341 protein-coding genes, 7 tRNA genes, 3 pseudogenes, 2 CRISPR repeat arrays and 1 riboswitch (1 of these 354 cut by a window edge) are annotated in these 383,941 nt (G+C 72.9%); of the genes and pseudogenes, 156 read left to right on the top strand and 195 right to left on the bottom strand.

Annotated elements, in window-relative coordinates; all coding sequences use genetic code 11:
- Positions 1-114 precede the first annotated feature (114 nt).
- Complete coding sequence (locus AC3ERT_RS03760; RefSeq protein WP_335972088.1) at positions 115-1,383, top strand: polysaccharide deacetylase family protein; 1,269 nt, start codon at positions 115-117, stop codon at positions 1,381-1,383.
- Here AC3ERT_RS03760 and AC3ERT_RS03755 read toward each other — a convergent pair.
- The 3 genes from AC3ERT_RS03755 to AC3ERT_RS03745 all read right to left on the bottom strand — a co-directional run bounded on the left by AC3ERT_RS03755 (position 1,373) and on the right by AC3ERT_RS03745 (position 6,074).
- Positions 1,373-3,382: a transglycosylase domain-containing protein gene (locus tag AC3ERT_RS03755; protein WP_435172611.1), complete on the bottom strand. Its 2,010-nt coding sequence runs from the start codon at positions 3,380-3,382 to the stop codon at positions 1,373-1,375. The genes AC3ERT_RS03760 and AC3ERT_RS03755 overlap by 11 nt on opposite strands.
- Positions 3,383-3,649: 267 nt before the next feature.
- A complete protein-coding gene (locus tag AC3ERT_RS03750) occupies positions 3,650-3,958 on the bottom strand; it encodes a zinc-ribbon domain-containing protein (RefSeq protein WP_335972085.1) in 309 nt (102 codons plus the stop codon).
- 133 nt (positions 3,959-4,091) lie between these two features.
- Entirely contained in the window at positions 4,092-6,074 is a 1,983-nt protein-coding gene (locus AC3ERT_RS03745) for a helix-turn-helix domain-containing protein (protein WP_435172609.1), read from the bottom strand.
- Positions 6,075-6,716: 642 nt separating this feature from the next.
- Between AC3ERT_RS03745 and AC3ERT_RS03740 the strand changes: the two genes are divergently transcribed.
- The 4 genes from AC3ERT_RS03740 to glpK all read left to right on the top strand — a co-directional run bounded on the left by AC3ERT_RS03740 (position 6,717) and on the right by glpK (position 11,231).
- Complete coding sequence (locus tag AC3ERT_RS03740) at positions 6,717-7,973, top strand: SLC13 family permease (protein WP_435172607.1); 1,257 nt, start codon at positions 6,717-6,719, stop codon at positions 7,971-7,973.
- Positions 7,974-7,978: 5 nt separating this feature from the next.
- The gene (locus tag AC3ERT_RS03735; RefSeq protein WP_435133576.1) at positions 7,979-8,611 is read left to right on the top strand and encodes a universal stress protein; all 633 of its coding nucleotides are present in this window, start codon (positions 7,979-7,981) and stop codon (positions 8,609-8,611) included.
- 163 nt (positions 8,612-8,774) lie between these two features.
- On the top strand, positions 8,775-9,620 hold the full coding sequence (locus AC3ERT_RS03730) for an MIP/aquaporin family protein (RefSeq protein ID WP_335972079.1): 846 nt from the start codon (positions 8,775-8,777) through the stop codon (positions 9,618-9,620).
- Between the two features lie 93 nt (positions 9,621-9,713).
- Positions 9,714-11,231, top strand: coding sequence for a glycerol kinase GlpK (gene glpK, locus AC3ERT_RS03725; protein ID WP_435133579.1), 1,518 nt, complete (start codon positions 9,714-9,716; stop codon positions 11,229-11,231).
- Between the two features lie 79 nt (positions 11,232-11,310).
- Here glpK and AC3ERT_RS03720 read toward each other — a convergent pair whose 3' ends face one another.
- Positions 11,311-11,949 (bottom strand): DUF4232 domain-containing protein, encoded by a 639-nt coding sequence (locus AC3ERT_RS03720; RefSeq protein WP_435172605.1) that lies wholly within the window; start codon positions 11,947-11,949, stop codon positions 11,311-11,313.
- Positions 11,950-12,054: 105 nt separating this feature from the next.
- Between AC3ERT_RS03720 and AC3ERT_RS03715 the strand changes: the two genes are divergently transcribed.
- Both AC3ERT_RS03715 and AC3ERT_RS03710 read left to right on the top strand, forming a co-directional pair.
- Positions 12,055-13,524: a VWA domain-containing protein gene (locus AC3ERT_RS03715; RefSeq protein ID WP_435172603.1), complete on the top strand. Its 1,470-nt coding sequence runs from the start codon at positions 12,055-12,057 to the stop codon at positions 13,522-13,524.
- Between the two features lie 45 nt (positions 13,525-13,569).
- The gene (locus AC3ERT_RS03710) at positions 13,570-14,019 is read left to right on the top strand and encodes a type II toxin-antitoxin system PemK/MazF family toxin (RefSeq protein ID WP_335972070.1); all 450 of its coding nucleotides are present in this window, start codon (positions 13,570-13,572) and stop codon (positions 14,017-14,019) included.
- 43 nt (positions 14,020-14,062) lie between these two features.
- Here the strand turns inward: AC3ERT_RS03710 and AC3ERT_RS03705 are convergent, their stop codons facing one another.
- From AC3ERT_RS03705 to AC3ERT_RS03695, 3 genes are all read right to left on the bottom strand, one after another.
- Positions 14,063-14,887 (bottom strand): hypothetical protein, encoded by an 825-nt coding sequence (locus AC3ERT_RS03705; protein ID WP_435172601.1) that lies wholly within the window; start codon positions 14,885-14,887, stop codon positions 14,063-14,065.
- Between the two features lie 135 nt (positions 14,888-15,022).
- Complete coding sequence (locus tag AC3ERT_RS03700) at positions 15,023-16,006, bottom strand: aldo/keto reductase (RefSeq protein ID WP_435172600.1); 984 nt, start codon at positions 16,004-16,006, stop codon at positions 15,023-15,025.
- Positions 16,007-16,015: 9 nt separating this feature from the next.
- Positions 16,016-16,978 (bottom strand): sigma-70 family RNA polymerase sigma factor, encoded by a 963-nt coding sequence (locus AC3ERT_RS03695; protein WP_435172634.1) that lies wholly within the window; start codon positions 16,976-16,978, stop codon positions 16,016-16,018.
- A gap of 110 nt (positions 16,979-17,088) precedes the next feature.
- Here AC3ERT_RS03695 and AC3ERT_RS03690 point away from each other — a divergent pair, with 110 nt between their 5' ends.
- Positions 17,089-17,805, top strand: coding sequence for an FMN-dependent NADH-azoreductase (locus tag AC3ERT_RS03690; protein WP_435172598.1), 717 nt, complete (start codon positions 17,089-17,091; stop codon positions 17,803-17,805).
- On the opposite strand, the gene AC3ERT_RS03685 is transcribed toward AC3ERT_RS03690, so the two are convergent.
- Entirely contained in the window at positions 17,802-18,110 is a 309-nt protein-coding gene (locus AC3ERT_RS03685; RefSeq protein ID WP_335972060.1) for a hypothetical protein, read from the bottom strand. The genes AC3ERT_RS03690 and AC3ERT_RS03685 overlap by 4 nt on opposite strands.
- Before the next feature lie 143 nt (positions 18,111-18,253).
- On the opposite strand from AC3ERT_RS03685, the gene AC3ERT_RS03680 reads away from it, so the two are divergent.
- From AC3ERT_RS03680 to AC3ERT_RS03660, 5 genes are all read left to right on the top strand, one after another.
- Positions 18,254-18,655 (top strand): phage holin family protein, encoded by a 402-nt coding sequence (locus tag AC3ERT_RS03680; RefSeq protein ID WP_435172596.1) that lies wholly within the window; start codon positions 18,254-18,256, stop codon positions 18,653-18,655.
- Positions 18,652-18,960, top strand: a complete 309-nt coding sequence (locus AC3ERT_RS03675) for a DUF3618 domain-containing protein (protein WP_435133597.1) — start codon at positions 18,652-18,654, stop codon at positions 18,958-18,960. Before AC3ERT_RS03680 ends, AC3ERT_RS03675 begins: the two co-directional genes overlap by 4 nt.
- Before the next feature lie 63 nt (positions 18,961-19,023).
- Positions 19,024-20,031, top strand: coding sequence for an aldo/keto reductase (locus AC3ERT_RS03670; RefSeq protein WP_435172594.1), 1,008 nt, complete (start codon positions 19,024-19,026; stop codon positions 20,029-20,031).
- A 113-nt stretch (positions 20,032-20,144) separates the two neighbouring features.
- Positions 20,145-20,468 (top strand): hypothetical protein, encoded by a 324-nt coding sequence (locus AC3ERT_RS03665; protein ID WP_335972052.1) that lies wholly within the window; start codon positions 20,145-20,147, stop codon positions 20,466-20,468.
- Positions 20,469-20,653: 185 nt separating this feature from the next.
- Entirely contained in the window at positions 20,654-22,633 is a 1,980-nt protein-coding gene (locus AC3ERT_RS03660) for a hypothetical protein (protein WP_435172593.1), read from the top strand.
- A gap of 44 nt (positions 22,634-22,677) precedes the next feature.
- On the opposite strand, the gene AC3ERT_RS03655 is transcribed toward AC3ERT_RS03660, so the two are convergent.
- Together AC3ERT_RS03655 and AC3ERT_RS03650 are read right to left on the bottom strand one after the other, a co-directional pair.
- Positions 22,678-23,217, bottom strand: a complete 540-nt coding sequence (locus AC3ERT_RS03655; protein ID WP_435172591.1) for a hypothetical protein — start codon at positions 23,215-23,217, stop codon at positions 22,678-22,680.
- 87 nt (positions 23,218-23,304) lie between these two features.
- Complete coding sequence (locus AC3ERT_RS03650; RefSeq protein ID WP_335972047.1) at positions 23,305-23,964, bottom strand: hypothetical protein; 660 nt, start codon at positions 23,962-23,964, stop codon at positions 23,305-23,307.
- Between the two features lie 358 nt (positions 23,965-24,322).
- Between AC3ERT_RS03650 and AC3ERT_RS03645 the strand changes: the two genes are divergently transcribed.
- The 7 genes from AC3ERT_RS03645 (at position 24,323) to AC3ERT_RS03615 (ending at position 32,939) form a co-directional block, all read left to right on the top strand.
- The gene (locus tag AC3ERT_RS03645) at positions 24,323-25,702 is read left to right on the top strand and encodes an efflux RND transporter periplasmic adaptor subunit (RefSeq protein WP_435172590.1); all 1,380 of its coding nucleotides are present in this window, start codon (positions 24,323-24,325) and stop codon (positions 25,700-25,702) included.
- The gene (locus AC3ERT_RS03640) at positions 25,699-26,640 is read left to right on the top strand and encodes an ABC transporter ATP-binding protein (protein ID WP_435172589.1); all 942 of its coding nucleotides are present in this window, start codon (positions 25,699-25,701) and stop codon (positions 26,638-26,640) included. Before AC3ERT_RS03645 ends, AC3ERT_RS03640 begins: the two co-directional genes overlap by 4 nt.
- A complete protein-coding gene (locus AC3ERT_RS03635; RefSeq protein WP_335972044.1) occupies positions 26,637-27,851 on the top strand; it encodes an ABC transporter permease in 1,215 nt (404 codons plus the stop codon). The genes AC3ERT_RS03640 and AC3ERT_RS03635 overlap by 4 nt, the downstream gene beginning before the upstream one ends.
- Positions 27,852-27,901: 50 nt before the next feature.
- The gene (locus AC3ERT_RS03630) at positions 27,902-28,693 is read left to right on the top strand and encodes a hypothetical protein (protein WP_435172587.1); all 792 of its coding nucleotides are present in this window, start codon (positions 27,902-27,904) and stop codon (positions 28,691-28,693) included.
- Between the two features lie 94 nt (positions 28,694-28,787).
- A complete protein-coding gene (locus tag AC3ERT_RS03625) occupies positions 28,788-29,525 on the top strand; it encodes a response regulator transcription factor (protein ID WP_335972041.1) in 738 nt (245 codons plus the stop codon).
- A 14-nt stretch (positions 29,526-29,539) separates the two neighbouring features.
- Positions 29,540-31,195, top strand: a complete 1,656-nt coding sequence (locus AC3ERT_RS03620) for a sensor histidine kinase (protein WP_435172585.1) — start codon at positions 29,540-29,542, stop codon at positions 31,193-31,195.
- Between the two features lie 196 nt (positions 31,196-31,391).
- Positions 31,392-32,939, top strand: a complete 1,548-nt coding sequence (locus tag AC3ERT_RS03615; protein ID WP_435172584.1) for a hypothetical protein — start codon at positions 31,392-31,394, stop codon at positions 32,937-32,939.
- 22 nt (positions 32,940-32,961) lie between these two features.
- Here AC3ERT_RS03615 and AC3ERT_RS03610 read toward each other — a convergent pair whose 3' ends face one another.
- The gene (locus AC3ERT_RS03610) at positions 32,962-33,381 is read right to left on the bottom strand and encodes an RbsD/FucU domain-containing protein (RefSeq protein WP_335972036.1); all 420 of its coding nucleotides are present in this window, start codon (positions 33,379-33,381) and stop codon (positions 32,962-32,964) included.
- Positions 33,382-33,526: 145 nt separating this feature from the next.
- Between AC3ERT_RS03610 and AC3ERT_RS03605 the strand changes: the two genes are divergently transcribed.
- Entirely contained in the window at positions 33,527-33,760 is a 234-nt protein-coding gene (locus AC3ERT_RS03605) for a DUF2277 domain-containing protein (RefSeq protein WP_435133615.1), read from the top strand.
- 36 nt (positions 33,761-33,796) lie between these two features.
- Positions 33,797-34,237, top strand: a complete 441-nt coding sequence (locus tag AC3ERT_RS03600; protein ID WP_435133618.1) for a PPOX class F420-dependent oxidoreductase — start codon at positions 33,797-33,799, stop codon at positions 34,235-34,237.
- 56 nt (positions 34,238-34,293) lie between these two features.
- Here the strand turns inward: AC3ERT_RS03600 and AC3ERT_RS03595 are convergent, their stop codons facing one another.
- Both AC3ERT_RS03595 and AC3ERT_RS03590 read right to left on the bottom strand, forming a co-directional pair.
- Positions 34,294-35,709: an LCP family protein gene (locus tag AC3ERT_RS03595; RefSeq protein ID WP_335972030.1), complete on the bottom strand. Its 1,416-nt coding sequence runs from the start codon at positions 35,707-35,709 to the stop codon at positions 34,294-34,296.
- A 227-nt stretch (positions 35,710-35,936) separates the two neighbouring features.
- Positions 35,937-36,803, bottom strand: a complete 867-nt coding sequence (locus tag AC3ERT_RS03590; protein ID WP_335972028.1) for a helix-turn-helix domain-containing protein — start codon at positions 36,801-36,803, stop codon at positions 35,937-35,939.
- A 202-nt stretch (positions 36,804-37,005) separates the two neighbouring features.
- On the opposite strand from AC3ERT_RS03590, the gene AC3ERT_RS03585 reads away from it, so the two are divergent.
- Positions 37,006-37,464: an ATP-binding protein gene (locus AC3ERT_RS03585; RefSeq protein ID WP_435172581.1), complete on the top strand. Its 459-nt coding sequence runs from the start codon at positions 37,006-37,008 to the stop codon at positions 37,462-37,464.
- Positions 37,465-37,551: 87 nt separating this feature from the next.
- Here AC3ERT_RS03585 and AC3ERT_RS03580 read toward each other — a convergent pair whose 3' ends face one another.
- Positions 37,552-37,788 carry a DUF397 domain-containing protein gene (locus tag AC3ERT_RS03580; RefSeq protein WP_202234921.1) on the bottom strand — a complete coding sequence of 79 codons (237 nt, stop codon included), beginning with the start codon at positions 37,786-37,788 and terminating at the stop codon, positions 37,552-37,554.
- Positions 37,789-38,024: 236 nt separating this feature from the next.
- Between AC3ERT_RS03580 and metG the strand changes: the two genes are divergently transcribed.
- Entirely contained in the window at positions 38,025-39,764 is a 1,740-nt protein-coding gene (gene metG, locus AC3ERT_RS03575; protein ID WP_435172580.1) for a methionine--tRNA ligase, read from the top strand.
- Positions 39,765-39,844: 80 nt separating this feature from the next.
- Here the strand turns inward: metG and AC3ERT_RS03570 are convergent, their stop codons facing one another.
- The 4 genes from AC3ERT_RS03570 to aspS form a co-directional block, all read right to left on the bottom strand.
- The gene (locus tag AC3ERT_RS03570) at positions 39,845-40,711 is read right to left on the bottom strand and encodes a L,D-transpeptidase family protein (protein WP_435172578.1); all 867 of its coding nucleotides are present in this window, start codon (positions 40,709-40,711) and stop codon (positions 39,845-39,847) included.
- A 32-nt stretch (positions 40,712-40,743) separates the two neighbouring features.
- Entirely contained in the window at positions 40,744-41,517 is a 774-nt protein-coding gene (locus tag AC3ERT_RS03565; RefSeq protein WP_435172576.1) for a hypothetical protein, read from the bottom strand.
- Entirely contained in the window at positions 41,507-42,058 is a 552-nt protein-coding gene (locus tag AC3ERT_RS03560; protein WP_435133633.1) for a SigE family RNA polymerase sigma factor, read from the bottom strand. Before AC3ERT_RS03560 ends, AC3ERT_RS03565 begins: the two co-directional genes overlap by 11 nt.
- 96 nt (positions 42,059-42,154) lie before the next feature.
- Complete coding sequence (gene aspS, locus AC3ERT_RS03555) at positions 42,155-43,924, bottom strand: aspartate--tRNA ligase (protein ID WP_335972016.1); 1,770 nt, start codon at positions 43,922-43,924, stop codon at positions 42,155-42,157.
- Positions 43,925-44,058: 134 nt separating this feature from the next.
- Here aspS and AC3ERT_RS03550 point away from each other — a divergent pair, with 134 nt between their 5' ends.
- The 5 genes from AC3ERT_RS03550 to AC3ERT_RS03530 all read left to right on the top strand — a co-directional run bounded on the left by AC3ERT_RS03550 (position 44,059) and on the right by AC3ERT_RS03530 (position 49,334).
- The gene (locus AC3ERT_RS03550; RefSeq protein WP_435172574.1) at positions 44,059-46,188 is read left to right on the top strand and encodes an ATP-binding SpoIIE family protein phosphatase; all 2,130 of its coding nucleotides are present in this window, start codon (positions 44,059-44,061) and stop codon (positions 46,186-46,188) included.
- Between the two features lie 104 nt (positions 46,189-46,292).
- The gene (locus tag AC3ERT_RS03545) at positions 46,293-46,604 is read left to right on the top strand and encodes a hypothetical protein (protein WP_435172573.1); all 312 of its coding nucleotides are present in this window, start codon (positions 46,293-46,295) and stop codon (positions 46,602-46,604) included.
- A 35-nt stretch (positions 46,605-46,639) separates the two neighbouring features.
- The gene (locus AC3ERT_RS03540) at positions 46,640-48,244 is read left to right on the top strand and encodes an alpha/beta hydrolase (protein ID WP_435172571.1); all 1,605 of its coding nucleotides are present in this window, start codon (positions 46,640-46,642) and stop codon (positions 48,242-48,244) included.
- Positions 48,245-48,265: 21 nt separating this feature from the next.
- Entirely contained in the window at positions 48,266-48,757 is a 492-nt protein-coding gene (locus AC3ERT_RS03535; RefSeq protein WP_435172569.1) for a hypothetical protein, read from the top strand.
- Between the two features lie 109 nt (positions 48,758-48,866).
- On the top strand, positions 48,867-49,334 hold the full coding sequence (locus AC3ERT_RS03530) for a hypothetical protein (RefSeq protein WP_435172568.1): 468 nt from the start codon (positions 48,867-48,869) through the stop codon (positions 49,332-49,334).
- Positions 49,335-49,438: 104 nt separating this feature from the next.
- Here AC3ERT_RS03530 and AC3ERT_RS03525 read toward each other — a convergent pair whose 3' ends face one another.
- Positions 49,439-50,056 carry an LAETG motif-containing sortase-dependent surface protein gene (locus tag AC3ERT_RS03525; RefSeq protein WP_335972009.1) on the bottom strand — a complete coding sequence of 206 codons (618 nt, stop codon included), beginning with the start codon at positions 50,054-50,056 and terminating at the stop codon, positions 49,439-49,441.
- Between the two features lie 10 nt (positions 50,057-50,066).
- On the opposite strand from AC3ERT_RS03525, the gene AC3ERT_RS03520 reads away from it, so the two are divergent.
- Both AC3ERT_RS03520 and AC3ERT_RS03515 read left to right on the top strand, forming a co-directional pair.
- Positions 50,067-50,396, top strand: a complete 330-nt coding sequence (locus AC3ERT_RS03520; RefSeq protein ID WP_435172566.1) for a hypothetical protein — start codon at positions 50,067-50,069, stop codon at positions 50,394-50,396.
- Between the two features lie 119 nt (positions 50,397-50,515).
- Positions 50,516-51,088, top strand: a complete 573-nt coding sequence (locus AC3ERT_RS03515; RefSeq protein ID WP_435133652.1) for a TetR/AcrR family transcriptional regulator — start codon at positions 50,516-50,518, stop codon at positions 51,086-51,088.
- Between the two features lie 32 nt (positions 51,089-51,120).
- On the opposite strand, the gene AC3ERT_RS03510 is transcribed toward AC3ERT_RS03515, so the two are convergent.
- The gene (locus AC3ERT_RS03510; RefSeq protein ID WP_435172564.1) at positions 51,121-52,407 is read right to left on the bottom strand and encodes an MFS transporter; all 1,287 of its coding nucleotides are present in this window, start codon (positions 52,405-52,407) and stop codon (positions 51,121-51,123) included.
- Positions 52,408-52,484: 77 nt separating this feature from the next.
- On the opposite strand from AC3ERT_RS03510, the gene AC3ERT_RS03505 reads away from it, so the two are divergent.
- Positions 52,485-52,862 (top strand): MerR family transcriptional regulator, encoded by a 378-nt coding sequence (locus AC3ERT_RS03505; protein ID WP_435172563.1) that lies wholly within the window; start codon positions 52,485-52,487, stop codon positions 52,860-52,862.
- On the opposite strand, the gene AC3ERT_RS03500 is transcribed toward AC3ERT_RS03505, so the two are convergent.
- Complete coding sequence (locus AC3ERT_RS03500) at positions 52,859-53,665, bottom strand: DUF6585 family protein (RefSeq protein ID WP_435172561.1); 807 nt, start codon at positions 53,663-53,665, stop codon at positions 52,859-52,861. The genes AC3ERT_RS03505 and AC3ERT_RS03500 overlap by 4 nt on opposite strands.
- Complete coding sequence (locus tag AC3ERT_RS03495; protein ID WP_435172560.1) at positions 53,665-54,909, bottom strand: hypothetical protein; 1,245 nt, start codon at positions 54,907-54,909, stop codon at positions 53,665-53,667. The genes AC3ERT_RS03500 and AC3ERT_RS03495 overlap by 1 nt, the downstream gene beginning before the upstream one ends.
- A gap of 133 nt (positions 54,910-55,042) precedes the next feature.
- Between AC3ERT_RS03495 and AC3ERT_RS03490 the strand changes: the two genes are divergently transcribed.
- Positions 55,043-55,720 (top strand): 2-phosphosulfolactate phosphatase, encoded by a 678-nt coding sequence (locus AC3ERT_RS03490; RefSeq protein WP_435172559.1) that lies wholly within the window; start codon positions 55,043-55,045, stop codon positions 55,718-55,720.
- A 99-nt stretch (positions 55,721-55,819) separates the two neighbouring features.
- A complete protein-coding gene (locus tag AC3ERT_RS03485; protein ID WP_435172558.1) occupies positions 55,820-56,320 on the top strand; it encodes an SMI1/KNR4 family protein in 501 nt (166 codons plus the stop codon).
- Positions 56,321-56,340: 20 nt separating this feature from the next.
- Here AC3ERT_RS03485 and AC3ERT_RS03480 read toward each other — a convergent pair.
- From AC3ERT_RS03480 to AC3ERT_RS03460, 5 genes and pseudogenes are all read right to left on the bottom strand, one after another.
- A pseudogene (locus tag AC3ERT_RS03480) lies at positions 56,341-56,511 on the bottom strand (ATP-grasp ribosomal peptide maturase); the annotation flags it as partial.
- Positions 56,512-56,526: 15 nt separating this feature from the next.
- Positions 56,527-57,060 carry a DUF6879 family protein gene (locus AC3ERT_RS03475; RefSeq protein WP_435172557.1) on the bottom strand — a complete coding sequence of 178 codons (534 nt, stop codon included), beginning with the start codon at positions 57,058-57,060 and terminating at the stop codon, positions 56,527-56,529.
- A 110-nt stretch (positions 57,061-57,170) separates the two neighbouring features.
- Entirely contained in the window at positions 57,171-58,028 is an 858-nt protein-coding gene (locus AC3ERT_RS03470) for a helix-turn-helix domain-containing protein (protein WP_435172556.1), read from the bottom strand.
- A 23-nt stretch (positions 58,029-58,051) separates the two neighbouring features.
- A complete protein-coding gene (locus AC3ERT_RS03465; RefSeq protein WP_435172554.1) occupies positions 58,052-58,576 on the bottom strand; it encodes a DUF6879 family protein in 525 nt (174 codons plus the stop codon).
- The gene (locus tag AC3ERT_RS03460; RefSeq protein ID WP_435172553.1) at positions 58,548-58,808 is read right to left on the bottom strand and encodes a hypothetical protein; all 261 of its coding nucleotides are present in this window, start codon (positions 58,806-58,808) and stop codon (positions 58,548-58,550) included. Before AC3ERT_RS03460 ends, AC3ERT_RS03465 begins: the two co-directional genes overlap by 29 nt.
- A 282-nt stretch (positions 58,809-59,090) precedes the next feature.
- Between AC3ERT_RS03460 and AC3ERT_RS03455 the strand changes: the two genes are divergently transcribed.
- On the top strand, positions 59,091-59,390 hold the full coding sequence (locus AC3ERT_RS03455; protein ID WP_435172552.1) for a hypothetical protein: 300 nt from the start codon (positions 59,091-59,093) through the stop codon (positions 59,388-59,390).
- Between the two features lie 262 nt (positions 59,391-59,652).
- Here the strand turns inward: AC3ERT_RS03455 and AC3ERT_RS03450 are convergent, their stop codons facing one another.
- The 4 genes from AC3ERT_RS03450 to AC3ERT_RS03435 form a co-directional block, all read right to left on the bottom strand.
- Positions 59,653-60,132, bottom strand: a complete 480-nt coding sequence (locus AC3ERT_RS03450; protein WP_435172551.1) for a DUF6907 domain-containing protein — start codon at positions 60,130-60,132, stop codon at positions 59,653-59,655.
- 110 nt (positions 60,133-60,242) lie between these two features.
- Entirely contained in the window at positions 60,243-60,647 is a 405-nt protein-coding gene (locus AC3ERT_RS03445) for a hypothetical protein (protein ID WP_335971990.1), read from the bottom strand.
- A 231-nt stretch (positions 60,648-60,878) separates the two neighbouring features.
- Positions 60,879-61,004, bottom strand: coding sequence for a hypothetical protein (locus AC3ERT_RS03440; RefSeq protein ID WP_335971988.1), 126 nt, complete (start codon positions 61,002-61,004; stop codon positions 60,879-60,881).
- Positions 61,001-61,210 carry a hypothetical protein gene (locus AC3ERT_RS03435; RefSeq protein ID WP_335971987.1) on the bottom strand — a complete coding sequence of 70 codons (210 nt, stop codon included), beginning with the start codon at positions 61,208-61,210 and terminating at the stop codon, positions 61,001-61,003. Before AC3ERT_RS03435 ends, AC3ERT_RS03440 begins: the two co-directional genes overlap by 4 nt.
- Before the next feature lie 220 nt (positions 61,211-61,430).
- On the opposite strand from AC3ERT_RS03435, the gene AC3ERT_RS03430 reads away from it, so the two are divergent.
- The 5 genes from AC3ERT_RS03430 (at position 61,431) to AC3ERT_RS03410 (ending at position 64,278) form a co-directional block, all read left to right on the top strand.
- Positions 61,431-62,267 carry a helix-turn-helix domain-containing protein gene (locus AC3ERT_RS03430; protein ID WP_335971985.1) on the top strand — a complete coding sequence of 279 codons (837 nt, stop codon included), beginning with the start codon at positions 61,431-61,433 and terminating at the stop codon, positions 62,265-62,267.
- A complete protein-coding gene (locus AC3ERT_RS03425) occupies positions 62,243-62,464 on the top strand; it encodes a DUF397 domain-containing protein (RefSeq protein WP_435172549.1) in 222 nt (73 codons plus the stop codon). Before AC3ERT_RS03430 ends, AC3ERT_RS03425 begins: the two co-directional genes overlap by 25 nt.
- Before the next feature lie 117 nt (positions 62,465-62,581).
- A complete protein-coding gene (locus AC3ERT_RS03420) occupies positions 62,582-62,782 on the top strand; it encodes a DUF397 domain-containing protein (protein ID WP_435172548.1) in 201 nt (66 codons plus the stop codon).
- A gap of 74 nt (positions 62,783-62,856) precedes the next feature.
- On the top strand, positions 62,857-63,291 hold the full coding sequence (locus AC3ERT_RS03415; RefSeq protein ID WP_435172546.1) for a MarR family winged helix-turn-helix transcriptional regulator: 435 nt from the start codon (positions 62,857-62,859) through the stop codon (positions 63,289-63,291).
- 96 nt (positions 63,292-63,387) lie between these two features.
- Entirely contained in the window at positions 63,388-64,278 is an 891-nt protein-coding gene (locus AC3ERT_RS03410) for an NmrA family NAD(P)-binding protein (RefSeq protein ID WP_435172544.1), read from the top strand.
- Positions 64,279-64,415: 137 nt separating this feature from the next.
- Here the strand turns inward: AC3ERT_RS03410 and AC3ERT_RS03405 are convergent, their stop codons facing one another.
- Together AC3ERT_RS03405 and AC3ERT_RS03400 are read right to left on the bottom strand one after the other, a co-directional pair.
- Complete coding sequence (locus AC3ERT_RS03405) at positions 64,416-65,207, bottom strand: class I SAM-dependent methyltransferase (protein ID WP_435172542.1); 792 nt, start codon at positions 65,205-65,207, stop codon at positions 64,416-64,418.
- A gap of 80 nt (positions 65,208-65,287) precedes the next feature.
- Positions 65,288-66,019, bottom strand: a complete 732-nt coding sequence (locus tag AC3ERT_RS03400) for an SDR family oxidoreductase (protein WP_335971975.1) — start codon at positions 66,017-66,019, stop codon at positions 65,288-65,290.
- A gap of 132 nt (positions 66,020-66,151) precedes the next feature.
- On the opposite strand from AC3ERT_RS03400, the gene AC3ERT_RS03395 reads away from it, so the two are divergent.
- Positions 66,152-67,006, top strand: a complete 855-nt coding sequence (locus AC3ERT_RS03395) for a LysR family transcriptional regulator (RefSeq protein ID WP_435172540.1) — start codon at positions 66,152-66,154, stop codon at positions 67,004-67,006.
- A gap of 22 nt (positions 67,007-67,028) precedes the next feature.
- Here the strand turns inward: AC3ERT_RS03395 and AC3ERT_RS03390 are convergent, their stop codons facing one another.
- On the bottom strand, positions 67,029-67,640 hold the full coding sequence (locus tag AC3ERT_RS03390) for a DUF6879 family protein (RefSeq protein ID WP_435133693.1): 612 nt from the start codon (positions 67,638-67,640) through the stop codon (positions 67,029-67,031).
- Positions 67,633-67,902, bottom strand: a complete 270-nt coding sequence (locus AC3ERT_RS03385) for a hypothetical protein (protein ID WP_435133696.1) — start codon at positions 67,900-67,902, stop codon at positions 67,633-67,635. Before AC3ERT_RS03385 ends, AC3ERT_RS03390 begins: the two co-directional genes overlap by 8 nt.
- Before the next feature lie 239 nt (positions 67,903-68,141).
- Between AC3ERT_RS03385 and AC3ERT_RS03380 the strand changes: the two genes are divergently transcribed.
- Together AC3ERT_RS03380 and AC3ERT_RS03375 are read left to right on the top strand one after the other, a co-directional pair.
- Complete coding sequence (locus tag AC3ERT_RS03380) at positions 68,142-68,564, top strand: hypothetical protein (RefSeq protein ID WP_435172539.1); 423 nt, start codon at positions 68,142-68,144, stop codon at positions 68,562-68,564.
- Between the two features lie 7 nt (positions 68,565-68,571).
- Positions 68,572-70,737 (top strand): tetratricopeptide repeat protein, encoded by a 2,166-nt coding sequence (locus AC3ERT_RS03375; protein WP_435172537.1) that lies wholly within the window; start codon positions 68,572-68,574, stop codon positions 70,735-70,737.
- Between the two features lie 76 nt (positions 70,738-70,813).
- Here AC3ERT_RS03375 and AC3ERT_RS03370 read toward each other — a convergent pair whose 3' ends face one another.
- A complete protein-coding gene (locus AC3ERT_RS03370) occupies positions 70,814-71,776 on the bottom strand; it encodes a pirin family protein (protein ID WP_435172535.1) in 963 nt (320 codons plus the stop codon).
- 170 nt (positions 71,777-71,946) lie between these two features.
- The gene (locus AC3ERT_RS03365) at positions 71,947-72,468 is read right to left on the bottom strand and encodes an SseB family protein (protein ID WP_435133702.1); all 522 of its coding nucleotides are present in this window, start codon (positions 72,466-72,468) and stop codon (positions 71,947-71,949) included.
- Between the two features lie 139 nt (positions 72,469-72,607).
- Here AC3ERT_RS03365 and AC3ERT_RS03360 point away from each other — a divergent pair, with 139 nt between their 5' ends.
- Complete coding sequence (locus AC3ERT_RS03360; protein WP_435133705.1) at positions 72,608-74,434, top strand: acyl-CoA dehydrogenase; 1,827 nt, start codon at positions 72,608-72,610, stop codon at positions 74,432-74,434.
- A 148-nt stretch (positions 74,435-74,582) separates the two neighbouring features.
- Positions 74,583-75,887 carry a M18 family aminopeptidase gene (locus tag AC3ERT_RS03355; protein ID WP_435172534.1) on the top strand — a complete coding sequence of 435 codons (1,305 nt, stop codon included), beginning with the start codon at positions 74,583-74,585 and terminating at the stop codon, positions 75,885-75,887.
- A gap of 38 nt (positions 75,888-75,925) precedes the next feature.
- Here AC3ERT_RS03355 and AC3ERT_RS03350 read toward each other — a convergent pair whose 3' ends face one another.
- Positions 75,926-76,963 (bottom strand): medium chain dehydrogenase/reductase family protein, encoded by a 1,038-nt coding sequence (locus AC3ERT_RS03350; RefSeq protein ID WP_435172532.1) that lies wholly within the window; start codon positions 76,961-76,963, stop codon positions 75,926-75,928.
- Between the two features lie 110 nt (positions 76,964-77,073).
- Here AC3ERT_RS03350 and AC3ERT_RS03345 point away from each other — a divergent pair, with 110 nt between their 5' ends.
- On the top strand, positions 77,074-77,730 hold the full coding sequence (locus tag AC3ERT_RS03345) for a TetR/AcrR family transcriptional regulator (protein ID WP_435133710.1): 657 nt from the start codon (positions 77,074-77,076) through the stop codon (positions 77,728-77,730).
- A gap of 37 nt (positions 77,731-77,767) precedes the next feature.
- On the opposite strand, the gene AC3ERT_RS03340 is transcribed toward AC3ERT_RS03345, so the two are convergent.
- Both AC3ERT_RS03340 and AC3ERT_RS03335 read right to left on the bottom strand, forming a co-directional pair.
- On the bottom strand, positions 77,768-78,130 hold the full coding sequence (locus AC3ERT_RS03340) for a beta/gamma crystallin domain-containing protein (protein ID WP_335971961.1): 363 nt from the start codon (positions 78,128-78,130) through the stop codon (positions 77,768-77,770).
- Between the two features lie 188 nt (positions 78,131-78,318).
- The gene (locus AC3ERT_RS03335) at positions 78,319-79,359 is read right to left on the bottom strand and encodes a S66 family peptidase (RefSeq protein ID WP_435172531.1); all 1,041 of its coding nucleotides are present in this window, start codon (positions 79,357-79,359) and stop codon (positions 78,319-78,321) included.
- 113 nt (positions 79,360-79,472) lie between these two features.
- On the opposite strand from AC3ERT_RS03335, the gene AC3ERT_RS03330 reads away from it, so the two are divergent.
- Positions 79,473-79,712 carry a hypothetical protein gene (locus tag AC3ERT_RS03330; protein ID WP_335971956.1) on the top strand — a complete coding sequence of 80 codons (240 nt, stop codon included), beginning with the start codon at positions 79,473-79,475 and terminating at the stop codon, positions 79,710-79,712.
- Here AC3ERT_RS03330 and AC3ERT_RS03325 read toward each other — a convergent pair.
- Positions 79,706-81,568, bottom strand: a complete 1,863-nt coding sequence (locus AC3ERT_RS03325) for an NHL domain-containing thioredoxin family protein (protein ID WP_335971954.1) — start codon at positions 81,566-81,568, stop codon at positions 79,706-79,708. The two genes, AC3ERT_RS03330 and AC3ERT_RS03325, sit on opposite strands and share 7 nt — an antisense overlap.
- 64 nt (positions 81,569-81,632) lie before the next feature.
- Here AC3ERT_RS03325 and AC3ERT_RS03320 point away from each other — a divergent pair, with 64 nt between their 5' ends.
- Entirely contained in the window at positions 81,633-82,151 is a 519-nt protein-coding gene (locus AC3ERT_RS03320) for an LURP-one-related/scramblase family protein (protein ID WP_435172530.1), read from the top strand.
- Between the two features lie 24 nt (positions 82,152-82,175).
- Here AC3ERT_RS03320 and AC3ERT_RS03315 read toward each other — a convergent pair whose 3' ends face one another.
- On the bottom strand, positions 82,176-82,952 hold the full coding sequence (locus AC3ERT_RS03315) for a carbon-nitrogen family hydrolase (RefSeq protein WP_335971950.1): 777 nt from the start codon (positions 82,950-82,952) through the stop codon (positions 82,176-82,178).
- Positions 82,953-83,087: 135 nt separating this feature from the next.
- Here AC3ERT_RS03315 and AC3ERT_RS03310 point away from each other — a divergent pair, with 135 nt between their 5' ends.
- The 5 genes from AC3ERT_RS03310 to AC3ERT_RS03290 all read left to right on the top strand — a co-directional run bounded on the left by AC3ERT_RS03310 (position 83,088) and on the right by AC3ERT_RS03290 (position 88,349).
- Positions 83,088-83,915: a maleylpyruvate isomerase family mycothiol-dependent enzyme gene (locus AC3ERT_RS03310; protein ID WP_335971948.1), complete on the top strand. Its 828-nt coding sequence runs from the start codon at positions 83,088-83,090 to the stop codon at positions 83,913-83,915.
- A 329-nt stretch (positions 83,916-84,244) separates the two neighbouring features.
- Entirely contained in the window at positions 84,245-85,963 is a 1,719-nt protein-coding gene (locus AC3ERT_RS03305; protein ID WP_335971946.1) for a sensor histidine kinase, read from the top strand.
- Positions 85,960-86,394 carry a roadblock/LC7 domain-containing protein gene (locus AC3ERT_RS03300; RefSeq protein ID WP_335971944.1) on the top strand — a complete coding sequence of 145 codons (435 nt, stop codon included), beginning with the start codon at positions 85,960-85,962 and terminating at the stop codon, positions 86,392-86,394. Before AC3ERT_RS03305 ends, AC3ERT_RS03300 begins: the two co-directional genes overlap by 4 nt.
- Positions 86,391-86,756 (top strand): DUF742 domain-containing protein, encoded by a 366-nt coding sequence (locus AC3ERT_RS03295; RefSeq protein ID WP_335971942.1) that lies wholly within the window; start codon positions 86,391-86,393, stop codon positions 86,754-86,756. The genes AC3ERT_RS03300 and AC3ERT_RS03295 overlap by 4 nt, the downstream gene beginning before the upstream one ends.
- Positions 86,757-86,777: 21 nt before the next feature.
- A complete protein-coding gene (locus AC3ERT_RS03290) occupies positions 86,778-88,349 on the top strand; it encodes a cytochrome P450 family protein (RefSeq protein WP_435172528.1) in 1,572 nt (523 codons plus the stop codon).
- A gap of 99 nt (positions 88,350-88,448) precedes the next feature.
- On the opposite strand, the gene AC3ERT_RS03285 is transcribed toward AC3ERT_RS03290, so the two are convergent.
- The 10 genes from AC3ERT_RS03285 to pdhA (AC3ERT_RS03240) form a co-directional block, all read right to left on the bottom strand.
- Positions 88,449-89,783 carry an MFS transporter gene (locus AC3ERT_RS03285; RefSeq protein ID WP_335971939.1) on the bottom strand — a complete coding sequence of 445 codons (1,335 nt, stop codon included), beginning with the start codon at positions 89,781-89,783 and terminating at the stop codon, positions 88,449-88,451.
- Positions 89,780-90,424: a GntR family transcriptional regulator gene (locus AC3ERT_RS03280; protein WP_335971937.1), complete on the bottom strand. Its 645-nt coding sequence runs from the start codon at positions 90,422-90,424 to the stop codon at positions 89,780-89,782. Before AC3ERT_RS03280 ends, AC3ERT_RS03285 begins: the two co-directional genes overlap by 4 nt.
- 111 nt (positions 90,425-90,535) lie before the next feature.
- On the bottom strand, positions 90,536-91,558 hold the full coding sequence (locus tag AC3ERT_RS03275) for a hypothetical protein (RefSeq protein WP_435133728.1): 1,023 nt from the start codon (positions 91,556-91,558) through the stop codon (positions 90,536-90,538).
- The gene (locus AC3ERT_RS03270) at positions 91,543-92,205 is read right to left on the bottom strand and encodes a hypothetical protein (protein ID WP_435133731.1); all 663 of its coding nucleotides are present in this window, start codon (positions 92,203-92,205) and stop codon (positions 91,543-91,545) included. The genes AC3ERT_RS03275 and AC3ERT_RS03270 overlap by 16 nt, the downstream gene beginning before the upstream one ends.
- Before the next feature lie 200 nt (positions 92,206-92,405).
- Positions 92,406-93,065, bottom strand: coding sequence for a hypothetical protein (locus AC3ERT_RS03265; protein ID WP_435172526.1), 660 nt, complete (start codon positions 93,063-93,065; stop codon positions 92,406-92,408).
- 47 nt (positions 93,066-93,112) lie between these two features.
- On the bottom strand, positions 93,113-93,850 hold the full coding sequence (locus AC3ERT_RS03260) for an MHYT domain-containing protein (RefSeq protein WP_335971928.1): 738 nt from the start codon (positions 93,848-93,850) through the stop codon (positions 93,113-93,115).
- A gap of 248 nt (positions 93,851-94,098) precedes the next feature.
- Positions 94,099-94,293: a hypothetical protein gene (locus AC3ERT_RS03255; protein WP_335971925.1), complete on the bottom strand. Its 195-nt coding sequence runs from the start codon at positions 94,291-94,293 to the stop codon at positions 94,099-94,101.
- Positions 94,294-94,422: 129 nt separating this feature from the next.
- The gene (locus AC3ERT_RS03250; protein WP_335972230.1) at positions 94,423-95,892 is read right to left on the bottom strand and encodes a dihydrolipoamide acetyltransferase family protein; all 1,470 of its coding nucleotides are present in this window, start codon (positions 95,890-95,892) and stop codon (positions 94,423-94,425) included.
- Positions 95,893-95,911: 19 nt separating this feature from the next.
- Positions 95,912-96,886 carry an alpha-ketoacid dehydrogenase subunit beta gene (locus tag AC3ERT_RS03245; RefSeq protein ID WP_335971923.1) on the bottom strand — a complete coding sequence of 325 codons (975 nt, stop codon included), beginning with the start codon at positions 96,884-96,886 and terminating at the stop codon, positions 95,912-95,914.
- A 1-nt stretch (position 96,887) separates the two neighbouring features.
- A complete protein-coding gene (gene pdhA, locus AC3ERT_RS03240; protein WP_435172524.1) occupies positions 96,888-98,054 on the bottom strand; it encodes a pyruvate dehydrogenase (acetyl-transferring) E1 component subunit alpha in 1,167 nt (388 codons plus the stop codon).
- A 417-nt stretch (positions 98,055-98,471) separates the two neighbouring features.
- On the opposite strand from pdhA (AC3ERT_RS03240), the gene AC3ERT_RS03235 reads away from it, so the two are divergent.
- Complete coding sequence (locus AC3ERT_RS03235; RefSeq protein ID WP_335972228.1) at positions 98,472-99,488, top strand: phosphotransferase; 1,017 nt, start codon at positions 98,472-98,474, stop codon at positions 99,486-99,488.
- A 16-nt stretch (positions 99,489-99,504) separates the two neighbouring features.
- Here the strand turns inward: AC3ERT_RS03235 and AC3ERT_RS03230 are convergent, their stop codons facing one another.
- Complete coding sequence (locus AC3ERT_RS03230; protein WP_435172522.1) at positions 99,505-101,145, bottom strand: protein kinase domain-containing protein; 1,641 nt, start codon at positions 101,143-101,145, stop codon at positions 99,505-99,507.
- A gap of 260 nt (positions 101,146-101,405) precedes the next feature.
- On the opposite strand from AC3ERT_RS03230, the gene AC3ERT_RS03225 reads away from it, so the two are divergent.
- Entirely contained in the window at positions 101,406-103,109 is a 1,704-nt protein-coding gene (locus tag AC3ERT_RS03225; RefSeq protein ID WP_435172521.1) for a Stk1 family PASTA domain-containing Ser/Thr kinase, read from the top strand.
- A 115-nt stretch (positions 103,110-103,224) separates the two neighbouring features.
- On the opposite strand, the gene AC3ERT_RS03220 is transcribed toward AC3ERT_RS03225, so the two are convergent.
- From AC3ERT_RS03220 to AC3ERT_RS03205, 4 genes are all read right to left on the bottom strand, one after another.
- Positions 103,225-103,782, bottom strand: a complete 558-nt coding sequence (locus tag AC3ERT_RS03220) for a bacterial proteasome activator family protein (protein WP_335971917.1) — start codon at positions 103,780-103,782, stop codon at positions 103,225-103,227.
- A 101-nt stretch (positions 103,783-103,883) separates the two neighbouring features.
- Entirely contained in the window at positions 103,884-104,747 is an 864-nt protein-coding gene (locus tag AC3ERT_RS03215; RefSeq protein ID WP_435172519.1) for a hypothetical protein, read from the bottom strand.
- A 148-nt stretch (positions 104,748-104,895) separates the two neighbouring features.
- Entirely contained in the window at positions 104,896-105,861 is a 966-nt protein-coding gene (locus AC3ERT_RS03210; protein WP_335971912.1) for an NAD(P)H-quinone oxidoreductase, read from the bottom strand.
- Positions 105,862-105,872: 11 nt separating this feature from the next.
- Positions 105,873-106,817, bottom strand: a complete 945-nt coding sequence (locus AC3ERT_RS03205) for a LysR family transcriptional regulator (RefSeq protein ID WP_435172517.1) — start codon at positions 106,815-106,817, stop codon at positions 105,873-105,875.
- Positions 106,818-106,912: 95 nt separating this feature from the next.
- Between AC3ERT_RS03205 and AC3ERT_RS03200 the strand changes: the two genes are divergently transcribed.
- Entirely contained in the window at positions 106,913-108,397 is a 1,485-nt protein-coding gene (locus AC3ERT_RS03200) for an MFS transporter (RefSeq protein ID WP_435172516.1), read from the top strand.
- Between the two features lie 40 nt (positions 108,398-108,437).
- Here the strand turns inward: AC3ERT_RS03200 and AC3ERT_RS03195 are convergent, their stop codons facing one another.
- The 6 genes and pseudogenes from AC3ERT_RS03195 to pdhA (AC3ERT_RS03170) all read right to left on the bottom strand — a co-directional run bounded on the left by AC3ERT_RS03195 (position 108,438) and on the right by pdhA (AC3ERT_RS03170) (position 115,694).
- Positions 108,438-109,424, bottom strand: coding sequence for a potassium channel family protein (locus AC3ERT_RS03195; protein WP_335972226.1), 987 nt, complete (start codon positions 109,422-109,424; stop codon positions 108,438-108,440).
- Between the two features lie 125 nt (positions 109,425-109,549).
- Positions 109,550-111,133, bottom strand: a complete 1,584-nt coding sequence (locus AC3ERT_RS03190) for a molybdopterin molybdotransferase MoeA (protein ID WP_435172514.1) — start codon at positions 111,131-111,133, stop codon at positions 109,550-109,552.
- A pseudogene (locus AC3ERT_RS03185) lies at positions 111,130-112,112 on the bottom strand (NTP transferase domain-containing protein). The gene AC3ERT_RS03190 and the pseudogene AC3ERT_RS03185 overlap by 4 nt, the downstream one beginning before the upstream one ends.
- Positions 112,113-112,129: 17 nt before the next feature.
- On the bottom strand, positions 112,130-113,539 hold the full coding sequence (locus tag AC3ERT_RS03180) for a dihydrolipoamide acetyltransferase family protein (RefSeq protein ID WP_435172512.1): 1,410 nt from the start codon (positions 113,537-113,539) through the stop codon (positions 112,130-112,132).
- Positions 113,539-114,510 (bottom strand): alpha-ketoacid dehydrogenase subunit beta, encoded by a 972-nt coding sequence (locus AC3ERT_RS03175; protein ID WP_335972225.1) that lies wholly within the window; start codon positions 114,508-114,510, stop codon positions 113,539-113,541. Before AC3ERT_RS03175 ends, AC3ERT_RS03180 begins: the two co-directional genes overlap by 1 nt.
- Before the next feature lie 83 nt (positions 114,511-114,593).
- Positions 114,594-115,694 carry a pyruvate dehydrogenase (acetyl-transferring) E1 component subunit alpha gene (pdhA, locus tag AC3ERT_RS03170; protein ID WP_435172510.1) on the bottom strand — a complete coding sequence of 367 codons (1,101 nt, stop codon included), beginning with the start codon at positions 115,692-115,694 and terminating at the stop codon, positions 114,594-114,596.
- Between the two features lie 182 nt (positions 115,695-115,876).
- Between pdhA (AC3ERT_RS03170) and AC3ERT_RS03165 the strand changes: the two genes are divergently transcribed.
- Entirely contained in the window at positions 115,877-116,401 is a 525-nt protein-coding gene (locus tag AC3ERT_RS03165; RefSeq protein WP_335971899.1) for an Lrp/AsnC family transcriptional regulator, read from the top strand.
- On the opposite strand, the gene AC3ERT_RS03160 is transcribed toward AC3ERT_RS03165, so the two are convergent.
- Positions 116,386-117,000, bottom strand: coding sequence for a TetR/AcrR family transcriptional regulator (locus tag AC3ERT_RS03160; RefSeq protein ID WP_435133766.1), 615 nt, complete (start codon positions 116,998-117,000; stop codon positions 116,386-116,388). The two genes, AC3ERT_RS03165 and AC3ERT_RS03160, sit on opposite strands and share 16 nt — an antisense overlap.
- Complete coding sequence (locus AC3ERT_RS03155; protein ID WP_435172508.1) at positions 116,997-118,526, bottom strand: 3-hydroxyacyl-CoA dehydrogenase; 1,530 nt, start codon at positions 118,524-118,526, stop codon at positions 116,997-116,999. Before AC3ERT_RS03155 ends, AC3ERT_RS03160 begins: the two co-directional genes overlap by 4 nt.
- Positions 118,527-118,692: 166 nt before the next feature.
- On the opposite strand from AC3ERT_RS03155, the gene paaN reads away from it, so the two are divergent.
- Entirely contained in the window at positions 118,693-120,369 is a 1,677-nt protein-coding gene (gene paaN / locus AC3ERT_RS03150) for a phenylacetic acid degradation protein PaaN (protein ID WP_435172506.1), read from the top strand.
- Between the two features lie 54 nt (positions 120,370-120,423).
- Here paaN and AC3ERT_RS03145 read toward each other — a convergent pair whose 3' ends face one another.
- From AC3ERT_RS03145 to AC3ERT_RS03125, 5 genes are all read right to left on the bottom strand, one after another.
- Positions 120,424-121,221 (bottom strand): TrmH family RNA methyltransferase, encoded by a 798-nt coding sequence (locus AC3ERT_RS03145; protein ID WP_435172504.1) that lies wholly within the window; start codon positions 121,219-121,221, stop codon positions 120,424-120,426.
- Between the two features lie 43 nt (positions 121,222-121,264).
- Positions 121,265-122,662 (bottom strand): HTTM domain-containing protein, encoded by a 1,398-nt coding sequence (locus AC3ERT_RS03140; protein WP_435172632.1) that lies wholly within the window; start codon positions 122,660-122,662, stop codon positions 121,265-121,267.
- Positions 122,659-123,399 carry a DUF5819 family protein gene (locus tag AC3ERT_RS03135; protein ID WP_435172502.1) on the bottom strand — a complete coding sequence of 247 codons (741 nt, stop codon included), beginning with the start codon at positions 123,397-123,399 and terminating at the stop codon, positions 122,659-122,661. The genes AC3ERT_RS03140 and AC3ERT_RS03135 overlap by 4 nt, the downstream gene beginning before the upstream one ends.
- 137 nt (positions 123,400-123,536) lie before the next feature.
- Complete coding sequence (locus AC3ERT_RS03130) at positions 123,537-123,869, bottom strand: rhodanese-like domain-containing protein (protein WP_335971885.1); 333 nt, start codon at positions 123,867-123,869, stop codon at positions 123,537-123,539.
- A 94-nt stretch (positions 123,870-123,963) separates the two neighbouring features.
- A complete protein-coding gene (locus AC3ERT_RS03125; RefSeq protein ID WP_435172500.1) occupies positions 123,964-124,863 on the bottom strand; it encodes a J domain-containing protein in 900 nt (299 codons plus the stop codon).
- Positions 124,864-125,176: 313 nt separating this feature from the next.
- Between AC3ERT_RS03125 and AC3ERT_RS03120 the strand changes: the two genes are divergently transcribed.
- Together AC3ERT_RS03120 and AC3ERT_RS03115 are read left to right on the top strand one after the other, a co-directional pair.
- Positions 125,177-128,065, top strand: coding sequence for an ATP-binding SpoIIE family protein phosphatase (locus AC3ERT_RS03120; RefSeq protein WP_435172499.1), 2,889 nt, complete (start codon positions 125,177-125,179; stop codon positions 128,063-128,065).
- A 144-nt stretch (positions 128,066-128,209) separates the two neighbouring features.
- Positions 128,210-128,671, top strand: a complete 462-nt coding sequence (locus tag AC3ERT_RS03115) for a MarR family winged helix-turn-helix transcriptional regulator (RefSeq protein WP_335971881.1) — start codon at positions 128,210-128,212, stop codon at positions 128,669-128,671.
- Positions 128,672-128,689: 18 nt separating this feature from the next.
- Here the strand turns inward: AC3ERT_RS03115 and AC3ERT_RS03110 are convergent, their stop codons facing one another.
- The gene (locus tag AC3ERT_RS03110) at positions 128,690-129,103 is read right to left on the bottom strand and encodes a winged helix-turn-helix transcriptional regulator (protein ID WP_435133786.1); all 414 of its coding nucleotides are present in this window, start codon (positions 129,101-129,103) and stop codon (positions 128,690-128,692) included.
- A 168-nt stretch (positions 129,104-129,271) separates the two neighbouring features.
- On the opposite strand from AC3ERT_RS03110, the gene AC3ERT_RS03105 reads away from it, so the two are divergent.
- Complete coding sequence (locus tag AC3ERT_RS03105) at positions 129,272-129,919, top strand: FMN-dependent NADH-azoreductase (RefSeq protein ID WP_435133788.1); 648 nt, start codon at positions 129,272-129,274, stop codon at positions 129,917-129,919.
- 162 nt (positions 129,920-130,081) lie between these two features.
- Here AC3ERT_RS03105 and AC3ERT_RS03100 read toward each other — a convergent pair whose 3' ends face one another.
- Both AC3ERT_RS03100 and AC3ERT_RS03095 read right to left on the bottom strand, forming a co-directional pair.
- Positions 130,082-130,657: a TerD family protein gene (locus AC3ERT_RS03100; protein ID WP_335971872.1), complete on the bottom strand. Its 576-nt coding sequence runs from the start codon at positions 130,655-130,657 to the stop codon at positions 130,082-130,084.
- 190 nt (positions 130,658-130,847) lie between these two features.
- Positions 130,848-130,934 (bottom strand) — tRNA-Leu (locus AC3ERT_RS03095).
- Positions 130,935-131,329: 395 nt separating this feature from the next.
- On the opposite strand from AC3ERT_RS03095, the gene AC3ERT_RS03090 reads away from it, so the two are divergent.
- The 6 genes from AC3ERT_RS03090 (at position 131,330) to pknB (ending at position 139,417) form a co-directional block, all read left to right on the top strand.
- Positions 131,330-132,262 (top strand): FHA domain-containing protein, encoded by a 933-nt coding sequence (locus AC3ERT_RS03090; protein ID WP_435137192.1) that lies wholly within the window; start codon positions 131,330-131,332, stop codon positions 132,260-132,262.
- A gap of 10 nt (positions 132,263-132,272) precedes the next feature.
- Positions 132,273-132,788: an FHA domain-containing protein FhaB/FipA gene (locus tag AC3ERT_RS03085; protein ID WP_335971866.1), complete on the top strand. Its 516-nt coding sequence runs from the start codon at positions 132,273-132,275 to the stop codon at positions 132,786-132,788.
- Between the two features lie 57 nt (positions 132,789-132,845).
- Positions 132,846-134,378: a Stp1/IreP family PP2C-type Ser/Thr phosphatase gene (locus tag AC3ERT_RS03080; RefSeq protein ID WP_335972223.1), complete on the top strand. Its 1,533-nt coding sequence runs from the start codon at positions 132,846-132,848 to the stop codon at positions 134,376-134,378.
- 37 nt (positions 134,379-134,415) lie between these two features.
- On the top strand, positions 134,416-135,813 hold the full coding sequence (locus tag AC3ERT_RS03075) for an FtsW/RodA/SpoVE family cell cycle protein (RefSeq protein ID WP_335971863.1): 1,398 nt from the start codon (positions 134,416-134,418) through the stop codon (positions 135,811-135,813).
- Positions 135,810-137,267, top strand: coding sequence for a peptidoglycan D,D-transpeptidase FtsI family protein (locus AC3ERT_RS03070; RefSeq protein ID WP_435172497.1), 1,458 nt, complete (start codon positions 135,810-135,812; stop codon positions 137,265-137,267). The genes AC3ERT_RS03075 and AC3ERT_RS03070 overlap by 4 nt, the downstream gene beginning before the upstream one ends.
- Positions 137,268-137,434: 167 nt before the next feature.
- On the top strand, positions 137,435-139,417 hold the full coding sequence (gene pknB, locus AC3ERT_RS03065) for a Stk1 family PASTA domain-containing Ser/Thr kinase (RefSeq protein ID WP_435172495.1): 1,983 nt from the start codon (positions 137,435-137,437) through the stop codon (positions 139,415-139,417).
- Between the two features lie 52 nt (positions 139,418-139,469).
- Here pknB and AC3ERT_RS03060 read toward each other — a convergent pair whose 3' ends face one another.
- From AC3ERT_RS03060 to AC3ERT_RS03040, 5 genes are all read right to left on the bottom strand, one after another.
- A complete protein-coding gene (locus tag AC3ERT_RS03060; RefSeq protein WP_335971857.1) occupies positions 139,470-140,219 on the bottom strand; it encodes a class E sortase in 750 nt (249 codons plus the stop codon).
- A complete protein-coding gene (locus tag AC3ERT_RS03055; RefSeq protein ID WP_435172494.1) occupies positions 140,212-141,630 on the bottom strand; it encodes a class E sortase in 1,419 nt (472 codons plus the stop codon). The genes AC3ERT_RS03060 and AC3ERT_RS03055 overlap by 8 nt, the downstream gene beginning before the upstream one ends.
- Before the next feature lie 35 nt (positions 141,631-141,665).
- Complete coding sequence (locus tag AC3ERT_RS03050; protein ID WP_335971852.1) at positions 141,666-142,322, bottom strand: aminodeoxychorismate/anthranilate synthase component II; 657 nt, start codon at positions 142,320-142,322, stop codon at positions 141,666-141,668.
- A complete protein-coding gene (locus AC3ERT_RS03045; protein WP_335971850.1) occupies positions 142,319-142,516 on the bottom strand; it encodes a hypothetical protein in 198 nt (65 codons plus the stop codon). The genes AC3ERT_RS03050 and AC3ERT_RS03045 overlap by 4 nt, the downstream gene beginning before the upstream one ends.
- A gap of 131 nt (positions 142,517-142,647) precedes the next feature.
- Positions 142,648-143,442, bottom strand: coding sequence for a DUF881 domain-containing protein (locus AC3ERT_RS03040; RefSeq protein WP_435137179.1), 795 nt, complete (start codon positions 143,440-143,442; stop codon positions 142,648-142,650).
- Positions 143,443-143,584: 142 nt separating this feature from the next.
- Between AC3ERT_RS03040 and crgA the strand changes: the two genes are divergently transcribed.
- Positions 143,585-143,839, top strand: a complete 255-nt coding sequence (gene crgA, locus AC3ERT_RS03035) for a cell division protein CrgA (protein WP_335971847.1) — start codon at positions 143,585-143,587, stop codon at positions 143,837-143,839.
- 303 nt (positions 143,840-144,142) lie between these two features.
- Here crgA and AC3ERT_RS03030 read toward each other — a convergent pair whose 3' ends face one another.
- The gene (locus AC3ERT_RS03030; protein ID WP_335971845.1) at positions 144,143-145,033 is read right to left on the bottom strand and encodes a rhomboid family intramembrane serine protease; all 891 of its coding nucleotides are present in this window, start codon (positions 145,031-145,033) and stop codon (positions 144,143-144,145) included.
- A 154-nt stretch (positions 145,034-145,187) separates the two neighbouring features.
- Positions 145,188-145,721 carry a peptidylprolyl isomerase gene (locus AC3ERT_RS03025; RefSeq protein ID WP_335971843.1) on the bottom strand — a complete coding sequence of 178 codons (534 nt, stop codon included), beginning with the start codon at positions 145,719-145,721 and terminating at the stop codon, positions 145,188-145,190.
- A gap of 236 nt (positions 145,722-145,957) precedes the next feature.
- Between AC3ERT_RS03025 and AC3ERT_RS03020 the strand changes: the two genes are divergently transcribed.
- Positions 145,958-146,767: a DUF5324 family protein gene (locus AC3ERT_RS03020; protein WP_335971840.1), complete on the top strand. Its 810-nt coding sequence runs from the start codon at positions 145,958-145,960 to the stop codon at positions 146,765-146,767.
- Positions 146,768-146,846: 79 nt separating this feature from the next.
- Here the strand turns inward: AC3ERT_RS03020 and AC3ERT_RS03015 are convergent, their stop codons facing one another.
- From AC3ERT_RS03015 to AC3ERT_RS03005, 3 genes are all read right to left on the bottom strand, one after another.
- Entirely contained in the window at positions 146,847-148,445 is a 1,599-nt protein-coding gene (locus AC3ERT_RS03015) for an MFS transporter (protein WP_335971838.1), read from the bottom strand.
- A 135-nt stretch (positions 148,446-148,580) separates the two neighbouring features.
- On the bottom strand, positions 148,581-152,048 hold the full coding sequence (locus AC3ERT_RS03010) for an AfsR/SARP family transcriptional regulator (RefSeq protein ID WP_435172630.1): 3,468 nt from the start codon (positions 152,046-152,048) through the stop codon (positions 148,581-148,583).
- Positions 152,049-152,189: 141 nt separating this feature from the next.
- Positions 152,190-152,262: transfer RNA gene (locus AC3ERT_RS03005), tRNA-Ala, on the bottom strand.
- A 149-nt stretch (positions 152,263-152,411) separates the two neighbouring features.
- Here AC3ERT_RS03005 and AC3ERT_RS03000 point away from each other — a divergent pair.
- A complete protein-coding gene (locus AC3ERT_RS03000) occupies positions 152,412-153,953 on the top strand; it encodes a serine/threonine-protein kinase (protein ID WP_435172628.1) in 1,542 nt (513 codons plus the stop codon).
- A 3-nt stretch (positions 153,954-153,956) separates the two neighbouring features.
- Here the strand turns inward: AC3ERT_RS03000 and AC3ERT_RS02995 are convergent, their stop codons facing one another.
- The 11 genes from AC3ERT_RS02995 to dnaA form a co-directional block, all read right to left on the bottom strand.
- Entirely contained in the window at positions 153,957-155,333 is a 1,377-nt protein-coding gene (locus AC3ERT_RS02995; RefSeq protein ID WP_435172492.1) for a hypothetical protein, read from the bottom strand.
- A gap of 191 nt (positions 155,334-155,524) precedes the next feature.
- Positions 155,525-155,665, bottom strand: coding sequence for a DLW-39 family protein (locus AC3ERT_RS02990; protein WP_335971832.1), 141 nt, complete (start codon positions 155,663-155,665; stop codon positions 155,525-155,527).
- Between the two features lie 194 nt (positions 155,666-155,859).
- Positions 155,860-155,933, bottom strand: a tRNA-Ile gene (locus tag AC3ERT_RS02985).
- Positions 155,934-155,981: 48 nt separating this feature from the next.
- Entirely contained in the window at positions 155,982-156,635 is a 654-nt protein-coding gene (locus tag AC3ERT_RS02980; RefSeq protein WP_435137195.1) for a DUF3566 domain-containing protein, read from the bottom strand.
- 15 nt (positions 156,636-156,650) lie between these two features.
- Positions 156,651-159,359, bottom strand: a complete 2,709-nt coding sequence (gene gyrA / locus AC3ERT_RS02975; RefSeq protein WP_435172490.1) for a DNA gyrase subunit A — start codon at positions 159,357-159,359, stop codon at positions 156,651-156,653.
- Between the two features lie 44 nt (positions 159,360-159,403).
- Entirely contained in the window at positions 159,404-161,404 is a 2,001-nt protein-coding gene (gyrB, locus tag AC3ERT_RS02970) for a DNA topoisomerase (ATP-hydrolyzing) subunit B (RefSeq protein ID WP_335971827.1), read from the bottom strand.
- A gap of 302 nt (positions 161,405-161,706) precedes the next feature.
- Positions 161,707-162,309: a DciA family protein gene (locus AC3ERT_RS02965; protein WP_435172488.1), complete on the bottom strand. Its 603-nt coding sequence runs from the start codon at positions 162,307-162,309 to the stop codon at positions 161,707-161,709.
- A complete protein-coding gene (gene recF / locus AC3ERT_RS02960; protein ID WP_435172486.1) occupies positions 162,306-163,469 on the bottom strand; it encodes a DNA replication/repair protein RecF in 1,164 nt (387 codons plus the stop codon). The genes AC3ERT_RS02965 and recF overlap by 4 nt, the downstream gene beginning before the upstream one ends.
- A 68-nt stretch (positions 163,470-163,537) precedes the next feature.
- Positions 163,538-164,455 carry a phosphogluconate dehydrogenase (NAD(+)-dependent, decarboxylating) gene (gene gnd / locus AC3ERT_RS02955; RefSeq protein WP_335971820.1) on the bottom strand — a complete coding sequence of 306 codons (918 nt, stop codon included), beginning with the start codon at positions 164,453-164,455 and terminating at the stop codon, positions 163,538-163,540.
- Between the two features lie 83 nt (positions 164,456-164,538).
- Positions 164,539-165,669, bottom strand: a complete 1,131-nt coding sequence (gene dnaN, locus AC3ERT_RS02950; protein WP_335971817.1) for a DNA polymerase III subunit beta — start codon at positions 165,667-165,669, stop codon at positions 164,539-164,541.
- Positions 165,670-166,515: 846 nt separating this feature from the next.
- Entirely contained in the window at positions 166,516-168,351 is a 1,836-nt protein-coding gene (gene dnaA / locus AC3ERT_RS02945) for a chromosomal replication initiator protein DnaA (RefSeq protein WP_335971815.1), read from the bottom strand.
- 410 nt (positions 168,352-168,761) lie between these two features.
- On the opposite strand from dnaA, the gene rpmH reads away from it, so the two are divergent.
- From rpmH to AC3ERT_RS02900, 9 genes are all read left to right on the top strand, one after another.
- Positions 168,762-168,899, top strand: a complete 138-nt coding sequence (rpmH, locus tag AC3ERT_RS02940; RefSeq protein ID WP_123606641.1) for a 50S ribosomal protein L34 — start codon at positions 168,762-168,764, stop codon at positions 168,897-168,899.
- Positions 168,900-168,918: 19 nt separating this feature from the next.
- Positions 168,919-169,317 carry a ribonuclease P protein component gene (gene rnpA / locus AC3ERT_RS02935; RefSeq protein ID WP_335971809.1) on the top strand — a complete coding sequence of 133 codons (399 nt, stop codon included), beginning with the start codon at positions 168,919-168,921 and terminating at the stop codon, positions 169,315-169,317.
- Positions 169,314-169,631, top strand: coding sequence for a membrane protein insertion efficiency factor YidD (yidD, locus tag AC3ERT_RS02930; RefSeq protein WP_335971807.1), 318 nt, complete (start codon positions 169,314-169,316; stop codon positions 169,629-169,631). The genes rnpA and yidD overlap by 4 nt, the downstream gene beginning before the upstream one ends.
- A 2-nt stretch (positions 169,632-169,633) precedes the next feature.
- Positions 169,634-170,842, top strand: coding sequence for a membrane protein insertase YidC (gene yidC, locus AC3ERT_RS02925; protein ID WP_435172484.1), 1,209 nt, complete (start codon positions 169,634-169,636; stop codon positions 170,840-170,842).
- 15 nt (positions 170,843-170,857) lie between these two features.
- Positions 170,858-171,373, top strand: a complete 516-nt coding sequence (locus AC3ERT_RS02920) for a Jag family protein (RefSeq protein ID WP_335971802.1) — start codon at positions 170,858-170,860, stop codon at positions 171,371-171,373.
- Between the two features lie 154 nt (positions 171,374-171,527).
- Positions 171,528-172,268 carry a 16S rRNA (guanine(527)-N(7))-methyltransferase RsmG gene (gene rsmG / locus AC3ERT_RS02915; RefSeq protein ID WP_335971801.1) on the top strand — a complete coding sequence of 247 codons (741 nt, stop codon included), beginning with the start codon at positions 171,528-171,530 and terminating at the stop codon, positions 172,266-172,268.
- A gap of 260 nt (positions 172,269-172,528) precedes the next feature.
- Positions 172,529-173,641 (top strand): ParA family protein, encoded by a 1,113-nt coding sequence (locus tag AC3ERT_RS02910; RefSeq protein ID WP_335971799.1) that lies wholly within the window; start codon positions 172,529-172,531, stop codon positions 173,639-173,641.
- Complete coding sequence (locus AC3ERT_RS02905) at positions 173,638-174,750, top strand: ParB/RepB/Spo0J family partition protein (RefSeq protein ID WP_435172482.1); 1,113 nt, start codon at positions 173,638-173,640, stop codon at positions 174,748-174,750. The genes AC3ERT_RS02910 and AC3ERT_RS02905 overlap by 4 nt, the downstream gene beginning before the upstream one ends.
- Positions 174,751-174,825: 75 nt before the next feature.
- Positions 174,826-175,443 (top strand): GNAT family N-acetyltransferase, encoded by a 618-nt coding sequence (locus tag AC3ERT_RS02900; protein ID WP_335971796.1) that lies wholly within the window; start codon positions 174,826-174,828, stop codon positions 175,441-175,443.
- Positions 175,444-175,535: 92 nt separating this feature from the next.
- Here AC3ERT_RS02900 and trxA read toward each other — a convergent pair whose 3' ends face one another.
- The 7 genes from trxA to AC3ERT_RS02865 form a co-directional block, all read right to left on the bottom strand.
- A complete protein-coding gene (gene trxA, locus AC3ERT_RS02895) occupies positions 175,536-175,883 on the bottom strand; it encodes a thioredoxin (RefSeq protein WP_335971794.1) in 348 nt (115 codons plus the stop codon).
- A 56-nt stretch (positions 175,884-175,939) separates the two neighbouring features.
- Positions 175,940-176,890 carry a thioredoxin-disulfide reductase gene (gene trxB, locus AC3ERT_RS02890; protein ID WP_335971792.1) on the bottom strand — a complete coding sequence of 317 codons (951 nt, stop codon included), beginning with the start codon at positions 176,888-176,890 and terminating at the stop codon, positions 175,940-175,942.
- Positions 176,891-177,026: 136 nt separating this feature from the next.
- Positions 177,027-177,974 carry an anti-sigma factor family protein gene (locus AC3ERT_RS02885; protein ID WP_335971790.1) on the bottom strand — a complete coding sequence of 316 codons (948 nt, stop codon included), beginning with the start codon at positions 177,972-177,974 and terminating at the stop codon, positions 177,027-177,029.
- On the bottom strand, positions 177,971-178,744 hold the full coding sequence (sigM, locus tag AC3ERT_RS02880) for an RNA polymerase sigma factor SigM (RefSeq protein WP_435172479.1): 774 nt from the start codon (positions 178,742-178,744) through the stop codon (positions 177,971-177,973). Before sigM ends, AC3ERT_RS02885 begins: the two co-directional genes overlap by 4 nt.
- An 18-nt stretch (positions 178,745-178,762) precedes the next feature.
- Positions 178,763-180,649 carry a protein kinase family protein gene (locus tag AC3ERT_RS02875; protein ID WP_435172478.1) on the bottom strand — a complete coding sequence of 629 codons (1,887 nt, stop codon included), beginning with the start codon at positions 180,647-180,649 and terminating at the stop codon, positions 178,763-178,765.
- Between the two features lie 138 nt (positions 180,650-180,787).
- Positions 180,788-183,316, bottom strand: a complete 2,529-nt coding sequence (gene murJ / locus AC3ERT_RS02870) for a murein biosynthesis integral membrane protein MurJ (RefSeq protein WP_435127405.1) — start codon at positions 183,314-183,316, stop codon at positions 180,788-180,790.
- 26 nt (positions 183,317-183,342) lie between these two features.
- The gene (locus AC3ERT_RS02865) at positions 183,343-185,700 is read right to left on the bottom strand and encodes a DUF6049 family protein (RefSeq protein ID WP_435172477.1); all 2,358 of its coding nucleotides are present in this window, start codon (positions 185,698-185,700) and stop codon (positions 183,343-183,345) included.
- A gap of 203 nt (positions 185,701-185,903) precedes the next feature.
- Between AC3ERT_RS02865 and AC3ERT_RS02860 the strand changes: the two genes are divergently transcribed.
- Complete coding sequence (locus AC3ERT_RS02860; protein WP_435127409.1) at positions 185,904-187,349, top strand: CCA tRNA nucleotidyltransferase; 1,446 nt, start codon at positions 185,904-185,906, stop codon at positions 187,347-187,349.
- Between the two features lie 168 nt (positions 187,350-187,517).
- Here AC3ERT_RS02860 and AC3ERT_RS02855 read toward each other — a convergent pair whose 3' ends face one another.
- From AC3ERT_RS02855 to AC3ERT_RS02845, 3 genes are all read right to left on the bottom strand, one after another.
- Positions 187,518-188,840: an MFS transporter gene (locus AC3ERT_RS02855; RefSeq protein ID WP_335971776.1), complete on the bottom strand. Its 1,323-nt coding sequence runs from the start codon at positions 188,838-188,840 to the stop codon at positions 187,518-187,520.
- A 162-nt stretch (positions 188,841-189,002) separates the two neighbouring features.
- Positions 189,003-190,085, bottom strand: a complete 1,083-nt coding sequence (locus tag AC3ERT_RS02850; protein WP_335971774.1) for an inositol-3-phosphate synthase — start codon at positions 190,083-190,085, stop codon at positions 189,003-189,005.
- A gap of 72 nt (positions 190,086-190,157) precedes the next feature.
- Positions 190,158-190,748, bottom strand: coding sequence for a PadR family transcriptional regulator (locus AC3ERT_RS02845; RefSeq protein WP_335971772.1), 591 nt, complete (start codon positions 190,746-190,748; stop codon positions 190,158-190,160).
- Positions 190,749-191,107: 359 nt separating this feature from the next.
- Between AC3ERT_RS02845 and AC3ERT_RS02840 the strand changes: the two genes are divergently transcribed.
- Complete coding sequence (locus AC3ERT_RS02840) at positions 191,108-193,876, top strand: transglycosylase domain-containing protein (protein WP_435172475.1); 2,769 nt, start codon at positions 191,108-191,110, stop codon at positions 193,874-193,876.
- Between the two features lie 152 nt (positions 193,877-194,028).
- Positions 194,029-195,543 (top strand): glycosyltransferase family 87 protein, encoded by a 1,515-nt coding sequence (locus tag AC3ERT_RS02835; protein WP_435172474.1) that lies wholly within the window; start codon positions 194,029-194,031, stop codon positions 195,541-195,543.
- A 101-nt stretch (positions 195,544-195,644) separates the two neighbouring features.
- On the opposite strand, the gene AC3ERT_RS02830 is transcribed toward AC3ERT_RS02835, so the two are convergent.
- From AC3ERT_RS02830 to AC3ERT_RS02820, 3 genes are all read right to left on the bottom strand, one after another.
- Positions 195,645-196,685: an alanine racemase gene (locus AC3ERT_RS02830; protein ID WP_335971767.1), complete on the bottom strand. Its 1,041-nt coding sequence runs from the start codon at positions 196,683-196,685 to the stop codon at positions 195,645-195,647.
- A 63-nt stretch (positions 196,686-196,748) separates the two neighbouring features.
- Positions 196,749-197,870, bottom strand: coding sequence for a lipid II:glycine glycyltransferase FemX (locus AC3ERT_RS02825; RefSeq protein ID WP_435172472.1), 1,122 nt, complete (start codon positions 197,868-197,870; stop codon positions 196,749-196,751).
- An 81-nt stretch (positions 197,871-197,951) separates the two neighbouring features.
- A complete protein-coding gene (locus AC3ERT_RS02820; RefSeq protein WP_335971762.1) occupies positions 197,952-198,269 on the bottom strand; it encodes a hypothetical protein in 318 nt (105 codons plus the stop codon).
- Positions 198,270-198,525: 256 nt separating this feature from the next.
- Between AC3ERT_RS02820 and rpsF the strand changes: the two genes are divergently transcribed.
- From rpsF to rplI, 4 genes are all read left to right on the top strand, one after another.
- Entirely contained in the window at positions 198,526-198,816 is a 291-nt protein-coding gene (gene rpsF / locus AC3ERT_RS02815; RefSeq protein ID WP_202234799.1) for a 30S ribosomal protein S6, read from the top strand.
- Between the two features lie 104 nt (positions 198,817-198,920).
- Positions 198,921-199,511, top strand: coding sequence for a single-stranded DNA-binding protein (locus AC3ERT_RS02810; protein WP_435172470.1), 591 nt, complete (start codon positions 198,921-198,923; stop codon positions 199,509-199,511).
- Positions 199,512-199,555: 44 nt separating this feature from the next.
- The gene (gene rpsR, locus AC3ERT_RS02805; RefSeq protein ID WP_031512678.1) at positions 199,556-199,792 is read left to right on the top strand and encodes a 30S ribosomal protein S18; all 237 of its coding nucleotides are present in this window, start codon (positions 199,556-199,558) and stop codon (positions 199,790-199,792) included.
- A 16-nt stretch (positions 199,793-199,808) separates the two neighbouring features.
- A complete protein-coding gene (gene rplI / locus AC3ERT_RS02800; RefSeq protein ID WP_335971751.1) occupies positions 199,809-200,258 on the top strand; it encodes a 50S ribosomal protein L9 in 450 nt (149 codons plus the stop codon).
- A gap of 127 nt (positions 200,259-200,385) precedes the next feature.
- On the opposite strand, the gene AC3ERT_RS02795 is transcribed toward rplI, so the two are convergent.
- A complete protein-coding gene (locus AC3ERT_RS02795) occupies positions 200,386-201,714 on the bottom strand; it encodes an MATE family efflux transporter (protein WP_435172626.1) in 1,329 nt (442 codons plus the stop codon).
- Between the two features lie 515 nt (positions 201,715-202,229).
- Here AC3ERT_RS02795 and dnaB point away from each other — a divergent pair.
- Positions 202,230-204,599, top strand: coding sequence for a replicative DNA helicase (gene dnaB / locus AC3ERT_RS02790; protein WP_435172469.1), 2,370 nt, complete (start codon positions 202,230-202,232; stop codon positions 204,597-204,599).
- 40 nt (positions 204,600-204,639) lie between these two features.
- Here the strand turns inward: dnaB and AC3ERT_RS02785 are convergent, their stop codons facing one another.
- Together AC3ERT_RS02785 and AC3ERT_RS02780 are read right to left on the bottom strand one after the other, a co-directional pair.
- Positions 204,640-205,203: a dihydrofolate reductase family protein gene (locus tag AC3ERT_RS02785; RefSeq protein WP_435172468.1), complete on the bottom strand. Its 564-nt coding sequence runs from the start codon at positions 205,201-205,203 to the stop codon at positions 204,640-204,642.
- A gap of 102 nt (positions 205,204-205,305) precedes the next feature.
- The gene (locus AC3ERT_RS02780) at positions 205,306-206,022 is read right to left on the bottom strand and encodes an SDR family NAD(P)-dependent oxidoreductase (protein ID WP_435172466.1); all 717 of its coding nucleotides are present in this window, start codon (positions 206,020-206,022) and stop codon (positions 205,306-205,308) included.
- Between the two features lie 96 nt (positions 206,023-206,118).
- On the opposite strand from AC3ERT_RS02780, the gene AC3ERT_RS02775 reads away from it, so the two are divergent.
- From AC3ERT_RS02775 to AC3ERT_RS02765, 3 genes are all read left to right on the top strand, one after another.
- Positions 206,119-206,709, top strand: a complete 591-nt coding sequence (locus tag AC3ERT_RS02775) for a MarR family winged helix-turn-helix transcriptional regulator (protein ID WP_435172464.1) — start codon at positions 206,119-206,121, stop codon at positions 206,707-206,709.
- Between the two features lie 64 nt (positions 206,710-206,773).
- The gene (locus AC3ERT_RS02770; RefSeq protein ID WP_435172462.1) at positions 206,774-207,544 is read left to right on the top strand and encodes a GntR family transcriptional regulator; all 771 of its coding nucleotides are present in this window, start codon (positions 206,774-206,776) and stop codon (positions 207,542-207,544) included.
- 210 nt (positions 207,545-207,754) lie between these two features.
- The gene (locus AC3ERT_RS02765; protein ID WP_435172460.1) at positions 207,755-209,020 is read left to right on the top strand and encodes a tyrosine-protein phosphatase; all 1,266 of its coding nucleotides are present in this window, start codon (positions 207,755-207,757) and stop codon (positions 209,018-209,020) included.
- 88 nt (positions 209,021-209,108) lie between these two features.
- On the opposite strand, the gene AC3ERT_RS02760 is transcribed toward AC3ERT_RS02765, so the two are convergent.
- A complete protein-coding gene (locus AC3ERT_RS02760) occupies positions 209,109-212,369 on the bottom strand; it encodes a discoidin domain-containing protein (protein WP_435172458.1) in 3,261 nt (1,086 codons plus the stop codon).
- Positions 212,370-212,727: 358 nt separating this feature from the next.
- On the opposite strand from AC3ERT_RS02760, the gene AC3ERT_RS02755 reads away from it, so the two are divergent.
- Together AC3ERT_RS02755 and AC3ERT_RS02750 are read left to right on the top strand one after the other, a co-directional pair.
- Positions 212,728-214,044, top strand: a complete 1,317-nt coding sequence (locus tag AC3ERT_RS02755; RefSeq protein ID WP_435172624.1) for a serine hydrolase domain-containing protein — start codon at positions 212,728-212,730, stop codon at positions 214,042-214,044.
- Positions 214,045-214,155: 111 nt separating this feature from the next.
- Positions 214,156-214,791, top strand: a complete 636-nt coding sequence (locus AC3ERT_RS02750; RefSeq protein WP_435172456.1) for an HAD family hydrolase — start codon at positions 214,156-214,158, stop codon at positions 214,789-214,791.
- A gap of 79 nt (positions 214,792-214,870) precedes the next feature.
- On the opposite strand, the gene AC3ERT_RS02745 is transcribed toward AC3ERT_RS02750, so the two are convergent.
- The 3 genes from AC3ERT_RS02745 to AC3ERT_RS02735 form a co-directional block, all read right to left on the bottom strand.
- A complete protein-coding gene (locus AC3ERT_RS02745) occupies positions 214,871-215,377 on the bottom strand; it encodes an NUDIX domain-containing protein (protein ID WP_335971728.1) in 507 nt (168 codons plus the stop codon).
- An 81-nt stretch (positions 215,378-215,458) separates the two neighbouring features.
- On the bottom strand, positions 215,459-216,622 hold the full coding sequence (locus tag AC3ERT_RS02740; protein ID WP_435127458.1) for a cystathionine gamma-lyase: 1,164 nt from the start codon (positions 216,620-216,622) through the stop codon (positions 215,459-215,461).
- Positions 216,623-216,692: 70 nt separating this feature from the next.
- Complete coding sequence (locus AC3ERT_RS02735; RefSeq protein WP_335971722.1) at positions 216,693-217,073, bottom strand: phage holin family protein; 381 nt, start codon at positions 217,071-217,073, stop codon at positions 216,693-216,695.
- Between the two features lie 79 nt (positions 217,074-217,152).
- Here AC3ERT_RS02735 and AC3ERT_RS02730 point away from each other — a divergent pair, with 79 nt between their 5' ends.
- Together AC3ERT_RS02730 and AC3ERT_RS02725 are read left to right on the top strand one after the other, a co-directional pair.
- Complete coding sequence (locus AC3ERT_RS02730; protein WP_335971719.1) at positions 217,153-217,470, top strand: cupin domain-containing protein; 318 nt, start codon at positions 217,153-217,155, stop codon at positions 217,468-217,470.
- Positions 217,471-217,620: 150 nt separating this feature from the next.
- Positions 217,621-217,836 (top strand): DUF5326 family protein, encoded by a 216-nt coding sequence (locus tag AC3ERT_RS02725; RefSeq protein WP_335971717.1) that lies wholly within the window; start codon positions 217,621-217,623, stop codon positions 217,834-217,836.
- 79 nt (positions 217,837-217,915) lie between these two features.
- On the opposite strand, the gene AC3ERT_RS02720 is transcribed toward AC3ERT_RS02725, so the two are convergent.
- Positions 217,916-219,337, bottom strand: a complete 1,422-nt coding sequence (locus AC3ERT_RS02720) for a YibE/F family protein (protein ID WP_435172454.1) — start codon at positions 219,335-219,337, stop codon at positions 217,916-217,918.
- Positions 219,338-219,520: 183 nt separating this feature from the next.
- On the opposite strand from AC3ERT_RS02720, the gene thiC reads away from it, so the two are divergent.
- Positions 219,521-221,335, top strand: coding sequence for a phosphomethylpyrimidine synthase ThiC (gene thiC, locus AC3ERT_RS02715; RefSeq protein WP_435172452.1), 1,815 nt, complete (start codon positions 219,521-219,523; stop codon positions 221,333-221,335).
- On the opposite strand, the gene AC3ERT_RS02710 is transcribed toward thiC, so the two are convergent.
- The 4 genes from AC3ERT_RS02710 to AC3ERT_RS02695 all read right to left on the bottom strand — a co-directional run bounded on the left by AC3ERT_RS02710 (position 221,328) and on the right by AC3ERT_RS02695 (position 225,125).
- Positions 221,328-221,714, bottom strand: coding sequence for a hypothetical protein (locus AC3ERT_RS02710; protein ID WP_435127465.1), 387 nt, complete (start codon positions 221,712-221,714; stop codon positions 221,328-221,330). The genes thiC and AC3ERT_RS02710 overlap by 8 nt on opposite strands.
- A gap of 93 nt (positions 221,715-221,807) precedes the next feature.
- Positions 221,808-222,602 (bottom strand): hypothetical protein, encoded by a 795-nt coding sequence (locus tag AC3ERT_RS02705; protein ID WP_435172450.1) that lies wholly within the window; start codon positions 222,600-222,602, stop codon positions 221,808-221,810.
- Between the two features lie 158 nt (positions 222,603-222,760).
- Positions 222,761-223,876, bottom strand: coding sequence for a metallophosphoesterase (locus AC3ERT_RS02700; RefSeq protein ID WP_335971706.1), 1,116 nt, complete (start codon positions 223,874-223,876; stop codon positions 222,761-222,763).
- A 142-nt stretch (positions 223,877-224,018) separates the two neighbouring features.
- On the bottom strand, positions 224,019-225,125 hold the full coding sequence (locus AC3ERT_RS02695; RefSeq protein ID WP_335971704.1) for a LacI family DNA-binding transcriptional regulator: 1,107 nt from the start codon (positions 225,123-225,125) through the stop codon (positions 224,019-224,021).
- A gap of 293 nt (positions 225,126-225,418) precedes the next feature.
- Between AC3ERT_RS02695 and hisC the strand changes: the two genes are divergently transcribed.
- The 4 genes from hisC to cydD all read left to right on the top strand — a co-directional run bounded on the left by hisC (position 225,419) and on the right by cydD (position 232,877).
- Positions 225,419-226,504 carry a histidinol-phosphate transaminase gene (gene hisC, locus AC3ERT_RS02690; RefSeq protein ID WP_435172448.1) on the top strand — a complete coding sequence of 362 codons (1,086 nt, stop codon included), beginning with the start codon at positions 225,419-225,421 and terminating at the stop codon, positions 226,502-226,504.
- A 196-nt stretch (positions 226,505-226,700) separates the two neighbouring features.
- A complete protein-coding gene (locus AC3ERT_RS02685) occupies positions 226,701-228,230 on the top strand; it encodes a cytochrome ubiquinol oxidase subunit I (RefSeq protein ID WP_335971700.1) in 1,530 nt (509 codons plus the stop codon).
- Positions 228,231-228,268: 38 nt separating this feature from the next.
- Positions 228,269-229,273, top strand: coding sequence for a cytochrome d ubiquinol oxidase subunit II (gene cydB, locus AC3ERT_RS02680; RefSeq protein ID WP_435172446.1), 1,005 nt, complete (start codon positions 228,269-228,271; stop codon positions 229,271-229,273).
- A 58-nt stretch (positions 229,274-229,331) separates the two neighbouring features.
- Positions 229,332-232,877 (top strand): thiol reductant ABC exporter subunit CydD, encoded by a 3,546-nt coding sequence (gene cydD / locus AC3ERT_RS02675; protein ID WP_435172445.1) that lies wholly within the window; start codon positions 229,332-229,334, stop codon positions 232,875-232,877.
- 24 nt (positions 232,878-232,901) lie between these two features.
- Here cydD and AC3ERT_RS02670 read toward each other — a convergent pair whose 3' ends face one another.
- The 3 genes from AC3ERT_RS02670 to AC3ERT_RS02660 all read right to left on the bottom strand — a co-directional run bounded on the left by AC3ERT_RS02670 (position 232,902) and on the right by AC3ERT_RS02660 (position 235,974).
- Positions 232,902-233,804 carry an HAD family hydrolase gene (locus AC3ERT_RS02670; RefSeq protein ID WP_435172622.1) on the bottom strand — a complete coding sequence of 301 codons (903 nt, stop codon included), beginning with the start codon at positions 233,802-233,804 and terminating at the stop codon, positions 232,902-232,904.
- Positions 233,805-234,177: 373 nt separating this feature from the next.
- Positions 234,178-234,768 carry a DUF6344 domain-containing protein gene (locus AC3ERT_RS02665; protein WP_435172442.1) on the bottom strand — a complete coding sequence of 197 codons (591 nt, stop codon included), beginning with the start codon at positions 234,766-234,768 and terminating at the stop codon, positions 234,178-234,180.
- Between the two features lie 222 nt (positions 234,769-234,990).
- A complete protein-coding gene (locus tag AC3ERT_RS02660) occupies positions 234,991-235,974 on the bottom strand; it encodes a tellurite resistance/C4-dicarboxylate transporter family protein (RefSeq protein ID WP_435172440.1) in 984 nt (327 codons plus the stop codon).
- Positions 235,975-236,150: 176 nt separating this feature from the next.
- On the opposite strand from AC3ERT_RS02660, the gene AC3ERT_RS02655 reads away from it, so the two are divergent.
- Genes AC3ERT_RS02655 through narI form a run of 4 tightly spaced genes read left to right on the top strand, consistent with a single transcriptional unit; the run spans position 236,151 to position 243,230 of the window.
- The gene (locus AC3ERT_RS02655) at positions 236,151-240,032 is read left to right on the top strand and encodes a nitrate reductase subunit alpha (RefSeq protein WP_435127481.1); all 3,882 of its coding nucleotides are present in this window, start codon (positions 236,151-236,153) and stop codon (positions 240,030-240,032) included.
- Positions 240,032-241,735 carry a nitrate reductase subunit beta gene (locus tag AC3ERT_RS02650; protein ID WP_435127483.1) on the top strand — a complete coding sequence of 568 codons (1,704 nt, stop codon included), beginning with the start codon at positions 240,032-240,034 and terminating at the stop codon, positions 241,733-241,735. The genes AC3ERT_RS02655 and AC3ERT_RS02650 overlap by 1 nt, the downstream gene beginning before the upstream one ends.
- Entirely contained in the window at positions 241,732-242,511 is a 780-nt protein-coding gene (gene narJ, locus AC3ERT_RS02645; protein WP_435127485.1) for a nitrate reductase molybdenum cofactor assembly chaperone, read from the top strand. Before AC3ERT_RS02650 ends, narJ begins: the two co-directional genes overlap by 4 nt.
- The gene (gene narI, locus AC3ERT_RS02640) at positions 242,511-243,230 is read left to right on the top strand and encodes a respiratory nitrate reductase subunit gamma (RefSeq protein WP_335971684.1); all 720 of its coding nucleotides are present in this window, start codon (positions 242,511-242,513) and stop codon (positions 243,228-243,230) included. Before narJ ends, narI begins: the two co-directional genes overlap by 1 nt.
- Here narI and AC3ERT_RS02635 read toward each other — a convergent pair.
- Positions 243,155-243,574: a hypothetical protein gene (locus AC3ERT_RS02635; protein ID WP_435127488.1), complete on the bottom strand. Its 420-nt coding sequence runs from the start codon at positions 243,572-243,574 to the stop codon at positions 243,155-243,157. The two genes, narI and AC3ERT_RS02635, sit on opposite strands and share 76 nt — an antisense overlap.
- A gap of 66 nt (positions 243,575-243,640) precedes the next feature.
- Positions 243,641-243,862, bottom strand: a complete 222-nt coding sequence (locus tag AC3ERT_RS02630; RefSeq protein WP_335971679.1) for a hypothetical protein — start codon at positions 243,860-243,862, stop codon at positions 243,641-243,643.
- A gap of 113 nt (positions 243,863-243,975) precedes the next feature.
- Between AC3ERT_RS02630 and AC3ERT_RS02625 the strand changes: the two genes are divergently transcribed.
- Positions 243,976-244,878, top strand: a complete 903-nt coding sequence (locus AC3ERT_RS02625) for an LLM class flavin-dependent oxidoreductase (RefSeq protein ID WP_435127490.1) — start codon at positions 243,976-243,978, stop codon at positions 244,876-244,878.
- A 39-nt stretch (positions 244,879-244,917) separates the two neighbouring features.
- On the opposite strand, the gene AC3ERT_RS02620 is transcribed toward AC3ERT_RS02625, so the two are convergent.
- From AC3ERT_RS02620 to AC3ERT_RS02610, 3 genes are all read right to left on the bottom strand, one after another.
- A complete protein-coding gene (locus AC3ERT_RS02620) occupies positions 244,918-245,934 on the bottom strand; it encodes a MerR family transcriptional regulator (RefSeq protein ID WP_435127492.1) in 1,017 nt (338 codons plus the stop codon).
- A 34-nt stretch (positions 245,935-245,968) separates the two neighbouring features.
- Positions 245,969-246,880 (bottom strand): metal-dependent hydrolase, encoded by a 912-nt coding sequence (locus tag AC3ERT_RS02615; RefSeq protein WP_435127494.1) that lies wholly within the window; start codon positions 246,878-246,880, stop codon positions 245,969-245,971.
- Positions 246,881-247,026: 146 nt separating this feature from the next.
- Positions 247,027-248,943 (bottom strand): SDR family oxidoreductase, encoded by a 1,917-nt coding sequence (locus tag AC3ERT_RS02610; RefSeq protein WP_435172438.1) that lies wholly within the window; start codon positions 248,941-248,943, stop codon positions 247,027-247,029.
- A 211-nt stretch (positions 248,944-249,154) separates the two neighbouring features.
- Between AC3ERT_RS02610 and AC3ERT_RS02605 the strand changes: the two genes are divergently transcribed.
- The 5 genes from AC3ERT_RS02605 (at position 249,155) to AC3ERT_RS02585 (ending at position 253,625) form a co-directional block, all read left to right on the top strand.
- The gene (locus tag AC3ERT_RS02605; RefSeq protein ID WP_335972216.1) at positions 249,155-250,132 is read left to right on the top strand and encodes an ABC transporter ATP-binding protein; all 978 of its coding nucleotides are present in this window, start codon (positions 249,155-249,157) and stop codon (positions 250,130-250,132) included.
- A complete protein-coding gene (locus AC3ERT_RS02600; protein WP_335971669.1) occupies positions 250,129-251,028 on the top strand; it encodes an ABC transporter permease in 900 nt (299 codons plus the stop codon). Before AC3ERT_RS02605 ends, AC3ERT_RS02600 begins: the two co-directional genes overlap by 4 nt.
- Positions 251,025-251,942 carry an ABC transporter ATP-binding protein gene (locus tag AC3ERT_RS02595; protein ID WP_335971667.1) on the top strand — a complete coding sequence of 306 codons (918 nt, stop codon included), beginning with the start codon at positions 251,025-251,027 and terminating at the stop codon, positions 251,940-251,942. The genes AC3ERT_RS02600 and AC3ERT_RS02595 overlap by 4 nt, the downstream gene beginning before the upstream one ends.
- Before the next feature lie 12 nt (positions 251,943-251,954).
- A complete protein-coding gene (locus tag AC3ERT_RS02590; RefSeq protein ID WP_435127499.1) occupies positions 251,955-252,746 on the top strand; it encodes an ABC transporter permease subunit in 792 nt (263 codons plus the stop codon).
- 114 nt (positions 252,747-252,860) lie between these two features.
- Positions 252,861-253,625 carry a rhomboid-like protein gene (locus AC3ERT_RS02585; RefSeq protein ID WP_435127501.1) on the top strand — a complete coding sequence of 255 codons (765 nt, stop codon included), beginning with the start codon at positions 252,861-252,863 and terminating at the stop codon, positions 253,623-253,625.
- Here AC3ERT_RS02585 and AC3ERT_RS02580 read toward each other — a convergent pair.
- The 9 genes from AC3ERT_RS02580 to AC3ERT_RS02540 all read right to left on the bottom strand — a co-directional run bounded on the left by AC3ERT_RS02580 (position 253,603) and on the right by AC3ERT_RS02540 (position 264,113).
- The gene (locus tag AC3ERT_RS02580; RefSeq protein ID WP_435127503.1) at positions 253,603-254,454 is read right to left on the bottom strand and encodes an HAD family hydrolase; all 852 of its coding nucleotides are present in this window, start codon (positions 254,452-254,454) and stop codon (positions 253,603-253,605) included. The genes AC3ERT_RS02585 and AC3ERT_RS02580 overlap by 23 nt on opposite strands.
- Complete coding sequence (gene serS / locus AC3ERT_RS02575; protein WP_335971659.1) at positions 254,451-255,749, bottom strand: serine--tRNA ligase; 1,299 nt, start codon at positions 255,747-255,749, stop codon at positions 254,451-254,453. Before serS ends, AC3ERT_RS02580 begins: the two co-directional genes overlap by 4 nt.
- A 668-nt stretch (positions 255,750-256,417) precedes the next feature.
- Positions 256,418-257,347, bottom strand: a complete 930-nt coding sequence (gene pheA / locus AC3ERT_RS02570) for a prephenate dehydratase (RefSeq protein ID WP_435127505.1) — start codon at positions 257,345-257,347, stop codon at positions 256,418-256,420.
- Positions 257,348-257,488: 141 nt separating this feature from the next.
- A complete protein-coding gene (gene efeB / locus AC3ERT_RS02565) occupies positions 257,489-258,823 on the bottom strand; it encodes an iron uptake transporter deferrochelatase/peroxidase subunit (protein ID WP_435172437.1) in 1,335 nt (444 codons plus the stop codon).
- Positions 258,820-260,856: a copper resistance protein CopC gene (locus tag AC3ERT_RS02560; RefSeq protein ID WP_435172435.1), complete on the bottom strand. Its 2,037-nt coding sequence runs from the start codon at positions 260,854-260,856 to the stop codon at positions 258,820-258,822. The genes efeB and AC3ERT_RS02560 overlap by 4 nt, the downstream gene beginning before the upstream one ends.
- A gap of 7 nt (positions 260,857-260,863) precedes the next feature.
- Positions 260,864-261,430 carry a copper chaperone PCu(A)C gene (locus tag AC3ERT_RS02555; RefSeq protein ID WP_435172433.1) on the bottom strand — a complete coding sequence of 189 codons (567 nt, stop codon included), beginning with the start codon at positions 261,428-261,430 and terminating at the stop codon, positions 260,864-260,866.
- Entirely contained in the window at positions 261,427-262,086 is a 660-nt protein-coding gene (locus AC3ERT_RS02550; RefSeq protein WP_435172431.1) for an SCO family protein, read from the bottom strand. Before AC3ERT_RS02550 ends, AC3ERT_RS02555 begins: the two co-directional genes overlap by 4 nt.
- A gap of 92 nt (positions 262,087-262,178) precedes the next feature.
- On the bottom strand, positions 262,179-263,000 hold the full coding sequence (locus tag AC3ERT_RS02545; protein ID WP_435172429.1) for a YcnI family copper-binding membrane protein: 822 nt from the start codon (positions 262,998-263,000) through the stop codon (positions 262,179-262,181).
- A gap of 234 nt (positions 263,001-263,234) precedes the next feature.
- Positions 263,235-264,113, bottom strand: coding sequence for a hypothetical protein (locus AC3ERT_RS02540; RefSeq protein WP_435172427.1), 879 nt, complete (start codon positions 264,111-264,113; stop codon positions 263,235-263,237).
- Positions 264,114-264,314: 201 nt separating this feature from the next.
- On the opposite strand from AC3ERT_RS02540, the gene AC3ERT_RS02535 reads away from it, so the two are divergent.
- A complete protein-coding gene (locus AC3ERT_RS02535; protein ID WP_335971649.1) occupies positions 264,315-264,758 on the top strand; it encodes an ATP-binding protein in 444 nt (147 codons plus the stop codon).
- An 81-nt stretch (positions 264,759-264,839) separates the two neighbouring features.
- On the opposite strand, the gene AC3ERT_RS02530 is transcribed toward AC3ERT_RS02535, so the two are convergent.
- Together AC3ERT_RS02530 and AC3ERT_RS02525 are read right to left on the bottom strand one after the other, a co-directional pair.
- Positions 264,840-266,252: an aminopeptidase P family protein gene (locus AC3ERT_RS02530; RefSeq protein WP_335972214.1), complete on the bottom strand. Its 1,413-nt coding sequence runs from the start codon at positions 266,250-266,252 to the stop codon at positions 264,840-264,842.
- Positions 266,253-266,646: 394 nt separating this feature from the next.
- Entirely contained in the window at positions 266,647-268,359 is a 1,713-nt protein-coding gene (locus AC3ERT_RS02525; RefSeq protein ID WP_435172425.1) for a PP2C family protein-serine/threonine phosphatase, read from the bottom strand.
- Positions 268,360-268,944: 585 nt separating this feature from the next.
- Here AC3ERT_RS02525 and AC3ERT_RS02520 point away from each other — a divergent pair.
- Together AC3ERT_RS02520 and AC3ERT_RS02515 are read left to right on the top strand one after the other, a co-directional pair.
- Positions 268,945-269,679 carry a bifunctional DNA primase/polymerase gene (locus tag AC3ERT_RS02520; RefSeq protein ID WP_435127520.1) on the top strand — a complete coding sequence of 245 codons (735 nt, stop codon included), beginning with the start codon at positions 268,945-268,947 and terminating at the stop codon, positions 269,677-269,679.
- 259 nt (positions 269,680-269,938) lie between these two features.
- Positions 269,939-270,193: a hypothetical protein gene (locus AC3ERT_RS02515; protein WP_335971644.1), complete on the top strand. Its 255-nt coding sequence runs from the start codon at positions 269,939-269,941 to the stop codon at positions 270,191-270,193.
- Positions 270,194-270,459: 266 nt separating this feature from the next.
- Here AC3ERT_RS02515 and AC3ERT_RS02510 read toward each other — a convergent pair whose 3' ends face one another.
- The 3 genes from AC3ERT_RS02510 to AC3ERT_RS02500 all read right to left on the bottom strand — a co-directional run bounded on the left by AC3ERT_RS02510 (position 270,460) and on the right by AC3ERT_RS02500 (position 273,585).
- Entirely contained in the window at positions 270,460-271,431 is a 972-nt protein-coding gene (locus AC3ERT_RS02510) for a DUF5926 family protein (protein WP_335971643.1), read from the bottom strand.
- Positions 271,432-271,670: 239 nt separating this feature from the next.
- Positions 271,671-272,237 (bottom strand): ATP-binding protein, encoded by a 567-nt coding sequence (locus AC3ERT_RS02505; RefSeq protein WP_435127525.1) that lies wholly within the window; start codon positions 272,235-272,237, stop codon positions 271,671-271,673.
- A 445-nt stretch (positions 272,238-272,682) separates the two neighbouring features.
- Positions 272,683-273,585: a glycerophosphodiester phosphodiesterase gene (locus AC3ERT_RS02500; protein ID WP_435127527.1), complete on the bottom strand. Its 903-nt coding sequence runs from the start codon at positions 273,583-273,585 to the stop codon at positions 272,683-272,685.
- Between the two features lie 235 nt (positions 273,586-273,820).
- On the opposite strand from AC3ERT_RS02500, the gene AC3ERT_RS02495 reads away from it, so the two are divergent.
- The 4 genes from AC3ERT_RS02495 to AC3ERT_RS02480 all read left to right on the top strand — a co-directional run bounded on the left by AC3ERT_RS02495 (position 273,821) and on the right by AC3ERT_RS02480 (position 277,619).
- On the top strand, positions 273,821-275,671 hold the full coding sequence (locus AC3ERT_RS02495; RefSeq protein WP_435127529.1) for a S1C family serine protease: 1,851 nt from the start codon (positions 273,821-273,823) through the stop codon (positions 275,669-275,671).
- 83 nt (positions 275,672-275,754) lie between these two features.
- Positions 275,755-275,841, top strand: a tRNA-Ser gene (locus tag AC3ERT_RS02490).
- A gap of 222 nt (positions 275,842-276,063) precedes the next feature.
- Positions 276,064-276,852 (top strand): GntR family transcriptional regulator, encoded by a 789-nt coding sequence (locus AC3ERT_RS02485; protein WP_435172618.1) that lies wholly within the window; start codon positions 276,064-276,066, stop codon positions 276,850-276,852.
- Positions 276,849-277,619 (top strand): glycosyltransferase family 2 protein, encoded by a 771-nt coding sequence (locus AC3ERT_RS02480; protein ID WP_435172423.1) that lies wholly within the window; start codon positions 276,849-276,851, stop codon positions 277,617-277,619. The genes AC3ERT_RS02485 and AC3ERT_RS02480 overlap by 4 nt, the downstream gene beginning before the upstream one ends.
- Before the next feature lie 126 nt (positions 277,620-277,745).
- A CRISPR array of direct repeats spans positions 277,746-278,324; the repeat unit is 29 nt; unit sequence GGGAACAGCCCCGCACGCGCGGGGAGCAC.
- Between the two features lie 137 nt (positions 278,325-278,461).
- On the opposite strand, the gene AC3ERT_RS02475 is transcribed toward AC3ERT_RS02480, so the two are convergent.
- Positions 278,462-278,779 carry a hypothetical protein gene (locus AC3ERT_RS02475; RefSeq protein WP_435172421.1) on the bottom strand — a complete coding sequence of 106 codons (318 nt, stop codon included), beginning with the start codon at positions 278,777-278,779 and terminating at the stop codon, positions 278,462-278,464.
- 390 nt (positions 278,780-279,169) lie between these two features.
- On the opposite strand from AC3ERT_RS02475, the gene AC3ERT_RS02470 reads away from it, so the two are divergent.
- Positions 279,170-279,520 carry a hypothetical protein gene (locus AC3ERT_RS02470; protein WP_488180718.1) on the top strand — a complete coding sequence of 117 codons (351 nt, stop codon included), beginning with the start codon at positions 279,170-279,172 and terminating at the stop codon, positions 279,518-279,520.
- 156 nt (positions 279,521-279,676) lie between these two features.
- Here the strand turns inward: AC3ERT_RS02470 and AC3ERT_RS02465 are convergent, their stop codons facing one another.
- A complete protein-coding gene (locus AC3ERT_RS02465; RefSeq protein ID WP_435172418.1) occupies positions 279,677-280,600 on the bottom strand; it encodes an FkbM family methyltransferase in 924 nt (307 codons plus the stop codon).
- 157 nt (positions 280,601-280,757) lie between these two features.
- Here AC3ERT_RS02465 and AC3ERT_RS02460 point away from each other — a divergent pair, with 157 nt between their 5' ends.
- Positions 280,758-281,324, top strand: coding sequence for a hypothetical protein (locus tag AC3ERT_RS02460; RefSeq protein WP_435172416.1), 567 nt, complete (start codon positions 280,758-280,760; stop codon positions 281,322-281,324).
- A gap of 665 nt (positions 281,325-281,989) precedes the next feature.
- Here the strand turns inward: AC3ERT_RS02460 and cas2e are convergent.
- The 8 genes from cas2e to AC3ERT_RS02420 all read right to left on the bottom strand — a co-directional run bounded on the left by cas2e (position 281,990) and on the right by AC3ERT_RS02420 (position 293,066).
- Positions 281,990-282,346, bottom strand: coding sequence for a type I-E CRISPR-associated endoribonuclease Cas2e (cas2e, locus tag AC3ERT_RS02455; RefSeq protein WP_435172414.1), 357 nt, complete (start codon positions 282,344-282,346; stop codon positions 281,990-281,992).
- A gap of 13 nt (positions 282,347-282,359) precedes the next feature.
- Positions 282,360-283,316: a type I-E CRISPR-associated endonuclease Cas1e gene (cas1e, locus tag AC3ERT_RS02450; RefSeq protein ID WP_435172412.1), complete on the bottom strand. Its 957-nt coding sequence runs from the start codon at positions 283,314-283,316 to the stop codon at positions 282,360-282,362.
- Between the two features lie 7 nt (positions 283,317-283,323).
- A complete protein-coding gene (gene cas6e, locus AC3ERT_RS02445) occupies positions 283,324-284,025 on the bottom strand; it encodes a type I-E CRISPR-associated protein Cas6/Cse3/CasE (RefSeq protein WP_435172410.1) in 702 nt (233 codons plus the stop codon).
- The gene (gene cas5e, locus AC3ERT_RS02440; protein ID WP_435172408.1) at positions 284,025-284,729 is read right to left on the bottom strand and encodes a type I-E CRISPR-associated protein Cas5/CasD; all 705 of its coding nucleotides are present in this window, start codon (positions 284,727-284,729) and stop codon (positions 284,025-284,027) included. Before cas5e ends, cas6e begins: the two co-directional genes overlap by 1 nt.
- Positions 284,726-285,955: a type I-E CRISPR-associated protein Cas7/Cse4/CasC gene (gene cas7e, locus AC3ERT_RS02435; RefSeq protein WP_435172406.1), complete on the bottom strand. Its 1,230-nt coding sequence runs from the start codon at positions 285,953-285,955 to the stop codon at positions 284,726-284,728. The genes cas5e and cas7e overlap by 4 nt, the downstream gene beginning before the upstream one ends.
- Before the next feature lie 61 nt (positions 285,956-286,016).
- A complete protein-coding gene (casB, locus tag AC3ERT_RS02430) occupies positions 286,017-286,739 on the bottom strand; it encodes a type I-E CRISPR-associated protein Cse2/CasB (protein WP_435172405.1) in 723 nt (240 codons plus the stop codon).
- Between the two features lie 5 nt (positions 286,740-286,744).
- The gene (gene casA / locus AC3ERT_RS02425) at positions 286,745-291,370 is read right to left on the bottom strand and encodes a type I-E CRISPR-associated protein Cse1/CasA (RefSeq protein ID WP_435172404.1); all 4,626 of its coding nucleotides are present in this window, start codon (positions 291,368-291,370) and stop codon (positions 286,745-286,747) included.
- 173 nt (positions 291,371-291,543) lie between these two features.
- A CRISPR array of direct repeats spans positions 291,544-292,182; the repeat unit is 29 nt; unit sequence GGGAACAGCCCCGCGTGCGCGGGGAGCAC.
- A gap of 458 nt (positions 292,183-292,640) precedes the next feature.
- Positions 292,641-293,066, bottom strand: a complete 426-nt coding sequence (locus tag AC3ERT_RS02420) for an EthD domain-containing protein (RefSeq protein ID WP_435172403.1) — start codon at positions 293,064-293,066, stop codon at positions 292,641-292,643.
- 71 nt (positions 293,067-293,137) lie between these two features.
- On the opposite strand from AC3ERT_RS02420, the gene AC3ERT_RS02415 reads away from it, so the two are divergent.
- The 6 genes from AC3ERT_RS02415 to AC3ERT_RS02390 all read left to right on the top strand — a co-directional run bounded on the left by AC3ERT_RS02415 (position 293,138) and on the right by AC3ERT_RS02390 (position 299,312).
- Entirely contained in the window at positions 293,138-293,536 is a 399-nt protein-coding gene (locus AC3ERT_RS02415; RefSeq protein WP_435172402.1) for a MerR family transcriptional regulator, read from the top strand.
- A 591-nt stretch (positions 293,537-294,127) separates the two neighbouring features.
- Positions 294,128-296,191: a phosphocholine-specific phospholipase C gene (locus AC3ERT_RS02410; RefSeq protein WP_435127535.1), complete on the top strand. Its 2,064-nt coding sequence runs from the start codon at positions 294,128-294,130 to the stop codon at positions 296,189-296,191.
- A 218-nt stretch (positions 296,192-296,409) separates the two neighbouring features.
- Positions 296,410-296,703 carry an SCO0607 family lipoprotein gene (locus AC3ERT_RS02405; protein WP_335971575.1) on the top strand — a complete coding sequence of 98 codons (294 nt, stop codon included), beginning with the start codon at positions 296,410-296,412 and terminating at the stop codon, positions 296,701-296,703.
- Positions 296,704-296,751: 48 nt separating this feature from the next.
- Positions 296,752-297,366, top strand: coding sequence for an SMI1/KNR4 family protein (locus AC3ERT_RS02400; protein ID WP_435172401.1), 615 nt, complete (start codon positions 296,752-296,754; stop codon positions 297,364-297,366).
- Positions 297,367-297,687: 321 nt separating this feature from the next.
- On the top strand, positions 297,688-297,990 hold the full coding sequence (locus AC3ERT_RS02395) for a hypothetical protein (RefSeq protein ID WP_335971571.1): 303 nt from the start codon (positions 297,688-297,690) through the stop codon (positions 297,988-297,990).
- A 479-nt stretch (positions 297,991-298,469) separates the two neighbouring features.
- A complete protein-coding gene (locus AC3ERT_RS02390) occupies positions 298,470-299,312 on the top strand; it encodes a glycoside hydrolase domain-containing protein (RefSeq protein ID WP_335971570.1) in 843 nt (280 codons plus the stop codon).
- 100 nt (positions 299,313-299,412) lie between these two features.
- Here the strand turns inward: AC3ERT_RS02390 and AC3ERT_RS02385 are convergent, their stop codons facing one another.
- The gene (locus AC3ERT_RS02385; RefSeq protein ID WP_335971568.1) at positions 299,413-299,994 is read right to left on the bottom strand and encodes a SigE family RNA polymerase sigma factor; all 582 of its coding nucleotides are present in this window, start codon (positions 299,992-299,994) and stop codon (positions 299,413-299,415) included.
- A gap of 242 nt (positions 299,995-300,236) precedes the next feature.
- On the opposite strand from AC3ERT_RS02385, the gene AC3ERT_RS02380 reads away from it, so the two are divergent.
- Positions 300,237-301,883, top strand: coding sequence for a long-chain fatty acid--CoA ligase (locus AC3ERT_RS02380; RefSeq protein ID WP_435172400.1), 1,647 nt, complete (start codon positions 300,237-300,239; stop codon positions 301,881-301,883).
- Positions 301,884-301,971: 88 nt separating this feature from the next.
- Here the strand turns inward: AC3ERT_RS02380 and AC3ERT_RS02375 are convergent, their stop codons facing one another.
- Positions 301,972-305,955: a hybrid sensor histidine kinase/response regulator gene (locus AC3ERT_RS02375; protein ID WP_435172399.1), complete on the bottom strand. Its 3,984-nt coding sequence runs from the start codon at positions 305,953-305,955 to the stop codon at positions 301,972-301,974.
- Positions 305,956-306,281: 326 nt separating this feature from the next.
- Entirely contained in the window at positions 306,282-306,941 is a 660-nt protein-coding gene (locus AC3ERT_RS02370; protein ID WP_435127547.1) for an SSI family serine proteinase inhibitor, read from the bottom strand.
- Positions 306,942-307,135: 194 nt separating this feature from the next.
- Here AC3ERT_RS02370 and AC3ERT_RS02365 point away from each other — a divergent pair.
- Both AC3ERT_RS02365 and AC3ERT_RS02360 read left to right on the top strand, forming a co-directional pair.
- A tRNA-Ser gene (locus AC3ERT_RS02365) sits at positions 307,136-307,229 on the top strand.
- Positions 307,230-307,418: 189 nt separating this feature from the next.
- Positions 307,419-307,491: transfer RNA gene (locus AC3ERT_RS02360), tRNA-Arg, on the top strand.
- 158 nt (positions 307,492-307,649) lie between these two features.
- On the opposite strand, the gene AC3ERT_RS02355 is transcribed toward AC3ERT_RS02360, so the two are convergent.
- Entirely contained in the window at positions 307,650-309,950 is a 2,301-nt protein-coding gene (locus AC3ERT_RS02355; protein WP_435127549.1) for an eCIS core domain-containing protein, read from the bottom strand.
- A 270-nt stretch (positions 309,951-310,220) separates the two neighbouring features.
- On the opposite strand from AC3ERT_RS02355, the gene AC3ERT_RS02350 reads away from it, so the two are divergent.
- Positions 310,221-311,141, top strand: coding sequence for an NADP-dependent oxidoreductase (locus tag AC3ERT_RS02350; protein WP_435127551.1), 921 nt, complete (start codon positions 310,221-310,223; stop codon positions 311,139-311,141).
- A 73-nt stretch (positions 311,142-311,214) separates the two neighbouring features.
- Here AC3ERT_RS02350 and AC3ERT_RS02345 read toward each other — a convergent pair whose 3' ends face one another.
- The 6 genes from AC3ERT_RS02345 to AC3ERT_RS02320 form a co-directional block, all read right to left on the bottom strand.
- Positions 311,215-312,441 (bottom strand): alpha-L-fucosidase, encoded by a 1,227-nt coding sequence (locus tag AC3ERT_RS02345; protein ID WP_435127553.1) that lies wholly within the window; start codon positions 312,439-312,441, stop codon positions 311,215-311,217.
- A 126-nt stretch (positions 312,442-312,567) separates the two neighbouring features.
- The gene (locus AC3ERT_RS02340; RefSeq protein ID WP_435127555.1) at positions 312,568-313,614 is read right to left on the bottom strand and encodes a hydroxyacid dehydrogenase; all 1,047 of its coding nucleotides are present in this window, start codon (positions 313,612-313,614) and stop codon (positions 312,568-312,570) included.
- 116 nt (positions 313,615-313,730) lie between these two features.
- Positions 313,731-314,642: a carbohydrate ABC transporter permease gene (locus AC3ERT_RS02335; protein ID WP_435127557.1), complete on the bottom strand. Its 912-nt coding sequence runs from the start codon at positions 314,640-314,642 to the stop codon at positions 313,731-313,733.
- Positions 314,639-315,580, bottom strand: coding sequence for a carbohydrate ABC transporter permease (locus AC3ERT_RS02330; RefSeq protein ID WP_435127559.1), 942 nt, complete (start codon positions 315,578-315,580; stop codon positions 314,639-314,641). Before AC3ERT_RS02330 ends, AC3ERT_RS02335 begins: the two co-directional genes overlap by 4 nt.
- A 12-nt stretch (positions 315,581-315,592) precedes the next feature.
- Positions 315,593-316,912, bottom strand: coding sequence for an ABC transporter substrate-binding protein (locus AC3ERT_RS02325; RefSeq protein WP_435127561.1), 1,320 nt, complete (start codon positions 316,910-316,912; stop codon positions 315,593-315,595).
- Between the two features lie 104 nt (positions 316,913-317,016).
- Entirely contained in the window at positions 317,017-318,093 is a 1,077-nt protein-coding gene (locus AC3ERT_RS02320; RefSeq protein WP_435127563.1) for a LacI family DNA-binding transcriptional regulator, read from the bottom strand.
- 180 nt (positions 318,094-318,273) lie between these two features.
- On the opposite strand from AC3ERT_RS02320, the gene AC3ERT_RS02315 reads away from it, so the two are divergent.
- A complete protein-coding gene (locus AC3ERT_RS02315; protein ID WP_435172398.1) occupies positions 318,274-320,679 on the top strand; it encodes a polysaccharide lyase 8 family protein in 2,406 nt (801 codons plus the stop codon).
- Positions 320,680-320,787: 108 nt separating this feature from the next.
- Positions 320,788-321,945 carry a COG1470 family protein gene (locus AC3ERT_RS02310; RefSeq protein ID WP_435172397.1) on the top strand — a complete coding sequence of 386 codons (1,158 nt, stop codon included), beginning with the start codon at positions 320,788-320,790 and terminating at the stop codon, positions 321,943-321,945.
- Between the two features lie 27 nt (positions 321,946-321,972).
- Here the strand turns inward: AC3ERT_RS02310 and hemC are convergent, their stop codons facing one another.
- From hemC to AC3ERT_RS02295, 3 genes are read right to left on the bottom strand one after another with little or no spacing between them, the layout of a single operon-like run.
- Positions 321,973-322,935: a hydroxymethylbilane synthase gene (hemC, locus tag AC3ERT_RS02305; protein ID WP_335971511.1), complete on the bottom strand. Its 963-nt coding sequence runs from the start codon at positions 322,933-322,935 to the stop codon at positions 321,973-321,975.
- Between the two features lie 58 nt (positions 322,936-322,993).
- Positions 322,994-324,457, bottom strand: a complete 1,464-nt coding sequence (locus AC3ERT_RS02300) for a hypothetical protein (RefSeq protein WP_435172396.1) — start codon at positions 324,455-324,457, stop codon at positions 322,994-322,996.
- Positions 324,454-325,323: a class I SAM-dependent methyltransferase gene (locus tag AC3ERT_RS02295; protein WP_335971507.1), complete on the bottom strand. Its 870-nt coding sequence runs from the start codon at positions 325,321-325,323 to the stop codon at positions 324,454-324,456. The genes AC3ERT_RS02300 and AC3ERT_RS02295 overlap by 4 nt, the downstream gene beginning before the upstream one ends.
- A 265-nt stretch (positions 325,324-325,588) precedes the next feature.
- Here AC3ERT_RS02295 and AC3ERT_RS02290 point away from each other — a divergent pair, with 265 nt between their 5' ends.
- From AC3ERT_RS02290 to AC3ERT_RS02275, 4 genes are all read left to right on the top strand, one after another.
- On the top strand, positions 325,589-326,398 hold the full coding sequence (locus tag AC3ERT_RS02290) for a response regulator transcription factor (RefSeq protein WP_335971506.1): 810 nt from the start codon (positions 325,589-325,591) through the stop codon (positions 326,396-326,398).
- Between the two features lie 206 nt (positions 326,399-326,604).
- Positions 326,605-328,170 (top strand): sensor histidine kinase, encoded by a 1,566-nt coding sequence (locus tag AC3ERT_RS02285; protein ID WP_435172616.1) that lies wholly within the window; start codon positions 326,605-326,607, stop codon positions 328,168-328,170.
- Positions 328,171-328,225: 55 nt separating this feature from the next.
- The gene (locus tag AC3ERT_RS02280; protein ID WP_435127576.1) at positions 328,226-329,713 is read left to right on the top strand and encodes a bifunctional glycosyltransferase family 2/GtrA family protein; all 1,488 of its coding nucleotides are present in this window, start codon (positions 328,226-328,228) and stop codon (positions 329,711-329,713) included.
- The gene (locus tag AC3ERT_RS02275; protein ID WP_435172395.1) at positions 329,710-332,103 is read left to right on the top strand and encodes an ArnT family glycosyltransferase; all 2,394 of its coding nucleotides are present in this window, start codon (positions 329,710-329,712) and stop codon (positions 332,101-332,103) included. The genes AC3ERT_RS02280 and AC3ERT_RS02275 overlap by 4 nt, the downstream gene beginning before the upstream one ends.
- 99 nt (positions 332,104-332,202) lie before the next feature.
- On the opposite strand, the gene AC3ERT_RS02270 is transcribed toward AC3ERT_RS02275, so the two are convergent.
- A complete protein-coding gene (locus tag AC3ERT_RS02270) occupies positions 332,203-332,664 on the bottom strand; it encodes a PPOX class F420-dependent oxidoreductase (RefSeq protein WP_335971501.1) in 462 nt (153 codons plus the stop codon).
- A gap of 303 nt (positions 332,665-332,967) precedes the next feature.
- Complete coding sequence (locus AC3ERT_RS02265) at positions 332,968-333,903, bottom strand: aldo/keto reductase (RefSeq protein WP_435172394.1); 936 nt, start codon at positions 333,901-333,903, stop codon at positions 332,968-332,970.
- 58 nt (positions 333,904-333,961) lie between these two features.
- Here AC3ERT_RS02265 and AC3ERT_RS02260 point away from each other — a divergent pair, with 58 nt between their 5' ends.
- Positions 333,962-334,159: a hypothetical protein gene (locus tag AC3ERT_RS02260; protein ID WP_335971497.1), complete on the top strand. Its 198-nt coding sequence runs from the start codon at positions 333,962-333,964 to the stop codon at positions 334,157-334,159.
- Positions 334,160-334,196: 37 nt separating this feature from the next.
- Here the strand turns inward: AC3ERT_RS02260 and AC3ERT_RS02255 are convergent, their stop codons facing one another.
- From AC3ERT_RS02255 to AC3ERT_RS02225, 7 genes are all read right to left on the bottom strand, one after another.
- The gene (locus AC3ERT_RS02255) at positions 334,197-335,045 is read right to left on the bottom strand and encodes an RNA polymerase sigma factor SigF (protein ID WP_335971495.1); all 849 of its coding nucleotides are present in this window, start codon (positions 335,043-335,045) and stop codon (positions 334,197-334,199) included.
- A 167-nt stretch (positions 335,046-335,212) separates the two neighbouring features.
- The gene (locus AC3ERT_RS02250; protein WP_435127840.1) at positions 335,213-336,043 is read right to left on the bottom strand and encodes an RNA polymerase sigma factor SigF; all 831 of its coding nucleotides are present in this window, start codon (positions 336,041-336,043) and stop codon (positions 335,213-335,215) included.
- Positions 336,044-336,300: 257 nt separating this feature from the next.
- The gene (locus AC3ERT_RS02245; protein WP_435127584.1) at positions 336,301-336,594 is read right to left on the bottom strand and encodes a Dabb family protein; all 294 of its coding nucleotides are present in this window, start codon (positions 336,592-336,594) and stop codon (positions 336,301-336,303) included.
- A gap of 27 nt (positions 336,595-336,621) precedes the next feature.
- Entirely contained in the window at positions 336,622-336,786 is a 165-nt protein-coding gene (locus tag AC3ERT_RS02240; RefSeq protein WP_435127586.1) for a hypothetical protein, read from the bottom strand.
- A gap of 202 nt (positions 336,787-336,988) precedes the next feature.
- Positions 336,989-337,078, bottom strand: a tRNA-Ser gene (locus tag AC3ERT_RS02235).
- A gap of 31 nt (positions 337,079-337,109) precedes the next feature.
- A complete protein-coding gene (locus AC3ERT_RS02230) occupies positions 337,110-337,544 on the bottom strand; it encodes a nucleoside deaminase (RefSeq protein ID WP_335971487.1) in 435 nt (144 codons plus the stop codon).
- A 71-nt stretch (positions 337,545-337,615) separates the two neighbouring features.
- Entirely contained in the window at positions 337,616-338,167 is a 552-nt protein-coding gene (locus tag AC3ERT_RS02225; protein ID WP_335971486.1) for a tRNA adenosine deaminase-associated protein, read from the bottom strand.
- 289 nt (positions 338,168-338,456) lie between these two features.
- On the opposite strand from AC3ERT_RS02225, the gene upp reads away from it, so the two are divergent.
- Positions 338,457-339,092, top strand: coding sequence for a uracil phosphoribosyltransferase (gene upp / locus AC3ERT_RS02220; RefSeq protein WP_335971484.1), 636 nt, complete (start codon positions 338,457-338,459; stop codon positions 339,090-339,092).
- Positions 339,093-339,143: 51 nt separating this feature from the next.
- Here upp and AC3ERT_RS02215 read toward each other — a convergent pair whose 3' ends face one another.
- Positions 339,144-339,788, bottom strand: a complete 645-nt coding sequence (locus tag AC3ERT_RS02215) for a LytR C-terminal domain-containing protein (RefSeq protein ID WP_435127589.1) — start codon at positions 339,786-339,788, stop codon at positions 339,144-339,146.
- A gap of 21 nt (positions 339,789-339,809) precedes the next feature.
- Positions 339,810-340,106 (bottom strand): type II toxin-antitoxin system VapB family antitoxin, encoded by a 297-nt coding sequence (locus AC3ERT_RS02210; protein ID WP_222961733.1) that lies wholly within the window; start codon positions 340,104-340,106, stop codon positions 339,810-339,812.
- A gap of 111 nt (positions 340,107-340,217) precedes the next feature.
- Here AC3ERT_RS02210 and AC3ERT_RS02205 point away from each other — a divergent pair, with 111 nt between their 5' ends.
- The 5 genes from AC3ERT_RS02205 (at position 340,218) to AC3ERT_RS02185 (ending at position 345,621) form a co-directional block, all read left to right on the top strand.
- Complete coding sequence (locus tag AC3ERT_RS02205) at positions 340,218-341,900, top strand: FUSC family protein (protein ID WP_435172393.1); 1,683 nt, start codon at positions 340,218-340,220, stop codon at positions 341,898-341,900.
- Positions 341,897-342,427, top strand: coding sequence for a MarR family winged helix-turn-helix transcriptional regulator (locus AC3ERT_RS02200; RefSeq protein WP_335971476.1), 531 nt, complete (start codon positions 341,897-341,899; stop codon positions 342,425-342,427). Before AC3ERT_RS02205 ends, AC3ERT_RS02200 begins: the two co-directional genes overlap by 4 nt.
- Positions 342,428-342,533: 106 nt before the next feature.
- Positions 342,534-344,255 carry a SpoIIE family protein phosphatase gene (locus AC3ERT_RS02195; protein ID WP_435127595.1) on the top strand — a complete coding sequence of 574 codons (1,722 nt, stop codon included), beginning with the start codon at positions 342,534-342,536 and terminating at the stop codon, positions 344,253-344,255.
- Between the two features lie 197 nt (positions 344,256-344,452).
- Positions 344,453-344,947: a DnaJ family domain-containing protein gene (locus AC3ERT_RS02190; protein WP_435172392.1), complete on the top strand. Its 495-nt coding sequence runs from the start codon at positions 344,453-344,455 to the stop codon at positions 344,945-344,947.
- Between the two features lie 92 nt (positions 344,948-345,039).
- A complete protein-coding gene (locus AC3ERT_RS02185) occupies positions 345,040-345,621 on the top strand; it encodes a hypothetical protein (protein ID WP_435172391.1) in 582 nt (193 codons plus the stop codon).
- A 13-nt stretch (positions 345,622-345,634) separates the two neighbouring features.
- On the opposite strand, the gene AC3ERT_RS02180 is transcribed toward AC3ERT_RS02185, so the two are convergent.
- On the bottom strand, positions 345,635-346,657 hold the full coding sequence (locus tag AC3ERT_RS02180; protein WP_435172390.1) for a hypothetical protein: 1,023 nt from the start codon (positions 346,655-346,657) through the stop codon (positions 345,635-345,637).
- Between the two features lie 263 nt (positions 346,658-346,920).
- On the opposite strand from AC3ERT_RS02180, the gene AC3ERT_RS02175 reads away from it, so the two are divergent.
- Positions 346,921-347,184, top strand: a complete 264-nt coding sequence (locus AC3ERT_RS02175; RefSeq protein WP_335971466.1) for a hypothetical protein — start codon at positions 346,921-346,923, stop codon at positions 347,182-347,184.
- Between the two features lie 83 nt (positions 347,185-347,267).
- Here AC3ERT_RS02175 and AC3ERT_RS02170 read toward each other — a convergent pair whose 3' ends face one another.
- A complete protein-coding gene (locus AC3ERT_RS02170) occupies positions 347,268-347,768 on the bottom strand; it encodes a DUF5949 family protein (RefSeq protein WP_335971464.1) in 501 nt (166 codons plus the stop codon).
- 268 nt (positions 347,769-348,036) lie between these two features.
- On the opposite strand from AC3ERT_RS02170, the gene AC3ERT_RS02165 reads away from it, so the two are divergent.
- The gene (locus AC3ERT_RS02165; RefSeq protein ID WP_335971462.1) at positions 348,037-348,321 is read left to right on the top strand and encodes a chaplin; all 285 of its coding nucleotides are present in this window, start codon (positions 348,037-348,039) and stop codon (positions 348,319-348,321) included.
- A 219-nt stretch (positions 348,322-348,540) separates the two neighbouring features.
- On the opposite strand, the gene AC3ERT_RS02160 is transcribed toward AC3ERT_RS02165, so the two are convergent.
- Together AC3ERT_RS02160 and AC3ERT_RS02155 are read right to left on the bottom strand one after the other, a co-directional pair.
- Entirely contained in the window at positions 348,541-349,410 is an 870-nt protein-coding gene (locus tag AC3ERT_RS02160) for a tyrosinase family protein (protein ID WP_435127604.1), read from the bottom strand.
- Positions 349,411-349,437: 27 nt separating this feature from the next.
- Entirely contained in the window at positions 349,438-349,869 is a 432-nt protein-coding gene (locus AC3ERT_RS02155) for a tyrosinase family oxidase copper chaperone (protein WP_335971458.1), read from the bottom strand.
- Between the two features lie 331 nt (positions 349,870-350,200).
- On the opposite strand from AC3ERT_RS02155, the gene AC3ERT_RS02150 reads away from it, so the two are divergent.
- Entirely contained in the window at positions 350,201-351,529 is a 1,329-nt protein-coding gene (locus AC3ERT_RS02150; RefSeq protein ID WP_435172389.1) for a glycoside hydrolase family 26 protein, read from the top strand.
- Positions 351,530-351,551: 22 nt separating this feature from the next.
- Here the strand turns inward: AC3ERT_RS02150 and AC3ERT_RS02145 are convergent, their stop codons facing one another.
- The 8 genes and pseudogenes from AC3ERT_RS02145 to AC3ERT_RS02110 all read right to left on the bottom strand — a co-directional run bounded on the left by AC3ERT_RS02145 (position 351,552) and on the right by AC3ERT_RS02110 (position 362,095).
- A complete protein-coding gene (locus AC3ERT_RS02145) occupies positions 351,552-352,715 on the bottom strand; it encodes a GNAT family N-acetyltransferase (RefSeq protein ID WP_435172614.1) in 1,164 nt (387 codons plus the stop codon).
- Positions 352,716-352,807: 92 nt separating this feature from the next.
- Positions 352,808-353,488 (bottom strand): YveK family protein, encoded by a 681-nt coding sequence (locus AC3ERT_RS02140; RefSeq protein ID WP_435172388.1) that lies wholly within the window; start codon positions 353,486-353,488, stop codon positions 352,808-352,810.
- Positions 353,489-353,724: 236 nt separating this feature from the next.
- Positions 353,725-354,822 (bottom strand): annotated as a pseudogene (locus AC3ERT_RS02135) (glycosyltransferase); the annotation flags it as partial.
- Positions 354,819-355,625, bottom strand: a complete 807-nt coding sequence (locus AC3ERT_RS02130) for a polysaccharide deacetylase family protein (RefSeq protein WP_435127612.1) — start codon at positions 355,623-355,625, stop codon at positions 354,819-354,821. The pseudogene AC3ERT_RS02135 and the gene AC3ERT_RS02130, both read right to left, overlap by 4 nt.
- Positions 355,622-357,415, bottom strand: coding sequence for a murein biosynthesis integral membrane protein MurJ (gene murJ / locus AC3ERT_RS02125; RefSeq protein ID WP_435172387.1), 1,794 nt, complete (start codon positions 357,413-357,415; stop codon positions 355,622-355,624). Before murJ (AC3ERT_RS02125) ends, AC3ERT_RS02130 begins: the two co-directional genes overlap by 4 nt.
- Positions 357,412-358,839 carry an O-antigen ligase family protein gene (locus AC3ERT_RS02120; RefSeq protein WP_435172386.1) on the bottom strand — a complete coding sequence of 476 codons (1,428 nt, stop codon included), beginning with the start codon at positions 358,837-358,839 and terminating at the stop codon, positions 357,412-357,414. Before AC3ERT_RS02120 ends, murJ (AC3ERT_RS02125) begins: the two co-directional genes overlap by 4 nt.
- Positions 358,839-360,779 (bottom strand): sugar transferase, encoded by a 1,941-nt coding sequence (locus AC3ERT_RS02115; RefSeq protein WP_435172385.1) that lies wholly within the window; start codon positions 360,777-360,779, stop codon positions 358,839-358,841. The genes AC3ERT_RS02120 and AC3ERT_RS02115 overlap by 1 nt, the downstream gene beginning before the upstream one ends.
- Positions 360,776-362,095, bottom strand: coding sequence for a glycosyltransferase (locus tag AC3ERT_RS02110; RefSeq protein WP_435172384.1), 1,320 nt, complete (start codon positions 362,093-362,095; stop codon positions 360,776-360,778). The genes AC3ERT_RS02115 and AC3ERT_RS02110 overlap by 4 nt, the downstream gene beginning before the upstream one ends.
- 485 nt (positions 362,096-362,580) lie before the next feature.
- On the opposite strand from AC3ERT_RS02110, the gene AC3ERT_RS02105 reads away from it, so the two are divergent.
- The 9 genes from AC3ERT_RS02105 to AC3ERT_RS02065 all read left to right on the top strand — a co-directional run bounded on the left by AC3ERT_RS02105 (position 362,581) and on the right by AC3ERT_RS02065 (position 369,288).
- Complete coding sequence (locus tag AC3ERT_RS02105; protein ID WP_335971443.1) at positions 362,581-362,991, top strand: rodlin; 411 nt, start codon at positions 362,581-362,583, stop codon at positions 362,989-362,991.
- 370 nt (positions 362,992-363,361) lie between these two features.
- Positions 363,362-363,601, top strand: a complete 240-nt coding sequence (locus tag AC3ERT_RS02100) for a chaplin (RefSeq protein ID WP_335971441.1) — start codon at positions 363,362-363,364, stop codon at positions 363,599-363,601.
- Positions 363,602-363,743: 142 nt separating this feature from the next.
- Complete coding sequence (locus tag AC3ERT_RS02095) at positions 363,744-364,232, top strand: chaplin (RefSeq protein ID WP_335971439.1); 489 nt, start codon at positions 363,744-363,746, stop codon at positions 364,230-364,232.
- Between the two features lie 310 nt (positions 364,233-364,542).
- The gene (locus tag AC3ERT_RS02090; RefSeq protein ID WP_335971436.1) at positions 364,543-364,893 is read left to right on the top strand and encodes a hypothetical protein; all 351 of its coding nucleotides are present in this window, start codon (positions 364,543-364,545) and stop codon (positions 364,891-364,893) included.
- Positions 364,894-365,047: 154 nt separating this feature from the next.
- The gene (locus AC3ERT_RS02085) at positions 365,048-365,458 is read left to right on the top strand and encodes a rodlin (RefSeq protein ID WP_335971434.1); all 411 of its coding nucleotides are present in this window, start codon (positions 365,048-365,050) and stop codon (positions 365,456-365,458) included.
- 155 nt (positions 365,459-365,613) lie between these two features.
- Positions 365,614-366,177 (top strand): dihydrofolate reductase family protein, encoded by a 564-nt coding sequence (locus tag AC3ERT_RS02080; RefSeq protein WP_435172383.1) that lies wholly within the window; start codon positions 365,614-365,616, stop codon positions 366,175-366,177.
- Positions 366,178-366,265: 88 nt separating this feature from the next.
- Positions 366,266-367,525 carry a precorrin-6y C5,15-methyltransferase (decarboxylating) subunit CbiE gene (gene cbiE, locus AC3ERT_RS02075; RefSeq protein WP_435172382.1) on the top strand — a complete coding sequence of 420 codons (1,260 nt, stop codon included), beginning with the start codon at positions 366,266-366,268 and terminating at the stop codon, positions 367,523-367,525.
- Complete coding sequence (cobM, locus tag AC3ERT_RS02070; protein ID WP_435172381.1) at positions 367,522-368,265, top strand: precorrin-4 C(11)-methyltransferase; 744 nt, start codon at positions 367,522-367,524, stop codon at positions 368,263-368,265. Before cbiE ends, cobM begins: the two co-directional genes overlap by 4 nt.
- A gap of 285 nt (positions 368,266-368,550) precedes the next feature.
- A complete protein-coding gene (locus AC3ERT_RS02065) occupies positions 368,551-369,288 on the top strand; it encodes a cobalt-precorrin-6A reductase (RefSeq protein ID WP_435127630.1) in 738 nt (245 codons plus the stop codon).
- 68 nt (positions 369,289-369,356) lie between these two features.
- On the opposite strand, the gene AC3ERT_RS02060 is transcribed toward AC3ERT_RS02065, so the two are convergent.
- Genes AC3ERT_RS02060 through AC3ERT_RS02050 form a run of 3 tightly spaced genes read right to left on the bottom strand, consistent with a single transcriptional unit; the run spans position 369,357 to position 373,164 of the window.
- Positions 369,357-370,931 carry a precorrin-2 C(20)-methyltransferase gene (locus AC3ERT_RS02060; protein ID WP_435127632.1) on the bottom strand — a complete coding sequence of 525 codons (1,575 nt, stop codon included), beginning with the start codon at positions 370,929-370,931 and terminating at the stop codon, positions 369,357-369,359.
- Positions 370,928-371,584, bottom strand: a complete 657-nt coding sequence (locus AC3ERT_RS02055) for a precorrin-8X methylmutase (RefSeq protein ID WP_435172380.1) — start codon at positions 371,582-371,584, stop codon at positions 370,928-370,930. Before AC3ERT_RS02055 ends, AC3ERT_RS02060 begins: the two co-directional genes overlap by 4 nt.
- A 20-nt stretch (positions 371,585-371,604) precedes the next feature.
- A complete protein-coding gene (locus AC3ERT_RS02050; protein WP_435172379.1) occupies positions 371,605-373,164 on the bottom strand; it encodes a hypothetical protein in 1,560 nt (519 codons plus the stop codon).
- An 84-nt stretch (positions 373,165-373,248) separates the two neighbouring features.
- A riboswitch (cobalamin riboswitch) is annotated at positions 373,249-373,371 on the top strand.
- Between the two features lie 184 nt (positions 373,372-373,555).
- On the opposite strand from AC3ERT_RS02050, the gene cobN reads away from it, so the two are divergent.
- Together cobN and AC3ERT_RS02040 are read left to right on the top strand one after the other, a co-directional pair.
- Positions 373,556-377,224: a cobaltochelatase subunit CobN gene (cobN, locus tag AC3ERT_RS02045; RefSeq protein ID WP_335972206.1), complete on the top strand. Its 3,669-nt coding sequence runs from the start codon at positions 373,556-373,558 to the stop codon at positions 377,222-377,224.
- A 121-nt stretch (positions 377,225-377,345) separates the two neighbouring features.
- Positions 377,346-378,290, top strand: a complete 945-nt coding sequence (locus AC3ERT_RS02040; protein WP_335971415.1) for a D-2-hydroxyacid dehydrogenase family protein — start codon at positions 377,346-377,348, stop codon at positions 378,288-378,290.
- 24 nt (positions 378,291-378,314) lie between these two features.
- On the opposite strand, the gene AC3ERT_RS02035 is transcribed toward AC3ERT_RS02040, so the two are convergent.
- The gene (locus tag AC3ERT_RS02035) at positions 378,315-378,896 is read right to left on the bottom strand and encodes a hypothetical protein (RefSeq protein ID WP_435172378.1); all 582 of its coding nucleotides are present in this window, start codon (positions 378,894-378,896) and stop codon (positions 378,315-378,317) included.
- 198 nt (positions 378,897-379,094) lie between these two features.
- On the opposite strand from AC3ERT_RS02035, the gene AC3ERT_RS02030 reads away from it, so the two are divergent.
- Complete coding sequence (locus AC3ERT_RS02030) at positions 379,095-380,240, top strand: glutathione-independent formaldehyde dehydrogenase (RefSeq protein ID WP_435127641.1); 1,146 nt, start codon at positions 379,095-379,097, stop codon at positions 380,238-380,240.
- Between the two features lie 63 nt (positions 380,241-380,303).
- On the opposite strand, the gene AC3ERT_RS02025 is transcribed toward AC3ERT_RS02030, so the two are convergent.
- The 4 genes from AC3ERT_RS02025 to AC3ERT_RS02010 all read right to left on the bottom strand — a co-directional run.
- The gene (locus tag AC3ERT_RS02025; RefSeq protein WP_335971408.1) at positions 380,304-381,389 is read right to left on the bottom strand and encodes an S-(hydroxymethyl)mycothiol dehydrogenase; all 1,086 of its coding nucleotides are present in this window, start codon (positions 381,387-381,389) and stop codon (positions 380,304-380,306) included.
- A 150-nt stretch (positions 381,390-381,539) separates the two neighbouring features.
- Positions 381,540-383,195: a DEAD/DEAH box helicase gene (locus AC3ERT_RS02020; RefSeq protein ID WP_435172377.1), complete on the bottom strand. Its 1,656-nt coding sequence runs from the start codon at positions 383,193-383,195 to the stop codon at positions 381,540-381,542.
- A 273-nt stretch (positions 383,196-383,468) separates the two neighbouring features.
- Positions 383,469-383,672, bottom strand: a complete 204-nt coding sequence (locus AC3ERT_RS02015; RefSeq protein ID WP_103500173.1) for a cold-shock protein — start codon at positions 383,670-383,672, stop codon at positions 383,469-383,471.
- 174 nt (positions 383,673-383,846) lie between these two features.
- On the bottom strand, positions 383,847-383,941 hold the 3' portion of the coding sequence (locus AC3ERT_RS02010; protein ID WP_335971401.1) for an ArsB/NhaD family transporter. 1,237 nt of this gene lie beyond the right edge of the window; 95 of the gene's 1,332 nt are visible here — the last part of the coding sequence; its start codon lies beyond the right edge, outside the window; its stop codon occupies positions 383,847-383,849.

Raw genomic sequence — 383,941 nt, 5'->3', positions numbered from 1 at the left:
GCCCGGGGGGGGATTCTTCCCCTCTGTTCCCCGCCCCCTTTTCCGGTCCGATCAACTGAATAATGGGGGCCGTGTGCCCGTTCGAGGCGCACCATGTGGGGGGTACGCGTACCGATGGTGAAGATCAGGCGGGGAGCGGCGGCCGGGCTGGCCACCGCGGGGGTCGCGGCGGCGCTGGCCGCGACGCTGGTGGCGGTCGGCACCGGGGGCGGCGGGTCGGCACACGCCAAGAACGCCGCGAGCTCCCCGGCGCAGACGCCGGTGCGGCACGCGCCGACCGCCACCACGACCCCGACGTGGGACGGCAAGACGAAGGTGATCGGCGACGGCTCCACGTCGTACACCGGGCCGCAGCCCAACCAGCCGACGTTCCACAAGCTCAAGCCGGGCGAGAAGCCGCCGCAGTTCGTGGTCTTCTCCTGGGACGGCGCCCTGGAGGGCGACGACCACGACTTCTCCCGCTTCCGCACGCTGGCGGAGAAGTACCACGCGAACATGACGTTCTTCCTCAGCGGCATCTACCTGCTGCCGAAGGACAAGAGCACCCTCTACCACCCGCCGCAGCACTCGCCGGGCGCCTCCGCGATCGACTACCCCACCGACCAGCACATCCGGTGGACGCTCGAGCAGCTGCGGCTGGCCTGGGAGGACGGCGACGAGATCGGCACCCACTTCAACGGGCACTTCTGCGAGCCCGACAAGGGCGCGGGCGCGGACTGGAGCACCAAGGAGTGGCTGAGCGAGACCGAGCAGGCGTACTCCTTCGTGCAGAACTGGAAGACGAACACCGGCTTCACCGACATCGCGCCGCTGCCGTTCGACTACGCCCAGGAGCTGGTCGGCGGGCGCGCGCCGTGCCTGGAGGGCCAGAAGAACCTGCTGCCGGCCGAGAAGCAGCTCGGCTGGCGGTACGACGCCAGCTCGCCCGGCGACTTCCAGCTCTGGCCGAAGAAGGAGGACGGCATCTGGAACTTCCCGCTGGAGCTGGTGCCCTATCCGGGCAAGAGCTTCCAGGGCCTGACGATGGACTTCAACTTCCTCTACAACCAGTCCGGCGGCGACGTCACCGAGGGCGACCCGGCGAAGTACCCGGAGTGGGAGAAGCAGGCCCGGGACGGCTACCTGGAGGGCTTCCAGCGCGTCTACAACGGCAGCCGGGCACCGCTGTTCATCGGCAACCACTTCGAGGACTGGAACGGCGGCATCTACATGCAGGCCGTCTCCGACGTGGTGAAGGACGTCTGCCCGCGCAAGGGCGTGGAGTGCGTGTCCTTCAAGCAGCTGTGCGACTGGCTGGACATGCAGGACCCGGCGGTGCTGGCGAAGCTGCGCAACCTGGACCCGGGCGAGGCGCCGGACTGGTCGACGTTCATCACGAAGTAGACCCGGCCGGCGGGCGGACCGCCTCGGTGTAGCGGGTCCACATCTTCACCGGGTAGTCGCTGCCGGGCTTCTTCGCGGACCGCCCGCCGAGCCCGGTCAGCGGCTCCAGCTGCTGCGTCTTCGGGTCGATCCGGAAGAGGGTCACCGCGGTGGCCATGTCCGCGTCGTAGCCGACGAACGACGCCGAGGTGTTGTCCGGCGCGGTGCCCGGCAGCCCGGCCAGCCCCGGACCGGCCTGCGCCGCCGCGTGCCCGGCGCCGGTGGCGACCGCCTCGCGCAGCGCGTCGTCCACCTCCCCGGCCACCTTCGCGGTGAACGGGTGGGTGACAACGGGCTTCGGCAGCGGCACCGCGGCGCCGTCGTGGGTGATGCGCAGCACCGAGTACGGGTCGGTGCGGGTGCCGCCGGCCGCGAACGTGGTGTACCCGGCGGCCATCCGGATCGGGCTGGGCGTGGAGGTGCCCAGCGAGAAGCTCGGCACCTGCTCGGCGAACCCGCTGTCCGGCAGCAGCCCGGCGTCGATCGACGCCTGCCGGACCCGGTTGAGCCCGACGTCCACGCCCAGTTGCTCCACCGGCCCGTTCACGCCCTCCGCGACGGCCTTGCCCAGCGCGATCGGGCCGTACGAACGGCCGCCCGCGTTGGCGGTCTTGACGACCTTTCCGTCCCGGCTCCAGTACGGGCCCTCGGGCGTCTGGATCGGCGCGCCGTCGTCGCCGTCGTACTGGCTGTCCGGGCCGACCCGGGCCCGGGGGACGTCGCGTTGGCGCACCACGCCGTCGCGCAGGGCGGCGGCGTACACGAAGGGCGCGTAGGCGGTGCCGGCCGGGACGATCGAGATGTCCGCGTCGTCGAAGCCCTGCTTGACGTAGTCCGGGCCGCCGTAGAGCGCGAGGATGCGGCCGTCGGTGGCGACCGAGGCGGCGCCGACCCGCACGTTCCGGTCGGCGGCGCGGGTGGCCGGGTGCAGCTTGGCGGTCTGCTCCTTGACCGCGGCGGCCAGCGCGTCCACCTTCGGCTTCTCGAAGGTGGTGTAGATCTGGTAGCCGCCGCGGTCGAAGAGCCGGTCGGAGATGCCGCTGTGCGCGGAGACGTAGGCGCGCGCGGTGTCCACGAGGTAGCCGGTCTGCCCGCCGAGCCCGGCCGGTTTCGGCGGCGCGATCGGCTCGGGGAAGGTGGTGTAGGTGGCGCGGCGGGCGGCGGACAGCTTGCCGGTCTTCACCATCCGGTCCAGCACCCAGTTCCAGCGCGCCACCGCGCGGCTGTGGTTGGCGGGGCTCACCGACGGGTCGAACTGGCCGGCGCCCTTGAGCAGCCCGGCGAGGAACGCGGCCTGGCTGGTGTTGAGTTGGGACACGTCCTCGCCGTAGTACGCCTTCGCGGCCCGCTGCACCCCGTAGGCGCCGCGGCCGAACCAGCTGGTGTTGAGGTAGCCGTCGAGGATCTGGTCCTTGCTCGTGCTGCGGTCCAGCTTGACCGCGATGAGGATCTCGGAGACCTTGCGGGAGATCGTCTGGTCCTGGTCGAGGTAGACGTTCTTGACGTACTGCTGGGTGATGGTCGAGCCGCCCTGCCGGTCGCCGCCGGTCGCCATGTTCACCACCGCGCGGGCGATGCCCTTCGGGGAGACGCCGGGGTCGGAGTAGAAGGACGCGTTCTCGGCGGCGACCACCGCGGACTGCATGGCGACCGGTATCCGGTCCAGTGGTATCGCCTGCCGGTCGACCGGGCCGACCCGGGCCATCTCGCTGCCGTCGGCCCAGTAGTAGACGTTGTCCTGCTGCGTCGCGTAGGCGTTCAGGTCGGCCGGTATCGAGGTGGTCGCGTACGCCCACCAGACCAGCCCGACCAGCAGGAGCAGGGACCACGCGCACAGCAGCAGGCTCTGGCGCAGCGACGGGAGCCAGCGCCGCCAGCCGGTGCGGCCCGGCCGCGGGTAGCACGGGCGCAGCCGGGTGCGCGCCACGCGCCACGCCCCGCGCACCGACTCACGTGACATCCACTGCCGTCGACCGTCGTTCCGCCACGCGAACATGGCCCCCCCGCCTGCGTCCCGGAGGGGCGTCCCCACGCCCCGCACCGGCTACGAGCGTAGGGCGGTCATAGGGCGGAATCGCGACACGATCTGCACAGATCTGTAACAGAACCCACACGGGGAGGACATAATCGTGACGGGCCGGACACACCGCCTCCCTTCAGGCGCGCCCCCGGACACACCGGCGCCCCGGGCACCGGTGGAGACGGCGGCCGGGGCGGGCGGGCCGGATCAGTTCTGGCCGAAGGGGTTGGCACCCTGCTGCGGGGCCGGGTAACCGGCCGGCGGTGCCGGCTGCGGGGCCGCGGCGGCCTGCGCCTGGAGCTGCTCGGCCTGCTCCTTGGGCACCGAGGTCTGCGCACCGCAGAAGGTGCACTGCGTGGAGTACTTGGAGCTGATCGGGAACAGCGGGATGAAGAAGAGGGTGAACTTCATGACCCGCCGCCGCAGCGCGTGGGCGGACGGGTTGCCGCACCGCCCGCACAGCAGTGTGATCATCGCCAGCTGGTATATGTAGCTTCTGGTGCCCCAAATGATCATGGTGACTGCCTTCCCCCTGGAGTACCCGTCCCTGCGACGGCCTCTGTCAAGGAGCACAGTGTGCCGCACCGAGCTGTCGCCGCGGCACCCGGGCGGGTGAACGAACTGCCGAAGCCGCTCCGGGCGCCGCGGATCAGGCCCGGCCGCCGGGCAGCGGCGGGCGGGCGGCACCGGGCTCGGTGGTGGCGTAGAGCGCCACGGCGAGCGGCCGGACGCTGGCCAGCCGGTGCTCGCTCTCCCCGGGCACCCGCGGCAACTCGTCGATCAGGTCCTGCTCCAGCAGCGGTTCGGCCGCGCGGATGCGTGAGCGCACCGTCTTGGCGGCCACCCCGAGCGACGCGGCGGCCGGCTCGTAGCGGCAGCCGTGCCGCACCCACTCCCGTACGGTGCGCAGCAGGTCGCGGCGGTCGTCGGCGAGCGGCCGCAGCACCTTCTCCGCCCAGGCCCGCAAGGCGGGTTCGCCGAGCAGCGTGTGCAGGTCGGGGACGTCGGCGGTGTCGCGCCCGCCCATGGCCGCGGTGCCGTGGCGCGCCACGATCTGCGCGGCCAGCGAGAGCACCACCCGGTCCAGGATGGCGTCCTGGTCCAGGCCGACCGCGTCGAAGACCTGCCGGACCCGGCGGGTGACGGTGTTGCGGTGCACCCCCATCACCCGCGCGGTCGCCGACATCTCGAACTCGACGGCCATCGCGGTCGTCTCCAGGATCTGGGCGCCGCCGCGCGGCATCGTGAGCACCGGCCGCAGCAGGTGGGTGGCCCAGGCGAGCGCGGCGGCCGGGTCGAGGACGTCGACGACACCGGTGGTGCGGGTGGCCATCGCGACCCGGTCGGGGCTGCGGCCGGCCCGGGTCAGGCAGTCCAGCGCCTCCCCGTACGCGTCGGGCACCGCGTCCAGCGGGTGGGCGAGGCTGCCGCCGAGCAGCGCCCGGGCGTCGGCGAAGGTGTCCACCAGCCGGTGCAGGCCCTCCTCGGCGCGGGCCCCGGTGTGGTCCGGCGCGAGGAAGATCAGGTGCCGCCGGTAGGCGGGGCAGCGGACGGCCAGCACCTGTGCGGCGAGCACGCGTTCGGCCTCGGCGAGCACCGTGTCGCGCGCCGCCCGGCCGCAGTCGAGGATGAACACCTGCGCGGTGTCGCTGTCCATCAGCGCGCCGTCGATGCCCGCCACGACGCGCTGCGCGGCCACCGCGTGCCCGGTCATGAAGAGCTGGAACGCCGACAGCCGCACCCCACGCAGCGCGTCGCCGACCGCGCCGCTCGTCCGCCGCTCGCGCAGCCCGGCCACCATCAGCCGCAGCGCCTTGGCGGTGTATCCGACCAGCACCGGGTCCGGCTCGGGCACGGCGGTGCCGACCACGAGCGTCGCGTCGCCGGCCGGGGCGAGCAGGACGCTCTGCGCGAACCCGCCGCCCGCCAGCGGCTGCCGGGGGCCGGGCGGTGTGCCGAGCAGCGGGGTGAGCGCGGCCTCGGCCGCCGGGGGCGCCGCGGCCAGCACCTCCCCGTCGGCGTGCACCAGCACCTGGGCGTCGAGGGCGTCGGCGAGGTAGCCGGCGAGTCCGCGGACGGTGGCCCGCTCGTCGGCGCCGGGCACCGGCAGCCGGTCCAGCAGCCCGGCCAGCCGGGCCTGGCCGCGCCGGGCCGCGTCGGCGGTCAGCGCCGAGATGCGCGGGGCCAGTTCACGCCAGGCGGTCAGCGGGTGGGCGCCGGTCAGCAGCGGCACACCGGCCGCGGCGGCGGCCGCCGCGAGCTGACGCACCGCCGGGTCCGCGGCAGCGGTCACCGGTTCAGCCCCGGCTCCGGCCCCGGCCCCGACTTCAGCTCCGACTCCGGCCCGGGCTCCGGTTCCGGCGCCGGTTCCGACTCCAACTCCGGCTCCGGCTCCGGCTCCGGCGAGGACCAGCCCGGCCGCGCCGCCCGCCGCGAGGGCCCGCACCAGCCGCTCCGGCCGCCCGATCCGCCCCGGCTCGGCGACCACCAGCGCCCGCGCGGCGACCACCCCGCTCCACTCCGCGTCCGGGTCGACCGGCACCAGCACCTGGGCGACCTCGGCGTCCCCCGCACCGGAGACGAGGGTCAGGGCGAAGTCGGGGACGGCGACGAGGTCGTGGAGAGTGAGCACGCGGGTTCCCGGGGTCGGCGGTGGGGGCACCGCACCGGGCCACCGTCGGGCGCGCCGGACACCGGCCCCCGTGGCAACCGTCCCGGCCCGCCGACGACTACGGCCCCGCGCGGCGGGTCGTCGACCTCCACCCTAAGCGCCACGCACCGCGTCCAAAAAGCCCGCGGGCAGCACACGCACCGCCCCGGGCCCGTGGCCCAGAAGGCGGTGCGACTGCCGGCGGCCCCTCCCCCGTGTCCCCCGTCGAGGCCGCGCAACCGGCCGGCGATCCCCTCCCCCGTGCGTCCCCCCCGTCCGCGGATCGCCGACCGATACGACCGTACGGCGCCGCGCGCCTGCCGCACCACGGCACCGGTGCACCATTTCCGCCCGGCGCACGGCACCCGTGCACCACGCCCGCCACGCCGCCGCACCTGCGGCGGACGCCTTGCCGGTGGCGTACCCGGCCACCGCGCCCGGCAGCCCGCACACTGGCAGTCGGACCGCCGGGCCCCCGCCCGCGCGCCCCCGGCCGCCCCGTACGATCCGCTCGGCTCGTACGACCGCGCGCCGCACCACCCGTACCCGTACGACGAACCGCCGGGCCCCGGCGCCAGAAAGGCCGCGACGCACCCATGAACGCCTCCGTATGAGCACCGCCCGATGAGCGGCCCCGCCGCAGAAGCGCTCAGCGCCGTCCTGCTCGTCCTCGTGCTGGGCTGCGCGGTGGTCCGCCCGTGGGGGCTGCCGGAGGCGGCCGTCGCGGTGCCGGCCGCCGCCGTGCTGATCGCCACCGGGGCGATCTCCCTGGACCACGCGCGGGAGGAGGCGCAGCAGCTCGGCCCGGTGATCGGCTTCCTCGCCGCCGTCCTGGTGCTGGCCCAGCTGTGCGACGAGGAGGGGCTGTTCGCCGCGTGCGGCGGCTGGATGGCGAGCGCCGCCGGCGGCAGCCCGTACCGCCTGCTCGGGCAGGTCTTCGTGCTCGCCTCGGTGATCACCGCGGTGCTCAGCCTGGACGCGACCATCGTGCTGCTCACCCCGGTGGTCTTCGCGACCGCCGCACGGCTGGGCGCCCGCCCCAAGCCGCACGTCTACGCCTGCACTCACCTGTCCAACACCGCGTCGCTGCTGCTGCCGGTCTCCAACCTCACCAACCTGCTCGCGCTGGCCGCCAGCGGGCTGAGCTTCACCCGGTTCGCCGCGCTGATGGCGCTGCCGTGGCTGGCCGCGATCGGCGTGGAGTACCTGGTGCTGCGGCGGTTCTTCGCCACCGACCTGGCCGCGGGCGCGGGCGACCGCGCCACCGCCGAGCGGCCGCCGCTGCCGCGGTTCGCGCTGGTCACGGTGGGCTGCACGCTCGTGGGCTTCGTGGCCGCCTCACTGCTCGGCGTCAACGCGGCGTGGGCGGCCTTCGCGGGCGCGGCGGTGCTCGCGGTGCGGGCCCTGCTGCGGCGTGAGACCACCCCGCGCGCGCTGGTGCGGTCGGCCGCCGTCCCCTTCCTCGCGTTCGTGCTCGCGCTCGGCGTGGTGGTGCGGGCGCTGGTCGACCACGGGCTCGGCTCGGCGCTCGGCCACGCGGTGCCCGGCGGCACCGGCCTGCCCGCGCTGCTGGGACTGGCCGCGCTGGCCGCGGTGCTGGCGAACCTGATCAACAACCTGCCCGCGGTGCTGGTGCTGCTGCCGCTGACCGCGCCGCACGGCCCGGGCGCGGTGCTCGCCGTCCTCCTCGGCGTCAACATCGGCCCCAACCTCACCTACGCGGGGTCTCTCGCCACCCTGCTGTGGCGGCGTATCGTGCGGGCCCACGAAGCAGAGGTGGACCTCGGCGAGTTCACCCGCCTCGGCGCGATCGCCGTGCCTGCGTCGCTCGCGGTCGCCGTGGTGGCACTGTGGCTCTCGCTGACCGTGATCGGAGGCTGACCCCCATGCCCACGCCCCCGCCGCACGAGCCGCCCGGACGGCACGGGCCGCCGGCACCGTACGAGCCGCCCGAGCCGGGCCTGGCGCACCGCGCCGGCGGCGGCGCCACCGTCGTGGCCTGGGTCGTGGAGGGCACCTGGCCGGCCTGCGTGGACGCCGTCCGCGCCCACGCGCCCGACGGCGCCGACGTCGTCCTGGTGCACGTGGCGGAGCCGGAGGTGGCCGGCGCCGCGCACGGCGCGTTCGCCGGGCTGCTCGGCCGTGGCCGCACCGACCGCGACCCGGGCCTGGCCCTGTCAGAACAGGCCACCGCTGCCGGGGAGTCGCTGCTCGCGGAGGCCGCCGCCCGACTGGACCGCCCCTGCACCACCCTCCAGCGCACCGGCCGGGTGGAGCGCGAGGTCGTCGCCGAAGCGGAGGACGCCGCCCTGCTGGTGCTGGCCCGCGACGGCGACCGCACCCGCCTCGGGCCGCACAGCCTGGGTCCGCACAGCCGCTTCATCGTGGACCACGCCCCCTGCCCGGTGCTGCTGGTCTGGCCCGAACCGCCGCCCGGCCCGTCGACGCTCCCCCCGCCCCCGCCGCATCCGCCCGGCGGACCCCACCCGCCGCATCCCCACCACCCGCCGCACCCATAGCAGCGGCGGGCGCCCCGCACCGGCACCGCGCGGAACTCCCCCTCGAACGGCCCAGTCACACGCGCCCCTCCCGTACCACCGTGCTTCCTTGAGTTAGGAAGAAGCACGAGTGGGACCACGAGCGAGTGCCGGTCGCCGCACGACCGGCGGGAAGCAGGCTGACATGGCGCCACGTTCACGCGGCTCCGGGCTGCTCGGTGAGCTCTCCGCGGAGTTCGCCGGCACCCTGATCCTCATCCTCTTCGGCGTCGGGGTGGTCGCCCAGGTCGTCGCCGGCGGGGCCCTGACCAGCCCCACGGGCGGCCTGGGCAACCACGACAGCATCTCCTGGGCCTGGGGTCTGGGTGTGACGCTCGGCGTCTACCTGGCGGCCCGGCTCAGCGGCGCCCACCTCAACCCGGCGGTCACCCTGACCCTCGCGGCCTTCAAGAACTTCTCCTGGGCCAGGGTCGTGCCCTACATCCTGGCGCAGACGCTCGGCGCGTTCTGCGCCGCGCTGCTGGTGCGCTGGAACTACACCGAGGTCCTGGCCAAGGCCGACCCCGGCCACACCATCAAGACCCAGTTCGTCTTCTCCACGCTGCCCGGCAACGGCAACCCGGTCGCCGGCGTGCACGAGTGGGGCGCGTTCCGCGACCAGGTGATCGGCACCGCGATCCTGCTGATCCTGATCCTCGCCCTCACCGACCTGCTCAACAACCCGCCGCAGGCCAACATGGGCCCGTTCATCATCGGCCTGGTGGTCGTGGCGATCGGCATGGCGTTCGGTACGGACGCCGGCTACGCCATCAACCCGGCCCGTGACTTCGGCCCCCGGCTGGCCAGCTACATCACCGGATACGACACGGCGTGGCGGGACCAATGGGGCAACCTCTACTTCTGGGTGCCGATCGTCGGGCCGCTGGTCGGCGGCCTCGTCGGCGGCGTCTTCTACAAGCTCTTCGTCGGCCGCTTCCTGCCGCGTGCGGAACCGGAGCCCGAGGGCCGCGCCCCGATCCCGCAGGACTGAGCCCGCACCGCGCGCGGGCGGCCGGGGCGACCCGGCTGCCCCGCGCGGTCGTCGACAACCCGAGCCCGGAAGATCCAGGAGAGGCAGCAAGCCATGGCGGACTTCGTCGGCGCGGTGGACCAGGGGACCACCAGCACCCGTTTCATGATCTTCGACCACGACGGCAACGAGGTGGCCCGGCACCAGCTGGAGCACACCCAGTACCTGCCGCGCCCCGGCTGGGTCGAGCACGACCCGACCGAGATCTGGGAACGCACCAACGTGGTCATCCAGACCGCGGTGCGCAACGCCGGCATCACCGCGGCCGACCTGGCCGCCATCGGCATCACCAACCAGCGCGAGACCACCGTGGTGTGGGACCCGCGCACCGGCCGCCCGTACGGCAACGCGATCGTCTGGCAGGACACCCGCACCGACTCGATCGCCAAGGCGCTGGAGCGCGACGGCCACGGCGACCTGATCCGGCAGCGGGCCGGACTGCCGCCCGCGACGTACTTCTCCGGCGGCAAGATCAAGTGGATGCTGGAGAACACCGACGGGCTGCGCGAGGCCGCCGAGCAGGGCAACGCGGTCTTCGGCACCACCGACTCCTGGGTGCTGTGGAACCTCACCGGCGGCCCCAAGGGCGGCATCCACGCCACCGACGTCACCAACGCCAGCCGCACCATGCTGATGGACCTGGAGACGCTGGACTGGGACGACGAGCTGCTGGGCGTCTTCGGCATCCCGCGCGCGATGCTGCCGAAGATCAACCCGTCCTCGCACCCCGAGGCGTACGGCCGCACCCGCACCTCCCGGCCGACCTCGACCGAGGTGCCGATCTGCGGGGTGCTCGGCGACCAGCAGGCCGCCACCGTCGGCCAGGTCTGCTTCTCCCCCGGCGAGGCGAAGAACACCTACGGCACCGGCAACTTCCTGCTGCTCAACACCGGTACGGAGGCGGTGCGCAGCGAGCACGGGCTGATCACCACGGTCGCCTACAAGTTCGGCGACGCCCCCGCGGTCTACGCGCTGGAGGGCTCGATCGCGGTGACCGGCTCGGCCGTGCAGTGGCTGCGCGACCAGCTGCACATCATCAAGGGCGCGCCGGAGAGCGAGCGGCTGGCCCGGACCGTGGACAGCAGCGACGGCATCTACTTCGTGCCGGCGTTCTCCGGGCTGTTCGCGCCGTACTGGCGCTCCGACGCCCGCGGCGCGATCGTCGGCCTGGCCCGCTTCCACACCGACGGCCACCTGGCCCGGGCCACGCTGGAGTCGATGTGCTACCAGAGCCGCGACGTGGTCGAGGCGATGGAGCAGGACTCCGGGGTGCACCTGGACGTGCTCAAGGTCGACGGCGGTGTGACCGCCAACGACCTGTGCATGCAGACCCAGGCGGACATCCTCGGGGTGCCGGTCAGCCGCCCGGTGGTCGCCGAGACCACCGCGCTCGGCGCCGCGTACGCCGCGGGCCTGGCGGTCGGCTTCTGGCGCGACACCGACGAACTGCGCGCGCACTGGCACGAGTCGAAGCGCTGGCAGCCGGAGTGGTCCGAGGAGCAGCGCGCGGCGGGCTACAAGGGCTGGAAGAAGGCGGTCGACCGCACCCTGGACTGGGTGGACGTCGAGTAGCCCGGCCCGGCCGGCGGTGATGTGCGGCGGCTCCGACCTCGGGTCGGGGCCGCCGTCGCGTGCGGCCGTGCGCTTGGGTTCACTTGGCGGTGTACCAGGCGGTGACGTCGATCTTCCCGGTGTTGCCGAGGTCGACGGTGAGCGGGATGGGCTGCTCGACGCCGGCGACGGTGACCCGCACGGTGGCGGCGAGCGCGGGCGGTTCGTCCGAGACGGTGTAGGTGTTGCGCCAGGCCAGTACGGCGACGACCTCGCCGCCGGGGTGCAGCGTGGTGGTGGCCGGTCCGGGGTCGGTGACGCTGTCCACGATGTCGTCGCCGTGGTGCACCGCGACCGGCACCGTACGGCCGTGGTCGTCGAGCAGCCGCAGTTCCGGATAGCCGCTGACCGGGCGGGACTTCGGGCCGCAGTCGGTCAGGGTGAGCTGGACCTGGCGCAGGCCCATGGCGCCGTCGGTCGGGCCGGCGCCGACGAGCAGGCCGGAGGCGGGGCAGGCGGCGGCCGCGGTCGGGGCGCTGGTGGCGGGGGCGGCCGACGGCGCGGTGGTCTTCGGGATCGCGGCCGTCGGGATCTTCGCCGCGGGTGCGGTCACGTCGGCGGCGGTGGTCCGCGCGCAGCCGGCCGCCGTCAGGGCCGCCACCGCGGCCGTGGCCGCCGCGACTGCCGCCCGCGCGCGGCGGTGCCCGCGCGATGCCACCGCCGTCTTCGTCGTCCGCATCGCGCGATCATCACATAGTCGGAGCCGCAGCGGTCCGTCCGGCGTCTCATACGGCGAGAATGAGACCGTTGGTCCAGTGGTCCACGAAGTACGGGGAGGCAGGCCATGGCGGGCGCCATTTCACTCACACCGGGCGGCAACACGTCCCTGGACGGCGACGCGGCTCGCGCGGAGGTGACCGCGACCGGCACCCCCGTCGACGTGTCGGCGGTGCTGCTCACCGAGCAGCGCAAGGTGCGCGCCGACAGCGACCTGGTCTTCTACAACCACCCGGTGCAGGACGGGGTGAGCGTGCAGGGCCGGGCCGTCACCGTCGAACTCGCCCGCGTGCCGGCCGCCGTGCAGACGGTCGCCGTTGTGGTGAGCGTGGACGCCGACGCGCCCGGCACCGTCTTCGGCAGCGCCAGCGGGCTGGGGCTGGCCGTCACCTCGGGGGCGCGGGTCGTCGCGTTCGAGCCGCCGCCGTGCCGGCTCGGCGAGACCGTCGTGGTGCTGGCCGAGTTCTACCGCCGGGCCGGGGCGTGGAAGGTGCGGGCGGTCGGGCAGGGCTACGCCGACGGACTCGCCGGGCTGGCCCGGGACTTCGGGGTGTCGGTGGACGACGAGCCCGCGGCTGCGGCGCCGCCCGCGCCGCCGACGGTGCCCGACGCCGTCCTCGCACCGCCCACCCTCCAGATGCCGTCCCCCGCGCAGGGGTTCGGGCCGCCGCCGAGCATGCCGCCCGCGCCGCAGGCACCGCAGGCACCCCCGGCACCGCCGACCGGTCACGGGTCCGTGCCGCCGCCGCCCGCGTGGGCCCCGCCCGTACCGCCGGCGCCACCGGCCGCCCACCCGGCCGCGCCCGCCCAGCCCGTACCGCCCGCCGGTGCCCCGGCGCCCGCGATCAGCCTGGAGAAGGTCCAGCAGGCCGCACCCGCGCTGGTCAACCTCTACAAGCAGGCCGGGATCTCCCTTCAGAAGAAGGGCATCACCGGGCAGCGGGCCGCGGTCTACCTCGTGCTCGACCACTCCGCGAGCATGAAGTCGTACTACCGCAGCGGGACCATGCAGCACCTCGCCGAGCAGGTCCTCGGGCTGTCGGCGAACCTCGACGACGACGGCGTGGTGCCGGTGGTCGTCTTCGGCAGCCAGGTGAACCTCGTCTCCGAGATCTCGCTCGACAACCACAGCGGGCGGATCGACCAGCTCCAGAAGAAGCTGCCGTGGGGCGGCACCTGCTACTCACCCGCGATGCGGGCGGTGATCGACCACTACCAGCAGTGCGGCGCCACCGACCCGGCGTTCGTCGTCTTCCAGACCGACGGGGAGCCCTTCGACCGCGGCGAGACCAAGCGGCTGCTCCAGCAGAGCTGCACCCTGCCGATCTTCTGGCAGTTCGTCGGCTTCGGCAGTCCGCGCGGGCTGAAGTTCCTCCAGGGGCTCGACACCCTCAAGGGCCGCACCATCGACAACGCGGGGTTCTTCGCGGCCGGACGCGAGCCCCGCAACCGCGACGACGCTGAGCTGTACGACCTGCTGATGGCGGAGTTCCCGAAGTGGCTGAGCGCCGCCCGGGCCGCGCGGATCATCCGCTGAGCACACTGCCCGGCCGCCCGGCGCGGGTGGGATACGGTCGGGCGGGTGACGACGTTCAGTGAGAGCCAGGCGGAGTTCCCGGGGGCCAGTGGGCCGTACGCGACGACGGAGGCCGATCCGCGGGAAGTGGGCCGGGTGCGTACCGAGTACGCGCCGGAGCATGACGGGGACCCCGACCCCGGGGAGATCGTGTGGACCTGGGTCCCCTACGAGGAACGGGACGGGCGCGGCAAGGACCGGCCGGTGCTGGTGGTCGCGCGCGAGGCGGGCGGCACCCTGCTGGCCGTGCAGCTGACGAGCAAGCGGCACGACGGCGGGGACTGGCTCGCCATAGGGGCCGGACCGTGGGACCGGGAGGGGCGCGACTCGTGGGTCGTGCTCGACCGGGTGCTGCGGGTGCACGACCAGGGGATGCGGCGGGAGGCGTGCGCGCTGGACCGGGGGCGGTTCAACCTGGTGGTGAACCGGCTCCGCGAGCTGTACGGCTGGGCCTGAGCCGAAGCGGTCCCGGTGCCGTGGGCACCGGGACCTCCGGGTGTCAGGACTTCTCGGCGGGCTCTGCTTCTTCCGCGTCGGCCTTGTCCTCGGCCTTGACCTCGGCCTTGACCTCGGCCTTGTCCTCAGCGTCGGTGTCCGCCGTGGCCTCGGCCTTGTCGTCCGCCTTCTTCGCGCCCTCGGGCTCCTCCGAGGCGGTCTCCTCGGCGGCGGTCTCCTCGGCCTCTTCCGGCGCCGCGGCCTCGTCAGCCTCCTCGGGCTCCTCCGGCTCGGGCTCGTCGGCCTCGAAGTAGGCGTCCAGGACCTCGTCGAGTTTGGCGGCCCACTCCTTGAGCCGGGCCCGGGACGTCGCCTCGACCTGCGCCTCGTACCAGCGCCGCTCCGGCGTGTACACGGTCACCGTGAAACGCTTGCCGAACCGCGGGGTGTCCATCTCGACCGCGGCGATCTCGTCCCAGGTGAACTCCGCTTCCTCCTCGTCGAGGCGGAAACGCACGCCGAGCCGGTTCGCGACGACCCCGCCGCGGCGGTCCGTCGCCTCCAACTCGGGCCCGGACACGGCGTCGGCGTCCTCGGCGTCCTCGGTGTCCGCGGCCTCGGTGTCCTCGGCGTCCGCTTCGGCGTCCGCCGCGGCCGTCTCCGTCTCCGGAGCCTCCGCCGGGTCCGTCTCCGCAGCAGCCTCTTCCGGCGCCGCCGCTTCCTCGGCCTCGGGCGCGGACTCCGCCTCGGGTGCCGCCTGCGGCTCCTGCGACGCCTCGGCCGGCCCGTCCGCGTCGGAGCGCGGCGGGGTCAGCCCGGGGACGAACGCCGGGTCAAGCCCGGCTGCGGGCACGGACGGGGTGATCGAACCTATGCGCTGCTGCTCCACGGCAAGCAGTATGGCCGATGAAGCTGTGTCGGCAATCGCCGAACCACATAACAACATGGCAGCCCTCGCCGCTATGCCCCGGCGCCGGGCCCGAATCACCCCACCCGCCCCTGCATGTCCCCTCCCCCGGCAGGTTCACCACTTCGGATGGACCTGGTCGCGCAGCCTCCTTCCGTACAGGTCGGCCACGCGGTCCAGTACGTCCTGCGGCAGGGCCGGCAGCTCGGCGGCGGCCGCGTTCGCCCGGGCCTGCTCGACGGTCCGGGCCCCCGGGATGACCGAGGTGACCCCGGGCTGCTGGATGACCCAGCGCAGAGCGGTCTGCGCGGGGGTCGTCCCGGCGGGCGCCAGCTCCGCGAACTCCGCCGCCGCGGCGAGCCCGGTCTCGTAGTCCACCCCGGAGAAGGTCTCGCCCTGGTCGAAGGCCTCCCCGTGCCGGTTGTACGTGCGGTGGTCGTTCGCGGCGAACACCGTCTCGCGGGTGTACCGGCCGCTGAGCAGGCCCGAGGCCAGCGGCACCCGGGCGACGATCCCGACCCCGGCCTCGGCGGCGGCCGGCAGCACCTCCTCCAGCGGCTTGAGCCGGAACGCGTTGAGGACGATCTGCACGCTCGCCACGCCCGGCCGGGCGATCGCCGCCAGCGCCTCGGCACACGTCTCGACGCTGACCGCGTAGTGCGCGACGCGCTTCTCGGCCACGAGGGTGTCGAGTGCGTCGAAGACGGCGTCGGTGGCGTAGACGGAGCCGGGCGGGCAGTGCAACTGCACCAGGTCGAGCGTGTCGACCTGGAGGTTCGCGCGCGAACGGTCGTTCCACGCACGGAAGTTCGCGAGGTTGTAGTTCTCCGGGAGCTGGTCGGCGCGGCGCCCCATCTTCGTGGCGACGAACACGTCCAGCTCCGGGTGCGCGGCCAGGTAGCGGCCGATGAGCTGCTCGCTGCGCCCGTCGCCGTAGACGTCCGCGGTGTCGAAGAAGGTCACCCCGGAGGCCACCGCCGCGTCCAGCACGGCGATCGCGTCCTCCTCCCGCACCTCCCCCCAGTCGGCGCCCAGCTGCCACGTCCCCAGCCCCACGACGGACACTTCACGGCCGGTCCGGCCCAGTACGCGCTGTTCCATACCCCGAGCCTACGAGCCCGCCGCCGCGCCGCCGTACGGCAGTACCGGGTCCAGCACGGCGAGCCGCAGGCGGCGCAGCCGGGCCGGGTCGGCGATCACGTCGTACCCGCTGATCAGGCCGTTCGCGGCGAACGACACCGTCAGCACCAGCGCGAGCCGGCCGTACGGCGCCACCACGATCCCCACCCGCCCGTCGACCAGGGCGGGGGCCGCGTACCGCGCGCGGCGGGCGAGGAGGGCGGTGCCCTCGGCGACGCGGCGGGCTCCGCGCACCTCGGCGGCCATCCCGGGCGCCAGGGCCGCCGGGTCGGCGCGGCGCACCACGTCGGGGGCGAGCACCGCGAGGATCGCGTCGAGGTCGCCGGCCCGCATCGCCGCCAGGAACGCGGTGACCGCCCGGTGCCGGCGGGCGAGTTCACCGGCGGGTACGTCCGCGGTGCCCCGCACCTTGCGGCGGGCGCGGCTGGCCAGTTTCTTGGTGGTGGCCGGGGTGCGGCTCACCAGGGGCGCGATCTGGTCGAAGGGCACCGCGAACAGGTCGTGCAGCACGAAGGTGACCCGCTCGTCGGGGTCCAGGGCGGCGAGCACCACTAGGAGTGCGCGGCCGACGGAGTCCGCGAGCAGCGCCTCCTCCTCCGGGCGCCCGCCGCTGCCCGGCCCGGTGCCCGTCACCTCGTCGAAGGCGCCCTGGTCGGTGAGGTCCTCCCGGCGCGCGGCGCGGGCGCGCAGCATGTCGAGGCAGATCCTGGAGACCACCGTGCGCAGCCAGCCGGTCAGGTTCGCCACGCCGGCGATGTCGGTGCGGGCCAGCCGGAGCCATGCCTCCTGTACGGCATCCTCGGCCTCGACCGCGGAGCCGAGCATCCGGAAGGCCACCGCGTACAGCAGGGGGCGGTCGGCCTCGAAGCGTTCGGCCGGCGCCGGGTCCGCCACCGGGTCCGCTTTCCGCCCCGCCTTCGGCCCCGCGGTCATCGCGTGTTCGGCTCGTACGCCGTCGTGCCCGGTCACCGGTCCCCTTTCCGCGCCGCGATCCGTCACCACCCCTGACGAGCGTGACACGGCGGAAGTGACCGGGAGATGCGATGGCGTCCTTGCTCCACCTCGACTCGAGTGCCGATTCCGGGACTGATTCCGGGGTCGACGGTTCCAGTGGTGCGGTCAGCAGGGGGCTGACCGCGCTGTTCGCACGGACCTGGCAGGCCCGGCAGCGGGAGGCCGGACGGCGGTACGCGTACCGGTACCGCGACCTCGCGGCCGACCCGGTGCCGCCGCTGGACGGCGCCTACTGCGCGCTGGGGCGCCGGGTCGAGCGGCAGGGTTTCCCGCCGCCGGACAGGGTGCCCGCGCTGGTCGAGGGGGCGGCCGAGCAGCGCGCCTGGGCGCTGACCCGGCCGCTGGTCGACGAGTTGCTGGCGGCCGACACCGTGCTGGTCGGTGCGCCGATGTACAACTACGCGGTGTCCGCACTGCTCAAGGCGTGGATCGACCGGGTGAGCTTCCCCGGGGCGTTCGGCCGCGCGGGCACCGCCGGGTGCCGACTGGGCGGGACCCGGGTGGTGGTGGTCGCGACGCGGGGCGGCGGCTACCGTCCCGGCACTCCGGGGGCGGCGCAGGACTTCCAGACGCCTTACCTGCGGGCGTACTTCGCGCGGCAGGGGGTGGCGCCGGAGAACGTCCACGTGGTCACCGCGGAGTGGACCCTCGCCGGGGTGCTGCCGCACCTGGCCGGGCAGCAGGACGCCGCCGACGCGTCGCTGGCCGCGGCCCGCGCGCGGCTCGTCGCGTACGCGCAGAGTTAGAGGATCGGCGGGTGGAGGTGGGAGAAGCGGTCCACGAGGGAGACCAGGGCGACGCGCTGGCCGGGGGTGAGGTCGCCGGCCAGGTCGCTCTCGCTGATGTGCGCCCGGCGCAGGAACTGGTGGGTGTCGAGCGCGGTGAGCGGCCGGACCGAGCGGACGAGCGCGGAGACGGTGATCATGGCCGCGTCCTCGTCGCCGGCCGTGGCCCGGCGCAGGACGCGGGAGAGCCCGGTCGCGCCCTCGGCGGCCACCTCACTCAGCACCAGAGCCCTGCGGTGTGCCGTTTCTGAGTCGTACAGCGCCATGTGCCCACCTCGATCGGCCCTCGGATCGTACCGATTCATCTCCTTATATGAGCCTACGCCCGATGCCGGACCGAAGGAGGTTTCCGGTCCCGGATACGGGCAACCCGAGCAGGGCAACCCCAGGAGCCAAGGAGGTGAGGGCCGTGGCGCACGTGAACGGGTCCGCCCGGTCGGTGGGCACGCTGGTCAAGGAGGGCACCGAGCAGCTCTCCGACCTGGTCAGGCAGGAGCTGAAGCTGGCGCAGGCCGAGCTGACCCGCAAGGGCAAGCAGGCCGGGGTCGGCGGCGGGCTCTTCGGCGCTGCCGGGCTGCTGGCGTTCTTCGCGATCGCCGCGATGATCACGGCCGCGATCGCCGCGGTGGCGATGCCGCTGCCGCTGTGGGCCGCCGCGCTGATCGTGGCCGGCGGGCTGCTGCTGATCGCGGGGATCGCGGCGCTGATCGGCCGCAGCCAGGTGAAACGGGCGGTGCCGCCGGTGCCGGACGAGACCGTGGACAGCGTTCACCAGGACCTGGTGATCCTCAAGGAGAGGGCCAAGCGATGACACCGCGAACCGATCCGCAGCTCGCCGAGCTCGAACAGCAGATCGCCGAGACGCGCGAGGCGCTGGGCCAGACCGTGGAGGAGCTGGCCGCCAAGGTGGACGTGCCCGCGCGGGCGCGGGCGAAGGCGCAGGGCACGATGGGGCGGCTCGAGGAGGCGCGGGACCGGGCCCGGGCGCGGGCCCGTACGGCGGCGGGCAGCGGCTCGGCCGCCGTACGGTCGCGGTCCGCCGCGATCGCCGCCGCGGCCGTCTCCGCGGCGGCGGCCGGCGCGCTGGTGTGGGCGCACCGCGGCGACCGCGGGTGAGGCGCCGGGGGTACGGCCCGCCGGGCTTGCCCTCGAGCGCGCTCCAAGGTGTTCCCTGGCGCCATGGAATACGTGCAGCTCGGTCGGACCGGGCTCAGGGTGAGCCGGGTCGTACTCGGAACGATGAACTTCGGTGCGGAGGTGACGGAACAGGGCAGCCATGAACTGATGGACGCGGCGCTGGACGCGGGGGTCAACTTCTTCGACACCGCGAACGTCTACGGCGTCGACGACCGCAAGGGCTACACCGAGGAGATCGTCGGCAGCTGGCTGGCCCGGGGCGGGGGCCGCCGCGACAAGGTGGTGCTGGCCACCAAGTGCTACCTGAACGCCGCGAACGACGGTTCCTCGATCTTCGACCGGGCCTGGCCGAACCACGACCGGCTGTCCGCGCTGGGCATCCGCCGCGCCGTCGAGGCCAGCCTCGAGCGGCTGGGCACCGATCACATCGACATCTACCAGTTCCACCACGTCGACCGGGCGACGCCGTGGGAGGAGATCTGGCAGGCGATCGACGTCCTCGTCCAGCAGGGCAAGATCCTCTACGCCGCCTCCAGCAACTTCGCCGGCTGGCACATCGCCCAGGCCAACGAGGCCGCCGCCAGGCGCGGTTCGCTCGGCCTGGTCAGCGAGCAGTGCCTCTACAACCTCTTCGAGCGCAGCGCCGAGACCGATGTGATCCCGGCCGCGCAGGCGTACGGCCTCGGGGTCATCCCGTGGTCACCGCTGCACCAGGGGCTCCTGGGCGGCGCACTGCGCAAGGAGCGCGAGGGCGGCGGCTCGCGCACCGGCACCGGCCGCTCCGCCCGCCTGACCGACCCCGCGGTGCGCGCGCAGGTCCAGGCGTACGAGGAGCTGTGCGCCGAGCACGCCCTCGACCCGGGCGAGGTCGCCCTCGCCTGGCTGCTCACCCGCCCGGGCGTCACCGGCCCGATCGTCGGCCCGCGCACCCCCGACCACCTCGCCTCGGCCCTGCGCGCCGCCGACCTGACCCTCCCCCCGTCCCTCCTCACCGCCCTCGACACCCTCTTCCCAGGCCCCGGCCCCGCCCCGGAGTCCTTCGCCTGGTGACTGCCACGGCCTCCTCATCGCCCCCACGCCACCCCGCCGCCCCGCCCGTCACGGTGCTGCGGGGCGGCGGCGCGCTCGCTACGGTGTAGGAGCCAATCAAGTAGGGGGAGAACATGGGTGATTCGAGCCAGTCGAAAGTGGCCAACCCGGCCCTCGTCGCGCTCAAGAGCCTACGTAACGATCTCGCACGTGACGTCGAGACCTACCGCGACGCACTGAGCACCACGGCCGGAGACATGGGCGGCAAGAAGGTGTGGACCGGCAAAGCCGCGAGAGCCTGGGAACAGCATGTGGCACACCAGCGGAGCCAGGTGAAGACCATGGTCGACAAGCTCCTGCCGATCGTCGACGCGGAGATCGCCAGGACTCCGGCCGAGGTCACCCAGAGCGAGGCACGGCAGTGGCACCTGAACCAGAGCCAGCGCGTCTACGTCTGAGCCGCACCGGGACCGGCGCAGGCTTCGCACCGTTCGCAGCGGATCTCGGCACGTGTGCCTCTCAGCGGTCGCTTCGGACAGGTTCGTAGCGTGCAAGTGCACGCGGACCGACGGCCCGAGCCGCCTTTTCCACTCCACGCGCAGCACACACCCGGTGCCCGCAAGGAACCCCAGGGGGGGAAGACATGACGGACTTCTCAGGGATCGATCCCCAAGCTCTCAAGGGGATGATCGCGTCGTTCAGCACCGACAAGGAGAACCTGCACAGCGCGTACAGCTCGTACTTCTACCGGTTCGGCGAGCACGGCCTCGACACCGGGCCGCTCAACAGCATCAACAACATCGCGCTGTGGATGGACGACCAGGTGCCCGGACTCAAGCGGCGCTACAGCCTGGCCCTCGGGATGGAACACGGCGGCGACATGACGCACGTCGTGCAGGTGCCCGAACCGGTGATCAGCAGCGCGGAGGCCCGCAAAGAGGCGCAGGACCTCGCCAAGCAGCTCACCGCGATCAAGGAACTGGACGGCGAGGGCGGGAAGCAGTACCACTCCATCGCCGAGCAGCTCAAAGCCCACGAAGACGACCCGGATTACTGCTCCGCCTTCTACGCCGCCCTCAAGCCGCCGAACCTCGCGGAAAGCCTGCCCAGCATGCTGACTGCCACCGGCAGTGGCACCGCGCCCAAGGACCTCGAGATCTACAGCAAGGCACTGGGCGCGGCCAGCCGGGCGCCTTACCCGGCGCCTGGTTTCGACCAAGTGGAAAAGCTGTACACCACCAAGGTCCCCCAAGGTGACTACGGGGTCGGCTGGGACCGGATGGCGATGATGCAGTACGGGGACTTCGACTCGAAATTCCTGGCCAGTGCGACCCGCGCCGCCGTCCTGGACGAGGTGGCCAAGGACCCGGACCAGGATTTCCGCGGCTCCATGACCAATGCCAAGCAACTCGGGCTTCCGCAGGACACCGTGGCCATGGCGCTGGGCGCCCTCGGACGCAACGGCAGCGCCTCGTACACCGCCATCGCGCAGATGGGCGACCCGAAGAACCCCGACCTCGAGGGCAACCTCGACAAGCTGTTCAAGTACGGCCAGTGGGACTCCGACGTCCAGACCAACCTGGGCAGGGCCATCGACGCCGGCGCGGGCGTCACCGGACACACCGACTCCAAAGGCTGGCACGTTGATCCCGAGAAGCACGACGACTACCAGAGCACCTTCGCGTACTGCGCGATGCTCGCGGCCGGCAACAACGCCGACGAGATCGACAAGTACTTCAACGGCTTGTCCAAGCAGGACCTGGGCCGTCTGGCCGCGTCGTACCCGCAGGAACTGATCTCCAGCGGCAACGCCATGAGCCACGACGTCCCGGACTCGATGCTGGGCATCCCAGCCGGCTACCAACCTGTGGTGGGAACAAATCCGTCATTCCTGCTCAACGGTCAGGACACCTACAAGTTCCTCAAGACGTTCGCTGGGGATGACTCCTACTCCGAGCCGTACGACGAGGTGATGGGGAAGCTCCAGCACGACATCCTGGTCAAGGCCGCGCACACGGACGCGACCGCCGTCAACAGCGGTAAGCAGGACCCGAATACGTACAACCTCGCAGCCCAAGCGTTCGGCAACATCGGACGGGAGCAGTACAACGCCGAAAGGAAGGTTCGAGGTGACATGGACGCCTCCGACGAGGCGAACCGTGAGGCGCTGAAGCGCTCCCTCATCTTCGGCTCCGAGATCGCCGGCGAGCCGGAACTCAGCTACGGACCGGCCCTTGCCTGGCGGGTCGGCATGTTCAGCCTCAAGGAATTCGGCGGCGCGGCCTACGTCGACCAGGGCGAACCGCGCACCGAAGATCTCAAGGACAAGAACTACGAGCGGATCATGCAGACCCACTACACCATGACGTCCACTTTGCTGGCGGGCGGCTGGAAAACCACCACGCCTCTGCCCGCTGACCTGAAGGGATCCGACGGCCAACTCAAGTCTTTCGAAGATCTGTCCAAGAACAACCAACTCGGCGAGTTCAACGACTGGGTCAACGAGCAGCAAGGGGACGCCGAGCACCCGGACTCACTGGAGCAGAAGCAGTCCCTCGCCAGCAGCACGATAACCAGCGCTGAGACCGACCAGTACGCTCACGAGGTGGACGGCAGCGAGTAGGAGCCGCGCGACGCCGCGGGGGGCTGGCACCCTCGCGGCCCGGCTCAACCAGTCCGCAGGCAATCCGTGTTCGCGGTGATGGTCCACAGCTCGGTGGTGGCCTTCTCGCTGGACGCGGTCGCGCGTACGGTCAAGTGGATGCGGGCCTTCTTGTTCACCAGGTTCTGGGAATTTCGCGTATCGAACTCGTAGGTCGTCTTCTTGTCGAAATCGATTGAGTATCCTCGGTCCTTGAGCCACGAGTCGACCACCGTGGTGAGGTCCAAATAGGTGGACACGGGACCGATACGGAACGTCTGGTGCCCGGCGAAGGAGTAGCGGGCCTTGTTGTGCCCGCACGACCCCGCCGCAGTAGCGTCGCGCGTCACCGTGAACGGCGTCGTGGCCTTGTAGTACGTACGGAACTTCGCCGCCAGCCACCGCGCGTCCGTCGACATCTTCGCTGCCGAGTCCTTCGCCTTCGGGCCGGACGGCGAGCTCCCGCACGCCGTCAGTGTCGCCATGAGCGCCGCGACGCCGCCCGCACAGATCGGCAGCCACAGGCGGCGGCGCGGCGTTCGGCGTGGTCGCGCGATCCCGGACATGTACCCCCCTGACGGCTCTACGTCCGGAAACTATCGCACCACGGGCCGCCGGGGGAGGGCGCCCCGGAGGGGTGGGGCGCCCTTGGGTCAGGTGGTGGAGGGGGATGCGGTGGAGGTGGGGCGCTGGGGGAGGAGGGGCTTGCAGGTGGTGTAGGCCTTCGCGGTCTTGGGGTCGGCGGTGTCGAGGTTGCGGAGGGCGCCGAAGCCGCCGCCGCCCGTGCCGGCGGAGGCCGTGGGGAGGGTGACGCCGTGGTCCTTGAGGCAGCTGGTGAACGCCTGGATCGCGCTGGCGTCGGCGCTGTTGGTGCCGTTCGGGCCGCCGCGGCCGGAGGGTGCCTTGGAGGCGCACGCCTTGAGCGCCTTCTGGGTGGCCGCGTCGGGCGAGGCACCGCCGATCCCGCCGCCGAAGCCCCCGAAGCCGCCGCCGTACCCGCCGCTCGGGCGGGCCGATCCGGAGGGCCGGCCGGCGCCGGAGGGGCGGCCGCTGGGGCGGGCGCCGCCGGAAGGGCGGTTGAAGGTGGGCAGGTTGACGCCGTGCTGCGCCAGGCACTGCCGGTAGGCGTTCATGTCCTGCCCGCCGGCGCCGCCGGACGCGGACGCACTGGCCGCGTTCGTGGCGGCCGAGGACGAGGAGCCGCCGGAGGAGCACGCGGTGAGCGCCAGGGCGCCCGAGGCGAGTACGGCGACGAATGCCCCGGCCCGCACCGCGATGCGCGCCTGGGGCGACCGGATGGTGGTCCCGTTCATGTCCGCAGCTCTCCTCGGGGAAGGCCGCGACCCGGCCGGCACCGGACCGGGGTCCGGCGGCCGGGTGTCGCGGCACGTTGCCGTCCGGCGCCAACTGTCCGGCCGGCGTACGCACTCGGCTCCCGCGCGCGCACGAGGGAACCGAACCGCATACAGGTGGGGACTGTCGGGGATCGGGCTGTGAGTTCCCGGTGAGCGGCAGGACGCGGCAAGCGGCGGGCGGCCGCGTTTTCGTACCTTAGGTGGCCGTACATCCGTTTTACCGCCGCCCCGGGGGCGGGCGCAGGCGCCCGGCTTCCCAGCGAACTCTCAGGAATCTCCCAGGAGTTCAATGGCGTCCGCGTCCAAGATGCGCGCCATGAAGGTGCTCCCACGGCGGCGCAGGGCCGTCCTGATCAACTCGGTGCTCGGCGTGGTGGTCCTCGCGGGCGCCGGTGGCGCCTACGCGGCGGTGCACGACGACGGCAGCGGCAACTCCTCCGGGTCGTCCGGCGCGCGGACCGCGACCGTGACCACGGCCACGGTGTCGGCCACCGTGTCCGGCTCCGGCACGCTCTCCTCCCCCAGCGACGCGGGGCTGGACTTCACCACCGGCGGCACCCTCACCGAGGTCGACGTCAAGCCGGGCGACAAGGTGAAGAAGGGCCAGGTGCTGGCGAAGGTCGACCCGACCTCGGCGAAGGAGACCCTCCAGCAGGACGAGGCGTCGCTGACCGCCGCCCAGGCGAACCTGACGAAGGTCGAGGCCGGCGAGAGCACCACGGACACCTCGAACTCCGGTACGGGCTCGTCCGGTTCGGGCAGCAGCCGCGGCACCACGGTGACCCCGACCGCCACCCCGACCGTCGACGCCGCCCAACTCGCCTCCGCCCAGGCGCAGGTGACCGAGGCGCAGAACGCCGTGGACGCCGCCCAGCGCGCGGTGGACGGCTGCGTGCTGAAGGCCAGCGTCAGCGGCACCGTCGCCTCGGTGGACGGTGCGAAGGGCGACACCGTCAGCGGCAGTTCCGGCAGCGGTACGGGCTCCGGCTCGTCGGGCTCGGGCTCCTCCGGGTCCAGCTCGTCCGGCTCGACGTCCAGTTCCTCGGGCTCCACGCCGACCGGCTTCGTGGTCCTCACCAACCCCTCGGGCATGCAGGTGAAGGCGGACTTCTCCGAGGCCGACTCCCTGAAGATCAAGGCCGGCCAGGCCGCGACGGTGACGCTCAACGCCGAGTCCGGCACCGTGCTCGACGCCAAGGTGCTGTCGATCAGTTCGCTGCCGGTCAGCAGCGGCTCCAGCTCCGGCGGCTCCGGTTCCAGCGGCAGCGCGGTGCAGTACGCGGCGACGCTCACCATCACCAGCGACACCTCCGACCTGCGCACCGGCCTGAGCGCCAGCATCCAGGTGACCACCGGCCAGGCGACGAACGCGCTGAGCGTGCCGACCGCGGCGGTCTCCGGCACCGGCGCCAACCGCACGGTCCTGGTGGTCAACTCCGACGGCTCCACCACCCGCACCCAGGTGACGGTGGGTGTCGAGGGCGACTCCACCGACCAGATCACCAGCGGCCTGAAGGAAGGCCAGCAGGTGCAGATCCCGCAGGTCGCCTCCTCGGGCAACGGCGGCTTCCCCAGCGGCGCGTTCCCCGGCGGAACCGGCGCCGGCGGCGGCGCCAACCGGTTCGGTGCCGCCGGCGGCGGTACCGGCGGCGGCTTCCGCACCGGCAGCTTCAGCGGCGGAGGTGGCCGCGGATGAGCCCGGCCCTGGGCAGGCGGCTCGGCTCCCTGGCCCGAGCGGTGTCCGGGCCGCGCCGCGCGGAGGCCGGCCCCGGCCCCGACAGCGACCACCCGGGCAGCGACCACCCGGACGGTGACGGCCCCTGGGGCCCGGCCCCGGTCATCGACGTCCGCGCGCTGCTGAAGACGTACGGCCACGGCGACGCCGCCGTCCGCGCGCTCGGCGGCCCCGCCGACCCGGACACCGGCCACTCCCCCGGCGTGGACCTGCTCGTCGAACAGGGCGACATGGTCGCGGTGATGGGCAGCTCCGGCTCCGGCAAGTCCACCCTGATGAACATCCTCGGCTGCCTCGACGTGCCGACCTCCGGCCGCTACCTGCTGGACGGCATCGACGTCGGCGGCCTGGACGAGCACCAGCTCTCGCTGGTCCGCAACCGCAAGATCGGCTTCGTCTTCCAGTCGTTCAACCTGGTGCCGCGCACCCCCGCGCTCGCGCAGGTCGAACTCCCGCTGGCCTACGCCGGGGTGAAGGCCGCCGAGCGGCGCCGCCGAGCGCTGGCCGCGCTGTCCCTGGTGGGCCTCGCCGACCGGGTCGACCACCGCCCCAACGAACTGTCCGGCGGCCAGCAGCAGCGCGTGGCCGTGGCCCGCGCCCTGGTCACGGCGCCGGCGATGCTGCTCGCCGACGAGCCGACCGGCAACCTGGACAGCCACAGCACCGAGGATGTGCTCGCCATCATCGACCGGCTCAACGCCTCCGGCCGCACCGTCGTGCTGATCACCCACGAGGACGAGGTGGCCCGGCACGCGAAGCGGGTGATCCGGCTGGTGGACGGCCAGATCGTGGACGACGTACGGCAGGCGGCGGTGGACGGTCCGCCGCCCGCGCTGAGCGATCCGGCGCGGTTCGCCGCCCTGGCCCCGCACGCGCTGAGCGGGGGTGCGGCCCGGTGAACCCGTTCGAGATCCTGCGGTTCGCCGTCGGCGGGCTCGCCGCGAACAAGGTGCGCTCCGCGCTGACGATGCTCGGCGTGCTGATCGGTGTGGCCGCCGTCATCATCCTGCTCGCGGTCGGCAACGGCTCCTCGCAGTCGGTCAAGGACTCCATCGAGAAGCTCGGCACCAACGCGCTGACCGTCAGCTCCGGCGGCGGCTTCAGCTCCTCGGGCTCCGGCGCGACCAGCACCAAGCCGCTGAGCGTGGACGACGCGCGGGCGCTGGCGAACACCGCCGACGCCCCCGACATCGAGTCCGTGGCCCCGGAGGTCACCACCTCGCAGTCCGCGGTCTACGACGGCACCTCGCACACCGTCGGCCAGGTCGTGGGCACCTACCCGGCCTACTTCGAGGCGTCCAACAGCAAGGTCGACAAGGGCGACTACTTCAGCGCCGACGATGTGCTCAACTCCCGCAAGGTGGCCGTGATCGGCTCCACCACCGCCACGGACCTGTTCGGCACCGCCTCCCCGATCGGCAAGAAGCTGGTCATCGGCGGCACCCCGTTCACGGTGGTCGGCGAGCTGGCCACCAAGGGCGGCACCGGCTTCCAGGACCCGGACGACACGGTGATCGCGCCGCTGCCGACCGTGCAGAACGCCTTCACCGGCTTCGGGGCGATCAGCCAGATCCTGGTCGAGGCGAAGTCCGCCGACGCGACCACGCCCGCGCAGAACGAGATCACCACCATCCTGATGGGCACGCACGGCATCACCGACGCCAACGCGCTCGACTTCCGGGTCAGCACCCAGGCGTCGCTGCTGAGCACCCAGTCCGACACCAACAAGACGTTCACGGTGCTGCTCGGCGCGGTCGCGGCGATCTCGCTGCTGGTCGGCGGGATCGGCATCACCAACATCATGCTGGTCACCGTCACCGAGCGGACCCGGGAGATCGGTATCCGCAAGGCGATCGGGGCGCCCAAGGGCGTCATCCTCGGGCAGTTCCTCGCCGAGTCCACGCTGCTGTCGCTGATCGGCGGCGGGCTCGGGGTGCTCGGCGGGCTGATCGGCTCGCGGTTCACCATCGTGGGCATCAAACCCGTGGTCATCCCCGAGTCGGTGTGGGGCGCCTTCGCGATCGCGGTGGCCATCGGGCTGTTCTTCGGCAGCTACCCGGCCAACCGGGCGGCGGGCCTGCGGCCCATCGAGGCCCTGCGGCACGAGTGATGTCCACCAGGAAAGACGACCGGAACACCGGATCAGGAAGAGGGGCCGAGATGGCGCGACGCCGCACCGGGCTGGTCAAGGCGAACGCCGAGGCCACCGGGGGGATCGAGATCATGGAGAGCCCGTACCCGGCGGGCGACCCGGCCGGCGCGGACCCGGCAGCGGGGACGGGGGCCGCGACCGCTGCCGGGCCGGACGCCGGCGGCACCGGCGAGAGCCCGGAGGAGATCCTCGCCTCGCCGCCGGACGCCCGCGACGTCTCCGCCGAGCTGGCCGCCCCGCCGCGCCGCAAACTGCCGTGGCTGACCCTCACGCTGTCCGCGTGCATCGTGGCCGCGGCCGCGTTCTCCGTCGGCGCCGTCGTGGAGAAGCACCATCTCAACGGCGGTACCGGGGCCGGGCGTTCCGGCTTCACGGCAGCGGGCGGCGGCACCGCCGCGAGCGGCCGCACCGGGGCCGCCGGCGGCACCGGCAACCGCTTCGGCGGCACCGCGGGCACCGGCACGACCGCGGGCGGCGGCACCGGCGCGGGCACGAACGTGACGGTCGGCACGGTCAAGCTCGTGGACGGCAAGACCCTCTACGTCACCGACGCCCAGGGCAACGTCGTGAAGGTCACCACCGGCGACTCCACCAAGGTCAGCGAGACCAAGGACGGGAAGGTCTCCGACCTCAAGGCGGGGCAGAGCGTGACCGTCCTCGGCACCACCGGCAGCAACGGCGACGTGACCGCGACCACCGTCACCGAGGGCGGCAGCACCAGCGGCTTCGGCGGGTTCGGCGGCTTCGGGGGATTCGGCGGCGGCAACGCCGGCGGCACCGGCACCGGAAGCGGCAACTAGACACGGCAGCGCCCGCACCGACACCGCCCGCACGGCTCACAGCATCGGCCCGTACCGTGCTGCGTCGTATCCCCACCGGGCCGGGAGGATTCCCATGGAGGCACCCGAGGCCAGCCTGCTGGTCGTGGACGACGAACCGAACATCAGGGAACTGCTCTCCGCGTCCCTGCGGTTCGTCGGCTTCAAGGTGGCCTCCGCGGCGACCGGCGCCGACGCGCTCGCCGCCGTCACGCGCGAACGGCCCGACCTGGTGGTCCTCGACGTGATGCTGCCGGACATGGACGGCTTCACCGTGGTCCGGCGGCTGCGCGAGGAGAGCGGGCCGCTCCCGCGGGCCGGCGGCCCCGACCGGCTGCCGGTGCTCTTCCTCACCGCGAAGGACGGCGTCGACGACAAGATCAGCGGGTTGACCGCGGGCGGCGACGACTACGTCACCAAGCCGTTCAGCCTGGAGGAGCTGATCGCCCGGATCAGGGCGATACTGCGCCGCACCGGCGGCCCCACCGACGACGGGCGGCTGGTCGCGGGCGACCTCGAACTCGACCCGGTCGGCCACCAGGTGCTGCGCGGCGGCCGCCCGATCTCGCTGTCCCCCACCGAGTTCAAGCTGCTCGCCTACCTGATGGCCAACGCCGACCGGGTGGTGTCCAAGCCACAGATCCTCGACCACGTGTGGGCGTACGACTTCGGCGGCGACCTGAGCATCGTGGAGTCGTACATCTCCTACGTGCGGCGCAAGGTGGACGCGGCGGCGGGCGGCGGGCCGAAGCTGATCCACACGGTGCGGGGCGTCGGCTACGTGCTGCGCCGCCCCGCGCCGGCCAAGGGCTGAACGGCCGCCCGGGCATGGGATCGCCGGGGACGGGATGGGCCCGCCGGGCGGCGGGACTGCGCTGGGCGGCGGTGCCGCTGCGCTCCCGGCTGGTGCTGCTCGCGCTGGTGCTGGTGCTGCTGGGCCTGACGGTCAGCGACACGGTCGTGCTCGGTTCGGTGCGCGGGCAGTTGCTGCAACGGGTGGACCAGCAACTCGAGCGCTACGGCCGGCCCCTCGCGCGGCGCCTCGGCTCGGAGGGGGTGCCGCCGCAGCGCTACCCGGCCCCGGGCACCGACGGCCGCGGCGCCCCCGGCTACGGCAGCACGGAGTCGAGCACGGGCGCGGGCACGGGTACCGGCACGGGTACAGGCACCGGCACCGGGTCGGCCGCCGCCGACAGCAGCACCGACAGCAGCACCGGCACCACCGACGGCACCGGCGCCAACCGCCCCTGGCTGCCCAGCCAGTTCGTCGTCGCCTTCGCCACCGCCGACGGCCGCGTGGTCCAGCAGATCCGGCAACCGGTCGCCGCAGGCGACCCCCAGCCGCTGTGGCCCACGATGAACGCCGCCCGGCTCAGCGCCCGCTACGACCACCCCTTCGACGTCCGCAGCGACCACGGCGGCGGCAGCTGGCGGGTGCTGATCGTGCCGGTCGCCGCCGCAGGCGGCAGCGACACGCCCGCCGGGGTCGTGGTGGCCTCCTCCCTCGACGACGTCGCCTCCACCACCAGCCGGCTCAGCACCGCCTTCCTGCTCATCGGCGGGGTCGTGGTGGCGCTGCTCGGCATCGCGGGCTGGTTCGCGGTGCGGGCCGGGCTGCGGCCCCTGAAGCGGATCGAGGCGACCGCGGCCGAGATCGCCGCGGGCCGCCCGCTGTCGCACCGGATGCCGGTCGCGTCGCCGGGCACCGAGGTCGGGCGGCTGTCGTCCGCGCTCAACGGCATGCTCGCGCAGATCGAGTCCGCGTTCGCCGCCCGCGCCGCGTCCGAGCAGCAGATGCGCCGCTTCGTCGCCGACGCCAGCCACGAACTGCGCACCCCGCTGGCCGGCATCCGCGGCTTCGCCGAGCTGTACCGGATGGGCGCGCTCGCCGACGACGCCGACGTGAAGCGGACCATGGCCCGGATCGAGAGCGAGGCCGTACGCCTCGGCGGGCTGGTGGAGGACCTGCTCACGCTGGTGCGGATGGACGAGCAGCGGCCGCTCCAGCTCGCGCCGATGGACCTGCGCACCCTCGCGGTGGACGCGCTGCACGACACCACCGCGCTCGACCCGACCCGGCAGGTCGCCCTCACCGGCCCCGGCGGCTCGGACACCGCGCCCGGCCCGGCGCCGGTGCTCGGCGACGAGGCGCGGCTGCGACAGGTCGTGGCGAACCTCGTCGGCAACGCCGTCGCCCACACCCCGCCGGGCACCCCGGTCCGCATCGGCGTCGGCGCCGCGGACGGCCACGGCGTCCTGGAGGTCGCCGACGCCGGTCCTGGGCTGACCCGTGAGCAGGCCGCCCGCGTCTTCGAGCGCTTCTACCGGGTGGACGCCTCCCGCTCCCGCGCCACCGGCGGCGGCGCCGGGCTCGGCCTCGCCATCGCCGCCGCGCTGGTCGCCGCCCACCGCGGCACCGTCGAACTCGACACCGCGCCCGGCAAGGGCGCCACCTTCCGCATCCGGCTGCCCTCGGCCCGCTGACCTGCGCGCCCGCCCGCCGGGCCGGAACTCCGCCGCGGGCGGCGCGGGTCACGGATGGATATCGGCACGCAACCTTCCGTCCAGGTGGCGGCTCTTTCTGTGCACACGCGCGTTCAACTGCGGTTTCGGCGTTCTGCACACTTACGCTCGCAAATCCGGGGGTTCCGCGCCACGCCCGCCGCTGGAAAGGTCGCCGATGCCCGAACCGCTCCGCGCCGCACGCCGGGAACCGCCGCAGGCGCCGGACACGGCACGCCCGCCGGGCACCGCGCCCCGCTCGCCGGCGCCGCGCCCGAGAGCCGGGTGGAGCCGGTGGATCGCGGCGGTCTGCGCGGTGTACGTCGCCGCGCAACTGCTCCTGGTGCTGCCGGGCTCCGGGCTCGGCTGGGACGAGACGGTCTATACCAGCCAGGTCAGCGGCCGGATTCCGGCGGCCACCTTCAGCGCCCCGCGGGCCCGCGGCATCTCCTTCCTGGCCGCGCCCGTCGCCCACTTCACCGACTCCCCTCTCGCGCTGCGGCTGTGGATGGCGGCGCTGTCCGGCATCGGACTGTACGTCGCGCTGCACCTGTGGCGGCGGGTGCTGCCCGAGCGGGTGCTCGCCCTGGCCGGGGCGCTGTTCGCCGGGCTGTGGATCACCCTGTTCTACGGGCCGCAGGTGATGCCGAACCTGTGGAGCGCGTTCGGCGCGCTCGCCGCGGTGGGCTGCTTCGTGCGGGCCGTGCGCGACCCCCGCGACCGGGCCGCGCTGGTCGGGCTGGCCGCGGGCGTGACCGTGGTCGGGCTGATGCGCCCGCCGGACGCGGGCTGGCTGGCACTGCCGCTGGCCGCGGTGGCGCTGGCGGTGCCGCGCTGGCGGCGGCCGGCGGTGCTGGCGGTGCTCGTCGCGGGGGTGGTGCTGGGCTGCGCGGAGTGGGTGGTCGAGGCGTACGTCCGCTACGGCGGTCTGTCCGAGCGGCTGCACAGCTCCAGCGCGGTCGAGGGCGGGATGGGGCTGCACTTCGCGGTGGACGACCAGGTCAGGTCGCTGAGCGGCCGGGCGCTGTGCCGCCCCTGCACGGTGCGGTGGCGGCACAAGGACACGTCGCTGTGGTGGTTCGCGCTGCCGTTCCTGGCGGTGGGCGGCGCGGCGGTGGTGCCCCGGCTGCGGCGCTCGGCGGTGTGGCTCGCCGGGCTGACCGCGGTGTCGATGGCGCTGCCGTACCTGTTCACGATCTCGTACGCGGCGCCGCGGTTCCTGCTGCCGACGTACGCGCTGCTGGCGCTGCCGGTGGCGGAGTTCCTGTGGTGGGCGGCCACCCGGGCCGAACTCGCCGCGGAAGGAAGCCGGTTGAGGCTGCGGCCGGTGGCGGTCGCGGTGGTCGCCGTCGGGCTGTGCGGCCATCTCGCCATCCAGGGCGGTGTGCTGCACACCGCGACCCGCAACAACCACCGCACCACGCAGGAGTACCGCGCCGTCGCGGACGGGCTGCACGCGCACGGCGTCACCGCGCCCTGCACGCTCAGCGGCGTCTCCGCGGTGCCGATCTCCTTCTACACCGGCTGCACCTCACGCCAGTTGGACGGGCCGGACCGCAGTATCGACACGGCCGGGCTGCTGGCCCGCACCCGGCAGCAGCCGGTCGCCTACCTGGTCACCGGTGGCGGGCGTCCGCCGGCCTTCGCCCGCGCCTGGCGGTCGGTGCCGCTGCCGACCCCGCGCGGCGCCCGCACCTTCCGCGCCTACCTGCCCCCGGCGCGGTAGCCGGGCGGGCCCGGGCGGCAGATCAGTCTCCGCGGACGCCGATCGTCAGGAGCAGGTTGGCGTAGGTGCGGCGGTCGCCGGTGGCGATCACCAAGGCGGTGTCGGGGCCGCGGGCGGCGTCGTAGAAGGCGTGCCGGTCGAGGCCGTCGAGCGGCACACCGGGCAGGGCGGCGCGGAACTCGGCGAAGACCTCCGGTTCGGGCTGCCCGGGCGGCGGGGTCATCACGGTGGCGGCCTCGAACGGCGCCGCGTCCGCGAGCGCGGCGAGCACCTCGGTGACGAGCATCCGGTCCGGCGCGAGGTTGAGGTAGACGCGCGCGGCGGCCGGGTGGGCGCCGGTGGTGTGCGGGTAGTGGCCGTCGCTGACGAGCACCCGCGAGCCGTGCCCGGCCGAGGCCAGCGCCGCAAGAATCGTCGGGTGGGTGAGCTGGTATCGCAGCATGTACGGCTCCTCGAACGCGCGTCGCGGGCGTAGAGATCGGATCTCTACGCCCGCGAGCGTACCGGCCCGGCCCGGCGTGCGGCAGACCGGCCGCGGCGGCCGGCACCACCGCCCCGGTGTCGTACCCGCGCGGCACACTGGAGGCATGTGCAGAAGCATCAAGACCCTGCGTCCGCCGATGGCCCCCGAGGTGCACGACGAGGACATCCGCGCCGCCGCCCTTCAGTACGTACGGAAGGTCTCCGGGTTCCGCGCCCCCGCGGCGCACAACCAGGAGGTCTTCGACACCGCGGTCGCCGCGATCACCGCCGCCACCGCCGACCTGCTGGCCGGCCTCGAGGTCCGCGGCAGCGGCTCCGCCGCGACGACGGCGAGCTGACCGGCCCGGGCGGCCCCGCGGCGTTACCCTGCCGCCATGGCGCACATGACCGAGGCGGAGTGGCGCGAGTTCGCCACGACCGGCACTCGCACCGGAAAACTGGCCGTCCAGCGCAGGAACGGGCGGCCGCACGTCACCCCCGTGTGGTTCGTGCTCGACGACACCGACCCGGCCGACATCCGCGTGGTCTTCATGACCGGGCGCGACTCGCTCAAGGGCCGCGCCCTGCGGCGCGACCCGCACTTCGCGCTCTGCGTCGACGACCAGGAACCGCCCTACTCCTTCGCCCTCTTCGAGTGCACCGCCGAACTCTCGGAGGACCTGATGGCCCTCCAGAACTGGGGCACCCGCATCGGCGGGCGCTACATGGGCCCCGACCGCGCCGCCGAGTTCGGCGCCCGCAACGCGGTCCCCGGCGAGCTGCTCGTCAGCGGCCGCATCGACCGCCTCACCGCCGAGGCCCGCATCGCCGACTGACCGAGCACCCCCGGCACCTGCCGACGGCGGGCGCCAGGGATCAGCCGGGCGGGGGTTCAGCCGTAGGAGAGGTGGGCGCAGGGGTCGGTGGCGGCGGTGCGGTTGGGGGCGGTCGGGGGCGCGGCCGGTGCCGCCGGTGCCGGGGTCGCGGTCGCCGTCGCGGTCCTGGCGAAGTCGGCGCCGACGACGAGGTTGATCCCGCTGATGCCGAGCGGCTCCAACCGGGCTCCGGGGAAGAGCCGGCTGAGGGATTGCGCCTGGACGGTGTGGGCGGCGCCGTACTGGATGAGGGTGGTGGCGTGGTCCTGGGCACGGGCGGTGGCCGTACCGGTCACGGTGAAGTGGGACTTCGCCAGTTCGGCCGACGCGCTGGCGGCCAGTCCGTTCGTGGTGGTGCCGTTGTAGACCGCGACCGCGATGCCGGAGCCGTCGACCGCGGGGGCCGGCGCCGGGGCCGTCGTCGGGGCGGTCTGCCCGGAGGTGTGCGTGCCGTCGAGCGTACGGTTCGCCCGCAGTGCCGCGAACAGCTCGTCCACGTCCGGGTGGACGAGGTCTATCCGCGCCCCCGCGTACCGCCAGGGCGCGGTGACGAACTGGATGTTCTTCAGGTCGACGTGCTTGAGCGACAGCCCGAAGGACATCAGCTTGGCGGCGGTGCCGAGCCCCGGATCGACGGTGAGCGACTTGGTCGCGGCGTTCGCCAGCGGCAGCAGCGTCGCCGGGTTCATCCCCTCGCCCTTGACCTTGGCGATCAGCGCGGACAGGAACGCCTGCTGGCGCAGCATCCGCCCGACGTCGGAGCCGTCCCCGATGCCGTGCCGCATCCGTACGTAGTCCAGCGCGTCCCGGCCGGACAGCTTCCGCATCCCCTTGTGCAGGACCAGCTTCCCCCGGTACCCGAGGCCGGGGTTGAGGTCGCCGGAGTAGATGTCGTCCGGCACGCAGACGTCGACGCCGTGCACCGCCGAGGTCATCGCCGCGAAGCCCTCGAAGTCGACCACGACGGTGTGGTCCACCCGCATCCCGGTGAGTTTCTCCACGGTGTTCTGGGTGCACGCGGGGTTGCCGGCGGCGGTGTCGCCCACCGAGAAGGCCGAGTTGAACATGGCGCTGGGCTGCTCCGCCGTCCAGGTGCCGTTCGGCAGCAGGCAGGGCGGGATGTCCACCAGGGAGTCGCGCGGGACGGAGACGCCCACCGCGTGCTGGTGGTCGGGGTAGACGTGCAGCAGGATCGTGGTGTCCGAGCGGCCGATGTCGCCGGAGCTGCCCTTCCCGCCGAGCGCGGAGTTGCCGCCGGCGCGGGTGTCGGACCCGATCAGCAGGATGTTCTGCGCGGTGTCGCCGTCGGCGTCGGCCTGTTCGGCCCCGGGCCGGTCCTTGCTCAGCCCGGCGGCGTCGAAGGTGGAGATGTTCGCGTCGAGCTTGAGGTAGATCGCACCGGCGCCGCCGACGACCAGCAGCACAAAGGCCACCGCGATCGCGACGGCCCAGCGTTTTCGGCTCCGCCCGGGCCCGTGCCCACGAACGCCCATCCCCACACCCTCGGTTCGGCGGGCCCCGCGTCACGCGGCGGCCCGACAGTGCCCCCCGGCTTTGCCACTGTACGTGCCGGGGTTTCCGAAGGGGCCGGTTCGCGCGGGTCCGTCCCCCGCACGGTGACGCTGTGTCAACTCACCGCGCGGGGAGGGCCCTCGGGCCGTCACACCTCGCGCTGGAACGCGCGCAGCCAGTCCACCGACCGGGCCGGGTCCAGCGCGATCCGGTCCAGCGCGTCCATCGCCTTGGTGTACTCCACGACCTCGTCGTGCTTGTCGACGTAGAGCGCGCCGGTGAGCTGCTCCAGGTAGACCAGGTCGGGCAGGTCGGACTCGGGGAAGCTCAGCAGCGTGAAGGCGCCGCCGCCCGCCGCGTGCCCGCCGGACGCGAACGGCAGGATACGCACGTCGACGTTGGACGCCTCCGCCGCTTCGAGGATGTGGCCGACCTGATCCCGCATGACCTTCGGACCGCCGAACGACCGGCGCAGCGCGCCCTCGTCCATCACGCATACGAAGTGGGGTGCCCGCTCCGACACGAGGAGCTTCTGCCGTTCCAGGCGTAGGCCGACTCGTCTTTCCACCCAGGACTCGGCCGCGCCGGGGTAGCCGACGCGGATCACGGACCTGATGTAGTCCTCGGTCTGGAGCAGCCCGTGCACGAACTGCACCTCGAAGGTGCGGATCAGCGCCGCCGACTCCTCGAGTCCGACGTAGGTCTGGAACCAGGTCGGCATCACCTCGCCGTACCCGTGCCACCAGCCGGCCGCGTTGGCCTCCCGGACCAGCCCCAGCATCGCCAACCGCTCGGCCTCCTCGGTCACTCCGTACATGGTCAGCAGGTCGGCGACGTCCCGCTCCTTGAAACTGACCCGTCCCAGTTCCATCCGGCTGATCTTCGACTCGGAGGCGCGGATCGAGTAGCCCGCGTCCTCCCGGGTGATGCCCTGGGACTCCCGCAGCCGTCGCAACTGCGCCCCGAGCAGCATTCGTCGCACGATGGACCCGCCTCCCGGCTGCCCTGCGCTCATAGGTCACGCTCCGCCCTTAGCTCATCAGCAGTCTGCCACTTATGTGCTGCGGGCAGTACCCATCCCGTCACTCTCCATCGTCACGTGCATAAATTCCTTGCAGATGCACGTGCAGACGCCCTTGCATCGCCGGGTGCTGATCCATGAGCATGGTGTCCGTGCAGATACCTCGGGGGCTCGCATGAGGGCAGAGGCAGCAGCTGTGCTGGAACCGTTATGGCAAGGCGTACTCGCGCCCGAGCGACTCGCCGCCGGTGACGGGGCCAGCTGCGGGCTCTCGGCTGCCCCCGAGTCCGTGCGCGAGGCGCGGGGCTTCGCCCGCGCCACCCTCAAGCACTGGGACATGCCGCTGCTGCGGGACTCGATGGAACTGGTCGCCTCGGAGCTGGTCACCAACGCGCTGCGGTACGCGGTGCCGCTGGGCACCCCCGGTGCGCCGGTGCAGCTGAGCCTGGTGCGCCGGAGTTCCCGGGTGGTGTGCGCGGTGCGCGACCCCAGCGGGGTCGCGCCGATCGCGAAGGACCCGGACTACGTGGCGGAGACCGGCCGCGGACTGCACCTGGTGGAGTCCTTCAGCGAGAGCTGGGGCTGGCATCCGCTCGGCGGTGCGGGAAAGGTGGTCTGGGCGCTGTTCCTCGTGCCCGGCAGCCGCATGCAGTGAACATGCGGTGAAGCAGCCCTCCGGCGGCGGAGGTCGGGGCCGATAGCAGCTCGGCCCGGCTTCCGCCAGGGCGTCAACCGGCTTCCGCTACGGCATCAAGTGGTCGAACTCCCCGGCCTTCACGCCGATGATCATGGATTCGATCTCGGCCCGGGTGTAGATCAGCGCCGGCCCGTCAGGGAAGCGGGAGTTGCGCACCGCCACCTCGCCGTCCGGCAGAGCGGCGAACTCCACGCAGGTCCCATTGGCATTGCTGTGCCGACTCTTCTGCCAGACCGCTTCCGAGAGATCCTCCGCAGCCATTCCGTTGTGCGTCCGGCGCATCAGCGACTCCTACACCTGTACCTCGTCTGGTACTCGAATCATAACTCGTGGGCAAGTCACGTGCATGTGCACGTGCAAGTGCACGTGCGCTTACTTACAGTCATGTTCGGGGCCAAGCCACCGGCCCAGAACACCAGCTTGCCTACAGTCGGTAACCACCTGTTCGGGTCAGATACGCTATTGACGTTCCGTAGCCGAACAACTCACTCCACGCAACGAATTGGGAGCAGCCTGCAATGGCTCGTCACCTCATCACCTCAGCCCTGCCCTATATCAACGGGATCAAGCACCTGGGCAACATGGTGGGGTCCATGCTCCCGGCGGACGTGTACGCGAGGTACCTGCGCGACCGCGGCCACGAGGTGCTGTACATCTGCGCCACCGACGAGCACGGCACCCCCGCCGAACTCGCCGCCAAGGAAGCCGGACTGCCCGTCGACGTCTTCTGCGCCCAGGCGCACGACGCGCAGAAGGCCATCTACGACGGCTTCGAGCTGTCCTTCGACCACTTCGGCCGCAGCTCCTCCGCGCAGAACCGCGACATCACCCAGCGCTTCGCCCGCACTCTCAACGAGAACGGGTTCATCGAGGAACGCACCGTCAGCCAGGTCTACTCGCTGGACGACGGCCGCTTCCTGCCCGACCGCTACATCGTGGGCACCTGCCCGCACTGCGGCTACGACAAGGCGCGCGGCGACCAGTGCGAGAACTGCACCCGCGTGCTCGACCCGACCGACCTGATCGAACCGCGCTCGGCGATCAGCGGGAGCAGCGCCCTGGAGGTCCGCGACACCCAGCACCTCTTCCTCCTCCAGTCCAAGCTGGCCGGTGAGGTCGAGGCGTGGATCGACGCCAGCAGCGGGGAGTGGCCGACCCTGGCGTCCTCGATCGCCCGCAAGTGGCTCACCGAAGGGCTCCAGGACCGCTCGATCACGCGCGACCTCGAGTGGGGGGTCCCTGTGCCCGCCGACACCTGGCCGGAGCTGGCGGCGGAGGGCAAGGTCTTCTACGTCTGGTTCGACGCACCCATCGAGTACATCGGTTCCACCAAGGAGTGGGCCGACGCCGCGGGCGAGGGCGAGACCCGCGACTGGCTCTCGTGGTGGTACGACGCGGACGGCGGCGACAACCCGGTGCGCTACACCGAGTTCATGGCCAAGGACAACGTCCCCTTCCACACCGTGATGTTCCCGGCCACCCAGCTGGGCACCCGCGAGCCGTGGAAGCGCGTGGACTACGTCAAGGCGTTCAACTGGCTCAACTACTACGGCGGCAAGTTCTCCACCTCGCAGCGCCGCGGCATCTTCACCGACGCCGCGCTGGAGATCCTGCCGGCCGACTACTGGCGCTACTTCCTGATGGCCAACGCGCCGGAGTCCGACGACACCTCCTTCACCTGGGAGCTGTTCACCTCCTCGGTGAACAAGGACCTCGCCGACACCCTCGGCAACTTCGTCAACCGGGTGCTGTCCTTCTCCCGCAAGCGGTTCGGCGACGCGGTGCCGGAGGGCGGCGCCCCGGGCGCGGCGGAGGCGAAGCTCGGCGAGCAGATCACCACGCTGCTGGCCGAGTACGAAGGCCACATGGAGACACTCCAGTTCCGCAAGGCCGCCCAGTCGCTGCGGGCGCTGTGGAGCGCGGGCAACTCCTACCTGGAGGAGAAGGCGCCCTGGCTGGAGATCAAGACCTCGCCGGAGGGCGCGGCGCTCACCCTGCGCACCGCGATGAACCTCATCCACCTCTACGCGGTCGTCTCCGAGCCCTTCATCCCCGCCTCGGCGCGGGCCATGCGCGCCGCGTTCGACCTGCCGGACGACACCGCGACCTGGGTCACCCCCGAGCAGGCGGGCGCCCTGACGACGCTGCCGGTCGGCACCCCGTTCACCGTGCCGCCGGTGCTCTTCGCGAAGATCACCGACGAGGACCTGGCCGGGTACACCGAGCGCTTCGGCGGTGACCCGGACGCGGCCGCGTAGCGCGGTCCGGCGAACGCCCAAGGGCCCGCGGACACCCTGTCGCCAGGGGTGCCCGCGGGCCTTTCCAGTGCGTTGCCCGCTCAGGCGGACAGCGCCTTCGCGTCGCCCATCACCACCACCGGGTGCTGCGCGGGGTCCAGGGTGCGCAGCAGGGTCTTCATCACCGACTCCGGCAGCGAGACGCAGCCGTGGGTGGGGCCGCCGTGGTCGACGTGCAGCCAGATGCCGCCGCCGCGGGAGCTGCCGAGCGGGCGGGTCCAGTCCAGCGGGCTGGTGCCGGGCTTGCGGTTGTAGTTGATGGCGATCACGTAGTCGAAGGCGTCCGCGAGCGACTCGCCGTCGAAGCCGGTGCCCGGCGAGCTGAAGCCGGACCGTTCGTGGTCGTAGGGGAACCGGGTGCCGGGGTCGGCGAGGCGGCCGCCGGCGTCGGTGAGGGTGAACACGCCGATCGGCGAGCGCAGGTCGCCCGCCTGGTGGTCGGTGCTCCAGCCGTGCAGCGCGTTGTGCGCGGACCAGACCGGGCCGGCCGCGGTCCAGCCGGCGTCCGGGTCGCGCTCGAAGAGCCGCACCTTGGACGTCGACTTGTCGTGGCCGTCGCCGGTGACGAGCACCACCTGCCGGGCGTCCGCCGGGACCTCGGCGAGGGTCTTCGGGCCGACCCCGGGCAGCGTGGCCGGGGCGGGGGTCGTCGGGGCGGGCGTCGTCGGCACGGTGCGCGGCGCGTCCCGCCCGGCCGCGGCGCCCACGGGGGACGCGACCGCGCCCTGCTCCGCCAGCCGGGACGGCCGCGCCCCGGTGCCGCTCGCGGCGGCGCACCCGGCGAGCAGGGCGCCGGCCGCGCCGAGGGCCACGGCGGCCAGCACGGCCCGCCCGCGGTCGGGCCCGGTACGGCGGGCGGTCCTGCGGGCAGCGTCCTTGGGGGAAGCGTCCTTGCGGGGGACGGACATGATCGGGTCTCGGCCTTTCCTCGGCGGCCGCCTCATGCGAGGTCGGCCGACGTCAGTACGTCGCGGGTCTCGGTCAGCTGCGCGGCGCTCGGCGCCGCCAGACACGCGGTCAGGGTGACCACCACGTCGGAGCCCTGGGGCCCGGGCAGCGTGGTGGTGAGTTCGGTGGTCCCGCCGACGGTGCGGCACGCGGTCACCACCGGTGCCGCCTGGACGACGTGGTCGGTCCGGCGGATCTCGTCCAGCGCGACCGCGTCGTGCTTCAGGCGGAACTGGAGCAGCGTGCCGCCGCGGTCCAATCTCCGCGCCAGGGGTGTGCAGAAGTCGTCGCGGGCGTGGTCGCAGCCGCTCGTCGGCACGGCGAGCTGCTGGGTGGCGGCGTACTCGGACAGCGTGCCTGCCTTGAGGGTGTACCAGTCCGCGGGCATCGTCAGCCGCAGCCCGGCCAGGTCGCCGTAGGCGTACACCCGGTCGCCCGGCGGCGGGGCCAGCGTGGTGCCGGTCGGGCCGGGCGCGGCCGTCGTGGCGCGGCCGGCGGTCGCCCGGGCGCCCGCGGTCCCCTGGCCGGCGGCCTGGGCGCGCTGCCCGGACGCCGCCGGGCGGGCGGCGCCGCCCCCCGGTGACGGCAGCAGCAGCCCGGCCGCCGCGACCACGGCCACCGCGACCACCGACGCGCCGACCGCCGCCCGGCGCCTCCCGCGCCGCCGCATCCGCTCCCGTACCCCCTCCAACCGCTGGACGGGCGCCGGTAGTTGCGGCACCACCCGCTCCAGCAGGGCGCTCAGTTCGCGTTCCTCATCGGTCATCGCCGCCCACTCCCCCACCCCGTACGGACACCGCGGACGGCAGGCGCGCGCGCAGTGAGCGCAGCGCCTTGGACGCCTGGCTCTTGACGGTGCCCTCCGAGCAGCCCAGCGCCTCGGCGGTCTCCGTCACCGTCAGGTCCTCGAAGTACCTGAGCACGACCACGGCCCGCTGCCGTACGGGCAGCGCCCGCACCGCCAGGCCCAGCGCCTGTTCCAACTCCACGCTCTCGTACGGGTCGCCGTCCGCCGCGCGCTCCGGCAGCTCGCCGTGCGGCACCTCGCCCCGCCATCTGCGCCGCCACCACGACGCGTGCGTGTGCACCAGCGCCTTGCGGACGTACGCCTCCGGGTTCTCGCCCGCGATCCGGTGCCACTTCGGCCAGGTGCGGGCGAGCACCGTCTGGAGCAGGTCCTCCGCGAGGTGGGCGTCGCCCGTGAGCAGCCAGGCGACCCGGAGGAGCCGAGGGCCCCTCGCCGCCACCCACTCCTCGAACCCGGGTTCGCTCAAGGTGTTTCCTCTCCACACCCCTCCAACACGCATGCCCCCTCGAAGGGTTGCCTCACGCGGGAAGGGCGCCCAAAAGGGGCCCGGGGAACCGCGCCGGCGGTTCCCCGAGCCCCTTTTGAGGAGCGTCTGTCAGCTCTTGTGCTGCTGCGGCTTGCGCAGTTGGAGGTGCAGCTCGCGCAGGCGGGTGTCGGGGACCTCGGACGGCGCCCCCATCAGCAGGTCCTGCGCGTTCTGGTTGAGCGGGAAGGCGATGGTCTCCCGGATGTTCGGCTCGTCCGCGAGCAGCATGACCATGCGGTCGACGCCGGGCGCGATCCCGCCGTGCGGGGGCGCGCCGTAGTGGAACGCCCGCAGCATCCCGCCGAACTCCGCCTCCACCGTCTCCCGGGAGTACCCGGCGATCTCGAACGCCGCGTACATCACGTCGGGTTCGTGGTTCCGGATGGCGCCGGAGGACAGCTCGATGCCGTTGCAGACGATGTCGTACTGCCAGGCGAGGATGTCCAGCGGGTCCTTGGTGCGCAGTGCCTCCAGGCCGCCCTGCGGCATGGAGAACGGGTTGTGCGAGAACTCGATCGCCCCGGTGTCCTCGTTGCGCTCGAACATCGGGAAGTCCACGATCCAGCAGAACCGGAAGACGTTCTCGTCGAACTGCCCGGCGCGGCGGGCCGCTTCGACCCGCACCGGGCCCATGATCTTCGAGACCTCGTCGAACTGCCCGGCGCCGAAGAAGATCGCGGTGCCGGGCTTCGCGCCGACTGCGGTGAGCAGCGCGGCGGTGTCGTCCTCGGTGAGGAACTTCGCGATCGGCCCGGTGAGCTTGTTCGCGTCGCCGACCCGCACCCACGCCAGGCCCTGCGCGCCGAGCGAGACCGCGTACTCGCCGAGGGAGTCGAAGAACTTCCGCGGCTGCTCGGCGGTGTCGGGCACGGCCAGCGCGCGGACGTGCTTGCCGGCGAACGCCTTGAAGTCGGAGTCGGCGAAGATGCCGGAGACGTCGACGAGTTCGAGCGAGGTGCGCAGGTCGGGCTTGTCGTTGCCGTACTTGAGCATCGACTCGCGGAACGGGATGCGCGGGAAGGGCGAGGTGACGGTGCGGCCGCCGCCTAGCTCGGTGAACAGGTCGGTCATCACCTTCTCGATGACGCCGAACACGTCCTCCTGCTCCACGAAGCTCATCTCGACGTCGAGCTGGTAGAACTCGCCGGGCGAGCGGTCCGCGCGGGAGTCCTCGTCGCGGAAGCAGGGCGCGATCTGGAAGTAGCGGTCGAAGCCGGAGATCATCAGCAGCTGCTTGAACTGCTGCGGCGCCTGCGGCAGCGCGTAGAACTTCCCGGCGTGCACCCGGGAGGGCACCAGGAAGTCACGGGCGCCCTCGGGCGAGGTGGCCGACAGGATGGGCGTGGCCATCTCGTTGAAGCCGAGCGCGGTCATCTCGCGGCGCAGGAAGGAGATCACCTGGGTGCGCAGCATCAGGTTGCGGTGCATGCGCTGGCGGCGCAGGTCGAGGAAGCGGTTGGTGAGCCGCATCTCCTCGTTGGCGTTGTCCTCGGGGAAGACCGGGAACGGCAGCGGGTCGGCGGCGCCGAGCACCTCCAGGGAGGTCACCTCGACCTCGATCTCGCCGGTGGGCAGCTCGGGGTTGACGTTCTCCGCCGAGCGGGCCAGCACGCGGCCGTCGACCCGCAGCACGGACTCCTTCGACTGGCCGCTGAGCCGGTCGTAGACCGGGGAGCCGGGGTGCACCACGAGCTGGGTGAAGCCGTAGTGGTCGCGCAGGTCCACGAAGAGGATGCCGCCCAGATCGCGGCGGTTGTGCAGCCAGCCGGACAGGCGGACGTCGGTGTCGACGTCGGTGGCGCGCAGCTCGCCGCAGGTGTGGGACCGGTACCGGTGCATCAGCTTCGTCCTAGGCGTGGGATGTGGAGACAGATGTGACATCAGGCGTGGGGCTCAGCCTACCGGCGCCCCTGCCCCCGCTATCCACAGGTATCTATTCGCCCATAATCTCCGGATCACCATAAACTGGGAAAATGCGCACAGAGGACGTCCTCGCCGCCGCGGGCTACGGGCTGTGGCAGTGGGACGAATCGACCGGCACCGTCGCGGTCGACGGCCGTGCGGCCCGCCTGCTCGGACTGTCCGGCGGAGCCGCCACCCACCGGTCGTCGGAGGTGCGGGCCCGGCTGCACCCGGCGGACTACGTCGCGCTGGCCGGTGCGGTCTCGCTGGCCGCCGCCGAGGGCACCGTGGCGGAGGCGCTGCTGCGCGTGGTCAAGGAGGGCGGCCGGGTGGAGCGCACCGTGCGGGCCCGGCTGCGGCCGCAGGGCCCGTTGCTCAGCGGCAGCCTGCACGAGATCCGTGAGCCCGTCGGGGGATACGAAGCGCCGTACGACGTGCCGCTCGACGGGCCGGACCCCCGGCTGGGGCCGGCCGCGCTCGCCGCCACCCGGGAGGGGCGCGGCGGCTGGCGGCGGGCCCGCGAGGCGTTCCTGCTGGACGCCGGGCGGGCGCTCGCCGAGGCCGACTCCACCGCCGAGGTGCTGCGGGTCGCGGCCACCTTGTCCATGCCCGGGTTCTCCCCCGACGGCCTGGCCGTCTTCGGGATCACCGGCGACCGGCTCGCCCTCATCGGCCACCACGGGCAGGAGATCATCGACCCGTCGGTCCTGGACATGCCGCTGACCACGGAGTATCCCGCCGTCACCGCGGTGCGCACCGGCAAGGCGGTCTACCTGCCCAGCCCCGAGTCGTACCAGGAGCGCTATCCGTCGACCTGGCCGCTCGTCCGGCCGTACGGCCGCTCGTCGTGGGCGTACCTGCCGCTGACCGTGGCCGGGTCCACCATCGGTGCCTGGATGGCCGCGTTCCGTGACCGGGTGGACTTCACCCCCGACGAGCGGTCGGTGCTGACCACCGTGGCCCGGATGCTCGCGCAGGCGCTGTCCCGCGCGAGCCTGCACGAGTCCGAGCGGGCACTGTCCGACGGGCTCCAGCGCAGCATGCTGCCCGCCCGCGAGCCCGAGATCGACGGGATGGCCCTCGCCGCGCGGTACGTCCCGACCGGCGGGGGCCTCCAGGTCGGCGGCGACTGGTACGACGTGATCGGCCTGCCGTCCGGCCGGACCGCCCTGGTCATCGGGGACGTGCAGGGGCACGACGTACAGGCCGCGGGGATCATGGGCCAGCTGCGGATCGCGCTGCGCGCCTACGCCGCGGAGGGCCACAGCCCGGACGCCGTGCTCTCCCGGACCTCCCGGTTCCTGGCCGGGCTGTCCGCCGACGCCACCCCGGAGCGGCCCGGCGGCACCGCGGACGTACGGTTCGCGACCTGCCTGTACCTGGAGGTCGACCCGGCCGACGGCAGCGTGGAGATGGCCCGCGCCGGGCACCCCGAGCCCGCGATCCGGCTCGGCGACGGCACCACGATGGTGCGCAACGTGGCGGGGGGCCTGCCGCTGGGCGTCGAGCCCGACACGGACTACCCGACCAGCCGGCTCGTGCTGGCCCCGGGCGAGGTGCTGCTGCTGTGCACCGACGGGCTGATCGAGACCGGCGGACACGACCTGGACACCGGGTGGCTGCGGCTGCGCGAGGTCTTCGAGGCCGGGCCGGCCGAGAATCTGGAGCAGCTCGCCGACTCCCTGGTGCGGGCCGTGCACGGCCCCGCCTCCCACCACACCACCGGGCCGCTCGCCGACCGCCGCGAGGACGACATCGCCCTCCTGCTGCTGCGCCGCGACCCCGACGGGCCGACGTGCGCGGTGCCGATACGGCGCACCGTGCTGACCGTCGCGCAGTCCGACCCCGGGCAGATCCGCGCCGCGCGCGAGGACATCCGCTCGCTCCTCCACGACTGGGCCTCGCCCGACCAGTTCGAGTCCGCGGTGCTGCTCGTCTCCGAGCTGGTCACCAACGTCCTGGTCCACACCGACGACGACGCGGTGCTCGCCGCCGAGGTCATCGGCATGCCCGGCACCCGCCGCCTCCGCGTCGAGGTCGCCGACCGCTCCGACGACATGCCCCACCCCCGCTCCCCCGGCGAACTCGCGTCCTCCGGCCGCGGCCTCTTCCTCATCGAGGAACTCGCCGACGCCTGGGGCGTCGAACCCCGCGGCGACGGCAAGTCCATCTGGTTCGACCTCTTCGAATCCCGCCCCTGACGGCGCGGCCGCGCCTCACCCCTCGCGCCCGAAGACCACCGTTGCACTCAGCAGTCTCATACGATTAGCGTGAGCGTACGACTACCCAGGGGAGGGGGGATACGTTGCCCGAACAGATGGTTGACAATCCGCGGCGCGCTTGGCTTCAGACTCTGCTGACCAATATGGACACGACGCTTCAGGCGATGCGTTCAGCCCTCGACAAACCGGCATCGGATGTGGGCAGCGACAAGGTCTGGATAGGGACGTCGGCTGCGGACACGTTCAAGTCCGAGCTCACCGGCCGCAATCGCAGGATTCACACACTCACCGACGGGCTGCGCACCACCGTGGAAGAGGCGCTCAAGGCAGAGCCGCTCCAGGTCTCCGAGAACCAGGCTCGGCAGATGCAGCAGGACCACCAACACGGCTGGTAGCCCGGCCGATCGAGCCCCGGGGGGGGACCAGCGGTATGGGGAAGATCTCGGCGATAGACCCGGTCGCGCTGAACACGACGATCAAGAAGATGGACAGCGGCGCGAGCACCCTGGCCGGGTCGTGCAGGTCGCTTCTATCCGAGTTCGGAAAGTACGGCCTGGACACCTCAGCTCTGCACAAGTTGAGTGCGATCGCGGCATGGACCCAGGATCAGTTGCCCGACCTCCGCAGGCGCCACGCACTCGCGGTCGCAGCGAGCAAGGCCCATCCCAACGCGACGACAGTCGACATCCCCGAGCCGTTCTCCGTCGGGGCAGCCGACTACGCCCTGTACCAGCAAGCCGTCGCGGCGAAGGACAAGGCGTCGATCAACCTGGTGAAGAACGACCTGCGCAAGCACTTGGACGACCCCAGCTTCCTCAAGGCGTACTCCGACGCGGCACCGGACGACATCACGGCCTTCCAGGGTCTGCCCGCCGATGTGTCCGACAAGTTGAACCGCCTGAGGCTCAAGGCCGAAGTACAGAAGCCGGACTGTCCGCAGCGGCTGAAGGACCTGTGGACCTACCTGTCGGACGTCACCAAACCGCCCATGTTCCTGCTGGGCTACGACAACACCGGCAACGGCCACGTCGCGGTGTCTTTCGGCAACCCCGACAAGGCTCAGAACACCGCGGTGTACGTCCCCGGAACCGGTACAACGCTGGACGGCGGTGGCTCGTCGGGCCTGAACCGGGCGTTGACCCTCTACAAATCCGCAAAGGGCGACAAATCAAACTCCACCGCGTCGATCTTCTGGCTCGGCTATGACGCACCCGGCTGGTCCCTACCTGGTCCAGCATCCCAAAGTTTCGCCGACGCAGGCGCGCCGAAGCTGGCCGCGTTCGTCAACTCGCTCGCCACGAACCACACCGGTGCGAGCCACGTCACGATGATCGGCCACAGCTACGGAACCACTCTTGTAGGCGACGCGTTCGCACATGACCATATGAAGGCGGATGACGTCATTTTTGTCGGCTCCCCGGGCGTGACCGTCGACAAGGCGGCCCAGTTGGGCCTTGACCCGAGCCATGTGTGGGCCAGCAAAGCCAAGTTCGACCCGATTCCGGAGCTGTCCGCTTCCCTGAACCCGGAGAAGTGGTTCGACAACCACACCGACCGCTTCGGCAACGATCCGACATCCTCGGCGTTCGGCGGCCGCACGTTCGACTCCGGTGACGGCACCGACGTGCAGAACGCCCACAGCCAGTACTGGAACGCCGGTCCTTCCTTGGACAACATGACGAACATCGTGATCGGCCGGACCGACAAGGTGACGACGATGCCCCAAGAGGACAAGACCAGTGTCCTTCCGAACGTCGCGGACCTGACGAACCCGGTGACCGGCATACCGGACGCGTACGGCTCGATCCTCCAGAACCTCGGCCATCACGTGGGCGGGTACTGGGGCGCCCCGATCGAGGACACGGGCGACGCCCTGCACTCCTTCGGAGAAGCGGAGAACGACCTGATCGGCAGCGGAACGGATCTCCTGACCGGGGACCTGGACAGTGCGGGCCACGAGATCAAGGATGTGGGCAGCGACCTCAAGGACAGCGGAGAGAACGCCGTTCACACAGTCACCGACTTCTTTAAGTGACGTGTTGCAGTGATGGGAACCATGAGGGCGACCGAACGAACGAGGAAGAGCGCCGCTGCCGTCATCGCCGTCCTGGCCATGGCGGCGGCGGGATGCGGAGGCAGCGTGAGCCACGGCAGGGAATCGCCCGACGCGGTGGAGAAGAAGGCGCGGTCCCTCGCGCAGCAGACGCTCGACGCGGTGCGCGGGGCGGCAGATGTCGCCTCTACCTCGGTCGCCCGCAACGCGTGGTTGTCGTGTCCTGAGGAGACGCCTGGCCAACACCGGTACGAGTACGTCTACACGCTGAATGTGGGTGTGCCCCAGTCCAGGACCGAAGCCGCCTTGGCGGCAGCCAAAGCGCACTTCAAGAAGCTGGGCTACACCGTGGACCCTCCGGAGGAGGGGCGCGCCGGCGCAACGCTGCCCAACTCCAACTGGACCGTGGCTCTTGGAGTGAAGGACGACTCCACCATCGTCATTCAGGCCGACACCGACTGCGTATCAACCAGCCACAGCCCGCAAACCACCTGAGGGCCCAGCCGTTGGGTGTGCTTCGGGTGGGGCGGGTGGGGGTAGGGGATGCGGCCCGGGGTTTGTGTGGTCGGGTGGGTGTCTCCAACTCCTTTGAACGGAGCAGTAGATGAAGATCCTCGGGAGAGAGCCCGCGCTGTGGCTGTCGCTCGTGGCGGTGATCGTCAAGCTCAGCACGGCGTTCGGGCTGGATCTCAGCGACAAGCAGCAGGCGGTGGTGAACGCGTTCGCGGCCGCGGTCGTGGGGCTGCTGGTCGCGCTGACCGTCCACGACGGTGTCAACGCGGCGATACTCGGACTCGTCCAGGCGGGTATGTCGCTGGCGATCGGTTTCGGGCTGCACTGGAGCGCGGACCAGCAGTCGACCGTGATGAGCCTCGCGTCGGTGCTGATCGCGATGTGGACCCGTACGCAGGTGACCGCGAAGGTCCCGGCGAAGGCGCACACGGCGGCGGGGGCGGCGGGGGCGGCGGGGGCCGCCGATGCCAAGGCCGTACCGGCGCAGAAGGCCGCCGCCGCCAAGAAGAGGGGTACCGCGAAGAAGGCGGCGGCGAAGAAGACCGACAAGGCCGAGTAGGCGCTCCGCGGCCGCCCGGCGCCGCCCGGTAGCGCCCGGTCCCACCCGTTCCCGCCCGCCCGGGCCCTTCCTCCGCCCGGGCGGGCACGCGTACGGCTTCGGCCTCAGGCGGCCGCGGAGCCCTTCCTGCGGCGCCGTGCGACGCCGACCGCGGCCGCGCCGGCGAGCACCGCGGCGCCGCCGACCCCCGCGATCACCGGGGTCGCGGACGAGGAACCCGTCTCCGCGAGGGTGCCGCCGTCCGGGGTCGTGGAGGAGCCCGCCGACGAGGAGGCGGCCGTACCGCCGGAGCCGCTCTTCGTACCGGCCGCCACCACGACGAAGGTGCTGTCGGTGGTGCTGCCCCGGGTGCAGTTCTTCGCGGTGTCCACGAAGCTGCCGCCGCCGTCGACCCAGGCGTCCCCGGGGGTGGAGTCGGCGGTGAGCCGTATCCGGAACTTCATGGTGGACGAGGCGTGCGCGGTCTTCAGGGTGGTGGAGCCGTAGACGAGGCCGGTCTCGCGGATGTCGTCCTTGCCCTCGTCCTTCAGGCTTAGCCACTTCGCGGCGGACGGGTCCCAGAACTCCAGGTAGGAGGTCTTGTACAGGTCGGCGTTGTAGCTGTCCTCGCCGTTGTCGGCGGTGACCGCCGCGTCGATCGCGCCGAGCGCCCGGTCGCTCTTGCCGGTCGCGGTCAGCGTGAAGGTGTGCCAGCCGTCGCCCGCCACGATGCGGGACGGCACGCCCTTCAAGGTGAACGCGATCTCGGACGAGGGTCCGCTGCTGCACGACTTCAGCGAGCTGGTGGCGGAGGGCGTGGCGGACGCGGTCGCCGTGGAGGTGGGCGAGGTGGTCGTGGTCGGGGCGGACGACGAGGTGGACGTCGGAGCGTCCGTCGAGGTCGGCGCGGTCGTGGACGTGGAGGTGGAGGTGGAGGTGGCCGCCGGGTTCGCGGCGTCGGCGTGCGCCGCGGTGGCGGCGCCCAGCAGCACGGCCGGGACGATCGCGGTGGCCGCGGCGGCCGACAGGGTACGGCGAATCTTCATGAGCAGGGTCCTCGCGGAATGGCGCTGGCTTGACTGACACCTGTGGGACACCGGGGCCCGGCGGACCGTTGTGCCGCGCGCGGACTGTTCGCCGGCCGTTCAACCCGGGTTCGCCCTTCCCGGCGCGGCTCCCCCGCTTCCGCGTACGATCGGAGTATGAGCAGGTGGGAGCCGGACGCGCGCGGTCGCCTCGGGAAGGCGGCGATGGAGCTGTTCGACGAGCGCGGCTACGAGCAGACCACCGTGGCGGAGATCGCCAAGCGCGCGGGCCTCACCGAGCGGACCTTCTTCCGGCACTACGCCGACAAGCGCGAGGTCCTCTTCGCCGGCTCGCCGATCCTCCAGAACACCGTCGTCGACGCGCTCACCGCCACCCCCGAGGGCACCGCGCCGTTCGACGCGGTCGTGGCCGGCATCCAAGCGGCGGCCCACGAGATGTTCCGCGGTGCGCACGCCCACGCCCGGCGCCGCCACGCGATCGTCTCCGCTCACGGCGACCTGCGCGAACGCGAACTGGTCAAGCTGGCCACGCTCTCCGCGGCCCTCGCCGGCACCCTCCGGGAGCGCGGGGTGCCCGAGCCCACCGCGAGCCTCAGCGCGGAGGCGGGCGTCGGCGTCTTCCGGGTGTCCTTCGAGCGCTGGGTGGACGAGGCCGACGCGCCGCGCGAGCTGTCCGACGTCATCGATGAGTCGCTGACGGCGTTCCGGGCCCTGACGCCGGAGGCATGACGCGGGGCCGGTGACCGCGGGCGCCGGCCCGGTCAACGCCGTTGCGGAAAGCCGTGGTTGCGGGCGGCGGCGGCCGTGGCGAAGGCGGGGACGAGCAGCACCAGGACGGTCCAGGGCAGGGCGCGGGTGCCGAGGAGGTCGAGGAGGAGGCCGCCGAGGATGCCGCCGGCGGCGGTCGCCACGTTCCACAGGGTGACCAGGAGCACCTGCGCGGCGTCGGCCTGTTCGCCGCCCGCCTCGCCCACGGCGGTCTGGAGCAGCGAGGGCGCTCCGCCCCAGCCGAGCCCCCATAGGGCGGCGGCGCCGTAGACGAGGGCGGGTACGTGCGCGCCGGCGCCCAGGACCGCCGCGGCCGTCCCCACGAGCAGCACCCCGCCGAGGGTGAGGGCGCGCAGCGCGCGGTGGATGCGCGCGCCGACCGCCCACACGCTGAGCAGGGACGCCGCCCCGAAGACGAGGAGCACCAGGTCGGTACGGCCGCCGAGCCCGACATCGTCGAGGAAGGCGGCGACGTACGTGTAGAGGAGGGTGTGCGCGAGGACGAAGGCGGCGGTGACGAGGAGGACGGGGGCAACGCCCGGGACGCGGGCGGCGCCGAGCAGGGGGTGGGGTGCCGTGGGAAGCGGGGTGGGGTCCGTGGGCAGCGGGGAGCGGTCCGCCGGAAGCGGGAAGGCGCCCGCACCCTCCTCCCGGGCGGCCGGCCCGCCCAACTGACGTGAATCGCCAGGGCGTTCCGGCACCACCGCCGTGATCCACCCGAGCAGCAGCACCGTGATCCCCGACATCACCAGGAACGCCGTCCGCCAGTCCGCCGCCTTGCCCAGATACGTCGCCGCCGGCACCCCGACCGACAGCGCCACCGGAATCCCGGCCATGGCGACGGCGATCGCCCGCCCCTCCAGCCCGGCCGGGGCCAGCCTCCGCGCGTACCCGGCGAGCAGCGCCCACGCCAGCCCGGCCGCGACCCCGGCGACGAACCGCGCCGCCATCGTCAGCGGGTAGCTCCCGGACAGCGCGGTCACCGTGTTCGCGGCGCAGAACCCGGCCATCGACACGAGCAGCAGCCGTTTGCGCGGCCACCCCGAGGTCGCCGCGGTGAGCGGGATCGCGGTGACGGCCGTACCGACCGCGTAGACCGTCACCGACTGGCCGGCCGCGGACTCACCGACCCCGAGGTCCCGCGCCATCGCCGGCAGCAGCCCGGCGGGCAGCACCTCGGTGAGGCAGGTGATGAAGACCGCCGTGGCGAGCGAGAGCAGTGCGGGCAGCGGGAGGGTGGGCGGCGGGGAGGTGCCGATGCGCGTTCGCGTCGTCGTCATGCCGGTTATGCTCAAACCCTCACATCAGTGTGAAGGTCAACTCGGCCTGCCCGACCGGTCCTTGTGAGGCGCCCCACATGCGTATCGGCGAACTCTCCGCCCGCACCGACACCTCGCGCCGCCTGCTGCGCTACTACGAGGAGCAGGGCCTGATCCGGGTGCCGCGCTGCGCCAACGGCTACCGCGACTACCCGGAGGCCCTCGTGGACACGGTCCTCCACATCCGCGGGCTGCTCGACGCCGGGCTGCCCACCCGCATCATCAAGCAGTTGCTGCCGTGTCTCAACGAGCCCTGCGTCATCCACATCCCCGACGCGACACCCGAGATCGTGGCCACGCTCGAGACCGAGCGCGACCGTATGACCGCGCGCATCGCGATCCTCACGCGCAACCGCGACGCGATCACGGCGTACCTGACCGCCGTGCTCCCTCCGCCCGCGCCGGGCCCGTCCTAGGAACGGGCGGCGGCGCGCATGCGCTCGGCGAGGGCGAGGAAGACGAAGCAGTTGGGGATGGCGGCGACGGCCGTGGTGCTCAGCGACCGCCACTTGCCGGCCACCCGCAGGGACACGTATCCGTCCTTGACCCGGATCTCCTGGAGTTGGGCCCAGCCGACCGCGTTGCGGTGGGACGTGATGCCGTCCCAGCTCACCGTGATGTCCCCGAAGGTCAGCGCCTCGCCGCGCTCCAACGCACGGGTGTAGCGGGGAAGTTGGGCTGCGGTGACCTGCTTCTGGAGGGCCTGCCCCCACTCCTGCGGGCGCTCCATCCCCCCGATGCCGCCGACGATGCCGGAGATCTTGGTGTGCGTGCCGTCCGGCGCGGAGAGCGTGTAGAGGTACGTCGTGTGGCTGGTCGAGCCGTTGCGGGTGTGGCGGACGATGTCCTGGAGGACGGAAGCCTCGTCCCAGCGGATCGCCGCGGGGGGCTCGTTGCCGACCCCGACGTTCACCAACCCGTGCTCGTAGAAGTGCAGTTCGCGCCCCTGCATCCGCTGGGCCACCCTGCGCCGCCGGGATGCGCCAAGCAGCACGATCACCACCACGACGACGAGCAGGACACCGCCGACGGCCGGTACCGAGACCACCAGCGCCACCAGGACGAGCAGCACGAACCCGACGGGCAGCGCCGCGAGCGCGAGCGTCGTGGCCTTGTCGGAGGTGCTCCGCTCCGACCACGAGGGCCGCCGGTACGGCCGGTACGTGGTACGCAGCACGCCAAGTTGCTTGTGCGCGGCGATCGTTGCCGGATCGGCCATCACTTGTCTCCCTCGTGTCCCCCCACACCCGGTGTCGCCTGCTGCGACGCACCCGTCTCAACCGGGGGTTCCCGTCCGCACACCTTCGCCACGGGGTGTTCACCCAGCTCCGGGTAGAGCCGGCGTTCCCACGTGTCGAGTTCCGCGGCCACGAGCTGCCCGCGCCCCGAACAGATCGGGCAGTCGCGCCGGCGGTCGCACTCCGGGCAGGTCCCGCGGCCCCGCTCGCCGATGATCCAGCCGCGCCCCTCGCACAGCGGGCACCAGCCCCGGCCGGCGCACTCGTGGCACAGCACGTATCCGCGGGAGACGGTCTCCGCGGTCCGCTCCGGTGGCGGCGGTACGAACGCCACGGGCACGTACAGGGGGCGCGCCGCGGTCCGGCCGAGGTACAGCACACCGGAGTGGCCTTCCTCCACGCGGACCCTGATCTCGGAGCCGCCACGGGTGCCCGCCACATGGGAGACGAGTGCCGCGTCCGCGCCCCGGACCGGCAGCGCTTCCGTGCCGCGCTCCGTCGCCCAGCCCCGCCCCGCCAGCCACGCGGCGGCCCGGTCCAGGACGTCCGCCACGTCCAGCCCGCCCTGCACGACGACGCGTTCCGCGGTGCTGTACCGGTACTTCAGCGGGTCGTGCCAGTCGACGACGGACGGGTCACGCAGCACCACGTCGGGCCGCTGTCCAGGGGTGAGGGCCGCCGCCAGTGCGAGGATCTCCGCCCGCAACGCGATCCCGTCGCCGATCAGTTGCTCCCACGCGCCCCGCAACTCCTGCGCCGTCGCCGGATGCTCGATCACCTCCGGCAGCGGCTTCCCCGCGGGCGAACCCGCCGGGAACCGCGGCGTCGTACCGGACAGGCTCAGGTAGCCGCTGGCGCTCCGCTGGAGGTGCAGCTCGTACCCGTCGCGCGTGCGAGCGTCGATTCCCCGCGTCCGCGAGCTGCTCCGGTCCGCCCGCGTCTGCCACCCGAACGCGTCCCATGCCCGCAGCACCGCGTCCATGCACCCCGCGACCTGCTCCGGCGCCGTGCCCGTCACCCAGTACGCGACGGTGAAGTACTCCCACTCCACCCCCTCCTCCGTCTCCTCCCACGGCAGCACCACTCCCCCGTGCAACCGCGCCCGCGGCAACTCCGGTTGCCAGAAAGCCAACCCGACGCCCGCGGGCAGCACCCGCAGCGTCCGCACGAAGTACGTCCGCAGCAGCCCCCGCATCGCCCGCTGTCCGTCTCCCACCGCAGCCATCCCCCCACCTTCCGCCTCTCCACGCCACAACACCAGGCTCCCGGAACCGGCGGGGTGCCCGTGGGCAGCCGGCCGGTGCCGGAGTGCGGCCGACGGGTGCCGGGCGGCGGCGCGGTGCGCGACCATGGGCGCCATGGAAAGCCGCTTCCTCGGCATCGACGAGCTGACGGACATCCCGGCCGTGGCGGTCGTGGTCGATGTCACGCGCGCCTTCACCGTGGCCGCGTGGGCCTTCGCCCGCGGTGCCGAGAAGATCGTCCTCGCAGAGTCGTTGGACGAAGCCCTGGCCCTCACGTCAGGCCACCCGGACTGGATCGCGCTCAAGGACGGCCCGCCAGCCCCCGGGTTCGACGCCGTCAACTCACCCGCTCTCCTCCGCTCCGCCGACCTCACCGGGCGGACAGTCGTCCAGAAGACCACCGCCGGCACGGTCGGCGCCCTCGCCGTCAAGGAAGCGCCCCTCGTCCTCTGCGCGAGCTTCGTCGTGGCCGACGCGACGGCCCGGCTTCTGCGCTCCCGCGGCTGCACCGACGTCACCTACGTGATCACCGGTGAACAGGGGCGCGCCGAGGAGGACTTGGCCTGCGCCCAGTACATCGCCCGGCGCGCCACCGGCGACGGCCCCACTGACCCGGCGCCCTTCCTCCACCGCGCCGCCACCTCCCGCGCTGCCACCGAACTCGCACAGGGACTCCGCGCAGGTTCCCACCCAGACGACCTCGCCCTCTGCCTCGACCTCGACCGCTTCCCCTTTCCCCTCCTGGCCACCTCCGAGCCCCCTCTCCTCACTCTCCGCCCGGGCCCCTCCTGAGCCCCGGGGCCGGGAACCGTTCTGCCATCCTCGACGGTGCTGCGCCCGACGCCGCCTCGCGGACGACGGCGCGACAACGCAACGCGAAAGGGGGACGCCATGGGGTTCATGGCGGAGTTGGTCGAACCGCTGGTCCGGGAGGGGCTGGCGGCGCGGGAGGAGGTGCTCGGGTGCAGTGAGGAGGAGGTCGCCGTGCTCATGGAAGCGCAAGGGGTGACGCGCATCCCCGATGCGTACCGGGAGTTCCTGCGCTACGGCGGGAGGTACCCGTACTGGCTGACCCACACCGGCGAGTGGCACTACGACTGGTTGCTGGACATCAAGGACACCGCGCGGGAGATCGTGGCCGACGAAGGCCAGGGCGAGTGGCGGGACTTCACACCGTACGAACGGGCGTACGTCTTCCAGACCCACCAGGGCTACGAGTTCTTCTGCTTCCGCCCCGAGGACCTGGCGGCACCGGACCCCCACTTCCTCGTGTACAACGGGCGGGACGGCACGCACGACAGCGGGACGACCTTCACGGGCTGGTTGCGGGACCTGGCGGCCCACCTCCCGCAGGCGGTGGCGCTGCGCCGCAAGGTCGGACTACCGGGCTGACCGGACGATCCCGCACACCGCTATCTCCGCGGGGTGGAGCCGGAGGCGAGGAGTGCGGCGAAGGCCGCGGCCATCGGGAGACCGGTTGCCGTGGCGAGCCAGCCCCACTGGCCGTTGGGGTTCAGCTCCAGCCAGTGGGCGTCGCCGTTCGCGTCGAGGGCGAGGTCGAAGGAGCCGGAGACCAGGCCGAAGTGATGGCTCTCGGGTCAGCGAATCGTGTACTGGTCGTGCGGGACTGCGCGCTGCCAGACGCGTTCGAAGGCATCGGCGGACTGCCGGACCACGGCAGGGTCGGACGTCAGCTCCATGTCGGGCGTGGCCCAGTTCCCGTCGCCGGTGAAGTGGTTGAACAACACGGTCTCGCCGTCGAAGATCCACAGATCGGCGCCGGGCACCAGCAGGTCCGCGACATGGTGCCGGGGAAGCCACCGCACCAACTCGCCCGCGGCCACGTTCACAGGCGTGCCCGCGTGCTCGTACCGGATGTACTCGGTCACGGGCTCGGACACGATGCGGGCCCGGCGCACGGTGACGCCGCGGGCGCGTGCCCGCCCGATCAGATCCACCCACGGCGCCCAGTACTCGGAAGCCGGGTCAACGTCACGTTCGCCGGTGGCCCGCCAGCGCTCGAAGTCGGCGGCCTCGTCGCCCACCGCGTACTGGTCACGCATCTCCAAATGCACGGCCGAGCGGGTGCAGCCGCCAATCAACTCATCGAACGTCGGGACTGTCGAAGACATCGCATGCCTCTCTGATCGAGTGCACCGTCCGTACGGTGCCCGGTGACGGCCGCGTTGATCCGGCCGTTTCCCCACGTCATCGCTCAGGGCTCCGGAGAGGGGCTCCCTTCTCACCGCAGCGCGTCAATAGCCCGTACGATCAGCGTCCGCGCCTCCGCCCCGTACACGGCCATGGACCGCAGCCGCTCGAAGCTCTTGAGGTACTGCTCCACCTCACTCGGCTGAGTCACCGTCACCTCGGCGGACACCAGCTCAACAGTCACCAGCTTGTCGTCGTAGACGGCGAACGTCTCTTCAGGCCACTGCGTGCGGCGCCGCGTGGCCATCGGAATGACCCCCAGCGACACCGCTGGCAACGCCCCGGCGGCGAGCAGGAAGCCGAGCTGCGCTGCCATGGCGTCCTCGTCCGCCAACCGGTGACGAAGGACGCTCTCCTCGATCACCACCGCGAAGCGGCGGCCTGGCGCATGGATGATCCGCGATCGACCAAGGCGAGCCTGCACAGCATCCTCGACCTCGTCGAGCGGAAGCTCGTGCACGGATGACGCGATGGCCAGCACGCCCCTGGCGTACCCCTCGGTTTGCAGCAGGCCTGGCACAACGGTGGAGGAGTAGACGCGGAACCGGCGCGTTTCCCTGAACAGGCCGGCCAGACTCTCCTGCACGGCCTTGAGGCCGACCCGCATCTGCTGGCGCCATTCCCGGTACATGGCCTCGGCGTTGAGGGACTGGGCGATCAGGTCCGTTGCGTCGGCAGCCCTCGCCTCGGTGGCCGCGCACCACCGGCGAATGTCCTTCGCCGACGGTCCGGTCTGGCCGTTTTCGATGCGAGAGGTCTTTGAGTAGTGCCAGCCGCACGCGGTAGCCAGCTCCACAATCGTCAGGCCCGCCTCTTTCCGCAGATCACGCAGGCGGTGTGCCACCGCGGTGCGGGCTGCTTGGGCGGAGGACGACGGGGAAGTGGGCATCTGCTGGCTACCGGCGTGCCTCGCTAGATCTCGTACTGGTCGTGCGGAACCGCCCGGTCCCAGACCGCCTCGAACGCGCTGGCGCAGAGCTTGGTCGCTTCGGGCGAGTTCACGATCTCCGCGCCGGTGGACGCGCCGTCACCCGTGAAGTGGTTCCAGTGGACCCACTCCTCGTCGAACAGCCAGAAGTCGTTCCCCGGCAGGGCCAGATCGGATGCCCGCCGGCGCGGCAGCCAGCGCACCAGCTCGCCCGCGGCCACGTTCACGGGCGTGCCTGCGTACTCGTACCGGATGTACTCGGTCACGGGCTCACTGACGATGCGGGCCCGGCGCACGGTGACGCCGCGGGCGCGCGTCCGCCCGATCAGATCCACCCACGGCGCCCAGTACGCCGAAGCCGGGTCGACGTCACGTTCCCTGGTGGCCCGCCAGCGCTCGAAGTCGGCGGCCTCGTCATCGACTCCGTAGCTGTCGCGCATCTCCAGATGCACGGCCGAGCGGGTGCAGGTGGCGATCAGCTCATCGAACGTCGGGACTGTCGAGGACATCGCACGCCTCCCTGATCATGTGCACCATGCTTGCGGGAATACGGACCACGGACTCGCCGTCGGGGATGCCGACTGCGTGGCCGGGGGCCTCGAAGCCCGCGGCTTCCGCAAGCGTCGCCTCATCGAGGTCCCAGCCTTGGAAGACGAACTCGCGCCTTTCCTGATCGACCCAGACGGTCGGGCTGTTGGTCTTACCGGTGTCGGGATCGATCCCGACGAACAGTAGCGACACGACGTACTCCATCCCGAGGCGTGTGCAGTCGTTTGCCTCACGGTGACGGTGAAGTGGCCCTCGGTCAAGGTGTGTAGGGCTGCGAAGCCGATGTCAGGCCGAACCTCTGCAAAGAACTGCACATCGCTCGCGGCGCTGCAAAGGGGGCCCCTACCGTCGGACTGCGCCCGCCTCACCGCGCCGGTGTCGTGGTGGGGCGGGCGGGGAGAGGCCCCGCGCCGTGCGAGCCGCGGCGCGGGGTGCGGCTACGTACGTGAGGGGCGCGGCATGCAGGGGTGCACGATGCGGCGGTCCGCTGTCGGGCGGCTGCTTGACGAGGAGTTGAGCGCCCCGCGGGTGGGGTCGTTGGAGGCGGCTTGCGACATCATCGCAGGAAGGCCCCTGACCGTCACGCTCGGCGAGATCCGCCGCGCCCTGGACGGCCCGCTCGACGGGGAGGGCAAGCGCCGCCTGCACGTGCTGGTCTCCACGCTCTACCACCGCGCCGGCGCGACCCTCGCCCTCACCGAGGAACTGCGCGCCGCGATCGAGGCGGCACCCGCCGCCCCGTCCACCAGGAAGGAGGAGCCCGATGTCCTGTGACACCCCCGGCTGCCGCAAAGGCGGCTGCACCACCGAACCCGCACCCCACCCGAACTGACCCACCCCCGAACCGCCGCGGTTGGTCCCGCGGCACGGCCGCCGCCACCCCCTGCGCGGCAGCCACCGGCCCCGGTACGCACCCCACCGCGCACCGGGGCCCTTCTACGGGGTTGCCCCGGTGCCCCTGCGGGGGCCGGCCGCGAGCCAAGCCGCAGGAGCCGTGGGCTCGTGAAGGGAGCTTATTAGCTCGGAAAAGGGAGCCTTAGGGCGTGGGCCAGGTGGTGATCGCGGAAACGAGCGCCGGACGGATTTCGTGGTCGAGACGGTCCGCCTGGGCGCGGAGCAGATGCGCGAGATTGAGAAGCCCGTCAGGGTCCAGATCGGTGATCCACGTCTCCTCACAGAGGTGGACGTTGGCGACGGGCATGCGGGGATCGGGGTGGAAGGCGTAAGGGGTGCAGTCGATGGTGCAGGAGAAGATCTCCTGGGAGGTCGGGCGGCCGGTGGGCCCGGGGGCGCTGTAGAGGTTGATCCGCTGCCCGGGGAAGCGGGCGGTGTGGTGGATGTCGGCGAGGCGGTCCGCCAACTGGTCTGCGGGGACGTTGTGTTCGCTGGGGTCGTCGCCCGCCCACGGCGGCAGGTAGCCGGTGACGGTACGCCCGTCGGACGTCGTGATGGTCCACTGCCGCGGCAGTCCGGGTAACACCGGGAACTCGGCCGGGTCGGGCGAATTGCTGGTCATGCGAGGCGTTCCTTCTCTACGGCGGTACGGTTCGACGACAGTTCAACGGCCCTACGGCGCAAGGCGGTCCAGGGCTCGAGACGTATCTGCGGCTCCACGGCGGAGCCGCCCTACATCCACGCCTCCTTCCGCAACGGCAGCACCGTCGCGACCCGCGGCGGATCGTCCAGCTCCCAGCTGTGCCCGCCCGCGTGCCCCGCGAACTCACTGCACGGGCTGTCCACTTCGCGCCCGGCCGGGCAGTCCGGTATCTCCAGCACGGCGTTCGGCTCGCCGCCGTCCCGCCACAGTGCCCACAGCGTCCCGGCGTCCGGTCCGCGCAGGTTGAGCGCCGCACCGTAGTGAACCGGCCCCCGGTGCACCTCGATCGTGCACACCAGCGTCGCGAACATGTCCTCCCGGGTGTACGCGTACGCGTCGTCCGCCGCCACCAGGCTCAGCACCGTACGCACCAACTCGTTCGGCACCAGGGTCCGTCGACCACAGATGAAGCGCTGCGCGCGCCGCACGGGCATGCCCCGCACCTCCTCCCGCCATCGCTCCCGCGATCGCTGTTGCTCTTGCCACTGCTCATGCTCATGCTCCTCTGAGCCTGCACTGCGCGGCTCTACCGCGCAGTGGTGCCCTCAGAGGGGACCCGCCCCGGTCGTCGGCGACCAAACCGAGAGTCCGTCCCCGCCCGGGGGTGGGAAAACGGGGACCCGAAAGGACTCGGTCCGACCGGGGCGGGCGTTCACAGGGAAACGTCAAGGACCGTACGGGTCAGCGGCGATGACCAGGCCGATCTCCAGCCCGCACAGCGCCGCCAACCCGACCAGCACCACGATCCCGGTCCAGCCCATCAGCAGGACCAGACCCCACTTGCGGATCACGTGCGCACTCCCTCCAGATCGGCCACCGCCAGTGCCTCGGCCCGCAGCTCCCTCTCGCTGGCCGGCCGCACGCTCCCGGGGTCCGCCGACCACAGTCCGCGCCGCCCGGGCCGCTGGAGGGACAGCAGGCCACCGGTCTGCCGCAGCACCTCGCCGAGGTCCCCCGTCATCGTGTCCACCACCCATGTGCCTTCCGGGTACACCATGTGATCGGTCTCCGTGATCGCATTCTGACGTTCCGTGAACAAGAATGCACTGCGCGGCCTACGATCGGCAGATGTGAGCCGTTGCCGTCCACGTAGGACTAGGCGGCGAGCCAAAACACGTCTGTCAGGGCGTCACTACTGCGCACTTGGCCGCCCGAGTGCGTACGCAGTGCGCCGATTGACCAGACCTCAGGACAAGGAGAAAGGGCTCTCTTTACAGATGAACAGCTTCATCGAAGGCACTATTTCAGCTCGCAGGATGTACGCGGAAGAGCTCGCGCGGCTACGTCAGCTCCACGGGTGGAGTCTCGTCGAGCTGGGTGACCTCTGCAACTACGAGCAGTCGTACCTCCACCGCCTGGAAACCGGCGGCCGCCTGGGCACGATCGAGGCCGCCCAGGCGCTGGACAAGGTCTACGGCACGGCCCACCTGGTCAAGCTGTGGAAGCTCGCCAAGGAGGAGTCGAAGCGCAGCCGCTACGGCAACTTCGCGGAGGTGGAGGCAGATGCCAGCAGTATCCAGGAGTTCTGCGTGAGCACGGTTCCGGGGCTGCTCCAGACCAGGGGCTATGCCGAGGACCAGCTGCGCGCGGCCGAAACTACAAGCCCCGAGCGTCGAGCGGACGGAGTGGAAGCCCGGATCGCGCGGCAGGAAATCCTCGGTGGCGACGCACCGATCGATTACCGCTGTCTCATTGACGAGTCGGTGCTGCGACGGCCGACTCGTGATCCGGAAGCATGGACCGAGCAGCTTGAGAAACTGATCGAGGCGGCCCAACAACCCAACATCGCGATCCAGTTCGTGCCCTTCAAGGCTGGCCTCTATCGCCTGCTTCCCAGCTCGCTGAAGCTGCTGTGGATGCCGACCGGTCGAACAGTCGCTTACGTAGAGAGCAGTTGGAGCGGGCAACTCATCGAGGAGTTCGAGGACGTAGAGCAACTTCGGCTGTCCTACGATCGTCTCCGGGACTTGGCGTTGTCGCCCTCCGAGTCCCTCACCCTGCTGCGAAGCGCACTGGAGGACCACAAATCATGTATCACACCACCGTCGATCTAAGCGCTGCCGCTTGGCGCAAGTCGTCGTACAGCAACGGGTCGGACCCGGACAGCTGCATCGAGGTGGCCGACGGCTACACCGGCATCGTGCCCGTACGCGACTCCAAGGACCCGCAGGGACCGGCGCTGACGTTCACCGATGCCGCGTGGACCTCGTTCGTGACGGCCGTACGCGCGGATGAGTTCCCGACTGCCTGAACCAATTCGGGCCAAAGGGGCGCAAGTGGCTGTCCAATCCAGCCGCTTGCGCCCCACACTCATTCTCACAGCTCCACCACCCGGAACGACGCCCGACCCGTCGAAGGAGCACGTGACATGACGTACCCGACCTGGCGCAAGTCGTCCTACAGCGGCGGCTCAGACCCCAACAGCTGCATCGAAGTAGCCGACGGCCACCCCGCACTCGTGCCCGTACGCGACTCCAAGGACCCGCAGGGACCGGCGCTGACCTTCACCCGCGACGCCTGGACCGACTTCGTGACGGCCGTACGCACGGACAAGTTCCCCGCCGTCTGACCGCCGCAGGCACCCGGAGCTGCCGGCCTGCGAAGGGTAGGCTGATCGTTCGGCATCGGACCGGGGAGGCCGGCGTGGACTATGGCGACAAGCTCTTCTGGCTCTCGGTGGTGATCCAACGCAAGTACGCGGAGATCTGCGCCGGCTTCGACCTGACCCCCTTGCAGGCCACGCTGCTCTGCGCGATCAGGGACGGGCCGCGGCAGATGGCCGACCTCGCCGCGTCGTTGGGTATGACCAAGAACGCGTTGAGCCAGCTGGTGGACCGCACCGCGCGGCGCGAGTTGGTCAGCCGGGCGAACTCGGCGCAGGATCGGCGGGTCGTCATGCTCAGTGTGACGCCCACGGGGAAGGTGCTCGCTGAGGCCGTCTACGCCGAGGTCGCCAAGCGCCTGCCGGAGATCGCGAAGAGTCTCGACGCCGACGACCAGCGCGACTTCGAGCGCGTGGCCACCGCCATCGTGGACACCTCGGACCTGTCTGCGCCCACCTCGCACACCTCGGAGTGACCCCTCCCCCCGCTCGGCCGTCGCATCCGCACCTTGACGACGTTCATGCCGTGAACTAGTTTCGTTCACGGCATGAACTAGTGAAGGGTGTCAGCGATGAGCACACAGACGACCGGCACGATCGCGGTCTTCGGCGCGACGGGGCAACAGGGCGGGGCGGTGGTCGACGCGCTGCTGGACCACAAGGCGCGGGTGCGGGCGCTGGTCCGCGACCCGCGGTCCGCACGGGCCCAGGCGCTGGCCGCCCGCGGCGTCGAGCTGGCGGCGGTCCGGACCGACGACCCGGCGTCGCTGGCCGCCGCGCTGGCGACGGTCGAGGGGTTCTCCTTCATGACCCCGGAGGCGAACAGCCTCGAAGAGGTCGAGACGGAGATCCGCATCGGTACCGCGCTCGTCGACGCGGCGGTCGAGGCGGGCGTCCCGCACGTCGTGTTCAACTCGGTCTTCGGAGCGGACCGGGAGGCGGGGGTGCCGCACCACGACTCGAAGCACGCGATCGAGGAGCACCTGAGGAAGTCCGGCCTCAGGGCCTCGATGGTTCGCGCGACCGCCTTCATGGACAACTTCGCGAGCGTGATCGCACCGAGCCTGGAGGAGGGGGAGATCGTGGTGAGGATGCCGCTGCCGGAGGACGTCGCCCTGAAGATGATCTCGATCAGGGACATCGGCCGGGTCTCCGCCGCGCTCCTGCTCGGCATCGCGGAGGCGCCCGGCGGGGCCGTCGAGCTCGTCGGCGACGAGCTGACGGGACCCGAGATCGCCGCGGCGTTCGGCGCGCGCGCCGGGCTCCCGGCACGGTACGAGGCCCTCCCGTTGAGCGTGCTCCCCACCGACCTCGACAAGGCGATGTTCCGCGAGTTCGCGAAGGCGGCGCAACACCCCTCGGACCTCGCGGTGGTGCGCTCGATCGAGCCGGACACCCTGGACCTGGCCGCGTGGATTCGAACCACCGGCTGGACCGTGCCCACCACCGCGGTCGGCTCCTGACCCTGGGGCCGCGATGCAGGCGCTACGGCGACTTCGGGCGCGGCGGGATCGGCGCCGTTGGCAAGCGCCGAGGGGGAGTTGGACCCCGAGGCGCGCGGACGGCCACCTGGTCTTCCCACTCGACGCGGGCTGACCGGTCAGGGTCGGCGGCGGGCGAGGTGGATGTGGAGGTCGGCGGTGAGCACGACGGTGGCGGGCAGGACGGCGGCGATCGCGCGGAGGGCGTGGCGCCGCTCGGCGGCGGGCAGCATCAGGTAGGCGGAGATCGTGCCGAGGTGGCCGAGGTAGTCGTCGGCGGTCATCGTCAACTTCCGTTGGATCACTGTCTGTTGGACGTCGGCGAACCGGTCGGAGCGCTGGAGTTCGGTGCCCGGCCACTGCATGGGGCGGTCCGGGGGTGTGCCGTCGGGCGAGGGGATGTCGTCGCGGTCCATGAAGGGAGCGCGGGCGGCGCGAACCCCCTCCGCCACGGCCGGGTCGGCCAGTTGGACGGGGCCGCCGAAGCAGGCGAAGACCCCGCCCGGGCGGAGGAGCGCGGCCACGCGGGGCCAGCGGCCGTCCGGGGCGGTCCAGTGCAGGGACGCGGCGGCGTACACCAGGTCGTACGGGGGCGGTCCGGCGCCGTCCTCCGACCGTAGGGCCTGCGGGCTGAGCTGCTCGAACGCGGCCTGGACCGTACGGACTTCAGCAGGTACCCGGCGGCGCAGTTCGGCGAGCATCGCGGGGTCGGGCTCGGTCGCGGTGACGGCGGTGCCGCGGGCGGCGAAGAGGCGGGTGGCCTTGCCGGTGCCGGCGCCGATCTCCAGGGCGGTGCGCGGCGGGTGGCCCGCGTACGCCGTCACGGTGTCGGCCAGCGCGGCGGGGTAGCCGGGGCGGAAGCGTTCGTACGCTTCCGCCCCGGCTCCGAAGCTGAGGGCGCGGTCGGCCATGCGGAGCATCCTGGCACGGCCGGCGCCCGTACGCCCCGGGTGCCCCGGGTGCCCCGGGGTGCGGTGCGGTGCGGTGCGGACTACCAGGGCACCACGCCCTCGTCGTCGTAGAAACCGCCGGTCGGGCCGTCGTCGGGGAGCGACGCGAGGCGGATCGCGATCGCCGCGCCCTGGCGGGGGGTGCGGACGCCGCGGAAGCCGTTGAGGTCGGTCGCGCAGAAGCCCGGGCAGCCCGCGTTGATCAGGATGTTCGTGTCGCGCAGCTCCTTCGCGTACTGCACGGTCACGCCGTTGAGGAACGTCTTCGACGCCGCGTACGCCACGGAGATCGGGCCGGTTTCGGCGCCGGGCGTGGTCTGGCGGGTCAACGACCCCACGGTGCTGGACATGTTGACGATCCGCGGCGACGCCGAGCGGCGCAGCAGCGGGAGCAGCGCGTTGGTGACGCGGATGACGCCGATGACGTTCGTCTCGACGGCGGTCCGCACGGTGTCGAGGGCGACGGTGGTGGGGGTCTGCGGGAGGGAGCCGGTGACGCCCGCGTTGTTGACGAGGACGTCGAGGCGGCCGGCGCGCTCCTCGATGAGGCGGGCCGCGGCGGCGGCGCTCTCGTCGTCGGTCACGTCGAGGGGGACGCCGAACGCGTCCACGCCGTCCGCCGTGAGCTTGCGCACCGCGGTCTCGCGGCGCTCGTCGTCGCGGGCACCGACGCCGACGCTCCAGCCGAGGGCGCCGAGGCCGGCCGCGATCTCGTAGCCGATGCCCTTGTTCGCGCCGGTGACCAGCGCGATCGTCTTCTTCTCTGCGGTCATGCCTCCAGCGTGCGGCGGGGTCCGGCCGCGGGGCCAGGACCATGTCGGTGGGGGGCGATACCCGGCGGGTATCGGTGCAGTTCATGGGGGCTTTACGGCCGGTAGCGGGGGCGGCTCGGGTACCGTGGCGGGATGGAGACGCGGGAGCTGCGGTACTTCGTCGCCGTCGCGGAGGAGCTGCACTTCGGGCGGGCGGCGCAGCGGCTGGGGATCGCGCAGCCGCCATTGTCGCGGGCGATCCGGCAGATGGAGCGGCGGCTCGGCGCGCCGCTGCTGGAGCGGAGCAGCCGCGGGGTCGCGCTGACGGAGGTCGGTGCGGTGCTGCTGCGGGAGGGGCGGGCGGCGCTCGACGCGGTGGACGCGGCCGACCGGCGGGCGCGGCGGGCGGCCGCGGCGGCGGGTGGCGGCGGCAGCGCGGCCATCGTCCTGGTGACGAAGGCGGGTGCGGCCAACGACCTGCTGGCGAAGCTGCTGGACGCGTACGCGGCCGAGCCGGGCGCGGTGCCGGTCGATGTGGTGCTGTGCCGGCCCGGGGAGCAGGAGCGGCTGCTGCGCGACGGGCGGGCGGACGTGGGGCTGCTGCACCTTCCGTTCGACTCGACGGCCGGGTTCGACACGGAGGAGCTGCGGGTCGAGGGCCAGGTGGCGGTCCTCCCGTCGGGCCATCCGCTCGCGACCCGGGGGGAGTTGCGGGTGGCGGACATGGCCGAGCTGCCGGGGCTGCCGCTGCCGCGCTGGCCCCGCTTCGACGGGACCTTTCCCGACGGGCCCGGGCCCGAGGTGCACGACCACACCCAGCTGCTCCAGCTCATCTCCCTCGGCCGGGCCGCGGCCGTCCTCCCCGAGGCCTCCCGGGCCGGCCTCCACGAGGGCCTGACCGCGGTCCCGCTCACCGACGCCCCCACGGTCACCACGGTCATCGCCTGGCCCCCGCACAGCACCTCCCGCCCCCTGGCCGCCCTCATCACCACGGCCACCCGGCTGTGACGCCCAGGGCGGAGGCCGGACGCTACGGCGCCGTGGCGGGCGGTGGCAGCGGGGCCACCTCGCGGGCGAAGAAGGGTTCGTACTCCTGCGCGCGGGCGTAGAGGGCGTCGAAGCCGGCGGAGGTCTCCGCGATGAGGGCGGGGTCGGTGAAGCGGTTCGCACCGTCGGCGTTGCCGTCGGCGTCGTACTGCACCTCGAACATGACGACGTCCCCGAGGACGACCACTTCGGGCACGGGATGCTGCTTCTCGATGTCGGCGATGGCGGCCGCGTCCAGTACGCGGATGGGGTCGCCTTCCTGTGTGCGCACCCGCAGGACGTGCAACTCCCATTGCACGTAGGGAGTGAGCGGGAATTCCACCACGCGCAGGCGGCGCTGGAGGACGCCGAGGCGTTCCGCTTCCCTCATCTGCTGCGCGTAGCCGGCGCGGCGCTCCTCGATCAACTCGATCGCCGTGTCCCACTCACCAGCGGCGAACGCCTCCCAGCTGGCGAATCCGCGTTCCTTGAAATGCTGCCCGCGCTCCAGTTTGTTCATGTGCCGGATTCCACTGGAGAAAACCCGGTAGAAATCCTCGTGGTACGCGGGGCGGTCGAGTCGCTCGGGCCGTGCGGCCGCGAAGGAGTCAAACACTCGGGATGTCCGGCTTCGCCGCGACGAGCATGCTGCGCGGGATCACCACGAGGCGCTCGTCGGCCCCCAACGAGACGCCCTCCGGCAGGCGCGTGCCGAGCGAACCGGTCACGTCGCGCCCGATGACGGCGATGTCGCCGTTGTCCAGCTCCCAGAGGTCGGGGCAGTCGGGGCTGTCGGAGGTGACGCCCAGTTCCTGGGGGGACTTGCCCAACCGGCGCCGAAATCCGGTATTCGGATCGGCGTCCCACGGCCTCGTCACAGCTGCCCCCTCGGATGGCCTGCGGATCACCTGCGCATTCGGGAATCCGCCCACCGTAGCACCGACCCATTAGGGGCAATATTGTCGCGCGGTCGATTCCGAAGGAAACAGGCCATCTCGTACATGCAACCGATTCGCCTTACGCGACCTGCGATTCATGTCATCCTCTTGGGGGAAAGCGCGGCAGGTGTACGGCCACGCAACCGCGGACAACCGTGAACGACACAACCAGGAGAGCAGTGGACCCGGAGATCACAGCACTCACCCAGGAGGCCGGCGGCACGCTGGTCGCGCTGATGGCCACGGACACCTGGCAGGCGGTCCGCGGGGCCGTGCTGCACATGTGGCAGGCCCGCCAGCCCGAGCACGCCGCCGCCGTGGACGCGGAGTTAACCGCCGACCAGCAGGAAGCCGCCGCAGCCGGACTGTCCGCCGCCCCCGACGGCGACCGCGTCCTGGCCGAACTCCGATCCCAGTGGCAGGCCAACTTCCGACGCCTGGTGGCCGCACACCCCGAGGCCGCCGCCGAACTCCGCGCCCTGCTCGCCGACTTCCCCCCACCCCCGGCACCCGCCGCCCCCGCGCTCGCCCAGCACGCCACGGCCTCCGGCTCCGGCCGCGTCTACCAGGCAGGACGCGACCAGCACATCACCGAGCGATGACCACCCCATGACCGGCAGCCCGGGTGGCGACGACCCGAACCGGGCGTCGGGGAAACGCGACGCCTCCCCCCACCCGGGCCCCGGCATGACCGGCAGCGCCGAGGACAGCGCCCGGGTCTACCAGTCCTCGGGCGACCAGTTCATCACCGAACACCACCACCACGGCTCCGAGCCGGTCGAAGCCCGCACCTCGCGCTTCGCCGGCGACCGCGCAAGCTGGCCGGATTCCGTACGCCGCCCGGCGATCGGCCGCACCCCCGTCGTCCTCCGTGACCGCTCCGACGTGCTGGCCCGGCTGCGGCAGGGCATCGCGACCGGCCGCGGCGGCGCCGTGTACGTCCTGCACGGCATGGGCGGCTGCGGCAAGACCGCGGTCGCCCACGACGTGTTCCGGATCGCGATCCGCGAGTTCGACCGGGTCGGTCTGTGGGTCAACGCCGCTGACCGGGCGAGCCTGCGCGCGGGCATGCTCGCGGTCGCCGCGGACCGAGGTGCCGGCGACGGGGAACTCCAAGCCGCGCGCCATGGTTACCGCCCGGCCGCGGACCTCGTATGGGACCGCCTCGACCAGTCACCGGAGCCCTGGCTGCTGGTGCTCGACAACGCCGACGACCCGGCGATCCTGCGCGACGGCAGCTGGCTGCGGGAGAGCCCCGGCGGCATTGTGGTCGTCACCACCCGCCGTGCCGCGGCCCGCTGGTGGCCGGGAGCACAACTTCAGCACATCGGCGTCCTGCCGCAGGACGCCGCCGCGCAGGTGCTCTGCGACCTCGCGCCGCACAGCGGGACGCTGGAGCAGGCCGCCCGGATCGCCGAGCGACTGGGGCGGCTGCCCCTCGCACTCACCCTCGCGGGTGGCTTTCTCGCGCAACAGGTCATCGATCCCTGGACGTTGGACACCTACGGCCGCCATCTTGACGAAGGCGCGCGTGTGGACCTCATCGACCAAGGAGCTGATGGCTTGACCGGCGACGACCCGCGCCACCTTGTCCGCCGCACCTGGCAGTTGACCCTCGACTCCTTCGACGCGAACGGACTGCCGGAAGCGGTGGTCCTGCTGCGGCTGCTGGCCAGGCTCGCCCCCGAGCCACTGCCGCTGTCGGTGCTGGGCCGCCCGGAGATCGGGGCGGTCCTGCCGCCGGCCCGGGCCGAGGCCGCGCTGACCGCACTGCTCGACCACTCGCTGGCCCAGCTCGTCGACCTCGGAGTGCGGTGCGTGCACGGCCACGGCGTGCTGCTCGACAGCGTCGCCACGGCGACTCCGGCCGAGGACGTACCGGTACTGGACACGACCGCCGTCCACCTGCTCGACGCCAGTGTGCCCGCGCAACCGGACGCCGGGCCGTACGACCCGAGGTTGCGGCTGCTCGCACCGCATGTGCTGGCGCTGCTCCGGCAGCCGGGAGCGCCTGAGCACGGCAGTGCGGGGTCCGGACGTACGGCGGCCACCACCGCGGACGTCCTGGCCGTCGCCACCCGCCTCGCCGTCGCCCTGCACCGGACCGGCGACTACCTGTCCGCCTGGGAGACCGCGGGCGCCGCCGCGACCCTGGCCGAAGGCACGCTCGGCCCCGAGCACCGCGGGGTGCTCGCCGCCCGTTCCCGGACCGGACGGTCCCTCTTCCGGCTGGGCCGCTACGACGAGGCCGAGGCCCTGCTGCGCCGCACCCGCGGCACCCAGCAGCGGCTGCTCGGTGCCACCCATCCCGACACCCTCGACTCCTGCCACGCGCTGCAACTCGTCCTCGGCAACCACGGCAAGCGCGACGAGGCGATCAGGCTGCTCCGGTCGACCATCGCGGCACGCCGACAGGTGCTCGGGCCCGGGCATCCGGCGACGCTCCGGTCGCGTGCCAGCATGCTGACCCTGCTGACCGGACCCGAACTCGCCGCGGAGGACGGCGGACCGCTTCTGGAACTGGCCGAGGACTGCGTCCGCCACCTGGGCCCGGAGCACACCGTCACGCTCACCGCACGCCACAACCGCGCAAGAGCGCTGTTCGTGCTGGGCCGCCCCACCGGCGCCGACGAGGAGATCCGCCAGGTCATCGGGTTGTACGAGCAGCGTTTTGGTCCCGACCACCCGACGGTCCTTGCCGCACGACAGTTGCGCGCCCAGACCGCGGCCGCGCTCGGCGACCGCGGGACGGGTACCACCACTTCACGACGGTGAGCCGGGCCCTGCTCGAAGCGCTGCGCGACGGCAGTTGGCAGCCGCCGCTGCCCGCCGGGCCGTGAGCCCGGGCGGGTCAGGTGCCCAGGGGGGAGTCGGTGGGGATGGAGCCGAGGCGGCCGGCCTGGAAGTCGTCGAAGGCCTGGGCGAGTTCGGCGTGGGTGTTCATGACGAAGGGGCCGTACTGCATCATCGGCTCGCGGATGGGGAGGCCGCCGAGCAGCACCACCTCGAGGTTCTCGCTGCGCGAGTCCTGCTTCTCGTGGGCGCGCAGGGTCAGCGCGTCGCCCTTGCCGAAGAGGACCGCCTGGCCGAGGTGGAAGGGGCGCGCCTCGGGGCCGGCGAAGCCGTTGCCGGCCAGGCCGTAGGCGAGGGCGTTGAAGTCCGCGCGCCAGGGCAGGGTGACCGTGGCGCCGGGGTTGACGGAGACGTGGATCATCGTGATCGGGGTGTGGGTCGCGCCCGGGCCGCGGTGCCCGTCGAGGTCGCCGGCGATCAGGCGGATCAGGGCGCTGCCGTCCTCGGAGGTGAGCAGCTTCAGGCCGCCCGCGCGGATGTCCTGGTACTTCGGCGGCATCATCTTGTCCGCCTTCGGGAGGTTCACCCAGAGCTGGAGGCCGTGGAAGAGGCCGCCGCTGAGCACCAGGGACTCCGGCGGGGTCTCGATGTGCAGCAGTCCGGACCCGGCGGTCATCCACTGGGTGTCGCCGTTGGTGATGGTGCCGCCCCCGCCGTGGCTGTCCCGGTGGATGAAGGTGCCGTCCATGATGTACGTCACCGTCTCGAAGCCGCGGTGCGGGTGCCAGGGGGTGCCCTTGGGCTCCCCCGCCGCGTAGTCCACCTCGCCCATCTGGTCCATGAGGATGAACGGGTCCAGGTGCCGGTAGTCGATGCCGGCGAAGGCGCGGCGGACCGGGAAGCCCTCGCCCTCCAGCCCGCTCGGCGCGGTGGTCACCGTCAGCGCGGGCCTCGACGTGCTCCCCTGTGCCGGGCTGACCCGGGGCAGGCTCAACGGGTTCTCAACGGTCACTGCGGGCATGACGTCCTCCTAGCGGATGCTGAAGTTCAAAGTAGTTGAACTCTGAACATCTCGCAAGGCGCACCTGTTCCCTCGCGGGTGCACAAGGGAGCGACAGGGTAGTGACAGGGGAGCGCGCGCGGCGCACACCTGCCCCGTACAGCGGTGGTCCGGTACGCCCTAGCCGCGCATCAGCCGTACATCCGGCGCATCGTGAAGTCGACCATCTGCTCGACCGCCTTCGCGTCGAACACCATCCGGTGCTGGCCGTCGATGTCCAGGACGAAGCCGTAGCCGGTGGGGAGCAGGTCGAGCACCTCGGCGCCGGTGATGACGAAGTACTTGGACTCCTTGCCCGCGTACCGCCGCAGCTCCTTGAGCGAGGTGAACATCGGGATGACCGGCTGCTGGGTGTCGTGCAGCGCCAGGAACCCGGGGTTCTCGCCGCGCGGGCAGTACACCTTGGACGTGGCGAAGATCGCCTGGAAGTCCTCGGCCATCATCGCGCCGGTGGTGAACGCGCGCACCGCGTCGGCGAGCGACGGCGGCGAGGGCTCGGGGTAGGCGGCGGACGGCTCCGAGTACCCCGGACCGCCCATCTGCCCGCCGCCCATCGGCGCGCCGCCCATGGGGGGACCCATCGGCGGACCCATCGGGCCGGCGCCCATCTGACCGCCCGGCCCGCCATTCACGCTCTGCTCGTAGCCGTACACACGTGCAAGGGTATCGACCCGCGCGGGCCGGCAACGAGGAAGCCGTCACATCGGGCCCGGTAGGGGTTGCGTCTTATTACCGACGGGTAGCATCATTTCGGTGAAGCCTTCTTCTTGACTGCGATACGGAGCCTTGGTCATGGGCCACTACAAGCCGAACCTCCGCGACATCGAGTTCAACCTCTTCGAGGTCCTGGGCCGCGACCAGGTCTACGGCACCGGTCCGTTCGCGGAGGTGGACGTCGACACCGCGAAGGACATCCTGGGCGAGGTCGCCCGCCTCGCCGAGCACGACCTCGCGGACTCGTTCACCGACGCCGACCGCAACCCGCCCGTCTTCGACCCCGAGACCAGCACCGCGCCGGTCCCCGAGTCGTTCAAGAAGAGCTACGCGGCCTACATGGACGCGGAGTACTGGCGGCTCGGCCTGCCCGAGGAGATCGGCGGCACGGCCGCCCCCCGCTCCCTGATCTGGGCCTTCGGCGAGCTGGTGCTCGGCTCCAACCCCGCCGTGTGGATGTACGCCAGCGGCCCCGCCTTCGCCCGCATCCTCTTCGAGGAGGGCACCGAGGAGCAGAAGGCGATCGCCACCTTCGCGAGCGAGAAGCGCTGGGGCTCCACGATGGTGCTCACCGAGCCCGACGCGGGCTCCGACGTGGGCGCCGGCCGCACCAAGGCCGTCAAGCAGGAGGACGGCAGCTGGCACATCGAGGGCGTCAAGCGCTTCATCACCTCCGGTGAGCACGACCTGAGCGAGAACATCCTGCACTACGTCCTGGCCCGCCCCGAGGGCGCCGGCCCCGGCACCAAGGGCCTGTCGCTGTTCATGGTGCCGAAGTACGAGTTCGACTTCACCACCGGCGAGCTGGGCGAGCGCAACGGCGTGTACGCCACCAACGTCGAGCACAAGATGGGCCTGAAGGCGTCCAACACCTGCGAGCTCACCTTCGGCGACAAGCACCCCGCCAAGGGCTGGCTGATCGGCGACCGGCACGACGGCATCCGCCAGATGTTCCGGATCATCGAGTTCGCCCGCATGATGGTCGGCACCAAGGCGATCGCCACCCTGTCCACCGGCTACCTCAACGCGCTGGAGTACGCCAAGGAGCGCGTCCAGGGCCCGGACCTGGCCAAGTTCACCGACAAGGCCGCGCCCAAGGTCACCATCACCCACCACCCCGACGTGCGCCGCTCGCTGATGACGCAGAAGGCGTATGCGGAGGGCATGCGCGCCCTGGTGCTCTACACCGCGACCGTCCAGGACGCGATCCAGGCCGCCGAGTCCCGCGGCGAGGACGCCAAGCAGCTGCACGGGCTCAACGACCTGCTGCTGCCGATCGTCAAGGGCTACGGCTCCGAGCGGTCCTACGAGCAGCTCGCCCAGTCCCTCCAGACCTTCGGCGGCTCCGGCTACCTCCAGGAGTACCCGGTCGAGCAGTACATCCGGGACGCCAAGATCGACACCCTCTACGAGGGCACCACCGCGATCCAGGGCCAGGACTTCTTCTTCCGGAAGATCGTCCGCGACCAGGGGCAGTCGCTCACCGCGCTCAGCGAGGAGATCAAGAAGTTCCTCGCCGAGGCGCCGGGCGGCGAGGAGCTGGCCGCGGCCCGCGACCAGCTCGCGAAGTCCGCGGCCGACCTGGAGGCGATCGTCGGCACCATGCTCACCGACCTCGCCGCGACCGAGCAGGACGTCCGCTCCATCTACAAGGTCGGGCTCAACTCCACCCGGCTGCTGCTCGCCTCCGGCGACGTCGTCATCGGCTACCTGCTGCTGCGCGGCGCGGCCGTCGCCGCCGAGAAGCTGCCCGCGGCGAGCGGCAAGGACAAGCCCTTCTACACCGGCAAGGTCGCGGCGGCGAAGTTCTTCGCGGCCACCGTCCTGCCGGAGGTCGCCACCGCGCGCACCCTGGCCGAGGCGGTCACGCTGGACGTCATGGACCTGCCCGAAGAGGCATTCTGACCCGAAGAGGCCTTCTGACCGGTCCGGTCGGCCCCTCGTCAATGCCGCGTGCCGTCACCCCCCGGGGTGGCGGCACGCCGCCGTTGCCGCAGGCCACACCCCCACCGCGGACCGGCCGCCTACAGCGTCCGTAACTAAGCTGGCCGCCATGACCACTCAGCAGCGTCCCGCGTTCGACCGCGGGCACACCGACGACCTGGCCGCGTTCGTACGATCCGCGCCCACCCCCTACCACGCGGCCGCCTCCGTGGCCGAGCGGCTGGACGCGGCGGGCTTCACCCGGGTCGACGAGAACGAGCGGTGGGCGGACGCCGCGAGCGGTCCCGGCGGGCGGTACGTCGTACGCGGCGGCGCCGTCGTCGCCTGGTACGTGCCGGAGGGCGCCGCGCCGCACACCCCGTTCCGCGTGGTCGGCGCGCACACCGACTCGCCGAACCTGCGGGTCAAGCCGCAGCCCGACCTCGGCGCGCAGGGCTGGCGGCAGATCGCCGTGGAGATCTACGGCGGCCCGCTGCTCAACAGCTGGCTCGACCGCGACCTGGGCATCGCCGGGCGGCTGTCACTGCGCGACGGCTCCACCCGCCTGGTGAACGTGGACCGGCCGCTGCTGCGGGTGCCGCAGCTCGCCATCCACCTCGACCGGTCCGCGAACGACTCGCTCAGCCTGGACCGGCAGCGGCACCTCCAGCCCGTGTGGGGCCTGGGCGAGGTGACCGAGGGCGACCTGATCGGCTTCCTCGCCGAGGAGGCGGGGGTCGCCGAGGCCGACGTGGCCGGCTTCGACCTCATGACGCACGACGTGCAGGAGCCGTCGTACCTGGGGCGGGACCGCGAGCTGTTCGCCGGCCCGCGGCTGGACAACCTGCTGTCCACGCACGCCGGGGCGGCCGCGCTGATCGCCGCCGCGGCCCGGCCCGACCTGGCCCATGTGCCGGTGCTGGCCGCCTTCGACCACGAGGAGACCGGCAGCCAGTCCGACACCGGCGCCGGCGGCCCGCTGCTCGGCCGGATCTTCGAACGGTCCGTGCTGGCGCGGGGCGGCGACCAGGAGGACGTGCTGCGCGCGCTGGCCGCGACGGTCTGCGCGTCCTCCGACGTCGGGCACGCGGTGCACCCCAACTACGCCGAGCGGCACGACCCGAGCCACCACCCGCGGGCCAACGGGGGGCCGATCCTCAAGACCAACGTCAACCAGCGCTACGCCACCGACGGGGTCGGCCGGGCGGCGTTCGCCGCCGCGTGCGAGCGGGCCGGGGTGCCGTTGCAGCACTTCGTCTCCAACAACACGATCCCCTGCGGGACGACGATCGGGCCGATCACCGCGGCCCGGTACGGGATCACCACGGTGGACGTCGGGGTGCCGCTGCTGTCGATGCACTCGGCGCGGGAGCTCGCCGGGGCGGACGACCCGCACCTGCTGGCCAGTGCGCTGGCGGAGTTCCTGGCAGGGTGAGGGCAGGGGCGGGGCCGTGAGGGCCGGCGGCCGCGCCCTCACGGAACGAGGATGACCTTGCCCGCGACCGTCCGGGACTCGGCCAGCTCCAGCGCCGCGGACGCCTCGGCCAGCGGGATGCGCGCGGCGATCTGCGGGGTCAGGACGCCCTCGTCCACCAGGCGCAGCACCTGCGTGAGGTCCTCGGCGAGCCGCTGCCGGAAGGCGGCCTTGCGGCGGCGGCCGGCCCAGAAGTTGTAGAAGTGCGCGCCCTTGCCGTTGGGCAGGGCGTTCCAGGCCAGGATGCGGGCGAGGAGCAGGAGCACCGGCAGCTGGGAGTTGCCCTCGTCGTCCTTGGTGGCGGCCGTGCCGTAGGAGACCAGGGTGCCGCCCTTGCGCAGCAGCGACCAGGAGCGGGCCAGGCCCGCGCCGCCGACGTGGTCGAAGACCGCGTCCACGCCGCCTGGGGCGAGTGCGCGCAGGCGCGCGTACAGGTCCGGGTCGCGGTAGTCGACCGGGGTCGCGCCCAGGGCGCGGACGGCGTCGTGGTGGCGCGGGGAGGCGGTGCCGATCACGGAGATCCCGGCGTGCCGGGCGAGTTGCACCAGGGTGGAGCCGACACCGCCGTTGGCGCCGAGGACCACTATGGTGCCGCCGGCGCGGACCTTGGCGATGCGGTGCAGCATCTGCCAGGCGGTGATGCCGTTGACGACGACCGTCTCGGCCGCGGCGGCGTCCATGCCGTCGGGGACGGGTACGAGGTCGGCCGCCTCGATGAGCTGGTGGCTGGCCCAGCTGCCGATCTTGGTGACCGCGGCGAAGCGCCGACCGACCATGCCGGCGTCCACCCCGGGCCCTGCCGCGGTGACGGTACCGACCACGTCGTAGCCGGGGACGAAGGGGAATGCCGGCTGGTCGTAGTACTTGCCGCGGCGCATCTGCTGCTCGGCGAAGGAGACGCCGGTCGCGTCCATCCGCAGGACGACCTGGCCGGCCGCCGGCTGCGGCAGGTCCCGGGTCCTGACCTCCAGGCCGCTCGGCTCGACCGCGGCGGGCAGGACGACCTCCGTGGCGCGGACGGTGGCGGTGCTGGTCATGGCGTGCTCCCTCAGGCTCGACCCGTTTCCTTACGCTTGTAAAGCTACACACGTAAGCAGACGGCTGCAAGACACTGCGGCAGTAAGTTTTCAGGTGTAAGGTCACAGCCGTGAAAGAGACCACCCCGGCCGAGACGGCCGCACCGAAGCCCACCCGCGCCCGCAACCGCCGCGGCGAGGGGAACCGGCTGCGAGACGACATCGTCAGCGCCGCGACCGAGCTGCTGGACGAGACCGGCGACGAGCGCGCCATCACCCTGCGGTCCGTCGCCCGCCGGGTCGGCATCGCCGCACCCTCGATCTACCCGCACTTCCCGGACCAGCCGGCGATCATGCTGGCCGTCGTCCAGGGCGAGTTCGCCGAACTGGGACGCGAACTGCGCATCTGCGCGGAGCAGGCCGGCGACGACCCCCGCGACCGGCTCTTCGCGATCTGCGAGGGATACCTGCGCTACGCCCGCGAGCACCCCGAGCGCTACCGCACGATGTTCGGCGGCCTGTGGATGCCGAGCCTCGGCGACAGCTCCGTGACCGAGGCGGACCTCGCCGACCTCGGCCTGGACACCATGGAACTGCTCATCGGCGCGCTCAGCGAGTGCGTCGCCACCGGGCAGTCCACCAGCGCCGATCCGGGCGGGGACGCGATCGCGCTCTGGCTGGGCCTGCACGGCCTGGCCCACCAGCGCGCCGTCACCCGCGTCCACTTCTGGCCGCCGGACACCGGCGACCGCATCATCGCCGCACTCGCCCACCTCACCGCCACCTGAGGCCGGGGCGGGGCCCCGCCGCGCCCCGGCCCACCGGTCAGTTGATGTGGATGAAGGTCACGGTGCCGTTGACCGCGATGTTCCGCTGGTCCTTCAGGAAGTTGACCTGCACGGCGCTGCTGCCCCGGTCCACCCGGACATAGCCCGCGTTGTTGCCGGAGTTGAGGTACGAGACGTCGTAGACGGCGACGGGCAGGTCCCCGGCGTTGGCGAAGCAGAGTTCCTCACCGGAGGGCTGTTTCCACAACTGCAGGAAGTCCGACCGGTTGTCGCAGTCGGTGCGGTTGACGGCCGCGCTGGTCGGTGCCGCCACGGCGGCCGCCGCAGATCCGGCGACCATCGTCGCGGCGAACGTGACGGCGAGCGCCGCCTTGAGCGTCTTGTCGGGCTGGAATTTCATGCCGTTCCCTCGGGTCTCGTGCCTGCGAAAGGAATGCGTGCACCCAGGCCGTGAAAAGCCTGCGCGCACGGTCACTTTAGCGAGGAAAATAAGGGACGCAATGTTTTTCCGACCCCCGTCACCCACCCCCGCGGAAAGTGGGAAAATCAAACAAACAATTCCCGCAATTGCGCCACCCGACGCGCCACCTAATACTCCACGGTGATCCGCCGCGCGGGCCCGTCCACCCGGACCTGGCCGCCGTACGGGATGACCTGCTGCGGGTCGGTGTGCCCGAGGTCGACGTCGAAGACGATCATCGTGTCGGGCGCGTACTGCCCGAACGCCCGCAGCACGGCCTCCTGTTGCCGCTCGCGGTGGGCGACGCGCTCCTGCGGCGGCAGCGGCCGGTCGAAGGACCAGCTCTTGGCACGGCCCATCAGCAGCGCGGGGAACCGCTGGAGCAGACCGCGTTCGCCCATGTTGCGCAGGATACGGAAGACCTCCTCGCCGGAAGGCAGTTCCTCCGAGGTCTCCAGGAACAGCACGCACCCTTCGTACTCCTCGGTCGCTTTGATACCGCGGTCGGCCATCAGCAGCCAGGACAGGATCTCCAGGTTGCCGCCCCAACTCGGGCCCTGCACCACCCGGTCGGGCCGGTGCCAGGTCCAGCCGCCGGCCGGCTCCATCGCGGGCTCCGCCGTGAAGGTCGCCGGGTCCTCCCACCGCCGTCCCACGTCGGTGAACTCGGCGGCGGGCACCAGTTCGTACGGGCCCGACCCGAGCAGCGCGGCGCGCAACGACCGTTCGGTGAGCGGGTTCAGGGCGCCGGGCCGGCCGAACTCCACCATCACGCTGCCGCCGTGGTAGCCGACGATCCCCAGGTTCCACAGGTGGACCAGCAGGTTGGTGCAGTCGCTGTAGCCGAAGAACGGCTTCGGGTTCGCCCGCAGCAACTCCGTGTCCAGCAGCGGAAGGACGGTGATCTGGTCGTCCCCGCCGATGGTGCTGATCACCGCCTTGACGCCGGGGTCGGCGAACGCCGCGTGCAGGTCCGCGGCCCGCTCGGCGGGGGTCGAGCCGATCCGCCGGGTGGCGGGGTACTCCACCACCTCCAGCCCGAACTGCTCGCGCAGCCGGGTGAGGCCGAGTTCGTACGGCAACGGCAGCACCGCCGGCAGGCCGGAGGACGGTGAGAGCACCGCGACCCGGTCGCCCGGGCGCGGTTTGGCGGGGTGGCGGAATTCCATGCCGCCATGGTCCTCGACGAGCGGGCGGTACCGCGAGCTGATTGTGCGGCAGAGGGCGGGGTAGGCGACAGCCGTTACCGCAATGTCGTCAACTCGACTGGGAGGCGGACACTGTGGGAATCGGAGGCTGCATAGTCCTCATCGCCATCGGCGGGATCATCACGTTCGCGACCGACTGGCACATGAAAGGCGTCAACGTCGACCTGGTCGGCCTGATCATGATGGCCGTGGGCATCGTCGGACTCGCCGCGTACGTGAGCATCTTCAAGCGCCGGCGCATCCCGCCCACGGCGGACGGCGACGTGCCGCCCGTCGTGGAGGAGCGCTACTACCCGTCCGAGCGGCGCTACTGAGCCGCTTCCGCCGGACCGTCGTCCCCGTCGTCCTCGCCGTCCATACCGGCCAGCACCAGGGCCAGGCGGGGCGCGCCGGCGGGGGTGAGACGGACGGGGACACCCCAGTCCTGCTGGTGGACGTGGCAGGCGGGGTAGGGGTTGGCGGGGTCGTCGTCGCAGGACGCGGCCATCGCCGAGATGTGCAGGACGCCCTCGGGAACCGCGGGGTCCAGTTCCAGGTCGCGGAAGAGGTCGGTGCCCTTGCCGGTGCCCGCCCTGAGCAGGCCGGGCGGGGTCGACTCGACCAGCAGGCGGGTGGCCGGGCCGTAGCGGTCGTCGAGCTTCTGGCCGGGCGGCGCGCTGAAGACCACGTCGAGCCGGAACGGGCCCGCCGCCACGTCGGTGGCGGCGCGCTGCGTGCGGTGTGCCTCGCCCTGCACGCGGGCCGCCTCCTCGGGCAGCCTGATCCGGGTCAGCCGGTGTGCCGCGGACTCCACGACCACCACGTCGCCGTCGACCACCGCCGCGTCCGAGGGTTCGCGCAGGTCACCCGCGAGGGTGGTCACCTCGCCGGTCGCCGGGTCGTACCGGCGCAGCGCGTTGTTGTAGGTGTCGCTGATCGCGACCGAGCCGTCCGGCAGCGCGGTGACGCCCAGCGGGTGCTGGAGCAGCGCCTGCCCGGCCGGCCCGTCGCGGTGCCCGAAGTCGAAGAGCCCGGTGCCGACCGCCGTGCGGATCACGTACCCGTCGCCGTCGGCGGCCCGTTCGGCCCAGCGCAGCGCGGACGTCTCGGAGTCGGCGATCCACAGCTTGCCGTCGGCCGCGGACAGCCCCGACGGCTGGGCGAACCAGGCGTCGCCGGCGTGCCCGTCGACCAGGCCCTCGTTGGTGGTGCCCGCCGCGACCTCGACCCGCTCGGTGGCGGGGTCGTACGTCCACAGCTGGTGGACGCCGGCCATCGCGATCCACACCCGGTCGTCGTACCAGGCCACGTCCCACGGCGAGGACAGGTCCACCTCCAGGGCGGGTCCGGAGCTGCGCGAGCCCTGCCACCACTGGCGGCCGGTGCCCGCGACCGTGGTGACCTGCCCGGTCTCGAGGTCGAGGCGGCGCAGCGCGTGGTTGACGGTGTCGGCGACGATGATCGCGCCCCCGGGCAGCAGCGCCAGGCCCTGCGGCTCGCTGAACCGCGCGGTCCGCTCGTCGCCGTCGGCCAAGCCCCGCTCGCCGGTGCCGATCCGGCGCACCACGGTCTCGCCGTCGGCCGCCAGCTCGACCAGCGCGTGCCGGGTGGAGTCCGACACCAGGTAGTGGCCGCTGCCGGGCAGCGCCAGCATCTTGCCGGGGAAGCGCAGGTCCGTCGAGACCGGCTCCGGCGGCACGTACAGTCCGTCGCCGCGGCGCAGGGTGCCCTTGGCGGCGTGCTCCTGCTCCAGCCGGTTGACCAGCTTCTCCAGCGCGTGCGCGTGTCCCTCCCCGGCGTGCTGGGCGACCACGTAGCCCTCCGGGTCGATCACGACGAGCGTCGGCCAGGCCCGTACCGCGTACTGCCGCCAGGTGGCCAGCTCCGGGTCGTCGAGGACCGGGTGGTGCACGCCGTAGCGCTCCACCGCGTCGACCACCGCCTGGTGCTCCGCCTCGTGCACGAACTTCGGCGAGTGCACGCCCACGATCACCACGGTGTCGCGGTGCCGTTCCTCCAGCTCGCGCAGCTCGTCCAGCACGTGCAGGCAGTTCACGCAGCAGAACGTCCAGAAGTCGAGGATCACGATCGATCCGCGCAGATCGGCGAGGGCGGGTTGGCGGTCTCCGGTGTTCAGCCAGCCGCCCTTGCCAACCAGCTCGGGCGCCCGGACACGTGCACGTGCAGTCATATCCCCATCAAACCGCATCGCGGCGGTGAACACATTCCCGGCCGGAGCGGGTACATGTCCCCCCATGAAATACGTGGTGCGGGAGAAGATGTTCGCGGTCGGCGACGACTACTGGGTGGAGGACGAGCACGGGCGGCGCGCCTTCTACGTGGACGGGAAGGTGCTGCGGATCAGGGACACCCTGGAGATCCAGGACGCCGAGGGCAACGAGGTGGCGGTCATCCACCAGAAGCTGCTGAGCCTGCGCGACGCGATGACGATCGAGCGCGGCGGGCAGACCCTGGTGACCGTCAAGAAGAAGCGGCTCGCCTTCCTGCGCGAGGTCTTCCGCGCGGAGCTGGCCTCCGGTGAGGAGCTGGAGATCCGCGGCGACCTCATCGACAAGGAGTACGACATCGAGTACGAGGGTGGGGGCGCCCCCGCCGAAGGCAGGGGGAGGCTCGCCCGGATCTCCCGCCGCTGGTTCACCCTGCGGGACTCCTACGCCGTCGACGTGGAGCGGGAGGACGCCGACGCGGGCATGCTGCTGGCGATCGCGGTGTGCGTGGACCACATCGTCGCCAAGGAGCACGACTCCGACTGATCACAGGCGGCGGTTTCCGGCTGGTCACAGTCGGCGGTCGCGCAGGACCGGGAAGTCCGCCCGGGTGGCGGCCACCGACGAGGGGTCCAGGTCGGCGGTGAGGGTCTGCGCGTCCGGGCCCGCCTCGCACAGGATCTCGCCCCAGGGGTCGACGATCATGCTGTGGCCGGCCTGCGGCACCCCCGCGTGCGTGCCGGCGGTGCCGCAGGCGAGGACGTACGCCTGGCACTCCACCGCCCGCGCCTGGGCCAGGACCCGCCAGTGGGCGAGCCGGCGGGCGGGCCAGCCGGCGGGCAGCACGACGATCTCCGTCCCGGCGTCGACCAGCAGCCGGAACAGCTCCGGGAAGCGCAGGTCGTAACAGGTCGCGAGGCCGAGTACGGCATCGGGGTGGCGCACGGTGACGACTTCCGCGCCGGGCGCCATCAGCGCGGCCTCGCCGCGGTCGAAGCCGAACCGGTGGATCTTGCGGTAGGCGCCGCGGAGCTCGCCGTCGGGTCCGAAGACGAGCGAGGTGTTGTAGAGCGGCCCGTCCGGGTCGCGCTCGACGACCGAGCCGGCGTGCAGCCACACCCCGGCGTCGCGCGCGGCCGCGCCCATCGCCTCGACGGTCGGCCCGTCCGGCACCTGCTCGGCCTCGGCCGCGAACAGGTCCGCGGCGAAGGCGCCCACGGTCCACAGTTCCGGCAGCACCACGAGATCCGCCCCGGCCTGCGCCCGTACCAGCGCCGCCACCCGGGCCCGGCGGACGGCCGGCAACTCGGCGGGGTCCACGTCGATCTGGAGAAGCGTTGCGCGCATCCGTACACCGCCCCTACGTTGGGTCGTCGAAGTCGGGCCTACCATCGTCACTCGAAAGCACTGCGTGGGCGCCCGCGCGAAGACTAACTTAGGCGCCAAACCGCCACGACCGCGCACCGACCGTCGAGGGGTCCCGTGACCGTCCACCGCAAGATCCAGCCGTACATCGACGCCTGGACCCACTCCATAGAGTCCATCAACGAACTGGTCTCGCCGCTGCCGGAAGCCGAGTGGAACCGGCCCACCGACTGCCCGTACTGGTCCGTGCGCGACGTGGTCTCCCACGTCATCGGCTTCGAGTGCGAGATCCTCGGCGACCCGCGGCCGATCCACAGCCTGCCGAGCGACCTGCGGCACATCACCAGCGACCGCGCCCGCTACACCGAGGTCCCGGTCGACATCCGCCGCCACCACACCGCGCCGGAGATGACCTCCGAACTGGAGTACACCATCATCCGCCGCTCGCGGCAGCTGCGGAACGAGTCGCGCGAGCCCGACGCCGACGTGCGCGCGATCGGCGGCGGCGAGACCACCCTCGAAGAGCTGCTGTGGTCACGGGTGTTCGACGTGTGGGTGCACGAACAGGACCTGCGCCGGGCCCTGGACAAGCCCGGCAACCTCGCCTCGGCGGCGGCGGTGCTCTCCCGCGAGTTCGTGCTGCGCGCGCTGCCGAAGGTGGTCGCGCACGACGCGGGCGCCAAGCCCGGCTCCGCGGTGGTCTTCGACGTGCACGGCCCGCTGGAGTTCATGCGCACCGTCCGGGTCAACGCCGAGGGGCGCGGCACCATCGACTCCGCGGTCTCGCTCGGCCCGGCGGTCACCTTCGTGGTCGAGTGGGAGGCGTTCCTGCGGCTGCTGACCGGCCGGGTGAAGGCGGCGGCGGTGCCCGAGGACCGGCTGAAGATCGAGGGCGACGAGGAGCTGGCGCAGGCGATCCTGGCGAGGCTCGCGGTCACCGAATAATCGGACGGGACGGCGAACTCCCCCTGAACCAGGGCGAATCGGTGGCCGAAAGTGAATTCTTGCACGCGCGGTGATGATCCAGTAACAGTCCGGCGACCAATACCTCAAGTTTCGGGCATAGGACACGAGTTCGGCGAGTAGGGTGAGGCGAACTCATCCTGTTGCCGCCCGTACGTCAGCGTGACCCGGCACGGCGGTCGGCTTCCGGTCCGGCCATGGGGTATCGCCTGATGTCAGCTCAAGGCTCACCGTTACCGTCTCAGCCGCCGCGGCGCTCCGGCGGCGGATTCCGCGCAGCCGGACGTGCCGCACCACTCCCGCTCGCCGCGGTGGTCGCCGCCGGGGCGGCCGGCGCGTGGGCGGTGCGCCGCGCCGACGCCCAGGACCGCCCGTTGGTGGCCGCGACCGCCGCGCTGGCCGCGCTGCTGCTCGGCACCGCGGTCGCGCTGGCCGCCTCCCGCCGCCGCACGGTACGCCGACTGCGCGCCGAAGCGGCCGAGTTACGGGAGGACACCGCCCGCTCCGTGGCCCTGCACGCCGAGGCCACCCGGCAGGCGGCCGCCGAACTGGAGTCGTCCCGGCGGTCGTTGCGCGACGCGGAGGCGCGGCGGCGGGCGTGGGCCGAGACCGAGGCGTCGCTGCGCGGCGCACTGCGCACCCAGACGGCACGGGCCGCCGCGCTGGAGGAAGAGGCCGTACGGCTGGCGGAGGTGACGATCCCGCTCGCCGTCGAGCAGTTGCGCGAGGGCGGCTCCACCGGCACCGTCCTGGCCGCGCTGCCGCGCCCCGAAGGGCGCACCCACCAGCGGCTGCTGGAGGTGGCGGTGCGCGAGCTGGGCGCCGGGGAGCGCGCCCGGGCCGCGGGGATGGCCGCGTGCGCCAGTGCCGCCGCCCGGGTGCAGGCGCTGACCACCACCATGCTGGCCGACCTGCGCGAGATGGAGCAGCGGCACGACGAGAGCGTGCTGGACGACCTGCTGCGGCTGGACCACTACGCCGCCCAGACCGGCCGGCTCGCGGACAGCGTCGCGGTGCTCTCCGGCTCGCGCTCCGGGCGCCGCTGGACCCGGCCGATCGCGATGGAGAGCGTGCTGCGCGGCGCGATGGGCCGTATCCACGCCTACCGCCGGGTGCGGCTGCACACCACGACCGGCGCGGCCGTCGCCGGGCACGCCGCCGAGGGCGTCATGCACGTCCTGGCCGAACTCATGGACAACGCCTGCAACTTCTCGCCGCCGTCGGAGGAGGTCCACGTCTACGTCCAGGAGTCGCACTCGGGTGTCGTGGTCACCGTCGAGGACGCCGGGCTCGCGATGCCCGCGGGCGACCTCGCCCGGATCGAGGGCCTGGTCTCGGGCGACCCGGCGGAGGCCGCGGGCGACCTGCTGCCCGGCCTGTCCGGCACCCGGATCGGGCTGACCGTGGTGGGGCGGCTGGCCCGCAAGCACGGCCTGCGGATCTCCTTCCGGCCGTCCTCGCGCGGCGGCACCGGCGTGGTCGTGCTGATCCCGTCGCGGATCGTCACCCGGGCCACCGAGGCGTACGGGCCGGGCCTCGAGCCGGCCGCCGGGCCCGGACCAGGCCGCGGGTACGAGCCCGCGCCCGGGACCTCCTACGGCACCGCGGTGGCCGGCGGGCGGTACGGCGACCGGACCGGCACCGACGTCGGCGCCGGCCACGACGGCTTCCCCGAGCCCGCACGGCCCGAGGAGATCGGGCACACCGGCCCCCACACCGCACCGGACGGTCGAGGCGCTCCCGCGGGCCCTGACGGCGGCGTACGGCCCGTACGGCCCCGTACCGCCGCCGGTCCGGAAGGCGGCGCCACGGGCGGCCCGGCCGACCCCGTCCACGTGCCGCTGCCGCGGCGCACCCGGGGCCGGGGCATGCCCGAGCCCGCGCCCGGGTACGACTCCTCCCCGTGGCCTACGGCGGGCCCGGCGCCCGCCACGGGTGCCGACGCGGGCGCCCGGTTCGGCGCCTTCCGGGACGCGGCGACCGGGCGGGACCGGGGCAGCGCCGACAGCGAAGGGGAGGGTGACCAGTGACGACGAACGGCACCGGAGGCGCCGGAGGAGACGTCTCCTTACTGCTCGAACGGTTCGTGGCCCTGACGCCCGGCGCCCGCCACGCGCTGCTGCTGTCCGCCGACGGCCTGAAGCTGCACTGGTCGCCCGAGCTGTCCGTGGACCGCGCCGACCAGCTCGCCGCGATCGCCTCGGGCATCCAGAGCCTGGTGCACGGCGCGTCCGTCGAGTTCGGCGACGGCACCGGCGGCGTACGGCAGTCCATGACCGACTTCCACGGCGGCGCGCTGTTCATCGTCGAGGCCGGCGCGGGCGCCCATCTGGCCGTCGTCGGCGAGGAGTCGGCGGACGCCCGGGCGATCGGCCGCGGCATGAACGACATCGTCGAGGCGGCCCGCGGCCCGCAGGGCACCCTGCCGGCGGCGGGCGTACGCGGGAAGCTCCCGGCATGAGAAGCGGGCCGATACGCGGGCCGGTCGACAGCGGCGCCCCGGACCGGCTCTACACCCTCACCGGCGGGCGGAGCGGCACCGGCACCAAGGGCTTCGACCTCGCCACCGTCATCGCCGCCCGCGGCGAACCGCTCCCCGGGATGCCCTCGGAGCACGTCCGCATCCTGCGGCTGTGCCGCCGCCCCATCGCCGTGCTCGAACTCTCCTCCCGGCTGGCCCTGCCGGTCGGCGTGGTGCGCGTGCTGCTCGCCGACCTCCTCACCGGGCAGCACATCACCGCGCACGCGCCCACCACCGCGGCGGAGTTGCTGCCCCCGTCCGACATGCTGAGGAAGGTCCTCCGTGCGCTGCACAACCTCTGATCCACGGAAGACACCCGCGCCATGACGCCGCCTCAGGAGTGGGAGCCGCAGCAGCAGGAGCCCCGGGAGCGGCGCGGCCGGGCGGACGAGGTGGTGCCGCCGCGCGGGCTCGCGCCTCAGGGGCGGATGCCGCAGGTGGGCGCGGCCGCGCGGCAGCGGCTCGCGGAGATACCCGGGCCGCAGCCGGTGCCGCCGTGGGGGCCGGCCGCGACGAGCGAACGGCCGCCCGGCCCCGTACCCGCGAGCGGCCCTGTTCCCGGGCCCAGCTCCGTATCCGCGCCCACCTCCGTGTCCGGGTCCCCGCCCGGTCCCGGTTCCGCGCCGGACCACCGGCCGGTCGCCCACGTGCCGCACCCGGCGGCGCCCGCGTTCGACCACGCCGACCCGGGCGCGTACTACCGGGCGCTGCGCGAGGCGTACGGGCCGGTCGCGCCGGTGCTGCTGGACGGCGGGGTGCCCGCGTGGCTGGTGCTCGGCTACCACGAAGTCCAACTCGTCGCGGGAAACCCGGAGTTGTTCGGACGCGACCCGCGCCGCTGGCACGCCTGGGACCGGGTGCCCGCCGGGTGGCCGCTGCTGCCGCACGTGGCGCACACCCCGTCGGTCCGCTTCACCGAGGGCGCCGAGCACCAGCGGCGCGCAGGCGCGGTCGCGGACGTGCTCGGCGAGGTGGACCCGTACGAGCTGCGGCAGCGCGCCGAACGGGCCGCGGACGCCGCGGTGGACGCCTTCGCGGGCGCCGGGCGGGCGGAGTTGGTGGCGCAGTACGCCGAGCAGGTGCCGCTGCACGTCATGGCCGGGCTGTTCGGGCTGCGCCCGGACGAGACGGCGGCACTGGAACGGGACCTGGCCGGCCAGTACGGCTACGGCACCGCCGCGCCGCCCGCGCAGTGCCCGGCGCACCCGGGCGGTGCTCCGTCCGCGTCCGGGCCCGCCGCGTCCGCCGCGCGGTTGCGGACCATGCTGGAGGCGGTGCTCGCCCGGGTGCGGCGCGCTCCCGCGCCCGGCGCCGACCTGCCGTCCCGGCTGCTGGCGCACCCGGCCCGGCTCACCGACGAGGAGGTCGTGCAGGATCTGCTCACGATCATGGCGGCCGGGCGGCGGCCCACCGCCGACTGGATCGGCAACACGCTGCGACTGCTGCTGACCGACGAGCGGTTCGCGCTCACCCTGTCCGGCGGGCGGCGGAGCATCGCGCAGGCGCTGGCGGAGGTGCTGTGGAGCGATCCGCCCGTGCAGAACGTGATCGGGCGCTGGGCCACCCGCGACACCCAGCTGGGCGGGCGCGCCATACGGCGCGGCGACTGCCTCGTGCTCGGGCTCGCCGCCGCCAACGCCGATCCCCGGGTGCACCCGGCGCTGCCCGGCGGTGCCGTCGGCAACCACGCGCACCTGTCCTTCAGCCACGGCGCCCACCGCTGTCCGGCGCCCGCGCCCCAACTGGCGGAGATCGTCGCGACCACGGCCCTGGAGATCCTGCTCGACCGCATCCCGGATCTGGCGCCGGCGCTGGCCTCGGCGGAACTCCCCTGGCGCCCTTCCCTCTGGCAGCGCGGCCCCGCCGCGCTCCCGGTCACCTTCACCCCGCTGTAGGGGGCGCGGGGAACGGCGCGACAAGCCACCGTGCACCGCAAGGTCCGGCACCCGCAGGACGGGGCATCTCGGAGGGAACGCCCACCGGCAGGTGGTCCCTCAGCCGACGGAACCGGGCAACCCGGGGGGTCCCGTCGGCGCATGACTGCGGTGGACGCTCTCCACGCGGCTGGCCGCGACCCGTTCGCGTTCGAGCCGGGCGGTGCGGCGCCGCAGCCGCAGGATCTGGGTGGTGCCGAGGAGTTGGAGCACGAAGACGCTGCTCCAGGCCACGCGGTAGTCGTCGTGGGTGGCGTCCAGGAGCAGCCCGATCGCCAGGAGGGTCACCATCGACGCGGTGAACCCGCCGATGTTGACGATCCCGGAGGCGGTGCCGAACCGCTCGGGCGGGTTAGCCGGGCGGGCGAAGTCGAAGCCGATCATCGAGCCGGGCCCGCACGCGCCGAGCACCACGCACAGCACGACGAGCAGCCACAGCGGGTCGTGCCCGCCGGGCCACGCCAGCACCGCCGCCCAGGCGAGGGCGGTCGCGCCGATCACCCCGAGCGTCAGCGGCATCCGGACGCCGTGGTGCCGGGCGATGAGCTGCCCGAAGAGCATGCCGAACACCATGTTCGCGACGACCACCAGCGTCAGCAGCGTGCCCGCGCTGCCCCGCGACAGCCCCTGGTCCTCGACGAGGAACGGCATCCCCCACAGCAGCAGGAACACCATCCCGGAGAACTGCGTGGTGAAGTGCGTCCACATCCCCAGCCGGGTGCCGGGCTCCCGCCAGGCGTCGGCGATCTGCCGCCGCACGTACGCGGTCCCGACGTGCTCGACGGGCGCGGGGGCGTGGCCGTCGGGGTGGTCCTGGAGCAGCAGCGCGACCAGGACCAGGACGAACGCGCCGCCGATCGCGGTGCCGAGGAAGGTCGGGGTCCAGCCGGCGGAGTGCAGCAGCCGCGAGAGCGCCACCGTGGAGACCAGGTTGCCCGCGACGCCGAAGAGCGCGGCGCCCTGCGCCACCATCGGCCCGCGCCGGGCGGGGAACCAGCGCGAGCCCAGCCGCAGCACGCTCACGAACGTCATCGCGTCGCCGCAGCCGAGCACCGCGCGGGCGGCGAGCGCGGTGCCGTAGGAGTGGGAGAGCGCGAACGCGCCCTGCCCGGCGGTGAAGAGGACCGCGCCGAGCATCAGCACCTTCTTCGTGCCGAGCGAGTCCACCATCAGGCCGACGGGTATCTGCATGCCCGCGTAGACGAGCACCTGGAGGATGGAGAACGACGACAGTTCGGAGGCGCCGATGTGGAAGCGGGCGGCGGCGTCGATCCCGGCGACGCCGAGGCTGGTGCGGTGGACGACGGCGACGAGGTAGACGAGGGTGCCCACTCCCCACACGAGGGCGGCCCGGCGGCCGCCCGGTGGGTCCCCCGGCAGCGGCTTCGCGGTCACGACTCGCCCCGGGCCAGCGTGTTGACCCAGGACACGTGCCTGTCGACGACTATCGCCGCGGTCCGCTCGTCGCCGTCCCGCAGCGCCTGGAGGATCTCGGTGTGCTCGACGATGTTCTTCGCCACCCGGCTCGGCTCGGCGTGCATCGTGGCGACCCCCATCCGCAACTGGCGGTCCCGCAGCTGGTCGTAGAGGTGCGCGAGGATGCGGTTGCCCGCCGCGCGGACGATCTCCGCGTGGAAGGTGCGGTCGGCGACGGCGAAGGCGGCCAGGTCGCCGGCGGCGGCGTGCGCGCGCTGCTCGGCGAGCGAGTCCTCCAACTGGCCGATCAGCCCGGCGGGTACGGCCGGCACCACCTTGGCGACCGCGTGCTGCTCGACCAGCAGCCGGGTCTCGACCACGTCGGCGATCTCCTGCGCGGAGACCGGCAGGACCAGCGCGCCCTTCTTCGGATACAGCTTGAGCAGGCCCTCGGCCTCCAGCCGCAGCAGGGCCTCCCGCACCGGGGTGCGCGAGACCCCGACCGCCTCGGCGAGGTCGCCCTCGGTCAGCAGCGTCCCGCCCTCGTAAGAGCGGTCCAGCACCCCGCTCTTCACATGGAGGTAGACCCGCTCGGCGGCGGGCGGCGACTTCGTATCCATAATGCGCACATCATAGATACAACACACAAGCAGACGATAGCCCTTTAGGCGGCAGGCATACGTCGAGCCGGGGCCGGGGATGTCTCCCGACCCCGGCTCATTGCCGTGCGCTCAGCGGTTGACGGTCTGGATCTCCTCCACCGTCACCGGCTGCTCGGACTGCGACATCCCGTCGGGCAGCGCGGTCCCCGCGGGCTGCACGTCGGCGGTCGGCGTCCACCACACCTTCCACGTCATGGCCGCGGTGAACGTGTAGTTCCCCGAACTGGCCTTGGTGTACGTGACGTTGCAGGACGCGCCGGAGGTGTCCAGCGACGCGCCCGTACCCGACTGGCTGAACCGGTAGTCGCAGCTCTGCGGGCTCGCGTACTGCGTGCCCGCCTCCACGTGCAGGCTGTACGGCTGCGCCACCACCGTGGCCGCGACCGCGTCGCCGTTCGGCTCGGTCAGCTGCGCGGTCACCGACACCTGGGCGTCGGTCTCCTTGAAGTCCACGTACGTCGGCAGGTTCACCTTCTGGTTGCCCGGCTGCGGGCTCAGCTTGACGCCCTTGGTGGGCAGCTTCAACTGGCCGTACGCCGCCTTGGCCAGCACCTCCGGGGATATCGCGCCCTGGGGCGGGTCCGCCGGCGGCTCCCACATCCACCCGGTGCTGTACGGGCAGGTCGCGCCCGGCTCGTTGAGCGCGTTGTCGTCCCAGGTCAGCACCCACCAACTACCGTCGTCGCCCTTGTGGTACTTGATGTCGTTCATGTCCGACTGGACTTCGTTGTAGTACGTGTAGACGGTACCCGCGCCCTCCTGGCCGGCCGCGATGTACCGACGGTCGATCTCGTCCTTGAACTCGTCCGGCGTGAAACTCGTGTACCAGCACACCGGCGGCGAGAAGTTCGCGTCCGACGAGGTCACCGGCGTCGAGCCGTCCCCCTCCCCGTTCCCGCGGTGCGTATAACTCACGTGCACCTGGTACGAGGTGCCGCCACCGGAGGCAGTGCTGCTCGATGAACTCGTGTCACCGTAGCCCTTGCCCGTCTTGGCGACCGCTCCCTCGGCGGTGCCGGCCAGCACGGAGACGCAGACGAGGGTGACGGCAGCGCCGCGGGTCAGTCGACGTACTGTCAGGCGATCTGGCACTGCTTCGCTCCGTTCTGCCACGTATGGTCGTATGCCTGCCATTCTCCTGTGGAACTCTTGGTCATGGTCAGCGTCCACAGGTTGAAGTCCTCCAAGGACGGCGTGGTCACGTCGACCTTGCCCGTCTTGGCGTCCTTGCCGTACGCCTTCCGCTGGTCCTCGCAGTACTGGACCGCCAGGTTCCCGGTCGAGAGGGTCTTCACCACCGGCTTGTAGTAGTTGAAGGTCCCGGTGACGACACTGCCGTCCTTGCCTTGCGCGATCAGCGAATCGGCGAACTCCGCACCGTGCTCGCCGGTCCAGAACCGTTTGAAGAACGCCGGTTCCTTGGTGTAGACCCTCGCCGTAAACTCGACCACGGCCGTCGCCGCGTAGGTGGCGTCCTTGAGTGCGGCCTTCTTCGTCGGGTCGCTGCTGTCGAACCCGTCGAAATTGATCTTGATGTCCGACGGAAGGTCGAACTTCGGCGCTGTCGGGCCTGCCGCCTGGGTCGGAGACGCGGTGGTCGCCGTCGCCGAGGCACTGCCCGTCGGGCTGTCCGACGAGCTGATCTTGTCCGAGCTGTTGGAGCCACCGCCACAAGCAGCCAGCAGGAGCGCGGCCGCAGCCGCAGTGACCGCGGCGACGGGCAGGGAAGAGCGGGTCACGATGACATCCCCCGTGAGATACCTGTACGTAAACAGAGTTGGCACCTCGACGCTACCGGCGCCACCCCAGCGACCGGAAGCGCCCCTCCCACAACTGTGACCCGCCCGGCACAACCCCGGCGCCCTGGAGTCAGGTGCCGGTGTCCAACGACGTCACCGACGTCGAGTACGTGCGACCGTGCGACGCGCGGTGCGTCCGCTCAGTCCGCCTGGCACTTCTTCACCCCGTGTACCCAGCTGTAGTCGACGACCTGCCACTCGCCGGACGACGCCTTGCTCATGACGTACGTCCAGGAGTTGTAGCTGCGCAGCGACGGCTCGGTCACCGTCACCTTGCCGGTCTTCGCGTCCTTGTCGTACGCCTTGCTCTGGTCCTCACAGAAGAAGACGTTCACCGAGCCCGCCGCCTTGTTGACCGTCACCTTCGGCCCGTAATAGCGGATGGTGCCGGTGGCGACCTTGCCCGTCCGCGCGTACGAGATCATCTGGTCTGCCAGCGCCGCGCCATGATCGCCGGTGAAGAACCGCTTGAGGTTCGGCGTCTCCGCGAGCTTGCCCAGCGCCTCCATCTCCACCACCGACGTGGCCGCGTACGTCGCGTCCAGCAGCACCGCCTTGTTCGTCGGGTCGCTGCTGTCGAACCCGTCGAAGTTCACCTTGATGTCCGACGGAAGGTCGAACTTCGGCGCTGTCGGGCCTGCCGCCTGGGTCGGGGACGCGGTGGTCGCCGTCGCCGAGGCACTGCCCGTCGGGCTGTCCGACGAGTTGGCCTTGTCCGAGCTGGTGGAGCCGCCGCCGCAGGCGGCCAGCAGGAGCGCGGCCGCGGTGACCGCGGCGACGGGCAGCGAAGAGCGGGTCACGATGACATCCCCCCGTGAGACGTCTCTATGTCAAGAGAGTTGGCACGCTACCAGCGGTCGGGGGTGGATACGTCGTCCAGGGTGTTCATCAGGACGGCGAAGGAGACGAGCAGGATGATCAGGGTGAGGCCGACGATGAGGGGGAGGACGAAGGCGGAGGAGGAGACGCCGGCGGTGGAGGTGGTGCCGTCGGTGGTGGCCGTGACGGCCTCCATACCGGTGTAGTGCATCGCGCTGATCGCGAACGCCATGACCAGCGCCGCACCGGTGATGGCCACGCGGCCGCGCACCCGCAGGGTCGCCCACAGCGCGGCGGTCGCCGCCACGACGGCGATGACGACCGAGAGGGCCACCACGGCGGGGTCGTAGGAGAGCGAACCGGGCAGCCGGATCGCGCGCATGCCCAGGTAGTGCATACCGGCGACGCCGAGCCCGGCCAGGACGCCGCCGCCGAGCAGGTGGTGCCAGGCGTCGCGGCGGCCGGCGACGTGCATGCCGACGCCGACGACGACCACCGCCAGCAGCCAGCTCAGCGCGGTGAGGGCGACCTCGTAGCGCAGGTCGGCGCCGTCCACCTCGTACCCGAGCATCGCCACGAAGTGCATGCCCCATATCCCGCTGCCCAGTGAAACCGCGCCGGCCGCCAACCAGCCTTTTCCACGGCCCGGTCCGACCACCCGGAGCCGGCCGGCACACGAAAGCCCCAGCACCGAGCCGATGAAAGCGATCAGATACGCGGTGGCCGGATACCACGAACTGGACCAGAGTTGCGCGTGGTGCGTCATGGCGCACGCCCTCCCAAGGAATTCCCCGCCGCACACGGCTCCGGCACCGTCCCGGCCGGCTCACCACGGGCGTTCAATGGGAGATTTCTATCACCGCGATGGCCGAAAAAAGCCCCCCGGAAAGGAAAAGAGGACGTGACGTCGATCCTGTCCGCGGGCGAACTCGAACCGGTGATCTTGAAGGGCGGGTTGCGCGGGAAACACGGAGACGCGTGGGAATTGCGAGGCGTTTTCGCGGCGGCGTTTCTTTACGGGTGGATGGTGCCGACGAGGGAGGCGGTGGACACGAGGGTGGACTGGATCGTGGGGGCGAGGCTGGAGGAGGCGAGGCAGAAGCCGAGGAGGGTGCAGGTGATGGCATGGCTCGGCTTGAGCGAGCGGTTGTGCATCTGCATTCCGGCCAGAAGCAGGAGCAGCAGGACGACGGAGACAGAGACGACCATACGGTCGATGGCAGCACAAAAGGTGCGGAAAGTGGGGGCGACACGCACGTGCGGCAGGCCGGGGCGTCCACACGCCCGGGCCCGCCGCACGAAAGGGTGTTCAGCCGGCGCCCACCGGCCGGGCGACCGCTACGACCAGGTGATCAGCCGCTTGGGCTGTTCGAGGACCGCCGCGATGTCGCCGAGCACCTTCGACCCCAGCTCGCCGTCGACCAGCCGGTGGTCGAAGGAGAGCGCCAGGGTGGTGACGTGCCGCGCCTTCACCTTGCCCTTGTGCACCCAGGGTTGGAGCTTGACCGCCCCGAACGCGAGGATCGCGGACTCCCCCGGGTTGAGGATCGGGGTGCCGGTGTCGACGCCGAAGACACCGACGTTGGTGATGGTGACGGTGCCGCCCTGCATCGCGGCGGGCGAGGTCTTCCCCTCGCGCGCCGTGCTGACCAACTCGCCCAGCGCGGAAGCCAGTTCCGGCAGCGTCTTGTCGTGGGCGTCCTTGATGTTCGGCACCACCAGACCGCGCGGGGTGGCCGCGGCGATGCCCAGGTTCACATAGGACTTCCGGACGATCTCCTGGTTCGCCTCGTCCCAGGCGGAGTTGATCTCCGGGTTGCGGCGGATCGCCACCAGCAGCGCCTTGGCGACCAGCAGCAGCGGGCTGACCTTGAGGCCCGCGAACGCCGGATCGGCCTTCAACTCCTGCACCAGCTTCATCGTCTTCGTGATGTCGAAGGTCACGAACTCGGTGACGTGGGGCGCGGTGAAGGCGCTGGCGACCATCGCCTGGGCGGTGGCCTTGCGGACGCCCTTGATCGGCACCCGGGTCTCGCGGGCGCCGGAGGAGGCGATGCCGAAGGCCGCAGCGGCCTCTCCGGTGTCGGCGGTCTCCGGCAGCGGCAGCCGGGCCGGCGGCGCGGCGGCGGCCCGGATGTCCTCGCGGGTCACCTCGCCGTGCGCCCCGGTGGGCTCCACCATGGCCAGGTCGACGCCCAGTTCCTTGGCGAGCTTGCGCACCGGCGGCTTGGCGAGCGGCCGCTGCGCGCCGGGCACCGGCCCCGCCGCGGAGGGCGCGGCGGCTGGAGAGGGGGCAGGGGCGGATGCGGGCGCGGGCGCCGCCTGCCCGTTGAGCTGCTGCGCGCCCGCCTGCTGCTTGCGCGGCCGCCGGGTCGTCGACGACGGCGCGACCCCGTAGCCGACCAGCACCGCCTTGCGTTCCACCGCCGGCTCCGGCGCGGCCTCGCCCGGGGCCTCGGCGGCGGCCGGTGCCGCCTCGCCCCCGTCCGTCACGGCGCCCCCGGCATCCCCCGCGCCGTCAGCACCATCCGCGCCGTCGGCGCCGTCGGCACCGCCCGCGTCCACCACGATGATCGGCGTGCCCACGTCCACCGTGGTGCCCTCGTCGAAGCGGATCTCGCTGACCACCCCGTCGAACGGGATCGGCAGCTCCACCGCCGCCTTCGCCGTCTCGACCTCGCAGATCACCTGCCCGTCGGTGACCGCGTCCCCGACGCCCACGTACCACTTGAGGATCTCCGCCTCGGTCAGGCCCTCGCCGACGTCCGGCATCCTGAACTCGCGAAAGCGCTGCGCCTGTACGGCCATGATCGTCACAACCCTCTCCTCAGTACGCCAGCACGCGGTCGACGGCGTCGAGTACGCGGTCAAGACCGGGCAGGTACTCGTCTTCCAGCCTGGCCGGCGGGTACGGCGCGTGGAAACCGCCCACCCGCAGCACCGGCGCCTCCATGGCGTAGAAGCAGCGCTCGGTGATCCGGGCCGCGATCTCCGCGCCGGAGCCGAAGAAGACCGGCGCCTCGTGCACCACGACCAGCCGGCCGGTCTTCTCCACCGACGCCTGCACGGTGTCGAAGTCGATCGGCGAGATCGAGCGCAGGTCCACCACTTCCACGCTGCGGCCCTCGTTCGCCGCCGCGGCCGCCGCCTCCAGGCACACCTTCACCATCGGCCCGTACGCCACCAGGGTGACGTCGGTGCCCTCCTGGGCCACCGCGGCCTTGTGCAGCCCGGCGGGCACGGCCGAGACGGCCACCTCGCCCTTGTCCCAGTAGCGGCGCTTGGGCTCGAAGAAGATCACCGGGTCGTCGCACTCGATGGCCTGCCGCATCATCCAGTACGCGTCCGACGCGTTGGACGGCGAGACCACCTTCAGCCCGGCGATGTGCGCGAAGAGCGTCTCCGGGGACTCGCTGTGGTGCTCGACCGCGCCGATGCCGCCGCCGTACGGGATGCGGATGACGATCGGCAGCTTGATCTTGCCGAGCGCCCGGGCGTGCATCTTCGCCAGCTGCGTGACGATCTGGTCGTACGCCGGGAAGACGAACCCGTCGAACTGGATCTCCACCACCGGGCGGTAGCCGCGCAGCGCCAGGCCGATCGCGGTGCCCACGATGCCGGACTCGGCGAGCGGGGTGTCGATCACCCGGCCCTCGCCGAAGTCCTTGAACAGGCCGTCGGTGATCCGGAAGACGCCGCCGAGCCGGCCGACGTCCTCCCCCATCACCAGGACCTTCGGGTCGTTCTCCAGTGACGTGCGCAGCGACTCGTTGAGCGCCTTCGCGATGGCCATCTGCGTCATGTCAGTGCCCCTTTCCGGCGCTGCCGGCGCCGTGGCCCGCTGCGGGGGCGTCCTCGAAGGAGTCCAGGTACTCGGCGAACCGCGCGCGCTCCTCGTCCACCAGCGCGTGCCCGTCGGCGTAGATGTGCTCGAAGACCGCCATCTTGTCGGGGTCGGGCATGCCGCGCACCCCGTCCCTGACCCGCTTGGCCAGGACGTCGCTCTCGGCCTCGACGCTCGCGTAGAACTCCTCGTCGGCCAGGTCCTGCTTGTCGAGGTAGGTGCGCAGCCGGGCGATCGGGTCCTTCGACGCCCACTCCTCGCGCTCCTCGTCGGCGCGGTAGCGCGTCGGGTCGTCGGTGGTGGTGTGGGCGCCCATCCGGTAGGTGAACGCCTCGACGAGCATCGGGCCCTGCCCGCTGCGGGCGTGGTCCAGGGCGGCCCGGGTCACCGCGAGCACCGCGAGCACGTCGTTGCCGTCCACCCGGACGCCCGGGAAGCCGAATCCGGCCGCGCGCTGGTAGATCGGCACGCGGGACTGCTTCTCGGTCGGCTCGGAGATCGCCCACTGGTTGTTCTGGCAGAAGAACACCACCGGCGCGTTGTAGACCGCCGCGAAGGTGAAGGCCTCGGCCACGTCGCCCTGGCTGGAGGCGCCGTCGCCGAAGTACGCGATCACCCCGGCGTCCGCGCCGTCCTTGGCGACGCCCATCGCGTAGCCGGTCGCGTGCAGCACCTGCGAGCCGATGACGATGGTGTACAGGTGGAAGTTGTTCTCGTTCGGGTCCCACCCGCCGTGGTTGACCCCGCGGAACATGCCCAGCAGGTTCAGCGGGTCCACGTCCCGGGTCCAGGCGACACCGTGCTCGCGGTAGGTCGGGAAGATGTAGTCGTCGGGGCGGGTGGCCCGGCCGGAGCCGATCTGGGCGGCCTCCTGGCCGAGCAGCGACGCCCACAGCCCCAGCTCGCCCTGCCGCTGCAAGGTGATCGCCTCGGCGTCGAACCGCCGGGTCAGCACCATGTCCCGGTACAGGCCACGCAGCTCGTCCGGGGTCAGGTCGATGGAGTACGCGTCGTGCTCGACGCGTTCGCCTTCCGGGGTCAGTAGTTGTACGAGCTCGGGCTCGCCCCCACGGCGCTTCGCGCGGCCGCGGCTACTGCTCCGCGCGGCGGTGCTCTTCACGCTCACGTTCGCTCCTCCGTCTGTCCGGCCCCCGGGATCTGCCGGAGAACCAGTGCGGCTGACCAGGTCCGGCGGGACGCACGGGGTATGTGCGGCATGACCGGGCCAGGCGTGACAACGCCCCGGCGAATGGCCTGCAAAGCAGACGTTACCTATATCCGGAAGCCTTCGCGTACACCGAGGGCACACTTTCTGACCTGCGGTTTTGCTTGGATTTCCTAGTAGTCCGCGTTACCGCAGGCCATGACCGGGACACCGGCACCGTATCCCGATCGGGAAAACTCCGTAAGGGGTGAACGGCACGGAGCGCCGTCAGGTTCCGGCCACCGGCGCGAACGCGACCAGCCGGACATAGCAGACGCAAGGCCACCGCCGCCACTCGCGCCGGCCGGAGCCGCCAGTTGATCTACGCTGAGCCGCGTGATGGGCACGGCACAGCGGCCGCCCGCACTGACCGCCCTGTTACGCCGCTACGACCGTGCGGCAACCCTGCTGACCTGCGAACGCGTTCCGCGCGGGTTACTCAACCGGGGCTGGCGGATCACGACGAACAGCGGCCGCTTCTTTCTGAAACAGTACGTCGCCGCGGACACCGCGGCCCCCGCGGTGATCGCCCGGCAGCACCACGCGACGCGCAGGCTCGTCCGGATCGGACTGCCCGCGGCCGCGCCGCTGCACGACCGGGACGGCGCCACCGTCACGGTGGTCGACGGCCACGGCTACGCGCTCTTCCCGTGGGTCGAGGGCCGCCACCGCGAGGGCACCGAACTCTCCGCCTGCCAGTCCCGCCGGCTCGGCGCGCTGCTCGGCATGGTGCACACCGGGCTGGCCGACACCCAGCCGCCGCCCCCGGCCGGGCCGCACCCCAGCGCCGACCCCGACCGTACCCACGAGCAGATCGACCAGCTGCTGGCACTGGTGCGCGGGCACCGGCCGTACGACGCGTTCGACGCGCTCGCCGAGCACCGGCTGCTCGAACGCCGCGAGTTGCTGCGCCGCTACGCGCACCGGCGGCCGCCGGACGCCGACGGCACGGTCAGCGGCTGGGTGCACGGCGACTTCCACCCGCTCAACGTGCTCTACCGCGGCGAGGAGCCCGCCGCGATCATCGACTGGGACCGGCTCGGCGTCCACCCGCGCGCCGAGGAGGCGGTGCGGGCGGCCGTCATCTTCTTCGTGCACCCCGCCGACGGGCGGCTCGACCTGGCGAAGATCCGGGGGTACGCCCGGGCGTACCGGCGGGCGGCGGGGATCGCCGCGGCCGAACTGGCCGCGGCGGTGCACCGCGTGTGGTGGGAGCGGCTCAACGACTTCTGGATGCTGAACTGGCGCTACCAGCACCGCGACCGCCGCTCCGATCCCCTCTTCCCGGCGGCGTCCGCGCTGGCGGTGTGGTGGACCGAGGAGTACGCCCGCGTGTGCGAGGCGTTCACGGGGTGAGCGCGGCGGGGGGCCGTCAGCCGGTGGCGCCGGACGAGTCCCCGCCGGTGGCGTCCGCGCCGGCGCTGCTCCCGCTGCTGCTGCCCTCGCTGCTACCGGTGCTGGTGCCGGTGCCGCCGGCGTCGCCGCCGCCGGCGGACGTACCACCCGTGGTCGGTGCGGTGGTGGGCGGCTTCGTGGTGGGGGCGGTGGTGGGCGGCTTCGTCGTGTGGGTGGGGGCCGTGGTGGGCGCTGTGGTGGGAGCCGTCGGCGAGGAGGTGGTCGGCTGGTCGGTGGGGGAGCCGCTGGCCTCGCCGGAGTCCGTGGGCTCGTCGGAGACCTGGCCGGAGGAGTCGTCGGACGGCTGGTCCGTGCTGTCGTCGGACGGCTGGTCGGCGGCCTGCGAGGTGCTGGGCGGAGGGGTGTCGTCGGTGGTGGTGCCGCCGCCCCCGCCGCCGCCCCTGGTCGCGAGGTAGACGCCGAGCGCGATGGCGAGCACCGCGGCGATCACAAAGAGCACCGGCTTGACCCAGGGGCTGCCGCCGGCCGGCGGCTTCTCGCCGTACCCGTGCACGTCGTCGTCGCCGCCGACCCCGGAGATCCCGCCGAGCAGCGGGCCGATCTCGGCGGTGGAGCCGTTCTGCGGGTGGCCGCCGCTCTGGGCGACCACGGTGGGCGCGGTGCCGGTCTGGCGGGGTGTGACGGCGGTGACCGCGCCGGTGTTCCACTGGCCGCCGGTCCAGCCGCCCTGCTGGAGGAGGGTGTGGTGGGCGTACCCGACCAGCGCCCGCATCTCCTCGGCGTTCTGGAACCGGGCCTCGGGCTGCTTGGCGAGCGAGCGCAGCACCAGGCCGTCCAGCTCCGGCGGCACCCGGTCGCTGATCTGCGACGGGAGCTGCGGCTCGTCCTGCACGTGCTGGTAGACCACCGAGAGCGGGGTCTCGCCCACGAACGGCGGCCGCAGCGTCAGCAGTTCGTACAGCAGGCAGCCGGTCGCGTACAGGTCGCTGCGGTGGTCGACGGTCTTGCCGAGCGCCTGCTCGGGGGAGAGGTACTGCGGGGTGCCCATCACCATGCCGGTCTGCGTCATGGTGCTGGCCGCCCCGTGCAGCGCCCGGGCGATGCCGAAGTCCATCACCTTGACCGCGCCGGTGGTGGTGATGATGACGTTCGCGGGCTTGATGTCGCGGTGCACGATGCCGGCGCGGTGGCTGTAGGCGAGCGCGTCCAGCACACCGGAGACGATCAGCAGCGCCTGGTCGACCGGCGGCGGGGTGGGCCCGGTGAGTAGGTCCTTGATGGTGTGGCCCTCGACCAGCTCCATCACGATGTAGGGGACGGTACCCGTACGGGTGATGTCCTCGCCGGAGTCGTAGACCGCGACGACCGCGTGGTGGTTGAGGCCGGCCACCGACTGGGCCTCGCGGGTGAAGCGGGCCCGGGCCACCTGGTCCTCGGCGAGGTCGGAGCGCAGCAGCTTGACGGCGACGATCCGGCCGAGCCGGACGTCCTCCGCCGCGAAGACCTCGGCCATGCCGCCGCGCCCCAGCCGTCCGGTCAGCCGGTACCGGCCGTCGCCGATCACCGCTCCGGGGCCCCAGGGACCGCCTGCCTCCGACGGTTCGATGCCGGCGGCCGTCTCGTTCGGGTCGACCATCAGTCCTCGTCGTCCGTCCATGTCGTGCGAGCCGTGTGGCTGCGGGCCTGTCGTACGCGTCGCTGCTGTCGCTGTCCTGGTGCGCCACCGTACCGCTTTTCCGCAGGGTGATCCGGTGCGCGTCCGGCTGCCGTACAAAGGTCACCGCATTGTGCGCGGACGATGCGTATCAGGTGACGAGATGGTCAACGAACTTGACGTGCAGGTGCGATAAGCGAGACTTGGCGGGCAAGCTCGGGGACTGGTCTGTCCCGGTCCACTTCCAGGGGGTAGCAGTACTGATGAGCGGGGACGCCACACAGGGCGGGTTCACGGGGCGCTCGGTCGGCGGCGGGCGGTATGTACTGCGCGACCTGCTCGGGCAGGGCGGAATGGCGTCCGTACACCTGGCACACGACACGGTGCTGGACCGGCCCGTGGCCGTCAAGACCCTCCACACCAACCTCGGCACCGAGCAGTCGTTCCGGGAGCGCTTCCGCCGCGAGGCCCAGTCCGTCGCCAAGCTCAACCACACCAACATCGTCTCGGTCTTCGACTCCGGCGAGGACATGATCGACGGCCAGATGGTGCCGTACATCGTGATGGAGTACGTCGAGGGCAAGCCGCTGGGCGACGTACTGGCCGCGGACATCGCCCAGTTCGGCGCGATGCCCGCCGACAAGGCGCTGAAGGTCACCGGCGATGTGCTGGCCGCGCTGGCGGTCAGCCACGAGATGGGCCTGGTGCACCGCGACATCAAGCCGGGCAACGTGATGGTCACCCGGCGCGGTGTGGTCAAGGTGATGGACTTCGGCATCGCGCGGGCCATGCAGTCCGGTGTGACGTCGATGACGCAGACCGGCATGGTGGTCGGCACCCCGCAGTACCTCTCGCCCGAGCAGGCCCTCGGCCGCGGCGTGGACGAGCGCTCCGACCTGTACTCGGTCGGCTGCATGCTCTTCGAACTGCTCACCGGGCGGCTGCCGTTCGACGCGGACTCGCCGCTGGCCATGGCCTACCAGCACGTGCAGGAGACCCCGCCGGTCCCCTCCACGGTCAACCAGGCGCTGGGCCCGGCCATCGACGCGCTGATCGCCCGCGCGCTGCGCAAGAACCCGGCCGAGCGCTTCCCGACCGCCGACGCGATGCACGACGAGATCGAACGGGTGCTGGGCGCCACGCAGAGCGGGGCCATGCCGGTGATCACCGGCAACCCGGTGGGCGGCAACCGCGGCGAGGGCGTGGCCGCGTCGGTCTTCCCGGCCCAGCCCGGTCAGGTGCCGCCCCCGGCGCAGCAGGTCCAGACGCCGTACGCGCCGACCCCGCAGCCGGGCTACGGGCCGACGACCCCGCCGCCGTCGGCGTACGGCTACCCGCAGCAGGGTGCCCAGACCCCGCCGCCCACCCCCGCGTACAACCTCGCGCCGGCCCCGGTGCCGCAGCAGCACCCGATGAACGGCCCGGGGGTCCCCGGCGGCCCCGGCATGGGCGCGCCGAACCGGCCGGGCCGTGGCGGCGGCCGGTCGTCCAACACCCCGCTGGTCGTGGGCGTCGTGGTGGCCGTGGTGGCGATCGCGGTGATCGTGGGCGTGGTCGTCGCCATGACCGGCGGCGGGGGCGGCGACACCACCGCGGACCACACCGCCCAGCCGGACGTCAAAACCAGCACGTCGGCGACGGCCAGCGCGTCCGCGAGCGACGACGTGGTCCAGGGCGACCAGACCCGCACCATCGAGACCAACGAGTGCACCGACGCCCACAACGACTTCATCAACCCGGACAAGCCCGACGTCGCCACGATGCCGGACTTCCACACCGACTACGTCGACTCGGTCGTCGCCTGTATGAAGGCCGCGGGCTGGAAGTACACCATCAAACACACAAACGAGCAGCTGTGGGGCAAGGGCTCCGTGACGAGCCAGTCGCCGTCCGCCGACGACGACTACGACCCGAAGACCGACGGCCCGGTGACCATCTGGGTGTCGACGGGCAAGAGCTCCGACTGACCGCCGGCCGCCAGGCCGCGCACCCCCGCACCCCCTGCACATGGCGAAGGGGCCCTCCTCCCGCGGGAAGAGGGCCCCTTTCGCTGTCGCTCACGGTGTCACCGCCGGGCGGCGCTCACAGGTAGGGCCCGCCGGAACGGCCCGCCGGACCGCCCTGCTGCTCCTCCTCGAGGCCCCCTGCGCCGGGCGGCAGGGCGCGCCGCATCTGCTCCAACTGGGCCCGCGCGGCCATCTGCTGGGCGAACAGCGCGGTCTGGATGCCGTGGAAGAGCCCTTCGAGCCAGCCCACGAGCTGCGCCTGCGCGATCCGCAGCTCCGCCTCGCTGGGCACGCTGTCGTCGGTGAACGGCAGCGACAGCCGCTCCAGCTCCTCGACCAGCTCCGGGGCGAGCCCCGCCTCCAGCTCCTTGACCGAGCCCGCGTGGATCTCCTTCAGCCGGACCCGGCTGGCCTCGTCGAGAGGAGCCGCCCGCACTTCCTCCAGGAGCTGCTTGATCATGCTGCCGATCCGCATCACCTTCGCCGGCTGCTCGACCATCTCCGTCACCGGGATCTCACGGGGCTCCTCGCCCTCGCCCGGCGAGCCGCCGAGCGCCATCCCGTCCGGCCCGACGACCAGGACCTGCGGGTTCTGCGCGTTCTCCGTCGACCGTTCGTTCATCGGCATCTCCATACGGCCATTGTCCCGCAGTGGCGCCGCGAGCCACGACCCCGGGACTGCGCACGGCCCGCAGCCGTTGTCCACCGCGGCCGGACGCCGGTCACGGGCGGCGGTCACGGGCGGCGCAGCCGCACCCCGAGGAACCCCAGCCCCAGCCCGACCAGCACCAGGCCGGTGCCGAGCGTCGTCACCCGCGGCACCGGGCGGCTCGCGGTGACGAGCGGCACCGCCTGGTCGGCCTGGTCGGCCTGCTCCGCGGCGGGCCGGGCCGCGCCCGCCTGGGACGACGGCAACGGAGTGGCGGCGGGCTCTCCGGCGCCGGTGCCGGCCGGGGCCTGGGGCGCGCCGCCGGTGGTGGGGCGGTGGAGCGGGGTGTGCGGGGGCCGGGGCGCGCGGGGGGTTCCGGCGGCGGGCGCGGTCCGCGTCTTCGCCGTTGCTTCTGTCTTCGCCTTCGCCTTCGCGGTGGGCGCGGCGTGGCCGGGGTGGTGTGGTGCGGGGGCGGTGGCGGGCGCGGCCGGACGGGCCGGGGTCTGCGCGGGGTGGGGCGCGGCCGGGCCGGCGGGGGCGGGCGGCGCGGCGGGCGCCGGGGGAGCGGTGGCGTCCGGTACGGCGGTGCCGCCGGCGGCGAAGCCCGGCAGCGTCAGGCCGGTGCCGGTGCCGGTGCCGGTGCCGGTCAGGGGCAGCGGGCGCGGCAGGACGGGGGCCTGCGGACGGGCGGCGGGCGGCACGGTGGGGCCGCCGGGAGCGGCGGACCCGGCGTGCGGACCGGACGCAGGACCGGAGCCGGCCCCGGAACCCGCGGCCGTACCCGTACCGGAACCCGCGGCGGAGGGGGCCGAGGGTGCCGGTCGAGGTGCGGCCGGGCCGGGGCGGCCCGGACTGTGCTGCTGATGTGCGCCCGGGTGCGGCGCGCCCTCGGCCGCCCACGTCGGCGCCGCCGTACCGAGCAGCGCGGCGCCCAGCACCGCCGTGCCCACCGCCGCTTGCCGAACCCGGCCCCGCCTGTGCTCCGCCGCCCACCGCACGTTCGCGCCTCCCGCACCCGCCGTGTATAGGACAAGCGTCACATGATGTGGCGAATACGGCATTACGGGCGGGCGGTGGTACGTCCGCGGCTCGCCGTTCTCAGACCGTCAGCAGGATCTTCCCGATGTGGGTGCTGGACTCCATCAGCCGGTGCGCGTCGGCGGCCTGGGCGAGCGGGATCGCGCGGTCGACGACGGGCCGCACCGTGCCCGCTTCGATCAGCGGCCAGACGTGCTGGCGGACCGCGGCGACGATCGACGCCTTCTCGGCCGGCGGGCGGGCGCGGAGCGTGGTGGCGGCGACGGCGCCCCGCTTGGCCATCAGCTTCGCGAGGTTCAGCTCGGCCTTCACGCCGCCCTGCATGCCGATCACCACCAGGCGGCCGCCGGGCGCGAGCGCGTCGATGTTGCGGTCCAGGTACTTCGCGCCCACCAGGTCCAGGACGACGTCCGCGCCGTCGGGGCCGAGCTCGGCGACGAAGTCCTGCCGGTGGTAGTCGATCAGCTGGTCCGCGCCCAACTCCCGGCAGGCGTCGAGCTTCTCCGGGCTGCCCGCGGTGACCGCGACCCGCGCGCCGACCGCCTTCCCGAGCTGGATGGCCATGGTGCCGATCCCGCTGGACCCGCCGTGCACCAGCAGCGTCTCGGTGGGCCGCAGATGGGCCACCATGAACACGTTCGACCAGACGGTGGCGGTGACTTCGGGCAGCGCGGCCGCCGTCACGAGGTCGACGCCCTTGGGTACGGGGAGCAGTTGGCCGGCGGGCACCGCCACCTTCTCGGCGTAGCCGCCGCCCGCGAGCAGTGCGCACACCTCGTCGCCGACCGCCCAGCCGGACACGCCGGGGCCGGCGGACACGATCCGGCCGGAGCACTCCAGCCCGGGGTAGGGCGCGGCACCGGGCGGCGGGTCGTAGTGGCCCTGCCGCTGGAGGAGGTCGGCGCGGTTCACCGCGGCGGCCGCGACCTCGACCACGACCTCACCGGTGCCGGCCACCGGATCGGGTACGTCCGCCCAGGTCAACGCGTCCGGGCCGCCGGGCTGGGGAATCGTCATCGCGTACATGCGAAGGCAGGCTACTCCGCCGCGGGCCGCTCCCCCACGAGCGCGCGGGGCCTGTCGCCGGCCAGCACGGCCAGGGTGTCGCGCAGCCAGCGGTGCGCGGGGTCGGCGTCGTGGCGTACGTGCCAGGACATGTCGAACCTCACCGCGGGCAGGCGCAGCGGGATCTCGTGCACCGCCAACCGCAGTGCGGCGGCGGCGCGTTCGGCGAACCCGGAGGGCACGATCGCGTACGCGTCGGTCTCCAGCGCGAGGAAGCAGGCCGCACCGAAAGTCGGCACCGTGGCCAGCACCCGCCGTTCCAGGCCGAGTTCGGCGAGCCGGTCGTCGATGACGCTGCGGGCGCGGCCGTGCCGGGAGACGGTGACGTGGGGGAGGGCGACGAAGCCGGCGGGGGAGAGCGGGGCGGTTCCCGGGCCGCGCGCGGGGGAGTCACCCCCGGGCCGTACAGCGGCGACGTACCGGTGCTCGGCGAGGTGGGCGGTGCGCACGTCCGGCGGAGTCTCGGGCAGGGCGCCGAGGTCGAGGTCCACCCGGTCGCGCAGGTCAGCCGGGTCCTCGTCGCCCTCGGGCAGGATGCGCAGCCGCACCCCCGGCGCCTCGCGGGCGACCCTGGCGAGCAGCGCGGCGCCGAGTACCACGGCCACGCTGTCGTTCGTCCGGATCACGAAGTCCCGCTGCACCTCGGCGAGGTCGACCGGGGGAGGCGGGCGCAGCGCGGCCAGCGCCTGGCCGAGCGCGGCGGCCACCTGCGGGCGCAGTTCCCGGGCCCGCGGGGTCAGCGCCATCCCGCGGCCCGAGGGCACCAGCAGCGGGTCGCCGACCACCCGGCGCAGCCGGGCCAGGGTCCGGCTCATCGCGGACGGGGAGACGTTCATCACGGCCGCCGCGCCTGTGACGCTGCCCTCGCGGAGCAGCGCGTCCAGGGCGGGCAGCAGGTTCATGTCCGGCAGGAGCATGCGGCCAGTCTCGCACCGAACATTGCGTGCCATGCAATGGTCGTATGACAACCAGGACCTTGTGATCAACGGTGGCCGGATTGCACGCTGAACACGTGATCAACGCACCGAAGCACTCGGGACCTGGACAGCAGCGCACGGACCAGGGCGCAAGCGCGGACCTGGACATCGGTCCGGGGGCCCGGACCGGGATCAGCCCGCGGCAGCGCGCCGTCGGCCTGCTCGTGGCCGGCTGCTTCTTCATGGAGAACCTCGACGGCACCATCGTGTCCACCGCCGCGCCCCGGATCGGCGCGTCCCTCGGCGTCTCCGCCACCGCGGTCGGCCTGGTCGTCACCGCCTACGTCCTCACCCTCGCCGTCCTGGTGCCGCTGAGCGGCTGGCTCACCGCGCGGTTCGGTGCGCGCCGGATCTTCCTCTCGGCGATCGTGCTCTTCACGGCCGCCTCGCTCGCCTGCGCCGCCGCGTCCGACCTCGGCGAACTCGTCGCGCTGCGCGTCCTGCAGGGCGCGGGCGGCGCGATGATGGTGCCCGTCGGACGGCTGGTGGCCCTGTCGGGGGCCGCCAAGCCCGACATCCCGCGGATCGTGTCGTACATCGTGTGGCCCGCGCTGATCGCGCCGGTGGCGGCGCCGCTGCTCGGCGGTGTGATCACCACGTACGCGAACTGGCACTGGCTGTTCCTGATCAACATCCCGCTCGGGCTGGTCGCGTTCGCCGCCGCCTGGCGGCTGATCGAGGGCGGCCCGGCCACCGGGACGGGCCCGCTGGACTGGCTCGGGCTGGTCTGGACGTCGGCGGGGCTGGGCGCGCTGACGTACGCCGGGCACCTGCTGGCGGACTCCGGCACGCCGCTGCCGCTCGCCGCCGGTCTCGGCACGGCCGCCCTGCTGCTGATCGCGCTCGCGCTGCGGCACCTGCGGCGGGCCGCGCACCCGCTGATCGACCTCGGCACGCTCACCACGCACACGTTCCGCGCGTCCGTCTCGGGCGGCTCGGCCTTCTGGATCTCGGTCGCCGCGGTGCCGTTCCTGCTGCCGCTGCTCTTCCAGGAGGTCTTCGGGTGGAGTGCGGTGCGCTCGGGCGCGCTGGTCCTCTTCGTCTTCGTCGGCAACATCGGCATCAAGCCCGCGACCGGCTTCCTCTTCGGCCGCTTCGGCTACCGCACGATGCTGGCCGCCTCCGGTGTGGTGCTGGCCGCCACCATGGCCGGCTGCGCGTTCCTCACCTCGGGCACGCCCCTGTGGCTGATCGGCGCCCTCGTCACCCTCAGCGGCGCCGCCCGCTCCGTCGGGCTGACCGGCTACAACACCCTCGCATTCGCCGACGTGCCCGCGGACCGCATGCGCGACGCCAACACCCTCAACGCGACCGCCACCCAGACCGCCGCGGGCCTCGGCGTCGCCGCCGCCCCCGTCGCCCTCCGCATCGGCTCCCCCCTGACCCACCACCTCCTGGGCCACACCTCCCCCGCCCTCTCCTACAGCGCCGCCTTCGCCCTACTCGCCCTGCCCGCCCTCGCCGCCACCACCAACGCCACCCGCCTCCCCGCGACCGCCGGCGACGTCCTCCGCCGCTGACCCGGCAGGGCGGCGGCGGGCGCGCGGGCACGGCCGGGTCTCAGGTCGTCCGGTGGATCGCGATCAGCCGGTCCCCCGCCCGCAGCGCCCCCAACTGCGGGTCGTCATGGCCGAGCAGTTCCTCCCCGCGCCGGACCGACACCACCAGGTCCGCCAACTCCCTGGGCGCGCTGCCGACTTCGGCCGGCTCCACCGCCCGCTCGATGAGATCCAGCCCGCTGCCGTACGTGATGAGGTCGTCCATCACCCGGCCCGCACTCGGACTGAGCATCGACATCCCGAGCAGCCGCCCCGCCGCACTCGAACTCGTGATCACCGCGTCGGCCCCGGACTGCCGCAGCAGCGGCGCGTTCTCCTCCTCGCGCACGGACGCCACGATCCGCGCCGTGCCGTTGAGCTGCCGCGCCGTGAGCGTGACCAGCACCGCGGTGTCGTCGCGCTGCGCGGCGATCACGATCTGCCGGGCCCGGCCGACCTCCGCCCGCAGCAGCACCTCGTTGCGGGTCGCGTCGCCGCTGACCGTCACGAACCCCTCGTCGGCCGCGGCCTGCGCCACCTTCGGCACCGGGTCCACCACCACGATCCGCCCCTGCGGCACGCCCCGACCGATCAGGGTCTGCGCGGCGGACCGCCCCTTCGTCCCGAACCCGACGATCACCACATGGTCGTGCAAGGCGCTCCTCCAGCGCTTGAGCCGGTACTGCTCCCTGGTGCGCTCGGTCAGCACCTCCAGGGTGGTCCCGACCAGGATGATCAGGAAGACCACCCGCAGCGGCGTCACCAGCAGCGTATTGGTCAGCCGCGCCGCGGTGCTGTACGGGACGATGTCGCCGTAGCCGGTCGTGGACAGCGTCACCGTCGAGTAGTAGAGCGCGTCCAGGAACGACAACGAGCCGCCCGCGGCGTCGTGGTAGCCGCCGCGGCCGACGTAGACGACGGCCACGGTGATCACCAGCACCAGCAGCGCGAGCAGCAGCCGGCGGATCACCTGCTTGAGCGGCCCGGCCGCTGGACGCGGGAGCAGCACCCGGTAAGCGGTGCGGACCCCACTGCCGCCCTCGACACCGCCGTGACCCGCGAAGTCGCCCTCGGGGTACGGCGGATACGGCTCCGGGCCCGTCCCGTCCGCGCCGCGGGAACCACGGGGCAGCCTCACCGCGCGCTCCCCCGAGCCGTGTCGGCCATCCCGATGTCCAGCACCTTGACCTCCTGACCCGCCGCCGCCCCGCCCGGCGGCACCACCGCCATCCCGTGGGCGCCGGCCAGCCCGCGCAGCATCGCCGAACCGGCGTGGCGCAGCGGCCGCGCGGCCGCCCGGCCGTCGAACACCACCGGCACCAGGCGGGTGTCGCTGGCGTGCCCGCCGACGTCCTCGGTGAGCGGCGCGGTGTACGACGCGGGGGCGGGGTGTCCGCCGAGCGTACGCAGAAGGGGCGCGACGAGCGTCAGCACCCCGGCGGCCGCGGCGAGCGGGTTGCCCGGCAGGCCGATGAAATGGCTTCTGCGGGGCGGGACTTCGGCCCCGGTGTCCTCCCTGTCCGCAGCCGCCGCGGTGCCGCCCGGGCCCGGGGTCCCGTACGGGCCGCACGGGAACTCGGCGAGCAGCATCGGGTGCCCCGGCCTTACGGTCACCCCGTCCACGCGCAGCCGCGCGCCGAGCCGGGCCAGCGCGCCGTGCACGTGGTCGCGCGGGCCGCTCGCGGTGCCGCCGGTGGTGACCACCAGGTGCGCGCCGCGGGTCGCGACGGCATCGGCGATCGCCGCGCGCAGCGCCTCCGCGTCGTCCGGCAGCGTCCGTACGGCGACCACGTCCGCGCCCAGCGCGCGCAGCCACGGCGGCAGCATCGGGCCCAGCGCGTCGCGGACCAGGCCCTTGCCCGGCCGGCCCGCGGCCAGCAACTCGTCGCCGAGGACGAGCAGTTCGACCCGTGGCCGGGCCACCACCGCCAGGTCGTCGTACCCGGCGGCCGCGGCGAGCCCCAGCACCGCGGGTGTCACCGTCGCCCCCGCGGGCAGCAACTCCTGGCCCGCACGGCACTCCTGGCCGCGCCTGCGCACCTCCTGGCCCGGCACCGGCACCGGCTGGTCCGCGGCGACCTGCAACCACTCGCCGTCCGGCCGCAGTTCGACCGCGCCGTGCTCGTTGCGCAGCACCGCCACGGCACCCGGGGGGAGTTCGGCTCCGGTCGCCACCCGCACCGCGTGCCCGTCGGCGAGGTGGGCATGCGGCGCCTGGCCGGCGAGCACCTGCCCGGTCAGGTGCCAGGGCCCGGGGCCGGCGAGCGCCCAGCCGTCCATCGCCGAGGAGTCGAACGGCGGCAGGTCCGTGAGCGCCGCCAGGCCGTGCGCGAGCGCGGTGCCCAACGCCTCGTCGCTCAGCGGGACATGCACCGGGTCCAGCCGGCGCGCGGCGGTCAGCGCGGTGTGGCGCGCCCTGAGCCAGGCGGTGCCCGACCGCCGGAAGACGGTCGAGGCGGGGGCGTGCAGGTGCGGGGCGCTGTCGGGGTCGGAGTCGGGGTCGGAGTCGGGGCCGGGGTCGGCGCCGGTCTCCGGTGCGGCGGGGGCCGGGTGGGTGCGGCGGCGCAGGTAGTCGGTGAGGCCGAGGCCCTCCAGGTACGCACGCACCGAAGGGTCGGCGGTCAGCTCCGCGAGGCTGGGGTCCATGTCCTCGGCGGCGGGCGGGGCTTCGGGGGAGCCGTTGCCGTCGGGTCCGGTGCCGGGGCCTGGCGAACTCATTCCGGGGCGCCCTCGGTGCCGGCCCTCGGTCCGTTCTGCTCCGCCGCGGCAGCTTGTTCAGCCTGTTCGGCCTGTTCGGCCCACCGTACGGCCAGTGCCGCGGCCTTCTCCGCCGCCGCGCGCACCTCGTCCGGGCCGCCGCCCGCGCGGCCTGCGGCATAGCCGACGAGGAACGTGGTCAGCGGCGCCGCCGGCCGCGCCACCCCGTGGGCCGCGTCGCGGGCGAGGTCGAGCAGGACGCCGGTGTCCACCTCGAGGTCGATGCCCAGTTCGGTCTTGGCTGCTGCGATCCATTCGTCCAACACAGGCCCATCGTCCCTGATCCCGGCGCGGGCGCCACGCAGGCTCACCCCTCGGGCCGGCGCTCCAGGCGGGCCCGGGCCGCCGCGACGTCCGCCCAGGTGTCGCAGTCGAAGGAGGCGTCGCCGGTCGGGTCGGCCATCCTGCGCAGCGCCAGCCCGCCGGTGAGCAGCCGCAGCGGCAACCCGCCGAGGCTGCCGTACTCCCCCGCGAGCAGCGCCAGTTCGCGGCGCAGCGGCTCCACCCGGTAGGCGGCGGCGAGCGGTTGGTCCCGCCCGTCGGCGTCGGTGAGCAGCACCCCGTCGGCCCCGCGCTCGGCGGCGGCCGCGGTGTCCGCCAGCGCGCCGACCGCGGCCGGGGTCAGGAAGGGCAGGTCGGCGGCGAGCACCACGACCACGTCCGCGCCCGGCGTGTCCGGCCCGGGGGCGTCCAGCGCGGCGAGCCCGGCGGCCAGCGCCGGGACCGGTCCGCCGCCGGGCGGTTCCTCCCGGACCCAGCGCACCGGCCGGGCGGTCGGCCGCCGGGGGCCGACCACCACCGTGGCGCCCGCGGCCGCGCAGGCCGCGAGCACCCGGTCGAGCAGCGGGCGGCCGCCGACCGCCAGCGCGGGCTTGTCGGTGCCGCCGAGCCGGCGGGCGGCGCCGCCGGCCGGCACCACCGCGTCGTAGCGCGTCGTCATGCCCGCGAGTATGCCGGTCAGACCGCGGCGAGCAGCACCGCCGGGTCCTGCACGCAGTCGGCCACGAACCGCAGGAAGCCGCCCGCCGTGCCGCCGTCGCACACCCGGTGGTCGAAGGTGAAGGACAGCTGCACCACCTGCCGCACCGCCAGCTCCCCCTGGTGCACCCACGGCTTGGCCGCGATCCGGCCGACCCCGAGCATGCCCGCCTCGGGGTGGTTGAGGATCGGCGTGGAGCCGTCCACGCCGAACACGCCGTAGTTGTTGAGGGTGAAGGTCCCGCCGGTCAGCTCGGCCGGCGTCAGCGCGCCGGTCCTGGCGGCTTCGGTCAGCCGGGCGATCTCCGCGGCCAGTTCGGCCGTGGTCCTGGCCTGCGCGTCCCGCACCACCGGCACCACCAGCCCGCGGTCGGTCTGCGCGGCGAACCCCAGGTGCACCGCGGGCAGCCGGACGATCTCGCCGCGCGCGGTGTCGACCGACGCGTTCAGCTCCGGGTGGCGGGCCAGCGCGGCGGTCACGATCCGGGCCAGGAGCGCCAGGACCGAGATCCGGGTGCCGGCCTCGCCCGCGGCCGCGTTCATGGCCGCGCGGGCGGCGAGCAGCGCGGTGGCGTCGGCGTCGACCCAGCAGGTGGCGTCGGGGATCTCCCGCCTGCTGCGCGCCAGCTTCTCCGCGACCGCGCCCCGTATCCCGCGCAGCGGGACCCGCACCTCGCCGTCGACGGCCGGCCGGGCCGGTGCCGCCGGAACGCTGCCGCCCTCGGTCCCGGCCCCCGCGAGGGCGCTCGCCGCGCGGTCCACATCGGCCCGCAGGATCAGCCCGTCGGGGCCACTGCCGGTCAGTGTCCGCAGGTCCAGGCCCTTCTCCCGGGCGATGCGGCGCACCAGCGGCGAGATGACCGCGACCGGTCCGCCGTCCGGGTGAGCGAGGTCCCCGCGCGGGGGCTCGGCCGTATTCGCCGCGGGCCCGGCAGCACTCGCCGCGGGCCCGGCCGCATTCGCCCCGGGCCCGGCCGTACTCGGGGCCGCCGCCGTCTCGTGTCCGACCGCCGCGCTCACCGCGCGCACCCGGGCGCGCCTGCGGCTGACCGCGGCCTGGGTGCCGTAGCCGACCAGGACGTTCCCCGAACCCTCGTCCTCGGCGGCGGTGTCCTTCCCGGACGGCTGCTCCGCGGACGGGTCCGCGCCGACCGCCACCGTCACCAGGGGCCGCCCGACCGCCAAGGTGTCGCCCTGCGCGCCGTACCGCGCGGTGACCACCCCGCCGTAGGGGCAGGGCACCTCCACCACGGCCTTCGCGGTCTCCACCTCGACCACCGGCTGGTCCACCGCGACGACCTCGCCGACCTCCACCAGCCACCGCACGATCTCCGCCTCGGTGAGCCCCTCACCGAGGTCGGGCAGGGTGAACTCCTTGACGGCGGCCATCACCCCTCCTCCCACTGGAGGCGGCCGACCGCGTCCAGAATCCGGTCCACACCGGGCAGGTGGTGCCGCTCCAGCATCGGCGGCGGGTAGGGGATGTCGAAGCCCGCCACCCGCAGCACCGGCGCCTGGAGGTGGTGGAAGCACCGCTCGGTGATCCGCGCCGCGATCTCCGCGCCCGCGCCGCCGAACCCGGACGACTCGTGCACCACCACCGCCCGCCCGGTGCCGCGCACCACCTCCGCGACCGTCTCCTCGTCGAAGGGCACCAGGCTGCGCAGGTCCACCACGCCCAGGTCCCAGCCCTCCTCCTTCGCCACCTCGGCGGCCTCCAGGCACACCGGCAGCGACGGGCCGTACGTGATCAGGGTGGCGCCGCGGCCGGCGCGCCGCACCACCGCCCGCCCGATCGGCGGCACCGGGGCCGGCGCCTGCGGCGACCAGTCGGCCTTCGACCAGTACAGCCGCTTGGGCTCCAGGAACACCACCGGGTCGTCGGAGGCGATGGCCGCCCGCAGCAGCCCGTAGGCGTCCTCGACGGTCGCGGGCGTCACCACGTGCAGCCCGGGGGTGTGCAGGTAGTACGCCTCGGAGGAGTCGCTGTGGTGCTCGACGCCGCCGATGCCCCCGCCGTAGGGGATGCGGATCGTGATCGGCAGCGGCAGCGCGCCCCGGGTGCGGTTGCGCATCCGGGCCACATGGCTCACCAACTGCTCGAACGACGGGTAGGCGAAGGCGTCGAACTGCATCTCGACCACCGGCCGCAGCCCGTACATCGCCATGCCCACCGCGGCGCCGAGGATGCCCGCCTCGGCGAGCGGGGTGTCGGTGCAGCGGTCGTCGCCGAAGTCGCGGGCCAGGCCGTCGGTGATCCGGAAGACGCCGCCGAGGGTGCCGACGTCCTCACCCATCACATGGACCGCCGGGTCGGCGGCGAGCGCGTCCCGCAGCGCCTGGTTGAGCGCCTGCGCCATGGTGGCGGGCTTGGCCGCGGGGGCGGCGGACGCGGCGGGAGCGTCCGGTGCCGCGGCGGGGGCGGCCGCCTGGGAGGCAGGGCTCATGACCGCTGCTCCGCTTCCAGTTCGGCCCGCAGCATGGCCTGCTGCTCGCGCAGCTGCGGGGTGGGTTCGGCGTAGACGTGGGCGAACAGGTCCGCCGGGTCCAGCCGGGGGTCGTCGTGCATGCGGGCGCGCAGGTCGGCGGCGAGCGCCTCCGCGTCGTCGGCGGCGCGCTGCCGCAGGGCGTCGTCGAGCAGGCCGCGGCCGGTCAGCTCGCGCTCCAGCAGGGTGACCGGGTCGTGCGCGCGCCAGGCGGCGACCTCGTCCTCATCGCGGTAGCGCGTCGCGTCGTCGGCGTTGGTGTGCGCGTCGATCCGGTAGGTGACCGCCTCGACCAGGGTGGGGCCGCGGCCGGCGCGTGCCCGCGCCACCGCCTCGGTGAGTACCTGGTGGACGGCAGCCGCGTCATTGCCGTCCACGAGACGGCCGGGCATGCCGTAGCCGACCGCCTTGTGGGCGAAGGTGGGAGCGGCGGTCTGCTTGGCCAGCGGCACCGAGATCGCGAAGCCGTTGTTCTGCACCAGGAAGACGACCGGGGCCTGCCAGACGGCCGCGAAGTTCAGCGCCTCGTGGAAGTCGCCCTCGCTGGTGCCGCCGTCACCGACCATCGCCAGCGCCACCACGTCGTCCCCGCTGAGCCGGGCCGCGCGCGCGAGACCCACCGCGTGCGGCAGCTGGGTGGCCAGCGGGGTGCTCAGCGGCGCCACCCGCGCCGCGCGCGGGTCGTAGCCGGTGTGCCAGTCCCCGCGCAGCAGTGTCAGCGCCTCGACGGGGTCCACCCCGCGGGCGACCACCGCGAGGGTGTCGCGGTAGCTGGGGAAGAGCCAGTCCAGCGGGCCGAGCGCGAGCGCGGCGGCGACCTCGCACGCCTCCTGGCCGGTGCTCGACGGGTAGACCGCGAGGCGGCCCTGCTTGGTCAGGGCCGTCGCCTGCCGGTTGAACCGGCGGCCGCGGACGAGCTGCCCGTACAGCCGCGTGAGCAGCTCGGGGGCGAGCCGGGCGGCCTCGGGGGTGCCGAGCAGCCGGAACGGCTCCTGGTCGGGCAGCAGCGGCCCGGCCTCGGTGCGCGGGCGCCAGGCGGGGGTGTCCAGGACGGTCATCGCGAGCACCTCCTCGTGATCGGTGACCGGTGTCGGTCGGGTCGGCGAGCGGGTCCCGCTCTCCCAACCGATTGTTCGGTCGCCGGAGGCATTTTGGCTACAGGGTGGTTCGGCCTGTGGACAAACGGTTCTGCACAGCCTGAGATGGAACCAGTACGTCCATGCTAGGCAGTCGCGGGGGGATGGCGAGAGAACGAATGGCCGACGACGCACGAGGGGTCCGCCCGCTGGACCCGATCGACCGCATGATCCTTCGGCTGCTCCAGGAGGACGGCCGGGCGTCGATACGCTCCGTGGCCGAGCGGGTGCACGTCTCGCGCGCCAACGCGTACGCCCGGATCAACCGGCTCGTCGAGGACGGGGTGATCCGGGGGTTCAGCGCCCGGATCGACCACGAGCGGGCCGGGCACGGCGCCTCCGCGTACATCACGCTCAAGATCGTCCAGAACTCGTGGCGCACGGTACGGCAGAAACTCGTCACCCTTCCGGGGGTCGTCCACATCGCACTGGTCAGCGGCGACTTCGACGTCCTGCTGCTGGTCCACACGGTCGACAACCGCAGTCTGCGCGAGCTGGTGCTCACCCGGCTCCAGGCGATCGAGGAGGTGCTCAGCAGCCGCACGCTGCTGGTCTTCGAGGAGACCGACCTCGTGGTCGGCGACTGGCCGGAGCGCGAGGGCGGTCCGAGCGGCTACCCGGTGGTCTGAGAGGCGTCCGGCGGTATGCGCAGCCCGTCGAAGGCCAGCCGCACCACCGCGTCCGCGAGCTGCTCGGCCTGCGCGGAGCCGCGGCCGTCCGGGCGGTACCACTCCACCACCGAGTTGATCATGCCGAAGAGCAGCCGGGTGGCGAGCCGGGGCTCCACGTCCGCGCGCAGGTCGCCCTCGGCGACGGCGTCCCCCAGCAGGGCTGCCACCCGCTGGTCGAACTCCCTGCGCCGCTCCATCGCCCACCGCTCGGTGCCGGTGTTGCCGCGCACCCGCAGCAGCAGGGTGACGTACGGCAGCTCCTCGACCAGCACGTCCGCGGTGCGGCGGGTGACGTACTCCAGCCGGTCCACCGCGCGGCCGGCGGTCGCGCCCGTCTCGTCGAGGATGCCGAACAGGCCCTCCAGGGCGCGGCCGACCGCCCGGTTGAGCAGTTCCTCCTTGCCGCGGACGTGGTGGTAGATCGAGGACTTGGAGATCCCCGCCGCCTGCGACAGGTGCTCCATGGAGGTGCCGTCGTAGCCGCGTTCGTTGAAGACCTCGACCGCTACGGCGAGCAGCGAGTCCGGCGTGTAGGTGTCGCGCTTGGGCATGGTCATGAGCAGACCACAGGTGGGGCCGCCGCCGCACGCCGCCTCAGCTCCGGGCTGGGCGCGTAGCGTCCGGTCGGGTACCAGGCGTGCAGGCCGTCCAGCAGGTCCCGCACGTAGGGCAGCGAGATCCGCTCGCCCCACTCCAGCGGCCCGAGCGGGTAGTTCACGCCCAGCCGCATCGCGGTGTCCACGTCGTGCGCGGAGGCCACCTCGCGGGCCACGGCGTCCAGCGCGAAGTCCACCAGCATCGCCACGGTGCGGGCGACGACCATGCCGGGCACGTCCCTGATGACGCTGACCTCCTTGCCCATGGCCTGGAACAGGCCGGTCGCCGCGGCCACGGCGTCCGCGTGCACCCCGGCGCCCGGCGCGATCGCCACCCTGGCGGCGGCCCGGTAGTCCAGCGCCAGGTCGAACTGGATAGACGGCTCGCCCGGCAGCCGCCCGTCCGCCAGCCGCAGGGTGACGCCGCCGGGCAGCACGAACCCGTCCTGCGCCCCGGGAACGGCCTCCTGCCGGCGCACCTCCACCCGCGCCTCCGCCGCGAGCGCGGCCAGCTCCGCGGCCGGGCCGAGCGAGCCGCGCAGGGTGACGTACTCCGGCGCCATGGCGGCGTCCGCGGTGTGCGGCTCGGTGGCGGCCGCCACCTCGGCCGCTGCGTGCGCCGGGCCGTACGGGAACCAGCCGCGCCCGGTCTTGCGGCCCAGCCGCCCGGACTCCACCAGCCGGCGCTGCGCCAGCGACGGCCCGAACTTCGGGTCGCGGCCGTACGCCTCCCACACCGAGCGGGTGACCGCCTCGTTGACGTCCTGGCCGATCAGGTCGGTGAGCGCGAACGCGCCCATGGCGAAGCCGCCGCTGCCGCGCAGCACCGCGTCGATGGTGGCCGGGTCCGCGGCGCGCTCCTCGTAGACGCGCAGCGCCTCGGCGTAGAAGGGGCGGGCGACGCGGTTGACGAGGAAGCCGGGGGTGTCGGTGCAGCGCACCGGGGTCTTGCCCCAGGCGGCGGCGAGGTCGAAGGCGGCGGTCACGGCGGCCGGGTCGCCCGCGGCGCCCGCCACGACCTCGACCAGCGGCAGCAGCGGCGCCGGGTTGAAGAAGTGCAGCCCGACCAGCCGGCCCGGGCGGCGCAGCCGGCCGGCCACCGCCGTCACCGACAGCGAGGAGGTGTTCGTCGCCAGCAGGCAGTCGTCCGCGACGACCTGCTCCAGTTCGGCGAAGAGCGCCTGCTTGACGGCCAGGTCCTCGACCACGGCCTCCACCACGAGCCGGGCGGGCGCCAGATCCGCGACGGTGGCCGCCGGCGCCAGCCGGGCGAGCGCGGCGGCGCGCTCCTCGGTGCCGAGCCGGCCCTTCTCCACCAGGCGGTCCAGCCGCGCGGTGACCGCCTCCACCGCGGCGGAGGCCCGGCCGGGCGCCGCGTCGTGCAGCAGGACGCGGTGCCCGGCGACCAGCGCGACCTGCGCGATCCCCTGCCCCATGGTGCCGGCGCCGACCACGGCAACGGTGCTGGTCAGATCTGGTGCGGTCACGTTCGCTCTCTCCTCGCCGGGGTCGACGACGTCGTCCGCGCGGCGCCCGCGGCGCGGACGCGGAAGTTTTCCACAGGCCGGGACGGTCCCCCTTGTCCCGACCGAACATTCGGTTAATCTAGCCCTGTCCCCACCACTCAGCCCAGCTCGACGAGGAGTTGGTCCCATGACCGCCGATCTGTCCACCGAGCTCCTGGTCGAGCGCCACCGCGGCACCCTCGACCGGGCGCTGGAGGCCGTGCGGACCCGCGCGTTCTGGTCACCGCACCCCGAGCACCCCAAGGCGTACCCCGACGCGGAGGCGGGCCGCGCCGCCTTCGAAGCGCGCCTGGGCGCCGAGTTCCCGCTCGACCAGCCGGGCACCGACGCATGGGTGGGCGAGGAGCGGTCGCCGTTCGGCATCGAGCTGGGCATCCGGTATCCCCACCCCCACCCCGACGTGCTGCTGCCGGCCATGCGCGCCGCCGTGCCCGCCTGGCGGGTGGCCGGGCCCGAGGTCCGCGCCCTGGTCTGCCTGGAGATCCTCGCGCGGATCAACGCGCGGACCCAGGAGTTCGCACACGCCGTGACGCACACCACCGGCCAGGCGTTCACCATGGCGCTCCAGGCCGGCGGCCCGCACGCGCAGGACCGCGGCGTGGAAGCGGTCGCGTACGCGTACGCGGAGCAGGTCCGCACCCCGGAGAGCGCGGAGTGGACCAAGCCGCAGGGCAAGCGGGAGCCGATCGGGCTGCGCAAGACGTTCACCGCGGTGCCCCGCGGCATCGGCCTGGTCATCGGCTGCAACACCTTCCCGACGTGGAACGGCTACCCCGGCCTGTTCGCCTCCCTCGCGACCGGGAACGCGGTGCTGGTCAAGCCGCATCCCCGGGCCGTGCTGCCGCTGGCGCTGACCGTCGAGACCGCCCGCGAGGTGCTCGCCGAGGCGGGATACCCGAAGGACCTGGTCTGCCTGGCGGTCGACCGCCCGGGCGAAGGGCTCGCCAAGACCCTCGCACTGCGCCCCGAGATCCGCATCATCGACTACACCGGCTCCACCTCCTTCGGCGACTGGCTGGAGACCCACGCCCGGCAGGCCCAGGTCCACACGGAGAAGGCCGGCGTCAACACCGTGGTGATCGACTCCACCGACGACTACCCCGGCATGCTCGCCAACCTCGCCTTCTCGCTGTCGCTGTACAGCGGCCAGATGTGCACCACCCCGCAGAACCTGCTGATCCCCCGCGACGGCATCGACACCGACCAGGGCCACCGGGGCTACGGCGAGGTGGTCACCGACCTCGCCGCCGCGGTCGACAAGCTGCTGGGCGACGACAGCCGGGCCAACGCCCTGCTCGGCGCGCTGGTCAACCCCGACGTCAAGGCCCGTCTCGACGCCGCCCCGGGCCTGGGCCGGGTGGCGCTGGCCTCCCGCGAGGTCACCCACCCCGACTTCCCGCACGCCGTGGTCCGCACCCCCGCGATCATCGCGCTGGACGGAGCCGAGCCCGAGGCCGAGTCCGCCTACCTCTCGGAGTGCTTCGGGCCGGTCTCCTTCGCCGTGGCCGTCGACTCCACCACCGCCGCACTGGAGTTGCTGCGCCGCAGCATCCGGGACCAGGGCGCCATGACCGTCGGCGGCTACACCACGTCCGAGGAGGTCGAGCGGGAGCTGGAGGAGGTCTGCTTCGAGGAGTGCGCCCAGCTGTCCTTGAACCTCACCGGCGGGGTGTACGTCAACCAGACCGCCGCGTTCTCCGACTTCCACGGCTCGGGCGGCAATCCGGCGGCGAACGCCGCACTGTGCGACGGCGCCTTCGTCGCCAACCGCTTCCGGGTGGTGGAGGTGCGCCGCCCGGCCTGAGCGGCGCCCGGCGCGGCGGCGCGTGGACCGCGGCGGGCCGGGCCGCCTCCCGGCTCAGCCGCGCCCGGGCACCAGCGGCGAGCGCGAGGTCGCCGCCCAGTGGTAGAGCGCCATGCCCACGCTGGTGGCGAGGTTGTAGCTGGAGACCTGCGCGCGCATCGGCAGGGAGACCAGCTCGTCGGCCTGGTCGCGCAGCTCGGCGGAGACGCCGTGCCGCTCGGAACCGAAGACGACGAGCGCGCCGTCGGGCAGCCCGGTGTCGCGGATGTCCGCGCCCTCCGGGTCCAGGACGTAGCGCGGCCCCGGCGGCAGCTCGGCCGGACCGGCGTGCTCGACGGCGGTCGCGTAGTGCAGCCCGGCGCCGGACCGTACGGCGTTGGGGTGCCAGGGGTCGAGGTCGCCGGTGGTGACCACCCCGGTGGCGGCGAAGCCGGCGGCGAGGCGGACCACGGCGCCGACGTTGCCGAGGTTGCGCGGCCGGTCGAGCACGACCAGCGGGGCGAGCCGGGGCAGGCGGTGCAGCGCGGCGAGGTTCGCGGCCCGATCCCGGCGGACGGCGAGCGCGGCCACCCCGGTCGGATGCACCCGGGGCACCAGGTCGCGCAGCACCTCGCCCGGCACCTCGGCGACCCGCCCGGCCAGTTCCGCGCCGAGGTCGGGCGCCAGCTCGTCGGCCAGCCGCAGCAGCCCGGGCCGGTCGGCAGTCACCGCGACCGCCACGTCGGCGCCGAAGCGCAGCGCGTGCTTGAGGGCGTGGAATCCGTCGAGCAGCACACAGCCGGGCCCCGCCGCCCGCCATGCGCGCACCGCGGCCGCGCCGCCCTCCGCCCGCGCGGCCTCGTCCTCGGTCATGCGCCCACCCTACGGGCCGGTCGGCGCCTGACCCGTACGGCCGTCAGGTGAGGGCGGACGGCGGCGGGCCGACGGCCGGCTCGGCCGGGTCCTCGACGCGCGGCCCGGGCAGCACCCCCGCGGCGGACTCCCGTACCCGGCGGCGGCTGACGGCCTGGTACTCCGCCCACAGCAGGAACCCTGTCGGCAGGAACACCGCGTCCGCTGAGATCATCGCCAGCGAGAAGAACGGCAGCCCCAGCACCACGGCGATCGAGGCGTGCTCGATCATCATCCCGACCAGCAGCACGTTCTTCACCCGGCGGTTGAAGAGGGTGAAGGGGAAGGCGACCTGGACGATCACCGTGCCGTAGGTGATCAGCATGACCACCACGGCGTGGCTCGCCATCGTGTGGGACAGCGCCGGCCAGGGCGTGAAGTCGTCCAGGTGCAGCGGGTAGTACAGCGCGGTGCCGTCCTGCCAGCGGCTGCCCTGGATCTTGTACCAGCCGGCGGTGGAGTAGATGAGGCACACCTCGGCCACGATCACGAGCATCGCGCCGTTGTGCACGACGTTGGCGACGATCTCGAGCACCGTGCGCGGCTCGCCGGGCGCGTAGCGGCGTACCGCCCACCACACCGCCTGACCGGCCCAGCAGGCCCAGAAGACCAGGTCCCAGCCGTTGCTGAGCTTGCCGCCGAGGGTGGCGCCGAGCAGCACGGCGCCGAACACCGCCCACAGCGCGATGCCGACCGGATCGACACCGGCGCGCGCGGCGACGGGGGCGGCCGCGGCTACGGGTGCGGGTGCGGGTGCGTCCGCCCCGACGGGCTCCGGCGCTTCCTCGGCCGCCGTTTCCTCCGCCGCTGCCGCCTCCGGCGCTTCCGCCTTCGCCCGGGCCGCCTCCGCCCGGCGCCGCGCGCGGCGGCTGTCGAGCGACCAGACCAACCCGCAGCGGGTGAAGGCGAGGTAGATCGCGAGGATGTGGACCACGTTGTCGCCGCCGTCGCCCATGAACACGCTGCGGTTCTGCAGCGACAGCACCCCGACCATGAACATCAGCGCGGACGTCCGCGTCCGCCACCCGAGCACCAGCGCGGCGCTGGACAGGATCGCGAAGGCGTAGCCGATCTCGAACCAGGCGCGGCTGTCACTCCACATCAGCACGCTGAACGCGTGGTTGCCGGCCAGCAGCCGCTGCGCCAGGTCGAACCCCCAGGCGCTGTGCGGGCCGTAGAGCGCGCCGCGGTGCGGGAACTCCCGCAGCAGGAACAGCAGCCAGGTCAGCGAGACGCCGATCCGCACCACCGCGCTCTGGTACGCGCCGATGGCGGTGCCGGTGACGCGGGTGAGCCCGCGCGTGACGGCGCGGTCGAGCGCGGAGCTGACGCTCGCGAAGCTGGGGGTCGCCGGGACGTGCCGCCCGGCGCGGGCCTCGGTGCGGCCGCCGGGCGTGCTCATGAGGAGGCCCCCTGCCGGGCGGTGGTGGTGGAGGTGGAAGTCGTGGTCGGGGTCGTGGTGGGAGTCGTGGAAGTCGTGGTCGTACTCGTCCCCGTGGACCCGTCGACCACCCACCAGGGGAGCGTGCGGTACTGGGTGGTCGGCCGGGAGAGTCCGGCGGCGCTCCAGGTCGGCTGCCCGACCGGGGTGGTGGCCGCACGGGCCTGGACCCGGACCACGGTGCCCCCGTTCAGTTCGGTGCCCAGCCGCCCCTGGACGATGCGCTGGAGGTAGGTGCGGCTGAGGTCGCCGCCCACGGGATTGGTGGGCTGCTCCTGGGCGTCATGGGTGTCGGTGTAGTAGCCCCAGGCGCGGCGCAGTTCGTTCTGCTGGGTGTGGCTGGGGACCGGGTCGTGCCGCATGGCGGCGATGTCCATGCCGGTCAGGTCCACCCAGCCGGTGGTCTCGGTGCCGCCGCCGGGCTTGCTCACCTCGGCGCGCGCCTGGATGTGCACGTTCTGCTGGAGCGGGTCCGGGGCGAACAGCTTCCAGTTCTGCTCGAACTCCGGGTAGATGTAGTCGTTGACGGCGGCCGCGTGCTCCTTGCTGAGCGTGTTCGAGGGCGCCACGTACAGGAACACCATCGCCAGGTGGAACAGCGCACCGACCGCGACCGCGCCCACGACCAGCGCCACCACTATCCGCCCGGGCAGCGACAACCCCGCCACACTGGGCGGCGGCCCCTCCGTTGGCCCCATCCGACTCTCCCCGCTCTCCGCTGCGCCCGGGTGCCGACCCTAGCCACCCCGGGACCCCGGCGGTGACCTTACCGAGTTATCCACAGGCGCAGGAAGATACGGACGCGCCAAGGCACGGATGCGGTAGGGGTGGCGCGCTACAGGACGTAGCCCTCGGCGCCGCTGTCGTCGACGACCGGGCGCCCGGCGGCCTCCCAGTCGAGCATGCCGCCGCTGACGTTCACCGCGTCCACGCCCTGCGCGATCAGATACTGCGCGACCTGCGCGGAGCGCCCGCCGACCCGGCAGACGACGTGGACGGTGCCGCCCTCGGGCAGCTCGGCGAGCCGGCCGACGACCTCGCCCATCGGGATGTGCAGCGCGCCCTTGGCATGGCCGGCGGCCCACTCGTCGTCCTCCCGGACGTCCAGGAGGGTCGCGTCGGCCGGCACGGCGGCGGCGTCCACCGCGGGGAGCTGGGAGTGGAACATCGGACGCGGCCTCCTGGGACACGGAACTGCACGATCAGGGACGTACGGCGGCCGCGGGCACCAAGGCGGCGCCGCGGGCTACTGGAAAGCTACCTCAGCCGCCGGCGGCGCCGTGGACCAGCTCGGCGAGCCGGGCCTCGCGCTGCGACACCTGCGTGAGCAGCTGCTCGGCGATCTCGTTGAGCAGCGCGTCCGGGTCGTCGGGGGCGAGCTTCATCATCTGCCCGATGGCGCTCTCGTCGAGTTCCGCGGCCAGCGCGGCCAGCTTCTCCTTGCGCTCGGCCAGCCACTCCAGCCGGGCGTAGAGCACCTCGGCCTCGCTGGGCAGGTCCGCGACCGGCACCGGTCCGGCGTCCCACTCGGCGGCCAGTTCGCGCAGTCCCGCCTCGTCGGCGTAGGCGTACGCCTCGTTGACGCGCGCGATGAAGCCGCTGCGGCGCTCCTTCTCGGCGTCGTCCTGCGCCAGGTCGGGGTGCGCCTTGCGGACCAGCTCGCGGTACAGCCGCTGGGCCTCCTTGCCCGGGCGCACCCGGCGCGGCGGGTTGGGGTCCTCCACCGGCCGCACCCCGTCGGCGCCCAGCAGCCCGCCGAACAGCTCCTCGACCCCGGGCATCGGCATCACCAGGGCGCGCGCCTCCCAGGCGCGCTCGATGTCGGCCCGGTCGCCGCTGTGCGCGGCGACGGCCTCCGCGATCAGCGCGTCCAGCTCGTCCAGCCGCGCGTACATCGGGCCGAGCCGCTGGTGGTGCAGCCGGGAGAAGTTCTCCACCTCGACGCGGAAGGTCTCCACCGCGATCTCGAACTCGATCAGCGCCTGCTCGGCGGCGCGCACCGCCTTCGCCAGGCGCTCCTGGCCCTCCGTGTCCACGTACGCGGCCCCCGCGGCGGCGGACCGGCCCGCGGCCGGGTCGGCGCTCGGGTCGGCTGAGGTCCCGTCGGCGGCGGCAGACGGCGCGGAGGCGGCGGACGGTCCGGGTCCGGAGGTGTTCGTCACCCGGACAGCGTAGGCCCTCTACGGTCGATCATGCCGGGAGCGCGGTCGCGCGCGGCCGCGGACTACGCACCCCGACCGGTCCCGCGGGCGGCCCGGTCCGCGGGGTGCGGGGCCGGCGCCGGGCGCCCGCCCCGGCCCGCGCGCCCGGCGGCGGTCCTACGATCCGACGGGTCGTCACCATGCCCCACACGGGCACCAATCCGGCCGATCTGCCGACCGAATCGGCCGTTTCGTGCTTGCCTTGAAAGCCGGACGACCCCTGACCCAGCTCACTCAGCGCGGAACCACAGCGCCGGACCGCAGGTGCACGACGTTGGACGAGATCATCCGGCATCCCGATGCCACCGAACCTGACCGCCACACCGACCGCCCCACCGCTCGTTCCGAAGGTGCCGCGCCCCCGGCCGGGCCCGCCGCGGCGGCCGTGCCCGTGATACGGCCCGCACCGCTGCCGCCGGTCCGCCTGCCCGCACCGCCGCTGCCCCCGCCGGCCGCGGCCCCCGCGCCGGCGACCGCGGCCCCGCCCGGTCTGGCCGCCCTGCTGCGGCTTGCCGTGCTCTGCGTGGACCCCGACGGCCGGATCTCGTACTGGAACCGCGGCGCCGAGGAGCTGTTCGGCCACCGCTGGGAGCACGTCTTCGGCCACCGCGCGGCGGGCCTGCTGAGCACCACCCGCCCGGCCGCCGGGCACACCGACAAGCGGCCCGCGGCGGCCCGCCAGGACACCCTGGAGCTGCTGGACGACGTCACCGTCTCCTCCTGGGCCGGGGCGCTGGCCGCCACCGACCGCGACGGCACCTTGAAGGACGTGCTGTGGTGGACCTACCGGCTGGTCGAGCCGGGCGGCCGCAGCCTTCTCGCCATCGCGGTGCACGCCAAGCCGCTGCGCACCGGCGGGCTGCGCCTCGCGCTCGGCGGCCGGCTGCTGCCGTACGGCGCGGAGGGGCCGCAGCGCCAGGACATCGCGGTCGCCGCGGTGCTCGCGCCGAGCGCCGACCCGGCGGCGGGGCAGGCGGCGGCCGGCCGGCTCGCCGCGGTGCTGCCGGGCGCCAGCCCGGGCCGGCTGGACCGGATCGTGCGGCAGATCGCGGCGCTCGGGCCACCGGCGCTGGAGGTCGAGGACGGCGTCCGGCTGCCCGTCGTCCCGCAGGAGCACGCCGCTCTCGCCGCGGCCGCCCGCGCGGAGAGCGCCGTACGCGCCGCCCGCAGGGAGCTGCCGCCCGGCGGCCGTACGGTCGCCGCCGCGGAGCAGGAGGGCAGCGGCGGCAACGGCGACGGCGACGCGTCCAGCGCGTCCGCGCTCACGGCGGTGCCGCCGCCCTCGCTCACGCCGTACCCCGCCCCGGCCGGGCGGAAGAGGAAGCGGAAGGCGGCGGCCGCGCCCGTACCGTCCGATCATCAGCCCGGAAACCGGCCGGACCACGACCACGCACCGGATCATGCTCCGAACCGCGCGCCGTCCCCGCCGTCGGACAACGGCTCCCCTGGCCCCGCGGTCGCCGGACGCGGCGACCGGCACGCGCCCGCCACCGTCCCCCACCCCGGCAACGCCCTCGACGAGCAGCTCGCCCTGCTGCGCGCCGCCGGCTCCTTCATCGGCTCCACCCTCGACCTGGACACCACCGCCCGCGAGCTGTGCTCCGTCACCGTGCCGCGCTTCGCGGACCTCGCCTCGGTGCTCGTCGTGGACCAGCTCTTCTCCGACACCGAGCCGCCCAAGGGCGACCGCCCGTCCGACACCGTGCTCGTCCGGCGGGTCGCCACCGCCCTGCCCGAACCGGCCGGCGTGTGGGAGGTGGCGGTGCCCGAGGGCGAGCTGGTCTCACTCCCGGCCGGGGACATGGTGCCCCGGCTCGGCGACCCGGTGCTGGTGCCCGTGGTGGACCCCGCGCTCTCCCCGGACATCGCGCTCGACTTCGGCGTGCCGGCGCTGGGGCCGCTGATGGCCGGCCACTCGCTGATCGTGGCGCCGCTGACCGCCCGCGGCACCGTGCTCGGCCGGGTCTACTTCCTGCGCGGCCCGGGCCGCCGCCCGTTCGACGTCCGGGACGCGGCGACCGCCGCCGAGGTGGTCGCGCGCGGCGCCGTGCACATCGACAACGCCCGGCTGCACCGCCAGGAGTCGCGGGCCGCGGCCACACTCCAGCGGTCGATGATGCCGACCCGGCCGCCGCGCATCCCCGGCGTCCGCATCGCGCACCACTACATGCCGGGAGACCGGCAGGCCCAGGTCGGGGGCGACTGGTTCGACGCGATCCAGCTGCCCGGCGGCCGGGTGGCGCTGATCGTCGGCGACGTGATGGGCCACGGGCTCCAGGCGGCGGCCGTGATGGGCCAGTTCCGTACCGCCGTCATCACCATGGCCGGGCTCGACCTGCCGCCGGCGCAGCTGCTGCGCCACCTCGACAACCTCGCCCACCGGCTGGGCACCGAGCACCTGGCCACCTGCGTCTACGCGATCTACGACCCGATCCACCGCACCCTCACCCTCGCCAACGCCGGCCACATCCCGCCGGTGCTGGCCGGCTCCGACGGGCGCGGCGAGCTGCTGCGCATCCCCGGCGGCGCGCCGATCGGGGTGGGCGGGGTGCCGTTCGAGACGGTGGAGGTCCCGGCGCCGGACGGCAGCTGGCTGGTGCTGTGCACCGACGGGCTGGTGGAGGTGCGCGGCCAGGGCATCGACGCGGGGCTGGCGGCGCTGTGCGCCAACGTGATCGAGCCGCAGCAGTCCCCCGAGGACGTGTGCGCGCAGATACTCGCCCAGGTGCACTCCGACGACCGGAACGACGACGTGGCGCTGCTCGTCGCCCGCTTCGAGGGGGTCGCCCCGCAGGACGTGGTGCGCTGGAGCCTGCTGATCGAGGATGCCGAGGTGGCCCGGGCCCGCGAGCTGACCCGCCGCCAGCTGTCCGAGTGGGGCCTGGAACACCTCGCGGACGTGGCGGAGTTGCTGGTCAGCGAGCTGGTCACCAATGCGATCAGGGCCGCGTCCTACGAGGTGGAGCTGCGGCTGATGCGCGTGGGCAAGCTGCTGGTGGAGGTGAGCGACGACAACCACAACCTGCCGCAGTTGCGGCGCGCGGAGGCGGACGACGTGACCGGGCGCGGGCTCGGACTGGTGTCGAACCTGTCGCGGCGCTGGGGTACCAGCCGGAAGGCGGTCGGCAAGGTGGTGTGGTTCGAGCTGCCGCTGCCCTCCTGACGGGGACCGCAAGCGAGCGGCGGGCGGACTGCGGGTCGGAGTGCGGGCGGGACTGCGGGCGCACGGGTAGCTGATATCGTTGCATTTTACAACCTTGCGCCGCCGGCACCCGGCCGCGGCCGCCCCGGCAGGAGTGTGACCGCGATGTCCGCAGCAGCGACCCCCGCCCCGCCGGCCGAGACCACCGCCTCGCTCGAGGTGATCCAGCGCGAGCTGACCGCGTTCGCCCGGCGCGCCCGCGCCACCGCCGCCCGCATGCACCCCGAACTGTCCCTGGTCGCGTACACCATCCTCGCGCACCTGGAGGAGCAGCAGGGCTGCCGGGCCACCGACCTCGCCGCGCACTACCTGCTGGACAAGTCGACGGTCAGCCGCCAGGTGGCGGCCCTGGAGCGGGACGGCTTCCTGGAGCGGCGGACCGACCCCACCGACCACCGGGTGCAGGTGCTGCACCTCGCGCCGCGCGGCGTGGCGAGCCTGGCGGCGGCCCGGGTGCGGCGGCAGGAGACGTTCAAGGAGCGGCTCGCCGGGTGGGACCCGGCCGACCTGGAGCGGTTCGCCGCCTACCTGGTGCGCCACAACGAGGACGCCGCGGTACACCCGTGACCTTCCCGGCGCGCACCGTCAGGCAGTGGCGCAGCCACCCGCCTCCTGGTCGCCGTCGAGCGCGGCCGGGTCCGGCTCGGTGCAGGGGACGTCGGGCAGGTAGATCTCGGCCCAGCGGGTGAGTTCGCCCAGCGCGGGCCGGATCGCGAGCCCCGCCTCGGTCAGTCCGTAGCTGACCCGCAGCGGCGGGCCCGGATCGACTTCGCGGACCACCAGTCCGGCGTCCGCGAGTTCGGTCAGCCGGTCGGAGAGCATGCGTTCGCTGATCCGCGGGATGGCCCGGCGGATCTCGGCGAAGTACGCGGGGCGGTGTGTGAGCACTGCCACGATCAGCCCGGTCCACCTCTTGCCGAACAACTCGAAAACCCTGGTCAGCGCGACATCCACGCCTCGACAGGGGGCACCCGGGCGCACCTGCTGTCCCCGTTCCATGGCCACAGCGTACTCCGTCACACCCCTAGCGCTGCAAAAAAGTAAGTCTCTGTGTTAAAAATAGCTACGTACGAACTTGCGGCACCGCTGACATCGGAGAACGTCATCAGCCCACCGAGCGCGGCGCCGATCCCAACCCTTATCCCTTGATGACGAAGAGGCTTCACCATGGCCACGCTGCTGCACATCGACTCGTCCGCCTTCCACGACACCTCCGTCTCCCGCGAGGTCACCGCGACCTTCCGCAAGGAGTGGGAGAGCCAGCACCCCGGCGGCACCGTGATCTACCGCGACCTGGCCGCCGCGCCGGTGCCGCACCTGACCGCGGACGGCATCATCGGCACCAACGTGCCGGCCGAGTCGCGCACCCCCGAGCAGGCCGCCGCGGTCGCCCTGCGCGAGGAGCTGGCCGACGAGCTGGAGCGCGCGGACGCGATCCTCATCGGCACCCCGATGTACAACTTCACGATCCCCTCGACCCTCAAGGCGTGGCTGGACCAGGTCATCGTGGTCGGGCGGACCGCGGGCGAGGGCGGCTCGGTCGCCGGCAAGCCCGTCACCGTCGTGACCGCGCGCGGCGGCGGCTACGGCCCCGGCACCCCGCGCGAGAGCTTCGAGTTCGCGGCGACCTACCTGGAGAAGGTGCTCACCGGGATGCTGTCGCTGGAGGTCCACTTCGTGATCCCCGAGCTGACGCTCGCCCGCGTCAACCCGGCGATGGCCTCCCTGATCGACGCCGCGGACGCCTCGAAGGCGAAGGCGCACGAGGACGCGGCGGAGAAAGCCAAGACGCTCGCCGCGCGCTTCGCCGCCTGAGGGCGACCGCCCAAGGGACCCGCACAAGGGATGCCGACAAGGCAACACCCGTAAGACAACGCGTGCCACCCACGCCAACGGGGCCGCGGCCACCCGTCGTTCGCACGACAGGCGGCCGCGGCCCCGCGGCCTGCTCGCGCCGGACGCGACCAGCGGACTACGTCAGAGGTTGACCCCGAAGTCCTGGGCGATGCCGCGCAGGCCGGAGGCGTACCCCTGGCCCACCGCGCGGAACTTCCACTCCGCGCCGTTGCGGTACAGCTCGCCGAAGACCATCGCGGTCTCGGTCGAGGCGTCCTCGGTCAGGTCGTAGCGGGCGATCTCCGCGCCGCCCGCCTGGTTGACCACGCGGATGAACGCGTTGCGGACCTGGCCGAAGCTCTGCTGCCGGGTCTCGCCCTCGTAGATCGAGACCGGGAAGACGATCTTGTCGACCTCGGCCGGCACGCCGGCCAGGTTGACCTTGATCGACTCGTCGTCGCCCTCGCCCTCACCGGTGAGGTTGTCACCGGTGTGCTCGACGGAGCCGTCCGGGCTCTTGAGGTTGTTGAAGAAGACGAAGTGCTTGTCCGACACGACCTTGCCGGAGGCGTCGAGCAGCAGCGCACTCGCGTCGAGGTCGAAGTCGCTGCCGGTGGTGGTCCTCACGTCCCACCCGAGGCCGACGGTGACCGCCGTGAGTCCGGGGGCCTCCTTCGTCAGCGAGACATTGCCGCCCTTGGAGAGGCTGACACCCATGCTGGATCTCCCTGCTCGGTTCGGCGCGGGCCACGCCGCTTGACGATTCCTTTGCCCAACGGATTCAACGCACACCACCCTGCCCGGGTTCCCGCCCGGCTGCCACCGCGACCCGCACGCAGAACAGGGCGGCATCGAAGAACGATGCCGCCCTGTCCGGGTCCTGCCTGGAAACACCGGGTGCTTCCGCTGGTGCGCGAGGGGGGAGTTGAACCCCCACGCCCTTTCGGGCACTGGAACCTGAATCCAGCGCGTCTGCCTATTCCGCCACCCGCGCATGGGTGCCGCCGTTGGGCTTCTCACCTGGACTTCGACCGGTAGGTCTTGCTGGTGGGAACCCCGTCCGACATGCAGAAGATTAGCACGCCGCAAGCCGTGCGTTCACATCCGTTTCCCGCGGTGCCCGGCGGGCGGCACGCGGGGGCGTGGCGGTGCGGGACACTGGGGACACTGGTGGGGACGGCCCGCACCCGGGGCCGGTCCGGAGCCGCGCACAGCGGCCCCAACTACCATCGCTGTGGGTGGGAGGAGCGCAGGCGCGGCGCGGTGTGAGGGTGGACACTGCCCACCCGGTCAAGATCGGGGAACCACGGGTTTTTCCCACGCGTGGATACGATCAGTAAGCAGTATCGGAATCGAGCCGACGGACGATCCGGAGGAGGGAGGTGCCCGGTGGGTGTGCTGAAGCGTTTCGAACAGCGGCTTGAGGGCATGGTGAACGGCACCTTCGCCAAGGTCTTCAAGAGCGAGGTGCAGCCCGTGGAGATCGCGGGTGCGCTACAGCGTGAGTGCGACAACAACGCGACGATCTGGAACCGCGACCGCACCGTGGTGCCGAACGACTTCATCGTCGAGCTGAGCGCTCCCGACTACGAGCGGCTGAGCCCGTACGCGGTCCAACTCGGCGACGAACTGGCCGGCATGGTCAAGGACTACGCCAAGCAGCAGCGCTACACGTTCATGGGCACCATCAAGGTGCACCTGGAGCGGGCCGACGACCTGGACACCGGGCTGTACCGGGTGCGCAGCCGCACCCTGGCGTCCAGCGAGTCCCAGCACCCGCAGTCGCACCAGCCCCAGCGCCCGCCCGCGCCGCACGCCCCGCACGGCCACCAGCCGCCGCCCGCGCGCCCGCAGCAGTCCTACCAGGCGCCGGCCCCGCCGCCGTACCAGCAGCGCCCCGAGCGCCCCGCGCCCGACCGGCACGCCGCACCGCCGCGCCCGGCCGGCCTGCCCCCGATGCCGGCCGCCCCGCCGCCGGGCGGCGGCGCTCCGGTGACGCGGCTGCCCGGCACCGGCGTGCCCGCGGGCTCGCCGGCGGCGAGCGTCCGGCGCTGGGTGGAGATCAACGGCACCCGCCACCAGATCTCCCGCGGCAGCCTCGTGCTGGGCCGCTCCACCGAGGCCGACGTCCGGGTGGACGATCCGGGCGTATCGCGCAAGCACTGCGAAATCCGGGTCGGCACCCCCTCCGTCGTCCAGGACCTCGGGTCGACAAACGGCATCGTGGTGGACGGACAGCACACCCAGCGCGCTACGCTCCGCGACGGCTCCCGCATTGTCGTGGGGAGCACCACCATCGTGTACAGGCAAGCCGAAGGGTGAAGCGGGGGCAATGTCAGAGCTGACCCTGACGGTCATGCGGTTGGGTTTCCTCGCCGTGCTGTGGCTGTTCGTCATCGTCGCGGTCCAGGTCATCCGCAGCGACCTGTTCGGGACCCGGGTGACCCAGCGCGCCTCGCGCCGGGCCGACGACCGGTCCCGCCCGCCGCAGCAGCGCCAGCAGCAGGCGCCGCCGCCCCGCCAGCAGCCGCAGAACAACCGCCAGCGGCGCGGCGCCCCCACCAAACTGGTGGTCGCCGAGGGCTCGTTGGCGGGCACCACGGTGGCGCTCCAGGGCCAGACGATCACCCTGGGCCGGGCACATGACTCGACGATTGTGCTCGATGACGACTACGCGTCCAGCAGGCATGCCAGGATCTACCCGGACACCGACGGCCAGTGGATCGTCGAGGACCTGGGCTCCACCAACGGCACCTACATGGACCGCAACCGGTTGACCACGCCCACCCCGGTCCCGCTGGGCGCGCCGATCCGCATCGGCAAGACCGTCATCGAGCTGCGGAAGTAGTCGCACAATGGGGCAGCGAAGCCACGACGCGCGAGCGAGAGGGTGGGCAGCGTGCGGATGTACCCGGAACCGACGGGGGAGGTACGCATGTCGTTGAGCCTGCGTTTCGCCGCCGGTTCGCACAAGGGCATGATCCGCGAGGGGAACGAGGACTCCGGCTACGCCGGCCCCCGTCTGCTCGCGATCGCCGACGGCATGGGCGGCCAGGCCGCCGGCGAGGTCGCCTCCTCCGAGGTGATCTCCACCATCGTCACGCTCGACGACGACATCCCCGGCTCCGACATCCTCACCTCCCTCGGCACCGCGGTGCAGCGGGCCAACGACCAGCTGCTGCACATGGTCGAGGAGGACCCCCAGCTGGAGGGGATGGGCACCACGCTCACCGCCCTGCTGTGGACCGGGCAGCGGCTCGGGCTGGTGCACGTCGGCGACTCCCGCGCCTACCTGCTGCGGGACGGTGTGCTCACCCAGATCACCCAGGACCACACCTGGGTGCAGCGGCTGGTGGACGAGGGCCGGATCACCGAGGAAGAGGCCACCACGCACCCGCAGCGCTCGCTGCTGATGCGCGCGCTGGGCAGCGGCGAGCGGGTCGAGCCCGACCTGTCCATCCGCGAGGTGCGGGTCGGCGACCGCTACCTGATCTGCTCCGACGGGCTGTCCGGGGTGGTCAGCCACCAGACCATGGAGGACACCCTCGGCGGCTACCAGGCCCCGCACGAGACCGTGCAGGAGCTGATCCAGCTCGCGCTGCGCGGCGGCGGCCCGGACAACATCACCTGCATCGTCGCCGACGTGCTCGACACCGACGACGGCGACACCCAGGCCGCGCAGCTCAACGACACCCCGGTGGTGGTCGGCGCGGTCGCCGAACACCAGTCGCAGCCCCACGACCCGCGGCACCTGGACACCCCGGCCGGCCGCGCCTCGGAGCTGGGCCGCACCCCGCACCAGGCCGGGCCCACCGGCACCTTCGGGCCGCCCGGCAGCGGCGACCCGGTGCCCGGCACCCCGCCCGGCTCCTTCGGCGCCTACGACGGCGACCTCGACAAGCCCGCCCGGCGCAAGTGGCCCAAGCGCACCCTGATCAGCGTCGTGGTGCTGGCGGTCGTGGCCGGCGGGCTGTACGGGGCGTACTCCTGGACCCAGAACCAGTACTACGTGGGCGCCAAGGGCGACCACGTCGCCGTCTACCAGGGCATCAACCAGAAACTCGTGGGCCTGAGCCTGTCCAAGGTGCACCGCGACCGCTCGGACATCCCGCTGAAGTACCTGCCGTCCTACCAGCGCAAGCAGGTGCAGGACACCATCGCCACCAGCAGCCTGGGGCAGGCGGACGACAAGGCGGACGAGCTGGCCCAGCAGGCCGAGGTCTGCAAGAAAGTCGCCACCGCCACCAGCCTGGCCGACAAGGCCAAGGACGCGACGAAGAACGCCGAGAACTCGGTCGGCTCCGGCAGCGCCGAGGGGACCAAGGGCGGGAAGAAGATCACCACCACCCCGACCCCCTCCCCGAGCGCCTCCCTGACGCCGGACGAGAAGAAGCTGGCCGGCGAGTGCAGCACGGACACGGACACGGGCCAGCAGTAGTGCCGGCACCGGGAGCAGCAGGAAGGTTCGGCTCGTCATGAGCGCCAGCAACACCACGACGATCACGTCGATCGGCGCGCCCAACCGCCGCAACACCGAACTGGTCATGCTGCTCTTCGCGGTGGCGATCCCCGTCTTCGCGTACGCCGACGCCGGGCTCGCCAAGCACGGCTCCGTGCCGGCGGGCCTGGCGGAGTACGGCCTCGGCCTGGGCTGCATCGCGGGCATAGCGCACCTGCTCGTCCGCAAGTTCGCGCCCTACGCGGACCCGCTGATGCTGCCGATCGCGACCCTGCTCAACGGCCTCGGGCTGGTGCTGATCTGGCGGCTGGACCAGGAACCGTCCATCACCACCCCCCAGCTCGGCGGCGCGATGGCCCCCAAGCAGCTGATGTGGTCCGCGCTCGGGGTGGCGCTCTTCGCCCTGGTGCTGGTCTTCCTCAAGGACCACCGCATCCTCCAGCGCTACACGTACATCTCGATGATCGTGGCGCTGGCCCTGCTGATCTCGCCGATCTTCTTCCCCGCGGTCTACGGCGCCCGGATCTGGGTCACCATCCCCGGCGTCGGCTCGCTCCAGCCGGGTGAGTTCGCCAAGATCGTCATCGCGGTCTTCTTCGCCGGCTACCTGATGGTCAAGCGCGACGCCCTCGCGCTCGCCTCCCGCCGCTTCATGGGCCTGTACCTGCCGCGCGGCCGCGACCTCGGCCCGATCCTGGTGATCTGGCTGTTCAGCCTGCTGATCCTGGTCTTCGAGACCGACCTCGGCACCTCGCTGCTCTTCTTCGGCCTCTTCGTGATCATGCTCTACGTGGCCACCGAGCGGACCAGCTGGATCGTCTTCGGCCTGCTGCTCAGCGCGGGCGGCGCGGTGATGGTCGGCACCACCGAGGCGCACGTCAAGGTCCGCGTCCACGAGTGGCTGCACCCGCTCGCCCTCCAGAACGGCGGCGTCACCGAGACCGCGCAGTCCCGCTACGCCTTCGGCTCCGGCGGCCTGTTCGGCTCCGGCCTCGGCGAGGGCTACAGCCGGCTGATCGGCGGCATCGCCCCGAAGAGCGACTACATCCTCGCCACCGTCGGCGAGGAACTGGGCCTGGCCGGCGTGATGGCCATCCTGCTGCTGTACGGGCTGCTGATCGAGCGCGGCATGCGGACCGCGCTGGCAGCCCGCGACCCGTTCGGCAAGCTGCTCGCGGTCGGCCTGTCCGGCGGCTTCGCGCTCCAGGTCTTCGTGGTCGCCGGCGGCGTCACCGGGCTCATCCCGCTGACCGGTATGACCATGCCCTTCCTCGCCCAGGGCGGCTCCTCCGTGATCGCCAACTGGGCGCTGGTCGCGCTCCTGCTCAGGATCAGCGACACCGCGCGGCGCCCGGCGCCGAGCCCCGCGCCCTCCCCCGACTCCGAAGCGACCCAGGTGGTGCGCAGCCAGTGAACAAGCCCCTGCGACGGGTCGCGGTCTTCTGCGGTCTCCTCGTCCTCGCCCTGCTCGTGCGCGTGAACTACGTGCAGTACGTCCAGGCGGGCCAGCTCTCCAGCGACCCGAACAACCGGCGGGTGGCGATCAACCAGTTCGCCCAGCCGCGCGGCGACATCATCGTGGACGGCAAGGCGATCACCGGCCACACCACGACCACCGGCAGCGACTTCAAGTACAAGCAGACCTTCACCGACGGCCCGATGTGGGCGCCGGTGACCGGGTACGCCTCGCAGGCGTACAGCACCTCGATGCTGGAGGGCGTGGAGGACAAGTTCCTCACCGGCAACGACGACCGGCTCTTCTTCAACCGCACCGTCGACCTGCTCACCGGCAAGCAGAAGCAGGGCGGCAACGTGGTGACCACCCTCAACGCCAAGGCACAGGCCGCCGCGTTCAACGGGCTCGGCAAGAAGAAGGGCGCCGTGGTGGCGCTCGACCCGCGCACCGGCGCGATCCTGGCGATGGCCAGCACCCCGTCGTACGACCCGAACTCCTTCGCGGGCAACTCGCTGACCGACGAGAAGAACTGGAACGCGGTCCAGAAGAAGAGCGACAAGGACGACCCGACGCTGAACCGGGCGCTGCGCCAGACCTACCCGCCCGGCTCGACGTTCAAGCTGGTCACCGCGGCGGCGGCGCTGGAGAGCGGCAAGGTCACCGACATCGACTCCGCCACGGACTCCCCCGACCCGTACATGCTGCCGGGCACCACCACCCCGCTGCCCAACGAGGGCAACATCCCCTGCAAGAACGCCAGCATGCGCAACGCGCTGAAGTACTCGTGCAACAGCGTCTTCGGCAAGCTGGGCAACGAGGTGGGGCTGGACGGGATGGTCTCCGAGGCCGAGAAGTTCGGCTTCAACGAGGAGCAGTTCATCCCGGTCCGCGCGGACGCCAGCAACTTCGACACGAAGATGAGCGACGACCACGTCGCGCAGTCGTCGATCGGCCAGTTCGACACCACCGCCACTCCGTTGCAGATGGCGATGGTGGCCGGCGCGATCGCCAACGACGGCACGCTGATGCAGCCGTACGAGGTGGACAAGCTGGTGGCGCCGAACCTGAGCACCATCTCGCAGACCTCGCCGAAGAAGATGAGCCAGCCGCTGTCGGAGGAGAACGCGAAGAAGCTCCAGTCGATGATGGAGACCGTGGTCAACTCGGGTACCGGCAGCAACGCCAAGATCAGCGGTGTGACGGTCGGCGGCAAGACCGGTACCGCGCAGAACGGCGTCAACAACGAGGGCATCCCCTACGCCTGGTTCGTCTCCTACGCCAAGACCGACCAGGGCTCGCCCGTCGCCGTGGCGGTCGTGGTCGAGGACGCCTCCGCGAAGAGCGACGTCTCCGGTAACGGGTACGCCGCCCCGATCGCCAAGAAGGTCATGGAAGCGGTGCTCGACAAGTGAGAGACACGTCACGTCCGGATCGGGTCGCAGGCAGATACCGGTCGGATATCGGCGGGCCGCCGAGCCCGATGTGCGCGCGGAGCGCCCGGTAGCGTAGGCCCGAGCAGGCATAGGGCACAGGTTCACATGTCGGGTTGAGCTTGCGGGATTGAGGAGAGGGCAGAGCTATGGAAGAGCCGCGTCGCCTCGGCGGCCGGTACGAGCTGGGCTCGGTGCTCGGCCGCGGTGGCATGGCCGAGGTGTACCTCGCCCACGACACCCGGCTCGGCCGCACCGTTGCCGTGAAGACGCTCCGGGTGGATCTCGCCCGCGATCCGTCCTTCCAGGCCCGGTTCCGCCGTGAGGCCCAGTCGGCCGCCTCTCTGAACCACCCCTCCATCGTCGCCGTGTACGACACCGGCGAGGACTACGTCGACGGGGTCTCGATCCCGTACATCGTGATGGAGTACGTCGACGGCTCCACGCTGCGCGAACTGCTGCACTCCGGGCGCAAGCTGCTGCCGGAGCGCTCCCTGGAGATGACCGTCGGCATCCTCCAGGCCCTGGAGTACAGCCACCGGGCCGGCATCGTGCACCGCGACATCAAGCCCGCGAACGTGATGCTCACCCGCACCGGCCAGGTCAAGGTCATGGACTTCGGCATCGCCCGCGCCATGGGCGAGTCCGGCATGACGATGACCCAGACCGCCGCGGTGATCGGCACCGCGCAGTACCTCTCGCCGGAGCAGGCCAAGGGCGAGCAGGTCGACGCCCGGTCCGACCTGTACTCCACCGGCTGCCTGCTGTACGAGCTGCTGACCGTCCGGCCGCCGTTCGTCGGCGACTCGCCGGTCGCGGTGGCCTACCAGCACGTCCGCGAGGAGCCGCAGCCGCCGTCGGTGTACGACCCCGAGGTCACCCCGGCGATGGACGCGATCGTGCTGAAGGCGCTGACCAAGGACCCGGACTACCGCTACCAGTCGGCCGACGAGATGCGGGCCGACGTCGAGGCGGCACTGGACGGCCAGCCGGTCGGCGCGACCGTCGCGATGGGCGCGGCCGGCTACGGCTACCCGCACCAGTACGGCGACACCGCGGCCACCACGGCGATGCCGCCGCAGACCGACCCGCAGACCTCGATGCTGCCGCCGGCCCGCGACGACGACGGCGGCTACGGCTACGAGGACCGCCCGGACCGGCGCCGGCAGAAGAAGTCGAGCAACACCTCCACGGTGCTGCTGGTCATCGCCGCCGTGCTGGTGCTGATCGGCGCGATCTTCCTCGGCAAGTCGCTGTTCGGCGGGCACGCCAACAACGGCGGCACCGTGCCGGACTTCACCAACGTGTCGCTGACCGACGCCCAGGCGAAGGCGGGGAACGTCGGCATAAAGCTGGTCAAGGGCCCGGCGGTGTACTGCGGGAACGTCGACAAGGACCTGGTCTGCAAGCAGGACCCGGCGGCGGACTCGGCGATCCCGTCGGACAAGACGGTCACCGTGAACCTGTCGAAGGGCGCCGCGCCGGTCGCGGTGCCGGATGTGACCAACGACAAGTTCGACGACGCGAACACCGAGCTGACCAAGCAGGGCTTCCAGGTCCAGCAGAAGTCCGAGACCTCCACCACGGTCGACCCGGGCACGGTCATGAGCCAGGACCCGAAGGGCGGCACCAAGGCCGCCAAGGGCTCGACGATCACCCTGACCGTGGCGGTGGCGCCGAAGAAGGCCACCCCGACGAACGTCAAGGGCGAGTCCTACGACGACGCGGTCAACGCCCTCAAGGCACAGGGCTTCACCAACATCAGCCGGGGCACCGACCAGCCGTCCGACGAGACCCAGCAGGGCGACGTCATCAGCCAGACGCCCGACCCGAGCGCGGGTGAGCAGTCACTGGACACCCAGATCGTGCTGACCGTCTCCTCGGGTCCGGCGCCGACGACCCAGGCGCCGGCGACCATGCCCGACCTCGCCGGCAAGAACGTGGGCGACGCCAAGGCGGCGCTCCAGGCGCTGAACCTCAACCTCCAGATCAACGCGGTCAACATGCAGGGCGGCGGCCAGGCCAACGACAACGCCAAGGTCCTCCAGACGGACCCGCAGGCCGGCACCCAGCTCCAGGAGGGTCAGACGATCACGCTGACCGCGATCGGCGGCAACGGCTTCGGCCAGTAGGCCGCCGCTCCTCCGCCCGCGCCGCCCGGCACCCCGCGCCCCGCCGCCGGAGCTACTTCAGCTCCGGCGGCGGGGTGCGCTGTGCGTCGACCTTCTCGGTGCGGACCAGCTGGCCCCACACCACGTAGCGGTAGAGCGAGGTGTAGACGGGCGTGCAGGTGGTGAGGGTGATGTAGCGGCCCGGCGTCTTCTTGCCGGACTCCTTCGGGACCTGGTCGGTCACCGCGACGTCGTACTTCGAGGTCTGGTCGAGGACCTTGTAGACCTTGTAGACGTACCAGGTGTCCTTGGACTCGAAGACGATCGGGTCGCCGGTGTGGATCTTGTCGATGTTGTGGAACTTCGCGCCGTGGCCGTCGCGGTGCGCGGCGACGGTGAAGTTGCCGGTGCTGTCCCAGGGCATCGCCGCCGGGGTGGGCTTGGTGTAGTAGCCGGCCACCCCCTCGTTGAGCACGTTGGTGGAGGTGCCCTTCTTCACCAGTACCTCGTAGTTCCGGCCCATCGCGGGCACGTGCAGGAAGCCGATGCCGTCCTTGGTGTCCAGGCCGCGCGGGGCGCTGTTGCCGCCGCCCGACGGCGTCTGGGCCCACTCCTGGCGGACCTTCGCGGCCTCCTTGCGGGCGTGCCGGTCGGCGACGACGTTCGTCCACCACAGCGAGTAGACGACGAACAGCGCGAGGATGAGCCCCACGGTGATGAGGACCTCGCCGACGACGCTGATGACGGCCGCGACACGGCCCCGCCCGGTGCGGTTCTCGGTGGTCACGCTGTTCCGTTCTGTTGTTGTCGCGCCCTCAGCCATTGACGAGCGCGTCGGGTTTGCCCTTGCTGCGCGCCCGCTCCTCGGTCAGTTTGCCCCAGACGATCAGCCGGTTGGTGCTGGTGAACTCGGGCGTGCAGGTGGTGAGCGTGATGTAGCGGCCCGGCCCGGTGAAGCCGGAGCCCGGGGGCACGGGGTCGAGGACGCTGATGTTGCTGGGCGGGGTGGTCGCCAGTGAGCTGGTCACGGTGTAGGTGTAGTACGTCGTGGACGTCTCCACCACCACCTTGTCACCGGGGACGAGGCGGTTGATGTAGCGGAAGGGCTCGCCGTGCGTGTTGCGGTGGGCGGCGACCGCGAAGTTGCCGGTCTTGTCCCAGGGCATCGCGGTGTTGGTCGGCTCGCCGTCGTAGTGGCCGATCATGCCCTTGTTGAGCACCTTCGTGGTGCTGACGCCCTGGGCGATCGGGGCCTTCACGTCCAGCTTGGGGATGTACATGATCGCGAAGCCCTGGCCGGGCGAGAAGGTGCCCGCGTCCCGGCTGCCGTCACCGGTGCTGTTGTCCCACTGCTGCTCCAGGTTGTGCGACGCGCTGTTGGCCTGCGCGTGCGCCCGTACGTTGGTCCACCACAGCTGGTAGGTGACGAACAGCAGCATCACGACGCCGACGGTGATGAACAGTTCGCCGACGATCCGGCTGATCACCACTGCGGGGCTGTCCTTGGCAGCCTTCGCGGCCCGGCGGGCCTCGACCCGGCTCAGCGGCGCGGCCGGCTGCTCGCCGTCGGCCGCGGGGGCGGGCGCTGCGGCGGCGCCGCGGCCCCGGGCGCGGTGGCCGCCGCGGGCGGCCGCCTTGCGCCGGGCGGCGCGGCCGCCCTCGGCAGGGGCCGGCCCGGGGGTGGGTGCCGCGGCGGGGGTAACGGCCGCGGCGGGGGCCCCGGCCTGGGCCGCCTCAGCCGCCTGGGCCGCCTCGATGGGCACGGTGTCGGTGAACTGGGGAAGCTGCGCGGTCTCGTCGGGCGCCGGCCCGGATGCCCTCGGCTCGGGCGAAGGCACGGCGGCCGCGGGAGCGGCAGGGGCCGGCGCCGTGCCAGGCGTCGTGCCGGGTGCCATGACGGGCCCTGGGGCCGGGGCAGGTGCCGGGCCGGGCGCGGTCACGGGTGGCGGCGCCATCGGCGGGGGCGCGCTCGCCGGCTCCGGCTGCTGCGGGGCCCGCCCCGGCGCGCGGAACCACGGCGAGCCCGGCGCGGGGCCTTGCGGCGGGCCCTGCGTCGGGCCCTGCTGCGGGCCAGGGGGCGCAGCACGGTGCGCGGGCCCCTGCGGGGCGCCCTGCGGCGGGCCCTGCTGAGGTGTGCTGCCGCCCGCCGGGGCCCGGCCGGGCAGCGGGTCGTTCAGCGGGTCCGCGAGCTGTCCGACGGCGACCTCGAACTGCCCGGTGTCCTCGTACGACATCGGGCCGTCGGAGTGTCGCTCCGGCCGGAGCGTGGTCACCTCGCGGCCCCCGCGGCCGGGGTGCCCGTCCCGACCACCGGGGCCAGTCCGTGCGAGCGGGCCACCGCTCCCGGTTCGCCGCACTCGGCCAGCCAGTTGGCGAGCATGCGGTGCCCCCACTCGGTGAGCACCGACTCCGGATGGAACTGCACCCCTTCGACGGCGGCTTCGCGGTGCCGGAGCCCCATGACGATCCCGTCCTCCGTCCAGGCGGTCACCCGCAACTCGTCCGGGAGTGTGTCCCGTTCGACCGCGAGCGAGTGGTAGCGGGTGGCGGTGAAGGGCGAGGGGAGCCCGGCGAAGACTCCGGAGCCCTCGTGCAGCACCGCCGAGGTCTTGCCGTGCAGCAGTTCCGGCGCGCGGCCGACGACCCCGCCGTAGGCCACCGCCATGGACTGCACACCCAGGCAGACGCCGAAGACGGGTACGCCGGTTTCCGCGCAGTGCCGGACCATGTCCACGCACACCCCGGCCTCTTCGGGGGTGCCGGGGCCGGGGGAGAGCAGCACCCCGTCGAACCCCTCGTCGGCGTGCGCGAGTCCGACCTCGTCGTTGCGCAGCACCTCGCACTCGGCGCCGAGTTGGTAGAGGTACTGGACCAGGTTGAAGACGAAGGAGTCGTAGTTGTCGACCACGAGGATGCGTGCGCTCATCGGAAGGCGGCCACTCCGTGCTGGACTGAGGTCATCCCGTTGTCGACGGTGACGTCGTTGAACGGCAGCAGCGGCTCCGCCCACGGGAACACGTACTGGAAGAGGATGTAGACGACCGCGAGGACCAGCACGAGTGAGATCAACGCCCTCACCCACACGTTGCCCGGCAGATGTCGCCAGATCCAGCCGTACATGCGGTGCCTTCCTTCCGGGTCCCCGCAACAGGGTAAAGGGAGATCGGCGACCAAGGGACGTCCATGGGACAAAGCTTCGGCATGGGATCGGGCCGCGCGCACGGGATGCCGGGGGCCGGCGGCGGGGCGGCTCACTGCTGGTCCACAGGCGTCGCATAGCGCAGGTCCACCGACCCGGTGTAGCCGGGCAGGGTGGTGCGGCCGGACGCCGCCACCTTCCAGCCGAGTCCGTACGCCCGCACGTACTGGAGGTAGTTGCGGATCGCCGGGCTGGCGTCGAGGGCCTTGCGCAGCCGGCTCTGGTCGCCGACCGCGGTGATCCGGTAGGGCGGGGAGTACACCCGGCCCTGGAGGATGAGGGTATTGCCGACGCAGCGGACCGCGCTGGTCGCGATCAGCCGCTGGTCCATGACGCGGATGCCCCGGGCGCCGCCCTGCCACAGCGCGTTGACCACCGCCTGGAGGTCCTGCTGGTGGATGACCAGGTCGTTCGGCTGCGGGTCGGGCACGCCGGGCACCAGCGCGGTGGCGTTCGGCGGGGCGTCGTCGAGGGTGACCTGGAGCGCCGGGCCGGTCAGCGGCGCGGTGCCGGCCGCCTTGCCGAGGGCGTCGATCCGGGCCCGGTCGGCGGCGCTGAGGCCACTGCCCTGCCGGGTCAGGCCGTCCACGTCGGAGCGGACCCCGGCGAGCTGCCGCTCCAGCTTCTCGTTCTGCGCGTTCTTCGCCCGGATGTTGTCCGACAGCTTCGGCAGCGGGTCGTCGCTGCGGATGTCCACACCCTTGGCGGTGTCGAAGCTCGTCCAGAAGATCAGCCCGGCCAGCGCGAAGACGCCCGCGCTCAGTGCGCGCAGCGCTACCGTGCGGGAGGTCCCGCGGGATGTCCCACGAGATGTAGGGGCTGGGGAGGTGCCACCGGCTCCGGTCACCAAATACCCTTCTCCTTACAACCCAAGGGAAGCACTACGCTAACGGACGTCCGGGAGCGGCACCGCCTCCCACCGCCCCTCACCCGCCGGGCTGACCCCACAGAACCGCGCGGTCACGCAGCGCATCGACAGGAGTTCTCTCGTGCCGAAGTCACGGATTCGCAAGAAGGCGGACTTCACCCCGCCCCCCAGCAAGAACGCCGGAGCGATAAAGCTCAGCAACCGCGGCTGGGTGGCGCCGCTGATGCTGGCGTTCTTCGTCGTCGGGCTGGCCTGGATCGTCCTGTTCTACGTGACCCGCGGCGACCTTCCGGTGGACGCGTTCGGCAACTGGAACATCGTGGTCGGCTTCGGCTTCATCGCCGGCGGCTTCGTCGTCTCCACCCAGTGGAAGTAGCACATCGACACGGTGGAAGCAGCACGTCGGGCATGGTCCCCCGCACTTGTCCACACGGTTATCCACAGTGGGGAAAAGGTCGGAAGATCTGTGGATAACCTCTACGGAGTTGACGCCGGTACGACCGGTGGTCGCCACGGCGGCCACCGGTCTTTCGTCGATCGGGCCGGGAAAACCCGGTCGAACCGGACCACGTGACGTCGTGCACACGGGTTGTGCACAACATGGCGGAAGTTCTTCACAGGTGCGGTCCCGCTGTGGATAACGTCGGATCAACGCCAGGGACACGGGCCGGTGCGGCGGTCAGGGCGTGACTTGCGCCACAGCCACGCCGATGAGCGCGACCGAGGCCAGCAGCACCGCCGCCGTGGACCCCCACTGCACCAGCGACCGCCGCTCCCGCGGCGCGTAGAGCATCCCTATGGCCACCAGCGTCCCGGCCACCAGACCGCCGACGTGCGCCTGCCAGCTCACCCCGCTCCAGGTGAAGCTGAAGAGGATGTTCAGGCCGAGCAGGATCAGGATCGGCCGCATGTCGTAGTTGGCCCGCCGCATGTACACCGCGGTCGCGCCGAACAGCCCGAAGATCGCCCCCGAGGCGCCGATGGTCAGCGCGTCCGGCGCGAGCAGCAGCACCGCGGCGCTCGCCCCCAGCGCGGAGACCAGGTACAGCGCGATGTAGTGCAGCCGCCCGAGCCGCTGCTCCAGCGGGGCGCCGATCCACCACAGCGTCAGCATGTTGAAGCCGATGTGCAGCGGGTTGGTGCGCTCGTGCAGGAACGCCGAGGTGATCACCCGGTACCACTGGCCGTCGGCCGCGCCGCCGCAGACATGGTGGCCGAACTGGTCGTGCAGGCACACCGCGTACAGCCCGTAGTCCGAAGCGACCTTGCCGGTGGCGCCCCCGCCGGCCGCCAACTCCACCAGCCACACCGCGACGTTGACCGCGATGAGGATCTTGGTGACCAGGAACGGGTCGCCCCGGCCGACCCGGCTGCCGGTCACGGTACGGGGCTGGGAGACGTGGCGCGGGGCGCCCGGACCCGCCTGGTGGGACTGGGCCACGCACTCCGGGCACTGGAAGCCGACCGAGGCGCTGACCATGCACGCGGTGCAGATCGGCCGCTCGCACCGGGTGCAGCGGATGCCGGTCTCCCGGTCGGGATGCCGATAGCAGCAGACCGGCTGGTCCATGACGTCCACTCCCTGATGACACCCGACGACACCCTGCGCGCCTGTGCGCGCGCCCTGTGCGGGCTGTGCACTCGTACGCCCCGCCCTCTGAGTACGTGCGGGCGGGGCGTGGCGTTCCCCGAAGACTACGGGATCGGCGGTCGCGGGCGGGCGGTCAGGAGGTACGGCGCTCGATCAGCACCGTCTCCAGGACCACGTCGCTGAGCGGGCGGTTGGTGTGCGGGTTGGTCGGGGTGCCGACGATGCCGTCCACCACCTTCCGACTGGCGTCGTCGGCGACCTCGCCGAAGATGGTGTGCTTGCGGGTGAGCCAGGTGGTCGGTGCCACGGTGACGAAGAACTGCGAGCCGTTGGTGCCCGGCCCGGCGTTCGCCATCGCCAGCAGGTAGGGCCGGTCGAAGGCCAGGTCGGGGTGGAACTCGTCGGCGAACTCGTAGCCCGGGCCGCCGGTGCCGTCGCCCAGCGGGTCGCCGCCCTGGATCATGAAGCCGGACAGGACCCGGTGGAAGACGGTGCCGTCGTAGAGCTTCTCGTGCGACGGGTCACCGGTACGCGGATCGGTCCACTCCCGGGTGCCCTCGGCGAGCCCGACGAAGTTCGCGACCGTCTTGGGGGCGTGGTTCGGCAGCAGCCGGATCACGACGTCTCCGAGGTTGGTCCGCAAGGTGGCGTAGAGCTGCTCGGCCACGTTCTACCTTCCATGATTCTTCGCTGACAAGGGACAAATCCTTGCACGGCCCGGACGGTGCCGTGGGCCCGGTCCCCGGCCCTGCCCGCTGCTGGGGCGGCCGGTACGAGGGGAATCGGGCCGACTGACCCGGATGGCTTGCCGCACATGCCGTACACCGGTCGGCCGGGCATGATTTCGAAGCGGATGGACAGGCGAGGACGGTACGCCACCGAACCACCGAGGAGGAGGTTCCTGTGACCCGCATCGACAGCGTGCGCCACGCGGCCGACGTGACGAAGGACAGCGTGCGGCACGCCGCGGAGGTGGCCGCACCGTACGCGGCCGCGGCGAAGGAGAACGCCGTGGTCTACGGCCGGCAGTACGGTCGGCAGGCCGGCGTCTACGGCCGCCAGGCGGGCGCCGTCGCCCGGCAGCAGTACGAGGCCAAGCTCGCGCCCCGGGTCGACCAGGCCCGGGAGCAGGTGTGGGCCGCCATGCCGCCCAAGGCCGCCAACGCCGTGGAGACCGCGACCCGCCGCACCGCGGAGGGCGCGCGGGCCGCCACCGACTACGCCGCCCCGAAGGTGACCACCGCGGTCGCCGCGACCCGCTCCGCGGCCGGTCCGGCCAAGGACGAGGTGGTGCTGCGCGGCGGGGCCGCCCTACAGGCCCTGCGCGGCCAGGTGTCGGCCGGCGACATCGACCGGCTGGTGCGCCGCCGGATGCGGCGCGCGAAGGCCGGGCGGGCCGCCCGCGACGTGGTGCTCGTGGCCGTCTGCTGCGGCGCGGCGCTGGCCGCGTGGAAGTGGTGGAACAAGCAGAACAACCCCGAGTGGCTGGTCGAGCCGTCGGAGCCGACCGACACGGGCGAGCGCTCCCCGATGCCCGGCACCACCACCCTCACCGTGGTGGACCCGCAGTCCGGCTCGCTGAACGGCTCCTCGCCGGACACCGTCGACCACGTCGACGGCTCGCCCGGGGCGGACGAGCTCGACGAGGAGGTGCGGGCCAAGCAGGCGGAGGCGGACCGCAGGCGCGAGAACGGCGAGGGCGGCGGCCACTAGGCCGTGGCCTGGAGCCGCCGCCGGTCCGCCCGCCGCCCGCCACCCACTGCCCGCCCGCCGGCGCGGTCCGCGGCCGGGCTCAGGCCGTCGCCGCGGGTGCCGGCGCGGTCGCGGCGCCGGCCGGGTCGGCGTCCTCCACGTGCTGGTCGAGCACCGCGGGGACGTCCTTCAGGGTGCGCAGCGCGAACAGCGCGCCCGCGAGCATGACCGCCGCGGCGGCCACCACCGTGACGTGCATGCTGCCGGTGAACGCCGCGCGGGCCGCGTCCACCACCTGCCGGCCGGTCGCGCCGCCGAGCTGCCGGCCGGTCTGCACCCCGCCCGCCACGGACTCGCGGGCCGCCGACCGGTGGCCGGCGCCGAGCAGCGCGGGCAGGTGCAGGTCGTTCCGGTAGAGCGTGGTGAGCACCGACCCGAGGATCGCGATGCCGAGCGCGCTGCCCAGCTCCGTGCCGGTCTCCGAGATCGCCGCCGCCGCGCCCACCCGCTTCCTGGGCACGCTCGCCAGGATGGTGTCGGAGGTGACGGCGAAGGTGAAGATGACGCCGAGGCCGTTGACGACCAGCAGCGGCAGCAGGTGCCAGTAGCCGGTGTGCGGGGTGACCCGGACGAAGGCCGCGGTGCTCAGCGACATCAGCAGCAGGCCGAGCGCGACCGTGCGGGCCCGGCCGGCGCGCTGGACCAGGACCGTGGACAGCGGCGCCCCGAAGGCCGCGGACAGCGGCCCCGGCAGCAGCGCGAGTCCCGCCATGAGCGGCGACCAGCCGTGCACGACCTGGAAGTAGAGCGAGCAGGCCAGCGACAGCGTGGACGAGGCGAACAGCGCGACCACGTTCGCGGCCAGGGCGCCGGTGAACGCGGCGTTGCGGAAGAAGCGCAGGTCGAGCAGCGGCTCGGCGAGCCGCCGCTGGCGGCGCAGGAAGGCGGTCAGGGACACCGCGCCGACGGCCGCGGTGATCCACACCGCCGGCTGGTCCACGCCGTCGCGGGCCGCGGTCTTGATCGCGTAGATGATGCCGAGCATCCCGGCGATCGACATCGGCGCGCCGGCCCAGTCCAGCCGCCCGGGGTGCGGGTTCCTGGACTCCGGCAGCACGATCACGCCCGCGACCAGCACCAGCGCCATCAGCGGCACGTTGATGAGGAAGACCGAGCCCCACCAGAAGTGGTCGAGCAGCAGGCCGCCGACGACCGGGCCGAGCGCGAAGCTGGCCGCGCCGACGCCGCTGCTCACCCCGACCGCGGTGGTGCGCTCCCGGGGGTCGGTGAAGGCGTTGCGGACCAGGGAGAGCGTGGAGGGCATGATCGTCGCGCCCGCGACGCCGAGCAGCGCGCGGGCCGCGATCAGCAGGCCGGGGTCGTCGGCGTAGGCGGTGAGCGCGGAGGCGGCGCCGAAGCCGGCCACGCCGAGGAGCAGCAGCCGCTTGCGGCCGATCCGGTCGCCGAGGCTGCCGGCGAAGATCAGCAGCCCGCCGAGGACGAAGCCGTACACGTCGACGATCCACAGCAGTTGCGTCGAGGAGGGGTGGAGCTGGTCGGTGAGGCTCGGCAGCGCGTAGTTCAGGACGCTGTTGTCGATGCCGAGGAGGGCGGCGGCCACGCAGCAGATGGCGAGGACCGCCCAGCGGCGGCCGTCGGCCACGGCGCCGGAGGCGGGGGCGGGAGTTGTCGTCGTCATGGCACCGAGCGTGGGCGGGGGCGCTGACCGCGGGCTGACCGTCGGCGCACCGCGGGCTGACAGCGGGTGTCGGCGCAGGTCGGGGCGGTGCCCCGGAGCGGTGGTCGCGCCCTTCGCGCGGGGGCGGGGGACGGGTCACCCGCCGGTCAGGTACTCCGTGGTCAGGGCGAGCGCGGCGGCCCGGTCCAAGGCGCGGGTGCGCGCGTACGCCTCCTCGTACGGCCCGTCGCCCAGGGCTCTTCGGGCCGCGGCGGCCGTGGCGCGTACGTCGGGTCCGCCGGGCGGCCTGCCGCGCACCGCGTGTGCGGCGCCCAGCAGCAGTGCGGCCCGACGCGGTTCGTCGACCAGCACCGCGAGCCCCGCGGCGGCCACCGCCAGGAGCGCGCCGGACATCGGGAACTCCATGGCACCGCTGCCGCTGTCCGCCGCGGCGGCCCTGAACCGGTCCCGGGCGGCGGCCGCGTCGCCCTCGGCCACCGCGATCCAGCCGAGGGCGCGCAGCGCGGTGGAGCGGATGCCGTCGCTGGAGAACCAGCCGCGCGGGCACTCCAAAAGCGCCTGCTCGCACAGCGCCCGCGCGGTGGCCAGATCGCCGGACAGCCGGGCGGCCTCGCCGAGCCCGACGTGGGCCATCGCCAGCGTCTCCGGCGAGCCGGCCCGGCGGGAGAGCAGCACGGCCCGCTCGCAGTACGCCCGCGCCGCGTCGTACTCCTCCGCGCGCAGGCTGTACGCGGCGTGGTTGCAGAGCAGTTCGGCCATGTCCAGGGCGGAGTCCAGCTCCTGCGCCAGCTCCAGCGCACGGCCCAGCGACGCGAGGGCCTCCGGCAGCCGGCCGTCGTAGTCCGCGAGGTCGGCGAGCACATTGAGGGAGGTGATCATGCCCCAGCGGTCGCCCTCGGCCGTGAAGTACTCCAGAGCGCGGGTGCACTCGCGCCGGGCGGTGGCGGTGTCGGCGTGCGTCATCCACGCCTGGAAGCCGGCGCCGAGGTGGCCGAGCGCGCGGTACCACGGGTCGTCGTGCTCGGCGAGGAACTCCTCCAGCACCGCGACGGTGTCCTCGCTCGCGTCCGGCACACCCGCGAACGGCGCCCACAGCAGCGTGAGGACGGGGAAGCGCCGGGACACCCGGTGCATCCGGTCCACGACGACGGTGGCGGCCGCCACGTGCTCGGCGTAGGCGTCCGGGTCGGAGAGCGCGCCAAGCACCGCCATCACGCACAGGGCGAACTCCTCCTCCATGCCCTCCGGCGGGTGCGGCCCGAGCGCCGCGAGCACCTGCCGGGCGGCCGCGACCCCCTCGTCCCGCACCCCGCGCAGCAGCCAGTACGACGACAGGGCCGCGACCAGCCGCATCGTGGCGGTGGTGTCCCCGGCAGCCTGGGCGCGGTGCAGGGCCGCCCGGAAGTTGTCGTTGTCCTCGGCGTACCGCGCCAGCCACTCCACCTGCTCGGCGCGGCGCAGGTGCGGGTCCGCGTCGAGCGCGAAGCGCAGGAAGTGCGCGATGTGGGCGCGCTGGGTGCGGTCGGTCTCGCCCGCCTCGGCCAGCCGCTCGGCGCCGTACGCGCGGATCGACTCCAGCACGCGGTAGCGGACCCGGCCGGACACGTCCGGCTGCTGGGCGACGACGAGGGACTTCTCCACGAGCGCGGCGACCAGGTCCAGCACGTCGTCGGGGTCGATGCGGTCCGCGCCGGCGGGGTCGCCATGGGCCGGTTCCGGGTCGGCGCAGACCGCCTCCGCGGCATCCAGGGTCCAGCCGCCCGCGAACACCGAGGCGCGCCGCAGCACCGCCCGCTCGTCCGCGGGCAGCAGCTCCCAGCTCCACTCCACGACGCCGCGCAGGGTGCGCTGGCGCGGCTGGGCGGTGCGGCTGCCGCGGGACAGCAGCCGGAAGAGCGCGTCCGGCCGTATGCCGAGGCTGTACGGGACCACGTCGCCGTCGCGGTCGGGGAGCGCACCGAGCCGGGCGGCGATGTCCACGACCGACAGCGAGCGCAGCCGGGCCGCGGCGAGCTCGATCGCCAGCGGCAGCCCGTCCAGGGCGGTGCACAGCCGCAGCACGGCGTCCGCGCTCGCCGGGTCGGCGACCGGGTCGAAGTCGGGGCGCACGGCGGTGGCCCGTTCGACGAAGAGGCGTACGGCGGGGGAGGCCAGCGCTCCTTCCCGGTCCGTGCCGGGCTGCGGCAGGGGCAGGGTCGGCACCGGGCACAGCACCTCGCCGTCGATGCCGAGCGCTTCGCGGCTGGTGGCGAGGACCCGCAGCAGCGGCAGCCCGGCGAGGAGGCGCTCGGTGAAGTAGGCGGCTTCGGTGACGACGTGCTCGCAGTTGTCCAGGACCAGCAGCAGCGGGCGGTCGGCGAGGGCGGCCGTGATCCGGGACAGCGGGTCCGGCGCGGCGGCGCCCGGGCCGGACGTCGGCAGCAGCCCGCCCTCGCGGAGCCCGAGGCCGCCGAGGACGGCCCGTGCCAGGGCGGCGCCGTCGTCGAGCCCGGCCAGCTCCACGAACCGCACGCCGTCCGGGTGGCGGCGGGCCGCCTCCACCGCGAGCCGGGTCTTCCCAGCGCCGCCCGGGCCGATCAGCGTGACGAGCCGGCCATGCGCCAACTGCTCGCCGATCCGGGCGATCTCCTCCTCGCGGCCGATGAAGCTGGTGAGCCGGGCGGGAAGTTCGTGGTGCTCCGGAGGCTCGGGACGCTCCGGATACTCCGGATGTTCACGGCGGGCGTGCGGCGCTGTTCCACGTGGAACATGCGCCTCCACGCGTGTTTCACGTGGAACATGCGCGGTTGTCCGGGGCGGTACGGGTGCGGGCCCGGCTGCGGCTGCGCCCGGCCCCTCCCGCTCCTCCCGCGTCCGCGGCCTGTCCGATATCAGCGACGGGTCTCCGCGCAGCACCGCGAGGTGGACCGCGGACAGCTCCGGGCCCGGGTCGGCGCCCAGCGCGTCGGCCAACTCCCGCCGGGCCGCCTCGTACGCCGCCAGTGCCTCGGCCTGCCGCCCGCTGCCGTACAGCGCCCGCATCAACTGGCCGCGCAGCCGCTCCCGCAGGGGGTGCGCGGCCACCAACTCCCCCAGTTCCGCCACCACATCGCGATGCCGGCCGAGCGCCAGTCCTGCCTCGACCCGGTCCTCCACCGCCCCCAGCCGCAGTTCCTCCCACCGCGCCGCCTGGGCCACCGCGAACGGCGCGTCCCCCACGTCCGCCAGCGCGGGCCCGCGCCACCACCCGAGCGCGTCCGCCAGCAACTCGGCCGCCGCGTCCGGCTGTCCGGCCGCCAGCGCCTCCCGCCCGCGCAGCGCCAGCCGCTCGAACCGGTACGCGTCCACCTGCTCCCGCTCCGCCGCCAGCCGGTACCCCGCCGGGTGCCCCTCCACCGCCACCGGCAGCACCTGCCGCAACCGCGAGATCTGCGACTGCACCGCGTTGGCCGCCCCGGCCGGCGCGCCCGCTCCGTACAGACCGTCGATCAGCCGCTCCGCGGCGACCACCCGCCCCGCCTCCAGCACGAGCAGCGCCAGCACCGCCCGCCGCCGCGGCCCGCCCAACGCGGCCTCGGCGCCGTCGGCCCCGACCGCCCGCGTCGCCCCCAACACCCCGAACATGACCACCCCCCGATTCTGTCCCACCCCCACCCCGACCCCCAGCCCCCGCACCCCACCGCCCGGCCGCCGCACCCGGCCCACACGCCGTCGGCCCCCTCGCCCATCCCGGGTGAGGGGGCCGACGGTCTGCACACACACGAGTGGAGCCTAGGAGATTCGAACTCCTGACATCTGCCTTGCAAAGGCAGCGCTCTACCAACTGAGCTAAGGCCCCGTGTGGCAGACAGCGTACCGGGTGGAGGGGGGCGAGCCGAAACGGGTTGTGGGCGGGATGGGGGGACACACCCTCGCGCCCGGGTGGGCGGCCCTGGCAGAGTCTGGTCCGACGGGATCGAGGTCGGTGAAGAGGGCGGACGGCAGGCGATGGGCGAGGTCTTCGCGGGTCGGTACGAGCTGGTGGACCCGATCGGACGCGGCGGGGTCGGAGCGGTATGGCGGGCGTGGGACCGCCGCAGGCGGCGCTACGTGGCGGCGAAGCTGCTCCAGCAGAGCGACGCCCACGCGCTGCTGCGCTTCGTCCGGGAACAAGCGCTGCGGATCGACCACCCGCACGTGCTGGCCCCGGCGAGCTGGGCCGCGGACGACGACAAGGTGCTGTTCACCATGGACCTGGTGTGCGGCGGTTCGCTGTCGCACCTGGTCGCGGAGTACGGCCCGCTGCCGCCGCGCCTGGTCTGCGTGCTGCTCGACCAGCTGCTCGCCGGGCTGAGCGCGGTGCACGCCGAGGGCGTCATCCACCGGGACATCAAGCCCGCCAACGTCCTGCTGGAGGCGACCGGCACCCGCCCCCCGCACGTACGGCTGTCGGACTTCGGGATCGCGATGCGCAAGGGCGACGCCCGGCTCACCGAGGCCAACTACGTGGTCGGCACGCCCGGCTACTTCGCCCCGGAGCAACTGCTCGGCGCCGAGCCGGACTTCGCGGCGGACCTGTACGCGACCGGGCTCGTCGCGCTCTACCTGCTCGGCGGGCGCAAACCCGACGCCCAGGCGGTTCAGGACCGGTTCCTGGAGATGGGCATGCCCCCGGCGCCGCTGGGCGTGCCGGGCCCGCTGTGGCAGGTGGTCGGCACCCTGCTCCAGCCGGACCCGTACGCGCGGTTCCGTACGGCGACGGGCGCGCGCAAGGCGCTGGCGGCCGCGTCGGAGCTGCTGCCGGAGGACGGGTCCGGCGAGGAACCGGTGGAGATCTTCGACCTGATCGGCCCGCTGCCCGCGGGGTTCGGCCCGGACGGGCCGACCGCGGACCGGGCGGTCACCGCGCCGGCGCCCGCCGGTGCGGCCGTCCCGCCGTCCACTCCCGTCCCGCCGCCACCGGCGCTGCCGCCGGACCAGGACCGCTCGAGCCAGGGGCACCCGGCCGGATACGGTGCGGCGCCCCTGCCGGGCTACCCCGCCCGCCCCACGACGGCCCCCACGCCCATGCCTCCCGCCCCGCCCGCGGCTCCCCCCACGCCACCCGCCACCCCGGTGCCGCCCCCGCAGATGCCCGTCGAGGCCCCTGTGGAGCCCCTGCCCGCCCCGCAGCCGCCCGGCGGGCGCCGCCAGCCCCGCCACGCCGCCCCGACCGCTCACGCGGCCGTGGAGGCCGTCCCGCTGCCCGCGCCCGCCGCTCCGCCGGAGCCCCCGACGCACCCGCCCACCCGCCTGAACCACCCCGCACCGCCGGAACCCTTCCCGGCCCCCGCGACCGCGGCCCCGACTCCGACCCCGCCCCCGGCCCCCGCGACCGCCTCCACCGCGCCGGGCACCACCACCGGCACCGCGGACACCGCCGACACCGCCTCCGCCGCCCTCCCGGCCCGCCGCGCCAAACCCGGCCCCCCGGCGAAGGTCGCGGTGCCGATGCTGGTCCTCGCCCTGCTCTGCTTCGCGATCGGCGTCGTGGCCCTGATGGCCTCCTGAGGCTCAGCCCCTGGCCGGCCGCCGCCGCGCCGCCCCGAACCAGACCGCCAGGACGAGCAGCAGCAGCGTGCCGAGCCCGAACGCCCCGTACGCGACCATGCGCAGCCCCGGGACCGCGGGCGCCCCGCCGGCCGTGCCGGCGGCCGACGGCGCGGTGCCGTCGGCCGAGGCCGCCGCGCGGGCGTCGACGCCGATCCCGGCCGCGCCCGGGTCCCCGGCGTACGGGGGACCGGCCTGCGCCGTACCGGAGACCTGGACGCGCAGTGTGACCGGCACCGCCCCGCTGACCTGCTTGGCCACGTCCGGGTGCACCGTGACCGCGACGTAGTACCACCCCGCGTACCGCACTCGCTGGACCGTGTCGTCGTCCGAGGAGCGGTTCGCGTAGGACACCGTCGGCACCTGCGTGTCGAGCGAGGTCTGCGCGCCGGAGTAGGAGCCGTCGTCGCCGTCGACGTACTGCCGGACCGGGCTGAAGGAGGTCAGCCGGACCCCGGTGTTGACGAAGTTGAGAGAGCTGCCGATCAACGGCGCGCTGGAGAAGTCCGCGAAGACGGTGGCCTGTTGGCCCCAGTCGACCGCCACCTTGTAGAAGCGCGTCTCGCCGGGCAGCACCTGGTCCTTCCAGATGCCGGTCCGCAGCGCGGCCGCGGTCTCGAACGAAGTGCCGCCGCTCGCCGGCTTCGTCGTGCCGGTGGTGAGCGGGGTCGGGGAGGCGGTGGCGGTCACGTCGGGCGGTGCGGACTGCCGGTCGGCGCCCGCCTTGAGCGGCGGTTCCAGGACGTAGCGCAGCTCCAGCGGCCAGGCCGCCTGGTCCGAGCCCGCCTCGGAGGTGCGGTGCACCTGGAGCGTGTACCGGTCGGCGACCTCGCAGGAGCCGTAACCGCCGCTGGCCACGCGCTGCACCGCGGTGCCGACCGGGCGGGCGTCGCCGTCGTCGTCGAAGTGCGCCTCGCGGCTGTCGCACTGCGTCCCGTCGGTGCTGGTGAACTTCAGCTCGATGCCGTCGTTGTAGGCCACCTTCACGCCGGTCGGCGGCAGGGCGAACGCCGAGGCGTAGGCGGAGGAGACCGCGTCCAGGGGGATGGTGTACATCCGCGTCTGGCCGGGCTTGATCGTGTCCTGGTAGGTGGTGCCCGCCTTCAGCACGGGTGCGTCGGCCGTGGTGGCGGCTCCGGTGAGCACGCGGCCCTGCGGCTGCCAGGTGGCCGGGGCGGTCGGCGTGGCCGGGGCGGTGGCGGTGGCACCGGAGGGGGTGGAGGACGCCGAGGACGAGGAGATGTCCGGCGACGTGGTCGTCCCGCCGTCCGCGACCGCCGGGGTCGCCGCGGCGGCCAGCACCACTAAGGCCGCGGCCACGCCGAACGTCGTGCGCTTCATCCCCTGCTCCCGTCCCCTCCGACCGGGGAACCGACCGGGACCGATCGGAGCCGATCAGAGTGCGATGCGCGGCACCGTAGCTGCACCGGCACCGTATCGGAACGGGCGGGAACGGCGAAGGCCCCGGCCGCGCTGTGCGACCGGGGCCCGAAGACCGCCCTCGCGCCTCTCGGCGCGCTGCTCACGGCATCTCACACGTCTGAGCCGGAACCACCCGGGACCGTGTCAGTGGCTTCCGTCCACAGGTCCTGCTCGGCGCGATCCGCCTGGATCTGCCGGTACACGAACAGCCCGGCGACGGCGGCCAGGGCGATCAGGAGAATCTTCTTCATCGCCTGACCCTCCTCCTTCTTGCGTGAGACGAGCTTCTGACCCGCCCGACTATACACAGCGGCCGATACCGAATGGTTACCTGGCATCGAAAACGGGTAGGGCGTCGCGCCACCGCCGAGGCCGGGCCCGACACCCCGCCGGGGAACGACAAAGGCGGCCCGGTCCCTCAGGGACCGAACCGCCTGTCTGCGAGTGGGGCTACCAGGACTTGAACCTGGGGCCTCTTCCTTATCAGGGAAGCGCTCTAACCGTCTGAGCTATAGCCCCGCGCTGCACGGAAAGATTAGCGCACCAGGGGCCGAGCCCCAAAATCGGTTACTCGTCCTCGGCCAGGGTGAGCTCCACGCCGCCCACGAAGTTCGAGGAGAGGTTGTAGATGAAGGCCCCCAGAGTGGCCAGCGCGGTGGCGAGCACCACGTCGATGACCGCGATCACCGTGGTGAACAGCAGCACCCGGGACAGCGACAGGAAGCTCACCAGGTCGAAGCCGCCCTTGCCGCCCTCGGTGGAGGTCGCGTCGCTGATGGTGGAGCCCACGGCGCTGAACACGCCGATGGTGTCGAGCACCATCCACAGCACGGCCACCGCGACGATCGTGCAGATGCCCAGCGCGATCGACAGCAGGAAGCTGACCTTCATCACCGACCACGGGTCGGCCTTGGACACCCGCAGCCGCGCCTTGCGGGTACGCGGCGCCGTACGGGCCGCGGGCCGCGGTCTGCGCACCCCGGCGGCCGCGGCGGACGTCCCGGTGCCACCGGGCGCGTCCGAGGGCCGGGGCGGCGGGTACGCGGCCGGCGGCTGGTGCGGCGACTGACGGGTGTCGGTCACGGTGTATCCCCCCTCCTGCGGACCGCTGCGGTCCGCAGCGCCGGCCGGGCCGGTGCTCCCGGCCGAGCCATGGGCACCGCCCGTGCGGCCGGCGCCATGGGCGCCACCCGTCCTACCGGACCCGCCCGCGGCGCCCATGGCTCCACTCACGGCTTACTCCTCTGCTTCACCGGCCGCGGGGGTCTGACCCGGGGCCGCAGTGTCATGCCCTGTCGTGCTCGTGTCGTCCGCCGCGGCCGCCTGCGCCACCACGCCGTCCTGCTCACCGGACTCCGCGCCTTCCGGCGCCACGCCGTCGGACTCCACGCCGTCCGGATCATCCTCCGCTTCGGCGTTGCGCGCGATACCTACCACCGCGTCCCGCTTGCCGAGGTTGATGAGCTGGACGCCCATGGTGTCACGACCGGTCTCCCTGACCTCGTTGACCCGCGTCCGGATCACGCCACCGCTGAGCGTGATGGCAAGGATCTCATCGGTCTCCTCGACCACCAGCGCACCGACCAGCGAGCCCCGGTCCTCGACGATCTTCGCCGCCTTGATCCCGAGCCCGCCACGCCCCTGCACGCGGTACTCGTCGACCCGCGTGCGCTTGGCGTAGCCGCCGTCTGTGGCGGTGAAGACGAACGTACCGGGCCGCACCACGTTCATGGAGAGGAGTTCGTCACCCGCGCGGAAACTCATCCCCTTCACCCCCGAGGTGGCCCGGCCCATCGGCCGCAGCGCCTCGTCGGTCGCGGTGAAGCGGATGCACTGCGCCTTGCGGCTGACCAGCAACAAGTCGTCCTCGGCGGAGACCAGCTCGGCGCCGATCAGCTCGTCGGACTCGACCGCGGCGCCCTCCTCGGCGGCCCCGGCGTCCCGCAGGTTGATCGCGATCACACCGCCGGAGCGCGGGGAGTCGTAGTCCTTCAGCGCGGTCTTCTTCACCAGGCCGGACTTGGTGGCGAGCACCAGGTACGGCGCCGCTTCGTAGTCCTTGATGGCCAGGATCTGGGCGATCCGCTCGTCCGGCTGGAAGGCCAGCAGGTTCGCCACGTGCTGGCCTCGGGCGTCCCGTCCGGCGTCCGGAAGCTCGTACGCCTTGGCGCGATAGACGCGTCCCTTGTTCGTGAAGAACAGCAGCCATTGGTGCGTGGTTGTGACAAAGAAGTGGTCGACGATGTCGTCCTGCTTCAGCTTGGTGCCCCGCACGCCCTTGCCGCCGCGCTTCTGCGAGCGGTAGTCCTCGGTCTTGGTGCGCTTGACATAGCCGCCGCGGGTGATCGTGACGACGATGTCCTCCTCGGCGATCAGGTCCTCGATGGACATGTCGCCGTCGAAGGGCACCAGCTTGCTGCGCCGGTCGTCGCCGAACTTGTCGACGATGGCCTGGAGTTCCTCGCTGATGATCTGCCGCTGCAACTCGGGCGAGGCGAGGATCGCGTTGTACTCGTTGATCTTCGCCTGGAGCTCGTCGTGCTCGGCGATGATCTTCTGCCGCTCCAGGGCGGCCAGCCGCCGCAGCTGCATCTCCAGGATCGCGTTCGCCTGGATCTCGTCGATCTCCAGCAGGCCCATCAGGCCCTCGCGCGCGGTCTCGACGGTGTCGCTGCGCCGGATCAGCGCGATGACCTCGTCGATCGCGTCGAGCGCCTTGAGCAGGCCGCGCAGGATGTGGGCGCGCTCCTCGGCCTTGCGCAGCCGGAACCGGGTACGCCGGATGATGACCTCGACCTGGTGGTTCACCCAGTTGCGGATGAACGCATCCAGCGAGAGCGTGCGCGGCACCCCGTCGACCAGCGCGAGCATGTTGGCGCCGAAGTTCGACTGGAGGTCGGTGTGCTTGTAGAGGTTGTTGAGCACCACCTTGGCGACGGCGTCGCGCTTGAGCACGATCACCAGCCGCTGGCCGGTGCGCGAGGAGGTCTCGTCGCGGACGTCCGCGATCCCGCCGATCCGGCCGTCCTTCACCAGGTCGGCGATCTTCTGCGCGAGGTTGTCCGGGTTGGTCTGGTACGGCAGCTCGGTGACGACCAGGCACTGCCGGTTCTGGATCTCCTCGACCTCGACGACCGCGCGCATGGTGATCGAGCCGCGCCCGGTGCGGTACGCGTCCTCGATGCCGCGGCGGCCGACCACCAGGGCGCCGGTCGGGAAGTCCGGGCCCTTGATCCGCTCGATCAGCGCGTCGAGCAGCTCCTCGGACGTCGCGTCCGGGTTGGCCAGGAACCACTGGGCGCCGTCGGCGACCTCCCGCAGGTTGTGCGGCGGGATGTTGGTGGCCATGCCGACCGCGATCCCGGCCGAGCCGTTGATCAGCAGGTTCGGGAAGCGGGACGGCAGGACCGTCGGCTCCTGGTTGCGGCCGTCGTAGTTGTCCGTGAAGTCGACGGTCTCCTCGTCGATGTCCCGGACCATCTCCATGGCCAGCGGCGCCATCTTGCACTCGGTGTACCGCATGGCGGCGGCCGGGTCGTTGCCCGGCGAGCCGAAGTTGCCGTTGGAGTCCACCAGCGGCATCCGCATCGACCACGGCTGCGCCAGCCGGACCAGCGCGTCGTAGATCGAGGAGTCGCCGTGCGGGTGGTACGTACCCATGACGTCACCGACGACGCGGGCGCACTTGTAGAAGCCCTTCTCCGGCCGGTAGCCGCCGTCGTACATCGCGTACAGCACCCGGCGGTGCACGGGCTTCAGGCCGTCGCGCACGTCCGGCAGGGCGCGCGAGACGATGACGGACATCGCGTAGTCGAGGTAGCTGCGCTGCATCTCCGTCTCGAGCCCGACGGGCTCGATGCGCAGCCCCCCGGACTCGTTGCGCTCGTCCATCTCGGACGCGGGGAGATCGGGCACGGGAGGGGTGTTGGGGGTCTCGTCGGCCATCGCTGTCTGATAGTCCTTTCACACGGCCGGAAGTCGGGGCCGACTCAGATGTCCAGGAACCGGACGTCCTTGGCGTTGCGCTGGATGAAGGTGCGGCGCGCCTCCACGTCCTCGCCCATGAGCACGGAGAACAGGTCGTCGGCCTGCGCCGCGTCGTCCAGCGTGACCTTGCCGAGCACACGGTGGTCGATGTCCATGGTGGTGACCCGCAGCTCCTCGGCGTTCATCTCGCCGAGGCCCTTGAAGCGCTGGATCGAGTCCTCGCGGATGCGCTTGCCGCTCTGCTTGCCCAGCTCCACCAGCGCGTCGCGCTCGCGGTCGGAGTAGGCGTACTCCCAGTCGTCGCGGCCCCACTTCACCTTGAACAGCGGCGGGCGGGACAGGTACACGTGTCCGGCCTCCACCAGCGGGCGCATGAACCGGAAGAGGAAGGTCAGCAGCAGCGTGTTGATGTGCTGGCCGTCGACGTCGGCGTCCGCCATCAGGATGATCTTGTGATAGCGCAGCTTGTCGATGTCGAAGTCCTCGTGCACACCGGTGCCGAAGGCCGAGATCAGCGCCTGGATCTCCTGGTTCTGCAGGATCTTGTCGATCCTGGCCTTCTCCACGTTGAGGATCTTGCCGCGGATCGGGAGGATCGCCTGGTACTGCGGGTTGCGGCCGGACTTCGCCGAGCCGCCGGCGGAGTCACCCTCGACGATGAAGATCTCGCACTTCGTCGGGTCGTTCGACTGGCAGTCGCTCAGCTTGCCCGGCAGCGACGCGGACTCCAGCAGGCCCTTGCGGCGGGTGAGGTCCCGCGCCTTGCGGGCCGCGACCCGGGCGGTGGCCGCCTGGATCGACTTGCGGATGATGTCCGTGGCCTCGTTGGGGTTGCGGTCCAGCCAGTCGGTGAGGTGCTCGTGCACGACCTTCTGCACGTACGTCTTCGCCTCGGTGTTGCCGAGCTTGGTCTTCGTCTGGCCCTCGAACTGCGGCTCGCCGAGCTTGACCGAGATGATCGCGGTCAGGCCCTCGCGGATGTCCTCGCCGGTGAGGTTGTCGTCCTTCTCCCGCAGCAGCTTCTTCTCCCGCGCGTAGCGGTTGACCAGGCCGGTCAGGGCCGCGCGGAAGCCCTCCTCGTGGGTGCCGCCCTCATGGGTGTGGATCGTGTTCGCGAAGCTGTAGACACCCTCGCTGTACTGGGTGTTCCACTGCATGGCGACCTCGACCGACAGCAGCCGCTCCTTGTCCTCCGCCTCGATGTCGATCACCGTGGGGTGGACCATCTCGCCCTTGCGCGAGTTGAGGTACCGCACGTAGTCGACGATGCCGCCCTCGTAGTAGTACGAGGCAAAGAGCGGCTTGCCCTCCTCGTCCACGTGGTCGGGGCGCTCGTCGGTCAGCGCGATCCGCAGGCCCTTGTTGAGGAACGCCATCTCCTGCAGCCGCCGGGAGAGCGTCTCGAAGGAGTACTCGGTGGTCTCGAAGATGTCCGGGTCGGCCCAGAAGGTGACCGAGGTGCCGGTCTCCTCGGTGGCCTCGCGCTTGGCCAGCGGCGCCGTCGGCACGCCCAGCTTGTAGTCCTGCGTCCAGCGGTACCCGTCGGTGCGGACCTCGACGGCGACGCGCGTCGACAGCGCGTTGACCACCGAGACGCCGACGCCGTGCAGACCGCCGGAGACCGCGTAGCCGCCGCCGCCGAACTTGCCGCCGGCGTGCAGCACGGTCAGCACGACCTCGACGGCCGGCTTGCCCTCCGAGGGGATGATGCCGACCGGGATGCCGCGCCCGTTGTCCACCACGCGCACGCCGCCGTCGGCGAGGATCGTGACGTCGATGGTGTCGGCAAAGCCGGCCATCGCCTCGTCGACCGAGTTGTCCACGACCTCTTGCACGAGGTGGTGCAGGCCCCGCTCACCGGTCGAGCCGATGTACATACCGGGGCGCTTGCGCACCGCCTCGAGTCCCTCCAGCACGGTGATCGCACTGGCGTCGTAGGACTTGTTGGAGTTCTCGTTGGGGTTGCCGGAATCGGCCACGAAGCGCCCTTTCTGGCACAGCACGAGCCGGGTCCCACCGCGGTGGGATCGGCTGCGATGTTCTGACTGTGGTTCGACGGTTCCGCTGGGGTACCCCTGCCGGACTCGCCGGACTGCCAGGGGAGGGCGGTCTCGTACCAGTCTACCGGTAGCGCCGACATGAGTGGGGCTTTGCCGGTACCTGAGTTCCCATGTGCCGACCGAACCCCGCCTCGGCCGACTCCCTACACGCGGCCCCGGTGCCGAAACCGCTCACGAGGGCGTCCAGGGCTTCCGGCTGTCAACCTCCCACTACGCTCAGCAGGGGCATCCGTGCGCCTGCGCGCTCACCCGTACGTGTCACCCGGACCACGGCTGCCGGGCGCGCGCAGCCTGCCGTACGACCGGCTCGGACCGGCCGGTGCCAGCACCTTGATCATCCGCACCGTGCCCTGCCCGAGATCGGCGTTGAGCCGCGCCACCAGCGTCGGCGCGAGCAGCCGCAACTGGGTCGCCCACGCCGTCGAGTCGCACTGCACGGTCAGCACCCGCTCGTCCTCGTCGTACCGCTCCGGCGCGCAGTGCAGCGCCACCTCCGGCCCGACCAGCTGCGGCCAGCGGCCCATCACCCCGCCGACCGCGGCCGGCGCCTCCCAGCCGCGCTCGGTGATCAGCCGGTTGATCGCCGCGCCCAGCGGCAGCGGGTCGCGGCCGTCCGCCCGGGCACCGCTGCGCAGCCCGCCCCGGCGGGCCTGCTTCTTCTGCACCGCCGCCGCGCCCCTGGCCCGCGCCTGCTCCTTCGCCGCCCGCAGCGCCACCCGGGCGAGGTCCACCCCCGAGGCGCCGCCTGCCGCCGGCTGTTCCCCTCCGCCCGGCGCCGCGCCCTCCTGCCGGGGTACGGCTCCGGCGCCGTCCTCCTGCCGGGCCCGTGCCCGCTCGCCCTCGCTCATGCCCGCTGCACCGTTCCGTTCTGCACCGCGAAGCGCGTGCCCGCCAGCACGCCCGGCACGTCGTCGTCGACCGCGGCCGTCACCAGCACCTGCTCGCCGGGCGCGACGAGTTCGGCCAGCCGCTCCCGGCGCCGGGTGTCCAGCTCGGCGAACACGTCGTCCAGCACCAGCACCGGCTCCCGCCCGTCGGAGCAGAGCAGTTCGTACGACGCCAGCCGCAGCGCGAGCGCGTACGACCACGACTCGCCGTGGCTGGCGTAGCCCTTCGCCGGGAGCGGGCCGAGCTTGAGCACCAGGTCGTCGCGGTGCGGTCCGACCAGGGTCACACCGCGCTCGATCTCCTGCTTGCGGGCCTCGCCGAGCGCCTCCAGCAGCCGCCCGTACAGGTCCTCGCGGCCGGTCGCGCCGACCATCCTCTCGTCGCCGATCGAGCCGCGGTACTCCAGCCCGACCGGGCCGCCGCCGGGCGCGAGCTGCTCGTACGCCTTGTCGGCCAGCGGCTGGAGCGCGGCGACCAGGTCGAGCCGCTGGGCGAGCAGTTCGGCGCCGGCGCGGGCCAGGTGCTGGTCCCACACGTCCAGGGTGGACAGGTCGGCGCCGCCGGTCCGGCCCGCGCTGCCCGCGGCCGCCCGGCTGCCGTGCCGGCGGGCCAGCGCGGCGGACTTCAGCAGGGTGTTGCGCTGCTTGAGCACCCGCTCGTAGTCGGAGCGGACCCCGGCCAGCCGGGGGGCGCGGGCGGTGACCAGTTCATCGAGGAAGCGCCGCCGCTCGCCGGGGTCGCCCTTGACCAGCGCCAGGTCCTCCGGGGCGAACAGCACGCTGCGCAGGATGCCCAGCACGTCCCGCGGCCGGACCTGCGAGGAGCGGTTGATCCGGGCCCGGTTGGCGCGGCCCGGGTTGATCTCCAGTTCGACCAGCTGCTGCCGGTCGCCCTGCACCACCTGGGCGCGGACCACCGAGCGCTCCGCGCCGAGCCGTACCAGGGGCGCGTCAGCGGCGACCCGGTGGCTGCCGAGGGTGGCCAGGTAGCCGACCGCCTCGACCAGATTGGTCTTGCCCTGCCCGTTGGGCCCGACGAAGACCGTGACGCCCGGGTCGAGAGGGACCTCGGCCCGGGCGTAGGAGCGGAAGTCGGCGAGCGAAAGGTGCGCTACGTGCATCTCGTGCTGTGGCGCCCGATGCGCCGACCTCCCTGCTGTGACGTGCGGTACGAGAACCGCCGCGCGGCCTACTCGGCCGCGGTGACCGCGTGGCCGCCGAACTCGTTGCGCAGCGCGGCGATCATCTTCATCTGCGGCGAGTCGTCCTGGCGGGACGAGAACCGGGCGAAGAGGGACGCGGTGATCGCGGGCAGCGGCACCGCGTTGTCGATCGCGGCCTCCACGGTCCAGCGGCCCTCACCGGAGTCGTCCGCGTAGCCGCGGAGGTTCTCCAGGTGCTCGCTCTTGTCGAGCGCGTCCACGGCCAGGTCGAGCAGCCAGGAGCGGATCACCGTACCCGACTTCCAGGAGCGGAAGACCTCGCGGACGTCGGTGACCGAGTCCACCGCCTCCAGCAGCTCCCAGCCCTCGGCGTACGCCTGCATCATCGCGTACTCGATGCCGTTGTGGACCATCTTGGCGAAGTGGCCGGCGCCGACCTTGCCGGCGTGCACCGAGCCGGAGTCGCCCTCGGGCTTGAGCGCGTCGAAGATCGGCTGCGCCTTGGCGACGTCCTCCGCGGTGCCGCCGTACATCAGCGCGTAGCCGTTGGCGAGGCCCCACACGCCGCCGGAGACGCCGCAGTCGACGAAGCCGATGCCCTTGGCGGCCAGCTGCTCGGCGTGCTTCTCGTCGTCGGTCCAGCGGGAGTTGCCGCCGTCGACCACCAGGTCGCCGGGCGAGAGCAGCTCGCCCAGTTCGTCGATGGTGGACTGGGTGGCCTTGCCGGCGGGGACCATCACCCACACCACGCGCGGACCCTGGAGCGAGTCCACAAGTTCCTTGAGGCTGTGGACATCGGCGAGGTCCGGGTTCCGGTCGTACCCGATGACGGTGTGGCCGGCGCGGCGGATGCGCTCGCGCATGTTGCCGCCCATCTTGCCGAGACCGATGAGACCGAGCTCCATCACTGACCCTTCGTTCGAAGCATTCGACGCGTAACGCATGGCGCGTGACCGCGGTACCCGGCGGGACTGCCTGAGCCCGGCCCGGTCCGACCACGAGCCTACGTCGACCCGCGGTCCGGGCTTCAGCCGGACAGGCGCACCGGCATGATCAGGTACTTGTACGCCTCGTCGGCCTCGGCGTCGACGGCCGGTCGGCCGCTGAGCAGGGCCGGCTTCGTGGAGGTCGTGAAGGACAGCTGGGCGGCCGGGGAGTCGATCGCGCTGAGGCCGTCGAGCAGGAACGTCGGGTTGAAGGCGATCGAGATGTCGTCGCCGTCGAGCTTGGCCTCGACCCTTTCCACAGCCTGTGCGTCGTCGCTGGAGCCGGCCTCCAGGGTGAGCACACCCTGCTCGAAGCTCAGCCGCACCGGGGTGTTGCGCTCGGCGACCAGGGCGACGCGCTTGACCGCCTCGACCAGGGGCGCGGTCTCGATCACCGCGACCGAGGCGAACTCGGTGGGGAACAGGGTGCGGTACTTCGGCAGGTCGCCCTCGAGCAGCCGGGTGGTGGTGCGGCGGCCCGCGCCCTCGAAGCCGATCAGCCCCTCGCCCTCACCGGCGCCGGCCAGGGCGATGGAGACGGTGTCGCCGCTGGTGAGCGACTTGGCGGTGTCCTGGAGGGTCTTGGCGGGCACCAGGGCGACCGCGGAGATGTCGGCCTGCTCCGGCTTCCACAGGAACTCGCGGACCGCGAAGCGGTAGCGGTCGGTGGCGGCCAGCGTGACGGTGTCGCCCTCGATCTCGATCCGCACACCGGTGAGCACCGGCAGCGTGTCGTCGCGCCCGGCGGCGATGGCGACCTGGGCGGCGGCGGCGGCGAAGACCTCACCGGGGACGGTGCCCGAGGCGGTGGGCATCGCGGGCAGCGCCGGGTACTCCTCGACGGGGAGGGTGTGGAGGGTGAAGCGGGAACTGCCGCAGACCACGGTGACCCGCACGCCGTCGGTGGAGATCTCCACGGGGCGGTTGGGCAGCGCCCTGGAGATGTCGGCGAGCAGCCGGCCGGAGACCAGCACGGTGCCCTCCTCGTCGACCTCCGCCTCGACCGAGACCCGCGCCGAGACCTCGTAGTCGAAGCCGGAGAGGCTGAGCTTGCCCTCCTCGGCCTTGAGCAGCAGCCCGGCGAGCACGGGCACCGGGGGACGGGCCGGGAGGCTGCGGGCTGCCCAAGCCACTGCCTCGGCGAGTACGTCGCGCTCCACCCGGATCTTCACCGGAACCGCCTCCTGCTTGTTGCTGGCTGTCGGGGACCAGTCTGACGCACAGGACTGACAGCAGGTGCGGCTTGGCGTCAAGCCGTGATCCGAGCGGCGGGGCGGCACCGGCCCGAGTTGTGCACAGCCCCCGCTTCGAAACGACTTCCCAGCTCTCTAGGTGTAGTCGTAGTAGTAGGGGGTGTGGATACCGTGGATAACCGGTTCCTGTGCAGGTCAGGGGCGGTTTTTTATCCACCGGGCCTGTGGGTGACGCCGGTGGATAACCAGGGGCGGCTGTGGACGGCGGAAAGTTGTGCACACCCCATACACAGGGCACCCCGACTTGTCCCCAGCTCCATCCCCAGGAATACCCGGGTTCTCCCCAGGCCAACCCACCCCCTTGGTGTGACGGCTTTCACTCGTTCGTGCCCCTAACCGTGTTGCGTTGCCGAACAGTGGACAGAGATGTGGAGAAGCGGCCCGAACCTGTGTACAACCCAGGGCATCCTGTGGGTAGGCGGTGGACAACTCCTCGACCCAGGTGCACCGTTGCCCGTTTCATCCACAGTCTGTGGATATGGGTTACCCACATTTCCACATGCGGCTGAGCTGGGCCGATGTCCCTTGCGGCAGCCGGCCTGTGGAGACGAATCTGGACAACTCCGGTGTGCACAGGCTGTGGACGACGCTTCGTCCACCTTCCTGTGGAAAAACGGATCTCTGCCGGGCGTAATCGAACAGCGGGAAACGGAGAGTGCCCCGGGAGCAGGGCTCCCGGGGCACTCGTGGGTGGGTGCGCGGACGGCGTGTGCGGCTTTTTCGGCGCGCTGAGGACCGCTCGTACGGCGCGCGGCCGGTCCCGCGTCAGCTCTTGATGCGGTTGGTCAGCTCCGTCACCTGGTTGTAGATGGAGCGCCGTTCGGCCATCAGCGAGCGGATCTTGCGGTCGGCGTGCATGACCGTCGTGTGGTCGCGGCCCCCGAAGAGCGCGCCGATCTTCGGTAGCGACAGGTCGGTCAGCTCGCGGCACAGGTACATCGCGATCTGCCGCGCGGTGACCAGTACCCGGCTGCGGGAGGAGCCGGACAGGTCGTCCACCGCGAGCCCGAAGTACGCGGCCGTCTCCGCCATGATCGCGGTGCCGCTGATCTCCGGCACCGAGTCGTCGCCGCCCGGGATCAGGTCCTTGAGCACGATCTCGGTGAGCTGGAGGTCGACCGGCTGCCGGTTGAGGCTGGCGAAGGCGGTGACCCGGATCAGCGCGCCCTCCAGCTCGCGGATGTTGCGCGAGATCCGCGAGGCGATGAACTCCAGTACCTCCGGCGGGGCGTTGAGCTGCTCCTGCACCGCCTTCTTCCGCAGGATCGCGATCCGCGTCTCCAGCTCCGGCGGCTGGACGTCGGTGATCAGGCCCCACTCGAACCGGTTGCGCAGCCGGTCCTCCAGGGTGACCAGCTGCTTGGGCGGCCGGTCGGAGGAGAGCACGATCTGCTTGTTGGCGTTGTGCAGGGTGTTGAAGGTGTGGAAGAACTCCTCCTGCGTCGACTCCTTCTGTGCCAGGAACTGGATGTCGTCGACGAGCAGGATGTCCATGTCCCGGTACCGCTTGCGGAACGCGTCCGCCTTGCCGTCCCGGATGGAGTTGATGAACTCGTTGGTGAACTCCTCCGAGCTGACGTACCGCACCCGGGTGCCGGGATACAGGCTGCGGGCGTAGTGCCCGATCGCGTGCAGCAGGTGCGTCTTGCCGAGGCCGGACTCCCCGTAGATGAAGAGCGGGTTGTACGCCTTGGCGGGCGCCTCGGCGACGGCGACCGCGGCCGCGTGCGCGAAGCGGTTGGACGCGCCGATCACGAAGGTGTCGAAGAGGTACTTCGGGTTCAGCCGGGCGGTCGGCTCCACCGCGCCGTTGCTGCCGCCGGAGCCGCTCCCGCCGCCCGGCTGCTCGCTGCGCGCGGCCGGCACCACGGGCGCCTGCTGGTAGGCGGCCGGCGGTGGGACGTACGTCTGCGGACCGGGGCGGCCCTGGGGCTGGTGCCCCTGGTGCGGCACGTTCGGGTAGGAGTCGCGCGGCTCCGGCAGATAGCGCCGCTCCTCGAACGGCTCCGGGCGGCTGTCGTACGACTCGGACCGGCCGCCGTCGTAGCCGTCCCGGGGGGAGCGGCGCTCGTCGTAGGCATCGCGGCGCACCTCGTACGGCTCGCGGTCCTGGAAGTCGACGGGGGCGGGCACGCCCCAGCTGCCGAGCTTGGGCTGCTGCCAGTCCTGGTGCTCGTCGGGGTAGGCGGGGCGCATCCGCAGTTCGTGCGGGTCGCGGGCGCCGAGGGGGTCCCGACTGTCGCGGCCGTCTCTGCTGTCTCGACTGTCGTGCGGGCGGTCCGCGCGCGGGTCGCGCTCCTCGGCGGGCTCGGCCGGGGGCGGCTGCTCCTGGTCGCCGCCCGAGGCCACCGCGATCGCGATGCCGACCGAGTGACCGAACTCACTGCTGAGCACCTTGGTGATCAGGGGCAGCAGCCGTCCCTCGAGCACGTTCTTGGCGAACTCGTTGGGCGCGGAGAGCACCGCGGTGCCGGCGACCAGGGCCAGCGGCTGGGTGCGCTGCAACCACTCCGTGTCCTTGGGCTTCAGCTCGCTGTCCATCAGCAGCTTCTGCAGCACCCGTGGCCACACTGCGGCAAGATCGGCAGTCACGTCGGCCACAGTGCACGCTCTCTCGGGTCGCTCGGGTGGTGCGGAGAACTCCCGCGAAAGTGTGAACCTCCGGAAGGGGCGGGGAGTGGAGGAAGTTCGCTACCTGGATGGGTCCGGAGTCCAGTCACGGTAGTCAGGCCAGTGTGCGCGGTTCAAGTCGTTGTCCACAGGCTGTGTACAAACCTCGGGGTGTCGCAGGCCGGGTTTGACCGGATGGCCTAGCCGCACGTACCGTATCGAGGTCGAGTTGTCGATGGCTGCTGCCGCCTGCCTACCGATGGGCGAAGATCTTCCGGGAGTCTCAGGCCTCCGGGTGGTTGTCAAAGCGGTACACCCGATCAGTCCGCGAGCTTCCTCGTGGGCGCACGGTGACAGCCAGGCGACGCACCGCTGCCGTCCCGATCCTCTGGAGCCCCCGAGTGAGCAAGCGCACCTTCCAGCCGAACAACCGTCGCCGCGCCAAGACCCACGGCTTCCGTCTGCGTATGCGTACCCGTGCCGGCCGCGCGATCCTTTCGACCCGCCGCGCCAAGGGCCGCGCCCGCCTGTCCGCCTGATTGCCACAGGTCTCATGCCGTGCTGCCCACCGAGAATCGGCTGAGGCGGCGCCAGGACTTCGGCGAAGCGGTTCGCCGGGGACGCCGGGCGGGTCGCCCGCTACTGGTCGTCCATCTGCGCCGCGACGCCACGGACCCGCACACGCCAGGGGGAGACGCTCCCCCGGCGCGTGCGGGTTTCGTCGTAAGCAAAGCCGTCGGCAACGCCGTGCAGCGCAACCTGGTCAGGCGCCGACTGCGTCATCTGGTGCGGGAGCGTCTGTCGCTGCTGCCCCCCGGTAGCCTTGTGGTAGTACGCGCGCTCCCCGACGCGGGGAGCGCGGACCACGCACAGCTAGCCCTCGACCTGGACGCCGCGCTCCAGCGGTTGCTGGGCCGTGACGCCCGTGGCGACGCCGAGGGGAGGGTGGCTCGATGAAGTACCCGCTGCTGGCACTGATCAAGATCTACCAGTGGACGATCAGTCCGCTGCTCGGACCGGTGTGCCGCTACTACCCCTCCTGCTCGCACTACGGCTACACGGCCATCGACCGGCACGGTGCGATCAAGGGGACCGGGTTGACCGTGTGGCGCATCCTGCGCTGCAACCCCTGGTCGCCGGGTGGCGTGGACCACGTCCCGCCGCGTAAGCGACCGCGATGGCACGAACTGCTGCGCCGCTACCTGCGGGGCGGCTCCGACGGGCCCGTCACGCCCGAGCCCACCGGACCCTCTCACGCCCAAGGAGCCTGACCGTGGGGATCTTGAACCCCCTCTATGACGCCGTTTCGTGGATCATCGTCCAGTTCCACTCGCTGTACAGCCTGGTATTCGACAAGGACAGCGGTTGGGCGTGGGGTCTGTCCATCGTCTCCCTGGTGGTCCTGATCCGGACGGCCCTGATCCCGCTCTTCGTGAAGCAGATCAAGTCCACCCGGAACATGCAGGTGCTCCAGCCGAAGATGAAGGCGATCCAGGAGCGCTACAAGAACGACCGGCAGAAGCAGTCCGAGGAGATGATGAAGCTGTACAAGGAGACGGGTACCAACCCGCTCTCCTCGTGCCTGCCGATCCTGATCCAGTCGCCGTTCTTCTTCGCCCTGTACCACGTGCTCAGCAACGTGGCGAAGGGCCACGAGGTGGGCGTGATCCACAGCAACCTCGTGGAGAGCGCGAGCAAGGCGCACATCTTCGGCGCCCCGCTGCCGGCGAAGTTCCTCGACAGCACCGCCACCCTGGCGCACCTGCACACCAGCCACGCCGAGGTGCGCACGGTCACGATCATCATGATCGTGCTGATGTCGTTCTCGCAGTTCTACACGCAGCGCCAGCTGATGACGAAGAACGTGGACATGTCGGTGAACACGCCGTTCATGCAGCAGCAGAAGATGCTGATGTACGTGTTCCCGCTGATCTTCGCGGGCTTCGGCATCATCGCTCCCGTCGGTGTGCTGCTGTACTGGCTGACCACCAACGTCTGGACCATGGCGCAGCAGCTCGTCGTCATCCGCCGCAACCCCACCCCGGGCAGCCTCGCGTTCAAGCAGCGGCAGGAGCGGCTGCGGGCCAAGGGCAAGCTGGTGGAGCCGCCGGAGGAGATCAAGGCGAAGGAAGCGGTCGAGCAGGCGCGCGCCAACCGCACCCAGCCGAAGCGGCAGAGCAAGTCCCAGCGGACCTCCGGTGGCACCGCCACCAGTACCCGTAGCGGCGGTGGTGCCGGGACGGCCACAGGGGCTTCCGGCGGCGCCGGTGACTCCGGTGGCGCCGGCCGCTCCGGCGGTGCGAAGCCGGCTGGTGGCTCCGGCGGTGCGAAGCAGTCCGGTGGCGGCAAGGGCGCGCCCCGCGCGGGTGCTCCTCGGGCCGGTGCGCCCCGCGCGGGCAGCACCAAGCAAGGCGGCGGCGCTTCGGGCAAGCAGTCCGGTGGCGCGAAGCCCAAGCCGGGCAACCTGTCGAAGAAGAAGTAAGAGGAGAGTCCAGGCGTGAGCGACGTCAACACGACCACGGCACCCGACGCCGGTCCGGCCGGCCTGACCCGGCTGGAGCAGGAAGGCGAGATCGCGGCGGACTACCTCGAGGGCCTGCTCGACATCGCCGACCTCGACGGCGACATCGACATGGATGTCGAGGGCGAGCGCGCGTCGGTGTCGATCATCGGTGACAGCGGCACCCGTGATCTGAACAAGCTGGTCGGGCGGGACGGCGAGGTCCTGGAGGCGCTCCAGGAGCTGACCCGGCTCGCGGTGCACCGGGAGACCGGTGAGCGCAGCCGGCTGATGCTCGACATCGCAGGGTTCCGGGCCCAGAAGCGGGCCGAGCTGGCGAAGCTCGGCGCGAGCGCGGCAGCCGAGGTCAAGCAGACCGGCGAGCCGGTGAAGCTGGACCCGATGACGCCGTTCGAGCGCAAGGTCGTGCACGACGCGGTCGCCGCGGCCGGGCTGCGCAGCGAGTCCGAGGGCGAGGAGCCGCAGCGCCGCGTCGTCGTTCTGCCCGCGTAGCATCCCGACCGACCCGCCGCGCACGCGCGCGTGACCAACCCGTCGGCCCCGTCTGTTCGCAGACGGGGCCGAACCTTGTAACTCTGATGGTGTACGTCTGCCTTCCGAGCGCTTGGGCGACCAAGGCGCGGACTTCGAGGAAAGGACCGCCTCCGTGACCGAGGCAGCAGCGGAGCTTCCCGCGCCGCCCGAGCAGGCCAGAGAGGTCTTCGGCGATCGCTTCGACGACGCGCTGCGCTATGCCGGGCTGCTGGCGGACGTGGGTGTCCAGCGCGGCTTGATCGGCCCACGCGAGGTGCCCCGGCTGTGGGAGCGGCACCTGCTGAACTGCGCGGTGCTCTCCGAAGTGATCGACGAGGGGGTGTCGGTCTGCGACGTCGGGTCCGGCGCCGGGCTGCCCGGCATCCCGCTGGCGCTGGTGCGGCCGGACCTGGAGATCACCCTGCTGGAGCCGCTGCTGCGGCGGACCACCTTCCTCGACGAGGTGGTCAGGGTGCTCGGTCTGGAGAACGTCACGGTGGTCCGGGGACGGGCGGAGGAGATGGTCGGCCTGCTGCCGACGGTGGATGTGGTGACGGCCCGCGCGGTGGCGCCGCTGGAGCGGCTGGCCGGGTGGGGGCTGCCGCTGCTGCGCCCGCACGGCGAGATGGCCGTGCTCAAGGGCGACACCGCCGAGGAGGAGCTGAAGACGGCCCGGGCGGCGCTGGGCCGGCTCGGCGCGGTGGGCGCGAGCGTGGTGCAGGTCGGCGAGGGCATCGTCGATCCGCTCTCCACCGTGGTCCGGGTCCAGGTCGGGGAGAGCCCCGGTGGGGTGCGGGCTGCGAGTCGGCGGGCCAAGGCAGCGCGCGCACATCGCGCCTCACGCAACGGAGGCGGCGGACGCCGCCGGCGCTGACGTCGCCCGCTCGGACCGGCTTTCTACGCCATCCAACCGGCCAAAACCGCACGATCCGGAGTGTCTGCGGAGTTGGCGTCGCACCGCTGTGCATCGTGTTCCACGTGAAACGTCGCTCGCTGCTCCCCGGAGTTCTCAACCGTGGCCGTGCCGCGGCCGAAGCGCACGCCACCAAACCGGTGAAGAAGGCCCCGACTGTGGACGGTTCCCGGGATTTATCCACAGGCAGCCGGGGCTCGCTGGTTCAGCACCCCTCGGGCATGGCAGGCTCTTCTCATAGCGAGCCTGAAGTCGAGGAGAGTGAGTCCTTGCGGTCCGACGCCAACATCGCGGGGCCGATGGCCGATCCGGTCCCCGGTCCCCGCTCAGCTGAAACCGCCGGAGGACCCCTGTCCGGGCCCCCGGGGTACGGGAGCGGTGTTTCACGTGAAACATTGCCTCCCATGGATGACACCCCCATCGGGCGCGCGGCCCAGTTGGCCGTGGAAGCGCTCGGTCGCGCCGGTGAGGGGCTGCCCCGGCCCGCCCAGACCCGGGTGATGGTCGTCGCCAACCAGAAGGGCGGGGTGGGGAAGACCACTACCACCGTCAACCTGGCGGCCTCCCTCGCCCTGCACGGCGGGCGGGTCCTGGTGATCGACCTCGACCCGCAGGGCAACGCTTCCACCGCCCTCGGCATTGACCACCACGCCGAAGTCCCCTCGATCTACGACGTGTTGGTGGAGAGCAAGCCGCTCTCCGACGTCGTGGTCCCGGTCGCCGATGTCGAAGGGCTCTTCTGCGCCCCCGCCACCATCGACCTGGCGGGCGCGGAGATCGAACTCGTCTCCCTGGTCGCGCGCGAGAGCCGGTTGCAGCGGGCGATCGAGGGCTACGAACAGCCGCTGGACTATGTGCTGATCGACTGCCCGCCCTCTCTCGGCCTGCTCACGGTGAACGCCCTCGTGGCCGGCGCCGAGGTGGTCATCCCGATCCAGTGCGAGTACTACGCGCTGGAGGGCCTGGGCCAGCTCCTGAAGAACGTCGATCTGGTCCGTGCCCACCTCAACCCGAGGCTGCACGTCTCTACGATCCTGCTGACGATGTACGACGGCCGGACCCGACTGGCCGCCCAGGTCGCCGAGGAGGTGCGCACCCACTTCGGCAAGGAGGTGCTGCGCACCAGCATCCCGCGATCGGTGCGTATCTCGGAGGCCCCCAGCTACGGCCAGACCGTGCTCACCTACGACCCGGGTTCCAGCGGCGCCCTCTCCTACCTGGAGGCGGCCCGCGAGATGGCCCTGCGGGGCCTGCCCGGCAACGTCACGGTCGAGTACGACCCGGAACAGCACCAAGAGCACAACCCGCACAGCATGTCGGAGGGGATCCAGTGAGTGATCGACGCAGAGGGCTCGGCCGCGGTCTTGGCGCGCTGATCCCGGCGGCGCCGCAGCCGGCCAGTGCCGCACCCGCGAGCCAGCCTGTGCTGGTACCGGACCGCGGGGTCGCCGCGGCCAAGGTGGCCGGGTTGACCGACCGCCGAGCGGCGGAGAGCGTGCCCGCAACCGTGGACATCCCTGTTTCACGTGGAACAGAGCCGGATGTGTCCGGGGTGGAGGTGCCGGTCACCGGTGCCTACTTCGCTGAACTCGCGCTGGACACCATCACCCCGAACCCGCGGCAGCCGAGGGAGGTCTTCGACGAGGACGCTCTCAATGAACTCATCACCTCCATCAAGGAGGTGGGCCTGCTCCAGCCGGTGGTGGTGCGGCAGATCGACACCGGCCGCTATGAGCTGATCATGGGCGAGCGCCGGTGGCGGGCCTGCCGGGAGGCGGGTCTCGAGCGCATCCCGGCGATCGTCCGGGCCACCGACGACGAGAAGCTTCTGCTCGACGCCCTGCTGGAGAATCTGCACCGGGCCCAGCTGAACCCGCTGGAGGAGGCCGCGGCGTACGACCAGCTGCTGCGGGACTTCGCCTGCACCCATGAGCAGTTGGCCGACCGGATCGGCCGCTCACGTTCCCAGGTCTCCAACACGCTGCGCCTGCTGAAGCTGTCGGCGCCGGTGCAGCGCAGGGTCGCCGCCGGGGTGATCTCCTTCGGCCACGCCCGGGCGCTGCTCTCGCTGGAGGACGCCGAGGAGCAGGACCGGCTGGCCCACCGGATCGTCGCCGAGGGACTGTCGGTGCGCGCGGTCGAGGAGATCGTGACGCTGGCGAACAGCGGTCCCACGAGCACCCGTAAGGCCGCCGCGCCGCGGGCAGGCCGTCGGGTCTCCCCGGCACTGACCCATCTGGCCACCCGGCTTTCCGACCGCTTCGACACCCGGGTGAAGGTCGACCTTGGTCAAAAGCGCGGAAAGATCGTCGTGGAGTTCGCGTCGATAGAGGATCTGGAGCGCATCCTGGGATCGATGGCCCCCGGCGAGGGCAAGGTCCTGGAGAACCGGCTGGAGGCCGAAGCCGAGGACGGTGACGAAGCCGAGGACAGCGCCGAGTGACCTGTCGGCACCCCGGCAGGCCGCGCCGGGGTGCCGACAGGCTGGTCGGCTGACAGGAACGGGGTCTTTCGCCAGATGGGACGTCGGCTCGCACCGCTCACGCTCGACAACCTCACCGACCTTCCCATGCCGTGCCGGCGCTGCGTCTTCTGGGAGCTCGACCCGGTCAGCGGTGAGGCGGCCGTCAAGGCGGGCCGCCCCGCGTTGGAGAAGGAGTCCTGGATCTCCGCGGTGCTGCTGGAGTGGGGCTCCTGCGGACGTCTGGTCTACGTCGACGAGATGCCGGCCGGCTTCGTGCTCTACGCTCCTGCCGCTTACGTGCCCCGCTCCACCGCCTTCCCCACCAGCCCGGTGTCCGGTGACGCCGTCCAGCTGATGACCTCCCGGGTGATTCCCGGGTACCAGGGGCAGGGGCTCGGCCGGGTGCTGGTGCAGACCGTCGCCAAGGATCTGGTCCGCCGGGGTTTTCGGGCCATCGAGGCGTTCGGCGACGCGACATGGGAGTCTCCCGACTGCGTGCTGCCGGCCGACCATCTGACCGCGGTCGGCTTCAAGACGGTACGGCCGCATCCGCGCTTCCCCCGACTGCGGCTGGAACTGCGCACCGCGCTCTCCTGGCGGGAGGACGTCGAGATGGCGATCGACCGCCTGCTGGGGGCTGTGCAGAAGGAGCCGGCGCTACGGCCGCTCTGATCGCTCCGCGGACAACGAGAACGGCGGCGGTCGTGTTCCACGTGGAACACGACCGCCGCCGTTGTCCTACCGGCCGACGGGCCTGGCGAAGGTCAGCCGATGAAGTCGGACAGGTCCTTCACCAGGGCGCCCTTCGGCTTGGCGCCGACGATGGTCTTGACGACCTCGCCGCCCTTGTAGACGTTGAGCGTCGGGATCGACATGACGCCGTACTTGGCGGCCGTCACCGGGTTCTCGTCGATGTTGAGCTTCACGATGGTGATGGCGTCCGCGTGCTCCGCGGCGATCGCCTCGAGCGACGGGGCGATCTGGCGGCACGGGCCGCACCACTCGGCCCAGAAGTCGACCAGTACGGGCTTGTCGCTGGCGAGGACCTCCTGCGCGAAGGTTGCGTCGGTCACGGGCTTGGGCTTGGTGCTGCCCGCGGTGTTCTCGGCCACGGTGGGCCTCCTCAGTTTCGGGTGCGGATGGAGGGTCAGAAAGCGCTGACGCGAGGTCAGGCGGTCTTCTCGGCGTCGGAGAGCGCGGCGAGGTAGCGCTCGGCGTCCAGCGCGGCCGAACAGCCGGTGCCGGCCGCGGTGATCGCCTGACGGTAGGTGTGGTCCACCACGTCGCCCGCGGCGAAGACCCCGGGGACGTTGGTGCGGGTGGTCGGCGACTGGACAGTGAGGTACCCCTCGGCGTCCAGGTCGAGCACGCCCTTGAACAGCTCGGTCCGCGGGTCGTGGCCGATCGCGATGAACAGCCCGGTGACCGGCAGCTCGGAGGTCTCGCCGGTCTTCGTGTTCCGCAGCGTCAGGCCCGCGAGCTTGCCCTCGCCCTTGATCTCCTTCACCTCGCTGTCCCAGACGAAGGAGATCTTCGGGTCGGCGAACGCCCGCTCCTGCATCGCCTTGGACGCCCGCAGGGTGTCCCGGCGGTGCACGATCTTCACCGACGACGCGAACCGCGAGAGGAAGGTCGCTTCCTCGATCGCGGTGTCGCCACCGCCGATGACGGCGATCTCCTGGTCGCGGAAGAAGAAGCCGTCGCAGGTGGCACACCATGAGACGCCGCGGCCGGAGAGCTGGTCCTCGTTGGGCAGGTTCAGCTTGCGGTGCTGCGAACCGGTGGTCACGATGACCGCCCGTGCCCGGTGGACCGTCCCGGCCGAGTCGGTGACCGTCTTGATGTCACCGCTGAAGTCGACTGCGACGATGTCGTCCGGGATCAGCTCCGCGCCGAACCGCTCGGCCTGGGCCCGCATGTTGTCCATCAGGTCGGGTCCGAGGATGCCGTCCCGGAACCCGGGGAAGTTCTCCACCTCGGTGGTGTTCATGAGCGCTCCACCCGCGGTCACGGAGCCTTCGAAGACCAGCGGGTTGAGAGAGGCACGCGCCGTGTAGAGCGCCGCGGTGTAACCCGCGGGCCCTGAGCCGATGATGATCACATTACGGACGTCGGTCACGGATGTCTTCCTCGTCTCTGCGAACTGCTGCGGGGCCCTGGCTGGACTCTCGTCCTGCCTAACGGATACTACGGGCCGCGCATTCCCCTGTCGGTACGCCGCTCGTGCGCGCCCTCGGGGCCGGGGCGGAGGCGCCCTATCGTCGCGGATAGGTGCTCTGGAAGAGCACGGTGCCCGGACTGCCGGCCGAACACGAGGCATCGACGACATACGCGTCCACCTGGCTGCTGTCGGCCGGGTGCGGCAGCACCACGAGATAGGACGCGGTGCCCTGGAAGCGGTCGGCGCCGACCGCCAACGGCGTCTCGCTCCGCTGTGTGGCCTTGAGCACGCAGGAGGGCGCGTCGGTCCCGTTCTGGTCCTGCTTCTGCCCGTGGCTCGGTGTGCCCGCCTCCGGACCGGTGCCGTTCCCCTCGATCATCGGGGTGTTGCCGAGATCGGGTGCCACGGTCGTGCCGCCGTCACCGCCGGCGGCACGGTTCGGCGAGTAGGGCGTGGCGAGCAACTGCCGCACCTGCTCCTCGATCGACCCCGACACCTGAGCGGAGGCCACCCGCCGGGCATCGGACGTGCTGGAACCCTCGCTTGACGAGCTTCCGGCCGACACCACGCCGTAGACGACGCCGCCGAGCACCACTGCACCGGCCGCCAAGCCGGCCGCAAGCACGATGCTCCGGCGCCGTGTCCGGCCGGCCCGTCCGGGACCCGTGCCCGCGGCAGGACGACCGTCCGGGGCCGCGGGGAAGGTCGATGTTCCACGTGGAACACGACTCGCCCCACCCGCCGACGTTCCACGTGGAACATCGCGCTGGGGAACGTCGGCCGCGCTGCTTTCGGCCGCCGCCTCGACGACCAGGGCCGCGTCGATGCGGGCAGCCACGTCCGCGGGCATGGGCTCGGGCACCGGAAGCTCCCCGAGCAGCCCGCTGATCTCGGTGAGGGCGGTCAGCACGTCGGCGCAGGTCGGGCAGCCCGCCAGATGCCGACGGACCTGTGCCGCCTGCTCCGGTGGAAGCAGGTCTTCGGTCAGATCGGAGATCTCCGCGACCTCGGGATGTCCCCCGTTCTCGGGTGCCGATGTCATCGGTGTCCACCTCCGTCCTGCGTCGAGCCTGTCGGTGGGACGGCTGTCCCCTCCGCCCGGTTCCGTCCGCTCCCGGCGGCGGACCGCGGCCCGGGTGGGCGGTCGACGGGCGGACCGTCCGCGGCGGACCGGTCACCCGCGGCGGACCGGTCGCCCGCGACGGACGCGGCCGGCGACGGCGGCTGTGCCGCCCCGGCCCGCAGATGGCTCAGGAGCGGCAGCAGCCTGGCCCGGCCGCGGGCACAGCGGCTCTTCACGGTGCCGACCGGTACGTCCAGGACTGCGGCGGCCTCGGCGACGGGATAACCCTGCATGTCGACGAGAACCAGGGCGGCGCGCTGCTCCACCGGGAGTGTGGCGAGCGCCGCCAGCAACTCCCGGTGCAACTCACCGCGCTCCGCCGGTGCCTCCGCGGACTCGTGCGGCTCGAGGAGAGCGTCGAGGTGCTGCTCGTCCGCGACCGGCGACGTACGGCGGGAGGCGGCCCGGCGCACCCGGTCCAGGCAGGCGTTCACGGTGATGCGGTGCAGCCAGGTGGTGACGGCCGACTGGCCCCGAAAGGTGTGGGCGGAGCGGAAGGCGGACACCAGGGCGTCCTGGACCGCGTCAGCGGCTTCCTCCCGGTCCCCCAGGGTGCGCAGGGCGACCGCCCAGAGCCGGTCCCGGTGACGCCGTACCAGCTCCCCGAAGGCGTCGGGATCGCCCGCGACATGACGGGCCAGAAGCTCGGCGTCACCGAGCGCGCTTCCCTCCACCGCAGGCCCCCTCATCCGCCGACCGTCGAGTGATCAGCTGCCCGTGACGTGGACCTCGGACACCTGGCCGCGGAAGTGGCCGTCCGAGGTGGGCGGCAGCGCGGTGAGCCAGACCAGCAGGAAGCGGGCGGACACCTTGCTGCTCGGGGTGAGCGTCACCTCGGTGCCGCTCCCACTGGCGACCTTGCTGAAGGCGCTGAAGTCGGTCGGCATCGTAGAAGTCGATGCGGGCGCCGCCATCAGGTCCACCGACGTCTGCCCGAGGAAGTCCACCTTCACGTTGCTGACGTTCTTGGTGCTGCCCAGGTCCAGGATGAGCCCCACCCCGGACTTGAGGTTCCCGAAGTGCGCGTCGGTGTACCAGCTGGTCTCCCAGGAGGTCGACGCCTTGCCGTCGTAGGCGAACTTGACCGAGTCCGGGTTCTCGCTGCCGTCCGAGCCGAACGGGTCGTAGTCCTTGGCCGTGGCGATGGTGAGCGGTCCGGCGGTCGGTCCTGTCTGCGCCTGGCCGCCCTTCTGGCTGGTGGGCGTGGGAGTGGCGGAGCCGCCCTCCCGGGACTGGAGGGTGTCCGCGAGCTGCCAGCTGCCCAGGCCGATGGCGACGATCAGCAGCGCGGCCACGGCCCACTTGAGCGCCTGCCCGGTGCGGCCGGGCAGTGCGGGCGGCGGTCCGGCCGGCACCGGCGCCTGGCGGGGGGCACGGGGGCCCGGCGGTGCGGGGGGCCGCTGGAGCGCCGCCACACCGTAGGCCGGCGAGGGCTGCTCCGGCGGCCGGACACGCGGCAGGCCCGCGACGGCCTTGGCCAGCTCCTCGGGGGTAGTGCAGGGCGGCTCCTCGCGGGAGGCGGTGGCACCGTCGTTGGCGAGGGCGCGCATCGCGATCTCCGACAGGCCGCGGTGGACGCCGGCCCGGACCTGGTCCGGCGCGATCAGCCCGACGCCCTTGGGCAGGCCGGTCAGGCCGTGCTCGTCCTCCTCGTAGGGCCAGCGCTGGGTCAGCGCGGCGTACAGCAGCGCGCCGATCGCCTCGGTGTCCTGCCGGCGCGGCTGGTCCGAGGTGATGCCGCGCAGGGCGGCCGCGACGGCGAGGCCGCGGATGCGGTACTGGCCGGAGACCGTGCGCAGCACCGCGCCGGGGTCGAGCCGCAGGTGCGACAGGCCCTCGCGGTGGGCGGCCGCCATGCCCTGGGAGACCTGGCTGACCATCTGGTAGGCCTCGTGGGCCTCCAGCGGGCCGGTCCTGAGCAGGTCGGCCAGCGAGGTGGCGTCGGGCAGCCACTCGTGGATCACGTAGACGAGGTCGTTGTCCTCGACGGCGTCGAGGACCTGGACGAAGCGGGGGTCGCCGAGCAGTGCGGCGGAGCGGGCCGCGGCCATCACCGGGCGGGCCTGCGGGTGGTCGGCGGGCAGCACATGCACCCCGACCGCCCGGCGCAGCTTCTCGTCGACCGCGCGCCAGCTGCTGAAGCCGTCGACCCGGGTCACGCACTCGGCGAGCTGGTAGCGGCGGGCGAGCTTGTGGCCGCTGTGCAGATCGGGGGCGGCGATCCGGGGCTTGGCAGGGGTCGGTGCGGGCGCGGACGGCGCGCCCGCGGTCCTGGTGGCGGCCTTGGTCGCACTGCCGGCGGCGAGATGCCGGGCCGGTTCGGCCGGCTCGGACGCTTCGGCGGCTTCAGGTTCGTCGTCGGCCGCGGCGTCGAACTGCACGGTGTCCTGCGCTGTGCTCTCGCTCGGCGGCCCCGCGATCGGTTCGACGGCGGGCTTGGTGTCGGGCTGCTCCTGGGCTGTGGTGTCCTCGGCGGTGCCGCTGGTCTGCTCGTCCGTCGTGGTGCCGTCGGGAGTGCCGCCCTGCCGGGCGGAGGATGAAGCCTCGCCGCCCTCGTTGGCCACTCCGACGGCGGCCGTGCTCCGATCCGCCACCGTCGTTCCTGCCTCCCCATCCATTGCACGTTCTCACGTCACGCCGATGACAATTGTGCCCGCACTCCGGCTCTCTGCACGACACACAGTCCACCGAGAAGGTTGTGCGGGAGGGAAGAGGAACGCCCATCCGGTCCGTCAGCGGCCCAGACGGCCGCGCACCATCCCGATCATCGCGGTCATCTCCTCGATCCTCATCCGCTTCGCCGCGATCACGAACACGCCCATCATCAGCCCGCCGCCGACGACGAGGGCGGCCAGCGAGCCGGCCGCGCCCCCGCCGAGCGCCTTGAGGATGACGATCACCGCGATCCCCGCCAGCACCGCCGCAGGCAGGCAGGCGCCGGCCAGCCGGGCGTAGGTGCGCATCACCCTTCTCCCGTCCAGGTCGCCCTGCAGACGGGCCCGCAGCCGCTTGGCGGCCACCCCGACCCCGACCGCGTACGCGAGGCCGTAGGAGAAGGCCATGCCGACCACGGCCCAGCGGGTGGGCAGCACCAGGAAGGCGACGACGGAGGCGAGCGCGTTCACCGCGGCCACCACCACCGTGTTGTAGAAGGGGGTGCGGGTGTCCTCGAAGGCGTAGAACCCGCGCAGGATCACGTACTGGGCCGAGAACGGGATCAGCCCGACGCCGAACGCCATGACGGTGAAGCCGATGTTGCGGGCGGACTCGGCACCGGTGCTGGCGTACAGCAGGCCGCACATCGGCACGCCCAGCGCCAGGAACGCGAAGCCGGCGGGCACGATCGCCACCGCCGAGGTCCGCAGGCCGTAGGAGATGTCGTCGCGGACCGACGCGATGTCGCCGTCGGCCGCCGCCCGGGAGATCCGCGGCAGCACCGCCGCCATCACCGAGACGGTGATGATGGCCTGCGGCATCTGCCAGATCAGCAGGGCGTTGTTGTAGGCGGTGATGCCGGTGCCCTGGTAGCCGCTCTTGTCGGCGTCCGCGCCCGCCCAGGTGGCGAGCTCGGTGACGACGATCAGGCCCGCCTGGTTGGCCAGCACGAAGAAGAACGTCCACTTGGCGAGCTTGGCGGTGTGTCCCAGGCCGTGGCCGCGCCAGTCGAAGCGCGGCCGGAACTTGAAGCCCGCGTCCCTCAGGTACGGCAGCATCGACACCGACTGGACCACCAGGCCCAGCAACGTGCCCAGGCCGAGGAGCCGGACGCCCTGCGACGTGATCGTGCCGGAGTCCATCCGCGTGCTGCTGAAGGGGCCGTAGACCCAGATGAACATCACGAAGGTGAAGATCACCACGACGTTGTTGAGCACGGGGGTCCACATCATGGCCCCGAACCGGCCGCGGGCATTGAGCACCTGGCCCATCACCACGTGGACGCCCATGAAGAAGATCGTCGGCAGGCAGTAGCGGGCGAAGGCGATCGCCACGTCGTACGAGTCCGGGTTCTGCGCGATCTTCGGGGACATCAGCTTGATCAGCAGCGGCGCCCCGGCCACCGTGACGGCCACGATGCCGCCCAGCGCCACCATGACGACGGTCAGCAGCCGGTTGGCGTACGCCGAGCCGCCGTCCGCGTCGTTCTTCATCGCGCGGGCCAGCTGCGGCACGAAGACGGAGTTCAGGCCGCCGCCGATGGTGAGGATGTAGATCATCGTCGGCAGCGTGTTGGCGACCGCGTACGAGTCGCCGAGGGTGGCCACGCCGATCGCGGCGGCGATGACCAGGGTGCGCACGAAGCCGGTCACCCGGGAGACGAGGGTGCCTGCGGCCATGAGCGCGCTGGACTTGAGGATGTTGCCGGCCTTGCCGCCGGTGGCGGCGGGCGCGACGACGGGGATCGGGCCGGTGGCGTCGCGCGGCGGCATCTGCATGGTGCCGTCCGCGGGGGCGCCGGCCGGCGCCCCCGCGGGCACGGGCTGCCCGGGCTGCGGCTGGTACGCCGGGGCGTACCGGGGATCGGCCTGCCGCGGATCGGCGTATCCGGCCCCGGTGCCCTGGCCGTACTGCGTGGGGCCCGGCTGCTGGGGGTCGGCGTAGCCCTGCTGCCCGTAGGGGTGGTCGCCCTGGTAGGTCGTCGGCTGGCCGTACGGCTGCTCCTCGTACCCGGGCTGGGCGTAGCCGGCGGCCTCGCCCGGGGCCTGCGGGTAGCCGTAGGACTGGTCGTAGCCCGGCTGCTGGGGCTGCTGGTAGTAGCCCTGCGGGTCCTGCGGCTGCTGGTACGCCTGCTGGTAGCCCTGGCCCTGCTGCTGCGGGTCCTGCTGCGCGGGGTAGCCGCCCTGCTGCTGGTCGCGGAAGAGGTGCTCGTAGGAGTCGAAGACGGGGAGCGCGCCGGTCTGCCCGAGGTCGTCGACGTAGAGCGAGGCGGGGTTGTCGCCGTAGGTCATCGGCTGGTAGCCGGCCGGCTGCCACTGCTGGCCGCCGTGCTGCTGCTGCGCCTGCGGGTTGTACGGGTACTGCTGCTGGTGCTGCTGCGGGGCCGCCGGCCGGCCGTACTGGTCGTACTGGCCGTACTGGTCGTAGAACTGGTCGCCGGAGGGGCCGGGCCCCGCGGGGCCCGGCTGGGGGTACTGCTGCTGCGGGTACGGCTGCTGGTAGGCGTAACCGTCCTGCGCATAGGGATCGGGTGGCGCGGGGTGCTGGCCGGGCGTGTGAGGCATCTGGCCCGCAGCGTCGCGGTCACCGTCGTACGGCGCGTTCATCAGTGCCCCACCTTATTGTCCGCTGGCTACCCGTCCACTTTCTCACCTGCCGGGGACGGCTCGGTGCTGTCCTGGCCGGTGTCAGCTGCAGGGTCACCCGGGTGCTCGGGGCTGGTGCCGTCGGTGTCACCACCGTCGTCGCCGTCCGCTCCGCCGCCGGTGCCGCCGTTCGCGCCGCCTTCGGCGGCCGCGTGCCGCTTGCGCTGACGATAGATCCGTACCCCGGCGAGCACCAGGAGCAGCAGACCGGCCGCGATGATCAGCATCACCAGGTCGGTGACGTTGGTGAGCTGGACCTTGAAGTCCACGGTGTCGCCGTACAGCGCGCCGCTCTGGGTGTAGAGGTGTGCGGTGATCTGCGCCGGACCGTTGGCGCTCGCCGTGGTCTGGAACTTCAGGGTACGGGTATGGCCGCCGTCGATGGTGATCGGCTGCTGGGGGTCCTTGATCTTGAGCCGGATGTTGGAGTTCGAGCTGAGCCGCAGCACCAGGCCGTTGATCTGCTGCCCCAGCTCGTTCTTCACGGTCACCGGGATGGTGCCGCTGCGGCCGGAGAGCGTGAGATCGGACTTCTGCAGGATGTGGACCGAGCCGATCAGGTCGGTGAGATAGGTGCCGACCGAGTCGCGGTACGCCTTCTCCCCGGAAGCTTCGCCGCGCCACCCGGTGGAGGTCGCCCGCAGCATCGCGTTGCGGAACGGCACGGTCACGCGGTCCTTGATGGTGAGGATCACCACGAAGTCGTTGAGGTTGACCTGGACCTGGTGCAGCTGCCGGAACGCGTCGGTGGGCAGCTCCTGCTTGCGCAGCGACTTCGGGTAGGAGCTCGACGAGGGCACTTTGTGGTTGGCCCGCGGGTCGGCGGTCGCCTTCACCGCGCTGCCGTAGTCGGACGAGTCGGCCCACTGGCTGCCGTCCGCCGCGTCGATCGCGGTCGCCATCGCCTTGGCCTGCGCGATGCTCGGCGTCCGCTGCGGCGCCACCACGATGCTGCGCTGGGTGTCCGGCGCCTCCAGGGTGATCAGCAGGCTCTGCGCGAGGTAGTCCTGCACCGCGAGGGTGGAGCTCTGCTGCGTGCCCATGTCGCCGTCGAAGGCCGTGGACAGCGCCGCGTCGGTGTTCACCGCGGTGGTGCCGCTCCCGATCGAGCGGGCCGAGGTCGGGGTGTAGTCGAGGCTCGCGTGCTCCCGCAGGGAGTCGTTGCGGGTGATGATCTGCTTCGCTCCGGAGGAGCGCGCCACGGACACCACGGACGAGTCGATCGCGCCGTCGACCGGCCAGGCCACGTTGGTGACGGACTGCACACCGAGGATGAGGTCGACCGTGGTCTTGCCGAGCGCGGTGCCGGTCTTCACCAGGTCGAGGTCGCTGGTCGTGCCCTTGGCGTGGTGGGCGAGCGAGGCGATGTCCGGGTCGCCGAACGGCAGCGCCACCACCTGGTGCCCTGCGACCGCCGACTTGAGTGAGTTCAGCCACTGCTTGGCGACCGCCGAGCCGGTGCCCTGGGTGGGGTTGGTGACGTCGCCGCCGGAACCGGCCACCCGGTAGGGCTTCGTCATCGCCTCGACGGTGGCCAGCAGGTCCGGGTCGACGACCCAGGTGACCGGCAGGGTGCTGCCGAGCTTGACCATCTGGCCGAGCCGACCGGCGGGCTTCAGCTCCTTCACCAGGTCGTCATCGGTGAAGATCGGGCTCTGCTGGGAGTCGCTGTCGCCGCGCGGGTCGATGTGCGGCCGGTCGGTCAGCGGCCACAGGTTGGTGAGCTTGGTCGCCTTGGCGCCGCCGCTGTTGCCGTACCAGGGCAGGAAGATCCGCTTGATGCCGACGACGTGGTCGGCGGCCACGTCGGCGTTCTGGCCGTCCAGGGCGATGCCGACGACGTACACGCCCCCGGAGTCGCCGAAGTAGAGGGCGCTCACCGGGATCTTCATGGTGAACGGCGCGCTCTGCCCGGGCGCCAGGTCCGGCATGTCGACCTGGTGGCCGTTGATGTCCTTGCCGTCCAGGGCGACGTCGAAGCCGGTCCTGGACTCCTCGCTCTCCAGCGCGCTGCGCGTGTGCACCGCGCCGCCGGGCGCCACGTGGGCGGCCATCCGCGCGTCGGTGATCTTGGACTTGCCGTTGTTCACGACGCTGCCGCGCACCGTGATCGTGCTGCCCGAGGTCGGGATGCGCGGGCTCAGGTCGTCGATGGTCACCGCGGCCGCACGTGAGCCGGTGGCGGCCGTCGCGGCGAGTTCCGGGACGGCGTGCGAGGCGGTGGCTCCCACGGCCTGCAGCAGGCCCGTGAGGAGCGCGGCTCCGGCAAGCAGTGCTGTGCCCCGCAGCCACCGCCGGCGCGGTGCCGTCGGAGCCCTACCGGCTGCCTGTGCCGCCTCGCCCACGCGCTCGCCCGTCCCTTGTTCGTCGTCTGCCGGTGAGTGCCACCGGTCGGTCGTCCGTATGTGTTGTGCGTCCTGCGGAAGTGCGTGGTGGCATGTTAACGATCGCGGGGGTGTCCAAGTGCCCGGCGTCCGCCACAGATAGGCCACAGCTCCCGGGAAACCGGCGCGCGGGCGCCCGCCCGGGCCCCGTACCCTTTGACGTTGTGCCGAACGTCAGCAATGCCGCCCAGTCCCCGCAGGCCCACCACCGCGTCGAGCCGGTGGCCGAAGAGCTCGGCGGGCTGTTCAGCGCCGCCGGCTTCCAGCTCGCCCTCGTCGGCGGCTCGGTCCGGGACACCCTGCTCGGCCGGCTCGGCAACGACCTGGACTTCACCACGGACGCCCGGCCCGAGCAGGTGCTGAAGATCCTGCGGCCGTGGGCGGACGCGGTGTGGGAGGTCGGTATCGCCTTCGGCACGGTCGGCGCCCGCAAGGACGTGCCCGCCGCCGGGGACGGCCGTCCCCGGAGCTTCCAGATCGAGGTCACCACCTACCGGTCGGAGGTGTACGACCGGACCTCGCGCAAGCCTGAGGTGTCCTACGGCGACACCATCGAGGAGGACCTGGTCCGTCGGGACTTCACGGTGAACGCCATGGCCGTGGCGCTGCCCGAGACCCGGTTCGTCGACCCCCACCACGGCCTGGACGACCTGGCCGCACGGGTGCTGCGCACACCGGGCACCCCCGAGTCGTCGTTCTCCGACGACCCGCTGCGGATGCTGCGGGCCGCCCGGTTCGCCGCGCAGCTCGACTTCGAGGTGGCCCCCGAGGTGGTCGCCGCGATGACGGCGATGGCCGACCGCATCACGATCGTCTCCGCGGAGCGGGTCCGGGACGAGCTGAACAAGCTGCTGCTGTCCGACCACCCCCGCAAGGGCCTGCGGCTGCTGGTGGACACCGGCCTCGCCGACCAGGTGCTGCCCGAGCTGTCGGCACTGCGGCTGGAGCGTGACGAGCACTTCCGGCACAAGGACGTCTACGAGCACACCCTGACGGTGCTGGAGCAGGCGATCGACCTGGAGACCGACGGCCCCGACCTGGTGTTGCGGCTGGCCGCGCTGCTGCACGACATCGGCAAACCCCGTACCCGGCGCTTCGAGCCGGACGGCCGGGTCTCCTTCCACCACCACGAGGTGGTGGGCGCGAAGATGACCAAGTCCCGGATGACGAAGCTCAAGTACCCCAACGAGCTGGTGAAGGACGTCTCCCGGCTGGTCGAGCTGCACCTGCGCTTCCACGGCTACGGCAGCGGTGAGTGGACCGACTCGGCCGTGCGCCGCTACGTGCGCGACGCCGGCCCGCTGCTGGAGCGGCTGCACAAGCTGACCCGTTCCGACTGCACGACCCGCAACAAGCGCAAGGCGGCGGCGCTGGCCCGCACGTATGACGGGCTGGAGGCGCGCATCGCGGAGCTGCAGGAGCAGGAGGAGCTGGACGCGATCCGGCCGGATCTGGACGGCAACCAGATCATGGCGATCCTTGGGGTGCCGCCCGGGCCGGTGGTCGGGAGGGCGTACCAGCACCTGCTGGAGCTGCGGCTGGAGAACGGCCCGCTCGGCGAGGACGCGGCCGTGGCGGCGCTCAAGGAGTGGTGGGCGGCGCAGGGCTGATCCCTTGCGCGGCCGACGGCCGGCGGCCGCAGTGGACGACAGGCCCCAAGCATCCGACGGGTCGATGTTCCACGTGGAACATCGACCCGTTTTCACGCCTCCCTGCGGTGCCGCCTGCCGCCTGCCGCCTGCCGCCTGCCGCCCTGCCTCGCGCCGCGCCCCCGCGCCTCAGCCGCTCTCCTCCGCTTCATGTTCCACGTGGAACATCACCGGCCGATGCTGCCGATGTTCCACGTGGAACATCGCGTAGCCGACCGACGCGTAGATCAGGGCCAGGGCGACCACCAGCGCCGGTGACCGGCCGTCCGACGGCAGGATCAGCGCGGAGATCGCGGCGGCGCCGACGAAGGCGACGTTGAACGCCACGTCGTACAGCGAGAAGACCCGGCCGCGGTAGGTGTCGTCGACGTGGGTCTGTACGACCGTGTCCGTGGCGATCTTCGCGCCCTGTGTGGTGATCCCGAGCGCGAAGGCGGCCACCATCATCGGGGCCCGGGTGAAGGGCAGCGCCAGCGGCGGCAGCAGGACCGCGGAGGCGGCCGAGCAGAGGGTGATCCACCGGCTGGTGCCGAACCGGACGGTCGCCCAGGGGGTGATGGCCGCGGCGACGAGGAAGCCGGCGGCGGACAGGCCGAGCGCGACACCGAGCAGTGCCAGACCGGCGTCGCTGTCGGACGGGTCGGACCAGGCGTAGCGGCAGAGCATCAGCAGTGTGACGGTCAGGGCGCCGTAGCAGAACCGCATCGCCGTCATCGCGGAGAGCGCCGAGCGGGCGGCCGGTCGCTGCCGCAGGTGCCCCAGTCCCGCGGCGAGGCCGCGCGCGGTGCCGGCGAGTTCGGCGAGCACCCGGGTCCGGCCGCTGCGGAGGTCCGGGCCGAGCAGGTCGCGGCCGAGGGTGAGCGCGGACAGGCCCGCGCACAGATAGAGCGCGGCGGCCAGCAATACGGTGGCCGCGTCGGCGCCCGCTCCCGCGGCGTGGAAGAGGTGCACCACGAACGCGGCGCCGCCGCCTACCGCGGCGGCGAGCGTGCCCGCTGTGGGGGACAGGGAGTTCGCCGTCACCAGGCGCTCGCCGTCCACCACCCGCGGCAGCGCGGCGGACAGTCCGGCGAGTACGAACCGGTTGACGCCGGTGACCGACAGGGCGGACAGGTAGAAGAGCCAGTCCGGCACATGGAGCAGGATCAGCCCGGCGGTGCCGCAGGACAGCACGGCCCGCAGCGCGTTGCAGTACAGCAGCACCTGGCGCCGCCGCCAGCGGTCGAGCAGCACACCGGTGAACGGGCCGAGCAGCGAGTACGGCAGCAGCAGTACCGCCATCGCGGAGGCGACCGCCCCGGGCGACGCCTGCTTCTCGGGCGAGAAGACCACGTAGGCGGCCAGCGCGACCTGGAAGACGCCGTCGGAGAGTTGCGACAGCAGCCGTACCGCCAGCAGCCGCCGGAAGTCCGGCAGCCGCAGCAGCACCCGAAGGTCACGCAGAACACCCATGTGCACACCTTCACACGACGGACAGAGCCCCGGGGACGTGCCCCGGGGCTCTGCTCAGTCGATCGGGTCGGTCCACCGACCGTCACATCGTCGTCCCACCGGCCACCGTTTCAGCGTGCACTGCTGCCGGACGGTGGCGGGCGGTACGGACCGGACGGGGTGTCAGCGCTCGACCTCACCGCGGATGAACTTCTCGACGTTCTCGCGGGCCTGGTCGTCGAAGTACTGCACCGGCGGGGACTTCATGAAGTACGAGGACGCCGACAGGATCGGGCCGCCGATGCCGCGGTCCTTGGCGATCTTCGCGGCGCGCAGCGCGTCGATGATGACGCCGGCGGAGTTCGGGGAGTCCCAGACCTCGAGCTTGTACTCCAGGTTCAGCGGGACGTCGCCGAACGCGCGGCCCTCGAGGCGGACGTACGCCCACTTGCGGTCGTCGAGCCACTGGACGTAGTCGGACGGGCCGATGTGCACGTTCTTGGCGCCGAGGTCGCGGTCGGGGATCTGCGAGGTGACGGCCTGCGTCTTGGAGATCTTCTTGGACTCCAGGCGCTCGCGCTCGAGCATGTTCTTGAAGTCCATGTTGCCGCCGACGTTCAGCTGCATGGTGCGCTCCAGGACCACACCGCGGTCCTCGAAGAGCTTCGCCAGCACGCGGTGCGTGATGGTGGCGCCCACCTGGGACTTGATGTCGTCGCCGACGATCGGCACACCGGCCTCGGTGAACTTGTCCGCCCACTCCTTGGTGCCCGCGATGAAGACCGGGAGGGCGTTGACGAAGGCGACCTTGGCGTCGATGGCGCACTGGGCGTAGAACTTCGCCGCGTCCTCGGAGCCGACCGGCAGGTAGCAGACCAGGACGTCGACCTTGCGGTCCTTGAGGATCTGGACGACGTCGACCGGGGTCTCGTCGGACTCCTCGATGGTCTCGCGGTAGTACTTGCCGAGACCGTCGAGGGTGTGGCCGCGCTGGACCGTCACGCCCGTCTGCGGGACGTCGGCGATCTTGATGGTGTTGTTCTCGCTGGCGCCGATGGCGTCGGCGAGGTCGAGGCCGACCTTCTTCGCGTCCACGTCGAAGGCGGCGACGAACTCGACGTCACGCACGTGGTACTCACCGAACTGCACGTGCATGAGACCAGGCACCTTGCTGTCCGGTTCGGCGTCCTTGTAGTACTCGACACCCTGCACCAGCGAGGTGGCGCAGTTGCCCACGCCGACAATGGCTACGCGGACCGAACCCATACCGGTTGCTCCTTGTGAAATAGTCACGCGGTTCCCCGATCCCGGGTCGGCCGCCGTTCTCTTGGTTGTTGTCTAGACGTCCCGCTCGGAGGCCGGGCGCTCCACGCGTCCGGCCCGCTCGGTCTCGATCAGCTCGTTGAGCCACCGGACCTCGCGCTCGACCGATTCCATGCCGTGCCGCTGGAGCTCGAGCGTGTAGTCGTCGAGCCGCTCGCGGGTGCGGGCCAGTGACCCGCGCATCTTCTCCAGGCGCTCTTCCAGGCGGCTGCGCCGCCCTTCGAGCACCCGCATCCGGACGTCCTTCGACGTCTGGCCGAAGAAGGCGAACCGGGCGGCGAAGTGCTCGTCCTCCCAGGCGTCCGGGCCGGAGTTGGAGAGCAGCTCCTCGAAGTGCTCCTTGCCCGCGGCCGTCAGCCGGTAGACGATCTTCGCTCGGCGGCCGGCGAGGGGCGCGGTCAGCGGGTCGCCGTCCAGCGCGGATTCCTCGATCAGCCACCCCTGGGCGACCAGCAGCTTCAGACACGGGTACAACGTCCCGTAGCTGAAGGCGCGGAACACCCCGAGCGATGTGTTGAGCCGCTTGCGCAGCTCGTAGCCGTGCATCGGGGACTCACGCAGCAGACCGAGAACCGCGAACTCGAGGATTCCGGAGCGCTTGCTCAATCCCTCGTCCCCTCGTCTCCCGATCGGATGTGCTGCGTGTGTGTCGACCCGATGTATCGAGCCGATACATCGTGACGATAGAACGGGCCGAGACATCATGCAAGGCGGGTTACGGTGACCGGCGTCACATCGGCAAACCTGTGAGCAGCCAACTGCCCGATATGTGACGAATGTTCGCGCCGAGCGGCATTTGACCGTGCGTACTCTGTTCGCCATGCGGAGCACCGGGAACCCCGCGGCGTCAGGACGCGTCATGATCCTTGGTGCAGTGCGGCCCGATCCAGCCGCGCGCAGGGGGACCCGACCGGAATGTCACCGATGCCTTCAGGCGATCCCGCCTGTCGAGGAGTAGCTGTTCAATGAGCGAGCACCGTCGCAAGCCGCCGCAGTCGCCGTCAGGCGGCCGTGCTGCCGCCCGGCGCGGGGGACAGCAGCCGCCGACGCCCCCTCCCCCGGGTGGCAGGCGCGCCGCTGGAGGGCCCCCGCCCGGAGACACCCCGCAGGCCGGCGGTGCGTACTCCTCGTCGTCGCCGTCCGGCGGCGTGGGCGGCGGCGTGGGCGGCGGCGACGAGCCGCAGCAGCCGTACGAGGGGCGCGCGGCCGCCCGCCGGGCCGCTCAGGGGCGCGGCAAGGGCGGCCGGCGCCGTGCGGCACCCGGTGGCGGCGCCGCGGCCGGCAGTGCGAGCGGCCCCGGCGGGCGCGGCGGCCGCCGCCCGGGCAAGAAGCGGTTCATCGACTACCCCCGCTACGGCAAGGTGGGGTGGCGCCACTGGATGCCGTCCTGGCGCCAGGTCGCGGCCCTGTGCGTGGGCTTCGTCGGCGGGCTGGTCGGGCTGATCGGGATCGCGTACGCCATGGTGAGCGTGCCCAACGAGAACCTCGCCGCCCAGGCGCAGAACAACGTCTACTACTGGGCCGACGGCAGCCAGATGATCGCGACCGGCGGTGAGGTCAACCGCCAGAACATCACGATCGACGAGATCCCCCAGGCGATGCAGAACGCGGTGATCGCCGGCGAGAACAAGACGTTCGAGACCGACCGCGGCATCGACCCCAAGGGCATCGCCCGCGCACTGGTCAACATGGCCAAGGGCGGCGAGACCCAGGGCGGCTCGACCATCACCCAGCAGTACGTGAAGAACACCCGGCTCGACCAGCAGCAGACCCTCAGCCGGAAGTTCAAGGAACTCTTCATCTCGATCAAGGTCGGGGCGACGATGAAGAAGTCCGAGATCATGGAGGGCTACCTCAACACCTCCTACTTCGGCCGCGGCGCCTACGGCATCCAGGCGGCGGCCCGCACGTACTACGGCGTCGACGCCATCAAGCTCAACCCGAGCCAGTGCGCCTTCCTCGCCGCGCTGCTCAAGGGCCCGACGTACTACGACCCCGCCGGCAACACCAGCATCGACCCGATCGCCACGGCGGCGAGCAACAAGAAGAACTCGATGATCCGGTGGAAGGACATCCTCGACCTCGAGGTCAAGGACAAGCTGATGTCCGCCACCGACCGGGCGAAGTACACCACCTACCCGATGCCCGACCCGGTCAAGCAGAACGCGCAGATGGCCGGGCAGATCGGCTACATGGTCAACCTCGCCAAGAGCTACGTGATCAACAACAAGATCCTCACCGCGGACCAGTTGGCCCAGGGCGGCTACCAGATCCACACCACCTTCCAGAAGAAGAAGGTGGACGCGATGGAAGCCGCGGTCAAGAAGGTGCAGAAGCAGTACATCAAGCCCGGTGGCACCCACGTGGTCAACGGCGAGGACATGGACAAGTACGTCCAGTTCGGCGGCGCCTCGGTGAACCCGTCGGACGGCGCGATCGTGGCCATCTACGGCGGCACCGACGCCACCAAGCACTTCACCAACAACGCGGACGAGACCGGTGCCCAGGTCGGTTCGACGTTCAAGCCGTACGTGCTGGCCGCGGCGATGACCTACGGCGTCCGAGATCCCTCGGGGCCGGCCACCCAGAGTGTGAGCGAACGGACCCTGGTCTCGCCGGACAGCGTCTTCAGCGGTAAGGACAACCAGCTCATCGACGACTACACGGGCAAGCCGTGGGTGGGCTACGACAAGGACAACAAGCCGTTCCAGTGGCGCCAGCCCAACGACGACGGCGACGACTACGGCCGGGTCACCCTGCGCGTGGCCCTCGACAAGTCGCTGAACTCGCCCTACGTCCAGCTCGGCCAGGACGTCGGCACGGACAAGGTGCACGACGCCGCGATCTCCGCCGGGCTGGTCGCCGACGCCTCCAACGGCCTGGACGACTACAAGAACAGCGTCACGTACTCCATCGGCACCTCCTCGCCCAGCGCGATCCGGATGGCCGACGGCTACGCCACGTTCGACAACCAGGGCCGGCAGAACGACCCGTACTCGGTGTCCACGGTCGTCCACAACGGCAAGCAGATCTACAAGCACCAGCTCCAGACCAAGGTCGCCTTCTCCCCGACGGTCGCGGACACCATCACCGGCATGCTCACCGACGTGGTCAAGAAGGGCACCGGTACCCCCGCGCAGCTGCCCGACGGGCGGCCCGCGGCGGGCAAGACCGGTACCACCGACGACAACAAGTCGGCCTGGTTCGACGGCTACACCCCGCAGCTGTCCACCTCGATCGTGATGTTCCGCCGCGACGACCAGGTGCACAACGGCAAGCAGAACTCCTTCCTCGCGATGTACGGCACCGGTGGCGCCCAGAAGGTGCACGGTGACTCCTTCCCGGCGCAGATCTGGAAGGACTACATGACCTCCGCGATGGCCGGTCAGCCGAAGAAGGACTTCGAGAAGCCGTCGGAGGAGATCGGCAAGATCATCTACGGCAACGTGTCGAGCCCGACGCCCACGCCGACGATGACCACCCCGCCGACCACCACGATGACCACCCCGCCGACGACACCCCCGACCACCCCGCCCTCGCCGACCGACTCGCCCACGCCGTCGGACACCCCGACCACGCCGTGCACCTCCATCTTCGGCTGCCCGAGCTCGCCCACCACGTCACCGACCACCAGCGACACCGGCGGCGGCAGCAGCACCGGGACGAGCAACGGCGGGACCAACGGCAACGGGAACGGCGGTACCGGCCGCGGGGGGACCACCAGCACGCAATGACCCACCCGGCAGTGAGGACCCGGCTGTGACGCCCCGGCGGTGACGCCGGCACCGAACAGCCGGTGCAGGACCCCGAGAGCCCCCGGGACCGTGACGACCGTGACGGTACCGGGGGCTCTCGCGTACACAGTCCGGTACGGCAGGATGGCGCCATGACGAGCGTGCGCTACCGAGCAGACGACGACCGGCGGCGGGCCGCCGTCCGCCCCACGGACGAGGACCCGGTGGCCGCGGCGGGCAGTGAGCTCATCGGTGGTCCGGCCGGCCGCTGGGCGCTCGCCGGGCACTCCTGGTGGAACCCGCTGCGGATCATGGTGCTCGTGGTGATCGCCATGTTCGCGCTCGGCATGGCGCAGAAAGCGTCCTGCTACTCGGGCGGCTGGTTCCAGCCGCCGCCCGGCGACCTCCAGTACGCGCACGCCTGCTACTCCGACATCCCGCACATGTACACCCAGCGCGGCTTCGGCGCCGACCTGGTGCCGTACTTCGACCGCATCCCCGACACGCTCAGCGGCTCGGCGGACATCCACTACCTCGAGTACCCGGTGCTGACCGGGCTGTTCATGGAAGTGGCCTCCTGGCTGACCCCGCCCGGCTCGGGGCAGCACAGCGCGCAGGTGTTCTGGATCGCCAACTCCGGGATGCTGATGGTCTGCGCGGTCGCGCTGGTGGTGTGCGTGGCCCGTACCAACCGGCGGCGCCCGTGGGACGGCCTGTTCGTCGCCCTGTCCCCCGCGCTCGCGCTGACCGCCACCATCAACTGGGACCTGTTCGCGGTGGCGTTGGCGGCCGGCGGGCTGCTGGCGTGGTCGCGCAGCCGCCCGGGCCTGGCCGGTGTGCTGATCGGGCTGGCCGCCGCCGCGAAGCTCTACCCGGTGCTGCTGCTCGTCGCGCTCTTCCTGCTCTGCCTGCGGGCGGGCCGGATGCGGGAGTTCGGCCGCACCACGGGCGCCGCGATCGCCGCGTGGCTGGTGGTGAACCTGCCGGTGATGGCCCTCGCGCCGCACGGCTGGGCGCAGTTCTACACCTTCAGCAAGGACCGCGGCACGGACTACGGCTCCCTGTGGATGATCGTCCGGGACCGCTCCGGCGACACGCTCGACGGCGTCAACGAGTACGGCATCGCCCTGATGCTGCTGCTGTTCGTGGGCATCGCCGCGCTCGCGCTGTACGCCCCGCGCCGCCCGCGACTGGGCCAGTTGAGCTTCCTGGTGGTCGCCGCCCTGCTGATCAGCAACAAGGTCTACTCGCCGCAGTACGTGCTGTGGCTGCTGCCGCTGGCGGTGCTCGCCCGGCCGCGCTGGCGCGACCTGGCCATCTGGCAGGGCGCGGAGGTGCTGTACTTCCTCGGCATCTGGTACCGGCTGGCGTACCTCAACAGCGCCAAGCACCACGGCCTGACCGCCGACGCGTACCACCTGGCGATCGGCGTGCACCTGCTCGGCGTGCTCTACCTGTGCGCGCTGGTGGTCCGCGACATCCTGCGCCCGGAGTACGACGTGCTGCGGCAGGACGGCTCCGACGACCCGGCCGGCGGGGTGCTGGACGGCGCCGAGGACGTCTTCGTCCTCGGCTCACCCGTGCACGAGCCCCAGCACGCGTCGGCGCCGCCGGTGCCGTACGCCGACGGCGGGCCCCGTCCCGAGGGCGGGCCGTACGGCGGCTGAGCGCCCGTGTGCGGCTCCGGCGGGCCCTGGGGCGGGGCCAGCGGGGTCTGCGGGGCCGGCCGGGGCCGGTGGGCCGATGAGCCGCTGGGGCCGGCGACGCGTCAGGCGGACTGGCGGTCCACGATGCGGTCGAACTGGGTGGTGGTGTGCCGCAGGTGCGCCACCAGCTCGTCACCGACCGCGGGCGGCGCCACGTCGCTGGGCAGGAACAGGATCGACACCTGCATGTGGGGCGGCTCGGCGAACCACCGCTGCTTGCCCGCCCACACGAACGGCGACAGGTTGCGGTTGACCGTGGCCAGCCCGGCCCGGGCCACGCCCTTGGCGCGCGGCATCAGCCCGTGCACCGCCTTCGGCGCCTCCAGGCCCACCCCGTGCGAGGTGCCGCCCGCGACCACCACCAGATGCCCGTCGGCGGCCGCCCTCTCCTGCCGGTAGCCGTAGCGCTCGCCCTTGGCGATCCGGGTGACGTCCAGGACCGCGCCGCGGTACTCCGTGGCGTCGTGGTCGCCCAGCCACATCAGCGTGCCGATCCGCGCCCGGAACCGGGTCTGCGGGAACTGCTGCTGGAGCGCGGCCAGTTCGGACGCGGTGAGGTGGCTGACGAACATCGTGTGCAGCGGCAGCCGGGCCGCCCGCAGCCGCTCCATCCAGCCGAAGACCTCCTCCACCGCGTCGGTCCCGTCGGTACGGTCCAGCGGCAGGTGGATGGCGAAGCCCTCCAGGCGCACGTCGTCGATCGCGGTGTGCAGCTTGACCAGGTCGTCCTCGGAGACGCCGTGCCGCCGCATCGAGCTCATCACCTCGATCACCACGCGCGCGCCGACCAGGCCGCGCACGCCCTCCACCGAGGAGACCGACCGGATCGCCCGGTCCGGCAGCGGCACCGGCTCCTCGCCGAGCCGGTACGGGGTGAGCACCAGCAGGTCGCCGCCGAAGTAGTCCTTGATCCGGGCGGCTTCGTACGTGGTGCCGACCGCGAGCATGTCGGAGCGCAGCCGGGTCGCCTCGTCGGCGAGCCGTTCGTGGCCGAAGCCGTAGCCGTTCCCCTTGCAGACGGGCACGATGCCCGGGAACTGGTCGACCACGGACCGCTGGTGCGCACGCCAGCGTGTGGTGTCGACGTAGAGGGTGAGCGCCATAGCCTGGTCAGGACCTTTCTTCGGTGCTCCGCCCGGAACCGGTCCGGACGGAGAGTCGGCCGGTCAGCGGCGCGACATGTAGATGTCGAGTGCCTTGTGGAGCAGCTTGTTGAGCGGGAAGTCCCACTCGCCCAAGTATTCGGCAGCCTGGCCGCCGGTGCCCACCTTGAACTGGATCAGGCCGAAGAGATGGTCCTTGTCGTCCAGCGAGTCGCTGATGCCGCGCAGGTCGTAGACGCTGGCGCCCATCGCGTACGCGTCGCGCAGCATGCGCCACTGCATGGCGTTGGACGGGCGGACCTCGCGCTTGTGGTTGGCCGACGCTCCGTAGGAGTACCACACGTGCTGCCCCACGGTCAGCATGGTGGCCGCGGCGACCGCCTCGCCCTCGTGCACGGCCAGGTACAGCCGCATCCGGTTGGGGTCCTCGCCGTTCAGCGTGTTCCACATCCGCTGGAAGTACGACAGCGGGCGCGGCCGGAAGTGGTCGCGGGTGGCGGTGATCTCGTAGAGGCTCTGCCACACCGGCAGGTCGTCGTAGCCGCCCTGGACCACCTGGACGCCGGCCTTCTCGGCCTTCTTGATGTTGCGGCGCCACAGCTGGTTGAAGCCCTTGAGGATGTCGTCCAGCGAGCGGTTCTCCAGCGGCACCTGGTAGACGTAGCGCGGCTGGACGTCACCGAAGCCGGCGCCGCCGTCCTCACCCTGCTGCCAGCCCATCCGGCGCAGCCGGTCGGCGACCTCGAAGGCGCGCGGCTCCACGTAGGTGGCCTCGACGTCGCGCAGCCGCAGGACGTTCGGGTCGGCGATGCCGGACTTGACCGCGCCGGCGTCCCAGCGGCGGATGATCACCGGCGGGCCCATCTTCACGGTGAACGCACCCTGCTGCTTGAGGTGCTTGAGCATCGGCTGCAGCCACTCGTCGAGGTTCGGCGCGTACCAGTTGATCACCGGGCCCTCGGGCAGGTACGCCAGGTACCGCTTCACCTTCGGGAGTTGGCGGTAGAGCACCAGGCCGACACCGACCAACTGCCCGGACGCGTCATCGAACCAGCCGAGGTTCTCCGAACGCCACTCGTTCTTCACATCGGCCCATGCCGGGACCTGGCAGTGGCTCGCCGAGGGCAGGCTCTGGATGTACGCCAGGTGCTGCTCGCGACTGATGGTCCTCAGGGACAGGCTCATACGGGGCGCTCCCCATGCTCCGACTGCGGGCTTTTGCTGGCCCGAAGCCTACTGCGGGAGGGGAGCGCCCCCGCTACTGCTCTAGGAGAAGCCGCCGTGCGCGACGCCCAGGTAGAAGCCGAGGGCGGACATCCCCAGGCCGATGATCAGGGCGAACCGCTCGGCGGTGGTGACCGAGATGTACTGCCCCCAGGCGCCGGTGAGGATGCCGGCCAGCCCGGTCACCGAGCTGACCAGGTGCATGCTGCGGAACCCGGCCGTGACGACCGCGACGACGCCGAGGACGACGGTGACCGTCAGGAGCGAGTTCTCCAGCGGGTGGCGCCTGCCGTCGGTGTTGAAGGTGAGGCGGTGGCGGGTCCGGGGCTCGGACGTCTGGGCTGTGTGCTGCTGTGCCATGGGGCACCTCCGTGATGGAGAGGTGGCGCAAGGTAGCGCCGGCCACACCCGATGTATACAGATTGGGGGCATAACCGGGCGGATTTCAACCCGGGGGACCGACCCGGGTACGCTGGGCGGTCTGCACCGGTACTTTCGCCGGGGTGCGGTGGCGCGGAAGCGCTGTCGGTGGCCCGCGCTACCGTTGCGACGCAAGCCAAACCCTCCTGCCACGGAAACGCCGTGGCCGCTGAGTCCAAAGGAGGTGGGTTCCCCTATGCGTCACTACGAGCTCATGCTCATTCTCGACCCCGATCTTGAGGAGCGCGCTGTCTCCCCGCTGATCGAGTCCTTCCTCGCCGTCGTCCGCAGTGGCGGCGGCAGCGTGGAGAAGGTCGACACCTGGGGCCGTCGTCGTCTCGCCTACGAGATCAACAAGAAGCCCGAGGGCATCTACTCGGTCGTCGACCTCAAGGCCACGCCCGAGGTCGTCAAGGAGCTGGACCGCCAGCTCAACCTGAACGAGTCGGTGCTGCGGACCAAGGTCCTGCGTCCGGAACTCCACTGATCCGGATCTCCCGGACCACCGAGTACCGGGCACGCCCGGACCGGACCACCGAGTAGCAGTCACCACCACCGCACCGCCCCCCAAGCAGTCGAGAGGTCATCCCAATGGCAGGCGAGACCGTCATCACGGTCGTCGGCAATCTCGTCGACGACCCCGAGCTGCGCTTCACCCCCTCCGGTGCGGCGGTCGCGAAGTTCCGCGTCGCGTCCACCCCCCGCACCTTCGACCGGCAGACCAACGAGTGGAAGGACGGCGAGAGCCTCTTCCTCACCTGCTCGGTCTGGCGCCAGGCGGCGGAGAACGTCGCCGAGTCGCTCCAGCGCGGTATGCGCGTCATCGTGCAGGGCCGGCTGAAGCAGCGGTCGTACGAGGACCGTGAAGGCGTCAAGCGGACGGTCTACGAACTGGACGTCGACGAGGTCGGCGCCAGCCTGCGCAGCGCCACCGCCAAGGTCACCAAGACCAGTGGCGGCGGCGGGCGCGGCGGCCAGCAGGGCGGCTACGGCGGCGGTGGTGGCGGTGGCCAGGCCGGCGGCGGAGGCGGCTGGGGCGGCCAGCAGGGCGGCGGGGCTCCCGCCGACGACCCCTGGGCCACCAGCGCACCGGCCGGCGGCCAGGGTGGCGGCGGAGGCAGCTGGGGCGGCGGCTCCGGTTCCTCCTCCGGCGGCGGCTACTCGGACGAGCCGCCCTTCTAGAGGGCGGACCCTCACACACTTCTTGAGCTCACAGGAGAGACACCATGGCGAAGCCGCCCCCGCGCAAGCCGAAGAAGAAGGTCTGCGCGTTCTGCAAGGACAAGACCGTGTACGTGGACTACAAGGACACGAACATGCTGCGGAAGTTCATTTCCGACCGCGGCAAGATCCGTGCCCGCCGCGTGACCGGCAACTGCACGCAGCACCAGCGTGACGTCGCCACCGCGGTGAAGAACAGCCGCGAGATGGCGCTGCTGCCGTACACCTCGACGGCGCGATAAGGAGAGGGTGACCAGCATGTCGAAGATCATCCTCACCAACGAGGTCAGCGGCCTCGGTGCCGCCGGCGACATCGTGGACGTCAAGCCGGGCTACGCCCGCAACTACCTGATCCCGCGTGGCTTCGCCATCGCGTGGACCAAGGGTGGCGAGAAGGACGTCGAGCAGATCCGCCGTGCGCGGCGCATCCGCGAGATCCACTCGCTGGAGGACGCGAACGCCGTCAAGGCCCAGCTGCAGGGCGTCCGCGTGACGCTCAGCACCCGCGCCGGTGACACCGGTCGCCTCTTCGGTTCCATCACCCCGGCCGACATCGCCGCGGCGATCAAGAACGCGGGTGGCCCGCAGGTCGACAAGCGCCGGGTCGAGGTGGGCTCGCCCATCAAGACGCTCGGCGCGCACAAGATCTCGGTGCGACTGCACCCCGAGGTCGAGGCTGTCCTCGACCTGGAGGTCGTGGCCGCGTAACGCGGTATCGGGCCGGTTTCGACCGGCCTGGCCGGCATGTTCCACGTGAAACACGAGGAGCGTGCCGGCCGTGCGAGACCAGTGAGGGCCGGCTCCCGGTGGGAGCCGGCCCTTCGCGTGCCCGGGGTCAGCGGCTGGCCCCCGTCACCACCCAGCGGCCGGACCGGGACCGCAGCCACAGGGCGGCGAAACGGGTGAGCATCATCAGGCCCATCGCCCACCACAGCGCGGTCAGACCGCCGCCCGCCGCCGGTACCGCGAACGCGACCGGTGCGAAGACCGCGAGCGTGACCAGCATCGACCCGGCCAGGTACGGCCCGTCGCCCGCGCCCATCAGCACCCCGTCCAGCACGAACACCACCCCGCACACCGGCTGCGTCAGCGCCACCACGAGCAGCGCCGACGCGAGCGCGCGGCGTACGTCCGGGTCGGAGCTGAAGAGCGGTCCGACCAGCGGCCGGGCCAGCACCACCAGCAGCCCGAGCACGGCGCCGCACATCGCTCCCCACTGGATCATCCGGCGGCAGGCCGCCCGCGCCCCTTCGGCGTCCCCGGCGCCCAGGTAGCGGCCGATGATCGCCTGCCCGGCGATCGCGATGGCGTCCAGCGCGAAGGCGAGCAGCGACCAGACGGTGAGGGTGATCTGGTGGGCGGCGATCTCGGTGTCGCCGAGCCGCGCGGCGACCGCCGTGGCGATCATCAGGACCGCCCGCAGGCTGATCGTCCGGACCAGCAGCGGTACGCCGGCGCGGGCGCAGGCCCGTATCCCGGCGGCGTCCGGGCGCAGCATCGACCGCCAGGCGTCCGGGGCCTGTGCGCGGGCGCCGCGGACCACCATGGCGAGGTAGACGGCGGCCATACCGTTCTGGGCGATGACGGTGCCCCAGGCGGAGCCCGCGATACCGAGCCCGGCGCCGTAGACGAGCGCCGCGTTGAGCCCGGCGTTCGCGGTGAAGCCGGCCACCGCGACGTAGAGCGGGGTGCGGGTGTCCTGGAGGCCGCGCAGCACCCCGGTCGCGGCGAGCACGACGAGCATCGCCGGGATGCCGAGCGAGCTGATCCGCAGGTAGGTGGCCGCGTACGGGGCGGCGGTGTGCGAGGCGCCGAAGAACCCGGCCAGGTCAGGGGCGGTCGGCAGCACCGCGGCGATGACCAGGGCGCCGATCAGGAGGGCGAGCCAGATGCCGTCCATGCCTTGCCGCAGGGCCGCGGGCAGGTCGCCGGCACCGACGCGGCGGGCGACGGCGGCGGTGGTGGCATAGGCGAGGAAGACGAAGACGTTGACCGCCGTGGTGAGCAGAGCGGCGGCGACGCCGAGTCCGGCGAGCTGCGCGGTGCCCAGGTGGCCGACAACCGCGCTGTCCACCATGACGAAAAGCGGCTCGGCGACCAGGGCGCCGAAGGCGGGCAGCGCGAGGGCGACGATCTCCCGGTCGTGGCGGCGGCGCACAGACATCGGCGGCCGCGCGGGTTCGCGCGGCGCCGGCGGGTGGACGGTGGGGGGCTCGGGGCTCACAGCGGGATATCCTAACCGTCCACAAGTAAGAGGTGAAGTCGCGATCTGATCATTACGGGCGACTGCGCAGAGTGATCTCCTCCGCGTTGTTTGTCATGATCTTGATCCGGGGGCCGAAGTTTTTCTCCTGCACAGGCTATGGACGAAGAAGTCGCAGGTCAGAGCCGTCATGGTGGCGGATTCGCAAGGTTGTCCACAGCACTGTCCCAAGGGTCGTGCACAGGTTGGGGCCAGTTCTCCACAGGTATGCGCCCGTCATCCACACCCCCTGTGGATAACCGGCTTGGTGTGGGCCGCCGGTGGGCCTAGCGTGGACCGTCCCCGACTCCGCGAAGCGCGTGCGCCGGGAGGCTCGTTGGTCGGCTGTGCCGCCGTGAAAACCGGGGCGCCGCCGTGAAAGAGTGACACGCACGCGGGGTCCGGCCGACCCGGCCGGACGGGAGGAGGTGGCGGGAATGAGCCAGCCCGAACCCGCGGACGACCACTGGGCGGACCACCCCCCGGACGAGCGCCCCGCAGTCAGCCAGTTCCGCAAACGCGGCGGCGGCGCCGGCGGCGCGGACGAGGGCCGGTTCGCCGAGGGCGGCGGCTTTGAGCGGGTTCCCCCGCAGGACCTGGACGCCGAGCAGTCCGTGCTCGGCGGCATGCTGCTGTCGAAGGACGCGATCGCCGACGTCGTCGAGGTGCTCAAGGGCGCCGACTTCTACCGGCCCGCCCACGAGACGATCTACAGCGCGATCCTCGACCTCTACGCGCGCGGCGAGCCCGCCGACCCCATCACCACCGCCGCCGAACTCACCAAGCGCGGGGAGATCGCCCGCATCGGCGGCTCCCCCTACCTGCACACCCTCGTCAACGCGGTGCCCACCGCGGCGAACGCCGAGTTCTACGCCGAGATCGTGCACGAACGCGCGGTGCTGCGCCGCCTCGTGGAGGCCGGCACCCGCATCACGCAGATGGGGTACGCCGCCGACGGCGACGTCGACGAGATCGTCAACAGCGCCCAGGCCGAGATCTACGCCGTCACCGAGCAGCGCACCTCGGAGGACTACCTGCCGCTCGGCGACATCATGGAGGGCGCGCTCGACGAGATCGAGGCGATCGGCTCCCGCAGCGGCCAGATGTCCGGTGTCCCCACCGGCTTCACCGACCTCGACTCCCTCACCAACGGCCTCCATCCCGGCCAGATGATCGTCATCGCCGCCCGCCCGGCCATGGGAAAGGCGCTGGCGCTGGACACGCCCCTTCCCACGCCGACCGGTTGGACGACGATGGGCGAGGTGCGGGTCGGCGACCAGCTGCTCGCTGCCGACGGGACACCCACCCTGGTGGTCGCCGCCACCGACGTCATGTCCGAACGCCCCTGCTACGAGGTCACCTTCGATGACGGTACGACCGTCATCGCCGACGCGGACCACCAGTGGCTCACGGACACACCGGCCTCCCGCCACTCGGCTCGGCCGCACGCCCAGGACGACAGCCGACGTGTCCGTGCCGAGGTCCGGACGACCAAGGAGATCGCCGAGACACTGCGCTGCCTCACCGAGCACGGCAACGGCTTCAACCACACCGTGCGGAACGCCGCGCCCCTCGACCTTCCCCCGGCCGACCTGCCCGTCCCGCCGTACACGCTGGGCGCGCGGCTGGCGGACGGGCACAGCGGTTCCGCCCGGACCACCTCGGCGGACGGGAACAAGCACATTCCGCAGGCGTACCTGCGGGGTTCGGTCGAGCAGCGGCGGGAGCTGTTGGCCGGGCTCCTCGACACCGGTGGGACGGTCACCGGCACCGGTTCGGTGCGGTTCTCCGCCGACGACCGTGCGTTGGCCGACGGCTTCCGCGAGCTGCTGACGAGTCTCGGATACACCTGCGACACGGCGACCGGCCCGGTCGAGGGCCGCTCGCAGGAGCCGTCCACGGCGTACACCGTCGACTTCACGACCGGCGACGACGTCTTCGCCCTCGACCGCAAGCGGCGCCTGCACGAGGAGCGGCGGGACCCCGGCACCGCGCGGCTGACGCGGCGCGTCATCACCGGCGCGCGCGAGGTACCGAGTGTCCCGGTGCGGTGCGTGCAGGTGGACAACCCCGACCACATGTACCTGGCCACGCGTTCGATGGTGCCCACCCACAACAGCACCCTGGCGCTGGACTTCGCGCGGGCCTGTTCCATCGCGAACAAGATGCCCAGTGTGATCTTCTCCCTGGAGATGGGGCGCAACGAGATCGCGATGCGGCTGCTGTCCGCCGAGGCGCGGGTCGCGCTGCACCACATGCGCTCCGGCACCATGACGGACGACGACTGGACGAAGGTCGCGCGCCGGATGTCGGACGTCACCGAGGCGCCGCTGTACATCGACGACTCGCCGAACCTGTCGATGATGGAGATCCGCGCCAAGTGCCGCCGGCTCAAGCAGCGCAACGACCTGCGGCTGGTCGTCATCGACTACCTCCAGCTGATGCAGTCCGGCGGGTCCCGGCGCCCCGAGAGCCGCCAGCAGGAGGTCTCGGACATGTCCCGTAACCTCAAGCTCCTCGCCAAGGAGCTGGAGGTCCCCGTGATCGCCCTCTCCCAGCTCAACCGCGGGCCCGAGCAGCGCACCGACAAGAAGCCGATGGTCTCCGACCTGCGCGAGTCCGGCTCCATCGAGCAGGACGCCGACATGGTGATCCTCCTGCACCGCGAGGACGCCTACGAGAAGGAGTCCCCCCGCGCCGGCGAGGCCGACCTGATCGTCGCCAAGCACCGCAACGGCCCCACCGCCACGATCACCGTCGCCTTCCAGGGCCACTACTCCCGCTTCGTCGACATGGCCCACACCTGACGGCCTCCTCGGCAGGGCCGCTGCGGGCCCCGTGAGCTGCTCAGCGCCTCGTCTCGTACCTGGTCAGCACCACGCCGCCGGGAAACGTCCGGGTCTCCAGCAGGTTCAGGTCCACCCAGTCGTCCAGCGCGGTGAAGAACGGTGTGCCGCCGCCCACCAGGACCGGGTGGGTGGCGATCACGTACTCGTCGATCAGCCCGGCGCGCATGGCCGCCGCGGCGAGCGTCGCGCCGCCGATGTGCATCGGGCCGCCGTCGTCGGCCTTGAGCCGGGAGATCTCGGCGACCGCGTCGCCGGTGACCAGGCGGGTGTTCCAGTCGACTTCCTCGAGCGTCGAGGAGAACACCACCTTCGGGGTGTCCCGCCAGTTCCGCGCGAACTCGATCTCCGCCGCGGTGGCGCCGGGCTGCCGGTCGCCGGTCGGCCAGTAGGAGCTCATCGCCTCCCACATCTTGCGCCCGTACAGAGACAGGCCGGTCGTTTGCTCGTGCTCGAGCCACCACTGGAACAGCTCGTCGCTCGGCCCGCTCCAGCCGATGTCGTCACCGGCCGCGGCGGTGTAGCCGTCCAGGGTCAGGTTCATGCCGTAGACCAGTTTCCGCATTCCCCAGCCTTCCGTCCGTGGGTGCCCGGTGTATGGGACCCGCTCGGCGCGGAAAACTCATCGGCGCGACCCGCGCCGCCCGGGAATGGTCGCGGGAGCGGATCAACGGGTGGTGAAGGCCCCGCCGTTGACGTGCAGGGTCTGGCCGGTGATGTGCCGTGCGCCCGAGGAGGCGAGGAAGAAGGCGGTCTCGGCGATGTCCTCGGGAGTGCCGGGCCGAAGGTTGTGTGTCTCCTGGACCAGTGCGGCGTGCCGGGCGCCGGTCATACCACCGCGGAAGAAGTCCGTGCCGGTGACGTAACCGGGGGAGATCACGTTGCTGGTGACGCCGACCGGTGCGAGTTCCGCCGACAGTGAGGTGCTCCACGCGCCCAGGGCGGCCTTGGCCGCGCCGTACGACCCGCCGCGCCGCTCGGCGCCGATCGAACCGATGCTGATCACGGTGCCGCCGTCGGTGAGCCGGTCGCGTACGGCGGCGGTCGTCAGCACGGCGCTGAGCAGGTTGCTGCTGAGGCTCGAACTCCACTCGGCGAGCAGGGACTCCAGCGGCGGGGCGCCGTCGGGGGCCGCCGCGGGGAGGCCGCCGGCCGCGTTCACCAGGACGTCCACCGCGGCGAGTTGCCCGGCGAGCGCCGCGGTCCGCGCCGGGTCGGTCGCGTCGCAGACCACGCCGCGCACGCCCAGTTCCCGGGCGGTGCGCTCGACGCTGTCGGTGTGCCGTCCGGTCAGCACGACCTCGCAGTGGTCGGCGGCGAAGCGCGCGGCGACGGCGCGGCCTATGCCGCTGCTTCCACCGGTGACGAGCACAGTGCGGGTCAAGAGTCTGCTCCTCGCAGCAGAGGTGTGGCTTCCGAGCTGGTACGTTTAGAGCTAAACATAGTGGATGTCGCAGCGGCAAGAGGGGAGGAGCCGGCCATGGCCGACCCGGACGTGGACGTGGCAGCGGAGGTCCATGCCGACGTGTACGTCTCAGCAGACCCGCCTCCCGGCGCGCCTCCGGGCACCGCGCCGCCGTATCCCGCCGGCGCCATCGCCGCCGCCTGGCAGCGGGAGCGGCCCGGCACCCCGACCACGTCGATCGAGGTGGTCACGCCGATCTGGCGGCTGTCCAAGCTCTTCGCCGATGACCGCGCCCGGGTGCTGCGCGCCGCCGGAATCGACGCGGCGACCCTCGATCTGCTCTCCGTGCTCCGCCGCGCGGGGCCGCCGTACACCCTCTCCACCCGCGAGATCGCCCGGCGCACCCTGGTCACGGCCGGTGCGGTGTCGCAGCGGGTGAACCGTGCGGAGGACGGCGGCCTGGTACGGCGCGGCGCCGCACCGGCCGGCGGCCGTACGGTGCTGGTCGAACTGACCGAAGAAGGGCACGCGCTGATCGAGCGCTCGGTCGACGCGGTGCTCGGGCGTGAGGCGGAACTCGTCACGGGCCTGTCCGCGAGCGAACGGGAGACGCTGGTAGGGCTGCTGGACAAGCTGTTCACGGATGTACGGGCACGGATGGGCTGAGGTCTCCGCGCCCGGGGCGCCGCCGTGGTGGGCGTGTTAGCCTCGCGCCGTGTCTCGTCAGTCCGTGCCTGTGTACCGGCAGTTGTCGACGGCGTTGCAGGGCCGGATCGACGCGGGAGAGTGGGGGCCGGGCGAGAAGCTGCCGTCCGAGCCGGAGCTGGTGCGGGAGTTCGGCGTCAACCGGTTGACGGTGCGGCAGGCGCTCGACGAGTTGGAGCGCGCCGGGGCGGTGGCCATCCGGCACGGCAAGGGCACCTACGTGTCCGAGCCCGCCACCACGGTCGAGGTGACGATCGATCCGGGCAGCGAGCGGTGGGAGACCGCGGGCGGCCAGTGGGCGACGCGGGAGGACCCCGCGCCGTCGGTCGTCGAGCACGTCCTGTCCTTCGGCGACAGCAGCGACAGGGAAGCGGCCGGGCACCTGGGGGTGGACCCGGGCGAACTGCTGCTGGTGCGCACCCTGCTGGAGGTGCACGGCCTGGGGCCGGCGACGGCGCAGGCCGGGCAGGCGGTGCCGTGCGACTACTGGCTCGACCGGCGGCGCTTCGGCACGCTGCCGCAGCGCTGGGGGGACGGTCCTCACCTGGCGGTGGTGCTGGCGCGCGAGTACGGCGTGACCTGGGTCAACGACTGGCGGGGCTTCACGGCGGCGTCGGCGGGGCTGTTCGTCGCCGAGCAGCTCAAGGTGCGGGTGGGGACGGCCGTCATGGTCCGCGACGGGGTCAGCGTCGACCCGGACGGGACGCCGGTCTTCTACGTACGGCGCTACGCCCTCGGGTCCCGGTCGAAGTACGTGATGCGCTACCGCCCGCAGGAGGGGCGCGGCGGCGCCTGAATCGGCCCTGGTCGGGCTCGCAGGGCCACCCCAGCGTTCACACCTGCGTCGCCTCCGGGTCATCCGGTGCGCCCGGGGATCTCATCTAGATGAGTTGGGATCGCGGGGCACGGCAACCCACGGGCCGTGCCGCTCACGCTCGGCGTGGGCGCCCGCCCAGGTCGCCGCCTCCCCAAGGGGACGGCAGCCCCAGCCGAAAGACCCGAACACATGACTGAGGCTCACAACCGCGTCAACAGCCCGCGCACCAAGCGGGCCGCGCTGGCCGCCACCTCCCTGCTGGCCGCCGGAACCCTGCTGGGGACGTTCGCCGCGACGGACGCGGCCGCCGCCGCACCGGCTCCGACATCCGGGAAGGCTTCCGCGAAGGCAGCCGGGAATGCTTCCGGGAAGGGCGCCGGAAACAACACCGGGAAGCCCGCCGCCAAGGCAGTCCCCTTCACCGCCGCTTCCGTCACCGCGGGAAGCACCGTCGGCACCCTGAAGGTGTCGTGGGCCTCCAGCGCCACGCACGTCTCCGTGTACGCGGGCGCGACCGCCGACGCGCAGCGCACCCTGGTCGGCAGCGGCGCCGGAACCGCCACCCTGACCGTCTCCGGCGCGCACGGCAACTGGGTCCGGCTCGTCCCCTCCACCGGGGCCCCGCTGACCCTCACCATCCGCGACCTGGACCTCGCCAGCGACCCGAACCTGCGCGACGCCGGCGGCTACCGCACCACCGACGGCCACTGGGTCAAGATGGGAGCCGTCTACCGCTCCGCCGCGCTCTCCCTGACCCCGGCCGACGCCGTCGTCGTCAACACCTTCGGCATCACCCTCGACGCCGACCTGCGCACTCCCGACGAGGTCACGGCCGCCGCGGACGTCGTGCCGATCGGTGCGGCGTGGGAGGAGCTGAACATCAGCGGCACCCAGGGCACCGGCCTGCCCAGCGGCATCGACACCGAGGCCGCGGCCGAGAAGATGATGCAGGACGGCGAGGTCAGCATGGCCTCGTCGCTCAACGCCCGCACCGACTTCGGCAAGCTGCTCACCCAGATCGCCGGCAGCAAGGGCGCCACCCTGTACCACTGCTCCGCGGGCAAGGACCGCACCGGCTGGGCCTCCGCGCTGCTGCTGTCGCTGCTCGGCGTCTCGAAGTCCACCGTCACCGAGGACTACCTCCTCAGCAACACCTACTCCTTCGGCTCCGCCGCCACCCAGAGCGCGCTGAAGAGCATCTACGACGCGACGTACCAGGCCGCCATCGCCAAGGGCGCCACCTCCGCGGACGCCACCGCGGCCGCCCAGAACGAGGAAGCCGTCTACACCGCCTTCATGAAGGTCGAGACCTCCTACCTCGACGCCGGCCTCGACTACGTCACCGCCCACTTCGGCACCGTCGAGAACTACGCCACCACCCCCCTCGCCCACGGCGGCCTCGGCCTGACCCGCAAGAACCTCACCGCCCTCCGCACCCGCATGCTCACCTCCTGACCCACATCCCACCGCACCCCGGGAGCGTCCTGAATCGCGTGGGGGCGCCCCCGGCCGGGTGGGGGCGGGGGCGCCGGGAGGGGGTGGGCTAGGTGGTGGTCCAGATGAAGGTGGCGGAGCCTGGGGTGGCGGCCGGGGTGCGGCCGGTGACGGTGACGGTGAAGGTGCCGGGCTGGGTGGCGGCTCCGCTGAAGGTGCCGTCGGTGGAGAGGGAGATGCCCGGGGGCAGGCCGGTGGCGGAGTAGGTGGTGCCGCCGGTGTTTTTGCCGTACGCCCAGTCGACCGGCTGGTGCACCGGGCTGCTCATGCCGTACGGGTTGGGCAGGGACAGGGGTGTGGAGGCGGCTGCCGCCGGGGTGACGGTGGCCGGTACGTCGAGCGTGCCGGTCAGCGGCAGGTTCCGCGAGGAGTCGCCCACCAGGATCTGGTAGGAGCCCGCCGCGGTGGTCCAGTTGCCGGCCGAGGTGTTCCAGTAGGCGAGGTCGTGCGCGCTGACGGTGAAGGCCACCGTCTTGGACTGGCCCGGGTCGAGGGTGACCCGCTGGTACCCGCGCAACTGGTGCACGGGCTCACCGGTGGACGCCGGGTCCCCGACGTAGAGCTGCGCGACCTCCGTGCCGGCGCGCGACCCGGTGTTGGTGACCGTGGCGTGCACGGTCGCCGTCCCACCGCTCAGCGCCCCCACCTGGAGGCCGCTGAACCCGAAGGTGGTGTACGACAGGCCGAAGCCGAACGGGAAGAGCGGGGTGATGTTCTTCGCGTCGTACCACCGGTACCCGACGTCCAGACCCTCGCTGTACTGGACCTGCCCGTTGGTGCCCGGCCACTGCGCCGCCGTGTGCGCGGGCACGTCGGCCAGCGACTTCGGGAAGGTGACCGGCAGCTTGCCGGACGGGTCGACGTCACCGAAGATCAGCGCGGCCATCGCCGTGCCGATCTCCTGCCCCGGATAGAAGCCCTCGAAGACGGCCGCGACTTGGTCGAGCCACGGCATGGTGACCGCCGAGTTGTCGTTGAGCACCACGATCGTGTGCGGGTTGGCCGCGGCCACCTCGGCGATCATGTCGTTGTCGCTGACCGAGCTGCCGCCGTTGTTGGGCAGGTCCAGCGTGGTGGTGTCGTGCTCCTCGTTCCCGTAGTTGTCCGACGCGTAGACGATCGCCACGTCCGAGCCACGGGCCAGCGCGACCGCCGAGTCGAGATCGGTCCCGTTGTCGTACTGCACCGTCGTGTCGGTGCCCGCCACCCGGTCCTGCATGCCGGTGATCGGCCAGACCGTGCCGGAACTGGTGGTGGTGGCGCTGCCGCCGCCGATGCTCTGCACTCCGGCGCCGCCGTCCCAGCCGATCACGGCGATCGACTTGGTGGTGGCGGTGGACAGCGGGAGGATGCCGTTGTTCTTCAGCAGCACCGCGCCCTCCTCGGCCCCCTGGAGCGCGACCTGCTGGTGGGCGGCGCTGGTGACGGTGGCGCCGGTCGAGCCGCTGGGCGCCTTGTCGAACAGCCCGAACGCGAAGTACTGCGTGAGCAGCCGGCTGGTCATCGTGTCGAGCGTCGCCTGGCTGACGGTGCCGTCGGCCACCGCCTGCGCGAGGAAGTCGGCGTAGAAGTAGCCGTTGGGCATCTCCACCGTCAGCCCCGCGTTCGCCGACTCCTGCGTCGAGTGCGTGCCGCCCCAGTCGCTGGTGACGAAGCCGCCGAAGTTCGCCTGCTGGTACAGGCCGACGTTCAGCAGCGCCGGGTTCTGGCAGGCCGGCACGTTGTTGACCACGCTGTACGCGCACATGGCCGCCGCGGGCGCGCCCTGCGCCACCGCCGCCTGGAAAGCGGGCAGGTACAGCTCCTGGAGGGTGCGGTCGTCGACGATCACCGTGCCCGCCGGGTTCTCGATGTTGTAGACGGCCACGTGCTTCATCTCGGCCATCACGCCCTGGCTCTGGATGCCCTTGATGTCGGCGGCGGCCATCTGCCCGTTGAGGTACGGGTCCTCGCCGAACGTCTCGAACGCGCGGCCCCAGCGCGGGTCGCGGACGATGTTCAGCGTCGGACCGAGCGCCACCTGCGCGCCCTTGCCCGCGAACTCGGCGCCGATCGCGGCACCGTACTGCTGCTCCAGCGCGGTGTCCCAGGTGGCCGCCGAGGCGTTCGCGGACGGCATCTGCGTCACGCCGCCGAGCCCGTCGCCCACGCCGTGCGGACCGTCCTGGAGCCCGAGCGCGGGGATGCACAGCGACGGGATGCCGCTGATGTTGCCGATGTACGGCGAGGCGTTGTTGTTGCCGTGCAGGATCGACACCTTCTCGGCGTTCGTCATCTGCGCCATCACCTGCGCCACGCGGTCCGCGACCGGCGCCGTCGAGCCGACCCACGGGCAGTCGCCGTCTCCGCCGGTCGGCGGGGTGCCGGTACCGCCCGGGGTGAGGACGGTGAACTCCCAGAGGGAGTAGCCGTACTGGGTGGCGCGCTGGGTGCCGTACATGCGCACATAGCGGCCGGTGCCGCTGAAGGAGAGGTTCTCGGTGCCGCCGGCGCCGGTCGTGGTGGAGTACACCGTGTTCCACGTGGAACCGTCGTCGGAGAGCTGGATCTGATACGCCGTCGCGTACGCGGTCTCCCAGGTCAGTTGGGCGCCGCAGATGCTCTGCGAGGAGCCGAGGTCGACCTGGACCCACTGCGGATCGGCGGCCGCGCTGGACCACCGGGTGCCCGCGTTGCCGTCGAAGGCGGCTGCCGCGGGGGTGCCGGCGTTCTCGGTCGACGAGGCACTGGACGGCTTGCCGAGGGCCGCGTTCGTGTCGCCGCAGGACGTGGGCGGGGTGTCGTCACCGGAGCCGTAGACCTGGAACTCCCAGAGGGAGTAGCCGTACTGGGTGGCGCGCTTGGTGCCGTACATCCGCACGTAGCGGCCGGTGCCGCTGACGGCCAGGGTCTGGACGCCTCCGGTGCCGCTGGTGGTGGAGTACACGTCGGTCCAGTCCGTGCCGTCCTGCGAGGTCTGGATCTGGTACGAGGTGCCGTACGCCGTCTCCCAGTTGAGCACGACCTGGGTGAGGGAGTGGCTGGCGCCCAGGTCGACCTGGAGCCACTGGGGGTCGGCGGCCGCGCTGGACCACCGGGTGCCGGGGTCGCCGTCGACCGCCGCATTGGCGGTGAAGGCGTCCTGGACCGAGGAGGCCGTGGCCGGCTTGCCCTGGGAGAGCAGTTGGGGTGCGGCGGCCTGGGAAGAGGCCGGGTTCAGCGAGAGGTACGCCGAGGCGATGAGCGCCAGGACGAGCAGGACGACACTCCGCGGGGAGCGTCGGAAACGTTTACGGGCCGGATAGGAGAGCCCTCGTGGGGTGACCCTCATGTGTACTCCTGGAAGTCGGGTGACGGCACGCGCGTTGGGGGACCGACAGGTGGCGCGGAGCGCGGACATGGCGCGGTGAGAGCGCTCTCGGGCCGACGTGATGGTCACGCCGGGCCGTGGGAGGTGTCAACCGTTCTGACACGTAAGGCCGGAGGGATTCCGGCGGTCCGTACGGGGTGGTCGTGGTGGGTGGGCGCCGGCGCCCTTGCCGTCCGCCTCCCGGGGGTACGGTCGGTGCGGATGTCGATCAGCGGTAGTGCCGGGCGGAGCTCGGCAGAAGGGCAGGGGGCACGTGGTGACGACCGACTCTCCGCAGGCGTACGGGGGCGAGCTGCTGCCCACCACGACGCGGGCGCTGATGCACCGGGTCGCGGTGGAACAGGCCAGGGGCCGTACGCCGTCGCTGATCGGCGGGGTGGTGCGGGACGGAGCGCTGGTGTGGAGCGGCGCGTGCAGCATGGTCGAGGGGCACGCGCCGGACACCGACACGCAGTACCGGATCGGGTCGTTGACCAAGAGCTTCGTCGCGGTGCTGGTGATGCGGCTGCGCGACGAGGGCAGGTTGGCGCTCACCGACCCGCTGGAGAAGCACCTGCCGGGCACGGCGGTGGGCGGGGCGACGATCGGCCAACTGCTCGCGCACACCTCGGGTATCGCCTCCGAGACACCCGGTCCGTGGTGGGAGCGCACCCCGGGCGACCTGCGGCCGGAGCTGGCGGACGTACTCGGCGAGACACCCGTCAAGCATCCGGCGGGGCGGCGGCACCACTACTCCAACCCCGGTTTCGCGCTGCTCGGAGCGTTGGTGGCCCGACTGCGGGACCGGCCGTGGGGAGACGCCCTCCAGAGCGAAGTGCTGGACCCGCTGGGGATGGGCCGGACCGGGCTGCTGCCGCAGCAGCCCGCGGCGGGCGGGTTCGCCGTGCACCCGTGGGCCGATGTGATGGTGCCCGAGGCGGTGCAGCAGACCGGACTGATGGCGCCGGCCGGGGAGTTGTGGTCGACGGTCGACGACCTCGCCCGGTGGGCGGCGTTCCTGGCCGGTGGTCGGGACGGGGTCCTGGCCGAGGCGACCGTGGCGGAGATGCGGGTCCCGGCGGCGCCTGCCGAGGCGAGTGAGCCCGGCGCCGGGTACGGCCTCGGCATTCAGATCACGCGGCACCACGGCCGTACCCTGATCGGCCACACCGGCTCGATGCCGGGCTTCCTGGCGACGGTGTGGGTGGACGTGGAGGAACGGCTCGGCGCGGTCGCACTGGCCAACGCGACGTCGGGGCCCGCCGTGAGTGGCCTCGCGGCCGACCTGTTGACGATCACCGCGGACGCCGAACCCGCCTTCCCCGCGCCGTGGCGGCCCGCCGACTCCCTCGACGCCGCGCTGCTCGAACTGGCCGGCGCCTGGTACTGGGGCACCCGCGGGTACGGGCTGCTCGTCCACGCCTCCGGCGACGTGGAACTGCGGCCGCTGGTCGGCCAGGGCCGCGGGACGGTGTTCCACGTGGAACCGGACGGCACCTGGACCGGGCAGGACGGCTACTACGCCGGCGAGACGCTTCGGGCGGTGCGGCGGGACGACGGCACCCTCAGCCATCTCGACGTGGGGTCGTTCGTGTTCACCCGGGAGCCCTACGACCGGCAGGCACCGGTACCGGGCGGCTTCCCCGGCTGGAGCTGACGGCGGACACGGCGGCGACGGGCGCCGACAACTGACACGGTCGGCAGAGGACGGGGGCTGGTCACGCGGAGTGTTCCACGTGGAACACTGGCGGGACGACAAGGGGGCAGGATGGCTCGGCTGCACATATTCGACATGGACGGCACACTGATGCCCGGCACTTCCGCCGGCATGGAGATCGCCCGGCAGATCGGCATGACGGCCGAGTTCCGAGAGCTGGACCGCGCGCTGGGCAGCGGTGAGATCGACTCGCCGCACTTTGCGCGACAGGCCTACCGGATGTGGTCCGTGCTCACGGAACGTCACGTGGCGACCGCCTTCGCGGGTGCGCCGTGGCTGACGGGGATTCGCGAGGTCTGGGCCGACATCACCGCCCGCGGCGACCACTGCGCGGTGGTGTCGCTCTCGCCGGACTTCTTCGTGACCCGGCTGCGGGCGTGGGGCGTCCACGAGGCGCGGGCCTCGGTCTTCCCGACCTTCCCCTTCGCGCCGGACGCCGTCCTCGACCTGTCGGGCATCCTGATGCCCGAGTCCAAGGTGGCCATCGCCGACGAGCTGTGCGCCCGCTACGGTGTCCGCCGCGACGACTGCGTGGCCTACGGCGACTCGCTGTCGGACACCGCGCTGTTCGGCGTGGTCCCGCTCTCGGTGGCCGTCAACGGGGATGATCACGTCAGCGGACTGGCCACGCACGCGTACACCGGCACCGACCTGCGCGAGGCGTACGCGCTGGTGGCGGAGGCCTGACCGCCGCCCTCGCCGGAACGACCGGGGGCAGGGGCCTTGCGGGGGTGGGCCGACGGACCGGGGCCCCGGGCGTGGCGGCTCAGCAGCCCAGGTCGGGGCCGAGCAGCCCGAGTACCCCTTCGATGTTCGCGTCCAGGTAGTGCCGCAGGGTCAGCGGCACGATCTCCACGGAGGCCAGTCCCATCCGGGTGAACGGCACCCGCACGATCTCGTAGCTGCCGCACGGCTCGTCGATCTCCGGGCCGTGCCGCCGGTCCAGGTCCATCGACTCCAGCCGGCAGACGAAGAAGTACTGCACCTTGACGCCGTGCGAGCCGTTGGCCGCGATGTGCTCGACGGTGTCGACGAAGGCGGGCACCGGGTCGGTGATCTTCCCGCCGAGTTCCTCGTCGATCTCGCGGTGCAGCGCGCCGAGCACCCCGGTGTCGTCCTCCTCGACACCGCCGCCGGGAGTGAGCCAGTAGGGGGCGAGGCCGGGCTTGGTGCGCTTGATCAGCACCAGCCGGTCGCCGTCGAGGATGATCGCGCGGGCCGTGCGTTTGACCACCGGCCGGGTGGAGGGGAGTGGGAGCGTGTCCGGAGGCATGCCTGAGATCTGCCGCGACCGGGCGCCGGGCAAACGTGGCGCCGCCGGGGAAATCACGGCCGGCACGTCGGCCCCGCGGCTCTACCGGCCGCGCGCGGCCTCGTCGAGGGCGCGGCGCACGTCCGCGACGATGTCGTCCGGGTCCTCGACGCCCACCGAGAAGCGGACGAAGCCCGGGGCCACCGCGTCCCCGCCCCAGCGGGCCCGGCGCTCGGCGGTGCACTGCACGCTGCCGAAGCTGGTCGCCTCCGAGGTCATCCGCAGCGCGCCGAGGAAGCGCTCCGCGTGCTCCCGGTCGGGCAGCGTGAAGGACACCACGCTGCCGAAGCGGCGCATCTGCGTCACCGCGACCGCGTGCGAGGGGTCGCCGGGCAGCCCCGGGTGCCGTACCCCCGACACCTCGGGCCGCTCCAGCAGGGCGCGGGCCAGCGCCAGCGCGTTGGCCGCCTGGCGGTCCACCCGCAGGGCGAGCGTGGCCAGGGAGCGGTGCGCGAGCCATGCCTCCATCGGCCCCGGGATGGCGCCCACGGTCTTGCGCCACTTGCGGACGGAGTCGGCCAGTTCGGCGCTGCGCGTGGTGACGTATCCCATCAGCAGGTCGCCGTGGCCGTTGAGCGCCTTGGTGCCGCTGGACACGGAGAAGTCCGCGCCCAGTTCGAGCGGCCGCTGCCCCAGCGGCGTGGCCAGTGTGTTGTCGACGGCGACCAGGACGCCCGCCGCGTGGGCGGCGCCGACCAGCCGCCGGACGTCGCACACGTCCAGCTCCGGGTTGGACGGGGTCTCCAGCCACACCAGCCGGGCGCCGTCCAGCAGCGGCAGCTGCGCGTCACCGGCGGTCGGCGCCATCCGCACCTGCACGCCGTACGACTCCAGGCGCTCGACCAGGGCGCGCGTCGTCTGGTAGCAGTCCGACGGGAGGACGACCGCGTCCCCGGCGCGCACCTGCGACAGCAGCACCGCCGAGATCGCCGCCATGCCGGAGGCGAAGGAGAGCGTGGTGGCGTCCGGGTCGCCGGGCGCCTCCAGCTCCGCGATCGCCTGCTCCAGCAGGTCCCAGGTGGGGTTGTCGTCCCGGCCGTAGGCGTACGGACCGGTGGGCTCACCGGGCAGGTGGTAGTGCGAGACGAACACCGGACCGGGCAGCGACGGTTCGTACGGCCTGGCCTCGGGGCGGCCGGCGTGCACACTCCGGGTGCTGTCGCCGATGTCCCCCGCCGCCTGCTGCGCCGTGCTGTCCTGCGTCATCCGGCCCTCGTCCTCCGTGTCCGTCGTCCCCGCGGGTTCGTCCGCGTGCTCGTGCTCGGTCGCCCTGCGCTCAGTCGTCCTCGTCCGGGAGGACCAGGTGCATCGCCCAGGCGACGATGCTGACGATCAGACCGCCGAGCACCGCGGTCCAGAAACCGTGCACATGGAACTTCAGGCCGAGGTGGCCGGCCAGCCACGAGGTCAACAGCAGCATCAGCGCGTTCACCACGAGGGTGATCAGGCCCAGGGTGAGGATGAACAGCGGAAACGACAGCACCTTGACGACCGGCTTCACCAGCCAGTTCACCACGCCGAAGACGAGGGCGACGAGTATGAGCGTCAGTGCTTCGCGCCACACCGAGTGGCCGGTGAGCGTGATGTCCTTGAGCAGCCAGACCGCAACCCCCAGGGCCGCGGCATTCGCCAGGGTCTTGACGAGGAAATTCTTCATGGTGAGATCGTCGCAGGTCTGATCATCAGGACAAGAGACGCGACGGAACCGTGGCCGTACCGCAGCGGAGGAGCGAAAAATGAAGGTGTTCCGGCTCGACGACCTGGACGCGGAGCGTGCCGCGAACCAGGGCGCCTACCTGCGCTTCCTGCGGGAACGCACCATGTCGGCCGGGCTCTACGCGCTCGACGCCGGCCAGAGCGACCCGCAGCAGCCGCACGAGCAGGACGAGGTCTACCTCGTGGTCAGCGGCCGCGGCGCGATCACCGTGGGCGAGGAGACCACCGCGGTCGCGCGCGGCAGCGTCGTCTACGTGCCGGCCCGGACCCCGCACCGCTTCCACCACATCACCGAGGACCTCAGGGTCATGGTGGTCTTCTCGCCTCCGGAGCCCTAAGGGTCCGATCAGGGTCGGATGGGGCCTTCCCGGCCTTCGCCGGGGCCCTTCGTGGACCTACAGTCGGAGTACGGCACGCAAGCGGCACCGCGCCGCGACACCGGGGAGCGGAGTGCGCCCCGCACAGTGACCTAGGAGCGAGAGAGCGTCATGAAGAGTCTGCTGAAGAGCCTGCCCTGGTGGGTCAAGTGGATCGGCATCCCGGTCATCGCCCTGGTCGTGTTCGGCACGCTGATCGCGAGCCTGGTGAGCTTCGTGATCGGCCTGCTGTTCAAGGTGTTCGTCTTCGTGGTCCTGGTCGCCGCGCTGGTGTTCGTGGTGAAGCGGGTCACGTCCGGTGGCTCCGGCAAGAAGCGCGACTGGTGATGTCGGCCTCCCGGCGGCCGAGGCCGGGACGGTACCTCGCGGACCGGTGAACGGCTCGGGCCGTTCGCCGGTCCGCTGCTCATTTCTTCCGGCGGTGGCTGTGGCCCGCACCGGAGGGACGGGACTGGCCGGGGAGCGCCGCCGACGGGTCGCCCGGAGCGGGCCGCGGCCCGCCCCTGCCGCCCCGGTCACCGCGGTCCGCGCTGACCACCAGGGCGGCCAGCGCCGTCGTCAGCGGCACCGACGCGACCAGGCCGATACTGCCGACCAGGGTGCGGACGATCTCCTCGGCCACCAGTTCGCTGCTCGCCACCTGGAACACCCCGCTGCGGGCGATGGAGAAGAGCAGCAGCAGCGGCAGGGCGGCGCCCGCGTACGCCATCACCAGGGTGTTGACGACCGAGGCGATGTGGTCGCGGCCGATCCGCATCCCGGCCCCGTACAGCTTGCGCCAGTTCGCCGTCGGGTCGGCGTCCTTCAGCTCCCAGACGGCCGCGACCTGGGTGACGGTCACGTCGTCGAGCACCCCGAGCGAGCCGATAATCACCCCGGCCAGCAGCACCCCCTTGATCTCGATGCCCGGGTAGAGGGTGTGGATCAGGCCGGTCTCGTCGGAGGTGTTGCCGGTCAGGTGGGCCCAGCCGATGAAGACCGAGCCGAGCGCCCCGATCAGGAACAGCGAGCAGAGCGTGCCGAGCACCGCCACGGACGTCCGCGCGCTGACCCCGTGGCACAGGTACAGCGCGATGAGCATGATCGCGCTGCCGCCGACCACCGCGACCAGCAGCGGGTTGTCGCCGCGCAGGATCGCCGGGAGGATGAACAGCGTCAGGACCGCGAACGAGATCGCCAGCGCGACCAGCGCCATGATGCCGCGCAGCCGGCCGACCAGGACCACGACGAGCGCGAACGCCAGCGCGAGCAGCGCGATCGGCATGCCGCGGTCGACGTCGGTGACCGAGTAGCGCAGGTTCTTCGGGGCGTCCGGGGCGTAGGCCAGGACGACGCCCTCGCCCTTGGTGTAGCGGCGGGTCTGGTCGGGCTGCACGATCTCGGTGAACTTCGTGCCCCGGTCCGGGCCGGACATCACCTCGATCGTCGCCTTCTGGCAGGCGTCACTTGACGGGGCCGCGGTGGACGAACCGCCCGCCGCCGTACCCGACGTGCCGGCGGAACTGCTCGAACCGTCGCCCGCGCCGTCGGTGTTGGGCAGGGCGCCGGCCTGTTTGCAGGACACGTGCACGAGTTGGACGACCTTGCCCGGCCGCGTCTGCTGGTCGAAGCCGACGCCGCTGCGTGCGTGCGACGGCGCGCCGCCCGGCCACAGCAGCACCATGCCGGCCACCACCGCGGCCGCGAACGGCACCAGTACGGCCGCGATCACCTTCCGCAGATGCCGGGAGACCGGCGGCACCGGGCCGTGCGCGTGGCCGTGGCTGTGGCCGTGCCCGTGCGGTGCGGCGGGATGCGGGCCGTGCTCGCCGGCCTGAGGGGAGTCCACGCACCGATCATCGCAAGGGCCCCTGGTGGATGTCCGCACCCAGCGGCTACCGTTGGCAGCACCTTTGCAAACGCGGGAGCTCGGAGCACCGGGCTGAGAGGGCGCTGACATCGCTTCGGGCGAGCGCTGCGCCGACCGCTGAACCTGTTACCGGGTAATGCCGGCGTAGGGAGTAGGTCTCACATGACCATGCAGGATGCGCACGCGCGGGAAACCGGCTGGCACAAGTCGTACCTCACCGGTCCCAGCGGAACCCGACCGGACCTGCGGGTACCGGTCCGCCAAGTGCACCTGACCGACGGGCGCGACGTGACGCTGTACGACACGTCCGGCCCGTACACCGACCCGTCGGTCGACACCGACGTCCGGCGGGGCCTGGCGCCCCTCCGGGAGCACTGGATCGTCGCCCGCGGTGACACCGAGGAGTACCCGGGCCGCCCGGTTCGGCCGGAGGACGACGGGCTCAGGCACACCGCACCACGCGGCGGTCTGCGCAACCTCGACGCGATCTTCCCCGGCCGGCCCCGGCTCCCCCGCCGCGGCCGGTCAGGCCGGCCGGTCACCCAACTCGCGTACGCCCGGCGCGGCGAGACCACTCCGGAGATGGAGTTCGTCGCGCTGCGCGAGAACGTGCCGGTGGAGACGGTGCGCGCGGAGATCGCCGCGGGCCGGGCGGTGCTGCCGGCCAACGTCAACCACCCCGAGATCGAGCCGATGATCATCGGCAGGCGGTTCCTGGTGAAGGTCAACGCCAACATCGGCAACTCCGCGGTCACCTCCTCCATCGAGGAGGAGGTCGAGAAGATGACCTGGGCGACCCGCTGGGGCGCCGACACCGTGATGGACCTGTCGACCGGGCGGAACATCCACACCACCCGCGAGTGGGTGCTGCGCAACTCCCCCGTCCCCATCGGCACGGTGCCGCTCTACCAGGCGCTGGAGAAGGTGGACGGCCGCGCCGAGGAGCTGAGCTGGGACGTCTACCGGGACACCGTCATCGAGCAGGCCGAGCAGGGCGTCGACTACATGACGGTGCACGCGGGAGTGCTGCTGCGGTACGTGCCGCTGACCGCGCGCCGCAAGACCGGCATCGTCTCGCGCGGCGGGTCGATCATGGCGGCCTGGTGCCTGGCCCACCACCGCGAGAACTTCCTCCACGAGAACTTCGAGGAGCTGTGCGAGATCCTCGCGTCGTACGACGTCACGTTCTCGCTCGGTGACGGGCTGCGGCCCGGCTCGATCGCCGACGCCAACGACGAGGCGCAGTTCGCCGAGCTGCGCACGCTGGGCGAGCTCAACACCGTCGCGAAGCGGCACCACGTGCAGACCATGATCGAGGGCCCGGGCCACGTGCCGATGCACAAGATCAAGGAGAACATCGACCTCCAGCAGGAGATCTGCGAGGAGGCGCCGTTCTACACGCTCGGCCCGCTGACCACCGACGTCGCACCCGGCTACGACCACATCACCTCGGGCATCGGCGCCGCGATGATCGCCTGGTGGGGCACCGCGATGCTCTGCTACGTCACCCCGAAGGAGCACCTCGGGCTGCCGGACCGCGACGACGTCAAGACCGGTGTGATCACCTACAAGATCGCCGCGCACGCCGCTGACCTCGCCAAGGGGCACTCCGGCGCCCAGGAGTGGGACGACGCGCTGTCCGACGCGCGCTTCGAGTTCCGCTGGGAGGACCAGTTCAACCTGGCCCTCGACCCCGACACCGCCCGCGCCTTCCACGACGAGACGCTGCCCGCCGAGCCGGCCAAGACCGCGCACTTCTGCTCCATGTGCGGCCCGAAGTTCTGCTCGATGAGGATCTCGCACGACATCCGGCGCACGCACGGCGGCGGGGAGCCTGCCACCGGACCGGGTGCCGAGGCAGGCAGCGAGGAGGAGGTCCGGGCCGGGATGGCCGCCAAGTCCGCGGAGTTCGCCGCCGCGGGCAACCGGGTCTACCTGCCGATCGCGAACGGGCCGGACCCGGCCTCGGCTAGTTGACGGTCCGGCCGACGTTGGGTGCGACCGGCGGCGGCCAGCCCACGGTGGAGAAGCTGTGCCACAGCCCCGGCGTCTCGGCGGTGCCCGCGCTGAAGGTGGTGGGCAGGTAGGTGCTGGGGCGGCCCGACGGGTCGTCGCAGTCCAGGCCCTTGTGCAGCCAGATGTCGACGCCGGTGTTGTTGGTGACGTGGTCGACCCCGCTCGGGGCGAAACGGTGGCAGGCGCCGTTGCCCTGGGCGGGGTTGGCGATGGTCTGGCTGAAGTGGAGGCCCCGGGTGCCGGTCACCTGGCCCGCGGACGAGTCGGAGCAGCCCGCCACCGCGACGGCGAGCGGGACGGTCGTGAGCAGAGCAGCGAGCGTACGGCGGCGGACGCGCATGGGCCTCTCCCGTTCTGACCAGGTACGGGAGCAGTCAAGCAACGGCGGACGCCCACCGCGAGCTGGGACGGCCATCCGTGCGGACGCCCCGGCTCACATCGGCGGCCGCCGGTGGGCTGTCCCGCGGCTCGGGTGCTGCGGGGAGGAGAAGTCCGGCCGGGTGTAGCCCAGGTGCGGCATGCGCGGACCGGTGGTGGGCGCGGCGGGCGGCGGCACGACGGCCCGCCCGGCCAGCGCGTCGTCGAGAAAGGGCAGCAACCCGCGGTCGAGCAGGGCGCGCTGCCACGCGTCTCGGGCCCCGGCGACCTCCGGCGGGAGGGAGTCGGGCGCGTCCCGGATCGCGGTGGAGCCGTCGCGCAGCGCGGTGATCAGCAGGCCGATGCCGCCGAGCACGATCGAGGCGGCGGTCACCGCGGCGAAGAACCAGCCCGCGGTGCGCAGCGGCGCGGCGATCCCCGGCTCCGGGGACACCGCCTGGAGCGCGTATCCGATCAGCAGGAAGATCAGTGCCGCGGCGCCGGCGAGCAGCGGTGTGAGCACGGCCAGCACCGCGAGGAAGCCGGCGCCGGAGCCGGCGCGGTCCGCGACGCCCATCGCCGCGTAGCTGAACGCGCGGCTGTCGCGGGCGCGGGCGGACTCGCGTACCGCCTCGCGGCTGTCGGCCCGGACCCGGCGGTACGCCTCGTACTCCTCGGCGGCCCGGGCGCTGATCGACTCGGCGGCGGCGAGCGCCATGGTGCGCAACTGCTCGGCGTTCAGCGGGGCGCCGGGCGCGCGGTCATCGGCCCTCTGGGCCTCGACGCCGTCCAACGCGATGCGCAGCGCCTCGTCGAGGACGTGCTCGAAGTCCGGGCGGTCCTCGGTGAGCAGGTGTGGAGCGCTGGTCATGTGCATCCCCCGATGCTCCGACTCTCCGCGTGCGGCCGGTGTTCCACGTGGAACATCCGCCTTCTGCCGGATACCCGGAGAGCGGTGGGACTACGGATACAGCCGATGGTAGGGCGGTACCCGGGGCCTTGACAGGGCGCAACCAGGAAATGTGGAAGCTATCCCACCAGCGGGAGTTGGGCAACGAGCAACCGGCCGTCCATCGTGACGCCGCCGTCCATCGCGACCGCGAGGTTCTCCGCGTAGACCATGGGTCCCTGGACCACGGGCGCGGCCGACTCGCCGTCCGCGAGCGGTTCCCCGCCCTCGCCGAGCAGGTAGGGGATCGGGCTGTGCCCGTGGACGACCCGCTCGCCTCCGTAGGTGCCGAGCATCTCGCGGGCCGCTTCGGCGCCGCCGTCGCCGCGGAAGGCGAACCGCTTGGTGAACTTGCGGAACAGGTCCCAGCATTCGTCGGCGTCGGCGCGCTGGAGCACACCGGTGACCGCGTCGTTCATCTCCTCGATGCTGCGGCCGTAGTCGAGGTAGGCGGTGGTGTCGGAGTGCAGCAGCAGGTGGCCGTCGGTGAGATGGGCGGCGTCGAGCCGGGAGATCCAGGTCAGGTGCCGGTCCTCCAGCCGCTCCATGTCCGACGGCTGGCCGCCGTTGAGCCGCCAGGCGGCGAGGAAGGAGGCGGTGCCCCCGGTGGAGTTGACCGGGGTGTCGCCGAACCGGTGGGCGCCCAGCAGCAGCAGTTCGTGATTGCCCATCAGAGCGCGGCAGTAGCCGCCGGCCGCCGCGGCCTCGGCGGACAGCTGCATCACCAGCTCGATCACGCCGATGCCGTCCGGGCCGCGGTCGGTGAAGTCCCCGAGGAACCACAGCCGGGCGCTGCCCGCCGACCAGTGGCCGTCCTCGTCGACGAGCCCCGACTCCCGCAGGGCGGCGAGGAGTTCGTCGAGGTAGCCGTGCACGTCACCGACCACGTAGAGCGGGCCGGGGCGCTCGCCCGGCAGCGCGGCGTCGCCGATCACCGGCAGGTCGTGGGCGGTGGGGGTGTAACCCGGCGGCACCAGCGGGGTGTCGGGGCGGGTCGGTTCGTAGCCGGGCGGAGCCGCGACCGGTGCCGGGGCGGCAGGGGCCGCGGGCGGCGGTGCTCCCTCGTAGCCGGCCGGGGCCGGCTGGTAGCCCGGTTCGTACCCGGCGGACGGCTGGAAGTCGGGCGCCGTCCCGTAGCCGGGCGCGGGCTCGTACCCGGTGTCGGGCTCATGCCCCTGACCTGCCCCCTGAGTCATCGACCCCTCCACGCTCGCGCCGCCATCCGCCCATCATAGGAATGCGGCTGGCGCGTTGTGACATACCCAGGCACCTCGTTTTCGTGGGCCTCGGACAAACCGCCACGTAGTCACCCGGCCGGGCGTGTCGGATCACGGCTGATCACGCCTCCCCGCGGGCCGGGCCGCGCGGCGGGCTGACAGTGGTGCGGTGTGCCCGCCGCTGCGAGGACGCCCGGACGATCAACTCGGTGGGCATGACCTGCTGTACGGGGTGGCTGGGTCCGATTCCCTCGATCGCGTCGATCAGCAACTGGACGACGGCGGTGCCGATCCGCCGGGGTTGCAGCGACAGCGTGGTGATCGGCGGGTCGGTGCCCGCGTAGCCGCCGCTCTCGCTGCAGCAGACCAGCAGCAGGTCGTCGGGGACGCGCAGGCCGTAGCGGCGGGCGGCGGCGAGCAGGTCGGTGCCGTTGGGGTCGAAGAGGCCGTGCACGGCGTCCGGGCGGTCCGGGCGGGCGAGTAACCGGTCGGCGGCCACGGCCCCGGCGCACGGGTCGTGGGCGGGGTACGCCTCGTACACCGGCTCCTGGCCGACGCGTTCGCACCACTCCAGGTAGGCGGTGGTGGACAGCCGGGTGTACGTGTCGGTGCTGGTGCCGGTGAGCAGGCCGATCCGCCGGGCCCCGGCCGCGGACAGGTGGTCGAGGATGCCGAGGACGGCCTCCTCGTGGTCGTTGTCGACCCAGGCGTGCACCGGCAGGCTGCCGGCCGGGCGGCCGTCGCTGACCACCGGCACGCCCTGCCGGACGAGTTCGGCCACCAGCGGGTCCTGGTCGGACGGGTCGATGACCACGGTGCCGTCCAGCGCCACGTTGCCCCACACGTCGTGCCGGGAGGACGCGGGCAGGATGACCAGGGCGTAGCCGCGGGCCAGTGCCGCGGAGGTGGCGGCTCTGGCCATCTCCGCGAAGTACGCGAACTCGGTGAAGGTGAACGGTTCTTCGCCGTATGTCGTCACTGTCAGGCCGATCAGGCCCGATCTCCCGGTGCGCAGCGTGCGGGCGGCGGCCGACGGGCGGTAGCCCAGCCGGTCGGCGACCTCGCGGACGTGGCGCCTGGTGCTGTCGGGCAGTCGGCCCTTGCCGTTGAGCGCGTCGGAGACAGTCGTGATCGAGACACCGGCGGCGGCGGCGACGTCTCTGATCCCCGCGCGTTCCAGCCGGCGTCCGACGGGGCGGCTCGCCTGGTGATTCCCTGCTGCTGTCATGGCGAGCCGATAGTAGGGCGGCACTGGTCCGTACGGCTTCCGGCGACGTGGCCCCCGTGCAGAACAGTTTCTGCAAGATCGAAAGCCGTATGCGAGGTGGAATATGCAGGCGGCAGGGCGGTCGGTCGAGGCGGATGGCGGCCGCGGGCGGCCTTCGCCCGGCCATTGGCCCGCCGCTATCGACCTCGGCAACTCACTCCTACGGGGGACGTGCGCCAGGGCGCGCACTACCAGCGCACTTCGCGGCGGCACGCACCTGCCGGGTGGTGCGGCCGCCCTCGTAGGGTGGGCGCATGACCACCCCGAAGCTGCGCGCGGAACTGGACGGCATCCCGACGTACAAGCCCGGGCGACCCCCGGCAGCGGCGGAGGGCGGCGCGTCGCGGCCCGCCTTCAAGCTGTCCTCGAACGAGAACCCGTATCCCCCGCTGCCCGGCGTCCTGGAGGCGGCGGCCACCGCCGCGGCCTCCTTCAACCGCTACCCCGACCTGTCCTGCGCTGCGCTGACCGCGGAGCTGGCGACGAGGTTCGACGTGCCGGCCGGGCACCTCGCCACCGGCACCGGATCGGTCGGCGTGGCCCAGCAACTGCTGCAGATCACCTCGGGGCCGGGCGACGAGGTGATCTACGCCTGGCGCTCCTTCGAGGCGTACCCGATCGTCACCCAGATCAGCGGTGCCCGGGCGGTGCAGGTGCCGCTGGACGCGGCGGAGGTGCATGACCTGGACGCCATGGCGGACGCGATCACCGAGCGGACCCGGCTGATCTTCGTCTGCAACCCGAACAACCCGACCGGGACCGTGGTGCGCCGGGCGGCGCTGGAGCGCTTCCTGGACCGGGTGCCGTCGGATGTGCTGGTCGTCCTGGACGAGGCGTACCGGGAGTTCAACACCGACCCCGACGTGCCCGACGGCGTCGACCTGTACCGGGACCGCTCCAATGTCGCGGTGCTGCGCACCTTCTCCAAGGCGTACGGCCTGGCGGGCCTGCGGATCGGCTTCGCGATCGCGCACGACCCGGTGGCCGAGGCGCTGCGGAAGACCGCGGTGCCGTTCGGGGTGAGCCAGCTCGCGCAGGACGCGGCGATCGCCAGCCTGCGGGCCGAGGCGGCGCTGCTGGAGCGGGTCGAGGGACTGGTCGCGGAGCGCACCCGGGTCGCCGCGGCCCTGGCCGGCCAGGGCTGGACGGTGCCCGAGACGCAGGCGAACTTCGTGTGGCTGCGGCTGGGGGAGCGCACCGGGGACTTCGCGGCGGCCTGTGAGCGGGCGGGCGCGACGGTACGGCCGTTCGCGGGCGAGGGGGTGCGGATCTCCGTCGGGGAGACCGAGGCGAACGACATCGTGCTGCGGACCGCGGAGGAGTTCCGCAAGGAGCTGTAGCGGTTCGCCCGGGTCCCGGTGCCGCGTCCTGGCACCACGTCCCGACACCGGCTCCGGGCAGAAAAGTATGCTGACCTGCCGATTCGCCCCCTCTCACCCCCCCGGTGGAAGGGGGCGAACGCATGTGCGCGATACTGCTTGTGAATGAGTTCACGTTCACAAGCAGAACGCGTATCGGCAGCAAAGGAGACGTATCGTGCAGCTCGCACTGGAGCCACTGAGCGTCGCCAGGTGGCAGTTCGGCGTGACGACCGTCTACCACTTCCTCTTCGTCCCCCTGACGATCTCGCTCTCCGCGCTCACCGCCGGACTGCAGACCGCCTGGGTGCGCACCGGCAAGGAGAAGTACCTCGGGGCCACCAAGTTCTGGGGCAAGCTCTTCCTGATCAACATCGCCATGGGCGTCGTGACCGGGATCGTGCAGGAGTTCCAGTTCGGCATGAACTGGTCGGACTACTCGCGCTTCGTGGGCGACGTCTTCGGCGCCCCGCTGGCCTTCGAGGCGCTGATCGCGTTCTTCTTCGAGTCGACCTTCATCGGCCTGTGGATCTTCGGCTGGGACAAGCTGCCCAAGCGCATCCACCTCGGCTGCATCTGGATGGTGTCGATCGGCACCATCCTTTCCGCGTACTTCATCCTGGCCGCCAACTCCTGGATGCAGCACCCGGTCGGCTACCACTACAACCCGAAGACCAAGCGGGCCGAGCTCACCGACTTCTGGCAGGTCCTCACCCAGAACACCGCGCTCGCCCAGTTCTTCCACACCATGTCCGCGGCCTTCCTCACCGGCGCCGCGTTCATGATCGGCATCGCCGCCTACCACCTGGCCCGCAAGCAGCACATCGCGGTGATGCGCTCCTCGCTGCGGATGGCGCTGGTCGTCGCGGTGGCCGCCGGCGCGCTCACCGCGATCAGCGGCGACACCCTCGGCAAGGTGATGTTCAAGCAGCAGCCGATGAAGATGGCCGCGGCCGAGGCGCTGTGGGACGGCCAGAGCGGCGCGCCGTTCTCCGTCTTCGCGGTCGGCAACGTGAACAAGGGGCACAACGAGGTCGCCATCGACATCCCCAACCTGCTCTCCTTCCTCGCCACCGACGACTTCACCAGCTACGTCGGCGGCATCAACGACGTGAACAAGGCCGAGCAGCAGAAGTACGGCCCCGGCGACTACCGGCCGAACATCCCGGTCGAGTACTGGGGCTTCCGCTGGATGATCGGCTTCGGCGTGGTCTCCATCGGAGTCGGCGCGGCCGGGCTGTGGCTGACCCGGCGCCGCTTCTGGCTCGCGCCGGACCGGCGCACCGGGGAGGACGAGGTGCCGCACCTGATGCTCACCCGCACGGTCGGGCTCGGCGCACGGCTGTCCCCCTGGTACTGGCGGATCGCGCTGCTGACCATGCTCTTCCCGCTGGCCGCCAACTCCTGGGGCTGGATCTTCACCGAGACCGGCCGCCAGCCCTGGGTGGTCTACGGGGTGCTGCGCACCAAGGACGCGGTCTCCCCCGGGGTCTCCGTCGGCTACGTGCTGACCTCGCTGATCGTCTTCACCGCGCTGTACGGGCTGCTCGCCGTGGTCGAGGTCCGGCTGCTGGCGAAGTACGCCAAGCAGGGACCGCCCGAGCTGACCGAGGCCGACCTGAACCCGCCGACCCGGATCGGCGGCGGGCCCGGCGGCAGCGCCGGCGAGGCCGCGGACGCCGACCGGCCGATGGCCTTCTCGTACTGACGGACTGACGGATCGACGACGGAAGGGAAGGGACAGACATGCACCTGCACGACGCGTGGTTCGTCATCATCGCCGTCCTGTGGACGGGCTACTTCTTCCTGGAGGGCTTCGACTTCGGGGTCGGCGTCCTCACCAAGCTGCTCGCCCGCGACCGCACCGAGCGGCGGGTGCTGATCAACACGATCGGGCCGGTGTGGGACGGCAACGAGGTGTGGCTGCTCAGCGCGGGCGGGGCGACCTTCGCGGCCTTCCCGGACTGGTATGCCACCCTCTTCTCCGGCTTCTACCTGCCCCTGCTGCTGATCCTGGTCTGCCTGATCGTGCGCGGGGTCGCCTTCGAGTACCGCGCCAAGCGGCCCGAGGAGCGCTGGCAGCGGAACTGGGAGCACGCGATCTTCTGGACGTCGCTGCTGCCCTCGGTGCTGTGGGGCGTGGCCTTCGCGAACATCGTGCGGGGCGTCAAGATCGACGCGCACCAGGAGTACGTCGGCACCCTCGGGGACCTGCTCGGCGGCTACGCGCTGCTCGGCGGGCTGGTCATGCTGGCGCTGTTCACCTTCCACGGCGCGGTGTTCACCGCGCTCAAGACGGTCGGGCCGATACGCGAGCGGGCGCGGGCGCTGGCCACCAGGATCGGCCTGGTCACCGCGGTGCTCGCAGCGGTCTTCCTGGTCTGGACGCAGCTGCACAGCGGCGGCGGCCGCAGCCTGCCGGCCCTGGTCGTCGCGCTGGCCGCGCTGCTCGCCGCGCTCGGGACCAACCGGGCCGGGCGCGAGGGCTGGTCGTTCGCCCTGTCCGGGGTGACGATCGCCGCCACCGTCGCGATGTTCTTCCTCACCCTCTTCCCGGACGTGATGCCCTCCTCGCTCAACGGCGCGTGGAGCCTGACCGTCGGCAACGCGTCCGCCACTCCGTACACGCTGCGGATCATGACCTGGTGCGCTGCCATCGCCACGCCGCTGGTGCTGCTCTACCAGGGCTGGACGTACTGGGTGTTCCGCAAGCGGATCGGCACCCAGCACATCGCGGAAGCGGCGCACTGACCATGTCCGGCCCGGTCGGGCCCGGTGCGTCGGTGTTCCACGTGAAACACGAAAGGGGATGTTCCACGTGAAACCGGTCGACCCTCGGCTGATGACATACGCGCGGACCACCCGGGTCTTCCTCGCCGGTGCGGTGCTGCTGGGCCTGGCGGGGGCCGGGCTGGTCGTCGCCCAGGCGGTGCTGATCGCCGACGTGGTGGTCGGCGGCTTCCAGCAGGGCCGCGGCGCGGGCGCGCTGCGCGGCGACCTGATCGCGCTGGCCGCCGTGGCGGTGGGGCGGGCGCTGGTGGCCTGGCTCACCGAGCTGTGCGCGCACCGGGCCGGCGCGGCGGTCAAGTCCCAGCTACGGCAGCGGCTGCTGGCCCACGCCACCGCGCTCGGCCCGAACTGGCTGACCGGGCGGCGCAGCGGCGAGCTGACCACGCTCGCCACCCGCGGTGTGGACGCGCTCGACGACTACTTCGCCCGCTACCTGCCCCAACTCGGCCTCGCCGCGGTGGTGCCGCTGGTGGTGCTGGCCCGGATCGCGACCGCGGACTGGATCTCCGCGCTGACCATCGTGGTGACACTGCCGCTGGTGCCGCTGTTCATGGTGCTGGTCGGGTGGGCGACCCGGGACCGGATGGACCGCCAGTGGCGGCTGCTGGCACGGCTGTCCGGCCACTTCCTCGACGTGGTCGCCGGTCTGCCCACGCTGAAGGTCTTCGGCCGGGCGAAGGCGCAGGCCGACAACATCCGGAAGATCACCGACGACTACCGCCGGGCAACCCTGCGTACCCTGCGGATCGCCTTCCTCTCCTCCTTCGTGCTGGAGCTGCTCGCCACGATCTCGGTCGCGCTGGTCGCCGTCGGCATCGGCATGCGGCTGGTGCACGGCGAACTCGACCTGCGCACGGGCCTGCTGGTGCTGGTGCTCGCCCCGGAGGCGTATCTGCCTCTGCGGCAGGTAGGGGCGCAGTACCACGCGGCGGCCGAGGGGCTGGCGGCGGCGGAGGAGGTCTTCGAGGTGCTTCAGACCGCGCTGCCGGGCGCGCCTGCCGAAGGCGGCGGCCGGGTGGCGGCCCCCGACCTGCGGACGGCCACCATCAGCGTCGAGGACGTGGAGGTGGCACGCGACGGGCAGTTGGGGCCCACCACGCTGGAGCTCGCGCCCGGCCGGACGGTCGCCGTCACCGGGCCGAGCGGCGCGGGCAAGTCCACGCTGCTTCGGGCCCTGCTCGGGTTCGTCGAGCCCTCCGCCGGGCGTATCACGGTGGACGGGATCGACCTCGCCGACATCGACCGCGCGTCCTGGCACCGGCAGATCGCCTGGGTGCCGCAGCGGCCGCACCTGTTCGCCGGGACCGTCGCGGAGAACGTGCGGCTGGCCCGGCCCGACGCGAGCGACGCGGACGTACGGTCCGCGCTGGCCGCCGCGGGCGCGGGCGGGTTCGCGGCCCCGGACGACGCCATCGGCGAGGACGGCGCCGGGCTGTCGGCCGGCCAGCGCCAGCGGCTCGCCCTGGCCCGCGCCTTCCTCGCCGACCGGCCGCTGCTGCTGCTCGACGAGCCCACCGCGAACCTCGACGGGGACACGGAGGCCGAGGTCGTGGAGGCCCTGCGCGAACTGTCCGCCACCCGCACGGTGCTGCTCGTCGCACACCGCCCCGCTCTGCTGCCCCTCGCCGACGACGTCCATCCGATAGGTGCGGACGCGCCCGCGCGGCCGGTTCCGGCCGCCGCCCGGGAACTCCACCGGGCCGCCGGGCCGGCCGGAGCAGGGCAGCAGCCGTCCGGGGCGCCGGACGGGGCGGCCGCAGGCGCGGCGGAAGCCGAACCGCACATCGGCGGCAAACGGCGCGGCGGTGCCGGCGGCGTCCGCGGCTTCGTCCAGGCCGGCGAGGCCCGCGGATTCCGGGCCCGGTTCGCCGGGGCCTGCGCACTCGGCGTGCTCGCGCTGGGCTGCGCGGTCGGCCTGATGGGCACCTCGGGCTGGCTGATCAGCCGCGCCGCCCAGCAACCGCCGGTGCTCTACCTGATGGTCGCCGTCACCGCGACCCGCACCTTCGGCATCGGCCGCGCCGCGTTCCGGTACGGGGAGCGGCTGATCGGCCACGACGCGGTCTTTCGGGCGCTCGGCGGCGTACGGGTGGCCGTCTTCCGCCGGCTGGAGCGGCTGGCACCCGCCGGGCTCGGCCGTACCGGCCGCGGCGACCTGCTCTCACGGCTGGTCGCGGACGTGGACGGCGTGCAGGACCACTACCTGCGCTGGCTGCTGCCCGCCGTGACCGCGGCCGTGACCGGGCTCGGTGCGGCCGCCTTCACCGGGTGGCTGCTGCCCGCGGCCGGTGCCGTCCTGGGCGCCGGGCTGCTCGTCGCGGGTGTCGGCGTGCCGACGCTGTCGGTCGCGGTGGCCCGGCGGACCGAGGACCGGTTGGCGCCCGCCAGGGGCGAGCTGTCCACCCGGGTGCTCGGGCTGTTCACCGGCACCGCCGAACTGACCGTGGTCGGCGCCCTGCCCACCCGCCGCGCGGGGGCCGCGGAAGCCGACCTCGCGCTGCGCCGGATCACGGCCCGCTCGGCCGCCGCCACGGCGCTCGGCGCCGGGCTCACCGCGCTGGTCACGGGCCTGACGGTGACCGGGTGCGCGTGGGTCGGTGTGCGGGCGGTGGCCGCCCACCAGCTGCACGGCGTCCTGCTCGCCGTCCTGGTGCTGCTGCCGCTCGCCGCCTTCGAGGCCGTCGCGGGCCTGCCGCTCGCCGCCCAGCAGCGGCAGCGCAGCCGCCGGACCGCCCAGCGGGTGCGCGATGTGCTGGACGCGCCGCTGCCCGTACGGGAGCCGGAACGGCCGCAGCGCGCGCCGGAGGCACCGTATCCGCTGGTGCTGCGCGGGCTGACCGCGTCCCACCCGGGGCAGTCGCGGCCCGCGCTGGAGGGCGTGGACCTGACGTTGTCACCCGGACGCCGGATCGCGGTCGTCGGGCCGTCGGGGGCGGGCAAGACGACGCTGGCGCACGTGCTGCTGAGGTTCCTCGACGCCGAGCGCGGCACCTACACCCTGGCCGGGCAGGACGCCGCGGCGCTGGACGGCGACGACGTACGGCGGCTGGTCGGGCTGTGCGCGCAGGACGCGCACGTCTTCGCCAGCACCGTGCGGGAGAACCTGCGGCTGGCCCGACCCGGCGCACCCGACGCCGAACTGCGGGAGGCACTGGCCGCCGCGCGGCTCGACCTCGACCTGGACACGGAGGTCGGGGAGCACGGCGCCCGGCTGTCCGGCGGCATGCGGCAGCGGCTGGCGCTGGCCCGCGCGCTGCTGGCCGACTTCCCCGTGCTGGTGCTCGACGAGCCCGCCGAGCACCTGGACCTGCCCACCGCCGACGCCCTCACCGCGGACCTGCTGGCGGCCACCCGCGGCCGTACGACCCTGCTGATCACCCACCGCCTGGCCGGGCTCGCGGACGGCGCCGTGGACGAGATCCTGGTGCTGTCCGGCGGACGGGTGGTGCAGCGCGGCGGGTACGCCGAACTGGCCGCAGTCGACGGGCCCTTCCGCCGGACCCTGGAACGGGAGCGCCGAGCCGAGGACAGCGCGCGGACGGCCGCGGAGCCGGTGGGCGTGTAGCTCCGCGGCGCTGCTGGCCGGGGCCTACGGGAGGCGGTTCTCCCCGCCGTCCCCGCTGTCCCGGTCGGCGCGGTCATCCCGGTCGGCGCGGGCCGCGAGCAGGCGCTCGATGACGCGGGCCACACCGTCGTCGTTGTTGGACTCGGTGCGGTACGTGGTGGTGGCCAGCACCCGCGGATGGGCGTTGGCGACCGCGTACGACAGGCCCGCCCAGCTCAGCATGGCCAGGTCGTTCGGCATGTCCCCGAAGGCGACCACCTCGGCGGCGGTCACCCCGCGTTCGGCGCAGCACTTGGCCAGGGTGGTGGCCTTGCTGACGCCCGTACCGCTGATCTCCAGCAGCGCGGACTCGCTGGAGCGGGTCACCTCGCCGTGCCGGCCGACGAGCGTGTGCGCGGTGGCCAGGAACTCGTCCGGGTCGAGGGAGGGGTGCTTGGCCAGCAGCTTCAGCAGCGGCTGCTCGCGGTCGGAGGCGAGCAGCTCCTCGATGTCCGCGCGGGCCGCGGAGCCGTCCGCCTCGATCTGCGGATAGCCGGGCTCGCGCCGGAAGCAGAAGGTGCGCTCGACCGCGAAGGTGGTACCGGGAATCGCCGCACGCAGCGCGTGCGCGATCGCCAGCGCGTCGTCCTCGGGCAGCGGGAACGCCTCGATCAGCGTGCCGGCCCGCAGGTCGTAGACCGCGGCACCGTTCGCTGCGATGGCCATGCCGTGCCCGGCGAGGTGCTGTGCGACCACGCCCATCCAGCGCAGGGGGCGGCCGGTGACGAAGAAGACCTCGACGCCTGCGTCCTCGGCGGCGGCCAGGGCGGCGGTCGTCCGCTGCGAGATCGTCTTGTCGTCCCGCAGCAGCGTGCCGTCCAGATCGGTGGCGATCAGCCGCGGTCCGGGGTCGGCGAAGGTCTTTTCGGAAGTCTGGCGGTGGTGCAGGTCGAGTTGCTCGTGCTGGCTGTGCCGTTGGTGCTCGCCCTGCTCAGCGGGCCGTCCTGGCCGGCTCTGCTCGGGCGCCGTCCTGGGGTCCGGGTGGGCCTCGGGCCGGTGGTGGGCGTCGGAGGACTCGGCTGGCTCGGTGGCTGGGGTCACTGCCCCATCCTTCCGCACCGCAACCTTGTCCCGCTCGGGGGTGCGCAGATCCGCTCAGCGGAGCCGCTGTTTCAAGCCGTGTGTCAGGTGGATCGACGGGTCAAGCGCGCTGTCGCGTTGGCTGCGTGCGAGGTGCCGTGTGGTCCGGTCCGGCGGACCGGGCGCGAAGTACGCGGGGCGTGCACGGGGTGCGTCCAGCCGGGGCGTCCGACCGGGGCGTTCAGGCGGCGCGGGTGAACAGTTCGCGGGTGGCCTTGGCGCCGGACCGACCGGTGTAGTTCGCGCGGTGCGCGCGGGCACCGCGGTCGGTGGCGGAGGCAGCGGCGGCAGTGGCGGCCGCGGGGGCGCCGGCCGCGGTAGCGAGGGCACTGAGATCGCCGAACCCGTCGAGGCCGTCGAGGTCGTCGGCGGTGCGCAGGCTGCGGGCACTGGGCGAGGTGCCGTGGGCCTCGGCACCGATGCGCTGCTTCATCGTGGGCGGCAGCGTTCGGCCGCGGCTGCGGCGCACCAGGCGCGATTCGGCAGGGCGCGGTGCGGGGACGCGGGCCGCGCGTGCCTGCCCGCGGCTCGGCGGTGTGGCCGGTGCGTGCGCGGGTGCTCCGGCGGCCACCTCCTCCCGGGTCCTCGCCGCGACCTGCGCGACCTGCGCGACCTGCGCGGCGGGGGCGGTCGGGGCGGTCGGGGCGGCGTCGGCGGCGACGGCCCGCCCGCGGGCGGCGGCACGGTCCGCGGTGGTGAATCCGAGTGCGGCGATGCACTTGAGCAGCACGCTGAGCAGCGCGCCCCAGAACGTCTTGATGTCGGCAGCCATCGACCTCTCGCTTCCTGGCTCGTATCCGGTGAACTGACTAATCCGATGATGCGGAAGCGAGCACACAAATCATGGCGCCGCACCTCGGGATCGGTGATATTCACATCAACGCCACTCGGATGGGGCAATCACGGCATCGCGGGCGGTCGCGAGCGGTTGCGAGCGGTTGCGAGCGGTTGCGGGTCAGGCGGCGGATCTGGTGTCGGACCGGGCGGCGGGGTCTCAAGCGGTGTGCGCCCGCCGGGCGGTCGCGGCGACCCACCCGGCCGCCGTGAGCAGCCAGGCCGCGACCGCGATCCACAGCAGCACGCTGCTGACGCCGTGCAGCCAGCCGACATGGGCCGCCTGCCCGGTGGACAGCCCCGCGACGGCAGTCATGCCCAGCGGGAAGACCGTGGACCAGCGGCGCAGGTCGTAGCCCGGGCGCGGCCGGACGAACTCGGCGCAGGCCAGCACCGCGTACCAGGCGAAGTCGAGCGCGAGCAGCACGAAGGCGGCCACGCGCAGGGCCTGGTGAACGCTGCCCGTCCACAGCGGCGAGGCGACGAGCTTCGACGCGGCGAGCGCGGAGATCGCCAGCGCACCGGCGGCCACCCACTGGTCGCCGTGGCCGGTGAACACCTGCCGGAAGTCGAAGCGGACCAGCGCCTCCCCGTACAGCAGCACTCCCAGGCAGCCGACCGCCAGCGCCGCGCGGGCCAGCCAGTCGCCGCGCCCGGCCAGCGCGAGGGTGCCGCCCAGCACCGCCAGGCCCTGGGTGGCGACGCACACCAGGAACGCCACGCCCGGCACCGGCCGCTTCCAGTGCCGCAGCACCGACACCAGCAGCCACGGCCAGGCGGCGGTCGCCACGGCCAGCAGCGCCAGGGCGAGGGACTGCCGGCCGGCCAGCGAGAGGCGGGTGCCGAGCACGCAGGTCGCCGCCACGGCGGTCAGCGCGGGCGGGTTCGCGGCGCTCGCCTGCCACCCGGCGCGGTCGTAGGCGAGTTCGAGGACGAAGGCGAGGGCCAGCACCAGCCACAGCGCGGCCGCGACGGCCAGCGCGACCGCGGACAGCACGCCGTAACCGGTCAGGCGCAGCCCCACCGACAGGATGCCGGTCGCCATCACGGCCGCGCCCGCGCCGGGCGGCACCGTACGCAGGCCCTCCAGCGCCCGTGCGACCGGGGAGCCGTGGGCGGGGCGGTGCGCCGCAGGTGTGCTCACCGTTTCATCGGATCGCACGGGGTGCCGCTACGCCACCTTGGGGGGCCGAAGGGAGGAACCCGAGCGCGTGGCGCCCGGACGGCGGGCGGGCATCGGCCAAGTTGGGAGGGCCGACACGGTGCGGCGGGACCGGCGGTTCGGCAGGCGGGCCGGCGGTCCGATCCGGAAGGGGCGGTATGCGCAGGAGCACGGACGGCTCGGGCCGCCACGACCAGGCGGCGCCCGCCCGGCAGTCGGCCGGCGGCGGACCCGGCGGCGGCCGACCCGGCGACGGCGGACCCGGTGAGCAGGGCCCCGGCGAACAAGGCCCTGGCGAGCCCGGCGCCCTCCTGCTCCGCGCCGGCCGCCACTTCCGGCGCGGCCGGACCGCGCCCGACCTGCACAGCGAGCGCCTCGAAGGAGGCCGTGAGGGCGACCGCTTCTACCGCGACCGCTGGAGCCACGACAAGGTCGTCAACTCCACCCACGGCGTGAACTGCACCGGTTCCTGCCGCTGGAAGGTGTACGTCAAGGACGGCATCATCACCTGGGAGACCCAGGGCACCGACTATCCGACGACCGGACCGGACCGCCCCGAGTACGAGCCCCGCGGCTGCCCGCGCGGCGCCGCGTTCTCCTGGTACACCTACTCGCCGACCCGCGTCCGCTACCCCTACGTCCGCGCGGTGCTGCTGGAGATGTACCGGGAGGCGCGGGAACGGCTCGGCGACCCCGTGCTCGCCTGGGCCGACATCCAGGCAGACCCCGGGCGCCGCCGCCGCTACCAGCAGGCCCGCGGCAAGGGCGGCCTGGTGCGGGCGCGGTGGGAGGAGGCCGTCGAGATCGTCGCGGCGGCCCATGTGCACACCATCAAGGAGTACGGCCCGGACCGGGTGGCCGGCTTCTCGCCGATCCCGGCGATGTCGATGGTCTCGCACGCGGCGGGCGCCCGCTTCATGTCGCTGATCGGCGCCCCGATGCTGTCCTTCTACGACTGGTACGCGGACCTGCCGGTGGCCTCGCCGCAGGTGTTCGGCGACCAGACGGACGTACCGGAGTCCGGCGACTGGTGGGACGCCGCTTATCTGATGATGTGGGGCTCCAACGTCCCCGTCACCCGCACGCCCGACGCGCACTGGATGGCCGAGGCCCGCTACCGGGGCCAGAAGGTCGTCGTGGTCGCACCGGACTACGCCGACAACGCGAAGTTCGCCGACGAGTGGCTGCACCCGCACCCGGGGACGGACGGGGCGCTGGCGATCGGCATGGGCCACGTGGTGCTGAAGGAGTTCTTCGTCGACCGGCAGGTGCCGTTCTTCACCGACTACGTGCGCCGCTACACCGATCTGCCGTTCCTCGTCACGCTGACCGGGCACGAGGGCGGGGGCGAAGCAGGCGGCGGCGGGTATGTGGCGGACAAGTTCCTGCGGGCGGCCGACCTGGAGGCCGGCGGCGGCGCAGAGCCCGATGCCGATGCCGACGCAGAACCCGATGCTGCTGCCGATGCCGATGCCGCTGCCGCTCAGTGGAAGACCGTCGTCTGGGACGGCGCGACCGGCCGTCCCGCGGTCCCCGGCGGCTCCGTCGGCTTCCGCTGGACCGCCTCCGGCCAGGGCCGATGGAACCTCGACCTCGGCGCGGTCGAACCGGCGCTGACCCTGCTCGACGTCGAGGGCGCCGTCCCCGTCGAGGTGCTGCTGCCCCGCTTCGACACGGACGGCGGCGCGCACGGGCAGGGGCGCGGCTCCGTCGTACGCCGCGGGGTGCCCGCCCTCCGGCTGCCCGGCGGGCGCCTGGTCACCACCGTCCACGACCTGCTGCTCGCCCAGTACGGGGTCGGCCGCGCCGGACTGCCCGGCGACTGGCCCGCCTCGTACGAGGACCCGGACACCCCGGGCACCCCCGGCTGGCAGCAGGTCCATACCTCGGTGCCGGCCGCGGCCTGCGTCCGTATCGCGCGGGAGTTCGCGGCCACCGCCGAGCGGTCGAAGGGCCGCTGCATGATCCTGATGGGCGCGGGCACCAACCACTGGTTCCACTCCGAGACGATCTACCGCGCCTTCCTCGCGCTGCTCCAGCTCACCGGCTGCCAGGGCCGCAACGGTGGCGGCTGGGCGCACTACGTCGGCCAGGAGAAGACCCGCCCGTCGACGGGATGGGCGACTCTCGCCGGCGCCGCCGACTGGTCCCGGCCGCCCCGGCAGGCGATCGGCACCGCCTACTGGTTCCTGCACACCGACCAGTGGCGCTACGACCGCTTCCCGGCCGATGTGCTCGCTTCGCCGCTCGGCCGGGGCCGGTTCGCCGGGATGACCGCCGCGGACTGCCTCGCCCAGGCCACCCGGGCCGGCTGGATGCCGTCCTACCCGACGTTCGACCGCAACCCCCTCGACCTCGGGGACGCCGACGACCCGGTCCGCTCGGCCGTCGACGAACTGCGCGCGGGCACGTTGAAGTTCGCGGGCGAGGACCCGGACGCCCCGCGCAACTGGCCGCGCGTGCTCACCTTGTGGCGCGCCAACCTGCTGGGCTCTTCCGCCAAGGGCGCGGAGTACTTCACCAAGCACCTGCTCGGCACGCACTCCTCGTTGCGCGCGCAGGAGGCGGACCCCGAGGTCCGGCCGCGCGACGTCGTATGGCACGAGCAGGCGCCCGAGGGGAAGCTCGACCTGCTGCTGTCGCTGGACTTCCGGATGACCTCCTCCACGCTGCTGTCCGACATCACGCTGCCCGCCGCGACCTGGTACGAGAAGCACGACCTGTCCAGCACGGACATGCACCCCTACGTGCACGCGTTCTCGCCGGCCATCGACCCGCCCTGGCAGACCCGTACCGACTTCGACTCCTTCCACGCGATCGCGGCGCGGTTCAGCGAGCTGGCCGCCGGGCACCTGGGCACCCGGCGGGACCTGGTGGCGACCGCGCTCCAGCACGACACGCCCGCGGAGACCGCCCAGCCCGGCGGGCTCGCGCTGGACTGGCGGCGCGGGGAGTGCGAGCCGGTGCCCGGCGTCACCATGCCGGGGCTGACCGTCGTGGAGCGCGACTACACCGCGATCGCCGCGAAGATGGCCGCGCTCGGACCGCTCGCGGAGGAACTCGGGCTGCCCGCCAAGGGGCTGGCACTGCGCCCGGACACCGAGATCGAGGTGCTGCGGGCACTCAACGGCGCGGTCACCGGCGGCGGCCCGGCGGGCGGGCGGCCGCTGCTGGACACCGCGGCCAAGGCGGCCAACGCGATCCTGGCCCTGTCCGGCACCACCAACGGCCGCCTCGCCGTCCAGGGCTTCCGCACCCTGGAGAAGAAGACCGGCCAGGCCATGGCGCACCTGGCGGCCGACAGCGAGGCGCGGCGGATCACGTACGCCGACACGCAGACCGCGCCGGTGCCGGTGATCGCCTCCCCGGAGTGGTCCGGCAGCGAGGCCGGCGGGCGGCGCTACAGCCCCTTCACCCAGAACGTCGAGCAGCTCAAGCCGTGGCACACCCTCACCGGCCGCCAGCAGTTCTTCCTCGACCACGACTGGATGCACGAACTCGGCGAGGCACTGCCGGTCTACCGGCCGCCGCTGGACATGCACCGGCTCTTCGGCGAACCCGCCCTCGGCCCGGACGGCCGACGGGAGGTGACGGTCCGCTACCTCACCCCGCACAACAAGTGGTCCATCCACTCCGAGTACCAGGACAACCTGTTCATGCTGTCGCTCTCGCGCGGCGGTCAGGTGATCTGGATGGCGCAGCAGGACGCCGAGGCGATCGGGGTGCGCGACAACGACTGGATCGAGGCGGTCAACCGCAACGGTGTCGTCGTCGCCCGCGCGATCGTCTCGCACCGGATGCCGGCCGGCACCGTGTATATGCACCACGCCCAGGAGCGCACCGTCGCCGTCCCCCGGGCGCAGTCCACCGGCCGCCGCGGCGGCACCCACAACTCGCTCACCCGGCTGCTCCTCAAACCGACCCACCTCATCGGCGGCTACGCCCAGTTGAGCTGGGCCTTCAACTACCTCGGCCCGACCGGCAACCAGCGGGACGAGGTCACCGTGATCCGCCGCCGCCCCCAGGAGGTGACGTACTGATGCGGGTCATGGCGCAGGTCGCGATGGTGATGAACCTCGACAAGTGCATCGGCTGCCACACGTGTTCGGTCACCTGCAAGCAGACATGGACCAACCGGCGCGGCATGGAGTACGCCTGGTTCAACAACGTGGAGACCAGGCCGGGGCAGGGCTACCCGCGGCGCTGGCAGGACCAGGACCGGTGGCGGGGCGGCTGGCGGCTCAACCGCCGCGGCCGGCTCACGCTGCGGGCCGGCAGCCGGGTCGCGCGGCTGGCGAACATCTTCGCCAGCCCGGTGCTGCCGGGCATCAAGGACTACTACGAGCCGTGGACGTACGACTACGCCAACCTCGTCAACGCGCCGCTGGGCGAGGACTATCCGGTGGCAGAGCCGCGCTCGCTGCTCACCGGAAAGCCGATGAAGATCGAGTGGAGCGCCAACTGGGACGACGACCTTGGGGGGTCGGTCGAGCACGCCGACGCGGACCCGGTGGCGGCGGGCGCACGGCCGGGTGCGGGTGCGGGTGCGGGTGCGAGCGTAGGCGCGGGCGTAGGCGAGGGCGCGGGCGCGGATGCGGGGCAGGCCGCGCGGGATCAGCAGGCCGCGCGGGTCGCCGAGAAGGTGCGGACATCCTTCGAGGAGACCTTCATGTTCTACCTGCCGCGGATCTGCGAGCACTGCCTTAACCCGGCGTGCGTCGCCTCCTGCCCCTCCGGCGCCCTCTACAAGCGCGAGGAGGACGGCATCGTCCTGGTCGACCAGGACCACTGCCGCGGATGGCGGCAGTGCGTGACGGGCTGCCCCTACAAGAAGATGTACTTCAACCACCGCACCGGCAAGGCCGAGAAGTGCACCTTCTGCTATCCGCGGATCGAGATCGGGCTGCCCACGGTGTGCTCCGAGACGTGCGTGGGCCGGCTGCGCTACCTCGGGGTCGTGCTGTACGACGCGGACGCGGTGACGGCCGCCGCCTCGGTGCCGGCCGAGCACGACCTCTACCGGGCGCAGCTCGGTGTGTTCCTCGACCCGGAGGACCCGGAGGTGCGGCGGGCGGCCGAGCTCGACGGCATCGCGTACGACTGGATCGAGGCGGCCCGCCGCTCCCCGGTGCACGCGCTGATCAGCCGCTACCGGGTGGCGCTGCCGCTGCATCCGGAGTACCGGACGCTGCCGATGGTCTGGTACATCCCGCCGCTGTCGCCGGTGGTGGAGGCGCTGACCGGGACGGGCTTCGACGGGGAGGACGCGGGCAACCTGTTCGGCGCGATCGACGCCCTGCGCATTCCGGTGGAGTACCTGGCCGGGCTGTTCACGGCGGGCGACCCGGCGCCGGTGCGGGCGTCGCTGGAGAAGCTCGCCGCGATGCGCGCGCACATGCGGGCGATCAACCTCGGTGACGCCGAGGCGGGTTCGCGGTCGGACGCGGCCGACGCGGTCGGCATGAGCGGACCGCAGATCGAGGAGATGTACCGGCTGCTGGCCATCGCCAAGTACGAGGAGCGGTACGTCATCCCGACCGCCGCCATGGGCGACGCGCGGCGGCTGGAGGAGTCGGCGCTGCCGGCGGAGTGCTCGCTGGACGGCGAGGGCGGCCCGGGAATGGGAGGCGGCCTGGGGCCGTTCGGCGAGGACTCCGGGCGGCGGCAGCTCCCGCTGGTCAGCCTGGAGAGCTTCCACGCGCTGCGCAGACGGCAGACCAGCGACGACGAGGGGGAGCGGTGAGCGCGCCGGCGATGGCGGCCGCGCGGCCGATCCCGTACCGGGCGGCGGTGCTGTACCAGGCGGCTGCGCGGCTGCTGGCCTACCCGGACACGGAGCTGGCCGGTGAGCTGCCGCTGCTTCGGGAGGCGCTGCGGGCGGTGGGGACGCCGGAGGCGGAGGCGCTGCTGCCGGTGGTGGCGTATCTCGCGGGGGACGGGTCGGCGGGGGTGGCCGAAGCGGCCGGGCAGGGGTCGGGAGTGGCGGAAGCGGCTGGGCAGGGCTCGGGGGCCGAAGAGGCGGCGCGGGGCCCGGAGGTGGCGGCCGCGCCGGCGGACCTGTCCGGCCTGGCGGCCGCGTACGTCGCCACCTTCGACTTCACCAGCCGCCACTGCCTGCACCTGACCTGGTGGACCGAGGGCGACACCCGGCGCCGCGGTGCCGCGCTGGTCCGCTTCAAGGAGCACTACCGCCGGTACGGCATGGACCCGGTGGATGGTGACCTGCCCGACTTCCTGCCGGTGGTACTGGAGTTCAGCGCGGCCACCCGCACCGACGCGCTGCTGCGCGAGCACCGGCCCGCCCTCGAACTGCTGCGGCTGGCCCTGACCGAGAACGGCACGCCCTACGCCCGAGTGCTGGAGGCCGTGTGCGGCACGCTGCCCGGCGCCTCCCCGGCGGACCGGGCGCAGGCGATGGCGATGGCCCGCGGGGGACCGCCGAGCGAGGAGGTGGGGCTGGTGCCGTACGGCCACCTCGGACTGCTGCCGCTGCTGACCGACCGATCGGAGAGCCGCTGATGAACACCCTGCTGTGGGGCGCCCTGCCGTACGTCGCCTTCGCGCTGCTGGTCACCGGCCTGATCTGGCGGCACCGCTACGACACGTTCGGCTGGACCACCCGCTCCTCGCAGATCTACGAGTCCCGGCTGCTCTCGGTGGCGTCGCCCGTCTTCCACTACGGCATCCTGTTCGTGCTCGCCGGCCACCTCCTGGGGCTGTTCGTACCGGCGTCCTGGACCGACGCGATCGGTGTCGACGAGCACGTCTACCACCTGCTCTCGCTGATCGGCGGCACCCTCGCGGGCCTGCTGGCGATCGTCGGCATCGCGCTGCTGGTCTACCGGCGCCGCACCAACGCGCCGGTGCTGCTGGCGACCACCCGCAACGACAAGTTCATGTACGTCCTGCTGCTCGGCGAGATCGCGATGGGCCTGTACGCCAAGCTCACCAACTCCTCCTTCAGCCACGGGTACGACTACCGCACCACGATCGCGCCCTGGGCCCGCAGCCTCTTCACGCTCGACCCCAGCACCGACCTGATGGCCGGTGCGCCGCTGACGTACCGCATCCACGCGGTCATCGGCATGGTGCTGATCGCGGTGGTGCCGTACACGCGCCTGGTGCACATGTTCAGCGCGCCGGTGCAGTACCTCTTCCGCCCCTACCTCGTGTACCGCAGCCGCGGCCCGCTCACCGAGCAGCCGCAGCCGCGGGGTTGGGACCGCGTGGACGCGTGACGCCGTGCGGCCCCCGACTCGTCTCCGCTGAACGACCCGTGCTCGTCCTCGTATCTCCGCAGGCCGGCCCCGAGCAGCTGGATGCCGAAGTACTCGGCGAAGGCGGCCCGGGGGTAGGAGGACATGGCGCCGGAGACGAGCCATGCGCCGGGCACCGGTGCCAGGGCTACCAGCCGGGCGCCGACGAAGCCTCCTTTCGTGACCCCGCGGAAGGACGCACGCCCGGCGTTGGTGTGGGTCCGGTGTTCCAGGTCGTCCAGCAGGTTGGGCAGGAGCAGGCAGTCACCGTCCTTGCCCCGTACCTCGAAGATCCCCTCCACCGGGTCACGCCACGCCAGGACCATCTGCCGGTCCGTGTCGGACAGGTCCGGCCCTCCCCGAACGCTACGAGGTCTTCCTTCAGTTCGGCGCTACGTCGTAGGACCGGTGCGAGATCGGTGACGGTGCTCATGTCGTCCTCCGCCGCGCCTCGCCGCCTGTCCGGGTCGCTCCAGGACGGTCGTGGCGAACGGAACGGCCAGGTACTCGTCGATGACCGCCAGGAATCCGTTGACCGCCTCGACCTCGTCGAACGTCTCAACGGTCGCTTTCTCGATCAGCGCGTCCAGTTCGGCGGTGCCGCGTGTGCTCATCTCAGCCGCGGTAGCGAGCCGATGCGCGCTTCGTCGTCCGCTTCCACGAGACTGCCGTCGTGGTACGGCCATGTGTTGTCGCCACTGGTACGGGGTTCGTTGCTCGTAAGGTCATGCCTATGCGACTGAGCACTGTGATCCTGCCGATCTACCGCTGGGCCGAGGGGCGGAAGGTGTGGGAGGGGGCGGAGGAGCTGGGCTTCCACGCGGCCTACACCTACGACCACCTGTCGTGGCGGGTCCCGTTCCGGGACCGGACGTGGTTCGGGGCGATCCCGACCCTGACCGCCGCCGCCGGGGCGACCACCTCCATCCGCCTGGGCACCCTCGTGACCTCGCCGAACTTCCGGCATCCGGTTCCGCTGGCGAAGGAGCTGATGACCCTGGACGACGTCAGCGGCGGGCGGGTGACGCTGGGGATCGGGGCCGGCGGGACCGGCTTCGACGCCTTGGTGCTCGGGCAGGAGGCATGGTCGCCGCGCGAACGGGCCGACCGGTTCGCGGAGTTCGTCGAACTGCTCGACCGGCTGCTCAGCCAGGGCGACATCACCTTCGGGGGCAGCTACTACTCGGCGGTCGAGGCACGCAATATCCCCGGCTGCGTGCAGAGTCCGCGGCTGCCGTTCGCCGTGGCGGCCACCGGGCCACGCGGCATGAAGCTGGCCGCGAAGTACGGCCAGGCATGGGTGACCACGGGCGACCCGGCGCTCTACGAGACGGGGACCCCGCAGCAGTCGCTGGCGGCGATCCGGGACCAGGTCGAACGGCTCGGCTCGGCGCTGCGCGACGCCGCCCGCGACCCGGCCGGGGTGCCCAAGGTGCTGCTGACCGGTTTCACCCCGGACCGGGCCGCCCCGTTCAGCTCGCTGGACGCCTTCGTCGACTTCGCCGGGCGGCACCTCGAGGCCGGGATCGACGAGATCGTCATGCACTGGCCGATCCCCGACTCCGACTTCGGCTACGACCACGCGATCTTCGAGCAGATCGCCATCGAGGCGCCCGGGCAGCTCGGCTGATACCGCTCGGCGCCGGCCAGGGACGTACGGCGCCGGGGGTCATGGTGCGGCTGCCCGCCCGGCCAGCGCGTCCATCCGGCGGGCGGCCGCCTCACGGTCGGCGGCCGCCGCGACGAACTCCGCGATGCGCTCCGCACCCACCAGGTCCCGTACGGCGCCGACGGTGGTGGCGGGCAGCAGGACGGAGACCGGCTCGGACGCGGCACGAGGTGCAGCGGCGGGGGCGGGCTGCGGCGTTGGGGCCGGTGGGGGTACAGGGGCCGGCGGGGGCGCGGGTGCGGGCTGCTGCTCGGGTGCTGCCGACTGCAGGGCGGCGTCGCCCAGGTGGCGCCGGATGTGCTCGGTGGCCCGCAGCCGCATCGCGCGCGCCAGTTCGGCGTCCACGGTCTGCTGGGCGAGCGGGCGCAGCCGCCGGATGAGGTCGATCGCCTCGGTGGCGTCCTCCGCCGTCGGCGGGTGCTGGAGGAAGCGCTGGAAGACGTGCTCGGTGGTGAACTCCAGGAACCGCTCGGAGATGTGCTCGACCTGGCCGCGCACTTCCTGCAGATGCCCGGTGATCGCGGACAGCGGCACCCCGGCGCGGTGCAGCTCGGCGGCGACGGCCAGTTCGCTGGGGCTCGGTGCCAGAAACTCGTCGTCATGCCCGGGCACCGCCTCCAGGACGCCCAGCCGCAGCGCCTCCTCGACCGCCCCCAGGTCCATCACCCCGCCGAACGACTCGGTCAGCTCCGCCAGTGCTATCCGGGCCGGCGACTCGTCGGACCACGGCCGGTCCACCTCCCCGACCAGCCCGAGCACGCCGCCGAGCCCGGTCCCGGAGTCCCAGGCGGCGAGCAACTCCTTGATGCTGGCCAGCGTGTACCCGCGCTCCAGCAGGTCGGCGATCTGCCGCAGCCGGACCAGGTGCGTGCCGTCGTAGACATTGGCCCGGCCCTGCCGCCCGGGTTTGGGCAGCAGGCCGCGGTCGGTGTACGCCCTGATGGTGCGGACCGTGGTGCCGCTGAGGCGGGACAACTCCTCGATCCGGTAGGCGCGCTGCTCTTCCGCGGTGGTCACGGTCGTGCTCCTCGCTGCTGTGCGGTGCGATGGGTCAGGAGGCGGCGGGCCGTCCCGCCGCTTGGTCGCGGGCGGTCGTCCCGGCGACGGCCTGCGCGGCCGGGGATATCGCCAGGTAGTCCACCGCCTTGTGCAACGACCCTTCCTGCGACGGATGGTACGACCGGCGCAGGTAGCGGGGCATGGCCGCGTGCAGCGAGGCCCAGGAGGGGACCAGGCCGCGGCGGGCGGCGGCGCGGTGGTCCTTGAAGCGGTAGCGCCCCTGCGCCAGCTGCGGGTCGTTTCGCAACAGGTACCGGGCGCCGGCCACCCACAGGTAGAACAGGGTGGGCCAGGCCAGCGCCATCCCCTCGGCCCGGCGCAGATAGCGCACCGCGCCCTTGCCACCGGTGTGCTGGTACATGTCGAAGGCGACCGAGCGGTGCTCGACCTCCTCGGCGCCGTGCCAGCGCAGCAGGTCGAGCATGACCTCGTCGCTGCCCGCGTCGTCGAGCGCCTCCGAGTCCAGTATCCAGTCGCCCAGCACCGCGGTGAAGTGCTCGATCGCCGCGATCAGCGACAGCCGGAAGCGCAGCCACTCGCGGCGCGGCACCGGCAGGCCCCACGGCGGCCGCTCGCCCAGCAGCACGTCGAACATCCACTCCACATGCCGGGTGTAGGACGCGGTGTCGAGCTGCTGCTCGGTCAAGTGCTCCAGCACGTAGGCGTGTTGGACGCTGTGCGTGGCCTCCTGCCCCATGAAGCCCTTCACGTCCTTGAGCAGGCGCTCGTCGGTGATCAGCGGCAGGGCTTCCTTGAACACCTTCACGAACCACCGCTCGCCCGCGGGCAGCAGCAGATGCAGCACGTTGATCACGTGGGTCGCGGTCGGCTCGCCCGGAATCCAGTGCAGCGGCGTCTGCTTCCAGTCGAAAGTGACCCGGCGGGGTTTGATCGCATGGCTCACGGGGTGTGGCCTCCTTACGGGGTTCTGCGGGTGGAGTGGACGGGACGAGGCGGGCCGGCTGGCCGGCAGGACGGACGGGTGGCTGGTCGGCGGACTGCGGTCGGCGGTGGGCGGTCGGTCGGAGCACGGGCGCCCCCACCGGCCGGCTACATCGGCGGGTCGACCCGGGCGAGGGCCCGCAGAGCTCCTGGCGACATCCGCGACAGCAACCGCGCCCCGCGTGCCTCCGGGGTGACCGGCACGACGGCGGTGTCCCGGAGCACCGCGCGCACCACGGCCCGAGCCACCTTCTCCGGCGGGTAGTTGCGCCGGGCGTACAGCTTGGCGCTCTTGGCCCGCCGCCGCTCCTGCTCCTCCTCGCTGACTCCTGTGTGCCGCGCGCTGCCGGTGATCGCGGTGTTGACCAGGCCGGGGCATATCGCGCTCACCCCGATGCCGTGCGGCGCCAGTTCGGCTCGCAGGCACTCGCTGAGCATCAGCACGGCCGCCTTCGAAGTGCTGTAGGCCGGCAACGCCTTGGACGGCTGGAAGGCCGCGGCCGAGGCGGTGTTGACGATGTGGCCGCCCTGGCCGCGCTCGGCCATCTGCCGGCCGAAGAGCCGGCAGCCATGGATCACCCCCCACAAGTTGACGTCCAGCACCTGCTGCCAGTCCGCCACTGTGGTGTCGAGGAACGGGCCGGCCAACCCGATGCCCGCGTTGTTCACCACAACGTCGGGCACCCCGCGCAGGTCGGCGGTGCGGGCCGCGAACTCCTCCATCGCCCCGGCGTCCGCGACGTCGACCACCTCCGGCCAGGCGTCGGCCGCGCCGGCCCGGCGGGCGTCCGCCGCGGTCGAGGCGGCGCCCTCCGCGTCCCGGTCCACCGCGACCACCCGTGCGCCGGCCTCGGCGAAGGCGAGTGCGGTCGCCCGGCCGATGCCGCTGGCCGCGCCGGTGACCACCACCAGCTGTCCGGCGAACCGCTCCCGCGCCGCCGCCAGCCCCCGGCCGAGCACCGTCCGCCGGGCGGGGTCCTGCTCCTCTTCCCCAGGGGCGGGGGCGCCCTCCGCCGCGGAGACGAAGTCCGTGATCCAGCGGCTGAGCTGGTCGGGGCGGGAACGCGGCACCCAGTGCTTCGCGGGCAGGGTCCGCCGGGTCAACCGGGGCGCCCAGCGGTCGAGGTCGTCGTAGAGCCGTTCGGAGAGGAAGGCGTCCTGGGTGGGGGTGATCAGCAGCACCGGCACATGGGCGATGGGGTCGGGACGCGGGTGGGCGAGCCGGCGCCGGACGTTGTCGCGGTAGAGCCAGGCTCCGTGTGCGGCGTCCTGCGGGAGGGAGCCGGTCGGATAGCCGTCGGACGGGACCTTCTCGGCCCGGGCGAGCAGCTTCGGCCACTGCTTGCCGAGCGGTCCCCGCCAGGCCAGTTCGGGAAGCACGGGGGTGTGCAGCGCGTACACGTACCACGACTTGGTGAGCTGGTTGAGGAGTTGGCCGGTGCGGCGGGGGGTGGGGCGGCGCAGCCTGCGTGCGATCCAGTGGCCGAAGTGGTCGAGGCTCGGGCCGGAGATCGAGGTGAACGAGGCGATCCGCCCCTCGGTGGCGGTGACAGTGGCGAACTCCCAGCCCTGCACGGAGCCCCAGTCGTGGCCGACCAGGTGCACCGGGCGGTCGGGGCTGACCGCGCCGGCGACCGCGAGGAAGTCCTCGGTCAGCTTCTCCAGGGTGAAGCCGCCCTTGAGCGGGTCCGGCGCGGACGAGCGGCCGTGGCCGCGTACGTCATAACTCACCACGTGGAAGTGGTCGGAGAGCCGCTCGGCGACAGCCGACCAGACCTCCTGGCTGTCCGGATAGCCGTGTACCAGGACGACCGTCGGCGGGCCGCCGGGCGGGGCCGCGGCGCCGTACTCGGTCACGCACAGGCGCACCCCGCCGGCGCCGGTCACGAAGCGGTCCCGCGCCGCTGCCGTCTCCCGCTCGGCACCGGCCCCTTCCACGCCCGCGCCCGTATCCGCACGCGCGCCCGTACCCGCGCCCGCGTCGTCCGTCCCGCCCTTGCCGTCCACGCCTTCTACGCCGTCCATGTCGTCACCGCCTCAGCACCGACCAACACTGTCAGTGATCAATGTGACATTGTCCGATGGCAGCGTCAAGACATCCGGTACCGCCCGACGGCGCTTTCACCCGATCGAGTGGCAACCCCTACGGGGGGGTCAACCGTGAGTCGTACGGCAAGCACCGCCCCGCGGGCGACGCGCGGCGGCCGCACCGCCCGCTACCGTCGGGGCCGTGAATGTGATCGCTACCGAGAGCCTGAGCAAGCGGTACCCGAGGGTGACCGCGCTCGACCGGCTGACCGTGGACATCACGCCCGGTGTGACCGGGCTGGTGGGCGCCAACGGAGCCGGCAAGTCGACCCTGATCAAGATCCTGCTCGGTCTCGCCCCGGCCACCGAGGGCCGGGCCACCGTGCTCGGTCGCGACGTGGCCTCGGACGGAGCGGAGATCCGTGCCCTGGTCGGCTACATGCCCGAGCACGACTGCCTCCCGCCGGACGTCTCGGCGACGGAGTTCGTGGTGCACATGGCCCGCATGTCCGGGCTGCCGCCCACCGCCGCCCGCGAGCGCACCGCCGACACGCTGCGCCACGTCGGCCTGTACGAGGAGCGCTACCGCCCGATGGGCGGCTACTCCACGGGCATGAAGCAGCGCGTCAAGCTCGCCCAGGCGCTGGTCCACGACCCGGAGCTGGTGCTGCTCGACGAGCCGACCAACGGCCTGGACCCGGTCGGCCGCGACGACATGCTCGGCCTGATCCGCCGCGTGCACACCGACTTCGGCATCTCGGTGCTGGTCACCTCGCACCTGCTCGGCGAACTGGAGCGCACCAGCGACCACATCGTCGTCATCGACGGCGGCAAGCTGCTGCGGGCCTCTTCCACCAGCGACTTCACCCAGACCACGGGCTCCCTCGCCGTCGAGGTCACCGACCGCGAGGACGACCTGTACGCGGCGCTGACCGCCGCCGGGCTGACCGCCCACGGCACCGGCCACCTGCTGATGGTCGACATCGCCGGCGACGAGACGTACGACACCGTTCGCGACGCGGTGGCCGAACTGGGCGTCGGCCTGGTGCGGATGGAGCAGCGCCGCCACCGGATCGCCGAGCTCTTCTCGGACGAGGACGCGAACGAGGACGCGGATGTGGAGACCGGCGCCGGCACTGGCACCGGCGCCCCCGTCCCCGCGGGCACAGGAAGGAGCACCCGGTGACCCAGCCCGACCTGACGCCCACGGACGTCATCCACGACATCGGCTACCGCCCGTACCACGGCCCCCGCCTCGGCCGCGCGTACGCCCGCAAGTCGCTCTACGTGCAGAGCCTGCGCGGCGCGTACGGACTCGGCCGCAGCGCCAAGTCCAAGGTGCTGCCGATGCTGCTGCTCGCTGTGATGTGCCTGCCGGCGCTGATCATCGTGGCGGTCACGGTCTTCACGGACCGCAACGACCTGCCGCTGCAGTACACCCGCTACGCGATCGTGCTCCAGGCGGTCATCACGCTCTTCGTCGCCTCCCAGGCGCCGCAGGCCGTCTCGCGCGACCTGCGCTTCAAGACCACCCCGCTGTACTTCTCGCGGCCGATCGAGGCGGTCGACTACGTGGCCGCGAAGTTCGCCGCGATGGCCTCCGCGCTGTTCCTGCTGACCGCGCTCCCCCTGCTGATCCTCTACATCGGCGCACTGCTGGCGAAGCTGAGCTTCGGCCACCAGACCGCCGGGTTTGCGAAGGGCCTGGTGTCCACAGCACTGCTGTCCCTCCTGTTCGCCGGCATCGGGCTGGTGATCGCGGCCGTCACCCCGCGCCGGGGCTTCGGCGTCGCCGCGGTGATCACCCTGTTCGTGATCAGCTACGGCGCCGTCTCCGCGGTGCAGGGCGTCGCGGACAACCAGGAGAAATGGCACGTCATCGGCTGGCTCGGGCTCTTCTCCCCGATCACCCTGATCGACGGCTTCCAGACCTGGTTCCTGGGCGCCGCCTCCTCCTTCCCCCACGCCTCGGGGCCGCCGAACGCGGCGGCCGGCATCGCGTACCTGCTGGTCGTCCTGGCGATCCTGGCGGGCAGCTTCGGGCTGCTGATCCGCCGCTACCGGAAGGCGGGCCTGTCGTGACCACCATCGGTATCAACGCGGTCTCCCGCTGGTTCGGGAACGTGGTGGCCGTCAACGACGTCACCATGTCCATCGGCCCGGGCGTCACCGGGCTGCTCGGCCCCAACGGCGCCGGCAAGTCCACCCTCATCAACATGATGGCCGGCTTCCTCGCACCCTCCGGCGGCAGCGTCACCCTCGACGGCACCGTCATCTGGCGCAACGAGCAGGCCTACCGCCAGATCGGCATCGTGCCCGAACGCGAGTCCATGTACGACTTCCTGACCGCGCGCGAGTTCGTCGTCGCCAACGCCGAACTGCACGGCCTCGCCGACCCCGGCGCCGCCGCCCAGCGCGCCCTGGCCACCGTGGAGATGGAGTACGCCCAGGACCGGCGGATCGAGACCTACAGCAAGGGCATGCGGCAGCGCGCCAAGATGGCGTCGGCGCTGGTGCACGACCCGTCGGTGCTGCTGCTCGACGAGCCGTTCAACGGCATGGACCCGCGCCAGCGGCTGCACCTGATGAACCTGCTGCGCGCCATGGGCGCGGACGGCCGGACCGTGCTGTTCTCCTCCCACATCCTGGAGGAGGTCGAACAGCTCGCCCACCACATCGAGGTCGTCGTCGCCGGGCGGCACGCCGCCTCGGGTGACTTCCGCAAGATCCGCCGGCTGATGACCGACCGCCCGCACCGCTACCTCGTGCGCTCCAGCGACGACCGCGCGCTCGCCTCGGCGCTCATCGCGCACGGCTCCACCGCGGGCATCGAACTGGACGCCACCGAGCGGGCGCTGCGCATCCAGGCGGTCGACTTCGCCGGCTTCACCGCGTATCTGCCGCGGATCGCCCGCGAGCACGGCATCCGCCTGTACGCGGTCTCGCCGTCCGACGAGTCGCTGGAAAGCGTGTTCTCCTACCTGGTCACGGCGTAAGGAACGACCGACATGTCCACCACCTCCACGCTTCCCGACGCGCCCGCCGCCAAGCCCGCGGCACCCCGTACCGGCGGCTTCTCCTGCTACCACCCCACCGTGGCCAGGCTCACCTACCGCGCGCTGCTCGGCCGGCGCCGTGCCCTGCTGCTCTTCTCGCTGCCCGTCCTGCTGCTGGCCATCGCCGCCTTCGTCCGCGCCCTGGTCGGCGCCGACGACGGCACCGCGAGCGACATGCTCCAGGGCTTCGCGCTCAGCTCGATGCTGCCGCTGCTGGGCGTCATCGCGGGCACCGGCGCGATCGCTCCGGAGATCGACGACGGCGCCATCGTCTACCTCCTCGCCAAGCCGATCAGGCGTTCCACGATCATCTGCACCAAGCTGCTGGTCGCCATCGGTGTCACCCTCGCCTTCTCCGCGGTCCCCACCCTGCTCGCGGGTTATCTGCTCAACGGCAACAGCGCGAACATCGCGGTCGCGTACGGCATCGCCACCGCCGTCGGGTCCGTCGCCTATGCCGCGGTCTTCCTGCTGCTCGGGGTGGTCACCCGGCACGCGGTCGTCGTCGGGCTCGTGTACGCGCTGGTGTGGGAGACGGTGATCGGCAACCTGGTGCCCGGCGCGCAGACGCTCAGCGTCCAGCAGTGGGCGCTCGCCGTCGGCGCCGAGGCCGCGCACGGCGGCCTCGTCACCTCGGCGGTGTCGCTGCCGACGGGCATCGTCCTGCTCGTCGCGGTCACCGTCCTGGGCACCTGGTACGCGGCGCGGCGGCTGAGCACCCTGAAGCCGGTCGGCGACGAGTAGGGCGGCGCGAACCGCCCGCCGAAACCGCGGCGCCCCGGCTGCCAGGAGGCGAGGACTCCAGGCGGCCGGGGCGTTCGCCTGCGGCACACAGCGAACGGTCCGAGACTGGAAGGGATGGTCCAGGACTCCTCTCCCCGCACGCCGCCGTCCCAGGGCGGTGTCCCCGGATCGGCCGCCCCGCGCCACCGGCCGGCCCCCGCCGACCTGCGGCGCGCCGCCGTCGCCTGGGTGCGCTCCACTCCTGGCACCCATATCTGGCTGCTGATCATCCTGGTCACCAGTACGGTCGCCGCGCTGCTGCCGGCCGATGTGCGCACCCACCTGTTGCACGAGGTCAGCACCAACCTGGTGGAGCTGCGCCTGCACCCGATCCGGGTGCTGGTCGCCAGCGCGCTGTGGATACAGGGGCCGTCCGGCCTCGCCTTGTACGTGGTGCTGTTCGAGGTGGTGCACGCCACCGCGGAGCGCTGGCTGGGCACCGCGCGCTGGCTCGCGACCGCCGTCTTCGCGCACGTGGGCGCCACACTGCTCAGCCAGAAGGCGGTCTTCCTCGACATCCGGGACAACCGCCTGCCGCACTCCCTGGCGTACACCGTGGACATCGGCGTCAGCTACGGCCTCGCGGGGGTCGCCGGGGTCCTCACCTACCGGCTGCCGCGCCGCCTGCGCTGGCCCTACGCGGTGGTGCTGGTCGGGCTGTTCGGCTACCGCCTGGTGGACAACGACACCTTCACCGACCTCGGCCACTTCACCGCGGTGCTGATCGGGCTGTGCTGCTACGCCCTGACGCCCTTGCCGCCGCCCCCGACCCCGGCTCCCCCTCCGGACCCGGACCAGGCCGCGGACCGCCGAGGGGTCAGGAAGCGGCCGCGCCCATGAGGCGCTCCAGCACCACAGCGATGCCGTCCTCGTCGTTGGACAGGGTGATCTCGTCGGCCACGGCCTTCAGGTCGGGGTGGGCGCCTGCCATCGCCACGCCGTGCCCGGCCCAGCGGAACATCGGCACGTCGTTCGGCATGTCCCCGAACGCGATGGTTCGGGCCGCGGCCGCGCCCAGCCGCCTGGCGGCCAGGGACAGCCCGGTCGCCTTGGTGAGGCCGAGCGGCAGCAGTTCCACGATGCGCCGGCCGGCCATGACGACGCCCACCAGGTCCCCGGCGACGGCCCTGGCCGCGTCGGCGAGCGCGTCGTCGTCCAGGTCGGGGTGCTGGATGTAGAGCTTGTTGATCGGCTCGGCCCACAGCTCGTCGCTCCCGGTCATGTGGATGACCGGCAGCTCGGGGTTGTAGACGTAGCCCTCGCCGACCAGCACCTCGCCCTCGAGGCCGTCCCGGCTGGCCGCCACGGCGAGGCGGCCGACCTCGGCCTCGATCTTGGCGAGCGCCACCGCGGCCAGCTTGCGGTCCAGCGTGACCGAGGTGAGCAGGCGGTCGCTGCCCGCGTCGTACACCTGGGCGCCCTGGCCGCACACGGCGAGCCCCTGGTAGCCGAGGTGGTCCAGGATGTGGCGGGTCCAGGGCACCGAGCGGCCGGTGACGATGATGTGCGCCGCGCCCGCTCCGGTCACGGCGGCGAGAGCGGCGCGGGTGCGCGGCGAGACGGTGCCGTCCTCGCGCAGCAGGGTGCCGTCGAGGTCGGTGGCGACCAGCCGGTACGGCAGCGGGCCGGTGGCGGGGACGTCGGCCGCGGCCGACCCGGGCGCGGTCACTTGGCGGCGGACTTCGCGACGGCCGCGGTGGGCTCCAGCACCTCGCGCCCGCCCAGGTACGGCCGCAGGACCTCGGGCACCCGGACCGAGCCGTCGGCCAGCTGGTGGTTCTCCAGCAGGGCGACGATGGTGCGGGTCACCGCGCACAGCGTGCCGTTGAGAGTGGCGAGCGGCCGGGTGCCGTCGCTGTCGCGCATCCGGATGCCGAGGCGGCGGGCCTGGAACTGCGTGGTGTTGGAGGTGGAGGTCAGCTCGCGGTACTTGCCCTGGGTGGGCACCCACGCCTCGCAGTCGAACTTGCGCGACGCGGAGGCCCCCAGGTCGCCCGAGGCCAGCTCGATCACCTGGAACGGCAGTTCCAGGGAGGACAGCCACTGCTTCTCCCACGCCAGCAGCCGCTGGTGCTCCGCCTCGGCCTCCTCCGGCGTGGTGTAGACGAACATCTCGACCTTGTCGAACTGGTGCACCCGGAAGATGCCGCGGGTGTCCTTGCCGTACGACCCGGCCTCCCGGCGGTAGCAGGCGGAGAAGCCCGCGTACCGCAGCGGCAGCCTGGACGCCTCGATGATCTCGTCCATGTGGTAGGCGGCGAGCGGGACCTCGGAGGTGCCGACGAGGTAGAGGTCGTCCTTCTCCAGGTAGTAGACGTCGTCCTCGACCTGGCCGAGGTAACCGGTGCCCGCCATAGCGGCGGGCCTTACCAGGTTCGGGGTGAGCACCGGGGTGAAGCCCGCCGCGGTGGCCTGCGCGATGGCCGCGTTGACCAGGGCCAGCTCCAGCAGGGCGCCGATGCCGGTGAGGTAGTAGAAGCGCGAGCCCGACACCTTGGCCCCGCGGTCGGTGTCGATCGCGCCGAGCAACTCGCCCAGTTCCAGGTGGTCCTTGGGGGTGAAGCCCTCGGCCGCGAAGTCGCGGGGGGTGCCGACGGTCTCGAGGACGACGAAGTCCTCCTCGCCGCCGATGGGGGCGTCGGGGTGCACCACGTTGCCCAGCCGCAGCAGAAGCTGCTGGGCCTGCTCGGCAGCCTCCTGCTGCTCGGCGTCCGCGGCCTTCACCGAGTCGGCCAGCTCCTTGGTGCGCCTCAGCAGTTCGGCGCGCTCCTCGCCCTGCGCCTTGGAGACCAGGCGCCCCAGCTGCTTCTGCTCGGCGCGCAGCTCGTCGAAGCGGGTACTGGAGGACCTGCGCCGCTCGTCGGCGGAGAGCAGCGCGTCGACGAGCGCGACGTCCTCTCCACGGGCGCGCTGCGAGGCGCGCACTCGGTCGGGGTCCTCACGAAGCAGGCGAAGGTCAATCACGGTCCACAGGCTACCCGGCGTCAGTCGGCTCAGGCGACAACTTAAAGGCGGCAATGTGTGCAATGTCCGATTCGCTGGAAAAGCGAAAGAAGGTAGCTAAGGTGGCGATAAAGCCATGCGTCAACGCAATTCCGGCGGTCGCCCGGTGGGGTCGGTCGGCCTGTGGAGAAACGGAGTTGATCCACTGCGGAGGTCGCTTCCGGAGGGGGCGCGGGCCCCTCTGCGGCTGAGTTATCCACAGGCGGTGGGGAAATCTCGGCCCGTTGTCCACAGGGTGTGGGAGAGATCTGTGGAGAAGTGGAGAGATCATTTCCCGGGGTCGGAGTTCGGCTATGGATTCCCCGCGCAAACCCGTTCCACACTCACTTTCGGGTGAGATCTGTTCCCCCGGGAGGATGGCGAGGGGGATTTGGGGTGACGCGGGGTGATGTGTCGCACTCCGGGGCGAGCTGGCGGCTGTGTACCAATTTGTCGACTTGGCCGCTTTTCGCTGTCGACTTGTCCCCAGTTACCCACAGGCTGCGCGCCGGCCCTGTGGATAACTCTGTGGACAACTCGCAAGATGGCTGGTGGGCAAAGCCAAGGCAAACGCCAGAGGGCGCGGGGTGGTGGTCACGCCGTGTCACACTGCGGCCCTTGGTCGCGGCCCGTCTCTGCCCGGGAAGACCTCAGGCGCGGCCGTCGAGCGCCCGGTTGAGCCAGTCCGCCGCCGCGGTGAACTCCTCGTCGCTCGCACCGCGGCGCACCACGGGCGCGATCTCGTCCGCACGCGGGTACGACCCGAGCAGCCGCACCTTCAGGCAGCGCCGGTGCAGCCCGAGCAGCGTCTCGCTCACCCGCCGGTCGGTCAGGTGGCCCTCCGCGTCCACGGAGAAGCAGTACTGCCCCAGCCCCTGGCCGGTCGGCCGGGACTCGATCCGCATCAGGTTCACCCCGCGGATCGCGAACTCCTGGAGCAGGTCGAGCAGCGCGCCCGGGTGGTCGTCGCGCAGCCAGAACACCGCCGACGTCTTGTCCGCCCCGGTGGGTGCCGCCATCCGCGCCGGCCGGCCCACCAACACGAAGCGGGTGGTGGCGTTCGAGGCGTCGTGGATCTCGGTGGCCAGCGGTTCGAGCCCGTAGGTCGGAGCGGCGAACTCGCCGGCGAAGGCGCCGTCGTAGCGCGACTCCTGGACCAGCCGGGCGCCGTCCGCGTTCGAGGCGGCCGACTCCCAGACCGCGTCCGGCAGGTGCTTCGTCAGCCACTGCCGGACCTGCACCTGGGCGGCGGGGTGGCCGGTCACGGTCTTCACGTCCGACAGCTTCGTGCCCGGCCGGACCAGCAGCGCGAACGCGATCGGCAGCAGCACCTCGCGGTAGATCATCAGCGGGGTGCCGAACGCCAGCTCGTCGAGGGTCGTGGTGATGCCGCCCTCCACCGAGTTCTCGATCGGCACCAGCGCGCCGCCCGCCTCGCCGTTGCGCACCGCGTCCAGCGCCGCTGCCACGGACACCATCGGGACCAGCTCGCGGGTGGCGGACTCGGGCAGCGTGCGCAGCGCGGCCTCGGTGAAGGTGCCCTCAGGCCCCAGATACGTGTAACGGCTCGCCGACGACATGAGTTCAGCCTAATGGCCCACGCGGCCGCACCCGCCCGTCCCGTACGGTTGTTCCCAGGACGTCGCACGGACGTACGAGACACGCGGGAGCCCAGCGCCGGGCGCCCGCGCGCCAGCCCTCCCGCCGTGCGGGCTCGACGCTCAGCCCTCCAGCAGGCGCTGGCCCACGTACTCCCCTTTCCCCGCCCCGCCCGGCACCGCGAACAGCCCGCTCGCCTCGTGGCGCAGGAAGCGGGACAGCCCGTCGGCGCCGTCGAGCTTGCGCTGGACCGGCACGAAGCCCGTCATCGGGTCGGCCTGCCAGGCGACGAACAGCAGCCCCGCGTCCGGGGTGCCGTCCGCACCGAACCCGTCGTGGTAGGAGAAGGCACGGCGCAGCATGGCCGCACCGCTGTTGGAGGCGGGCGCGGCCAGCCGGATGTGGGCGTCACCGGCGATCGCGAGCGACCGGTCGGCGTTGATCTTGTCGAGCTGGACGGGGGTGGTCTCCACGCCGCCGGACAGGGGAGCGCCGTCGGACTTGCGGCGCCCCACCACCCGCTCCTGCTCGGCCACCGACAAGTGGTCCCAGGTGTCCAGCAGCATCCTGATCCGGCGGACGACCGCGTACGAGCCGCCCGCCATCCAGTCGGGAGAGCCGGTCGCCGGTACGAAGATCCGCTTGTCGAAGTCCGCGTCGGTCGGCTTGGGGTTGTTCGTGCCGTCGATCTGCCCCATGAGGTTGCGCGCGGTGCGGGGCCGGTCGGTGGCGCCGGGGGTGCGGTTGAAGCCGTTCATCTGCCAGCGCACGGTCGCGGTCCCGGCGGCGGCCTTCTGGAGCACGCGCAGGGCGTGGAAGGCGACCAGCGCGTCGTCGGCGCCGATCTGCACCCACAGGTCGCCGTTGCTGAGCTTGGGGTCGAGCCGGTCCGCGGGGAAGTCCGGCAGCGGCGCCAGGGCGGTCGGCAGCTTGGACGTCAGCCCGGTCCGCGTGAAGAAGCTGCGTCCGAAACCGAAGGTGACGGTCAGGGAGGAGGGGCCCGCGTCGTCGGCCACCTGGTCGTCGTACGCCGCCGGCGTGGTGGGGCGGCCGGCCGCGGTCATGTCCCGTGCCGCGTTCGACCAGCGGCGCAGCAGGGCGGCCGCCGCCTTGCGGTCCGCGCCCGCCTTGAGGTCGAAGGCGACCAGGTGGCCGCACGCCTGCGCGGGGTCGGCGATCCCGGCCTGGTGCACGCCCTCGAACGGGACGTGCGCGGAGCCGACGGTCGTCAGGGCGGTCGGCTCGTCACGGGTGCCGGTGGCCACCGCGGCGCCCGCGCCGCCGCCGACCACCAGCCCGGCCGCTCCCGCCGCGCCGGCGGTGCCCAGCAGCCGTCGGCGGCTGACCCCGGGCCGGGCCGCCGCTTCGGCGGCTTCGGGGCCGGCCCCGCCCGCGCCTGAGACCTGACCGGAGGTTTTCCCGGCGGAGCGTCCCGCCGTCCTGTCCGTGGCACTCACGAAGTGACCTTCACCTTCTTCGTCTCCGTCACCTCGTCGATGTCCGAAGTGCGGACCGTGACCGACATCTGCCAGGTGCCCGGGAGCGGCAGTTGGGCCGCGCTCGCCGTCCAACTGCCGGTGCCGGTGTGTTTGAGCGTGATCGGGATGGGACCGAGGTTCTGCGCGGGCAGCGTGAAGGCCAACCGCACCTCGGGCACGTCGACCGGGGTCCCGGCGGTGTTCTTGAGGACGAGCCGCACCTGGTTCGGGGTGGCGGCGCGTCCCGGCGTCACCGTGACCGCCGCGGTGCCCTTCCCCTTCGGGCCACCGGTGTCATAGGGCACGGTGACCGCGATCGGCGCCTGGTCCGAGGAGGTGGTGCCCGTGCCGGAGGACGCGGACGGCGCCGGGGCCAGGGCCTTCTGCTCCTCCGCGGCCCGCCCCGGCTGCGAGCCGGACAGGACCGTGGTCACACCGAGCAGTACCACCGCGACCGCCGCCTCGGCCAGCACCGAACGTCGCAGCGCCCCCCGGAAAGGGTCCGCGGCCAGCACCTTGCGGGCCCGCGCCGCGCTGCGGGCGGCCTGCTGGCGCCGCAGTTGCTGGGCCCGGGCGCTGTCCGCGCCACCCGCACCGCCGCTGCCGGAGGCCGCGACCGCCGGTTTCGTACGGTCGGCGGCCGCCGCCGGGACCGAGGCGGGCGCCGCCGTCGCGGCAGCGGCCGTGGCTGTGGCCGTGGTCGCGACTGCGGCCGTGGCGGTGGCCGGGGTCCGGCCGAGCCGCGCGGTCCAGCGGCGGGAGAACCAGGCGACGGCCACCAGCGCGCAGACCAGCCCGATCTTGATCAGCAGCAGCCGCCCGTAGGAGGTGTCGGTGAAGGCCCGCCAGCTGCCCATCTGGCGCCACGCCTGGTAGACACCGGTGCCGACGAGCAGGGTGACCGCGATGAGCCCGAGCAGCGAGAAGCGGCGCACCGCGTACGGCTCGATCGGGCGGCCCGCGAGCGAGGGCGCCCACAGCGCGGTCAGCAGCGTGATCAGCCCGCCCAGCCAGACCGCCATGGACAGCAGGTGCACCACGTCGACCGGCATCGCGACCTGGTGCTGGATGCCCACCGAGGCGTGCTCGGCCATCGCCCAGGTCGCCGCGATGCCGACGGCGATCACCGTGCCGCCGATGCCCAGCCCCCAGGCGAGGTCCGCCCGTTCCTCCGGGTCCTCCCGCCGGGCGTAGGAGCCGAACAGCACCGCGAGGAACACCGCGGCCGCCGCGAGCAGCAGCAGCCGGGACAGCAGCGCGGCCCCCGGCCTGGTCTGGAGCTGGTCCCGCATCACCCCGAGGTCGAGCGCCTGCCCGAGCCCCTTGCCGTTGACGTAGGGCCCGCGCAGCAGCAGCAAGGCGATCGTGGAGGCGGCCATCGCCACCCAGCCGGTCGCCGCGATCCGCTGGAGCGGCCGCAGCAGCGCACCGCGCGGCCAGCACACCGACAGGAACACCGAGGCGCCGACGAGCAGCGCGAAGCCGGCGTAGGCGACGTAGCGGCCGACACCGTAGAGCGTGCCGGCCGCACCGCCGCCGCGCGCCGCGACGCCCGACAGGTCGACGTCGGTCCGGGAGGGCGCGCCGATCGAGAAGGTGAAGGCGCCGGAGACGGGGTGGCTGTCCTGGGAGATCGCCCGCCAGGCGACGGTGTAGGTGCCGTCGCCCAGGCCCGACTTGAGGGCGACGGTCGAGGTCGCCCCCGAGTTCTTGCCCTGCGCGTGCCCCGGGGTGCCGGCGGCGACATCGGTGCCGTGCGGGTCGAGCACCCGCAGCGAGTCGTCGGACAGCAGCACGCCCTCGGAGAAGGTGAGCACCACCCGCTGCGGCGCGGTCTTGACCACCGACCCGTCGGCTGGGTCGGTCCCGATCAGTGCCGCGTGCGCCGAGGCGGGCACGGCGGTGCCGAGCAGCAGCCCGACCAGCGCCCCGAGCCCGACGAGCAGCGCCGCCGCGCGCCGCGGCCACGACCGCCGGGCGCCGGGCGGTCCTGCGTACGACCGTGTGTCCATCGGCGGGTCAGCCCTCCGGTTGGTACGTCGTCGGGCGCACCGGCACGGTGACGGTCACCGCGGCGGGCGTGGCGTGTGCGAAGTGCAGGGTGAGCGTCACCTTGTCGCCGACCGCGGGCTTGTGGGTGAGGTCCTCCAGCATCACGTGGTCGCCGCCGGTGCTCAGCGTGAGCTTGCCGCCGGCCGGCACGGTCAGCGACATCACCTGCTGCATGGTGTCGTTCGAGGTGGTGTGCAAGGTGGCGTGCGCGGCCAGGCCGCTGGTCACCGACGTGAGCTGGGCCGCGGTCCCGCCGGTGTTGGTGACGGTGAAGTACGCCGCGGCCATGTCCGTCAGCAGCGGCTGCGGTATGTAGCCGCCGCTGACCGCGAGCGCGGCGGGACTGCCGGCCTTGGCGTTCGCGCCGTCGGCGCCCGACGCGCCGGACGAGGCCGCCTTCGAGCCCGCCGTCGAGCCTGCCGAGGACGAGCAGCCGGTCAGCGCCATGCTGCCGCCGGTGGCCACCGCGGCGAGCACCACCAGCGCGGCCGCGCCGACCCGGGTGCGCCGCCCCGCGGACCTGGTCGCGGTCACGACCGCTCACTCCTGATGATCTTCGGCAGGGCGCGCGCGTACTGGTCCGCGCTGGTGCCGGACATGTACAGCACGTGGGCCTTGTTGTCCTTCGGCCAGAAGGCCAGCACCTCGGCGCCGTGGGTGACGGTGATGCTGCCGTCCTTCTCCTTGACCGGCGGGTCGATGCCGACGCCGAGCGTGCGGGCGGCGGCCTGGATGGTGCTGAACTTGCCGGTCAGCCCGATGAAGCTCTTGTCGATCGCGCCGAGCCAGGAGTTCAGCCGGGCCGGGGTGTCGCGGGTGGGGTCTGAGCTGATGAAGACCACCTGGAGCTTCGCCTGGTCGGCCTTGGACAGCTTGGACTTGGCCAGTGCGATGTCGCTCATCGTGGTCGGGCACACGTCGGGGCAGTGGGTGTAGCCGAAGTAGAGCAGCACCGGGTGCCCGGCGGTCTGCTTGACCAGGTCGAACTGCTTGCCGTGGTTGTCGGTGAGGACCAGCGCGGGCTTGGCGAACGGCGTGTCCAGGGCGACGCCGGGTCCCTGGGAGGCGGCGGTCGACACGACGGCCGCGGCGTTGGAGTCGCTGCCGGAGGAGGAGCCCCCGCACGCGGTGAGCAGGAGGGCGGCCGAGGCGGTCGCGGCGACGGCGCCGAGTTTGACGTTGGTGCGCATGAGAGATGTGGTTCCTGTTCGCGAGTGCTCGAAGGGGCCGGGCGGCCGCGGTCGTACGGTGCGCGCACCGCGGCCGCCCGGCAGGGGACCGGTCAGGCCGAGGGCGAGGAGCCGTCACCGGAGCCGTCACCGGCGCCCGCGGACGAGCCCGAGCCGCCGCTGCCGCAGGTGGTGCCGGCCGGGGCCGTACGCCGCCGCCCGCCGTACACGCCGAAGCCGACGCCGATCACGCCGACCACGATCCCGGCGATGCCCAGCGCGCGGGCGGTGCCGTCGCTGTCACCGGCCGACGCGGTGGTGCTCGCCGCGGCGGTGCCGGACTGCGGGGCCGACGCGGCGCTGCCGGTGGCGGTGGGCGTCGCGCCGGAGCCGCTGTCCGCTTCGGTGAGCTGGAGGGAGGGCGCCGGGTTCTGCGGCTCGGGCTGCCCGGCCTGCGGGACCTCGATCCACCGCACCACGTTGCCGTCGCTGTAGGTCTGGAGCGCCTTGAACGTCAGCGTGCCGGTGTCCTCCGGCAGCGGCCCGAGGGAGACCGGGAACTGCTGGAACTGCCCGGGCTCGATCTTCCCCCCGGTCCAGGTGATCTTGGTGACGGCCGAGGTGACCGTGCCGTCGTCGGTCTTCAGCGGCGTGGTGAGCTTGGTCGTGGTGACCTTCGCGGTCCACCCGGGCACCGGCTGGATCGACACCGAGGCGATCGGGTGGTCGGTGGGGAGGTTCACCTCCAGCTTGACGGTGGAGGCGTTGTCCTCCTCGCACGGCACCTTGAACGAGACGGTGCTGTAACTGCCCTTGGCGGCCGTGCTCGGCTGCACGGTGACATGGGCGAAGGCGGGTACGGCGGCCAGCAGGACGGCCGAGCCGGCGAGCGCGGCGACGGTCGCGGCACGGCCGCGCATACGGGAACTGCTCATGGCAGGGGTATCTCCACGTGGAAGTGGTGCGCTGACGGTGGGCCGCGCACACAGGGTGCGCGGGATGACGCGGGCAGCCGCCCCGAGCCCGTGCGCGTACCCGTGCCCGGGCTCCGCGGCCGCGCGTCCTCAAGGGCGTGCGGTGCGGGGACCTCGGGGGAGGAAGGCACTCGTGGGAGGGCGGCGGGCGACCCGCGCTTCCGTCGGCGCTCCCCGTGAGGAGCCGACGCCGCGTCAGGCCGCCAGTGCGACCGCCGGGGGACCGCGCCTGGCCAGGCAGTGCCGCAGCCAGACGGTACGGTGCCGGGCCGCCACCGGCCACGCGGCACCCCGTATCGGTCGGCGGGCGCAGGGCACGGCCGCGGCGAGCGCCGCCAGCAGCGCGCAGGCCCGGCGCAGCGCGGACGGCGGCAGCGAGGCGAGTTCCGTGGCGCTGCGCACCGACAGCCGGACCAGCCGCCACAGCGCGGCCTCGCCGCGGCGCAGCAGCAGCCCGGCGACCACGGCGGCCAGCAGGTGGCCGAGCAGCATGGGCAGCGAGCACATCGACAGCAGCATCGCGGGCAGCGACATGTGGGCGCCGTGGACGGCGCCCGTGCCGGACGAACCGGCGGACATGCCGGGCATCAGCGTGTCCCCGGCGGGCGCGGCGCCACCGAGCCCGGCCGGGTCGAGGCCGGCCCGCAGGACGACCTGCCGCGCGGCCCCCGGGGTGAGCGCCGTGCTGCCGCCGCCGCTGTTGCACACCAGCCGGGCGGCGACGGCGACCAGGCTGCTGCCGGTGGCGGTGCCCCGCACGGAACCGGTGGCCGAGGCGCACATCTGGCCGGTGCTGAACACCAGGTGCAGGGCGAGTTGGCCGAGCGCGAGCAGCGCGGTGATGCCGGGCAGTCCGCGCTCCCGGCCGGCGAGCGGCGCGACGACCGCGAAGACCGCGAGCCAGCCCAGCGCCAGCGAGGCGGCCGGCACCGTACGGCCCGACGCCATGGCGTGGCCGGCCGCCGCGAGCAGCACGCAGACCGCGGTGAACACCGCGGTCCGCAGCAGTCGCATCCCGGCACCCGCGCGCACGGTGGGCGCGGGCAGGCAGGAGGCGGAGGAAGGCGCAGCCATGACGGCCGTCATCATCTCACTGCCGCTTCCGCCCGCCTACGGCGCCCTTGCTCCCCTCACACCCGCGGTGCGGCATCTACACCCCGGCGGGTGGCAAACGCATCCGCCGAATGAGCGGCATCACGTCAACATCGCGCTTACTCCAGGGCCTTCGCGGCAATACGTAACCGTATGTCGAGCCGGGGGCCAGGAGGCTGGAGCATGAGCATCTGGTGGTCACTCCATCTGCGGCGGGAGGCCGCGAGCGTCCCGCTGGCCAGGAAGCTGCTGCTGGGGACCATGGATTCGGCGGGGGTCGACCCCGACATCTCCTTCGACCTGTCGGTGGCGCTGACCGAGGCGTGTGCGAACGCCGTGGAGCACGCCGGCTCGGCCACGGGTTACGTCGTCACCGCCGAGATCGACGGCGACTGCTGCCGGATCGAGGTGGCCGACTCGGGGCCGGGCCTGCCGCGCGAACGGGGCCGCAGACCGGCCCGGCCGCTGACGCTGCGCGGCCAGTACGCCGAGCACGGCCGCGGGCTGTTTCTGATCGAGACCCTCGTCGACCATGTGCAGTACCACGACCGGCCGGGGCACGGCACGGTCGTGGCCTTCGACAAGGTGCTCAAGTGGCGTCAGGACGCCCTGCTCGAAGCATCCTGACGCCGGCTCCGCGCGAGCGGACCGGGCGCTCCTGCCGAGGACAGGGCGCCGCCCCACCGGTCCGGCCCGCGCCGCGGGCGCTCAGCCCGACAGCCCCGCCATCCACTCCTCGACCTCGTCCGAGCGGCGCGGCAGCCCCGCCGACAGGTTCCGGTTGCCGCTTTCGGTGACGAGGATGTCGTCCTCGATCCGCACCCCTATGCCGCGGTACTCCGCCGGCACCGTCAGGTCGTCCGCCTGGAAGTACAGCCCCGGCTCCACGGTGAGCACCATGCCCGGCTCCAGTACGGCGTCCACATAGGTCTCGGTCCGGGCCTGGGCGCAGTCGTGCACGTCGAGGCCGAGCATGTGGCCGGTGCCGTGCAGCGTCCAGCGCCGCTGGAGGGCGAGTTCGAGCACCCGCTCCACCGGGCCCTCCAGCAGGCCCCACTCGACCAGCCGCTCGGCGAGCACGCGCTGCGCTGCGTCATGGAAGTCGCGGTAGGCGGCGCCGGGCTTGACCGCCGCGATACCGGCCTCCTGCGCGTCGTACACCGCGTCGTAGATCTTCTTCTGCAGGGGGGTGAAGCGGCCGTCGATCGGCAGGGTGCGGGTGACGTCGGCGGTGTAGAGGGTGTGGGTCTCCACGCCCGCGTCCAGCAGCAGCAGTTCGCCGGCGCGGACCGGGCCGTCGTTGCGCACCCAGTGCAGCGTGGTGGCGTGCGGACCCGCGGCGCAGATCGAGCCGTAGCCGACGTCGTTCCCCTCGACGCGGGCGCGCAGGAAGAAGGTGCCCTCGATGTACCGCTCGCTGGTGGCCTGGGCGCGGTCGAGGACCTTCACCACGTCCTCGAAGCCGCGGGCGGTGGAGTCGCACGCCTTCTGCAGCTCGCCGATCTCGAACTCGTCCTTGACCAGGCGGAGTTCCGACAGGAACGTCTTCAGCTCGGTGTCCCGCTCGGCGGTGACCTTGTCGGTGAGGGCGGCCTCGACCCCGGCGTCGTAACCCCGCACGACGCGCACCGGGCCCGTCGCCTCGCGCAGCACGTCGGCGATCGTGCGGACGTCCTCGCAGGGCAGGCCGAGGAGCTGCTCGCCCTCGGACAGGCTGTTGCGCCGCCCGACCCACAGCTCGCCCTGGCCGTCCAGCCAGAACTCGCCGTTCTCCCGGTCGGAGCGCGGCAGCAGGTAGGCGGTGGCGGTGTGTCCGCCCTCCTCCAGCGGTTCGAGGACGAGGACGGCGTCCTGGGTCTGGTCCCCGGTCAGGTGCACGTACTCCGTGGAGGCGCGGAAGGGGTAGTCCGTGTCATTGGCGCGGGTGCGCAGATTGCCCGCGGGGACCACGATCCGCTCGCCCGGGAAGCGCGCGGACAGTGCGGCGCGGCGCGCGGCCGCATAAGGAGCCTGGGCTATCGGCTCCAGGCCGCGCCGCTCGGTGTCGGCCCAGCCGCTCTTCATGGACGCGGCCAGTTCGTCGGAGACACCGGGGTACAGCCCGTTCTTGCGCGTCTTGATCGCGCTCTCCTGCCCCTCGGCGACCTCGTCACCGGACGCGTCACCGGACGCGTCGGCGGCAGCGCCCGCCGCCTCGCCCGCCGCGGACCGCGCCGCCGCTTCGGCTTCCTCGCCCCGGCCCCCCGCCGTGTCCTGCCTGTCCTCGGCCTTCGCCACGTCCTGCCTCCTCGCAATGGTCCCTTTCGTCCATCGTATGGGCGCCGCCCCTGACAGGTCCGGGGGCCTGTGGACAACCGGGACCGCCCCGCGGTCCGGCCTGTGGAAAACCGGCGGCGCCGGGGTGCGGCAGGGGGAGAATGGACGGCGGAAGGACCCATCGGACCCGGAGACCCGGAGACTCGTGGACTCGTGGGCCGGTGGACCCGTGGGCCCGGGGCCCGCGGGCCCACGGTCGTCAGTCGTCGAAGCGGACGGCCAGCAGCACCAGGTCCTCCATGTGCTCCGCCCGGTCCCGCCCGTCCGGGAGGAGCACGCGCAGCACATGGTCGGCCAGCGCCTCCGGATCGGCCCGCACACTCCTGGGGGCGAACTGCGCCGCCGAGTGCAGCCGGGACAGCGCCCGGTCCGCGGGCTCCCCGGTGCGGTGCAGCAGGCCGTCGGTGTAGAGCAGCAGGCTCTCGCCCGGCCGGAGGACCAGCTCCGCGCTGGGCGCCTCCCAGCAGGTGAGCATGTTCAGCGGCGCGGACAGCGAGGTCTCGAGGTACTCGCAGCGGCGTTCGCCGACGATCAGCGGCGGGCAGTGCCCGGCGCCCGCCATGGCCAGTTTGCGGCCGCCGCCCGGCAGCGCGGTGGCGTACGCGAACAGCGCGGTGGCGCTGCGGGCCGGCTCGGTCAGCCGCATCAGCAGTTCCAGGTCGGAGAGGACCGCGACCGGGTCCTCACCTTCCATCACGGCGTACGCCCGCAGGGCCGCCCGCAGCCGTCCCATCGCGGCGACCGCGCCCGGTCCGGCACCGGTGACCCCGCCGACGGTGAGTCCGAGCGCCTCCTCGGGCAGCGTCAGCGCGTCGAACCAGTCGCCGCCGCCGCGCGGGCCCGAGGTGTGGCGTACGGCCATCCGCAGGCCGGGCACGCGTGGCAGCCGGGTGGGCAGCAGTTCCTCGGACAGCGCGCGGGCGGCGGCGCGGGCCCGGTGAAGCGCCAGGCAGCGCGCGACGTGCTCGACGGCGAACCGCAGGTAGAGGCCGGCCAGGCGGCGCTGGCGGTCGGTGGGGGCGGTGGGGTCGTCGTAGAACCAGACGGCGGTGCCGAGGTGGCCGGCGGGCCGGCTGTCGGGCCGGTCGGCGGACCGGTCGGCGGGGTCACCGGAAGCGGAGCTGTGGTCGGCCGCGGGGCCGTACGGGGCCGGATCGTAGGGGGCCGCATCGTAGGGACCGGTGCCGGAGTCGGCGCCGTACGCAGGTTCGTACGTGTGCTCGTACGTGTGCTCGTACGACGGGCCCGGTCCGGCCGGGGGCTGCCCGGCGTCCTCGGCGGCGCCCTCCGCGACGAGCGGTACCGCGTAGCTGGCGGCCAGGCCCAGTTGCGCGGCGACCTCGCGGTGCCGTGTGGACGGGCCCGGGCCGTGCAGCAGGTCGGGCAGCAGCGTTTCGGCACGCGCGGCGGCGAGCGGGACCGTCTCCAGGGTGCCGAGGTCGCTGCGGCCCAGGCCCAGCCCGACGGCCGTCGCCGGGCCCAGCCCGTCCGCGGGGTCGAGGGTGACCAGGCCGCGCCGGGCGCCCACGAGGGTGGCGCCCGCCCGCAGTACCTCGTGCAGCGCGTCGTCGAGCGCGGCGGTCCGCGCCAGTTGCTCGGTCAGGCCGTGCAGCAGGGACAGGTCGCACACCCAGGCGGCCAGCCGGTCCTGGACGGCGAGGGAGTAGTCAAGGGTGCCGCGGGGCGGGGCCGCGCGTGTCGCGGCGCCCTGCGCGTGCGGCACCGGAAGCGGCGCGTCCTGTGGGAAGGGGCCGGCCGCGGTGGCGGCAGCGCCCGGCCCGGAGATCACGGCCGCGGTGGCCGCGACGGTCGCCGCCGCGGCGGCCGGTGCGGGGACAGGGGCGCCAGTGTCCGCCCGGACGGGAGTGGACGGCTCGCTTCCGGCCACTTTTCCGACGCGTGCGGTGCTCATGGCCGAAGGCTTTCGGCCGGGTGCCGGCCGGTGGAACAATCGTCGCTTTTCGTCCGCAATGCGCGGCGCGTCTGCATGAATAGCATCGCAAACCCCCATGGTGTGCTGCGCTGCTGTCAAGACCCCACTTCTACACGCACGATCGCGGGCATGTCCAGGATTGTCCCGGTACACGGAGTGGTGTCGGAAGCGTGCCCCGGACGGCTCTGTTTTCCGGATGTTGGCCGAAAACAGCCGCCCCCGGTGTATGCGCACGATCGACTGGCCCCAGCCAACAGCGCGTCATTTCGCGGGTGCTGGGTAGGAACCCGAAGTCCGGCTCAAGCGTCGTAGCACGTATACAGTTGACGGCCGACCCAACCCCGAGTGGCAAAGGGTGCGGCGTCCGGTACGGACCATGCGACATGGCCCGCGACCAGGGCGCGGTGAGTTCAGCGCGAGCCAAGAGCGCCGATGACGCGCCACCCTCCGCCACGTTCCACGCTCGGCTGGCAGTGCGGTGCGCTGCCTCGTATGCGGTGTGCTCGACAGTTACGTTGTGCAGTGGGCAGATCCCTGGGCGTTAACGGAAAGGAACGAGCGCTGATGCGCGAGATCCTCGGAAGGCGACGCAAGATCTCTCTTCGGCGAAGGGAGCGGACCGCGTACGTCGACGCGGCGCTGACCTACGCCGAACGGTGGCAGTGGCGCGTGGTACCCGGCGTCGGGCTCGACAGACAGGACCCGCACAACTCCGGCTGCGCCTGCGGGCGCCCCAACTGCGTGGTGCCCGGCGTCCATCCGGTCGATCCCGGGCTGCTGGCCGCGACCCGCGACCCGCGCATGGTCCGCTGGTGGTGGACCCGGCGGCCGGACGCCCCCGTGGTGCTCGCCACCGGCGACCGGGTCTCGGCGGCGAGCCTGCCCGCGACCGCGGGCGCGCGCGCCCTGGAGGCGATGGGGCAGCTCGGCTGCCGGCTCGGCCCGGTCGTGGCCACCCCGACCCGCTACGTCTTCCTCGTCGCGCCCTACTCGCTCGCCGAGTTGGGCGAACTGCTCGACCGCCAGGAATGGGTGCCGACCTCGCTGCGCTACCACGGCGACGGCGGGTACGTGGCGCTGCCGCCGGCCGGCGGGCTGCCGGGCCCGCTGCGGTGGGTGCGTCAGCCGGTCGTGCCCATCGTGCCGAGGGCGGCGGTGCGGGCCGGCCGGGTGGCCGACGCGGTCCGGGCGATGCGGACCGCCGAGCGCACCCCGTGGCTGCCGCAGATCGACGAACTCGTCGACGCGCTGGTCCGGGCCGGCCGCACCGCGCCCGACGGGGACCGGCTGCGCTACTGAGCGGTCCCGGGCCCGATGAACGGCGCCGGGCCCGATGAACGGCACCCGGTCCGATGAACGGACCGGGCCCGACTGAACGGCACCCGGTCCGATGGTCGGCGGGCGGGCGGCCCGTACCGCCAAAACGGCCTCCCGGGGACGGGAACAGGCCGCCGACAGGGTGCTGGACGGCCTTCGGCGGGGTAGGGGCCGGGTGTCGCCGGAACCACCGGCGGACGGTGGGCGTTATGTTCACCCGGACCCCGGACATCGAGCGCAGGTGAGCCCTTTGAAGTCGCAGCAGCCGTCAAACGCTTCGGGCCGGCGGGGGCGCGCCCGGGGCGCCGGCCACGACCAGTCGGGAGCCGACGGCCTGCGCCGGGTCGCCCTCGCGAGTGCGGCCGCGCTCGCCGCCGTACTGGCCCTCGCGGTGGCCACCGCCGGTTCCGGCCACGACGTCGAGCACCGCGGGGACGTCGGCCACAACACCGCCCACGCCAGCCCCTCCCCGGACAGCTCCGCGGGCGACGACTGAACCGGGCCGGACGACGAGATCAGTACCCGGAAGGGGGCGGCGCGACGGATTGCGTCGGTGCGGCACGGGCCGGGGCATGGAAAGGCCCGGCCGCTGGCGACGGGGGATGCACCAGCGACCGGGCTGTTCAAACGGTAACAAGACTTCGGCGGTTAGCAAATTCCCCGTTCGGGGGAGCCGGGCCATGACCCGGTGTTTCCAGGGGAGTTGTGATCGGAATCACTGACCGACCGCTTGGTCGGTACCTTTCGGGGGGTGCGTCCGCGTCAACTCAGCGTGATCTGGCGGTTGGTGAAGCCGCTGCGCGCCCTGCGCTCCTCCGCGGTCAGCGGACCGGTACGGCCCAGCGTCTCCGCCAGCCGCTCCCCGAACGCCGCGGCGGGCTTCTCCACCTCCTCCGCGGACATGCCGACCGGCAGGTCCCACACCGGCACCATCAGGCCGTGCGCCCGGAAGGAGCCGACCAGCCGGGTGCCCTCGCCGAGCCCCGAGGCACCGGCGGCGTGCAGCCGCGCCAACGCGTCGAGCAGGTCGTCCTCCGGCTGCGGCATCACCCAGCGCAGATGGTTCTTCTCCGGCGTCTCGCACCAGTACGCGGCGTCTACGCCGGTCAGCCGGACGGTGGGGATCGCCGCCTGGTTGGCCCGCTCCAAAGACGCGGCCACCTCGCCGCCGGCCGCGCTCGCGTCCTCCAGCCAGAACTCGAAGCCGCTGTGCACCTGCGGCTCGAACGGCACGGACAGGTCGAGCAGGTCCTGCAACCGGGGCGCGTCCGGGGCGGGGCGCCGGCTCTCCACCGGGTTGCCCGGCTCCGCCGTCAGCGCCCGCGCCAGGGTGTCCGCGAGGTCGCGGCTGATGTCGCCGCTCGACGCGTCGTTCTGCAAGCCGAGCAGCACGGCGCCGGTGTCGCGGCGCAGCGCCGGCCAGGCCATCGGCAGCACCGTGCCCAAGGTCACCGACGGCACGCCCTCGGGCAGTTCGGCCTTCAGGGTGAGCGGAACCGTGGCGGCGGGCACCAGTTCGCGCAGCGCCACCCAGTCGCACTCCCCCGGCAGCCCCTCGAACGGGCGGCGCACCAACTCGGTGACGGCGTGCGCCGCTTCCCGGCCGTGGCACGCCTTGTACCGCCGCCCCGAGCCGCACGGGCACGGTTCGCGCGCGCCGACGACAGGTACGGCATCGCCTGCCGCCGCCTGTCGGCTGCTGGACTTGGTGGCGGTCGCGCGCTTCTTGGCCATGCTGGATGTCTCCCGGTCTCTCCCGGTACGGCGTTCTTCCGGCCAGCGAGCCTAGCGGTCGGCGGGCCCGGTCCTCGCCGCAACGACCCTCGCGCCGCGCGCGCGTCCTGGTTCGTACGGGTCAGGAGTGCCGGGGCGCGGCCGTACGACCTCGGCGCCGCGGTACGACGGACGGGCCGCCGTACGAGCCGACCCCGGCGCCGACGGGCAGGGTGGCCGCTCGTGCGGCGCCGAGCGTCCTAGCCCAGGTCGTCCAGGGACTCGGCGAGGTCGAGCGGGAGGCCGAGGGGGACCCCGAGGGGCAGGCCGATGCCGGTGCCCATGGGAGTGTCCCGGCGGGCGTGCCGGCCGCGCACCGGAAGCTGCGCCCAGACCGTCACCTCGCCCGGTGCGTCGCGCACGCCCCAGCGCAGGGCGAGGCTGCCGACGATGCCGAGACCCCGGCCGCCGTGGGCGGTCAGCGAGGGGCTCGACGGGCGCGGCCGGGTCGGGCCGCCGCCGTCGGTGACCTCCAGGACGAGCATTCCGCCGTCGTCCACCGACCAGGCCGCGAGTATGCGGCCCTGCGGCCGCGGGTCGCGCTCCGGTCGCTGCGGGCGGCCCGGATGGCGGGCGGGCGTCTGCACGCCCGCCCGGTCCTCCGGTGTCCGCATGGTGTCGCCCGTACCGCTACCTGTGCCGCTGCCCGCGCGGCTCGCGCCGAGCCCGTCGAGCACGTCGTCACCCAGCGGGCGGGCGTGCCGACAGGAGTTGCTGATGAGTTCCGAGAGGATCAGGACCGCGTCGTCCACGACCGGTTCGGGCACTCCGCGTGCGTACAGGTCCGTACGCAGCCTGCGCCTCGCCTCCGCGACACCCGCCGGGCCATGGGGCAGGGCCACGGCCGTGGACGTCGGCACCTCTTGCGCCACCATCAACGACACCCCCGAGACCTCCTTGTTTCACCCCACGCCACAGGGTGGATGCCCCTTGGCACTCGAGCGGAAACAGGCCAAGCGCGATCTTTTACGGCACACTGACGGCTGATATGGGACACGCCCTGGGTACGGCACGATCCGGCGCATGGCGTAACGATTCGGCCCGTGAGGCGCGCGCCTCGCGTGCGACGGCGGCGGAGCCCGTCGGCAACGCGGCGGAGGCGGAAGGCGGAGGGCGGTGACGACGGTGGCGATGGCTGCGGCGGTGACAGCGGTGACGGTGGCAGCGGCGAGGGCGCGGAAGGCGGCGCCGCCGTACGCGGCCGCCTCCCGTTCAGCGGCCGAGCTGGGACAGCACCCGGCGCGGGCGGTTGGTGATGATCGCGTCGACGCCCAGCCGCGCGCACAGCTCGACGTCCTCAGGGCTGTCCACGGTCCACACGTGCACCTGGTGCCCGGCACGGTGCAGCCGCGCCACGTACCCCGGGTTGGCGCGGACGATCCGCATGCTCGGGCCGGCCGTGCCCACGCCCGCCGGCAGCCGTCCGTCGCGGTGCCGCGGGGAGACGTACTGCATCAGGTAGACCGTCGGCAGTGCGGGCGAGGCGAGGTGGACGCGGCGCAGGGAGCGGGCGGAGAAGCTCATCACCCGCACCTGGGAGGGCGTCCCGGCCGCCGGGCGGTCCAGGCCGAACCGGCCGAGCAGTTCCAGCAGCCGTTCCTCCACCTGTCCGGCCCAGCGGGTCGGGTGCTTCGTCTCGATGGCCAGCTCGACCCTGCGGTCGGTGTCGGCGACGAGTTCCAGCAGCCGCCGGAGGGTCAGCACCCGGCTGCGCTCGCCCGGGTCGTTCGGGTCATCCGTGTTGTGCGGGGCGTGCGGGTTTTCCGGGCCGTCGCCGCCGAACCGGTCCTGGGTGAAGCGCTCCGGCGCCTCGGGGTCGGCGTTCTGGCCCTTCCAGGAGCCGAAGTCGAGTGCCGCGAGGTCCGCCAGCTCCATGGACGACACCGCGCCGCTGCCGTTGGACGTGCGGTTCACCCGCCAGTCGTGCACGCACACCAGCTCGCCGTCCGCGGTCAGCCGGACGTCGCACTCGAGCGCGTCCGCACCGTCCTCGATAGCCTTCCGGTACGCGGCGAGCGTATGTTCTGGTACGTCCTCGGAGGCGCCCCGGTGGGCGACGACCTGGACCGGCCGTCCCTCCGGGTACGGCTCCGGGGCCACGCGCGCAAACGTCACCCGGCCATGGTGCCACCGTGCGCCCGGCGGCCAGGAGCTGTGCCACGGCCGCCTGCGCCGCAGGGGGTGCGGAGGGCCGGGTGCGCGGCGGGTCCCGTACGGCCGACCGGCGGCATGCGTGCGCGTGCACAGGTACCTCTTACGGCGGTCCGACACGTCATAGGAAATGCTGGGTGCACGACGTGATCGGTCCCCATGTCTTTTGTCGTTCGTCATGACCCTGAGGAGAAACGCTGTGAGCACCGAGAACGAAGCCGGGTCGTCCGTACCGGCTGCGGAGTCGGCGGGCACGTCCGACGGTGCCCCGGCTGCGCACGTTCCGCCGGCCCCCGCCGCGCCGCCCGCCGCTCCGGCCCCCGCCGACCAGGTGCCGCCGCAGGCGCCGGACGCGGGTGCCGAGGGGCCCGCCGCGGCTCCGGCGCCCTCTCCTGCCGCCGCTGCGCCGGCCCATCCGGGCGAGCAGCGCACCGACGCCGTGCCGCCGCAGGCGCCACCGCCGGTCGGTCCGCCGTCGCCGTACGGCCCGCCGCCGAGCGCGCTGGCCGGGCAGGGGGCTCCGTCACCGTACGAGGCGGCGAAGGCGCCGTCGTACGAGGCGCCTCAGCCGGTGCCGCCGGCTCAGCCCGTCCAGCCGGCCCACCCGGTCCAGCCCGCGCCGCCCGCGCCGCCGCAGTACGCGCAGCCGGCGGCTCCGGCGGCCGCTCCGACGCCTGCGTACGGTGCTCCCGCGGCGGCGTACGGCACGGCGCAGGGCGGCGAACCCGGTCAGCCCGGTCAGCCCGGCCAGCAGGGGGGTCCGCAGGGGCCTGAGCACCAGGGTTCCCAGGAGGGCTCGGCCGCGCACGACCCGTACGCGGTGCCGTCCACACCCTCGTACGCCACGCCGCAGCCCGGTTCCGGCACCCCCGGCTCGCCCGGCGGCCCGGTGTGGGGCACCCCGATGCCCCCCGGCTCGCCGTCCGGCGAGGGGCGCGGCAAGCGGCGCATCGGCGGGATGGTCGCCGCGGTGCTGGTCGCCGCCCTGGTGGCCGGCGGCGTCGGCGGCGGGATCGGCTACTACGCCGCCAAGAACAACGACGACTCCGGCTCGACCACGATCAGCGCCGCCAGCAGCAGCAAGGCGCTCAACCGCGCCCCCACCTCGGTGGCCGGCATCGCCAGCAAGACGCTGCCCAGCGTGGTGACCATCAAGGCGCAGAACAGCCAGGAGTCCGACACCGGCACCGGCTTCGTCTTCGACAAGCAGGGCCACATCCTCACCAACAACCACGTGGTCGCCCCGGCCGCCGACAGCGGCAAGCTCACGGTCACCTTCTCCAACGGCAAGACGTACGACGCCTCGATCGTCGGCCGCGCCCAGGGATACGACGTGGCCGTCATCAAGCTGAAGAACCCCGGCAGCGTCAAGCTCACCCCGCTGCCGCTCGGCAACTCCGACAACGCGGCGGTCGGCGACGCCACCATCGCGGTCGGCGCGCCCTACGGCCTGGCCGGCACTGTCACCACCGGTATCGTCTCCGCCGTCCACCGCCCGGTCGCCTCCAGCGACGGCGAGGGCAGCAGCGCCTCCTACATGAGCGCCATCCAGACCGACGCCTCCATCAACCCCGGCAACTCCGGCGGCCCCCTGCTCAACGCCGACGGCGCCGTGATCGGCATCAACTCCGCGATCCAGCCCGGCGGCAGCTCGACGGCCGGCAGCCAGGGCGGCAGCGTCGGCCTCGGCTTCGCCATCCCGATCAACCAGGCGAAGCGCGTCGCCACCCAGCTGATCAAGACCGGCCAGCCGGTCTACCCGGTCATCGGGGTCACCCTCAACACCCAGTACGACGGCGACGGCGCCCAGATCTCCACGGACTCCAGCTCCGCGATCACCGCCAACGGGCCCGGTGCGAAGGCGGGACTCAAGCCCGGCGACGTGATCACCAAGTTCGACGGCACGCTCATCGACAGCGGTGAGACGCTGATCGGTGAGATCTGGCAGCACGAGCCGGGCGACCAGGTCACCCTCACGTACACCCGTGACGGTTCCTCGCACACCACCACCCTGACGCTCGGCCAGCGCACCGGCGACAGCAACAGCTGACGGCCCTCCCTCCCCCGCCCGCCCCTTCCCGCCCCGCCCGGACAACCCGATACGCTGTCCCCGGGTGCCCCACCGGCACCCGGGGAGGCTTGCCCGAGCGGCCGAAGGGAACGGTCTTGAAAACCGTCGTGGCAGCGATGTCACCGTGGGTTCAAATCCCACAGCCTCCGCAGCGCTAGCTCTCCAGCGACCCAGCAAGGGGCGCCCCCCACGTTCGGGGGGCGCTCCTTCTGTGTTCGCGAGATCAGTTCATCCTGTCCTCTTTAGGAGCTTAGGAGCTTAGGAGCTTAGGACTTCGCCGCTTTCCCTGCGGCACGCGACTCCGTGACTGATCAGGACCTCATGATGAGTTGTTATGCTGAGGCTGGTCGATGATCAGGACGGTGGGTGGCGTGGCAAAGGCGTACGAACGGATCGCGGACGATCTACGTGACCGTATCCATGCTGGTGAGTTGATGCCTGGCGTCCGGCTGCCCGCTGAGACCGCTCTCGTGGAGGAGTACGGCAGGAGCCTGCCCACTGTCCGCCAAGCGCTCGGGCTGCTCCAAGCCGAGGGTCTGGTCGAGAAGCAGCACGGCCGCGGCAACTTCGTCCGGCAGCGGCGCACCCCCGTGTTCCGCACGAACCTGCGGCACCAGTGGGAGAAGAGCCGGGCGCGCAAGCCGGAGCAGCAGCGGAAGGAGACCGGTGCGACGGAGCACGACACCGGGCTCGAAGTGAACGACCTCGTCTTCTACGCGGTGTACAGCGAGATCGAGGCCGACGAGGAACTCGCCGAGATCTTCGGAATCACAGTGGGCACGATGATGGTCGAGCGGACCTACCGCACCCGGTACCAGGCGGAGGACCACCCCTTCAGCCTGGTCGTCTCCTACCTCGTCCGCGACATGGTCGCCGTGAACCCGGAGCTCCTGGACGCCACCAACGAGCCCTGGCCCGGCGGTACGCAGAACCAGCTCTACACCATCGGCATCGAACTCGCCCGCCTCGAGGAGCGTGTCTCCGCCCGCCCGCCGACGGCCGAGGAGTCGGAGGAACTGGGACTGCCGCCCGGCACCGCCCTCATCGTGCTCGGCAAGACCTCGTACGACACCGACGGCCGCGTGGTCGAGCACTCGTACGTCCGGCTGCCGGGCGACCGTACGGAAATGACCTTCGTCACCGACCTGGAAAGGTGGTGACCGCCGTGGTGGATCGCCGGATCGACGTCGTCACCGCAGTCCACGGACCCTCGGCGCTGTACCTCGCGGACGCTTACAAGTCGCTGTGCGCCCAGGAATTGCCCGACGGCTGGGGGTGGCACTGGATCATCCAGGAGGACGGCCACGGAGACGTCGTACGGTCCCACGTGCCGGACGACCCGCGCGTCACCTTCCATCAATGTCGCCCCGGCGGGCCGGGGGTCGCGCGCACCATGGCCCTCGCGTACGCCGCGGGGCCGTACGTCAAAGTCCTCGATGCCGACGACCAGTTGACCCCCGGCGCCCTCGCCCGCGACCTGGCCCTCCTTGAGGGCGACCCCGAACTCGGCTGGGCCACCTCCCGCGTCCTGGACCTTCTCCCCGACGGCTCCACCGCCGGCTTCGACGGTGACCCGGACGACGGCCCCATCTCCCGCGGCGCCGTAGCCGACTACTGGAAGGCCAACGGCTTCCGCGCCCAGGTCCACCCGGCAACCCTCTTCGTCCGCCGCGATCTGTTGCTGGCCCTGGGCGGCTGGATGGCCCTCCCTGCCTCCGAGGACACGGGCCTATTGCTGGCCCTCAACACCGTTAGCCGCGGCTACTTCATCCGGGAGTACGGCCTCCTCTACCGCAAGTGGCCCGGCCAGGCCACGGCCCAACCGAGCCACACGGACGAGGCCGAACGCGAAGCCCGTATGGCGGTGGTGGCGGCCCGTGCCGAGGCTTTGGCAGATACCGGTTGGCGGCCGACGGCAACCCGCTGAGCCCGAACAGCCCCGCACGCGCGGGGAGCACGGCGCGCGTCTCGGGTACCGGCAGGTCCGTGGGGGAATAGCCCCGCACGCGCACGGGGAGCACAAGACCGCCGCATCGAAGCCGAAGCGGCCGATGGGAACAGCCCCGCACGGGCGGGGAGCACGCGTGAGTCGGACGCTCGACATTTCCTCGCTGGGGAACAGCCCCGCACGCGCGGGGAGCACCGAGAAGGCGGTACGGGAGGCGTGGGAGGACGCGGGAACAGCCCCGCACGCGCGGGGAGCACGACTTCTCCGACGACGCCTGCCGCTGGGTGTGGGGAACAGCCCCGCACGCGCGGGGAGCACTTGAAGGTGATCACCGACGTGGTGGCCGCGTTGGGAACAGCCCCGCACGCGCGGGGAGCACGTACCCAAGGGGTTTCCCACGACGGGGCTGAGGGGAACAGCCCCGCACGCGCGGGGAGCACCTGCACGCCACCCGGCCGCCCAATCTGCTGACGGGAACAGCCCCGCACGCGCGGGGAGCACGCGGACTTCGCGGGCTATCCCTCCGAGGACGAGGGAACAGCCCCGCACGCGCGGGGAGCACACTCCGGCCGCCACCTGCGCGAACGCCTGCCGGGGAACAGCCCCGCACGCGCGGGGAGCACGACCACACCCACGACGGTTCGTCGCTGCCGGCGGGAACAGCCCCGCACGCGCGGGGAGCACACTTCCTGACCTGCGGGTTTATCCGGGCCGAAGCGCGATTTTACTTACTTCCCAAGATTCGCTCATATCGGACATCCTTGGCGTCTGCTTCCGCGGGACATGGTCGTCCCCGTCGGTCGGTTGAGCCCTGGAGAACGCTACGGGTTGACCGGGACCTCGTAGACGACTTCGCACAGGTTGGCCGGGACCACGATGTCCGCGGTCTCGCGGAGGGCGTCCGCGATCCGGAGATACGGCGGCTGCTCGACGTGTTGCAGGCCGAGGGCCTGATCGCGAAGTTCCAGGGCCGCGGCAACTTCGTGTGCCGACCGGCGGAGCGGATCACGTATCCCGGCGGTACCGAGGGTCTTCACGTCGTCGTCAGCGTCGTCGAACGGGCCGCGTCCGGTGAACTTGCCGCCCACCTCGGCGGATCGGCGGGTGACCCGATCACCGAGTACGTGTGCCTCAGCCATCGGGAGGACGGGCCGCAGGTGCTCGCGCACGTGCACGTGTGCCGCATGCGGTGTCCGGCTGTCGGGTGCTCCCCGCAGGGACCTCGCCGTGGGGCGACGACATCCTCGGCGGGCTCATGGACGTGTCGGCGGAAGGCAGTTCGGGGGTGAACGGCTACGACCAGGTCACCGCTCGGTTCCCCACCGGTGCGGAAGCACAGTCGTTGCGCATCACCGCCCGTACGCCGGTGCTCGCGATCCATCGGACGGTCACGGCGGGCGGCGGTCGGACGGTCGCGTGTGTCCACGTCGTCCTGCCCGGCATCTGGGGCGAAGCCGCCTTCTCGGAAGACCCGAGGGGCGTTGCCGCGGCCGACGGAAAAGGGTCGGCGCGGCGATGCGGCGCCTGCCGTGGGGCAGGGCGCCGACGGCAAGCCCTGTTACCTCGACGCGGACGCGAGCGGCTCGTCGTTCCTCTCCCGGCTCGCGGACAACGTGGAGGCCGTGCAACTCGGCCTGGGACGCGACCTGTTGACAAACGTACGGAAGTACACGGCCGAACAGGCCCCGCCCGAGAGTGACTTGCGTGTCATGGTCGCGCACCTCTGCATGGCTCTGGCGGACGCGTTGCGCGTCGCGGAGAGCCGTGGTGGGCGACTCCCGGTGCCTGACGTGAACGAGGACGCGAGCGAGACCGTACGGCTCCGCCAGGTTGTCCAGTCCTTCAACGAGCGCGCGATCGGGCGGTGGGACGCCACCTGATCACCGCCTCACCCGAGCTGCGGTCCCTCCTCGACGCCGCAACGCTCCACCGACGAAACGCTCCGCCTGCCCTCACCGGCCCAACACCCGAGGTCAGCCGCAACGCAGGACGACATCGCCGACTACCAGTTTTGCCGCCCTGATTCATGGCATCCCTCAGGGAAGGGTCTCCGCGTCGACGCGGGAGAAGATGAGGTCGCTCTCGCCTGTGACCGGGCCGCGCCAGCGGATCGGTACGGCGGAGGCGCCGCGCAGCGCTGTCGGGTAGGTGGCGGCGGCGTACTCGTTGGCGAGCCGGTAGACGTGGAAGCCGGCGCCGCGCATCGTATCGAGCAACTCCTCGACCGAGTCGCCGAGTTGCTCCATACGCTCGGGGGTGACCTCGACGGTGACCTCGGCGTCGGGACGTAGGCGTTCGAGCATGGGGGCCATGCCCCGTACGACGCTGCCCTCGGCCCCTTCGACGTCGATCTTGACGACGCGGGCGCGGGTGATCTCGTCGTCGGTGAGGACGTCCGGGAGCGGGTGGGCGTCCATGTCGAAGACGGACTCGGTCGGGCCGTCCCAGGGAACGATGCTGTTGGCGCCCATGTTCGCCGAGCTGGCGAGGATGAACGTGAGCGTCTGGTCCTTGTCGGAGACGGCGGTGTGCACGGCGCGGATGTTCGTGCAGCCGTTGAGGCGCGCGTTCTGCTCGACCCGGTCCAGGAAGGGGCGCGACGCCTCTATGGCGACGACGTGCCCGCTGGGCCCGACGAGTTGCGAGGCGAGCACGCTGAAGTAGCCGATGTTCGCGCCGACGTCGATGTACGTGTCCCCCGGGCCCAGACGGTTACGGAGCCAGTGCGTCATGCGCGGTTCCCACGTGCCGAACAGGTACAGGTAGCGCTGGATCAGGTCCTGGGTGTCGACGGCGAAGCGTGCGCCGCTCTCGGTCTCGGTGACGCGTCGGCGCGGCGTGTCCCGCAGGTGCGGGTTCAGCCAGCGGCCGGCCAGCGGGCCCTTGCCGAGGGTGCCGGGGGCGTTGCGCACGTACCAGCGGCCCAGGGTGACCAGGGCCTCCGTGGTGGGGTTGCTCATCCGTACGCTCCTCCGCGCGCCGCCAGACCACCCACCCTACGGGCGCCCCCGCGCCACCACCCACAGCGTTCGCGGTCCCGATGCCCCGGAACCACCCCCTTGCAGCCGCCCGCCCTCCTAAAATCCTCAAGACGTCTTGATGACTCGGGGACCGGGGGTGGGCTTGAGTACGTCCGAGCAGTTGCTGACCATCGCCGCGGTGCTCTTGGGCGCCCTCACCACGTACGTCACCAACTACTGGACCGAGCGCCAGCGCATCCGCCGCGAGCTGCTCACCCGGTGGGACACGAAGAAACTCGAAGCGTACGAGAACTACGTCGACCGGGTCCGCGCCGCCATCTACCTCGCCGTCGAGCTGTACGAGCACCGCGAGGGCATCCGCCTCAGCGACGACCCGGAGGCGCGCCAACGGGCGGAGTTGTCCGAGGCCACCCACCTCCGCGGCCGTGCCTTCGAGCGCATCATGCTCCTGGCGGGCGACGAGGTCGTGGAAGCCGCCCACGCGCTGAACGCGGCCACCCTGGAAGTCGACTGGCAGGCCACCGGCAAGACCCCGGGCACCCTGGACGACTGGCGCACCCGCAACCGCGCCGTCTTCGCAGCGATCAACGCCTTCCACGAAACGGCCCGCGCCGACCTCGGCGTCAGCGGCTCCGTGACGGGCGAGGCACACCCGAATCGGGATCTGCTGCTGCCCTCATCTCGTGTGGACGGCACCAGATAATCCGGGTTGTAGAGCGTTGCCCGGCACCTAAGGGCGGGAGCGGCTTCAGCCCCGCACGCGCGGGGAGCACGCCATTTTGCACGCGCACCGGTGGTTGCGCCAGGGAACGGCCCCGCACGCGCGGGGAGCACCACACCCCGGACCGCGCCGCGGTCGCGGGGCAGGGAACAGCTCCGCACGCGCGGGGAGCACAGCGCCCGCGTCTCCAGGATCGCGCCCTTGCCGGGAACAGCCCCGCACGCGCGGGGAGCACGAAGGCGATGCCGAAGGTGCCGAAGTCCCCCCGGGAGCAGCCCCGCACGCGCGGGGAGCGCCCGCACCACTCGACCCACCCCACGACCGTCGTGGGAACAGCCCCGCACGCGCGGGGAGCGCCCCGACGGGTCGGCGGCGCCGAAGATCAGCGCGGGAACAGCCCCGCACGCGCGGGGAGCGCTTCCCCACCGCCGAGTGGGGCCGGCCGCAGACGGGAACAGCCCCGCACGCGCGGGGAGCGCGCCGTGATGCTCGGCATCTGTGAGTACAGCCAGGGAACAGCCCCGCATGCGCGGGGAGCGCTCTTTGCGACCTGCGGGTTTATGGGGGTGGGTGGCGGATTTTACTTACTTGACGAGATTCCGTCATAACGGGCAATTGCTTCGAAAGAGGGACCGGTGTCGTCCGCGCTACCGGCTGCCGAACTTCCTGCGCTTCGCGGCCTTGCTCCAGCCCGTTGCCGGGGGAGACGTGGAGCGGGAGGGGCCGTCGGAGGGGGCGGGGCGGTGGATGAGGGTGAGGCCGTCGTGGTCGGTCGGGTGCCAGGCGTGGTCGTGGGTGGCGAAGGTGTAGCCCTGTTCGGAGTCGGTCTGGTGGGCGAGGAGGGCACGGCCCTGATGGGCGTAGGCGCGGACCTCGGCCCAGAGGGCCTCGCGGACGCGGGCGGAGGGGTTGCCCAGGAAGACGCCCGGGGAGATCTCCAGGAGCCAGCGGGTGAGGTAACCGCGGAGTCCGGCGGGGCAGTTGGTGAGGACGATGATGGTCATGGCGGTGCCTGCCTCACCAGATGATCTCGTCCGCGTAGTTGCGGCCGGACTCGACCTCGGTCCCGTGGTCCGATTGGAGGGTCACACGGTCTCCGTCCGAGCTTCCAGAAGCGTCCTCCGCGGTCTCGTCGAAGCGCAGCAGGCCCTTGATGTCCCGGACGCAACGGTCGAGCAGACGGGTCTTGTTGATGCGGTCGCGCAGTGCACGGCGGGTGCGGGCGGCGACGTCCTCGGGGCCTTCCACGGCGGCGTCGAAGGCCGCCGGGATCGCCACCTCGGTCTTGTAGAGGTCGGCGATGTCCATCACGAAGGAGCGTTCGTGGCCGGAGTGGACGAAACCGAGGGCGGGCGAGCAGCCGAGGGCTGTGACGACGGCGTGCGCGATACCGTACATGCACTGGGCCGCGGCGGTGATGCCCTGGTTGGGGGCGTCCCCGGCGGCGAAGTCGTCGCGGTTGTACTCGCGGCGGCGCCATGGCACCCCGGTGCGGGCGGACTCGGCGCGGTAGCAGGCTCTGAGGCGGTCGCCTTCCAGGCCGAGGAGTTGCTGACGGGTGCGGCCTGCGGGGTCCTCGTCGGGGAAGCGCAGACGGTACATCGAGCGGGCGACGTCCAGCCGGGTGCGGAGGTTGGCCCACGCGGTGGCTTGGGCCTCGACAAGTGCGGAGGAACGGGTCAGCGCGCGTCCGCCGGCGTAGAAGCGGACGCCGTGCTCGCCGACCCACGCGACGCCGGCGCCGCACTCGCCGAGGACGCTCATCGCCTGGTGGGTGACGCGGGTCCCGGGTCCGAGCAGGAGAGTGCCGATCGTGGCGGACGGGATATGGGTGACGCCCTCCGCGTCGGTGGCGGTGATGGCGTTGTCGGCGCGGTGGACGACGCAGCGTTCGAGGTAGACGAACGACAACCGGTCGCCGACACGGGCGAGTTCACGTGGCGCGGCGGCCCCGCGGCGCGCGACGGTGCTCACGACGGCCTCACCGCACCGGGGCGAGCGTCATGAGCCCGCAGCCGTATGCCTTGGCCTTGCCGAGGCCCTGGACGAGCGTGCGGCGCATGACGGCCGGGTCGGTGACGGTGAGCCGCCCGTCGTAGGTGACCGTGGTGAGAGACACGGTCCTGCGTTCGGCCGCCTTGGCGAAGCGCAGATCCTTCTTATCCCTGACGACGAGCTGGAGTTCGTCTCCGTACTCCAGTACACGTTTGCCGGGTGGCGTCTCGGCGATGGCGAAACCTGCCGAGTCCTGCCGGCTCAGCAGCCAGGCGGCCTGGTGCTTCGGGGTGATGTGCGCGGTGCGCTTGGTGGGTTCGTCGGCGCTCCGGCGGATGCTGTGCACGGGGTTGGCCGTAAGCCGGAAGGACCAGGTACTGCCCTTGGTGAGCCGGTCCAGGAAGCCGCCGTAGTCGTACGTCTGCCATCCGGGCGTGTCCGTGGCGGCGGGCCAACCCGCCTGCTCCACCAGGTGCGTCATGTCCGGGCGGCCGGGGCTGACGACGAACAGTACGACGTCGGACGTGGAGTTGCGGTCGACGCGCCACAGCACGCGGGGGCCGGTGCTGTCGCGTGCGGGCGGTTCGGGGAAGGACATGTTCACCGCCGCGTGCATGCGGTGCGGCGATCCCAGGAGTTCGCGGCCCTCCCGGCGGGCGGTGTTCACGCGGAAGCGGGTCAGGTACATCAGGCGGGCCCCAGGACGGAGGTCGGGTCGTGGTCGAACAGCGGTCGGGTCGGCGCGACTTCCGGCCGGGAGACGGTTGCGGAGGTGACGCCCCGCAGCCCGTAACGGCGGTGGCGCGGGTCGAAGCTGATTGGTGTGTCGCGGAAGGTCTGCTCAGGAGTCTCGCCAGGCAGGGAGTCGAGGAGCACCGTGAGGTCGGCTCTCTCGGGGTGCCGTTCCCGGTACCAGGGGGACGCCTGCCACGGAGCCTGCTCCAGCGCGGTGGCCAGGTCGGCGTCGTCGCGCACACCGAGGTCGACGGGCGCGGCCGGCGGGCAGGAACGGCGGCCCAGGTAGGGCAGGTAGACCGGCTCCCGTACGGCCGCGTACAACCGCCGTACGTCGTCGGGGTCGCCCTCCACCCCGGCGACGAAGACCGCGTCGGCGAGGTAGAAGCGTTCCGACAGCGGCATGGACTTGTCCGTGTCGAAGTGGTGCGCGGTCTGGAAGTCCCTGACTCGCGTGCCCGGTTGGTCGATCCTGACACCGAAGCGCAGCGCGGCCAAGTCGGAGAGGTCGTCCTCGCGGGCCCTCCCCTCGGCGGCGGCGAGCAGGCCCAGCACGCCGCTCTTGGTGGGGGCGTTCTCCGTGGTGCGGCGCACGAAACGGGCAGACGACCCCCACGCCTGGAGCGGGCCGGCCAGCCGCAGCAGGAGCACGCTCACGCTCCGGACCCCACCGGCTCAACGGGGCGATCGGTCGACTGCAACTGCTCCACGACAGCAGCGCCGACCGTCGAGATCAGCTCCTCGATACCGACCTCCTGGCCGAGCCCGGCCAGCGGCTCCGCGTCCTCTCCCACGCGTACCACCCAGGTGCGGTCCGCGTCCGCGACGCCGTACGCCTTCTCCAAGTCGCGGACGTAGCGGGCCAGCCTGGCGCACGCCTCGCGGACGAAGCCGCCCTCTTCGCCCTGCCGGACGGCCCGCTCGAAGGCGGCGACGAAGCTGATCGGACGCTTGCTGCGCAGCTTGACGATGATCGCGGTCGGCAGCGTGTGGTGCCCGAAGGTGTTCACCTTGCCCGTGGGCAGGGAGGTGATGAAGCCTTCGAGGAACGCCTCGACGGCGCGCCGGGTCGGTGCCGTGGCCTGCGGCGAGTCGTCGAGCCCGGCGCCGAGGTTGGCTTGGAGCCGGTTCACGTCGAGCGCCGCGTAGCGGTACAGAGTCGCGGAGTTGAAGTCGACCACGCCGATCATGCCGGCGCCGGTCTCGGCGTCCGTGTTCCGGTCGTCGACGGCGGTGTAGTAGTCCGACTCGTTGTCCACGGCGTGCACGCTGATCGCGTGCGCGACCTGCGTGGCGGCCTCGACGTTGAGATCGGTGGCATCTGCGACCATCCGGCCGAACAGGGCGATGTCCACCGAGTGCCGGGCGTCGACGAGTTGGCGGGCCGCCGCCTTGTTCTCCTTGGTCTTGAAGAACTCCTTGAGCGCCTTGACGTCCCCCTTGCCGCCACTGCCCTTGACCGTCAGGGCCGCGAGGCCGTCGAGTTGGGCGGCGCTGAGGAACATCAGGTACGACGACTCCGGCGCGGGGTCCGGCTCGCCGTCCTTGACCTTGCGCTTGGGCGGTTCGATCTTGGAGCCGGTGGCGGTGCGCAGTGCCTCGGAGGAGAGTTCCAGCGCGGCCGTGCGGTCCAGTGACGGGTCCAGCGCCGCCAGGCGGTCGGCGAGTGCTTCGGCGACCTTCTTCGTCCGGACACCGAGTTCCGACGGGTCGAGAAGTTCGTCGAACTTCTTCCGCGTCGCGCGCTTCCACGCCTGGCTGGAGACGCGGGAGCGGCGTACGCCCCCGTAGACGGCGGTCTTCGGCGAGCCGGTGTCGTCCCGGTTGATATTGCTCGGCGGCACGGTCTGGAGGATGTGGATGTCAACAATGGTGCGGGTCACGGGCGTCCGGTTCCTTCGCGGAGCGTGGGCGGGTAGGTGGTCGGTGTGGTGGACCCGCCGGTCAACTGTCGTCTGCGGCCTTGGCGCGTACGGTGCCCGCCAGGTGGAAGTCCCGACCCCACTCACGGCGGACGCCGGTCTGGGCGGCGGGCAGTTGCCACCAGTAGAGCTGCTCGGCCAGAAGTGCGTAGTCGAGCGGGATGTCGTCCTTGCGGAGCAGGAGCACGATCTCGCGCAGCCGCTGACCGAGGATGTCGAGTGAGGTGGCGGTGCCGATGCGGACGAAGCGCCGACGCACCGGCTCGTCGAGTTCGGGCGCGGCCGTCGCGGCCGCGGTGCCACTGTCCGTCGCCGGCGCGGTCCTGGACATCAGCGCGCGGACCGAGCGCCCCAGGCCGTGGCCGGCGACGTGCGTGTCCATGTCGCGGTGGGACTGTTGGTGCAACGCCCAGAGCGTGACGGCCAGGTGCAGTGCCTCCTCGGCGCGGGCGTGGTCGACCGGGCGTCGGTCGCGGTCGGCGGCGGTACCCGATGCCGGGGTCCGCGTCTCGTCCGCCGCGTCGGCGAGCACCTGCGCGAGGTCTTCGGTCCCGGTCTGACCCCACAGGTCGGGGAGGGAGTTCGCGGGCTGCCCGGCTCCTCGCCGCAGCCGGGCGAGGGTTGACACGGCGGACGGGCGGTCCTCGCGGTAGCCGTGCTGGAGGCGGCGGATGCAGCGGTCGGCACTGGTGCCCACCGGTCCGATCGCGCGGGTCCCCGAGGCGTAGGGGGTGGTGGTCGTCATTCCGGTCACTCCGTCGGTTCCTGGTTCGGGGCCTCGTCAGCCGGGCCTTCCTCGTCCTGCGCTCCGTCGCCGGTGGCGGCCGAGCCGGGCACGAGGGTCAGCACCTTGTTCAGCCGTTTGCGGAACCACAGGTCCGCCTGGGCGTCGTTGACCCAGCGCGTACCGCTGCCGTCGGGCAGCTCCACGAAACGGCCTTCGGATGCCGCCGGGCCGGCGGCATCGAGCAGACCGCGGCCGAGCTCGCGGACGATCCTGGACACGGTGGCCTGCCACTCGCCCCGGTACGCCGCCGGGTCGGAGCGCTCGCCGAGCCCGCGCAGCCACTGGCGGTACGGTCCGTCGAGCGCGGCGAAGCCGAGGTCCCGTGCGGTGTCGGTGGGCGGACCGGGCTCCGCGCCGATCGCGCGGGCGAGGTTGCCCGCCAGGTAGCCGAGCGCGGCAACCGCGTCGTTGGCGTCGGCGACCGCGTCGACGGCCGTCCGACCGTACTCGGGCTGCGCGGTGTGCAGTGCTACGACGGGCAGGACGACCTCGTCGTCCACGATCTCGTCGATCACCGACTGCTGCGTGCCGTACGAGGCGCCGACGATCCGGGTGCGGAGCAGTCCGAGTTTCGGCAGGTAGCCCTCGACGGTGAGCCTGGCGAGCCACTCGACCACGCCGGAGGGCAGGGTGGTGGCGACGCCCTGCCGTTGCTCCGCGCTCTCCCTCGCCTGGCCCTGCGCAGGCAGCAGCGCGGCCAGTCCGCGCCACGCCGCCCGGGCGGGGTCGTGCGTGCGCGGCATGTACGCCTGCGGAACACCCTGCTTCTTCGCCTGCTGCGGGCTGTTGCGCCAGCCGGTCATCGGCTCGCGCAGGTGCTTGTTGAACGGCAGCAGTGTGTCGCCGTACGCCAGGACCACTCCGGTGACAGCGCCGCCGGAGTGGTGGAGGCGGATGCGGCGGCTCTGCCAGGTGTAGAGGTCGCGGGGGCCGGATGGGCGCGGGTCGTCGAGGTCGGGCTCGTACGGTGCCGCACCGACGACCGGGCGCCGCCAGGCGGGCCGGTCGTTCTTCTTGATCTGGAGGAAGTCGTTGTCGGCCGCGATGAGGTTGAGCAGCAGCGTCTCGCGCAGCGTGTTCCCCTCGGCGAAGATCCCCCCGAGGTTGCCGGCCCAGCCGACGCCCTGCGGGTAGCCCTTGCCGCCCTTGACCCTCGGGTCACCGACCGCGCCGGACTTGATGCCGGAGACGTCGAAGGTGTGCGCGTGCACCAGCCAGCGGGCTGCCTCGGCGAACTCCAGCCGTTCCGGACCCGGTTGTCGCATGCTGAAGAACGGGTCGCCGTTCGGGACGTCGGCGACGATCCGGTTCAACGGCCCCACATCGTTCTTCTCCGTATGCAGGTCGGGCACTTGGAGGAAGGGGTGGTGCGGGTGGAGCAGGTCGAAGCGGTCACGGTGGCGTTCGAGATAGTCGGGCACCGCGACGAAGGCTTCGTCGCCCGCATCCCACAACTCGCCCCATTCCTCGATGTCCTCCGGCCCGTCGACCGCGTCGTGCAGGACCGTCACCAGCAGCCGCAGCAGCGCGAACTCCTGCGTGGGGACGTCACCGACCAGGCGGCGAAGCTTGTCCGCGCGGGCGAAGACGTCCCGCAGGGACAACTCGGCCGTCGAGCCGTCGAGGTACTGCACCGGCAGCCAGGGACGGGAGACGAGGTCGAAGTCGGGCACGCGGTCCACCACTCTTGAGTGACGTGCGCCGGCGGGCGTCACGAGGAGCCCGTCGGACGGGCTGTAGGTGAGGTCGTAGCCTGCCAGCCGGGTCTGACATTCCTCGTCGAGGACGAGGAACAACTCCCCTGCCAGCCAGGGGCATTCCTTCGCCTGCCACGCCTCTACCTGGAACTTCTCCAGTTCCGCGATGGTCCGGTCGATCACCCACGGCTTGGAGAAGTGCCAGGGGAGGGTGAGGGCGCTCGCGGCCGCTGCTGCGGCGGCCCGAGGAGGTGGCACTGCGTGCTCGGGCAGGTCCAGGCCGCCGCGGCCCCTGTCCAGCCACGGCACGGTGGCCAGAGTCCCGTCGCTGCGGCGCTGGATCACCAGGACCTCGACGCTTTCCTCGCTGTCCCGTACCTGAGCACGGCCCTGGCGGGTGTCATCTGCGTCCCCCACGCCCGCGTCCACCCAGCCGATCACCGGCCGGCCCGGCTTGCGGACCGGGCCGATCCGGAAGACCTCGGCGCGATCGCGCTTGGTGGCCAGGAGTTCGCGGTACGCGCGGCGGGCCTCATCCATCTTCGGCGCCCAGCCGAGCGGACCGACCGGGGTGTCCGCGTAGACGGTCTGGACCAGTGGGCTGATGTGCTCCGGCAGCTGCAACGGCGCCCCACTCAGGTGGGGTTGAAGGGCAGCCAGCGTGCGGAGCAGCAGATGCTTCCCCTCGTAGACGCCGACCGTCCCCTTCGCCGGACTCGGCGGATCGGCGGTCCAGTCCGTGCCCGTCACCAGGCACCGGGCGGTACGGAGTCGGGACGGCCGCGCGCGTACGTGCCGATGCAAGCGGCCCATGCGCTGCAACATCAGGTCCACCGGGGCGAGATCGGTGACGAGCAGATCGAAGTCGAGGTCGAGCGACTGCTCCACCACCTGGCTCGCCACCACGACGTGCGGGCCGGCCGGACGGTTGCCCTTCGGGCCGAACGCGTCGAGCAGTTCGGCGTCCTTGCGGGACCGGTCGGCGGCGAGATAGCGGGAGTGGGCGACCGTGACACGGTCCTCGCCGAACCGCTCCCTCAGTCGCTCGGCGGCCTCCTGCACCCGGTCGACCGTGTTCCGCACGACCAGGGCGCACCCGCCGCCGGCGAGTTCGGTTGTTAGGCGGTCGGCGAGCACGGCCACGTCGTCTTCCAACGGCTCCAGGTGGACGTGGGTGCCGCGCCCGGACGCTGCGGGCGGTTGCACGATCGTCGTGTTCCCGTCTCGCGACACGGCTGTCAGCAGCGGGTACGCGTTCGGTGCGGCTTCGGCCTGCGACACCTTGCCGTCCGCGTACGCCTCGATGAGCGCGCGGCGCCGGTCGGCCGGCAGCGTCGCCGACAGCAGCACGACCGGGACGCGGTAAGCGGCCAGCCACTCCAGCACCCGTTCCAGGTACGTGCTCATGTAGGCGTCGTAGGCGTGCACTTCGTCGATGACGACGACCTTGCCGGCCAGGGCCAGGTGCCGCAGGGCGAGGTGGCGGCTCTTCAGGCCGGCGAACAGCACCTGGTCGATCGTCCCCACGGTGAACGACGCCAGCAGGCCCTTCTTCCGCCCGCGCAGCCACTGGTGGGCCTGGAGTTCGGACGGACGTTGCCGGGTCTTCGCAGCCGGACGCGACACCTCGTCGGAGCCGTCGAGGTCGACGGCCGCGATCGTACGGCCGCTCCTGCGCGCCAAGCCTGCCCACGTGTCGTTGAGTGCGGCCTTCGCATGGGCGAGGAACACCGAGCGGGGACCCTGTGCCGGGAGGTGGTCCAGCCAGCCGAGCAGGCGGGCGAACATCGCGTCGCCGGTGGCCCTGGTCGGCAGTGCCACCATGCAGCCGCCCGCGCCCGTCCGCGCGGCGAGGATCTCGGCCGCGGCCAGCGCCGCCTCCGTCTTGCCCTCGCCCATCGGCGCCTCGACGATCAGCAGGCCCGCCGGGTCCATCTCGCGGGCGACCCGTACGGCTTCCTCCTGTACGGGGCGGATCGCGGCGCCCTCCGGCAGGTCGAAGCGCCGCGCGAACAACTCCGCGGCCGTGCCCTCGGGTTCGTCCGGCTGCCACGGTGCGGGCAGGTCGAGTCCCTGCCACGCGGATTCCAGCCGGTGCGTGGTGGCGCGTGGGCGTCCGGCGTCATCGACGGTCTGGTACGGGAACAGCTCCGCTGAGCTGGCGATCCAGTCGGCGAGGATCACCAGCGCGGTCAGGGTCACCTGGGCGTACTGGGGGAGCTTGACGGTCTTCCACGCGTCGAGCCGGTCGACCGTTTCGGCTGCTTGCGCGCACGCGTCCAGCAACTCGAACTGGGCCGCCTTCCAGGTGGCCTCGTGCTTCCCTCGCGTCCGCATCAGCTCCGGGTGCAGTGCGAGGTCGTGAATCCTCTGGTGGCCGGGGTGCACTCCGTGGTGGCCCCCGATCACGATCGCGAACTGAGCGCTGATCCGGTCGGTCCAGCCGTGGCGTTCGGCCAGCCACTCCTGGAGCAGCAGTTGCCCGGCGAGGCCGTGCGGGCCCAACTTCCGGTCATCGCCGAACTTTTTCGCGTCCGGCATGGCCAGACCGAAGTCACGCATTGCGTTTGCGAGGGTCTCTACTTGGCAGGCGAACGCGGGCGTCGCCTTCCCGATGTCATGACTGGCGGCCAGCCACACGGCGAGCCGTCGCCCGTCCTCGATACCCCCGGGCAACACCTCGCTGACCAGCACCTTGATGTTCCGCGGCACCCACGCGTCCCACAACCGCCCCGCCACGGCACCGCTGTCGGCCATGTGCCGCCACAACGGCAGCCACCCGTCGGTGGGCCGGTCGTGCTTCCCCCACGCGGCTCGCGCCGCCCCCGAGAGCCCGTCGAACGCTTCATCGAAGCTTGGGCCACTGCTGTTCACGGCAGTAGTGCACAACATGCCGTCGAAGCCATGTGCACTAAGTCGATATTTGCCCGATGCCGATTTCTCTCGACCGTTTATGTGCAGGCGTGAACCTCTTGCGGAGCCGTCAAGCGGCCCGATGGTGACGGCGAAAAGCCCCGCATGTGCGGGGACCGCTCCTTCGTGCACGTCGGGCACCGACAGCCGTAGGGAACAGCCCCGCGTGCGCGGGGACCATGCCGCGCGGCACTTCGGGCAGCGGCAGCCGTGGGGAACAGCCCCGCACGCGCGGGGAGCACGTCCAGGCGTTCCCGGACCAGTTCCCCGGCCTGGGAACAGCCCCGCGTGCGCGGGGAGCACAGCGCGGTCCGGCCGCCGTACGCGCTGGCGATGGGAACAGCCCCGCGTGCGCGGGGAGCACGTACGTCCTCGCCTCGGGGTGGTCGTGCAGCAGGGAACAGCCCCGCGTGCGCGGGGAGCACCCCGACGGCCAGAAAATAGGAGGCGTAGCCGAGGGAACAGCCCCGCGTGCGCGGGGAGCACGTTTGCGGACCATGATCTCGCAGAGGCCGAATGGGAACAGCCCCGCGTGCGCGGGGAGCACCCGCCCGCCGGGTAGCCTGAGCGGTGCCGCTGGGGAACAGCCCCGCGTGCGCGGGGAGCACGTCAGCACCAGCGCGGCGCGGTCGCTGGCCTGGGGAACAGCCCCGCGTGCGCGGGGAGCACTGCACCCTGACTCTCAACAACCGGGATGGCCGGGGAACAGCCCCGCGTGCGCGGGGAGCACCGGCAGACCGGCCTCATCCACCTGCGCGCCCAGGGAACAGCCCCGCGTGCGCGGGGAGCACACTTGCTGACCTGGGTGTTTATCGGGGCCGGGGCGTGTTTTTACTTACTTCTGCAGATTCGGTCATTTCGGGCATCGGTGTGTGAGGTGGTGCCGTCCGTGTGGGGATCGTCGCACTGAGTTAACCACGGCCACGCGGCGGCGGCTGGAGGTTGGCGACTCCGGGGATGTCCGCTATCCGCTATCCGGTCGGGGTGAAACATATGGCTCCGAACCGTAGCTGTGGTCAACCTGTGGCCCGCTGGGGTTTCCTTCCATGGCGGGTGAGCTTCGTTGTGCCGGTCGGCCGCTATGCCGATGGTGCGGAGTGATCGGTCTTGAAAACCGTCGTGGCAGCGATGTCACCGTGGGTTCAAATCCCACAGCCTCCGCAGCGCTAACGCTTCAGCAGGTTCGATGGGGTGCCCCGGATGCCGGGGTGCCCCATCGGGCGTTTGGTGGGGGCGGGTTGGGTGGGGGCTAGAGTATCGATTTTTCTTCGGTGACCATTGCTGTGACCGAGGCCATGTCGATGAACGTGCTCTCGTCCGGGTTCACCAGTTCCTTGTAGTTCGCGGACGCGAAGAATGCGTTGTGGTCGGCCCAGTTGTCGAACCAGATTTCGGTGATGCCGTCGTAGGCGGGGTGCGGGTAGCCTTCGGCGGGTACGGGGTGGGAGACGGTGTACTTCTTGACGTACTGGTGTGCCTCGGGGATCGAGGTGAACAGCGGGGCGTGGCGGTTTCGGTGGTGGTCGACGAATTCCTCGAAGGTCATCCCGTCGATACGGTTGATCATGAAGACGAACTTGATCACGGACTTCTTCTCTTCCTGCTCGGGGAGGCGGGAAACGTGAGGCGGGAGGTCGGCGGCCACATGCCCTGGGGCGGGGCGCCGGCCGGTCATGGGGTTAACCTAGACGCTCACATTGATGTCAAGGGCAAGTCGCTGTGACCCAATGCACACGAGGTGTTGAGATGCGGATCGGTGAACTGTCCGCCCGGACCGGGGCAAGCCGTCGATCGCTGCGCTACTACGAAGAGCAGGGGTTGCTGGTCAGCGCGAGGTCGCCCAGTGGTCAGCGGTACTACGACGACGAACATGTCCAGCGGGTGGCGCTGATTCAGGTGTTCCTGGCCGCAGGAATGTCCAGCAGAACCATCGCCGGGATGGTTCCCTGCATGACGGAGCCCAACGTGAAAAGGGCCAGGAATGCCCTGACCGCGATGAATCAGGAGCGGACTCGCCTTTCCGCCACGATTGACGGCCTCGTCGCCGCCAGGGAAGCGCTTGACCGCCTGATCGACGTCAACCGGGATTATCTGGTGGACGCCGTGGACGCCGTGGACGCCGTGGACGGCCAGGTCCCGGAATAGGCGCGCGGGCCGGGGCGATTCCTTCGGCGCCCCGCGTACGTGCCCGCTCATGCGGATACGCGCCACGCGCGGGACAATGGTGAGGGTGGAACGACGGTACGGGCTCGCTCGGAGCCGGGTCGGGAGGTTTCGCCATGGGATCTGCGGATGCGCACGGGGCTGTGCGGGTCGGAAACGGCGTCGGAAGCGGCGTCGGAAGCGGCGTCGGGGGTCGCGCCGGGGGCCGCGGGGGGTCCGGTGGGGGAAAGCTGAAGTGGCCGGCGGGGTGGGCGGCCACGTGGGCCGTACTCTCGGGGCTGCTCGCGTGGGGCGCCGCCGAGACCGACACGGGTGACACACAGAACGTGATCGCCGTGATGTCGTTCGTCTGCTTCGTCTTCTTCTGCATGGCGCTGGTGCACGTGGTGCGGGCCGTCAGGCGGCGGTGACAGCCGTCAGGCGGCATTGACACCGGGCTGGGGCCGTCCCCATCATTGCCGCGGCATGCCTGCGCGGGCATGTCGCGAAGACCTCCTCAGCGTGCACGTTCGCGCAAGTTCGGCGTGCTCGCCGCCTGGGGCCGACCCCACCGGACCGTCAGGAGAAGAGTTCGTGCCCGACATCGACCGCCGCAGGTTCCTCCAACTCGCCGGCGGTACCGCCGCCGCGTCCGTGCTCACCGGTGGCATCGCGAAGGCCGCCGCGTTACCGGCGGTGGCCGGCAGCGGCACCTTGCAGGACGTCGAGCACGTCGTCGTGCTGATGCAGGAGAACCGTTCGTTCGACCACTACTTCGGCACGTTGCGAGGGGTGCGGGGCTTCGGCGACCCGCGCCCCGCGGTGCTGCCGAGCGGGAAGACGGTCTTCCACCAGGCGGACGGCGCCGGGCGCGAGACGCTGCCGTTCCGGCCCACCGCGGACAACCTGGGCCTGAAGTTCATCCAGGACCTCGACCACAGCTGGTCCGGCACCCACACGGCGTGGAACGGCGGCAACTACGACGCCTGGGTGCCCGCGAAGAGCACCACGACGATGGCGTACCTGACGCGGAACGACATCCCCTTCCACTACGCGCTCGCGGACGCGTTCACCATCTGCGACGCCTACCACTGCTCGATGCTCAGCTCGACCGACCCCAACCGCTACTACATGTACACCGGTTACGCGGGGAACGACGGCAAGGGCGGCGGCCCCGTGCTCGGCAACGAGGAGGCGGGCTACGGCTGGACCACCTTCCCCGAGATCCTGGAGAAGGCCGGCGTCACGTGGAAGGTCTACCAGGACATCGGCACCGGCCTTGACGCGGCGGGCAGTTGGGGCTGGACCAGCGACGCGTTCATCGGCAACTACGGCGACAACTCGCTGCTCTACTTCGACCAGTACCGCTCCGCCCAGCCCGGCGACCCGCTGTACGACAAGGCCCGCACCGGCACCGACGCCGCCCACGGCGACGGCTTCTTCGACCAGCTCAAGTCCGACGTGCTGAACGGGAAGCTGCCGCAGGTCTCCTGGATCGCCTCGCCCGAGGCGTTCTGCGAGCACCCCAACTGGCCCGCGAACTACGGTGCTTGGTACGTCTCCCAGGTGCTGGACGCGCTCACCGCCGACCCGGACGTGTGGAGCCGTACCGCCGTCTTCCTCACCTACGACGAGAACGACGGCTTCTTCGACCACGTGGTGCCGCCGTTCCCGCCCGCCTCCGCCGCGCGCGGGCTGTCCACCGCCGACGTCACGCAGGACCTGTACACCGGCGGTGTCTCCGGATACGCGGCCGGGCCGTACGGGCTCGGCCCCCGGGTGCCGATGATCGTCATCTCACCCTGGAGCACCGGTGGTTGGGTCTGCTCGCAGACCTTCGACCACACCTCGATCGTGCAGTTCGTCGAGAAGCGGTTCGGCGTGCACAACCCGAACGTCTCACCGTGGCGGCGCGCGGTCTGCGGCGACCTCACCGCCGCCTTCGACTTCACCCGCAGCGACGCCTCGGCGCCCACACTGCCGGGCACCGGCGGATACGCCCCGCCGAACCACGACAACCCCGGCGACTACGTGCCGACTCCGCCGTCCGCCGGCGCCCTGCCCCCGCAGGAGTCCGGGCTGCGCAACGCCCGCGCGCTGCCGTACGACCTGGCCGTCGGGACCAGGCCGGTCGACGGGCGGATGCAGTTCACCTTCGCCAACTCCGGTGCCGCGGGCGCCGCCTTCCTCGTCACCTCGGCGGTGCGCTCGGACGGGCCCTGGCCGTACACGGTCGAGGCGGGCAGGACGCTCACCGACACCTGGGCGATGCCCGCCGCCTCCTCGCGGTACGACTTCTCCGTGTACGGGCCGAACGGCTTCCTGCGCCGGATGGCCGGTACGGCGGGCTCGGTCGGGCCCGAGGTGGCCGCGCGCAACGACGCCTCGGCCGGCCAGGTGACCCTGGTGTTCACCAACCCCGGGAGTTCGGCGGTCACCTTCACCGCCACCGACGCGTACGCCCCCGGCGACCACTACACCTACACCGTGGCGGCGGGCGGCTCGCGCACCGTTCCGGGCTGGGGAGTCGCCGCCGCGAACCACTGGTACGACGTCACGGTCACCTCCGACGCCGACCCCGCCTACGTACGCCGCTTCGCCGGACATGTGGAGACCGGCGCCGCAAGCACCAACGACCCGGCTACCCGAACGAGTTGACGTTCTGTCAGGATCGCCCACGGCGGGTCGCCCGGCCACGCACCGCCCGGCCGGTCGGCCCGCCATGGCACACCCGTGTCCTCGCACCCGCGTCCTCGCACCCAGGTACTCACCGGATGAGCTCAGGGCGGGTTGAGTAGGAGGCCCGATGAGGGGTGGCGGGCGTTCGGTGAGGGTGGAGGGGACCGGACAACGCCAGCGGCGGGGAGTGGATGGCAATGAGGAAGCAGGCCGGACGGGCGGCGGCGTACGGGCTGGTGCTCGCGGGCGCGGTGATGGCGACGGCGACGGCGTGCGGGGTGGACCTGCGGGACCACGAGTGCCAGAGCGACGAATACGTGGTCGCCGCGGTGGGGCCGGGCGGCGGGGCGCAGTGCGTCGCGAAGGGGGAGGAGCCGCCGCCGGGGACGGTGCGGTATCCGAAGGGGCAGGAGCCGAAGCGGGTGGGCGACAAGTGGGACGTCTACTGGCAGGACCACGGGCTGGACGCGAACGGCAAGCTGATCAAGTAGGGCATCCGGGGCGGTCGCGCTGTCATAGGCGGGTGCTAGGGATGGGGTATGGACGCGGAGAGGGTATCGGCGGGTGAGCTGGACGCGCTGCGTGCGGCGTTCGGGGTGGACTGCGGGAACGGGAGCGGGAGCGGGGCCGACGGGGACGGGGCCGGCGGGAACGGGGACGCGGGCGGCGGCAGCAGTGCGCTCGGCTGGGCGGGCGTGCGGCGGTTCGAGGCGGAGCACGGGGTGCTGCTGCCGGAGCCGTACCGGACGTTCGTGGCCGAGGTGGCCGACGGCTCGGCGCTGGGGCCGCCGGAGTACGGGCTGGCGCCGCTCGGCGCCGACGCGGGGCAGAACGGCGGGCGGAAGCGGGAGTTGGCGCGGCCGTTCCCGCTGACCGAGGGGTGGGTGTGGGAGGACGACCCGAGACCGGCGGCGCAGATCGAGCCGCTGCTCGACCGGGTCTTCGGCGACGGCTCCGTCGTGCTGGGCACGGACGGCTGCGGCATGTACTGGCACCTGGTGGTGTCGGGGCCGCACCGGGGGCAGGTCTGGCTGATCACGGGCGAGGGCGCGGTGCCGTTCGGCGCGGAGTTCGGGCACACCGGAGGGGCCGCCGGGTTCGCGGGGTGGGTGCGGCACTGGGCGGCGGACCGGCCGTGGTTCGACGAGGACTGATCAGGGCCGGCGGGGGCCGGCGAGATCCGATCGGGCCTGACGAGGACCGGCGAGGGCTGATGAGGGCCGATGAGGGCCCCGGGCGGGCCCTGACCCGGGCCGCGGTCAGAGCCGGGCGCATGCCTCAAGTGCCGTAAAAAAGGGCGGAAGGCGGGTTTATCGACAGATCGTCACGCGTGCGAGGGAAACGGTTCATGGTGGCGCATCGGGGGCGCGCGGGTGGGCACATCTGCTCATGGCGACGCCGAGCAACCCCGGCGGAGCGGTCGGCCGGCCGCTCTTCCGCACCTCAGAAAGTCTGTCCCCCTGGGAGGGAACACCATGGCAAGCATCCGTACCGTCCGTGTCCTGGCCGCTGTTGCGGCACTGCCCCTCGCGGGTGTGCTGTTCGCCGGCGTCGCCGCGGCCGACGACGGTTCCATTGCGGGTGGCCACTCGAACGCGACGGTGGTGAGCAACTCCGGTGGCAACGTGCTCGGGAACCTCGGCAACGTGACCACGACCCAGCAGGCCGCCACCGGGGCCGGTGCGTCGAACCAGAACAACACCGCCAGCGTGGCCGGTTCGGCCTTCACCTCCATCCACCAGAACACGGTGGCCGTCCACTTCTCTCCGCTGTGGTGAGCCGCGGGCCGGACGCCGCGGGCGCGCCGGCCCGCTGAGAAGGGGCCTGGTCACACGGGATGCGCGGCGGTCCGCGAGAGCCGCCGCGCATCCCGGGCTCTGGGGAGGGCCCGGGGAGGGCCCGGGGAGGGAACTGTGCGGAAGGCGGAGCGGCACCGTGCGGGACGGGCGTCGGGCGGTCAGAGGGGGATCGCCCGCTGAACGGCCCGCCGGAGCGCTCCGGGAGTGCCCGGCCCGGCCGAGGAGGGGAGGGCCCGGCACGTGAGGGGGTGGACCGGGAGGAGCCGATCGCGACACCCGGCGGCTTGTCCACAGCCTGTGGACGGATGGCGCGCCGAGGCCGTACGCCCGGTCGCCACCCGCCCCCGGAAGGACCCGGGAAGGACCCGCCGCCACCCCGCGCGAACACCGTACGCGGCTTTCGGCCGTGCACGGCGTGTCTGCGCGGCCCGGCGGCGGGAGCATCGTTGACTCACTGAATGACCGAAACCAGTGGGTTTATCCGTTATTTCCTCGCCGGTGCGCTCGCGCTGACCGGGCTGCTGCTTCCGGCCGTACCCGCGGACGCGGCCTCCCCCGGCCTGGCCCCGTCCCACGCCGGCCGCACCTTCAGCGGGCAGGCGTTCGACACCTGCCAGGCTCCGGACCTGGCCACCATGAACGCGTGGATCGCCCACTCCGACTACCGCGCCGCGGGCATCTACTTCGGCGGCCGGGCACGCGCCTGCACGTCGCAGACGCATCTGACCCCGGACTGGGTGCGGCAGACCACGAAGGCGGGGTGGAGCCTGCTGCCGATCTACGTCGGTTCGCAGAGCCCGTGCGTGGCGGGCTCCAACAAGAACCCCTTCCGGATCGACAGCGCCCAGCCCGCCACCCAGGGCGCGAGCGAGGCCGAGGACGCGGTGCGGCAGGCCGGCGTGTTCGGGCTGGACCCGGGCAGCGCGCTCTACCTCGACATGGAGGCGTACGACATCGGGAACACGTCGTGCGCGGCGGCGACCCTGGCGTACATCCGGGCCTGGGACCGGGGAGTGGCGGCGGCCGGTTACGTCACCGGCTTCTACAGCAGCGCCGACTCGGGCATCACGCACATGGAGAGGTCGCGGCTGGCGGGGGTGGCCGACCTGCCGCAGGTGCTCTGGTACGCCCGCTGGGGCGTGAGTCCGACACTGACCGCCGAGCCGTCGCTCGCGCCGTCCGCCTGGACCCCGCACGCGCGTATCCACCAGTACCACGGCGCCGTCACCGAGTCGCACGGCGGGAAGACGCTCAGCATCGACCGCGACCTGGTGGACGCCCCGGTCGCCGTGGTCGGCTGAGCCCGGACGGGCCGGGAAGAGGGGCCGGTCAGGGTAGGGAAGAGCCCCGGACGATCCGGGAGGACCCGTGGGAAACGGCAGGACACCCGCGCGGAACCCGTCAGGCGACGCTCAGCTCCAGCTCGGGGTCGTCGCGGAGCTTGCCGAGGGCGCGGGAGACCGCGCTCTTCACGGTGCCGACGGACACCCCGAGCGCCTCCGCGGTCTGCACCTCGCTCATGTCCTCGTAGTAGCGCAGCACCACCATCGCGCGCTGCCGCGGCGGGAGCCGGGCTATCGCCCGCAGCAGCGCGTCGCGCTGGACCTGCTGCTCGACGAGGTCGGGCCCGGCGGCGGCCGGCTCCGGCAGCTCGTCGGTGCTGAACTCGTCCACCCGGCGCTTGCGCCACTGCGAGGTGCGGGTGTTGACCAGGGTGCGGCGCACATAGCCGTCGAGCGCGCGGTGGTCGTCGATCCGGTCCCAGGCGAGGTAGGTCTTGGTCAGGGCCGTCTGCAGCAGGTCCTCCGCGTCGGCCGGGTTCGGGGTCAGGGAGCGGGCGGTGCGCAGCAGCGTGGGGCCCTTGCTGCGGACGTAGGCCGTGAACTGCGACGTGCTGGCGCTGGCCGGGCCGGCGCTCGCCGGGCCGGTGCTGGCCGTACTGGCGCCGGCCGGGCGGGCGCTGGTGCAGACTGGCGTGGTCATGGCTCCAAGGTAGGAGCCGCGACCCGGGCGGCGGATCGGCCGGAGGTGCCGACACGGGATCACCCTCAGGTCGTAGGAGGGGGGTTCTCCCCACCCCCCTCGGGTGGAGCCCCGGGCGGCCGTCCCGCAGGGGATCGGCACGGCGGAGTAGGGGGCGCCCGGTCCGGCCGGGGGTAGTGACATACCCCGCGGTATGGAAGCAGAATCGCGGGCAAACCCCTCGGAGCCGCCCGGAGGCCCGCGTGCTGAGCACCATGCAGGACGTTCCGCTGACCGTCACCCGCATCCTCGTGCACGGCACGCGGGTGCACGGCCGGTCCACGATCACCACCTGGACCGGGGCCGAGCCCCGGCGCCGGACCTTCCGGGAGACCGGCACCCGCGCGGTGCAGCTCGCGTGCGCGCTGCGCGACGAGTTCGGTGTGGAGCGCGGTGACCGGGTCGCGACCCTCATGTGGAACAACGGCGAGCACATGGAGGCGTACCTCGCGATCCCCGCGATGGGCGCGGTGCTGCACACCCTCAACCTGCGGCTGCCCGCCGACCAGCTGACCTGGATCGTCAACCACGCCGCCGACCGGGTCGTCCTCGTGGACGGCACCCTGCTGCCGCTGCTCGCCCCGCTGCTGCCGCGGATGGAGTCCGTCGAGCACCTGGTCGTCGTCGGGGACGGTGACCTGTCGCTCCTGGCGGGCGCCCGGCCCGCCGTGCACGCGTACGAGCAGCTGATCACCGACCGCCCGACCGGCTACGACTGGCCGGAGCTGGACGAGCGGGAGGCCGCGGCCATGTGCTACACCTCCGGGACCACCGGCGACCCCAAGGGCGTGGTGTTCTCGCACCGCTCGGTCTACCTGCACTCCCTCCAGGTCGTCTCCGCCGAGTCGATGGGCCTGACCAACCGGGACACGTCACTGCCGGTCGTGCCCATGTTCCACGTGAACGCGTGGGGCGTCCCGCACGCCGCTTTCATGGCCGGGATCAACCTGCTGATGCCGGACCGCTTCCTCCAGCCGGCCCCGCTCGCCGAGATGATCGAGCGCGAGCGGCCCACGCACGCGGCCGCCGTGCCGACGATCTGGCAGGGTCTGCTCGGCGAGCTGACCGAACGGCCCCGCGACGTCAGCTCGCTCAGGCAGGTCACCATCGGCGGCTCGGCCTGCCCGCCGGCGCTGATGAAGGCGTTCGACGAGCAGCTGGGGGTGCGCCTGGTGCACGCGTGGGGCATGACCGAGACCTCCCCGCTCGGGACCATCGCGCACCCGCCGGCCGGTGCGACCGGTGAGGAGAAGTGGGGGTACCGCGTCACGCAGGGCCGCTTCCCCGCCTCCGTCGAGGCCCGGCTGATCGGCCCGGACGGCTCGCAGATGCCCTGGGACGGCCGGTCCGCCGGCGAGCTGGAGGTGCGCGGGCCGTGGATCGCCGCCGCGTACTACGGGGGCGCGGGCGCCGAACCGCTGCGGCCGGAGGACAAGTTCAGCCCGGACGGCTGGCTGCGCACCGGCGACGTCGGGGTGATCTCCGAGGACGGCTACCTCACCCTCACCGACCGCGCGAAGGACGTCATCAAGTCCGGCGGTGAGTGGATCTCCTCGGTCGACCTGGAGAACCACCTCATGGCGCACCCGGACGTCGCCGAGGCGGCCGTGGTCGCGGTACCCGACGAGCGCTGGGGCGAACGCCCGCTCGCCACCGTCGTCCTGCGCGAGGGCGCCACCGCCGGCTACCCCGAGCTGCGCGCCTTCCTCGCCGAACGGGTCGCCCACTGGCAGGTGCCCGAACGGTGGGCGGTCGTGCCGGCGGTGCCGAAGACCAGCGTCGGCAAGTTCGACAAGAAGGTCATCCGCAAGTCCTACGCGGAAGGCGAGCTGGACGTCACCCGCCTCTGACCGGAAGCTTCTGACTGGAAGTTTCTGACCGGAGGCTTCTGACCCGAGCCCCTGGCCCGCGGTTCCGCCGGGGTCGCGGGGCCCGCGGTCAGGTGCCGATCTTGCCGAGCAGGTCCACGATGCGGGACTGGACGTCGGCGCTGGTGGAGCGTTCGGCGAGGAAGAGGACGGTCTCGCCGGAGGCCAGCCGGGGCAGCTCCTCCGGGTCGATGTCCGCGGAGGTGTAGACGACCAGCGGGGTGCTGTCGAGCCGGGCGTGGCCGCGGAGCCAGTCCACGATGCCCTGGCGGCGGCGCCGGATCAGCATCAGGTCCATCACCACCAGGTTGGGGTGGATCTGGGCGGCCTTGGTCATCGCGTCGGCCTCGGAGTCCGCGTGCGTGACCTGCATGCCGCGCCGCTCCAGGGTCGCCGCGAACGCCATCGCGATCGGCTCGTGCCCCTCCACCAGCAGGACCCGCGGCGGGTGCTGCTCGCTGTCGCGCGGCGCGAGCGCCTTCAGCAGCACCGCCGGGTCGGCGCCGTACGCGGCCTCGCGGGTCGCCTGCCCCAGCCCCGCGGTGACCAGGACCGGCACCTCGGCGGCCGCCGCGGCCTGCCGCAGCGCCTGGAGCGCGGTCCGGGTGATCGGCCCGGTCAGGGGGTCCACGAACAGGGCCGCGGGCGGCTCGGCGACCTGCGCGTCCACCTCCTCGCGGGACCGTACGATCACCGGGCGGTAGCCGCGGTCGGTGAGCGCCTGCCGGGTCGAGACGTCGGGCTCGGGCCACACCAGCAGGCGGCGCGGCTCGTCCAGCGGCTCGTCGTGGCGGTCGTCGGCCTCGCCCGCGGCCACGTCGGTGACGTCCACCGCGCCGTTCGGCCCGTCCAGCGGCTCCGGGCCCTCGGCCGCACCCGCCGCGGGCGCCCCGATCGCGTACGACCGGCCCGGCTGCTGCTCCTCCAGCGGCGGTACGGGCCGCAGCAGCGCGGTGTCCCCGCCGGCCAGGCCGCGGCCGCGTGGGTCGCCGGGCCGGCGGACCGGGAGCTGGCCGCTGTCGGGGTCGGCCTGCGGGTGCTGGCGGGCCTGGTGCTCGCCGCCCGGGCCGGACTGCTGCTCCGGGCCGGGCGGCTGCGGCGCCTGCGGGTTCTGCGGGTTGGCGGGCTGCGGCGGGGCGAGCCGGCGGCGGCGCCCGGAGCCGCCCGCGGCGACCTGCGCGGGCAGCCCCTGCGGGTGCTGTGCCTGGACGGCCTGGGTGGGCGTCTGCTCGTTCGGGTCGCCGCCGGTGCCGAAGGGCACGCCCTGGCCGAGGGTGCGGACGCTTATGGCCCGGCCGTGGGTCTGGTGGGACGGGTCCTGCTGTCCTCCGTTGCGGGGGGCGGGCACGTCGTCGTGGGAGCCGCGCGGGTCCTGAAGGGCGCGCGGGGTGCCTTGGCCGCCGGCCTGCGGCCAGGAGGTGGGCGCGGGCGGGTTCGCCGGGCGGGCGGGGTCGGGCCAGGTGCCGGCCGGGGGCTGCTGCGCGGGTCCGCCCGGCTCCGGGGCGGCCGCGGCGCGCGGGTCGGCGCCGGGTGCGCCGGGGGCCGGCTCCGGCCAGCTCTGCGCGGGCGGGTCGGGCTGGTAGGGCATGCCGGGGACGGGGGGCTGCGGGGCGGGCCGCGCGGGCGGCGGCGCCTGCGGGGGCTGGGGCGCCTGGGGTGCCGGCGGCACGGCTTCGAGGGCGCGGCGGCCCCTGCGGCCGGTGCCGGGGGCGGGCTGACCGCCTTGCGGGTGGGGGGAGTTCGCCGGGTCCTGCGGGGCGCCCGAGTGCCGGGCGCCGTCGGTGCCGGTGGCGCCGCTGCTGTCGGTGCCGGCGGCGGGCAGGGCGTTGGGGATGCGCGGGGCCGGGAGGCTGCGCAGCTCGCCGCCGTCGGCCGGGGGCTGCTCCTCCTCCACGGCGGGGCGGCCGCGGCGGGCCCGGCGGCCGGTCGGCCGGGTGCCGTCCTCGGCGGTGCCGTTGCCGGGGGTGCCCGGTCCGCCCGGGCCCTGCGGCTGCGGCTGGGGCTGGGGCTGGGGAGCGTGCGGGACTTGCGGGGCTTGGGGGAGCTGGGGCACCCCGGCCCCCCCCTGCGGGCCGGACTGCGGACCGGACGGGGCCGGCGGCAGCGCGTGCGGCCCGCCCTGCGCCTGCGGGTGCTCCGGGCGGCCGATCGGCCGCCGCAGCGCCCGGCGGCGCCCGGTCGGCGCCTCGACCTGGCCGGACGGCTGCGCCGCGCCCTGCTCCACGCCGTGCTCCACGCCCTGCCCCGCGGCCTGTCCCCGGCCCGCGTCCTGGCTTCCGCCCGGCGGCAGCGCCCACGGCGCCACCACGGTGCCCGTGTCCTCGCCCGGCCGCTGCGGCTCCGCCGCGCCGCCGGGCGCCGCGTGCGAACGGCGCGCGGCGCGCCCGCCGTTGGAGGGACCGGACGGACCGGACGGCGTACCCGGGGCCGTACCGCGCGCAGCGGCTGCCTGCGCGTCGCCGTTCCCGCCGGAGTGCGCACCGGCGCCCTTGCCGCGGCCGGCCGCCGTACCGCCCTTCGTACCGTCGCCGGGCGCCGGGCCGTCCGCGCCCTCGGCCGCCTCCCGTGCCTCCCGGGCGGCCCGCGCCGCCTCCGGGTCGAGCCCGAGCGGCACCTCGAGGACGTACGCGCTGCCCTGGCCGGGCACCTCGTGCGTCTGGAGGACCCCGCCGTGGCGCTCCACGATGCCGCGGGCCAGCGGCAGGTGCACCGGGTCGCCGCCCGCGCTCGGCCCGCGTACGTCGATGCGTACGACGTCGCCGCGCTGCGCGACCGCGACCACGATGGTGGAGTCCCCGGCGTACGCCACGGTGTTGCCCGCGGAGTCCACGCCCGCCACGTCGGCGACGAGGTGGGCCAGCGCCTGGGCCATCCGCGCGGCGTCCACCGACACCTCGATCGGCGCCGCGTGCACCGCGAACTGGGCCCGGCCCGGCCCGATCAGCTCGACCGCGCCGTCGACCGCCGCGGTCACCACCTCGTCCATGCCGACGGCCGCGCGGTGCAGCTTGTCCTCGCCGCGGTCCAGCCGCTGGAAGTCCAGGACGTTGTCGATCAGGGTGGTGATCCGGGCGTAGCCGGCGGAGAGGTGGTGCAGCGTCTGGTTGGCCTCCGGCCACAACTGCCCGGCCGGGTCGGCTGCGAGGCCGGTCAGCTCGGCGCGCAGCTCGGCGAGCGGTGCGCGCAGCGAGGTGTCCAGCAGCGCCCGCAGCTGCCGGGTGCGGGCGGCCAGCGCGTCGTACGGGGTGCGGTCGGTGAACGTCATGACGGCGCCCACGAGTTGGTCGCCGTCGCGGACCGGCGCGGTGGTCAGGTCCACCGGCACCGCGCGGCCGTCCTTGCGCCACAGCACCTGGCCGCGGACCCGGTGCTTGCGGCCGGAGCGAAGGGTGTCGGCGAGCGGGGTCTCCTCGTAGGGCAGCGGCGAGCCGTCGGCGCGGGAGTGGTGCACCAGCGGGTGCAGCTCCTTGCCGCCGAGGTCGGTCGCCCGGTGGCCGAGGATCTGCGCGGCCGACGGGTTGACCAGCACCACCTTGCCCTCGGTGTCCACGCCGACCACGCCCTCGGCCGCGGCTCGCAGGATCATCTCGGTCTGCCGCTGCTGGCGGGCGAGTTCGGCCTCGGTGTCCACGGTGCCGGACAGGTCGCGGACCACCAGCATCAGCAACTCGTCGCCGGTGTAGTGCGGCATGCCGTTGCCGAAGTCGGCGTACGGGGTGCGGCTGTCGTCCAGGTTGGCGCTCGTCACCTGGGCCGGGAACGGGGAGCCGTCGGTGCGGTGCGCCTGCATCCGGGTCGGCTTCGTCCGGGTGTCGTCGGCGGCCGCCTCCTGCGGGCTGCGCATGGACCCGGGGATGCGCTTCGGGTCGAACGACGGGAGCAGGTCCAGCAGTCCGCGGCCGACCAGGGCGGTGCCGGGCGCCTCGAAGGTCTCCAGCGCTATCGCGTTGGCGTTGACCACGGTGCCGTTGGCGTTGACCAGCAGGAGCGCGTCCGGAAGTGCGTCCAGGATCGATGCGAGGCGAGCAGCGCCTCTGGATGGCCTGCTGCTCACGAGACGCGTCCTCCCTGTTACCGCATGTGCTGTTACGCGTGGCGCAGTACCCGGCGTGGCGCGCAGGGTCGGGCGCGGCGCCCGGACGAACTCACCTGAGCCGTACGGGGCCGTCGGCTGACGTCACGGGTGGCCCATCTTGCCGCCGCCCACCGGGCCATGTCACTAGACCGAGTGTACGGGTCGGGGTTGCTCCTGTGGGGTGGGACGGTCATGTGCCGTTACGGGGTGGGGGGTTGGCGGGGGCGCGGTGAAGGTGTGGTGTGCGTCACGAAAACGGGGGTGCCGGGGCGCGGATGGCGCGAGCGGGTCCGGCCCCGCGCCGCTCAGCCGCGTACGGGGGCGGCGCCGTGGCGTGCCGCGTCGGCCACCGGGTTGGGCAGCGCGGGGACCATGCGGTTCCAGCGGCCGACCTCGCAGCCGTTGGTCCTGCGGTAGGCCTCCCGGACCGGGCGGCCCTGCCAGATGCCGGTCACGCGGGCGGTCTGGGGGCCGCCGTAGATCATCGAGCACATCTCGCCGGCGCGGACCGCGGTGACGGGGCCGCCGATGTCGGCGAGGTGGGAGCAGGCGCCGCCGGTTCCGCTGCCGTCGGTGGCCGTGCCGTCGTCGCCGCCGGTTCCGCTGCCGTCGGTGGCCGTGCCGTCGTCGCCGCCGGTTCCGCTGTCCTGGGCGGCGCCCGGCGTCTGCGCGGCCTCGTCGCAGCGCAGCCGGTACGTGCGGCGGTGGCCCGCGCCGTCGTCGTACGCCACGGTCAGCCGGGTCGGCTCCGGGGTGGTGCGGATGACCGGGGACGAGTGGTGCGGGCCGTCCGGCGCGGGCGTTGCCGGGTCGGCGCCGTACGCGGCGCCCGCGAGGACCGTGGCGAGGGCGGCGGTCGCGGTCAGCGCGGTGGCGGCCGAGCGGGCGAGGCGGGTGGCGCGGGCGGCTCGGGTGGGGGTCCGGCGGGTGGTGTGGGCCAGGGGGGCGGGCGGTGAAGAGTGCATGCCCGCGTTCCTACCGCCGGGCCGCCCTTCCCCCCGGTCAACCACTCCTTCGTGGGCGCGTCCGGGGCCCGCCGACCCGGCCAACCCCTTTGCCCTGCCCTTCCGCGTCCTTGTACCGTAGTCTCGGATTGGTCGCAGCCCTCCCGGCTGTGCCATCATTTCCCCACGCGCCCGCTCACGCGGGAACGTGATCAGGAGGCGTCGCCTAGTCCGGTCTATGGCGCCGCACTGCTAATGCGGTTTGGGTCTTACCGCCCATCGAGGGTTCAAATCCCTCCGCCTCCGCCACCTCGCAGGAGCCCCGCCGTCCCCACGGCCGGGGCTCCTTCTTTTTCCCCGGGCCCCGGGCCCCCGCTGCCGGCCCCGGCCCCGTTTCCGCAGCTCAGCGACCCTCCCCCTTATCGATTTCACCTCCCGCGCCCCCTCATGTAATGTTGTTCCCGCAACGCCGACCGGCCGCAAAAACCGGGAAGCCCCGCACTCGTAGCTCAACGGATAGAGCATCTGACTACGGATCAGAAGGTTGCAGGTTCGAATCCTGCCGAGTGCACAGCAGGTCGAAGGCCCCGTGGAGAGATCCACGGGGCCTTCGGCGTTGGTGGCGGGCAGCGGGTGGCGGCGCGGGGCAACGCCGCGCGGCCGCAGGGGTGTTCGCCGGGCGCGGGGGGCGCCGGGGGCGGTGGGGCTGCGGCCGCGGGGCGGGCGGGGTCAGTACCAGGCCTTCTTGTCCTTGGGGCGGGGGCGCTCCTTGCCGTCGATGCCGGTGTGGCGGCCCCGGGAGCGGATCTCCACGGTGTTGCTCCGCCTGGGCCCGGACTTCATCGCCACGGCCAGCTTCTTCATGTGGGCGAGCTGCTCCTCCTCGGCCCAGGCGCCGGCCGGTTCGGGGGAGGAGCCGTCCCAGTAGGCGTGCGGGGCCCAGTTGTCGCGCTTGCCCTCGACCTCCTCCACGGCGCCGCCCAGGCCCTGGCGGGTGACCGCGCCGCGGTGGGGCTCGGCCTCGCGGCGGGACTTGTCCTTCAGGGGCGGCGCGGTCCGCATGGTCGCCGTCACCAGCGCCTGGGCGGCGTGCCGCCAGGAGTAGCCCTTGAGCAGCTCGTACAGCTCCTCGGCCTCGGCCCGCGCGCCCGGCAGGTTGCTCCGCAGGCCCTCGATGGCCGCCGCCCACGCCTGCGCCCGCGCGTCGGCGCCGCCCGCGACCTCCTTGCCGCCGGCGGAGTCGACCTCGAAGGGGGCGTCGACCACGCCCGTGAAGGAACCGCTGGTCACCTGCGACAGGAACTGGGCCGCGCCGCTCTCCCCGTTGACCAGGACCGGCAGGGCGCGGCCGGCGCCCTCGGTGGCGACCAGCCCGAAGCCCTCGTGCAGCGACGGCATGATCACCGCGTGGGTGGTCTCCCGGTCGTGCTCCAGGTCCGCCGGGTTCTTGCTGAAGGGGAGCATGGTGACCCCGCCCTCGCCGTGGGCGTCGACGATCGCCTTCCACTTGGCGTACTTCTCCGGGTCCTCGTGCGGGTCCGGAGTGCCGCGGATCGTCATGTGGACGTCGAGCCCGCGGCCGCCCTGGTTCTGCGGGCGGCGCAGGATGCCGATCGCCTGGACGGCCGCCTCGACGCCCTTGATCTCGTCCGAGGCCCGCCCGGGCAGCAGCACCTTGAGGGTCCGCGGCAGGTGCACCTGGCCGTCGGCCTGCTGGGCCACGGGCGAGGCGACCGGCGTGCCGACCTCGGTGCCCGGCACGAAGTCGTGCAGCGCGGGGACCCGCAGCACGCCCTCCGAGAGCCGTTCGGCCTCCTTGGCGAGCAGCGTGCCCACGCCGGCCACGAGGTCGGCCTGCTGCATGGCCTTGCGCTCCTTGATGGCCTTCTCGGCGCCCTTCTTCGGCTCCTTCTTGATCTTGTCCAGCCGTACGGGGCTGGTGTGCAGGAAGTGCACCACGCGTGCGCCCGGGTACCAGGAGTCGCGGATCTTCTGGGCGGCGGGACCGGAGAAGCGGGAGTGGCCGATGACGATGTCGAAGGCCTTCGCGGACGTCGGCAGCCCGTACTGGTCGGGCGAGCCGCCGGCGACCTTGTCGAGGCGGTCGCGGCCCTCCTTCACCCCCGGGACCGAGGCGTTGACGATGCGGACGCCGTCGTGCTGGCTGGTCGCCTTCGCGTGGTCGTAGTCCTCGCGGGCGTTGACGGTGAGCATGGTGACGTCGTTGTCGTGGTGCAGGCCCTTGACCAGCTCCATGTTGAAGACGGGCACGCCGCCGAGGCCGAGCCCGCTCTCGTCGCAGACCACCAGCACCCGGTGGCGCGGCTGCTCCGCGTCCTCCGCCGGGCCCTCGCCCGGCGACGCCACGCGCTGCACGGTGGCCGGCAGCGCCGCGCTGCGCTGCACCGGAGCGCCGTGCGCGTCGCCGTGGGCGTGCGCCTCGCCGGGCCCGTGGTCGTGGCCGTCACCCGCGTGGTGCTGCACGGGGGCCGCGGTGTCGGCCAGCCGCTCGTTGGCGCTCGCCGCCCGCTCGAAGGGGTCGCCGGGGTCCGACACCCGCACGCCGTCGCCGCGGTCGGTGCCCGCGACCGGGCCCCTGCGCTGCTGGGAGACGTGGGTCAGCTCGTGGAACAGGGTGCGGTCGTCGATGCTGCCGGAGCCGGCGACGATGTTGTTGCCCACGGTGTAGGCGTGCGCGCCGACGTTCACCGCGGAGCGCTGCGCCACCGTATCTGTGTGCAGCCGCACGTCGGAGAAGTCCTCCTTGAACACGGACTCGGCCTTCGCGCGCCTGACCGGGTCCAGCGGTGCGCCGCCCCGGGAGGTCACGTCCTTGATCTGCGTGCCGGCGTCCGGCTGCTCGGTCTCCTCCTGGAGGCGGCCGGTGTCCCGCAGCGCCTGCACCACGGCCGCGTTGCCCGCGCTGCGCTGGAGCGCGGCCAGGCCCGGCCGCGGTGCGGAGGCCGACGGCCGGGACGGTGGCGCGGACCTCGCCGCATGGTGTTCGTCCCGGGCCTTGCGCATGGCCATCGCCGTCCTCGGTGTCGGTGGAGCTCTCCACCGACACACGTTAGGTTCGCGCGCGGCTCGCCACCACGGCAAAGAGGGCAGCCTTGGGGGCAGTTGCAGGGGCGACAGGGGCAACGCTCCTCCGCCGAACTGTCGGTGAACTCTGGCCGACGGCAGAGCCGGGGGCACCGCGGCGCCGCCGGACGGAAGGGATCGGCCCCGCCCGTCGTTGGAGACGTGTGCGCGGCGGGAGTTCGCCGGTGCGCACCCGGGCGGAAGGGCGGTCACGTGATGCGGGCAGTGCGGTTCCACGAGTACGGCGGGATCGACGTACTGCGGGTGGAGGAGGTGCCGCGGCCGGAGCCCGGTGCGGCACAACTGCTCGTGGAGGTGCGGGCGGCCGGTATCCAGCCGGGCGAGGCCCATATCAGGCAGGGCGCGCTGCACGACCGGTGGCCGGCGGTGTTCCCGTCGGGGCAGGGCAGCGACCTGGCGGGTGTGGTGGTGGCGGCCGGGTCGAGCGCGCGGGGCTTCCGGGTGGGGGACGCGGTGCTGGGCTTCACCCATCGCCGGGCGAGCCACGCGCAGTTCGTCGTGGTGGACGACGTGAACGTGGTGGCCGTCCCCGACGGGCTGGGCTGGGAGGTGGCCGGGTCGCTGTACGTGGCCGGCACGACCGCGTACGCCACCGTGTTCGCGGTGGACCCCGGACCGGGGGACACCGTGGTGGTGTCCGGCGCGGCCGGCGGCGTCGGGTCGCTGGCCGTCCAGTTGGCGCGGCGGCGCGGAGCCGCGGTGATCGGTCTGGCGAGCGGACGGCACCACGCGTGGCTGCGGGCGCAGGGCGTGGTGCCGGTCCCGTACGGGGACGGGGTGGCCGAGCGGGTGCGGCAGGCCGCCGCCGGCGGCCGGGTCGACGCGTTCATCGACACGTACGGGAACGGATACGTGGCGCTCGCCGTGGAGTTGGGGGTGCGGCCGGAGCGGATCAACACCATCCGGGACTGGCGGGCCGCGACGGAGATCGGTGCGCGGACCTACGGCGAGGGCGCGGCCGCGTCCGCGGTCGTCCTCGGCGAACTCGCCCGGCTCGCCGCCCGCGGGGAACTGGAGGTGCCGATCGCCCGGACCTACCCGCTCGACCAGGTGCGGGAGGCGTTCCGGCAGCTGGAGGAGGGCCACACCCACGGCAAGATCGTCCTGCTTCCCTGAGCCGGATGCCGGATGCCGGATGCCGGGGCGCGGAAGCGCGGGAAGCGCCGGACGCGGGCCGGCGCGGCGGGGGCTACAGGGGCGGGATCTCCTCGTGGCCGGTGGCGAAGGCGGTGACCGAGGTGAGGGCGGCGGCCGGGCCGCCGGCCAGGCGGATGCGCAGCTCGTCGGTGCGGACCGCCGGGAAGGCGTGCACCCGCCGGACACCGACCGTCCGGCCCGAGGCGACGACCCGGTCCGCCGCGAGGATCTCGTGGTGCTCGATGTGCTGCCCGCCGGTCAGCTCCTCCCGCAGTTCGAGGTGGTCGGCGGTGACCGGTGCCGGAAAACGCGCGAGGACGGTGCCATCGGCGCGGGCGGTCAGCTCGGCGGGCAGCGGGGCGGCGAAGCGGCGGGCGAGATCGCCGGTGAACTCCAACAGCCGGGTGCGGTCCGCGTCGTCGAGGAGGCCGCGGCGGTCGGGCGGGACGTTGAGCAGCAGCCCGGCGCCGAGCCCCACGGAGCGGTACCAGATCGCCGCCAGGTGCTCGCGGCTCTTGAGGGTGGCCAGGTCGTCCGGCTGCCAGAACCAGTTGGCGCGCAGCGGAACGTCGCACTCGGGCGGCAGGTAGCGGGCGGCGCCCAGCTCCTCGGCGCGGTCGGCGTAGACGCTGATGCCGGTGCGGTCGGTGACGTAGCGGCAGGGGTCCTGGGCGAGTCCGTCCTCGTTGCCGGCCCAGCGGATGGTGGGGCGGCCCATGTTGAAGACCATGGCGTCCGGTTGGTGGGCGTCGACCACCTCCATCACGGAGTCCCAGTCGTAGGTACGGTGCTCCGACCCGGCGCCGTCGAACCACAACTCGGTCAACGGGCCGTAGCGCGTGCACAGTTCGGTGAGCTGGCGGGCGTAGAAGGCGTCGTAGGCGGCCGGGTCGCCGTAGCAGGGGGCGTTGCGGTCCCAGGGCGACAGGTACAGCCCGAGCCCGATGCCGGCTTCCCGGCACGCCGCGGCCAGTTCGCCGACGACGTCGCCGCGCCCGCCCCGCCAGGGTGAGGAGCGCACCGAGTAGGCGGTGGTGTCCGTCGGCCACAGGCAGAAGCCGTCGTGGTGCTTCGCGGTGAGGACGACGTACCGCGCCCCGGCGGCGACCGCGGTGTCCGCCCACTGCCGCGCGTCGAGCTGGGTGGGGGCGAAGGACCGCGGGTCGAGGGTGCCGTCGCTCCACTCGCAGCCGTTGAAGGTGTTGACGCCGAAGTGCAGAAAGAGGCCGAATCCCATCTGCTGCCAGGCGAGTTGGGCCCGGGTGGGGGTCGCCGTCATCGGGGTGCGCCTTTCAAGTGCGGAGTGCGGAGTGCGGGTGCGGGTGCCGGTACGGGGTGCGGGGTGCGGGGTGCGGGTGCTTGGTGTGCGTACGGGGGCCGGGTGCGCGGGTGCGCGGGGGCGCCCTCACGCGATCCGGTCGAGCCGGTCCGGCCGGACCTCGTGCCGGAAGGGCCGCCCGGCGGCGTACCGGGCCAGCTCGTCCAGCGCCGAGTGCGCCAGCCGGTAGTGCTCGTTGCCCATCGACCCGGCCACGTGCGGGGTGAGCGTCACGTTCGGCAGGTCGTACAGCGGGGAGCCGGCCGGCAGCGGGTCGGGGTCGGTGACGTCGAGGACGGCGTTCAGGCGGCCGAGGGTGACCTCGGGGACGAGGGCCGCGGTGTCGACCAGGGCGCCGCGCGCGGTGTTGACGAGGGTGGCCCCGTCCCGCATCAGGGCGAGCTGCCGGGCACCGATCATGCCCTCGGTGGCGGGCAGTTGGGGGGCGTGCAGGCTCACCACGTCGCTGACCGCGCACAGTTCGTCCAGCGCCGCCGTCCGCACCCCCAACTCCCCTGCCGCCTGCGGGTCGAGGTAGGGGTCGTGGACGACGACGGCGAGGTCGTGCGGCCGCAGCAGCTCGATCACGCGGCGGCCGATGAGCGAGGCGCCCACGATGCCGACGGTCCGGCGGTAGTTGCCGATGTCCGGGTAGCTGTGGCGCCACGCGTGGCGGGTGCCGCGCACCCTGCGGAACTCCTCGCGGATCTGCGGGATCTGCTTGTTGGCGAGGAGGATCGCGGCGACGGTGTACTCCGCGACCGGCAGCGCGTTGGCCCACGCCCCGCTGGAGACGGTCAGGCCCCGGCGCCAGCACGCCTCGGTGACCAGGCCCTTCACCGAACCGGCGGCGTAGACCACCGCCTTGAGCGCGGGGGCGGCGGCCAGCAGCTCCTCGTCCAGCACCGGCGCCCCCCAGCTGGCGAACATCACCTCGGCGTCGCGCAGTTCCGCCGCGGCCCGCCGGTCGTCCAGGTCGTGCACGATCAGCGCTGGGTCCCACACGGCGATCTCGGCGAACCGGGCCCGCGCGCGGTCGTCGAAGAAGCCGTCGGCGAACTGCGGGTCCATCGCCAGTACCACTCGTGGTCGGCCGCTCGCGGCGGGTGTGGACGGCACCCGGGGGACGGGCATACAGGAACTCCTCGGCAGATCGGGGCAGAAGAAGGCGGAAGAAGGAAGGAGAAGCGGAAGAAGCAGAAGAAGGCATGAGGTCGGGGCGCCGCGCGCCAACCGCGCTGCGCCGAGCGCTACTTGACCGCGCCCGCGGTCAGACCGGACCGCCAGTAGCGCTGGAGGCACAGGAAGAGCAGCACCACCGGCACCACGGCGATGACCGCCCCGCAGATCGCCAGCGGCTTCATGTACGGGTCGGTCGCCGCCTGCATCGACCAGATGTAGATGCCGAGCGTGACCGGGTAGAGCTTGAGGTTGGAGAGCATCATCAGGGCGAGGAAGAAGCCGTTCCAGATCGCGGAGAACTGGAAGAGCGTCATCGTGGTGAAGCCCGACCTCAGCATCGGCAGGGCGATGGAGAAGAAGATGCGCAGCTCGCCCGCCCCGTCGATGCGGGCCGCCTCCAGCACCTCGTCCGGCACGTAGCCCGCGCTGAAGACCCGGCCGAGGTAGACCAGGAAGGGGTTGACGACCGAGGGGATCAGCACCGCCCAGACGGTGTTGACCAGGTGGACCTTGGAGGCGAGCAGGTAGAGCGGGATGGCCGTGGCGCTGGTGGGCACCAGGACGCCGACGAGCACCAGGGCGAACAGCTTCTCCTTGCCGCGGAACGCGTACTTGTCGAAGGCATAGCCGGCGGCCACCGAGACCAGTGCGCACAGCACCGCCCCGCCGCCCGCGTACAGCAGGGAGTTCAGGCACCAGCGCAGGTAGATGCCGTGGTCCTGGTGGACCAGCCGGGACAGGTTCCCGCTCAGGTCCAGGTCCTGGAGGCTGAAGACGCCCGCCATCAGCCCGGCGCCGGTCTTGGCCGCGGCCAGCAGCATCCAGGCGGCCGGGAAGAGGGTGTAGGCGGCGGCCAGGACCAGGGCGGTGTTGACCGCGATCTTGGAGGTGCTCCAGGGGCGGCGCCGGCGGGGTGCGGCGGGGCGGTGGCCGGCGGGTCGGGCGCCCGGCTCGGTACGGGGGTCGGCGACGGTGGTCACGCGCGGCTCCACGGGTTCGAGATGCGGGTGACCGCGAAGGACAGCAGGCCGCTGACCAGGGCGATGAGCAGCGAACCGGCCGCGGCCCGGCCGTAGTCGGCGTTCTGGAACGCCTCGGTGTAGGTGTACATGTTCGGCACCCACTTGCTGGTGATGGCCGCGGCGCCGTTCTGGCTCATCATCCAGGGCTCGTTGAAGAGCTGGAGCACCCCGACGCCGGTGAAGAGCCCGACCAGGCCCAGTGAGGTGCGGATCATGGGGAGTTTCACGCTCCAGGCGACCCTGGCCTCGGACGCGCCGTCGACGACGGCGGCTTCCAGGACCTCGCCGGGGATGGCCTGGAGCGCGGCGTAGAAGATGACGACGTTGTAGCCGAGCACCTCCCACAGGCCGATGTTGGCCATGCCGGGCAGGTCGGTGGTGACGCTGCTCAGGTTGAACGGGACGCCCACCGACTGGAGCACCCGCACCACCGGGCTGATGTTGGGCGTGTACAGGTACGCCCAGACCAGGGCGGCGATGACGCCGGGCACCACGTGCGGCAGGAAGAGCGTGAGCTGGAAGAACCGCTTGGCGCGGGCCAGCGCGGAGTCCAGCAGCATCGCGACCGCGAGGGCACTGGCGAGCATCACCGGGACGAACAGCACCGCGTACAGCGCCACATGGACGAAGCCGCTGCGGAAGGCCGGGTCGCCCAGTACGGAGGTGTAGTTGGCCAGGCCGGAGAAGACGGTGCTGGTGCCGCCGAAGCCGAGGCCGGAGCGGTGCGTCCGGAAGAGGCTGAGCCAGATCGCGTAGCCGATCGGGGCGAGCATCGCGGCGGCGAACAGGACGAAGAAGGGGGTGAGCAGCACGGCGGCTGCGGCGCGTTTGCGGTCGCGGGACGTGGGCGCCCGGCGGGCGGGCCACGGTCTGGCGGCCGGTTCGGGGACGGCCATGGTCCGCGGTCCTCAGTTCGCCGAGGAGACGGTCAGGCCGGCGGCCTTCATGTCGGCCGCGGTCTTGCTCTGGGCGGACTTCAGGGCTGCGGCGACGGTGCCGCCGTCGGCGACCTTGTTCAGGCCGTCGGTCAGGTGGCTGGTGGTGCTGACCATGGTCGGCCCCCACACCCAGTCGGTCTTGAGGGAGGCGGCCGCGGCCTTGAACGCCGCGTACAGGTCCTGGTCGCCGTAGTAGGAGCTGTCGAACGCCTGCTGGGCGACGTCGACCAGCTTCGGGACGGCCGGCAGCGCGCTGGAGGCGCCGCCCGCGACGCGGGCCTTGACGGCGGCGGCGTCGGTGGCGATCCAGGTGGCGAACTGAGCTGCCGCGGCGGCGTGCTTGCTGTTCTTGCTGACCGCGGAGGTGGACCCGCCCAGCGCGCCGGTGGCGGCGTTGCCGTCCCAGGTCGGCAGCGGGGCGACGGCCCAGCCCCCGGACTGCTTGGGCAGCGTGGAGGGGTTGTAGGCGGCCTGGTAGGGCGGGTCGATCAGCGCGACCTGCACGCCGCCGGCCTGGTTCGCCTGGACCGTCGGGCTGACCGACGGCAGCGCGCTGACCAGGTGGTCGTCGATGAGGCCCTGCCAGTACGCGGCGACCTTCCGGGTGCCCGCGTCGTCGAAGTCGACCTTCCAGGTGTCGCCGGAGGTGCCGAACCAGCGGGCGCCGGCCTGTGCGGCCAGGGCGGCCACGGTGGGGTCGTCGGTGTTGAAGTTCGTCAGCACCGCCTTGGGGTCGGCCTTCTTCAGGGCCTGCGCGGTGGACCGGAACTGCGCCCAGGTGGTGGGGACGGTCAGGTGGTACTTGGCGAAGAGGTCCTTGCGGTAGTAGAGCATCTCGGGCTCGATGTCGATCGGCACCGCCCAGTTCTTCCCGCCGAGCTTCGTCAGGCTGACCGCGCCGGGCGTGAACTGCGAGGTGACGCTGCTGCCGACGTAGGAGCTGATGTCCTGGACGTAGCCCTGGCTGACGAACTGCGGCAGCTCGCTGTACTCGACGTTGAAGACGTCCGGGCCGTTGCCCGCCTTGACCGCGGCCATCACCTTCGCGTAGCCGGGGGCGCCGCCGGCCTCCAGCACGTACTTGACGTGGACGTCCTGGTGCGTCTTGTTGAACGCGTCGACGACCTGCTGCGCGTTCTTCGTCCAGGTCCAGTAGGTGAGCTGCACCGGCTTGCCGGCGGAGGCGCTGTCCGACGTGCCCGAGGAGCCGCCGCAGGCGGTGGCGCACAGGGCGAGGGAGGCGACCGCCGCCGCGAGTGCGACAGCGGTCTTACGAGTAGGTGCCGTCATGGCGCTGCTCCTTCGAAGCTGAGGCGAAGCACAATGACGGCCATCATTCGGTTACGTTCGATCGTTGTCAATGGGTATCGACAGAAAACGCAACTCAAGCGAAGCTAAACGCTGCTCGACTCCCGGATGTGCAGCTCCGGCAGGATGAACATCCGGCGCCGCGGGCGGTGCGGGCTGCGCACCCGCAGCACGAGCAACTCCACGGCGGTGACGCCGACTTCGTGCTTGGAGGGGGCGACCGCGGTCAGCGGGACGTCGGCGAGGGCGGCGACCTCGTCGTCGTAGGAGACCACGGCGATGTCCCGCGGCACCGCCAGGCCGCGGCCGCGCAGCCGCTGGAGCAGCGCCAGCGCGTCGTTCTCCGGGTGCACGATGACCGCGTCGATCCGCCCGGCCGCCGCCGCGTCCAGGAACGTGGTCATCGGCTGGTCGTAGCTGACCGCCTCGTATCCCTCGCCGCCCAGGTCGATGAAACCGCCGTCCTCCGGCGCCGCCAGGCCCGCGGCGCGCAGGCCCGCGCGGTACCCCTCCTCGATCCACGGCGCCGTCGGGGTGTTGCCCCGCATGAGCAGCGCGATCCGCTGCCGGCCGATGTCCACCAGGTGCCGGACCGCCAGCCGCGCCCCGTAGACGTGGTCGGTGACGACGTGCTCCACGGCCGGCGCGTTCTCGTCGGGGCGGCGCTCCAGCAGGATCGTCGGCACCGGCAGCTCCTCGTGCCAGTGCGGCGCCCCGGGCCGGCCCACCTCGCCGGAGGGCGCGATCAGCAGCCCGTCGATGCCGCCGTCGATCATCTGCCGGGCCTGCGCGTGCTCCTCGCCGGGGTCGTAGTCGGAGACTCGCAGCACCAGGCGGGCGCCCTGCGCGGCTGCCGCCTCGCGCGCCCCCTTGATCACGTCCGGGTAGTAGTAGCTGGCGGACGGCACGATCATGCCCAGCACCAGGGGCAGCCCGGGCGCGGGGGAGGGCGCCGCGGTGTCCGGGGCGGTCTCCGCCACGGTCTCGGGGAGCATCGCGCCGCCGTGCACCCGGGCCAGCAGGCCCCGTTCCGCCAGCACCTCCACGTCCTTGCGGATGGTGACGGGCGACACCCCGAGATCGCCGGCCACGTCCGTGACCCGCATCGAGCCGTGCTCGCGCACCCGGCGCAGGATCGCCTGGTGTCGTTCCTCGGCGTGCATCTGGCAGCTCCCTCCGACGGCGGTTTCGCCTGGCGTAGCGGCAGTCTAGTGGCACCAAGCTCGCATCGGCACGATTTCTTTCGTTTGCTTGTGAACGATTGAATCCGAGCGCAAAGCATTGTCGGGCGCTGCGGTCCGGTGCTACAACCGGTCGCATTCCCGCGCTCCCGGAGGTGGCCCATGGCTTCCCGTCCCCCGTACGGCACCGTCTCCCGCCGAGGCCTGCTGCTGACAGCAGGCGCGTCGGCGTTCGGCCTCGCGCTCGCCGGCACCGGCGCCGCCGGCACCCCGGCGTACGCCGGCACGGCGGCGGACGCGGACCCGTACGCCACGGTGCGCGCCCAGTGGGCCGCGCTCGTCAGCGGCGGCGCGATCGACCCGTCCGACGCCGTGTACACCGCGGCGCTGGCCGCGCTCGACTCCCAGGCGGCGACCGTCGCGGCCGCGCTGGACACCACCGCCGCCAGGACACGGCTCTTCACCGACCTGCCGCTGGGCGCCGACTCCGCGAACGTGACGGCGAGCCTGACCCGGCTCCAGACGCTCGCCCTCGCGTACGCCACCCCGGGCACCGCCCGCTCCGGCGACGCCACACTCCGCCAACAGGTCCTGGACGGCATGGACTTCGTCGTCGCCCGGGCGTACACCACCGACCTGCCGCGGTACGGCTACGGCAACTGGTGGGACTGGCAGATCGGCGCGCCCCAGGCGCTCCAGGACACCGCCAACCTCCTGTACCCCGCCCTGGGCGACGCCCGGATCGCCGCCTACTGCGCGGCGATCGACCACTTCGTGCCCGACCCGACGGTGATCGTGCAGGCCAGTGGCACGTCGGTGTCCACCGGCGCGAACCGGCTCGACCTGTGCCGGGTGCTGATCATCCGCGGGGCGCTCGGCGCGGACGCGTCGAAGATCACCACCGGGGTCGCCGCCATCTCGCCCACCCTTCCCTTCGTCACCACCGGCGACGGCCTCTACGCGGACGGGTCGTTCCTCCAGCACACCTACATCGCCTACACCGGCACCTACGGCGCCATCTGGCTCGGCGACGTGGCCAAGCTGATGAGCGCGCTCGCCGGCACCTCCTGGCAGATCAGCGACCCGCAGGTGGACAACGTCTTCTTCGCCGCCACCGACGCCTTCGCCCCGGTCGTTTACAACGGCCTGATGCTGGACGCGGTGCGCGGCCGGGCGGTCTCGCGGGCCACGGAGTCCGGCGCCGCCGACGGCCTGTCCCTCGCGCGCACCCTTGCCACGCTCGCCCCCGCCGCCGACCCGCAGCTGCGGGCCCGGCTCAACAGCACGGTCAAGGGCTGGCTGCAGCGCACCCCGACCCCGCTGACCTCCGGCTCGGTCGCCTCCATCGCGCTGCTGGACGGCATCCTCGGCGACTCCTCGGTGCCCGCCGCCGCCGAGCCGGTGGGCCACCGCCTCTTCCCCGCCATGGACCGGGCCGTGCACCGGCGCAAGGGCTGGGCCGCCTCGATCAGCATGGCCTCGGACCGCATCGGCCACTACGAGACCGGCGGCAACGAGAACCTGCGCGGCTGGCACACCGGCTCCGGCATGACCCAGCTCCACCTGGACAGCGACAACACCCAGTACGACGACGGATTCTGGCCCACCGTCGACCCCTACCGGCTGCCCGGCACCACCGCCTCGCTGCTGCCGCTGGCCGACGGCCAGGGCGGCGCGTACGCCGAGCCCCGCCCCACCACCGCCTGGGTCGGCGGCGCCACCGACGGCGAGTACGCCGCCATCGGCCAGGACCTCCAGGGCCCGTTCTCCACCCTCACCGGGAAGAAGTCCTGGTTCTGCCTGGACGACGCGGTCGTCTGCCTCGACGCGGGCATCACCTGCGCTGACGGCACCGAGGTCGACACCGTCGTGGACAACCGCAACCTGCACGCCGGCGGCACCAACGCGCTGACCGTCGACGGGGCCCACCAGCCGGGCACCCAGGGCACGCGTACGTACACCGGCGCGCGCTGGGCCGCCGTGGAGGGCGTCGCCGGATACGTCTTCCCCGAGCGCGCCACCCTCACCGCCGTACGCGAGCCGCGCACCGGCTCCTGGCACGACATCAACACCGGCCAGTCCGCGACGCCGCTGACCCGCGACTACCTGACCCTGTACGTCGACCACGGCGTGGACCCGGTGGACGCCCACTGCTCCTACGTGGTCCTGCCCGGGGCGCGCGCCGCGCAGACCGCCGCGCGGGCCGCCGACCGCGACCGGCAGCAGATCCTCGCCAACTGCCGCGACCAGCAGGGCATCCATGTGCCCTCCCTCGGCCTGACCGCCGTCAACTTCTTCGCCGCGGGGACGGTCGGCCCGATCACCGCGAGCGCCCCGGCGTGCGTGCTGATCCGCGAGCACCGGGACGGCACCGCGACCGTCTGCGTCGCCGACCCCGCGCGCCAGGCCACGGGCCTGACCGTCACCTGGCACCGCCCGGTCCGCCGCGTCACCGCCCGCCCGGACGCCCTGACCGCCGCGACCACCGGCCGCACGCTGCGCCTGGTCTTCGGCGACCTCACCGGCCTGGTGGGCGCCACCCAGCAGACCACCGTCCGGCTCGGCTGACGGCGCCGCCCGTCCCGCCGGCCACGGCACCGCCCCCGGCCGCCCGCCAATTCGGCACCGGCGGCCGGGTCCCCGGCACCACCACGCCACGACGAGAGGACCAGGCCCATGCGCCCCCCCGCGTACACCGCCCCCACCCGGGCGCTCCGCACCCTGCTGACCGGCGCGCTCGTACTCACCGCCGCCCTCGGCGCCACCCTGCTGCCCGGCACCGCCGCCCCCGCGCACGCCGCGGAATTCACCGTCTACACCAACGAACGCGCGGTGGGCCAGCCGGACCTGGCGCAGTACGGCGCGGTCCGCGCGACCGTCGCCTACGACGCCTTCCACTTCACCTGCGACGCCGAGGGCTGCTACGCCAATGGCGGCGCGCTGCCCGACCAGGCCACGTTCGAGAACGACATCAGGACGTACGTCGGCGAGTTCGGCGGAGACTCCACCGCCCCGATCGTGCTGGACTACGAGAACATCGTGGTCACCGCGCTGTCCGGCCAGGCCGCCACCAACGCCTTCGACCTGTGGAAGAACGAGCTGATCCCCTGGACGCACGACGCCGAACCCGGCGCCCCGGTGGGCATGTACGGCTACGACTGGCAGACCGCCAACAACACGCTCACCCAGCAGCTGCACCAGGACGGCCTGTTCGACTTCTTCGCGCCCCGCGCCTACACCGGCAGCACCCAGACCGCCGCGAACTGGACCAGTACGCTGAAGAGTTCGGTCGCCAACGACCAGGCCCTCGCGCCCGGCCAGCCCGTCTACCCCTACCTCAGCCCCCAGTTCACCGACACCGGCGCCTCCATGAGCGGCACCCTGCTGGCCAGTCAGATCAGCCAGGTCCAGGCGCTGACCACGGGCGCCGTCATGTGGGAGCCCAGTGCCGCGGCGGCCGCGGACTGCCCCTGGATCGAGCAGTTCGCCTACACCATGGGCCAGTTGACCGGCACCGGCAGTAGCGGCCCGCTGTCCGTGACCGCGACCGTCCCGAACACCTGCGTCGTCACCCGCGGCGGCACCACGAGCGTCCCGGTCACCGTCACGAACAACGGGACCGCCACCAGCGCCGCCACGGTGATGCGGCCCGTCGCCGGACCGCAGGGCATCACCGAGTCCTACACCTACTACGACGTGCCCGCCCTGGCGCCCGGCGGCACCTGGACCACCACCTTGTCGATCACCGTGCCCGCCGCGCAGACCGACGGCAGCGCCCTGCTGGAGATCGACTACGGCACCGGCTTCCAGCGCCTGACCGTGATCGCCGCCTAGCGGGGGCGACCCGGCCGCGCCGCCGGCTCAGTGCGGGATGGCCTCGATGACGGCGCGGGCACCCCCGGCGAGCAGGTCGGCGGCCACGCGGGCGCCGAGAGCGGCCGGGGTGTCGCCCGCCGCCGCGGTGCGGCGCGCGTCGACGACGGTGCCGCCGTCGGCGGAGAACACCATGCCGCGCAGGGTGAGCCGGCCGTCGGCGGTGGTGGTGCAGTGCCCGGCGATGGGGCTGTTGCAGTGGCCGCGTAGGGCGTGCAGCATCGCGCGCTCGGCGCCGACCTCGGCCGTGGTCCGCGCGTGGTCGAGGCGGGCGAGCAGCCCGGCGGTGGCGGTGTCGTCGGCGCGGCACTCCAGGCCGAGCGCGCCGGAGCCGACGGCCGGCAGGATCTCGTCGACGGTGAAGACCTGCCGGCCGCGGTCGGTCAACTCCAGCCGGGCCAGGCCCGACGCGGCCAGCACCATGGCGTCCGGCGGCGCGGTGTCGACCGGCGTGCGGCCGTCCAGCTTGTCGATCCGGGTGCCGACGGCGCCGCGCACCCGGACGATCTCCAGATCCGGGCGCAGCCGCCTCAGCTGCGCCGCGCGGCGTACCGCCGAGGTCGCCACGACGGCGCCGTGCGGCAGGTCGCCGAGGGCCGCGCGCGGCGACCCGGCGGGGAAGAGCAGGACGTCGCGGACGTCGTCGCGCGGGAGGTGGGCGGCGATGGCCAGGCCGTCGGGCAGCGGGGTGTCGCCGGGCATGTCCTTGACGCAGTGCACGGCCAGGTCGACGTCGCCGCGCTGGAGCATGACGTCGATCTGCTTGACGAACAGGCCCTTCCCGCCGAGCTTCGACAGGTCGCCGTGCCAGCGGTCCGCCTCGGTGGTGACGGGCACCAACTCGACTGTCAGGTCCGGCTGCTGCTTGCGCAGCAGGTCCGCCACCAGGTGGGCCTGCGCGAGCGCCATCGGCGAGCTGCGGGTGCCGAGCCGTACGGTCGGGGCGTTCATGGGGCAGCGGTCCTCTCGTTGCGCCGTCGTCCTTCCACGGTAGCTGCCGGCGGGCGGGCTACGGTCCGGCGGGCCGGCCGCGCTGGGGCGGCACCCCCGGGTTACCCGGGTCGCCGCCACCGCTGCCACCGCCGTCGCCCGCGTCGGCCCCCGCAGTTGCGACGGGCCCTGCGACGGGCCCCGCCGCCGCGCCGGGCAGGGCGGTCGCGCCGGCCGCGGCGCCCACCGCCGCGGCCACTCCCGCCACTCCCCCCGCGGGCGCCGTACCGGCCGTACCCGTACTGGCCACGCCCGTACCGGCCGCCTGCGGGGCCACGACCGGCCCGAGCACTTCGGGCGGCTCCGGCAGCGCCGCCGGCCCGCGCCGCAGGAACGACCGGCGCAGCGCGCCCGGCAGCATCGCCGCCACCAGCCCGGACGTCGCCATCCCGAGCAGCCCGGCCACCACGCCGATCTTCGTCCACAGCGACACCTGCGGCAGCACGAACACCGCGATGTCCAGGCCGAACGAGGCCGCGCTGACCACGGTGAGCGCGGCGGCGACCCGGTTGAGCCGGGTGTCCAGGGCCTCGGCCCGCTCCGAGGCGGCGGCCAGCAGCGAACTGCTCACGTAGCCCAGGAGTTTGTCCGCGCGCTCCTGCGTGTCGTCCAGGCCCATCGTCAGGCGCGCGGCCAGGTAGCTCGCGCGGTGCGCCTGGGAGGACTCCACGCGGTAGCTGTCCAGGTGGTGGAAGTCGGCCCACAGCCCGTCGAGGAAGCGGCGGAAGGCGTGCACGTCGGTGCTGGCGGGGTGCGCGTGCGCGAGGTCGCCGAGCACCCAGCGCCCGGCGATGAGCGCCCCGGCGAGCAGGGACTGCTGGGCGACCGCGATGTCGGTCGGCTCGGTCATCGTCAGCAGCTCGGCGAGCGGCGCGGCCGGGTCGTGGTCCCAGGCGTAGGTGTATGGCAGCAGGATGCGGCAGTCCGGGCCCGCGCTGACCTCGGGCACCCGCGGGTCCCGCCGCCACGGCGGGTCCTGGCAGACGTAGTGCGCGTTGTAGCGGGCCGAGCGGCGGTCGATCGGCGAGCGCGCGCCGCCCACCGCCAGGTCGGGGCGCAGCGCGATGCTGCGCACCAGGCCGCTGTTGACCGCGGCGGTCAGCACCGCGCTGAGGATCGGGCCGTCGGTCTCGCGCAGGATGCGGTTGACGCGGGCGTCCAGGGCGTCGAGGTCGAGCAGCTCCAGCTGCCGCAGGTCCTGCTCGTGGCGCAGAGCGTAGACCACCAGTACGGTGCCGGCGGTCAGGATGCGGGCGCGGCAGGCGACGACCTCCACGCCGGGCAGCGAGACGGCCGGGCGGATCAGGCCGGTGAGGTCCAGCTCGACGGTGGTGTCCGGGTTGTAGGCGAGGGAGTCCAGGCTGCCGAGCACCGGTTGCAGCTCGCCGTGGCCGGGCACGGCGAACAGGTCGAGGGCGGTGGCCGGGGTGCGGTGGTGCAACGGGTAGGCGCGGCACTGGAGGTGGAGCACCCCGGCGGTCACGGGCAGCCGTCCGCACCGTGCTCCCGGTGCGGGCCGCCGGCGCCCGCGGTGTGCCACGACACGGCGACGTACTCCGGGATGAGGGCGGCCTCGGGCACCACCACCCGCTGAAGGTAGCGGCGTTGCAGGTCCTCCGGGCCCTGGTCGTCCAGCGGCGCGCCCAGCAGCGCGGCCAGCTCGGCGTGCGTGTGGTGGCTGGCCTCCTCCGGGACGGACCTGCGGCGGAACCACGCGCGCTGGTCGGCCAGCACCACGCTGCCCGCCGCGGCCGCGGGCCAGTAGCTCACCGCGGTCACCGCGGTCGTACCGAACCGGGCACCGAGCGTGACGACTTCGCGGGCGTCCTGCGGCGACAGGTAGAAGACGACGCCCTCGACGACGTAGGCGACCGGCCGCCCGGCCGCGACCGCCCGCACCTGCCCGACCACCGCGGCGCGGTCCGCCGCCACCGCCAGGTCCGCGCCGATGTGCCGTACGTCACGCGCCGGTACGGTCCCGTCGGCGGTCAGCTCCGCCGCGCGCAGCCGCTTCGCCTCCGCCATGTGCGGCAGGTCCACCTCGATCGCCACCGGGAAGCCCAGCAGCCAGGGGTAGGAGGAGAAGCCCGCGCCGCACACCACCAGCACGGTGTCCGGGTCGGCGCGCAGCGCCTCGGCGAGGGTGTCGGCGATGAAGCGGCCGCGCAGCGCGACCACCAGGTCGTCGTGCGGGTAGACGGCGTCGGAGAACTCCTGCCACAGCGCCTTGACGTCCGGGCGCTGCGCCTCGGGAATCCAGGCGGCCGCCAGGCCGTCCTCGGCGAGGTCGGGCCGCCGGGCCCGCGACTCGTTGACGAGATACGCCGTCAGTCCGACTCCACCCTGCATGGTGCGACCTGCCCCCGATCGTGACGTGGCGTCAGCGTGCTTGTGCGGCAGCCGACTTCGCTCCTTCGTACCATCGCCGGGTGGGGCGGACGCAAGGGTGCGGGTGGCGCGGACGCCAGGGGGCGGGCCGGGCGGACGCCAGGGGGTGGGGGCGGCTGGCCCCGGCTCCCGCCTTGATCCAGGCTTCATGTTGCGGGCCCGATTCTCAGAATTTTCACAGAAACGGATTAAGGCTGCTCTCATAGCCCGTGCACAGGGTGTCCGTATGCCTTCCACTTCTTCGGCGGCCACCCGCTCCACCCAGGCCGCCGCCTCCGCGACCCATACCGCCCACACCACGCCCGGCGCAGCCGCCGCCGGCGACCTCGCCCGCCCCGACGGCTCCCCGGTCCGGGTCCTCGTCGTCGACGACGAGGCGCCCCTGGCCGACCTGCTCTCCATGGCCCTGCGCTACGAGGGCTGGCAGGTGCGTACCGAGGGCGACGGCGCGAGCGCGCTGCGTTCGGCCCGCGAGAACCGCCCCGACGCGGTGGTGCTCGACGTGATGCTTCCCGACATGGACGGGCTGGAGGTGCTGGCCCGGCTGCGCCGCCAGACCCCGGACGTGCCCGTGCTGTTCCTGACCGCGAAGGACGCGGTCGAGGACCGGATCGCCGGCCTCACCGCGGGCGGCGACGACTACGTGACCAAGCCGTTCAGCCTGGAGGAGGTCGTCGCCCGCCTGCGCGGGCTGCTGCGCCGCTCGGGCGCCGCCGCCGTACGCAACGAGTCCGTGCTCGCCGTCGGCGACCTCGTCCTGAACGAGGACAGCCACGAGGTCAGCCGCGGCGGCGACAACATCCACCTCACCGCGACCGAGTTCGAGCTGCTGCGCTACCTCATGCGCAACCCGCGCCGGGTGCTGAGCAAGGCCCAGATCCTGGACCGGGTCTGGTCCTACGACTTCGGCGGCCAGGCCAACGTGGTCGAGCTGTACATCTCCTACCTGCGCCGCAAGATCGACGCCGGCCGCGCCCCGATGATCCACACCCGGCGCGGCGCCGGCTACCTGATCAAGCCAGGCGAGCCGGTGTGACCCGGCCCGCCCCGACCACGGCGCACCCCCACGGCCCGGCCGCGCCGGCCGGACCGGGCCCCGGCGCGGCCGGCGCGGACCCCCGCACCGGACCCGGCCCCGGCCACCGCCGTGCCCCGGGCGGTGCCACACCCGCGCCCCCGCTCCCCCGCACCCCGCCGCGCGCCAGGCGCTGGGCGCCGCGCCGCTGGTCCCTGCGCCGCCGGCTGGTCGCCTCCTGCGTGGCCCTGGTCGCCGTCGTCTGCGCGGTGATCGGCGCGGTCACGATATTCGCGCTGCACGACTTCCTGTACGGCCAGCTCGACGCGAAGGTGCACGACACGGCGGCGCGCGCCGACGGCCCGCGCCCGGACCAGTCCGGGCCCGGCCAGAACGTCCCCGGCAGCCAGAGCACGCTGGGCCCGACCGGCACCGGCGCCGCCGACCTGCCCCGCAGCATCTCCTTCGTCTTCCTCGCCGGCGGCGGCCAGCCCGGCGAGACGGTCGCCGCGACCGTCAGCTCCACCGGCGCGGTCACCGAGGCCGCCGTCAGCGCCACCAGCCCCTCCACCGGCCAGCTCGTCGCCGACGACCTCACCGCCAAACAGGCCGCGGCCTTCGCCGACGTGCCGCGCGACGGCAAGCCGCACAGCATCACCGTCCCGGGCCTGGGCCAGTACCGCGTCGAGTCGGCCGCCGCCGCCTCCGACGGCAGCACCATCCTGGTCGGCCTGAGCACCGCGGGCACCGAGGACACCCTGTCCACCCTGCTGTGGGTGGAGGTCTCGGTCACCGCCGCCGGGCTCGTCGCCGCCGGCCTCGCGGGCGCCGCCCTGATGCGGATCGCCCTGCAACCGCTGCGCCGGGTCGCTGCCACGGCCACCCGCGTCGCCGAACTGCCGCTGCACCGCGGCGAGGTGGCCCCGCTGAGCCGGGTGCCGGACTCCGACACCGACCCGCGCACCGAGTTCGGGCAGGTCGGCGCCGCCCTCAACCGGATGCTCGGGCATGTCGGCTCCGCGCTGCACGCCCGGCAGGAGAGCGAGACCCGGGTCCGGCGGTTCGTCGCCGACGCCAGCCACGAGCTGCGCACCCCGCTCGCCTCCATCCGCGGCTACGCCGAGCTGACCCGCCGCGGCCAGGAGCCGGTCGGCCCCGACACCAAGCACGCACTGGGCCGGATCGAGTCCGAGGCGGCCCGGATGACCACGCTCGTGGAGGACCTGCTGCTGCTGGCCCGGCTCGACGCGGGCCGCCCGGTCGACCGGACCGACACCGACCTGTCCCCGCTGGTGGTGGACGCGGTCAGCGACGCCCGCGCGGCCGGCCGCGACCACATCTGGCGGCTGGAGCTGCCCGACGAGCCGGCCACCGTGTACGGCGACGCGCCGCGCCTGCAACAGGTGCTCGCCAACCTGCTCGCCAACGCCCGCAACCACACCCCGCCCGGCACGACCGTCACCGCCCGGGTGCGCTGCCGGCCGGCCGACCCGGTCGCGCGCCGCCCGGCGCACGTGCTGCTCCAGATCGAGGACGACGGCCCCGGCATTCCCGAGAAGCTGCGCCGGCACGTCTTCGAGCGGTTCGCCCGCGGCGACGCCTCCCGCTCCCGCGGGGCCGGCAGCACCGGCCTGGGCCTGGCCATCGTGCACTCGGTGGTCGCCGCGCACGGCGGCAGCGTGGACGTGGCGTCCGTGCCGGGCCGCACCGTCTTCACGGTCCTGCTGCCGGCCCGGGCCGGCACCGGGGTGACGCATGTCACAACAGCCTCACCTGCACCAACAGACTCATAGGTGGCCCTCAGTCTCGGCACATCGCCATGACAGGCCGGTTGCCGAGGCTCATGGCATGCGAACCAATCTCGGCAACCTGCCCGCCCGTCGGCACCTGCCGGTCACGGCCGCAGTCCATGCCACCGACGCCGCGACCCGCCCGAGCACCGGCGCCCCACCGGGGCCCGGTGCGCCCGTCGCCCCCGTACTCGACGTCGTCGTCCCCGTCTACAACGAGGAGGACGGCCTCGGCCCCGGCGTGCGCCGGCTGCACGCGCACCTCACCGAGACCTTCCCGTACTCCTTCCGGATCACCATCGCCGACAACGCCAGCACCGACCGGACGCCCGCGATCGCGGCGCACCTGGCCGCGGAGCTGCCCGAGGTCGTCTCCTTCCGGCTGGAGCAGAAGGGCCGCGGGCTGGCGCTGCGCACCGTGTGGACCGCATCGGACTCCCCGGTGCTCGCGTACATGGACGTGGACCTGTCCACCGACCTCAACGCCCTGCTGCCGCTGGTCGCCCCGCTGATCTCCGGCCACTCCGACCTGGCGATCGGCTCGCGGCTGGCGCAGTCCTCGCGGGTGGTGCGCGGCGCCAAGCGGGAGTTCATCTCCCGCACGTACAACCTGATACTGCGCGGCTCGCTCGCCGCGCACTTCTCCGACGCGCAGTGCGGCTTCAAGGCGATCCGCGCGGACGTCGCGCAGCGGCTGCTGCCGATGGTCGAGGACGCCGGCTGGTTCTTCGACACGGAGATGCTGGTGCTCGCCGAACGCGCGGGCCTGCGCATCCACGAGGTCCCGGTGGACTGGGTCGACGACCCGAACAGCAGCGTGGACATCGTGCGGACCGCCACCGCCGACCTGCGGGGCGTGTGGCGGGTGGGCAGGGCGCTGGCCACCGGACGGCTCGCGCTGGACCGGCTGCGCCGCCCGTTCGGGGAGGACCCGCGCGACCGCGAACTGCCGGGCGTGCCGCCCGGACTGGCCCGCCAGCTGGTCGGGTTCTGCGCGGTCGGCGTGCTCAGCACGGCGTTCTACCTGGTGCTGTACTTCCTCTTCCGCAACGGGATGAACTCCCAGTTCGCCAACGCGCTGGCGCTGCTGCTGTCCGCGCTCGCCAACACCGCTGCCAACCGGCGGCTCACCTTCGGGGTGCGCGGCTCGGACCGGGCGGTCCGCCACCAGGCGCAGGGGCTGGTGGTGTTCGCCATCGGCCTCGCGCTGACCAGCGGCTCGCTCGCCGCGCTGCACACCGCGGCGCCGCACCCCGCGCACCGCACCGAACTCGCGGTCCTGGTCGCGGCGAACCTTGCCGCGACGGTGCTGCGCTTCCTGCTCTTCCGCGCCTGGCTCTTCCCGGACCGCTCCGACCAGGACGGCCGCGGCACCGGGACCGTCCTCGACGCCGAGGAAGGCGCCGACGGCGGCTACGCCCCCCACCCCGTCCCCGCCGCGGCCGCCGACGGCCCGGACGGCACCGCCCGGGCCGGCCTCGTCGGCTATGACGGCTACGACGACTACGACGACCGCGACGACCACGATCTGAGGAGCGCCCGATGACCACCCCGAGCGACGCACACGCGCTGGACGGTGTGGCCGGCCCGCCCGGCCCCGCACCCGGCCCGGTCGCCGGAACCGCCGCCGAGCCGGCCGCCGACCCGTCGGCAGCCGCCCGGTCGGCCGCCGTCGACGTACCGGCCGGTGACGTACCGGCCGCCGCCGGCGCCCATGCCGCACCCGGGTCGCACGCCGCGCAGTCGGCGGGCGGCGCCCGGGGCCTGCCGCGCCGCGTCTGGCGCGGCCGCCCCGAGGACCCGGCCTGGGTCCGCCCGGCCTTCCTCGGCCTGCTGGTCGCCACGCTCGTGCTCTACCTGTACGACCTGGGCGCCTCCGGCTACGCCAACTCCTTCTACTCCGCCGCCGTCCAGGCGGGCAGCCAGAGTTGGAAGGCGTTCTTCTTCGGCTCCTCCGACGCGGCGAACTCCATCACCGTCGACAAGCCGCCGGCCGCGCTGTGGCCGATGGCCCTGTCGGTACGCCTGTTCGGCCTCGGCTCGTGGCAGATCCTCGTGCCCGAGGCGCTGATGGGCGTCGGCACCGTCGGCGTGCTCTACGCGTCCGTACGGCGGCGGTTCGGCCCCGGCGCGGGCCTGACCGCGGGCGCGGTGCTGGCGATCACGCCGGTCGCGGCGCTGATGTTCCGCTTCAACAACCCCGACGCGCTGCTGGCGCTGCTGATGGTCACCGCCGTCTACTGCGTGCTGCGCGCCATCGAGGACGCCCGCACCAAGTGGCTGGTGATCGCCGGCGTCGTCTTCGGCTTCGCGTTCCTGACCAAGACCCTCCAGGCGTGGCTGATCCTGCCGCCGCTCGCCGTGGTCTACGCGGTCTGCGCGCCGACCCCGCTGCGCCGCCGCCTGCTCCAGATCCTCTACTCCGCCGTCGCGATGGTGGTCGCGGGCGGCTGGTGGGTCACCATCGTGGAGCTGTGGCCCAAGTCCTCCCGCCCGTACATCGGCGGCTCCCAGGACAACAGCTTCCTGTCGCTGACCTTCGGCTACAACGGCTTCGGCCGGATCACCGGCAACGAGACCGGCAGCGTCGGCGGTGGCGGCGGCCCGGGCGGCGGCAACGGCGGCGGCATGTGGGGCGCCACCGGCATCGGCCGGCTGTTCAACTCGGAGATGGGCGGCCAGATCGCCTGGCTGCTGCCGGCCGCGTTCGTGGCGCTGCTCGCGGGCGTGTGGATCACCCGCAAGGCCCGCCGCACCTCGGCGACCCGGGCGGCGTTCCTGCTCTGGGGCGGCGCGCTGCTGATGACGTTCGTGACGTTCAGCTACATGTCCGGGATCTTCCACCAGTACTACAACATCGCCCTCGCGCCCTACATCGCGGCGCTGGTCGGCATGGGCGCGTCGGTGCTGTGGCAGCGGCGCACCCACATCGCGGCCGCCTCGGTGATGGCGCTCACCGTCGCCGGCACGGCCGTGTGGTCCTACACGCTGCTGCACCGCAGCCCCGACTGGCACCCGTGGCTGCGGGTCGCGGTCGTCGTCGCCGGCGCGGTGGCCGCGCTGGCGCTGCTGGCCGGCGCGCTGCCGGGCATGGCGTCGGCACGGGTCGGCGCCCGGCTCGCGGTGCTGTCCGCGGTGGTCGGGATCGCGGCGATCCTGGGCGGACCGGTGGCGTACACGCTCGACACGGTGAGCACCGGGCACGAGGGGTCCATCGTGACCGCCGGGCCGTCCGTGCAGGGCGGCATGGGTGGATTCCCCGGCGGCGGTGGCGGTGGCGGCGGCAGGGGCGGTTTCCCGGGCGGCGGTGGCGGCACCCCGCCGACCGGCACCATGCCCGGCAACGGCAATGGCAGCACCAACGGCAACGGCAGCACCAACGGCACCGGCGGCTTCCCGGGCGGCGGCTTCGGCCAGCTGCCCGGCCAGGGCAACGGCAACTCCCAGGGCCAGCTGCCCGGCCAGGGCAACGGCAACAGCCAGTCCCAGGGCCAGGGCACGAACGGCTTCCCCGGCGGCACCTCGGGCGAGGGCGGCATGGGCGGCAACGCCGGCGGCATGGGCGGTCTGCTCGACGGCGCCCAGGTCAGCTCCGCGGTCAAGGCGCTGCTGCTGAAGGACGCGAGCCACTACACCTGGGTCGCCGCGGCCGTCGGCTCGCAGAACCAGGCGAGCTACCAGCTGGCCACCCAGAAGCCGGTGATGTCCGTCGGCGGCTTCAACGGCAGCGACCCGTCGCCGACCCTGGCGCAGTTCGAGAAGTACGTCTCCGAGGGCCGTATCCACTACTTCATCGGTGGCGGCGGCTTCGGCGGGAGCTCGATGGGCGGCAGCAACGCCGCGTCGTCCATCAGCTCCTGGGTCTCCTCGCACTACACCGCCAAGACCGTGGGCGGCACCACCGTCTACGACCTGACGGCGCCGAAGTCGAAGTGACACCCCGTCCGGGCCGCGTGAGCGCGCGGCCCGGACGCAGCGCGGCCCGCGGCCGGTTCGTCCGGTCCGCGGGCCGCGGTGCGTGCGGCGGGGGTGCGCTCAGGCGAGGCGGGCGGGGAAGCCGCCGGTCGCGATCGGGCCCCAGCGCTCCGGGGTGATCCGGATGATGGACTTGCCCTGCCGGACCATCGCCTCGCGGTACTCCGCCCAGTCCGGGTGCTCGCCGGAGATGTTCCGGAAGTACTCCACCAGCGGCTCGACGGAGTCCGGTACGTCCAGCACCTCCGCGCGGCCGTCGACCTGCACCCACGCGTCGTTGAAGGAGTCGGAGAGCACGATCACGCTGACCCGCGGGTCGCGCCTGGCGTTGCGGGTCTTGGCCCGCTCGGGGTAGGTCGAGACGACGATCCGGCCGGAGTCGTCCACCCCGCAGGTGAGCGGGGAGCCCTGGGGGCGGCCGTCGGCGCGGGTGGTGAGCAGGATGGCGTGGTGCCGCGGCCGGATGAACTCCAGCAGTTCGTCCAGGCCGACACGGGTGTTGGTGGCGATATTGGGAGCCATGCCCGCACCCTACGCCGCTGTGTAGGTCCCGGCGGGCGGCCTCGGCCGTCCCCTGCTCCGGCCGCCGCCAGGACCCGTGCCCGTGTCGTACGACCCGACCTCTCCGCTGCGGGTGCGTGCCGTGCGACCGGGAGTCGTACGTCGCGCGGGCGGGGTGCCGGCCCGCGCAAGTGATTGCCTGAAGCAACCGTATGGCCGATGGTTGCACTGCGCAAGGGCGTGGGCGCCCCGGCCCGGTGGAGTGCGCGACCTCACAGGGCGGACGGCGGCGCACCGCGGCGCCGCCGGCCCGCCCGCGGCGCGCTACGACGCGGCGGCGGTGAGGGCCGCCACCTCCTGCTCGGTCAGCTCCAGTTCGGCGACGGCGGTCAGCGCGGGCACCTGCTCGACCGTACGGGCGCTGGCGATCGGCGCCACCACCGTCGGCTGCGCGGCCAGCCACGCCAGCGCGACCGTGGTGACCTCGGCGCCGTGGGCGGCGGCCACCTCGTCGAGCGCCGCGAGCACCTTCGGGCCGGTGGGCGTGGACAGATACTGGCCGGCCTTGCCCGCGCGGGCGCTGTCGACCTCGGTGCCCGGGCGGTACTTGCCGGTCAGGAAGCCGGAGGCGAGCGCGTAGTAGGGCGCGGTGGACAGGCCGCGGGCCGCCACGAGGTCGGCGAGCGGGCCCTCGAACGTGTCGCGCTCGACCAGGCTGTACAGGGGCTGCACGATCTCGTACCGCGCCAGGCCCTCGCGCTCGGAGAAGTCCAGGGAGGCGGCAAGCCGCTCGGCGGAGATGTTGGAGGCGCCGATCGCGCGGACCTTGCCCTCCTTCACCAGGGCGTCCAGCGCGGTGATGATCTCCTCGACCGGCACGTCGGGGTCGTCGCGGTGCGTGTAGTACAGGTCGATGTGGTCCACGCCGAGCCGGCGCAGCGATGCCTCGGCGCCCTTCTTGATCGTGTCGGCCCGCAGTCCCTTGAAGTCGGGGTGGCTGCCGACCTTCGTGGCGATCACCACGTCGTCCCGGCGGCCGCGGCGGGCCAGCCAGGCGCCGATGATCCTCTCGGACACCCCGCCGCCGTTGCCCGGCACCCAGGCCGAGTACACGTCGGCGGTGTCGACGAAGTTGCCGCCGCGGCCGGTGAAGGCGTCGAGGACGGCGAACGACTGGGCCTCGTCAGCCGTCCAGCCGAAGACATTGCCGCCGAGGGAGAGGGGGAAGACGTCGAGTGCGGAGTTGCCGATGCGAGCCATGACAGGTGCAACAACCGGGGGTGCGGGTTATTCCGCCGACACGCTAGGGTCAGGCGGCATGTCGAACTCCTCGCCGAACCCTGAGAACAACTACGACCCGGCCGGCAGCACGCAGATGTTCCGCGCCTTCGTCGACGAGCAGCCGCCGCCCGTGCAGGTACAGCGTGCGCAGAGCCGCAGCCGCGCGGGCCTGATCATCGGTGTGGTCGTGGTCCTGGTGGTGATCGTGGGAGTGGTCGCGCTCGCGATGAAGTAGCGGCGACCACTCCCCCTTCCTGCGCCTCCGGCGCTGGTCACGCCTCGGACGTCAGTCCGATCCGGAGCTGCGCCAGCGTACGGGTCAGCAGGCGGGAGACGTGCATCTGGGAGATGCCGACCTCCTCGCCGATCTGCGACTGCGTCATGTTCGCGAAGAACCGCAGCATGATGATCTGGCGCTCGCGCGGCGGCAGTTGGGCCAGCAGCGGCTTCAGCGACTCGCGGTACTCGACGCCTTCGAGGGCGCTGTCCTCGTAGCCCAGCCGGTCGGCCAGGGTGCCCTCGCCGCCGTCGTCCTCCGGCGGCGGGGAGTCCAGCGAGCTGGCCGTGTACGCGTTGCCGACGGCCAGCCCGTCGACCACGTCCTCCTCGGAGACGCCGAGGCAGGAGGCCAGTTCGGCGACGGTCGGGGAGCGGTCCAGCTTCTGCGACAGCTCGTCGCTCGCCTTGGTCAGCGCCAGCCGCAGCTCCTGGAGCCGGCGCGGCACCCGCACCGACCACGAGGTGTCGCGGAAGAAGCGCTTCACCTCGCCGACGATGGTCGGCATCGCGAACGTCGGGAACTCGACGCCGCGTTCGCAGTCGAACCGGTCGATCGCCTTGATCAGGCCGATCGTGCCGACCTGGACGATGTCCTCCATCGGTTCGTTGCGGCTGCGGAAGCGGGCCGCGGCGTACCGCACGAGCGGCAGGTTCAGCTCGATGAGCGTGTCGCGGACGTAGGCGCGGTCCGGGCTGTCGACCGGGAGCGCCGCCAGCCGCAGGAACAGCGAACGGGACAGCGTACGGGTGTCGATGGCATCGCTGTGCACAGCGCCATGCGCTACGTCAGCGTCGGTTGCGTCGGTACGAAGCACCTTGGGACTGCCCAACTGTACGGACATGCCACCCCCTTGAGGTCGCGGACGGGCGTCGCGAGCGACGGTTGTTCCTCCACTGGAATACCGGAGGACCGGCCGTCACAAACGCGCTATCCGCAGAATGTCACATGTCGGCAACACGCTGTAGCGTCATGTCGACTTATCTGTGCAGGTGGCTTGATCCCGTTGGGTTACGCTTCGATCTGATTTGCGGATCTGAGGCGGGCGAAGCTCCGCGACAGCAGCCGGGACACGTGCATCTGGGAAACTCCCAGCTCAGCACTGATCTGGGACTGTGTCAGGTTGCCGAAGTAGCGCAGCAGCAGGATGCGCCGCTCGCGCTCCGGCAGTTGCACCAGAAGATGCCGGACCAGGTCGCGGTGCTCGACGCCGTTGAGCGCGGGGTCCTCGTAGCCGAGCCGGTCCAGCAGCCCGGGGGCGCCGTCGCCCTCCTGGGCGGCCTCCAGCGAGGTCGCGTGGTAGGCGCGGCCGGCCTCCAGGCAGGCGAGCACCTCGTCCTCCGACAGCCGCAGCCGCTCGGCGATCTCCGCGGTCGTCGGCGAGCGGCCGTGCAGCACCGTGAGGTCCTCGATGGCGCCGCTGACCTGGACCCACAACTCGTGCAGCCGGCGCGGCACGTGCACGGTGCGCACGTTGTCCCGGAAGTAACGTTTGATCTCCCCGACCACGGTGGGCATCGCGAAGGTCGGGAACTGCACCCCGCGCTCCGGGTCGAACCGGTCGATCGCGTTGATCAGGCCGATCGTGCCGACCTGGACCACGTCCTCCATCGGCTCGTTGCGGCTGCGGAAGCGCGCCGCGGCGTACCGCACCAGCGGCAGGTTCACCTCGATCAGCGCGGCGCGCACCCGGCTGTGCTCGGGCGTGCCCGGCTCCAGCCGGGCGATCTGCTCGAAGAGCACCTGGGTCAGCGCGCGTGCGTCGGCCGCGTTGCTGTTCGGCGTCCGCGTCCTGCCGCGCGGATACGTCGTCGCTGGCGTTGACGCCGTACGGGCCGGCACCGGCACACCACACCCCTTATCGGTCCACTCCAGCCTGCTGCGACTGCAACATCCGGCGAACATCCGTCAAAGCGTCGGTCAAGAAAACGTCGGGCAAAGCGGTCATAGCATCACAATTCATGTGTGCTTTGTGCAAGCACCGCATATTGCCGTGTTGTACGAACGGTTGTACGTCGAGCGCGCGCCACCCGGCCGGCAGGGCATGGCGAAGCCCCCCGCCGCGGACGGCGAGGGGCCGGCAGTGAACAGGCGTGCGGTCAGATCTCGTAGTCGGCGATGACCCAGGTGGCGAAGGCGGACCACTGCGCGACCGCGGCCTGGTGCGCGGGGTGTTCGAGGTAGCGCGCCAGCGCGTCGGCGTCCGCGACCGTGGAGTTGATGGCGAAGTCGTAGGCGATCGGCCGGTCCGTGACGTTCCAGCCGCACTCCCAGGAGGCCACCTCCGGGATCTGCGGGCCGAGCTCGGCGAACGCCCGGCCGCCGGCGGCCACCCGCTCCTCGGCCCGGTCGACGCCCTCGTTCAGCTTGAACAGCACCAGATGACGGATCATCACCACTCCTCGCCTTGCCCGTGGCCGTCAGTTGGCCAGGTCGTGCATGAACTTCCCCAAGCTCTTGGCGGCGTTCGATATGCCGACGAACCCCACCTGGACGAGATCGGCCGCCCGAGCCGGCTGGTCGATGATCGTGTAGAGCACGAAGATCACCAGCACGATGACGGCGATCTTCCTCGCCTGCGCCATGCTCCTTGGCCTCCCCAGCAGCGACTCGGCCCAGCGGTCACACATGTGCAACTGCCGGATTCTATCCGCCGCATGGAGCAACCAGACGACCGGACTGCCTCATCATCCGAAAAAATGATGATGATTGCGAGGCATTCCCGCCGAGGGCCGAACGCGAACTGACCACCTGCCGGGGTCGGCAGGTGGTCAGTTCGTCCAGCTGTGGCGGTAGCGGTGGGATTTGAACCCACGGAGGAGTTGCCCCCTCACACGCTTTCGAGGCGTGCTCCTTAGGCCGCTCGGACACGCTACCGGGACTGATCCTAGCCCACCGGGGGCCGTGGTCAGAAATCGTTCGGCCGGAAGAAGCGGGTGAGGAGGGTCGCACTCGGCGCGGGCAGCACCTCGGCGACCACCTCGGGCCGGTGGTTGAGGCGGCGGTCGCGGACCAGGTCCCACAGCGAACCGGTCGCGCCCGCCTTCGGGTCGGGGGCGCCGTAGACCACCCGCGCCAGCCGGGACAGCACGATGGCGCCCGCGCACATGGTGCACGGCTCCAGGGTCACCGCCAGGGTGCAGCCGGTCAGCCGCCAGCCGCCCAGCGCGGCCGCGGCGCGGCGGATGGCGAGCACCTCGGCGTGCGCGGTCGGATCACCGGTCGCCTCGCGCTCGTTGCGGGCGCGCGAGAGCACCGACCCGTCGGGGGCCAGCACGACCGCGCCCACCGGTACGTCACCGGTGAGCGGGGCGTGCTCGGCCTCCGCCAGGGCGATCCGCATCGCGGGCACCCACGGGTCGCGTAGGACGTCGGGTGGTCCGGTGCCGGGGCCGGCACCGGCGGTCGGGTCGGTCAGCGGACGGCCTCCAGCACGTCGGCCGCGCCCAGGGCGTCGGCGATCTCGCCCAGGGCCTCCCCGGTCAGGGCGCCGTCCCCGCTCAGCGCGAGCAGGTCCGCGGCGCTCATCCCCAGGTCGGCCAGCAGGCCGGTCTCGCCCAGCGGGCCGACCGGCACATGGTCCTCCGAGAGGCCGGCCACGGCGTCCTCGTCGGTGTCGTCGGTGTCGCCGTCCTCGGTGCCATCGAGGTCGACAAGGTCGTCGAGGTCGTCCGCGTTCCCCGGGTCGCGGCCCAGCACCTCGTCGGTGAGCAGGATCTCCCCGTACGAGCTGCGGGCGGCGGCGGCCGCGTCCGACACATAGATCCTGGGGTCTTCCTCACCGTCGACGCGGATGACGCCGAACCAGGCGTCCTCCTGCTCGATGAAGACCAGGACCGTCTCCTCCTCGTCGCCGACCGTACGAGCCAGTTCGCTCAGGTCGGCGAGGGTTTCCACATCGTCGAGATCGGGTTCGCTCGCTTGCCAACCGTCCTCGGTGCGCGCGAGCAGTGCGGCGAAGTACACCGTGACTCTCCCACAGGTCTCAGGCCGTCCGGACCGGGTGGGCCCACCTTGCGGTTCATGAGGGTTCATGACGGTCCCACCCACTCGGCATCGTGGCAGAAACACCGGCGCTGCGAGAGGTCTTCGACACTGCGACGTGCCAGGACTTGGTCACTTCTGCGGAAAACCGCGATCTTGGCGGACCGCCGACCGGCCGCACGGTCACCCGGGAGCGTGCCGTGGTGACGTTGCGCACACCGCGGTCGCCGCGGGGCGGCGGGGCCGTCGGGCCGCCGGTTACAGTCCTCCCATGCGTCTCCACGTTGTCGACCACCCGCTGGTCGCGCACAAGCTGACCGCGCTGCGCGACCAGCGCACCGACTCGCCCACCTTCCGCCGGCTCGCCGACGAACTCGTCACGCTGCTCGCCTACGAGGCGACCCGTGACGTGCGCACCGAACAGGTCGACATCGTCACCCCCGTCGCCCAGACCACCGGGGTGCGGCTGTCCCACCCGCGGCCCCTGGTGGTGCCGATCCTGCGGGCCGGGCTGGGCATGCTCGACGGCATGGTCCGGCTGCTGCCCACCGCCGAGGTCGGTTTCCTCGGCATGGTCCGCGACGAGGACACCCTCCAGGCCACCACGTACGCCACCCGCATGCCCGAGGACCTCTCCGGCCGCCAGGTGTACGTGGTCGACCCGATGCTGGCCACCGGCGGCACCCTGGTCGCCGCGATACGGCTGCTGATCGAGCGCGGCGCCGACGACGTCACCGCCCTGTGCCTGCTGGCCGCCCCCGAGGGCGTCGAGGTGATGGAGCGCGAACTCGCCGGGCAGCCCGTGACAGTGGTGACCGCCGCGGTCGACGACCACCTCAACGGCCAGGGGTTCATCGTCCCCGGGCTCGGCGACGCGGGCGACCGCCTCTACGGCACGGTCGGCTAGCCGCCGCAGCGGCGGGGGCGGTTCGGCTCTCGGGGTGCAGGTCTTGGTGGTTCAGCTCTTGGTGGTGCAGGTCGGCTTGGGGGCCGGGGGGTTCGCCGCGGTGATCCGGGCCTCGGCCGCCTGCGCGGGCGTCGCCAGCTTCGCGAAGGCGTCGCCGATCAGCAGGTCGACGGTGGTGCCCTTGCGCGTGGGGTCGATCTTCACGGTGGAGCCGACGACCTGGGTGCCGGCCTCGCGGGCGGCGGCCTCGCCGCCGGGCCCGGAGACGATGAGCGCGGAGCCGGTGACCTTCGCGTCATAGGGGTCGGGCGCGTTCCCGAACTTCGCCACCTTGAAGCCGCGTGCGGCGAGCGCGTCCGCGGTGGTCTTCGCCAGCCCGCCGCGCGTGGTCGCGTTGAGGACGTTCATCGTGACGTGCGCGGGCTGCGGCAGCGTCAGCGGCTTGGCGGGCGTCGGGCTGGCCGTGGGAGTGCAGGTCGGACGGCTCGACGCGGCGTGCGCGGTGGTGCTCTTGCCCTTGCCGCCGAAGACGTCGAAGAGCTGCACAGCCCCCCAGCCGAAGAGGCCGAGGACGACGACCGCGGCGATCAGGACGGCCACGAAACGGCCGCGCCGCTTGGGCGGGCGCATCCGCGGATACGAGTTTCCCGTGACCCGGTACTTCCCGCCCATCCCGGAGGGGGTCAGCATGCTCATGAGCGCAGCGTAAGCGGATTGTCAGTCCATCTCCAGGACCCGGGCGTGCAGCACTTGGCGCTGTTGCAGCGCCGCGCGCACCGCCCGGTGCAGGCCGTCCTCCAGGTAGAGGTCGCCCTGCCACTTCACGACGTGCGCGAAGAGGTCGCCGTAGAAGGTGGAGTCCTCCGCCAGCAGTGTCTCCAGGTCGAGCTCCCCCTTGGTGGTCACCAACTGGTCCAGCCGCACGGGACGCGGGGCGACGTCCGCCCACTCGCGCGTGCTGACCCGGCCGTGGTCCGGGTACGGCCGCCCGTTTCCGATGCGCTTGAAGATCACACGGAAAGCCTACCGGCCCCGCTCGGCCGGGCGCAGCCTCGACGCAGGGATGGGCGCCTCCTGGGGCCTCGGATTTTGTTTTCCAGGTAAAACACTTGGTAAGTTTGTCCTATGAGCAAGGCCGCCCCCACCACTCCCAGGCCGCGCAGACTCCCCACCGCAGGAGTGCTGCGGCTGGGCCGGACATCCGACATCTGGTTCAAGCCCGCCGTCAGCGCCGTCGTCGCGTCGGCGATCCCCAACCTGATCCTGCTCTGCCTGGACCGGCTGGACCTGGCCATCTACACGATGGCCGGGTCGCTGTGCGCCACCTACGCGCACAACCGGCCGTACGCCAACCGCGCCAGGACCATGGTCGGCGTCATCCTCGGCATGGTCGCGGGCCTGGCCGCAGCCCTCGTCACGTCCTCGCTCGTCGACAGCACCATGGCGCTGATCACCGTCGGCGCGCTGCTGGCCGCCTTGCAGAAACTGCTCTGCGACGCCACGAGGATCGGCCCGCCCGCGCACGTGATCTTCACGTTCATCAGCTCGGCGGCGCTCTTCGTGCCGCAGACCATCGGCCAGGTGCCGGGCCACCTCGCCCTCACCGCGGGCGCGGCGGCCCTGGCCTACGCGGTGACGATGGCGCCCGGGCTGCTGCGCCCCCAGGGCCCCGAGCGGCGCGCGGTCCGCGGCGCCCTGCGGGCCACCGCCCGCTACGCCGGGCTCCCGGCCGGCGCCCCGGAGGCCGGGCCGGCCCGGGACGCGGCGGCCGCCGCCATCCAGATCGGCTGGCAGAACCTGCTGCTCAGCGGCGACCGCCGCACCGAGGACCGGCGGGCCCTGGAGCGGCTGCTGATCCGCGCCGAGATCGCGCTGGCCAGCCCGACCGCGGCCGACCCCGGCCTGCTCGCCGGGTGGGCCGACCGGCTGCGCGGCACCGGCGCCGTGCCGCGCCCGGCCGACCCCGCCCACGCCACCGACCTGCTCGGCGTCGAGGTCGAGCACGCCTTTCCGGGGCCGTCGCTGCTGCGCCGGATGCGGCCGGGCGGCCTGCTCCTCCCGGTCGCCGCCCGCACCTTCGCCGGGTGCGCGCTGGCCGGATACGTCTCCTTCGGCCTGGGCGTCGGGCGGCCCTACTGGGCGATCGTCACCGCCGCCGCGGTCTCCCAGGCCAACGTCAGCCAGTCCTGGCGCCGCAGCATCCAGCGGGTGGTGGGCAACCTGGTCGGTGTCCTGGTCTTCGTCGCGGTCACCCCGCTCACCGACACCGGTCCGACCGCCCTGGTGCTGGTCGCGCTGGCCTTCAACTTCGCCGCCGAGGCGTTCATGCCCCGCAACTACTGGCTGGGCAGCATCTGCGTGACGCCGATGGCCCTGCTGATCGTGCAGTTCTCCCGGCACCAGGCCCCCGGCGGGCTGCTCACCGACCGCGTCGTCGACACCCTGGTCGGCGCCGTCGTCGGGATGCTGGCCGCGATGGCGGTCGTCACCCGCCGCCCCAGCCGGATTCTCGCGGTGGCGCTGACCGGCGCCCGCACCGCCCAGCAGAACGCGCGGGACGTGCTGGCCGCACCGCACCCGGACCCCGCCGCCCTGGACGCGGCCCGGCGGCGGTTGACCTTCGCGCTGGTCGAGCTGCGCGAGCTGCGGGACATCGCGGCCGGCGAGTGGTGGCAGGCCCCGCTGCCCGAACAGGACGTGCTGGCCCTCCAGCGCAGCGGACACCGTACGCTCGCCGAGACGGTGCGCGCCCAGGGGCTCGGGAACGGCGGCGCCGCGGCGGACGGCGGAGGGGGCGGCAGGGCATGACAGCGGCGGCGAACGGCGGACCGGCGGGCGACACGGTGGCCGCGGTGGTTCGGCAGTGGCAGACCGTGCGGCCCGACCTGGACACCGCCCCGATGGAGGTCATCGGCCGGATCAACCGCTGCGCGGCGCTGCTCCAGCACGCGGAGGACGCCCCGATGCGCCGGGCCGGGCTGACCCGTCCGGAGTTCGACCTGCTCAGCGCCCTGCGGCGGACCGGCCGCGAGCTGACCCCCAGCGAGCTGGCCCGGGAGACCTTCGCCTCCGGCGCCGCCGTGACCAAGCGGCTGAAGGTCCTCGGCGAGCGCGGCTGGGTGGACCGCCGCAGCGACACCAGGGACCGCCGGGTCGCCCGGGTCCGGCTCACCCGCAGCGGCCGGGAGCTGATCGACTCGGTCATGCCCGACCAGCTGCGGTACGAGACCGCCGCGCTGTCCGGCCTGGCCGACGGCGACCAGCGGCAGGTCGCGGCGCTGCTGGGCGAGCTGCTGGTCCAGCTCGAAGGGCGGCTCGGGCTGCCCCGCGCCTGACCCGCGCCCGCCCCCGTACGGACCCCGCGGCCCCACCCCGCGTCGAATCGCCGATCGGGCGACCTGCGGGCAGGGTTGGACGTACGACCCGGAGGAGGGACCGCCGATGCAGCCCGAGGTTCCGGCGCCCGGCAGCGCGGTGTGGCAGGTGCTGCTGGAAGGCACACAGGCAGGGGTGGCGCTGCTCGGCCCCGACCTGCGGTACCTGTACGTGAACCCGGCGCTGGCGCGGATGAACGGCGTCGACGCCGAGGCGCACTACGGGCGGCGGATCGTGGACATCGTGCCCGGCGTCGACATCGACGAGTCCCTGTTCCGCGCGCTGCTGGCCGACGGCCGCCCGCGCGAGCTGACCTTCAGCGGGCAGACCCGGGCCGGCTCCACCCACGCCCGGCGGCACTGGCGGGGCTGCTGCCACCGCGTCACCGCCGCCGACGGCCGGGTGCTGGGCGTGGGCGTGGTGCTGCTGGAGGTGAGCGACGACCTGGAGGTGCGGCGGGAGCTGGAGCGCACCAGCAAGCGGCTGCTCGTCCTGGACGCGGCGGCGATGCGGATCGGCTCCACGCTGGAGATGGAGCAGACCTGCCAGGAGCTGGCGGACCTGCTGGTCGAGGTGCTGGCGGACGCCTCGATGGTGGAGGTGCTCTCCAGCGGCGAGCAGGACGGCCACCGCCCGCCGCCCGGCGGCACGGTCCGGCTGCGCCGGTCCGCGCTGAGCACCGGCCCGGCGCTGCGCGCGGTCGCGGCGGGTCTGGGCGAGGCCGGCGAGTACATCGACTGCCAGCCCGGCTCGGCGATCCCGCGCTGCCTGGAGACGGGCCGGCCGATCGTGCTGAACCTGCTCTCCGACGACGAGATGATCCGGCACGCGCCCACCACCGAGCACGTGACCTTCTACCGCGAGACCGGCATCCACTCCGGCCTGATCGTGCCGCTGGCCGCGCGCGGGCAGCAGCTCGGCACCGTGTCGATGGTCCGGGCCGGGTCGTCGCCCGTCTTCGACGACGAGGACGTGGCCGTCGCCGGCGCGCTGGCCGAGCGGGCCGCGATCAGCCTGGACAACGCCCGCCGCTACACCCGCGAGCACGGCATCGCGGTGGAGTTGCAGCGCGCGCTGCTGGCCGCGCCCGGCACCCCGAACCCTCGGGTCGACACCGCCACCCGCTACCTGCCGGCGGGCGCCGACGACCTGGTGGGCGGCGACTGGTTCGACACGCTGGCGCTGCCCGGCGGGCTGACGCTGCTGGCGATCGGGGACGTGATGGGCCACGGCGTCGGCGCCGCGGTCGAGATGAGCCACTACCGCTCCATGCTCCGGGTCGGCGCCGGGGAGGGCGACGCGCCGGACCGGGTGCTGCGCCGGATCGACCGGCTGCTGACGGCCGGGGGCGTGGAGCGGCCCGCCACCTGCCTGCTCGGCATCGCCGACCCGCTGCGCGGCGCCGCGTGGTTCTCCAGCGCCGGGCACCTGCCGCCCGCGCTGGTCGCGCCCGACGGGCGGGTGCGGCTGCTGGACGTGCCGCCCGGCCCGCCGCTGGGCGCGGAGCTCGGCGGCGGCTACGAGACGGTGCACGCGCCCTGGCCGCCCGGGCACACCCTGCTGCTGTACACCGACGGGCTGGTGGAGCGGCGCGGTGAGGACATCGACGCGTCGCTGGAGCGGCTGGCCGGGCTGCGGCTGCCGCCTGCCGAGGCCCCGGCGCGCGCGGGGCTCGGTTCGCTGGACGCGCTGCTGGCGCGGGTCGTGCACCGGCTCGCGCCCGCCGAGGCCGAGGACGACGTGGCACTGCTGGCGGCGCGGGCGGTGCCGGGCCGCGGGCCGCGCTGAGGGCGCCGGGCGGGGCGCCACGGGTGGAGCGCGTGGGGGCGGGCTGGGGCGCGTGGGGGAAGCGTTGGGGCGGTGTAAGGACCGAACTCCTGGCAGCTCGACCCTTACCGCGAGGCGGGGCGGTGTTGTTAGCCTCGAAGGTGCGAGCCGCTGGTGACCGGCGACCCCCGGGTCGGGGCATACCGAGGAGTGACCGCATGACCGAACGCAAGCCGCCGGGTGTGTCCTTCGAGACGTGGGCGGACCGGCAGATCCGCGAGGCGGAGGCGCAGGGCGCCTTCGCCGACCTGCCCGGCCGCGGCAAGCCCCTGCCGAACCTGAACGCGCCCTACGACGAGATGTGGTGGGTCAAGGGCAAGATGCGGCGCGAGGGGCTGTCCTTCCTGCCCCCCTCGCTGGCGCTGCGCAAGGAGGCGGAGGACGCCGCCGCCGCGGTGGCGCGGGCCCGCTCCGAGCGGCAGGTCCGACAGATCCTCACCGCGGTGAACGAGAAGATCGAGGCCGCGATCCGCCGCCCGCCGCCGGGCCCGCCGCTGAACCTGCGCCCCTTCGACGTCGAACAGGCCGTCGCGCGCTGGCACGAGGGCCGCGACGGCGAGGCGGCCGAGGCGGCGGACGGTGGAATCACAGGCGGCGGCAGCGGCACCGCCGCGCCGCGCCGGCCCTGGTGGCGGCGGCTTCGCCCGACGTGACGTCAGGACGCGGCCCGGGCGGGCGGATCGGGGCGCGGATCACGGCGCCCGCGGTGTTCCGGGCACCGGACCGCCCCTGATAGGCATGGCCCGTGCGCTTCGACTCCGTCCCCAAGCCTCCGTCCGTTGAGGCCCGGCCCCGCGACGAGCGCGGCTACCCGGTGCCCGCGATCACCCCGTGGCAGGACGAGCGGCCGCAGTTCGCGCTGACCGACCACGGGCGCAGCGCGGACTGCGCCCGGCAGCGGCTGTGCTCGGTGTGCGGCACCCGCATGCCGCGCGGCACCGTGTGGCGGGTGGTGGGCGCGGCGGAGGCCGAGGCGATCGCGGACGCGCGGGCGGCCGGCCGCCCGTACCGCAACCTCGCCCCCACCACCGAGGGCCCGGGTCACCGGGCGTGCATGCTGTACGCCTCGATGGTCTGCCCCTACCTGGCCCGCCCGGGCGGGCGCCGCGGCACCGACGCCGAGCACCCCGACGCCATGACGGCCCACGTCGTACGGGGCGCGGCGCGCGGGGTGCTGGGCGCGGTGGTCGGCTTCGCGGAGTACGAGTTCGCGGTCACCGATCAGCGGACCCTCTTCCGCTTCCTCGACGTGGTGGAGTTCCTGCCGCACCAGAACGCCGACACGCACCTGGCCGCGCTGCGGGCCGAACTCGGCGCCCGCAGCTAGCCGTTTCGGGGGCTCACGACGCCCGGAAGGCGGGCAGGCCCTGGTAGTCGGAGACCTTCGCCGGGCTGCCGGAGCCGTCGGCGGGCAGTTCCACGATGCCGTCCGGGGTGCGGGCGGCGATCGTCCGGTTGTCGGGGGAGAACGCCGGCTCGGTGTAGTCGGTGGCGGCGTCCGGGGTGAGGTCCTTGAAGGACGGGCCGCTGTTCGTGGACTCCTCCAGGAACAGGTGGTCGTGGCCGTCCACGGAGCGGACGAAGACCACGTCCTCGTTGCCGTCCGTGGTCATCGCCGGCTCCGAGCCGGAGGCGAGGACCGAGCCCTGCTGCCGCAGGTTGTCGTCGCGGATGTAGACCTTGCCGCTGTCGGGGTTGGCGTAGACCGCGGCGCCCTCGCTGCCGGCGTTCGGCCAGGTGTTGCCGGTGGTCGGCAGCGGGTCGGGGTTCTCGCTCGCCATCTCGTTGAGGCTGATCGGCTTCGGGGTGCCGCCGGAGGAGGGGACGGCCTCCAGTCTGGTGGTGCCGCCGGACCGCACGGCGAAGATCAGGTTGTCCAGCCCGGGCATGCCGGAGGACGCGTCCGCCTTGCGGGTCTGCCAGGTCGGGTGCGACCAGGTCTGCCCGCCGGGGTTCTTGGCCACCACCTGCCGGCCGGAGCCGTCGGGGTTGCTGACCGCGAGGTCGCCGTCGCCGTCGACGAACGCGGCCCGGCTGCCGTCGGGGGACCAGGTGAGGTCGCGCACCAGGGTGCCGAAGTCGACGCGGGTGCCGTTCATGACGACGTAGCGGCTGCCGTCGCTGATGGTCAGGCCGCCCTGGGCGGTGCCGTTGAGCCGCGAGCCGGAGCCGGCCGGGGCGGCGCTGACGGTCGGGCCGCCGGAGCCGGCCGGCGGCGTGGTGGTGGTGCCGTCGGCGGCTGGGTCGTCGGGCCCGCAGGCCGACAGCAGCAGGGCGGCGCCCGCGGTGAGGCCCGCGGTCAGTGCGACGGCTGCGGAGGTGCTGCGTCTGCGGCCGCGGCCGCGGCGGCTGGGCACGGACATCTCGGTTCCCCCATGAACGTGTGAGACGGCTGCTGCGGCCGACGGCACCGGCCGCTGTGAGGGAAGCGTGGCAAGCCGACTTCGCCGCACCGTGCGGTAGTTGTCACAGACCGGCAACACCTTGGCACGTCCGGTCACGGCGGCCGGAAGTGCTCGGCCGGACGGGTGCGGCGCGCCACCTGCGCGGGTGAACGCCGCGGACCCGGGCTGACGCTCGGCGCCGTGGGCGTGCCCTGGGGGCGGGCTGCGGCGTTGTACGGCTCATGAACGTATTCCGCATCCTCACCACCGCCGCGGCCGGCTCCTTCGTGCTCGCGGCTGCCGCGCCCGCCGTGCAGGCCGCCGACCTCAGCTCCACCCTGGCGAGCACCGCGGTGACCGCCTCCGACACCGGCGCCCAGGCCGGCAGCGTCGCCTCCGGCGTGATCCAGCAGTCCGGGGTCGGCTCGAAGGTCGACGCCGTCCAGAAGGCCGTCAAGGCCGGCTCCGACGCGGTGACGGCGGGCAACGAACTGGTCAACGGCTGACCGCCGCCCGCACGGAAAAAAAGGGGCGCCCCTTCGGCAAGGGGCGCCTCTTTCGCGCGCCCCGGCCGGGGCGGCGGTTCGGCTCAGCCGCGGAGGGTGCTCACCGGGACCGTGAAGTGGGCCGCGGTGCCGAGGACTTCCTCGTCGGCGGCGAAGGCGCGCAGCGACTCCTCGGTGATCGTCGCGCCCGGGACCGCCGCGGGCCACGGGCGGCTGGCCAGGATCACGTAGACCGACCCGCGGGCGCGGGCCGCGGCCGTCCACTGGTCCGGCACCGGGCAGGTCACCTTCAGGTAGGGCATGGTCAGCACCGCCTTGCCGCCCTCCACCAGCACCCGCACGTCCACCTTCGGGGCCTGCGCGACGTCCAGGACGGTGCCGCCGACCGGCAGCCCGATCTGCCGCGCGGCCTCCAGGACCGCCTCCTGACCGGCCGCCGGGCCGTCCGCCCCGTCGCCGAGGGAGTAGGCGAGCAGGAACGGGGTGTCCTCGCCGTCCTCGTGGCTGCCGGCCCACGGGATCACCACGAGGGTGCCCAGCCGGCTCTGGAGGGGCGACGCGGGGGCGGTGTTGGTCTGGCTCATGCGCCGGACCCTAACGGGCGACGGACCCGTTCCGGCGCCGATATCACCTCAGCGGGCGACCTCGGGGCACGGGATTCGCCCGTTCGTGGAAAGGGAGGCACCCCGGTTCGTATCCGGTGGCGGACGGGTGCGGGAAGCGGGCGCGGGAAGCCGTCACCGATTCGGTCCAACCTGCGTGACCATTCCTGGTCCCGGCCGTTGCCCAATGCGTCGAAAGCCGCAGCGTTGCGGTGATTCTCATCTCGTAAGACGTCTCAGGGAGATCTTGATGTCGCGTATCGCGAAGGCCGCGGCTCTCACCGCCGCCGCAGGTGCCGCGCTGGCCGCTGGTGCGGGTGTGGCTTCGGCCGACGCCGGTGCCGGGGGCGCCGCGGTGGGCTCGCCGGGTGTCGTGTCCGGCAACCTCGTCCAGGTGCCGGTGCACATTCCGGTCAACGTGTGTGGCAACACCATCGACGTCGTCGGCGTGCTCAACCCGGTGTTCGGCAACCAGTGCGAGAACAGCTCCTCGCACGACGACGGCAACTGGGACAGCAGCGGCGCCCAGTACTGAGCCCCGCCCCACCCGCACGGCCCCCGCCCGGAGTACGCACCGGTCGGGGGCCGTTCACATGTCGTGCCGGCCGTCCGCGAACCCCCTACGCGAACTCGTGCGTCAGCTCTCCCCTTTTTCGGTCGATCTTCCTGCTCGTTCGCTCCGGAGGCGGCCGCACATGTCGTGCCGGCCCTCCGCGAAGGGGCCCTGCGGCCACCCCCTCCGCGAACTCGTGCGTCAGCTCTCCTCGTACGTGTAGTACTTGCGGTAGTCCAGCACCCTTGAGGGCGGGACGTTGAACGGGGGCATCGGCTCGGTGAGGCTGATGACGCGGCCGTGCTCGGGGTCCTTCGTACCCAGGGGCTTCGCCGGGAGGTAGCCGGACTTGGGGTGCAGGCGCTGCCAGCGGGCCCAGATCAGGTCGATGAAGGCGTGGTGCAGCCAGAACACCGGGTCGTTCGGCGAGGACCCGCCGATCATGTGCCCGCCGACCCACTGGTGCACCCGGTTGTGCAGGTAGCCGCCCTTGGTGTCGCTGACGACCCACCCCTCCATCTTGTTGCGCAGCCCCTGGGTGCCGGGCGCGGAGTTCCACGGCGCGGTGTCGTACGTCGCGATCTTCAGCGCGTCGTTCAGCTCGGCGGCGGTCGGCAGCACGATCGGCCGGTCCGGGCGGCCCATGTTGCGGGTCAGGTACCGCTCCCGCGTGACGCCGTAGGTGATCGGCCAGTTGCCGGTCCCGTACGCGAACGGGCCGGTCATCACCTGGCCGTCGCTGGAGCGGCCGTTGCCGCCCATGAAGTCGTCGTCCCACAGCGCGGACGTCTCCGACCGGTCGGCGGTCCAGTCCCAGTACGGGATGGTCACCTCGGGGTCGATCATCCGCAGCTCGTGCTCGAAGACCAGCAGGAACTGCCGGTGCCAGGGGAAGAACGTGGGGGCCATGTGCGCCACCCGCAACCCGGTCTCGCCGTCGGCACTGAAGTACTGGGTGTGCAGCTTGACGTACTTGTCGTACCCGCCGCTGCGCTTGAGCTGGAGCACGGCGCGGACGAAGCGCGCGCGCTGGTCGCTGGTCAGATTCCGCTGGTTGATCCGGGTGTACACAGGTGCGGGCCCCTCGACGCTCGTCGGTCAGTGATGGTGCGCGGCGGCGGCGTCGGCCAGTTCGGCGCTCCCGATGACGTCGACCGCGCCCCGTGCGGTGGCCAGCGGCGTCGGGTACGGCTGGAAGTGGTTGGCCATGCTCACGTAGCTGCCGTCGAACCGGCGCATGGCGCCCAGGGGCAGCCCGTCGACCAGGAGCAGCAGCCCGCTGGGGTCGTCGGAGGTGAAGCCCTGGATGCGGCGGCCGCGGTAGACCTCGTCGAAGAGCGGCACGCTCACGTCCTGCGGTGCGGAGCCCGGCCCGCCGTCCGCCGCCGGCTTCCCGTCGGTGCCGCCGTCCGCCGCGGTGGCCGCGGCCGGCTGCCCTGCGGCGAGCATGGGGCGCAGCCCCGCCGCGGTGCCCGAGACGGCCGCCGCGGTGATCAGTCCGGTGCGGAGCACTCTTCTGCGTGATGCCATGCCCGGCTCCTTTCTCGGCTCTCGGCCGCGGTTCATCTTGCCCGGCGCGGCCCCGAATCCCGGGACCACCGCCGACGACCGGCAACGTTGATCCGGAAATTCACCTGACCGGGTGATGTCGTCGGTGGACGGCGACGGGTCTGATAGGGGAAGGGGATTCCTTGTGGGCACGGGCAGTTCGCCTTGAAAAGCCCGATCGTATGTCCATCTGAAGGTATGCGGCGCGGCCGTCTCCGAAGTACCGAATCCACGAGTGCCATTTATTCGTACGTTATGACTGACGGTCAGGCGGCGCTTCCCGCACGCCTTTTCCGTCGAACGAGGAGTGGCCATGGCCGAGCGGCACCACTGGTGGGCACGGGGGAGCGTCGCACTGGCCACGGCCGCGGTGCTGCTGTCCGGGGCGACCGCGACCGGGCTCGGCGACGACTCCGCCGGGCGGCTGCTCGGGCGGCCCGCGTACGGCACCCCGGTCGCCGGCCCGCTGCCGTCGCAGACCGCCCCGCGCTCCGGGCCGTCCGCCGGCACACCGACCACCGCCCCCTCGGCCGCGCCGAGCCCCGCGGCACCGGCGAACGGCGGGCTGCCGGCGATGGGCGCGTTCACCGACTCCGGCGCCAAGGGCGTCCAGAGCCTGGCCGGGCTCCAGACCTGGCTCGGCGGCACCCAGGTGAACGTCGGCCACACCTACCTGCCGGGCGACGACTGGGACAGCATCGAGGGTGGCGGCGACCTGCTCCAGCCGTGGGCCGACTGGACCCGCGCCCAGCCCGGCCGGCTCTTCGTGCTCAATGTGCCGATGCAGGCCGACAACGAGGGCCATGTCCCGGACGCCCAGGTGCGCGACCTCATCGAGCAGGGCGCGAGCGGCGCCTTCGACGCGCACTTCACCACGCTCGCCCGGCGGCTGGTGCGACTCGGCGTCCCCGACACGGTGCTGGTGCTCGGCTGGGAGATGAACGGCACCACCTACACCCACCGCTGCGGCCCCGACCCCGAGGGCTGGAAGGCGTACTGGAACCACGTGGTCACCGCCATGCGCGCCGTCCCCGGCCAGCACTTCCGCTTCGACTTCGCACCCAACCGCGGCCAGGACGCGATCGGCTGGACCACGTGCTACCCCGGGGACTCCACCGTCGACATCATCGGCATGGACTCCTACGACCAGCCGTCCGGCGAGACCTTCCAGCAGCAGGTCACCGAGCCGTACGGGCTCCAGGCCCAGGTGGACTTCGCCGCCGCGCACAAGAAGGCGATCTCCTACCCGGAGTGGGGCCTGTTCCGCAACGGCGACGACCCCGACTACATGAGCCTGATGCTCACCTGGATCATCACCCACCACCCGCTCTACCAGACCATCACCGACTACTGCCCGCACGGCGTGTGGCAGTGCGCGCAGAACCCCGCCTCCTCGAAGGTGTACCGGGCGCTGCTGTACGACCGGAAGACCGTCAGCGCGGCGCCCGCCTCACCCGCGCCCACACCGTCCCCCGGCACCTCGCCGACGTCCGCGCCCGCCGAGAGCTGCGTGCCGATGCCGCTGAGCGAGGTGCTCAAGCAGTCCTACGCGAGCGGGCAGGTGTGCGTACGGCTCGAGCAGCGTCCGAAGCCGTCCGCCACCGCCGCCATGCCCTCCCCCGGGCCCACCAGCGCCCTGTGACCGTCCGGCCGGCGGACGCGGCCTAATTCCGGCGGCGCCTGCGCAGTTCGCGCAGCCGGGTGCGGGCGGCGGTCGCCAGCCGGCGGGCCAGCAGCGACGGCAGGGCGCGGCGGGTGCCCAGCAGGAGGCGGGAGTTGGGGGCCGGGGTCGGGCGCCAGTGGGACTTGTGCGGCTCGGCGCCCCGCAGCATGCTCAGCACCGGCCGCCCGGCGGCGGTGAGGCGGGCGCCGTGCCGCATCAGGAGGGTGTTGAGGTCCACCCGCGCGGCCCGCAGGGCGGCGAAGTCGGCGCCGTAGAGGTAGCCGCCGGCCAGGGTCGGGGACAGCACGGTGAAGTTCGCGGCGACCACCTCGCCGCCGATCCTGAACTCGGTGAGCAGCGCCTCGCCGGACCGGGTCATCGCCGCGCCGGCCCGGCCGAGGTGTTCGGCGAACCGGGGCCGGACGTGTTCGGGGGTGACGCCCCGGCCTTCCCACTGGGCGGTGTGCAGCCGCAGCAGCGTACGGATCGCGGCGGGCACCTCGGCGGCCGGCACGTCGTGCTCCTCGACGCCCGAGGCGTCGATCTTGCGCAGGTGGCCGCGGATGCGCTGGCCGCGCGAGCTGCCGACCCGGGCGATCAGCCCGGCCATCGGGCCGCCGGGCAGCTCCAGGCAGTCGGAGTCGGCGAGCCGCCGCTTGGGGCCGCTCCACCGCGCGTACACCCGTTCGGCGGCGGCGCCCGCGGGCACCTCGCGCAGGTCCACGACCGAGCCGGCCGCCGCCTGCCGCAGGCCGCGGACGAGGGCGGCCGTGACCGGCCCGCCGTCGCCTTCGCCGTCGCGTTCGTCGCCTTCGTCGCTGCCGCCGTCGTCGCCGTCGGCCGCCGGGTCGAGGAGCACGTCGGAGAAGTCCGTGATGGCCCCGCCGAGCGGCACCAGCGCGGGCAGCGGCCGGTACACCCGCATCAGCGCGGCCGCGCCGACCAGTTCACCGCCGCCGGTGCCGGTGCTGCCGCTGCCGCCGGTCCCGCCGTCGCCGCGCAGGACCAGCACGACCCGCAGCCGGCCCGCCCGCCCGTACGACAGCCACCACGAGTGCAGCCACGCGTGGCTCTGGAACGGGGTGGCCCGCGGGCAGCTGCGGTGCAGCCGGTCCCACGCGGGGGCGAGGGCGGCGAACTCGGCCGGGTCGCGGCAGATCCGCACCGTCAGCGCACCGCCGGGCGGTCCGGGCGGCGCGGGTCTGGGGCGCGGCGGCCGGGGGGCGGCCGGCGCCGCGGTGTCGGGGCCCTCCACCCTCACACCGCCGTCCGCTCGGGCCGCGGCTCGGCGGGCGACGGGGACGGCGCGGGCGCGGCCGGCGCCGGGAGCTGCGCCGTGCCCTCCTCGCGCCGGGGCCGGACCAGCAGGGCGAGCGCGCCGAGCAGCCCGCCCGCGCTGGCGCCCACCGCGCCGGACAGCGCCGCCGACGGGGAGGACGGCGCGGCGGGCGCGGCCGCGGGGGAGAACAGCAGCAGCCGGACACCGGTGCTGCCGCTGTCGCGGTTGCCGACGGCGGCCAGCGAGCGGGCCACGCCGTTGGCGATGGCCGCGGCCGTGCCCGCCTTGGCGGAGCTGCCGGTGACGGAGATCATCGGGGCGTCGGGCGACGTCGCCGCCTGGACCCGGCTCTTCAGATCGGCGGCCGCGGTGTGGGTGGCCGCCTGCGCCCCGGCCAGCACCGCGGAGCCGGTGACGATCCGGCCGTATGCCTGGGCGAAGCCGAGCGCGGTCGGCGCGTCGGTGCCCTGCTGCGGTACGACCATCACGTAACTGGTCGCGGTGTACTGCGGGCTGGCCGCGAGGCCGTACCCGACGCCGCCGAGCAGGCCGACGCCGATGCCGAGCGGCAGCGGCAGCCAGCGCGGCAGCGCCCGGCGCCGGAGCGGGGTGCGGCGGCCGCGGTCCTGCGGGGCGCCGATGTCGTCCGTGTGGTTCACGGTGTGTCTCACTTCTGGGCGGGTGTCGGGGTGGAGGTGGCTTCGGCGGCGGCGCCGGGCGCGGTGGCCGGCTCCTGACGGGACGGCGGCGGCGCGCCCTGCGCCGCGGCGGGCGGCGCGGGCGGTACGGGCGGCAGGGGCGGCGCCGCCGGGCGTGGGGTCGCCTGCGCGGGCGGCGCCGGGTACGGATGGGCCCCGGCGGCGCGGGCGGGGTGCGGCACGCCCGCGCCGGAGCCGCGCCGCGCGGCCCCCCGCCGCTCGCCCGCCTGCTCGTACAGCGCCTTGACCAGCTGCGCGGTACGGGCGATGTGGTAGTAGTCGACGGCCGCGGGCGCGGGCAGCCGGCGCGGTCCCGCGCGGTGCTCCGCGGCCAGCGCGGCGGGCAGTTCGTCCAGGTCGATCCGGCAGGCGCCGGGCGCGTCCTCGGCCGGCACGTCCTCCACGGCGGGGCACGCGGTGTACAGCGCGGGCAGCCCGGCCGCCAGCGCCTCGACCACCGCGAGCCCGAACGCCTCCTCGGCGGAGACCGACACGAACAGGTCCATCGCGGCCAGCAGTCCGGGCACGTCCGCGCCGCCGGAGTCGGTGACATGGACCCGCTCCACCAGGCCCAACTGGTGCACGAGCCGCAGCAGCGGCACCCGTTCGGGGCCGTCGCCCGCGAGCAGCAGGTGTACGTCCGGCACCTCGGCGACCGCCCGGACCAGCGCGTCGAACCGCTTGCCGGGCACCTGCCGCCCCACCCCGCCGACGACATAGGCGCCGGCGGGGATGCGCAGCCGGTCGCGGGTCGCCGCGCGCGAGCGCGGGTCGAAGCGGAACCGGTCCGGCTCGATGCCGTTGGGCGCCAGGCGCACCCGCTCCTCCGGCACGCCCCAGTACACCAGCCGCTCCGCGACCGTCGCGGACACCGCGAGGGTGCCGTGGCCGAGCCGCTCGGTCGCCCGGTACAGGGTGCGGGTGCCCAGGCCCAGCGGCCGGCCCTCGATCTGGGTGGCGCCGAGCGAGTGCTCGGTGGCCACCACGGTGCGCACCCCGGCCAGCCGCGCGGCGATCCGCCCGTAGACGCAGGCCCGGTACAGGTGGGTGTGCACCACGTCGTAGCGGCCGGCCCGCATCAGGCGGGTCAGGCGGGGCAGCACGCCGAGGTCGCGGTTGCCGGCCATCCGCAGGTGGTGCACCCGCACGCCGTCGGCGCGGATCGCGTCGGCCACCGGGCCGGGGTCGGTGAGCGTGGCCACCTCGCACCTGGCGTCGAGGTGCCGCAGCAGCAACCGCAGTTGCTGCTCGGCGCCCCCGACGTTCAGGCCGGTGATGACGTGCAGGACTTTCATGTGTCGCCTCCTGGGGGCGCGGCGGGCGAAGCGGCAAGTCCGGCCCGGCGGCGCCGGTGCACCAGCCGCTTGGCGTGCAGCCGCAGGGAGTTGTCGTCCTCGCCGACGTAGGTGCGCGGCAGGTCGTGGACGCAGGCGAGCGGCCCGGGCTCGACTCCGCAGGCGTAGTCGTATCCGGCCTGGCGGGTGGCGAGCATGGTGCGCGCGTCGGCCGCGCCGTAGGGGTAGCAGAAGCCGGCCGGGGCGGCGCCGAGGATGTCCGCCAGCAGGCCGCGGCTCTCGTTGACCTCGGCGTCCAGCTCCGCGTCGTCGAGGTCGGTCAGGCGGCGGTGCAGCAGGCCGTGCGAGCCGACCTCGATGCCGGCGTCGTGCACGGCGCGGATGCCCTCGGCGGTCAGCAGCGGCTTGCGCGGGCCCTCCGGGTCCCAGGCGTTGGTGCCGCCGAGCCGGCCGGGCAGCACGAACAGGGTGGCGGTGTGGCCGTGCGCGCGCAGCAGCGGCAGCGCCTCGTCGAGGAAGTCGGTGTACCCGTCGTCGAAGGTCAGCCCCACCAGCCGGCCGGCCCGGCCGTGGGCGCGCGCGGCGAGCAGTTCCCGGACGCTGACGCCGGTCAGCCCGCGGCGGCGCAGCCAGCGCAGCTGCCCCGCCAGCCGCTGCGGGGTCACCGTGATCCGGTACGGGTCGCCGGCCCGGCGGTCGCCCACCGAGTGGTACATCAGCGTCCAGGGCGCCAGGCTGTCGTCGGACGCGCTGGTGCCGGCGGCTGGTTGTGCGGTCCGCTGCGTGGTCGTCGGTCTGGTCATGGGCGGCCCTTCCGCGTGACGGTGGCGAGCAGGTACGGGACTTCGGGCACCCGGACGGCGAGCGCGGCGCCGGCGAAGACGGCGGGCACCGCCACCGCGCAGGCGGCGACGGCCACCACCGGGTCACCCAGGTGGTGAGCCACTACCCACCCGGCCCCGGTGGCGCACAGCGCGGCGAGGGTGATCCGCCCGATCCGGGGCGCCACCGCGGCCAGGCGCACCGCGACGGTGTGCGCGCCCAGGCCGCGCAGCAGCAGCGCGGCGGTCACGGTGATGCCGAGCGCGTTGCCCGCCGCGATGCCGTACGCGCCCCACGGCCCGACGGCGGCGGCGTCCGCGGCGGCGGTGACCAGCAGGCCCAGCCCCATGGCGGCGGCCGGGTACCAGGTCGGCCCGGCGGCCGAGAAGTACGGCCGGACCAGCGCCCCGACCAGGCTCTGGCCGAGCAGCCCGAGCGCGTAGACGCGCATCACGGTCGCGGTGTCCGCGGTGTCCGCGGCGGTGAACTCGCCGCGCTGGAAGAGGACGTCGATGATCTGCGGGGCGCACGCGATGACGTAGGCGGTGCCGAGCAGCACCACCAGGCAGGCGAGCGCGAGGTCCCGTTCCACCCGGCGCCTGGCCTGCTCGCGGTCGCCGTCGGCCAGCGCGCGCGAGAGCACCGGGAAGGTGACCGTCACGATCATCACCGACAGCGCCATCGGCAACTGGGCGACCTTTTCGGCATAGTTGAGGTGCGAGATGGCGCCGGCGGGCAGCGGGGCGGCGAAGAACCGCTCGACCAGCACCTGCGCCTGGCGGCTGAGGGTGAAGACGACCACCGGTGCGAGCAGGGCCGGGCCCAGCGGGTTGCGGCGCCGCGGGCCGTCCCACCCGGTCGGCGCGGCCGACCGCAGCACCTTCAGGAAGGACGGCAGCTGGGCCGCGACCATCAGCGCGCCGCCGACCGCGACACCGGCGGCGGCCGCCCGCACCCCGAGGTGGCCGTGCAGGGTGAACAGCACTGCCACGATGCCGGTGTTGTAGGCGACGTAGATCGCGGCGGGCGCCGCGAAGCGCCGGTGCGCGCGCAGCGCGGCGCTGAGGTACCCGGCGGCGCCGAAGGTGAGGACGGTCAGCGCGGTCAGCCGGGTGCAGGCGGCCGCGGTGGCCGGGTCGGCGATGCCGGGGGCGAGGACGCGGACGACCCACCCGGCTCCCGCGGCCAGCGCCGCGGTCAGCAGGGCCAGGGCGGCGAGCAGCCGGGGCAGGGTGCCGCGGACCAGGGCGCGCGGGCCCTGGCCCCCGGCGAGCGCCGCACTGAAGGCGGGCACCATCAGCAGCGCCATCGCGTCCTCGATCAGGACGGTCGCCGCGACCTCGGGGATGGTCCAGGCGACGAGGAAGGCGTCGGACTCCGCGCCCGCGCCGAAGAGGTGGGCGATGCCCTGGTCGCGCACCAGGCCGAGGACGGACCCGGCGACGCTGAGCCCTGCGGTGGCCGCGGCCGCGTGGGCCATCCGGGAGGAGGGCTCTCCCGGCACGGTGGGGGAGCCGCCGGGGGCGGGCGCCGGGGTGGCGGCGGCCCTCCCGACGCGCGGGTGGGGCGGGGCGATGTCGAACGGCTCGGGCGCCGGCGCCCACACGTCCGGCGGCTCGGGTTCGGCGGCGGTGCGGACGGCCGGGCGGAGCGGAAGCCGGGGGTCGTCGGCCGGGTGGGTCCAGATGTCGTGGGGCAGCTCCCCGGTGCTCTCGCGCCGCCGCGCGCGCCGGGAGGCGGCCGGTCCGGCGCCGGGGGGCCGGCGGGTCATCGGGCGGGCTCGTCGGTGGAGTTCAGGGCCCACCAGGCGGTCAGGCCGAGCAGGACGGCGGTGAGCGGGGTGGAGGGGCCGCCGATGTCGGCGTACAGGAAGTCCACGGCCTGCCACAGCAGGAGCCCGACGGCGGCGAGGCCCGGGGCGACGGCGCCGCGGGCACGGAGGCGGCCTGCGGCACCCGCGGCGGCGGCCGTTCGCGGCGCCGGCAGGAGCGGGCGGCGGGCGGCGCGGCGGGCGCGGTAGAGGCGGGCGCCGCCGGCGGCGAGCAGCGCCGCCCAGGAGCCGGCGAGCAGCCCGCAGCCGATGAGGCCCTGCTCGGAGAGGGCCAGCAGGTACATGTTGTGCGGGGAGAGCAGGGGTTCGCGGGTGAAGGTCTGCCCGGCGCCCGCGGTGTCGCTGCCGGAGTCGAGGGCGAGGGAGGCGTGGGAGTCGCGCTCGTCGGGGAAGCGCTTGAGGCCGACGCCGGCGGCGGGGTGCTCGCGCCACATCGACAGCGCCGCCGACCACAGGGTGTACCGGTCCGTGACGGACTGGTCGGGCGCGTCGGTGACCTGGGTGATGCTCGCCAGCCGCTGGGTGATCATCTGGGAGCCGACCCCGACCCCGCCGACCAGCAGCACCGCGCACGCGGCGAGCGCCGCGAGGACCCGTACGGCCTGCCGCCATCCGGCCAGCAGCGCCGTCACCGCCAGCGCGAGCGCGGTGGCGATCCAGGTGCCGCGGCTGAAGGAGACGGTGAGCGGCACCAGCAGCAGGGCCGCGCACACCGCGGCCCCGGTACGGACCGCGCGCCGCCCGGGCGCGAGCGCGTACCCGGCCGCGATGACGACCCCGTAGGCGACGACCGTGGCCATCCCCATGATGTCCGAGGGCCCGAAGGTGCCCACCGCGCGGACGTCCTCGCCCTGGTAGGAGGCGCCGGTCCCGGTGGCGTACTGCCAGACCCCGATCCCGCCCTGGACCAGGGCGAGGGCGACCACCGCGCCCGCGACGACGGCGAAGTCCCGCCGGTCGCGCAGCAGCAGGACGAGCGCGGCCGGCACGAGCACGAACACCTGGGCGTAGCGCACGAACCCGGTGGCCGAGGCGCCCGGGTCGGGCGAGGTGACGGTGGCGACCGCGAAGCCGACCAGGGGCGCCCCGAGGACGGCGGCCGCGGCCGGGCTGAGCAGCCGCCGCCGGTCGCGCAGCAGCCGTACGGCGCAGGCGAGCACCAGCACCGCGCTGGCCGCGTCGGCCGGGGTGACCTTGCCGGACGTGCTGACGTCGCCCGGGGCGACGGGTGCGGCCAGCAGCGCGATGGTGGCGAGCGCGGGCAGCAGGTGGGCGTACTCCGTCAGGTGACGGTGTGTCAGTTTACGGGTGTGAGCTTTCGGGTGTCGGGCGCGGCCGGGAGGCGTGCGGAGGGTCAGGGCCATCAGCTACCGCCGAACCGGAAGAACGACGTCGCGGTGCGGACGATGATCGCGACGTCCTGCCACAGCGACCAGCTCTCGATGTAGTGGTTGTCGAACCTGGCCCGGTCCGGGATGGAGGTGTCGCCGCGCAGGCCGTTGACCTGGGCCAGGCCGGTGATGCCCGCGGGCATGCGGTGCCGGTCCCGATAGCCGGGCAGCTCGGCGCCGAACTTCTCGACGTAGAAGGGGCGCTCGGGGCGCGGCCCGACCATGCTCATGTCGCCGCGCAGCACGTTCCACAGCTGCGGCAGCTCGTCGAGCGAGGTGCGGCGCAGCAGCCGGCCGACCGCGCTGGTGCGCTCGTCGTGGGCGATGTTCCACAGCGTCGCGGACTCGTTGTCGTCGGCGGGCCGCAGCGTGCGGAACTTCAGCAGGGTGAACGGCCGCCCGCCCAGGCCGATCCGCTCCTGCCGGAACAGCACGCCCGGGCCGTCCGAGAGGCGCACGGCCAGGGCGCAGCCGGCCAGCACCGGGGCGGCCGCGGCCAGCGCGAGCGCGGCGAGCACCACGTCCAGCAGCCGCTTGCCGCGCGGCAGCCGGTGCGGGCGGGCGGTGAACGGGCGGCAGGAGTAGCCCCACAGGTGCGCGGACCCGATCCGGTCGGCGACACCGCTGCCGCTCCGCCGCTCGTCCGCCTCGACCTGCCAGATCCGGCAGCCGCGTGCCGTCAGCAGTTCGGCGGCCGCCACCGTGGCCGGTCCGGCCGGGCCGACCACCACGACATGGCGGACCGCGTCGCGCACCGCGACCCGCGCGATGTCCGCGGCGGCGGTCACCGCCAGCCGCGGCAGCGGGGCGGCCGGGGCCGCCATGGGAGCCGCCGCGGTGCCGGCCTCCTCCGGGGCGCCCGGGCGGGTGGCCGGCAGCGTCGTACAGGGGTCCGGATACCGTGCGGGGTGCGCGGAACGCCCGTCGGGGAAGGCGTGTTCGGGGGCGAGGGTGGCGAACGCCGCCCGGACCAGGTCGTGTTCGCCCGGCCCGTCGGCGTCCGCGGGCGTGGCGAGCGCCACCGGGGCGAGGCCGTACTCGGGGTGTTCGCGCAGCGCGGCCGCCAGGTGATCGGCGGCGGGGGCGGCGCCGACGACCAGGGTCGGGGCCGGGGAGCGGCGGGCCCGGGCGCGGTGCAGGCGGTGCGCGAGCGCGCGCAGGGCGACGGCCGTGCAGCCGGTGAGCGCGGCGGCGTCCAGGAGTTCGGGCCAGCCCAGCGCGCTGTGCCGCTCGGTGGCCGCACCCGCGGCGGCGGCCAGGCCCCAGGCGAGCACCGTGCCGAGCGCGACCGCGGGCACCTCCTCCAGCGCGGCGGGCGCGAGCGCGGGCCGGTAGAGGCCAGCTCTTCGGTGCGCGGCCAGCAGCACGCACAGCAGCACCACGGGCAGCACCGGCGCACCGGCCGGCCCGACCGCGCACAGCCCGGCCGCCGCCGCCAGGCAGTCCGCCGCGACGAGGGCGCGGCCGGGCGAGGGCACCCGGCCGGCACCCGGGGCGCGCGCCGCGGTGTCCGCCCGGGGCGCGGAGTGCTGCTCCGGGACGGTCTCCCGAGCGGTCCGCGCCGCGCGCGCCGACCGGGCGGAGCGCGCCCCCGCGGCCCGTACGGCCTGCGGCTGCGGCATCACCACCCTCAGGTCGGCGCTCCCGGGGCGCCCTTGGCCCGCGGCGGTCTGCCACCGGCTCGGGTCCGCCGCCGTACGGGTGGCGCTCCGGCCGGGGTGCGCGCCGTACGCCGGGTCGGCCGGGTCGCCGTACGAGGCCCCGGCGGCGTAGGGCGGGTCGCCGAACGAGGCGTCGCCGTAGGCCGCGTCGCCGTACGGGGGCAGGCCCGTCACCGGCCACGGCGGGGGCGGGGCGGGGGCGCCCTCGGGGGCGGCGCGGTCCGGGGTCGCGGGGCGGTTCACGCGGTTCACCGGGCGGGCACCTCGGCCTCGCGGGCGGACCCGGCGGCGGCCGTGCGCGCCAGGTGCGGCACCAGGTCGGCGTACAGCGACCCGACGGCCGCCGCGGCGCCGCGCACGTCGTGCCGGTCGCGGACGTGGGCGAGCGCGCGCAGTCCCGCTGCGGTACGGGTCGCCGGGTCGGCGAGCAGCCGCACCAGCGCGGCCGCCAGCTCCTCCGGCGCGCCCGGCGGCACCACGCACCGCTCGGTGTCGGCGGGCGGCAGGCTCTCCCGGGCGCCGCCGACGTCGGCGAGGACGACGGGACGCGCGCAGGCCATCGCCTCCAGGGGCGCGAGCGCCATCCCCTCCCAACGGGACGGCTGCACCACGACGTCGGCCGCCTGGTACCAGGGCAGCGGGTCCGTGGTGGCGCCGGTGAACAGCACGCTCATCGGGGCCGCGGCCATGAGCTGCCGCCGGTCCGGCCCGTCGCCGACCAGCACCAGCCGGGCCGACGGCAGCCGCGCGGCCACCAGCGGCCAGGCGCGCAGCAGCACGTCCTGGCCCTTCTGCGGGCACAGCCGCCCGACGCAGGCCACCACGGGTGTGCCGGGGGCCAGGCCCGCGAGTTCGGGCAGCGCCGCGCGGGCGAGGTCACCGCGCAGCGGCGGCCGGAAGTGCTCGGTGTCGATGCCGTTGGGCACCACGGCCCACCGGCCGCGCACGCCGTGCGAGGCGCCGGAGTCGCGTTCGGCGCCGCTGACGCACAGCACGCGGTGCGCCCAGCGGGCGGCGGCGCGCTCCCAGCGCAGCGCCGCCCAGCCGGCCGGGCCGGACACCGCGTCGTAGGACCAGGCGTGCGGCTGGAAGACGGTGGGGACGCGGCCGCGGGCGGCCAGCCGGCCGGCCAGCCCCGCCTTGGAGCTGTGCAGGTGCAGCAGGCCGGGGCCGGTCGCGCGCAGCACCCGGGCGAGCGACCGCACCTCGGCGGGCAGCGCGGGCCCGGGCGAGCGGCCGGCGGGCCAGGCCGCGACCTCGGCGCCCACGGAGGCGGCCGCGGGCCCCAGGTCGCCGCCGGGCGGGCAGGCCACCACGACCCGGGCGCCGTGCGCCACCTGATGGCGTGCCAGGTCGGTGACGACGCGGGCCACCCCGCCGTCCACCGGCTGCGCGACGTGCAGCACCGTCAGCCCGTCGAGCCGGGCTGCTGTGTGCGGCCGGGCGCCCCCGTCGGGGCGGACGCCCGTGTCGGGCGCGGCCGCCCCGTCGTGCCGGGCTCCCCCGGCCACCGCGGTCCGCACGGCGGCGGTCGTCGGGGGGACCTCGTCGTCATGGTCTTGCGGCATCGCGCGCCGTTCCCTTTCTCCGGGACCCGGAGAAGTCCGAAGTCCGGTCGGTACCGCGGCCCGGCCGGCCGGCTCCGGCGGTTCGCCCGGAACGCTGGACCGACCGCGACCGAGGAGCGGTCGACCAGCCGTGGTCGACCGACCTTGATCAACGGGCCGCGTGCACTCAACGAATACGGTGCCTGTCAGGTAATCCCGATGGATTCCCCCTGCACGTTCCCAGACGACCCGGGGTAACCCGTGCAGGACGCGCGGCGCCGCCGGCCCGGAGCTCTGAGCTGGCCGTTTCTTATGACCATCGGATTTCGCGGGTCCGGTGACGCATCGAAGGCGGGGTTCGTCAATCACTCGTGTGGGGGAATGCGTCCGTCATAGGGGCCGCTGGTTATCCGTTCGGGTGAACGTTCATTACCAACGGGCTGTCGCGCGGTTGATCAGACCGGCCCTGGTACCGGGGCCACCCTCTCTTCCCAGAAGGACCTATCGTGATCAAGAAGATCCTCGCCACGGCCGCCGTCGCGGCCTCGCTCGCGGGTGTCTCCGCGACGGTCGCCCCCGGCGCGATGGCCATCGGTGACGACCACGGCACCACCACCGCCAACGGCAACGGCTCCGAGCAGAACTACGGCAACACCTACACCAGCGGTGTGATGAGCCCGTCGTTCGCGCTGATCCAGGGCTCGCTCAACAAGCCCTGCATCGCCCTGCCGGCCAAGGCCAACCTCGGCTCGCTCGTCGGCGTCGTGCCGATCAGCATCCAGGACCTCAACGTGCTGACGTCGCCGCAGAACCAGCAGTGCACCGAGAACTCCACCCAGACCCAGGGTGACGAGCCGCTGTCGCACCTCCTCGACCAGCTGCCGATCCTGTCCGGCAACGGCACGGCCAACCACTGACCCGGCCGACCGCCGACCGGCCAGGCAGCCGACCGGTGCCGCCGGTCCGCCCGGCTCCGTACGGCCCCGGCGCCCGACATCCCCGTCGGGCGGACCGGGGCCGTCGCCGTTTCCGGCGCGCGCCGGAAGGAATTCCGGCGGGCCCGGCATTGCGCGGCGGTCGGGCGGGCGCGGATATCGCGGGAACCGGACGAGTTCCACCGGCCATTCGGGTGGATCGCGTGTTTCGGCGGCCGTTTGGCAGTTTCCTCGGCACCGGGGTGGTCGTTGATCCGGTCGGCAGCGGTGTGCTCGGGTGTGGGAAATGCCCGGCGAACCGTCACGAAGGCCGTGGCGGTGCACGACGCCGTTTCCGGAAAAGGAGTTCACCGTGAAGTACACGAAGGTCGCAGCGGTCGCCGCCGGCACCCTGATGGCGGCCGGTGCCGCTGTCCCCGCGTTCGCCAGCTCCGGCGCCGGCGCCGTCGCGGCCGGCTCGCCGGGCGTGCTGTCGGGCAACGTCGTCCAGGTCCCGGTGCACGTCCCGGTCAACCTGTGCGGCAACACCATCAACATCATCGCGCTGCTGAACCCCGCGTTCGGCAACACGTGCGTCAACGCCGACAACTGACGTCCGCCTGGCAGGCCGCGACAGCGCCCTGATCAGGTACCGCCCCGGAGCGCCGCATCTCTTCGCGCCCCGGGGCGGTGCGTCTGGCGGGGGCCCGCGAAGCGCCGCGCGCCCCTGAGAAGCGAAGTCGAAAGAAGAGTCGATGCGACAGATCCTGAGCCGGAGTCTGCTCACCGTCGCTGCCGCGAGCAGCGTCCTTGCCGCGACCGGGGGGTACGCACAGGCGGATTCCGGCGCCGACAGCACCGCGACCGGTTCGCCCGGCCTGCTGTCGGGCAACTCCGTGCAGGTCCCGGTGGACGTGCCGGTCAACGCGTGCGGCAACACGGTCGACGCCCCCGGGCTGCTGAACCCCTCGTTCGGCAACTCCTGCGGCAACACCTCGTCCCCGGCGCCGACCACACCGCCCGCGCAGGTGCCGCCGCCGCGCACGGAGAACCCGCCCACACCGTCGAAGACCCCGCCGGCCACCCCGGTGCAGCACCACCAGCTGGCCGAGACCGGGCTGAACGGCCACACGGCGGGCTTCGCGGGTGCCGCGGGCGCCGCCCTGCTGCTGGGCGGGGCGCTGCTCTACCGGCGTTCCCACACCGCGGCGCGCTCCGCGCGCACCTCCCCCCGCAACCGCTGACCGCAGACCGCTGACCGCTGACCGCTGACCGCCGGCTGCCGACCCAGGCTGCCGGCCCGACCGCCGACCGCTCCCGCCGACCGCTCCGGCGGGGCGCCGCCCTTTCGCCCGGGAAAAGCGGCTAGTACGAGAAATGCGCCGAGGTTCCGCACGTAAGGGTGATTGTCGCGGCGGTGGCCTGATTTCCGTTTCCTGTGGATCGGCGCGGTCGTTGTTCAGCGTGCCGGACTTCGGCGCTCCGACGGCGTTCCACGGCACCCCGACTTCCCAGGGTCGGGTCGCCGGCTCTCGGCTAAGGAAAGGGTGGCAAGTGAAGTACTCGAAGGTTGCGGCGGTACTGGCCGGTTCGGTGATGGCGGCCGGGGTGGCCGCACCTGCCTTTGCGGACGACACCGCCAGCGCCCCCGTCTCGGTCGACAACATGTCGACGATGCCCACGAGCATCAACGGCGGAGTGGACCAGGCGCTCAACGAGCAGCCGTTGCAGAAGGTCGCGGACGCCACGCACGTCCAGTCCGTCCTGAACACCCTCCAGGGCGCCACCGACTCCTTGCAGGGCGCCACCGGCCCCGCCGGGTCCGCCCTTTCGGGTGCCACCGGCGCCGTGCCCGGCGGCACGCTGCTCGGCGGTCTTCCGCTCGGCAGCCTCCCGCTCGGCTGATCCCGCCCGCCGGTTCTCCGGCCCGCCCGGCCCTTCCCACCCGGTTGTTACCCCGTCGGAGTGAAAGGCCGGAACCAAAACCCGCTGGAGCGGTTGATCAGGTCGCTCCAGACCTTCCAGAACAGTGCGACAAGCACCAAAAAAAGGGACAACAATGATCAAGAAGATGCTTGCCGGTGCTGCTCTCGCCGCGTCGGTCGTCGCTGTCGGTGCCACCGCCGCCCCGCAGGCCATGGCGATCGGCAACGACGAGGGCACCACCACGGTGAACGGCAACGGCGCCGAGCAGTCGTTCGGCAACACCCTGACCGGTGGCACCCAGAGCCCCCAGATCGGCCTGGTCCAGGGCACCCTGAACAAGCCGTGCCTCGGCGTGCCGGTCAAGGCCAACGTCGGCTCGCTGGTCGGCCTCGTGCCGATCACCGTCCAGGACATCAACGTGCTGACCTCGCCGCAGAACCAGCAGTGCACCGAGAACTCCACCCAGGCGCAGGGCGACGAGCCGCTCTCCCACATCCTGAGCAACATCCCGGTCCTGTCCGGCAACGGCGTGGCCAACCACTGAAGCACCCCCGGCCGCACCGCGGCCCCCGGCCGGTGACGCTCGCCCCCCGAGCCGAACCGGCCCGCTCCACCCGTACGGGCCGCCGGCCTTCCCCCCTCGCCGGCGGCCCGTCGCCGTGCCCGGCCGCTGTCGGCGCCTGCCGCTACGGTCGGACGATGCCCAAGACGACGTACTTCACGGCGACGAGCATCGACGGCCGCATCGCGGACGAGGCAGGCTCGCTCGACTGGCTCTTCACGGCCGACCGGGGCGGCGAGGGCAGCAGCCGCTTCCCGGCGTTCTACGGCACCGTCGGTGCCTTCGCCCTCGGCGCCACCACCTACGAGTGGGTGCTGGAGCACGAGCAGTTGCTGCGGCAGCCCGAGAAGTGGCGCGAGTGGTACGGCAGCACGCCGTGCTGGGTCTTCACCCACCGCGAGCTGCCGGCCGTGCCCGGCGCCGACATCACCTTCGTCCGCGGCGACGTCCGCCCGGTCCACGACGCGATGGCCGCGGCCGCCGGGGACCGCACGATCTGGCTGATGGGCGGCGGTGAGCTGGTGGGCCGGTTCGCCGACGAAGGGCTGCTCGACGAGCTGGTGCTCGGTGTCGCACCGGTCCTCCTCACCGGCGGCGCCCCGCTGCTGCCGCGGCGGCTGGGGTCCGACCGCCTCACCCTGACCTCCGCCGAGCAGGTCGGCGGCTTCGCCTATCTGACCTACGCCGTCGGCCCGGCCTGAGCAGCGGCGCCGCACCCGGCGCGACGGTTCCGGCCCGCGGTCGGTAGGGTCCTGCTGACCTGCTGCTTCCCCCCTCCGAGGTGTCCGCGTGAGCTCCGACCCCGCGCCGGTGACCGTCGTCGGCATCGGCGCCGACGGCTGGGACGGGCTGCCCGAGACCTCCCGGGCCGCGCTGCGCGCCGCGGACACGGTGATCGGCGGCCCGCGCCAACTCGACCTGCTGCCGCCGGAGTGCACCGGGCAGCGGCTGCCGTGGCCGTCGCCGCTGCGGCCCGCGGTGCCCGCCCTGCTCGCCGCGCACGCCGGCCGCCGGCTCGCGGTGCTGGCCAGCGGCGACCCGTTCTTCCACGGCATCGGCCGGGCGCTGGCGCAGACCGCGGGCCCCGCCGCGCTGCGGGTGCTGCCGCACCCCTCGTCCGTCTCCTACGCCTGCGCCCGGCTCGGCTGGCCGGTCGAGGACACCGCGGTCGTCTCGGCCGTCGGCCGCCCGGTCGCCGCGCTGGCCGCCGCCCTGCACGACCGCCGCCGGCTGCTCGTGCTCAGCGCCGGCGCCGCGACCCCCGCCGAGGTCGCCGCGCTGCTGCGCGACCGCGGCTTCGGGCCGAGCCGGCTGCGGGTGCTGGAGCAACTCGGCGGCCCCCGCGAACAGGTGGCCGCCGACGGCACCGCCGCCGACTGGCCGCACCCGCCCGGCGACCCGCTCAACGTGGTCGCCGTCGACTGCCGCCGCGACACCGCCGCGCCGCGGCTGGGCGCCGTACCCGGGCTGCCGGACGAGGCGTACGACCACGACGGCCAGCTCACCAAGCGCCATGTGCGCGCCGCCACCCTCGCCGCGCTGGCGCCCGTGCCCGGCGAACTGCTCTGGGACGTCGGCGGCGGCTCCGGCTCCATCGCGATCGAGTGGATGCGCACGCACCCGTCCTGCCGGGCCGTCAGCGTGGAGCGCGACCCGGTCCGCGCCGCCCGGATCACCGCCAACGCCGACCGGCTCGGCGTGCCCGCGCTGCGGGTCGCCGTCGGTGCCGCGCCCGCCGCGCTCGCCGAACTCCCGGTGCCCGACGCCGTGTTCGTCGGCGGCGGGCTCACCGCGCCCGGGCTGCTCGACACCTGCTGGGACGCGCTTCCCGCGGGGGGCCGCCTCGTGGCCAACACGGTCACCCTGGAGTCCGAGGCGCTGCTCGCCGCGCACTACCGCCGCCGCGGCGGGGAGCTCGTACGGCTCTCGGTCGCGCACGCCGCACCCGTCGGCGGCTTCACCGGCTGGCGGCAGGCGATGCCGGTCACCCAGTGGGCCGTGGTCAAACCGGCCGCACCCGCAGGACCCGTAGGAGGGGCAGACGTATGACCGTGTACTTCATCGGCGCCGGGCCCGGCGCCGCCGACCTCATCACGGTGCGCGGCGCGCGGCTGCTCGCCTCCTGCCGGGTCTGTCTGTACGCGGGGAGCCTGGTGCCGCGCGACCTGCTCGCGGACTGCCCGCCCGGCGCCGAACTCGTGGACACCGCGCGGATGGATCTCGACGCCATCACCGAGGCGCTGGTGCGCGCGCACCGCGACGGCCACGACGTGGCGCGGCTGCACTCCGGGGACCCGTCGGTGTTCAGCGCGGTCGCCGAGCAGATGCGGCGGCTCGACGCCGCCGAGGTGCCGTACGAGGTGGTCCCCGGGGTGCCGGCGTTCGCCGCCGCGGCGGCCGCGCTCAAGCGGGAGTTGACGGTGCCGGCGGTCGGGCAGACCGTGATCCTCACGAGGGTGGCGCAGCGGGCCACGCCCATGCCGCCCGGGGAGGACCTGCCGACCCTCGCGGCCAGCGGTGCGCTCCTCGTGCTCCACCTCGCGGCCGGGTACGCCGAGCGCGTCGTCGCCGAACTCCTCCCGCACTACGGCGCGGACTGCCCCGCCGCGGTGGTCGCCTACGCGAGCCGGGCGGACGAGGTCGTCCTGCGCGGGACCCTCGCCACGATCGCCGGCCAGCTCACGGAGGCGGGCATCCGCCGCACCGCCGTCATCATCGTCGGGCGCACCCTGGGGGCTTCCTCCTTCCCCGACAGCCACCTCTACTCCCCCCTCCGGGGGCGCCCCTGACCCCCCGCCACCCCGCCCCCTGCGGTCGCGGGACCACCCCCCCGGCGGTGGCTCGTCGCGCAGTTCCCCGCGCCCCTGGGTGGTGCCCCTTGGGGTGGTCGGTCAGTTCCTCGCGCCCCTGGGGGCGGTTGGTTCGCGGCGCGCTGCTACCCGCGCTTGGCGGCGGCGAGCAGCTTGATCAGGGGCGCGGGGAACTGCGCGACGAGCCACGACGCACCGGCAGGCGCACACGCACCGCAGGGGGCAGTCGCTCGGGTGTTCCACGTGGAACATTAGGGTGGCCCCGTGCATGTGCTGGTGCTCGGAGGTACGACCGAGGCGAGGCAACTCGCCCGGCTCCTGGCCGCGCGCGAGCGCACCGTGACGTCGTCGCTCGCCGGGCGCGTGGCGGCCCCCACCCTCCCGGAGGGCAACGTCCGGATCGGCGGCTTCGGCGGCGTCGAGGGAATGGCGCGCTGGCTGCGCGAGCACCACGTGGACGCCGTGGTGGACGCGACGCACCCCTTCGCGGAGCGGATCAGCGCCAACGCCGCGGAGGCGGCCACCCGCACGGGAGTGCCGCTGCTGGCGCTGCGCCGCCCCGGCTGGACCCCGGTCCCCGGCGACGACTGGCGCTTCGCGGACTCGCTCGCCCAGGCCGCGCAGTTGCTGCCGGACCTGTCGGACCGGGTGTTCCTGACGACCGGCCGCAGCGGCCTCGCGGCCTTCGCCGGGCTGGACGGCCTGTGGTTCCTGGTGCGGTCGGTGGACCCGCCGGAGGGCGAGGTGCCGCGGCGGATGACGGTGCTGCTGGACCGGGGCCCGTACACGCTCCAGGGGGAGCGGGAGGTGCTGCGGGAGCACCGGATCGGGGTGCTGGTGACGAAGGACAGCGGGGGTGCGGCGACCGCCGCGAAGCTGGTGGCGGCACGGGAGGCGGGGCTGCCGGTGGTGGTGGTGCGCCGGCCGCCGGGGGTGGCGGGGGTGGAGGTCGCCCAGGACGTGGAGCGGGCGGCGCGGTGGGTGCGGGAGCGGGTGGGCTGAGGGCACGGCGGCGGGGTGCGCGGTGCCCTCAGCGCTGCGGGTGGTCCGGCGCCCGGGGGAGGGCGCCGTCAGTCCCGGGGGTAGGTCCGCGGCGTCCAGACGACCTGCTCGCCGCCCCCGCGCACCACGGTCCTGGTCTGGGACGACCCGACGATCAGCAGGGTGCGCATGTCGACCTCGTCCGGGTCCAGTTCGGCGAGGCGGACGATCCGCACCCGCTCCCCCGGCCCGCCGACGTCGCGGGCGACCACCACGGGCGTGTCGGGAGCACGGTGCTCCAGCAGGAGTTCGCGCGCCTTGGCCACCTGCCAGGTGCGGCTCCTGGAGCCCGGGTTGTACAGCGCCAGCACCAGGTCCGCGGCGGCAGCCGCCCGCAGCCGCTCGGCGATGACCTCCCACGGTTTGAGCCGGTCCGACAGGGAGACGGTCGCGTAGTCGTGGCCGAGCGGCGCACCGACCCGCGCGGCCGCCGCGTTCGCCGCGGTCACACCGGGCAGCACCCGTATCGGCACGTCCTGGTACGGCGGTTGCGAGGCCGCCTCCACCACGGCGGTGGCCATCGCGAAGACCCCCGGGTCGCCGCCGGAGACCACGGCCACCCGCCGCCCCCTGCGGGCCAGGTCGAGGGCGAACTCGGCGCGCTCGGCCTCCACCTTGTTGTCGCTGCCGTGCCGCCGCTGGCCGGACCGCACCGGCACCCGGTCCAGGTAGGTGGTGTAGCCGACCAGGTCGTCCGCGGCGGCCAGCGCGCCGCGCGTCTCGGGGGTCAGCCACAGCGGCCCGGCCGGACCGGTGCCCACGACCACGACCTGCCCGCGCCCGCCGCCGTCGGCGTCCGCCTCGGACACCGCCGCGGGTACGGCCGTCCGCGGCTCCGTCGCGCCGCCCCGGCTCGGCAGCACCGCCACCGCGAAGTACGGCACCGACTCCGGGTCCACCTCGGCGAGTTCCGCGGTCCGCTCACCGGCCATCGTGGCCCGCTCGACGTACCGCGCGTCCGCCAGCCGCCCCGAGCGCTCCAGCGCCCGCCGCACCGCCGGGAACGTCCGGCCCAGCTTCAGCACCACCGCGGTGTCCGCCGCCGCCAGCCGCGCGGCCAGCTCCTCCTCCGGCAGCGTGCCGGGCAGCACCGTCAGCGACTCCTCGCCCTCCACCAGCGGCGCCCCCAGCCGCGCGGCCGCGCCCGCCATCGACGTCACCCCGGGCACCACCTCCGTCGGGTACCGGTCGGCCAGCCGCTTGTGCATGTGCATGTACGACCCGTAGAAGAGCGGGTCGCCCTCCGCCAGCACGGCCACGCTGCGCCCCGCGTCCAGGTGCGCCGCCAGCCGCGCCGCGGCCTGCTCGTAGAATTCCTCCATCGCGCCCTGGTAGCCGCCGGGGTGGTCGGTGGTCTCGGTGGTGACCGGGTAGACGAGCTGCTCCTCGATCTGGCCCGCGCGCAGGTACCCCGCCGCGATCCCGCGGGCGATCGACCGGCCGTGCCGCGCGCTGTGGTACGCCACCACGTCGGCCGCCGAGATCACCTCCACGGCGCGTACGGTCAGCAGCTTCGGGTCGCCGGGGCCCAGGCCGACCCCGTAGAGCCGCCCCACGCTGTCGGATGCGGCCGTCTCGTGGGCCGCTGACGGACGGCTGCTCATTCTTCCTCGCTCGCGATCGCGTTGAGCGCGGCGGCCGCGATGGCGCTGCCGCCGCGCCTGCCGTGCACCACCAGGTACTCGAGGGCCGACGGGTCGGCGGCCAGGGCCTGCTTCGACTCGGCCGCGCCGACGAAGCCGACCGGGACGCCGATGACCGCGGCCGGCCGCGGGCCGCCCGCGGCGACGAGTTCGAGCAGCCGGAACAGCGCGGTGGGCGCGTTGCCGACCGCCACGACCGCGCCCTCCAGCCGGTCCCGCCACAAATCCAGGGCCGCCGCGGTGCGGGTGGTGCCGAGGTCCGCGGCGAGCGCGGGCACCGACGGGTCGCCCAGCGTGCAGATCACCTCGTTGTCCGCGGGCAGCCGCTTGCGGGTCACCCCGCTGGCGACCATCGCGGCGTCGCAGAGGATCGGCGCCCCGGCCCGCAGCGCCGCGCGGGCCCGCGCGACCACGCCGGGCGAGTACGCCAGGTCGGCGACCAGGTCGACCATGCCGCAGGCGTGGATCATCCGCACCGCGACCTGGGCGACGTCCGCGGGCAGCCCGCCGAGGTCCGCCTCGGCGCGGATCGTGGCGAAGGAGCGGCGGTAGATGGCCGCACCGTCCTTCTCGTACGCGTAGGGGTACGCGGAGCCCGGGGGGACCGGGGGCACAGGGGGCACGGTGGTCTCGCTCATTCGGTCGGCGCGCCGCGGCGCGCGGCCGCCACGGTGGCGGCGAGGTCGGCGGGCCGGGGGTGGGCGCTTCGCAGCGGGGCCCCGGTACGGAAGAGGTCCACACGGTAGCCGTTCGAGGTGGCGACGACTTCGACGCGGTCGGGGGTGCGGGGGCGGCCGCAGGCGCGGGAGCAGCCGGACCAGTGGACGGGGAGGGGGCGGGGGGTGGTGCCCCCGGGTTCCCCGCTCCCGGGTTGTGTGCCCTCGGGCTGTGTGTCCCCGGGTTCCCCGCTCCCGGGGGTGGGGCGGGAGGGCTCGGCGTCCCCGGGTGCCGGGTGGACGAGGGCCGCCGCGTCCGCGCGGACGTCGGCGAGCGACTTCGCGCAGCCGGGCCGCCCGGCACACGCGCTCACGCCCACCCACGGGGAGCCCGGGTCCGTCACCAGTCCGGCCGCCGCGAGCGCGGCCAGCTCCGCCCGGGCCCGGTCGGCGGGCACCCCGGGGACGACGGCGCCGCGCCACGGGGTGAGCCGCAGCTGCGCGGCCGGGGTGCGGGCGGCGAGCGCGCACAGGGCGCGCCACTGGTCGGGGGTGAGGCGGCCGAGGGGGGCGAGGACGGAGAGGGCGAGGGGGCCGCCGGGGGCGGCCGGGTGCGGGATGGGACCGATTGCGGGGGGCACTGTGGGTGCTGTGTGTGCGGCTTCCCCCCGGGTGCCGGCGGGGGAGGCGGTGTGTGCGGCTTCCCCCCGGGTGCCGGCGGGGGAGGCGGCGGGCGGGGCCGCGGTGGTGGCGGGCGGTGCGGTGAGACGGCCGGCGAGGTCCGCGGTGAGGGCCGCGCCGCGGTCGGGCAGGTCGGCCACCCGCCACGCGGTGGGCTCGCCGCCGCCGTCGGGCGTGGCCGCGGCGAGGAAGCCCTCCGCGGCGAGCAGCGCGGCCCGGGGCGCGTCGGCGGCGGGAAGGCGGAGGGCCGTGTTGCGGCCGATCCGCAGCAGCGCCGTCCCGTCCGGCGCCGCGCGCAGCGTCACGTCGGGTCCCAGGGCCGCGACGTCGCCGCGCCCGTCGTCCAGCGCGAAGAGGAACCGCCCGGACAGCGCCGCGGCCGCCGCGCTCCCGCACAGCAGCCCGTCCAGCTCCCGCAGCCAGCCCCCGACGTCCAGGTGCCCCTGCCCGTCCAGGCCCGACAGCGGCGACGCCACGACGTTCCGTACCCGCTCGTGCGCCGCCGACGGCAGCAGCCCGGCCGCGCCCAGCAGTTGGGCCAGCTCCGCCCCGCAGCCCGCGGCCAGGCCGCGCAGTTGGACGTTGCCGCGCGAAGTGAGATGGACATCACCGTCGCCGAACCGCCGGGCCGCCTCGCCCAGCCGTTCGGCCTGCGCCGCGCCGAGCGCACCGCCCGGGACGCGGACCCTGGCCAGCGCGCCGTCGTCGGCGGTGTGCAGCCGAAGGGCCCCCGGGCAGGCGTCCGCCCGGCCGCGCGGGGCCCGGGCGCCTTCCCCTACCGCCGCGTTGACGTCCGCCGGGCATGCGTCGGCGGCCGGCCGCGGCGGCTGGACGGGCTGGTCGGGGGCGGTGGACATGGCGGCGAGCATACCGACCGTGCCACAAATCGGGTCATCTGCCGAATGCCTACGGCGCTTACTATGCTCCCCGTGCGGACCTTCCGGTTCGCCATTGCCGCAGACGGCGACAGGGGAGGAAGCCCGGTGCGAATCCGGCGCGGTCCCGCCACTGTGAACTTGGCCACCGGTGCCTCCGGCGGTCGAGCGAGCCAGGAACTCCCGCCGTCCGACACCACCCGGGGCGCGGACACCCCGAGGAAGGGTTTTCGTTGTGACCGGATCATCCGAGTTGCCCCGTTCCGCCGACTCCAGCACCACCGCCCCGGTGCGGGGTGCCGAGGAACTGCCCCCGGCCGAAGCGCCTTCGCCCGCCGGTGAGCAGGGGCTCGGCGGGCCGCATCCCGAACGGGTGCTGCTGCTGAGCACGTCGGACACGGACCTGCTCAGCGCTCGGGCGGCCGGGGGACCGGTGGCGTACCGGTTCGCGAACCCGACGCGGGTGGACGTGGCGCTGCTGCCGGAGCTGCTGGAGGGCGTCGGCCTGGTCGTCGTACGCCTGCTGGGCGGACTGCGGGCGTGGCAGGAGGGGCTGGACGCGCTGCTGGCGACGACCCTGCCGGTGGTGGTGCTGAGCGGCGAACAGGCGCCGGACGCCCAGCTGATGGCGGCGTCCACGGTGCCGGTGGGCCTCGCGGCCGAGGCGCATGCGTACCTGGCGCACGGCGGCCCGGCCAACCTGGAGCAGCTCGCCCGCTTCCTGTCCGACACGGTGCTGCTCACCGGCCACGGCTTCGAACCGCCCGCGCCCGCGCCCTCCTGGGGCCCGCTGGAGCGTACGGCCGCCGCGGCGCCCGCGGACGCCCCCGCCGTCGCCGTGCTCTACTACCGCGCCCACCACATGAGTGGGAACACCGCGTTCGTCGGCGCCCTGTGCGACGCGATCGAGGCGGCCGGGGCCCGGGCGCTGCCGTACTTCGTCGCCTCCCTGCGCACCCCCGAGCCCGGACTCGTCGCCGAACTGTCCGCCGCCGACGCGATCGTCACCACCGTGCTCGCCGCCGGCGGCACCCGCCCCGCCGACGCGTCCGCGGGCGGCGACGACGACGCGTGGGACGCGGGCGCGCTCACCGGCCTGGACGTCCCCGTGCTCCAGGCGCTGTGCCTGACCGGCTCGCGCGCCGCGTGGCTGGCCAACGACGAGGGCGTCTCCCCGCTCGACGCGGCCACCCAGATCGCGGTGCCCGAGTTCGACGGGCGGCTGATCACCGTCCCGTTCTCGTTCAAGGAGGTCGACGCCGACGGCCTGCCCGCCTACGTCGCCGACCCCGAGCGCGCCGCCCGCGTGGCCGGCATCGCCGTACGGCACGCCCGGCTGCGGCACATACCCGCCGCCGACAAGCGCCTGGCCCTGGTGCTGTCCGCCTACCCCACCAAGCACTCCCGCATCGGCAACGCGGTCGGCCTCGACACCCCCGCCAGCGCGATGGCCCTGCTGCGCCGCCTGCGCGAGGAGGGCTACGACTTCGGGCCCGACCCCGTCCCCGGCCTCGACGCGCCGTCCGACGGCGGTCCTTCCGACGTCACCCCTTCCGACGGCTCCCCCCTCCACCCCGGCGACGCCCTCATCCGCGCCCTCATCGACGCCGGCGGCCACGACCAGGACTGGCTCACCGAGGAGCAGTTGGCCCGCAACCCCGTCCGGGTCCCCGCCGCCGACTACCGCCGCTGGTACGCCACCTTGCCGCGGGAACTGCGCGACGCGGTCGAGGAGCACTGGGGCCCGCCGCCCGGCGAGCTGTTCGTGGACCGCAGCCGCAACCCCGAGGGCGACATCGTGCTCGCCGCCCTCCGCCACGGGAACCTGCTGGTCCTCATCCAGCCGCCGCGCGGCTTCGGCGAGAACCCGATCGCGATCTACCACGACCCCGACCTGCCGCCCTCGCACCACTACCTGGCCGCGTACCACTGGATCGCCGCCCCCGCCGCGGACGGCGGCTTCGGCGCCGACGCGATGATCCACCTCGGCAAGCACGGCAACCTGGAGTGGCTGCCCGGCAAGAACGCCGGCCTGTCGGCGGCCTGCGGCCCGGACGCGGTCCTGGGCGACCTGCCGCTGGTCTACCCGTTCCTGGTCAACGACCCGGGCGAGGGCACCCAGGCCAAGCGCCGCGCCCACGCCACCCTCGTCGACCACCTCGTGCCGCCGATGGCCCGCGCCGACTCCTACGGCGACATCGCCCGCCTCGAGCAGCTGATGGACGAGCACGCCCAGATCGCGGCCATGGACCCGGCGAAGCTCCCGGCGATCCGCGCCCAGATCTGGACCCTCATCCAGGCCGCCCGCCTCGACCACGACCTGGGCCTGGCCGACCGCCCCGACGACGAGGGCTTCGACGACTTCCTGCTGCACGTCGACGGCTGGCTCTGCGAGATCAAGGACGCCCAGATCCGCGACGGCCTGCACGTCCTCGGCCAGGCCCCGGCCGGTACCGACCGGGTCAACCTGGTGCTGGCGATCCTGCGCGCCCGGCAGATCTGGGGCGGCACCGCGGCCCTGCCCGGGCTGCGCGAGGCGCTGGGCCTGGACGAGTCCGCCGCCACCCGCACCGCCGCCGACGCCGTCGAGGAGCGCGCCCGCGCCCTGGTCCAGGCGATGGAGGACGCCGGCTGGGACCCGGCCGCCGTGCCCGCCGTCACCGCCGGCAGCGGCGAACAGGTCGCCGCCGTCCTGGAGTTCGCCGCCCGCGAGGTGGTCCCCCGGCTCACCGCGACCACCGACGAGATCGACCGCACCGTGCACGCGCTGGCCGGCGGCTTCGTGCCCGCCGGGCCGTCCGGCTCGCCGCTGCGCGGCCTGGTCAACGTGCTGCCCACCGGCCGCAACTTCTACTCCGTCGACCCCAAGGCCGTGCCCTCCCGGCTCGCCTGGGAGACCGGGCAGGCGCTCGCCGAGTCGCTGCTGACCCGCTACCGCACCGACAACGGCGACTGGCCGGCGTCGGTGGGCCTGTCGCTGTGGGGCACCTCCGCGATGCGCACCGCGGGCGACGACATCGCCGAGGCGCTGGCCCTGCTCGGCATCCGCCCGGTCTGGGACGACGCCTCCCGCCGCGTCACCGGCCTGGAGCCGGTGCCGCTGGACGAGCTGGGCCGCCCCCGGATCGACGTCACCCTGCGCATCTCCGGCTTCTTCCGCGACGCGTTCCCGCACACTGTCGCCCTGCTCGACGACGCGGTGCGGCTGGCCGCCTCCCTCGACGAGCCCGACGACCGCAACCACGTACGCGCCCACACCCGCGCCGACCTCGCCGAGCACGGCGACGAGCGCCGCGCCACCACCCGCATCTTCGGCTCCCGGCCGGGCACGTACGGCGCCGGGCTGCTCCAGCTGATCGACTCCCGCGACTGGCGCACCGACGCCGACCTCGCCGAGGTCTACACCGTCTGGGGCGGCTACGCCTACGGCCGCGGGCTCGACGGCCGCCCGGCGCGCGGCGAGATGGAGACCGCCTACCGCCGGATCGCCGTCGCCGCGAAGAACACCGACACCCGCGAGCACGACATCGCCGACTCCGACGACTACTTCCAGTACCACGGCGGCATGGTCGCCGCGGTACGGGCGCTGCGCGGCACCGCCCCCGAGGCGTACATCGGCGACTCGACCCGTCCCGAGACCGTCCGCACCCGCACCCTCGTCGAGGAGACCTCCCGGGTCTTCCGCGCCCGCGTGGTCAACCCGCGCTGGATCGAGGCGATGCGCCGGCACGGCTACAAGGGCGCCTTCGAACTCGCCGCGACCGTCGACTACCTCTTCGGGTACGACGCGACCACCGGTGTCGTCGCCGACTGGATGTACGACAGGATCACCGAGGCGTACGTCCTCGACCCCGCCAACCGGGCCTTCCTCCAGGACGCCAACCCCTGGGCGCTGCACGGCATCGCCGAACGCCTGCTGGAGGCGGAGTCCCGCGGGATGTGGGCCGAGCCCGACCCCGAGGTGCTCGCCGAGCTGCGCCAGGTCTTCCTGGACACCGAGGGCGACCTCGAAGGCGGCGACGCCGGGGAGGGCGAGGAGTGAGCCCGGCGCGGCCGTAGGATCGCCCGAGCCGGGCACCCGACCAGCAGGAACCGACATCCGACCAGCAGGAGCCGGGCACCCCGAGCCGGGTCCGGGCCCCCGACCAGGAGGAGAACCGCCGATGCGCGTCGCCGTACTGGACGACTACCAGCAGGTCGCCGAGTCGCTGGCCGACTGGTCCGGGCGGCTGCCCGGGGCCGAGCCGGTCTTCTTCCCCCGGCACCTGGCCGACCGCGACGCGCTCGTCGCCGCCCTCGAGCCGTTCGACGTGGTGGTGGCGATGCGCGAGCGCACCGCCTTCCCCCGCGAGGTGCTGCGGCGGCTGCCCCGGCTGCGGCTGCTGGTCACCACCGGCATGCGCAACGCGGCCATCGACCTCGCCGCGGCGGCCGAGTTCGGCGTGCTGGTCTGCGGCACCCGCTCGCACCCGACCGGCACCGCCGAGCTGACCTGGGCGATGATCCTCGGCCTGGTCCGGCAGGTCGCCGACGACGACGCCGCGATCCGGGCCGGCGGTTGGCAGCGGCGGGTCGCACCGGACCTGGCGGGCGAGGTGCTGGGCGTCGTCGGCATGGGGCGGCTCGGCGCGCGGGTCGCCGCGGTGGGCGCCGCGTTCGGCATGGACGTGGTCGCCTGGAGCCCGCACCTCACCGCGGAGCGCGCGGCGGCCGGCGGCGCCCGGGCGGTCGGCAAGGACGAGCTGTTCGCCACCGCGAAGGTCGCCACCGTGCACATGGTGCTCGCCGACGCCACCCGCGGGATCGTCGGCGCCGCCGAACTCGGCGCCATGCGCCCCGACGCCTACCTCGTGAACACCTCGCGCTTCGGGCTGATCGACGAGGACGCGCTGCGCCGCGCCCTGGCCGCCGGCCGCCCGGCCGGCGTCGGCCTCGACGTCTACGACACCGAGCCGCTGCCCGACGGCCACTGGCTGCGCACCGCGCCCCGCACCCTGCTCTCCCCGCACATGGGCTACGTCACCGACACCACCTACCGGATCTTCTACGCCGACGCCGTGGAGGACATCGAGGCGTGGCGCGCGGGCGCCCCCATCCGCACCCTCTGACGGCCGGGCCCGTTCGCCCCTGCCTCAGCGCATGCCCGCGGACGTCAGCAACTCGCGCGCCCCGGCCGCGTCAATCGACTCCGCCAGCTCGCGCAGTGCGCACCGGTCCGGCAGCAGCCCGGCGGCGTGCGCGCGCCGGGCACCGCGGTCGAGTTCGTGCCACAGGAACGGGTTCGCCACCAGCACCCGCACCTCCACCGACGCCCGCCCGCCGAACGCGTCGCGCAGCACCACCCGGCGGTCGATCTCCCCCAGGAACCGCGCCGAGACCAGGTGGTCGGTGTGCACCCGCCGCCGGCGCAGCAGCCCGCGCACGTCCAGCCAGCCGTCCCCCGCGGTGGTCCTGGCCGGCAGCAGGATCGCGAACAGCACCAGCGCGAGCGCCCCGCACACCGCCAGCCGCGGCACGCTCAGCCGGCCGTTCCACGCGTCGGTCACCAGCGCCACGGCCAGTACCGCCGCGGCCGCGCCGTACGCGCTCCACAGCCGCCCGGCCCACGCCCGGTCGCACGCCACCGCGGGCCCGCCCTGCCGCCGAGCCCGTATCCGCACCCGCAGCCGAGCCCGCAGCCGTGGCTCCGCCCCGGAGCACTCCCCACGTCCCATGGCCCCGACGCTAGTTCCCCCACCCCCGCCCGCCGCCGCCCTTGACGCCCCCCTGACGCCCCGCCCCCGCTTCCTGGCTCCCCCTTTACACCCCCATGGCCCCCACCTGCGGAGCACGGGTGGCGGTGGGGGCGCGGGGCTCCGTTTGAGATGTGGCCGGGGCGGGTGTTGGCTGGAAGGACCACGGAGGTGGTGAAAATGAAGGCTGTCGTCTATCAGGAACCTTTCTCCGTCGCAGTCGCCGATGTCGACACCCCCGGCATCCAGCACCCCAACGACGTGGTGGTCCGTGTGACGTCCTCCGCGATCTGCGGGTCGGACCTGCACATGTACGAGGGCCGCACCGCGGCCGAGGCCGGCATCGTCTTCGGCCACGAGAACCTGGGCATCGTCGAGGAGACCGGCGACGGTGTCACGTCCCTGCGGGTCGGGGACCGCGTGGTCATGCCGTTCAACGTCGCCTGCGGCTTCTGCAAGAACTGCCTGGCCGGCAACACCGGCTTCTGCCTCACGGTGAACCCGGGCTTCGCCGGCGGCGCGTACGGCTACGTGGCCATGGGCCCGTACGCCGGCGGTCAGGCCGAGCACCTGCGGGTGCCGTTCGCCGACTTCAACTGCCTGAAGCTCCCCCCGGGCGAGCAGTTCGAGACGGACTTCGTGCTGCTCGCCGACATCTTCCCGACCGGCTACCACGGCTGCGAACTGGCCGAGGTCTCCCCCGGCGAGTCCGTCGCGGTCTACGGCGCCGGGCCGGTCGGGCTGATGGCCGCGTACTCCGCGCTGCTGCGCGGCGCCGCCAAGGTGTTCGTCGTCGACCGGGTGCCGGAGCGGCTGGCAAAGGCCGAGGAGATCGGGGCGGTCCCGATCGACTTCACCAAGGGCGACGCGGCCGAGCAGATCCGGGACCTCACCGGCGGCGAGGGCACCGACAAGGGCATCGACGCGGTCGGCTACCAGGCCCAGGGCCACGAGGGCGGCCACGAGGAGCCCGCGACCGTGCTCAACGCGCTGGTGGAGACGGTCCGCCCGACCGGGCGGCTCGGCATCCCCGGCCTGTACGTGCCGTCCGACCCCGGCGGGCCCGACGAGCACGCCCGGCACGGCCAACTGCTCGTCTCGATCGGCAAGATGTTCGAGAAGGGGCAGCGGATGGGCACCGGCCAGTGCAACGTCAAGCGGTACAACCGCCAGCTGCGCGACCTGATCACCGCCGGCCGGGCCCGCCCCAGCTTCGTGGTCAGCCACGAACTCCCGCTGGAGCAGGCGCCGATGGCGTACGAGAAGTTCGACCAGCGGGTGGAGGGCTTCACGAAGGTGGTGCTGCACCCGGCACTCGCCGCATGAGGCCGCGTCGGTCCGCGTGGGACGGCCCGCCCCGGACTCCCGGGGCGGGCCGGCCCGGTGCGCTCAGAGAACGACCACCGACCGCAGCACGTCGCCCTCGTGCATACGGGCGAACGCCTGCTCCACATCGGTCAGTTCGATGGTCTCGGTGACGAACGCGTCGAGGTCGAGCCGGCCTTGCAGGTAGAGGTCGATCAGCATCGGGAAGTCGCGCGAGGGCAGGCAGTCGCCGTACCAGGACGACTTCAGGGCGCCGCCGCGGCCGAACACGTCGAGCAGGGGCAGTTCGAGCCGCATCTCCGGCGTGGGCACCCCGACCAGCACGACGGTGCCGGCCAGGTCGCGGGCGTAGAACGCCTGGGTGTACGTCTCGGGGCGGCCGACCGCCTCGATCACCACGTCCGCGCCGAACCCGCCGGTCAGCTCACGGATCGCCTCGATCGGCTCGCTGGTACGGGAGTTGACCGTGTGCGTGGCGCCGAGCCGCTGCGCGGTGGCGAGCTTGCGGTCGTCGATGTCCACCGCGATGATCCGCGCGGCGCCCGCGAGCCGGGCGCCGACCACCGCCGCGTTGCCGACCCCGCCGCAGCCGATCACCGCGACCGAGTCGCCCCGGCCCACGTTCCCGGTGTTGATGGCCGCGCCGAGCCCGGCCATCACGCCGCAGCCGAGCAGGCCCGCCGCCGCGGGCGAGGCCGCCGGGTCGACCTTGGTGCACTGCCCGGCCGCCACCAGCGTCTTGTCGGCGAACGCGCCGATGCCCAGCGCGGGCGACAGCTCGGTGCCGTCCAGCAGCGTCATCTTCTGCCGGGCGTTGTGCGTGGCGAAGCAGTACCAGGGCCGGCCGCGCCGGCAGGCCCGGCAGTCGCCGCACACCGCACGCCAGTTGAGCACCACGAAGTCCCCGGGCGCGACCTCGGTCACGCCCTCGCCGACCGACTCCACGACACCGGCCGCCTCGTGGCCGAGCAGGTAGGGGAAGTCCTCGCCGATGCCGCCCTCGCGGTAGTGCAGGTCGGTGTGGCACACCCCGCACGCCTGCACCGCGACCACCGCCTCGCCCGGACCCGGGTCCGGCACCACGATCGTCTCGACGGCCACCGGCGCACCCTTGCCGCGCGCCACCACACCCCGAACCTGCTGCGCCACGTCATCCGCCTCTCTACGTGTACCTGCCGGAGAACCTCGACCCCGCATTCTCCCGCGCCGGGTACCGCCGCGCGACAAGCCACGCAACGGCCCCGCGGCCGGTCCCCGGCCCCTCCCCGTCCCGCGGCCCGGCCCCTGCGGTCCCCGGAGCTACGCGGCGCCGCCCCGCCGGGGCTGCCCGGTCCGCGCCCCCGCGGCCCGCCCGGCCCCGCCGTTCGCCCGGCCGGAGCCCCCGGCGGCGCGCGACGCACCACCCCCGGCGCGGGCGGCACCACCCGCGCCCCGGGGCGTACGGCCGCGCCCCGTACCGCCCTGCGCACCCGCCGCGCCGCCGGTGGCACCGGCACCGCCCGCGCCGCCCGAGCGCGACCTGCGCCGCCCGCTCCCGCGCCGGGCGGACCCGCCGGAAGCCTGCGCGGCCGGCGTCTGCGCCGGCACCGGAATCGTCACCGGCACCCCGGACGGCACCCGGGCACCGGTGATCCGGGCCAGTTCCTCGTCCTCGGAGTGCACCTTCGCCGTCTGCGGGGTGATCCGCGCCTTGGCCATCAGCCGTTCCATGTCGCGCCGCTGCTCGGACAGCACCAGCGTCACCACGCTGCCGGACGCGCCCGCGCGGGCGGTGCGGCCGCCGCGGTGCAGGTAGTCCTTGTGGTCGGCGGGCGGATCGACGTTGACCACCAGGTCCAGGTCGTCGATGTGGATGCCGCGGGCCGCGACGTTGGTGGCCACCAGCGCGGTGACCTCGCCGCTCTTGAACTGCGTGAGGGTACGGGTGCGCTGCGGCTGGGACTTCCCGCCGTGCAGCGCCGCCGCCCGCACCCCGTTGGCCAGCAGCGTCTTCGCCAGCCGGTCCACGGCGCGCTTGCTGTCCAGGAAGAGCAGCACCCGCCCGTCACGGGCGGCGATCCGCACCGTGGCGGCGCGCTTGTCCTCGCTGGTGACGTGCAGCACGTGGTGCTCCATGGTCACCACGGCGCCGGCCGACGGGTCGACGGCGTGCACCACCGGGTCGGACAGGAACCGCCGCACCAGCGTGTCCACGTTGCGGTCGAGGGTCGCGGAGAACAGCATCCGCTGGCTGTCCGGCACCACCAGCCGCAGCAGCGCGGTGACCTGCGGCAGGAAGCCCATGTCGGCCATCTGGTCGGCCTCGTCGAGGACGGTGATCGTCACCTGGTCCAGCCGGCAGTCGCCGCGGTCGACCAGGTCGCGCAGCCGTCCCGGGGTGGCGACGACGACCTCCGCGCCGGTGCGCAGCGCGGCGGCCTGGCGGCCGATCGACAGCCCGCCGACGACGGTGGCCAGCCGCAGGCGCAGCGCCCGGGCGTAGGGGGTGAGCGCGTCGGTGACCTGCTGGGCCAGTTCGCGGGTGGGGACCAGCACCAGCGCGAGCGGCTGGTGCGGTTCGGCGCGCTTGCCCGCGGTGCGGGCCAGCAGCGCCAGCCCGAAGGCGAGGGTCTTGCCGGAGCCGGTCCGGCCCCGGCCGAGCACGTCGCGGCCGGCCAGCGAGCTGGGCAGCGTGGCGCCCTGGATCGGGAACGGCTCGGTGACGTCCTGCCGGGTCAGCTCCTCGGCCAGGGCGGCGGGCAGGTCCAGCTCGGCGAAGGTGGTCGCGGCCGGCGGCGCGGGGGTCTGCGTGGTGTACGCCGAGGTGTACGCGGACTCCTCGGAGCCGGTGTCGGCCGGGCGGCCGCCGCCGCGGGGGGAGCCGGTGCGGCCGGCGCCCTGCTGGGGGCCGCGGGGCCTGCGCCGGGCGGGGCGGGACGGTCCGCCGGTATTCGTCTGACGGGTTCTTTCGGGCATGCGTGGAGCCTTCCTCGAAGGCGGCGCGTGCCGAACAAAGACTCCGCGAAGAGTGACACCGGGCGGAGACCCGCGAAACGAGCCGGGAGCTGAACGGGTGAGGAGGTGAACAACTGCGGAACAGCGGTGGGACGGCGATGGGAAAGGCCGGGTGAACGGCCGGGGAATCCGGGCGGAAAAGCCGTCCGGGCCCGAAAAGCCGGGCCCCGCGTGCGAAGCGGCGGGACCCGGCTCGGGTACTGCTCGGGTACTGCTGGGTGGAGCTGCGTCCGGTCAGGCCGGGACGATGTTCTCCGCCTGCGGGCCCTTCTGGCCCTGCGTGACGTCGAAGGTGACCTTCTGGCCCTCGTGGAGCTCACGGAAACCCTGGGTGGCGATGTTCGAGTAGTGGGCGAAGACGTCGGCGCCGCCGCCGTCCTGCTCGATGAAGCCGAAGCCCTTTTCCGAATTGAACCACTTGACGGTACCGGTTGCCATGTCTGACTTCCTCTGATGGTGCAGTTCCTGATCCCGCACTTCACGGGCCAGGTGTCGCTGCAATGACCCCATCCTGGAGGCCGGAAAACAAAATGCGCCCGAGGGTCACATCCCGTCAGGCGCACACAGAGTTCATGGGTACCACAACCGCAACAATCCGACGGTAGCACAGGTCTACGGCAGGGCGAAACAGCGCAGCCAGAGGTACCCCGCGCTCACCGCCAGCGTGGCGGCCGCGACGACCAGGCCGTGGCGGGTGAACTGCCAGA

The organism is Actinacidiphila sp. bgisy145 (assembly GCF_057708125.1).
Note: the sequence above shows the minus strand (reverse complement) of the source record. Positions and strands in the feature narration are given on the sequence as shown.

Excerpts from the sequence above, each read along its gene's own strand:
- AC3ERT_RS03760 (WP_335972088.1), top strand. The coding sequence starts at position 115 with ATGGTGAAGATCAGGCGGGGAGCGGCGGCCGGGCTGGCCACCGCGGGG.
- AC3ERT_RS03755 (WP_435172611.1), bottom strand. The coding sequence starts at position 3,382 with ATGTCACGTGAGTCGGTGCGCGGGGCGTGGCGCGTGGCGCGCACCCGG.
- AC3ERT_RS03750 (WP_335972085.1), bottom strand. The coding sequence starts at position 3,958 with ATGATCATTTGGGGCACCAGAAGCTACATATACCAGCTGGCGATGATC.
- AC3ERT_RS03740 (WP_435172607.1), top strand. The coding sequence starts at position 6,717 with ATGAGCGGCCCCGCCGCAGAAGCGCTCAGCGCCGTCCTGCTCGTCCTC.
- AC3ERT_RS03735 (WP_435133576.1), top strand. The coding sequence starts at position 7,979 with ATGCCCACGCCCCCGCCGCACGAGCCGCCCGGACGGCACGGGCCGCCG.
- AC3ERT_RS03730 (WP_335972079.1), top strand. The coding sequence starts at position 8,775 with ATGGCGCCACGTTCACGCGGCTCCGGGCTGCTCGGTGAGCTCTCCGCG.
- glpK (WP_435133579.1), top strand. The coding sequence starts at position 9,714 with ATGGCGGACTTCGTCGGCGCGGTGGACCAGGGGACCACCAGCACCCGT.
- AC3ERT_RS03720 (WP_435172605.1), bottom strand. The coding sequence starts at position 11,949 with ATGCGGACGACGAAGACGGCGGTGGCATCGCGCGGGCACCGCCGCGCG.
- AC3ERT_RS03715 (WP_435172603.1), top strand. The coding sequence starts at position 12,055 with ATGGCGGGCGCCATTTCACTCACACCGGGCGGCAACACGTCCCTGGAC.
- AC3ERT_RS03700 (WP_435172600.1), bottom strand. The coding sequence starts at position 16,006 with ATGGAACAGCGCGTACTGGGCCGGACCGGCCGTGAAGTGTCCGTCGTG.
- AC3ERT_RS03695 (WP_435172634.1), bottom strand. The coding sequence starts at position 16,978 with ATGACCGCGGGGCCGAAGGCGGGGCGGAAAGCGGACCCGGTGGCGGAC.
- AC3ERT_RS03690 (WP_435172598.1), top strand. The coding sequence starts at position 17,089 with ATGGCGTCCTTGCTCCACCTCGACTCGAGTGCCGATTCCGGGACTGAT.
- AC3ERT_RS03685 (WP_335972060.1), bottom strand. The coding sequence starts at position 18,110 with ATGGCGCTGTACGACTCAGAAACGGCACACCGCAGGGCTCTGGTGCTG.
- AC3ERT_RS03675 (WP_435133597.1), top strand. The coding sequence starts at position 18,652 with ATGACACCGCGAACCGATCCGCAGCTCGCCGAGCTCGAACAGCAGATC.
- AC3ERT_RS03670 (WP_435172594.1), top strand. The coding sequence starts at position 19,024 with ATGGAATACGTGCAGCTCGGTCGGACCGGGCTCAGGGTGAGCCGGGTC.
- AC3ERT_RS03665 (WP_335972052.1), top strand. The coding sequence starts at position 20,145 with ATGGGTGATTCGAGCCAGTCGAAAGTGGCCAACCCGGCCCTCGTCGCG.
- AC3ERT_RS03660 (WP_435172593.1), top strand. The coding sequence starts at position 20,654 with ATGACGGACTTCTCAGGGATCGATCCCCAAGCTCTCAAGGGGATGATC.
- AC3ERT_RS03655 (WP_435172591.1), bottom strand. The coding sequence starts at position 23,217 with ATGTCCGGGATCGCGCGACCACGCCGAACGCCGCGCCGCCGCCTGTGG.
- AC3ERT_RS03650 (WP_335972047.1), bottom strand. The coding sequence starts at position 23,964 with ATGAACGGGACCACCATCCGGTCGCCCCAGGCGCGCATCGCGGTGCGG.
- AC3ERT_RS03645 (WP_435172590.1), top strand. The coding sequence starts at position 24,323 with ATGAAGGTGCTCCCACGGCGGCGCAGGGCCGTCCTGATCAACTCGGTG.
- AC3ERT_RS03640 (WP_435172589.1), top strand. The coding sequence starts at position 25,699 with ATGAGCCCGGCCCTGGGCAGGCGGCTCGGCTCCCTGGCCCGAGCGGTG.
- AC3ERT_RS03630 (WP_435172587.1), top strand. The coding sequence starts at position 27,902 with ATGGCGCGACGCCGCACCGGGCTGGTCAAGGCGAACGCCGAGGCCACC.
- AC3ERT_RS03625 (WP_335972041.1), top strand. The coding sequence starts at position 28,788 with ATGGAGGCACCCGAGGCCAGCCTGCTGGTCGTGGACGACGAACCGAAC.
- AC3ERT_RS03620 (WP_435172585.1), top strand. The coding sequence starts at position 29,540 with ATGGGATCGCCGGGGACGGGATGGGCCCGCCGGGCGGCGGGACTGCGC.
- AC3ERT_RS03615 (WP_435172584.1), top strand. The coding sequence starts at position 31,392 with ATGCCCGAACCGCTCCGCGCCGCACGCCGGGAACCGCCGCAGGCGCCG.
- AC3ERT_RS03610 (WP_335972036.1), bottom strand. The coding sequence starts at position 33,381 with ATGCTGCGATACCAGCTCACCCACCCGACGATTCTTGCGGCGCTGGCC.
- AC3ERT_RS03605 (WP_435133615.1), top strand. The coding sequence starts at position 33,527 with ATGTGCAGAAGCATCAAGACCCTGCGTCCGCCGATGGCCCCCGAGGTG.
- AC3ERT_RS03600 (WP_435133618.1), top strand. The coding sequence starts at position 33,797 with ATGGCGCACATGACCGAGGCGGAGTGGCGCGAGTTCGCCACGACCGGC.
- AC3ERT_RS03590 (WP_335972028.1), bottom strand. The coding sequence starts at position 36,803 with ATGAGCGCAGGGCAGCCGGGAGGCGGGTCCATCGTGCGACGAATGCTG.
- AC3ERT_RS03580 (WP_202234921.1), bottom strand. The coding sequence starts at position 37,788 with ATGCGCCGGACGCACAACGGAATGGCTGCGGAGGATCTCTCGGAAGCG.
- metG (WP_435172580.1), top strand. The coding sequence starts at position 38,025 with ATGGCTCGTCACCTCATCACCTCAGCCCTGCCCTATATCAACGGGATC.
- AC3ERT_RS03570 (WP_435172578.1), bottom strand. The coding sequence starts at position 40,711 with ATGTCCGTCCCCCGCAAGGACGCTTCCCCCAAGGACGCTGCCCGCAGG.
- AC3ERT_RS03565 (WP_435172576.1), bottom strand. The coding sequence starts at position 41,517 with ATGACCGATGAGGAACGCGAACTGAGCGCCCTGCTGGAGCGGGTGGTG.
- AC3ERT_RS03560 (WP_435133633.1), bottom strand. The coding sequence starts at position 42,058 with ATGCGTGTTGGAGGGGTGTGGAGAGGAAACACCTTGAGCGAACCCGGG.
- aspS (WP_335972016.1), bottom strand. The coding sequence starts at position 43,924 with ATGCACCGGTACCGGTCCCACACCTGCGGCGAGCTGCGCGCCACCGAC.
- AC3ERT_RS03550 (WP_435172574.1), top strand. The coding sequence starts at position 44,059 with ATGCGCACAGAGGACGTCCTCGCCGCCGCGGGCTACGGGCTGTGGCAG.
- AC3ERT_RS03540 (WP_435172571.1), top strand. The coding sequence starts at position 46,640 with ATGGGGAAGATCTCGGCGATAGACCCGGTCGCGCTGAACACGACGATC.
- AC3ERT_RS03535 (WP_435172569.1), top strand. The coding sequence starts at position 48,266 with ATGAGGGCGACCGAACGAACGAGGAAGAGCGCCGCTGCCGTCATCGCC.
- AC3ERT_RS03530 (WP_435172568.1), top strand. The coding sequence starts at position 48,867 with ATGAAGATCCTCGGGAGAGAGCCCGCGCTGTGGCTGTCGCTCGTGGCG.
- AC3ERT_RS03515 (WP_435133652.1), top strand. The coding sequence starts at position 50,516 with ATGAGCAGGTGGGAGCCGGACGCGCGCGGTCGCCTCGGGAAGGCGGCG.
- AC3ERT_RS03510 (WP_435172564.1), bottom strand. The coding sequence starts at position 52,407 with ATGACGACGACGCGAACGCGCATCGGCACCTCCCCGCCGCCCACCCTC.
- AC3ERT_RS03505 (WP_435172563.1), top strand. The coding sequence starts at position 52,485 with ATGCGTATCGGCGAACTCTCCGCCCGCACCGACACCTCGCGCCGCCTG.
- AC3ERT_RS03500 (WP_435172561.1), bottom strand. The coding sequence starts at position 53,665 with ATGGCCGATCCGGCAACGATCGCCGCGCACAAGCAACTTGGCGTGCTG.
- AC3ERT_RS03495 (WP_435172560.1), bottom strand. The coding sequence starts at position 54,909 with ATGGCTGCGGTGGGAGACGGACAGCGGGCGATGCGGGGGCTGCTGCGG.
- AC3ERT_RS03490 (WP_435172559.1), top strand. The coding sequence starts at position 55,043 with ATGGAAAGCCGCTTCCTCGGCATCGACGAGCTGACGGACATCCCGGCC.
- AC3ERT_RS03485 (WP_435172558.1), top strand. The coding sequence starts at position 55,820 with ATGGGGTTCATGGCGGAGTTGGTCGAACCGCTGGTCCGGGAGGGGCTG.
- AC3ERT_RS03475 (WP_435172557.1), bottom strand. The coding sequence starts at position 57,060 with ATGTCTTCGACAGTCCCGACGTTCGATGAGTTGATTGGCGGCTGCACC.
- AC3ERT_RS03470 (WP_435172556.1), bottom strand. The coding sequence starts at position 58,028 with ATGCCCACTTCCCCGTCGTCCTCCGCCCAAGCAGCCCGCACCGCGGTG.
- AC3ERT_RS03465 (WP_435172554.1), bottom strand. The coding sequence starts at position 58,576 with ATGTCCTCGACAGTCCCGACGTTCGATGAGCTGATCGCCACCTGCACC.
- AC3ERT_RS03455 (WP_435172552.1), top strand. The coding sequence starts at position 59,091 with ATGCGGCGGTCCGCTGTCGGGCGGCTGCTTGACGAGGAGTTGAGCGCC.
- AC3ERT_RS03450 (WP_435172551.1), bottom strand. The coding sequence starts at position 60,132 with ATGACCAGCAATTCGCCCGACCCGGCCGAGTTCCCGGTGTTACCCGGA.
- AC3ERT_RS03445 (WP_335971990.1), bottom strand. The coding sequence starts at position 60,647 with ATGCCCGTGCGGCGCGCGCAGCGCTTCATCTGTGGTCGACGGACCCTG.
- AC3ERT_RS03435 (WP_335971987.1), bottom strand. The coding sequence starts at position 61,210 with ATGGTGTACCCGGAAGGCACATGGGTGGTGGACACGATGACGGGGGAC.
- AC3ERT_RS03430 (WP_335971985.1), top strand. The coding sequence starts at position 61,431 with ATGAACAGCTTCATCGAAGGCACTATTTCAGCTCGCAGGATGTACGCG.
- AC3ERT_RS03425 (WP_435172549.1), top strand. The coding sequence starts at position 62,243 with ATGTATCACACCACCGTCGATCTAAGCGCTGCCGCTTGGCGCAAGTCG.
- AC3ERT_RS03420 (WP_435172548.1), top strand. The coding sequence starts at position 62,582 with ATGACGTACCCGACCTGGCGCAAGTCGTCCTACAGCGGCGGCTCAGAC.
- AC3ERT_RS03410 (WP_435172544.1), top strand. The coding sequence starts at position 63,388 with ATGAGCACACAGACGACCGGCACGATCGCGGTCTTCGGCGCGACGGGG.
- AC3ERT_RS03405 (WP_435172542.1), bottom strand. The coding sequence starts at position 65,207 with ATGGCCGACCGCGCCCTCAGCTTCGGAGCCGGGGCGGAAGCGTACGAA.
- AC3ERT_RS03400 (WP_335971975.1), bottom strand. The coding sequence starts at position 66,019 with ATGACCGCAGAGAAGAAGACGATCGCGCTGGTCACCGGCGCGAACAAG.
- AC3ERT_RS03395 (WP_435172540.1), top strand. The coding sequence starts at position 66,152 with ATGGAGACGCGGGAGCTGCGGTACTTCGTCGCCGTCGCGGAGGAGCTG.
- AC3ERT_RS03375 (WP_435172537.1), top strand. The coding sequence starts at position 68,572 with ATGACCGGCAGCCCGGGTGGCGACGACCCGAACCGGGCGTCGGGGAAA.
- AC3ERT_RS03370 (WP_435172535.1), bottom strand. The coding sequence starts at position 71,776 with ATGCCCGCAGTGACCGTTGAGAACCCGTTGAGCCTGCCCCGGGTCAGC.
- AC3ERT_RS03360 (WP_435133705.1), top strand. The coding sequence starts at position 72,608 with ATGGGCCACTACAAGCCGAACCTCCGCGACATCGAGTTCAACCTCTTC.
- AC3ERT_RS03355 (WP_435172534.1), top strand. The coding sequence starts at position 74,583 with ATGACCACTCAGCAGCGTCCCGCGTTCGACCGCGGGCACACCGACGAC.
- AC3ERT_RS03350 (WP_435172532.1), bottom strand. The coding sequence starts at position 76,963 with ATGACCAGCACCGCCACCGTCCGCGCCACGGAGGTCGTCCTGCCCGCC.
- AC3ERT_RS03340 (WP_335971961.1), bottom strand. The coding sequence starts at position 78,130 with ATGAAATTCCAGCCCGACAAGACGCTCAAGGCGGCGCTCGCCGTCACG.
- AC3ERT_RS03335 (WP_435172531.1), bottom strand. The coding sequence starts at position 79,359 with ATGGAATTCCGCCACCCCGCCAAACCGCGCCCGGGCGACCGGGTCGCG.
- AC3ERT_RS03325 (WP_335971954.1), bottom strand. The coding sequence starts at position 81,568 with ATGACTGCACGTGCACGTGTCCGGGCGCCCGAGCTGGTTGGCAAGGGC.
- AC3ERT_RS03320 (WP_435172530.1), top strand. The coding sequence starts at position 81,633 with ATGAAATACGTGGTGCGGGAGAAGATGTTCGCGGTCGGCGACGACTAC.
- AC3ERT_RS03315 (WP_335971950.1), bottom strand. The coding sequence starts at position 82,952 with ATGCGCGCAACGCTTCTCCAGATCGACGTGGACCCCGCCGAGTTGCCG.
- AC3ERT_RS03295 (WP_335971942.1), top strand. The coding sequence starts at position 86,391 with ATGAGAAGCGGGCCGATACGCGGGCCGGTCGACAGCGGCGCCCCGGAC.
- AC3ERT_RS03290 (WP_435172528.1), top strand. The coding sequence starts at position 86,778 with ATGACGCCGCCTCAGGAGTGGGAGCCGCAGCAGCAGGAGCCCCGGGAG.
- AC3ERT_RS03280 (WP_335971937.1), bottom strand. The coding sequence starts at position 90,424 with ATGGATACGAAGTCGCCGCCCGCCGCCGAGCGGGTCTACCTCCATGTG.
- AC3ERT_RS03260 (WP_335971928.1), bottom strand. The coding sequence starts at position 93,850 with ATGACGCACCACGCGCAACTCTGGTCCAGTTCGTGGTATCCGGCCACC.
- AC3ERT_RS03255 (WP_335971925.1), bottom strand. The coding sequence starts at position 94,293 with ATGGTCGTCTCTGTCTCCGTCGTCCTGCTGCTCCTGCTTCTGGCCGGA.
- AC3ERT_RS03250 (WP_335972230.1), bottom strand. The coding sequence starts at position 95,892 with ATGGCCGTACAGGCGCAGCGCTTTCGCGAGTTCAGGATGCCGGACGTC.
- AC3ERT_RS03245 (WP_335971923.1), bottom strand. The coding sequence starts at position 96,886 with ATGACGCAGATGGCCATCGCGAAGGCGCTCAACGAGTCGCTGCGCACG.
- AC3ERT_RS03235 (WP_335972228.1), top strand. The coding sequence starts at position 98,472 with ATGGGCACGGCACAGCGGCCGCCCGCACTGACCGCCCTGTTACGCCGC.
- AC3ERT_RS03230 (WP_435172522.1), bottom strand. The coding sequence starts at position 101,145 with ATGGACGGACGACGAGGACTGATGGTCGACCCGAACGAGACGGCCGCC.
- AC3ERT_RS03225 (WP_435172521.1), top strand. The coding sequence starts at position 101,406 with ATGAGCGGGGACGCCACACAGGGCGGGTTCACGGGGCGCTCGGTCGGC.
- AC3ERT_RS03220 (WP_335971917.1), bottom strand. The coding sequence starts at position 103,782 with ATGGAGATGCCGATGAACGAACGGTCGACGGAGAACGCGCAGAACCCG.
- AC3ERT_RS03210 (WP_335971912.1), bottom strand. The coding sequence starts at position 105,861 with ATGTACGCGATGACGATTCCCCAGCCCGGCGGCCCGGACGCGTTGACC.
- AC3ERT_RS03205 (WP_435172517.1), bottom strand. The coding sequence starts at position 106,817 with ATGCTCCTGCCGGACATGAACCTGCTGCCCGCCCTGGACGCGCTGCTC.
- AC3ERT_RS03190 (WP_435172514.1), bottom strand. The coding sequence starts at position 111,133 with ATGAGTTCGCCAGGCCCCGGCACCGGACCCGACGGCAACGGCTCCCCC.
- AC3ERT_RS03180 (WP_435172512.1), bottom strand. The coding sequence starts at position 113,539 with ATGGCCGCCGTCAAGGAGTTCACCCTGCCCGACCTCGGTGAGGGGCTC.
- AC3ERT_RS03175 (WP_335972225.1), bottom strand. The coding sequence starts at position 114,510 with ATGGCGCAGGCGCTCAACCAGGCGCTGCGGGACGCGCTCGCCGCCGAC.
- pdhA (WP_435172510.1), bottom strand. The coding sequence starts at position 115,694 with ATGACCGTCCTGGACACCCCCGCCTGGCGCCCGCGCACCGAGGCCGGG.
- AC3ERT_RS03165 (WP_335971899.1), top strand. The coding sequence starts at position 115,877 with ATGGCGAGAGAACGAATGGCCGACGACGCACGAGGGGTCCGCCCGCTG.
- AC3ERT_RS03160 (WP_435133766.1), bottom strand. The coding sequence starts at position 117,000 with ATGACCATGCCCAAGCGCGACACCTACACGCCGGACTCGCTGCTCGCC.
- paaN (WP_435172506.1), top strand. The coding sequence starts at position 118,693 with ATGACCGCCGATCTGTCCACCGAGCTCCTGGTCGAGCGCCACCGCGGC.
- AC3ERT_RS03145 (WP_435172504.1), bottom strand. The coding sequence starts at position 121,221 with ATGACCGAGGACGAGGCCGCGCGGGCGGAGGGCGGCGCGGCCGCGGTG.
- AC3ERT_RS03140 (WP_435172632.1), bottom strand. The coding sequence starts at position 122,662 with ATGAGCACGCCCGGCGGCCGCACCGAGGCCCGCGCCGGGCGGCACGTC.
- AC3ERT_RS03135 (WP_435172502.1), bottom strand. The coding sequence starts at position 123,399 with ATGGGGCCAACGGAGGGGCCGCCGCCCAGTGTGGCGGGGTTGTCGCTG.
- AC3ERT_RS03130 (WP_335971885.1), bottom strand. The coding sequence starts at position 123,869 with ATGTTCCACTCCCAGCTCCCCGCGGTGGACGCCGCCGCCGTGCCGGCC.
- AC3ERT_RS03115 (WP_335971881.1), top strand. The coding sequence starts at position 128,210 with ATGTCCGCAGCAGCGACCCCCGCCCCGCCGGCCGAGACCACCGCCTCG.
- AC3ERT_RS03110 (WP_435133786.1), bottom strand. The coding sequence starts at position 129,103 with ATGGAACGGGGACAGCAGGTGCGCCCGGGTGCCCCCTGTCGAGGCGTG.
- AC3ERT_RS03105 (WP_435133788.1), top strand. The coding sequence starts at position 129,272 with ATGGCCACGCTGCTGCACATCGACTCGTCCGCCTTCCACGACACCTCC.
- AC3ERT_RS03100 (WP_335971872.1), bottom strand. The coding sequence starts at position 130,657 with ATGGGTGTCAGCCTCTCCAAGGGCGGCAATGTCTCGCTGACGAAGGAG.
- AC3ERT_RS03085 (WP_335971866.1), top strand. The coding sequence starts at position 132,273 with ATGTCAGAGCTGACCCTGACGGTCATGCGGTTGGGTTTCCTCGCCGTG.
- AC3ERT_RS03080 (WP_335972223.1), top strand. The coding sequence starts at position 132,846 with ATGTACCCGGAACCGACGGGGGAGGTACGCATGTCGTTGAGCCTGCGT.
- AC3ERT_RS03075 (WP_335971863.1), top strand. The coding sequence starts at position 134,416 with ATGAGCGCCAGCAACACCACGACGATCACGTCGATCGGCGCGCCCAAC.
- pknB (WP_435172495.1), top strand. The coding sequence starts at position 137,435 with ATGGAAGAGCCGCGTCGCCTCGGCGGCCGGTACGAGCTGGGCTCGGTG.
- AC3ERT_RS03060 (WP_335971857.1), bottom strand. The coding sequence starts at position 140,219 with ATGGCTGAGGGCGCGACAACAACAGAACGGAACAGCGTGACCACCGAG.
- AC3ERT_RS03055 (WP_435172494.1), bottom strand. The coding sequence starts at position 141,630 with ATGTCGTACGAGGACACCGGGCAGTTCGAGGTCGCCGTCGGACAGCTC.
- AC3ERT_RS03050 (WP_335971852.1), bottom strand. The coding sequence starts at position 142,322 with ATGAGCGCACGCATCCTCGTGGTCGACAACTACGACTCCTTCGTCTTC.
- AC3ERT_RS03045 (WP_335971850.1), bottom strand. The coding sequence starts at position 142,516 with ATGTACGGCTGGATCTGGCGACATCTGCCGGGCAACGTGTGGGTGAGG.
- AC3ERT_RS03030 (WP_335971845.1), bottom strand. The coding sequence starts at position 145,033 with ATGGACCAGCCGGTCTGCTGCTATCGGCATCCCGACCGGGAGACCGGC.
- AC3ERT_RS03015 (WP_335971838.1), bottom strand. The coding sequence starts at position 148,445 with ATGACGACGACAACTCCCGCCCCCGCCTCCGGCGCCGTGGCCGACGGC.
- AC3ERT_RS03010 (WP_435172630.1), bottom strand. The coding sequence starts at position 152,048 with ATGTTCGGGGTGTTGGGGGCGACGCGGGCGGTCGGGGCCGACGGCGCC.
- AC3ERT_RS03000 (WP_435172628.1), top strand. The coding sequence starts at position 152,412 with ATGGGCGAGGTCTTCGCGGGTCGGTACGAGCTGGTGGACCCGATCGGA.
- AC3ERT_RS02995 (WP_435172492.1), bottom strand. The coding sequence starts at position 155,333 with ATGAAGCGCACGACGTTCGGCGTGGCCGCGGCCTTAGTGGTGCTGGCC.
- AC3ERT_RS02990 (WP_335971832.1), bottom strand. The coding sequence starts at position 155,665 with ATGAAGAAGATTCTCCTGATCGCCCTGGCCGCCGTCGCCGGGCTGTTC.
- AC3ERT_RS02980 (WP_435137195.1), bottom strand. The coding sequence starts at position 156,635 with ATGGGCGCCGCGGGCGGGTCCGGTAGGACGGGTGGCGCCCATGGCGCC.
- gyrA (WP_435172490.1), bottom strand. The coding sequence starts at position 159,359 with ATGGCCGACGAGACCCCCAACACCCCTCCCGTGCCCGATCTCCCCGCG.
- AC3ERT_RS02965 (WP_435172488.1), bottom strand. The coding sequence starts at position 162,309 with ATGAGCGAGGGCGAGCGGGCACGGGCCCGGCAGGAGGACGGCGCCGGA.
- recF (WP_435172486.1), bottom strand. The coding sequence starts at position 163,469 with ATGCACGTAGCGCACCTTTCGCTCGCCGACTTCCGCTCCTACGCCCGG.
- gnd (WP_335971820.1), bottom strand. The coding sequence starts at position 164,455 with ATGCGTTACGCGTCGAATGCTTCGAACGAAGGGTCAGTGATGGAGCTC.
- yidD (WP_335971807.1), top strand. The coding sequence starts at position 169,314 with ATGAAGTACCCGCTGCTGGCACTGATCAAGATCTACCAGTGGACGATC.
- AC3ERT_RS02910 (WP_335971799.1), top strand. The coding sequence starts at position 172,529 with ATGGCAGGCTCTTCTCATAGCGAGCCTGAAGTCGAGGAGAGTGAGTCC.
- AC3ERT_RS02900 (WP_335971796.1), top strand. The coding sequence starts at position 174,826 with ATGGGACGTCGGCTCGCACCGCTCACGCTCGACAACCTCACCGACCTT.
- AC3ERT_RS02885 (WP_335971790.1), bottom strand. The coding sequence starts at position 177,974 with ATGACATCGGCACCCGAGAACGGGGGACATCCCGAGGTCGCGGAGATC.
- sigM (WP_435172479.1), bottom strand. The coding sequence starts at position 178,744 with ATGAGGGGGCCTGCGGTGGAGGGAAGCGCGCTCGGTGACGCCGAGCTT.
- murJ (WP_435127405.1), bottom strand. The coding sequence starts at position 183,316 with ATGAACGCGCCGTACGACGGTGACCGCGACGCTGCGGGCCAGATGCCT.
- AC3ERT_RS02855 (WP_335971776.1), bottom strand. The coding sequence starts at position 188,840 with ATGGGTGTTCTGCGTGACCTTCGGGTGCTGCTGCGGCTGCCGGACTTC.
- AC3ERT_RS02850 (WP_335971774.1), bottom strand. The coding sequence starts at position 190,085 with ATGGGTTCGGTCCGCGTAGCCATTGTCGGCGTGGGCAACTGCGCCACC.
- AC3ERT_RS02840 (WP_435172475.1), top strand. The coding sequence starts at position 191,108 with ATGAGCGAGCACCGTCGCAAGCCGCCGCAGTCGCCGTCAGGCGGCCGT.
- AC3ERT_RS02835 (WP_435172474.1), top strand. The coding sequence starts at position 194,029 with ATGACGAGCGTGCGCTACCGAGCAGACGACGACCGGCGGCGGGCCGCC.
- AC3ERT_RS02830 (WP_335971767.1), bottom strand. The coding sequence starts at position 196,685 with ATGGCGCTCACCCTCTACGTCGACACCACACGCTGGCGTGCGCACCAG.
- AC3ERT_RS02825 (WP_435172472.1), bottom strand. The coding sequence starts at position 197,870 with ATGAGCCTGTCCCTGAGGACCATCAGTCGCGAGCAGCACCTGGCGTAC.
- AC3ERT_RS02820 (WP_335971762.1), bottom strand. The coding sequence starts at position 198,269 with ATGGCACAGCAGCACACAGCCCAGACGTCCGAGCCCCGGACCCGCCAC.
- rpsF (WP_202234799.1), top strand. The coding sequence starts at position 198,526 with ATGCGTCACTACGAGCTCATGCTCATTCTCGACCCCGATCTTGAGGAG.
- AC3ERT_RS02810 (WP_435172470.1), top strand. The coding sequence starts at position 198,921 with ATGGCAGGCGAGACCGTCATCACGGTCGTCGGCAATCTCGTCGACGAC.
- rpsR (WP_031512678.1), top strand. The coding sequence starts at position 199,556 with ATGGCGAAGCCGCCCCCGCGCAAGCCGAAGAAGAAGGTCTGCGCGTTC.
- rplI (WP_335971751.1), top strand. The coding sequence starts at position 199,809 with ATGTCGAAGATCATCCTCACCAACGAGGTCAGCGGCCTCGGTGCCGCC.
- AC3ERT_RS02795 (WP_435172626.1), bottom strand. The coding sequence starts at position 201,714 with ATGTCTGTGCGCCGCCGCCACGACCGGGAGATCGTCGCCCTCGCGCTG.
- dnaB (WP_435172469.1), top strand. The coding sequence starts at position 202,230 with ATGAGCCAGCCCGAACCCGCGGACGACCACTGGGCGGACCACCCCCCG.
- AC3ERT_RS02785 (WP_435172468.1), bottom strand. The coding sequence starts at position 205,203 with ATGCGGAAACTGGTCTACGGCATGAACCTGACCCTGGACGGCTACACC.
- AC3ERT_RS02775 (WP_435172464.1), top strand. The coding sequence starts at position 206,119 with ATGGCCGACCCGGACGTGGACGTGGCAGCGGAGGTCCATGCCGACGTG.
- AC3ERT_RS02765 (WP_435172460.1), top strand. The coding sequence starts at position 207,755 with ATGACTGAGGCTCACAACCGCGTCAACAGCCCGCGCACCAAGCGGGCC.
- AC3ERT_RS02760 (WP_435172458.1), bottom strand. The coding sequence starts at position 212,369 with ATGAGGGTCACCCCACGAGGGCTCTCCTATCCGGCCCGTAAACGTTTC.
- AC3ERT_RS02755 (WP_435172624.1), top strand. The coding sequence starts at position 212,728 with ATGCACCGGGTCGCGGTGGAACAGGCCAGGGGCCGTACGCCGTCGCTG.
- AC3ERT_RS02750 (WP_435172456.1), top strand. The coding sequence starts at position 214,156 with ATGGCTCGGCTGCACATATTCGACATGGACGGCACACTGATGCCCGGC.
- AC3ERT_RS02745 (WP_335971728.1), bottom strand. The coding sequence starts at position 215,377 with ATGCCTCCGGACACGCTCCCACTCCCCTCCACCCGGCCGGTGGTCAAA.
- AC3ERT_RS02740 (WP_435127458.1), bottom strand. The coding sequence starts at position 216,622 with ATGACGCAGGACAGCACGGCGCAGCAGGCGGCGGGGGACATCGGCGAC.
- AC3ERT_RS02735 (WP_335971722.1), bottom strand. The coding sequence starts at position 217,073 with ATGAAGAATTTCCTCGTCAAGACCCTGGCGAATGCCGCGGCCCTGGGG.
- AC3ERT_RS02730 (WP_335971719.1), top strand. The coding sequence starts at position 217,153 with ATGAAGGTGTTCCGGCTCGACGACCTGGACGCGGAGCGTGCCGCGAAC.
- AC3ERT_RS02725 (WP_335971717.1), top strand. The coding sequence starts at position 217,621 with ATGAAGAGTCTGCTGAAGAGCCTGCCCTGGTGGGTCAAGTGGATCGGC.
- thiC (WP_435172452.1), top strand. The coding sequence starts at position 219,521 with ATGACCATGCAGGATGCGCACGCGCGGGAAACCGGCTGGCACAAGTCG.
- AC3ERT_RS02710 (WP_435127465.1), bottom strand. The coding sequence starts at position 221,714 with ATGCGCGTCCGCCGCCGTACGCTCGCTGCTCTGCTCACGACCGTCCCG.
- AC3ERT_RS02705 (WP_435172450.1), bottom strand. The coding sequence starts at position 222,602 with ATGACCAGCGCTCCACACCTGCTCACCGAGGACCGCCCGGACTTCGAG.
- AC3ERT_RS02700 (WP_335971706.1), bottom strand. The coding sequence starts at position 223,876 with ATGACTCAGGGGGCAGGTCAGGGGCATGAGCCCGACACCGGGTACGAG.
- AC3ERT_RS02695 (WP_335971704.1), bottom strand. The coding sequence starts at position 225,125 with ATGACAGCAGCAGGGAATCACCAGGCGAGCCGCCCCGTCGGACGCCGG.
- hisC (WP_435172448.1), top strand. The coding sequence starts at position 225,419 with ATGACCACCCCGAAGCTGCGCGCGGAACTGGACGGCATCCCGACGTAC.
- cydB (WP_435172446.1), top strand. The coding sequence starts at position 228,269 with ATGCACCTGCACGACGCGTGGTTCGTCATCATCGCCGTCCTGTGGACG.
- cydD (WP_435172445.1), top strand. The coding sequence starts at position 229,332 with ATGTTCCACGTGAAACCGGTCGACCCTCGGCTGATGACATACGCGCGG.
- AC3ERT_RS02665 (WP_435172442.1), bottom strand. The coding sequence starts at position 234,768 with ATGGCTGCCGACATCAAGACGTTCTGGGGCGCGCTGCTCAGCGTGCTG.
- AC3ERT_RS02655 (WP_435127481.1), top strand. The coding sequence starts at position 236,151 with ATGCGCAGGAGCACGGACGGCTCGGGCCGCCACGACCAGGCGGCGCCC.
- AC3ERT_RS02650 (WP_435127483.1), top strand. The coding sequence starts at position 240,032 with ATGCGGGTCATGGCGCAGGTCGCGATGGTGATGAACCTCGACAAGTGC.
- narI (WP_335971684.1), top strand. The coding sequence starts at position 242,511 with ATGAACACCCTGCTGTGGGGCGCCCTGCCGTACGTCGCCTTCGCGCTG.
- AC3ERT_RS02635 (WP_435127488.1), bottom strand. The coding sequence starts at position 243,574 with ATGGTCCTGGCGTGGCGTGACCCGGTGGAGGGGATCTTCGAGGTACGG.
- AC3ERT_RS02630 (WP_335971679.1), bottom strand. The coding sequence starts at position 243,862 with ATGAGCACACGCGGCACCGCCGAACTGGACGCGCTGATCGAGAAAGCG.
- AC3ERT_RS02625 (WP_435127490.1), top strand. The coding sequence starts at position 243,976 with ATGCCTATGCGACTGAGCACTGTGATCCTGCCGATCTACCGCTGGGCC.
- AC3ERT_RS02610 (WP_435172438.1), bottom strand. The coding sequence starts at position 248,943 with ATGGACGGCGTAGAAGGCGTGGACGGCAAGGGCGGGACGGACGACGCG.
- AC3ERT_RS02590 (WP_435127499.1), top strand. The coding sequence starts at position 251,955 with ATGTCCACCACCTCCACGCTTCCCGACGCGCCCGCCGCCAAGCCCGCG.
- AC3ERT_RS02585 (WP_435127501.1), top strand. The coding sequence starts at position 252,861 with ATGGTCCAGGACTCCTCTCCCCGCACGCCGCCGTCCCAGGGCGGTGTC.
- pheA (WP_435127505.1), bottom strand. The coding sequence starts at position 257,347 with ATGTCGTCGGCGAGCCGTTACACGTATCTGGGGCCTGAGGGCACCTTC.
- AC3ERT_RS02560 (WP_435172435.1), bottom strand. The coding sequence starts at position 260,856 with ATGGACACACGGTCGTACGCAGGACCGCCCGGCGCCCGGCGGTCGTGG.
- AC3ERT_RS02550 (WP_435172431.1), bottom strand. The coding sequence starts at position 262,086 with ATGCGCACCAACGTCAAACTCGGCGCCGTCGCCGCGACCGCCTCGGCC.
- AC3ERT_RS02545 (WP_435172429.1), bottom strand. The coding sequence starts at position 263,000 with ATGAGCAGTTCCCGTATGCGCGGCCGTGCCGCGACCGTCGCCGCGCTC.
- AC3ERT_RS02540 (WP_435172427.1), bottom strand. The coding sequence starts at position 264,113 with ATGGCTGCGCCTTCCTCCGCCTCCTGCCTGCCCGCGCCCACCGTGCGC.
- AC3ERT_RS02535 (WP_335971649.1), top strand. The coding sequence starts at position 264,315 with ATGAGCATCTGGTGGTCACTCCATCTGCGGCGGGAGGCCGCGAGCGTC.
- AC3ERT_RS02525 (WP_435172425.1), bottom strand. The coding sequence starts at position 268,359 with ATGAGCACCGCACGCGTCGGAAAAGTGGCCGGAAGCGAGCCGTCCACT.
- AC3ERT_RS02520 (WP_435127520.1), top strand. The coding sequence starts at position 268,945 with ATGCGCGAGATCCTCGGAAGGCGACGCAAGATCTCTCTTCGGCGAAGG.
- AC3ERT_RS02510 (WP_335971643.1), bottom strand. The coding sequence starts at position 271,431 with ATGGCCAAGAAGCGCGCGACCGCCACCAAGTCCAGCAGCCGACAGGCG.
- AC3ERT_RS02475 (WP_435172421.1), bottom strand. The coding sequence starts at position 278,779 with ATGGCTGAGGCACACGTACTCGGTGATCGGGTCACCCGCCGATCCGCC.
- AC3ERT_RS02465 (WP_435172418.1), bottom strand. The coding sequence starts at position 280,600 with ATGAGCAACCCCACCACGGAGGCCCTGGTCACCCTGGGCCGCTGGTAC.
- cas2e (WP_435172414.1), bottom strand. The coding sequence starts at position 282,346 with ATGACCATCATCGTCCTCACCAACTGCCCCGCCGGACTCCGCGGTTAC.
- cas6e (WP_435172410.1), bottom strand. The coding sequence starts at position 284,025 with ATGTACCTGACCCGCTTCCGCGTGAACACCGCCCGCCGGGAGGGCCGC.
- casB (WP_435172405.1), bottom strand. The coding sequence starts at position 286,739 with ATGACGACCACCACCCCCTACGCCTCGGGGACCCGCGCGATCGGACCG.
- casA (WP_435172404.1), bottom strand. The coding sequence starts at position 291,370 with ATGTTGTGCACTACTGCCGTGAACAGCAGTGGCCCAAGCTTCGATGAA.
- AC3ERT_RS02420 (WP_435172403.1), bottom strand. The coding sequence starts at position 293,066 with ATGACCGGCCGGCGCCCCGCCCCAGGGCATGTGGCCGCCGACCTCCCG.
- AC3ERT_RS02415 (WP_435172402.1), top strand. The coding sequence starts at position 293,138 with ATGCGGATCGGTGAACTGTCCGCCCGGACCGGGGCAAGCCGTCGATCG.
- AC3ERT_RS02405 (WP_335971575.1), top strand. The coding sequence starts at position 296,410 with ATGAGGAAGCAGGCCGGACGGGCGGCGGCGTACGGGCTGGTGCTCGCG.
- AC3ERT_RS02400 (WP_435172401.1), top strand. The coding sequence starts at position 296,752 with ATGGACGCGGAGAGGGTATCGGCGGGTGAGCTGGACGCGCTGCGTGCG.
- AC3ERT_RS02395 (WP_335971571.1), top strand. The coding sequence starts at position 297,688 with ATGGCAAGCATCCGTACCGTCCGTGTCCTGGCCGCTGTTGCGGCACTG.
- AC3ERT_RS02390 (WP_335971570.1), top strand. The coding sequence starts at position 298,470 with ATGACCGAAACCAGTGGGTTTATCCGTTATTTCCTCGCCGGTGCGCTC.
- AC3ERT_RS02385 (WP_335971568.1), bottom strand. The coding sequence starts at position 299,994 with ATGACCACGCCAGTCTGCACCAGCGCCCGCCCGGCCGGCGCCAGTACG.
- AC3ERT_RS02370 (WP_435127547.1), bottom strand. The coding sequence starts at position 306,941 with ATGCACTCTTCACCGCCCGCCCCCCTGGCCCACACCACCCGCCGGACC.
- AC3ERT_RS02355 (WP_435127549.1), bottom strand. The coding sequence starts at position 309,950 with ATGGCCATGCGCAAGGCCCGGGACGAACACCATGCGGCGAGGTCCGCG.
- AC3ERT_RS02350 (WP_435127551.1), top strand. The coding sequence starts at position 310,221 with ATGCGGGCAGTGCGGTTCCACGAGTACGGCGGGATCGACGTACTGCGG.
- AC3ERT_RS02345 (WP_435127553.1), bottom strand. The coding sequence starts at position 312,441 with ATGACGGCGACCCCCACCCGGGCCCAACTCGCCTGGCAGCAGATGGGA.
- AC3ERT_RS02340 (WP_435127555.1), bottom strand. The coding sequence starts at position 313,614 with ATGCCCGTCCCCCGGGTGCCGTCCACACCCGCCGCGAGCGGCCGACCA.
- AC3ERT_RS02330 (WP_435127559.1), bottom strand. The coding sequence starts at position 315,580 with ATGGCCGTCCCCGAACCGGCCGCCAGACCGTGGCCCGCCCGCCGGGCG.
- AC3ERT_RS02325 (WP_435127561.1), bottom strand. The coding sequence starts at position 316,912 with ATGACGGCACCTACTCGTAAGACCGCTGTCGCACTCGCGGCGGCGGTC.
- AC3ERT_RS02320 (WP_435127563.1), bottom strand. The coding sequence starts at position 318,093 with ATGCACGCCGAGGAACGACACCAGGCGATCCTGCGCCGGGTGCGCGAG.
- AC3ERT_RS02315 (WP_435172398.1), top strand. The coding sequence starts at position 318,274 with ATGGCTTCCCGTCCCCCGTACGGCACCGTCTCCCGCCGAGGCCTGCTG.
- AC3ERT_RS02310 (WP_435172397.1), top strand. The coding sequence starts at position 320,788 with ATGCGCCCCCCCGCGTACACCGCCCCCACCCGGGCGCTCCGCACCCTG.
- hemC (WP_335971511.1), bottom strand. The coding sequence starts at position 322,935 with ATGAACGCCCCGACCGTACGGCTCGGCACCCGCAGCTCGCCGATGGCG.
- AC3ERT_RS02295 (WP_335971507.1), bottom strand. The coding sequence starts at position 325,323 with ATGCAGGGTGGAGTCGGACTGACGGCGTATCTCGTCAACGAGTCGCGG.
- AC3ERT_RS02290 (WP_335971506.1), top strand. The coding sequence starts at position 325,589 with ATGCCTTCCACTTCTTCGGCGGCCACCCGCTCCACCCAGGCCGCCGCC.
- AC3ERT_RS02280 (WP_435127576.1), top strand. The coding sequence starts at position 328,226 with ATGCGAACCAATCTCGGCAACCTGCCCGCCCGTCGGCACCTGCCGGTC.
- AC3ERT_RS02275 (WP_435172395.1), top strand. The coding sequence starts at position 329,710 with ATGACCACCCCGAGCGACGCACACGCGCTGGACGGTGTGGCCGGCCCG.
- AC3ERT_RS02270 (WP_335971501.1), bottom strand. The coding sequence starts at position 332,664 with ATGGCTCCCAATATCGCCACCAACACCCGTGTCGGCCTGGACGAACTG.
- AC3ERT_RS02265 (WP_435172394.1), bottom strand. The coding sequence starts at position 333,903 with ATGGCTCGCATCGGCAACTCCGCACTCGACGTCTTCCCCCTCTCCCTC.
- AC3ERT_RS02260 (WP_335971497.1), top strand. The coding sequence starts at position 333,962 with ATGTCGAACTCCTCGCCGAACCCTGAGAACAACTACGACCCGGCCGGC.
- AC3ERT_RS02255 (WP_335971495.1), bottom strand. The coding sequence starts at position 335,045 with ATGTCCGTACAGTTGGGCAGTCCCAAGGTGCTTCGTACCGACGCAACC.
- AC3ERT_RS02245 (WP_435127584.1), bottom strand. The coding sequence starts at position 336,594 with ATGATCCGTCATCTGGTGCTGTTCAAGCTGAACGAGGGCGTCGACCGG.
- AC3ERT_RS02240 (WP_435127586.1), bottom strand. The coding sequence starts at position 336,786 with ATGGCGCAGGCGAGGAAGATCGCCGTCATCGTGCTGGTGATCTTCGTG.
- AC3ERT_RS02230 (WP_335971487.1), bottom strand. The coding sequence starts at position 337,544 with ATGCGGATCGCCCTGGCGGAGGCCGAGCACGCCCCGCTCACCGGTGAC.
- upp (WP_335971484.1), top strand. The coding sequence starts at position 338,457 with ATGCGTCTCCACGTTGTCGACCACCCGCTGGTCGCGCACAAGCTGACC.
- AC3ERT_RS02215 (WP_435127589.1), bottom strand. The coding sequence starts at position 339,788 with ATGAGCATGCTGACCCCCTCCGGGATGGGCGGGAAGTACCGGGTCACG.
- AC3ERT_RS02205 (WP_435172393.1), top strand. The coding sequence starts at position 340,218 with ATGAGCAAGGCCGCCCCCACCACTCCCAGGCCGCGCAGACTCCCCACC.
- AC3ERT_RS02200 (WP_335971476.1), top strand. The coding sequence starts at position 341,897 with ATGACAGCGGCGGCGAACGGCGGACCGGCGGGCGACACGGTGGCCGCG.
- AC3ERT_RS02195 (WP_435127595.1), top strand. The coding sequence starts at position 342,534 with ATGCAGCCCGAGGTTCCGGCGCCCGGCAGCGCGGTGTGGCAGGTGCTG.
- AC3ERT_RS02190 (WP_435172392.1), top strand. The coding sequence starts at position 344,453 with ATGACCGAACGCAAGCCGCCGGGTGTGTCCTTCGAGACGTGGGCGGAC.
- AC3ERT_RS02180 (WP_435172390.1), bottom strand. The coding sequence starts at position 346,657 with ATGTCCGTGCCCAGCCGCCGCGGCCGCGGCCGCAGACGCAGCACCTCC.
- AC3ERT_RS02175 (WP_335971466.1), top strand. The coding sequence starts at position 346,921 with ATGAACGTATTCCGCATCCTCACCACCGCCGCGGCCGGCTCCTTCGTG.
- AC3ERT_RS02170 (WP_335971464.1), bottom strand. The coding sequence starts at position 347,768 with ATGAGCCAGACCAACACCGCCCCCGCGTCGCCCCTCCAGAGCCGGCTG.
- AC3ERT_RS02165 (WP_335971462.1), top strand. The coding sequence starts at position 348,037 with ATGTCGCGTATCGCGAAGGCCGCGGCTCTCACCGCCGCCGCAGGTGCC.
- AC3ERT_RS02155 (WP_335971458.1), bottom strand. The coding sequence starts at position 349,869 with ATGGCATCACGCAGAAGAGTGCTCCGCACCGGACTGATCACCGCGGCG.
- AC3ERT_RS02150 (WP_435172389.1), top strand. The coding sequence starts at position 350,201 with ATGGCCGAGCGGCACCACTGGTGGGCACGGGGGAGCGTCGCACTGGCC.
- AC3ERT_RS02130 (WP_435127612.1), bottom strand. The coding sequence starts at position 355,625 with ATGACCAGACCGACGACCACGCAGCGGACCGCACAACCAGCCGCCGGC.
- murJ (WP_435172387.1), bottom strand. The coding sequence starts at position 357,415 with ATGACCCGCCGGCCCCCCGGCGCCGGACCGGCCGCCTCCCGGCGCGCG.
- AC3ERT_RS02120 (WP_435172386.1), bottom strand. The coding sequence starts at position 358,839 with ATGGCCCTGACCCTCCGCACGCCTCCCGGCCGCGCCCGACACCCGAAA.
- AC3ERT_RS02110 (WP_435172384.1), bottom strand. The coding sequence starts at position 362,095 with ATGCCGCAAGACCATGACGACGAGGTCCCCCCGACGACCGCCGCCGTG.
- AC3ERT_RS02095 (WP_335971439.1), top strand. The coding sequence starts at position 363,744 with ATGCGACAGATCCTGAGCCGGAGTCTGCTCACCGTCGCTGCCGCGAGC.
- AC3ERT_RS02085 (WP_335971434.1), top strand. The coding sequence starts at position 365,048 with ATGATCAAGAAGATGCTTGCCGGTGCTGCTCTCGCCGCGTCGGTCGTC.
- AC3ERT_RS02080 (WP_435172383.1), top strand. The coding sequence starts at position 365,614 with ATGCCCAAGACGACGTACTTCACGGCGACGAGCATCGACGGCCGCATC.
- cobM (WP_435172381.1), top strand. The coding sequence starts at position 367,522 with ATGACCGTGTACTTCATCGGCGCCGGGCCCGGCGCCGCCGACCTCATC.
- AC3ERT_RS02060 (WP_435127632.1), bottom strand. The coding sequence starts at position 370,931 with ATGAGCAGCCGTCCGTCAGCGGCCCACGAGACGGCCGCATCCGACAGC.
- AC3ERT_RS02050 (WP_435172379.1), bottom strand. The coding sequence starts at position 373,164 with ATGTCCACCGCCCCCGACCAGCCCGTCCAGCCGCCGCGGCCGGCCGCC.
- AC3ERT_RS02040 (WP_335971415.1), top strand. The coding sequence starts at position 377,346 with ATGCGCGTCGCCGTACTGGACGACTACCAGCAGGTCGCCGAGTCGCTG.
- AC3ERT_RS02035 (WP_435172378.1), bottom strand. The coding sequence starts at position 378,896 with ATGGGACGTGGGGAGTGCTCCGGGGCGGAGCCACGGCTGCGGGCTCGG.
- AC3ERT_RS02030 (WP_435127641.1), top strand. The coding sequence starts at position 379,095 with ATGAAGGCTGTCGTCTATCAGGAACCTTTCTCCGTCGCAGTCGCCGAT.
- AC3ERT_RS02020 (WP_435172377.1), bottom strand. The coding sequence starts at position 383,195 with ATGCCCGAAAGAACCCGTCAGACGAATACCGGCGGACCGTCCCGCCCC.
- AC3ERT_RS02015 (WP_103500173.1), bottom strand. The coding sequence starts at position 383,672 with ATGGCAACCGGTACCGTCAAGTGGTTCAATTCGGAAAAGGGCTTCGGC.